Annotated in this window: 399 protein-coding genes, 3 riboswitches and 2 other annotated features (2 of these 404 only partly in view); of the genes, 91 read left to right on the plus strand and 308 right to left on the minus strand. The window is 45.4% G+C overall.

Going from position 1 to position 461373, the window contains the following annotated elements:
* From poxB to MKY92_RS16900, 8 genes are all read right to left on the minus strand, one after another.
* Window positions 1-404 carry the beginning of a ubiquinone-dependent pyruvate dehydrogenase gene (gene poxB, locus MKY92_RS16865; protein WP_339297006.1) on the minus strand. 1324 nt of this gene lie to the left of the window's left edge, so only the first 404 of its 1728 coding nucleotides appear in the window; it begins with the start codon at window positions 402-404; the stop codon falls past the left edge of the window.
* Window positions 405-656: 252 nt separating this feature from the next.
* Complete coding sequence (locus MKY92_RS16870; RefSeq protein ID WP_339297007.1) at window positions 657-1418, minus strand: SDR family oxidoreductase; 762 nt, start codon at window positions 1416-1418, stop codon at window positions 657-659.
* 149 nt (window positions 1419-1567) lie between these two features.
* A complete protein-coding gene (locus tag MKY92_RS16875) occupies window positions 1568-1873 on the minus strand; it encodes a Dabb family protein (RefSeq protein WP_339297008.1) in 306 nt (101 codons plus the stop codon).
* A 150-nt stretch (window positions 1874-2023) separates the two neighbouring features.
* A complete protein-coding gene (locus MKY92_RS16880; RefSeq protein WP_062834756.1) occupies window positions 2024-2275 on the minus strand; it encodes a type B 50S ribosomal protein L31 in 252 nt (83 codons plus the stop codon).
* Window positions 2276-2419: 144 nt separating this feature from the next.
* Window positions 2420-2686, minus strand: coding sequence for an HPr family phosphocarrier protein (locus MKY92_RS16885; protein WP_026081056.1), 267 nt, complete (start codon window positions 2684-2686; stop codon window positions 2420-2422).
* 165 nt (window positions 2687-2851) lie between these two features.
* Window positions 2852-3919: an NAD(P)-dependent alcohol dehydrogenase gene (locus MKY92_RS16890; RefSeq protein WP_339297009.1), complete on the minus strand. Its 1068-nt coding sequence runs from the start codon at window positions 3917-3919 to the stop codon at window positions 2852-2854.
* Window positions 3920-4000: 81 nt separating this feature from the next.
* The gene (locus MKY92_RS16895) at window positions 4001-6148 is read right to left on the minus strand and encodes an alpha-glucuronidase family glycosyl hydrolase (RefSeq protein WP_339297010.1); all 2148 of its coding nucleotides are present in this window, start codon (window positions 6146-6148) and stop codon (window positions 4001-4003) included.
* Window positions 6145-8334, minus strand: coding sequence for a glycoside hydrolase family 52 protein (locus tag MKY92_RS16900; protein ID WP_339297011.1), 2190 nt, complete (start codon window positions 8332-8334; stop codon window positions 6145-6147). Before MKY92_RS16900 ends, MKY92_RS16895 begins: the two co-directional genes overlap by 4 nt.
* Before the next feature lie 221 nt (window positions 8335-8555).
* On the opposite strand from MKY92_RS16900, the gene MKY92_RS16905 reads away from it, so the two are divergent.
* The gene (locus tag MKY92_RS16905; protein ID WP_339297012.1) at window positions 8556-9467 is read left to right on the plus strand and encodes an AraC family transcriptional regulator; all 912 of its coding nucleotides are present in this window, start codon (window positions 8556-8558) and stop codon (window positions 9465-9467) included.
* A 31-nt stretch (window positions 9468-9498) separates the two neighbouring features.
* On the opposite strand, the gene MKY92_RS16910 is transcribed toward MKY92_RS16905, so the two are convergent.
* Window positions 9499-10902 carry an aldehyde dehydrogenase gene (locus tag MKY92_RS16910; RefSeq protein WP_339297013.1) on the minus strand — a complete coding sequence of 468 codons (1404 nt, stop codon included), beginning with the start codon at window positions 10900-10902 and terminating at the stop codon, window positions 9499-9501.
* A gap of 95 nt (window positions 10903-10997) precedes the next feature.
* Window positions 10998-11300 (minus strand): metalloregulator ArsR/SmtB family transcription factor, encoded by a 303-nt coding sequence (locus tag MKY92_RS16915; protein ID WP_017688208.1) that lies wholly within the window; start codon window positions 11298-11300, stop codon window positions 10998-11000.
* A gap of 271 nt (window positions 11301-11571) precedes the next feature.
* On the opposite strand from MKY92_RS16915, the gene MKY92_RS16920 reads away from it, so the two are divergent.
* From MKY92_RS16920 to MKY92_RS16940, 5 genes are all read left to right on the plus strand, one after another.
* Window positions 11572-12249 (plus strand): GntR family transcriptional regulator, encoded by a 678-nt coding sequence (locus tag MKY92_RS16920; RefSeq protein WP_339301822.1) that lies wholly within the window; start codon window positions 11572-11574, stop codon window positions 12247-12249.
* A gap of 40 nt (window positions 12250-12289) precedes the next feature.
* Window positions 12290-13357 carry a mannonate dehydratase gene (uxuA, locus tag MKY92_RS16925; protein ID WP_339297014.1) on the plus strand — a complete coding sequence of 356 codons (1068 nt, stop codon included), beginning with the start codon at window positions 12290-12292 and terminating at the stop codon, window positions 13355-13357.
* Complete coding sequence (locus MKY92_RS16930; protein WP_339297015.1) at window positions 13354-14217, plus strand: SDR family oxidoreductase; 864 nt, start codon at window positions 13354-13356, stop codon at window positions 14215-14217. Before uxuA ends, MKY92_RS16930 begins: the two co-directional genes overlap by 4 nt.
* Before the next feature lie 138 nt (window positions 14218-14355).
* The gene (locus MKY92_RS16935; RefSeq protein ID WP_339297016.1) at window positions 14356-15117 is read left to right on the plus strand and encodes a DUF421 domain-containing protein; all 762 of its coding nucleotides are present in this window, start codon (window positions 14356-14358) and stop codon (window positions 15115-15117) included.
* A 26-nt stretch (window positions 15118-15143) separates the two neighbouring features.
* The gene (locus tag MKY92_RS16940) at window positions 15144-15515 is read left to right on the plus strand and encodes a DUF4363 family protein (protein WP_339297017.1); all 372 of its coding nucleotides are present in this window, start codon (window positions 15144-15146) and stop codon (window positions 15513-15515) included.
* Between the two features lie 128 nt (window positions 15516-15643).
* On the opposite strand, the gene MKY92_RS16945 is transcribed toward MKY92_RS16940, so the two are convergent.
* The 6 genes from MKY92_RS16945 to rpmG form a co-directional block, all read right to left on the minus strand.
* Entirely contained in the window at window positions 15644-16345 is a 702-nt protein-coding gene (locus tag MKY92_RS16945; RefSeq protein ID WP_339297018.1) for a M50 family metallopeptidase, read from the minus strand.
* Window positions 16346-16388: 43 nt separating this feature from the next.
* Window positions 16389-16871 (minus strand): hypothetical protein, encoded by a 483-nt coding sequence (locus tag MKY92_RS16950; protein ID WP_339297019.1) that lies wholly within the window; start codon window positions 16869-16871, stop codon window positions 16389-16391.
* Between the two features lie 164 nt (window positions 16872-17035).
* Window positions 17036-18157 (minus strand): zinc ABC transporter substrate-binding protein, encoded by a 1122-nt coding sequence (locus MKY92_RS16955; RefSeq protein ID WP_339297020.1) that lies wholly within the window; start codon window positions 18155-18157, stop codon window positions 17036-17038.
* Entirely contained in the window at window positions 18144-19043 is a 900-nt protein-coding gene (locus MKY92_RS16960) for a metal ABC transporter permease (protein ID WP_339297021.1), read from the minus strand. Before MKY92_RS16960 ends, MKY92_RS16955 begins: the two co-directional genes overlap by 14 nt.
* Window positions 18989-19696 carry a metal ABC transporter ATP-binding protein gene (locus MKY92_RS16965; protein WP_339297022.1) on the minus strand — a complete coding sequence of 236 codons (708 nt, stop codon included), beginning with the start codon at window positions 19694-19696 and terminating at the stop codon, window positions 18989-18991. The genes MKY92_RS16960 and MKY92_RS16965 overlap by 55 nt, the downstream gene beginning before the upstream one ends.
* A 48-nt stretch (window positions 19697-19744) precedes the next feature.
* A complete protein-coding gene (gene rpmG, locus MKY92_RS16970; RefSeq protein WP_036613813.1) occupies window positions 19745-19894 on the minus strand; it encodes a 50S ribosomal protein L33 in 150 nt (49 codons plus the stop codon).
* Between the two features lie 235 nt (window positions 19895-20129).
* Here rpmG and MKY92_RS16975 point away from each other — a divergent pair, with 235 nt between their 5' ends.
* Together MKY92_RS16975 and MKY92_RS16980 are read left to right on the plus strand one after the other, a co-directional pair.
* Window positions 20130-21164 (plus strand): permease, encoded by a 1035-nt coding sequence (locus MKY92_RS16975; protein ID WP_339297023.1) that lies wholly within the window; start codon window positions 20130-20132, stop codon window positions 21162-21164.
* An 82-nt stretch (window positions 21165-21246) separates the two neighbouring features.
* Window positions 21247-22230 carry a TIGR03943 family protein gene (locus MKY92_RS16980; RefSeq protein ID WP_339297024.1) on the plus strand — a complete coding sequence of 328 codons (984 nt, stop codon included), beginning with the start codon at window positions 21247-21249 and terminating at the stop codon, window positions 22228-22230.
* A 125-nt stretch (window positions 22231-22355) separates the two neighbouring features.
* On the opposite strand, the gene MKY92_RS16985 is transcribed toward MKY92_RS16980, so the two are convergent.
* The 6 genes from MKY92_RS16985 to MKY92_RS17010 form a co-directional block, all read right to left on the minus strand.
* Window positions 22356-23657 carry a pyrimidine-nucleoside phosphorylase gene (locus MKY92_RS16985; protein WP_036613808.1) on the minus strand — a complete coding sequence of 434 codons (1302 nt, stop codon included), beginning with the start codon at window positions 23655-23657 and terminating at the stop codon, window positions 22356-22358.
* A 456-nt stretch (window positions 23658-24113) separates the two neighbouring features.
* Window positions 24114-24821 carry a purine-nucleoside phosphorylase gene (deoD, locus tag MKY92_RS16990; protein WP_017688193.1) on the minus strand — a complete coding sequence of 236 codons (708 nt, stop codon included), beginning with the start codon at window positions 24819-24821 and terminating at the stop codon, window positions 24114-24116.
* A 136-nt stretch (window positions 24822-24957) separates the two neighbouring features.
* Window positions 24958-26136 (minus strand): phosphopentomutase, encoded by a 1179-nt coding sequence (deoB, locus tag MKY92_RS16995; RefSeq protein ID WP_017688192.1) that lies wholly within the window; start codon window positions 26134-26136, stop codon window positions 24958-24960.
* A gap of 30 nt (window positions 26137-26166) precedes the next feature.
* Window positions 26167-27354: a NupC/NupG family nucleoside CNT transporter gene (locus MKY92_RS17000; protein WP_339297025.1), complete on the minus strand. Its 1188-nt coding sequence runs from the start codon at window positions 27352-27354 to the stop codon at window positions 26167-26169.
* Between the two features lie 231 nt (window positions 27355-27585).
* Window positions 27586-28236: a deoxyribose-phosphate aldolase gene (gene deoC, locus MKY92_RS17005; protein ID WP_339301823.1), complete on the minus strand. Its 651-nt coding sequence runs from the start codon at window positions 28234-28236 to the stop codon at window positions 27586-27588.
* 213 nt (window positions 28237-28449) lie between these two features.
* Entirely contained in the window at window positions 28450-29388 is a 939-nt protein-coding gene (locus tag MKY92_RS17010) for a sugar-binding transcriptional regulator (protein ID WP_339301825.1), read from the minus strand.
* Between the two features lie 236 nt (window positions 29389-29624).
* On the opposite strand from MKY92_RS17010, the gene MKY92_RS17015 reads away from it, so the two are divergent.
* Window positions 29625-30251, plus strand: coding sequence for an FMN-dependent NADH-azoreductase (locus MKY92_RS17015; RefSeq protein ID WP_339297026.1), 627 nt, complete (start codon window positions 29625-29627; stop codon window positions 30249-30251).
* 156 nt (window positions 30252-30407) lie between these two features.
* Here the strand turns inward: MKY92_RS17015 and MKY92_RS17020 are convergent, their stop codons facing one another.
* The 4 genes from MKY92_RS17020 to MKY92_RS17035 all read right to left on the minus strand — a co-directional run bounded on the left by MKY92_RS17020 (window position 30408) and on the right by MKY92_RS17035 (window position 35027).
* A complete protein-coding gene (locus MKY92_RS17020) occupies window positions 30408-30758 on the minus strand; it encodes a hypothetical protein (RefSeq protein WP_036613800.1) in 351 nt (116 codons plus the stop codon).
* Window positions 30759-30890: 132 nt separating this feature from the next.
* Window positions 30891-31553 (minus strand): class II aldolase/adducin family protein, encoded by a 663-nt coding sequence (locus MKY92_RS17025; protein ID WP_339297027.1) that lies wholly within the window; start codon window positions 31551-31553, stop codon window positions 30891-30893.
* Window positions 31554-31621: 68 nt separating this feature from the next.
* Window positions 31622-33112 carry a rhamnulokinase family protein gene (locus MKY92_RS17030; protein ID WP_339297028.1) on the minus strand — a complete coding sequence of 497 codons (1491 nt, stop codon included), beginning with the start codon at window positions 33110-33112 and terminating at the stop codon, window positions 31622-31624.
* 124 nt (window positions 33113-33236) lie between these two features.
* Complete coding sequence (locus MKY92_RS17035) at window positions 33237-35027, minus strand: L-fucose isomerase (RefSeq protein ID WP_339297029.1); 1791 nt, start codon at window positions 35025-35027, stop codon at window positions 33237-33239.
* 411 nt (window positions 35028-35438) lie between these two features.
* Between MKY92_RS17035 and MKY92_RS17040 the strand changes: the two genes are divergently transcribed.
* Window positions 35439-36455: a LacI family DNA-binding transcriptional regulator gene (locus tag MKY92_RS17040; RefSeq protein ID WP_339297030.1), complete on the plus strand. Its 1017-nt coding sequence runs from the start codon at window positions 35439-35441 to the stop codon at window positions 36453-36455.
* 228 nt (window positions 36456-36683) lie between these two features.
* On the opposite strand, the gene MKY92_RS17045 is transcribed toward MKY92_RS17040, so the two are convergent.
* From MKY92_RS17045 to MKY92_RS17055, 3 genes are read right to left on the minus strand one after another with little or no spacing between them, the layout of a single operon-like run.
* Window positions 36684-37577 carry an NAD-dependent epimerase/dehydratase family protein gene (locus MKY92_RS17045; protein ID WP_339297031.1) on the minus strand — a complete coding sequence of 298 codons (894 nt, stop codon included), beginning with the start codon at window positions 37575-37577 and terminating at the stop codon, window positions 36684-36686.
* A gap of 12 nt (window positions 37578-37589) precedes the next feature.
* Window positions 37590-38360, minus strand: coding sequence for an SAM-dependent methyltransferase (locus MKY92_RS17050; RefSeq protein WP_339297032.1), 771 nt, complete (start codon window positions 38358-38360; stop codon window positions 37590-37592).
* Between the two features lie 30 nt (window positions 38361-38390).
* Window positions 38391-39371: a Gfo/Idh/MocA family oxidoreductase gene (locus MKY92_RS17055; RefSeq protein ID WP_339297033.1), complete on the minus strand. Its 981-nt coding sequence runs from the start codon at window positions 39369-39371 to the stop codon at window positions 38391-38393.
* A gap of 192 nt (window positions 39372-39563) precedes the next feature.
* Here MKY92_RS17055 and MKY92_RS17060 point away from each other — a divergent pair, with 192 nt between their 5' ends.
* Window positions 39564-40148: a bifunctional transcriptional activator/DNA repair enzyme AdaA gene (locus tag MKY92_RS17060; protein ID WP_339297034.1), complete on the plus strand. Its 585-nt coding sequence runs from the start codon at window positions 39564-39566 to the stop codon at window positions 40146-40148.
* Complete coding sequence (locus tag MKY92_RS17065) at window positions 40145-40963, plus strand: radical SAM protein (RefSeq protein WP_339297035.1); 819 nt, start codon at window positions 40145-40147, stop codon at window positions 40961-40963. Before MKY92_RS17060 ends, MKY92_RS17065 begins: the two co-directional genes overlap by 4 nt.
* Window positions 40964-41131: 168 nt before the next feature.
* On the opposite strand, the gene MKY92_RS17070 is transcribed toward MKY92_RS17065, so the two are convergent.
* The 6 genes from MKY92_RS17070 to MKY92_RS17095 form a co-directional block, all read right to left on the minus strand.
* Window positions 41132-42238 (minus strand): Gfo/Idh/MocA family oxidoreductase, encoded by a 1107-nt coding sequence (locus MKY92_RS17070; protein WP_339297036.1) that lies wholly within the window; start codon window positions 42236-42238, stop codon window positions 41132-41134.
* A 96-nt stretch (window positions 42239-42334) separates the two neighbouring features.
* Complete coding sequence (locus MKY92_RS17075; RefSeq protein ID WP_339297037.1) at window positions 42335-43060, minus strand: ThuA domain-containing protein; 726 nt, start codon at window positions 43058-43060, stop codon at window positions 42335-42337.
* Between the two features lie 70 nt (window positions 43061-43130).
* Window positions 43131-44303: a Gfo/Idh/MocA family oxidoreductase gene (locus tag MKY92_RS17080; protein ID WP_076217227.1), complete on the minus strand. Its 1173-nt coding sequence runs from the start codon at window positions 44301-44303 to the stop codon at window positions 43131-43133.
* A 54-nt stretch (window positions 44304-44357) separates the two neighbouring features.
* Complete coding sequence (locus MKY92_RS17085) at window positions 44358-45407, minus strand: LacI family DNA-binding transcriptional regulator (RefSeq protein WP_339297038.1); 1050 nt, start codon at window positions 45405-45407, stop codon at window positions 44358-44360.
* 281 nt (window positions 45408-45688) lie between these two features.
* Window positions 45689-46771: a class II fructose-bisphosphatase gene (gene glpX, locus MKY92_RS17090; protein WP_076217229.1), complete on the minus strand. Its 1083-nt coding sequence runs from the start codon at window positions 46769-46771 to the stop codon at window positions 45689-45691.
* A gap of 689 nt (window positions 46772-47460) precedes the next feature.
* The gene (locus MKY92_RS17095) at window positions 47461-47982 is read right to left on the minus strand and encodes a GNAT family N-acetyltransferase (RefSeq protein WP_339297039.1); all 522 of its coding nucleotides are present in this window, start codon (window positions 47980-47982) and stop codon (window positions 47461-47463) included.
* 122 nt (window positions 47983-48104) lie between these two features.
* On the opposite strand from MKY92_RS17095, the gene MKY92_RS17100 reads away from it, so the two are divergent.
* Window positions 48105-48722, plus strand: a complete 618-nt coding sequence (locus tag MKY92_RS17100) for a YitT family protein (RefSeq protein WP_339297040.1) — start codon at window positions 48105-48107, stop codon at window positions 48720-48722.
* Window positions 48723-48829: 107 nt separating this feature from the next.
* Here MKY92_RS17100 and MKY92_RS17105 read toward each other — a convergent pair whose 3' ends face one another.
* The 20 genes from MKY92_RS17105 to MKY92_RS17200 all read right to left on the minus strand — a co-directional run bounded on the left by MKY92_RS17105 (window position 48830) and on the right by MKY92_RS17200 (window position 75973).
* Window positions 48830-51409: a glycosyl hydrolase gene (locus tag MKY92_RS17105; RefSeq protein WP_339297041.1), complete on the minus strand. Its 2580-nt coding sequence runs from the start codon at window positions 51407-51409 to the stop codon at window positions 48830-48832.
* A gap of 365 nt (window positions 51410-51774) precedes the next feature.
* On the minus strand, window positions 51775-52293 hold the full coding sequence (locus tag MKY92_RS17110; RefSeq protein WP_339297042.1) for a (2Fe-2S)-binding protein: 519 nt from the start codon (window positions 52291-52293) through the stop codon (window positions 51775-51777).
* Window positions 52290-54731, minus strand: a complete 2442-nt coding sequence (locus MKY92_RS17115; protein WP_339297043.1) for a molybdopterin cofactor-binding domain-containing protein — start codon at window positions 54729-54731, stop codon at window positions 52290-52292. The genes MKY92_RS17110 and MKY92_RS17115 overlap by 4 nt, the downstream gene beginning before the upstream one ends.
* A gap of 33 nt (window positions 54732-54764) precedes the next feature.
* Complete coding sequence (locus tag MKY92_RS17120; protein WP_339297044.1) at window positions 54765-55679, minus strand: FAD binding domain-containing protein; 915 nt, start codon at window positions 55677-55679, stop codon at window positions 54765-54767.
* Window positions 55673-55837: a hypothetical protein gene (locus MKY92_RS17125; RefSeq protein WP_221821548.1), complete on the minus strand. Its 165-nt coding sequence runs from the start codon at window positions 55835-55837 to the stop codon at window positions 55673-55675. The genes MKY92_RS17120 and MKY92_RS17125 overlap by 7 nt, the downstream gene beginning before the upstream one ends.
* Before the next feature lie 132 nt (window positions 55838-55969).
* Window positions 55970-56611, minus strand: coding sequence for a nucleotidyltransferase family protein (locus tag MKY92_RS17130; RefSeq protein WP_339297045.1), 642 nt, complete (start codon window positions 56609-56611; stop codon window positions 55970-55972).
* Window positions 56583-57869, minus strand: a complete 1287-nt coding sequence (locus MKY92_RS17135; protein WP_339297046.1) for an XdhC family protein — start codon at window positions 57867-57869, stop codon at window positions 56583-56585. Before MKY92_RS17135 ends, MKY92_RS17130 begins: the two co-directional genes overlap by 29 nt.
* A 42-nt stretch (window positions 57870-57911) precedes the next feature.
* On the minus strand, window positions 57912-59234 hold the full coding sequence (locus tag MKY92_RS17140; protein WP_339297047.1) for a 5'-deoxyadenosine deaminase: 1323 nt from the start codon (window positions 59232-59234) through the stop codon (window positions 57912-57914).
* Window positions 59235-59329: 95 nt separating this feature from the next.
* Window positions 59330-60925, minus strand: a complete 1596-nt coding sequence (ggt, locus tag MKY92_RS17145) for a gamma-glutamyltransferase (RefSeq protein ID WP_339297048.1) — start codon at window positions 60923-60925, stop codon at window positions 59330-59332.
* Complete coding sequence (locus tag MKY92_RS17150) at window positions 60919-62160, minus strand: alanine--glyoxylate aminotransferase family protein (protein ID WP_076217052.1); 1242 nt, start codon at window positions 62158-62160, stop codon at window positions 60919-60921. The genes ggt and MKY92_RS17150 overlap by 7 nt, the downstream gene beginning before the upstream one ends.
* A gap of 6 nt (window positions 62161-62166) precedes the next feature.
* Complete coding sequence (locus tag MKY92_RS17155) at window positions 62167-63474, minus strand: Zn-dependent hydrolase (protein WP_339297049.1); 1308 nt, start codon at window positions 63472-63474, stop codon at window positions 62167-62169.
* Entirely contained in the window at window positions 63471-64874 is a 1404-nt protein-coding gene (gene allB / locus MKY92_RS17160; protein WP_339297050.1) for an allantoinase AllB, read from the minus strand. The genes MKY92_RS17155 and allB overlap by 4 nt, the downstream gene beginning before the upstream one ends.
* Window positions 64875-64916: 42 nt before the next feature.
* A complete protein-coding gene (uraH, locus tag MKY92_RS17165; RefSeq protein WP_339297051.1) occupies window positions 64917-65294 on the minus strand; it encodes a hydroxyisourate hydrolase in 378 nt (125 codons plus the stop codon).
* Window positions 65294-66799, minus strand: a complete 1506-nt coding sequence (pucL, locus tag MKY92_RS17170; RefSeq protein ID WP_339297052.1) for a factor-independent urate hydroxylase — start codon at window positions 66797-66799, stop codon at window positions 65294-65296. Before pucL ends, uraH begins: the two co-directional genes overlap by 1 nt.
* A gap of 237 nt (window positions 66800-67036) precedes the next feature.
* Entirely contained in the window at window positions 67037-68659 is a 1623-nt protein-coding gene (locus MKY92_RS17175) for a PucR family transcriptional regulator ligand-binding domain-containing protein (RefSeq protein WP_339297053.1), read from the minus strand.
* Between the two features lie 426 nt (window positions 68660-69085).
* The gene (locus MKY92_RS17180; protein WP_339297054.1) at window positions 69086-71830 is read right to left on the minus strand and encodes a CHASE3 domain-containing protein; all 2745 of its coding nucleotides are present in this window, start codon (window positions 71828-71830) and stop codon (window positions 69086-69088) included.
* A gap of 176 nt (window positions 71831-72006) precedes the next feature.
* A complete protein-coding gene (gene fumC, locus MKY92_RS17185) occupies window positions 72007-73395 on the minus strand; it encodes a class II fumarate hydratase (protein WP_339297055.1) in 1389 nt (462 codons plus the stop codon).
* Between the two features lie 131 nt (window positions 73396-73526).
* A complete protein-coding gene (locus MKY92_RS17190; protein WP_047843331.1) occupies window positions 73527-74537 on the minus strand; it encodes an aldose 1-epimerase in 1011 nt (336 codons plus the stop codon).
* A gap of 179 nt (window positions 74538-74716) precedes the next feature.
* Complete coding sequence (locus tag MKY92_RS17195; protein ID WP_339297056.1) at window positions 74717-75526, minus strand: MBL fold metallo-hydrolase; 810 nt, start codon at window positions 75524-75526, stop codon at window positions 74717-74719.
* A gap of 180 nt (window positions 75527-75706) precedes the next feature.
* Window positions 75707-75973, minus strand: a complete 267-nt coding sequence (locus MKY92_RS17200) for a hypothetical protein (RefSeq protein WP_074095413.1) — start codon at window positions 75971-75973, stop codon at window positions 75707-75709.
* A gap of 216 nt (window positions 75974-76189) precedes the next feature.
* On the opposite strand from MKY92_RS17200, the gene MKY92_RS17205 reads away from it, so the two are divergent.
* The 4 genes from MKY92_RS17205 (at window position 76190) to MKY92_RS17220 (ending at window position 80514) form a co-directional block, all read left to right on the plus strand.
* Window positions 76190-77422: an aminopeptidase gene (locus tag MKY92_RS17205; RefSeq protein WP_339297057.1), complete on the plus strand. Its 1233-nt coding sequence runs from the start codon at window positions 76190-76192 to the stop codon at window positions 77420-77422.
* A 90-nt stretch (window positions 77423-77512) separates the two neighbouring features.
* Complete coding sequence (locus MKY92_RS17210; protein ID WP_339297058.1) at window positions 77513-78745, plus strand: aminopeptidase; 1233 nt, start codon at window positions 77513-77515, stop codon at window positions 78743-78745.
* 247 nt (window positions 78746-78992) lie between these two features.
* Entirely contained in the window at window positions 78993-79583 is a 591-nt protein-coding gene (locus MKY92_RS17215; protein WP_017688141.1) for a sigma-70 family RNA polymerase sigma factor, read from the plus strand.
* Entirely contained in the window at window positions 79561-80514 is a 954-nt protein-coding gene (locus tag MKY92_RS17220; protein WP_339297059.1) for a hypothetical protein, read from the plus strand. Before MKY92_RS17215 ends, MKY92_RS17220 begins: the two co-directional genes overlap by 23 nt.
* A 2-nt stretch (window positions 80515-80516) precedes the next feature.
* On the opposite strand, the gene MKY92_RS17225 is transcribed toward MKY92_RS17220, so the two are convergent.
* On the minus strand, window positions 80517-81029 hold the full coding sequence (locus MKY92_RS17225; RefSeq protein WP_339297060.1) for a hypothetical protein: 513 nt from the start codon (window positions 81027-81029) through the stop codon (window positions 80517-80519).
* A 232-nt stretch (window positions 81030-81261) separates the two neighbouring features.
* Here MKY92_RS17225 and MKY92_RS17230 point away from each other — a divergent pair, with 232 nt between their 5' ends.
* Window positions 81262-81912, plus strand: coding sequence for a hypothetical protein (locus MKY92_RS17230; protein WP_339297061.1), 651 nt, complete (start codon window positions 81262-81264; stop codon window positions 81910-81912).
* Window positions 81913-81981: 69 nt separating this feature from the next.
* Here the strand turns inward: MKY92_RS17230 and MKY92_RS17235 are convergent, their stop codons facing one another.
* The 18 genes from MKY92_RS17235 to MKY92_RS17320 all read right to left on the minus strand — a co-directional run bounded on the left by MKY92_RS17235 (window position 81982) and on the right by MKY92_RS17320 (window position 100226).
* Window positions 81982-83298 carry a hemolysin family protein gene (locus MKY92_RS17235; RefSeq protein ID WP_036613746.1) on the minus strand — a complete coding sequence of 439 codons (1317 nt, stop codon included), beginning with the start codon at window positions 83296-83298 and terminating at the stop codon, window positions 81982-81984.
* 370 nt (window positions 83299-83668) lie between these two features.
* Window positions 83669-85252 carry a sigma-70 family RNA polymerase sigma factor gene (locus MKY92_RS17240; RefSeq protein ID WP_339297062.1) on the minus strand — a complete coding sequence of 528 codons (1584 nt, stop codon included), beginning with the start codon at window positions 85250-85252 and terminating at the stop codon, window positions 83669-83671.
* A 233-nt stretch (window positions 85253-85485) separates the two neighbouring features.
* Window positions 85486-85884, minus strand: a complete 399-nt coding sequence (gene gerQ / locus MKY92_RS17245; protein WP_237175743.1) for a spore coat protein GerQ — start codon at window positions 85882-85884, stop codon at window positions 85486-85488.
* A 135-nt stretch (window positions 85885-86019) separates the two neighbouring features.
* Window positions 86020-86442: a cell wall hydrolase gene (locus tag MKY92_RS17250; RefSeq protein WP_076217086.1), complete on the minus strand. Its 423-nt coding sequence runs from the start codon at window positions 86440-86442 to the stop codon at window positions 86020-86022.
* Window positions 86443-86602: 160 nt separating this feature from the next.
* Window positions 86603-88288, minus strand: a complete 1686-nt coding sequence (locus MKY92_RS17255; protein WP_339297063.1) for a hypothetical protein — start codon at window positions 88286-88288, stop codon at window positions 86603-86605.
* A gap of 204 nt (window positions 88289-88492) precedes the next feature.
* On the minus strand, window positions 88493-89242 hold the full coding sequence (locus MKY92_RS17260; RefSeq protein ID WP_339297064.1) for a glucose 1-dehydrogenase: 750 nt from the start codon (window positions 89240-89242) through the stop codon (window positions 88493-88495).
* Window positions 89243-89389: 147 nt separating this feature from the next.
* Window positions 89390-89782 (minus strand): DUF2500 domain-containing protein, encoded by a 393-nt coding sequence (locus MKY92_RS17265; RefSeq protein ID WP_017688132.1) that lies wholly within the window; start codon window positions 89780-89782, stop codon window positions 89390-89392.
* Between the two features lie 209 nt (window positions 89783-89991).
* The gene (locus MKY92_RS17270) at window positions 89992-90597 is read right to left on the minus strand and encodes a hypothetical protein (RefSeq protein ID WP_339297065.1); all 606 of its coding nucleotides are present in this window, start codon (window positions 90595-90597) and stop codon (window positions 89992-89994) included.
* Window positions 90598-90815: 218 nt separating this feature from the next.
* Window positions 90816-92027: a collagen-like protein gene (locus tag MKY92_RS17275; RefSeq protein WP_339297066.1), complete on the minus strand. Its 1212-nt coding sequence runs from the start codon at window positions 92025-92027 to the stop codon at window positions 90816-90818.
* Between the two features lie 317 nt (window positions 92028-92344).
* The gene (locus tag MKY92_RS17280) at window positions 92345-92938 is read right to left on the minus strand and encodes a C39 family peptidase (RefSeq protein WP_339297067.1); all 594 of its coding nucleotides are present in this window, start codon (window positions 92936-92938) and stop codon (window positions 92345-92347) included.
* Between the two features lie 42 nt (window positions 92939-92980).
* Window positions 92981-93523, minus strand: coding sequence for a GNAT family protein (locus MKY92_RS17285; protein ID WP_339297068.1), 543 nt, complete (start codon window positions 93521-93523; stop codon window positions 92981-92983).
* Between the two features lie 44 nt (window positions 93524-93567).
* Complete coding sequence (locus MKY92_RS17290; protein ID WP_339297069.1) at window positions 93568-94062, minus strand: AAA family ATPase; 495 nt, start codon at window positions 94060-94062, stop codon at window positions 93568-93570.
* 142 nt (window positions 94063-94204) lie between these two features.
* A complete protein-coding gene (locus tag MKY92_RS17295) occupies window positions 94205-94951 on the minus strand; it encodes a class I SAM-dependent methyltransferase (RefSeq protein ID WP_339297070.1) in 747 nt (248 codons plus the stop codon).
* Between the two features lie 109 nt (window positions 94952-95060).
* Window positions 95061-95486: an NUDIX hydrolase gene (locus MKY92_RS17300; protein WP_339297071.1), complete on the minus strand. Its 426-nt coding sequence runs from the start codon at window positions 95484-95486 to the stop codon at window positions 95061-95063.
* 57 nt (window positions 95487-95543) lie between these two features.
* The gene (locus MKY92_RS17305) at window positions 95544-96323 is read right to left on the minus strand and encodes a phosphotransferase (RefSeq protein ID WP_339297072.1); all 780 of its coding nucleotides are present in this window, start codon (window positions 96321-96323) and stop codon (window positions 95544-95546) included.
* Between the two features lie 61 nt (window positions 96324-96384).
* Window positions 96385-98178, minus strand: coding sequence for a serine hydrolase domain-containing protein (locus tag MKY92_RS17310; protein WP_339297073.1), 1794 nt, complete (start codon window positions 98176-98178; stop codon window positions 96385-96387).
* A 411-nt stretch (window positions 98179-98589) separates the two neighbouring features.
* Window positions 98590-98799 carry a hypothetical protein gene (locus tag MKY92_RS17315; protein ID WP_339297074.1) on the minus strand — a complete coding sequence of 70 codons (210 nt, stop codon included), beginning with the start codon at window positions 98797-98799 and terminating at the stop codon, window positions 98590-98592.
* Between the two features lie 149 nt (window positions 98800-98948).
* Window positions 98949-100226: a YCF48-related protein gene (locus MKY92_RS17320; RefSeq protein ID WP_339297075.1), complete on the minus strand. Its 1278-nt coding sequence runs from the start codon at window positions 100224-100226 to the stop codon at window positions 98949-98951.
* A 336-nt stretch (window positions 100227-100562) separates the two neighbouring features.
* Between MKY92_RS17320 and MKY92_RS17325 the strand changes: the two genes are divergently transcribed.
* On the plus strand, window positions 100563-101492 hold the full coding sequence (locus MKY92_RS17325) for an L-lactate dehydrogenase (protein ID WP_076217081.1): 930 nt from the start codon (window positions 100563-100565) through the stop codon (window positions 101490-101492).
* 128 nt (window positions 101493-101620) lie between these two features.
* On the opposite strand, the gene MKY92_RS17330 is transcribed toward MKY92_RS17325, so the two are convergent.
* From MKY92_RS17330 to MKY92_RS17355, 6 genes are all read right to left on the minus strand, one after another.
* Window positions 101621-102829 carry a hypothetical protein gene (locus tag MKY92_RS17330; RefSeq protein ID WP_339297076.1) on the minus strand — a complete coding sequence of 403 codons (1209 nt, stop codon included), beginning with the start codon at window positions 102827-102829 and terminating at the stop codon, window positions 101621-101623.
* 63 nt (window positions 102830-102892) lie between these two features.
* Window positions 102893-105100, minus strand: coding sequence for a hypothetical protein (locus tag MKY92_RS17335; RefSeq protein ID WP_339297077.1), 2208 nt, complete (start codon window positions 105098-105100; stop codon window positions 102893-102895).
* A gap of 166 nt (window positions 105101-105266) precedes the next feature.
* A complete protein-coding gene (locus tag MKY92_RS17340; RefSeq protein ID WP_339297078.1) occupies window positions 105267-106199 on the minus strand; it encodes a tyrosine-type recombinase/integrase in 933 nt (310 codons plus the stop codon).
* 46 nt (window positions 106200-106245) lie between these two features.
* A complete protein-coding gene (locus tag MKY92_RS17345) occupies window positions 106246-107325 on the minus strand; it encodes a hypothetical protein (protein ID WP_339297079.1) in 1080 nt (359 codons plus the stop codon).
* Window positions 107326-107962: 637 nt separating this feature from the next.
* Window positions 107963-109342: an amidohydrolase family protein gene (locus MKY92_RS17350; protein ID WP_339297081.1), complete on the minus strand. Its 1380-nt coding sequence runs from the start codon at window positions 109340-109342 to the stop codon at window positions 107963-107965.
* A 111-nt stretch (window positions 109343-109453) separates the two neighbouring features.
* Window positions 109454-110005: a CGNR zinc finger domain-containing protein gene (locus MKY92_RS17355; protein ID WP_339297082.1), complete on the minus strand. Its 552-nt coding sequence runs from the start codon at window positions 110003-110005 to the stop codon at window positions 109454-109456.
* Between the two features lie 143 nt (window positions 110006-110148).
* Here MKY92_RS17355 and MKY92_RS17360 point away from each other — a divergent pair, with 143 nt between their 5' ends.
* From MKY92_RS17360 to MKY92_RS17390, 7 genes are all read left to right on the plus strand, one after another.
* Complete coding sequence (locus MKY92_RS17360; protein WP_237174897.1) at window positions 110149-110649, plus strand: DinB family protein; 501 nt, start codon at window positions 110149-110151, stop codon at window positions 110647-110649.
* An 83-nt stretch (window positions 110650-110732) separates the two neighbouring features.
* A riboswitch (FMN riboswitch) is annotated at window positions 110733-110886 on the plus strand.
* Between the two features lie 144 nt (window positions 110887-111030).
* A complete protein-coding gene (locus MKY92_RS17365; RefSeq protein ID WP_221821591.1) occupies window positions 111031-112011 on the plus strand; it encodes a DMT family transporter in 981 nt (326 codons plus the stop codon).
* Window positions 112012-112320: 309 nt separating this feature from the next.
* Window positions 112321-113817, plus strand: a complete 1497-nt coding sequence (locus MKY92_RS17370) for an amidase (RefSeq protein WP_339297083.1) — start codon at window positions 112321-112323, stop codon at window positions 113815-113817.
* Between the two features lie 212 nt (window positions 113818-114029).
* Window positions 114030-114542: a DUF3231 family protein gene (locus MKY92_RS17375; RefSeq protein WP_339297084.1), complete on the plus strand. Its 513-nt coding sequence runs from the start codon at window positions 114030-114032 to the stop codon at window positions 114540-114542.
* A 175-nt stretch (window positions 114543-114717) separates the two neighbouring features.
* Window positions 114718-115557 carry a manganese catalase family protein gene (locus tag MKY92_RS17380; protein WP_339297085.1) on the plus strand — a complete coding sequence of 280 codons (840 nt, stop codon included), beginning with the start codon at window positions 114718-114720 and terminating at the stop codon, window positions 115555-115557.
* A gap of 107 nt (window positions 115558-115664) precedes the next feature.
* Window positions 115665-115856: a spore coat protein gene (locus MKY92_RS17385; protein ID WP_076210374.1), complete on the plus strand. Its 192-nt coding sequence runs from the start codon at window positions 115665-115667 to the stop codon at window positions 115854-115856.
* Between the two features lie 13 nt (window positions 115857-115869).
* The gene (locus MKY92_RS17390) at window positions 115870-116181 is read left to right on the plus strand and encodes a spore coat protein (protein WP_339297086.1); all 312 of its coding nucleotides are present in this window, start codon (window positions 115870-115872) and stop codon (window positions 116179-116181) included.
* Window positions 116182-116257: 76 nt separating this feature from the next.
* On the opposite strand, the gene MKY92_RS17395 is transcribed toward MKY92_RS17390, so the two are convergent.
* Genes MKY92_RS17395 through MKY92_RS17405 form a run of 3 tightly spaced genes read right to left on the minus strand, consistent with a single transcriptional unit; the run spans window position 116258 to window position 120135 of the window.
* Window positions 116258-117364 carry an endospore germination permease gene (locus MKY92_RS17395; protein ID WP_339297087.1) on the minus strand — a complete coding sequence of 369 codons (1107 nt, stop codon included), beginning with the start codon at window positions 117362-117364 and terminating at the stop codon, window positions 116258-116260.
* A gap of 20 nt (window positions 117365-117384) precedes the next feature.
* Window positions 117385-118593 carry a Ger(x)C family spore germination protein gene (locus MKY92_RS17400; RefSeq protein ID WP_339297088.1) on the minus strand — a complete coding sequence of 403 codons (1209 nt, stop codon included), beginning with the start codon at window positions 118591-118593 and terminating at the stop codon, window positions 117385-117387.
* 12 nt (window positions 118594-118605) lie between these two features.
* Complete coding sequence (locus MKY92_RS17405; RefSeq protein ID WP_339297089.1) at window positions 118606-120135, minus strand: spore germination protein; 1530 nt, start codon at window positions 120133-120135, stop codon at window positions 118606-118608.
* Window positions 120136-120339: 204 nt separating this feature from the next.
* On the opposite strand from MKY92_RS17405, the gene MKY92_RS17410 reads away from it, so the two are divergent.
* Window positions 120340-120972, plus strand: a complete 633-nt coding sequence (locus MKY92_RS17410; protein WP_339301827.1) for a LysE family transporter — start codon at window positions 120340-120342, stop codon at window positions 120970-120972.
* On the opposite strand, the gene MKY92_RS17415 is transcribed toward MKY92_RS17410, so the two are convergent.
* Entirely contained in the window at window positions 120965-122413 is a 1449-nt protein-coding gene (locus tag MKY92_RS17415) for an amino acid permease (protein WP_339297090.1), read from the minus strand. The two genes, MKY92_RS17410 and MKY92_RS17415, sit on opposite strands and share 8 nt — an antisense overlap.
* A gap of 173 nt (window positions 122414-122586) precedes the next feature.
* Between MKY92_RS17415 and MKY92_RS17420 the strand changes: the two genes are divergently transcribed.
* Window positions 122587-122940, plus strand: coding sequence for an AMP-dependent synthetase and ligase (locus MKY92_RS17420; protein WP_145321997.1), 354 nt, complete (start codon window positions 122587-122589; stop codon window positions 122938-122940).
* Between the two features lie 149 nt (window positions 122941-123089).
* Here MKY92_RS17420 and MKY92_RS17425 read toward each other — a convergent pair whose 3' ends face one another.
* Together MKY92_RS17425 and MKY92_RS17430 are read right to left on the minus strand one after the other, a co-directional pair.
* The gene (locus tag MKY92_RS17425) at window positions 123090-123944 is read right to left on the minus strand and encodes a manganese catalase family protein (RefSeq protein WP_339297091.1); all 855 of its coding nucleotides are present in this window, start codon (window positions 123942-123944) and stop codon (window positions 123090-123092) included.
* A 204-nt stretch (window positions 123945-124148) separates the two neighbouring features.
* Window positions 124149-125012 (minus strand): manganese catalase family protein, encoded by an 864-nt coding sequence (locus tag MKY92_RS17430; protein WP_339301829.1) that lies wholly within the window; start codon window positions 125010-125012, stop codon window positions 124149-124151.
* Window positions 125013-125151: 139 nt separating this feature from the next.
* Here MKY92_RS17430 and MKY92_RS17435 point away from each other — a divergent pair, with 139 nt between their 5' ends.
* Together MKY92_RS17435 and MKY92_RS17440 are read left to right on the plus strand one after the other, a co-directional pair.
* Entirely contained in the window at window positions 125152-125901 is a 750-nt protein-coding gene (locus MKY92_RS17435) for a YqcI/YcgG family protein (RefSeq protein WP_339297092.1), read from the plus strand.
* Window positions 125902-126057: 156 nt separating this feature from the next.
* Window positions 126058-126702: a LysE family transporter gene (locus MKY92_RS17440; protein WP_339297093.1), complete on the plus strand. Its 645-nt coding sequence runs from the start codon at window positions 126058-126060 to the stop codon at window positions 126700-126702.
* A gap of 465 nt (window positions 126703-127167) precedes the next feature.
* Here the strand turns inward: MKY92_RS17440 and MKY92_RS17445 are convergent, their stop codons facing one another.
* From MKY92_RS17445 to MKY92_RS17455, 3 genes are all read right to left on the minus strand, one after another.
* Complete coding sequence (locus tag MKY92_RS17445; RefSeq protein WP_339297094.1) at window positions 127168-128061, minus strand: aldo/keto reductase; 894 nt, start codon at window positions 128059-128061, stop codon at window positions 127168-127170.
* Window positions 128062-128188: 127 nt separating this feature from the next.
* Entirely contained in the window at window positions 128189-128962 is a 774-nt protein-coding gene (locus MKY92_RS17450; RefSeq protein ID WP_237174886.1) for a glucose 1-dehydrogenase, read from the minus strand.
* A gap of 115 nt (window positions 128963-129077) precedes the next feature.
* The gene (locus MKY92_RS17455; protein ID WP_339297095.1) at window positions 129078-129566 is read right to left on the minus strand and encodes a GNAT family N-acetyltransferase; all 489 of its coding nucleotides are present in this window, start codon (window positions 129564-129566) and stop codon (window positions 129078-129080) included.
* Between the two features lie 179 nt (window positions 129567-129745).
* Here MKY92_RS17455 and xerS point away from each other — a divergent pair, with 179 nt between their 5' ends.
* Window positions 129746-130852 (plus strand): tyrosine recombinase XerS, encoded by a 1107-nt coding sequence (xerS, locus tag MKY92_RS17460; protein ID WP_339297096.1) that lies wholly within the window; start codon window positions 129746-129748, stop codon window positions 130850-130852.
* Window positions 130853-131072: 220 nt separating this feature from the next.
* Here xerS and mobB read toward each other — a convergent pair whose 3' ends face one another.
* Together mobB and glp are read right to left on the minus strand one after the other, a co-directional pair.
* Window positions 131073-131624, minus strand: coding sequence for a molybdopterin-guanine dinucleotide biosynthesis protein B (gene mobB, locus MKY92_RS17465; RefSeq protein ID WP_339297097.1), 552 nt, complete (start codon window positions 131622-131624; stop codon window positions 131073-131075).
* A 15-nt stretch (window positions 131625-131639) separates the two neighbouring features.
* Entirely contained in the window at window positions 131640-132929 is a 1290-nt protein-coding gene (gene glp / locus MKY92_RS17470; RefSeq protein WP_339301831.1) for a gephyrin-like molybdotransferase Glp, read from the minus strand.
* A gap of 200 nt (window positions 132930-133129) precedes the next feature.
* On the opposite strand from glp, the gene MKY92_RS17475 reads away from it, so the two are divergent.
* Window positions 133130-133420 carry an HNH endonuclease gene (locus tag MKY92_RS17475; RefSeq protein WP_221821607.1) on the plus strand — a complete coding sequence of 97 codons (291 nt, stop codon included), beginning with the start codon at window positions 133130-133132 and terminating at the stop codon, window positions 133418-133420.
* Between the two features lie 111 nt (window positions 133421-133531).
* On the opposite strand, the gene MKY92_RS17480 is transcribed toward MKY92_RS17475, so the two are convergent.
* The 5 genes from MKY92_RS17480 to MKY92_RS17500 all read right to left on the minus strand — a co-directional run bounded on the left by MKY92_RS17480 (window position 133532) and on the right by MKY92_RS17500 (window position 136434).
* Window positions 133532-134269, minus strand: a complete 738-nt coding sequence (locus MKY92_RS17480; RefSeq protein ID WP_221821608.1) for a DUF4247 domain-containing protein — start codon at window positions 134267-134269, stop codon at window positions 133532-133534.
* A gap of 12 nt (window positions 134270-134281) precedes the next feature.
* A complete protein-coding gene (locus MKY92_RS17485; RefSeq protein ID WP_339297098.1) occupies window positions 134282-134788 on the minus strand; it encodes a DUF4178 domain-containing protein in 507 nt (168 codons plus the stop codon).
* A 23-nt stretch (window positions 134789-134811) separates the two neighbouring features.
* Window positions 134812-135213 (minus strand): DUF350 domain-containing protein, encoded by a 402-nt coding sequence (locus tag MKY92_RS17490; RefSeq protein WP_339297099.1) that lies wholly within the window; start codon window positions 135211-135213, stop codon window positions 134812-134814.
* A 96-nt stretch (window positions 135214-135309) separates the two neighbouring features.
* Window positions 135310-135981 (minus strand): PspA/IM30 family protein, encoded by a 672-nt coding sequence (locus MKY92_RS17495; RefSeq protein WP_339297100.1) that lies wholly within the window; start codon window positions 135979-135981, stop codon window positions 135310-135312.
* 111 nt (window positions 135982-136092) lie between these two features.
* Entirely contained in the window at window positions 136093-136434 is a 342-nt protein-coding gene (locus MKY92_RS17500) for a hypothetical protein (protein WP_339297101.1), read from the minus strand.
* Between the two features lie 153 nt (window positions 136435-136587).
* Between MKY92_RS17500 and MKY92_RS17505 the strand changes: the two genes are divergently transcribed.
* Window positions 136588-137379, plus strand: a complete 792-nt coding sequence (locus tag MKY92_RS17505; protein ID WP_339297102.1) for a polysaccharide deacetylase family protein — start codon at window positions 136588-136590, stop codon at window positions 137377-137379.
* 104 nt (window positions 137380-137483) lie between these two features.
* Here the strand turns inward: MKY92_RS17505 and MKY92_RS17510 are convergent, their stop codons facing one another.
* From MKY92_RS17510 to MKY92_RS17520, 3 genes are all read right to left on the minus strand, one after another.
* On the minus strand, window positions 137484-138155 hold the full coding sequence (locus MKY92_RS17510) for a 3D domain-containing protein (protein WP_307411469.1): 672 nt from the start codon (window positions 138153-138155) through the stop codon (window positions 137484-137486).
* Between the two features lie 2 nt (window positions 138156-138157).
* A riboswitch (cyclic di-AMP (ydaO/yuaA leader) is annotated at window positions 138158-138354 on the minus strand.
* 219 nt (window positions 138355-138573) lie between these two features.
* Window positions 138574-139296: an amino acid ABC transporter ATP-binding protein gene (locus tag MKY92_RS17515; protein WP_017688094.1), complete on the minus strand. Its 723-nt coding sequence runs from the start codon at window positions 139294-139296 to the stop codon at window positions 138574-138576.
* The gene (locus MKY92_RS17520; RefSeq protein ID WP_339297103.1) at window positions 139283-140746 is read right to left on the minus strand and encodes an ABC transporter substrate-binding protein/permease; all 1464 of its coding nucleotides are present in this window, start codon (window positions 140744-140746) and stop codon (window positions 139283-139285) included. The genes MKY92_RS17515 and MKY92_RS17520 overlap by 14 nt, the downstream gene beginning before the upstream one ends.
* A 183-nt stretch (window positions 140747-140929) precedes the next feature.
* Between MKY92_RS17520 and MKY92_RS17525 the strand changes: the two genes are divergently transcribed.
* Together MKY92_RS17525 and MKY92_RS17530 are read left to right on the plus strand one after the other, a co-directional pair.
* Window positions 140930-142105, plus strand: coding sequence for a M20 family metallopeptidase (locus MKY92_RS17525; RefSeq protein WP_339297104.1), 1176 nt, complete (start codon window positions 140930-140932; stop codon window positions 142103-142105).
* Window positions 142106-142526: 421 nt separating this feature from the next.
* Window positions 142527-144293 (plus strand): alpha-glycosidase, encoded by a 1767-nt coding sequence (locus MKY92_RS17530; RefSeq protein ID WP_339297105.1) that lies wholly within the window; start codon window positions 142527-142529, stop codon window positions 144291-144293.
* Between the two features lie 145 nt (window positions 144294-144438).
* On the opposite strand, the gene glgA is transcribed toward MKY92_RS17530, so the two are convergent.
* Together glgA and glgB are read right to left on the minus strand one after the other, a co-directional pair.
* On the minus strand, window positions 144439-145881 hold the full coding sequence (glgA, locus tag MKY92_RS17535; RefSeq protein ID WP_339297106.1) for a glycogen synthase GlgA: 1443 nt from the start codon (window positions 145879-145881) through the stop codon (window positions 144439-144441).
* Window positions 145878-147884, minus strand: a complete 2007-nt coding sequence (gene glgB / locus MKY92_RS17540; protein WP_339297107.1) for a 1,4-alpha-glucan branching protein GlgB — start codon at window positions 147882-147884, stop codon at window positions 145878-145880. Before glgB ends, glgA begins: the two co-directional genes overlap by 4 nt.
* A gap of 193 nt (window positions 147885-148077) precedes the next feature.
* Between glgB and MKY92_RS17545 the strand changes: the two genes are divergently transcribed.
* Window positions 148078-149304 carry a glucose-1-phosphate adenylyltransferase gene (locus MKY92_RS17545; RefSeq protein WP_339297108.1) on the plus strand — a complete coding sequence of 409 codons (1227 nt, stop codon included), beginning with the start codon at window positions 148078-148080 and terminating at the stop codon, window positions 149302-149304.
* Window positions 149305-149418: 114 nt separating this feature from the next.
* Here MKY92_RS17545 and MKY92_RS17550 read toward each other — a convergent pair whose 3' ends face one another.
* From MKY92_RS17550 to MKY92_RS17570, 5 genes are all read right to left on the minus strand, one after another.
* Entirely contained in the window at window positions 149419-150918 is a 1500-nt protein-coding gene (locus MKY92_RS17550; protein WP_339297109.1) for a HAMP domain-containing sensor histidine kinase, read from the minus strand.
* A complete protein-coding gene (locus MKY92_RS17555) occupies window positions 150915-151613 on the minus strand; it encodes a response regulator transcription factor (protein WP_017688086.1) in 699 nt (232 codons plus the stop codon). Before MKY92_RS17555 ends, MKY92_RS17550 begins: the two co-directional genes overlap by 4 nt.
* Entirely contained in the window at window positions 151606-152934 is a 1329-nt protein-coding gene (locus MKY92_RS17560) for a hypothetical protein (protein WP_339297110.1), read from the minus strand. The genes MKY92_RS17555 and MKY92_RS17560 overlap by 8 nt, the downstream gene beginning before the upstream one ends.
* Before the next feature lie 13 nt (window positions 152935-152947).
* The gene (locus tag MKY92_RS17565) at window positions 152948-153673 is read right to left on the minus strand and encodes an ATP-binding cassette domain-containing protein (RefSeq protein WP_091020744.1); all 726 of its coding nucleotides are present in this window, start codon (window positions 153671-153673) and stop codon (window positions 152948-152950) included.
* A gap of 83 nt (window positions 153674-153756) precedes the next feature.
* Window positions 153757-154923, minus strand: coding sequence for an MFS transporter (locus MKY92_RS17570; RefSeq protein ID WP_339301833.1), 1167 nt, complete (start codon window positions 154921-154923; stop codon window positions 153757-153759).
* A gap of 232 nt (window positions 154924-155155) precedes the next feature.
* Here MKY92_RS17570 and MKY92_RS17575 point away from each other — a divergent pair, with 232 nt between their 5' ends.
* Together MKY92_RS17575 and MKY92_RS17580 are read left to right on the plus strand one after the other, a co-directional pair.
* Window positions 155156-156076 (plus strand): helix-turn-helix domain-containing protein, encoded by a 921-nt coding sequence (locus MKY92_RS17575; RefSeq protein ID WP_339297111.1) that lies wholly within the window; start codon window positions 155156-155158, stop codon window positions 156074-156076.
* Between the two features lie 49 nt (window positions 156077-156125).
* Entirely contained in the window at window positions 156126-156890 is a 765-nt protein-coding gene (locus tag MKY92_RS17580) for an HAD family hydrolase (RefSeq protein WP_339297112.1), read from the plus strand.
* Window positions 156891-156925: 35 nt separating this feature from the next.
* Here MKY92_RS17580 and MKY92_RS17585 read toward each other — a convergent pair whose 3' ends face one another.
* The 9 genes from MKY92_RS17585 to pdhA all read right to left on the minus strand — a co-directional run bounded on the left by MKY92_RS17585 (window position 156926) and on the right by pdhA (window position 168942).
* Window positions 156926-159265 (minus strand): DNA topoisomerase 3, encoded by a 2340-nt coding sequence (locus MKY92_RS17585; RefSeq protein ID WP_339297113.1) that lies wholly within the window; start codon window positions 159263-159265, stop codon window positions 156926-156928.
* 125 nt (window positions 159266-159390) lie between these two features.
* Window positions 159391-159882: a Fur family transcriptional regulator gene (locus tag MKY92_RS17590; RefSeq protein WP_036613667.1), complete on the minus strand. Its 492-nt coding sequence runs from the start codon at window positions 159880-159882 to the stop codon at window positions 159391-159393.
* A gap of 231 nt (window positions 159883-160113) precedes the next feature.
* Complete coding sequence (locus MKY92_RS17595) at window positions 160114-161601, minus strand: glutamate synthase subunit beta (protein ID WP_150366716.1); 1488 nt, start codon at window positions 161599-161601, stop codon at window positions 160114-160116.
* 617 nt (window positions 161602-162218) lie between these two features.
* The gene (locus MKY92_RS17600) at window positions 162219-162707 is read right to left on the minus strand and encodes a dihydrofolate reductase (RefSeq protein WP_221821633.1); all 489 of its coding nucleotides are present in this window, start codon (window positions 162705-162707) and stop codon (window positions 162219-162221) included.
* 50 nt (window positions 162708-162757) lie between these two features.
* Window positions 162758-163552 carry a thymidylate synthase gene (gene thyA / locus MKY92_RS17605; protein ID WP_339297114.1) on the minus strand — a complete coding sequence of 265 codons (795 nt, stop codon included), beginning with the start codon at window positions 163550-163552 and terminating at the stop codon, window positions 162758-162760.
* Between the two features lie 325 nt (window positions 163553-163877).
* Window positions 163878-165293: a dihydrolipoyl dehydrogenase gene (lpdA, locus tag MKY92_RS17610; RefSeq protein WP_124115257.1), complete on the minus strand. Its 1416-nt coding sequence runs from the start codon at window positions 165291-165293 to the stop codon at window positions 163878-163880.
* A gap of 3 nt (window positions 165294-165296) precedes the next feature.
* Window positions 165297-166619, minus strand: a complete 1323-nt coding sequence (locus MKY92_RS17615; protein ID WP_339297115.1) for a dihydrolipoamide acetyltransferase family protein — start codon at window positions 166617-166619, stop codon at window positions 165297-165299.
* A 176-nt stretch (window positions 166620-166795) separates the two neighbouring features.
* A complete protein-coding gene (locus MKY92_RS17620) occupies window positions 166796-167773 on the minus strand; it encodes an alpha-ketoacid dehydrogenase subunit beta (protein ID WP_076210115.1) in 978 nt (325 codons plus the stop codon).
* Between the two features lie 101 nt (window positions 167774-167874).
* Complete coding sequence (pdhA, locus tag MKY92_RS17625) at window positions 167875-168942, minus strand: pyruvate dehydrogenase (acetyl-transferring) E1 component subunit alpha (protein WP_339297116.1); 1068 nt, start codon at window positions 168940-168942, stop codon at window positions 167875-167877.
* A 256-nt stretch (window positions 168943-169198) separates the two neighbouring features.
* Here pdhA and MKY92_RS17630 point away from each other — a divergent pair, with 256 nt between their 5' ends.
* Window positions 169199-169933: an alpha/beta hydrolase-fold protein gene (locus MKY92_RS17630; protein WP_339297117.1), complete on the plus strand. Its 735-nt coding sequence runs from the start codon at window positions 169199-169201 to the stop codon at window positions 169931-169933.
* A 165-nt stretch (window positions 169934-170098) separates the two neighbouring features.
* On the opposite strand, the gene MKY92_RS17635 is transcribed toward MKY92_RS17630, so the two are convergent.
* Both MKY92_RS17635 and MKY92_RS17640 read right to left on the minus strand, forming a co-directional pair.
* Window positions 170099-170569, minus strand: coding sequence for a low molecular weight protein-tyrosine-phosphatase (locus tag MKY92_RS17635; protein WP_192131089.1), 471 nt, complete (start codon window positions 170567-170569; stop codon window positions 170099-170101).
* A 1-nt stretch (window position 170570) separates the two neighbouring features.
* Window positions 170571-171272, minus strand: a complete 702-nt coding sequence (locus MKY92_RS17640; RefSeq protein ID WP_336758646.1) for a trimeric intracellular cation channel family protein — start codon at window positions 171270-171272, stop codon at window positions 170571-170573.
* Between the two features lie 182 nt (window positions 171273-171454).
* Here MKY92_RS17640 and MKY92_RS17645 point away from each other — a divergent pair, with 182 nt between their 5' ends.
* Complete coding sequence (locus tag MKY92_RS17645; protein ID WP_339297118.1) at window positions 171455-172096, plus strand: thiamine diphosphokinase; 642 nt, start codon at window positions 171455-171457, stop codon at window positions 172094-172096.
* Between the two features lie 296 nt (window positions 172097-172392).
* Window positions 172393-172893, plus strand: a complete 501-nt coding sequence (locus tag MKY92_RS17650) for a C40 family peptidase (RefSeq protein WP_253509110.1) — start codon at window positions 172393-172395, stop codon at window positions 172891-172893.
* A gap of 110 nt (window positions 172894-173003) precedes the next feature.
* Here MKY92_RS17650 and MKY92_RS17655 read toward each other — a convergent pair whose 3' ends face one another.
* From MKY92_RS17655 to metH, 26 genes are all read right to left on the minus strand, one after another.
* Window positions 173004-173708 carry a response regulator transcription factor gene (locus tag MKY92_RS17655; protein ID WP_339297119.1) on the minus strand — a complete coding sequence of 235 codons (705 nt, stop codon included), beginning with the start codon at window positions 173706-173708 and terminating at the stop codon, window positions 173004-173006.
* A gap of 119 nt (window positions 173709-173827) precedes the next feature.
* Window positions 173828-174877, minus strand: coding sequence for a ThiF family adenylyltransferase (locus MKY92_RS17660; RefSeq protein ID WP_339297120.1), 1050 nt, complete (start codon window positions 174875-174877; stop codon window positions 173828-173830).
* Entirely contained in the window at window positions 174874-175641 is a 768-nt protein-coding gene (locus MKY92_RS17665) for a thiazole synthase (protein ID WP_237175737.1), read from the minus strand. Before MKY92_RS17665 ends, MKY92_RS17660 begins: the two co-directional genes overlap by 4 nt.
* A gap of 2 nt (window positions 175642-175643) precedes the next feature.
* Window positions 175644-175847, minus strand: a complete 204-nt coding sequence (thiS, locus tag MKY92_RS17670; protein ID WP_339297121.1) for a sulfur carrier protein ThiS — start codon at window positions 175845-175847, stop codon at window positions 175644-175646.
* Window positions 175844-177016, minus strand: a complete 1173-nt coding sequence (thiO, locus tag MKY92_RS17675; protein WP_339297122.1) for a glycine oxidase ThiO — start codon at window positions 177014-177016, stop codon at window positions 175844-175846. Before thiO ends, thiS begins: the two co-directional genes overlap by 4 nt.
* 17 nt (window positions 177017-177033) lie before the next feature.
* The gene (locus MKY92_RS17680) at window positions 177034-177729 is read right to left on the minus strand and encodes a thiamine phosphate synthase (RefSeq protein ID WP_339297123.1); all 696 of its coding nucleotides are present in this window, start codon (window positions 177727-177729) and stop codon (window positions 177034-177036) included.
* A 192-nt stretch (window positions 177730-177921) separates the two neighbouring features.
* A riboswitch (TPP riboswitch) is annotated at window positions 177922-178031 on the minus strand.
* A gap of 76 nt (window positions 178032-178107) precedes the next feature.
* The gene (locus MKY92_RS17685) at window positions 178108-179658 is read right to left on the minus strand and encodes an ABC-F family ATP-binding cassette domain-containing protein (RefSeq protein ID WP_036613631.1); all 1551 of its coding nucleotides are present in this window, start codon (window positions 179656-179658) and stop codon (window positions 178108-178110) included.
* 138 nt (window positions 179659-179796) lie between these two features.
* Window positions 179797-180780: a hypothetical protein gene (locus tag MKY92_RS17690; protein ID WP_339297124.1), complete on the minus strand. Its 984-nt coding sequence runs from the start codon at window positions 180778-180780 to the stop codon at window positions 179797-179799.
* On the minus strand, window positions 180767-181318 hold the full coding sequence (locus MKY92_RS17695) for a hypothetical protein (protein ID WP_339297125.1): 552 nt from the start codon (window positions 181316-181318) through the stop codon (window positions 180767-180769). Before MKY92_RS17695 ends, MKY92_RS17690 begins: the two co-directional genes overlap by 14 nt.
* Window positions 181315-181713 carry a hypothetical protein gene (locus MKY92_RS17700; protein WP_339297126.1) on the minus strand — a complete coding sequence of 133 codons (399 nt, stop codon included), beginning with the start codon at window positions 181711-181713 and terminating at the stop codon, window positions 181315-181317. Before MKY92_RS17700 ends, MKY92_RS17695 begins: the two co-directional genes overlap by 4 nt.
* A 16-nt stretch (window positions 181714-181729) precedes the next feature.
* On the minus strand, window positions 181730-182215 hold the full coding sequence (locus MKY92_RS17705; protein ID WP_062834890.1) for a hypothetical protein: 486 nt from the start codon (window positions 182213-182215) through the stop codon (window positions 181730-181732).
* 62 nt (window positions 182216-182277) lie between these two features.
* Window positions 182278-184344 (minus strand): hypothetical protein, encoded by a 2067-nt coding sequence (locus MKY92_RS17710; RefSeq protein ID WP_339297127.1) that lies wholly within the window; start codon window positions 184342-184344, stop codon window positions 182278-182280.
* Window positions 184334-186160 carry an ATPase, T2SS/T4P/T4SS family gene (locus tag MKY92_RS17715; RefSeq protein WP_339297128.1) on the minus strand — a complete coding sequence of 609 codons (1827 nt, stop codon included), beginning with the start codon at window positions 186158-186160 and terminating at the stop codon, window positions 184334-184336. Before MKY92_RS17715 ends, MKY92_RS17710 begins: the two co-directional genes overlap by 11 nt.
* A gap of 7 nt (window positions 186161-186167) precedes the next feature.
* Entirely contained in the window at window positions 186168-186998 is an 831-nt protein-coding gene (locus tag MKY92_RS17720) for a hypothetical protein (protein WP_339297129.1), read from the minus strand.
* Window positions 186995-187708: a hypothetical protein gene (locus tag MKY92_RS17725; protein ID WP_339297130.1), complete on the minus strand. Its 714-nt coding sequence runs from the start codon at window positions 187706-187708 to the stop codon at window positions 186995-186997. Before MKY92_RS17725 ends, MKY92_RS17720 begins: the two co-directional genes overlap by 4 nt.
* Window positions 187709-187783: 75 nt before the next feature.
* Window positions 187784-188803 (minus strand): SAF domain-containing protein, encoded by a 1020-nt coding sequence (locus tag MKY92_RS17730; protein WP_339297131.1) that lies wholly within the window; start codon window positions 188801-188803, stop codon window positions 187784-187786.
* Between the two features lie 26 nt (window positions 188804-188829).
* Window positions 188830-190308: a serine/threonine protein kinase gene (locus MKY92_RS17735; protein ID WP_339297132.1), complete on the minus strand. Its 1479-nt coding sequence runs from the start codon at window positions 190306-190308 to the stop codon at window positions 188830-188832.
* 190 nt (window positions 190309-190498) lie between these two features.
* Complete coding sequence (locus MKY92_RS17740; protein ID WP_339297133.1) at window positions 190499-191548, minus strand: SAM-dependent methyltransferase; 1050 nt, start codon at window positions 191546-191548, stop codon at window positions 190499-190501.
* A 6-nt stretch (window positions 191549-191554) separates the two neighbouring features.
* Complete coding sequence (locus MKY92_RS17745; protein ID WP_339301835.1) at window positions 191555-192328, minus strand: ATP-binding cassette domain-containing protein; 774 nt, start codon at window positions 192326-192328, stop codon at window positions 191555-191557.
* A 2-nt stretch (window positions 192329-192330) separates the two neighbouring features.
* Window positions 192331-192648 carry a thioredoxin family protein gene (locus tag MKY92_RS17750; protein WP_237174856.1) on the minus strand — a complete coding sequence of 106 codons (318 nt, stop codon included), beginning with the start codon at window positions 192646-192648 and terminating at the stop codon, window positions 192331-192333.
* A complete protein-coding gene (locus MKY92_RS17755; protein ID WP_017688046.1) occupies window positions 192648-192986 on the minus strand; it encodes a cyclic-phosphate processing receiver domain-containing protein in 339 nt (112 codons plus the stop codon). The genes MKY92_RS17750 and MKY92_RS17755 overlap by 1 nt, the downstream gene beginning before the upstream one ends.
* Before the next feature lie 19 nt (window positions 192987-193005).
* Window positions 193006-193854, minus strand: coding sequence for a deoxyribonuclease IV (locus tag MKY92_RS17760; RefSeq protein WP_339297134.1), 849 nt, complete (start codon window positions 193852-193854; stop codon window positions 193006-193008).
* A complete protein-coding gene (locus MKY92_RS17765) occupies window positions 193844-194665 on the minus strand; it encodes a DNA-formamidopyrimidine glycosylase family protein (RefSeq protein ID WP_339297135.1) in 822 nt (273 codons plus the stop codon). Before MKY92_RS17765 ends, MKY92_RS17760 begins: the two co-directional genes overlap by 11 nt.
* 6 nt (window positions 194666-194671) lie before the next feature.
* Window positions 194672-195481, minus strand: coding sequence for a TIGR01457 family HAD-type hydrolase (locus tag MKY92_RS17770; RefSeq protein ID WP_339297136.1), 810 nt, complete (start codon window positions 195479-195481; stop codon window positions 194672-194674).
* A 353-nt stretch (window positions 195482-195834) separates the two neighbouring features.
* Window positions 195835-196773, minus strand: coding sequence for a ribonuclease Z (gene rnz, locus MKY92_RS17775; RefSeq protein WP_339297137.1), 939 nt, complete (start codon window positions 196771-196773; stop codon window positions 195835-195837).
* A 77-nt stretch (window positions 196774-196850) separates the two neighbouring features.
* Window positions 196851-200291, minus strand: coding sequence for a methionine synthase (gene metH / locus MKY92_RS17780; RefSeq protein ID WP_339297138.1), 3441 nt, complete (start codon window positions 200289-200291; stop codon window positions 196851-196853).
* A 179-nt stretch (window positions 200292-200470) separates the two neighbouring features.
* On the opposite strand from metH, the gene MKY92_RS17785 reads away from it, so the two are divergent.
* Entirely contained in the window at window positions 200471-201016 is a 546-nt protein-coding gene (locus tag MKY92_RS17785; RefSeq protein WP_047843398.1) for a cupin domain-containing protein, read from the plus strand.
* 96 nt (window positions 201017-201112) lie between these two features.
* Here MKY92_RS17785 and MKY92_RS17790 read toward each other — a convergent pair whose 3' ends face one another.
* From MKY92_RS17790 to MKY92_RS17825, 8 genes are all read right to left on the minus strand, one after another.
* A complete protein-coding gene (locus MKY92_RS17790; RefSeq protein WP_091020712.1) occupies window positions 201113-201787 on the minus strand; it encodes a GntR family transcriptional regulator in 675 nt (224 codons plus the stop codon).
* A gap of 102 nt (window positions 201788-201889) precedes the next feature.
* The gene (locus tag MKY92_RS17795) at window positions 201890-203524 is read right to left on the minus strand and encodes an extracellular solute-binding protein (RefSeq protein WP_339297139.1); all 1635 of its coding nucleotides are present in this window, start codon (window positions 203522-203524) and stop codon (window positions 201890-201892) included.
* 47 nt (window positions 203525-203571) lie between these two features.
* Entirely contained in the window at window positions 203572-204444 is an 873-nt protein-coding gene (locus MKY92_RS17800; RefSeq protein ID WP_036613592.1) for a carbohydrate ABC transporter permease, read from the minus strand.
* Between the two features lie 12 nt (window positions 204445-204456).
* On the minus strand, window positions 204457-205419 hold the full coding sequence (locus MKY92_RS17805; protein WP_036613590.1) for an ABC transporter permease subunit: 963 nt from the start codon (window positions 205417-205419) through the stop codon (window positions 204457-204459).
* A gap of 554 nt (window positions 205420-205973) precedes the next feature.
* Window positions 205974-206765, minus strand: coding sequence for an HAD family hydrolase (locus tag MKY92_RS17810; protein ID WP_076210090.1), 792 nt, complete (start codon window positions 206763-206765; stop codon window positions 205974-205976).
* 28 nt (window positions 206766-206793) lie between these two features.
* Window positions 206794-207303 carry a hypothetical protein gene (locus MKY92_RS17815; RefSeq protein ID WP_017688037.1) on the minus strand — a complete coding sequence of 170 codons (510 nt, stop codon included), beginning with the start codon at window positions 207301-207303 and terminating at the stop codon, window positions 206794-206796.
* A 125-nt stretch (window positions 207304-207428) separates the two neighbouring features.
* The gene (locus tag MKY92_RS17820; RefSeq protein WP_017688036.1) at window positions 207429-207638 is read right to left on the minus strand and encodes a DUF896 domain-containing protein; all 210 of its coding nucleotides are present in this window, start codon (window positions 207636-207638) and stop codon (window positions 207429-207431) included.
* Window positions 207639-207733: 95 nt separating this feature from the next.
* Window positions 207734-208111, minus strand: a complete 378-nt coding sequence (locus tag MKY92_RS17825; protein ID WP_091020706.1) for a LysM peptidoglycan-binding domain-containing protein — start codon at window positions 208109-208111, stop codon at window positions 207734-207736.
* 296 nt (window positions 208112-208407) lie between these two features.
* Here MKY92_RS17825 and lexA point away from each other — a divergent pair, with 296 nt between their 5' ends.
* Complete coding sequence (gene lexA / locus MKY92_RS17830) at window positions 208408-209034, plus strand: transcriptional repressor LexA (protein WP_017688034.1); 627 nt, start codon at window positions 208408-208410, stop codon at window positions 209032-209034.
* A 105-nt stretch (window positions 209035-209139) separates the two neighbouring features.
* Here the strand turns inward: lexA and MKY92_RS17835 are convergent, their stop codons facing one another.
* The 20 genes from MKY92_RS17835 to MKY92_RS17930 form a co-directional block, all read right to left on the minus strand.
* Entirely contained in the window at window positions 209140-210441 is a 1302-nt protein-coding gene (locus MKY92_RS17835) for an aldehyde dehydrogenase (protein WP_339297140.1), read from the minus strand.
* 602 nt (window positions 210442-211043) lie between these two features.
* Window positions 211044-212372: a type I glutamate--ammonia ligase gene (gene glnA, locus MKY92_RS17840; RefSeq protein ID WP_076210082.1), complete on the minus strand. Its 1329-nt coding sequence runs from the start codon at window positions 212370-212372 to the stop codon at window positions 211044-211046.
* A 129-nt stretch (window positions 212373-212501) separates the two neighbouring features.
* On the minus strand, window positions 212502-212915 hold the full coding sequence (locus MKY92_RS17845) for a MerR family transcriptional regulator (protein ID WP_017687924.1): 414 nt from the start codon (window positions 212913-212915) through the stop codon (window positions 212502-212504).
* Window positions 212916-212997: 82 nt separating this feature from the next.
* The gene (locus MKY92_RS17850; RefSeq protein ID WP_339297141.1) at window positions 212998-214251 is read right to left on the minus strand and encodes a methionine gamma-lyase family protein; all 1254 of its coding nucleotides are present in this window, start codon (window positions 214249-214251) and stop codon (window positions 212998-213000) included.
* Window positions 214252-214335: 84 nt separating this feature from the next.
* On the minus strand, window positions 214336-215622 hold the full coding sequence (gene hflX / locus MKY92_RS17855) for a GTPase HflX (protein ID WP_339297142.1): 1287 nt from the start codon (window positions 215620-215622) through the stop codon (window positions 214336-214338).
* Between the two features lie 119 nt (window positions 215623-215741).
* Window positions 215742-216713 carry an AAA family ATPase gene (locus tag MKY92_RS17860; protein WP_036613563.1) on the minus strand — a complete coding sequence of 324 codons (972 nt, stop codon included), beginning with the start codon at window positions 216711-216713 and terminating at the stop codon, window positions 215742-215744.
* Window positions 216714-216823: 110 nt separating this feature from the next.
* On the minus strand, window positions 216824-217387 hold the full coding sequence (locus tag MKY92_RS17865; protein ID WP_036672757.1) for a DUF402 domain-containing protein: 564 nt from the start codon (window positions 217385-217387) through the stop codon (window positions 216824-216826).
* Between the two features lie 288 nt (window positions 217388-217675).
* Window positions 217676-220354: a PBP1A family penicillin-binding protein gene (locus MKY92_RS17870; protein WP_339297143.1), complete on the minus strand. Its 2679-nt coding sequence runs from the start codon at window positions 220352-220354 to the stop codon at window positions 217676-217678.
* Window positions 220355-220525: 171 nt separating this feature from the next.
* Entirely contained in the window at window positions 220526-220768 is a 243-nt protein-coding gene (gene hfq / locus MKY92_RS17875) for an RNA chaperone Hfq (protein WP_017687918.1), read from the minus strand.
* A 373-nt stretch (window positions 220769-221141) separates the two neighbouring features.
* Entirely contained in the window at window positions 221142-222098 is a 957-nt protein-coding gene (gene miaA, locus MKY92_RS17880; protein ID WP_339297144.1) for a tRNA (adenosine(37)-N6)-dimethylallyltransferase MiaA, read from the minus strand.
* Window positions 222079-222864: a class I SAM-dependent methyltransferase gene (locus tag MKY92_RS17885; RefSeq protein WP_339297145.1), complete on the minus strand. Its 786-nt coding sequence runs from the start codon at window positions 222862-222864 to the stop codon at window positions 222079-222081. Before MKY92_RS17885 ends, miaA begins: the two co-directional genes overlap by 20 nt.
* Before the next feature lie 17 nt (window positions 222865-222881).
* Entirely contained in the window at window positions 222882-225098 is a 2217-nt protein-coding gene (gene mutL, locus MKY92_RS17890) for a DNA mismatch repair endonuclease MutL (RefSeq protein ID WP_339297146.1), read from the minus strand.
* A 21-nt stretch (window positions 225099-225119) separates the two neighbouring features.
* On the minus strand, window positions 225120-227921 hold the full coding sequence (mutS, locus tag MKY92_RS17895) for a DNA mismatch repair protein MutS (protein WP_339297147.1): 2802 nt from the start codon (window positions 227919-227921) through the stop codon (window positions 225120-225122).
* Between the two features lie 202 nt (window positions 227922-228123).
* Window positions 228124-229374, minus strand: a complete 1251-nt coding sequence (locus MKY92_RS17900) for a hypothetical protein (RefSeq protein WP_339297148.1) — start codon at window positions 229372-229374, stop codon at window positions 228124-228126.
* Window positions 229375-229574: 200 nt separating this feature from the next.
* Entirely contained in the window at window positions 229575-230135 is a 561-nt protein-coding gene (locus MKY92_RS17905) for an outer spore coat protein CotE (protein ID WP_062835006.1), read from the minus strand.
* Between the two features lie 75 nt (window positions 230136-230210).
* Window positions 230211-231188, minus strand: coding sequence for an aromatic acid exporter family protein (locus MKY92_RS17910; RefSeq protein WP_339177189.1), 978 nt, complete (start codon window positions 231186-231188; stop codon window positions 230211-230213).
* A gap of 346 nt (window positions 231189-231534) precedes the next feature.
* A complete protein-coding gene (locus MKY92_RS17915; protein WP_074096946.1) occupies window positions 231535-232359 on the minus strand; it encodes an ABC transporter permease in 825 nt (274 codons plus the stop codon).
* A gap of 5 nt (window positions 232360-232364) precedes the next feature.
* Window positions 232365-233159: an ABC transporter ATP-binding protein gene (locus MKY92_RS17920; RefSeq protein ID WP_339297149.1), complete on the minus strand. Its 795-nt coding sequence runs from the start codon at window positions 233157-233159 to the stop codon at window positions 232365-232367.
* 29 nt (window positions 233160-233188) lie between these two features.
* Window positions 233189-234193, minus strand: a complete 1005-nt coding sequence (locus MKY92_RS17925) for an ABC transporter substrate-binding protein (protein ID WP_339297150.1) — start codon at window positions 234191-234193, stop codon at window positions 233189-233191.
* A 159-nt stretch (window positions 234194-234352) separates the two neighbouring features.
* On the minus strand, window positions 234353-235867 hold the full coding sequence (locus MKY92_RS17930) for a carboxypeptidase M32 (protein ID WP_339297151.1): 1515 nt from the start codon (window positions 235865-235867) through the stop codon (window positions 234353-234355).
* Between the two features lie 349 nt (window positions 235868-236216).
* Between MKY92_RS17930 and MKY92_RS17935 the strand changes: the two genes are divergently transcribed.
* From MKY92_RS17935 to MKY92_RS17950, 4 genes are all read left to right on the plus strand, one after another.
* Window positions 236217-236792, plus strand: a complete 576-nt coding sequence (locus tag MKY92_RS17935) for a carbonic anhydrase (protein WP_036613541.1) — start codon at window positions 236217-236219, stop codon at window positions 236790-236792.
* 173 nt (window positions 236793-236965) lie between these two features.
* Window positions 236966-237532 carry a PadR family transcriptional regulator gene (locus tag MKY92_RS17940; RefSeq protein WP_036613540.1) on the plus strand — a complete coding sequence of 189 codons (567 nt, stop codon included), beginning with the start codon at window positions 236966-236968 and terminating at the stop codon, window positions 237530-237532.
* Between the two features lie 98 nt (window positions 237533-237630).
* Entirely contained in the window at window positions 237631-238128 is a 498-nt protein-coding gene (locus tag MKY92_RS17945; RefSeq protein WP_339177198.1) for a hypothetical protein, read from the plus strand.
* Between the two features lie 5 nt (window positions 238129-238133).
* Window positions 238134-238412 carry a YxcD family protein gene (locus MKY92_RS17950; RefSeq protein WP_017687903.1) on the plus strand — a complete coding sequence of 93 codons (279 nt, stop codon included), beginning with the start codon at window positions 238134-238136 and terminating at the stop codon, window positions 238410-238412.
* A gap of 156 nt (window positions 238413-238568) precedes the next feature.
* On the opposite strand, the gene tyrS is transcribed toward MKY92_RS17950, so the two are convergent.
* The 8 genes from tyrS to MKY92_RS17990 form a co-directional block, all read right to left on the minus strand.
* Window positions 238569-239831 (minus strand): tyrosine--tRNA ligase, encoded by a 1263-nt coding sequence (gene tyrS, locus MKY92_RS17955; protein ID WP_036613950.1) that lies wholly within the window; start codon window positions 239829-239831, stop codon window positions 238569-238571.
* 117 nt (window positions 239832-239948) lie between these two features.
* Window positions 239949-240176: a binding site (T-box leader), on the minus strand.
* 98 nt (window positions 240177-240274) lie between these two features.
* The gene (locus MKY92_RS17960; protein WP_339297152.1) at window positions 240275-240724 is read right to left on the minus strand and encodes a DUF4375 domain-containing protein; all 450 of its coding nucleotides are present in this window, start codon (window positions 240722-240724) and stop codon (window positions 240275-240277) included.
* A 10-nt stretch (window positions 240725-240734) separates the two neighbouring features.
* Window positions 240735-241187, minus strand: a complete 453-nt coding sequence (locus MKY92_RS17965; protein ID WP_339297153.1) for an Imm63 family immunity protein — start codon at window positions 241185-241187, stop codon at window positions 240735-240737.
* 92 nt (window positions 241188-241279) lie between these two features.
* Window positions 241280-242749, minus strand: coding sequence for a YdiU family protein (locus MKY92_RS17970; protein ID WP_339297154.1), 1470 nt, complete (start codon window positions 242747-242749; stop codon window positions 241280-241282).
* A gap of 316 nt (window positions 242750-243065) precedes the next feature.
* Entirely contained in the window at window positions 243066-244382 is a 1317-nt protein-coding gene (locus tag MKY92_RS17975; RefSeq protein WP_339297155.1) for a nucleobase:cation symporter-2 family protein, read from the minus strand.
* A 313-nt stretch (window positions 244383-244695) separates the two neighbouring features.
* Entirely contained in the window at window positions 244696-245475 is a 780-nt protein-coding gene (locus MKY92_RS17980) for an NRDE family protein (RefSeq protein WP_339297156.1), read from the minus strand.
* Between the two features lie 45 nt (window positions 245476-245520).
* A complete protein-coding gene (locus MKY92_RS17985; protein WP_339297157.1) occupies window positions 245521-245820 on the minus strand; it encodes a Dabb family protein in 300 nt (99 codons plus the stop codon).
* A 54-nt stretch (window positions 245821-245874) separates the two neighbouring features.
* A complete protein-coding gene (locus tag MKY92_RS17990) occupies window positions 245875-246456 on the minus strand; it encodes a TetR/AcrR family transcriptional regulator (protein ID WP_076317587.1) in 582 nt (193 codons plus the stop codon).
* Between the two features lie 223 nt (window positions 246457-246679).
* Here MKY92_RS17990 and MKY92_RS17995 point away from each other — a divergent pair, with 223 nt between their 5' ends.
* The 3 genes from MKY92_RS17995 to MKY92_RS18005 all read left to right on the plus strand — a co-directional run bounded on the left by MKY92_RS17995 (window position 246680) and on the right by MKY92_RS18005 (window position 249808).
* Complete coding sequence (locus MKY92_RS17995; protein ID WP_339297158.1) at window positions 246680-247795, plus strand: NADH:flavin oxidoreductase; 1116 nt, start codon at window positions 246680-246682, stop codon at window positions 247793-247795.
* Between the two features lie 226 nt (window positions 247796-248021).
* Entirely contained in the window at window positions 248022-248873 is an 852-nt protein-coding gene (locus tag MKY92_RS18000) for an AraC family transcriptional regulator (protein WP_339297159.1), read from the plus strand.
* Window positions 248870-249808, plus strand: coding sequence for a DMT family transporter (locus MKY92_RS18005; protein WP_339297160.1), 939 nt, complete (start codon window positions 248870-248872; stop codon window positions 249806-249808). The genes MKY92_RS18000 and MKY92_RS18005 overlap by 4 nt, the downstream gene beginning before the upstream one ends.
* 71 nt (window positions 249809-249879) lie before the next feature.
* On the opposite strand, the gene MKY92_RS18010 is transcribed toward MKY92_RS18005, so the two are convergent.
* Window positions 249880-250581, minus strand: coding sequence for a pseudouridine synthase (locus MKY92_RS18010; protein ID WP_339297161.1), 702 nt, complete (start codon window positions 250579-250581; stop codon window positions 249880-249882).
* A 203-nt stretch (window positions 250582-250784) separates the two neighbouring features.
* Between MKY92_RS18010 and MKY92_RS18015 the strand changes: the two genes are divergently transcribed.
* The 5 genes from MKY92_RS18015 to MKY92_RS18035 all read left to right on the plus strand — a co-directional run bounded on the left by MKY92_RS18015 (window position 250785) and on the right by MKY92_RS18035 (window position 256366).
* A complete protein-coding gene (locus MKY92_RS18015; RefSeq protein ID WP_339297162.1) occupies window positions 250785-251417 on the plus strand; it encodes a DUF1963 domain-containing protein in 633 nt (210 codons plus the stop codon).
* A 341-nt stretch (window positions 251418-251758) separates the two neighbouring features.
* Window positions 251759-252967, plus strand: coding sequence for an MFS transporter (locus tag MKY92_RS18020; RefSeq protein WP_339297163.1), 1209 nt, complete (start codon window positions 251759-251761; stop codon window positions 252965-252967).
* An 89-nt stretch (window positions 252968-253056) separates the two neighbouring features.
* On the plus strand, window positions 253057-254295 hold the full coding sequence (locus MKY92_RS18025) for an aspartate aminotransferase family protein (RefSeq protein WP_339297164.1): 1239 nt from the start codon (window positions 253057-253059) through the stop codon (window positions 254293-254295).
* 269 nt (window positions 254296-254564) lie between these two features.
* On the plus strand, window positions 254565-255614 hold the full coding sequence (locus MKY92_RS18030; RefSeq protein WP_339297165.1) for an alcohol dehydrogenase catalytic domain-containing protein: 1050 nt from the start codon (window positions 254565-254567) through the stop codon (window positions 255612-255614).
* A gap of 14 nt (window positions 255615-255628) precedes the next feature.
* Window positions 255629-256366 carry an HAD family hydrolase gene (locus MKY92_RS18035; RefSeq protein ID WP_339297166.1) on the plus strand — a complete coding sequence of 246 codons (738 nt, stop codon included), beginning with the start codon at window positions 255629-255631 and terminating at the stop codon, window positions 256364-256366.
* A gap of 141 nt (window positions 256367-256507) precedes the next feature.
* Here MKY92_RS18035 and MKY92_RS18040 read toward each other — a convergent pair whose 3' ends face one another.
* The 6 genes from MKY92_RS18040 to MKY92_RS18065 all read right to left on the minus strand — a co-directional run bounded on the left by MKY92_RS18040 (window position 256508) and on the right by MKY92_RS18065 (window position 282034).
* The gene (locus MKY92_RS18040; RefSeq protein WP_017687882.1) at window positions 256508-256690 is read right to left on the minus strand and encodes a YjfB family protein; all 183 of its coding nucleotides are present in this window, start codon (window positions 256688-256690) and stop codon (window positions 256508-256510) included.
* Between the two features lie 193 nt (window positions 256691-256883).
* Window positions 256884-266705: an amino acid adenylation domain-containing protein gene (locus MKY92_RS18045; protein ID WP_339297167.1), complete on the minus strand. Its 9822-nt coding sequence runs from the start codon at window positions 266703-266705 to the stop codon at window positions 256884-256886.
* 48 nt (window positions 266706-266753) lie between these two features.
* On the minus strand, window positions 266754-278639 hold the full coding sequence (locus tag MKY92_RS18050) for an amino acid adenylation domain-containing protein (RefSeq protein WP_339297168.1): 11886 nt from the start codon (window positions 278637-278639) through the stop codon (window positions 266754-266756).
* Window positions 278640-278911: 272 nt separating this feature from the next.
* Entirely contained in the window at window positions 278912-280117 is a 1206-nt protein-coding gene (gene fabD / locus MKY92_RS18055) for an ACP S-malonyltransferase (protein WP_339297169.1), read from the minus strand.
* A gap of 409 nt (window positions 280118-280526) precedes the next feature.
* The gene (locus MKY92_RS18060; RefSeq protein ID WP_339297170.1) at window positions 280527-281387 is read right to left on the minus strand and encodes a Cof-type HAD-IIB family hydrolase; all 861 of its coding nucleotides are present in this window, start codon (window positions 281385-281387) and stop codon (window positions 280527-280529) included.
* 116 nt (window positions 281388-281503) lie between these two features.
* Complete coding sequence (locus tag MKY92_RS18065) at window positions 281504-282034, minus strand: GNAT family N-acetyltransferase (protein WP_339297171.1); 531 nt, start codon at window positions 282032-282034, stop codon at window positions 281504-281506.
* Between the two features lie 212 nt (window positions 282035-282246).
* On the opposite strand from MKY92_RS18065, the gene MKY92_RS18070 reads away from it, so the two are divergent.
* Window positions 282247-283407, plus strand: coding sequence for a S8 family peptidase (locus tag MKY92_RS18070; RefSeq protein WP_339297172.1), 1161 nt, complete (start codon window positions 282247-282249; stop codon window positions 283405-283407).
* A 126-nt stretch (window positions 283408-283533) separates the two neighbouring features.
* Here the strand turns inward: MKY92_RS18070 and MKY92_RS18075 are convergent, their stop codons facing one another.
* From MKY92_RS18075 to MKY92_RS18125, 11 genes are all read right to left on the minus strand, one after another.
* On the minus strand, window positions 283534-283932 hold the full coding sequence (locus MKY92_RS18075; RefSeq protein ID WP_339297173.1) for a RidA family protein: 399 nt from the start codon (window positions 283930-283932) through the stop codon (window positions 283534-283536).
* Window positions 283933-284245: 313 nt separating this feature from the next.
* Window positions 284246-285688 (minus strand): 6-phospho-beta-glucosidase, encoded by a 1443-nt coding sequence (locus MKY92_RS18080; RefSeq protein ID WP_339297174.1) that lies wholly within the window; start codon window positions 285686-285688, stop codon window positions 284246-284248.
* A gap of 34 nt (window positions 285689-285722) precedes the next feature.
* Window positions 285723-287636 (minus strand): beta-glucoside-specific PTS transporter subunit IIABC, encoded by a 1914-nt coding sequence (locus tag MKY92_RS18085; protein WP_339297175.1) that lies wholly within the window; start codon window positions 287634-287636, stop codon window positions 285723-285725.
* A 446-nt stretch (window positions 287637-288082) separates the two neighbouring features.
* Complete coding sequence (locus MKY92_RS18090; RefSeq protein WP_339297176.1) at window positions 288083-290020, minus strand: beta-glucoside-specific PTS transporter subunit IIABC; 1938 nt, start codon at window positions 290018-290020, stop codon at window positions 288083-288085.
* A 168-nt stretch (window positions 290021-290188) separates the two neighbouring features.
* Window positions 290189-291031 carry a PRD domain-containing protein gene (locus MKY92_RS18095; protein WP_074095537.1) on the minus strand — a complete coding sequence of 281 codons (843 nt, stop codon included), beginning with the start codon at window positions 291029-291031 and terminating at the stop codon, window positions 290189-290191.
* Window positions 291032-291262: 231 nt separating this feature from the next.
* Window positions 291263-291562, minus strand: coding sequence for a hypothetical protein (locus MKY92_RS18100; RefSeq protein WP_339297177.1), 300 nt, complete (start codon window positions 291560-291562; stop codon window positions 291263-291265).
* 57 nt (window positions 291563-291619) lie between these two features.
* Window positions 291620-292180 (minus strand): AAA family ATPase, encoded by a 561-nt coding sequence (locus MKY92_RS18105; protein WP_339297178.1) that lies wholly within the window; start codon window positions 292178-292180, stop codon window positions 291620-291622.
* A gap of 167 nt (window positions 292181-292347) precedes the next feature.
* Window positions 292348-293505, minus strand: a complete 1158-nt coding sequence (locus tag MKY92_RS18110; RefSeq protein ID WP_339297179.1) for an acyltransferase — start codon at window positions 293503-293505, stop codon at window positions 292348-292350.
* A gap of 71 nt (window positions 293506-293576) precedes the next feature.
* Window positions 293577-294116 (minus strand): GNAT family N-acetyltransferase, encoded by a 540-nt coding sequence (locus tag MKY92_RS18115; RefSeq protein ID WP_339297180.1) that lies wholly within the window; start codon window positions 294114-294116, stop codon window positions 293577-293579.
* Window positions 294091-294573 carry a putative immunity protein gene (locus MKY92_RS18120; RefSeq protein ID WP_339297181.1) on the minus strand — a complete coding sequence of 161 codons (483 nt, stop codon included), beginning with the start codon at window positions 294571-294573 and terminating at the stop codon, window positions 294091-294093. Before MKY92_RS18120 ends, MKY92_RS18115 begins: the two co-directional genes overlap by 26 nt.
* A 123-nt stretch (window positions 294574-294696) precedes the next feature.
* Window positions 294697-297447, minus strand: a complete 2751-nt coding sequence (locus MKY92_RS18125; protein ID WP_339297182.1) for a family 78 glycoside hydrolase catalytic domain — start codon at window positions 297445-297447, stop codon at window positions 294697-294699.
* 101 nt (window positions 297448-297548) lie between these two features.
* On the opposite strand from MKY92_RS18125, the gene MKY92_RS18130 reads away from it, so the two are divergent.
* On the plus strand, window positions 297549-298433 hold the full coding sequence (locus tag MKY92_RS18130) for an AraC family transcriptional regulator (protein WP_339297183.1): 885 nt from the start codon (window positions 297549-297551) through the stop codon (window positions 298431-298433).
* Between the two features lie 9 nt (window positions 298434-298442).
* On the opposite strand, the gene MKY92_RS18135 is transcribed toward MKY92_RS18130, so the two are convergent.
* The 8 genes from MKY92_RS18135 to zwf form a co-directional block, all read right to left on the minus strand.
* Window positions 298443-299009, minus strand: a complete 567-nt coding sequence (locus MKY92_RS18135; RefSeq protein ID WP_133385244.1) for a hypothetical protein — start codon at window positions 299007-299009, stop codon at window positions 298443-298445.
* A 166-nt stretch (window positions 299010-299175) separates the two neighbouring features.
* On the minus strand, window positions 299176-300639 hold the full coding sequence (gene ascB, locus MKY92_RS18140; RefSeq protein WP_339297184.1) for a 6-phospho-beta-glucosidase: 1464 nt from the start codon (window positions 300637-300639) through the stop codon (window positions 299176-299178).
* A 48-nt stretch (window positions 300640-300687) separates the two neighbouring features.
* Window positions 300688-302607, minus strand: a complete 1920-nt coding sequence (locus MKY92_RS18145) for a beta-glucoside-specific PTS transporter subunit IIABC (RefSeq protein WP_339297185.1) — start codon at window positions 302605-302607, stop codon at window positions 300688-300690.
* Window positions 302608-302739: 132 nt separating this feature from the next.
* Window positions 302740-303594, minus strand: a complete 855-nt coding sequence (locus MKY92_RS18150; RefSeq protein ID WP_339297186.1) for a PRD domain-containing protein — start codon at window positions 303592-303594, stop codon at window positions 302740-302742.
* Window positions 303595-303916: 322 nt separating this feature from the next.
* Window positions 303917-305020 (minus strand): metallophosphoesterase, encoded by a 1104-nt coding sequence (locus tag MKY92_RS18155; protein WP_339297187.1) that lies wholly within the window; start codon window positions 305018-305020, stop codon window positions 303917-303919.
* Between the two features lie 245 nt (window positions 305021-305265).
* Entirely contained in the window at window positions 305266-306684 is a 1419-nt protein-coding gene (gene gndA / locus MKY92_RS18160) for an NADP-dependent phosphogluconate dehydrogenase (protein ID WP_124116334.1), read from the minus strand.
* Window positions 306685-306744: 60 nt separating this feature from the next.
* Entirely contained in the window at window positions 306745-307410 is a 666-nt protein-coding gene (gene fsa, locus MKY92_RS18165; protein ID WP_091020607.1) for a fructose-6-phosphate aldolase, read from the minus strand.
* Between the two features lie 36 nt (window positions 307411-307446).
* Window positions 307447-308970, minus strand: coding sequence for a glucose-6-phosphate dehydrogenase (zwf, locus tag MKY92_RS18170; RefSeq protein ID WP_339297188.1), 1524 nt, complete (start codon window positions 308968-308970; stop codon window positions 307447-307449).
* Between the two features lie 112 nt (window positions 308971-309082).
* Between zwf and MKY92_RS18175 the strand changes: the two genes are divergently transcribed.
* Window positions 309083-309967, plus strand: a complete 885-nt coding sequence (locus tag MKY92_RS18175) for a LysR family transcriptional regulator (protein WP_036672843.1) — start codon at window positions 309083-309085, stop codon at window positions 309965-309967.
* 97 nt (window positions 309968-310064) lie between these two features.
* Here the strand turns inward: MKY92_RS18175 and MKY92_RS18180 are convergent, their stop codons facing one another.
* The 11 genes from MKY92_RS18180 to MKY92_RS18230 all read right to left on the minus strand — a co-directional run bounded on the left by MKY92_RS18180 (window position 310065) and on the right by MKY92_RS18230 (window position 321328).
* Window positions 310065-311219 (minus strand): chemotaxis protein CheA, encoded by a 1155-nt coding sequence (locus MKY92_RS18180; RefSeq protein WP_339297189.1) that lies wholly within the window; start codon window positions 311217-311219, stop codon window positions 310065-310067.
* On the minus strand, window positions 311216-311602 hold the full coding sequence (locus MKY92_RS18185; RefSeq protein WP_339297190.1) for an MCP four helix bundle domain-containing protein: 387 nt from the start codon (window positions 311600-311602) through the stop codon (window positions 311216-311218). The genes MKY92_RS18180 and MKY92_RS18185 overlap by 4 nt, the downstream gene beginning before the upstream one ends.
* A 548-nt stretch (window positions 311603-312150) precedes the next feature.
* The gene (locus MKY92_RS18190) at window positions 312151-312831 is read right to left on the minus strand and encodes a hypothetical protein (RefSeq protein WP_339297191.1); all 681 of its coding nucleotides are present in this window, start codon (window positions 312829-312831) and stop codon (window positions 312151-312153) included.
* A gap of 204 nt (window positions 312832-313035) precedes the next feature.
* Window positions 313036-313632, minus strand: coding sequence for a cupin domain-containing protein (locus tag MKY92_RS18195; protein WP_339297192.1), 597 nt, complete (start codon window positions 313630-313632; stop codon window positions 313036-313038).
* A 137-nt stretch (window positions 313633-313769) separates the two neighbouring features.
* Window positions 313770-314726 (minus strand): aldo/keto reductase, encoded by a 957-nt coding sequence (locus MKY92_RS18200; RefSeq protein WP_339297193.1) that lies wholly within the window; start codon window positions 314724-314726, stop codon window positions 313770-313772.
* 135 nt (window positions 314727-314861) lie between these two features.
* On the minus strand, window positions 314862-315668 hold the full coding sequence (locus MKY92_RS18205; RefSeq protein WP_339297194.1) for a helix-turn-helix transcriptional regulator: 807 nt from the start codon (window positions 315666-315668) through the stop codon (window positions 314862-314864).
* Between the two features lie 434 nt (window positions 315669-316102).
* On the minus strand, window positions 316103-317455 hold the full coding sequence (locus MKY92_RS18210; RefSeq protein WP_339297195.1) for a glucoamylase family protein: 1353 nt from the start codon (window positions 317453-317455) through the stop codon (window positions 316103-316105).
* Window positions 317456-317749: 294 nt separating this feature from the next.
* Window positions 317750-318211 carry a hypothetical protein gene (locus MKY92_RS18215; RefSeq protein WP_339297196.1) on the minus strand — a complete coding sequence of 154 codons (462 nt, stop codon included), beginning with the start codon at window positions 318209-318211 and terminating at the stop codon, window positions 317750-317752.
* A gap of 513 nt (window positions 318212-318724) precedes the next feature.
* Window positions 318725-319468 (minus strand): hypothetical protein, encoded by a 744-nt coding sequence (locus MKY92_RS18220; RefSeq protein WP_339297197.1) that lies wholly within the window; start codon window positions 319466-319468, stop codon window positions 318725-318727.
* On the minus strand, window positions 319465-320775 hold the full coding sequence (locus MKY92_RS18225) for an SPFH domain-containing protein (protein WP_339297198.1): 1311 nt from the start codon (window positions 320773-320775) through the stop codon (window positions 319465-319467). The genes MKY92_RS18220 and MKY92_RS18225 overlap by 4 nt, the downstream gene beginning before the upstream one ends.
* Before the next feature lie 283 nt (window positions 320776-321058).
* Window positions 321059-321328, minus strand: a complete 270-nt coding sequence (locus MKY92_RS18230; RefSeq protein WP_339297199.1) for a DUF6809 family protein — start codon at window positions 321326-321328, stop codon at window positions 321059-321061.
* A gap of 266 nt (window positions 321329-321594) precedes the next feature.
* Here MKY92_RS18230 and MKY92_RS18235 point away from each other — a divergent pair, with 266 nt between their 5' ends.
* Complete coding sequence (locus MKY92_RS18235; RefSeq protein ID WP_339297200.1) at window positions 321595-322560, plus strand: serine hydrolase; 966 nt, start codon at window positions 321595-321597, stop codon at window positions 322558-322560.
* 84 nt (window positions 322561-322644) lie between these two features.
* Here MKY92_RS18235 and MKY92_RS18240 read toward each other — a convergent pair whose 3' ends face one another.
* Both MKY92_RS18240 and MKY92_RS18245 read right to left on the minus strand, forming a co-directional pair.
* The gene (locus tag MKY92_RS18240; protein ID WP_339301836.1) at window positions 322645-323667 is read right to left on the minus strand and encodes a serine hydrolase; all 1023 of its coding nucleotides are present in this window, start codon (window positions 323665-323667) and stop codon (window positions 322645-322647) included.
* A gap of 142 nt (window positions 323668-323809) precedes the next feature.
* Window positions 323810-324403 (minus strand): TetR/AcrR family transcriptional regulator, encoded by a 594-nt coding sequence (locus MKY92_RS18245; protein WP_339297201.1) that lies wholly within the window; start codon window positions 324401-324403, stop codon window positions 323810-323812.
* Window positions 324404-324587: 184 nt separating this feature from the next.
* Between MKY92_RS18245 and MKY92_RS18250 the strand changes: the two genes are divergently transcribed.
* Entirely contained in the window at window positions 324588-325526 is a 939-nt protein-coding gene (locus MKY92_RS18250; protein ID WP_339297202.1) for an alpha/beta hydrolase, read from the plus strand.
* Between the two features lie 140 nt (window positions 325527-325666).
* Here the strand turns inward: MKY92_RS18250 and MKY92_RS18255 are convergent, their stop codons facing one another.
* Window positions 325667-326395: a DUF1361 domain-containing protein gene (locus MKY92_RS18255; protein WP_339297203.1), complete on the minus strand. Its 729-nt coding sequence runs from the start codon at window positions 326393-326395 to the stop codon at window positions 325667-325669.
* Between the two features lie 29 nt (window positions 326396-326424).
* Entirely contained in the window at window positions 326425-326961 is a 537-nt protein-coding gene (locus MKY92_RS18260) for a hypothetical protein (protein ID WP_339297204.1), read from the minus strand.
* Window positions 326962-327164: 203 nt separating this feature from the next.
* Here MKY92_RS18260 and MKY92_RS18265 point away from each other — a divergent pair, with 203 nt between their 5' ends.
* Both MKY92_RS18265 and MKY92_RS18270 read left to right on the plus strand, forming a co-directional pair.
* Complete coding sequence (locus tag MKY92_RS18265; RefSeq protein ID WP_339301838.1) at window positions 327165-327749, plus strand: spore coat protein; 585 nt, start codon at window positions 327165-327167, stop codon at window positions 327747-327749.
* Window positions 327750-327989: 240 nt separating this feature from the next.
* Entirely contained in the window at window positions 327990-328943 is a 954-nt protein-coding gene (locus MKY92_RS18270; protein ID WP_339297205.1) for a hypothetical protein, read from the plus strand.
* 99 nt (window positions 328944-329042) lie between these two features.
* Here the strand turns inward: MKY92_RS18270 and MKY92_RS18275 are convergent, their stop codons facing one another.
* Together MKY92_RS18275 and MKY92_RS18280 are read right to left on the minus strand one after the other, a co-directional pair.
* A complete protein-coding gene (locus tag MKY92_RS18275) occupies window positions 329043-329978 on the minus strand; it encodes a sigma-70 family RNA polymerase sigma factor (protein WP_339297206.1) in 936 nt (311 codons plus the stop codon).
* Window positions 329979-330009: 31 nt separating this feature from the next.
* The gene (locus MKY92_RS18280; RefSeq protein ID WP_339297207.1) at window positions 330010-330456 is read right to left on the minus strand and encodes a carboxymuconolactone decarboxylase family protein; all 447 of its coding nucleotides are present in this window, start codon (window positions 330454-330456) and stop codon (window positions 330010-330012) included.
* A 213-nt stretch (window positions 330457-330669) separates the two neighbouring features.
* Between MKY92_RS18280 and MKY92_RS18285 the strand changes: the two genes are divergently transcribed.
* A complete protein-coding gene (locus MKY92_RS18285) occupies window positions 330670-331611 on the plus strand; it encodes an aromatic ring-hydroxylating dioxygenase subunit alpha (protein WP_339297208.1) in 942 nt (313 codons plus the stop codon).
* Between the two features lie 470 nt (window positions 331612-332081).
* On the opposite strand, the gene MKY92_RS18290 is transcribed toward MKY92_RS18285, so the two are convergent.
* Both MKY92_RS18290 and MKY92_RS18295 read right to left on the minus strand, forming a co-directional pair.
* A complete protein-coding gene (locus tag MKY92_RS18290) occupies window positions 332082-332903 on the minus strand; it encodes a cupin domain-containing protein (protein ID WP_339297209.1) in 822 nt (273 codons plus the stop codon).
* A gap of 149 nt (window positions 332904-333052) precedes the next feature.
* Window positions 333053-334102 (minus strand): leucine-rich repeat domain-containing protein, encoded by a 1050-nt coding sequence (locus MKY92_RS18295; RefSeq protein WP_339297210.1) that lies wholly within the window; start codon window positions 334100-334102, stop codon window positions 333053-333055.
* A 109-nt stretch (window positions 334103-334211) separates the two neighbouring features.
* Here MKY92_RS18295 and MKY92_RS18300 point away from each other — a divergent pair, with 109 nt between their 5' ends.
* Complete coding sequence (locus MKY92_RS18300) at window positions 334212-334553, plus strand: hypothetical protein (protein ID WP_339297211.1); 342 nt, start codon at window positions 334212-334214, stop codon at window positions 334551-334553.
* Window positions 334554-334645: 92 nt separating this feature from the next.
* On the opposite strand, the gene MKY92_RS18305 is transcribed toward MKY92_RS18300, so the two are convergent.
* Genes MKY92_RS18305 through MKY92_RS18335 form a run of 7 tightly spaced genes read right to left on the minus strand, consistent with a single transcriptional unit; the run spans window position 334646 to window position 339697 of the window.
* The gene (locus tag MKY92_RS18305; protein WP_339297212.1) at window positions 334646-335251 is read right to left on the minus strand and encodes an SMI1/KNR4 family protein; all 606 of its coding nucleotides are present in this window, start codon (window positions 335249-335251) and stop codon (window positions 334646-334648) included.
* A gap of 21 nt (window positions 335252-335272) precedes the next feature.
* A complete protein-coding gene (locus tag MKY92_RS18310; protein ID WP_339297213.1) occupies window positions 335273-335695 on the minus strand; it encodes a hypothetical protein in 423 nt (140 codons plus the stop codon).
* Window positions 335696-335729: 34 nt separating this feature from the next.
* Window positions 335730-337031: a hypothetical protein gene (locus MKY92_RS18315; protein WP_339297214.1), complete on the minus strand. Its 1302-nt coding sequence runs from the start codon at window positions 337029-337031 to the stop codon at window positions 335730-335732.
* A 21-nt stretch (window positions 337032-337052) separates the two neighbouring features.
* Complete coding sequence (locus MKY92_RS18320) at window positions 337053-337787, minus strand: SMI1/KNR4 family protein (protein WP_339297215.1); 735 nt, start codon at window positions 337785-337787, stop codon at window positions 337053-337055.
* 45 nt (window positions 337788-337832) lie between these two features.
* On the minus strand, window positions 337833-338393 hold the full coding sequence (locus tag MKY92_RS18325; protein WP_339297216.1) for a hypothetical protein: 561 nt from the start codon (window positions 338391-338393) through the stop codon (window positions 337833-337835).
* Window positions 338390-339043, minus strand: coding sequence for a hypothetical protein (locus MKY92_RS18330; protein ID WP_339297217.1), 654 nt, complete (start codon window positions 339041-339043; stop codon window positions 338390-338392). The genes MKY92_RS18325 and MKY92_RS18330 overlap by 4 nt, the downstream gene beginning before the upstream one ends.
* 45 nt (window positions 339044-339088) lie before the next feature.
* Window positions 339089-339697 carry a hypothetical protein gene (locus tag MKY92_RS18335; protein ID WP_339297218.1) on the minus strand — a complete coding sequence of 203 codons (609 nt, stop codon included), beginning with the start codon at window positions 339695-339697 and terminating at the stop codon, window positions 339089-339091.
* A gap of 280 nt (window positions 339698-339977) precedes the next feature.
* Between MKY92_RS18335 and MKY92_RS18340 the strand changes: the two genes are divergently transcribed.
* The 3 genes from MKY92_RS18340 (at window position 339978) to MKY92_RS18350 (ending at window position 342285) form a co-directional block, all read left to right on the plus strand.
* Window positions 339978-340970 (plus strand): multicopper oxidase domain-containing protein, encoded by a 993-nt coding sequence (locus MKY92_RS18340; RefSeq protein ID WP_339297219.1) that lies wholly within the window; start codon window positions 339978-339980, stop codon window positions 340968-340970.
* A 56-nt stretch (window positions 340971-341026) separates the two neighbouring features.
* On the plus strand, window positions 341027-341713 hold the full coding sequence (locus MKY92_RS18345) for a Crp/Fnr family transcriptional regulator (RefSeq protein WP_339297220.1): 687 nt from the start codon (window positions 341027-341029) through the stop codon (window positions 341711-341713).
* 146 nt (window positions 341714-341859) lie between these two features.
* A complete protein-coding gene (locus MKY92_RS18350) occupies window positions 341860-342285 on the plus strand; it encodes a YlbF family regulator (protein WP_150365489.1) in 426 nt (141 codons plus the stop codon).
* A gap of 135 nt (window positions 342286-342420) precedes the next feature.
* Here MKY92_RS18350 and MKY92_RS18355 read toward each other — a convergent pair whose 3' ends face one another.
* Together MKY92_RS18355 and MKY92_RS18360 are read right to left on the minus strand one after the other, a co-directional pair.
* Window positions 342421-343143: a ZIP family metal transporter gene (locus tag MKY92_RS18355; protein WP_339297221.1), complete on the minus strand. Its 723-nt coding sequence runs from the start codon at window positions 343141-343143 to the stop codon at window positions 342421-342423.
* Between the two features lie 118 nt (window positions 343144-343261).
* The gene (locus MKY92_RS18360) at window positions 343262-344005 is read right to left on the minus strand and encodes a YwiC-like family protein (RefSeq protein WP_339297222.1); all 744 of its coding nucleotides are present in this window, start codon (window positions 344003-344005) and stop codon (window positions 343262-343264) included.
* 70 nt (window positions 344006-344075) lie between these two features.
* On the opposite strand from MKY92_RS18360, the gene MKY92_RS18365 reads away from it, so the two are divergent.
* On the plus strand, window positions 344076-344777 hold the full coding sequence (locus tag MKY92_RS18365; RefSeq protein WP_339297223.1) for a Crp/Fnr family transcriptional regulator: 702 nt from the start codon (window positions 344076-344078) through the stop codon (window positions 344775-344777).
* 121 nt (window positions 344778-344898) lie between these two features.
* Here MKY92_RS18365 and MKY92_RS18370 read toward each other — a convergent pair whose 3' ends face one another.
* The 6 genes from MKY92_RS18370 to moaA are packed head-to-tail and all read right to left on the minus strand — an operon-like array spanning window position 344899 to window position 354080.
* The gene (locus MKY92_RS18370; protein WP_339297224.1) at window positions 344899-346410 is read right to left on the minus strand and encodes an MFS transporter; all 1512 of its coding nucleotides are present in this window, start codon (window positions 346408-346410) and stop codon (window positions 344899-344901) included.
* A complete protein-coding gene (gene narI, locus MKY92_RS18375) occupies window positions 346411-347136 on the minus strand; it encodes a respiratory nitrate reductase subunit gamma (protein WP_336764476.1) in 726 nt (241 codons plus the stop codon). It abuts the gene before it with no gap.
* A complete protein-coding gene (gene narJ / locus MKY92_RS18380; protein WP_339297225.1) occupies window positions 347133-347810 on the minus strand; it encodes a nitrate reductase molybdenum cofactor assembly chaperone in 678 nt (225 codons plus the stop codon). The genes narI and narJ overlap by 4 nt, the downstream gene beginning before the upstream one ends.
* Window positions 347810-349279, minus strand: coding sequence for a nitrate reductase subunit beta (gene narH / locus MKY92_RS18385; RefSeq protein WP_076210001.1), 1470 nt, complete (start codon window positions 349277-349279; stop codon window positions 347810-347812). Before narH ends, narJ begins: the two co-directional genes overlap by 1 nt.
* Window positions 349269-353021: a nitrate reductase subunit alpha gene (locus MKY92_RS18390; protein WP_339297226.1), complete on the minus strand. Its 3753-nt coding sequence runs from the start codon at window positions 353019-353021 to the stop codon at window positions 349269-349271. Before MKY92_RS18390 ends, narH begins: the two co-directional genes overlap by 11 nt.
* 57 nt (window positions 353022-353078) lie before the next feature.
* Window positions 353079-354080, minus strand: coding sequence for a GTP 3',8-cyclase MoaA (gene moaA / locus MKY92_RS18395; RefSeq protein WP_221820435.1), 1002 nt, complete (start codon window positions 354078-354080; stop codon window positions 353079-353081).
* Between the two features lie 319 nt (window positions 354081-354399).
* On the opposite strand from moaA, the gene MKY92_RS18400 reads away from it, so the two are divergent.
* Genes MKY92_RS18400 through MKY92_RS18420 form a run of 5 tightly spaced genes read left to right on the plus strand, consistent with a single transcriptional unit; the run spans window position 354400 to window position 357195 of the window.
* Window positions 354400-354633 carry a DUF2249 domain-containing protein gene (locus MKY92_RS18400; RefSeq protein ID WP_036613358.1) on the plus strand — a complete coding sequence of 78 codons (234 nt, stop codon included), beginning with the start codon at window positions 354400-354402 and terminating at the stop codon, window positions 354631-354633.
* Between the two features lie 18 nt (window positions 354634-354651).
* Complete coding sequence (locus MKY92_RS18405; protein ID WP_339297227.1) at window positions 354652-355026, plus strand: hypothetical protein; 375 nt, start codon at window positions 354652-354654, stop codon at window positions 355024-355026.
* Window positions 355013-355618 carry a DUF2249 domain-containing protein gene (locus MKY92_RS18410; RefSeq protein WP_339297228.1) on the plus strand — a complete coding sequence of 202 codons (606 nt, stop codon included), beginning with the start codon at window positions 355013-355015 and terminating at the stop codon, window positions 355616-355618. The genes MKY92_RS18405 and MKY92_RS18410 overlap by 14 nt, the downstream gene beginning before the upstream one ends.
* Before the next feature lie 13 nt (window positions 355619-355631).
* On the plus strand, window positions 355632-356864 hold the full coding sequence (locus MKY92_RS18415) for a hypothetical protein (RefSeq protein ID WP_339297229.1): 1233 nt from the start codon (window positions 355632-355634) through the stop codon (window positions 356862-356864).
* A gap of 28 nt (window positions 356865-356892) precedes the next feature.
* Window positions 356893-357195, plus strand: coding sequence for a metal-sulfur cluster assembly factor (locus MKY92_RS18420; RefSeq protein WP_339297230.1), 303 nt, complete (start codon window positions 356893-356895; stop codon window positions 357193-357195).
* A 223-nt stretch (window positions 357196-357418) separates the two neighbouring features.
* Here the strand turns inward: MKY92_RS18420 and MKY92_RS18425 are convergent, their stop codons facing one another.
* From MKY92_RS18425 to MKY92_RS18465, 9 genes are all read right to left on the minus strand, one after another.
* The gene (locus tag MKY92_RS18425; RefSeq protein ID WP_339297231.1) at window positions 357419-357760 is read right to left on the minus strand and encodes a cupin domain-containing protein; all 342 of its coding nucleotides are present in this window, start codon (window positions 357758-357760) and stop codon (window positions 357419-357421) included.
* A gap of 144 nt (window positions 357761-357904) precedes the next feature.
* Window positions 357905-359851 carry an ABC transporter permease gene (locus MKY92_RS18430; protein ID WP_339297232.1) on the minus strand — a complete coding sequence of 649 codons (1947 nt, stop codon included), beginning with the start codon at window positions 359849-359851 and terminating at the stop codon, window positions 357905-357907.
* Window positions 359826-360596 (minus strand): ABC transporter ATP-binding protein, encoded by a 771-nt coding sequence (locus tag MKY92_RS18435; protein WP_017687815.1) that lies wholly within the window; start codon window positions 360594-360596, stop codon window positions 359826-359828. The genes MKY92_RS18430 and MKY92_RS18435 overlap by 26 nt, the downstream gene beginning before the upstream one ends.
* 196 nt (window positions 360597-360792) lie before the next feature.
* Window positions 360793-361791 carry a sensor histidine kinase gene (locus tag MKY92_RS18440; protein ID WP_339297233.1) on the minus strand — a complete coding sequence of 333 codons (999 nt, stop codon included), beginning with the start codon at window positions 361789-361791 and terminating at the stop codon, window positions 360793-360795.
* A complete protein-coding gene (locus MKY92_RS18445) occupies window positions 361788-362501 on the minus strand; it encodes a response regulator transcription factor (protein WP_339297234.1) in 714 nt (237 codons plus the stop codon). The genes MKY92_RS18440 and MKY92_RS18445 overlap by 4 nt, the downstream gene beginning before the upstream one ends.
* 83 nt (window positions 362502-362584) lie before the next feature.
* A complete protein-coding gene (locus MKY92_RS18450; RefSeq protein WP_339301839.1) occupies window positions 362585-363559 on the minus strand; it encodes a sugar kinase in 975 nt (324 codons plus the stop codon).
* A 71-nt stretch (window positions 363560-363630) separates the two neighbouring features.
* On the minus strand, window positions 363631-364674 hold the full coding sequence (locus MKY92_RS18455) for an SPFH domain-containing protein (protein ID WP_339297235.1): 1044 nt from the start codon (window positions 364672-364674) through the stop codon (window positions 363631-363633).
* A 272-nt stretch (window positions 364675-364946) separates the two neighbouring features.
* A complete protein-coding gene (locus tag MKY92_RS18460) occupies window positions 364947-369326 on the minus strand; it encodes a glycosyl hydrolase 53 family protein (protein WP_339297236.1) in 4380 nt (1459 codons plus the stop codon).
* 255 nt (window positions 369327-369581) lie between these two features.
* The gene (locus MKY92_RS18465) at window positions 369582-370298 is read right to left on the minus strand and encodes a YceI family protein (protein WP_339297237.1); all 717 of its coding nucleotides are present in this window, start codon (window positions 370296-370298) and stop codon (window positions 369582-369584) included.
* Between the two features lie 192 nt (window positions 370299-370490).
* Here MKY92_RS18465 and MKY92_RS18470 point away from each other — a divergent pair, with 192 nt between their 5' ends.
* On the plus strand, window positions 370491-371177 hold the full coding sequence (locus MKY92_RS18470; RefSeq protein ID WP_339297238.1) for a response regulator transcription factor: 687 nt from the start codon (window positions 370491-370493) through the stop codon (window positions 371175-371177).
* Entirely contained in the window at window positions 371162-372628 is a 1467-nt protein-coding gene (locus MKY92_RS18475) for a HAMP domain-containing sensor histidine kinase (protein WP_339297239.1), read from the plus strand. The genes MKY92_RS18470 and MKY92_RS18475 overlap by 16 nt, the downstream gene beginning before the upstream one ends.
* A gap of 105 nt (window positions 372629-372733) precedes the next feature.
* Here MKY92_RS18475 and MKY92_RS18480 read toward each other — a convergent pair whose 3' ends face one another.
* Complete coding sequence (locus MKY92_RS18480) at window positions 372734-373546, minus strand: ATP-binding protein (RefSeq protein WP_339297240.1); 813 nt, start codon at window positions 373544-373546, stop codon at window positions 372734-372736.
* A 347-nt stretch (window positions 373547-373893) separates the two neighbouring features.
* Here MKY92_RS18480 and MKY92_RS18485 point away from each other — a divergent pair, with 347 nt between their 5' ends.
* Window positions 373894-374046, plus strand: coding sequence for a DUF1540 domain-containing protein (locus MKY92_RS18485; RefSeq protein ID WP_076209985.1), 153 nt, complete (start codon window positions 373894-373896; stop codon window positions 374044-374046).
* 202 nt (window positions 374047-374248) lie between these two features.
* Window positions 374249-375706, plus strand: a complete 1458-nt coding sequence (locus tag MKY92_RS18490) for a 4-hydroxyphenylacetate 3-hydroxylase N-terminal domain-containing protein (RefSeq protein WP_339297241.1) — start codon at window positions 374249-374251, stop codon at window positions 375704-375706.
* A gap of 20 nt (window positions 375707-375726) precedes the next feature.
* Here the strand turns inward: MKY92_RS18490 and MKY92_RS18495 are convergent, their stop codons facing one another.
* The 3 genes from MKY92_RS18495 to MKY92_RS18505 are packed head-to-tail and all read right to left on the minus strand — an operon-like array spanning window position 375727 to window position 377610.
* Complete coding sequence (locus MKY92_RS18495; protein ID WP_339297242.1) at window positions 375727-376293, minus strand: nitroreductase family protein; 567 nt, start codon at window positions 376291-376293, stop codon at window positions 375727-375729.
* A gap of 52 nt (window positions 376294-376345) precedes the next feature.
* A complete protein-coding gene (locus MKY92_RS18500; RefSeq protein ID WP_339297243.1) occupies window positions 376346-377152 on the minus strand; it encodes a hypothetical protein in 807 nt (268 codons plus the stop codon).
* Window positions 377153-377157: 5 nt separating this feature from the next.
* The gene (locus MKY92_RS18505) at window positions 377158-377610 is read right to left on the minus strand and encodes a flavodoxin (RefSeq protein ID WP_339297244.1); all 453 of its coding nucleotides are present in this window, start codon (window positions 377608-377610) and stop codon (window positions 377158-377160) included.
* A gap of 224 nt (window positions 377611-377834) precedes the next feature.
* Here MKY92_RS18505 and MKY92_RS18510 point away from each other — a divergent pair, with 224 nt between their 5' ends.
* The 3 genes from MKY92_RS18510 to MKY92_RS18520 all read left to right on the plus strand — a co-directional run bounded on the left by MKY92_RS18510 (window position 377835) and on the right by MKY92_RS18520 (window position 379894).
* Window positions 377835-378698, plus strand: a complete 864-nt coding sequence (locus MKY92_RS18510; protein WP_017687801.1) for a class I SAM-dependent methyltransferase — start codon at window positions 377835-377837, stop codon at window positions 378696-378698.
* Window positions 378699-378700: 2 nt separating this feature from the next.
* Window positions 378701-379432 carry an RNA pseudouridine synthase gene (locus MKY92_RS18515; protein ID WP_339297245.1) on the plus strand — a complete coding sequence of 244 codons (732 nt, stop codon included), beginning with the start codon at window positions 378701-378703 and terminating at the stop codon, window positions 379430-379432.
* Window positions 379433-379549: 117 nt separating this feature from the next.
* Window positions 379550-379894, plus strand: coding sequence for an MGMT family protein (locus tag MKY92_RS18520; RefSeq protein WP_237174759.1), 345 nt, complete (start codon window positions 379550-379552; stop codon window positions 379892-379894).
* A gap of 110 nt (window positions 379895-380004) precedes the next feature.
* On the opposite strand, the gene MKY92_RS18525 is transcribed toward MKY92_RS18520, so the two are convergent.
* From MKY92_RS18525 to MKY92_RS18635, 23 genes are all read right to left on the minus strand, one after another.
* A complete protein-coding gene (locus MKY92_RS18525) occupies window positions 380005-381516 on the minus strand; it encodes a DHA2 family efflux MFS transporter permease subunit (RefSeq protein ID WP_047843512.1) in 1512 nt (503 codons plus the stop codon).
* Window positions 381513-381959: a MarR family transcriptional regulator gene (locus tag MKY92_RS18530; protein WP_076209978.1), complete on the minus strand. Its 447-nt coding sequence runs from the start codon at window positions 381957-381959 to the stop codon at window positions 381513-381515. Before MKY92_RS18530 ends, MKY92_RS18525 begins: the two co-directional genes overlap by 4 nt.
* Window positions 381960-382234: 275 nt before the next feature.
* Entirely contained in the window at window positions 382235-382675 is a 441-nt protein-coding gene (locus MKY92_RS18535) for a MarR family transcriptional regulator (protein WP_105599342.1), read from the minus strand.
* Between the two features lie 228 nt (window positions 382676-382903).
* Entirely contained in the window at window positions 382904-385366 is a 2463-nt protein-coding gene (gene gyrA, locus MKY92_RS18540; protein WP_339297246.1) for a DNA gyrase subunit A, read from the minus strand.
* A 12-nt stretch (window positions 385367-385378) separates the two neighbouring features.
* The gene (gene parE, locus MKY92_RS18545) at window positions 385379-387358 is read right to left on the minus strand and encodes a DNA topoisomerase IV subunit B (protein WP_339297247.1); all 1980 of its coding nucleotides are present in this window, start codon (window positions 387356-387358) and stop codon (window positions 385379-385381) included.
* A 76-nt stretch (window positions 387359-387434) separates the two neighbouring features.
* Complete coding sequence (locus tag MKY92_RS18550) at window positions 387435-388424, minus strand: ABC transporter permease (protein ID WP_036613298.1); 990 nt, start codon at window positions 388422-388424, stop codon at window positions 387435-387437.
* The gene (locus tag MKY92_RS18555; RefSeq protein ID WP_339297248.1) at window positions 388417-389382 is read right to left on the minus strand and encodes an ABC transporter ATP-binding protein; all 966 of its coding nucleotides are present in this window, start codon (window positions 389380-389382) and stop codon (window positions 388417-388419) included. The genes MKY92_RS18550 and MKY92_RS18555 overlap by 8 nt, the downstream gene beginning before the upstream one ends.
* Window positions 389383-390255, minus strand: a complete 873-nt coding sequence (locus MKY92_RS18560; protein WP_339297249.1) for a GDSL-type esterase/lipase family protein — start codon at window positions 390253-390255, stop codon at window positions 389383-389385.
* A gap of 292 nt (window positions 390256-390547) precedes the next feature.
* On the minus strand, window positions 390548-391345 hold the full coding sequence (locus MKY92_RS18565) for a CAP domain-containing protein (RefSeq protein WP_339297250.1): 798 nt from the start codon (window positions 391343-391345) through the stop codon (window positions 390548-390550).
* A 260-nt stretch (window positions 391346-391605) separates the two neighbouring features.
* The gene (locus MKY92_RS18570; protein ID WP_339297251.1) at window positions 391606-392064 is read right to left on the minus strand and encodes a GNAT family N-acetyltransferase; all 459 of its coding nucleotides are present in this window, start codon (window positions 392062-392064) and stop codon (window positions 391606-391608) included.
* Entirely contained in the window at window positions 392054-393241 is a 1188-nt protein-coding gene (gene purT, locus MKY92_RS18575) for a formate-dependent phosphoribosylglycinamide formyltransferase (protein ID WP_339177389.1), read from the minus strand. The genes MKY92_RS18570 and purT overlap by 11 nt, the downstream gene beginning before the upstream one ends.
* 256 nt (window positions 393242-393497) lie before the next feature.
* On the minus strand, window positions 393498-394520 hold the full coding sequence (locus MKY92_RS18580) for an NAD(P)/FAD-dependent oxidoreductase (protein WP_339297252.1): 1023 nt from the start codon (window positions 394518-394520) through the stop codon (window positions 393498-393500).
* Window positions 394521-394582: 62 nt separating this feature from the next.
* A complete protein-coding gene (locus MKY92_RS18585; protein ID WP_339297253.1) occupies window positions 394583-395572 on the minus strand; it encodes an ABC transporter substrate-binding protein in 990 nt (329 codons plus the stop codon).
* A 131-nt stretch (window positions 395573-395703) separates the two neighbouring features.
* Window positions 395704-397383, minus strand: coding sequence for an AraC family transcriptional regulator (locus MKY92_RS18590; RefSeq protein WP_339297254.1), 1680 nt, complete (start codon window positions 397381-397383; stop codon window positions 395704-395706).
* A 167-nt stretch (window positions 397384-397550) separates the two neighbouring features.
* Window positions 397551-399401 carry an ABC transporter ATP-binding protein gene (locus MKY92_RS18595; RefSeq protein ID WP_339297255.1) on the minus strand — a complete coding sequence of 617 codons (1851 nt, stop codon included), beginning with the start codon at window positions 399399-399401 and terminating at the stop codon, window positions 397551-397553.
* Entirely contained in the window at window positions 399398-401170 is a 1773-nt protein-coding gene (locus MKY92_RS18600; protein ID WP_339177401.1) for an ABC transporter ATP-binding protein, read from the minus strand. Before MKY92_RS18600 ends, MKY92_RS18595 begins: the two co-directional genes overlap by 4 nt.
* Window positions 401171-401494: 324 nt before the next feature.
* Window positions 401495-405181 carry a dynamin family protein gene (locus MKY92_RS18605; protein ID WP_339297256.1) on the minus strand — a complete coding sequence of 1229 codons (3687 nt, stop codon included), beginning with the start codon at window positions 405179-405181 and terminating at the stop codon, window positions 401495-401497.
* A 307-nt stretch (window positions 405182-405488) separates the two neighbouring features.
* The gene (locus MKY92_RS18610; RefSeq protein ID WP_017687779.1) at window positions 405489-405761 is read right to left on the minus strand and encodes a hypothetical protein; all 273 of its coding nucleotides are present in this window, start codon (window positions 405759-405761) and stop codon (window positions 405489-405491) included.
* Window positions 405762-405784: 23 nt separating this feature from the next.
* A complete protein-coding gene (gene nth, locus MKY92_RS18615) occupies window positions 405785-406480 on the minus strand; it encodes an endonuclease III (RefSeq protein WP_339297257.1) in 696 nt (231 codons plus the stop codon).
* Window positions 406481-406643: 163 nt separating this feature from the next.
* On the minus strand, window positions 406644-409382 hold the full coding sequence (locus tag MKY92_RS18620) for an S-layer homology domain-containing protein (protein WP_339297258.1): 2739 nt from the start codon (window positions 409380-409382) through the stop codon (window positions 406644-406646).
* Window positions 409383-409454: 72 nt separating this feature from the next.
* Window positions 409455-410132 (minus strand): GerMN domain-containing protein, encoded by a 678-nt coding sequence (locus MKY92_RS18625; RefSeq protein ID WP_339297259.1) that lies wholly within the window; start codon window positions 410130-410132, stop codon window positions 409455-409457.
* Between the two features lie 35 nt (window positions 410133-410167).
* The gene (locus MKY92_RS18630) at window positions 410168-411577 is read right to left on the minus strand and encodes an N-acetylmuramoyl-L-alanine amidase family protein (protein WP_339297260.1); all 1410 of its coding nucleotides are present in this window, start codon (window positions 411575-411577) and stop codon (window positions 410168-410170) included.
* Window positions 411578-411835: 258 nt separating this feature from the next.
* Window positions 411836-413242, minus strand: coding sequence for an N-acetylmuramoyl-L-alanine amidase family protein (locus MKY92_RS18635; protein ID WP_339297261.1), 1407 nt, complete (start codon window positions 413240-413242; stop codon window positions 411836-411838).
* Window positions 413243-413517: 275 nt separating this feature from the next.
* Here MKY92_RS18635 and MKY92_RS18640 point away from each other — a divergent pair, with 275 nt between their 5' ends.
* From MKY92_RS18640 to MKY92_RS18650, 3 genes are read left to right on the plus strand one after another with little or no spacing between them, the layout of a single operon-like run.
* Entirely contained in the window at window positions 413518-414192 is a 675-nt protein-coding gene (locus MKY92_RS18640; protein WP_339297262.1) for a response regulator transcription factor, read from the plus strand.
* Entirely contained in the window at window positions 414189-415274 is a 1086-nt protein-coding gene (locus tag MKY92_RS18645) for an ATP-binding protein (protein ID WP_339297263.1), read from the plus strand. Before MKY92_RS18640 ends, MKY92_RS18645 begins: the two co-directional genes overlap by 4 nt.
* 51 nt (window positions 415275-415325) lie before the next feature.
* Window positions 415326-416798: a serine hydrolase domain-containing protein gene (locus MKY92_RS18650; protein ID WP_339297264.1), complete on the plus strand. Its 1473-nt coding sequence runs from the start codon at window positions 415326-415328 to the stop codon at window positions 416796-416798.
* Window positions 416799-416996: 198 nt separating this feature from the next.
* Here MKY92_RS18650 and leuD read toward each other — a convergent pair whose 3' ends face one another.
* From leuD to MKY92_RS18675, 5 genes are all read right to left on the minus strand, one after another.
* Entirely contained in the window at window positions 416997-417599 is a 603-nt protein-coding gene (leuD, locus tag MKY92_RS18655) for a 3-isopropylmalate dehydratase small subunit (RefSeq protein ID WP_036607574.1), read from the minus strand.
* 31 nt (window positions 417600-417630) lie between these two features.
* Window positions 417631-419052: a 3-isopropylmalate dehydratase large subunit gene (gene leuC, locus MKY92_RS18660; protein WP_339301841.1), complete on the minus strand. Its 1422-nt coding sequence runs from the start codon at window positions 419050-419052 to the stop codon at window positions 417631-417633.
* 373 nt (window positions 419053-419425) lie between these two features.
* Entirely contained in the window at window positions 419426-420883 is a 1458-nt protein-coding gene (locus tag MKY92_RS18665) for a glycoside hydrolase family 1 protein (RefSeq protein ID WP_339297265.1), read from the minus strand.
* 45 nt (window positions 420884-420928) lie between these two features.
* Entirely contained in the window at window positions 420929-421768 is an 840-nt protein-coding gene (locus MKY92_RS18670) for a PRD domain-containing protein (RefSeq protein ID WP_339297266.1), read from the minus strand.
* Window positions 421769-421810: 42 nt separating this feature from the next.
* Window positions 421811-423709, minus strand: coding sequence for a beta-glucoside-specific PTS transporter subunit IIABC (locus tag MKY92_RS18675; protein ID WP_339297267.1), 1899 nt, complete (start codon window positions 423707-423709; stop codon window positions 421811-421813).
* 366 nt (window positions 423710-424075) lie between these two features.
* Here MKY92_RS18675 and MKY92_RS18680 point away from each other — a divergent pair, with 366 nt between their 5' ends.
* Window positions 424076-424996, plus strand: coding sequence for a LysR family transcriptional regulator (locus MKY92_RS18680; RefSeq protein WP_145322390.1), 921 nt, complete (start codon window positions 424076-424078; stop codon window positions 424994-424996).
* 232 nt (window positions 424997-425228) lie between these two features.
* On the opposite strand, the gene MKY92_RS18685 is transcribed toward MKY92_RS18680, so the two are convergent.
* From MKY92_RS18685 to MKY92_RS18700, 4 genes are all read right to left on the minus strand, one after another.
* Window positions 425229-425414: a hypothetical protein gene (locus tag MKY92_RS18685; protein ID WP_017687767.1), complete on the minus strand. Its 186-nt coding sequence runs from the start codon at window positions 425412-425414 to the stop codon at window positions 425229-425231.
* 91 nt (window positions 425415-425505) lie between these two features.
* Window positions 425506-426327, minus strand: coding sequence for a carbon-nitrogen family hydrolase (locus tag MKY92_RS18690; protein WP_339297268.1), 822 nt, complete (start codon window positions 426325-426327; stop codon window positions 425506-425508).
* 73 nt (window positions 426328-426400) lie between these two features.
* Complete coding sequence (locus MKY92_RS18695; RefSeq protein ID WP_339297269.1) at window positions 426401-428023, minus strand: AraC family transcriptional regulator; 1623 nt, start codon at window positions 428021-428023, stop codon at window positions 426401-426403.
* A 202-nt stretch (window positions 428024-428225) separates the two neighbouring features.
* On the minus strand, window positions 428226-429221 hold the full coding sequence (locus MKY92_RS18700; protein WP_339297270.1) for an ABC transporter substrate-binding protein: 996 nt from the start codon (window positions 429219-429221) through the stop codon (window positions 428226-428228).
* Between the two features lie 260 nt (window positions 429222-429481).
* Between MKY92_RS18700 and MKY92_RS18705 the strand changes: the two genes are divergently transcribed.
* The 7 genes from MKY92_RS18705 to MKY92_RS18735 all read left to right on the plus strand — a co-directional run bounded on the left by MKY92_RS18705 (window position 429482) and on the right by MKY92_RS18735 (window position 437089).
* Window positions 429482-430690, plus strand: coding sequence for a pyridoxal phosphate-dependent aminotransferase (locus tag MKY92_RS18705; protein WP_339297271.1), 1209 nt, complete (start codon window positions 429482-429484; stop codon window positions 430688-430690).
* 64 nt (window positions 430691-430754) lie between these two features.
* Window positions 430755-430969, plus strand: a binding site (T-box leader).
* A gap of 82 nt (window positions 430970-431051) precedes the next feature.
* Window positions 431052-432155, plus strand: a complete 1104-nt coding sequence (gene proB / locus MKY92_RS18710) for a glutamate 5-kinase (RefSeq protein WP_047843533.1) — start codon at window positions 431052-431054, stop codon at window positions 432153-432155.
* A 238-nt stretch (window positions 432156-432393) separates the two neighbouring features.
* Entirely contained in the window at window positions 432394-433641 is a 1248-nt protein-coding gene (locus MKY92_RS18715; RefSeq protein WP_339297272.1) for a glutamate-5-semialdehyde dehydrogenase, read from the plus strand.
* A gap of 36 nt (window positions 433642-433677) precedes the next feature.
* Window positions 433678-434538: a pyrroline-5-carboxylate reductase gene (gene proC, locus MKY92_RS18720; RefSeq protein WP_036671976.1), complete on the plus strand. Its 861-nt coding sequence runs from the start codon at window positions 433678-433680 to the stop codon at window positions 434536-434538.
* Complete coding sequence (locus MKY92_RS18725) at window positions 434535-435758, plus strand: 2,3-diketo-5-methylthiopentyl-1-phosphate enolase (protein WP_339297273.1); 1224 nt, start codon at window positions 434535-434537, stop codon at window positions 435756-435758. The genes proC and MKY92_RS18725 overlap by 4 nt, the downstream gene beginning before the upstream one ends.
* Window positions 435755-436432, plus strand: a complete 678-nt coding sequence (locus tag MKY92_RS18730) for a 2-hydroxy-3-keto-5-methylthiopentenyl-1-phosphate phosphatase (RefSeq protein WP_339297274.1) — start codon at window positions 435755-435757, stop codon at window positions 436430-436432. The genes MKY92_RS18725 and MKY92_RS18730 overlap by 4 nt, the downstream gene beginning before the upstream one ends.
* A gap of 3 nt (window positions 436433-436435) precedes the next feature.
* Complete coding sequence (locus MKY92_RS18735; RefSeq protein WP_036607600.1) at window positions 436436-437089, plus strand: methylthioribulose 1-phosphate dehydratase; 654 nt, start codon at window positions 436436-436438, stop codon at window positions 437087-437089.
* A gap of 163 nt (window positions 437090-437252) precedes the next feature.
* Here the strand turns inward: MKY92_RS18735 and MKY92_RS18740 are convergent, their stop codons facing one another.
* The 24 genes from MKY92_RS18740 to MKY92_RS18855 form a co-directional block, all read right to left on the minus strand.
* Window positions 437253-438554: a multi-tm2 domain protein gene (locus MKY92_RS18740; protein ID WP_339297275.1), complete on the minus strand. Its 1302-nt coding sequence runs from the start codon at window positions 438552-438554 to the stop codon at window positions 437253-437255.
* A 28-nt stretch (window positions 438555-438582) separates the two neighbouring features.
* A complete protein-coding gene (locus tag MKY92_RS18745) occupies window positions 438583-439035 on the minus strand; it encodes a hypothetical protein (RefSeq protein WP_339297276.1) in 453 nt (150 codons plus the stop codon).
* A complete protein-coding gene (locus tag MKY92_RS18750) occupies window positions 439028-439645 on the minus strand; it encodes an RNA polymerase sigma factor (protein WP_339297277.1) in 618 nt (205 codons plus the stop codon). The genes MKY92_RS18745 and MKY92_RS18750 overlap by 8 nt, the downstream gene beginning before the upstream one ends.
* Window positions 439646-439775: 130 nt before the next feature.
* Complete coding sequence (locus MKY92_RS18755) at window positions 439776-440480, minus strand: DnaD domain-containing protein (protein ID WP_221820358.1); 705 nt, start codon at window positions 440478-440480, stop codon at window positions 439776-439778.
* A 20-nt stretch (window positions 440481-440500) separates the two neighbouring features.
* Window positions 440501-441796, minus strand: a complete 1296-nt coding sequence (gene asnS / locus MKY92_RS18760) for an asparagine--tRNA ligase (protein ID WP_339297278.1) — start codon at window positions 441794-441796, stop codon at window positions 440501-440503.
* A gap of 101 nt (window positions 441797-441897) precedes the next feature.
* The gene (locus tag MKY92_RS18765; protein ID WP_076209944.1) at window positions 441898-443103 is read right to left on the minus strand and encodes an acetate kinase; all 1206 of its coding nucleotides are present in this window, start codon (window positions 443101-443103) and stop codon (window positions 441898-441900) included.
* Window positions 443100-443972, minus strand: coding sequence for a 3-hydroxyacyl-CoA dehydrogenase NAD-binding domain-containing protein (locus tag MKY92_RS18770; RefSeq protein WP_339297279.1), 873 nt, complete (start codon window positions 443970-443972; stop codon window positions 443100-443102). The genes MKY92_RS18765 and MKY92_RS18770 overlap by 4 nt, the downstream gene beginning before the upstream one ends.
* Window positions 443973-444105: 133 nt before the next feature.
* Window positions 444106-445608, minus strand: a complete 1503-nt coding sequence (locus MKY92_RS18775) for an AAA family ATPase (RefSeq protein ID WP_339297280.1) — start codon at window positions 445606-445608, stop codon at window positions 444106-444108.
* On the minus strand, window positions 445601-446128 hold the full coding sequence (locus MKY92_RS18780) for a hypothetical protein (RefSeq protein WP_076209942.1): 528 nt from the start codon (window positions 446126-446128) through the stop codon (window positions 445601-445603). The genes MKY92_RS18775 and MKY92_RS18780 overlap by 8 nt, the downstream gene beginning before the upstream one ends.
* A gap of 300 nt (window positions 446129-446428) precedes the next feature.
* Window positions 446429-446959 carry a DUF5590 domain-containing protein gene (locus MKY92_RS18785; protein ID WP_339297281.1) on the minus strand — a complete coding sequence of 177 codons (531 nt, stop codon included), beginning with the start codon at window positions 446957-446959 and terminating at the stop codon, window positions 446429-446431.
* Between the two features lie 39 nt (window positions 446960-446998).
* Window positions 446999-448306: an amidohydrolase gene (locus MKY92_RS18790; RefSeq protein WP_339297282.1), complete on the minus strand. Its 1308-nt coding sequence runs from the start codon at window positions 448304-448306 to the stop codon at window positions 446999-447001.
* Window positions 448293-448946: a redox-sensing transcriptional repressor Rex gene (locus MKY92_RS18795; protein ID WP_076209939.1), complete on the minus strand. Its 654-nt coding sequence runs from the start codon at window positions 448944-448946 to the stop codon at window positions 448293-448295. Before MKY92_RS18795 ends, MKY92_RS18790 begins: the two co-directional genes overlap by 14 nt.
* A gap of 218 nt (window positions 448947-449164) precedes the next feature.
* Window positions 449165-452026, minus strand: a complete 2862-nt coding sequence (gene dinG, locus MKY92_RS18800; protein ID WP_339297283.1) for an ATP-dependent DNA helicase DinG — start codon at window positions 452024-452026, stop codon at window positions 449165-449167.
* A gap of 141 nt (window positions 452027-452167) precedes the next feature.
* On the minus strand, window positions 452168-452791 hold the full coding sequence (locus tag MKY92_RS18805; protein WP_339297284.1) for a tetratricopeptide repeat protein: 624 nt from the start codon (window positions 452789-452791) through the stop codon (window positions 452168-452170).
* Between the two features lie 117 nt (window positions 452792-452908).
* The gene (gene panD / locus MKY92_RS18810) at window positions 452909-453292 is read right to left on the minus strand and encodes an aspartate 1-decarboxylase (RefSeq protein WP_017687742.1); all 384 of its coding nucleotides are present in this window, start codon (window positions 453290-453292) and stop codon (window positions 452909-452911) included.
* Complete coding sequence (gene panC / locus MKY92_RS18815) at window positions 453285-454181, minus strand: pantoate--beta-alanine ligase (RefSeq protein WP_339297285.1); 897 nt, start codon at window positions 454179-454181, stop codon at window positions 453285-453287. The genes panD and panC overlap by 8 nt, the downstream gene beginning before the upstream one ends.
* A complete protein-coding gene (panB, locus tag MKY92_RS18820) occupies window positions 454178-455056 on the minus strand; it encodes a 3-methyl-2-oxobutanoate hydroxymethyltransferase (RefSeq protein WP_076209936.1) in 879 nt (292 codons plus the stop codon). Before panB ends, panC begins: the two co-directional genes overlap by 4 nt.
* Window positions 455057-455400: 344 nt before the next feature.
* Window positions 455401-456378 (minus strand): biotin--[acetyl-CoA-carboxylase] ligase, encoded by a 978-nt coding sequence (locus tag MKY92_RS18825; RefSeq protein ID WP_339297286.1) that lies wholly within the window; start codon window positions 456376-456378, stop codon window positions 455401-455403.
* The gene (locus MKY92_RS18830; protein WP_339297287.1) at window positions 456365-457663 is read right to left on the minus strand and encodes a CCA tRNA nucleotidyltransferase; all 1299 of its coding nucleotides are present in this window, start codon (window positions 457661-457663) and stop codon (window positions 456365-456367) included. The genes MKY92_RS18825 and MKY92_RS18830 overlap by 14 nt, the downstream gene beginning before the upstream one ends.
* A gap of 61 nt (window positions 457664-457724) precedes the next feature.
* Window positions 457725-458885, minus strand: coding sequence for an N-acetyl-alpha-D-glucosaminyl L-malate synthase BshA (bshA, locus tag MKY92_RS18835; protein ID WP_076209934.1), 1161 nt, complete (start codon window positions 458883-458885; stop codon window positions 457725-457727).
* A gap of 97 nt (window positions 458886-458982) precedes the next feature.
* On the minus strand, window positions 458983-459681 hold the full coding sequence (gene bshB1, locus MKY92_RS18840) for a bacillithiol biosynthesis deacetylase BshB1 (RefSeq protein ID WP_339297288.1): 699 nt from the start codon (window positions 459679-459681) through the stop codon (window positions 458983-458985).
* Window positions 459678-460118: a methylglyoxal synthase gene (mgsA, locus tag MKY92_RS18845; RefSeq protein WP_339297289.1), complete on the minus strand. Its 441-nt coding sequence runs from the start codon at window positions 460116-460118 to the stop codon at window positions 459678-459680. The genes bshB1 and mgsA overlap by 4 nt, the downstream gene beginning before the upstream one ends.
* Before the next feature lie 11 nt (window positions 460119-460129).
* Window positions 460130-460933, minus strand: a complete 804-nt coding sequence (gene dapB / locus MKY92_RS18850) for a 4-hydroxy-tetrahydrodipicolinate reductase (RefSeq protein WP_339297290.1) — start codon at window positions 460931-460933, stop codon at window positions 460130-460132.
* Between the two features lie 80 nt (window positions 460934-461013).
* Window positions 461014-461373 carry the 3' portion of a tetratricopeptide repeat protein gene (locus tag MKY92_RS18855; RefSeq protein ID WP_260632694.1) on the minus strand. Its footprint extends 165 nt past the window's final position, so only the last 360 of its 525 coding nucleotides appear in the window; the start codon falls outside the window, past its right edge; its stop codon occupies window positions 461014-461016.

Consider the following 461373-nt stretch of genomic DNA (forward strand, 5'->3'; position numbering starts at 1 on the left):
TTTGCTGTCGTAATGACTTCACAATAATCACTACATTCCTGAAACAGATACTCCGGATGAGTCGCCTGAAAATATTCACTGCCAATCTCGTCACTTGGGATATGTGCAGCGATGGCGAGTACAGGCACACGATTGCGATGACAGTCGTACAGACCGTTAATCAGATGCATATTACCAGGACCACTGCTACCTGCGCAGACAGCGATACTTCCACTGACCTGAGCGTCCGCCCCAGCAGCAAATGCAGCTACTTCTTCATGACGTACATGAATCCATTCGATCTCGCCCGAACGACGAATGGAGTCGAGTACCGCATTCAAGGAGTCTCCAACAATGCCATATATGCGTTTGATGCCAGCATTCAATAAGGATTCAACCAGAACGTCCGCGACTGTTTTTTTCATAAGTGATGGGTCTCCTTTAATTGCTCATTTTGATTATGTTTCCACTCGGATAATATACCTATTCTTATACCCCAATCTTCCGAAAACCGAACCAACTCATATGTATATCTGGATATATGAAACAAAAACCGCCCCTTGAACCGTTATTTCATCGTTAGCAAAATGCAAAAAATCCGCTTGTCGAATGACAAACGGATTGCGGTTACACTCAGTTTATTCATTTTCATGTGAACTCCCAAACCAAATCAGACACTAGATAGCAGGCATTACATTGCCGCCACTTACCGGGATATAGGCACCTGTGATAAATGAGGACAGATCCGAAGCGAGAAAAGCTACCGCATTGGCGATCTCCTGATCCTCACCCCTGCGCTTCAGCGGCACAGTACGCGTATATGCCTCATCATGTCCAGACTCACTGGACCGATCACGTTCACTAATTGTCCATCCAGGCGCGACCTGGTTTACGGTAATCTGATACTCGCCAACCTCCTTGGCAAGTACGCGATATACACCGTCCATTCCACGCTTACCAGCGGTGTAGGCCGATTGGTGAGCGAAATTTTGCATTGCACATTCCGTATTGATGCCAATGAACCGACCGGCTCTGATATCTTGCATATGTGGAATGAAAGCTTTGGCAAGATAGACACTCTGCATGACACAGGATTCGAACTGGCTCAAGTAATCTTCAGGAGACTGTTCCAACACCGTTGTCCATTCATATTGAATGACCGCATTGGCAACAACAATATCCACTCCGCCGAGGACAGGCTGAATTTCATCACGCATCCGCAATGCCGTATCCTGCTTGGTAATATCCCCCTGTACAATTACAGCCTTACGACCGAGTGCTTCAATCTCACCTTGAAGCTCCCGAGCCTTGGTATCATTATTTATGTAATGTAGAGCCAGATTGGCGCCACAGGCTGCCAACGTGCGGGCGATGACTCTCCCCAATTGTCCTGTTGCTCCTGTAACCAGAGCCGTTTTTCCTGAGAGATCCAATTGCATAACAGCGAAACCTCCTTGAATTCATTTTTTCGAAAACGATTTCGTATATATGTTTATATTCTCTCACAATTACGCATTATTCAGAGAGATATACAGCATTGTTCAATGCTGTATATGGTAGTTCAACTTTTTACTATATGTGGAGACTATTAATTATGATGTTGAATGAGATCAATTTCCTGGAAGCGACTGACTTCCTTTTCCCAACGCTCTGCTACATATTGACGGTGAACCGGGTGATTGTTGTATGCATCATACGCAGCCTGATCTGCAAAGACCATCGAGAAACTGTAGTCAAACTCATTTTTCTCACTTACCTGTCTCAGAACCTGAAATTGCTCTACCCCAGGAATGACAGCCAGTGCATCCGAACTTTCCTTCATAAAGGCTTCGGCCTCCGGTGTATCTTTACCCGCGTAAAGTGTAAACGTTACCATATGTGTGATGCTGCTCATCTCTATTTCCTCCTCCAATATGTTCGTACTCGTTTCCTAGTGTACATCCGAATGTGTTGTAAGCGCAATAATTGGTTTAATTAATTTTTAATGTACACAAAAAAAACCTCAGGATAAATCCCGAGGTTTTCTTGTAATGTATGGACAAACTTATTTGTTGATGTTGTATTTACGGTTAAATTTATCAACACGGCCACCGATATCCACGTTTCTTTGTTTACCAGTGAAGAACGGGTGGGATGCGGAACTAGTGTCCACACGGATTACTGGGTAAGAGTTACCGTCTTCCCATTCCATAGTTTCGTTAGAGAACTTCGTGGAAGAACTCAGGAATTTGAAATCAGCACTTGCATCGTAAAAAATTACGAGTTGTGTCTTTGGATGGATGTCAACTTTTGGCATAATCTATTTACACTCCTTTAATATGGGTACTTCTTTAGAATCAAACTACATTTTATTATACTCTTTTTTTGGACAAAGTACCAGCAGGTTTTGAGGAATAGCTAAAAAAAATATGATATCTGTGATTTTGCACCTAATCAGGTGTCAAGCCGTCCCTTTCTCCAGTACATTCAACATGTACTCCAAAGCCTCCAGTTCATCCCTGCCTCTTGTCTGTAATCTGACAACACTACCATATCGAATGGGTAGTAACGCCATTCCAAGCAGGCTTTTGACATCTACACGATGCTCATGCTCAGACTCCATATACGACAAAATAATATCCGAGGAAAAACGTGACGCTTGAGAAGATACCGACATCAGATCATCCCGATGAAAATCAGCGTGTATCATAAATTCATGTACTCTCACAACCTTCAGTTCCTTTCGCTAAGTACTTATTCACCAATATGGTGTGTATCCATTTATATATTAAAATCTTCATGAATTATACCATGTTATGGGAGCTTGACCCATACTTTTTTGCGAAAAAAACAAAAAAAGAGCCCTATACCACAGGGCTCTTCAAGGTTGTTCTTACATACCGTTCGGATATACCATGACCTTCAGACTGCCGCTTTTATTGTGTAATGCGCGCTCCATCGCTTGCTGTGACTCTTCGAGTGAATAACGATCTGTAATCAGGGACATCACGTCATGCTGGCCGGAGCTCAGAAATTCAATTCCTGCCGGATACGTATTGGCATAACGGAATATGCCATAGATATCAACTTCATTGTCCGCAATAAAGGGAACATTGAGTGCGATCTCGTCCTGTGCAGGCAGGCCCACAATCGCAAGTTTGCCTCCACGTCGAAGTGAATACAGAGCAGATTGTAGCGCCTTTGGATTCCCCGCTGTTTCCCATGCGGTATCAACACCCACGCCACCTGTTAACTCGCGAATCACAGCCAGCGCATCTTCATTCCGCACATTAATGGTATGCGTGGCACCCATGCGGCGAGCTGCTTCCAGCCTAACTTCCTCCAGATCCGTTACTATGATCTTCTCTACACCGAAAGATTTGGCAGCAGCCACGGCCATGAGTCCAACGGGACCCATGCCCATAATCGCCAGGGTTGTACCCGGAGCCAGTTTGCTGCGGCGTGCAGCGTGAATACCAACAGAGAATGGCTCGTTCATAGCTGCTTCCTCATAAGACAAATGATCGGGGATCGGGAATACCATATCTTCACGCATCACCATGTATTGTACAAATGCCCCATCCACCGGAGGGGTCGCTAGAAATTGTACATCCGGACACAGGTTATAACGACCTTCCTTACATGCCGAGCAACGTCCGCAAGTCACCCCAGGCTCAATAGCAACCCGATCCCCTGTTTTGAGACGTGATACGTTCGAGCCAACAGCAGCAATGATCCCCGCACACTCATGACCCAGAATGATCGGTTTCTCCACCACAAATCTGCCAATGCGTCCATGTTCAAAATAATGCACATCCGAGCCACACACCCCGACAGCCATTACCTGGATTAACACCTCATCCGCTGCCGGTTGCGGGACGGGTTGTTCCTCAATAATAATGTGTCCTGGCTCTGTCATGACAGCGGCCTTCATGGTCTCGGGCAGTTGATATTGTCCCATACGGTTCTCCTCCTCATGTATGTCCATGCTGTCTATTGTACATCAAAGAAAACAAGGTATCTTCTTTCTTCACATCACCAATCAATAGATAGTTCGACCCTGTTCATCCGCAATGCCACTCTTGCGATAGAAGTACGTATTGATCATGTCCCGCCATTCCTTCGCATGTTCGGCCTGATTGTCCTGTAATGAAGCAACTTTACTGAAAATAACCGGATCGATTTTGCCCTCTAACCCTCTCCATGTCTCGGCTAACGCCTCCGCCTGCGCAACACCTTCAAAGTGTGTATCATAAATATGCTGAATGACCGTTTTACCCGAATGCAGAACATGGGTGTATGGCACATGATGGAAAAATAAGATCAGCTCATCCGGACAGGTCTCTACGGACTCATAACGATCAGCATTCTCAGGGTGATACTGTGAAGTGTATCCTGTACCGCTCTTCACGGTTCGATCTACACCAATGCCATGACAATCGGCAAAGTGATACGTTCCCCATTTGGAATACTCGTATCCATCTACATTCGGTCCGTAATGATGTTCCGGATTAACCATCCAACCCACACCGAGAGGCGCCGTATAATTCTCATAGATATCTAGTGAAGTCAAAAGCATGCCCGTAACCTGCCGCACAACTTCGTCTTCATGTCCAAATGTGAGTCTCACCCACTCATCAGCAATTTCTTCCGCCGACAGCTCCGGGTTCCACGCAAGTCTTCCGTATCCATATAGATTCGCCTGCGCGAGTGGATGTCCTGTCCAACAGGCATCTGCACCAATATTGGATACTGCGGCGAAGCCACTGTATGGTCGTTTATACAGAGAACCGTCCGCGATTCGCTTGATCTCTGAACCTTCGCCTTTGGCGTATGTGTCAAAGTCCAATACTTCTTTCCATTGGGGAACCAGATAACAGAGATGACGTTGTTGCCCGGTATACTCCTGTGTAATCTGAAATTCAATCACCTGATTTGTATTTTCCATGGCACCGAACAGCGGGGATACCGCCTCTCTTACCTGAAAGTCCATCGGCCCGTTTTTGATCTGCAAAATGACATTTTCGGCAAAACGCCCATCCAGCGGCGTAAAATGGTCATAGGCTGCCCGCGCACGGTCTGTGGAACGATCCCGCCAGTCCTGCTTGCAGTTATAGACAAAGCAACGCCAGATGACCAATCCACCGAATGGCCGAAGGGCTTCAGCCAGCATGTTCGCACCATCGGCATGATCACGGTTATACGTGAACGGCCCCGGACGATTCTCGGAGTCTGCCTTGATCAGGTAACCGCCAAAATCCGGAATCGCTGCGTACACCTTTGCCGTTTGAATGTTCCACCATTCCCGTACCTTCGCATCCAGCGGGTCAGCCGTACGCAATCCGCCAATCTCAATTGGACTCGCGTAGTTGGCGCTCAGGAACAATCGAACACCATACGCTCTGAATTCTACGGCAACTTTCGCCACATCACTAAGGTAACGTTCCGTCAGAAACAGACTCTCACGGCGGTGTACATTGACGTTGTTGATCGATATGGCATTGATGCCCGTGGAAGCGAGCAAACGTGCGTAATCCCGGATGCGTCCCAAGTCCAGCGTGAATTCCCCGTTATCATAGAAAATGGAGTCTCCTGCGTACCCACGCTCAATGCTGCCGTCCACGTTATCCCACTGATTAATCATCCGTAGCGCATTGGTTGGCTGCTCTGTAATGAAGCTCCACTTCTTCACAGCGTCATCCGCCTCATGTGCTCTTCCTTGATCCATTGTCAGCTCTCGAAGCAGATGGAATACACCATACAGCACACCTTGGGGAGTCTCTGATCCAATGACCAGTAAACCTTCGGTCTCGTTCTCACGAATGATATACCCTTCCCCTTGAACAGTTGAACGCTCTGTCTCGCTGAACAACCCAGCCACGGAATCGCTCCCTGTCCAAGTGCCGATTCGTATTGCGGGAGCGGAAGCATGACTGTCCCGTTCACTTTCCTGAGTATCAGAAAGATGACTGACCAACGGTTTCACGCCATATAACCTCTCCAGTCCCCGTGAAAGTTCGGTCAGAGCTGTTGTAATTACTCCATGGTTCTCTTCCACCAATATCAGCTTGCTCCACGCAGGAGCCGTCTTTTGAGCAAGTCCATTCGCTTCTGGCAATTCGGAGTGATACCCCAGCCACGCATCGTACTGTGGACCTGACAAGGCAGATTGAATGACGGATTGGCTCATTGTACCGCCTCCTTGCTGGCATAGATCTGCCCAAGGTGATTCCCTTTTCCTTCGAGTAGCCATAGAATCGACGTTACACCACGCGGATAGTACTTGCTGCCAACCGCTACACCAGACAGGATCTGGTCACTCCAGCACCAGTAGGATTCCTCCGGATGCAGCAGCCAGTTGACATGAGCCGCGTCTGCTGCCTTGCCTGTCTCATTCCATTCCACACCCAGCAGTTCTCTAGCGATAAACTGGGACAAATAGATTTTGCTCAGCCACGAGTTATTGCTTGTTGAGGACAGTTTCCAGCCCCCATCTTCGAACAGACATGTTCCCGGTACAAGAACCGTCTTCAGATGAGTTTGGAGTGCTTTCAGATAAGGTCCAAAGCGACCATTGACATCCAGTGCTGCTTCACAGCCTGTAAAGTACGGGAACACCAAACCTTCAATCGCCGGAATGATTCGAGAATCATTATTTTCTGCAATAACAGCTGGAATGTAGCCGCCATCTGTCAACTGTGCAGCAATACTGGCAGCGCAGCGATCCGCTTGAAGCCCTGCTTGATGGGACAGATCTGCCAACTTCTCAGTTGCGAACAGCTTCTCCAATGCAACATAGACCGCCCAACATTTACCCGCCAGATAGATATTATTGCGAGACTGTCCAAGTGACACATCCAGGCTGTCGTAGGTTGTAATCTCCGCTCCACCTTGGGTACGGCTGCTATCGAGACCCATCAAACCGTTACGCTGCTCAGCGTCGGGATGGTCACGATTAAGCATGCTTTCGAAGCAATCCTGGATAACAGGCAACATGTTTTTCACAAAAGCTTGATCCTGTGTCTGTTCAATGTATACTGTCGCGCAGCAGAGCCAGTTCACCAGTTCCTCGTGGCTCATCTGTGAGAAGCAGTCTTCAATGCCAACCAGCTCATATGCAGAGTGTCCAGGGCGTGAGAACACATTGGCAACACCAATATCATGGGTAAAGGTGATTCCGCCCGGATATAACTTCTCTTCCCCCGGGAAACGAACCTGATCCGTATAACTGTAACGTTTCACAAACCACTCCAGCTCATTACGCACCGTCCATGGATTCAAGGCAAGCTCGAAGTACAACTGATCAGCCGTCAGATCAAGTGTGTTCATCATCCGATACTCCCCTTCGTTCACCACCCAGAGTGGCTCACCATCGGCATCCAGCAATTGAGTACTGGCATAATAGCTATGAATGGAATGAGCAAGCATGAATGATTGATCTTCGGTCAAAGCAGCCGATCCAAGGCGTTGTTCAACCTCTCCACAGGATGCGGTCAACTCACTAAAACGTTGTAGTGCATACTCTCCTGCTGCCTGAATATCGGAGAAGTACCGCGTATACCAATACGTTGTGTCCATTCCAGTCGTCACAATGCCCCCGCGATAGAAACATACTGCGAATTGATACGTACGTTTCTCTCCAGCCGGCACCTCCATCAGTAGTGCAGCGGTTGAGCCAAGTCCAAATGCCAGATTCTCCCGATGTTTCTCCTGCAACAGTTTCTCCAGCGTAAATCCGCGTGCGGGCCACAGTCCGTCATCTGCTGACATAATTGCTGTAAGTCGACCTTGTCCCACACCTGTGATAGAGCCACCCTCAGGTCCCCCAATCAGACGCATCGCAGAGTACGGATCATTGCCCTGATAGCCAAAGTAGGCTTTCCGTGATTGTTGACCTTGCGTGTTGTCGATCGTCATCTCTACCAATACGGCTGGTACGAGCGCATCCATTAATTCTTCACGATCACCATTCGTTGGATCAGGTACTGGACGTACAGGCGAGTAGATACGGAACGTCAGATCTCCAGCAGTCCACGTATCCGTACCTGAGGTAAATTCACGGGTAATATCTTCATCGCGAAAAGCCGTAATAAGAGGTTGTGGAGCTTTGGTCGCGTTTGTCGACGCCGGGTCCCCATTCTCCAGCTTCTCTACATCATAGCGGCTGCTCTCATCCTCGGAAGCTTCATAAAAAGGAAGTGCCTGATAATTATCTCCATCGCGAGATTGTAATCCAATATATACATTCTGGTCTGCCGGCTTGCCGAGTTCCAGACCCAGCCCGCCCTTGGCTCCTTTGTATCCCAGTGTAAAACTGGCAAAAGCACCAATCGGTGCATGATGTGCATTATAAAAGATGGATTTGGAAGTACTCATGAATCATAACCCCTCTCAGAATGGTTGCATACGTTTTTCATTAGCCCCATCCTAACACGTGGTTCCACCTCCGACCATGATCAAATCAATCGGATATTTACCCAAATCAAGCTGATAGACTATAATAGATTAAAGCGGTTACACAAACCCGTTCCATTTGATATAAGTGTGTGTTCAAAATCACATTTTTTGAACAACCTCTAAATAAAGGGGGATCTTCCATGTCTTCAACGTACTTGCCTCCTACTTTGGGAGAAAGTGTCCATGAAGTTTTTTATCCAGATGTGCAAACAACGGTCAATCTGTTCGCCATTCATTTACGAAGTGTAGGTGTGGACTGGGATTATCCGGCACATGAGCACCCTCAATATGAATTGAATTATGTCACGGAAGGCGAGCAACGCATGATGGTGAATGGTACCCTATACATTCAAAAGGCTGGCGAACTGCTCCTGATTCCTCCGGGAAGCATTCATTCCAGCCAGAGCCATAACGGCAAGGGATTCACGTATTTTTGCATGCATTTTGACATTGATGATCAGTTATTCCTATCGTTGCTGGCACGTATCAAACAAGTGCGATTCAGTGCAGATAGCCCGGTTACGCAGCAGATCGAGCCTGTTTTGCGCAAATTGATGTCATCTGCGGATGATGAAGTAGCAAATACGATGGTACAACGTATGCAGCTGCAATCTGCGGTATTTGAACTATTTGGCCATCTATGGGAGGCAGTCTCGCAAGAGGCAGCGCAATGGTTTACCGACGGACACGAAAAGATCGAACTCGCCCACCAGATTCGTAATCGATTGCAAGGCCTGATGAGTCAGCAATTCAAACAGGGACACGAGTCCAACGGTCACTATGGCATTGATGATATTGCAGCGGAGCTGGGTATCAGTTCTTCTCACTGTAATCGTGTGTTCAAGCAGGTGTTTGGTCAGTCTCCACGTGCTGTATTGTCCCAGTTGGTTTTACATGAAGCAAAGCTTCTACTGGGCAATCCGAAGCTGTCCGTTCAGAATATTGCCGTCATGCTTGGTTATAAGGATATCGCCCATTTCAGTCGTCAATTCAAGCGCTGGTCCGGCATGTCACCCTCCCGTTACCGACAGGAACAGCCTGCTCTGGAATGAGGTTCAGTAGCAGGCTGTTCATCTTTCTTATTTATTTCAACAAACGCTTAATCAACTTCAGCTTGTTATCATATGGTGGATATAGAATCGGCAGATTCAACTTGGTGCTTTTTTTCAGTACACTTTTGAGATGAGAGAAGGTTTCGAAGCTGTACTGCCCATGATACGAGCCAACACCAGAATGACCAACACCGCCAAACGGCAGACGCGGATTCGCTACATGCGTGATCGTATCGTTAATGCAGCCGCCTCCAAAAGAAACTTCGCGCAGCACTTTGTCCTGAACCCGGGTGTCGGAAGTAAACAGATACAAGGCGAGCGGTTTCGGCCGCTTTACGATTCCTACAATGGCTTCATCGAGGTTACGATAACTAATGATCGGCAGGATCGGTCCAAAAATCTCATCTTCCATCGTTGCTGCATCCCAGGACTCCGCATCAATCAGTGTAGGTTCAATGAAGCGATCTTCCTCATCCGAAGCTCCTCCATATATCACTTTGGCCTGATCTCTTTCGATCAGAGTCGTCAGACGTTTAAAATGTCCTTTGTTCACGATTCGCCCGTAGTCCTTGTTGTGCTGGATATCCGAACCAAAGAAGGACACAATCGCTGCCTTCATCTCTGTAATTAACGGTCCCTTCACGCGCTCATGCACAAGTAAATAATCGGGTGCGATACAGGTCTGTCCTGTATTGAGCAGTTTGCCCCATATAATGCGCTCCGCAGCTACTTTGATATCCGCCTGTTCATCAACGATGACCGGACTTTTGCCTCCCAGTTCTAACGTAACGGGGACGAGATTTTTGGCAGCTGCCTCCATCACAATTTTGCCTACCGGTACACTGCCTGTAAAAAAGATATAGTCGAATGGCGCGTTAATCAGTGCTGTTGTTGTATCTTTTGCACCATCGAGCACTTGTACATATGCCGGTTCGAACACGCTCGCAATCATTTCACGTACAACAGCGGACACCGCAGGTGTATTCTCTGACGCTTTGAGCACGGCTGTGTTACCTGCCGCAATAGCACCTACCAATGGTTCGATCAAGAGTTGAAATGGATAATTGAAAGGTCCGATGATCAGAACCGCCCCGTAGGGTTCGGGTATGATATAACTTTTCGAACCCAGGAGCGCCATTTGCGTTTTCACTTTAACGGGTTTCACCCATTTATTCACTTTACGAATGGTGTGTGTGATGCTATCCATCATGAATCCGATCTCGGTTGTGTAGGATTCGAACTCACTTTTGCCCAAATCCTGATAGAGAGCTTCTGTCAGTCTGGATTCGTACTTTTGGATAGCCTGCTTGAGTTGGGTCAGACGTGCAATTCGAGCTTCTGCCGATCGTGTGGCCCCGGAACGAAAGAACTGTCGTTGCTGCTCCAAGATCTGTTCAACTTCCTGACTGGTTACTTCCCGTATAGTCGTTGTCATATATACATACTCCTCTGTTTATTATTGATCAAGCGTTTAAACTTACGAACCTATAAGGCACATGCAAAAGCATGTTTTATTTTATCACTATTAATCTACAGACACTCTTCTTCCAAAGCAGCTACCAGTTCCTTCAGCAGTTCCACCGATGCATTCAATGAAGCCGAATAATAGCGCTGTGTGCCCTTCTGTTCCACAGATATAAGTCCCTTCTCTAACAACAGCTTGAGATGATGAGATATGGCTGGCCGGGATAGGCTGGATTGTTCGGTAATTTCATTCACCGTCATTCTGCCCTTCTCGGTAAGTGTCAGCAAAATGGATTGACGATGGTTGTCACTTAACACCTGAAATAACGGAATACAGGTTTGAAAAACGCTAATTGCTTTTTGTCCCATGGTTTCACCTCTATGCTATTTCTTCTTCATTATTTCTACGTATATTTCTCAGTTTGATGTCTGTTGGTTTAAACATTCGAACCTAATGACTGAATTGTACTCTTTATTCACTTGAACTGCAAGTGAACCATCAACTAAAATTAATATAATGCTGATAAAGCGCTTCCATACTACCATACAAGTATGGTAGTATGGCATTGAAGGAGTTGAAGTTGTGGAATATACCCCAAAGTTATCATCCAAAGCCGGTTTGTTGCCTGTTGCGAGCAATATGTCTTCCATGAATAATAAGCAATCTTACTCAACGCGAGATGTCGTTTACTTCACGCTGAAACAACTCATTTTGAGTTTGAATATGCCTCCGGGAACAGCTATTTCTGAGAAGGAAATTTCGCTGGAGTTCCAGGTAAGCCGGACACCTGTTCGAGAAAGTTTTGTAAGGCTTGCTCAGGAAGGTCTGCTGGAAGTGTACCCACAGCGTGGCACATACGTCTCTCTGATTCAGGTCGACCTCGTTGAGGAAGCTCGGTTCATGCGTGAACAGCTCGAACGAGCCGTAATCAGGCTCGCCTGCGAGAACTTTCCGAACGAACAGATGGTAGCTCTTGAACAGAACCTTGCGTGGCAACAGGAATGTAAGATCAAACCGGATGATGAACGAATGTTTCAATTGGATGAGGAATTCCATAGCACTCTTTTTGCAGGCTGCAACAAAAGCAACACCTGGACTGTTATCCAGCAGATGAATGTACATTTGAATCGAAGTCGCATGTTACGCCTGTCCTCGGACCACCAGTGGGATCACCTGATTGAACAGCACCGGTCTATGGTCAAGGCCATTCAGCAGCATGATGCCGACACAGCAGAGCGACTGATGCAGGAACACTTGCATTTAACTGTCACCGATTTGGCTGTCCTGCAGGATACATATCCGTCCTATTTTCAATGACTGAATTTTTCTTCCTACTATTCATGATGAGGTGAACGTGATGAGAATGGTTTTTCGCTGGTTCGGCGAAGGCAATGATACGGTAACGCTGGATCATATCCGGCAGATTCCGGGTGTTGAAGGTATTGTGTGGGCACTGCACGATGTTCCTGCTGGCGAGGAATGGCCGATGGACAAAATACTCGCTGTCAAAACAGCAGCTGACAAGGCCGGGTTACATCTGGATGTCGTTGAGAGTGTGAACATCCATGAGGATATCAAGTTGGGCCTGCCATCAAGGGATAAATATATCGCAAATTATATTAAAACGATGGAGAAACTGGCTCAAGTTGGTGTGAAGGTCATCTGTTACAACTTTATGCCGATCTTCGACTGGCTTCGCACGGATATGCACAAGGAAATGGAGGATGGCTCAACTGCCCTCTTCTATGAGCACAGTAAACTCGCAGATATAGAACCTCTAGAACTCGTTCGACGCATTACGGAAAACTCCGCACTCACCATGCCAGGTTGGGAACCGGAACGATTGCAGTATTTAACAGGTCTGTTCGAAGCCTACAAGGATGTAACCGAGGATCATATGTGGGAGCACGCACGTTATTTCCTGCAAGAGATTATGCCTACAGCCGAACGGCTGGGGATTCGAATGGCCATCCATCCGGATGACCCGCCATGGCCAATCTTTGGATTACCAAAGATTATTACAAGTCAGGAGAATGTTCGGAAATATCTGAACCTTTATGATAGCCCTTACAACAGCGTGACATTATGCAGTGGCTCTTTGGGAGCGAATGCTGATAATGACATCATCGGGATGATACACGAGTTCAAGGATCGGATTCCATTTGCCCACATTCGTAATGTCAAAATCTACGAAAACGGCGACTTTATCGAAACCTCACATCGCAGTCAGGATGGCAGTGTTGATATTGCAGGGGTTGTTGAGGCTTATCACGATATCGGTTATGAAGGTTATGCAAGACCCGACCACGGTCGTCACCTTTGGGGAGAACAGTGCCGACCTGGTTATGGACTCTATGACCGGGCTTTGGGGATCATGTATCTCTGGGGCGTCTGGGATTCCCTGCAAAGGAGGGTAAAAGCATGAGTGAACACCAATATGAACGCTCATCTCGTCTCGAAGGCAGAACGGCTGTAATCACCGGAGGTGCTGGAGTATTATGCCGCTCCATGGCGGAAGAACTGGCTCGGCACGGTGCAAGTGTAGCCATCCTGAACCGCACTGTGTCCAAGGGGCAGGAAGTTGTAGCTGCGATAGAAGCTGACGGTGGCAAAGCGATTGCTATTGCCTGTGACGTAACCCAGGCCGATAGTGTGCAAGCGGCAGCAGATGCTGTGCTGGAACAGCTTGGACCATGCGACATTCTTATTAATGGCGCGGGTGGCAATAACGCCAGTGCCAACACCACGAATGAAATTTTCAGATTGGAAGATCTGAAAAAGAGCGATGTCACTACATTTTTCGATGTAAGTGTAGAGGGATTTCGTCAAGTGATGGATCTGAATTTTGTCGGTTCTCTCATCCCCACTCAGATCTTTGCGAGACATATGATAGAGCGCGATGTTCCCGCTACTGTCATCAATATTTCTTCCATGAGCGCCCCATCGCCCATGACCAAAGTTCCAGCGTACAGTGCTGCCAAGGCAGCGATTAACAACTTCACGCAGTGGCTCGCTGTGCATCTGGCTGAATCCGGTATTCGTGTCAACGCCATTGCACCCGGATTCTTCCTAACAGAACAGAACCGTAACCTATTACTGCAACCAGACGGTTCTCCTACCGAACGTTCGAGTAAAATCATTGCCCATACTCCTATGCGCCGCTTTGGCAAACCGGAAGACCTGCTTGGCACATTGATGTGGCTTGCGGATGAAAGACAATCCGGCTTTGTTACTGGCACAGTCATTCCGGTAGATGGCGGATTTATGGCCTATTCTGGTGTATGACGATTAACGTGTAAATGAATCAGTTCAACTAATATAGAGAATTTATAGAAACCGAAACTTGGGATACTTACTCAGGTTTCGGTTTTTTGCGTTCAAGCATAAGATCATCCAGTGTAGGAAAAGCTTGTTATAGTAACTATGCAAAGTGAAGTAAAGGAAGGTGATACATACATGATGGAAGAAACATGGGTTGTTGCCGTACGCTCTATTATTGCCTTTCTGACTCTGATCATCTACACAAGGGTGCTGGGCAAACAACAGATGGGTAACTTGACGTATTTTGATTATATTAACGGCATCACAATTGGTTCCATTGCAGGGACTTTTGCAACCGATCTCTCATCGAAAGCGTGGATTCATTTTGTGGCCTTAACCATTTTCACACTGATCACGATCATTTTTCAGTTCATTACGATGAAAAGTCGCACCCTCTCCAAATTGATGGATTCCGATCCTACCCTAGTGATTCAGAACGGCAAAATTTTGGAACAGAATCTGCATAAAATGCGTGTGAAATTTGACGAACTGACCGTCATGTTGCGGCAAAAGGATGTATTTGATATCACTACACTCGACTATGCAATCATGGAGCCCGATGGCAGTCTCTCCGTTGTGTTAAAACCTGAGCATCAGCCTGTTACCGCCAAAGATATGCATATGCATCCCCCGAAAAGCAAGCTGATGACCGAACTGATCATTGATGGTGTTCTGATCAAACAGAACCTGTCTGAGAGACATAAAGATATCCAGTGGCTTACCGAACAACTGAAAAAGAAAAAAGTGACGATTCAGGACATTGCATTTGCTGCCATTCTACCCAATGACAAATTGTACATTGATCTCTTCGATGATCGTTTTAACGAAAAAGTGGATATGGGTGACTATGAAGGACCATTCTAAATGTTCACATAGCGGGAGGTGGTTGAATGAAAACACGTTTCTGGTTGCTATATGTACTTCCGATCTTTTTGATCTTGTTATTCGTAGCGATCATGGCCAGCGGATCGTTTCTCAAGAAGCCCTTTGGTACCGAAGATCGCTTGCTCGAATCGGTGCAAACACTGGAAAAGCACGTGGAGAGCAAACAGTGGACGGCAGCCAAGTCACAGATCGAATATGCAATGCAGGCTTGGGAACGAGTCGTAGACCGGATTCAGTTCAGTGTGGAGCGTGAAACGATATATGATATTCTGGGCACCCTTGCTCGGATCAAGGGCGGCGTTGCGGCAGAGGATGATAAAGCGATTATGGAAGAGATTTATTACTTTTATGTCCTATGGGATAATCTTGGAGATTAGGTTCAATATCTTTAATATCAGACTTTAATATCAGACTTTAATATCAGATGTAAGTTCAATTACAAAAGGCACTATCCTTTTATGAAGAAAGGAAGTGCCTTCTTTGCGTTTATATAACTTACTATCCGTTACGCTCTTCTTACTCGGCGAGCTCTTGATGCACGCGAAGTGCCTTCTTTGCGGAAAAAGAGACTGAGTGCTCCCTTGGCACACCACAGTGCAATCAAAGCAAACAACGTGCCCCAGAATAGTGCCGGAAGGAATGTCTGCTGAGCGAGATTCGCTGCATCCCCTGCTCGTGAAGGCTGAGTCCAGGACATTAATCCAACGTATACGGCACTAACGACCGACTCTTCCAGCGTAAGAAACGCCAGTAACAGATAATAGAACTTCACGATCTTGGCACCAAAAATCATAATGACAACGTTCAGTGCGATGAACCCGGTCAGCCATAACATGCCAAACTCCCCTCTTACATATAACAGGAGTGACACCAGAGCGACAGCCGTCATAATACCAAGTCCCCACATGTGCAAACCTTTGCGGTATAAGTAGAACAACAGCCAGGCGAACAGTGATGCACTGATATATCCCGCCAGAGAAACCAGGATCGATCTGCCTGGCGTCAGCATGGAAGAGTAAGTTACACCACTATGATCAGCGTACAATTCAATGCGCAGCACTTTACCGGACAATACCAGTGTCATTAATGCATGACCGAATTCGTGAATCATCGTATCCAGGTTACGGAACAAGGACGAAAATGGGATGAATCGTGTAAGAAAGACGGAGCCTAGTAGAAAAAGTATCGTTTTGACCCACTTATTCAATCGTGCCATACCTCCTTTAACTTCAAGTAAACAAGCCTATCCTTTATACTACGCTTTTTTCGCTCGATTCGTTTCGGCTTCCAAACTGTAATGCACAGTGCTCCATCCACCAGCAGAAGCTCCGATTGTGTCCAATGAAAAAAGAAGATAGATCATAGCGGCCCTTTTCAGCCTCTAGCGTAACGAGCAGTCGATTCCGCATCCGACGGAGCGCGTAGTTCACGAAATGATCCGCAACTTCACTTTGCACAAGGGTAACATACGCATAGAGGGAATGATCGACAGGTTCATCAAGCGGACTCACCCCTGCACATGAAAACTCAGTCTTCACGCCCGTATTCTGAAGTATGGACAATGCGTTCACAAGCTCGGCATCCACTTCAACGCCATTCCATATCTCCGTTTTCTTCGCGGAAACCGTATGTTTATCACGTTCCGTCCAGTGCATCAGCTCCAGCTTACGCCGTCTCCACAGATGGGCCGGCTGTTCACTTAACAGCACTTCATGTTCCTCATTTAAATTCATCTAATGCGTCCTCCTGTTATCCTTGATCCGGTCCCTTATTCAACAAAGAGAGAGCACATCCCTGTGCTCTCTGCTTTGCAAAAAGGCAAAGGAATGGCACTCCATTCCTCAGCATGTTGTATTATTGTACCTTTTTCGGTGACAGGCATCAAATTGATCTTTTATTATTCGTTCAGCGCCAGTTTCAGTGCCTCCAGATTCTGTTTCATCACGCTAATGTAGTCCATTCCCGCCGACATTTCTTCCTCGGTAAGTCCCTCAATCGGGTTCAATACAGCCGTCGTAGCTCCCACTTCACTTGCAATCGTCTCGGACACTTTGGATGAAACCAGTGTTTCGAAGAAAATCGTCTTCACCTGATGCTCTTTGGCAAAATCAATGACAGATGCCATCTGCGCTGCCGAAGGTTCCTGCTCAGGAGACAATCCTGCGATAGGCACCTGCTGCAATCCGTATTCCTGTGCCAGATAACCAAATGCAGCATGTTGTGTGATAAAATCCTTGCGTTTGCTATCTGTCACAGCCACCTTGAAGTCCTGATCCAGTGACTCCAGTTGAGCAATGTAAGCATCTGCATTCTGTTTGAACTGTTCAGCATGTTCGGGGGCAGCCTGCGCCAAACCTGCTTCAATATTGCGCACTTCTTTGACAGCCAATGCAGGTGACAGCCATACGTGGGGATCCAGTCCCCCGTGATCGTGATCATGTCCTGCTTCTGCCTCGGCGTCATGATCGTGGACGTGTTCTTCTGTAGTCGCTTCATCTGCATGATCGTGGTCGTGATCCTGTTCTTCTGTAGTCGCTTCATTCGCATGGTCATGATCGTGTTCATGTTCTGTTGCCTCTGAATCTTCATGATGGTGATCATGCTCTCCACCTTCAAGCAGGTTGATGCCCTTACTTGCTTCCACCTGAATGAGTGAAGTGTTACTCAGGCTTCCGGTGACCTGATCCATCCATGATTCCATACCGGCACCGTTGTATACAAGCACATCCGCTTTCTCAATGCTGGCAATGTCCTGTGGTGTTGGCTCCCAATCATGAGGCTCCATACCCGCTGGAACGAGCGTATGTACATCCGCTAGGTCGCCTGCTACATTTTTAGTGAATTCATACATGGGGTAGAAACTAACCTGCACGTTTAATTTTGTGGTTTCCGTCTCGGCTGGAACGGGAGCGCCCGTCGGAGCTGTGCTGGTATCGGAAGCGGATTTCTGTCCGCAACCTGCGACGATAAGGGTCAGACTGAATAAAAGTCCGAGCGCTGTTTTTTTACTGAATTTCATGTGATGTATTCCTCCTTGAATGGATAACTATCGTTGCTCGTTGTTCTTGTTGATTTCTCTCTTTACGGTGACGCTTGCGGTTGTATCGTGCAATCAGCTTTTGCGCTGATATTCCAGTCAATAGGAAGACCAACAGGATGAGCGCAATCGTTCCTCCCGGTGGTGTATTTAGATGGTAAGATGTTGTCAGTCCGCTAAGAATACCGATTACCCCCGTGATTACAGCGACGATCATGGCTGCTGTAAAACTGTGAGATACTCGGAGTGCCAAGGCAGCGGGCAATACGATGAGAGCAGACACCAGTAGCACACCGACGATCGGCATGGCTGATGCTACAGTCATTCCTGTCAGAATGGCAAATGCAAACGATAATCCTTTCACTTGAACGCCCCCAATGGAAGCTGTCTCTTCATCAAACGTAAAGCTATAGAGCGGTCTTCGGAGAATGATGAAAAATAGCAATCCCGTGACACATACACCTGCCATCATCCACAACTGCATATCGCTAACCGCGACAATTGATCCAAATAAGTATGAGCTGAATGTTTTGGAGAGATTCGTTTTCAGACTCATCAATACCACCGCAAGAGCCAACCCCGAAGTCATGATGATTGCAACAGGAACCTCGCTATAGGTTCGGTAACTTCGACGCAGTTGTTCAACCAGTAATGCACCGATAATGGCAATGGCGAACCCGCAGATGACCGGATTAAGATTCATAACCGAACCTAGCGCTACCCCTGCGAGTGAGACATGGGATAACGTGTCTGCCATAAGAACCTGTCTTCTGAGCATCAGATAGACACCCAGGATCGGAGCTACGACCCCAATCAGTCCACCTGCCCAGAAAGCACGTTGCATGAACTCGTACTCAAACACTGCCATTCCTCACTTTCTTGCCGCTCCAGGGTAATGGTACGGTCCAATCGATCTCCCATTTCTTCCAGCCCGTGAGTAACCATAATAATCGTTAATCCATGAACATCCGCATAATGGCGCATCAGATCGTAGAAGCCCTCTCGGCTTCGTCGGTCCATTCCCGTTGTCGGCTCATCAAGTACCAGAACCTGCGGTTGCCCAGCCATGGCTCTGGCAATACAGATCCGCTGTTTCTGTCCACCGGACAGCTCACCAACACGTGTATTCCGATATTCCCACATGCCGACCTCACGCAAACTGCGTTCAACGATGGCATCCTGTTCCGATGTAAATCTGCGAAAAAGTCCCAGTCTGGTATAACATCCGGATCGGACCAGTTCGTTCACCGTGCTGGGAAATCCACTATTAAACGATGCCACCTGCTGGGGCACATAACCGATATTGGATGTGTTCCCACGTTTCAACAGTGGACTCATATGTATCGTGCCGCTCCAGGGCTTCAACAGCCCCAGCAGCAGCTTTAACAGGGTTGTTTTGGCTGAACCATTAGGGCCAGTAATGCCTATGAACTCTCCCACATGGATATCTAGCGACAGTTGATCAATGACCGGCTCTTTGCCATATCCGAATACAACATCACGCATGGAAGATAGTATCATGCCACTCCCTCTTTTCGTAAATATTACGATTTAAAATGAACAAAAAATTTAGCGTGTTTCCCGGTGAATTGTCATCTTCTTCAAACGAGGTGAGTACTTCTTCATCTCCAGACGCTCTGGATGGTTACGTTTGTTCTTGGTTGTTGTATAGTTGCGGTCCCCGCACTCGGTGCAGGCTAAAGTTACAATGACTCTCATGGTTGTTGCCTCCTCTTATTTAATCGTAATCATTACTATTTAATGATATTAGTCTATAGCTTTTCTTTTGTCAACTCCACGCCGGAAAATGAACATTCAAGTTCACGCCAGTTCTACATATGGATGAAGAATCTTGATTAATCGTAAAAATGTTGATTAGAACACAGGAATGATGTATGTTGCTGCACGTACAAGCATATATTTTAGCAAAGTCCTAGTTGTGGAGGTCTGTTTCATGAAAATGGCAGCCAATTTGAAGCTCCTGTCCTTCCTGATCCCTTGTGCATTTCTTGTTCCCGTGTTGATCACAATGGCTCCAGACCTGAAGGAAGCATGGAACAGTGAAGCTTTGCAAAATATGAAAACCGTATTCATAGGTATCTTTCTTGAAGCCGCACCTTTTCTACTCATGGGTGTGTTATTGTCCTCGCTCATGCAGTGGTTCGTATCCGAAGAAATGGTCCGTAAACTCACGCCCAAGAATCCGATCGGCGGTGTGCTGGTTGCAGGGTTGCTCGGTATTATTTTTCCCATTTGTGAATGTGGCATGATCCCGGTAGTGAGAAGGTTGATGCACAAAGGCATGCCTTCCTATATCGCAGTGACGTTCATCTTGAGTGGTCCCGTAGTCAATCCCATCGTATTTACCGCAACCTTGCTCGCCTTTCCTTCCCATCCTGAGATTACCATTGCGCGAATGGTACTGGCCTTTGCTGTAGCAGCTTCCATAGGCATGCTTGTGTATGTGTTTGTTCGTCGAAATCCCCTTCGGATGCCAAAAGTCGCAGTGACAGAAGTTAAGACACATCCTGGTTTTAAAATGGCGCAACCTCACGCGCACGCAAATGCACATGATCATAACCATGTAAAAAACTGGCGTAGCTTCTTCATTCATGCCGGAGACGAATTCGTCGATATGAGCAAATATCTGGTGATCGGTGCCTTGATTACAGCCTGCATCCAGACATTCATTAGCCGCAGCGATCTGGTCTCACTTGGCAATGGTCCTGTTGCCTCTTACGTGTTCATGATGGGATTTGCTTATGTACTGTCTCTCTGCTCTACTTCTGATGCTTTTGTTGCTTCTGCGTTCTCACATACGTTTGCACTGGGGCCGCTGGTATCCTTCCTTGTGCTTGGTCCAATGCTGGATTTTAAAAGCACCCTGATGCTACTCTCGACCTTCCGTACCCGATTTGTTATTGGTCTAAGTCTAGCCATTATCACGCTCGTCTTCGCCGGCTCGTGGTTGATTAATCTGCTGGTATAAAGGTTGAGCAACATACTTCATGACCTGAATAGTTAATCCCATGAACTTTCATCCTTACGATTAATAGAAATGAGGTGATGTTATGAATCACACGGTCTATACGATGACCAAACCTCCCGTTCCAAGATCACACATCATTCAATGGCATAACCTGATCCGTGCGGGCTGGATTGGCGGGGTGGCAGTGTACATTATTCACTTGAATTCAAGTGATTCGCTTCATTATTATCTGGCACCCACGATGCAAAAACTGCTGTTATGCTGCCCCGTTCCCTTATTGTTTATTGCTGTTATCATGGCCTGGCATGGACTGTTCAGTAGAAACGAGGTTCATTGCGATTGTGAGCATCCACCACCTTCGGGGTTCCTACGCAGCTCGTTGGTGTATGGTCTGATTGCTATACCCCTGTTACTGGGATTTCTGTTACCTGATCGGGCTCTCGGCAGCTCCATGGCCAGTCAGAAAGGCATGTCTCTCACCTATGCCCCTCCCGAGATTCGTCGCAAAGAACCTTTGCCTGATCCGACAACGCAATTGAATGTACAAGATCTCACACAACAATCAACGACCGTTCAGCCTGCATCGGCCACCAAAGTACAATTCATTCCCCCTGACGAGTATAGCCGTGAATTCGCTGAACTGGCGGAGAAGTTGTATGCAGAACAGGTTATCCGAGTCTATCCCGAGATCTTCTCTGAAACCCTCGGCACGATCGATATGTTCCAGCGACAATTTGCAGGCAAAGATATCTCCTTAACCGGGTTCGTTTATCGGGACAAAAGCATGGATCATGAATCACATTTTGCACTGGGACGGTTTCTCGTCATGTGTTGCCCTGCTGATGCGGCTCCCTTTGGCGTAATGATTCACATCCCAGAAGCGGATAGCTTCCCTACAGACAGCTGGGTGCAAATTGATGGCAGCATTGGCTCTGCACAGGTGAACGGTGAGGATACGATTGAAATTCGCGCCAGAAAGGTGACACCTGTAGCCGAGCCATCCACGCCTTATATTTACACCAATGCGGACTCGGTGATGGCGTATGAGAAAATAAAGAGCCAGTAGTTGCTAGTAGTAGTAGTAACTACTGGCTCCTCAACGGAAAAAAAGCCCCAAACGATGGATTACATCGCTTTGGGGCTTTCATGTTCAGTCAGATATGAGATTACATCTCGTCTGCTCTGATTGTATTATTCCGTAACGATATCATGAACCAATACAGGAGCATCGGCATGATCCGCAATCGTAATGTTTTCTTTGATCTTCGCGATGACGTCTGCTACGTCTTCACGATTGGCATGGATCGTTACGAGGGACTCACCAGCTTTGACTGGGTCACCGACTTTTTTGTTCAACATCAGACCAACTGCGAGATCGATCTCAGACTCTTTTGTTGCACGGCCTGCGCCAAGCAGCATTGCTGCCGTTCCGATTTCGTCAGCGACGATTCCGGCAACATAGCCGTCTTTGTCTGCTGGGACTTCAACCAGATATTGTGCTTGTGGCAAACGATCTGGATGATCTACAACCGAAGCGTCTCCGCCTTGGTTTGCCAGGAAATCTTTGAATTTCTCCAGTGCTTTACCGTTCTGGATCACTTCTTTCAATTTCTCCTCAGCGTGCTCCAAGGAATCTGCCTTGCCAGCAAGGAATACCATCTGACGTCCAAGAGCCAGACACAGTTCTTCCAGATCTTTTGGACCTTTACCTTGCAGTGTGAGGATGGCTTCTTTCACTTCAAGTGCGTTACCAATCGCCAGACCCAGTGGTTGGGACATATCGGAGATAACAGCCATCGTTTTACGGCCAACATTGTTACCGATGCTTACCATGGCATGTGCCAATTCTTTAGCATCTTCCGTTGTTTTCATGAATGCACCAGCACCCGTTTTAACATCCAACACGATTGCATCTGCACCTGCTGCAATTTTCTTACTCATGATGGAGCTGGCGATCAGTGGAATGGAGTTAACGGTAGCTGTTACGTCACGCAGTGCATAGAGCTTTTTGTCTGCAGGCGTTAAGTTACCACTTTGTCCGATAACTGCAACCTTATGTTCGTTTACGAGACGAATGAACTCTTCTTTTTCAAGCTCTACGTGGAAACCAGCAACGGATTCCAGCTTGTCTGTTGTACCACCCGTGTGACCAAGTCCACGTCCGGACATTTTGGCAACAGGAACATCCAGCGCAGCAACAAGCGGAGCAAGTACCAGTGTTGTTGTATCGCCCACTCCTCCTGTGGAGTGCTTGTCTACTTTGATGCCTTCGATAGCGGACAGGTCAATCGTTTCACCGGAATTCACCATCGACATAGTCAGATCGGCGCGTTCCTTGTCTGTCATATCTTTGAAAAATACTGCCATCGCCCAAGCGCTGACTTGATAGTCCGGAATTTCTCCTTGTGTGTATCCTTGAACAACAAAATCAATCTCAGCAGTTGTCAGTTCTTTTCCGTCGCGTTTCTTGGCAATAATGTCTACCATTCTCATGATGATCTCTCCTTATGTGTGTATTGATTGTATAGAACACTTTGTGCACCATTCGTTCCGGCTCCGGATCGTTCTTTAGATCGCTGTTGTCTCCAAGTTTTTTTGATCCATTTTGCAATGGAGAAAACTCGGAGACAAAGGCGAACGCTAACGCTTCTTCAGAATCGATTCCGGGTCCTTCACTCCGTGCTTAAAACAAAAGTTTCGATTAAAATCAAATGATTATGAATATAAAATACAACAACATCTGTTGTCATCTTATACAACATTTGATGTTAATTCGTTCCGGCTCCGGATCGTTCCTTAGATCGCTGTTGTCTCCAAGTTTTTTTTTATTCCATTTGCAATGGAGAAAACTCGGAGACAAAGGCGAACGCTAACGCTTCTTCAGAATCAATTCCGGGTCCTTCACTCCGTGCTAAAACAAAAGTTAAATCAAATGATTATGAATAACAATTACAGTGTGATTGCTGTGTCCAGGGCAACTACCATCATGTCATTGAACGTTTTTTGACGCTCTTCGGCAGATGTTTCTTCGCCTGTCAGCAAGTGGTCACTTACCGTCAGGATGGTCAGTGCGTTAACACCAAACTTGGCAGCGATGGTGTACAGTGCTGTTGTTTCCATCTCTACGCCGAGTACGCCGTGTTTCATCAACTTCTCGGTAACGGAACGGTCATCGCGGTAGAAAGAATCGGAGCTGAACACGTTACCGACGTGAATCTTCATACCTTTAGCTGTTGCACGGTCATATGCTTCTTTCAGCAGGGAGAAGGTAGCGATTGGCGAGAAGTCATATCCACCGAATACGTGTTTGTTCATGCTGGAGTCTGTACATGCTGCTTGTGCAAGGATAACGTCACGTACACGTACATGCTCCTGCATACCGCCACAAGTACCTACACGAATCAGGTTTTTCACGCCATATTCGCTGATCAATTCGTTAGCATAGATTGCGAAGGACGGAATACCCATTCCTGAACCTTGCACCGAAATCCGGTGTCCTTGATATGTACCTGTGTAACCGAGCATTCCACGAACCTCGTTGTAACATACAACATCTTCAAGGTACGTATCTGCAATATACTTCGCGCGCAAAGGGTCCCCTGGCAATAGGATCGTTTCTGCGATATCTCCGGGTTTTGCTCCAATATGTGTACTCATGAATGAATCTCCTCCAGTTATATGTTTATCTCTATTACGATGACAGGAACCGGAGCAGCCTCAACTACTCCGACATCCCTCATCCATTTTTGAAAGAAAACTTAAATCCCTAAAGTTTCGGTTACCTAAAATTAACTTATTTCAAATCCTTCAGGAAGCTGGTACCATATTCCGGCATTTTCACTCCAAAGTTCTCAGCTACGGTTGCGCCAAGGTCAGCAAATGTGCTGCGCAGATCAAGCTTTTTGCCCTCGCTGAAGCGCGGTGAGTAGGCAAGAAGTGGTACATATTCACGTGTATGGTCTGTACCACGGTATGTTGGATCGTTACCATGGTCAGCTGTGATCAGCAGCAGATCATCATTGGTCATTTTGGCAAAAATCTCTGGCAGCCGTGCATCATAGTCTTCAAGTGCCTGAGCATAACCTTGCGGATCACGACGGTGACCGTACAGGGCATCAAAATCAACCAGGTTCAGGAAGCTGAGTCCAGTGAATTCTTCATCCATCGTTTCAGACAACTTGTCCATACCATCCATGTTAGAGACGGTACGAACAGCCTTGGTTACACCTTCGCCATCATAGATATCTGCGATTTTGCCCAAAGCAATCACATCAAATCCACCATCTTGCAGTTCATTCATAACCGTACGACCAAAAGGTTTGAGTGCATAATCATGACGATTCGCAGTACGTTTCCAGTTACCCGCTTCTCCTACAAATGGACGTGCAATAATGCGGCCCAACATGTATGGATCTTCAAGTGTAATCTCACGGCAGAACTCACAAATCTCATACAGTTCTTTCAGTGGAACAACGTCCTCATGTGCTGCAATTTGCAGAACCGAATCCGCAGATGTGTACACGATGAGCGCGCCAGTTTCAACATGCTCTGCACCCAGCTCATCCAGAATTTCCGTGCCGCTGGCCGGTTTGTTACCAATTACTTTGCGGCCCGTTTTCTCTTCAATGCGCTGAATCAACTCATCGGGAAAACCATTCTCGAACACACGGAAAGGTGTATCAATGTAAAGACCCATTAGCTCCCAGTGACCTGTCATTGTGTCTTTGCCTCTGGATGCTTCCTGCATCTTGGTGTAATACGCTTTAGGTGCATCCGCTACAGGGACACCCTCGATTTCTTTGATGTTAGACAGTCCGAGACTGGCCATGTGAGGCATTTTCAAACCCCCGCGTTCACGTGCAATGTGACCAAAGGTATCTACATCAAAATCATCAAATTCTGCTGCATCCGGCGCTTCGCCGATCCCTACAGAATCCATAACAATCAGATGTACTCTTTTGAATGTTGACATAACTTAAGCACTCCTTCCAAATAATCCAGCTTACAAGAACAGTCCAGTAATGATCGCTGACAGCACGCTGACAAGCGAAGCACCGTAAAGCAGTTTCAGACCGAAGCGGGCGACCACATTACCTTGCTTCTCATGGAGTCCCTTCACCGCACCAGCAATGATACCGATGGAGGAGAAGTTGGCGAACGACACGAGGAAGACAGATACGATACCCGTTGTTCTGGCAGACATTGCAGTCTCCTTCAAATTAAGCATAGCTACGAATTCGTTGGATACCATTTTGGTTGCCATAATACTTCCTGCCTGAATCGCTTCTTTCCATGGAACACCCATGATGAAGGCAAATGGTGCAAACACATAACCAAGTAGCTCCTGGAACGAAATGCCAAGCACCGCGCTGAAAATTCCGTTAACAAGTGCAATCAAGGCAACAAAACCGATTAACATCGCAGCTACGATGATAGCAACTTTGAATCCATCCAGGATGTACTCGCCAAGCATTTCGAAGAACGATTGTTTCTCTTCATCCTGCACTTCCAATATATCTTCTTCTTCCGTCACCCGATAAGGGTTAACGATCGAAGCAATGATAAATCCGCCAAACAGGTTCAGTACAAGAGCTGTAACCACATATTTCGGCTCGATCATGGTCATATAAGCACCAACAATCGACATCGATACCGTGGACATCGCCGAAGCACACAAGGTGTACAGCCGATGTTTTGGCAACAACCCAATTTGTTTTTTCACAGAAATGAACACTTCAGATTGCCCCAATACAGCCGAAGCAACCGCGTTATATGATTCCAGTTTGCCCATTCCGTTGATTTTGCTTAATACCAGACCAATATATTTTATAACAAAAGGTAAGATTCGGATATACTGCAGTATCCCAATGAGTGCAGAGATGACAACGATTGGCATCAATACGCTGAGGAAAAATGGTGTTCCCCCGCTTTCGGCACCTACGGTAGTCAAACCCCCAAATACAAATGCGATACCTTCATTCGCATAGTCGAGTAAACTTTTAAATACGGTCGCAAAACCGCCAATTAAAAAAGTACCCACTCCTGTATTCAACAGAGCATAAGCTAGTATAACTTGCAAAACAATCATGATAGCCAGCGGCCGGTAACGAATCTGCTTTTTGCCGTTGCTTGCGATATAAGCCAGTCCAAAAACAACGAGTAAGCCGATAATGGCAATTAGAAATTTCATTTGATTTCTCCTTTGAAGGTAGTTAAGCCGGATGTGAAAATTCAGCTCAAAGGGCTCTTAAGCATTCTTATCAGTAATCTTTCAGAAAACTTATGAAGCGCTTACAATTAGTTCCGTTATTTAAAATATAAGTGTAAGTTGTATTCCCTGTACCTGAGTCGAACGCCCAAGTACAGAGAATATAATATTACTTTTATTTATTAAGCTTTTTTCTTGATAAGATGCTTTTGCTTAATAAGAAGATGTAGACTGACCACCCTGCATAATCTTAACGCCAGAACTTGCACCGATCCGAGTCGCACCCGCTTCGATCATTTTCTGCATATCTTCCAGGCTACGTACGCCACCGGAAGCTTTAACGCCAACATCAGGACCTACCGTACGACGCATCAAAGCGATATCTTCTGGCGTTGCTCCACCTGTGGAGAAACCTGTAGAAGTTTTAACAAAATCAGCTCCAGCTCGCACAGCTGCCTGACAAGCACGTACTTTCTCTTCATCCGTCAACAGACAAGTTTCAATAATAACTTTCACCAAAGCTTTACCCGCAGCCGCTTCAACAACAGCACGAATATCTTGTTCAACGAAATCATCTTTGCCATCTTTCAAAGCACTGATGTTGATGACCATATCGACTTCAGTTGCACCTTTAGCAATCGCATCTTTCGTTTCGAAAGCTTTTGTCTCCGATGTAGATGCCCCCAGAGGGAAACCAATAACGGTGCAGATATCTACGCCAGAACCCTGCAACTGCTCAGCAGCATAAGCAACCCAGCCTGGGTTAACACATACGGAAGCAAACTGATATTGCTTCGCTTCTTCGGTTAACTTGGCCATTTCACTTTGCTTTGCGTCCGCACGAAGCAACGTATGGTCGATCATTTTAGCTAATTGTGGTGTAGTCAATTGAATCTCTCCCTTATCTGAACTAGTTATTTTCTATACCCTTACACTAACATGAACATATGTAAAAATCAACTTGAACTTTTGTTCACGGTTACACTTATATTTCTTCTTCGTTATATTTTCTGCCTAAAAAAGCAAAACATCCGCCCTTTTTGCGTGGCAGATGTTGTCATCCATATCCATTTGAAATTAATATCGAAGTAATGCCTGCGCTGTGTACTGGTCCGTGACCAGAATATTTGCGTAATGGCCTTTGAGCGCGGCGTGAATGGCTTCAATTTTGCGTTGTCCTCCGGCAACAAGAATTGATTTTTCCTTATTTCTCAACTCGGCAAGATCAATTCCAACGGTTCTGCTGTTAATCTCTTCACTGATCAACTGACCTTCCGCGTCGAAAAAACGTGAACAAATGTCACCTGCGCCGGAGTTCATCAGCAATTGTTGCTCTTCTTCATTAAAGTAACCGAGCCTGAACAATAATGCATCTTCTTTCACAGTACCCACGGTAAACAAAGCAATGTTGGCCTGTCTGCCAAGTTCCACGATTCTTCCGATATGCCGATCCGCTTCCACCATGTTTTTCACTTCAATGTTGTCGAAAATAACAGGCAGCGGCAGATACCTTGGTACCGTATGGAATGCCTCAGCGAACAAATGAACAATCTCAGCAGCATACGTATTGACATGGGAGTGGCTTACGCCCCCCTTCAATTGCACGACTTCGACACCTTTGACCTGCTTGGGACGAAGCTGGCGTGCTACGGCATGCATGGTTGTTCCCCAGGTCACCCCGATGATATCTGCATCCTGAACCGTCTCTTGAAGATAATCCGCTGCTCGTTTGCTGATATGCTTCTGTATTTCCTCATCACTCTTCAACGGGGCAAAACACACAAGTGCCGTATCCAGATCATATTTCGACTTAAGTTCTCCGGCAATGATGTCGATATCCTCCAGCGGGTCCATAATTTCAATCCGGACGTATCCACGATCTTTGGCGTACTGAAGTAACCTTGATACGGTTGGACGCGACACGCCCAATCTTGCGGCAATATCCTGCTGGCTATAATCGGACTGATAATACAATTTCGCTGCTTCAATGCTTAATCGTTGCTTCTCCAGGTCCATTCCCATGTGCGCTCATCTCACTCATCCTATTGTCTTTGGAAAATAAATACTCGTCCTATATATTATACATGGATTGAGTATCTGGTCACCATAAAGCATCCAACTCAGTATCATGATCAATCCATTCATATCCTTTTCTGACGTATAAAACGGGGGAAACGATGCATACTACTGCGGTCGCTTCGTCATTGCCAAGATTGCTTCACCCCATTAATCGCACAGAGAGGAAGAACTACATGTCTACCTTATTGTATATTACTGCCCATCCTCATGATCATGAAACCTCCTTCAGCATGGCTACAGGCAAAGCATTTATTGATGCATATCGTGAAAGTCACCCGTCTGATGAGGTTGTTCACCTCGATCTGTATCGTTCGGATATTCCGCATATTGATGCGGATGTCTTCAGTGGTTGGGGCAAGCTGCAATCGGGCAGTGATCTGACTGCTGAAGAGCAGACCAAAGTAAGCCGTTTGAATGAACTGTCGGATCAATTTGCCGCAGCAGATAAATATGTTTTTGTAACTCCAATGTGGAACTTCTCGTTCCCTCCTATTCTGAAGGCATATGTGGACTCGATCTGCGTAGCTGGCAAAACATTTCGTTATACCGAACAAGGTCCTGTTGGACTGTTGTCTGACAAAAAAGCGTTGCATATTCAGGCTCGCGGTGGCATTTATTCCGAAGGTCCCGCTGCCCAGATGGAATCCGGTCATCGTTACTTAAGCATTATCATGTCTTTCCTCGGCGTGCCGAAGCTTGATGGCATTTTTGTTGAGGGGCACAATCAATATAAAGATCGTGCGAATGAGATCAAGCAACAAGCTATAGAGCAAGCAACTACTTTTGCAAAACAGTTTTAAGAGAAGTAGTTCAAAAAGTCCGCTTTTGATTACGAATGATGCCTAGTGGCATCATCAGCAGTGTAGTAAACACTCAAAACATAAACAAAACCCGCGTGCTACCTAGGGTATAATCCCAGGAAACACGCGGGTTTTCAATGTATATCAACCTAGAGCTTATTGATGTCCAGCACTGGCACGGCTCATGGTTTCAAGTTTACGTGTGATTGCATGACGGTCTACTTTCAATCCCCAGATCATTTCAATAATCTGCTCTTTCTCCTCAGGACTGTCGGCATGCTTCAGTTGCATTAACAGATCATGCATTTGTTCATTAATGCCTTCAAATTGAATCCATAAATCCTGTCTTACCTCTTTAGAATCCAGATGATGATTCGCATCGACTTCTTCCTTCAATGCTTGCAGAATAGCATCTTTCCATTCGTCATCACCTAGCTGTTTCGCAATGTTCAGGAGATCCAGATAATCGTCAACAAGAAGTGAGTTCAATTCAGCATGTGTTTTCATCGTTTATTGCATCCCCTTTTCGTTCCATTTACCAAGTATTATACTCGGTATTTCAGGTTATGCAATAGTTGTCGAGAAAAATAGTGGATTGTCCAGTTTCATGTCATGTTTTGACGAATGATTAATCTCCGATTAAGACTTGAGTTGTTGCAGCAACTGTACACGATAGGCTTCACTTTCAAGGGATTGAATTTCCTTATATTCTTCAGCAGTTAACACTTTGGGTTCCCCGGCTGCCTTGGCGATCATATATACCTTCGCGCTTTCTTCCACCACTTGAGTGCGGTAATAGGCTTCGCGGAGGTTTTTACCGGTCGTAACTAATCCGTGATTGACAAGAATGAGTGCCGTATGTTCTTCTACCTTTGCTGAGACTGCATCGGCAAGAAGTTTCGTCGTTGGCAGAACATATGGAACAAATCCGATATCACCTACCAAGGCGGACTGATCAGGGAACAAGTGTGGCAATTCATCGAAAACGAGACTAAGTGCGATCGTATATGCCGGATGCGTATGCACAATGGCTTGGATATCAGGATTCACACGATAACTGTACAGATGCATTAATACTTCGGAAGACGGACGTGTTGATCCCGCACTAGTCGCCCCTGTCTCGATATCAATAGCTATCCACTCGTCCGGTTCCAGGTCTTCAAGTGCATATCCACTCGGAGACAACAACATCGTTCCCCCAGAGCGTGCGCTCAGATTCCCACCGGGTCCTACCACTAACCCTTGGGCAACTGCTCTGCGGGCATACTTCGTCAACTCTTCCCTTATTTGCTGTTCAGACATGTTCCTCACCACTCCTCGTACTTTTCTTTGTACATTTTCGTCAATGCTCATTGCATAGAATCTGTTCATTATCTTTTGACTTGATTGAGACTTTGGTAGTTTTCATAAGCTTCCTGCCACAGCTCTGTATCCTCAGGTTCATAGGTCTCGGGGGAAAAGGAAGCAGCCATGACCTCCCGGATCTCGGCCAAGCTACTCACTTCTCCATGTGCAAGGAATTGCAGCATGCAATTCCCGGCTGAAGTCGCCTCTGCCGGGCCTGCCACCACCGGAACACCGGCTGCATTGGCTGTAAACTGGCACAATAGTGGATTGTGCACACCGCCACCAACCATATGAATGACACGAGGTCTTGTACCTGTGATCAACTGCAATTCATCCAGCGTCTGTCTGAATTCCAGTGCAAGACTTTCCAGAATGCAGCGCACAATCGCTCCAGTCGTTTCGGGGACAGTCTGTCCGGTGAGGCTGCATTGTTGGCGTATGCGTTCAACCATATTCCCTGGCGCCAAATACACGCCATCTCCGGGCGATACATAACTTTGATGCGGCGTTGCCAAGGTAGCCAGCTGAATCAGTTCTTCATGTGTAAAAAGTTGATTCTCCCGCTCCCATTGCCTTTTGCATTCTTGTAGCAGCCACAGGCCTGAACGATTTTTCAGGGTGCGTACTTTCCCACGTACCGTCCCTTCATTGGTGAATCCGAGTGTACGACTTCGGTTATCCAATACAGGTGTATCACGCTCCACCCCCATAAGTGACCAGGTACCACAGCTGATAAAAGCAAAATCCGAATCCATCGCAGGAATCGCTGCCAAGGCAGATGCGGTATCATGTGAGCCCACTGAGACTACCTGCATCGGTTCAGTCCGTAACTCGGCGCACAACTCATTTGTTAAATTGCCCAGCACGGTACCGGGTTGAACGAGCTTTGGAAATAATGTTTCCGGTATACCGAGACGCCCGATCAGATATTCATTCCAACGCGCCTCGCCTGCATGCAACAGCCCGCTGGTACTTGCAATCGTATACTCACAAGCCTGCTGACCAGATAGATAATAGTGAAATAAATCCGGCATAAATAACATGCGCACATCCGGACGCAAACCTTCGGCCTGCTCTCGTACACTGCCTAGCAGTTGAAATGCTGTATTGATCTGCTGCGGCAAAACGCCGGACATGGCATACAGTTCTTCTTCTTTCACCATGTGCAGAACTTCTTCCATCCACTGTGCGTTGCGTGCTTCCCGATAGTGACGTGGGTTCGAGCACAACCTTCCTGCACCATCCACCAGTCCATAGTCCACTCCCCACGTATCCACAGCTATAGAACGGACCGATGGAGAGATGCCTTGCGTCCCTTTCACAATGCCTTGTTTTAATTCATGAAAAAGTCGCAAGAAATCCCAATACAATCCGTCCCCCAGCTGCACGGGTTCATTGTTGAATCGATGCACTTCCTGTAACGAGAGTCTGTTTCCATCAAAAGAACCACGGACTACGCGTCCACTACCGGCGCCGTAATCGGCAGCAAGCACATGTGTTGCTTGATTGCCCATTCTTTCAAGCCTCCTTAACTCTACGCGATAAGCCGTATTCGAGTTCTCAGCACAGCTTTCAAGAGAAAGCCATGTTACCTCATCTCACAAGGAACATGGCGTTTGACAGGAATGGAACTTTATTTTAACGATACAATGGACCAAACACACTGCAAGCACGGTAGTCTGCGCTCTCCGGCTCACTTGTGCCGAACAACCCCCATGCACGCGGACGGAAAATTTCCGTTTCAGGTACATTATGCATATTTACCGGAATGCGAAGCATGGAAGCGAGCGTGATCAGATCTGCACCAATATGTCCGTATGAGATGGACCCATGGTTCGCTCCCCATTGATTCATGACCTCGTATACGGAAGTAAACGCTCCCGATCCGGTTAGAACAGGTGCAAACCAGGTGGATGGCCAGGTTGGGTCTGTCCGCCGATCCAGCGTATCATGCACATCTTCAGGCAGATCGACTGTATAACCCTGAGCGATTTGCAGTACGGGTCCCAGTCCTTTGACCAGATTCAGACGTGTCATCGTTACAGGCATGCCGCCTTTGGTCAAGAAATCCGCTGAATAGCCGCCCCCGCGGAAATACTCTACGGATGCCGGTCTCCACGATGTTGCTTTTAGACAATCCTGAACTTCCTCATCTGTAATTTCCCAGAAAGGCTTGAGCACAGGCTTGCCATCTCTGGACTGTTGTCCGGTGCCATCCAGGGCCGCGGAACCCGAGTTAATCAGATGCAGAATACCGTCCTTCGCGTTTCCTTCCAACTGGTGCCCTGTTACACGCTGTACCGAATCCGGACTCCAATACGTGCGCACATCAGCGAAGATCTGTGCCGTATGCGTGAGTAACGAACCAAATAACATGGACACACCGTTCAAACTATCATTCTCCGTTGCAACGAGATAAGGCGCACGTTTGCCATTCCAGTCAAAGGAAGAATTGAGTATCGACTCCAGAAAATCTCCGTTAGGTGAATGGTCTGTCCATTGCCGTTGCCCCTGGAAGCCGGATACAATTGCATGGTGGCCCATCGATTCCTCTGTAAAACCAAGTTCTGCCAATCTTGGATTACCCGCCATCAAATCACGCACGATTTGGGTCATTTTCACAACGGTTTCCCATTCGTACTCTTTGCGTTTACGATCCGTTTGCAGATGGGCAGCGTTGTTGTCCGGACCTTCGCTACAATTCTCCTTCACCCAGGCCAGCGCGAGCTTATACTCCTCAGGATCGTAGATTTCTTCTTCAATACGACGAGTGAGTTCGCTCATATCCACATATTCGTTGCGCATGCCCAGATACTCCTGGAAAAATGAATCGTTCACAATCGAGCCTGCAATCCCCATGGATACCGATCCAATGGACAGATACGCTTGCCCTTTCAAGGTAGCGGCTGCAAGACCCGCACGGCTGAACCGGAGCAATTTCTCACGCACGTCATTGGGAATCGTTGTATCCCCTCCATCCTGAACATCCTCTCCATAGATCCCAAAGGCAGGAATGCCCTTCTGTGCATGGGCAGAGAGAACTGCCGCCAGATATACAGCACCCGGACGTTCAGTTCCATTAAAACCCCAGATGGCTGTTGGAGTGGACGGTGACATATCCATCGTTTCCGTACCATAACACCAGCACGGTGTCACGGTGATCGTTACACCAACGTTCGAACGGCTGAACAGTTCTGCTGCCGCGGCCGCTTCGGCTACTCCGCCAATACAGGTCTCGGCCACAACACACTCTAACGCGGAGCCGTCAGGATAACGCAGTTCGGCTGCAAGCAGTTCCGCAACAGACGTAGCCATCCGCATCGTTTGCTCTTCCAGTGACTCCCGAACACCCTTGCGTCTTCCATCAATCGTGGGACGAATACCAATCTTGGGAAATGCCTGCTTATAACGATAATCCTGATGTGTCATACTGGAATGTCCTCCTTCAATTCGTTTCATAGAATTTGGGTTGAATCGAGAAACCTTCTGTCTGATCCATGTGCGTTGATTGGAATGAGATAATGACGGAGATACAACCGATACCCGATTGGCACACAAGAGTTGCATACACAGATTAGCAAGAGTCTTACTTAATTTTGAATGCGTTTACATATTTGGAAAAATACCAATAAACCATTTCATTAATCAGCCTTGTATGTAGTTCCTCTTTTCAAGAAAATGGAACGTGCACGAGCGAATTCAACGAAATGGTCTATGTAGTAAAGACGTTCAGAACCCTTAGGGTTATCGGTAACCCTAACATAGCATGAGCCTATCTTGCTGTCAATTGGCATTATCCTATAGAATGGTAAGACTATGTTGCGGAAAGGTTAGATTCTAATGATTACCATTTATGATATTGCCAAAAAAGCCAACGTCTCCGCCATGACGGTCTCCAAGGTCATTAATCATACAGGCCGCATAAGCTCCGCGACACGCGAACGTGTGCAACAGGTGATCGACGAACTGGGTTACATACCGAACTCCAATGCACGCAGCCTTGTGCTTCAACGAACCCAGATGCTCTCCCTGCTTATTACGGATATTACCAACCCTTTTTATACAACACTGGCCCGTGGTGCTGAAGATGCAGCCCATCTTCGTGGGTACCGTCTTTTATTCGGCAATAGTGACGAGGATTACAATAAGGAAAAGGATTACGTGGATGCGATTCTATCTACTCGTGTGGATGGTGTACTCTATGCCCCAGCGGGAGATCGTTCTCTTCCTCATCTAAAACAACTGCAGGAACGTCACATTCCGTTTGTCTTTCTGGACCGCATCGTACCTGGCATTACGTCAGATATCATTGCAGGAGATAGCCGGGAAGGCGCGATTGAACTGATCCGATATCTGGTGCAACTGGGGCACCGGCGCATTGCACTGGTCAATGGTTCTTCGGAGGTTTCTACCGCCAGACTGCGGGAGGAAGGTTATATAGCGGGTTTACGTGAGGCCGGAGCTGATATCGATCCCGAGCTTGTGCTTCGAACCGGGTACCGGGATTTCGGCGATGAAGAAGGACTGGATCGACTACTCTCTCAACCGGATCAACCAACAGCCATTTTTGCCGCCAACAACATGCTGGCGATTGGGGTCATTCGGCTTTTGCGCAAACGAGGACTGCGTGTACCAAATGACATCTCTGTTGTGTGTTTCGATGATCTGGATCTGGCTTCCGCCTTTGACCCTTTTCTGACCGTAGCTGCACAGCCCGCATATGATTTTGGATTTCGAGGGGTACAGATGCTGATTGACCGAATTGAGGGCAAGGCCCCTTCCGAGGCCCAGACCGTTATTCTACCATCAGAACTGCGCATACGGGCTTCGGCTGCTGCTCCACGTGAGCAAAAATAGAGTAAAGCACCAGAGTTGACTAAATATTATCGTGTAAAAGATTAGTCCCACTTATCTAGATTAAGTCCCGTTCAAATTCGAGAAATACACAACATAAATAGGGTGCACCGGAGATTACACTCTGGTTGCACCCTGTTTGATATTCATTCGTTAGATGACCTGTTCGTCCCGAACCGGTTGTTTCGTCAGGTTCATTCAGTTCATTATGCTTCCATCCGAGCCGATATTCTACCGCTCCGACTGTAATGCAAGAGCGACCTCACGAACGAGTCCCGGGAACCAGTCCATCAGAGGTTCGAACGTATAACCTGCTTGTTCTGCCTTGGTCGTCTCCATCGTCCATGATTGCTCGATCCCGAAGGGTGACATGTCTTCTTTCACAGTTTCCTTAAGGATCTGGGACTGCATGCCCGTGACCGTCTCGATTAGATGTATCATGGCTGACAGCGTAATCGCACCCTTGGAAGCTGCATTCACCGGACCGGTAATGGACGAATGTCCAAGCCACGCGAGAAATCTTGCCGCTTCGGTGGAATTGATGAATCCAATCTCCGCATCCGGATTGGGCATGCCAATCGGTTTTCCTTTTTGCACATGTTCAATATGAAAATGAAGTCTTCTCGTATAATCATCAATCCCGAGTACGATTGGAATGCGCATCGCCACAACCGGGAAATCCGCTTCCTGGAAAAATACAGCCTCCGCAAGCCGTTTGCCTTCTCCATACGAAAAATCCTCCGCACTCCCATACTGTAATGGATATGTATACGGGTCAAAATCCGTTTCCTTAAATCCAGGTCTGGGATCACCGTACACAGACAATGTAGATGTCAAAACGTACCTTTTGGTGCGCCCTGCAAAAGCGTCACATGCCGCTTTCGCTGCATCCGGTGAATAACAGATATTATCGTACACAACATCCCACATGTCTGTCTGCGCAACCTCGGCCAGAGATTCCGGGTCTTCACGATCCATCTTGATTCGGTTGACTTCGGGTCCGAAGTCAACATCCGTTTTACCACGAGTTGCAACTGTGATCCGTGACTTCCCTTCCCACAGCAAGTGATCCACCAGACGTTTACCGAAAAAACGTGTACCCCCAAGTATAAGTACTTTATTCATCCAAAAAACCTCCTATCTTGTTCGATTATGTTTAACAATTTGAAGAATGGTGTGAGCATTCCGTTGAAACTCATATGAAGTTGGTTCTTCGGATACGATGCACCCACGCTCTTCGAGTATTACTTTTAATTCATCCATGTGCTTGTAACGTTCACCAGACAGATCCACTGTTGGAAAAATGCGAACCTCTTGTTTGCTCACACGCAGCAGCTCCATCACGGTTGCAACATGAAAATCAACATCCAATCGATCCGCATACGTAAACAGGAAATGGGCAGATAACGTCAGATCGAATTGTTCATCCGTAAAGGGTAGATCCGGGAGCATAGACGCCACATAACGGTCAGGAAACATTCTCATATCTGCAATGCAATCTGTGATGGCACGAGTTCGTTCTTCCTTTAACCCCTGGATTGATCCAAATTGATCCCACACATATATGCCTTGCACCGATTCCATCTGTTTCATCGTATGCTCAATGTCCTGAAATCCCTTTACCTCAAGCTCGTCGATCTCATATTTGTAGGCCATATCCACGGCCATGGGGTCTGCACCCAACTTGCGCGCCTTGCTACTAAACGAACATGCTCCACCTGGACAATCCAAAATGGACTTGCCTGTAAGATCCTCCACGGTCAGGTTGAACATCTTCATATATTCCTCAAAGGTTCTTCCTATGAAAACAATCTGTGGCAGTTCCAAACCTCCAGAATCATTGGACTGCTGATCTTCTCCGCTGTTCTTCTGACCCTCTCTACTCTTGCTCAGCTCATCTCTGCTCATCTCGTCTCAACTTCCTTTCCTGCGCTTGAATCAATCGTTAGGGAACACAAGCCCAATCTGCTTCCGAATCTGATCCATGACCTGCATCGTAACATCGGAGCGTTCATACGTGTTCATGTCAGACTCCTTTTTGCCTTCATGAACCAGATTCACAAACTCCTCCACTTCATAATACATCGCCGGATGGTTTTGTTCGACTGTGAGCTGCTCCACTGTACCGTCATTGTAACGTATCTCTGCATGTTCCGGTGAACCAATCTTGTCAATAATAATGCTGCCCAGCTCACCCATGATTTCGCTTGGTAGATGAGAATTGGAAATTTTGGAGTATGTAACAACCGCATCCATCCCATCATAATCCAGTAGCACACTGCCTTGTCCATCCACGCCAGATTCCAGCATCATCGCTTGGGATTGAACCCGCTTAGGTGCACCGAACAATGTAATCAATGGATAGAGACAATACACTCCGAGATCCATTAACGCCCCATTAGCGAGTTCAGGCTTGAACGCGTTCAGGACAATCCCCTCTTTGTACTTGTCATAACGCGAAGAATACTGAGAGTAACCTGCTACGTATTTGCGGACAGGACCGATTTTATGCAGGTTCTTCTGCACCATTTTGAACTGGGGAACAAGAGTCGATTTCATCGCTTCCATGAGCAGAACCTCGTGTTCTCGTGCTGTATCGATCATGCTCCGAACTTCGGCGCTATTTGCAGCCAGAGGTTTCTCGCACAATACATGTTTACCATTTCTCAGAAAAAGCTCAGCCTGCTCCGCATGAACCGTATTTGGTGTTGCGATGTAGACTGCATCAATCACATCACTTGCTGCCAACTCTTCCAGATCGGTGAATCGGTGTTCCACATCATATTTATCTGCAAATACATTAGCTTTATCTACAGTTCTTGAATACACGGCGGTTAATTTGAATCCATCAACCTGTACTGCGGCTTCAAGAAGCCTTTCTGTAATCCAGTTGGTACCCACTACGCCAAAACGAACCATGCTTACCTACCTCTTTCGTCTATAAATTTCATCTAAGTTCAAAACCTTTATACCATCTTGTATATTGTAGCTCATATTTCGTTCAGTTTGAAGGAAGGCGCCATATCCCCAAATATTGATATCTTGCTTTTTAAGTTAAAACTTCGTCAATCCCTTCGAATCAAGGGTATAATTAGAGATGAGGTGATCACCGTGGAAAGTCCAGATCAAGATCGCATACTGCCCAAATCTATAGATGAAAAATACTGGCACGCCATCATCAACAACGATAATTCTTATGATGGAACGTTCTTTTACGGTGTGCAGACAACGGGTATCTTTTGCCGACCTTCCTGTAAGTCCAGAGCACCCAAAGCTGAAAATGTGCTGATATTTCAACATGTTGAAGAAGCATTGGTACGAAAGTTCAGACCCTGCAAACGTTGTAAACCTACAGGCGAGCGGGTACCTGATCAGGAGTGGATATACGGAATCACGGATTACATCGAACATCATTACGCCGAACCTCTAACCTTGGATGTCCTTGCCACTGTAAGTCATGGCAGTCCTTATCATCTGCATCGTGTGTTCAAGCGGATTACAGGCCGCACACCGGTTCAATATATTCAGGAAAAAAGAATCACTGAAGCTCGGAAGTTGCTTGAACATACCGGACATACCGTTACCGATGTTGGACGCCATGTCGGTATACCTAACTCAGCTTATTTTATTACTGTATTTCGCAAACACACAGGTCTCACACCTGCACACTACCGCGAAAGGCATGAGAACTTATGAAGACGAATCTTACTTACAAAGTACCCAAAACGTTACTCAACAAGGGAACAGGGTTCCTTAATGGATATACACATACGCTGAATCCTTACACAGGCTGCGCCTTCGGTTGTTCCTATTGTTATGTCAGACAGATGCCTGTCTCCTTATTTCGCAAAGAGGATTGGGGGAGCTGGGTGGATGTGAAACAAGAGGCATCCCGAGTATTCGCCAAAGAGTTGCAACGTGCCCTGACCAAAGGGAAAGTCACTCTGTTCATGTCATCCAGTACCGACCCGTATCAACCCGCCGAATACAAGGAGTGTATCACGCGTTCATTACTTGAAACGATGGTACAGTATCCTCCAGATTTCGTATTAGTCCAGACCCGCAGTCCACTCGTTACCCGAGATATAGATATGCTACAGCAGTTAGGTGACCGGGTTCGGGTCAGCATGACGGTGGAGACGGATCTGGACGATATGCGCAAGCATTTCAGTCCTTCCGCTCCCCCGATTGCAGGCCGTTTACGTGCATTGGAACAGTTGCGGAATGCCGGAATACCCACGCAGGTTGCGATTGCTCCCGTATTACCCAGCAGTGAACAGTTTGCAGCCATCTTGAGACCTCTGGTTCAGCGTGTATGCATTGACGATTATTTCATGGGTGATGGCAGCGAGGGCAAGCGAACCCGTCGACTCGGCATGGAGTCGCTCTATCAGCAAGTGGGGATGGAGCATTGGTATCATCCAGATGCGTATCAGACTGTGGTTCAGCGGATGAAAAACGTTTTTGCCGAGGATGAGATCTGGATCAGTCAGGCGGGATTTGAGCCTTAAATGGCTATATACGTTAAATTAAAGAATATTTACACTGGACAATCCGATGACAGAACAACATTCCGATCGCTGTTATTCCCAGATTTTTTTGATTTAATATAAAACAACCCCTTTCCTTGTTCGAAGGAAAAGGGGCTGTTTATCATGATATAAGTCATAATGGCTATCTTATTTATCCAATGTATACAATGGCAGATCCACCGGCAATGCAGCCGGGCGCTGACACGAGCTTTTCATCTGGTAGAACGTCTGTTCATCTGATGAATCGTGGAATGCCCACATGGCCTCAAGTACGTGGTATGCCAGTTCCCCACTCGCACGGTGTGCACGTCCACTATGTGCTGCATAGGCCATATCTGCCACACCGATGCCGCGTGTATTTTCCTGATATCCTGGGAGAAGCGGAACTTCCGTCCATTCATGTTCACCCAGCAAGCGATAACGAACTGGACCGCCGAAGGTATTGGGATCAGGTACCTGCAATGTACCGTCCGTGCCATATATCTCAATCGGTGGCAATGCACTTCCGCCAAATACATCAAAACTTGTAATCAGTGTGCCAATGGCTCCCTGTTCAAACTGTAACAGACCCGTAACGTGAGTAGGAATTTCGACGGGAACCGTCTGGCCTCTCTTTTTCTCACTCGTAATCGTCCGCTCTTCCATGGCTTTACCCGTCATGCCTGCAATTGACTTGATCGGTCCCATCAGTTGGATCAATGCCGTGAGGTAGTATGGACCCATGTCAAACATTGGCCCACCGCCTGACGCGTAATAAAACTCCGGATCGGGGTGCCAGTGCTCATGACCACGGCTCATCATAAATGCGGTCGCCGCCACCGGCTTGCCGATCACTCCCTCCTCCACCAATTGAAGTGAAGTCTGGATGCCTGAACCAAAGAACGTCTCTGGCGCGCAGCCCACGAGCAGTCCTTTACGCTTCGCCATTTCGAGCACGGCCTGACCTTCCTCACGGGTAACCGCGAGCGGTTTTTCTACATAAACATGTTTGCCAGATTCAAGCGCCCGCAAGCATACATCCGCATGAACGGAAGGAATCGTCAGGTTGATGATCAGCTCAATCTCAGGATCAGCCAAGATTTCGTCGACGCTGTATACGTTAGGAACGTTATAGGCTGCTGCCTGCTCCTCGGCACGTTTCCGGTCGAGATCCGCAACAGCAACAAGTTCCAGCACCTCGAACCGATGACAGTTTTCCATATAAATACCGCTGATTTTACCGCAGCCAATAATGCCTACTTTCATTGTTTTCATACCTGGGGCTCCCTTCGCCGTGGATCAGAAATGGTTTATCCATTGAGGATGAATGGTTAATACTGAAGTTACGTTTGCAATCAAACTACAATCTCATTAGTTCTGGTTGTCCGCCATACCTGTGTACACTTCTGTTGATGCACTTACTCGACTCTTGGCAAGCTCTTTGCCTGCTGCCGTCCATTTGAATCCACTGCGCATCATTTCAGTCACGGGTTTCATGTCTACAATGTCTGCATGGTGTCCCAGTGAGTTGTAGAATACCCGCCCTGCACCCCAGCGTTTCGTCCAGACAACAGGCATATCTACAGGGCCATTCGCCGCATGCGGACCAGTCACCACTGGAAAACGAGTGGTTGCCAGCACTTCCACTGCCGGGTCTACGTGCAGGTAGTACTGTTCACTTTTCACCTGAAAATCTTCAATATGGTCCAATAACGGGCTAGAGCCACGCTTCATGTTCACCATGTACTCCACACCATCATTACCTGGATGAGCAACCCATTGTCCACCCGTCATAAACTGCCAGTCTACGTTATTTCGGAAGGCATCACACATCCCGCCATGAATACCAGCCAAGCCCACACCGCTCTGAACAGCCGCTGATACGTTATTGACGAGTTCTTGCTCAATCTGTCCCATTGTCCACAAAGGCACGATCAAATCCAGACCCATCAGCTTCTCTGCATCCGCATAAGACTCCAACGTATTCGAGACTTCAACCTCAAACTGCTCTTCCTTCAAAATACGTTCAAAAATCGCTGCTACCTGCTCCGGTTCATGTCCATCCCAGCCGCCCCATACAATCAGTGCTTTACTCATCGTTTATTCACTCGCTTTCGCCTAGTTTAGTTGTGTTCAACCCTATTCCTGACGTCACTGTCTTGCTTGCTCACATCTCTTCAAGCGTCACCCAACGCCGTTCTGTTACCGAACGTTCTACCGCTTCCAGTACAGCCTGACAAGCGACCCCATCGTGGAAACTCGGTGATGGTTGGCGTCCTTCAGAGATCGCTGTCACCAGCTCCAGCATTTCATGGGTGAACGTGTGCTCGAATCCAATTGTATGTCCGGCAGGCCACCAGGCTTCGGCATATTTATGTGCCGGATCGGTTGCCAGTACACGGCGGAATCCCTGTACGTCCTCTTCATCCTTTGTGAAATACACTTCCAGTTCGTTCATCCGTTCAAAATCAAATCGTACACTGCCGAGACTGCCGTTAATCTCAAACGAGTTCGTACTCCGATGCCCAGCTGCAAAACGTGTAGCCTCGAAGCTGCCCAGCGCCCCTCCTGCGAATCGTGCCAGGAACAACGTCGCGTCATCGACGGTCACTTCTCCTTTCGGTGCATCCGCATTCGAACTGCCCTTGGCACTTAGTCCGGTCATCTCGGCTGCAAGTGGTCGTTCTTTGATAAATGTTTCGCTCATGCCGATGACTTCCTGGAATTCACCAACGAGGAAACGAGCCAGATCGATTAAGTGCGCGCCCAGATCCCCATGGGAACCAGAGCCAGCCACTTCTTTTTGTAAACGCCATACCAGCGGGAACGAAGGGTCCATAATCCAGTCCTGAAGGAAAAATGCACGGAAATGATAGATCTTACCCAGTCGTCCGCTCTCCACCAGATCCTTCGCTAACTGCACCGCTGGTGAGAAACGGTAGTTGAACCCGACCATATGAGCGACTCCAGCATCCTCTGCTGCCTGAAGCATCTCACGCGAATCCGCAAGCGACAGGGCCAGAGGCTTCTCACAAAACAGATGTTTGCCTTGACGAGCCGCTTCCAGCGCAATTTCCTTATGGGCATCACTTGGCGCGTTAATATCAATCAGATCGATATCATCCCGCTTCACCAGTTCGCGCCAATCCGTTACACTTTCGGACCAACCGAACTGGCTCGCCGCCTCTTGAACTCCCTGCTCGTTACGTCCACAGATCACAGACATCTCAGGCTGCAGCGGAGCAGACGGGAAAAACATCGGCAGACTGCGATAGGCATTACTGTGGGCCTTCCCCATAAACTTGTATCCAACCATTCCGACACGAAGACGATTTGACATGGTCATTTCCTCCTTTGGAATAATAAAAAGTCTTTCTATAGGTGTACCTATAAACTATTGACGGATAGAAGAAGCACGGATGATCAGTTCGGTAGGCAACAACGCTCTCGCTGATTCGGTTACCGCTACAACAGAGTTATTCGCTTTATGTGTGTCACCCACAGACCCATGCATAAGCTTCGATACTGCAAGTTCACCCATCTCGAAAAATGGAACCCTGACGCTGCTCAGCGGCGGAACCGCCATCTCGGCGGCATCGGAGTCGTCATAACCCACAAATGCCGGAAAATCCGCAGGTCCTATTCCCCGCTCACGCAAACCATGCATGACCCCAATTGCCATCCGGTCATTGGCCGCAAATACAGCATCAATCTCATGTAGGCGATCTGCTACAATCGCTGCCGCCTCAGTGCCGCTTCGTCTACTATAATTCCCCTCAAGCAATAGACTCGGGTCCAGCTCCATACCTGCTTCTTGCAGGCCAAGACAGACACCTTCCATTCGCTCCTGGCTGTTGGAATAGCTGTCCGGACCATTGAGAAAAGCGATTTTGCGATACCCCTGATCCGTAAGATGACGTATGGCAAGCCTGCTTCCTTCCACATGATCCGCATCCACTTCCGTGAACGATTGGCCCTCAAAGTGCTGATTCATGACACAGAATGGGTGTCCTTCCTGATGAAGCTGCTGCATGGCAGCCAGTTCTTCAGGATCATCTCTGGCACCAAGGATAATGCAGGCGTCCACTTTCTGACGCCGGAACAGATCTGTATAATTCATCACTTCTCCCGGTGTCCGGAACATAACCAACAGGTCCATGCCATTATCTCTCGCTTTGCTCCCGATCCCACTCAGCATTTCCGAGAAAAAATACGCCGAGAACAGATGCGCCTTCGGAACATAAGGTAATACCACGCCAAGATTCCCGCTTTTACTTCTGGCAAAACTGCGAGCAAGAGCGCTGGGCACATAGCCTAGCTGTTCGGAAGCTTCAAGAACCTTGCGGCGTGTCTCTTCTTTAATAGGACCTACCCCATTCAGCACCCGGGAGACCGTCGCCTCGGAAACACCCGCAAGATCAGCCACTTCTTTACGAGATGCCATGAATTTCACCCCCTTCTAGCTCACCTATAAATGATGTAATAATTAAAAATCGATATTTATGTACGCGCGTACATTTTCTCATGCCATGTAACCGTTGTCAATGCTTTTAACATAAAAAATAATGAGAGCTCGGGTTAATCCAAGCCCTCATTATTATCATGCCAGAGATGGTACGTTCATTGAATCCGAGCACCTGTAATCCTAGGGGTTCAAGTTACTTATCAAACACACTACAACAATTACGGTTGATCCTATTTGTTCGATTAATTGGAGAGTACAGCTCACAACGTCGTTGTAACGCCAAGATCAACGGAGGATTGGCTGAACTCAGCCTGCTCCTTTGTTTTCGCATGACTCGGAATGCGATCCGAGGGTTCTGGCGTGGATTGCAGCTGTCTTACTTTGTGCAGTACTTCTTTGTTCGGCAGGAAGTGTTGGGAACGAATAAACCGAATTGTTTTGGTTTTGGCACGCATAACAATCGAATCCGTCTCGGCACGATCATCCGCAAGATACCGGACCCCTCCCAAGATCTCACCTGGCGTCACACCTGTTGCGGCAAAAATGACGTCCTCCGTGCCGATCATATCCTGCATCGTTAACACTTTGTAAGGATTGTCAATTCCCATCTGCAAGCAGCGCTGGAATTCGTCTGCGTTGGCAGGCATCAGACGACCTTGAATCTCACCCCCAAGACAAGATAGTGCTGCGGCAGCCAGCACACCTTCTGGCGCTCCTCCAGATCCGACATACAGATCAATGCCCGCCTCGGGGAAGGCAGGTGCCATTGCACCCGCAACATCACCGTCACTGAGGAACTTAATTCTCACGCCAACCTTGCGTAGCGTCTTGATTGTGCTTTCATGTCGTACACGATCCAGAATCATCACAGTGAGGTCCGAGATGTTTTTGTTTAATGCGGCAGCGGCTTTCTCCAGTGTGACTTCAACCGGGTCTTCAATGCTGACCTTGCCTACAAGCGCAGGCCCTACCGCCAGTTTCTCCATGTACATGTCCGGTGCGTGGAGCAGGTTACCTTTTCCCGCCACTGCAATAACCGATAGAGCGTTGTTCAGTCCTTTGGCCACGATTTCTGTACCTTCGAGCGGGTCTACAGCCACGTCAACCTCAGGGCCCTCAGCGTTGCCCACTTCCTCGCCGATGTACAACATGGGTGCTTCATCCATTTCTCCTTCACCGATTACCACCGTGCCGCGAATGGACACGGAATCGAACATGGCGCGCATGGCCAAAGTAGCCGCTTCATCTGCACTGTTCTTGTCGCCTCGTCCCATCCAGGGTGCTGAAGCTAACGCAGCCAATTCTGTTACTCTGACAATTTCCAACGCCAGTTCGCGTTCCATTTTTTCCCACTTCCTTTCCAATTTCCAAAAGCATAACGTGAAAGCGGTACTAAATCCATCGCAAATCCATATGAAATTGATCTATAATCGGCGTCGTAGCGCCTTTCGAAGGATTCATACCTTATTTATCCAATTAATATGTTGGTTGATTTCGCTCCTTTTTTGGGCTGGTTTTAAGAGTCCAATCCACCTGATTTCTTACTTGGATATTAATTTTATTTTCCATTTTCCGCTCTAAAACTAAATAATTCAACATGGTGGATTAACACGTCCGTTTCATGCGCAAAAAAATTCTTATAACATGAGGTATATACAACTTATATCGTGATTATTAAGAACATGCTGCTATCTAACAAATTCCGAACGAAAACGATTTTAGGCTGACCGTTCAAACGTAGAAAAACTAATAAATTGTAAGGATGATCCTTGGGATCAGCTTATTACCTTCACGATTATTGAGCTAATTTATACGACAATGATGTATTAATCAGGCCTTTAACTTTTGTTAAAGCCATAGATGCAGCTTATGGAGGTCATCGAAAATAATAAGTTTACATAATATTTATTATGTATTAATCTTCATCTATTTCTTCATTTTATTATTCAATGGTTTTGACAAAACATAAAAAAGCCCGAAAGAATTCTGCTTAATGGCATTTTTCTCCCAAGCTTTTCCGTCGATGATCCAGTTATAGTATCGTTTTGGTCATTATCAAATCAATCTGTTCCTCATCTCCCATAACAAAGGCATGGGCTCCAGTCTGAACAAACCCCATCTTTTCATAAAATGCGATGGCATTTTCATTTTTCTCCCACACGCCTAACCAAATATTCGTCTTGTGATGTTCAGCTGCCATCTCTATAGCTTTATGGAGCAACACCTTACCAAGCCCATGTTTTTGGAACTCTTTTTTGATGTATACCCGCTCGATCTCAAGGGATTCCTCCTCCCCCATCTTCTCAGATTGAGCATCGTTGATATTCACCTTCATATAACCAGCAACTTGATTGTTGACATAAATAAAAAGAAATTGTGAATCCGAAATGGACAGTTCCGTTTCCAATTGCTCCCGATTAAACGCCTTTTCCAGATAAGCTTTCATATTTTCGGGTGAATTTTGCGCTTTAAACGTTTCATTAAACGTCTCATAACTAATCTCCTGTAGTTCACACACCTGTTCGATGGTACATATCCCTATACGAATCTTCATCTATAATCACATTCCTTTATCATGTTAATCATTTGTTGCAAATGCAATAAAAAAGTATTACATTGAATTTAACTCAATTTTGTTGTATTTGCAACATAATATAAAAGAAGAGGTTGAATGAATTGAAATATGTTCTTTTTGTCGCAGGTATTCTAATCTTAACGCTTGGTATTTCCCTCACCATTCAATCTGAACTGGGTACTTCACCGTTTGACGCACTGCTGGTAGGGTTGTCACAACATGTAGGCCTAAGTGTAGGGAGCTGGGAAGTCATCCTTGCTTTCCTGTTAATCGGATGTAATTCGCTGTTGAAGCAGCAAAAACCCGAGTTTCTGGGACTCGTCACCGCATTCATTACTGGTGTGGGGATTGATATATGGCTTTATGTATCTGATTTCTTGATTACGCCCGAAGTTTGGTACACCAAATTGATAACTTTTGTCATTGGTTTAGTGATCATCAGTATCGGCACAGCAATCTATTTACAGACTAATTTCGCACCCATTCCGATTGACCGCTTAACATTAATCCTGCATGAACTCACCCGAACTCCTTTATTTATATCGAGAACATTGATTTATTTTGTATTTTTAATGCTCGCATTCCTGCTTGGTGGGCCAATCGGGCTTGGAACGTTGATAACCGTATGTTGTGCAGGTGTACTTCTTCAGTTCATCATGGGCCATACAAAAAGGATAATAGATCGCATATTAACAGACATGGATATCGTCACATACTAAAAATGAAAAAGAACATTCCGTCTAATTGGTGTACACCTTCTACACCATAAAAAGGCTGGATCAGAGGTTCAACCCCTGATCCAGCCCATTAAACGTGCTATCTAACTTTACGGCTCAATTCCCCATACCAGCTGACCGTTCACATACCCGGTAACCTTATCATGGCTTGCGAACTGACTACCGGTTGCCTTGAACGAGTAATCATCAGTCTGTGTGTAATTCGTCCAATTGTTCTTGGAAAAACGTGCTTGAACCTCTGCGCTCTGGCCTGCATTCAGTGATCCCGCTGCACTTGTAAAGCCCACTTCAAGATAATGATCCGCTCCGGCAACTGGAGTCTCCAGTTTAACGAATTGGCTCGTTACATTTGTGCTGCCCATACTGGCCCAGTCGGACCAGAAACTCTGAGCTTCCTCCCCGTCAATGGTATAGTAATACCGGAGTTTTACATCACTTAGCGGAATAGCCGAATTGCCTGAGTTGACCAGCTTGAACTTGGGTGAGACACCGTTGGCGGATGCACTTGTATTGCCGTTAAAAGCTTGAATCGTCAAATCCCCCGCAGGTACAGTAACCGTGCTGTCTACTACATTCACTGTAAGTTCAGCGTTATTGCCTCCATTAAAGTGAAAGGTCAATACGTTCTCGCCCAGCGGCAGTGCAGCAAGGTAGGAATGGTTCAGAACAACAGCAGAGCTGGACGCTGTATAATTCTGACCTGATATAAGCGTAGCATTCCCCTTCGTGATGCTTGTAAGCTGACGGCCATTTAGGGTGAGAGATACGTTAATATCCTGTGACGGAGTCGTCGCTTTATCAAATGTTGCATTCACAGGAGAAATCACAGCATTTGTACCCGGTGTTGAATCCACAATTTTGACTTTTAACACAGGGTCCTGACCTTGATTAAAATCCAGAACAATCGAATGCTCGCCAACTGGCAGGGTTGCCAGATAAGCTTTTTTCAACAGCAATGTGCTTCCGTTCAAGGTATAGTCTGTCGTTGCGGTCAACGCATTGTTGCCTGCCCGGAGAGCAGTTAGCGTATTGCCGTTTGCATTCACGGTTACGGTTTTATCGCTTTGATTGGGTGTGTATTTGTCAAATTCAACGTTTCCAGGTGTGATGGATGCACTGGGGGTGGGATTGTTAACCTTTAGATTTGGCAGCTCATCCAACGTAATGACATAATCACTTTGATAAAGCGTTTTCAATGTTGCCGGGTAATTGAACGCAGAACTCATCAGATGCTCGCCATACCAAGGGCAGAAGTACAGCCATCCTGATTTCTCTTCGGTCAGATTCTTCACGCTTGGGATTGTGTCATTCTCCGTCATGGCTACCATTTTCGTACCGTTCGTCAACTCAACAAGCTTATAGAAAATCGAGGTAATCGCATCCTCATTCGGTACGCCAGACAAACCGTCATAACGGTTGTAAATCGTATTGTATTTATCATATCCGACAAGATCTACCTGATCATCGCCCGGATACCAGGCAGGAGAAGTACTGTATACATAACTGTTGTAGGTCCAGATCAGATTATGCAAACCATACGTCTCCGTAAGTTCGGTATACAGCAGATCCCATAGCTCTTTGTACACTTCTGCGCCTGCCGAAGCCCACCAGAACCATGCACCTTCCCCGTTCAGCCCGCCGTTGCCTTCTGCTTCATGATATGGACGGAACAGAACCGGCACGTTGTTATCTTGCAAAATCAGCAATTGTTCTGCCAGATCCTCGATGGTCATCATCACGTATTGATACTCTTTGGTACCGGGAATTACCGCATTCGCTGTATTAAAATTCGTTTCTGTCGGTTTGTAGGTAGCCTCTTTCCAATCCACAAATTCCCCAAGCTCATACGTATTGAAATTACGAGGTACATTGATATGCCAGGAAGCTGTTGCAATACCTTCACGGTTATTCACCCAATCAATCATACGATCGGTTGTACCGTCCTCCCAACCATACAACGGATTATAGTTCATCAAATCAAAACCGCGGATAGCCGGATACTTTCCGGTAAGATCATGAATCCACTCGAATTCAAGCTCTGTATCTCCGTCATTCCCTCCTCCGTAGATTTCTTGCTGACCAGAAATAATGTTGTTTCCGTATACCTCCGTTAAATAATTCATCAAAATTTGAGTTTCCGGTGTAGCTTCAGGATCAGTGAGAATTGGCTGCACATTCAGGGGATCCAGATCAGCATGATCCACTGTGAAGGTATCAAAATAAGCGAAGCCCCAACCAGCCTTTAGCTCAATCGTGTTGGTACCCTGATTCAACTTATGAAAACCAAAATCAAAATTCGACCACGTAGTCGTGTAAGGTAGCATATACGCCCCCTTGGTAACACCATTCACGTTTAAATTTTGTGACCTGCCATCTGCACTGAGCTCCTGCATATATCGTGTGGAGATCGCGTACATGCCGGTTTCCGGGACAGTAACTGTGAAGGTTAATGTGCCAGAGTTCTGCATCCAGACAAATCCATCCCCCGAGAATCCGGGCTTGGGTTGTCCATAGATTGAAGTAACCACTTGAAGATCCGGGGTGAGCTGCGCATTTTCGCTTTCGATGGTGAACAGTGGGGTGTCTGCATGAACGGGCGCTGTCATTAATCCAAGCAGTAGGGCCAATGCCAGCATCATTGCGGTTGCCTTTTTGAGCAAATTTTTCATCAATTCCATCTTCCTTCCCAAGTGAAATATGATAATGAAATGTCAATGAACCCATTCATGATGGCGCTTTCATTTTAAACATAGCATGCATACCAATATTTGTAAATATATGGTGAATGAGAATGTTTGAAATTCTTTTGTACCAGTACTTTGAACGCCATTTGTCCATCCTTCCACCAATATTGAAGACAATTCGAAAACGGTTCATTATCTAACCAGTTTCGGGCCTAAACTTCATCTCACGTTAGATGAATGTACTTGGCAGAAAACCTACAAAAACAAAAAAAGCATTCCTGGATCGGATGCTTTTTCAAAGAACGTTTCTTCATTTCACATTTTTTTATGTCTACGTCCTGCGTCCCGGCTCAACTAACGGTTTCCTCGGGAGATGTTTCCTTTACCACACAGCGTTCCCCTGCCTTGCGTACCGCCCGAATAATGCCACCGTAGCCGGTACAACGACACAAATTCCCACATAATCCCGTTTCAATCTGTTCTTGAGAAGGCTCAGGATGTGCATCCAGTAATGCCTTGGTTGAGATCACCATGCCCGGAGTACAGTAGCCGCACTGAAAGCCACCTTCCTCCACAAAAGCCTGTTGAATCGGATGCAGAGTGCCTTTCTCCTCGCCGTGCAGACCTTCAATCGTCATAATGTCACTGCCTTCACATTGATAAGCCATGACAAGACAGGAATTCACAGGCTCTCCATTCATCAGAACCATACATGCGCCGCAGCGACCAACTTCGCAGGATACTTTGGTACCCGTTAGCTGCAAATGAGTCCGAAGCACATCGACAAGTCGGGTCGTTTGTGCAATCTCCAGATGTTTCTGCTCGCCATTCACCACGGCTGTCCAGTGATTATCAAGTGGCTTACTCATGATGGGCTCACTCCTTCCTGCAAAGGTACATTTAAAGGTCTGACCAGTTGTTCCCTCGGTACAGGAAGAGAGTTAACCCATACGCCTGTTGCCTGATGAATTGCAGCTGTTATGGCTGGCGCAAGCGCAACGGAGCCTATCTCACCGATCCCCCTAGGACCAAACGCATCACCTTCTGGCAAGTCTTCAATTGCCTCAACCTCCAGATTGGTATGAATATCCTGAATGGTTGGGATCAGATACGTGTCGAGGTTGGTGGTTACATAACGGCTGTCCTGCATGACCGCATCCTCAGTCAACGTAAATCCAAGGGCCATGACACTACCGCCCTCAATCTGTCCGATATAGCCCATAGGGTTGATAACCGGTCCTGCCGCAACTACATGGCGTGTATCGAGCAACTTGGTTTCGCCGGTCAAGGTGTTCACTTCCACCTCTGCCGCTACCGCCGCATACGTATATAAATAATGCCCGCCTACCACATTGTCCGGCGTAGTTGGATAATCAAACTTTGTATCGAAAATCCATTCATCGGCTTCGCCCTGCGTCGCAAGTTCAGCATACGAAACCACAAAACCTGATGAAACTCCCTCTTTCGCCAGGTATTGAGATGCACCTAAATAACTTTCAGCAATTTGAGTACTTTCAGTCCTTCCAGCAACGATCTCAGCCACTTTAGTTCTTTCAGCCTTTTCTGGTGTTTCTACTTCTGAAGTTTCTGCAGGAAGCTGGTCTTTGCGCCATACACCACCGGGTCCTGTCACCAGTTCATCCGTCGGAATGCCCGACATTACAGACGCGGTAGCGAGAACACGGGAACGAAATGGAGTCTGCAAGCGTTGAAGAGCCATCCATGCCATCGTTGTTGAACGTGAAGCTGTGCTTGATCCGCTGTGTGGCACACGATCCGTGTCTCCAATGATGATACTGAGATCCGACGTACTGCATTGGAACAGATCACACAACATAATTTCCAGCGTTGCAATGAGCCCCTGACCAAATTCCTCGTAGCTGAACGCCACCTCAATCTTGCCTTCATTATTCAGGGACAGGCGGCCTCCCGCAGGGTCCGGAATGCCATAACCTAGCCCCGCACCATGCATGGCGATGGCTGCTCCGACTCCGCGTTTGATCCACGGTGGCAGAGCAGGATCTGCCGGGGGACTCTGATGTTTTTGCCACAGTTCGGAGCGATCCAATGCCTCCCATACTTGGGACAGTCCATCCGTAACCAGAATACGTTGATTCAGTGGTCCAGGATCATTCTTTTCCCTCATATTACGTCTACGGAACTCCCAAGGGTCCATGTTCATGATTGCTGCAAGCCGATCCATCTGGCCTTCCATGGCAAAAATCGCCTGATTCCCGCCAAATCCGCGAAACTCACCTGACAGCCCGTTATTCGTATATACAGATACACCTTCCACATCCACATTTGGAATGGCGTAGGGTCCAAGGCAATGCTCGGTACAGAAGTTCAGTACGGGTGCACCAAGTGTGGCGTACGCTCCGGTATCTGCGGTAATACGGACACGATGCGCCTGTAGGATGCCTTCTCGACTCATGCCTGTCTGCATTTCAATCTTCATCGGATGTCGTTTCAGCCCTGCACGTACGGATTCTTTGCGTGAATTATGCATTTTTACAGGACGTCCGCATCTCAAGGCCAGCAATGCACCATAAGGCTGTACGTTTAGTTCATCTTTTCCGCCAAATGAACCACCAATCGGTGAAGATACTACCCGGATATCCTCTTCAGGATAGCCAATAATGCGCGCAAGCTGCATCCGGTCTTTATAGCCATGCTGCGTTGCCGCGTATACATTCAGCCGTCCCTCTTCATCCGGGACAAACAGGCCACCTTCTGTCTCCATGTACGCATGCATCTGACGAGGCGTATAATACGTCTCTGTCACGATATGATCACAATTGGCAAAAGCTTGCTCGGCGTCTCCACGTTTGATCTCCGTGCGATGCAGCACATTCCCGGGACCATGCTCATGCAGCTCTGGTGCGCCGGGAGCCAAGGCAGCGTCTGTACTATTCAGCGGTGTGAGTTCCTCATACACTACACGGATCGCATCCAGTGCAAGGGCCGCACGTTCCGGAGAATCCGCAGCAACCGCTGCAATGGCGTCACCGACATAACGTACAATATCCTCGCAAAACACAGGCTGATCCGGGGTCGCTATGCCAAAACGATTCAGACCAGGCACATCTTTGGAGGTCAAAACCGCATAGACACCTTCCAACGCCTCAGCTTCCGAAGTATCTACAGACAATATGCGAGCATAAGGATATTCGCTTCGCAATACTCTGCCATGAATCATGTCAGGTAGCGTCATATCCGTCAGATATTGAAGCTGGCCTGTTACTTTGGGCGCCCCATCTGGCCGCAGGTGCCAGCGTTTCCCGCTCTGTTTCCGATTCAGCAGCATGATCCCTCTCCCCCTTTGCTTGATCCCATTCATTTATTCGTGAAGTGCCTCCCATAGCCCAGCACCAAGCATATTGCCTGCGGTCTGTTTGCGATATTGTTCTGTTGCAAATGCATCGCCATACGTCGTAAACTCATCAGCCACAGCAGCTGAAAGAGTCCCGGCTTGCATGACAGAAGCTTCGCTACCAAGAAGCTGTTGTTCTGACTCCAGAAGTCGCATCGCCATACCTGAGCCCCCGCCAGCCGCAATCGCAATCTTGGTCCAGCGGTTATCCGAATCAATCTCACCGTATAACGCAACCGTCACCAGCGATGCACTGAACGTCTCCCGTCGGCCCAGCTTGCGATAAAAGGAAACTGCTCGTGCAGCAGGTCTGTACTCACCTTCCACATCGAGCATAGAGGACGGTCTCATCAGAATATGAATCGAGATTAATACGTCCCCTGGATTACGGCTGCCATCCCGCCCACCCTGAAGCCAGGAAGACACACTGCGAATCTCTATTCCGTTGTCAGTCAACCAGTGCAGCTCCGCATCATATACAAGCAAAGCAGGCAACGTATCTCCTACTCCGGATACAATATTCCCGCCAATGGTTGCCACATTTCGAATGGAAGGAGCAGCAATTGCATTCACCGCTTCTTGCAGGATCGGCAGTTGATGCAGCAACACTTGTGCAGCACATTCCTTTAATCGGGTCATTGCTCCAATGACTATCTCATCTCCACGAGTAGATACACCGTTCATTTCAGGAATACGAGCCAGGCTAATCATGTGTTCAGGCGCTGGAACCAAGCCGCCCTCCCACTGGGTTCTTAGCAATGTTCCACCTGCCGTGAAACAACATATACCCTTGAGTCTACTTCTCAACGTTTGCAGTTCTTGCAGATTCTCAGGCTGCCATACCGATGGCATGGCTCCAGAACCGTATGCCGGTGTTACCATCGCTGCACCCCCTTTCTCTCTCTTCCTTGGGCAGGAAATTCAACCGTCTGATCCAGATAATTCTTCAAATCATATGAGAGTTCAGCAGCAACGTCAATTACCTTCACATCGTTTTGGATAAATGTATAAAACCTGCGTTCTATTTGTGCTTGATGCATGATGATCTATCGAAAGCTAACACGGATTCTCATTCAGCACATGTTAAAAGAAGACAAACAGGCCAACCAGACTGCTTGGCTGACCTGATCATGTTATTAAATTATACATAGTTAATAATCTTCTCCTCTTATTTAGTCTGTCTGATGCGATTCATATACATGATTCAGAATGCGTTCCAATTCCGGTTCTGTATCCGCATCCCAGAAACTAGTTTCAGACAGTGGTACATGTACACCTGAATAGTTAGCGCTACGCATGATCTTGCGTGCCCCTTCATCTCCATGTAGAGACAACAGAGGCCCGAACATATGGGAGCGAAAAGCAACAGGCGGCTTGCCTCCCTCACCATCGGTAGCTGCGACATAGTCACACAGGTTGTGGGTAGTCAGTGCTCTGGTCACCCGATTGATATCCTGTGCTTGTAATAAAGGCTGATCGCCCAGTAACATGAGAATGCCCTCCGGTTTGTACTCCATGGCCGACAACACGCCAGAATGAAGAGAATTGGCCATGCCGCAGGCATAGTCAGCACAGACCACAATTCGAAGTCTTGCTGTAGGATGATAGGCATACGCGGCAGAATCAAACCATTTTACAGGCATCCATGCCAACGAATCTTCCGGTTTGACCACACAGATCACTTGATCCAGCTCCGAATTCAGCGCAGCTTCCAGGGACCAGCCAGCCAGGGACCTCCCGTCTGGCATGACAACCGCGAGTTTATCCCGACCAAGACGACGACTCTTACCTGCTGCCAGAACTATGCCCGTCATTCGCATGTGCAACGCTCCCCTTCTGAACCTCAGAACTCAAGGAAGAGACCTTCTGTTTACATGCGATCAATTCCGCTGCAATGCTGATGGCGATCTGTTCGGGCCCATCTGCTCCGATGCTCAATCCAACAGGAGAATGCACATATTTCAACGGTGGTAAACCATCCAGCAGACGGGCTGTTCGTGTTTTGGAACCCATGATGCCAAGATACGCGTACTCACAGTCCACTAACATCTCCAACAGTTCACGTTCGCGGGGATAATTGTGACTCATTAAAATCAAATAATCTCCGTTGTGCACGTTTAACAAATGCATAATCTCACACGGGAAACCAATTACCAGTTCAGCTTCAGGGAACCTTTCCGAGGTGCATAAGGACTCTCGCCAATCGGCTACTACAACACGGAATCCTGCAGACCCGGCGAGTCTGGCAACAGGAATAACATCATTCCCGGCTCCGACGATAATCAGGCGAGGTTTAGGAGCGTACAGCGAAGTAAGTTGCTGCGGGAGGCCCCAGGGATTCGTTAAGACCGTGTTGTTAATCACTTTTACAGCATCAGTATCAGCATCAGAGATATGTTGAGAATCACCGGATAGATCGGTAGAGTGAGATCCGTTTGACGCAGCAGCTACCACTTCAGGCACAAGCGTAAGGCGAGGTTTATCGGGAGAATGTTGTGTTGATGTTGTATGTTCATGCTTGGTATTTCCACTGCTGTGTTGCACATCAACCTGCAATGGCGATCGATTATGATTCGCCACAACATCATGAGGAGGGACGAGCGAAGGACGCAAAGTTGACTTTTGCCCCGTTTCCATAGACTCAACCCGTTTCCATCCATATTGAACCCTCGTATAATCATCTTGGAACGTTCGGGTTAACGCTGTTGCAGCGCCGGATTGAAAACACTCATACATCTTCTGTAACGTATCTCGGAGTTCACCACACACAGGTTCAAGCAGCACAACAACGAGTCCGCCGCAGCCAATCGCCTCACCCCAGGACAGATCATCCTCGGGACGCATGTCGTATTCCACGAATTCCATCTGCATTGTATCCAGCACATGGCTCACCCGGGCCTGAAGATCACTCTCCAGGCATCCCGGGCTGATACTGCCAACCATTTTGCCATCCTCGGTCAACAGCATAGAGACTCCCTGCTTACGGTAAGCATGACCCTCTACCTTGATCGCTGTTGCGAGCACACAGCGCGTTTCACGGGCTGCGATTGCACACAAATCATGCATTTCCATATCGGTCTCCATCCTTTCTGGAATTGCATAAGCTTCCTTCGATCAGATACGTTTCATCAATCTCGCAATACTCTTATCCGACTCACGAAGCACAATGCCACGATCAATCGTCTGAATCTTACGATTCTTGAGCACGATACTTCCGTCAATAATAACGGTATCCACACAGCTACGTGTTGCGGAATACACTACGCGGGAATAGACATCCGTCTCATAGGATGGGTACGTGTGGAAATCATCCAGATCCAGCAGCAGCATATCTGCCTTTTTGCCCACTTCGAGACTGCCGATTTCCTTCGACATGCCGAGCACCTCTGCACCACCCATGGTAGCCATACGCAATACAGTCCGGGCATCCATCACGGTTGGACCATGAGGAATCTTCTGCATCAGCGCTGTGAGGCGCATTTCCTGAAACATATCCAGGTTGTTGTTGCATGCGGCACCATCTGCCCCAATCCCAACGGCGATCTGTCGATTCAGCAGATCCGGAATATCCGCTACCCCGGAGGAAAGCTTCATATTTGATCCAGGACAATGGGTGACTTTGACACCACGTTTGCGGATGATCTCTTTCTCTTCCTCACTCAGCCATACACAGTGGGCCAGCACCAATCTTGGGGTAGCCAGACCGATATGATCGAGGTATACGATGTTACGCATTCCGCGTTCGTGTTCTACCAGTTCGATCTCTCCACGATTCTCGGAGGCATGGGTATGGACTTTGACATGATATTTATTCGACAGGTCGCGCACCTCTACCAGCAATTCTTCGGTACACGATACAACGAAGCGTGGACAGAAAGCATACTGAATGCGACCTCCGCCAAACCCGTTCCACTTCTCCAGCAGATCCACACTCTGTTGCAGCGAAGTTGCTGTATCCTCACGCAAGGGTTCCGGAACCTCGTCCCCATGATCCATCATCACCTTGCCAGAGATGACCCGAATGCCGCTCTGTGCCATCGCCTGAAACGCCGAGTCTGTGTGATGTACCGTCTCCATATCCAGAATGGTTGTGGTTCCGCTGGAGATCAATTCGCCCAATCCGAGCATTGCCGAATAATACACGGACTCCTCATCATGCGCTGCTTCCAGCGGCCAGATACGTTGACGGAGCCAATCCATCAGTTCCAGATCATCCGCACGTCCACGGAACAAGGTCTGACACAGATGAATATGCGTCTGGATGAAACCTGGCAACAGCACTTTGCCACGAGCATCAATGAATTGGTCAGCTTGCACGTCAATGTGCGTTGCAATCTCCTTGATTTTGTTATCCTCGATCAACAGATCTCCGATAAACACTTCCTCTTCTGCATTCATCGTCACAAGCTGTGCGCCTTTCAGCAGGATCGTTCCCATGCCAATCTCCCCTATCTGTGTCTGTCTATATAGTACAACTCATACATATTTACACTTGCACTCCGATGACAGACTAATCTTCCGATCGCTGTCTGTTACCATCCAATAGCCATTCCATCACCTCTAGGGTCTGCTGCACCGCTAATCATGCCGTCCTCACGAATGACAATGCCTTGCGACTGTCCCATTATCCCGTCCCACGGCGCTCTGGCTTCAACGTTATGTCCCCACTGGGCAAGGGTTGCACATACGTCGTCATGATATCGGTTCTCCACACGCATCGTATCGCCTTCTTCGCCCCAGGTACGTCCATACACCCAACGCGGCAGGCTGATCGCTTCCTGAATGTTGAGCCCATAATCAAGCACTCCGGTAAGCACCGATAATTGTGTCTGCGGCTGGCCTTCTCCGCCCTGTGTACCCACGAGCATATAAGGTTTGCCATCTCGTGTAACAAGGCCCGGCATGAGGGTATGGAATGAGCGTTTGTTTGGTTCCAGTACATTGGCATCTCTCGGATCTAGGGAGAAAAACGCCCCCCGGTTCTGCATGATAACTCCCGTATCCCCTGGGACATAGGCTGCACCGAAGTCAAAATACAGGCTTTGGATGAATGACACGGCGTTGCCTTCACTATCAACAACCGCTGCATACGCCGTGTCCTGACCTATTGTTTTAGACAAAAACGGTTGTGCCACAGGTGGAGCAGACTGAATCTCATTCCACAATTGGTCTCCGTAATCCTTGGACAACAGAAGATCCAGCGGAATGTCCCTGAAATCCGGGTCCGTCAGATAACGATCACGATCACGAAACGCCTTTTTCACCACTTCCGCCATCAGATGATAGAATTCCGGTGAGGTACGTGCTACAGAGGACAGATCCGTATGTTCCAGCATATTTAACATCATCAGCATCGAGAATCCCTGCGAGTTGGGCGGCATCTGATGAACTTCATAGCCACGATACTCCGTGCTGACCGGTTTCACCCACTCGCCACGATGCCCTGCAAAGTCTGCTGGTGCAAGCATGCCCCCATCCTCACGAATAGCCGAAGTCAGACGATCCGCGAGTTCTCCTGTATAAAAAGTATCTCGACCTTCCATCTGAATCAGACGAATGGAGGCAGCAAGATCAGGCTGGATCAGCAGCTCGCCTTCCTGCAAAAGTGTACCCAAAGGCGCAAATACCGCTCGCAGCGGTGTATGCCCCATAATGAAATCTTCATCCCTTTCCATCCATAGGTGGAGATTCCGGGATATAGGGCATCCTTTTTCCGCATACTGCGCGGCAGGTTCAAGCAACTGCTCCCACGGTAACTTACCATACCGGGACCAGACTTCCCACCATGCATCCACCATTCCCGGAACCGTGATAGCACTAAGCACACCGCGCTGAGGGATGGCACTCATCCCCATCGCTTTGAACGTATCCGCATGAATGCCTGCGGCTGAGCGGCCACTTCCGTTATAGGCGGTAATCTCACCGCTGGCTCCGTCATGAATCAGGAAGAAGGCATCCCCTCCAAGTCCGGTCATATGCGGATATACCACACCCAGAGCTGCACTGACCGCAACAGCGGCATCATAAGCATTCCCGCCCTGCTGGAGGATGGAGCTTCCCACTGCACTCGCCAGATAATGAGGAGAGGTGACCATGACCTCTCTGGAGATTGGCATCTGGTTTAACATAAAGCACCCTCCTTCCCTGCATACACATCCAATGCGGCCTGCACTGCTTCACCGGCAGGTAGTACATGACGATGACGTAATAGAACAGCTTCCAGTGCTCCCAGCACATGAAGTACGTTCTTGCGTTGGCAGCTGAATCCCATTGTACCGATCCGCCAGATCTGCCCTTTCAACGGTCCAAATGAACTGGCAATCTCAATGCCAAAATCGTTCAGCAACATGCTGCGCACCGACTCACCATCAATCCCCTCCGGAATGGTGATACAAGTGACCACCGGAAGTTTACTGGACATATCCCCATACAATTGCAGTCCCATTCCCTGAATTCCCGCGACCAACGCACGTTCATTCACCAGATGTCTTTGGAACCTGGCCTCCAATCCTTCTTGCAGCAGAATGCGCAAACCTTCGTGAAGACCGTAGAGCATGGAGGTGGCCTCCGTATGGTGGTTCAACCGTGCTGAACTCCAGTAATCCTGCAATTGGCTCAGGTCAAAATAATTGCTGGCAATGGTGCGGCCTTCTGCCCGTGCACTGGTTGCATCTCGAAGTCCGCGTTCAACTGTTTTGCGGCTCATCAGTTTCTGTTCCACACGACTGTTGTACGTGAGAGGTGCCATCCCTGAAGGAACGGACAGGCACTTCTGCGTACCACCCATTACCGCATCCAGATGCCAGGCATCCGTCTCCACCGGAGTCCCACCAATGGTAGCCACAGCATCCACGACGAGTAAGATATCAAGGTCGCGACAGGCTTTGCCAATCTCGGCAAGGGGCTGCATCTGACCGGTGGAAGTCTCACCATGAACCATCGCAACCAGACTCGGTTTATGGGTATGGATTGCCTTGATCACCTCTTCCGGATCAAATACCGTTCCCCATTCCGTTTCGAAGAAGACGACCTCGGCACCGCAGCGTTCCGAGATTTCAACCAGCAGATGTCCGAATCGTCCGTAGATCGGGACGAGAACTTTGTCACCAGGCTGGATCAGACTGACCAAAACAGCTTCAATCCCTGAACGGGATGTACCGTCGACTGGATAACACCACTCGTTATCTGTCATATACAACTCTCGCAGCATCGCCATTGTCTCGTTCATCAAGGATGTGAATTCCGGGTCAAATTGCCCCAGGATCGGAAAAGATAATGCTCTAAGTACGCGTGGATCAACCTCAACGGGTCCCGGGGTCATAATGGTCCGCAAGGACGGAGATAACTCTTTATAGTTGGACATCTTCATTCAACTCCCGTAACCGTATTTATAGAGTAGCCGGACCAGAACCCGAAAACCGTGCATCAGGTCTGCTTCAGCTGTATATTCAAGTGGATTATGACTGATACCATCCTGACTCGGCACAAAGATCATTGCCGTTGGACAAGCCGGCTGAAAAATCTGCGAATCATGTCCCGCGCCGCTTGGCATTAACCAGTAGGACAACTGCTCCTGCTCACAGGTATCCTGAATGTCTGAGATCATCTGCGCATTCATGGGAATGGGCGTCACCGACAGATGTTCTTCCCAGTCCAGTCCAAGCTGCTGCTCAGCTGCGATACGACTAAATGCCTGGAGCATATCCTGCCAGCAGCGATCAATACTTTCCTGCCGAATATGGCGGATATCCAGCGAGAACACCGCCCGGGCTGCAACCACATTCCCAACACCCGGATTGGCCGTGATTCTCCCAACCGTGGCTACGAGCGGTTCGCCTGCATCCAATGCGATACTCCTTACCGCAGCAATCATCTCGGCTGCTCCGGCAAGTGCGTCCTTACGCCAGGACATCGGCGTCGTCCCCGCATGATTCGCTTCACCGCTCACGGTGATACTGAACCGCTTCTGACCTACAATGTCGGATACAACTCCAATCGAATGTCCAAGACGTTCCAGAACCTGACCTTGCTCAATGTGAAGCTCAATAAAGGCACCGTAATTTTTCGCGGCAGGTCTATATGCACTATCGGGTCCAAAGCCTGCATCCCGAATCGCTTGTGCAAAGGTAATCCCGTCTTGATCCTTCAGATGCTCTACATCTTCCAGAGACGTTATTCCAGTTATACTGCGTGAACCCCAATACGCAAAAGGGAAGCGGCTTCCCTCTTCCTCACATAACGATACCACTTGAAGTGTGCGCTTCGGTGCTCCGAAATGCTTCTGCAAATACTCCAAAGCAAGGACACCAGCCACCACACCGTAAGCACCATCATATTTGCCGCCATACACGACAGAATCAATATGTGAACCGGTCACAATCGGTAATGCTTCTGCACCAGTTGTTTTTTCATCAATTTCGCTCTTCAATGTGCCATACAGATTACCAGACTGGTCAAATTCGGGAGACAGCCCTTTCTCCTGCATTTTGGCTGCAAGGGCACCTTGTGCTTCACACCAAACCGAGTCATACAACAGTCGTGTGACGCCACCCTGTGCATCCGCACCATATGTCGACAGCCAGTCAAGCATGGCTTGCAGCTCCACCTGTTCTACATTGGGCAAAGGAAGAGGTGCGTTATTTGTACCGGATGACCGGTATGCTCCAGACTCCGTCATGGCGTCTCCTCCGTTCCCGCTTCGATGGGACTAGAGGAATAGGCTACAATGTGCTGTCCGACAGGCACAGGAGATAATCCGGATTCCGAGTTGTAAACACGCTGCCCACGGCAAAATACGTCTGCAATCTGACAGTTAAATGTACGTCCCACATAGGGGCTCTGTTTATGCGTATAGAGCAGATCCTCCGTATTCAGGGTTGTGCTTTTTTCCCAGTCAATCAGGACCAGATCTGCATCCTTGCCAATCGCAATCTCTCCTTTGTTCTCCAAACCAAGCCTTCTGGCAGGCTGCAGGGAGAGCACTCTTCCGAGCAACGGGAGGTCGATATTACGTCGAAGATGTCCATCCTCCAGCATGATTAGCAATGTGCTTTGCGCACCGGATATACCGCCCCAGATTTCGAAGAAGTTATCAGATTGTTTCATGGATGGCGGACATGGAGAATGGTCTGAGGCAATAACATCAATCAATCCCGAAGTCAGCGCATCCCATAACTGCTCCTGTTCGGAAGAGCTGCGAAGCGGTGGAGCACATTTCGCTACAGCACCCAATCGGATCACATCCTGATCGGTCAGCGTCAGATAATGAGGGCATGTCTCCGAAGTCACATCCTGCCCACGCCGTTTGGCGTCTGCAATTAGATCCAGGGCTTCCCGGGTACTAATATGCACAAAATGCAGCGCACATCCAGTCTGTTCACCGTATCTCAACGCGCGCGCAACCGCGACGACTTCGGCTTCCACAGGACGGGACCGGATATAATCCATCGGTTCAGTCTTTCCCTCAGCAATGCTTTTCGCACCGAGTTCGGCAACCATGCCTTCGTCCTCTGCATGAAGTGCCAGCACACGTTTTAATGTTGCAATTTCATGCATTCCGTCCAATAGCGTGTGGTCATCGGCTCTGGCAAAGATATCTTCCCCTTCTCCACCCGGCTCGGACATAAACGCCTTGAATCCGGCAGCACCCAACCCTGCCAGTGGAGCAAGATCACCACGATTGCCGGGAACCAAACCTCCCCAGAACGCATAATCAACATACGATTGGTCTGCCGCTGCTTTCATTTTCATTTCCCATGCTTCCGGCCTTGTGGTTGGCGGTACGCCGTTAAGCGGCATATCGACATAGGTCGTGATTCCCCCTGCGGCAAGGGCTGCCGAACCCGATCGGAATCCCTCCCAACTGGCGAGTCCGGGTTCATTGAAGTGTACATGAATGTCCACGACACCCGGCATCACTGTAAGCCCCTCAGCTTCTATGATGCAAGTCGCTTCACCAGCGGTCAGCCGCGTGGATAGTTCCGTTATTTTTTCACCAGTAATGCCAATATCCAGTTGTTCTACCCGATCTCTCAGCACCACCCGGGCCCCCCGGATGATGGTATCAAATGTTGTCATGTGGATGACCCTCCCCTGAATCAGAACCGGATGTGTGCATGTTCAGCTTCCCCGGTATGTACTGTAACCTCCTGGAGCAATCAATAATGGAATATGGTAATGGCTTGAGGCATCAGATACCGCAAAACGAATTGGAACAATCGTCCATAATGCCTGACCCAGCTCCTCCAACGAACGCTGTGCGTAATAACTCTCGACATGGAATTGAAGCTCATATATGGCTGACTCCAACTTGCCTCCATCCAGCAACGGTGCATCCAAACGCCCATCCGCATTGGTCACCGACTCAGCCACTTTTATCTTGCTTTCCTGTTCTCCATCCCTCTTCAGGGTATACAGCTCGATCCGAACACCCGCAGCAGGCACGCCTTTGGATGTATCCAGCACATGAGTTGTAATTCGTCCATCAGACAGCGACATTAGACGTCACCTGCTTTCCCGGAGTCACGGCCGTCTGTTCCCAGATCATCCCTTGTCATCGAAAAACCCTGGAATCCATAAGGTGGTCTCGGCTCGGTAAATACTTTTCCTTCTCCCTCTTTCACTTCCTCCAGCACTGTCTCCCATGTCCGATTATTGGACTCAAATGAAACCTCACTCAGTTGCTCAAATCGGCTTAACAACCTTCGTCCAATCTGGTAAATCAGATGTTGAATGGAAGCGGATCGACACTCATGAAATACCGCAGCTGCCAAGTCCCTAACCTGTTCCGCCGCCACATACCGTCCACGCTGATCATCCATGCCATCTCTCGGATCTTCATAACGCCAATTGATGTTCAGGAAAATAAATAACGGTCGATCCCATGTCTCTGGAAGAGTGGTATATTCATCCTGCATAAATCCGGCAAATTCACTGCCTTTGACCTTGATCAGTCTCAGATCGGCTACACCACTGAAATGGTTGCTGAGTTCAATCGAGTCTCCTGTTCGTTCCGCTTCCACGGCAGCAGTCGCACGATCATTCTGTGAATAACGAAATACGAGGGCACTCGGTCGATAACTTCCTTCTAATCCAATGGGTATATCTTCAAACGGAATCTGGTCCGCTGTCATCTGAACCTTGCTCATCTGCGGATACGTCTCCAGAAAACGCCGACTTACCAGCGCAAGAAATCCTTCCACCGTCGCTCCTGTGTAATCCGCTGCATGTTTGAGAATGAAATTTTTCATCGAATCGGTTGCGACCACCAGCGAATTATCCCCTTCTGCAAAAGAAGGCAAGAATTCATCGCCCTGCACAGCGAGCTTAATGTTCAATCCAAACAGAATATTACTGCGTCCCATGAACGGAGATTCCGGGATCGACTGTATGCCCGTCAGCGGCTTGGCGTAGGAACGATACATCCACACATCTCCTTTGCCGTAATACATGGTCCGCTGCTGCACTGCGGCTGGCTTGCTCACGAACTCATGTTCATGACCGATCTGTGCGAGCCACTGCTCCAAACGAATGCCCGCTATCTTGAATACTTCCTTCAATGCAGTCTCGAATTCTTCTTCCCTGCCTCGGCGATGACGTTGCCGCATGGATTCGAGGATGGAGCTTGCGGTATGGCCTTTAACGGCCAATATGAAAGGAAAGCCAAATTGGCTTGTATATGCTTTGTTTAATTGTTGAAGTTCGTTGTATTGCTCTTGTGAGAGTGAATCAAGTCCTGCACCAGCCTGCTCCTGAATGGAGTTGCTGCTCATGCTGATACGTGCTCCAAGATCCGGGTGATTTCGAAGCAACTGCAACTTCACCTGGTCATCCGATGCCTGAACCACGTTCTTCATTACTTTCATCATCTGTTCAAATGAATCGAAAGGTCGTGAAAGTCCGGAACGCTCAGCTACCCACGGTGATTCCTCGAATAACCCGCCAAACGTATGCACAAACTGTGTGATAGACCAGTTGTTAACAAGTTTAATTAAGTCGCTCATGTTAGAACCTCCGGTCTGTTGTGGATTATTGTTCTTCATTCTAAGTGTCGTTCAATGTCGCGACAACAATATTTACGCAATTTTGTAATATAACATAACATCAGAGTAGCGATTTGTTTGCCGTGCACGGCAAGGACAGCTTTTATTATCCTCAAACATAAAGAAACCGCACTCCATCTAGGGAATGCGGTTCTTGGGGGTCTGACCGGTAGCATTGTCATGTTGCACAATGTAAGTCTATAGTTGGACATTTTGTGGTCTTGCAGCGGCTTTATCTCGAACAAACTTACGGAAGGTGAATACCAACTTCAACTTAAGCAGATCATTTGTCTTCTTAAAGTCCATCTGCAGCAAACTGCCGACTTTCTCCATACGATAGGTAACGGTGTTCCGATGTACAAACAGCTGCTTGGCAGCTTCATTGATCAGTCCGTCATTCTCGATAAAGGACTCCAGCGTATTCATCAGTACCTGATTGGGATCACCATCCCTAGCGAGTAACGGCTCAAGTACTTTATTGCAGTAGTTCTCCATGATGTTATCCGGTACGTGTTGGAACACGTAGGCAAATTCGAGCATTTCAAATTGCAGCGCACGATCTTTCATGCCGAAGCGACGAGCCAGTTGTCGTGTATCCAGACACTCCTGGTATGCTTCACGGAGTGACTTCGGCTCATGTTTCATTTTGCTGATCCAGAAACGCGGAGCCGGTGCCCCTTTTGCTTCTTGTGCTGCCAGTACATCACCAAACCGGCTCAAGAGAAAACTTGACAGCTCCTCTCCATAATCTCGCCCTGTTGGACAGGTATAGATGGACAGAATGCCATCCTCGATCTGAAAATGCTGTGAGGCCGTAAATTGCATCAGCGGATTGTACTGCAATTCACGATGAATCTGTTTAAGCAGCTTCCCCTCTGCAAACAGAGTCGGCTCAAGAGTAATCAGCACGCACTGATAGGTTCCCTGGAACAGATGTACACCTTTGTTTTCACTCAAAGTGGTCAATTCCTGAACGGTCATTTTGTTATCCAAATACTGTGTAAGCAGTGTGCGCATCTCATCCTGCACGGTCGGATTAATGTGCTCACGATAGGTCATATCCATATAGAAAGCCAGTACATCGGCAGCCTGCAGGAACAGCTCTTCTTCTGCTCGAAGTGATAGGGCTGAATCCGTAAACACAAGCAACGACCCGTACTCTTCATCATTTTGCTTGATCGGAACGCGATGACAACTTCCCTGATTCCATTTCACTCGGTGCATGACGGATTTCCAAGGCCAGCCTTGGGTTACAGCATCCCCTGCAATGCCTTCACTACCATACAGCACATGCCCACGTGAACCAATGACGGCAAGCGGATAGTTCAGCACCGTGGCAAGTTCGGCAAACACATTCCGATGTGGCTGCTGTTGCAGTGCAAACTGCATTAATTTCTTCTGTTTCTGCACGACCTCATGCAACAATCGGTTACTGCGTTCATGCTCAGCCTTGAACAAGGCATTCATCTGGTCGGAGAAGGTGAATTGAAAGGGGAGCTCAAGGAGTGGCAACCGAAGTCGATCGGCTTCCTCAACAATACCTTGGGGAATGGACTGCCAGAAACGTCCCAACTTGATGCCCAGTCCTGCGCAGCCACGTTCGTTCAAGCGCCGCATCAAACGTAGCGCATCCGTCTCACTGTCTTTCATAATAAAAGCGGTGGTGAACAGCATTTCTCCGGATTTGATCCAATCCGCGATATCAGGAGCGTCCATGACATTAACGGATTTCATCATCCGTGAAGTCCCTTCTCCACCCGCAACCAGTTTGGCCTCTGACAACGGGTATACCTGTAAAGCCTCTTTAACCGTAAGTTGCATGGACACTACCTCCCATATATATAACACAATATAATGTCATTCTGGTTAACGAAACTGAATTTCGCATTATTTTTCTAATTAAATCCATATTCATGCGTTCAACCTTTATTTGTTGTTAAGTATTATAACATCAATTTTCTAAATAAAGCTTACACGGCAAAAAAATAAAACCTATGACCTAATTACAGCGCACTTTCCTGTAATCGGCATAGGTTTTATAAGTTACTATGATCCACATAACGTTGAAGTAATCCATTTGCACGATAACGGAGAGGGCAGAAAAAACCTGAAAAAGCGAAGCGTTCGCCTTTATCCCCGGATTTTCCCCTTTGAAAAAGGGAATCGAAAAAATCTGGGGATAACAGCGATTGGAGGGTTGTTCTGTCATCGTAGTGTCAGTGTAAATAACTTTTAGTTCAACTACGATCAGATCTCCAATGTTTCGTGATTCATCCATAATTTCATGCGGGATAATACTTCTTTGATGTTCAGTGGTTTGCTGAGATAATCCGAAGCACCTGCTGCAATACATTTCTCCCGATCCTCTTTCATCGCCTTGGCTGTCAGCGCAATAATCGGAAGCTGGGTCATGCCAAGTCGTTCACGGATCTGGCGAGTGGTCTCATAACCATCCAGTTCCGGCATCATGATATCCATCATGATGAGATCAGGCGTTACTCCTCCGCGCTCCAAAAGTTCTAGACACTCGTATCCGTTCTGCGCTGAAATAACATTCATGCCGTATTGTTCAAGAGCGTTAGCCAGCGCATATACATTTCGAATATCATCATCAACGACAAGCACTTGGCGTCCGCTGAGCAACGCTTCTTCCAGAGGTGTTAATAAAACATCAGATTGTTCGGAAGTCAATGAAGGAAGCTTATTGACCTCAGGTGTAGTGGTAGCCACCTCATTCAGGAACAATCGCGATGCATTCATAGTCTCAGGTTCATCTCTTCGCAGTGGCAGGAATAGCGTAAACACACTGCCATGTCCTTCGCGACTTGTTGCAGAGATTGAACCCCCCAGCAGAGTCGCAAGCGATTGAGAGATCGACAGCCCAAGTCCCGTTCCACCATATTTACGTGCCGTAGCCCCATCCGCCTGTTTGAATGCATCAAAGATCAGTAGAAGTTTGTTATCCGCAATGCCAATCCCTGTATCACTGACGGAGAAAGCAATCACGTCGGTCTCTTGGTCTTTGGCTACCGGATGAGTTAGACTCATGCTGGAGATCGTTAAGGCAACTTCCCCCTCACTGGTGAACTTGAATGCGTTGGAGAGCAGATTTCGAAGAATTTGGTGCAATCTCATCTCATCTGTCACGATTGTTTCCGGCAAAGGACTTTGGAGTTGAATTCGGAAATCTATTTTTTTCTGCTCCGCTGTTTTCAGGAAATACTGATTCATGACCTCAGGCAGACTCCCTAGATAAACATCATCGAAATCCACTTCCATCTGCCCGGCCTCTACCTTGGATAGATCCAGAATATCATTGATCAGATTCAGCAGGTCCTTGCCCGACTTGTGAATGACCGTAGCATAGTTCTGTTCTTCACTATTCAAGTGTTGGTTTTTATTCTCAGACAATATTTCGGATAAAATCAACATGCTGTTGAGCGGTGTCCGCAGTTCATGGGACATGTTCGCCAAGAATTCGGATTTGTACCCCGAGCTTGTTCGTAACTGATCAGCCACAACCGAGAGTTCATTGGCTGAGGTCTCTGCAGCATTCTTCTGTATTTCCAGGCGATCATTAAGCATATGAAGCTCTTCGGTCTGCATTTGCAGTTCCTCCGTCTGAGACAACATCTCTTCGGTCTGAGCCTGAAGTTTCTCCGATTGTGCCTGTAATTCTTCATTCAGAACTTGTGACTCATCATATAATTGCTGTAATTCCATGCGAGTGACGGTCGAGTGTAGTGAAACACCAAAAATATCCGTCAGTTCTTGCATCAGCTTCATATCATTCTCTTGCAATGGCTTCATTGAAGCAAGCTCGATTACCGCAATCGTTCTGCCTTCGAACAAGACCGGTACTACAGTAAGTGATGTGGCAGATGTATACCCGAGACCCGAAGAGATTCGGATATAGTTCTGCGGCAGATCATTCATGCGTAGAACTCGCTTCTCCACAGCACTTTGACCCACAAGCCCTTCACCCGGGGCAAGCGACACTTTACCGAGCGAACGTTCTTTCTCTCCATCCCCAGCATATGCAGCCACGCGCAGCAGTCGATTGTCTTTCCAGTAATATAAGACGCTATAGGGAATTTCAAACAACATGGCTAGCTCATTCAGGAACAAGCGGGACAATCCCTCCAGATTGGTTGGGTTCTGTAAGAGTGTGGCAATCCCTGTGATCTGGTCCTTGACCCGATTCTGTTCTTGTACTTCATCCAGTAATTTGTTGGTTTCGTGGCCCAGGTCTCCCACTTCATCATGTGTGCGCGCCTGAATTCGCTGCTTCAGGTTTCCACCTTTAGAAATATCGCTGATCGTTTGCATAACATCTCGTAACGTTTTGACAATATTGCCTGAAATTACGAACGCAGCGGTGATCGATAATGCTGCAATTATTCCCCATAACGTATACATAATCGTCAGTAGAGTGGAACTTCTTCTGGCAAGATCGCTTACTCTTGCTTCCGTCAGAGCAATTTCTGTGTTACGGAAGGTCGTAAGCTGAGATCTCAAGAGATCAATTTCCGTTTTACCCGGGTCAGATTGGAAGAACGCAATAACCTCGGCTTGATCACCTTGCTTTTTTAAGTTCACAGACGGTTCCCCAGCGATTTCAATCCAGCGTGTAATATGTGCTTTGATATTCTCCAGACTCTGCTGCTGTGAAGGGTTATCACTAATGAGAGCATTCAGCTGATCATAGTTGGAACTCCACTGGGATATGCCTTGGGAATAAGGCTCCAGGTAACTTTCGTTGCCTGTAATCATGAATCCACGCTGTCCTGTCTCCATGTTCAAGACATTTTTTTCAATCGCGTTGGTCAGATTATGTACTTCCAGATCATGATGGGAGATAAAATCATTTTCCTTCTGTAACACATTAATTTGGGCTGTAAGCACTAGCAGAACAGCTCCAAACAAAAGCACAACCACAAGATAGCCCAATAAAATTTTGGAGCGTATCGTGAATCTTCTCGTTTTTGACAACGCGGAAACCTCCAAATATATACGAATCCAATAATTAAATTAAAACTGGTGCATATGTAGTTTATATGTATACGTATAGCCTGACAAGCTTTAAGTTCATCGATTTGCATTAGAAAAACGACCTGCTTGTGCAGGTCGTCCTCTTCAGTGATCTATATTGCTCATTTGGGCTGATTTTAGGCCTTTGGAGCAATCATTTTGGCCGGATCGACATATTGATCAAATTGCTCTTCGGTAAGCAGGCCCGTTTGTAACGTCGCCTGTTTCAAAGACAAGCCTTCTTTATGCGCAAGCTTCGCAATTTTGGCTGCATTCTCATAACCAATGTGCGGATTAAGCGCTGTAACCAGCATGAGTGAATTATTCAGATTATGTTCAATCTGATCCAAGTTAGGCTCGATGCCTACAGCACACTTGTCATTAAACGCAATAATGGAGTCCGCCAGGAGTTGCACGGATTGCAAGAAGTTATAGATGATAACCGGTTTGAATACATTCAGTTCAAAATTACCCTGACTTGCCGCGAAACCAATCGCTGCATCATTACCCATGACCTGCGTAACCACCATAGTAATGGCCTCGCTCTGAGTTGGGTTGACTTTACCCGGCATAATGGAGCTGCCTGGCTCATTCTCCGGAATACGGATCTCGCCCAATCCACTACGAGGACCACTAGCTAACCAGCGAACATCATTGGCAATTTTCATCAAATCAGCTGCAAGCGCTTTAACCGCACCGTGCGCATACACAACTTCATCATGACTTGTAAGTGCGTGGAATTTGTTTGGTGCAGATACAAAATCTTTCCCCGTATGTTTGCCAATCTCCTTGGCAGTGAAGTCCCCAAAGTCCGGATGCGCATTAATGCCCGTTCCTACAGCTGTACCGCCAATCGCAAGTTCCTTCAGATACTGTACACTTTCACGGATCATGCGCTCACTCTTGCCCAGCATGGCTTCCCAACCACTGATCTCCTGACCAAGTGTAATTGGTGTTGCATCCTGGAGGTGGGTACGTCCGATCTTGATAATATCCTTGAATGCCTCCGACTTGTCTGCTAAAGTGGCTTTTAATACCGCAATGGCCGGTAAGAGTTGATCCTCAACAGCCAAAACACCTGCGACATGCAGAGCCGTTGGGAATGTATCGTTGGAGCTCTGGGACATATTCACGTCATCATTTGGATGCAGACGCTCTTCCTTGCCCTTTTGCTCAAGCAGTTGGTTCCCCAGATTCGCAATCACTTCGTTCACGTTCATATTGGATTGTGTTCCGCTACCAGTCTGCCACACTACCAATGGGAAATGGTCATCAATTCGGCCTGCAATAATCTCGTCTGCTGCATAAGCAATAGCATCGGACTTAGCCGCAGATAATTTACCTAATTTATGGTTACTGGCCGCAGCACTTTTTTTCAAAATGGCAAGGGCACGGATAACTTCCATCGGCATATGTTCACTGCCAATCGGGAAGTTTTCCTTACTGCGCTGCGTCTGAGCTCCCCACAGCCTGTCGGCTGGTACTTTCATTTCGCCTAACGTATCTCTCTCAATGCGGTATTCCACTTGCTTGTCCTCCTCCAAAAAGATGGTTTGGGTCTCTACAAAGCTTGTGTATCTCGTCATATTATACATGATTTGCGAGCAGGTTTTCACCTTTTCGACAAAATTGTAAGCGTAGCGCAAAATGAGGTGAATTATTTTTGTGACGCAATTGGATACAATCGGCTGCTCTGTTCGAATAGTTCACCTGGTTCCAGACCGATCAATCCGATTTCTTCTGCAGGTATGCCTTCAACATTAGGAGCGTTAACCAAGTTCATCTGTGGTTCAGGACAGAAGAATTCGCCACCCATGTTATTGTTCCAGATCATCCAGTGCTTGTAAGAGGTGCCCACATCGTATACCAGTTTGTCTCCAGTACGGTGATCCGTAAGTTCCATATAGTTACGTCCATTCTGCGGCTCCGCAGTGTAATGATTATCCATGGCAGCAAAGAACGGACTAACCCCGTCTTTTTTCAATTGTTCTTCCTCAGGTGTAAGCGGTTGAAATTGTCCGGTTGGCAGAGAACGCTCATTCAATTCACGACGTTGTCCAATCGTAACTTTGGCCGTGTAATCCGAGGCCTGACTGTCCGGTGCAAAAGGTACAGCAATCGCCGTGTGGAATGCAAACAAATTCGGCATATATTCAGTCCCGTTGTTGCGGACGATCAATTGTTGCTGAAGTCCTTGGCTACTCAAAGAGTAACGAAGTGTCACCGTGAACGTAAACGGCAGGTACTGATGGAATGTATGCCCTTCTTTCACGTCCTGGCTAAGCAACACATAACTCTCCAACTGATCAGAACCGTATCCCTCGACCTTCCACTCGGCATCATGCAAAAATCCATGCAAATGGTTACCTGTAGCCGGTTCGTTCACAGGCAACTGATAAACTTTACCATTCCAGGGGAAACGTCCATCCTCATAACGGTTCGGTGGAGAAAGAATCGGAATTCCATAAACCGCAGGTGCTGCCATAAACTCATCCATCTGATCCTGATTCGGCTCTCTCAAGTAACGGAAACCCTTTTCTGTATCACGGAAAGCAACGAGGTTGGCACCCACGCTTGGAATAACTGCCGCTTCAAACTGATTGAAACGAAGCCAAACGGCCGGTATCCCTCCAAATTGTTCTTCAAATGCTGCATTTTGCTGTGTCATCGTTATATGTACCTCCTGCATACTAAGGTTATATTATACGGCTCGACTATATCATGCCCGAGCACAAAATACCAATCTATGATAGAGAACAAATTCATAATAGAAAGACAAAAAAGACAGGAAAAAGACAGCTGCAATACGTTACGGCTGTCTCTGCTGTCTTTCATAGGATGGTTCAATTAATCCACATATTTACCATGATCCGGCACAGTGCTCTCTTCAAAGTCCAGATCAAGCCGCTTCAAGGATTCACTCAGCATATCTCCGCTCAAGGCATGCCCATGCCCGGTAATCGCAAGTTTCGGCTCCAGATGCCTTATATGCTGGACAGATTGATGAGCAGCCTGCCAATCGGTTGTGAAATAGGAAGGTGGGCCATGCAACTGTTTGTCCTGAAGCAATACACTCCACAGCGACTCTTGCTTCACTGTGATGATCGCGTCTCCCGCAATTAACAAACGGTCTGCTTCTCGAAAGAGCGACACATGTCCAGGCGTATGACCCGGCGTGTGCACCCACTCCCATCCTGATACGCCTGGAACGGAATGATCTTTGGGTAGACTGAATATCCGATCATCCAGATTGATCGCCTCATTGGGATATGCGAATGACAACCTGGACATTAAACCTCCACCTACAGAAGGGTCCGCTGGCGGGTAATCTTTTAATCCTGTTAAATACGGAATTTCAAGCGGATGAGCATACACTGGCACACCCCAGAATTGTTCCAGCTCAATAACGGTTCCTACATGGTCGAAGTGACCATGCGTCAATATGATCGCAGACGGCGGACCTTGAAATCGTTCTGTTGCAACCTGAACAATATGATCTGTGAACCTCGCCATTCCGGTGTCCACGAGGACCCAGTTCCTGCTTCCTGGCTCTCCGATGAACACGACATTAACGAATAGTGTACGTAGACTGAGAATATCGGGCGCGACTTCTTCAAGTCCCGTTAACCCTTCTGTAATCAGATTGTCAGATGCCATTCACGGTTACCTCCCATTAGGCGGATTGTCTCTCTGGTTCCATTCATCTCGTAGACTTCCCTTTTCTGGATCATCTATTCAACATTTCCAATAAAATAGACGGTATACACCCTGTTTCGGGCATACACCGTCTAGTATAGTCATCGACACAACACAATAGAACAAGAACATCTCGGCCAGTTAAGCCGGAAATGCCTCCAAAGCAGCATCGAGCAATTGATTGTACAGATCGTCATCATTTTCAAGCAACTCGTCCATACGCAGTAACTCTTCTTCATCACCGGATTGCTCCGTGAAATGCAAGCTATAGTCCCAGTCTTTTCCGTTCTTGCTCATGAAGGTAATCTCATATACTGACTTTTCGCCTTCTGTGCGGTAAACGGTATTTCCCACGTATCCTTTTTCACCTTCACGGCGCATTTCAGCACTTATAATTTCAATATTCACAATCATTCTCTCCTTTAATCTTTCATCTACAGTCGGTCTCCAACATTTCTGGTAAACCTAGTTTGGTAATTATTATTGGTTAATTGTACAATATATAACGTAGCAACGTATACCTTATTCAATGAAGGAACCATTCTGAGTCCTTACATAGTTGTAATGAGGACTATAATAGCCAACAAGCTACGATATTATTATCACATTGGAGGAAAAAATAGCATGAATACTTTTGAAACGAATCTGCAGCAATATGCTGAACTGGCTGTTCAAGTCGGTGTCAATGTCCATCCTGGGCAAACACTCGTGGTTAACGCTCCAATCTCGGCAGCACATTTTGTACGACTGATTGTCAAAGCAGCTTACGGTAAAGGTGCGAAATTGGTCAAAGTAAACTGGAGCGATGAAACCGTTACACGTCTTCATTACGATCTTGCACCTGATGAAGCCTTCTCCATTGAACCGAAATGGTTTGCAGCTGAAATGACTGAACTCGTTGAAGAAGGTGCCGCTATTCTGCACGTCATCGCTGAAAATCCGGATCTGCTGAACGGTGTAGCGCAGGAACGCATTATTACCAGCCAAAAAGTGCGCGGCAAAGCGCTCGAAAAATATCGTTCTTATCAGATGGCTGACAAATTCAGCTGGTCTATCGTGGCCGTCCCTTCTCCGGAATGGGCAGCTAAAGTGTTCCCGGATCTGCCAGAAGCACAACAAGTGGATCGCCTGTGGGACGTCATTTTCAAAACAGTACGGATCGGTGAACAGGATGCTGTTGCCGAATGGAAAACCCATTTGCAAAACCTGGATTCCCGCGCTGATCTGCTGAACAACAAGAAATACAAGAAGCTTCACTATACAGCTCCAGGCACAGATCTGACCATCGAACTTCCAGAAGGCCATATCTGGGTATCCGGTGGAAGTGTGAATGAGCAAGGACATGTCTTTATTGCCAATATGCCTACCGAAGAAGTATTCACGGCTCCGCTGAAAACGGGTGTTAACGGTACAGTGCGCAGCACGAAACCACTGAGCTACGGTGGCAACCTGATTGACGGATTTTCCCTTACTTTTGAGAACGGTCGAATCGTAGATTACACCGCTGAACAAGGACAGGATGCACTCAAAAACCTGATCGAAATGGATGAAGGTGCACACTATCTGGGTGAAGTAGCCCTCGTTCCACATCAGTCCCCAATTTCCGATACCAATATTTTGTTCTACAATACCTTGTTTGATGAAAATGCCTCCAACCATTTGGCGATTGGTAATGCCTATGCCTTCTGTCTGGAAGGTGGTAAAACGATGTCCAAAGAAGAGCTGATTGAACGTGGCATGAACTCCAGCCTCACTCATGTAGACTTCATGATTGGATCCGGAGAAATGAACATTCACGGCGTGACCTCCGAAGGTGCGGAAGAGCCGATCTTCCTGCAAGGAAACTGGGCATTTTAATCCTGTTTGATGTGATTTAGGAGAGAGGAGATTACTCCTCTCTTTTCCTGCGTTAACAGGTCAAAAATTCAACAATTGGAGGGAACTCATATGTTAAGTTTTGAACAAAAACTGGATCGTTACGCTGAACTTGCTGTAAAAGTAGGTGCTAATGTACAACCAGGGCAAGTATTTCTTATCAGTGCGATGATTGATACCGCTGAATTCGTACGTTTGCTGGTCCGCAAGGGATATGAAGCTGGCGCCAAGCAGGTCATTGTAAAATACGGAGATGAAACCGTTAATCGATTGCGGTTTGAGATGGCCCCTGAGGAATCCTTCCAAGAGCCGCCGAAATGGCATGCAGCGGAGCTTGAAGAACTGGCGGCCAATAATGCAGCCTTTCTGACCGTATTGTCATCCAGCCCAGACCTAATGAAAGGTATTGACCCGGAGCGGATTTCCACCCATCAGCGTACATATGGTCAGGCGATGGCCAAGTACCGTCAGTATCAACAGGCGGATAAAATGAGCTGGACGGGTGTGGCATGTCCTTCGCCCGATTGGGCAGCCAAAGTATTCCCGGATCTCCCGGCAGCTGAGCAGGTTAGCCAGTTGTGGGAAGCCATTTTTGCTGCGGTGAGAGCCGATCTGGAGGACCCTGTAGCGGCTTGGGAACAGCATATTGAACGACTGGAGACCAAAGCCGTTGCCCTGAACAACAAGAAGTATCAAGCATTACATTTCCTCTCCCCAGGGACGGATCTTACTGTCGAGCTTCCAGAAGGTCATATCTGGGCGCAGGCAGGTAGCGTGAATGAGCAAGGCACCCCTTTTGTCGCGAATATCCCGACAGAGGAAGTATTCACCGCTCCAGCCAAACATGGCGTTAATGGCAAAGTGTCCAGCACCAAACCACTCAGCTATGGCGGCAGTATCATTGATCATTTTTCGCTCACATTTGAGAACGGACGTATCATTGATTTTCATGCTGAAGAAGGTCAGGATACGCTGGAAAGACTCATTTCCATGGATGAAGGATCTCATTACCTCGGCGAAGTCGCTTTGGTTCCCTTCCATTCACCGATCTCTGAGAGTGGCATCCTGTATTACACTACATTATATGATGAAAATGCGTCTTGCCATCTTGCGATTGGCAGTTCCTATGCATTCAATATTGAAGGTGGCAAATCGATGTCTCCTGAAGAGCTTGCAGCCCGTGGCATGAACACCAGCATCACCCATGTGGACTTCATGATGGGCTCACCCGAGACGGACATCTACGGTATCACGGCAAACGGCGAACGTGAAGCCATCTTCCTTAAGGGAGACTGGGCATTCTAACTGATTACGGAGAGTTATCTCCCTTAATGTATTTTCTCTGAATAGTCGAAAAGGCTGTCTTGCAACCATGTTTTCATGGTTGGCGAGACGGCCTTTTATTAATCTTAAGCAAACTTTACCGCATGTTATACACACTTCTCTCATCTGGTTTTTCCCTGACCAACATCCCATTGTATCGTTTCCATATTATGTTGTAAAATGTAATGATACCAATGTTTGTGGATTGTTCACCAGAAAGGAGAACATCATGGCCAATCGGCTCCAGTTATTACTAGCCTCAGATTTCCATAATTTAGGCTCTGCACTTCAAGAAGAAGTGTATTATGAATATTATAATATGGTACATGGTCTTATCGTTTATATCATCAAGGAGCGTGCTGCAGCAGAAGATATTATTCAGGAAGCTTTTATCAAAATTATTAAAAACAAACCCATCTTTGAAGACGAGGTCAAACTGAAAGCCTGGCTCAAGGTCGTCACACGGAACACAGCTATTAATTATCTGAGAAAAAATAAAAATAACCGTAACCAATTGGATACGGATAGTGTTTTTATAGATATGGAGACGATGAATCAGACGGCAGCTTCCGTGGAAAGCATGGTAGAAACGCAGATGATGGAAGAGTCCATTGAATATTATCTCAGACAGCTCAAACCGGAATATCGTGTATTGGTGGAGTTACGGTGGAAAAAAGGTCTCTCCTACCGAGAGATGGCCGAACTGCTGGATACCTCCGAAGACATTGTGAAGCAACGCTTGTTCAGAGCCCGTGGCAGTATCAAGAAGAAATTACATAAGGAATGGGGTGGGAGTATTGAGCAAAGGCAAGTCCGATAAAAACGTGGAGCAATTCGATTCAGAGCTGGAAGACGAATATTTCGACGCTGCGTTTGACCTGGCTTTTGATGAAGCTTTCCATCAGGCCGTCTCTGCCCCTACCGCCTCCCATACCGAATCCATGCAGCAATCCTGGCAGAAGGTACAAAGGGAAATTAACAGAATCGGTTTACGTAAAAAAAGAATACGTACCTTACGACTTTCAATTGTCGTAGCTGCGTCCGTGACCATCGGGGCCGTTATTTTCAGCCTGCCGTCCGGTACGCAAGCGGTATCCCCTTTTGTACAATCCATCAAGGATTGGGGTAATGGCATGAAATCCATTATCATTGAGGATCGTACGACCCGACTGGGGGCTGATCCGTCAACGGCCAAAACGCCTCCACCACCAGAAACCAGCTTGGACGACATTCTTAAAGTACAAGAAGAAGAAGCTCTTAATACACCTTCGTATGAGTTATCGAGCCATCTGTTTCGTCCAGTACTTGTTACGGAAGAGATCGCACGCGAAGGGTTCATGGGTGACTTTCTGTTATCCAATGCCATTCCCGAGAGATTCAACAAGGTCAAATTCGAACTTGTGCTTGATACTGAAAACCCTGTGAATCCAGACGATTATTATGAGTCCACACAAATGAGAGTTCAATATACCAGTGAAGGCAAGAGCATAGAGGATGAGATCATCCAGTTTGATTATGTCTATGTCATGCCTGGGGAGAAAATTGAAGGGGCCATGCTTCGTGATATGAGCACCGTAAAACTTGCGGATGGCTCGGAAGCATTGATGTATATCGGCCCACCCTATAACTCCTTTCAGTGGATGATGGGTTCCAACAATATGAGTCTGTTTGGCACCCTTTCGGAAGAAGAAATGACTGCTATTGCCAACGATTTTCAAGAGCAGAAGTTTCCCGGCAGCACCCGTCGATAAGATCAGAATAATACGGTGCCAGAGACATGTTTGCTTGTTTCCGTGGTACTTCCATCATACGCTGTATGAATACTGGTAACGCGATAATAATATCCTGGCATAACGGTCCAATCCGATGCGGCATTCAATAAGTTTGTATTCGTTGCATTGTTGGAACTCGTTTTAAAAGTTACCCATGCTGTTCCTGTCCAGCGCTCAAGTCGATAATCTACGGAAAGTGTCTTCATTGCTGTATATGTCATGGTCTTGGTATTGACGATAGCCGATAGTCCACCCCCAGGAATGACTGCACCGACCGCTTGATAGATATGTCCAAGTTCTCGAGTGTTAACAAGCGAATGGATGGATGGTTCCGGCGGCGGTGGGGGTGTAAGGGCACTAGAGGACACGTTGATCATCGGGCTTGCAACGGCTGGTTCGGACGTAGGTATAGCCAGGATTGTAGGCACCATTAACAAGGCAACAAGGGTTATTTTCAGTATAGATGCTGCACTCTTCGTTTTCATTTTCCGCATATTGATCCATCCTCCGCTTCCATACTTGATTTTGTGTAAGGGTATAAACGGACGGATCGGGTGACAGGTTTCAAAAAAAATTAGACGCTCCGATGTTTCTGTCGGCAGCGTCTCTTATCCTAGCATGCATCTCTAGCATGGTTGGAACCTAAATTATTCCAGCCCGTATGTATTGGGTAATGGATACACGAAACCATATTAACCAACCAGATTTGCAAATGAGGTGTAAAACTTGAGTAAATTTCAATCCAAATCCAGAAGGCATCGTCACAGCTCCAATCCGAATGAACTACATATCGAAGTTTCCGGCTCGTTCAAACGTTGGCTTGTTATCTTGGTGAGTGCGCTTACCGCAGGGACCTTAATATATTTCTTGGCTACAGCTCGGGAAAGCTGGATAAGCATGGGGATTGACCGCTATGTATTGCCCTTTATGATCTGGGGACTTGTACTGTCCCCCATCCTTGCTTTTCTTTTCCTCAAGCAGAGCGGACGAACCCTTTACCATGTCAAATTTTTACGAGTTTTCGGGATTGCTTTCTGCCTTCTGCCTCTGGTACTTCTGTTTTATGTGTTACCCGTAACACTTGGCATGGTGAATGATCACCTGACCCAGTTTAAGCAAAATCCCGTGTTATCCACCACTAAGGTGGGGGACTACAATTCTCACGAGGTTACTTTTGTTGATACGCCTATGTACGCCATCATCACCATTAAGACACCGACAACAACCCAATCCACTCGAAAAAAGCTGAATATCCAGCATGATCTGGCTCCGGGAGAGAATGTTTACGTCACTTATAAGCGAATTTCTATCGAGAATAGCTTGGTCACGGAGAACCGTTATGCCGATATTGTCATTCATGCACCCAAAGAATCATGAACATGCAAAGAAGCTGTACGATGACCATTACGTCACCATACAGCTTCATCTGTTACAATTTCGATCTGGCTACGCGCCTTCTTCTTCAACCAATAGTTCCAGCTTAATTACATTTACTCGGGAAATCCGTTTATGCTCTGTCTCTTGAATGACAAATACATAACCCCCATACTCAACCGATTGACCGACCTCAGGTGGAATAGCGTCTACTCTGGAGTATAACCAGCCCCCGATGGTATCGTAATCGGCACGATCCATCTCCAGTCCGAATCGTTCGCTGACTTCTTCAATCAGCATCAATCCATCAATGGAGTATTCCATCTCATCCACTTGCTCAATGACAGGACGCTCATGGTCGAATTCATCCTGAATCTCGCCTACGATCTCTTCCATGATATCTTCAAGTGTGACAAGCCCGGAGGTTCCGCCGTATTCATCAATCAGAATCGCAATCTGTGTTTTGCTACGCTGCATACGCTTGAGCAGATCACTGATCAGCGTAGTATCTGGCACAGCCAGGATGGGCCGGATCACGGAGATGGTATCCGTGAGTTGGGATCGCATCAGATCCTTGATGTGAATAAAGCCAATAATATGATCCTTGTCTCCGTTATATACCGGATACCTTGTTCGCATACTTTCACTGGCAATCTCCAGATTTTCCAGCATGGACTCATTGGCGTTCAGACAGATCATTTCCGTCCGCGGAATCATAATTTCACGGGCGGTTGTATCCGTAAAATCAAATATATTATCAACAAGTGCTAATTCAGTGTTATCAATTAAACCGCTCTTATTGCTTTCTTTCATCAGAATGCGTATTTCATCTTCGCTATGTGCCGAGTCCATCTCCGAAGCTGGTGCCATTCGGAACAGTCTCAACAAGCCGTTAGCCATACCGTTCAGTGCCCATATGAATGGATACATTAACTTGTAGAAGAACGTCAGCAAAGCCGCAGACCACAATGTGATCGTCTCAGACTTTCGAATCGCCATCGTTTTGGGAGCAAGTTCTCCCAGTACAATGTGCAAGATCGTAATAATCACAAATGCAATGGCAATAGAGATTCCATGAACGTAGACTGGTCCCAGTCCAAATGCGGTAAACATGGGCTCTAACAGATGTGCAATTGCCGGTTCTCCCAGCCACCCGAGTCCCAGTGAAGCCAAAGTTATACCTAGTTGGCAAGCTGACAGATATGCATCCAGATTACGTACGATATTGGAAGCATAGATGGCATTTTTGTTGCCTGTTTCCACCAAAGCCTCAATCCGGCTTCCACGAACTTTCACCATCGCAAATTCCGCCGACACAAAGAAACCATTCATTAATACAAGTAAACCAATGATTACTAAATTTAAAATACTCGGTAAGGGGTCACTCAAATTTTCATCCTATTTGCCGTCATTCTTCGGCAAATAGGTCCACCTCCTTCGAAAATGTAGGATATTTGCCATTCTGCCGCTCATATGCAATTTCAACTTCCCAATGCTTCCACCTCCACCTTGTTCTGTCGAGTAACAAAGATATGCTTCTTTTATTATATAATTCTACACTACACAGTCAATCCGTGTCCTATGACAACGAAATGGCACAAACGCCTTTTTTCTTTAACAAAAGTCTCGATTACGCTGTTTTTTAACATTTCACAAACATAATCTAACCAAACCAAAGAGAGTATCCTCGCTTATGCTTCCGCATGACTGGATACTCTCTTTTTGCAATACTGTTATTTTCTTAAATTCTATCCGCTAATTACGATGTCGACTCAATCTCCACTACCGTCTCAGAAGCGGGGTTCCAGCGCCACTTGGCTTGTTTCCCGCTTGCGTTATGCAATCCGCCGATCCAGAATTCATCCTGCTTCAGCAGTGCCCAATCGACTTCTCCATTCAATACCTGAATTCCGAGTTCCGTTAGTGACAGGACTACGTCACGGAATTTTCCATCATGCTGCTTGAAATTAGGGAAAGTCGTTGCATCGCTCATCTGAAGAAGGGCATGAGGTCCTTCTGTCATCCGCCTCAGATGGGCCCAGTATTCAAGATCACCCATCCCGAGAATATGCAGCTTGTCCCCTACCTCGCGAAATAATGGATACGGATGCTCCACACCCGCTCTAATGGTCTCCAGTGTTGTCTGCTCAATGAGCCCCAGACCATTCGATACAGATGGCAGACGGGACAAATGTGCCTTAAAGGCAGCTTCCGCAAAGGGTAGCGCAGAAGTGTCTGCCTGCAAGTAATCCAGATGATGCCGGAAATCAGTCGACGTATAGGCTTCCCAGAACTGTGCACCGGCTTGTAACTCGTTTCTCTCAATCACATGCCAACTACCGGACAGACGTTCAATCTGTGTGGAGGTAAGCTGTCCCAGTCCTCTAAAGTGCTCAATCTCTGGATACGAGTCAATGCACAGCAGATTCAGTTTCGTATTCTGGAGCGCTTGTCCTTTGAAATAATGCAATAGATACGATAACATCGTCTGATCATAGAGATCGTATTCGAACCATAAGACAATTTCCTTGTATTGTTGAAACGAATGCAACTTGTGTTCAAGTTCCTCAATCTTCAAGTATTCCGCCTGTGGAATGCCCAACTGCTGCTCTAACACGGATGCACGATTCTTCCGCTCCTTTGTATATCCCATCTCTTTGGCTACCGGGCCGTACGTATACAACTCTCTCCATACCAGGATGTCTCCCTGAATTCCACTCTCTCTTAAATGATTGGCAGCGTGATCCCCATTCATAATGTGTAACAATCCTTTTCCCCCTTCATACAAGTCACTGAATACAGAGACCAGATCCCTTACTGGCATAGAGCGCTTGAGTTTGGATCGGGCATCGAACAGTCTTTTCTTTAATGCAGGTACCTTCACCCCGAGGAAATCCGATATTTCCTTGAGCGAGTATCCTTCCAAATAAAACAGTTCAACAGCAATCCGCATCGATGATGGCAGTATTGCAATGGAATCACGAAGCGTACGATGCATTTCATTTTGCACCGCTTGTTTTTCCGGATTATGCCCCTGATCCTCTTCATGGAATACATGCTCCAGCTCCTGAACTGGTATCATGGTATGTTGCTTGCGTCTTAGCCAGCGATAACACTGCCTCTCCACGATCACCTTGAACCACCCGGGAAAAGCCTCAGGAGCTTCCAGCTTGGACAGATTCCCAAAGGCTTCAGTAAATGCCTCCTGTACGACATCTTCAGCCCAAAATGTATCTCCTAAACGATTGTAGGCAACAGCAAGAGCCATCCCGCGATATTGAGACATCAGTTGTGCGTAAGCTTCGGTTTCGCCCTTCATCGCTCCTTCAATCCATGAATTCAATGCTATGGACTCCCTTCATATAAGCATGCTGCTTGTTCTATTCATGTATAAGTGCCATGTTATCACCAAAAGGTTACGTATAACTCTAAACCTATAGTAACCTTCATATATATGTTTATGTAAAAAGCTGTCCTGTCTGCGGATTACCTCCACATTCAGGACAGCGAAGTAAATCAGTATGTGTTAGACATGTGACATGTCAGTTATCAATCAACATGATGAGGTGAAAATGATTATCTGCTTGGAGCTTGCGGGTAATTGCCTACCACGCCCGGATATTGATACAACAACGGCTCATCAAATGTAGCATAGTCGAAGTTGACCATCAACAGCATGATTCGTCTTCCTGTCTTCGGGTCACTTATGATAATATGGTCACGGCCCGCTGCTTCAATGATACCTTGGAAAATACGAGCGTTCCATTCTTTGTTGCCTTCGTAAGTCATATAGAATGTACCGAATTTACCAAGATTCAGACGTAAAATATTCTCAATGTATGATTGCTCGAACTGTGGAGCCGTTGTTGTAATCACTGCACCGGTTGGTGTCATTGGGCTTCCACTGGATACGAGTGGGGGTACACTTGTGGAGCTTGGTGATACCATCCCTGGCATTGGTGACATGGCAGGCATTCCGTTACCAATTTTGTAAGACGTACCTTGAACCTGAGAATTGGCTTGTTGACCCAACACAGAATTCGCTTGCTGACCCAGTGTTTGAGTCGTTGGTTGATAAGGTTGATTAATCATAGTGATTCCTCCCAAAATTTAATATACTTCCGGACAGTCTTCGCCTGAAGGACTGAAGAAACAATGCGCTTTGAAACGTCCTGTATTTTGCTGGTCATACCACGTTGCCGGACACTCGGCCACAGGTCGGAAGAACCACAATGAATTGCTGGCAGGCCAGAAGCGCTCTCCATTGATCACCCGTTGTGCTAGACGAATCTCGGACTGTCTTGCCCGTTGGTAAAAGTACCCCTTCTGTGTTGACTCGTAGCCTCCTGGATTCTGGAATACCATACGATTGATATCGCGAATATCCTTAAAGTCCAGACAATCCACCAGCACCCGGTTCACACTTACATTGCCCACAAGCAACATACCCTGTTCGCCGTCACCTTCAGCCTCTGCCCTCATGAGCCTAGCCAGCAGCTTGACGTCCTCTGAGTTGGCTTTAATAACAGCCATAGTCTGTTTCCTCCCTTGTTTCAGCTGTTCATCACCGTACATCGTATTGTGCAGGAGCCCATTCGGTGACACGATTCCATCTTTTTTCCATAAAAAAAAGCCCGGAACCTCACCCAAGGTGAAGTCCCGAAGCAACTCGTTTCTTATAATACTCGCCTGTTTAAGGCTTGGCTTCAATCCAATAATCATAGGCATGGACAATGTTGCCTTGGTAAGCCTGATGTTCGGCCAACAGATCCGGAAGCTTGGCAAGCTGAAGTTCCATCTCCTCTGCCCCTTTTTCATAAAAAGAAATATGAGGGCCTTCGTGGTTCTGCTTCATTTCTACCGAAATCATCAACCTTTTACCCAAACGATCCGCAATCTCCATCTCCTGACTCACAACAGCAGCAATCCCATTGGAACCTTCGGCGTTGTTACGGAAAGCCATCAGCGATACATGATCAAGTGTACGGATCATAAATTCAGTCACAGATGTATCTTTTCCTGGCAACGCGAAGCTATCCAGCCATACAGCAAGGTCTGCGCTTGTTTCGAGATCACTGTCCTTCTTTGTTTCTTCCTGGAAAAATGTAATGTTGGCAGCCCATTCCGTTAACAGGGTGTCCCGACTATTCTCCCACTCCGGCAATGTGTAAGGCTCAATATCCAGATGGATGCCTTCAAATCGTTCATCCGGCTCGGATTCAGCATTATAGTTTTTCACATAATCAATCAAGCGCTTAATACGTGGACGATTCTCCTTCTTGCCCCAGATCGGGTGTCCACCCATTGCATGGATCTCAATGCCCTGCGCTTTTGCCCGTTTCACAAAACTGCGGTAACTGGAATAGGGTTGATCCAGATCTAATCGCACATACAACCAGTTAATATTCTGCTCTCTAGCAAACGCTAGTATGTGCTCTCCCCCGTCATTCGTCACCTGAGAGGCCTCCCAGATATACGTTCCCCGAATCTCTGGCTGATTGGATGGAATCTCCGGTGATGGCAGTTCTGACGGCTCCAGTTGCCCCCAGTATATGATGTCATGTACAGCAGAACCTGCGTAGGAACTATGCTCGCCGAATGCGGAGGCAACTTCTTCAATAACGCTTTCCAGTTGTGCTGCACCTTTCCCGGCAAATGACGTGAACTCCTCGCCAGGCATGGGCTTGGTGTTCAACCCAACCGTGACGCTCACATTGCTGGCATCGGCCCAGTTCATTTCCTGTTCAATCAAACGTATGATACCATTGTTCCCTTGCGCGTTATCACGGTAAGCGAGTATAGTGACATGCTCCACTCGTTCAATGAACCAACGTGACAATGGTTCGTTATCTGCATCCTCAGAAACTCTATTTCCTGTGATGGTATAGGAATCCAGCCAAAATGGCAGGTCAATATTCACTGCAACTGCGCCATCCTGTCTCACTTGCTCAAATAACAGATTCATATTGGCTACCCATGATTGTACCAGTGGCTTGGCATCTTCTTTCCAGGCCGGTAACACATAGGGTTTGATATCCAGATGTATGGCATCAAATTGCTCGTTAGTCTCAACAGCTTGATTGTAATCACTTACCCACGACGCTAATCTGAGCATGGGGCCTTCACGGCCACTGAGTGCCCAGGATGGATCGCCTCCCAGTGCTTCAACCGTAATACCCGCACGGCTGGCTTTGGCTATAAACGTCTGGTATACCTCTTTGGACAGCGTCATGTCTATATTCACGTACAGCCTGTTTATCTTATGTTTAGCTGCATTGGCCAACAGCTCATCTCCGTTGCTAACAGACTGCGCCTGCCATACCCAGGCCGCCCGTATATCTGCGCCGTCAGCTTCAGCAGGAGACTCATTCCCTATCATTATCATCCCTCCGATCAGCAGTAACAGCCAAAATACCTTCCGGGATTGTTTCCCGAACATATACTCCCTCCATTCCTCTACTGTTGTAAAATCACATTAATTATAGCAACCGAGTTATCAAAAACAAATAAGCCCAAGTGCTTAACTTGGGCTTATTGCTCTGAAGTTGGGACAGCTTAGGGCTCGCCCGGCTCAATCCCGGTTCTAGTCCTCATATATCATTTTTCGGGTCATGCCTCCATCAATAACGAGGTTGGTCCCTGTGACAAAGGTATTGCTTGGATCAGACAAATATAGACAAGCACGGGAGATATCCGAAGGAACACCCACACGACCGGAGGGATGCTGTTCATGGTCCTCCTTTTTCAATTTCTCCACGTCACCTGTCTCAATCCATCCCGGACTGATACAATTGACCCGAATTTGGTCCTTGCCCAGTGAGACCGCCAGCGCATGCGTCAGAGCTACAATCGCTCCTTTGGATGCGGCATAAGCTTCGGTATCCGGCTCAGACATCAGCGCACGGGTAGAAGCCATGTTGATAATGGCACCCCCGTGTTCATTGTTTTTCATATGTTTGGCCGCTTCCCGACTCGCCAAAAAGCAACTTCTCACATTGGTATTGAGTACATCGTCCCATTCTTCCAGCGTCAGCTCGTAGGGTGACTTCCACTTGGCGAGTCCTGCATTATTCACCAGAACATCGATTTGCTTGAATTCTTCCACGGTTGTACGAAAAAGATTCGTAATATCCTGTTCGCTCCGAACATCACATTGGACAAAGATGGCTTCTCCACCTTCATTACGAATGGAAGCTGCGGCTGCTGCACCCTCCGCCTCCTTGTAGTCAGCAAGTACAACTTTGGCCCCCGCGACTGCATATGCTTCAGCCACACTCCGTCCTATTCCCTGAGCGGCCCCTGTTACAACAACGACCTGATCTGTATATGACATATTGATTGCCTCCTCTATTGTAATGATCCTTTGATCATACCCTCATTAAGCCTCTTCTTATATAAAAACACGATAGGCCCATTAAGAAACGCTTGTCCAGCAAATAATCAAAAAAAGCTCACGCCATTCTGGCGCAAGCTGCTCAGTTTAACCCCGTAGGCGTTCAGAATATACGCGATTATATCGCTCGAAGCCTACATAACGCGTTCCTTTGAACGAGAGCCGTCCTTCATCCCCCTCAGCGCACAAACCATACTCTTCACCATTGACTTTGAATTCAAGCCGATCTCCACTTTCTACTTCAAAGGTGACGTAGTATAACGTTCGTGCTGTACTGCCCGGTTCAGATTGCGACTGACTCATCTTCATCCGTCTGCTGGTGATTCGTGAAGGCACGGTCAATAGCGGCTCCGAGTTGTTGCGTCCCCACCTCCATACCTCCTTTCCCATCGACAGAAGGACTATACCTATAATCAGAACAAATACAACCGGAAAGACGGTTCCAAACAAATCAAACATCCAGGATGATTCAATGCCCATGTCTCTCCCTCCGTTCATACAACTTAGGACAGCCGGAGTCTTGACCCGTCTCCAGTAATGTATATGCACGTAAACAAGGAACTTGTTATCCGGATTGAAATCGAACGGTGTGAAGGGGAAAACCCTCCGGCAGAATACCGAAGGGTTGCTTTATCCGAAAATAAGTACTATTTCATTATCTAATACCTTGCTTAACTAGCAGCCCTGTTTTATTTAAAGGTTGTTGCAAATCGTTGATCCGACAATATAACCTGATTAACCTGTCCTTCTTTTGTCAGCATAAACGATGCACGATAGATAGCCAGATCATCTTTTTCCGCTTGCAGCGACTTCTCATCCAGGAATGTTTCCTTCTGAATATGATAGGCATAATCGATATTACGTTCAGATTCGACCAAAACATGTTCCTTGCCATACAGGTCGAGAATCTCTTGATGTGTCATCCCCGCCTCTGCCTCGCGAGCCGTCTTAAAGTACCCTTTCGAGTCCTTGTTCAAGATGATACTAACGACTTTGGCATCCCTATACCCAATCGTGATTCCGTTATTGTATTGATAGGATTGACCCACACCAGTAGATGTTCCCTCACCGAGGATTTTCTCCGCCTCTTCCTGACTCATTCCATACGTAATCTTATCCTCACTGTCGGTCTTCGTCACAGCCAGATCCTGTTCTGAAAATTCGTTTGGATTAAATTTGCTATTGCCGCAAGCCGTGATCATGATTAATAATAATGTCGCAACAATCCATGTTATTTTTCTCCAGTGTCCATTCCTCATGTACTCACCTCTGAGGTTTTTCCAATATTTTATCATATTAACTACTGAAAAAATAATTAGTGGTGAAGTTTTTGCCATTCCTCACAAAATAAAAAGGGTATCCGATATGTAGTTACTCCTGTACCATTATCCGCTCCAACTGAGATAACAGCTTCGGGTAAAGCACTGTTATCTCAGTTCAAGCAAACCCATATTACCATTGTAGATGCATATTTAATAAAGCTGAGGACAATTAGCCTAGGCTGTTAACGGACTCATGCTAATTGTGTGATCACAAGATGTGCCGATACAGGTCTTGTTCCGCCCGCAAGTGGCGTGATTGTTAATGCTGTAGCATTACCAGCCGGGTTCCGTACGGTCAGAATAGAATTAATCACGGTTGTCTGCACTAAAGCCATACCCACAATCTGAGACGTTCCCGTTGCTCGCCCAACTACAGTAGGAGCCAAATCTGCCCCATTGTTAGTTAAGATTAATTGACCAGCTTCATTGATGCTCACCTGGAACAAAATCTGATACGTACCAATGGCTGCCAGATTAAATGAACTTGGCCCCGTGCGTGCGATCGTTGTTCCACTTGTCGGCCCATCCTGAGGAAAGCTTACATCCGTACCGGGAGCAACCGTTGCTGCATTATCAGGTGGCATCAGCGCGAAAAAGTCAGCAAAACCCAGTACGCCTCCAGCTGCTCCTGTGGCACCTGTAACTCCCGTGGCTCCAGCAGGACCAGCTACTCCTGTCGCACCTGTCGGGCCTACTGCTCCAGCAGGACCTACCGCTCCTGTTGCACCGGCTGGGCCTGCCGGACCTACTGCTCCAGCGGGACCTACCGCTCCTGCTGCACCGGCTGGGCCTGCCGGACCTACTGCTCCAGCGGGACCTACCGCTCCTGCTGCACCGGCTGGGCCTGCCGGACCTACTGCCCCAGCGGGACCTACCGCTCCTGCTGCACCGGCTGGGCCTGCTGGACCTGCTGCTCCTGTCGCACCCGTCGGCCCAACAGCTCCAGCGGGGCCAGGAAAACCTTGAGGTCCAATCGCTCCGGCAGGTCCGGGATTACCTTGCGGACCTTGTGGCCCTACGGCACCTGCTTCTCCTGGAATCCCCTGAGCTCCCATGGGTCCAGCGGGACCTACCGGACCTTGAGAGCCTACCGCTCCAGCAGGACCAGGCTGTCCCTGAGGTCCTTGTGGTCCAGGCGGCCCCCCCGCTGGTCCTTGAGCTCCAGGTGGCCCTTCAACCCCTTGTTTACCTGGAATACCCTGTACGCCCTGTACGCCTTGTATACCTTGTGGTCCTGTTGGGCCAACAACAGTAGGTGTAGATATATTCACTTCTGGAGGCGGACATTTTACTTGAACGAACTTTTTGGCCACTTTCAATCGGCGTTCTTTTCTTTTAATTTTACACGGATGTAATGTTGCCTTTTTTCTCTTCATACGTTTCTTCACTTCTGAATAACTCACCGTGTGGACACCTCCCTACAGACATAGTTTAACGTACGTATGTAGATGAAAAGGTGCGTGGACGAACAACCATTTTAGTGAAAAACTCAGCTTATTCCCAGGAAAAACAATAAAATTGAATCACACCGTCCCTACGGTTGATCTAAATTGGTCATAACCATTAATTGAGTCGAGCTGGTTTACGTAACGGTATTTGTTCACAAAAAAACTCATGCCATTTGGGCATGAGTTGCTTGGTTTAATCACGCAGACGTTCCGAATAAAGCAGATTAGTTCGTTTAAAGCTAATATATCATACCCCTTGAAAGAGAGTCGTCTTACATCTGCATCGGGTGTACAACGATATAGGAGTTTTGAGAAAAAGGTAACCAGGACCTCCATAACATGTTGAGTTCACTTATACTGATTTTTCGATTGTAATATCCTTCATCACAATTAATCTTGTGGTCTAACGATTCTGCCAAGTAAAAATGTGTTTCATCATAGCCAACGACGGGAACAAAATGCAAATAACGTACTTTGGGATGTACTCTAATAAATAAAATAACAGGTACACCCTGGCTGATCTGTTTTTTCAACGTATTCACATTTCCTCGTAAGTACATTGCCTGATATCCTAGCTTCCTGAAAAAAACAACAACCGCTTTGGGATATACCGTCCCATCCAGTAATTTGCGAGGATAGGTTTCATATAACTTTGTTCCGTTGGACTCCAAACCGAAATGTCTCAAGACAAACGCACTTGAAAATGCAGCGCATTCGTAGTTTTTCTGAATATCCAACCGATTTGAAGATTGAATGTAATATGTGCTTGGCACATTGACTGTGTACATGCGATCTTTCTTAGGGAAACTAAAATAAAGGGAGATCACCCAGAGAATAATCAACCAAAGTAATACATTGAGAAACAACACGTGACCTCCTTCTCTTCATCAGATGATATACTCTACCGTTTAAGTATGCCATTCACTAGACAGCAGACTATACGTCACAATATTCTCATAATGATCGTAAACCCATTGAGCTTCTCTGGATATGCCCTCATTTGAAAATCCGATTTTCTCAGGTATAGCTCTACTTTTAAAGTTGTTTTCTGCACATTGAATAATGACACGATTTAACTTCAACTCGTTAAAGAGATATTTAAGCAATTGTTCTATTGATTTGGTGATGATTCCTTTGCCCTGTGCTGACTCAGCTAAAAAATATCCAATGCTCGTTGTTCGATTATTCCAATCAATATAATGCAATCCTAACATCCCGACCAATTGTTCATTGAACCATATTCCGGAATCAAAACCGTTTCGCTCTTCATAATTATGTGTCCATACTTCTATTACAGAATCTAAATCGCTGGGCGATTGTCTTTTATCAACCCAGAGTAACCACGCTCTCAAGTACTTTCTGTTCTCATCAATTAACGCATACAACTCATCTCTATCTCGAGATTGGATCAGCTTTAATACAATAGATTCATTCACTTGAAAAGGTAGCATTCTGTTCCTCCCACTCAATTTAACTATGAGGTTATTTTAGGTGTTCATTCCTCGCACCAGTTCTTTAAAACCCATTCTTTAATTTGTTCAGCTACTCCCACTGCTGCAAGTTCTGTCGTATCAATTGTTTGCATTGGCGGGTCAAATGCAGTTTTCGAATTTTGGAGTAACCAGTTGGCAAAATTTTTGTGATCTTCAATCAGATTCTTGTCCCACCCACGAGCTCTTAAACGCGTCTCGCGAGTAACATCGTCACAATGCAAATTCATATATAGAATTCGATCAAATCGATCTATGTAATCGGACGATGCAATGTTTTCCGGCACCATCGTTCCGCATAAAACTGTCCCTCGTCCACTTAGCGATATGTTATACGCAATCCTCAACCAATTCTCTTTGGCAATCTGCCAATCCACGTTATCGATGATATCCATATCAAAGACGTCAAATTCGGGAAGTTGCTTGCGAACAAGCGAAGAGATCGTTGTTTTTCCTGTTCCACTTGCGCCTGTCACTATAAAAAGCGGTAATTTCCTCATAACTAGCTCCTTAGTTAAAATAAAATTTGATTTATTACGTTCTCCATTGATCTGCTTTCAAGCCATAAATAATAGCGATAGATAGGTAGCAGTATCCATTTGATATTTAAACATAGCCCACTCTCCGATTCATTTCATTTATTCATCGTTTTCTCGCTTTGATCACAAAGGTTACAGGTAACATCTTCGCTCTTTTAAGGAGGCTATCGCTATTATCATGTAATTGCATGATATCCTCATCGGATTCTTCTATCATCTGTTCAATGACAAATCCCGCTTTCGCTAACGCATTGATATAGGTTGATAGTTGACGATCAGCCAAGGTTAATTCACCTTGACAAAAGTCAGGAGATACCGCATACCACGATTCATCAGAATATGGCTTATTGAAGACAAATCTATCATTTTCTTCAACGACACTTCTATGAATTGGATGAGACCAGCTGAAAATAAAAATGCCATCTTTCTTTAAATAAGAAGCGATTCGGCTGAAAGTACCTTCAAGATCGGTTGTCCAACCTATGGCATAAATCGAATACACAGCGTCAAAATAATTAGTAGGAATCCCACATTCCTCTTCCATGGGTGAACATATCAATGTTGCAAGAATTCCGTATGTTCTCAAGTGTTGTTGTGTCTTTTCTATCTGTTTCTGGGATATATCCATACCCCATAGCTCACCTGCTTTGCGATCCCCATGATACTGCAAGGATTGACCATTTCCACAGCCCACCTCTAACATCTTTAATCCTGAGACATCCCCAAAAAGTTGGTGTTTTTCTTCTGAGATAAATGCTCCATAATGCGGAAGCACGATTGCTCTCAAAAAGTCATTCCCTTTTGTATCCCAATAGAAACTGTTTGTTTCATAAACACTGTACTTGTTCATCTGATAGCCTCCTTTATACACTACATTCAGAACATTACTTGTTACCTTCGTTGAAATATGTAATCTACATCGACTCGTTTCATTGATTGAACTTCCTTTCCGGGAACTTTTAAATATTATTCTTATCACTGAACTCAATGCAAAAAGGTTGCATCTCAGGTTTTAAGCAGTACTCTATTCTTTCTCTGAAGTTTTTCCATTCGACTTTTAAAATGGCTTCTTCGATCGGAAAGAAACCAGACTCTAAGCTCTCCGATGATGTGATTAATTCTCCTCCTATTGGTTTGGCTAGAAATAATGTGTTACATATTGAATTCTCGATATTTTGGAATATTCCACAGAATTTGATGATTTCAATGTCGATACCGGACTCCTCTTTCGTTTCTCTGATCGCAGCTTGACTTAGAGATTCTCCTTCTTCCACTTGACCGCCTGGCATTTCCCATCCTCTTCGTGGTCCTCTAATAAGTAATAATTCATTTTTGTCGTTTATCACGATTGCAGCGGCAGATAAGATATGTTTTGGAGGGCTCATTGATTCGACTCCTTCTATAGAGATTAATATACGTTTGAAGAACAATTTATAGCCAGACTAAAAGAAGTTATATATCCCGTCTTCAAAATAATTATATTCTTCATCCGTTATTCTTAACTTTCCATACCCGTTATAAAAGATTTCTCTATCTCTTTCATTATCAAACGTATTATGTTTCGGTCTAATGGCTAACGCTACAACATATCTTGGATCGCCATAAGCTGCTCCTGCCCAGTCAATAACTCCAACAATATTACAATCATTAACTAGTACATTATCAATAGTAAAATCTCCATGAATGAAAGTGTTCTCTATTGGTTTTGGTCTTCCTTCTTTCAACTGTTGAAGTAGTTCTTCTGATCCGTCTACAGCAAAGTGAGATAGATTATATTCTGCTTTATTAAGCATTGTATCTAACCAAGGACTGTCATTGTTCAATAATTCAACAGGACAAGAGCATTCATGTATTTTCTTTAAACAAAGCCCAAAGTTAAAAATCGCTTTTTCTTTACTTTGGAGGTCAGGCATCTTAGAGAGAAATTCTCTTAAACTTATTCCATCAATGTAATCCATCAAAAGCCATCTCGATGTGTCCCCAGTATGAAATGAGTATACCTTTGGAACAGGTAGTCCCGTATGGTAAAGGTATTGGAGCACCTTATATTCATCGGATAACCATTCATTATAAAGATCGTTTTCTGTCTTCTTGATGATGTACTTTTGATCAAACGTATCCAGTATAGCCACAGTAGAAGTATGACCTTGCTTAGGAAAAGTGATTTTCTGGACTTCCCCTATATGTTCTTTTATCTCAATTGGGAGATCTTGAATATTCATAGTTTTATCCTTTCTACTATCTCATGCTCTTTCTGATCATGTTCTCGTCGATAATTCCGCTCTAAAAGTACAAATCCCATCCCATAATAAAAGCAGCAAATAGGAAAGCCGACATGCCAGACATGATGTATACCGCCTTTTGCTTTTTACTATAGCTTCTTTTCAGCACTTTGTAGAACAACAAGACAAGATACACCACAGCTAGAATCACATAAACCAGGTTCAAGAAGAGATGTATGCGCAATGAAGAATAGGGGGAGAAGCCTAAGGCGCGCATGAACAATAGGATCGTATTCAAAATGAATGCCAGACTGGCGATATTAATGACAATATGATATTTATCAAACCCTGTACCGGGTCTTTCCCAGTTTTTTAATTTGTATTTGGATAACCGAATAAAATAGCCAATTATCGCTCTCAAACTGAGCAGGATCGCTATTGCAAGAGCAATAAAAGATGCTTTGATCAAGTTTATCGTTAAGTTGGATACGGGCAAAAAGTCATTATAAGGGATGGAGGCCTTCTCAACAGCACCGTTACTCTCAACAACATTTGCAAAGTTACTAAGGTCAAATGTGGTATATTTCTGTAGACTTAACATCGAATATGCCTTCGTAAAACCGGAAACGACCCGTCGCGCAGGCAGATAATATCCTCCACTCTCAGATTCAACTGAATTCGTGCTGAAACTACTTCCAAACACCTTCTGGACAAGACCAACGTTATAAGCCATTTCATTTGACTGGTTTGTCATGACTACTAACCCAAAATTAGACTCCGGGTCAAAAACAAATTTACTTGAAAATCCCGCCGTACTTCCAGCGTGTTCCAGTGCAGGCACCCAGTATTCCACTTCAAAGAAGCCATGTGCAATTCGTGGAGTTGAAGTCCCATCGTAATATAGACTTGTTGACAGCATCTCGTCTAAGGTGTCATTGTTCGCAATTGATAAATTACTACGATCCACCGGCATTAAGGCTGCAAGAAATCTAGCTGCATCCTCTGCTGTGCCCATGGCGCCCCCCGCAGGGTACAAGCTTATGTATGCTCTATTCTTAGGGATGAGTTTCAGATTCGTAGTGTATCCCTGAATCTCGTTTCTTCGTTTCAAGACGTTTAAATTATCATACTGTGACGGGTGAATCGAAGTGTCTTTCATATTCAGCGGTTTAAATATATGTTCGTTGACATATTTGTAAAAGGGTTGTCCGCTTTGTAATTCAACGATGTAAGCAGCCATAGCCGTACCATAGTTTGAATAAGCAACAACACTCCCAGGTTTATCGATCTGCCTTGGTTCAAATTTTTGTAATGCTTCACCTAATTCCACAATATCACTCTCGGATGAATACCATAAGTCTATCAATCTATCTTCCCATCCTGCGTTATGATGCATAAGGTTCATTAGGGTAATGGGAGCATCGTATTCAAGATTCTTTAGAAATCCTTCCGGCAAATAGTCCTGAATATCGGTATCCAAATCAAGCTTTCCCTGTTCTACAAGCTGCATAACACTCGTCCAGACCAATAGTTTAGAAGTTGAACCCCATTCAAATACAGTAGAGGTGTCTGCCTTTCTCTGTTGCTCAAGATCTGCGTATCCATAGGCCTTATTCACAATAGTCTCACCGTTCTTGATAGCTACAACCGAAACGGCAGCGGTATTCTTCTGATTCGTGGCCACATATGAATCAATCGTTTCCTCTAACGATAACAACGCAATTCTGGAGGGCGTAGTCTCTACATTCTCTACCTCAGCGTTTACAGGTACCGCACATGTCGTAATGATGAATGCAAGTATCAGAACACAAGCGATTACTTTATTAACATGGTGATATCTTCGATTAATCTTCATTAGCCACTCTCCTTTATCGTTCTAATATAGTTTTCGTTCCTTTATCACAAAGGTTACAGGGAGCATCTTTGCTTTATTAGCAAAATCATCATTTTACAGTTGCATCAATTATCAAAGTAACATTTTTTAAAAACAAGTCTATCCTCTTCTGCAGCAACACATTTGTGGATGACAAAAGTTGTCCTTTGGTATCCCAAAACAAGCCATTGGCTTAATAATACTACGTTTATCCATGTCACCTTCCTCCAAACTAAGAGTCAATAAAACAATTCCACATTTTGATTAATTTACCTTAATTATTTCTATAATAACCCATGCTGCAATATTTGCGAAGTGAATTTAAAAGCGCATACATTTCTCTCCAAATCAAAAAGAACCCTCCCGCAGGAGCGTTCTCTGTGAATGATTAGCCTAAGCGTACATCAGATCCATATACCCGCGAGTTACATCTTCACCTTCGGCTTGTTCGGGCTGGTCTGCTTGTGCGTGTTCTGCCATGCAAGCCTTCACTGCTTCCTCTGTCGTACAACGATTCGCATCGTCACATGTGTAGCATAATTGAAGCATATATCTGGTTAATTCATCCGCCTGCGTGAATTGAGTTTGACCGTTGGTTCTCATCTTCATCACTCCTTCTCTTGTTGAGTTAAATATATCACCTTCTAGTGGATTTATTTGTGATTTATTTCACAAACTAAGCAAAAAAAGAAAAGGAACTCTTCTGGCTCCTCTCCTTTCTCCTATCTATTCACATCGATAACACTGAACGTTTATAGTACTTTCCAATGTACACCGCCATCTACCGTTTGCAGTAACAGCGATCTTTTGGCATCTGTATTTTCAACCAATATCCAGCCAAGCTTGGGAGTAACCATCTGCATCTTCACAATCTCCGGATAGTCTTCAAGAATTTTCTCCAGTACACTGCTTGCAGGAAGAACGCTCCATGTTTTGCCCGCATCCTTGGTGTGGTAGGTTATGCCCTTTTGCATCGCCCAACCTTCCGATGCGTTCAGAAATACCGGTGAAAGGTTACGATTCGGACCCGTTTGTTTGTTTAAAGTGAAATTGGACAGCTTCCAGCTCTTTCCGCCATCAGTGGTAAAGAATCCATTGAATGTCGTGCTCTCCCCTTGAGAACAGGACATTGACATCCAGGCTGACTGCGCTTCACGTCCAAAAAATTGTGGTGAACTAACACTGAAATTACCACACCCGTTGAATTTGTTTCGATCAAAGAAGGATGGTCCTGTATTCCAGCTCTCACCACCGTCTGATGTTACATATAACTTCGGTGTACCGAACTCAAGCGCTGTTAAGAAACCATGCTTTGGATCCGAGAATGTCATCCCCATGGTGTATCCACGTTTGGAAATTTCTTCTGCTTCCTGTTTGCCATCTTCATCACTGGATAACATCCGATTCCAGGTGATTCCACCGTCCTCGGTGAAGTAAAGTTTCTTGTCCTGTTTACCAATAGCGGTATCGACCGTGGTGAGAATCCAGCCTTTTTCAGGAGATACAAATGAGATCGCAGTCACTTTATCCGTCTTGGACAGAGAAGACAGGCTCCAGGTTACGCCCCCATTGTTGGTGCGAAGCACCATGGTATCTGTTCCACCCATGCCTTCACGAACAATCCAACCATGTGCACGATCTACAAAATAAATGCTTTGTCCATATTTAGGGTTAGCCGGAAACTGTACATTTTCCGAAGGTGAAATATTGGTCCAGGTCTTTCCCTGATCCTGAGTGTAGTACAGGCGCAGTGCATTCCGCGTCACACCCCACGCCAATCCTCCGTTGTCATTGAGCAACTGAAAATCGGTCAAACGGGTCTGTATTTGGTACTTGGCCATATCTGCAGATTCTGTACTGTTCACAGGGGGAACGACAGTTAATGTCTGCCCTGTATTCCCGGCGTCCTCCTGCTGCTGCGGAGGTTCTGCTTCCGGAGGTTGATCTGAGTCGGTGCATGCAGCCAATACAGCTGCTATACCTATAGACAGCAATGCTGTCTGCGCGATTTTAATCCATTGCAAACGCAAGTGGGTTCCACCTCTCTCATCCAATATACAGGCGCGCATGCCTGTCCTATGGCGTTTTATTTACGATTCATCAGAATCCACTGCTCCTATTCTACCACAAACCTTATGTAAAAGGCTCATTGCCGACTCATGGTTGGCCCGCTCCCTTTTTCCAGCTCATACTCTGGGCTATAGGTCGCACATTTATTACCATTAATTTCATCCTAAACTGTTTTTCGACGGAATAATTGGTAAAAAGACATGAAATGTGAACTATTTTATAGACAACACTCGCTTTATATTCTCTAATCCCTTAATATGGATGGGAGTATAACCCAAAAAGGAGATGATATGAACATGACAAATAGTGCAGCTCTGAAACCAAGTCGTGTCGTGATTGTAGGCATGGGTGCGGTGGGAACAACAACGGGATACACGCTAATGCTGAGACAGCGTTCGTCCGAGTTGGTATTTGTGGATGTGAATCATGATAAGGCAACCGGCGAAATGCTGGATATGAACCACGGTCTTCCATTTACGGGAGGCGTGAAAGTATGGGCTGGCGATTATTCCGACTGCAAAGATGCAGATATCATTATTATTACAGCCGGTGCTTCCCAGAAGCCGGGCGAAACCCGGATTGATCTGCTGAAGAAAAATGCAAGCATTTTCAAAGATATTATTGAGCGTATTACTGAAGTGAATTCTCATGGTATTTTACTGATTGCAACCAATCCTGTAGATATTTTGTCCTATACTTCGTGGAAACAAAGCGGATGGCCTGCTTCCCGTGTCATCGGTTCAGGTACATTGCTCGATAGCGCACGTTTCCGTTACCTGATTGGCAAGAATAAAGGGATCGACCCGCGTAGTATTCACGCACACATTATTGGTGAGCATGGAGATTCCGAAGTACCGGTATGGAGCCTGGCTAACGTTGCAGGAACAGATCTGGAATTGGATGAAGAAACACAACAGGATATCTTCGACCGTACCAAAAATGCGGCGTATGAGATTATTAATGCCAAAGGAGCGACTTCCTATGCAATCGCCCTTGCTCTGGACCGCATTGTAGCTGCAATTCTCGGCAACGAAGGCTCCGTTCTGAACGTATCCACTTACCTTGAAGACTACAATGGTGTATCGGATGTTTATCTCGGAGTTCCATGTGTTGTCGATCGCAACGGTGTGCGCGAAATTCTGCCTCTTCCGCTGAATGAATCCGAGAAAGTGGCTTTCCAGGCATCTGCTAACAAATTAAAAGAACAGATCGCTGGATTGGAATAATCCACGTATAAAAAATAACCACCTGTATTCCTGTATTAAGGAGTATCCAGGTGGTTATTAGCTATCTAAATTTCATTTAGTTTACATAACATTTATTCCGTTAAGGTTTTATCTTTGAACATTACTAATTACCAACTCTCCGTTACTCTAAATACCACATTAACTGTGTTCGAGCCTGGACCACCAATGTTCGATACAGCTAAAGTTACAATCTGATTTTCCGGAAGAGTGAAATCCAAAAGTTCTGAAGAGGCCAATATTCTGGTATTCCCTGCTGCCCCTCCTGTAATGCCTTGAAACACCACTTCTCCACCTGTAATTGTTGTAGAGGTATTGTTGACCAGCAGTGCGGTCTCGCTATCAGGAATGATCGTTGTAGCTGTGGGATAATTAACAAAAGCTCCATTTAACGTTCCTCCCACAAGCACTTGGTAACTTAGATCTACGGTTGAAATCACATTAATTTCTTCCAAATTCACCTGAACCGAATTCGTTCTAGCCGAACCCGCTGGAAACACAGCTTTTCTTGTAAATGAAATTACGGGTGTTAATGTTGATGTAACATTAGTTATTCTTCTTCTTTCGGAAGTTACTCTATAGGTTGGTTCATATTTTCCGATAATACTATATTGTCTTCCACCCACAAATATACTATAAGCAGCACCAGTTCCATTATTAGCGACTTGTGCTCTTAACGGAAGATTTGGATCAACAAAGCTTGTTTGACCTGTTGGGGAGAATCGATGAACGGTAACTACCTCTTGGGCTAACGTTACGGGATCAGGGATAACCACTCTAAATTCGATCACTCCGTAACCATACCATGTAAATACAATTTGGTATATGTTCCCTTTTGATAAGTTTAGTGTAGCTCCGCTTGGCCCTGTCCCGTTTAATGGATCTACATTCCATAAGCTTTGAGGAACTGTCGTATCAACTCCTGCTCTTCGTACGGTTACAAACACCGTAGTACTGTTCACTCCAAAAAAGGCTCCGTTTTGAGTATCAAATAATCCCCATTGCGCCACTTGGTTACCTATTGGCAGAGAAGGAATTCGGACCCCTATCCCGGCCTCTCCTGCATAACCTGGTTCATATCGTCCTCGTAATACACTTTCTAAAATGGCCGAGTCTACGCCACTGGCAGTGTTGCTCAAATTATACTCAGTCGCGTTATTTGTAACCGTGCCAGCCCCAGTATTCGTAACTGCATCTCTAAGGATCGATAAACCATACACAGAAGTTAACTCCACAATTGGAGTTTTTTGTACTACACGCAGCTCATCGAATTGCGAACTGACATTTGGCCCAATATTGGAGATGATAATATCTGACAATGTTTCTCCTCCTTTGCAGAAAGAGGGAGAAGAAGTGAATATTCTTCTCCCCGCTTTTATTGACTACCATTCTTCAGTGACACTAAAGGTTGCGGTGACAGAATTCGTACCACCACTTAAGTTAGCTACAGCCAGCGTGACAAATTCAGTGTCTGGTAATTGAAAATCCAATAATGACGCAGAAGCTAAAATTCTGGCACTTCCTTCAACGCCAGCTGCTAAGCCTTGTAGTAGTACTTGACCTCCAGTAATGGTCGTTAGCGTACTATTTACTAACAGACCTGTCTCCGAGTTTGGAATATTCGTCGTAGCCGTTGGATACGTTGCAAAGGCTCCATTAATGGTTCCGCCTAATATGATCTGATAGTATATATCGTCTGAGGTTACAAGGTCGATTCCTTCAAGTTTTACACTGACTGAATTCGTTCTGCCTGAACCTGCCGGGAAAGTTGCTTTTCTTTGGAAGGCCAAAACCGGTGTCAGAGCCCCAGTTGCAGTTACGGTTCTTCTTTCAGAAGTAATTCTGAATACCGGACTATATCTGCCCAAAATGCTATATTGTCTTCCTCCAACAAATAAATTAAGTGCAGATGCTGTTCCACTATTCGAAATTTCAGCACGGAGAGGAAGATTAGGATCGGCCAAGCTTGTTTGCCCGCTTGGTGAGAATCGTTGAACGGTAATTACTTCTTGCGCTAAAGTCGTAGGATCAGGAATAACAACTCTAAACTCAATGACCCCATAACCGTACCAAGTAAATAAAATTTGAAATATATTCCCCTTAGCCAGACTAAGCGTAGCTCCGCTAGGACCAGTTCCATCTAATGTATCCACGTTCCAGGAAGCCTGAGGAATAATCGTGTCAGATCCTGCTCTTCTGACTGCTATAAATATTCCGTTTGCCACACTCTGGCCAAAAAACAAACCATTTTGGTCATCAAAAAGTCCCCATCTCACCACTTGTGTTCCTGTAGGGGCAACAGGCAATCGTACACCGATCCCTGCTTCTCCAGCATACCCTGACTCATACCTTCCCCGTTCTGAGCTTTGAAGTATTGCCGTATCTGCTCCAGATGCTGTCGTGGTTAATTGAAACTCTGTGTTGTTGCTTCCAACCGTTGCAGCACCCAACGTAGAGACGATGTCTCTTAGGTTAGATAGACCATATACTGAAGTCAATTCAATAATCGGCGTTTTTTCACTTGCTCTTAATTCGCTAAATTCAGAACTAACATTTGGGCCTACTCCCACTATCGTTACGGTAGGATCGACTGTACCAGTAGCTCCGGTTGCACCAGTATCTCCAGTAGCTCCAGTAGCACCAGTTGCTCCAGTAGCACCAGTTACTCCAGTTACTCCAGTTGCACCAGTAGCTCCAGTTACACCAGTACCTCCGGTTACACCAGTATCTCCAGTTGCCCCAGTCACTCCAGTTGCCCCAGTCACTCCAGTTGCCCCAGTTGCACCAGTTACTCCAGTTGCTCCAGTTGCTCCAGTTGCTCCAGTTACACCAGTTGCTCCAGTTTCTCCAGTAGCTCCAGTTACACCAGTACCTCCAGTCGCACCAGTATCTCCAGTCGCACCAGTAGCTCCAGTATCTCCAGTAGCACCAGTTACTCCAGTTTCTCCGGTTGCACCAGTATCTCCAGTTGCACCAATAGCTCCAGTTTCACCAGTAGCTCCGGTTACACCAGTAGCTCCAGTTGCACCAGTTGCACCAGTTGCTCCAGTATCTCCAGTTTCTCCGGTTGCACCAGTTTCACCAGTAGCTCCGGTTACACCAGTAGCTCCAGTTGCACCAGTTGCACCAGTTGCACCAGTTGCTCCAGTATCTCCAGTTTCTCCGGTTGCACCAGTTGCACCAGTAGCTCCAGTTACACCAGTTGCCCCAGTTACTCCGGTAACTCCCATGGACTCATTTGCACCTAACAATTCTGAAGATACAATACGATGGGGCGTTACAAGCTGCCCGGCAGAATTCTTTCCCCAAACTGATATTTCTACTTGCTGTTCTGCGAGACCACTTGTTGTAAAGATAAATTCAAATACATCCAGGTTTGCAAAGTAGTTCTTCGTTATTGCTTGATTCGGATTTATACTAACTAATTCAAGTACGTATAGAGTTCTGGTTCCATTCATATAAAATCCCTGAATCAAGATACTCGCATTATTGACCAGATCTCTATTATCGATCTTAATCGTCAGCTGTTGTGTTGGCCTTACGCCACTAACTGGATTATTCTCAATCGGTCCAGTTGATAAAGTAACCATGTTATCCCCTCCCCTCACATGCATATTAATTTTTGGCATCCCCTAACTTCTTTACATAAGGTATTCCAATTATTGCTAAGGGTGAGAGTGATCGCATAATTCAGTATTTGAGAACTCAAAAAGCCTGTCACTTGGACAGGCTTCTCTAAATCAAATTATTCAATAGCTAATTGTTTAACCCAAATGCGGGAAGTTTAACGTCCAACAGAGCCATAGCCTCTTCTTTCTCCCGGCTGGTTACGTGAGTGTACACGGTTGTCGTTTGAATCGATGCATGACCGAGCAGTTCCTGTACTGTACGCAAGTCGGCTCCACGCCGTAACATCATGGTCGCGAAGGAGTGACGCAGCTTATGACTGGAGTAGTTTTGACGTTGATTAGCGGGTGATTCCTGTTGGAAGCGTTCAAAGGTTTCCGTAGATATGAGCTGGATGCTGCGAATAGACAATCTTTTCCCTTTTTGCGAGACAAATAGTGCTTCCTCTTTCGGTCGCCAAGGATCGAGACGCTCAGCCATCGCTTGTGATAAGACTTTTGCCACAGTCTCCGGTACAGGTAGGGAGCGCCATTTACGACCTTTACCAAATACATCCAACGTACGTCGCTCCGCGTTATAGTCTTTGCAATCCAGAGCATGCACTTCTCCAACCCGTAATCCCATATATCCCATCAGTAGAAAAACAGCCAGATTACGTGTACGATACTTTCCTTCTACCGACTCCAGAAAACGTGACAGCCCACTTTCATCAAGGAAAACGGGCGCACGGTTTTTCTCGGTTTTGGATTTTTTGATCCCAAACGCCGGATTATTGCTTAACAATTCAAGTTCAATGAGGGACTTGTAAAAACAGTTCACCGCGGCATGTTTGCGATTTCTCGTGGCATCACTAACCCCACGCTCCCGCGCGCGGGACAGAAAAGACAACACATGCAGCTTTTTGACCTGCTCCAGTGACTTTCCTTGAATGGAGACCAGGAATTCCACTACGTCACCTGTGTATGATTTTAACGTATGGCCTGTATATCCGGCATCCTTCATCCATATGTGAAAAGCTTCTAGCTCGTCCGCATATTGCTCCTTAATCTCCTCGGTCATCATCTGTCTACGTCACCTCAATTCAGTTCTTTATAAGTTGAACAGTGCTCTACGCTTCATCCACAATGACAACATCAATCAGCGGAATGATCGTTTCGGGTTTGCCTTGACTACGGGTAAGTACAAACGATGGCAATGGATTCTCGTGCAGACCATTCACGGATTCACAGATCTGAGTATACAAATCCATATGCAACGTCTCGCCTTCACCCGCCACATCAATAACAGGCCAATCGTTCTGCACACAGGCAGGCCAGTAAGCCAGCTCATTCGCAGGTATGATACTTAATTGTTGAATGGACGGATCAATACGGTAGATCCCGTGCCGGTCAGGTTCATCGCCCAGCTTGTCCACGGCAAGTATTCGAGCAGACTGCTCATCTGGTGCAGAATAGAGTGAATAACACCACGGAGTCACGCCCCAGGCGATCGCCATCAGCCCCTCTTCCAGCAACGTATCCGACAGTTCCCCCTCCGCAAATTGTTCGATCAGATTATGGTTACCCGGTCCCATCAGTTCCTCTACACGTTCAGCGAGTCGAGGCAGGTCAGCAAGAATGAACCCTCCTCTCCCGTAGGAGTCAAACACATGATGGTTTCTGCTCCAAACAGCTTGAGATAGTGAACTCAACGACGCTGCTTCTGCCGGGAAAAGCGATATATATACGGTGATAACCTGCGCATACTTAACCATTGCAAGTTGTTCAGGTTCGAGTGCACCTTCAGCAATACGAGGTGTTTTCATATGCAGGGAGATTCGAAGTTCGTATTCCCCCTCTGTAAATGCTGCCCAACCAAGTTTAACAGACTGTTCAACGCCTTCAACAGATGTAATGGAGATTGAGCTATCCGGTTTCAGGTTAACAGCATACTGCACGTATGCCAGCTCCTGACCATAGATGATATTGGCATCTTGACGATTGACGGGTGAATCCAACTGTTGTGCAATGACAGATACCTTACGTCCATCCTTCAGAAGGCGCTGCGGATCAATATTCAACTGTAGGTCATCTGCACCTCCTGATTGTGAAACAATTAATTGCGCCTCTGCAAGTACGGATGAGTCAGCTAATGCAAATCCAAAAGCTGCATTTTGATGATCTGAATTCGTATGTAATGGTGTGTTCAAGATACATCCCCTCTCTTATGTCTGATGGCATGTCACATCCCCAAATATATTTCATATTTGGCTTAGCCGCAACCCCGCCCCCGTGATTAAGTTGGTTACTCCCTAATTACTTACCCATATATGAAGAAAATTCCAACCTTCCCCTGCTGTTATCTTCCTTTAGCTTTCTATATAAAAAAATCCTAATCCCGCTTCGCCTAAGCGGCGATACGAAATGAGGAAAAATGAATGTTCTCGGTTAAAGACGTTTGCAACTTGTCTAACACGTTATCGCGTTGCTTGTTTAAATTTATTTTTGTAGATCACTTATTTTGTTCTTTTTCCGCGAAATTTATCATGATCTGTTGCACGTGGATGAATATGAAAATGGATTTAAATCAAAACTGCGTATAATTTATATTATGCGCAGTTTTGATAAGCCTAATTTTCTTGGAAAAACATCTTATATCCCTTGTTATCTGAAGTTAAGAAAATGAGAGCTCTTTTCGTCTTTTTCCGCTGTCCCTTCCTCCCTTATCCTGTCTAAATCCACGATATGACGGCATGTAAAAGAGCCACATATCATTATGCGGCCCTTTATTTCTTACTATAGGTGGAGGTGTATATACAAATACGAACTGACTTCATTTCAGGTTTATTATGAGAAAGCAATTCTCTCTGCGTCCGATATCCGGTATTGGGTTAACAAATAATCTTTGCTCTGCATCGCCGCATGACGAATCGCATCCAGATCAACATTCAACAGCTTACCCTCTCGCTTCACGAGTCTACCTGCCACAAAGACCGTATCCACGTTGGATGGATTGGCAAATTGCACAACAGCGCCGATTGGATCATGAACAGGGAACATATTCAGGTCGGTGGTACGAATCATGACCAGGTCCGCTTCCTTTCCTGGGGTCAGCGTTCCGACCTTCTGCTCCAATCCTAATGCTTGTGCACCAGCCGAAGTTGCAAATCTCAGTACTTGGCTGGACTGCAAGTTCAACTCGCCAGGCATCTCACCCTGCTGCAAAAGTTGTTCATTGGCTCTGGATCGTTCAGATTGAAGTGCAAACTTCATCTGCGAGAACATATCTCCGCCTGTGGACGTTACCACATCTACACCAAGTGTAGGGGTTCCCCCATGTTCAAGAAAATAGCCGGTGGCCGGATATCCATGACCCATCATCATTTCAACCTCAGGTGTGACCGACAAGGAAGCGCCGCTATCTGCCAGCACTTTGTATTCATCCATGCCCATGGTGTTACCATGAACGATATTCACCCGTGGACTTAAGAGTCCCGCTTCGTACAAGTGACTGATGGAGCGATCCACAGATCCCCAACTGCCAAATCCGGCATGCATGGAACAGATTGCATCCAGCTCTTGTGCTAGTTCGATCTCTTTCACGGTTGTATCCCAATGACTGAACTCCGGACCACGAATGGCAAGCCCATAAGTAAGCAATTGATCCCGTGATGAAAAATAACGTTCTTTGACTCTTCTCACATCTTTATTCGAATACGTGAGTTGACTATCCCGATTCCAGTAGTCCGTCTCACCAGGGACTCCGTGAGCAAATACCGCCCGAATCCCAGCATCCTGAAGTCCACGAATCAGTTCATCCGTGTGGTCAGGGGAATACGGCATGCTCCAATCCAACACCGTTGTCACTCCTGCATTAAGCGCTTCCAAGGAACCGAGCAAGTTGGCAATATAACTATCTTCTGCACGGAGCTTGCTTCCCATCGCACCATAATAGAGATTTTGCAAATAAACTGGTAACGACCAGTTGGTTCCTGCTGTTTTGACAAGTGATTCCCACATATGCCGATGCGTGTCCACCAGCCCAGGCATAATAATCATCGATGAAGCATCAATGATCTCCGCATCCGGAATATCCAGGTCGGGCTGGATCGCCATGATCAGTGAATCCTGAATCAGAACGTCCGCCCTCTTATACTGTCCAATTCGAGCATCCATCGACAACACACAGCCATTTTTCAACAGATAACTTGTCCGCACAAGACACATCTCCCATCTGATTTGGTTTGAAAGACGATCATATCCTGCTTACGAATCCGTACTGCGTCTGACTATTTTTTCGCTAGTATATATACATTATATAGTTATTGTTAGTATTTATCAATTTTGGGATTTACGTTTCGCCCGAAATCTTCTGACCTTCATCAGATTTCCACACATCTTATCATCACAGTACTTCTGTGTTCTGCTTCGGGTATCATCATAGAACATCCAGCGACAATCCGAATTATCACAGATCCGAATCCTATGCCCTTCTCCCTCCACCAAAGTCGTGGCAAAATCAGCAGCTACCTCAGCCATAACCTGATGCCAATGTGCTTCTACAGCTACCAGTTGGAGTTTCAGTTCCTGATCAATTGTAGTCAATGTTCTTCTCACATGCCCTGCTTCCATAATGCCATTTAACCATTGTTTTTCTATATCCGTTAACGATGCTCCAGAAGACAAGCGGGCTCCAAGAGCCAACAGTTCATTCCTGAAGTTTCTCATGGACAACTCATCTTCGGGTGATGCAGGGACAGAAGCGTTAAGTTGCCATCGCTCCAGAAAGTCTTGCTGCCAGCTCGCCTTCCCAAGCCTGTCCTCTGATCGATCTCCCCCACGCCAGTCGTGATAATCGCTGTTAACAAAATCGGTCCATAACCTGTCCATATATACCTCCGTTCATTGTAACCATCTAAGTTAATAAAGAAGGTTACAACTCATCTTTGATGTGTTATATTAAGTGTAACCTCATTAATCAGTTTTAGCTAGTTACAACACATATCACAATTATACGCAAGGAGGAAAAAGCAATGACAAAAACAACAGCACTAGATGTGTTACGTATTCAAAAGGATGATACTTGGGATCAATGTAATTGGATTGTACCTTTGTCGAAATCCTTGGAGGGTCTTACAGCAGAACAAGCAGCCTGGATTCCACCTTCAGGGGGATTAAGCATCTGGCAGTTGGTTAACCATATGTATTATTACAACCATCGCTTATTATGTCGCATGCAAGGTAAGGAGCCTACCCTTCCTGCTGTTGACTCCAATGAATACACATTTGGGAATCCTGGAGATGCAACGGACGCAGCCGGATGGAATACACTGCTACAGGGTACAACTCGATTAGCCCAACAGTTGCGAGATCAATTGGCTGCACTTCAAGAGTCAGATCTTGAAGCCGCATATATGGATTCCGAAGAGAAATGGGCACACGAACTAGCTCGCTGGGTACTCCATGATGCGTATCACGCAGGTCAGATCGTGCTTCTTCGCAGACAGCAAGGAAGTTGGAAAATCGTTTTCTAAAAAAATGCTTGAACTGCTAGCGCTTACAGGAATAAGATGAACTTATTAATGTTACAACTTGTTCAACACACTATATAATTGAATAGGATCTTCGGGGTAGGGTGCAAATCCCAACCGGCGGTGATGTTCTTCGGAACCAGCCCGCGACTCGCTATTTGTTCTTAACGAAGGACATCTAGCGACTGACTTGGTGTGAATCCAAGGCCGACGGTACAGTCCGGATGAGAGAAGATCAACACATTGACATGCCGTTCACGGGAAGGCCTCTTTCCTGACGCATGTCCTTGGATGAGCCCCCGTTTATTTGGTATATACCAAAACGGGGGCTTTTGTCGATTTTGCCAACTGAAGATTCCTTGTTCTGACGAAGGAGTCCTGAATATGGAAAAGACATCAGCAGCATCACCTGTTTACCGCAAGGAACGAAGTAATACCGGATTCTGGCTTGTAGTTCTCGGCGCCGCCTTATGGGGTGTCGACCCACTCTTCCGCATTATTTTGCTAAATACGATGACATCCACGCAGATTGTACTGGTGGAACATATCATCGTCAGTCTTATTGCCATTCCCGTGCTGTGGAAATTCCGGTCTGACCTGAAGAACCTGCGCGCTCGCCACTGGATTGCCGTGATTTTTATCTCATGGGGAGGATCAGCACTCGCAACGGTATTGTTCACCATGGCACTAACACATAACGATCCAAATACGGTGCTTTTATTGCAAAAAATGCAACCCCTCTTCGCTATCGTGCTGGCTAAACTATTATTAAAAGAAACCTTGCCTCGTCGCTTCGGTGGATTGTTCTTCATTGCATTAGCAGGAACGTACCTGCTTACATTTGGCTTCACATTGCCATTAGGTAACTGGGACAACTGGATTCATGCTGGAAGCTTGTTATCCCTTGGGGCTGCTGCCTTATGGGGAGGTTCAACCGTAATGGGCCGATTGATGCTGGGGCAGGCGCGTTATGAAACGGTCACCTCCCTTCGCTTTGTCGTTGCTCTCCCGCTCCTGATCTTTATGACGTGGAATGAAGGTGCGGCATGGACGTTTCCGTCCGGAACGGGTGAACAGGCTGCTGTCATCCTCAACATTCTTGGTCAGGCATTGTTACCAGGTTTGCTCAGTCTTCTGTTGTATTACAAAGGTCTGTCGTCAACCAAAGCATCTGTTGCAACACTCGCAGAACTTAGCTTCCCGATGGCGGGTGTGTTGGTGAACTGGATTGCTTTCCGTACACTGATTACATGGGAGCAGCTGCTTGGTTTTATCCTGATCTGGGTGGCCCTCTTCGCCATTTCCAGACAGCAGGAAAGATCATCAACTGCGGCTGATGCTGCACCGAAGTTGCGTACAGAGTAAGTGGATATATCTGAGGTTCACATATAAACAAATAGTCAAATATAAAATAAAACCATTGCACATCAAATTAGATGAGCAGTGGTTTTTTCATTTCCATTACTCGATCATTTTCTCAATTAGCAATATGAGCTATTAACCCTGTGCTTTATTTCTATATCGCAAATCCTCCCCTCCTTTCCCTCCAACCTCATAACGAATATCCATATCATCGCACTACGTCTCTTCTATGTTTTGTCTTTTGTCCAATCCGGTGGTACGATGACATATGGAATAAACAGATGAATTATATTCAGAGAGGAACGATCATTAATGTCTTCATTCTCATATACCTCCTACGACGCCGTAGGTTTAGCTGAACTGATCCGATCCCGGGAAGTATCCCCTGTTGAAATGCTGGAAGCGGCGTTTGCACGCCTTGAAGAAGTGAATCCGCAACTTAATGCGGTTATTCGTACATATGAAAATCACGCACGGGAGGAAGCCGGTTTGGTTCGCCCTGGAGAACAACCTTTTGCCGGTGTGCCCCTGCTCCTGAAAGATATTTCGCAATCCTTGGAAGGTGAATTTCTGACTTCAGGCTCACGTTTGTTCAGCGAGCATCGCGCGTTACGCAATTCCAATTTTGTCACTCGACTCCGTGATGCAGGCTTTATCTTCATAGGACATACCAATACACCTGAATTTGGTTTGAAAAATATTACTGAGCCCCGTCTTCATGGTCCAACTCGTAATCCATGGAATATCAATCACTCCCCAGGTGGTTCAAGTGGTGGTGCCGCTGCCGCTGTAGCTTCGGGTATTGTTCCTCTTGCCGGAGCCAGTGACGGAGGCGGTTCGATTCGTATCCCGGCTTCCTTTAGCGGCTTGTTTGGATTAAAACCAACGCGTGGACGGACACCTGTGGGGCCTGGAGTTGGTCGTCAATGGCAAGGCGCATCCATTGATTTTGCACTATCCCGCTCGGTTCGGGACAGTGCCGCCCTGCTCGATACTTTGCAAGTCATTCAGCCCGAAGCTGCGTTCCATGCTCCACTCTTTCCAGGCAGTTACTTGGCTGATATGAGCTATCCACATCAACGCAAACTGAAAATTGCATACACAACGGATTCGCCCGTGGGAACACCTGTCAGCGCAGAAGCCAAAGAGTCTGTATACAAGCTCGTTCGCTGGTTGGAAGATCAAGGTCATCATGTTGAAGAAAAGCTGAGTCCAGTCAATGGAGTCAGGTTGATGGAGAACTATTACATGATGAACAGTGGTGAGATGGCCGCGATGATCTCTTCCATGGAACGATCCATGGGCCGGGCTCTGACCTCCGATGATATGGAGATTGAATCCTGGGTTCTAGCTGAAGCTGGCAAAAAGGTATCCGCTGCGGAATTTGTACATAGCTTAGCAGAATGGGATGTAGCTGCAGCTCAGATGTCTACCTTGTTTGAGCGTTATGACTTCTACGTCACACCTGTTAATGCTTTTCCTGCGCCTAAGATTGGTGAATTAACACCTCATGACGAACAGATCCGTAATCTGATGCGAATTAGTGAATTGGACAAGACCCAGCAGCAGCAACTCATCTATGAAATGTTTGAGCCGAGTCTCACCTATACTCCGTTCACCCAGCTTGCGAATCTGACAGGCCAACCTGCGATTAGTGTGCCTCTTCATATGACACCAGAAGGTTTGCCAATGGGTGTTCAGGTGATGGCAACCAAGGGACGTGAAGATTGGTTATTACATCTGGCTGGACAGCTTGAAAAGTCAAATCTATGGATCGGGATGAATGGTAACCCACTTTTTCCAGTCTAAAAATACACGTTGCACTCCTACCAGCAGACCTGTTCTGCTGGTTTTTCCTTTTTGAATAACAAGATAAAATAGTTTAGATTTGTTTTTGTTTACATAATAAATATGATGTTAATCTATGTAGCATCCTCCACTCCCTGTTCAGTGCATAATTTTATAGAATACAGGCGATCATAAGTTGGTGGTAAATTAACATACTGGAGGGAAATCAAATCATGGGTATTCTAAGTGGCAACCCCAAGAACGAGCCGATGCATTATGGTGAAATCTTTAGTGTATGGCAATGTTCCACAATAGCCAAAGGCGCTGTGTCTTGCTATCAAGCTTATATGAGTCATGCAGGAGATAAAAATTTAAAGAAAATCTTGGAAGATCTGCTGGACCAAGCCAAACTCGAAATTAAAGAATGCGATACACTATTGACTGAAAATGGTATTGCCCCTGCACCAACACTGCCAGAAAGACCACATGTTGAGTTTGAGGATATCCCGGCTGGCGCAAGATTCACAGATCCTGAGATTGCTGCAAAAGTAACAGCCGATACAGCCATGGGTCTGGTTGCTGCAAGCCAAACGATTGGGCAATCGATCAGAGAAGATATTGGCGCGCTATTTGCTAAATATCATGCGACCAAAACAGCTCTAGGCCTCCGAATTCTTCAAATGAACAAAGAAAAAGGGTGGCTTATTCCCCCACCGCTTCAAGTCAAAAGACCGGATTCAGAATAGAGTTTATTGGAAGACGTCTAAACAAAATGTTGTAGTGAACTAAAGAGACAAAGCAGGAGAAGCCCCCATTCTTCTGCTTTGTCTTTTTTTATTTTACTGTTTAATTTCTAATAGACAGTTTAATAAAATTTTGAAATCATCAGAATTTCAAGACATCTTTATTGGAGGGATTCACATGTTTCGACATCAGAAAGAGTTGCAATTTGAAGTCAAAGTAGATCGTCCCGATCCCATGCTTGCACGTCAGGTTCAAGAAGTGTTGGGAGGACAATTTGGTGAAATGACCGTCATGATGCAGTACCTTTTTCAGGGATTCAATTGCCGAGGTGAAGAGAAATATAAAGATATGCTAATGGATATTGGCACCGAAGAAATTGGACATGTCGAGATGCTCTGCTCATTGATCAGTCAGTTGCTGGATGGTGCTACTCCTGAGGAACAACAACAAGCCGCTGAGGATCCTGTGACAGCTGCAATTATGGGCGGTATCAACCCACAACATCTGCTCGTCAGCGGTCTTGGTGGTTTGCCAACCAACTCTAACGGTGTTCCGTGGAATGGTTCGTATATCGTGGCAAGCGGAAACTTGCTTGCAGACATGCGCTCCAATTTGCATGCCGAGAGTCAGGGTCGCCTTCAGGTGGCAAGACTGTACCATATGACAACTGATGAAGGTGTGCGGGCTACTTTCCGTAAAATGTTAGCACGTGATCGTTATCACCAGTATCAATGGATGGCCGCTATTCAGGAACTGGAAGAAAAGAATGGAGTCGTTGTTCCAGCCTCTTTCCCTCCTGAAGCCGAGCAAGAATCTCAGCCGCACGCCTATGAATTCTGGAATCTCTCCGAGGGAACTGAATCCGCCGAAGGCTTATGGGCTACAGGAAGTGCACCTGATGGAACCGGAGACTATGTATATATCTCCAATCCTGTTCCAAAGGGACAGATACCTGAGCCCGTCATTCCTGCGACGGAACTTCACCATGACCTGGATATGAGATCAACAGATAAATAAAAAGTTAAATACTATTTTTCTCGAAATAATTATAATAAATCCTATTTATATGCTTCGCAGCAAGTTATTGTATATTATAAACAACTATTTTTTGGAGGTGCTTAATGATGGCAACTAAGGAACTTGCATTACATGAAAAACTCGAAGTACATGAACTGCTAACTCTCAAAACTTCGTGTGCCACCAAAGCCGTAACGATGCTGGAACTCGTAAAAGACGACACACTAAAATCCTTAATCGAAGATGATTTGGACAACTCTTCCAAAGCTATTGAACAATTAAAATCTCTATTAAAATAAGGAGGGTTCTCTTATGACTACAACCAAAACGAAAGAAATGCTCGTTAAAGCCGTTGCTCCCATGGATGATATGGCCATTGCCACCGATATGCTTCTTTCTGCTAAGTCGGCGGTACGTACCTATGCGATAGCCCTTACCGAAACTGCAACCCCCCGAGTTCGGAAAGTCCTTAAAGCTCAATTGGATACGGCAATCGAAACCCACCAAAAGATCGCAGATTATATGATCAAGAATGAGATGTATCATCCCTATAGTATAGAAGAGCAAGTTAAACACGATATAGAAAAATCAGACATGGCGTTGAAATTGTTGGATGACAACTAATGGTTAATGCCTAAAGCGACTCAGTTACGACTGGGTCGTTTTATAATTCCAGAGCATATGACTTTCATATTTCTAGCTAGTTTTTTGCGCTTTTCTGCATACCTTTCTTTCTCAGGAGAATGACAACCAATAGTAGTACGGGTAAAAAGATCTGAAATACAGGAGAAGTATAATTCAATGTGTATCCTCGCCCTATCTCAATGTGTTCTGTAAATGTCGGTGATACAAAAGACAACCCATATAGAACAAGCCCTACTGGAAACACCCATTTCCTATAGTTCGCTCCAGTTACTCTTTCGAGTCCAATTACGGCGCCATGGAAAAATGCAGCCATTTTAATACCCAATCCGAGGAACAGAAGTAAAGTGAACAAGGCATCCATCCGTTCAAACACTTCAGTCAAATCGATTAACTGTACTGTCTCCAAAAGCGGGAGTGTGCTATAGGCAGCAATCTGAGGACCCAAGACAAAAATGATAAGTTGATTGATAAATGTTAACGCGAGAGCCGTTAGGATATAGGCGATGATCACCGCTCTGTTAAGATTCCTTCCTTTCCGAGCATAGGGATAAAAGACCAGGAATAAGACAACCTGACCAAATGGAAAGGATACTATCTCCGGAAAAGCAGCTTGAAAAATCGGCTTCCACCCATTCTCCATAACAGGCAAGGCCAGATCCGAGTGAAAAAGACCTGTTGTTGGAATTAAGAAACTGATTAACGCATAGCCCAGCGCCATGAGCGGAAACAGAATCATACACATGAGAAACAGTACACGATATCCATATCGTACGGTGTTGGATACAACGATAATGGTGATCATGCTGATGATCCACATCGACGTTCTGTTTAGTAAGGTCAATTCAGTGACTTCACTTAGGTCACGTAAGTTTCGTGAAGCCTCATAGGCGAAATAACCTACAAATGAAAGGCTTACGATTGTCCCTAGTACTTTTCCCATATAACGGCGACACAAAAGAAACAAATCCAATTCAGGTTCCTGATGATGAATAGCCAGATGAAGGAGTAGTAACACCAAGCCACCAGCAGCCCCGGCGAGCATGGCTAACCATGCATCCTGTTTGGCATCTCCACCTATCAGAAACAAGGTTGTACTGCCAACTTCAAATAAGGAAAGACAAACAGCCAATTCGGATACGCGAAGCTCCCTAGACAATTTCATGATTGAACCTCTCCTTGGTGTCAGTCTTTCTGTTCGCCAAGCAACTTGCTGAAAGAATCTTGAAGCAGACCTACTCGTTCCAAAGTTACGTTTACGTTTATGTTAATATCCATCTGTGCCAATTCACTAGACCAGTTGTCTTTTAGAACTTTCCACTCTTTGGGATGTCTTTGATGTATTTTGTTCGCGATCCCCAACATATCGACATGAAGCCGCTGGTTCCCTCTCCATCCGTCCAATATCTGTGCTTGAATGACTTGTTCAGCCTGTCGCTGCAAATCATGAATGGTATGTGTTCTAACTATATCCTCACCAGATGTGCTCTCATCCAGTTCAGCGTCGACCTTTGCATCTACCTGAACAGCATAATGAAGCCCCTTTTTCACAGGAACGACCTTCACTTTTGCTTTGCGCACAAGAAAAGAGTTCACCTCCCCCTTTGCACCTTTATAGGTCAAGTTAGTCCAGTTCACCCTGTCTGTCAGCCAGGTGATACCCATACTTTCTTTTTGGTTCAACATCCCGATCTTTTTATCTTTGAGAAATACACTTAACCCTTGAAGTCTTAAATTCCCGGGTATGGATGTCTCCTTAAAAATATCAATTGAACTCTGTTTGTTGTCGCTCAGTGTATCTGTTGTAACACCAGGAATCCCGGCAGATCCACTGTCTGAAGTGATCTTCAGACCAACCTCATGGATGTTCATCACGGGATAATATGAGCCTTTTTCATTATTCCGTTCCAAAATCTCGGATAAAGCACGGCCTGGCTGTTTTTCTGGAGGAATCAATTTTTTGAGATATTCTTTTGCCTGACCGTCTGCAATAATAAGCTTGGCAGATTCCCGAGCACCAATATTTCGATAATAGTGATCCATGATCTCCGCAATCCCGTATCTCGCCGCTTCTTCACCAATCAGAACGACATTGGTATGTGCAAAATATAATCTTTTGGGATTCTCGACGCTGCTTTGGGCAACGGCTTCCCGAATCGTTTTGCCTTCTGATGAAAATGTGTTCACGGGCGATTGAGATCCACCAGACGACGATCCAATTGAACTGCTCGCTGGCGGTACAATAACCTGATAGGTAATGATCCACTTTCCATTTTTCCGGTCAAATCCTGTTGCCGTTGTGATGCCCAAATCATTTAATTCTGTGCGATTTCCACAACCAGCAGTGATCAATCCGAGCATGAGTAAGATTAATATGGACTGCAAACGAATCATATAAATCGCTCCTTATTCGTTCTCAGCTTCATTAATACGGTCTACAATGTTATCCGATCCCGACGGATATTGGTGAGGGGCTTGTCTCGTCTTATTCGTATTCGACTTCTCATCAGGTCTAGTCTTCATAGCCCACCAGGGTACTCTCAACCACAGATCCTTCATATTTGACTTGAAAAACGGACTGTATGGCATCAGATAGTCAACGCCAAATGACTTCAGAGATACCAGGTGTGCAAGTAATGGGACGGCTCCGGCCAATATGCCGTACAACCCCAGCGTACCTGCCAGTACCATAAACGGAAAACGTAATAGCCTTACTGCTGTGGCCATACTGAAATAGGGTATAGCAAAATTCGCTATTGCTGTAAAGGAAACCACAATGACCATCGCTCCTGAGACCAATCCCGCCTCTACCGCAGCTTGTCCGATGACCAATGCACCAACAATGGAGATTGCAGGTCCAATGGCTCGCGGCATTCGCACTCCAGCTTCACGAATGACCTCGAACGTAATTTCCATAAGCAGGGCCTCAAGTAATGCCGGAAAAGGGACCCCTTCCCGTTGTGCGGCCAAGGTGACCAGTAACGTAGTTGGTATCATTTCCTGCTGGAATGTAGTTAGTGCGATGAAAGTCGAAGGTAGCAACAAAGATACGAGGAAGCAGATCAACCGTATAATCCGCAGAAAGGTAGAGATATCATAACGCTGATAATAATCCTCGGGCGTTTGAAAGAAATTAAAAAAAGTCACAGGTGCAATCAAGGCAAATGGCGTACCATCTACCATAATGGCTACTTGACCATCCAATAGACTGCCTGCAACCGTATCTGGGCGCTCCGTATTGATCATGGTCGGAAAAGGCGTAAGCGGTGCATCCTGAATAAATTCTTCTATGTAACCACTTTCGAGTATACTATCAGTGTTGATAGCATTTAAACGCTTGGTAACTTCTTCAATGACTTGTGGCTTTGCAATACCCTGAATGTAAGCTAGTGCAACCACTGTCTGGGTGTACTCTCCAATGGTATGCATCTGGAATTTTAAATCAGGAGTTCGTATTTTTCGTCGAACAAGAGTAATGTTAGTCGTTAGCTCCTCTGTGAATCCTTCCTTTGGTCCTCTGACCACCGTTTGGGACGTGGGTTCCTCTACAGATCTTCTGGCTCCTCCGGCGATCGGCACTGCAAGAACATTCTTTACACCATCAATAAGTATAACGACGTGGCCTGTTAATAAAGCTTCATAGATAAGTTGCGACGAATCTAAATTTCGGATATTACCGGAGGGTAAGACTCTTTTCACTAACACATCTCTCGGTTGATCTCCCTTCAGAGGATCTGTATTCATCCATTGGATGATATTGTCCATAAGTTCAACCAACAGCGTAGAATCTGTTAACCCTTCCATGTAACAAACAGCTAGAGCAGTACCCTTCTCCTCTAACATCGGAAACTCACGAGCCACAAAATCAGGACTGTACTCAAATGCCTTGATAATATGGTTAAGTTTATCTTCTAGTGAAATATTCAGACTTTGCAAATGTTGTGTTCGTTTATGAAATGTTTCTCCTTGCTTTTGTGAAGTAAATACCTCCTTTATCCAACGCATCAGCACATGAATCACCCCCTGTTTCCGACTAATATGGATTAATCATGCAATAAGTATACATCGCCCTCGATAATCTAGTCCTACAAAAACACCTTGAAGAATATGCTGTTACAGTATGGGAAGGGGGACAATCTTATTTATATACTGTTAGGTTATGTGATTCTGGGGCTATCTCTTTCAGCCCCTATTGGACCCATCAATGCTGCGCAATTGGACAAGGGTATTCGAGGTGGGTTCATGCCTGCCTGGTTTGTTGGACTAGGAGCCATCGCAGCTGATATCATTTACATGCTGCTGGTGTATTTCGGCATTGTACATCTGCTTGAACTTCCGTTTGTAAGGGTATTCCTCTGGATGTTTGGTTGTTTTGTATTGATCTATACGGGTGTGGAAAGTATTAAAAATGCAGGAACCCTTGCCCCTTCTCAAATGAGAGGAGATGATTCGGAGCTTGCCAAGTCATTTACTCAAGGATTTCTGATGTCTCTGTTTAACCCTCTTTCCATCATGTTCTGGCTAGGCATTTATGGCTCTGTTCTGGCCAAGGCTGTAAATGACTCCCCTATGGACCAATTGTTGATCTATAGTGGAGCTATCATCTTTGGCGTACTTCTGTGGGATCTATTCATGGCGACTACCGTAAGTTTTTTTCGCAAATACCTCACTTCTACTGTGCTTAAAGGAATTGCTCTCATTTCCGGACTTTCTTTAGTCGGTTTTGGCTGTTACTTCGGATATAAAGCCATTCAATTTCTCTTCTTTATTTGAGTTTGTTTTTTTTGCGTAACCGAATACCCGTGATGTGATAACTGCTTATACCCGTAGAATGCTGCTCATTTTCTTCACTTTCGTCTTTCTCGGCGTTTGATGATGTTTGGGTCGCAGTTTTCTTCTTGCGAATCCGTTGTACAATAACGTCACTAATAGCAATGAGAGAGACAAGCAATAAGCTAATATAGAACCCTGGTCTGCTGAGTGCATGAAAAAGTGTTCCAGTGACTGCAGCAGTGATCAACAATAAGCCAATCCAGCGTTTGATCACATCGAACTTGCCTGATTTCAACAATTTACCGGAAGATAACAAAATAAACGACCAGTTGTACAGAAGCATCAGTCCAGCTGCAGTTGTGATGTATTCATATACTTTACCTGGGAGTAAGAGAGACATGATGATCGTACCAACTAACCCACAACCAATGAGGGACAAGGCAAATAACGGATACTTCGTTTTCCACTTTCGAGAAAATAACTGCGGGGCGTCTCCCTCCTGAGCAAGGGTAATAATCATAGACGTCACCGCATAGAGCGAAGCTGTCATCGTTGAAAATCCGGCTACAATGAGCACCCCGTTGAACAAATGTGGGACAAAAGCAAGGTGATCGCTACTGAGTGCCAGTACAAATGGACTCTCCTTGGGATTAAATGCATTTAAAGGAACCATAATTAATGCGAGTCCAATGGATACAACATATACGGTGGATAGCGCAATGAGCATGACTTTTCCTGCCTTTGGGGCATCCTCCGGTTTTTGAAGCCGATATGACATAATGCCAAGAACTTCAATACCTCCATAAGCATAGAACGCAAAAAGAAACGCAGACCACAATCCGATGCCACCCTTTGGAAAAATCGATGCCATATCCAGCGGTACTTTGTGTTCATACTTGGTTCCCCCAATCCACCCTGCGAGTAGGGCGATGGCAAGCACCAAGAACATGATGATAGCTGCAATTTTAATGATAGCCAGTACATTTTCAACCCGGTCAAATCCCTTGTTACCGAAGAATACAATACAGAGACCTACAATTCCGAATCCTGCAGCAAAGATCCAAAGCGGAACAGACGGAAACCAGAACCTAGAGAAAATGGACAATGCGGTTAACTGACTCCCCATAATAAGTAACTCCGAAAACCAATAGAACCATCCGCTCGCAAAGCCTGCCCAACTTCCAAAGGCTTTCTTGGCATATGAACGAAAAGATCCTTGTTCCGGATGGTCCGCTGTCATTCTCGCGAGCGCATCAAAAACTACATATGTACCCAAGGCCGCCAAGATATAGGCCAGTAGCACAGCTGGACCACCAATCGAGATCGCAAGGCTGGAACCCAGAAAATACCCTGTACCAATTGTTCCTGCCACACCTAGCAGACTTAATTGCCACCATTTCAGTTTCTTTTCTTCTGTAGCGTTAGTCGATGCTTTACTCATGTTGTCATTCCTTTTCTGTATCATTTTAGGTCACTAAAGGTAGCCTTCCCAATCCACAGCGAATCATGTTCATACATTAATCCTTATTTCAAATAAACTGGATATATTGAATAATTCTTGAGACCTCATTAAATAATACACAAGTACATCAAAACACATAGGAGGTTTTACACTTGAATCAGTTCTCTCAATCGCAGCAAATTACGCAGTTGGCTCAACAACTTACACAACAAACACAACAGGCTTCGATGCAATACCAACAACTACTTAGACAAGAACAAAGCAACGCTCAACAACTGGAGCAATTGGCACAACGCGAGCAACAAGCTGCACATATGATCCAGACCGCACTACAAGGACATCAAACCGCCATCCAGCAATTACAACAAATCTCCAATCTTGCACAACAACTTGCACACTCATCTTCACAGCACGTATCTTATTTGGAGCAGCCATATAACACTCCTAATATCTCAACTAATGGTCAATCATTTGGTTCGTATTCGAATCAAAACCGCCCGCAATAACATTTTCATGTAACACATAAAGGAACCCAGCATTGGGTTCCTTTATGTGTTACAAAAAAAGAGACCACAAGTGTCCCTTTTCGTTCTTACCTTGAGTTTCATACCCGTCCTATACTATAGAGTGCTTGTTCATACTTGATGTTCATTCTTTATGCATTGAGATCATGTATCCCTGGGCTATGCTCATTTGGAAGTTCAGGCATATAAGGAAGTGGATATCCTTGTGGGGGATCGATTACCTGCAGTTCCCCACCATTACGACTTGGTGTTTGACCACTGAAAATCTCAGCGATGCGTGTATTGTCTAAACGGAAATTAAACTGCGCATTGTGGAAGCCCATATCTACATATTTCCGGCATTCGGGATATTTATTAATATCATAGTTGGGAATCGGGAATATTTTGCCCCAATTCACACCCAGAGTCTCCAGTGCTTTGGCAAATGCATTTTGATGCGCATTATCACGAACAATCAGAAAACCCAGCGTTTCACGGAATGCTTTGTTGGTACTCATTTCATATATTCTTGATTTTTGCAACACACCCGTAGACTCCAACACAATATTATCAAGTAAGTTGCTTACCAGATTCCCATGATCGTACACATAATTCCCAAGCCATGGATTACCTGCAGCATCAACAGGCAATGAGCTCTGAGCCCCCATGATGTAATGATGCGGGTTGGCATGTTTAATCGCTTCATCCAATGGAGCACCGTCGACCCCTGCATTTCCCGCGCCATCTGCACCGGCCCCCGTTAATAACTGATTAATGGTTTGTTGCACCAGTTCAATATGGCTTAATTCCTCAATAAATACACCACGGATCAGGTCTCTATACTGCGTGGCATCTCCCCGAAAATTACTGCTTTGAAAGAAGAATTGCATCATCGTCCGCATTTCACCAAATTGGCCGCCAAGCGTCTCTTGCAATACTTTTGCTGCCGCGGGATCAGGCTTGTCAGGTACGATCATATTGATCAGGTCTTCACGATAAAAAAACATTGTTTTCCTCCATTCTGAATTAACTTACTATTCTAGTTTCTGTTCCCTTCCTAATTTTATGTAAACCAGCAGTTAACAATCTCTGGTACTGGCTCCTACCTTAAAAAACAAATAGAAGTGCATGAACTAGAATCACGCATTTTGTTAATGAAAAGGGAAACAGAATATATTCTGTTTCCCTTTATCCATATTGAATACATTTTCTTATGGCATAAACGGTGGTATATCCGCTGAACTTCCTTTTCTTAGAACCTCAGGTGGGGTATCAAAAATATACGGCGGAGCTGGCGGAAGTTTAGGCGCAGGTGCCAAAGGCTGTGGATGCTGAACATATTGGAAAGTACCTTGCCCATCCATACTTGGACCGTGAGCCCACCGTCCGGTTGCGCTCTCATCACCACGCGAGAAGTTAAAGAGAACATACGCCACATCTCTCTTCTCAAGTTCTTTCGGGAACGTGCTGGGCACAACAATTCCTTCTTTTTCTTCAAGTTCTCTTATCGCTGCAATCCACTGATTCTGATGCATGGTATCCCGAGCAAGCAACCACGATAACATGTCTTTCACACCGCGGTCATTGGTCATTTCATATAACCTGGCAACCTGAAGTCTGCCTTGAGATTCTGCTGCTAGATTATGTCTAAAATCAGCTAATAAATTACCACTTGCTATTGTGTACTTTGCATTCCAGGGATATCCATTACTATCGGTTGGGGCTGCTCCAAGTCCGCTTACAATCGCGTGTTGTGGATTGCTCCCACCGAGTATCGCATTAATAACTGGGTCTTTGGCGGCTTCTTCCAGTGTGGCTAATGGAGCATTGTCCAGCAAGCGAGCGATCATCGTAGCCAGCATCTCAACATGAGCGAGTTCTTCGGTTCCTGTATCCATAAGAAGGTCCTTATATTTCCCATCACCACGGACATTCCAGCCTTGAAATAAATACTGCATGGCTACCGTAATCTCGCCAAATTGTCCTCCCAGTACTTCTTGTAGTTTTCTTGCAAACACGGGGTCGGGTCGATCCGGCTTGGCATGATACTGCAATTCCTTGATATTAAAAAACAACATATCACCTCATCCGTTTTAGATAAGTGATATGTATGTATATTACATCGATCACTTGCATGTCTCCTTAACAAAAATAAGTTGGACTGTCACCATTTTCCCCTTGGGTTATATCCTATAGGTAAAAGGAGGACTATTCATGTCGTTGTTGTTTTCATCTTCTGAGATTGAGAATGAGGAGATTCCTCTCGAGACCTGGAAAAGAGATGCTTACCGTTTATTCTCTTCGAAAATGAGTGACCGGGAGGCTCGATTTCCCTGTATTCCGGCTACACAGGCTTTTGCCCTGGGTCACCTCCGATACGGCTTTGTTTCTAATTTCGGAGACGAGTCTGCAGAACGTAATGTATCAGACATACTCAAGGAATATGGAGAATGCTCTCGTTCATTCGGAGAATATTCTTCATTGATTTTATTTTTTGATAAGGAAAAAGAAGTTCGGGATGTATTGGCCTATGAAACAGCCTTCTGGGATTTATTAAGCCAGATTAGACACTTGGATAACAAGCCTTGGCCAAAAGATATTCCAGAAGACCCAGAGCATCCCATGTGGGAGTTTTGTTACAATGACGAACGGTATTTTGTCTATTGCGGGACGCCAGCCCATATGTCACGACAAAGTCGCAACTTTCCTTATTTCATGTTAGCTCTAACACCCCGCTGGGTGCTCGATATATGGAACGCACAACCTCTGAAAGCTGCAGCGATTGCTCCGAGAATTCGCGCACGCTTGGCTGCCTACGATACCATACCGGCACATCCTGAATTAAAGCAATACGGATCACAAGGCAACCTGGAGTATAAACAATATTTTTTGCGAGATGACGATACCGCTCCTTCCAAATGCCCGTTTCTTCGATCCCTTCAGCAGGACAACGTAAAGGAATAGCTTAAAATCGATTCTAAAAATACTCTCCTCCGAATAAACTCTATACCACCCATTTATAGGAGGAGAGCCCTGTGCTCCATACTCGCTACAACTACATAAACAGCTGGACAAGCCCTATCGAAATAAGAATTCATTACAGACGGAAAGGAAATGACAATGGAAATCTATATTAAGTTCATCCTGATTGGTCTCGCTATTGCCATGCCAGTGGGAGCAATTACTGTAGAGATGACCAAGCAGGGATTGAGAAATGGGTTTATCCATGGCTGGGCCGTGGGTCTTGGAGGCATGACAATTGATGCTGGTTTGATCCTGGCCATGTACTTCGGGTTTGCTTCCGTCTTATCTCTTCCTTATGTACAAATTCCACTATGGCTTGCGGGAGCGGGATTTCTTGCCTTTCTAGGATACGATTCGATCCGGAACTCAGATCTGGATATGGCAACATCAGATAATACAAAAGGAAAAATCAAAAAATCGTTTTGGAGGACATACCGCAATGGCTTATTGGTAGCGGTTTCCCCTGGTAATCTTATTTTTTGGATATCTGTTTTTGGTGTTGTATTGTCCGATTCATACCAATCTACCGGTAAGCTGAGTTTTATCATTGCAGGATTTGGCGTACTATGTGGAATTCTTATTCATGATCTGGGTCTGCTCTCCATTGTATCTGTGACACGAAAAGTAATGAGCAAAAAAATGATACAAGCAGTCTCTGCCATGGCTGGAGTGCTTTTGCTGGGTTTCTCGTTCTACTTTTTATATAAATTTATATTGGCTCTGTGGCTTCTATTTCAGTAGTTATTTCGAGAAATTAAGGTTGTTCCTTCTAAAAAAGGGGCAACCTTTTCTTTTGATTCCTTTTTCATACGCTGCTGCAGGTACTTTACTGGAACATTAATTTTTTTTGTTAATCAGAAATCATTTGACTTTCACAGTGAAGGACGGCAGTTCATTTAGTCGCGGGGCGTGCTGAATCGTATCTAAAAGGTAGGTAGTAACAGCGGTGTGCGTTCTTTTCTATTGTGAATTTTTCATATGTTGAAATATTATACTAGTGGCGAATTAGTATTTAGTGCCAACACAGTTATCGTTGTCTCAAAATTAAAGTAGTATGCTTAAGATGATTTGGACATTTCACGAAATAGTTAGATTATTTAGCTGTTGTGAATTTTTCATATGTTGAAAATATAAGGTTGATGGCAAAAGGAAAGCTGCCTATAGGCAGCTTCGCAAAATTAAAATCCATTTGGCAATTGCAAAGAATCAGGTCCGGCCAGTCCAGTCTGCTCCGGCAATTTCTTTCCACCGTGCTCTAATCTCATCATACAGTTCCTGCGGAAGTGGCCCTTTAGCCACAAGATCAGCATTTTGCTGCCAGCGATTGGGCTTGGCTGTTCCTACAATAGCGGTGTCTACACCTTCTGTACTTAGCGTAAACCGCAGTGCTGTTTCCACCGCTGCCTGAGCATCTTCACCGAGGAAACCATAGTTAAGTTCACTTAAGCGTTTCCAGTAAATGAAGGGATAAGCCTCTTCCGAAAGTGTTTCATACGTCCAGGCCGCATTGGCAATAGGTCTTTTGGCGATTACACCCATGTTTCGCTTTCTCGCCTCAGGCAAAGTCAGTTCAATCGCTTCCTGATCTGCGATATTTAATGAAGTCTCAAGGCTGTCAAATGCTCCGGTCTGAATCGCATATAGCGCATCTGTAGTATCCCCACTGTATCCGATAAATCTGGTTTTCCCTGCTTCCTTGGCACGTTGCAGTACTTCGATTACTGCTCCTTGTCGGAGTACTTCTTCAGAGCAGCTATGCAAATGGATAACATCCACATAGTCCGTTTTCAACCGTTTCAGGCTACGGTCAATCGTTTGCTCCAGTACTTTGGCATCCCAATCCGGACCTTCGATCCCGGCAGCATGTCCACATTTGGTGAACAAATAGTAGTCATCACGCCGATGTGACAGCACCTCACCGATTAATTCCTCGCTGTCCCCGTAACATTCAGCCGTGTCAATTACGTTTAATCCTGCATCGAGGGCACTATTCAGCAATGTCGCTACATCCGTTTTGGATACATTTTTGCCTATTTCCGCTCCGCCAAATCCAAGTGTACTTACGTTCATGCCAGTATTTCCATACTTGCGCGTTTCCATGGTTATCTTCCTCCAAGTTCAGTGAATTGGGTACAGATAAATAGAAATGATTAACTTTCCCTATGTTTTATTACCCATGAGTTGGTTATGCCACCCACTTTTCTAGACTGCAACCAACTTAATTTATTTAGAAGCCATAAATGGACATACCACCGTCAACCAACAACGTCTGACCCGTAATGTATCCAGCTGCATCTGATGCCAGGAACACAACCGGCCCTACCACTTCTTCCAGTTCTCCCACTCGCTGTAGCGGTGTGCGGCTTACAATTTCCTGCAAATACTGGGGATCATCCAGCAGCTTTTCAGTCAAAGGTGTTCGGAAATACCATGGCCCTACTGAATTGACACGGATTCCATACTTGCCCCATTCCAGTGCGAGCACTTTGGTCATATGAATTAACGCAGCTTTGGTCGCGCCATATACTACCCCTGTCCGTAAAGCCGTATGCCCACCTACCGAAGAGATGTTAATGATCTTCCCAGTCCCACGTTCTTTCATATGCTGACCTGCCAATTGCGAAGCGAAGAAAGCCGATTTTAAGTTTGTCTGCATGATGGTCTCCCACTGCTCGTCCGTTACTTCAAGTGCTGGCGTCCGTATGTTCATACCTGCGTTATTCACCAGAATATCCAGGCTGCCCATCTCCGAGATCGCCTCTTGAAACGTCTCTTCCATTTGTTCTCTTGATGTCACATCCGCAGTCAGAGCGAGCGCTTTACGCCCTGTCTGTTCATAGATGTAGGCGGCTGTCTCCTCAATTTCTTTCATCGTTCGGGATACAAGTACAACGTCACTGCCTGATTGGGCAAGTCCAATCGCAATTGCTTTTCCGATCCCTCTCCCTGCACCTGTCACCAGTGCTGTCTGTCCATCAAGATGGAATGTAGGTACGTTCATGTTGCTCACTCCTTCATCAGATTTATAAGTTGAACTAAAGATTATTTACACTGACACTACGATGACAGAATAACCTTCCATCAATGCTTATATGTAATTGAAACCCTGACGTGAATCAGGTTACAAAATACTGGCTTGGATTGCCCAGCTCCGGATGGAACTTCTCCCGAAAGCGTCCTCCCGTATATTCCCCTATAATTTTTCGCCAGAACGCCTGGGCAATGACATTGTTCCGAACCTGGGTTACTTTCCATCTGCCAGGAAAACGTTTAAACAATTCATATGCTGCCCGAGTGCCCACTCCACTGCGCCGATATTTTTGCATCACAAAAAACTCAGTCAAATAGTAGTCATTATCCTTGCTTCCAGGCTCCAATTTCTCCACCAGAGCAAACCCTGCAGGTACCCCATCACTTGTAATCAAAAAAGGAAACTTGCGGTCCTCCTCTGTCCAGAATGCCTCCAGACCGGGATACTCCGGAAAAATGCCGTTACTGTCAACGTCAATATTCAGATATTTGGTAAAATCATATAGATAAAATTGCATTAAATGCCGAATCACCTGACTGCGTTCCCGGGGAACCAGTTCTATTTTCATATTCATCCGGTTCACCTCCTCTGCTCTAACTATATTGATTACTTTAAAGGTTTACGTGCCGAAGGGCAAGGAAGCATACCCTGCTTACTGCCTGTTTTGGTGAACAAGCTGTGAGCATGTAAATTATGGTACACTAGAACATAGAATACTATTAAATTGAATATTAATTTTATCATGTTTTTCACATGGAGGTGTCGAACTTGACCAACGTGCAAAAAGAGATTGATCGACGCAAGCTGGATGACAAACTACCTTCCATGCCTTGGTTCGTTCAGCAATTCATGGACTATAAACTGCCTGACCTGTCCCCCTCTACCCTGCTCGAATATCTGAGAGATTACGAAGCTTTCTTCGGATGGTTGCGAGCAGAAGGGCTCTCCGAGGCAAGCTCTAATAAAGAAGTTACGTTGACTGAACTGGAAGTACTTCGCATGGATTCGGTTACCGCCTATCGGTTATTTCTCACAACCAAACGGGAAGGAACCAATTCGAGAGTTACCGTCTCTCGCAAACTCTCTTCCCTTCGCTCCCTTTTTCATTATCTGAGCCAGATTGCGGAAGATGAAGACTTTTATCCGTTGCTGAAGCGAAACATTATGGCCAAAATCGAGATCAAACGTACCCATAAACCCAAGGACACCGCTGCCAAACTCAAAGGTAAAATCCTGGAGGAAGAGGAACTGCTGGAATTTATCGGTTATATCCTTGAAGGTTACGCTGTTGATATGGAGAAGAACAAGCAGGCACTCTATTCCCATGAGCTCAACAAAGAACGGGACGCCTGCATTGCCAGCCTGATTCTCAATTCAGGTTTACGGGTGTCGGAAGTTGTGAACCTGAACGTCGATGACCTCGATCTGAACAACAAACTCCTGTATGTTTATCGCAAAGGTAATAATGATGAGACGTACAAAACACCCGTTTATTTCAGGGAACAGGCCAAGGACGAACTGGCGACTTATATGAACCTGCGGCAATCACGTTACCGTACGCCCAAGCGGGAAAAAGGTCTGTTCATTGCCATGCGAAACGGAGATTCAGAAGGAAGTCGAATGACCAAAAGAGCGATCCAGGCCATGATTATGAAATACGCCAAGCGCTTTGGCAAACCATACTTGACCGTGCACAAATTACGCCATTCATTCGCAACGGACTATTATCTGCAAAATGATATTTACAAAACGAAAGAGCAGCTTGGACACGCTTCTACGGAAACGACCGAGATCTATGCTCACCTTACCGACAAAACGATGTCTGAAGCCATCGAACGCCGTACTGACGACGGGATGTAACATCCCAAACAACAATAAAAGCAGCAAGCCGTATCAAGGATTTCGATCCGAGAAAAGCCTGCTGCTTTTATTGTTGTTTGAATCATTCAAAGATAAGAGCATAAGCAGAAATGATTATAGTTTACATAATAAAAATTACGTTTACTCAAAGACGATCATTCACGCTCACTGTACATTCAATCATGTATAGAGACCATTATGTCCCCGTGTCTTAACATTTCTACGATTCGACTTCACCATTCTGCCTATACTCGCTCTCAACCATCGCTAACAACGCTTTGGCTATATCCTCCGTTTCATGAACCGAGTACCATGTTATATCTCTGCTTACGGTGCTCCGCTCTATAAACTGCTCTGAAGGTAGCCATGAGATCATACCCACTACCCCTTCAAGCTGATCAACCAAAATCAAATCTTTCTCTTCTCGAACCATCACGACTTTGGGATAAGAAGCATCCTTGAATCCTTCAACAACAATCCAATCATAACCGGACAGATGACTTAACATATCCTCCAGCTTGGTTGACTGTCGCTCCGTAATCGCAGTACGTTTCTCTGACATAACAACCACCGCCGAGGCCCCAGCCTCTCCAAATCGATACGAATCCGTTCCTTCTTGATCCATCTCGAAATGGTCATGTCCATCATGCTTAATCGCCGCTACCTTAAGTCCCATAGAAGAAAAGTGCCCGATCAGCGCGGCTGTCAGGGTTGTCTTGCCCGTGTTTTTGTATCCAACAATCTGTATGATATGTGGTTTTGTATCACTCATAGTAGTCATCTACCACTACCTCACATGACCTGAGGGCAGTTTGATAATACGTACCTGCTCACCCGCAGGAATACCTTTTTTCTCAGGTGGGATAACTATCAGACAATCACTATCCTTAATGGTAATCATCACACTGGATTCATCTACACGGGCTGCGGCTGGTATCGCGTATACCATCCCATTGCGAATCTCAGTACGCCCACGTACAAATCGTGTGAAATTGTTTACTTTGGTGTACCCATCTTCCAAGATGGCAGTCCATTCTTCCAGATAAGGATGAGCATCTGCCTGCATGGACCGAATAGTTGGACGAACAAAGAGACCAAAACCCACAAAACAAGCCCCCGGATTACCCGAAAGTGCAAAAAGCAATTTATCTTTATATACAGCAGCTGTGGTCACACTGCCTGGTCGCATCGTCACTTTGTTAAACAACATCTCCACATGTTCTTCCAGCACAAGTTCGCCCATAATATCATAATCCCCGACGGATACACCGCCTGTGGTCACCACGATATCATTATCTAGAATGGCTTCTTCCAGTTTGGTCCTTGCCGTGTTCACATCGTCTGCAATAGAACCATACATCACAGGCTCTCCACCTGCCTCAACAACCAGAGAGCGCAGCATGTAACTGTTGCTATTCCGAATCCGACCTGGTTGTAATGGTTCATCTACATCAAGCAATTCCGTGCCCGTTGCGAATATCGCCACCTTTGGACGTTGAAATACGGGAACTTCTGCTATGCCAAAAGTAGCTAACACGGACTGCTCCCCTGCCCTGATGATCGTTCCTGCTTCGAGCAGTTGCTGTCCCGCTTGGACTTCCAGTCCGATTGGGGTGATGTTAGCACCTGACAATATTTGCCGTTTCAATGCAATCCACTGTTCTCCGTCCTCTACCTTGCTCTCGGTCATCTCCATCATGACTACCGCATCCGCACCTTCCGGGACCTGTGCACCCGTCATGATGCGAGCAGTTGTACCTGAAACAATGGTGTGATTCGAGGTGTAGCCGCAAGGAATTTCATCAATTACTCGAAACCAAACTTGATGATCACTCGATGCATCTATGGTATCTGTACTTATAATCGCGAATCCATCCATACCCGATCTCCGGAAGAATGGATACGGATGAGGAGCCTGAATTGTCTCTGCAAGTGTGCGGCCATGAGCAGATTCAAGGTGAACTTTCTCTATGGAGCCTACAGTAACTCTTGCAGCTATTTTGGCTTGGGCATCCGGTACCTGTACAGCTGTACGATTGAATTTGGCAGTTGTCATATCATGTGAATGTGAGTTCATTTTCAAAAGTATTCTTACCTCCTAGAGACATATCATCTTTTTAAAAAGTGTAGCCCGAATGCTGTAAGATAACAAGTACATCACTTATTGAATCCTGTGACAATATCTTATTTCTTACAGGTGTAACATCCTTGACCAATATTCAACATGAAAGGCATCTTGTCTGCTCATAATATAAGTGACAAAGGGAGGCGATAATCATGAGTAATCGATGTGAATTATGCGGAAGAGAACCTGTGAACACAACCGTTCATCATCTGACACCCAAAGAAATGGGCGGAACATTACTGCCAACAGCCAACCTGTGCATCCCCTGTCACAAACAGATTCATTCGCTTTACACCAATCGCGACATTGTAACCCTTGGTCTCACGAACCTGCAATCCTTGAGACAGGATGAACGAATGATTCCATTTATCCGCTGGATTCGTAAACAGCCTGCTTCAACGATTCCCCGTGTACGCAAATCCAATCATGTTCGCCAATCGTAAACCAAAAAGAACAGCTCCAAGGTCATATGCCGGCGAGGTGATTCGCCTTCCCTTTTCACTGTTCTTAAATGAACTATGCGATTGGCAGCCATCCTTATGATTAGATGTTTATTATCTTCGCCTCTTAATTCGGCCGCCGCCCACTCTGGTTTTTGGTTTTTTGTAGGATTTTTTAGGTGAATCAAACAACCCACCACTGCTCTTGTTACGATCAATGGTCCCCTTGCTCTGATCCCTGTTGCGGTTGAATAATCCTCCGCCAGATCCCACGCTTGAATCTTTATCGCTTCCGCGCCTTGTAATCGTACCTTTCCGATCAACAGTAATAGGTGGAGCAAGCTTCTTGTCATTACTTGTTGGTGCACGATAAGATCCTGCACTCGGTTTATACGTATCTTTATTGGTATATCCTCGATAGTTGCCATAACCTCGCCCGCCAAAAGAATCGAACAGATTACCGATTAACGTAGCGGTCAGATAACCTTGTAAAAAAGATGAATCGTAGTTCTGCCGAACATATTCCTTGGAGTCCACCTCAACCAAGGTATCCTCCGGCTTGTTCGGGTCTTGTTGCAGGTGATAATACTCGTCCTGATACACGAGGAACATACGCTCTGTGTTCTCTGCCGAGATCTGATCCGGTTGCCTTTGGTCAGACAATTCCTGGGCCACTTCCGGAACGGTACGGTCAGAAGCCCGGTACACATAGGACGTTGAGTTACCACTGCCGTTAACCGATTCAAGCGGGTATGTGTCCTGAACAGAAGGTGCTCCGCACGCGGACAACAGAGACATCACAAGGCTGAGGACCAGCATTAATTTTAATCCATGTGCCAAGCGTTTTTTCATTGGGAACCTCTCCTAGCTCGAACGAATCACTTTGATATCCGCAGGAAGAATGGACTCACCCTCATACAGTGTAAATCTTCTGTCTTGCCACTCCACCCGAAGAAGCATATTATCATCCGACTGATACTGCCATACCAATTGTTCTCCAGCCTGGCCATATGGAGTTCTACCTGCCGTTGATACCATGCCTCCATACTCTTCCTCCAGATGATATGCGCGTCCATCCAGATCCAGCAATGTGGGCACCTCATCAGGTGTATCAAGCCTGCCATCAATTGGTGTATATAGAGCGTAACGTGTGAGTTCACGTTCTTCGATATGCAAATATCGAAATGCGGTACCATCCTGCAGCGTGAGCACAACTGCATTTCGAGCACGATTTTGTACCCGACCAACGACTTCATAAGTGACCAGAGAAACCTCACAGATATCACCAGGTGCAAGCTGAAGCATCGTTTTCTCTGCCTGCGGTGGTTCAGGTTTTGTTAGTATTCCTTTAATTCGTTTCCATACACTCATGAGAATTACTCCTGTTCCTTATCTTATAAACAAGCTGCAATAATCAGTGCGCCCACGATATGTAAAGCGCCAGAGAACAACCCGTATCCTGTCTTCCCTTGCTGAATTCCTGTATCCAGATCCAGATTGGCCCATTTGCGAATCATAAAGTGTACAACACTCTCCAGAATCAACAAAATGATAAAGGATACAACGGAGACCAACAATGCTTCTCCAAGATGACCAGCCGTAGAAATGGACGTAGCGAGTACATACCCTTGTGCAAATAATTTCATAACCATACGTGTAGTAACGGCCATATTGCCAGCCTTAACTTCAGCAAAATCCTTATATTTCGTGAACAGTGAGTCGATATACATCAAAACAAACAGCAAAACCGAACCAGATACTGTCCAGACCAGCATCGCCAAAATATTCAAATCCATTTACACAGCCCCCACATATCAACATGAACCGCATTTAAAAGCGAAGGAGAAATGCTCTTCTCCTCCGCTGGTTAACCCTGCTGACAACCAAGGTAATTAGTTCTTATTATCGTACTGTTTCATCAATGCTGCGAGTTCATCTTCAACAGCCTGATCTTTACCCAACTTCTCGAACTCTTCATCCAAAGACTTGCCTTTGGAAGACATTTCGTTGCTTGCTTCTGCCTGTGCTTCCATCTGCATCATTTTCTCTTCCATACGCTTCATACCAGCACTTGCAGTATCGGAGCCAAACCCATTCAACGCTTTGTTGATTTCCGTTTGGGCTTTTGCTGCATTGTAGCGGGCTACCAATGTTTCGCGTTTGTTCTTCATTTGAGTCAGTTGCTTACGCATCTCGTCGAGCTTGCCACGCAGGTTATCTGCAGAAGCCTTGTTTTGGTCATAGCTGGTTTTGTACTCAACCATCTTCTCTTCAGCAACCTTTTTCTCTTCCAGGGCACGCCGAGCCAAATCCAGATTCTGAGCACGTGCCGCCGTATGCGCCTGCTCTTCACGTTTCTTCACAAGAGCTTCCTGCTCTTCGAATAACTGCTTGAATTTCTTCTCAATGGCGATCTGTTGAGCTACTGCTTTCTCCGCATCTTCCAGATCCTCTTGCATGTCACGGATATATTGGTCCGTCATCTTGATTGGATCTTCCGCTTTGTCAATAATGGCGTTGATGTTAGACATGGTTAGATCACGCAAACGTTTGAAAATGGACATTATGTTATTCCTCCTAGTCGATATTACATCGTATATAAACATACATACGTAACAATCTACAACTCGTTTCAATTTTAGCAAATAAAATCAAAACATTCGATGGCTCTTATGTCAGGAAGACCGCTTATCTTTGTTCAGATGATCCTCCATCAACCTCTCTGCAGTCTGCACGATTTCGTCGATCTGCATCCGCGTGATGGAATCAAAATGAATACCCATGATCACCGTAACGGTTACTTTCAGATTCAGGGCAGCCTTTCGGGCAAGCCGCTCACACAGCTCTTGTTCCTTATGCCCCGGAATATGTACCGTCGTCCCGCTGACGCGCTCATGATCCACGTAGAATGTGGCTGCGGCGCCAATATGCGCCTTTCCTCCCGTAACGAGAAAAACCTTATCTTCTCCTGCTTCAATCACCTGTAAACGTATGGATTTCAAATCATATGTACTCATACCCATCCACCTATCCTTTTCTATATGTTTTATATGGAGGAATTATGGCTGTCATAAGCTAAATCCGCAATGAAACTTCTCACACTACGCATAACTTGTAGATAGCCCGGGCATACCAAAGAGAACGTCATTTTGGAAAAGGAGGCCGTTATTATGCGCGTACGCCTCATTATGCTGATGGTTATCGTTATTTTTCTCGGAGGATATCATGCTCCAGTTTCATCGCGGGATGTTTCAAGCCCGCCAAGTGAATCCGTATCAGGTTCGGATTCTGCGGAAGAAGAACAACTGACATTGGGACAGTTACGTCAAAAATATGCCGATACGTTCAAAACGAATGGTCCTTCAACCAAGAAGGTTGCACTGACTTTTGATGATGTACCTGACCCACGGTTTACTCCACAAGTACTGGATGTATTGAAGAAATACAATGTCAGAGCTACATTCTTCATCGTGGGTAGTCGTGCTGAGAAACATCCGGATCTGGTGAAACGCATCGTTAAGGAAGGGCACATGGTTGGTAATCACAGCTACAATCATCCTGAATTCAGTAAGCTGTCGATGAATGCCTTTCGTAAACAAATTCTACATACCGGAGATATTATTCAACGTTTGGCGGGATATACGCCCAAGATGATTCGACCGCCTTATGGAGACATTAATGAAGAACAGCTGAGATGGGCTGCCAAACAACACTATAGCATTGTGAACTGGAACGTAGACTCCCTGGACTGGAAAGGCCTTTCAAAGGAGCAGGTGAAAGATAACATCCTGTCTGCCGTAAAACCAGGCTCCATTGTTCTGCAACATGCTGGAGGCGGTGTAGGATCAAACCTGAACGGCACGATTGAGGCTTTGCCTGAAATCATTGAGGAATTGCAAAAGCGCGGATATGAACTCGTCACCTTGGACGAAATGCTGGGATTGTCAAAGGCCAAAGATTAAGATGACCATGAAGTAATAAATGAGAATATTAAAAGGGTGCTGTTCAATCGCAAGTTTGCGACTGGCAGACACCCTGTTTGAATTCGTTAGATGTAATTAATTTTCTACTTCAGAATGTACAGCTCGATATCCTGAAATCCAAATGTGCTTACGGACTGTTTGCTACCCGGGATAAAGATATCAATCCGGTGACCCTTGATTGCACCGCCTACATCACGCGCGGTGGCTACAAAAGCCTGTTTTGGCAATCCTGGATGGCTGTGACCCGTTACCAGTACTTTGGTTCCGAGTGGAATTACACTTGGATCAACTGCAATCGTACCCAGTTCAAGGTCATTTCCGAAATAATCGACTGCACCCCAGCCTCCATTTTCAGACGGATCTGCAGAGTATGCCGTTGCTTTTACGTTCACAGCTTTGCTGTAATCGAATGTTTTACCCCAGGCCTGAACCACTTTGTTATCTGCATTAACGTCCAAGCTCGCTGTGGTAACTGTTTTGGCTTGGGTCTTGCTCTCCGTCGCCGCGGCAGCTACATTGTTTGCCTTACCGGGAATCGTAATTTTCAAACCACCATAAATATTGTAAGGTGAAATGTCGTTGTTTGCTTTAACCAATGTGTTCATTGCTACTCCATATTGTTTTGATAAGGTGTAGAAGGTATCCCCTTCTTTGGCCACATGAACTGAATCGGCGTGAGCCGGAACGGCTTGAATAAGCATTGCTGTTGTCATTAATGCTACTGCTGTTTTGGCTATACGTTTCTTGTTAATCATGGTCTTCCTCCCTCATTGTGCCTGCGAAGTTAGTTGTCGGATTCGGATGAGGAGCCCACCCTATAGGTTCTTCATTACATTTGAAACGTTATGTACCCCTAATTCACCCCAAGCAGTGTGCTGTAGATCTTCCCCCTGCACAATCTGCATCGTTACATCCCCCACACTCCCTGTCCGGAAGTTTCGGCAGAGTTCAATATATCACAATTTTGTAACCTGAACTTGTAGTAATTCTTACCAAATAGTTTTTAGCATGTAAGCATGTGTAAGAATACTGCATACTCTAGAATTGTTGGACGACCCGATTCCTTTACATCTGGTAACAGAATAGTTACTTTTCCGAATCCATACGTGATTATTATCCATAAAAAAATAGCGTTACCGACTCGAAGTCAGTAACGCTATTTGATCACTTCGTTTAGAGTACTTTCGCAAGAAAATCACGTGTACGTGAATTTTTCGGTGCTCCAAATACCTCATCTGGTGTTCCCTCTTCTACAATAACCCCGCCATCCATGAACAGGATCCGGTCTCCCACTTCACGTGCAAAACCCATCTCATGTGTCACGATGACCATGGTCATCCCGCCTTCTGCAAGACGTTTCATGACATCCAACACTTCACCGACCATCTCGGGGTCCAATGCCGAAGTAGGCTCGTCAAACAGCATGACATGCGGCTGCATGGCCAATGCTCTTGCAATGGCGATCCGCTGCTTCTGTCCACCAGACAGCTGATTCGGGAATGTATCTTTTTTATCATACAAGCCCACAGTGTTAAGCAGATCAGCAGCAATTTTCTCCGCTTCCTGCGTGGATTGTTTCTTCACTTTAATCGGAGCAATCGTGATGTTTTGCTGTACCGTTTTGTGTGGGAACAGGTTGAAATGCTGGAACACCATACCCATTTTTTCCCGAGTTGCATTAATGTTGTGCTTGGGGTCCGTAATTGACACACCTTCAAAATCGATTTCACCTGATGTAGGTTGTTCCAAGAGGTTCAGACAACGCAAAAAAGTACTTTTACCTGAACCGGAAGGGCCGATGACCACGACAACCTCACCTTTGCCAATCGTCACATTAATGCCCTTAAGCACATCGTTATTTCCATAAGATTTGTGTAATTGTCTAACGTCTATCACTTGCACTCAACTTCCTTTCCAGTCGTCCAAGCAGCTTGGACAAAATAAACGTTAATACAAAGTAGATGGCTGCTGCAATCAAAAATGGACTCAAGCCTTGATACGTAATGTTTTTGACCACACTTGCCTGATACATAATGTCCACCATACCGATAACTGAGATAATGGAGGATTCCTTGATGATGGTTATGAATTCATTACCGATCGCCGGTAATACAGCTTTGAATGCCTGTGGCAATATGATATAACGCATCGCATCGCCTCTTCCCATACCTAGGGAACGAGCTGCCTCCAACTGACCACGATCTACACCTTGAATACCCGCACGGAAAATCTCCGCCAGATAGGCACCACTATTGATTGAAAGTGTAATGATACCTGCCTGAAGTGCAGTGAAGTTAATGCCAAAGCTCAGGGAAAAACCATAGTAAATAATCATCAATTGTACCAGCATCGGTGTGCCACGGATCACTTCAACGTAAGCAGTACCGATCCAGCGCAAGATTGCAGCGTCATGCAAACGGAACAAACAGATGATCAATCCAATAATTACCCCGAAGATAACCCCAAGTGCAGACAACAGAAGTGTGTATCCTACACCTGTAGCATAGAAACTTTTATATTCCCAGAATACTTGGAAAATATTTTGCGATTTGTTCGCTTTATCCGCCATCAAGAGGCTGGCGTCCGTCACCATCTGATTGATTTTATCTTCACTTTTCAATCGCTCCAGTGTTCCATTTACTGCAGCTAGCAGCTCGGTATTACCTTTGCGAATCCCGATTGCCGCTTCTGCTTGCTCTTCGTCCGGAACAGCAGCAGCAAGTCCAATGATATCGTCCAGATAACCTGCAGCAACGGTATCTTCAACGATTGCCGCGTCAATGCGTTTTGTTTGCAGTTGAAGCACGATATCCGAGATTTTATCAAGCGCAGTAAGCTTCGCTCCTGGAATACTCTGTCCGATCGTTTCCTGAATGGAGCCTTTCTGAACGCCAATTTTCGCATTTTCAAGTTCTGCCATGGTTGGATATTTGTCTTTATCCACATTGCGAGCCATAATCACTTGTTTTGATTTATAATAGGTGTCGGAAAAATCGATACTTTTCTTCCGCTCATCTGTCGGGGTCATACCTGAAATTACCAGATCAACACGCCCGCTCTGCAATGAAGGCAGAAGACCGTCGAAGCCCATATCCTCAATCACAAGCTCAGCGCCAAGATCTTTGGCAATCTCTTTGGCGATCTCAATATCAAAACCGACGATTTCATCTTTGCCATTAATCACTTTATGGAATTCATAGGGTGCAAAATCGGCACTTGTACCGAGCACCAGCTTTTTACTGCTTGAATTGTCTGAAGTCCCACTTGCAAATGCCACAGGAACGGCAGTCGTCAGCAGAATAACAAAGGTCAACAGCATTATGGTGTAACGACTTATTAATTTCAACCTTTTTCTCTCCCCTTACAATACTTTGTATGCTTCTCATGTTGATGACTGAGTCATTATAAAGTACAATGCATGATTATGCAATGCATTTTGACAATACAAATCTTGACTTGTTTCTGAAAAAATAAAGCAAACATGATATAATCAATGAATTATTTTCATTTTTGCATAAGGAGCTTACTAATGACATCTAACAAATCACAGATCCTGACGGTTATTGATCAATATGCTTCCCGTTTTAAAGCCATTTCATCATATATCGGTGCCAACCCTGAACTGGGAAATGAAGAGTATCTCGCTTCTGCCCGTTTGAAAGAAGAACTGGTCTATCACGGGTTCACTGTAGAGGCTCCAATCCTTGGACTGGAGACAGCCTTTATCGGAACCTATTCAGCCGCCAAACCCGGCCCTACCATTGCATTATTGTGTGAATATGACGCCTTGCCTGAGATCGGTCATGCTTGTGGTCACCATCTGATCTGTATGATGAGTCTTGGGGCTGCTGTAGGGCTGAGATCCGTTCTGGATGAAGTAGGCGGAACAATTAAAGTGTTTGGTACACCCGCTGAAGAGACACGTGGTGCCAAAGTTCCGATGGCAGAAGCAGGTTTGTTCGATGACTGTGATGTCGCTCTCATGGCGCATCCATATTATGCCTACGAAAAGTCAGGCAGCTCGCTGGCTATTGATGCAGTACAATTTGAATTCCATGGCCGATCTTCACATGCTGCTGCAAGTCCACACGAAGGTATTAATGCTCTTGATGCCGTCATTCAAACGTTCAACGGAATCAATGCATTCAGGCAACAAGTGAAAAGCACCGTTCGGATTCATGGTGTGATCAACAACGGAGGTCAGGCAGCTAATATCATTCCTGACTATGCTTCTGCGCAATTTTATGTACGGGCAGCAACTCGCAAAGAACTGAATATCCTCACAGAACGTGTGATTCAGATCGCTGAAGGTTCTGCTCTCCAGACAGGATGCAAGCTGGTGACATCCAACTATGAAACGTCCTATGACGAGATGGTTACCAATGAAGCATTCTCAGCAGCGTTTAGTCAAAATCTGATGGAACTTGGTATCCCGCAAGAAGAGATAGTGAGTGGTAATGATCACGGCTCTATGGACATCGGTAATGTTTCCCTGAAATGTCCTGCAATCCATCCCTACATTCGTGTTGTGGATGAGGTTCATACCCTGCACTCCATAGCCTTCCGTGACCTTGCACTTCAGGAACGCGCGCTGGATGGCATGATTCTGGGAGCAAAGGCACTTGCTACAACAGCCTATGACGTACTGAGCCAGCCAGAGCTGCTTCAAACCATCCGCACGGAGTTTGAGCAAGCTATTCGCTAAAATTTTCACTATCAACATGTTATATAGGGGTGCCCTGAACAATCTTGAATCTCAAGTTGTTCAGGGCACCCTTTTTCTAAATTATCTGTAAGTATATTCAGCCCGAAGCTGGAAATGCTGTGAAAGAAACCTTTGAAAACGCTGAAAATAACACATTTTATTACAGTAAATGTGATTCATTTGCTGGCTAACTTGGTTAATTATAACTATAAGTGTGTGTTCAAAAGACCGGTTTTCAGTACCGAGAAGATGGGATGAAGCTAGAAATGGAGTAGCGGAGCGTAGGCAAAACTACGTGAGCAACGGACATTTCGGCTGAATTCCATATTCGATGCCAATGATGCCGATAGGCATCACTTGTGATCAAAAGCGGGCTTTTGAACAACCTCTATAACTTATCCTATATTCAGGAGGTGCTGTCATGTTGCTCGAAGCCATGTATCATGTTCCTCGTGACAAGTGGGCTTATGCCTATAATTCGTCTACCATACATCTGCGCGTACGAACCAAACGTAATGATGTGCAATACGTGACTGCACTGACCGGAGATAAGTACGATTGGAATGGAACGTACAAGGAAATCCAATTGGAGAAGGCTGCTTCGGATAACATGTTTGATTATTGGGAGGCTGCCGTTAAGCCACAATTCAAACGTCTCACCTATATATTTCGGATAACTGCCGGTTCAGAAGATGTTTTTCTAGCGGATAATGGAATTCATTATGAGACCCCCTATCCAACTGGAGGGTATTATGAGTTCTCGTATATACATGAAATTGATGTGTTTAAGGTGCCCGAGTGGGCCAAGGAAGCCGTCTTTTATCAGATCATGACGGAACGGTTTGCTAATGGAGATCCCAAGCTGAATCCAAAAGAAACCCATGACTGGGGTGGCAAACCTGAGTTGGACAATTATTTTGGTGGAGATCTGCAAGGTGTGCTGGATCATCTGTATGACTTAACTGAACTTGGCGTGAACGCCATTTACTTTACCCCGTTATTCCAGGCCAATTCCTACCACAAATACGACACGATTGATTATAAAAAAGTCGACCCCCATTTCGGTGATAATGCCCTGCTTAAACAATTGACAGAAGAATGTCATCGCCTGGGTATACGTGTCATGCTTGACGCGGTGTTTAACCATTGCAGCGAAGACTTCCCTCCTTTTCAAGACGTTCTTCAGAATGGAAAAAACTCTAAGTATGCCGACTGGTTCCACATCAATGAATATCCGGTTCAGATCAAGGATGGTATACCAACCTACGATACATTTGGGTTCTATGGCAACATGCCCAAGTTCAATACAGCCAACCCTGAGGTTAAGGCATATCTACTCGATGTAGCTGAGTACTGGATCAAGGAAATTAAGCTGGATGGGTGGCGTCTGGATGTAGCAAATGAGGTGGACAACCATTTCTGGCGTGATTTTCGCAAGGTTGTTAAGGCAGCGAATCCGGAAGCCTATATTGTTGGTGAAGTCTGGAGCGACTCCCTGACATGGCTCATGGGGGATCAATTCGATTCCGTCATGAATTATCCATTTGCCGACAAAGTGCTTCAGTTCTTCTGCGGTTCAATGGATGGATATAACTTTGCCAACGAGATGGGTTCACTGATTATGCGCTATCCGCAACAAACCAATGAAGTGATCTTTAATATGCTGTGCAGCCACGATACCCCACGATTGCTTACAAGGTTAGGAAAAGACAAACGCCGTTTAAAATTGTCGGTTGTATTTCTTTTCACCTATATCGGCACACCTTGTATTTTCTACGGCGATGAGGTGGGAATTAGTGGTGATGCTGACCCGGATTGTCGAAAATGTATGGAATGGGACCCGGCCAAGCAAGACAGAGAATTGTATGATTTCTATCGTCTGATGATCGATTTACGCAAAAGTAATGAAGCCCTGCGCAAAGGACGCTTCCGATTCCTCAAGGCTGATCACAATGATCCCTGTATCGTGTACGAGCGTGTGGATGACAACCTTCACTTTACCGTATGGATGAACAATACACCTCAAGATCGAACGCTTTCTCATCCTATGGAAACAAAAGACTGGAAAGATGCATTAACTGAAGAGCCTGTGTTTCCAGCCGATGGAATGATGAATATTAAGCTTGACCCCTATGGGTACCGCATTTTGTATAGACAGCTTGATCCGACAACCATCCAACACGGCTGAGGTTTAATTCTGAAGAATCATATAAAAGAAAAGAAAAACACTTCCATCGTCTCAGATGATACTTCATTCTGAACTTTGGAAGTGTTTTGTTTATTGGATTGAAAAAAGCCACAGCATGATATGCTGCGACTTTTTCAGGATTGCACTAGTTTACAGGGTCAAGTGTGATCCGACGATAAATGTCCATATATTCTTCAGCAGAGACGTTCCAGCTGTATTCTCCACCCATTGCATTCTTCACAATTTTCTTCCAGTGTTCTGGCTTTTTGTAGATCTCCTCAGCACGCCGAATGGTATTCATCATGTCATGTGCATTAAAGCTTGTGAATGAGAAACCATTCCCTTCTCCAGTAAACTCATTGTATGCCTGCACAGTGTCGTTCAGACCGCCTGTTTCCCTTACGAGAGGCACACTACCGTACCGCAGAGCCAGTAACTGACTAATACCACACGGTTCGAATCTGGATGGCATCAGGAAGATATCACTGCCTGCATAAAACCGACGGGATAACCCGTCGTTGAACTTGATCTGTGCAGACATTTTAAGTGGATAACGATTCGCGGCTTCACGGAACCAGTGTTCATAGGACTGCTCCCCTGTTCCAAGTACAGCGAATTGAATATCATCATAATACAACAATTCATCCAGGATACGGCAGACCAAATCAAGTCCTTTGGAATCCACAAGCCTTGTGACCATGACCATAAGAGGTACATCAGGTCGAACAGGGAGTCCAAGTTCCTTTTGCAGCTCAATTTTGTTTTCCGTTTTCTTGGACAGACTTGTTCTGTATTTCACCGGGATCTTGGTATCTGTAGCCGGATTGTAGCTCTTGGTATCAATGCCATTTACAATCCCGCTGAATCGATCTCCAAGTGAACTAAGCAGTCCGTCCAGACCGTATCCGTAATAAGATGTTTTCACTTCCTGTGCATAAGTTGGACTAACGGTTGTTACATGGTCAGCGTAGACAATTCCAGCCTTCAGGAAGTTGACATTACCGTAATACTCGGCTCCATCCACGGTGTAATATCGATCGTCCAGCTCAAGGATATCACTGAATAACTGATGCGGGAATACCCCTTGATACAACAAGTTATGTATGGTGAATACCGTACGAATATCACTGTAGAATGGATCGTGTCTGTAGTGTGCTTCAAGCACCAAAGGAATCATTCCTGCATGCCAGTCATGACTGTGCAGCACGTCAGGCTTGAACTCAATCTGTGGCAACACTTCGAGAACTGCACGGTTGAAGAAGGCGAAACGCTCGCCATCATCCATATAACCGTACACTCCATCACGCCCAAAATAATATTCATTATCCACAAAATATACTGGAATCCCATCATGAACCAGCATTTCTATTCCACAATAAGGTCTCCGCCAGCCAAGAGGCACATCCGTTGTAATTACGGGCTGTAACACGTCTTTATACTCATCGGGAATCCCCTTGTATTTAGGCATAATCACCCGCACATCTGCCCCGCTCTTCTTCAATGCCAACGGGAGAGCACCGATTACGTCAGCAAGGCCTCCTGTTTTGATAAATGGATGTACTTCAGCAGCAGCAAATAGAATATTCATGCCTTTGTCCTCCTCTTCGGTTTAAGCGTATTGCTTTCATTTTTATTCTTTGTTTTTGAACTGACGGAAGTTATACTCGCAGGTGATTCATCCGTTTTCCGACGCGTGTTCTTTTTTAGAATCACGATGCTAAGCGGAGGCAATACCAATTCGAGACTATGCGGATGCCCATGAAATGGAATCTTTTCGGTAGGCAGTTGCATATCATTAGTAATGCCTGAACCGCCGTAAACGGAATGGTCACTGTTCAGTACTTCGGTATACATACCGGGACGCATGACACCAATCCGGTAACGCTCCCGCTTGACCGGCTGAAAGTTAATGAGCACAAGGAGTGTATCCGCAGGTTTTTTTCCTTTGCGTACGTATGAAATGACACTCTGGTCCTGATCATCCGGAGTGATCCATTCATAACCGTCCAAGGAATGATCAAGCTCCCACAAAGCTTTTTCACTCAAGTACAGGTTAGACAGCTCACGCTCAAACTTATGCAAATTGCGGTGACTGTCATAATCCAGCAAGAACCAGTCCAGTTGATCCTCATCTTTCCATTCGATGAACTGGCCAAAGTCTCCACCCATAAACAACAGCTTTTTCCCTGGGAAAGTCATAAAATAGCCCAGAAAAGCACGCATGCCGGCAAATTTCTGCTCATAGGTTCCTGGCATCTTGTCGAGGAGCGACTTTTTGCCATGAACAACCTCGTCATGTGACAGAGGTAGCACATAATTTTCAGCAAAGGAGTATACGACCGGGAAAGTCAGCAAATGATGTTTGGAAGGACGCTCGTGAAAATCAGATTCCATGTAATCAAGCGTATCGTTCATCCAGCCCATGTTCCATTTGTAGTTGAAGCCCAGACCACCTTCATCTACAGGTAAAGTCACCATTGGCCATGCACTGGATTCTTCAGCCATCATCAATGCATAAGGGAAATACTTGAACACCGTCTCATTCAGCTGCTGCAAAAAAGCTACAGCTTCCTTGTTCTCAAGACCACCTTCATCATTGGTACGATATTGGCCTGGCTGCTTCTCAAAATCAAGCCGAAGCATACTCGTAACCGCATCAACACGGAGTCCGTCAAAATGATACATCTCCATCCAATATAATGCATTGGAGATCAGAAATGAACGAATCTCAGGTTTCGAGTAGTCAAAGCTAAGAGTACCCCAGCCTGGCTTCTCTGCTAACATCGGGTCTGCATACTCATACAAAGGCGTACCATCAAACATACGCAACCCATGAGCATCTTTGGCAAAATGCGCTGGTACCCAATCCAGCAGAACTCCAATTCCAGCCTGATGTAGTGTGTCCACCAAATACATCAGATCTTTGGGCTGCCCGTAACGGCTTGTTGGCGCGTAAAATCCAGTGTTTTGGTATCCCCACGAAAGATCATAAGGATGCTCACTAAGAGGCATCATCTCAACATGTGTATATTTCATTTCCAATAAGTAAGGAACAAGCAAATCAGCCATCTCTCGATAACTGTAGAGGCTTCCATCTTCTTTACGCTTCCAGGTTCCCATATGCATTTCATAAATATGTAGGGGTTTGTTATACAGCCCACGTTGTTTGCGTCTCCAGGCTCCATCATTCCATTTGTACCCTTCGATTGAACTGGTGACAGAGGCTGTCTGAGGTCGAACCTCCGCATGAAACGCATAAGGATCGGCTTTGAGCAATTCTGTTCCGTCTTCCGTTAATATACGGAACTTGTATAAAGTTCCTTCACTAATTTCCGGAAAAAAACGACTCCAAAATCCTGATTCGGGTATCTTATATAAAGGTTCCTTTTCACCTTTCCATCCATTACGGTCCAGAGCCAATCCTACTTCTGCGGCATTTGGTGCCCACACGGTAAAGCGATACCCCTGACGGCCATCGCAGATCTCAGGCTGTGCGCCCAAAATTCGATAACTGTGATGAAGGTTACCTTCATGAAATAAATAAATATGCTCCGGCAATATGTCCGGGTGTGCCAACGGTTGAATGGCCAAGAGATCACCTTCTTTTCAAGAAAATAGATATAACAGTAACCATTACCCCATTCTAGCCAAGTTGAAAAGAAAAATGCGGTGTCTTAGAAAATGTTGTCTTTTTTCTGAATTTTTACAGTAACAATCGTTTCATCTGCTCTACTTTGCGTTAATGATGTACTACAATGCACAATATTTTGGGAGGGAAACGATTATGTTTAATAAAGATTGCATCGCTATGCTGTTGGCGGGAGGAGAAGGGAAGCGATTAGCCCCTTTAACCTCAAGTATCGCAAAACCCGCTGTACCGTTTGGCGGGCACTACCGGATCATCGATTTTCCTCTCAGTAACTGCGTAAACTCAGGGATCGATACTGTAGGAGTATTAACGCAGTACCAAGCGGAATCTTTGCATGATCACATTGGTCAAGGCGAACCATGGGGACATGGTAACTCAAGTCAGGCAGGAATTTCCTTACTTCCATCTTATCATACAGGAAATGACGAATACTTGGGAACGGCGGATGCTATTTATAAAAATATTGACTATATTGATCAGCAAAACCCCGAAAATGTTCTAATTTTGTCGGGTGATCATATTTATCATATGAATTATCGCGAGATGTTGGAGGCTCATCAAGCCAATAATGCAGCAGCAACGATTTCAGTAATGGAAGTTCCATGGGATGAAGCACATCGCTTCGGTATTATGGCTGCTGATGAGAATTTACGTGTAACCGAGTTTGCCGAGAAACCGGCTGAACCAAAAAGTAATCTGGCTTCAATGGGCATTTACATGTTCAAATGGGATTATCTGAAACGCCATCTCTTGGAAGATGCCGCTAACCCTGAATCCAGCCATGACTTCGGTAAAGATGTTATTCCTCAAATGTTGAACGAAAATAATCCCCTCTTTGTCTATAACTTTAATGGTTATTGGAAAGACGTAGGTACAGTTAAGAGCCTTTGGGATGCACATATGGATCTGTTACACAACGACGAAGACTGGAGTCTGCAAAAAGAAAACTGGCCGATGTTTACTCGCGACTGGCGCTCCAAGCCAAGTGCTTACAAAGCAAGACATACAAAGATCGAACATGTTACTTCCATGATTCACGATTCTTGTGCAATCGAAGGTCGTTCGGAGCGTTCCGTTATCTTCTGCGGTGCAGAAGTGGGTAAAGGCTCTGAGATTAAAGACAGTGTCGTTATGCCTAACGCACGCATAGGCCGTGGGGTTCACATCGAACGTGCCATCATCGGTGAAGGGGCAATAATCAAGGACGGTGCAATTGTTAAAGGTACGGCAGATGAAATTGTTGTCGTTGGACCTAACGAGATCGTCTCTGCCAAACCGGCTGTCCGTACGCAACCTGTTCGTATGTTGAAAGAAGTATATGAGAAAAGTGGGCGCCTGCGCACAGGTGAACTTTCTTCATAAGAATATGCAAAAAAGGTGAGCCTTGAATGGCTCACCTTTTTTGTGTTGATATGGATGTTATAAAGCGTAACATGCTAGAGTGTCAGGTAGAAAAATCTTTTATCTTTTAAAACCTTAAGACTTTTCTATATCCGATTTTGTATCGCTTGCTGTTCTCTCATCTGTGACATCAGCATCACCAGACCCGGTTACAGATTCTTCTGTACCCATCTCCTCAGACACAGTCGGTAACGTAACCGTAACGGTTGTACCAGATCCAAGTTCACTCTGCATCGTGATCGTCCCCTCATGCAGTTCTACCAGTTCTTGTGTAATTGCAAGACCTAGTCCCGTTCCCCCATTTTGATGATTAACCTGGAAGAAGCGATCCCGTACTTTGATTAGGTGTTCTTCACTAATTCCAATACCGGTGTCCTGAACAGCTGCAATGATCTGACCATTTTCCTCTTTGACGGACAAGAAGATCCAGGAATTCTCATGTGAAAATTTGATCGCATTATCCACAATGTTTAAGAAGACTTGTTTCAGTCTGTTGCCGTCTCCATGGACATTATAAGCACGCGTCTCGTCCGTTTCTAACTTGAGATGGACCTGTTTTTGTTCCGCTTTGGCCCAGACATTCAACATCGTTTCCTGTACAATTTCACGAATGTTGACGGTTCCTTTGACCAGCTTCATCTGATTCTGCTGTAATTTGGAGAAATCCAGCATCTCTTCAACAAGTCCAATCAGTCGTTCGGTTTCCTTGGAGATAATACCCATACCGATACGAGTTTCTTCCGGATCATAACCGCCTGAATCCAGTGTCTCGCTCCAGCCCTTAATACTGGTCAGAGGTGTTCTTAATTCATGTGAGATCGAAGAGATAAAATCATCTTTGATCTGATTACTGCGCACAATCTCATGTGCCATGAAGTTAAGTGTTGATGCCAATTCGCCCAGTTCGTGCTTATAATTCCCCTTAACCCTGACATCCAGCCGTCCTCTAGCCATTTGGGCAGATACTGCGGTGATGTTGTTAATTGGACGTACAATGGAATTTGCCATACCAATGCTGATGATCAATACTATAGCGAGCACGCCAACACCGACCGCAGCGGCGAGTAGTCCCATATTCAACAGCTTTGAATTCACATCTTCGAGTGAAGTCAGATATCGAATAACATAAGTATTTTCGCCGCCCAGATCAAACTTGTGTGAAACGGCCATGACAGATTCTCCAGTACCTGGTTGTCTTCCAATCCAGCGTCCCATATCCCCATTCAGAGCCTGCATAATATCACTGGTTTGCAGCACAGCACGGTCAGATTCAAAAGCAGTCGAACTCGCCAATACGCGTCCGTTCAGATCCAAAATTTCCAATTCAGTATTGGACAATGCCAAGTTCACAAGGAGTCTAGATAGATTATTGCCATCCTCCGTAGTATTCTCACGAGCGATTGGCTCGAAAAAGTCCTTTGAATTAGAAATGTGGGTACTAATCGTGTTGTAGATACTCTCATAATAATACCTTTGAACTGCCAACATAAATACGAATTCGACCAACAGCAGAGCGAGAAAAACTACAAAGAAATAATGTAGTACGATCTGCCGAGTAATGCCTTTTTTAATCATTGTTCCCGGCCCTTCCATTTGTACCCGTGACCCCATACTGTCTGCAGGTATTCGGGTTCGGAAGGATTGTTCTCAATTTTCTGACGCAAGCGACGAATGTTGACATCCACAATTTTCGGATCACCCATGTACTCTTTTCCCCATACATGATCTAACAATACATCGCGGCTGAGCGGTGTATTTTCTTTTTCCAGGAAAAACTGAATCAAGGAAAACTCCGTTGGAGTCAACTCAATGGCTTCATTCTGTTTCTTGAATTGCTTCGAGATCAGATCCAGTGAAAATGGCCCGGACTGGAACGTAACCTTTGCCGCAGTTTCCCGATGCACGTTCACACGGCGCAATAATGACTGAATACGTGCAATCAACTCTGTTGGGCTGAAAGGCTTGCTAACGTGATCATCTGCACCAACGGAGAGAGCATACACTTTATCCTGTTCCTGAACTTTCGCGGTCAAAAAGATGATGCCCAGACGTTCATTAGTTTCACGGATGCGTCGACAGACCTCAAATCCATCAATACCAGGTACCATGACATCCAGTAGAGCCAGATCAATATCCGGTACTGTCTGCAGTATGCGGAGCGCTTCATGGCCGTCACCCGCTTCAAGCACTTCGAATCCGTTTCTCTTTAAATTAATCACTATAAAACTGCGGATGGATTCCTCATCCTCAAGAATAAGTACTTTACTCATTAAGTTCTCCCTTTCTATTCAGCTGAGAAGTATTGCTCAGTGCATCTTTACCCGCCTCTGATTGTGCTACTCGTGAAGCAATAACCCGATCTTTGGTACGCGTAATTTCCTTCCAGCTTTTACCCTTCTCCTGTTCCCACTTGGAAAGGGTGAAATATTTGATCTCTGCCACGGTTTCGTCCGTATCAATCATTTTAAATCGAATATATTTTTCCTTCTCCGATTTGGTGTCAATAGTAATCTTACCGTACCACTCTGGTTTGAGATTTAGATGAAATAAATCAGCGTCATCCCGGAATTGGAACGAGACAAATTTCTTGCTGTCTTTGCCATCCCATTGGTAATAGGTATAGAACCACAACCTGGAGTCAAAAACGTAATGCTCCCAGCCTTTCGGAGTCTCTTTAAGTCCAAACTCAATAATACCATCATTATCGACATCACCGCTTAAAATTTTGTCATCTCTATACGTTTGATCCGGTGATTTAAAAGCATTGACTAACTTGTTATCCTTAACATACATAATTTGCGAGAAGGAACTCCGATCATCCAGCTCGGCATCCAGTACAATGCCCATCTGTCCTTCAGCGATCTCTCCGCCCAGCGCATTATAAACTTCTTTAACGGTATAATCGGTCTGCACCCGATCCACTTCCTTGAAGCTGCCATCTTCGTACTGGTATAACGCAATCGTTGCAAAACCGCTGTTGTTCAGCGAAATGATAACAAAATCACTCTTGCCATCCCCACTTAAATCCAGCGTGTTCCCCTGCGCATTATCAATAATATATTGATTATACGGAACTCCACCCAAGACCTGCTCCAGTGCCCCGCCCTTGTAGGAATATGCAGTCAGGGCCTTCTGCTCCTGCAGACTTACACCAAGAATAATATCCGGATTTCCGTCATTCGTAATATCCAATACTTTAAAGGATTGCAGCTCATTTCCCGGCACATCAAATGTAAGCTTTTTAACCCATGTGCCTCCCTGCTCTTCCAAAATCATGCCATGGATTCGCACATTCTCATTTGGTGTCTCATAAAAAACAATCGCTTCCCGAGTTCCATCCCCATTCAGGTCTTCTACTCGAATCATACTGGTGTTATTCATATCCTTGGGACGAATCAACGTGCTCTCTGGCGGCAGCTTAACCTGAACCACGTTGTACAGTTTCTCCTTATCGGTGGACATCATTGGTTTTCTCATCAAACCTTTGGGGTCACTTATGACTGTGCATCCGCTTAGAACAGAACCAAGCATGATCGCCATTGTTCCTGCTGCTATAAAGCGTCCCCACCGTGAATTAAACAATCTCATCACTCTTTTCAATAGTTTAAATCTGGTTTTTTTCTTGCTGTGTCAATCTCCGTCCACGAATATCAAAAGCAATCTTTCCGTCTGCCAATCCCCAGATTCGCGTGGCATGTTTCTCAGCAAGTTCAATAGGTAATACTGCAATGACTGTTGCACGTTCTTCTTCACATAATTTGCGCAGCGTTTCCAGCACCGAATCTGCTGTGTGCGGGTCAAGACCAATCACTGGTTCATCAGCCAAAACCACTTTGGCACCATGAGCAAGTGCTCTTGCAATGGCAACACGCTGCTTCTCGCCACCACTGAGCTTCTCTGCTATTTGATGTGCTTTATCAAGTAATCCCAATCCTTCGAGATAATCCATAGCACCCATATAATCATCTGAACGTACCATACCGGTTACCATCCTCCATACAGGAGTCTGACCCGATCGTCCGATTAATACATTTTTAAGCGCCGTACGTCTGGGAAATAGTTCTGGATTCTGTTCCAAGTATGCCCATTCCCGTTTGATTTTCCGTTTTCCGGACCAGCCTTCTTTCAAAATCTCGGCGCCATCCACCGTAAACCGGCCGGAATCCCATTTCTCCATCATAGCCAGACATTTGAGCAGCATGCTTTTACCGCTACCGCTTGAACCAACTACAGCTATCATCTCACCTTGTTGCATATCAAATCGAATATCCCGTAGAACGGGAACGCGGTCCACGCCAACGGATTTACTCAAGTTCTCTACTCTGATCATCGCGATGTCTCCTCTTGTCCATGTTTTTCCCTACCACTAGTGTACTCGGAAATGGACATCAATTTCCATGCGAACACCAGCTTCTATTTTAACACAGATTCGAACTCCGGTTTACGACGAAATAATATACCTGCCACACCGAAAAGAAGGTACATGATTCCGAGCAAGGTGAACATGCTTCCGGGTGAGATCCAGTTGATCATCTGACCACCCAGATTCGGTCCAATAATACTTCCAATCGTGAAATGAAAGGAAGCCACGACGTTGGCTGCAGGCAGCAACACTTTAGGCAAAATATCTGCGGCATAGGCCAGGCCCAGCGAGAAAAAGGAACCGACCAGACCGCCTGCGATTGTTAACAATACAAGCGTCCACCAGAAATGCGTACCTGCGACGGGAACCAGCATGAAGATGATCCCCCCACTGATTCCCGCAAACATCAATATCTTTTTACGCCCATACCGGTCACTCAGCATCCCCAGAGGCAATTGAAGGAACAAACCTCCAATCCCGATAAAGGGAAGCAACGACGAAATCTGATCGGTGTCGAACCCAATACGCAGGCCATAAACGGGGAAGTTACTATTCATGCCGGCCTCCATATATCCGTATAAAAGAGCAGGTAACAGTGCGTACCAAGCCCATGCCAGACTACGACGGAAGCGCCGTTCAGGGAGCTGGCCATGCTCTGCTTTTTCCGGCTTTGTATTCGGAAGCTTCATTAATACCAGTATAAGTACTGCTGCCATACATACGAACAATACCCAGAAAGGGACAGCATCACCGAAGCCAAGCAGCTTGATTCCCAGCGGACCAATGCTGAATCCCAGACCGTAGGACATGCCATATAGCGATATGTAGCGTCCACGTTTCTCAGGTGCCGTAACAAGCAGCACCCAAAGCTGAGCCGCGTAATGCAGTGCGCTGTCTCCTATTCCAACGATCAGACGCAAAATGAACCATATTTTAATATCTGGTAAATACGGAAATAGTATTAAAGGAACCATGACCAATATCAGGCCACCCACAATCAATTTCTTGAACCCAAGTGCTCCCAATAGTCGTTCTGCAACGAGAGTCATGGCAAATGAGCCAATGTACAATGCAGCAGCGTTTAATCCGTTTAAACCTGGTGAAACCCCTTTTTGCTCCAAAAAAATCGAAAGCACAGGCAGCAAAAGTCCCTGACTAATTCCAGCTACCACAATAACCGTAATCAAAATGAGATAATTGGCTGTCGAGTGTGACATTTTGGGGCGAGTAATCGATGACACGAATTCATTCCTCCTGCGAGCACACAAAGAAAAATCGCCATCGCTGACGACTTTCGTATGGTATACATATGGTTTTGAACTGCTATTCAAAGATCGGGGCTTTGCCCCGGACTTGAACATTATAGTGGACAACGCCCTGCAAAACAAGCCATAATAGTACTTAAGTCGCTGCGTACACTTAGATGTGACGGGAGGATTCTGCAACAATATGGCTTATCATGTGAAAATTGATGTTTCACCGATATATGAAATGCTCAACAGCTTTCTGGTTTATGTTACGAAAAAATGGATTCAGCATCTGGATATAGGTCCTGAATGGATTCTGGAAGTGGAAGGCAAACTAAGTTCCAATGTACGAGCTGCGCTCGCACCTGCTGCCACTTGGCCTTTTGATGATTTTGATGTCCTGTTTGCATGGGCTGCGTATCAAAATGATACGAAGGAGAATCGAGAGTTTCTGGACATGCTTGCCAGAATGACAGCGGATGACCTGTATGCACGTGTGTCTCCTCTTCTGCCCGCCCTTACCATAGAAGAATCTACGCGTATTCGGAACAGCTATGTCCCATTATTGCGACTATGGGATCAACACTACTGTCAGAATATAAGTGAAGATCAGCGTGTATGGCTCGAAGAAGATGCTGAAGAAAAACGCGTTTTGCTTGAAAAAATGGGATCTGAACTGCTCATTGAATATGCTACAGCTGGCGTTCTTGTTGAACCGATGCCTGGACTGAACGAAGTCATTCTGTTTCCAACGGTGCATAACCGCCCTATTAATATGTACTGTTTCTATGAGGGTATGATGATCATGCAGTATCCCGTAGATGCACCTGAAGAGAACGAAGACCAACCACCAACATGCCTTTTACGTTTCACCCATGCACTGGCTGATCCAGAAAGACTTCGCCTGCTTCGTTACGTATCGGATGAACCCAAATCCCTCGCTGAGATGTGTGAAGAATTGGGTAAAGATGAAGACACGGTCAAAGATCAGGTGATGGCGCTGCGCATCGCTGGTCTGCTGCGAACTCATCTGCTGGGAAGTAATCGTAAAGAGAAATACAGTATTCGTCCGGATGGCGTATCTGAATTAAATATGTTCCTGGAATCCTATATTCGCATATAATTTAGTTAAACCATTGTGGAGTTACTGGCAACAAGGAGTGAGTTAGATCATGAAAATAATGAAACAACATATTATGTTTGACCTTGATGATACACTCGTATATTGCAACAAATACTTCAACCTGGTTTTGGGAGAATTCTTTGAGAATATGCAAGAGTGGTTTGATGGACATTCTCTGACAACACAAGAGATTCGGGAAAAACAACTGGAGATCGATGTAACCGGAGTGAACAAGCTTGGTTTTGCGAGTCATCATTTCCCGCAATCCCTGATTGATACCTATCGTTATTTCTCCAGCAAGTTCGCCAGATTAACCTCTCCCAGAGAAGAGTCTTATCTGAGTAAATTGGGTATGAGTGTGTACGATCAGGAGGTTGAACCCTACCCTCATATGGTTGAAACACTTGAGAACCTCAAAGGTGCTGGACATTCCCTCTACTTATATACGGGCGGCGAAACCGTGATTCAGCAGCGGAAGATTGATCAGATGAAGCTCTCGGCTTATTTTGATGATCGGATCTATATCCGACAACACAAAAACGTCGAAGCACTGGAAGGCATTCTGTCTAATGGTCCGTTTGATCGTCGGGCAACATGGATGATTGGCAACTCACTACGCACAGATATCATGCCTGCGGTAAAAGCCGGAATTCACAGCATATACATCAAACAGCCGAACGAATGGCAATACAACATCGTAGAACTTCAGCCTAATCCGGAAACATCGATGTATACCATCACTGCACTGGAAGAGGTACCCAAAGTCATACACGAAAATATACAACAGCAGCAACAGAAAAGGACCCTTGGTTAAGGGTCCTTTTGCTGTATGTTAAGTATTAACTAAGATCAAGCATCCTGCTTCTCACCAGATAATTTGCCTGTTACTACGTCCTGCAAAATAATACGTGCCTTCACCGTACTCCCGTCTTTTCGTTTAAACGACAGTACTTGTGTACTGCCCTTCTCAATCAGCGATTTTAACATCGTACTGGTGATTTTTTTACCCGCATACTCTTTCCAGACCACAAATGAACAGCCTTCCTTGAAACGTGAGCATCCATAACCCTTCTTGCCCTCTATAATCTGACCCGTGCAGCCTGGAGAAGGACAAGGTGCCAGTAACTCTCTCACTCCCGAAGAGCTTGCACTTGAGGACGACGACTTGGTGGTCGTGCTTTTCCCACTGCCGGCTCTCGATGAAGATGTCGAAGTCTGACGGGACGTTTTTACAGTCGAACCGCTACTAGCTGTCTTGGCAGGTGTCCTTGTATTGCCGGCTTGGGTTCTTGCTCCCTTGCCTTTTCCTCTACCTCCACGCGAATCTTCCCCAAAAGCATCTGCTGGTGCCGGGGCTTGTACACGCACTTTCTCAATGATGGACAAGGTGAATTTCTTAACGTTCTCCATGAACTTGTCCTGACCCGCCTCACCTTTGGAAATCTGGTATAATCTTCTTTCCCATTGCCCGGTCATCTCAGGTGAAGTTAACAGATCTACACCCGCACGGCGAATCAACTCAATAGCTGTTCTGCCTTTGAGCGTTAACTGCATTTTCTTCCCTTGCAGCGTAATGTAACCTACGTTTTTAAGACGCTCAATTGTCGCCGCACGTGTAGCCGGAGTACCTAGACCACTATCTTTCATCGCGTCTCGTAGCTCTTCATTCTCGATCTGCTTACCTGCACTCTCCATGGCTTTCAGCAATGTTCCCTCGGTATAACTTTTGGGAGGCTGGGTCGCCTTCTCCTTGAACTCACTTTTCGTACATTGAACAGGCAATTCAGGTTGTACAGCAAAAGCCTTGTCCGTCCACTCTTCAGCTTCCTCATCCTCATTGCCGTTTTTCTTGGTCTTCTTCTTGCCTGCACCGCCCTGTTCCTGATCTCCAGAACCGAGAACCACTTTCCATCCGAGGGACAGCAGCTCTTTGACAGATGTCTTAAACTGATGTTTCTCCACTTCGGTGAGCACGGTATGTTGCTTATACTCCGCCGGAGGATAAAAGTGAGACAAGAAACGTCTGACAATCAAATCATAGATGTTCTGCTCTTCCTTGGATAAGGTACCTGGTCGCTTCAAAGTAGGTAGGATCGCATGGTGATCCTCAACCCTGCTCGGATTACATACCCCTTTATTATTCTTATGAACAAGCTCTGGCTTGGCCCCTTGTGCAAGTTCACTATAGGTACCATTTTTAAGCAGGTTTAGCGTTTTGTGCATACCTTCGATATTCTGTTCTGTAACATAGTTGGAGTTTGTCCGCGGATACGAAATTACCTTGTGTTTTTCATACAAGGCTTGTGCGATATCCAGTGTTTTTTTGGCACCATATCCGAACTTGGCATTGGCTTCACGCTGTAAAAGGGTCAGGTCATACAATCGATACGGATACTCCTTCGTCTGCTTTGCTTCGTATTTGGTAATCTGCCCTGTCTTGCCCTTCACACTGGCTGCAATGGCCTCTGCTGCCTCCGCATCGGTCAACTTATCTCCCTGACGCAGTCCCCGGTACTCGACACCTTCCTGCCGAAACCAGGCGGCTACTTCATAAAAGGTCTGTGACTGGAACGCTTCAATCTCTATTTCACGATCGTAGATTAGCGCGAGTACCGGCGTCTGCACACGGCCTACAGACAACAATGCATTATGGCGGGTTGTAAACGCCCGTGAGGCATTCATCCCGATCAGCCAATCGGCTTCACTTCTGGCACGAGCAGCATGGGTCAAATTTTCAAATTCAGAGGCATCCTTCAGACCATCAAAACCACGTCTAATGCTCTCTGCCGTCAAATCCGATATCCATAAACGCTTTACAGGCTGACGCAGCTTCAATTGCTGTTGTATGAGGGCGAAGATGTACTGACCTTCTCTCCCTGCATCGCAAGCATTAACGATCGCTGAAGCCCGTTTTGCCAGTTCTCCAATCATTTTGAGCTGATCTTTAGTCCTCGGATTGGGTACAATCTTGAACTGATCGGGTATGATCGGCAGGTCCGCTATATTCCAGCGTTTGTACTTTGTATCATAGGCATCCGGTTCAGCCAGTCCAAGCAAATGCCCTATCGCCCAAGTGATGATGTAATGCTCACCCTCCAGATATGTGCGATTGTTCTTGGCCTTTGGTTCTATGACGGCGGCAATGGTTCGACCCATGTCGGGTTTTTCCGCTATAACCAGTGTCTTCATCCGTCCATCTCTCCTCCTTCACCGTCCGCATGACGGCAAAAAGGGGCATTCCGCCGACGGAAGCCCCTTGCTTCTGAAACTCATTATATCAGATTTTGGATTCGGGAGCACCTTCCCGAAATGAATTATCCTGCTGCCTGTTCCTTTAATACATGTTTTTGTCTGCACTCTTTGCATACACCCTGGAAATCCAGACGATGATCCGTAACAGCAAAGCCATACTGACGCTCGATTTGTTGTTCCAAACGAAGCAGACCGTCTTCCATAATCTCTTCCACTTTACCACATTCTGTACAGATCAAATGATGGTGGTGATGGGAACCGTCTGTACTTCGCAGATCAAAGCGCGCAGCGCCGTCACCAAAGTTAATCTTTTCAACGACCTGAAGGTCACTCAGCAGTTCAAGAGTTCGGTATACGGTAGCCAATCCAATCTCAGGGAACTGCTCCTTAACCAAGAGAAATACTTCCTCTGCGCTAAAATGATCCTTCTCATGTTCAAGCAATACACGTACAGTAACTTCTCGTTGTTGTGTTAACTTATATCCTTTTTCAACCAATTGATTTTTAATGTGAAAGATCTGTTCTGAAATGGACTTGTCCCGGTTACTTGCCATAGCAGGTCGCACCTCCGGTTTATATTCATTGAATTTTACTTTTATCGTACGGATTCATGGTTTCTGTTAATCCTTATTTATAATCATTATAATATAATAATAAATCTTTATCACATAAAAAGCAATGATATTGATCACACTTACATGAAATATGTAGTCAAATTGGTTAAAATAACAGCAAACAACCCTCGCTGATCGCGAAGGTTGTCATTGATATCTTGTTCTATACTTTTACACCAGAACCGAAGCACCCATCAAGTATTTGTCCACTTCACGAGCAGCCTCACGGCCTTCATTAATCGCCCATACAACCAAGCTTTGACCACGACGCATGTCACCTGCTGCAAATACTTTATCCACATTGGTGTTGTACTTGCCGTAACGTGCCTTAACGTTTGTGCGACGATCTGTTGCAAGACCCAGTTGCTCTACCAACGTTTGTTCCGGTCCATCAAAACCAATGGCAATCATGGCCATCTGAGCCGGGAATACACGCTCTGTACCTGGAATCGGCTGATAAATCTTGCGACCAGTCTCATCCACAATACGCTCGATCTGTACTGTATGCAATTCTTTGAGGTTCCCCTCATCGTCTCCGACAAATTTCGTTGTCATGATGGAGAACTCACGCGGATCTTGACCAAACAACGCTTTGGCTTCCTCTTGCGCATAATCAAGTGTGTATACGTTCGGGAATTGCGGCCAAGGATTGTTAATGCGATCACGCTCCATAGGCGCTTGTGTATGCGTACCGAATTGAGTGATCGTACGACAACCATGACGCAGCGATGTAGCTACACAGTCAGATCCTGTATCACCGCCACCAATGACGATAATATCTTTATCTTTAGCGGACAGATATTGACCATCTTCCAGGTTGGAGTCCAGATAACTCTTAATACTGCCATTCAGGAAATCCATCGCATAATGAACGCCTTTCAAGTCGCTGCCTTCAATATTGAATTCACGCGGCTTCGTTGCACCACCGCACAACACAACAGCGTCATATTCATCCACCAGTTGTTGTGCCGCAATATCTTTACCGATCTCGGTGTTTGTAATGAATTGGATACCTTCTGCTTCGAGCAGATCAACACGACGTTGAACTACTTTTTTATCCAATTTCATCGTTGGGATACCGTACATCAGCAATCCGCCGACACGGTCCGAACGCTCATATACGGTTACCGAGTGTCCTGCTTTATTCAACTGAGCCGCAGTAGCTAATCCCGCTGGACCTGAACCTACCACAGCTACACGTTTACCCGTACGTTTTTCAGGAGGCTCCGGAACCACCCATCCTTCTTCGAAACCTTTTTCAATAATTGCTTCTTCAATCGTTTTGATGGTTACAGGCTGACCAATTAGGCCAACTGTACATGATCCTTCGCAAGGAGCTGGACAGACGCGACCTGTAAACTCTGGGAAATTATTCGTTTTGTGAAGGCGCTCAAGTGCTTCTCTCCACAGTCCGCGATATACAAGATTATTCCATTCCGGAATCAGGTTATGCACGGGGCAACCTGACGTGCCGCCAATCATATCTATACCTGTATGGCAATACGGGGTACCACAATCCATGCATCGTGCACCTTGTGTTCTGAGCTCTTCTTCAGCCATGTGTTTATGAAACTCTTCCCAATCCTTAATCCGCTCCGCTGGCTCACGATCTGCTGGCAGTTGACGTTTGTATTCCATAAATCCAGTAGGTGTAGACATCTTACGTTTTCCCCCATCCGTTCTTGTCTTAATCCCTTCATGTGCATGGTTCTATATGAAATGGATTACTCATTACTTGAGTTTTTGTCTATTGTATCACAAAATCTTCTCGAAGATATTTCAATTATAGTAGCATTTACTGTGCTGAATATTAAATGGATTATCCGCATAATTATTTGTATTTTATACATCATATCTTTCAAGTCTACCCATGGTCAATACCCTTATTTTGGTGTTTAATGTGGTTTTGAACTGCGAAATCTGGTGTGTGTTAAAGAAATAAAAGGTCGAAATGTTAAGTAAATGTCAGATAATTTGTCATCAAATCCAACATATTTTGCTATAAATCGTTCTCGATTCCGAATATCAGACCTGTTTTAGGACTTTACAACGTTAAAACCCCAAGACTTTTACACTTTTTTACTGTTTAATGCTTGGTCGTATGTATATTATACATAAATACCAATTAATCATGTTACATTAATGTTATATGTATTCTAAATTTTACAAGTGACTCATTTTTTTTATAAAAGAAAAGACGCTGTTCACGAATATTTCGCAATCAGCGCCTCTCATCATTCAAATACGACCGAAGTCAGGAATTTCTTATGCCACATTTACCGTTTACGTTCGTAGAATTCGAAGGTATATGCATAAACATTTTTTTCATCCTGTTCGCCTTCAATCTGTTCAATCAGTTCCCATTCGGACCAATCCACTTCAGGGAAAAACGTATCTCCCTCAAAATTCTCATGAATCTTGGTCACCACAAGACGATCTGCAAGCGGCAGGAACTCACGATACACTTGGGAACCCCCAATTACGCACAGTTCCTCACCTTTGGTTACACTCAGCCCTTCTTCAATCGTATGTACGATTTCAGCTTGGTCCACCTTGTAGTTTAGATCTCTAGTCACTACGATATTACGGCGCTGAGGAAGCGGCTTACCACCAAAGGATTCCCACGTATTACGTCCCATGATAATTGTTTTGTTCAGCGTACGTTGTTTAAAAAAGGCCATATCCTTGGGTAAACGCCATGGAATCGAATTATTCAATCCGATCACACCGTTCTCCCCCATTGCCCATACCAGTTCAATACTCAAGGGTAATACACTCCTTCAATCCAAGTCTCTTATCGAGATTGAACACATAATTAGACTGCAATTGGAGCCTTAATGCCCGGATGATGCTGATAGTTCTCAAACTCGAAATCTTCAAACTTATAATCAAAAATAGAATCCGGCTTACGTTTGATTACCAGCTTAGGTAAAGCATAAGGTTCACGCTCCAGTTGAGTTTTAACCTGATCTACGTGGTTGGAATAGATGTGAACATCCCCTCCAGACCATATGAAATCACCCACCTCAAGATCACATTGCTGGGCAATCATATGAGTCAAGAGCGCATAACTCGCGATGTTAAACGGCAATCCGAGGAACGTATCCACGGAACGCATCGTAAGCATACATGATAACTTACCCTCCGCAACGTAAAACTGAAACGCAAAATGACAAGGTGGAAGCTTCATATTATTGATCTCAGCCACATTCCATGCGCTGACAAGGTGACGACGTGAATCCGGATTATTTTTGATCGAATCAATGACTGCGGCGATCTGATCAATTTTATCTCCGTTTGGTGCTTCCCATGTACGCCACTGCGAGCCGTACACCGGTCCGAGATCACCATTTTCGTCCGCCCAATCGTCCCAGATCTTCACACCGTTTTCTTTCAAATAAGATATATTGGTATCGCCACTCAAAAACCATAACAGTTCATGAATAACCGATTTGAGATGAATTCGTTTGGTTGTTACCAGCGGAAATCCTTCGGAGAGATCATAACGGAGTTGTCTGCCAAATACAGATTGTGTCCCCGTTCCTGTACGGTCTCCTTTATGCACGCCGTTGTTCAGAATATCCTGTAATAAATCCAGATAGTTTTTCATGTTGAAATCTCCTCACTGTTATACTACTCCAGAATAGAATTGGCTCGTATATCAATTGAACTAAAAACATTTACACTCTCTTTCCGTCCTCTGCGTTCTCGTGTAAAAATTTAATTCAACTAATACCACCCTATACTACTCTAATCATTATTACAGTGTACCACAAATGAGGAATTCGTTGTATTGTAATCAGCTATACAAATCAAGGTATAACATTTTAAACTTTGCTCTTATTTCAATCAAAAAAGAGACGAATAACGCGTTAACGTTATTCGTCTCTTCTTATATACGTATAATGCCGGACGGATCCGAAGCTTAGATGATCTTAACGGGAGATGATGTGGATCGGGTGACCCATAACCAATTCCGCTGCTTCCATCACGATTTCGCCCAAAGTTGGGTGAGCGTGAATTGTGAGAGCCAGATCTTCCAAAGTTGCGCCCATCTCAATTGCCAAACCAAGCTCAGCAATCAAGTTGGAAGCTTCCAGACCTACGATTTGGCAACCCAATACAAGGCCGCTTTCTTCGTCAGCTACGATTTTCACGAAGCCTTCAGCGTGGTTCAAAGATACAGCACGGCCGTTACCCGCATAAGGGAACTTACCTGCTTTTACTTTGTGTCCTTTTTCTTTAGCTTCTTTTTCAGTGTAACCTACACTGGAACACTCTGGATCTGTGAACACAACAGCTGGCATACATTTGTAGTCAACTACAGATGGTTGTCCTGCGATTGCTTCAGCAGCCACTTTACCTTCATAAGAAGCTTTGTGCGCCAGAGCCAAGCCAGATACGATATCACCGATTGCGAAGATGTGAGGAATGCTTGTGCGACCTTGGTGGTCAACTTTGACAAATCCACGCTCGTCAACGTCAACACCAATCATGTCGAGACCAAGCTCTCCATCCGTGTTTGGACGACGTCCAACAGTTACCAGCAAGTAATCTGCAGTAACTTCTTTGGACTCACCATTTACGGAATATTTAACAGTTACGTCTTTGTCCGTTTGCTCAGCACTTTCTGCTTTTGCACCCGTAACGATTTCGATACCTGTTTTCTTCATGTTTTTAGCCACAAGGCTAGTCATGTCTTTATCGAAACCTGGCAGTACTGTATCCAAACCTTCGATGATTGTTACTTTTGCACCGAATTTGGAGTACATTTGACCAAGCTCAGCACCAATATATCCGCCACCGATAACGATCATGCTTTTTGGTACTTCAGGCAAGTTCAGAGCTTCTGTCGAAGACAGAATGCGTCCGCCAAACGGGAAAGGTTTCAGTTCGATTGGACGGGAACCTGTTGCAATAATTGCATTCTTAAATTTGTAACGTGGAGACTCGTGGTCATTGAATACACGAGCTTCGTTTTCGTTGATGAACATGCACTCACCGTTGAAAACTTCAACTTTGTTGCCTTTGAGCAAACCAGCTACGCCGCCAGTCATTTTCTTAACAACGCCGTTTTTGAACTCTTGAGTTTTGCTGAAATCCACTTTTACGTTCTCAGCAGAGATACCAAAAGCTTCACCGTGAAGTGCAGACTCATATTGGTGTGCAGCAGAGATCAGGGCTTTGGATGGAATACATCCACGGTTCAAACAAACACCGCCCAGTTCGGATTTGTCTACGATCAATACGCTTTGGCCCAGTTGAGCAGCGCGGATGGCAGCTACATAGCCGCCAGGACCCGCACCAATTACTAATGTGTCGATATTGAGAGAAGCGTCGCCTACTACCATATCTTACACCTCCATAACAAGCAGCTCAGGGTTAGCGAGCAGCTGTTTAATGTAATTCATAAAGTTTTGTGCTGTTGCGCCATCGATGATACGGTGGTCAAAGCTCAGGGAAAGAGCCATTACAGGTGCTGCAACTACTTCGCCGTTTTTGATCACTGCTTTTTCGCTGATGCGTCCTGTTCCGAGAATAGCAACTTCAGGGAAGTTGATGATTGGAGTGAAGAACATACCGCCAGCAGAACCGATGTTACTGATGGAGATTGTGCTTCCTCTCATTTCATTCGCGCTCAATTTGCCCTCACGACCACGAGCAGCCAGATCACGGATAGAATCAGCAATCATCCAGATGGATTTACGATCAGCATCTTTGATAACAGGAACGATCAAGCCGTTGTCTGTATCTGTAGCGATACCGATGTTGTAGTATTTTTTGTAAACAATTTCGTTAGCTTCTTCGTCAATCATAGCGTTCAGAGCCGGGAATTGGCGGGATGCCGCAACCAGTGCTTTAACGATGAATGGCAGATAAGTAACTTTTGTTCCTTTTTTCTCTGCAATTGGTTTCATGCGAGTACGGAAAGCAACCAATTCAGTTACGTCCACTTCGTCCATGATTGTAACGTGAGGTGCTGTGTAAGCCGATTTAACCATCGCATTAGAGATCGCTTTACGGATACCTTTGAATGGTACGCGCTCTTCTTCAACGTGTTGATCAGCTGCAGCCGCTGCTGGTGCTGAGGATTTTTTCTCTTCTTGAGCCGGAGCTTCGGAAGATGCCGCTGCGGAAGAACCGCCACCGTTTTTGAAGGATTCAACATCTTCTTTGGTTACTTTACCGTTGTTGCCAGTACCGTTAACCTGAGCGATGTCTACACCTTGTTCGCGAGCAAATTTACGCACGCTTGGTGTTGCCAGAACGTCTTTGGCAGGTACTGCCGGAACGCTGTTGTTGCCGCCTTCTTTAGCTGCATCCGAGCTGGAAGCTGCTGCAGAAGAACCGCTTGTGTCAGCTCCGCCTTGAGCTGCATCTTTCTCTTGCTCGCCTTGATCGCCAGCAGGAGCGTCGTCTTGCTCAGGAAGTTCGCCTTCTGCATCGATGATCGCTACAACTTCACCAACGTGGCAGACTTGACCGTCTTTAGCGAATACTTCTGTAACTGTTCCGTTAACCGGACAAGGTACTTCTACAACCGCTTTGTCGTTCTGTACTTCCATGATGATGTCGTCGTCAGTTACTTTGTCACCGACTTTGATGTGCATCTTGATGATTTCGCCTTCGTGCAGGCCTTCGCCCAATTCAGGGAATTTATATTCAAATTTAGCCAACTGAAAAACCTCCTTGATTATGTGCTCAATCCTGAAAACAACCCTTAACTCCAAGAAACAACTGTTACTGCTAATGCAAATAACTGTTACTCAAGGGGCTAATGGCTGTTTACAGTGCAGCTTGCGCTGCGGTGTGAATCACCATACTGCGCCTTGCGGCATGTCAGATGATTAAATTAGAAATTTACGACTTTGTTAACCGCAGCAACGATACGCGCCGGGTTAGGCAGCCATGTATCTTCGATTTGTGCAAATGGATATACAGTGTCCGGACCAGCTACACGCAGAACCGGTGCTTCCAAGTGCAGGATTGCTTTTTCATTGATTTGGGCAATGACTTCAGCTGCAACACCTGCGCTCTTTTGAGCTTCCTGTACAACAATTGCACGGTTTGTTTTCTTAACGGAAGCAACGATAGTATCGATGTCGATCGGGCTAACCGTACGAAGGTCGATAACTTCAACTTTGATTCCTTGTTTTTCGAGTTCATCCGCTGCTTTCACAGAAGTGTGAACCATCATACCGTAAGTAATGATTGTTACATCAGAACCTTCACGAACAACGTTCGCTTTACCCAACTCAACAACGTAATCTTCTTCAGGCACTTCTGCACGGAAAGCATGGTACAAGTTCAAGTGCTCCATGAAGAATACAGGATCGTTATCGCGAATAGAAGCGATCATCAGACCTTTTGCATCGTAAGGGTTAGAAGGAACAACGACTTTGATACCTGGTGTTTGCGTGAGCAGACCTTCCAGGGAATCTGTATGCAATTCTGCCGCTTTTACACCGCCACCAAATGGTGTACGGAATACGATTGGAGAATTGTATTTTCCACCGGAGCGGAAACGCATACGAGCAGCTTGCACTACCATTTGGTCAAGGGCTTCGAAGATAAAACCAACGAATTGGATCTCAGCAACCGGACGGAAGCCTTGTACACCCAAACCTACAGCCAGACCACCAATAGCGGACTCAGCCAGTGGAGTATCAAATACACGCTCTTCGCCAAACTCTTTTTGCAGACCTTCCGTTACACGGAAAACGCCGCCTACATTACCTACGTCTTCACCGAAAAGCAGAACGTTAGGATCACGTTTCAACTCCACGCGAAGCGCATCACGGATTGCTTCTTTCATGTTCATTTGTGCCATTTGCTTCATTTCCTCCTTAAACATTGACAGTTCACATTTGAATTCGTACATGTATACCGGGACATTAAAGTCGCGGATGTTTATGCTTTATCGGAAAAAACTTATTGGAAATCAGCTTTTTGCTCTTCCAAGTGCTTAGGCGTTTGTTCGAACATGCTGTCGATCAAGCCTGAAATCGTCATTTTCTCGGTTTTTTCCGCTTTTTTGATCTCTTCATTTACTTTAGCTTTGGCTTCTTCTTTCACACGTGCTGTATCTTCTTCAGTCCAAAGACCTTTTTTCTCCAGATATTTAGCGAAACGTGCGATAGGATCTTTAGCAGACCATTCTGCCTCTTCTTCTTTTGTACGATACTTGGAAGCATCATCCGAAAGGGAGTGAGGACGGAAACGATATGTTACTGCTTCGATCAATGTTGCGCCTTCTCCGTTACGTCCACGCTCAGCAGCTTCCTGAACAGCTTTGATAACAGCGAAGATGTCCATACCGTCAACTTTAACACCTTTGATACCTGCTGCTACCGCTTTGTGAGCGATGGACAGAGCTGCTGTTTGTTTAGCAAAAGGAGTTGTGATGGCATAACCATTGTTTTGTACGAAGAAGATAACAGGCAGTTTGTATACACCAGCGTAGTTCAGACCTTCGTAGAAGTCACCTTCAGAAGAACCGCCATCACCTGTGTACGTGATAACAACTTGTTTTTGTTTCTTCAATTTGTAACCCATAGCGATACCCATTGCATGCAGAATTTGTGCACCAATGATGATTTGTGGCATCAATACATTAACGCCATCTGGAATTTGTCCACCATGTTGGTGTCCACGGGAGTACAAGAATGCTTGATAAAGAGGAAGTCCATGCCATACGAGTTGCGGAATGTCACGATAGCCAGGACATACAAAGTCTTCTTTTTCAATTGCAAATTCACTACCAACCATTGTAGCTTCTTGACCAGATACTGGAGCATAGAAACCAAGACGACCTTGACGGCCCAGGTTTACTGCACGGTCATCCCAAGTACGGGTAAATACCATGCGGTACATAATTTCTTTTAATTGATCATCGGAAAGTGTAGGCATCATGTCTTTGTTAATAATTTCGCCGTCAGGAGACAGCACGGACAGAGCTTCTACATCCTCTGTATACACTTCATAAGGAACCTTGCTCATTTTTTTCTTCACCTCAACAAAAAATTTGAATATCAAGTTCCGCTGTTATAATATTATTATACACCTGTTTCACTCCATACGTCAAAGAAATCCGTAATTTTTTTATGTTTCCTGCCGGATTGTATGTATAACAGGGGCTTAATATTGGTATAACAGCATAATACATGATTGCGTGTTTGACCGAACCCCGCACAAGGGTAATCTTACCGTATTGCGCGGTCGAATGCAAAAAATTAACCGAGAAAGGTGACGTTTTATGACGGATTCCCGCTATTTGAAACGCACGATTGTGAAGGAAGAGATTGAAAGTCGCTATCTCGGAGAGAAGCGAACACTCCGTATTTACCTCCCTCCGGGCTATAACGAATTGCTTAGCTACCCTGTCGTTTATTGTCAGGATGGCGAAGAATTTTTTAATTTCGGACGAATTGCTACAACAGCTAACCAAATTATTCTGGACGAAGGAGCAGAACCTTTCATTATTGTAGGGGTTCAGGTCGATGTGTCTGTGAGAACGCAGGAATATGCTCCATTTGGAGATCGGTTCAAGGCATATACCGCTTGCTTCGCTGAAGAGATTATTCCCTATATAGAAGAGAAATATCCTGTGCGCCGTTCTCCACAGGAACGCATTCTTGCCGGAGACTCGCTCGGTGGCAGTGTTTCGCTTCATCTTGCTCTGTTATATCCGGATCTGTTCACACGTGTGATCAGCATGTCTGGCGCCTTCTACTCTGCTTCACAGGAAATCTATGCCGCAACTGAAGATCTGTCCTGGCTCTCGATCTGGATGATCGTTGGTTTGCAGGAGACTGATTTCGAGGCAGACACGGGTACGTATAATTTTGTTCAATTAAACCGGGATACTCGAGAATTGCTCGAAAAACGTGGTGCCCTCGTCTCCTACCAGGAGAAAGACGGAAAACACCAATGGGGTTTTTGGCAGAAGGAATTGCCCGAAGCATTACTTTATTTTCTCCAGGAAAGATAAAAGGACCACATTAACAGGCGGCTGAAATGCCGCTATTGTTTTTCATTTTAATGATACCGCTTACAATTGTAATCTGAAAAAGAAGCAGGATATCCTGCTTGCTTTAAGCGCTCTACTCCTGCTTCTTTGTCGAATTACAAATTGAGCATGAATTTCGTTTACCTTTTAGGCTAAGGAATGTTCCGCTTCAATCTTACTCAACAGAACATCGCAGCCTGCATTAACCAGCTCGTACACCTCTTCAAAATTGCCTGTGTAATATGGGTCAGGTACTTCTCTGAGTTTTTCTTCGGGAAGCATGTCCATGAACTTGATGATGTCCGCCTCAGCTCCGCCTGGAACGTTGCGCACATTATCTGCATTCGAATTATCCATACATACAATGTAATCAAATTGAGTAAAATCTTCGCTTGCGAATTGTCTCGCTGCCATATTGGCATAGGAAATCTGGTACGAATCCAGCAATTTTCGAGTCCCTTCATGCGGAGGTTTACCAACATGCCAGTCCCCTGTACCCGCAGAATCCACACGAATCTGGTGTTCAAGCCCCTTCTCCACGACTTTGTGACGCAGAACGGCTTCAGCCATTGGTGATCTACATATATTGCCCAGACATACAAACAAAACATTAATCATATTAATCCCCCTTGCTTAGCGTACCTTGAAGTACCGACGATGTTGGCTGTGTCACAATGCTCTCCGGCTGAGGACTGACGTTCCCGGTCTCAGACGACACCAACGAACGACGTGGCAGTTTCCATTTATAATGTACAGAACACATCCGGAAAAACACAACGGCCGCGAAACAAAGCAACAATCCGGCATTTGTTGTTAACCAACCCATACCTATAACAAAACCGGCTGTCATTGCCCATACAGCATAGATTTCGTCACGCAATACAAGCGGTTTACGTCCTGCAAGCACATCACGAATAACGCCTCCACCAATACCGGTCATTACTGCTGCAACGATAACTGCGCTAATAGGATGTCCCATGTTCGCCGCGTAGAGAGCCCCTTGAATTGCAAATGCTGCGAGTCCGATTGCATCAAACAGCGCCTCTGTTCGCTTCCAGTGACTAATCCACTTGAGAGGTAATATAAATGCAATCGCTACTGATACTAGGGCTAACATAATAAGTGATCCCTGACTCCACAGTGTCGTTACAGGTATACCTATAAGTACATTCCGGATAATCCCGCCTCCGAATGCCGTGACAAGTCCAAGCACTAGTACACCCAGAATGTCATACTCCTCTTCCATAGCCACGAAGGCACCGGACATTGCAAATGCGATAGTGCCTATAATGCTGAATACTTCAAAAATGTGTAAGTCCAACCTGTTCAAACCTCACTTTTCAAGTCATCTCCATGTCGCTCTACCCATTGTATCCGCGAGCACTGAAATTGTGCAACCACATTTTGTGGATTATACTGGTTTGGTGAATATATTTGTACAGGTTCCAACATTATATTTGAACAATGACCTATTTTGCTCTGAATTAGGAAGGATGAAATAAAATGACGGTGAAACGAGTGGTTATTTTTACAGGCGGAAACTTATCTGTAGAATTACTTCAGGAAATACGAGAAGATGATATGATCATCGCGGCCGATCGTGGTGCATTATTTTTAATTGAACACGGCATTCAGCCTCACATTGCAGTAGGAGACTTCGACTCCATTACTGAAGAGGAACGTATCATTGTAAGCAACAATAGCATTCGGTTCATTACATGTGACCCTGTTCATAAGGATCTTACTGATACAGAAATGGCTTTTGAGACAGCACTAGATTACGAACCATCTCATATCTTAATGTTAGGTGCTACAGGTACACGTATGGATCACACACTCGCCAATGTACATATTATGGTTCGCGCGATGCAGCATCATATCTCCTGTGCCATTCAGGACAAGCACAATTACATGACACTGACCACATCCAAAGCTGTGGTTGAGGACCGTGACTATAAATATGTTTCTTTGCTCCCCTTGACTCATGAAGTTGCAGGAATAACTCTGGATGGTTTTATGTATCCGCTAGATCAAGCCACCATTCGCATGGGACAATCCTTGGGTGTAAGCAACAAGCTCTTAGGCTCCTCCGGTACAGTCACTATTGATAGTGGCTTATTACTGATTATTCAGAGCAAAGATTGAATCTATTTGTATGCTTCATAGTTATTTATTACGTTTTTGTAACCAGTGATTCAATGAAGAAAATAGGTTCACACACAACAAAGACCCTTGATATTCAAGGGTCTTTGTTGTTTCATCTTAATTCTTCATCCGTCAATGATTAATTTTTTGACATTTTTAATCATATTTTAATAAACATGCCCAAACCATTGTGGCGCAAGGAATTACACTCCCCTATCCAATTTCTAGGCTGTTACAAAGCTGTTATACTCGCTCTAGCAACTTAACGAAAACGAATTTTGGAGGTACTAACTAACATGAAAACAAACATCTTTGTCCAAAAGGCCGTAACCGTCGGGTTGTGCGCTACACTAGGTTTTGGAGCTGTACTAATGACTAACGCACCTGTTGCACAGGCAGCAACTGCTTCTGTATCCACAGGTCAACAAATTGTTAACTATGGCAAAAAATTCACTGGAACTCCATATAAATTTGGTGCTTCAACTTCAACAACCAAAGTTTTTGACTGCTCTTCTTTTATGAAATATATTTTCAAAAAGTATGGTGTAGATTTGCCGCGCACTTCCGTGAAACAATCCAAAGAAGGTAAAGCTGTGTCTAAAGCTAATCTGCGTGTCGGAGATCTGGTATTCTTCTCCAGTGGTAGCCGTTCTACCGGTTCCAATGTCACTCACGTAGGCGTTTATGCGGGAAATGGTAAGATTCTGCATACGTATGGATCTCCAGGCGTAACCCTCTCTGATCTGGATTCTGGTACTTGGAAGAGAACGTATGTTAAAGCTCGTCGTGTACTTTAGAATCACATCATAGCTAATCAGTAAGGACCGGAGGTTACTATCCGGTCTTTTATTTTTACCCTCTTTTTGCCACACTCTAAACTGGTGATTCATGGAACCAACTTCGTAATCTAATTTTTATCATGCAGCATATAACCGATCCCACGCACAGTATGAATCAGTTTCACACTTCTTCCCTTATCCACCTTAACCCTCAGATGTTTGATATACACATCCACAACGTTGGTATCCATCGCATATTCATATCCCCATACTTCCCGCAAAATGTCACTCCGGGTACATGCTTCATTCACATGCAGGGCCAGGAATTCCAGCAATTCGTACTCTTTTGGCGTTAATGTCAGGTATTCACCCGCACGATTTACACGTCTTGAACGCAAATTGACTTTAAGATCATGAACTACAATTACTTCCTCACCCTCTGGTGTTGCATTCGCAAAAACACGCAACAAATTTCGTATTCTGGCAAGCATCACGGTCAAGTGGATAGGTTCCTCCATCACATCATTAGCTCCGAAATCCAGCCATTCCACGATGAACTGAGGAGATGCATCTGAAGTAATAACCAGTAGAGGTATAACATGACCTTTATCTATCCAACGTTTTAACTCTTCTCTCTTCTGTTGGGTCCGATAGCCCTGACCCTTTTCACTATCTACCAGGATGATCAGATTGATATGTAACAACGATGGCTCAACGGATTGGTTAAGTTCAGACCATTCCTTACGGTGTACCTCATACCCTTCGGAACATAGTGCATCCTGAATAAGGTCAACCTGCTCTCCTGCTCCAATCAGCAAAATGGCTGTTTTCACTCTTTTTCACCCGGCCTGTCTCTATCCCCGCTGCTCGCAGCAATGGTTGGTACAGATAGCATGCCGTAAAATGAAAAAGTCCATTCCCTTAAGGGAACAGACATTGCTTCATTTTTGCTTCAACCAAAGTAGCGGTGAACGAGTGTACGTGCCTCAGCTGTATCTTTTGTTCCGTGAACAAGAACACGTCCATCTTGGAAAATGACCATTCTATAGACCCCTGTTGTAAAAGAAACCAGAAACGGATTGGATTCCACTTTTCCTTCTTGAAGTCTATCCAGACGTTCTGCCGTATGTTTAAGATCCAGATTCATACGCCGTGCAGGTCGGATCTGAACGGTGTCCCTGCCACATAACACATCGGTTTTCTCCAGATTGGACGCAGAAAGATATGGATACGTTGCCGAAGTGCCGCAGGAAGAACAGTCTTGCTTTTTCGCACCATCCACATTGATGGATATGTATTCGTTCCTCCACACGTCAAATGACAATAACTTACGTCTCAATGCATTTACATTGCCACTAAGTAACTTCATCGCTTCTGCGGTCTGATTCGCCGTTACCATCTGTACGGCTTGAGGTATGATGCCAGACGTATCACAGGTATCTCCACCCAGAGGGACTTCACCGAGCAAACAATTTAAACATGGCGTATCTCCAGGCATAAACGTATAGGTAATGCCGTAACTTCCTACACATCCACCATAAATCCAGGGAATACGGTGTTTCTGTGCCATATCATTAATGAGTAGTCGGGTATCAAAATTATCCGTTGCATCCATGATCAAGTCTGTATGCTGAACGAGTTCTTCCAACTCATCTACTCTAACATCCAACACTTTCCCTTCCACATGAACCGTGGAATTAATGGCAGATAACCGTTTTTCCGCCGCCATTGCCTTCGGAATCCGTTCAATTGCGTCCTGTTCTACATATAATTGCTGTCGCTGCAGGTTACTCCACTCCACATAATCACGATCCACAATCGTTAGGTGTCCGACTCCTGAACGAACTAACGTTTCTGCAATTCCTGTTCCGAGTGCGCCAGCGCCTACAATTAAAACTCTGCTGTCACTCAATCTGGCCTGGCCTTCCTTGCCAAGTGGCGCGTAACGTTCCTGTCTGGAATAACGATCAGCCTGCTCGGAAGATGTTATTTGATCTGTCATGTATGAACCATTCCTTCCACCGGACTACTGGCTGCTGCATAACGCTTTATGGGAATCATGCCTGCCTCATATGCCAATCTGCCCGCTTCTACCCCCAATCGCATCGCTTTAGCCATGCTCACTGGATCGCCTGATCCGGATACGGCTGTATTTAACAATACACCATCTGCACCAAGTTCCATCGCATAAGCAGCATCTTTTGGGGAGCGCAACCCTGCATCTACAATCACAGGTACAACGGCCTGCTCAATGATGATCTCAAGGTTATAGGGATTGATGATGCCTCTGCCAGCTCCGATGGGAGAAGCGCCAGGCATTACAGCATGTACGCCAAGCAATTGCAGCCTTTTGGCCAGAATGACATCATCCGAAATATAAGGCAATACCGTGAAGCCCTTTTCAAGCAAAATTTCGCAAGCCTTGTACGTTTCAATCGGATCTGGGAGTAACGTCATTCCATCTCCTATGACTTCGACTTTTATCATATCACAAAGTCCTGAAGCCCGCGCAAGCTCGGCAATTCGCACCGCCTCTTCCGCAGTGGAAGCCCCCGCCGTATTCGGAAGAAGAGTGTATTTGTCCAGATCCAACGTATCCAGGAAATGCTTCTGGTTGCGTTCCTCCAGATTCAGACGACGAACAGCAAAGGTCAAAACTTCCGTTTCAGATGCTTCCACAGCCTGACTTTGCACTTCCAGATCCGAAAACTTGCCTGTTCCGAGCAACAATCTGGACTCAAACGTATATTTACCAATGTTCAACATCATCAACCGCCTCCTACAAAATGTACAATCTCAATTCGATCGCCTTCTCTTAATGCTGTTGACTCATGGTGCTCACGCGTTAAGATATGCCTGTTCAGCTCAACAACTACAGTCTTGACTTGCAGGTCAAAAGATTGGAGCAATTTATCCACACGATTCAATCTGTCTTCAATCTCCATCCGTTGACCATTAACGATGATATTCACTGCACCACTCCCTTTCTGTTCAATCGCTCAGGGCTCAGCGCCTCAATTCCGAGTTCTTCTGAGCTTTTGCCAGCGAGCAACTCAGCGATAAGCCTGCCTGTTATCGCACTAAGCAAGATACCGTTGCGGTAATGTCCAAAGGCGGCGAACAACCCGGGTATACTCTTGCAAGCACCTATATAAGGCAGTCCATCGGGAGTTCCCGGTCTTACGCCTGCCCACGCTCGTATAAATTGTGCTTCTTTCATCCCAGGCACCCAGTGGGTAGCCGCTGTTAGCAGCTTCTGAACACCCTGTACAGAAACGTTCAAATCCGTTCTGCCTGGCAGACTGGTTGCACCGAGCCAAACTTCGCCATTGGCTTTGGGAACAATATAGATATCCTCTGCATACACCGTTCTATCAGGTCTGTACCCTGCATGTTCATCTGAGAACTGAACGGCGGCTATTTCACCTTTTACCGACCACACAGGCAAGCTCAGATTCACATGTCTCATCAACTCTTCACTCTGTAATCCAGCCGCTATAATGACATGTTTGCATCTCATCTCACCGATCGATGTGGTGATTCCCTGCACACCGTGTTCGTTTGCTTGCACACGTATATCCTGTATGTCCTCCATTACCCGTGCTCCTATTGCTTGAGCGGATTCGGCGTACGCCTTCGTTAGGTGGACTGGGAGAATCTCACTCTCGTGAGGTCTGTAATAGGCTCCATACGTATCTCTGTTAAGCCATGATGCCTCCTGTTGCACAACGGAACGATCCCACCACATCTCATCAGCAGAACTAGACAACGCAGACTTCCGATTGTCCTTATAACTACTTAATTCACTGTATGAACGAAAAGGAGTTAGGAATCCCTGGCGTTGCAGACCAGTCTCTACCTCACTGAGTGTAGCCATTAGCACTTGTTGCTCGGTAAGTAACTGTCTACTCTGCCTGGCAAGCTTAGCCATCAAAGGATGAGCAAAATCCTCACTGTCGGCCGCCAGCATTCCAGCTGCTGCGCAAGAAGTGCCTCCTGCAATCGCCGAACGCTCCAGCAACAGCACATCCTGTCCACGGGAAGCAAGCTCATATGCGATGGCACATCCAACAACGCCTCCGCCTACAATAATCGTTTCTGCATGAATCTTATCCGGTCTATCAGTAATGATCTTCTTCATCAGCTCATCTCCTTGATTCAGCGGCTCAAACTTTCTGTACCAACGATAGCCTGCCTTAATAATGCAGCCGCCCGATCCGGGGAATCGCTCGCCCACACATTCGAGATCACAGCGACTCCCTGTGCGCCTGCAGAACGAATAGCGTGAATGTTTCCCGGTTCGATGCCCCCAATCGCCATGACAGGAATGGAGACACCAGAGCACACTTCAGCCAGAGCATATAATCCTCTTGGTTCAAGATCAGGCTTACTGTTGGTTGAGTAGACATGCCCGAAGAAAAGGTAATCGGCTCCCCGTTCTTCAGCGATTTTTGCCTCATCGATTGAATGAACAGATACACCCAGACGAAGTCGCTGCACATTGCTTATAACAGCTGGGTTATAGTTACGTATCGCATCTTGCCCCCAATGTACACCGCCATAGATGTCATTCTGTGGTGGCAGCTCTGAACCATTTATAACAATGCGACAAGATGGAACGCCAATGCTAAGCAGACTTTCAGCCCAACCGATCTTGTCTTGCCATGTGAGTTGTTTTTCTCGTATGTGAATATAGTCCACCCATGGCCAAACGTCCTTTGCAGCTTTTACAAAAGATGCTTGATCCCCTGCACCCGTAGATACAACATGCAGTTCAAATGATCCGTGTACATGTTCATGAGAAAATACCGTACTGTTCATCTCCTTCCATGCGTGAATGCTATGAAAACACAAAAAAGCCACTCCCGTAGGGGAGTGGCTGCGTATTAATTATAGGACCAGATGACTGACTGATACATACAGTTCATTTCGTGCAATAAAGCTATAGACCCTATAGCCATAACGTTATACACGCAACTGCATGTTTCAATTCGTTAAGCAGACGGTTGAAATTCTTTGAATTGCCGTTTGCTCACGTCATTCACTGAAACGCGCTCGCCACTTCCCTACGCTGGTATGATCCAGATCAGGTGCAAAGGGTCCAGAATCGCATTCTTCCATCTCAGCCGCATCGTGCGGCCCCCCTAGTGTTCATATGAAGTTGTAGCCTATGTTACCATAGACGGATTTTTTTGTCACCGTCATTTCTGTTAAACATTGTCTTAAATCGCCCTAGTTTTTCTCAGACCATTCTTCGACATTCCATGTTTTGGTGACCCAACCCTCGTAGAAATCAGGTTCATGAGATACCAGTAACACCGTTCCCTTGAATTCTTGCAAGGCACGCTGCAACTCCGCTTTGGCTGTGACATCCAGATGGTTTGTCGGCTCATCGAATAAAATCCAGTTGCTTTCACGCATCAAGAGTTTGCATAAACGAACCTTGGCTTGTTCTCCACCACTCAGCATGTTAAGCGGACGAGTAATGTGCTCATTTTTCAACCCGCAGCGAGCGAGATGACCCCGGACCTCATTCTGGGTCAAATGTGAAAACTCATTCCAGACATCCTCAATCGGCGTGATATTCCCAGCACGAACTTCCTGCTCAAAATAGGCCGTTTCCAGATAATCTCCCAAGAAAGTCTTTCCACTAAGTGGAGATATTTTTCCCAGGATGGTTTTTAATAGCGTCGATTTACCCACACCATTACAACCTACGATGGCAATTTTCTCACCACGTTCAATTGTCATCGTCATTTTGGGCAGCAAAGGATACGTATATCCAATTTCAAAATCAATACCCTCAAAGACCGTTTTGCTGCTCGCACGGGCATCCTTGAATTTGAACGTTGGTTTGGCCGCTTCATCTGGGCGATCAATACGTTCAATTCTGTCCAGCTGCTTCTCCCGGCTCTTTGCTCGACCTGAAGTTGAAGCACGTGCCTTGTTACGCTGAATGAAGTCTTCCTGCTTCTTGATGTACTCTTGCTGCTTCTCGTATGCATCAATATGCTGGGCTTTATTCATATCAGCCATCTCAAGGAACTTGTTATAGTTCGCTGCATATCTCGTTAATTTGGCAAATTCCAAATGATAAATGACATTTACGACTTCATTCATGAATTCGGTGTCATGGGAGATTAAGAGAAACGCGTGCGGGTAGTCCTTCAGGTAACGTGACAGCCATTCAATATGCTCTACGTCCAGATAGTTGGTCGGCTCATCCAGCAAAAGAGCTGTAGGTTTCTCGAGCAGAAGTTTGGCAAGAAGCACCTTGGTACGTTGTCCACCACTTAGAGCTGCGACATCTCGATCAAGACCAATTGCGGACAAACCAAGACCATTGGCCATCTCTTCCACTTTTACGTCAATCAGATAAAAGTCGCCCTGTTCCAGTTGTTCCTGAATATCGCCCATCTCTTCCAGCAACTGCTCCAGCTTATCTGGATCTGCATCTGCCATCTGGTCCGTAATATTCATCATTTCTTTTTCCAATTCAAGCAACGGAAGGAATGCATCCTTAAGCACGTCACGAATGGTTTTGCCTGGGGTAAGCTTCGTGTGCTGATCCAGATATCCATAACGGACCTTAGGTGTCCATTCCACTTTTCCACTATCTTTAAGCAATTTACCGGTAAGGATGTTCATTAATGTGGATTTACCCACACCATTGGCACCAACAAGTCCTACGCGCTCTCCGGCAAGTAAACGAAACGATACATTTTTAAATAACGTGCGATCTCCAAAATTGTGACTCACGTTCTCTACTGACAATAAACTCATAAGATGAGGTAGCTCCTATCTATTAGACATTACTTTTGTGATTGTTCCGAAACCCTATTCTAGCACAAGTCCCGTCTTTTCTGAAAGTAATGTAAACAGCTCAGGAACCTCTTCCATGATTTTGTCATACAGGCTACCCTACCGATTAGAGCATTTATATTCGAAATAGCCTTGTGCAGCTGCTTGTCTTGCGTCTGTGAACACCTCTTCAGCACGGTAACCATTACCACATGTGGAGGGATAGTAGTACTTGATACCCGTTAAAGGATCTACCCCACCTACGATGGCCGTTTTCTTCACAAGTCTGCCTCCACCAATTGCGTAATTGTTGATTTTCTGGTCACCCACACCTATACCTTGGATAAAGGCCATAATCCCTGTATCGTTAATGGAGTTGTACCAATCTTCCTGCGCAATCAGGGGCATCGTAAACGTATAGGAAATACCGTTCTTTCTGGCAAACTCATTATGGCGGTTAATCACATCAGCCAGATCATCCTGCACAGCAGTCACAATCCGACTTCTTCTAACTTGCTCAAATACGCTGGTATTCTGAAGTAAAGGAATCTGTGTGGTTGAAGCCAGTTCTTTTTGAAATCCCTCAATCCATTTCCCTGCGTTTGCGTCATAGGCATATACGTAGTCGTCCAGTGTAAAGTTAATACTGTTACCATTAGAATCTGAATATGTATAAGGTTTCTTGGGGCTCCATACTTGCCTGAAAGAATCTTCAAGGTTACCCGTCATCTCTGTTTCTGTGGACAACATATAATAGCCATCATAATCCAGAATAACCACGGCAGGGATGTAATTAAACATGTTTCGAATAGCTGCGGGATCATTCTGAATCCCCATATTCAAAGCCATCGTCTGCGTAAATGTCAACAAGGCGAGCTCCTTGTCCGCTTTAACAAACTTGGTTGAATCATAACCTGCTTCATCATTTTGTTTCTCATTCTGATGCATCACAGCACCTGCATCCATAACTGCGGTTTGAAGTGCAGATCTGTATCGTTGACCAAGATATTGAGCCTCCTCGGCATCTTGGGTATGGAGTGAGATGATCCAGAAGAGCGGGAAGAAGATCAGCACGAATACAATGGACAGCTCAGTAATCTTCATTGAGAACCATACCTCCGTATGTTACAAATACCGCTGAAGCCTGAGCCGTACCACTCAACCATTCACGAATGAGCATGGAAGGTGTACGATTTGTATTTTGGAGCGTCACGGTGAAAAAATCCCCTGTGGTCAACGTATATCTTCGGCCAGGATCATCAACCGGTATCACACCTGAGGATGGGAATAGTCGCTCTCGAATCTGAGCTGCATAATATCCATCCTGAACTACCTCGTAAGTTCCGGTAAAACTGTTACGGTCCATCGGGTCTGTATAGTGAGGTACATATTTCTTATGCAAATGTTCCATCGACACCTCATACAGATTGCCCGTCTGGGCCAGTTGTTCCTCAAACTCATCCAACATTCGAGGTGAAATATACCCTTTCGTTCGGACAGCATCAACAAAACGTGTTACATTCTGAACAGCCGTCATACGTGCTATATCATCCTGCCGATCAGCTGTTTCAGCAGCTGGGTACACATAGAGCAAAAGGACTGCGAGCAATACGGCAAGCAGCTTGGATGCGGCATTAATCAATTCACACTGGCCTCCTTCCAAAAAACAATCTTGAGCAGTTCTCCAGTTTCATTTCGTATAAACTCCGGACTGTAGGTGGCATCGAGCTGGACAGGAATAGTCGCTGTTTTGCTGACAAGTGGATCGATCACATACGAAGTTCCATCTACCTCCACAGGAATGCCTGTGCCTGTCATCTGTCTCACGGTATGTAACACTTCCGCACCACTATACTGATACGGATTGGTGGTATGCAGTGTTGTTGTCAGCCGGCCTTCCAAGCCTGCTGTTGTCTGAACTCTGTCGTTTAAGGCCGCTGATAAAATCTTAACATTATGTTGCCCGTACAGGCAGGCTGTCACAAACAGGACAACCGCCGTACAAAACAACATGAGATGCTGGGTATTCCGGGACATGTTAAACCAACTCCTGTCAGGATTGCTGGAAGATCAGCCCTCTTACCACGTTGGATCGGTCTTTTACGATAATGGCTTTGAATTTACCACTTGGATTGACATATTGATTGTCTTTTTCACTCATGGTCTGGTTAATAATCCCCACTTTATCGTCAGGTGCAATAACCGAGCCGTAGTCCGCATTATTGAGATCCTGTGAAATATTCAATTGATTACCGTACCATTGACCCGCTTTATTTTTACCTGTAATGACTTGAATACCGAACTGATCCTTGTCCGCATATTTACGCAGCGCATTGGTTACCTGTGATCCACTGATAGTTGTTCCGTCATATACTGTAAATGCAGCCTGGGACAACTCGGTTTGGATATCAGCAAAATTGTTCTGGGCCGTCTTGGTTGCCTCCTGAGCTGAAATAAACAACAGAACTACAATTGTGATCAAAGCGATTGTCAAGAATATCCCTGCTGCCACCTTTAAAGCGCTTGATGCATTGTTCATGATAAATCCTCCCAAGTTATAAATTATTAATATATTTCAGACTGTCACACAGAAGAATTGTGCTACAGTTTCTGAATTTGTTCATAATAGATGTTCATCTGCAGGAAGCTCATACCGACCAATGGTATGACCAGGTACAAAAAGATTAGAGCATACATGGGAGCAAATCCGATGGTTCTCCCCCAGGATGCTTTAACATCAATCATTTTGCTGTACTCCTGCTTGCGTTGTTCAAAATAAAATGCCATCATGCTCTCAAGATCATCAAAGGCTTCACGTATTGAGATTTTGCCAAGGGCAAGCTGCAATTTATCAATCAGTCGCTGGAATTCGGGCAAGCCCGCCTCTTCCTTTAATTGTTCAAGTGCAAGCTCTGGCCCATGTTCAAAATGCAACAAACATTTTTGCAGCGGACGCTTGAAGATGACGGCAAATCGATTAAGCCATTCCAATATCTCTTCGACTGACATCCGGTCCATCTCACGCAAAATGGAAATCACCGTCTGGAATTGATAGATTTCATGTCGCATATCCAACCTTCGCATTTTCCGCTGAAATATCATGAGCCATACGGGCATGTAGTACCCTGCTGCACCCATGAGAATGGCTATAATCATTTCCCACCAGCGTACATACTGCTTGTTATATACCTCAAGTTTCTGCATAATGCGCGCGATCGTCTCGTTCTGGGTATCATGGTCCAACTGAACGGGAGATAACTGCTGTAACGCGTTGGAGACTTCTTCGTATGTAGCTCCTCGGTTCATCTCTACACTTTCCAGCACGGATTGATCCAATGCTGTTTTTTCCTCAGCTTTCCTGAGATCCGCTTCAGCCATTGCACCAAACATTCGATCATCCCGGATCGGATCATGCAAGATGTGGTTACGTTCAACCTGGTGCAACAGCAAAATGCAACCCAGTGTAAGAACCAAACAACCTGCGAATAAAATCACTCGGCGAATGGCGAGCCATTCGTATTTCAACTCCGAGCTACTTTCCCTCATAAGCCGTATCGTTTGGCTGTACTGTACACTGCCAGGTTTCGCTGCAAACAACATTGCCAATTTCCGTATGAAGGTCTGCCGGTATAGAAACTGATCCAACCATGAATGCTTATGTCCTGAGCGGTAACGAGTTTCATCGTATTGCTGGAGCCTCTGCAGAAGCAAATAAGCAAGAATGATGATGACATAAATTGATATTTTGGTAACAAAACCAATTTTGCTGCGATAAAATTCATCCATCGTTGGAAAACTGACTCTGGCCCAGCGTTCGATTGGAGCGGTGAATAATACCGGAGCAAGCGCGATGATATTAAGCCCTTTAAGCAGGTAATCCAATTTGTCACGCCGCAAAATCTCCAAATGAATCTCCTGAGTCAGGTTCCCCAGTCCCTTAAGATAGATAGACCCTTGTTCTCGGTCCTTATCCCCGAACTCCATAACCATATAGGAGACGCCGGCGAATCCTTTGAGAAAACGGTTGGGTGCCACTTCATAGTAACGCTCAAGTGCTTCATTCGGATCTGGAGAAGTTAGAGCTTCATAGATCAGTCTTACCTGTTCTGCTGCTTCTCCTGTACCGGCTTCAGCCGCTTCATAGAGTGCTTCTTCAACCATGCCATGCTGATGATACCGATGTCTTACATCTGCAAAGAGATCCAGCATCTGAACCAGCAACCGTTTCTCCATACGACTGAGGCACATATCCAGCACCAAGCTGTTTAGCACCACAGCGCAGAGCACGGACAATATTACAAAAGCGATACCCGGCTGCAGAAGAAACAGAATGACACTTATGCCTCCATAACCTCCCAGGATAATGAGAACCACTGTCATTGTCAGTCTTCGAAGTGAAGGCTCATCCCCCACATGTCGAAATGAAATACGCTTCTGCACTTGTAGAATATAGGCGGATAACAGTGGGACTTTCATTCCAAAGCGATAGGACTGCAACAAGAGTGACCCCAGTCCCTTGAAACCCTTCCCCCCGGAAGTTAGAATAACGCCGGTTTGACTTGTTGGACCACCTCCTCTGCGACGCAACATACTTAATACCAGTAGTGTGATCAGCAACCCGCCCGCACAAATACTCAATACAAGGAGCAGAAACCATTTAATTGTCATGTAGATCACCCCAGTGTTGCTTCATAAACTGTCCAAATTTCTCGGCATCCTGTAATGTCATCTGTTCTCGCATATCCAACATGCATTCCGAGGAGATTGGAGCTGTTGCAACATACTCTCCATCTCTGTACTCCACTACATTACGAAATGTAAAACCTGCCCTCTCTTCCACGCTGTCACCTTGATTCGCACGAGGAAGACATTCCGTAATACGTTCGATATATCTTCGTCCCTCGGCATCTTTCTTCATATGAACATCGAAATTGATGACACTCACAACCTGCTCCTCAGCAATATGCTCATGCTGGAACATACCTGTCTTGAGCAAGGAATTACGAAGGGAGAAAACCAGATCACGAAACGTTTTGGCATGGTGGGTAAACAGGGTGAACAGACTGGCAACCTGAGACATTTGAATCATCCATGCTGCCACTTCATCACTCGCTACCTCACCAAGAATATTGACGGTACCATCCGTTTTTTTCTGCAAATCAAGCCCTTGTTGACCTGAAATGTGTTCAGTCTCTCGGAAACTCAAAATATTACGTCGGCTATAGATCCGTCTTAATTGAAGTTCGAACGCCATCTCCTGCACCCGAAGGGTATACGATGCATAGATGTGTTTGACCATAGCCATAAGTAATGTCGTTTTACCAGAACCCTGTGCTCCGGTTACCGCTGTGATCCGGCTTCCTTTCATCAAATATTGAAGCAATGTAATTGGCAGATCTGCGTTGTTACCCGTAATTAATTGCTCAAGTGAAGCATTCGGAATGTCGAACTTCCGGACGAAGAACGCCCACGATTCTGCAAAAGGAGGTCTGACAACAACGACACGGGAACCGTCTTTCATCTCGTTCACTTTGTACCCACTTGCTTCTGACAACTGTCCCGGATAATTGTATTTGTATATATTCTGGCATACCCTTTTCAGTTCACGGATGCTGCCGAAGGACAGAAAAGATAGATGAATGGATTTCCCTTTATAGAAAATCCATACACTCTCCATGCCGCTAAGCGGTTCTTCATGTGTATCATCCTCCAGTCCTTGCTCCAGCAGATCATTCCATGATGCCGGTTTCTGAAATCCAATATTATGAGTAGTATCCAACATACCGCTGACACCACCACTAACGCCGTCAATCCGTTGGTCCCTTATCTCATCAACAACCGAGAACCCTTTATAATGTTGATAGATACGTTGCACGATAATATCCGTCTTTTCTCTGAATCCAAGCTCTCGATATTCGCAATCGAACACATACTGAATATCCTCCTCAGAAATATAATAACTTCCTTCATCGTCCGTACCTTCCTCCATTCGCAGCCTTCCCAGATCGTAGGTATCAATCATGCGGGAGAGTGCATCCACACCGAATTGCTGTCGGTACAGATAAAACACAATTTCGAATCGGTCCTGAATCGTCAACAAATCTGGTTCTGCAAACAAAATAACTTCATCTACATTTGACTTGTTCAGCCCTATGCTTCGGGTCAGCAGATCCCCTATCAGATTTTTAACATACGTTTTGTCGCTGACACTGCCTGAGACACAGCCTTTCAGTGCTTTTCTCATCTCTGCACGTTGATTAATTCTTCGACGATATTCTTCTTCATGCATACCCGCATCCGCGAGCTGACTATGACTAAGCTCATGAAGTGAGTTCTTCACCTTTTCAATTAACATGTCAATCGTGAATGATTCCTGTTCAGGAACACGAGCATTCTTTTCACGAAGAAACGTTCTGTACTTGAACCAGATATAAGTCAGGCACAGAATCAAAATTAAACTTATCCATATGGTATTCCAGAGCATCGGAGGTTCAGGCTCCCCTTTCCAGCCTCTTCAGAACTGTGCGCATACCTGCACCGTCCATAATCAGGCGAGCGAGTTCGCTCATGCTTGCAGCAAAGCTCCCTTTACGAATATCCTTATCCTCAGTCAAACTTTCCAACTGCAAGTACCTGGCGACATCTCGCCGATTCATTGCATCCAGGTATCCGGTTGTGTACGGTATCGCAGATATCGTGCCTTTATATTTGAACTGGCGCCGAATATTGGAAAGCGTTGCACGGGAATGCGAATCGTATTTGTTAATTACAACATGTATATTCTTATTGTTCATTCGTTCTGGCAGGATTTCTTCAAAGAACAACTCCAGATTCCGCATATTTTGATCGAGATTAATTACAACATAGTCCGCCTGTTGCAGCTTGAGCTGTGAATCAACACCAGCATGATCCGCATCCAGAAGAACCAGATCATAATACTCGTTAGCTACATTCAGCAGCTTTTTCACAGTCTCACCATGTTCCTGCGGGGAACGTTCCATCTCATCCATTCTTCCGGTTAGGAAATCAAGTCTTTCATTCAGAAGTGGCTTGGTATAATCCCTGAGATTGTGCTTATTCAGACTTCCGCTCGAATGCAGCCGTTCAATCGCATCCCAGCCACCCTCTTCGAAGGAGAACATAAAATCCGCTGAATCCGTATCTTTGGACGGTAGAGCAGCTTCTGTGCCAGTTCCGGCAACGCCTGCATTAACAAGTAACACCCTTGTCCTGTAGTGAAGTGCCATCGCATAAGCACTAATTAATGTGCTTGAAGTGCAACCTGTTCCTGCAAAAGGGCTCCAAAAGGTAATGGTGCTCATGCTCTCATCCTCTCTGCTTCTTTCATCGCACGACGACTACGAACACTTTCCCAACCTGTTAACTGCTCGACCACGCGACACAACGATTTTTTGTAATTTCGTGACAAAGGTCCAAGATGAACTCGGCGATGATGCTCATTCTCAAGCTTAACCGCCGCTGTTAACTCATCCCACGGAAGAACTAAAGATTCTCCTGTCCACACAAACGGACTGCCCTCCAGATACGCCCACAGATAACGAGCTTCAAGCTTGCAGTCAACCCCGTTAATTAAGAGCCGCTGAAATGGCAGCTCACCAGGTAATGACTGTTCTTCAAGCAACCGCTTCAACCATCCCTTACCACGTTCCAAATTGTAACGCTCATAATCACTCACCCAGACTCTTACATCGGCATTCAGCCAGAGATTACGGGATGCAAAATGCGAGGTCTCCATGTCATATAACACATAGTCATAACTGTCCAATCGCTCTCCATTTACTTCAAGATGATTCTCTACAGCTGCTGAAGTAACAAAATGACAAGCGATATCAAATCCTTCAAATTCCGCAATTCGCAAAGACTGTTGATTGTCACCAACACCGTACCCATACTTCTGTTGTAAGGTTCCATCTACGAGTAAAACCTTGTTGCCTGTTGAAGCCAATATCTTGCAAAGATATAACATCAGATCATTCTTCTCACATAAACCCGCAAAGATCCATGTATGCATAGATGTTACAACTCCTTTCTTTTTCTTAAATCCCTTGTTATCTGAATTACCCTAAAGTAAACCTCGGATTTCGCTCTATTCTCCACCCGTTAGCAAGCTCTGCTGTTCTGTTTGTAAAGCTTCAGCAGGATCATTTACACTTCCAGCATTAGCTTCTGCTCCGTTTCCTGAACCATCATTCCACATCACTCCATCCGACGTTGCCGGATTATTTGATGATGGACGACTGTTATAGGTAACTGAGGATTGTGCCACATCCTGTTCAACCCCTTTTGAAGGTGCTGTCATGGAGGCGGCCAGTGAACTTTCAAGCGAACTTCGCACCTGTCTGGATAATTCCTGTTCGGCTCGTCGAACAATATTCGGATCACTCTCCAGCAGTTTTAACACTTCTGAATTGGCAGGATACGTCGCGATTGCAGGTGTCTGAAACTGTGGTTCTACATAGGTTAAGGCATAGATTGAAGCTTTATGTAAATAGGCATCTACAATTGCACTTGAGAGTGACAGAATCTCTTCCTCCGTCATCGTAATCCATAAGGTAGCTGCATTGAGTCGTTCCACTTTTTTCTTCGATAAGAGAACATAATCCTGTCCGGTAGGGAATTGGATACGAACATCAATAATATCTCCCTTAACGAGTGAGGACGGCAGTAATACAACTTGCAGCTCTCGATTTCTTAAATCAGGCGGAGCCGGTACATCCTCATACACCATCTCGGTGGTAATGGCTGTTCCTTTTTTTAACTCTATTTTGGCCACTTGGCCTTCCATCTGCTTGGTACTGGACCAGAGGTTTCGCGGTGCTTGTGCATCCGGAACAGCAATGAGCTTCAGATCCTCCGGTAATATCGGTTCACCTGCTTCAATATCCCGAATCGTAACCCATCCTTGTGCTCCCGAATCCCATTGTTGCTTTAATTCAGCTTCCTTTTCCTCATATGCCGATAAATAACGGGCTTCTACAGCTGACCTGACATCCCCCATCGTTTTGACATTGTAAATAACATATCCTCCGAACACCAACCCTACGGCTCCTGCTCCGATAAGTCCGGCATAGATCAGTTGACGGCTTTGTTTTCTTAATTTAGACAAAAGAGGCTCTCCTTTCGTAATCTCTTCTAATCATGTACTTTTCTTCGTGAAAAGAACGAACGTTTCTTGGGGTGTAGTGCCATCATATGCATTAAAATATGTGAAAACACTCTATCCGTCTGTGCGTCCTTGTCAAAAGGGTCGATATGTAACGGCAGACTATATACACTCGATGTATCCAGAACTTTACGAATGCGCTGAACAGCTTCACTTGCTGCCAAGGGCAGACAATATATCCATTTCTCTCGTGGATACCGATGATGTGATCGAACAAAAGCGCCAATCTCCGCCTGTCTCCATTCAGCACCTGAGCCTATAACAATAGGTAGATCTGCACGCAGGAATTCTTCCAGCCGGTTCTGATCCTGACCACTACCGAGATCCATCACGATGAACTGATAACTCCCCCCAAGCAAAGACAAAATATCCGCTCGCCCGGATTGTTTCCAATAATGCACACCATCCACTGCAAACTGTCTGCCTGCTGGCACCGGTTTACCCGCTTGAGCGATTTGTTGAATCCTTGCAAAGGATTGAGAGCGAGGTGACATTTCAATCACAGCTACTTTGAAGTTTTGCCTTTCGAGATAATGACTGATAGCTATAGCCGTGTGGGTAACCCCTACACCAGATGAAGCACCAGTCAGGGCAATAACTCTTGTTCCGCCATTCAAGGTCATCGTTGTATCTCCACCGGGCATTGTTCCGCCGGGTATTCGGAGCAGTTCCTTCCTTACCTCATCAGCAGATTGGAATCGCTCTTCGGCATTATACCTCAACAGTCTTCTTGCCACGGGAATGTAGGTACGTGGTACATCACTTCGGATGGAGCTTTCCACACCCTGAATCCATTCTGTATACGCCCCACTTGTCATGAGATACAGCAGCAATGCTCCGAGTCCATATAGATCTGAACGCGCATCGGTCTGACCCGAGCCATATTGTTCTGGAGCGGCAAAACCAGCTGTTCCCAACTTAACGGTATCTTCGGCACTTTGCGGTTTGTAACTTCTGGCGATGCCAAAATCAATTAATCTTACTTCATGTTCCGGCGTGATCATGATGTTTGATGGTTTCAGATCCCTATAGATCACAGGTGGATTCAGATTATGCAGATAACTCAACACATCGAGCAATTGAAGTACAAGCTCCGTTAACTGCTCCATCGGGATCTTCCCACGACACTGCTTGAAATACTCACTGAGCGTTAACCCGTCGATGTATTCCATCACCAAGTACGTGTACCCATCTTCATCCGGGACAAAAAAATCAACAATTTGCGGCAATCTTGGATGGCGAAGTGATGTCAGAAGAGCGGCTTCCGTCTCCATACTGCCTTCATATGGCATAATCGTTACGCTTTCTTTAATTGCCCATAACTTGCCCGGCAACTTCAGATCCTCCGCCTCGTATACATGGCTCATTCCGCCTGTTCCCAGAATGGATACGATACGATATCTACCTCCCAGCAGGCTTCCGCGTTCCAGCCTCGCCGGATGTCTCATACCAATTCCTCCTTCAATACACAACAAAAAAGGGAAAGCTTCACCGAAGAAGAACAGACCGGATATCCGGTTTCGTTCACTTCGGGATGCTTTCCCTCAGGTTTGTTATGGTTAATATTGGTATCATTATAGTACAGACAGGAATAGATTGTAAAGCACAAAATTTAATAAGCTTAATCGAATCAATTTCTTAATATTTGACCATATAAAGTGTAATCTCTTCGCGGTTATGGAATAACTGCTTGGAACGTTGAATCTGCATCCGTGAACGCTCAAACGTATCAATGACGTCTTTAATGAGCGCGAGCGGTTTTTTATGCAACAGTTTCACGGTAACAATTGCTGTCCCCCCGGGTTGCAGACTATATAGAAGGTCTGATACAAGTCGGCTCATCAGCTTCGGACTCCAACTCATATCACATACGAGCAGATCGAATTCTCCTTCGCGGAAACGAACATCCCCTGCATTCTTTTTCAAGAAAGTCAGTTTGGGTGATGCCAGCAGGGTCGCATCCATCTTCGCCGGATCTACCGCCGTTACTTCAAGCCCGCGCTCAAGCAGGAACGAGGTCCATCCACCTGGTGCAGCGCCGATATCAAGTGCCTTATGGAATGAAGTAAAGTCGATGCCAAACGTTTGCTCGGCTTCAAGCAATTTGAACTTTGCCCGCGAGATCTGTCCTTCTTCTTTTTGAAAACGTACGGCGCCCCCGCTCCAGTCTGACAGATTCTGTTCAGGTCTGGATACGCCAGCATACAACATATCATTCGTTGCAAATACAGAAATGACATATTCAGCATCACGTACAACCCATTCACAGCCTAGCTCATCCAGCTTTTCAGTTAGCAATTGCTTCAATGAGGCTGCATTTTCTTGCCAAAAGGCCCCTTCTGTCTTCCGTACCTGTAGCACGACAGAGGCACCGTTCAATTCCTTATGATTCAACACAAATGCAACCAATTTCTCAATAGACTGCTCCGAATCTTCTGTATTCTCCTGAAACTGAACAGGTTGAATATGACGTAAAAACGTTGGATACTCTGCCCACAGCTTATCTGCAACTTCTTCCTCCGCTACAGGCAGACCCGCAAGCAATATTTCTCCTGGTACGAGTACCGTGCTCTTCACCGCACCAAACGTACGGCGCAACTCTTCCTGAGCATAAGGGGCAAAGCCATGATTGGCCGTGCAGATAAAACGGGAGAAGTTGCCTTCTTCCCAAGACGATTGTGTACTCAAATTGTGTTACCCTCCAGAACGTACGCGTATCCATGGACGACCATTATCCCACTGGATATCGACCGGAACATCGTACGTATGCTTAATTGTATCTTGTGTCAAAACTTCATGTTTGGGGCCGGCTGCCGCAATACGTCCATCGCGGATCAAGGCCACATGTGTAAATAAAGGTACGATCTCTTCAACATGATGTGTTACATACACAACTGTAATGTTACGCTGGCGCAGACGATCAATCTCAGCCAGCATTTTCTCACGTTCATATAAATCTAGTCCGGCACAAGGCTCGTCCATAATCAGCAATTTTGGCTCAGCCATTAATGAACGAGCGAGCATGACTTTTTTGCGCTCCCCTTGGGATAACGTTCCTAGCGGGTTGTTAGCCAGGTTGGCAAAACCCATGTCATCCAGCAAACTCATTGCCTTTACTTTTACTTCATCCGGAATTGTCTGATAAAAACGCAAAAAAGCATAAGCTCCTGTAGCGACGACCTCCCATACCGGATCTCTGGGTGTGAGTTTCTCAATCAACGTTTGGCTGATATAACCGATTTCCTTACGTACTTCCCTGACGTCACATTGTCCATACAAATTACCGAGTACTTCAATACGTCCCTGGCTTGGAAACATATATCCGTTCATCATTTCGAGTAACGTTGTTTTTCCAGAACCATTCCGGCCCAGAATAACCCAATGTTCGCCTTGTTCGATACGCAAATGTACGTCATCCAAGATTTGATTCTCTTCTCGTCTAAGTGAGACATGTTCCATCGAGATTATACTCATTTCAGCACCGCCTTTCGGATCTCCGAGAGCAAATGCTCCACAGAGCTCATCCGATAAACCATTTTTGGAACATCTTGCTGGCCGTCAAACAGCATCACTGCTGGTACGCTTGAAATTTGAAATTGTTGTACAAGTTCAGGAATGTCATGAATGTTCATTTCGGATAAAATACCTTCTGGCAGCATGTGCTCAACGACATCTAACATACGCCGTGCTGCCGCACATGTCCCACATAAAGGGGTATATATAAATACAGCCTGTGGCATGCCTTCCCATACACTGCGCATTAACATTTTGGATGTAATTGGCTTCATTAACTTTCTTCTCCCGCAGCAACACGCAGCATGACCTCACCCGTCATTGGCCCATTATGAATGGTTACCGAATCCGGTTTATTGCTGTATAACATCTCGTACATCTGGCGTTTCCCAAACATACTGGACGTATGCAAATAGATCTCGCGCGGAAATAAACCTTCTCGTACAATGGATGCCGCGACCTCACCGCCGTTAGGCGAATCCGGACCAAGCTCATAATCCAGAGACAAAATATCCACGTCACCTTCTCTTAGCAGCATCAGGCACTCTTCTGCATTTGTTGCCAGAACAAATCCTTTCGGACACGCCCGATAGTCATCCAGAAAAACATGCATACAATCGCTCCTCTCCCCATTATAACCAGGAACGCATGAGCGCTATATCATCATGGTGCGTTCCATCTTCACCCGTTTCTGTCTCTAGCACAACAACCGCATTTTGGAACTCAGGCGCAGTTAACAATGCTTTCATTGATTCATTTCCGATATATCCCTGTCCGATTCTCGCATGTCTATCCTTACATGAACCAGACGCATATTTGGAATCATTGAAATGTACAGCAGCAACATTATCCCAATATCCGAGCATCCTGCCTTTATCGAGCATCACCGCTTCGTCGCCTGACGCCCATAAACCTGAAGCAAAAGCATGGCATGTGTCAAAACAAAAAGCAATATGCTCCGGATATCGGCTTAATTTGCGAATCTGTATCATTTCTTCCATTGTCGTGCCCATCGGGCCATGATCACCTGCCTGATTCTCAATCAGCACCTTTGAATGTCCATTCCAATTCTCCAAGGCGGTATCCAGACAATGAATGAGGTTCTGATAACCCTCCAGCGGATCGTTTGTTTTGATATGTCCAAAATGGACCACTGTCCCAACAGAACCGCAAGCATTCGAAATTTCAAGATCATTGCGAATAGAAGCTATTGTAGCATGAAAGCCCGCCTCTCCACGGGTCATGCCCAACGCCGGATTCGTAGGATAGGGTGAATGTGCAATCGAAGCAAGTCCCTGCTGTTCACACCAATCCCTGCACTGCTCAGCATCCTTGAGATCCAGACTTTTCAGACCAAGACTACGCGGGTTCTTCGGAAAATACTGAAATGCCGTTGCCCCCATTGCATGTGCTCTCTTGGCTGCCTGAAGAAATCCACCTCTCGTGCTGACATGTGCCCCGATTCCGCGGTTAGGCCTCATGCTGGCATTTCGGACAGAAGAATGCCTTCTTGCCCGTAATTTCCACTCGTTCAATCGTTCCCCCGCAGCGCGGACAAGTCTCGCCTTCCCGATCGTACACCCGACATTGCTCGTCAAAACTTCCTGTCTTCGTATCCCCTTGCATCAGTGGCATTTCCATATAACCACCCTCAGAAGCTGCTTCACGCAACACGGATTGCATCGAATGGAACAAGCGCTCCGTCAGCTCAGGTGAAGTCACGATGTTCTGCGTTTTGGAGCTTGGTCTCAGACCGGCAGCAAAGGCAATCTCATCCGAATAACAGTTGCCAATCCCTGCAATGATATGCTGGTTTACCAACGTTGTCTTAAGTGTACCCCGACGACCTTTCAACAGAGAAGCAAAACGTTCCACATTCATCCGTCGATCCAAAGGTTCAGGCCCGAGATCAGACATTGCCTCTTCGGTTTCTTTCGAAGTAAGCAGATGTAAATAACCCAAGCGCAGTCCAATAAAGAATAAAATGTGATCGCCAAACTGGATTTCCACTTGTGTGGAACGATCAGGACGTTCTTCTTCCGTGCCCCAGAAAATCATACCGCCCAACATGAGGTGCAGCACCAGACGTTTACCATTAGCCAAGTGGAAAATCAGATGCTTCGCTCGGCGCTCAACAAATATGATGCGATTGCCTGTAAGTTCATTGATGAACAGATCAGGCTCCGTATTTATCGTTTTATCGCGATTAATTACAACACCTGTAATCGGTAGATCAAGTATTTTCTCGGACAGCAAGGTCCGGTAATTTTCCATTTCCGGCAGTTCCGGCATCGTACATTACCCCTTTTTGGAAGCTTGGTCTGCCTCTTGCGACAGCCACTCCATCAATTTATGCAAATCTTCAAACACATGATCAGGTCGAGCCTTCGCTGCTTGAATGTGCCCATCCATATTATCTCGTGTTGTCACACCAGTAAGTACCAACAGCGTCTCACACCCTGCTGCAACTCCAGCTGCAATATCGGTTCGCATATTATCTCCGATCACTGCCACTTCATGAGACACCAGGTTTAGCCGGCTAATGGCCGACTTCATTATAACACTCGATGGCTTACCGATGACGGTAGGATGAACGCCGGTCGCGGCTTCAATTGCTGCTCCAATAGTCCCCGCCCCAGGTGTCAGGCCATCATCAGAAGGAAGCTGCAAATCCGGGTTGGTCATGATGAATTTTGATCCCGCATTAATCCACCTTAACGCCTTGGTCAGTTTATCATAGGAAAATTCACGATCAATCCCCTGTATCACATATTCTGGCGCATCTTCCGTCAGCTGTAGTCCTGCTTCTTCTATGGCTTGCAGCAATCCTGCTTCTCCGATACATGCCACTGTTGCACCTGGGGACTCTTCAGCAACATATTCAGCAGCTGCCACTGCAGAAGTGCATACTTGAGACGCGTCGGCAGGTATGCCCATCCCGTTCAGATGATCTGCCACACCTTGTGGTGTACGGGAAGAATTATTTGTTACGAATAAATACGGCTTTCCTAGCTCTTGCAGTGTTCGAATAAGCTGATCGGCTCCTTCGATACGATGTCTGCCATGATAGAGCGTACCATCCAAGTCAATCAGATAGGCCTTAATCACACACAGCACTTCCTTTCTTTATTCCATTAACATTTCATGTCCTTAATCATTTACCTCGAACTTGACCGCGAACCTATGTATTCAGGCAGTATAATGGCTTGCTGACATATGCACGCAACAAGTCGAACCGGATCGAACACCGACGGTTTAACTCGCGCGTCTTCTGTACAAGCTTGTCATTTCCTGCGCTTTCCCGGAAAATAATTTGAATCATTTCCCTCTTCATATTGCCCATCCTACACGCTTTCTGACCAGATTGCAAAAGGGACCGCGGGAGTTCCTCTCCCTCAGTCCCGCGCAATTACCCGGATCTTTATATGACGTGTTAACCGTGCACTGGTTCGCAATCAGAGTTAAGATTCTTGCCTGCGATGCACGACAGGAATAAGCTGGTGTTCGTTTGCAAGTCTGGTATTCGGGAATACGGACTGCGCCTCTTCCAAAAGTGGCTGAAGTTGATCCTCATCCTTATAGCGTGAACTGAAGTGAGTCATGATCAATTGCCCGACATTCGCTGCTCTAGCCGCTTCTGCCGCTTGTTTAGAAGTACTATGATAGTACTCATGCGCTGTATCGGCCAGTTCATGCATGAATGTAGCTTCATGCACAAGCACATCTGCATTGATGGAAAGAGGCTGTACATTGTCACATGGACGTGTATCACCCAATATGGTGATTACCATACCACGTTTTGGCGCTCCCAATACATCTTCTGGACGAAGTGAATCACCGTTATCCAACGTAATGGTTTCTCCACGTTTCAGCCGGCCGAACAATGGGCCTGGTTTCAAACCGTATTCCGCCAGTTTGGCTGGGTCCAGGCTTCCTGGACGATCTTTTTCCGTAACCCGGTATCCATAGCTGTCAATCCGATGCTCAAGCAAAGCTGCTTCCACAATAAAACTGTCATCCTCGAACAGGACGCCGCCCGTATGTTCAACGATATTCAAATCATAGTTAACCCGGGATTGGCTAAGCTCCATTGTTGTACTGATCATTCGTTCCGTACCTGGCGGACCATATACGGTTAATGGTGTGGTGCCACCTTGATAGGCTCTGCTCGAGAGGAGTCCTGGAAGTCCAAATACATGATCCCCATGCAGATGAGTAATGAATATTTTCTCCAATTTGCTCAGTTTAAGCGGAGAACTCAAAATCTGGTGCTGCGTTCCTTCCCCGCAGTCAAACAACCACAAAGCTCTGCGCTCATCCAACATGCGTAGCCCAATGGAAGTTACATTCCGTTGAAGCGTAGGTACACCAGCATTAGTTCCCAGGAAATATAGTTCCATTCTGGATCGCACCTCTTTCTGTTGCCAGCAAAAAACCTCCGACAATGCGGAGGGCTTTGCCTGACACTCTACTGAATTTATGCCTTCTCTACATTAAAATACTTAGCTTGCGGATGGCTGAATACCATCGCTGAGACAGAAGCTTCAGGTTCCATCATGAAACCTTCCGTTAATTCCACTCCGATATCCTCAGGCTGTAGCAACTTGAACAGCGGCCCTTGGTCTTCCAGATCCGGACAAGCCGGATATCCAAAGGATACCCTGATCCCTTGATAACGTGCACCGTGACGTTGCTTCATGGTCATCTGGGCAGAATCCGGGAATCCCCATATATCTCTCATCATATGATGCACACGTTCAGCTAATCCCTCTGCTACTTCAAGCGCTACGGATTGCAGAGCATGCGAGCGAAGGTAATCCCCCTGATCTTTCCACGCAGTGGATAGTTCACGTACACCGTGTCCGGCCGTAACAACCATGAAACCAACGTAATCCATCTGACCGGATTCAACAGGCTTCAGGAAGTCGGACAGGCACAGGAACGGCTCGACTTTTTGACGTGGGAACGTAAATGTATGCAAAATATTACTGGTGTCCTCTGGATCATAGATAATGACGCTGTTACCACTGGATTGAGCCGGGAAGAAACGATACATGGCATGCGCCTGAATAATCCCGTCACGAACAGCCTCGTGCATGATATCATCCACGACTGCTTTCAGGTCGGTAGCCTTCTTATCACCTGAAGCAAGAAGTTGTTCAACTGAACCGCGCAACCCCAGATGATGTCCAAGCAACATCTGCATGTTCACGTATGGCAGGATATGTGATAAAGGATAGTTGCGCATCGTATGCCGCTCCAGATCAGGAGGGACAAGAACCGGATGATCTACAGCAATATCCGAACGCTCCACTCGTGTAAGCTCTGGAAGAGCCTGAACAGCTACAGCACTTGAAGCATCAGCTTCTTTTTCTGCTTCCATCTCCAGTTGCATCACTTCACGTGAAACGGGATTCATCAATTTGTTCGCCAGATCCAGACCGTCCATCGCATCTTTTGCATATACAACCATTCCGTTATATTCAGGACGGATACGATTTTTGGTGAATTTACGTGTTAGCGCCGCTCCGCCAACCATAATAGGCACATCAATACCTGCTGTTCGCAAATCCTGAGCGGTAAGAATCATCTGTTGCGCTGATTTCACCAATAGACCCGAGAGACCGATCGCATCGACTTTTTCTTCCCGGTATGCCTCAATGATACGTTCTGGTGGTACTTTTATACCCAAATTAATGATCTGGTAACCGTTATTGGACAGGATGATCTCGACCAGGTTCTTCCCGATGTCATGCACATCGCCTTTAACAGTGGCCAGAATGATCTTGCCTTTAACCGAAGTCTCGTTCTTCTCCATGAATTGCTCCAGATATGCTACAGAAGCCTTCATAACCTCCGCACTCTGCAACACCTCAGCTACAATCAACTCATTGTTGTTAAAGAGACGACCTACTTCCTCCATCCCCCGCATCAGTGGACCGTTAATCACTTGAAGTGCTGTGTATTTGGCAAGTGCCTGTTCGAGATCTGGCAGCAATCCTTCTTTACTTCCTTCTACTACATATGAAGCGAGACGCTCTTCTAATGAAAGGTTTGAGATTTTTTCCTTCTTCTCAACCTTCTTGTTACGGAACGCCGCTACGAACGCCGCGAGTGTTTCATCATTTGTGTTGTATAAAAGCTCTTCCGAGAGTCTACGTTCTTCTTCCGGAATGGATGCATAACGCTCAAGTTTCTCTGTGTTCACGATCGCATAGTCGAGACCTGCTTTGGTACATTCATACAAAAACACAGAGTTCAGCACTTCACGACCTGCTTCAGGCAGTCCAAATGAAATGTTACTTATCCCGAGGATCGTATGACATTCTGGCATCGCTTCCTTAATCACTCTTATACCTTCAATCGTTTCTTTGGCTGAACCGATGTACTGTTCATCTCCGGTACCAACTGGGAACACCAACGTATCAAAAATCAGGTCTTCAGGTTTGAGTCCATATTTGTTCACCAGCAAATCGTAAGAGCGCTTGGCTACGTCCAGCTTGTCTTCCCGACTAATCGCCTGACCCCGTTCGTCAATCGTTCCGACAACTACCGCACCACCATATTTATGAAGCAACGGCGTAATCAGCTCAAATTTCTCTTCGCCATCCTCAAGGTTAATGGAGTTAATTATCGCTTTACCTTGCGAGTACTGAAGAGCCAGATCAATTACTGAAGCATCTGTCGTATCGATCATCAGAGGAACCTTAACTTTTTTCACAACCAGTTCAAGGAACTTCACCATGTCTTCAGACTCTTCACGGTCCGGATCTTGTACACACACGTCAACAATGTGCGCTCCATTTTTCACTTGAGCACGAGCAATTTCCGAAGCTTCTTCATACTTGCCTTCTACAATGAGTCGTTTGAACTTACGTGATCCAAGTACATTCGTACGCTCACCAACCATGTATGGACGATTGTCCTGTTCAATATAGATTGGTTCTATACCAGACAATGCTGGTGGATGTGTTCCGTTCATTTCTCTTGGGGGGTACTGGGCAAGTGTGTCGCGCATCGCCCGAATATGTGCAGGGGTTGTCCCGCAACATCCACCAGCAATATTCAACCAGCCCTGTTCGGCAAAAGCACCAATCTTCTGAGCGAGCGAGTCTGGTGACTCATGGTAATTACCATTCTCATCCGGAAGACCTGCGTTCGGGTAACAACTAACGGCAACCGATGCCATTCCGGAAAGAGAGCGAATGTGATCACGCATGAACTCCGGACCCGTAGCACAGTTTAGTCCTACCGAAATTGGGTTAAGGTGTTCTAAGGATATATAAAAGGATTCGATGTTCTGACCTGCAAGGGTCGTTCCCATCGGTTCTATCGTTCCTGATATCATCAGGGGCAGTGTAACACCACTCTGTTCGAAGGCCTGCTGAATTCCAATGCTGCCTGCTTTTACATTGAGGGTATCCTGTGAGGTTTCGAGTAGTAGCGCATCAACGCCTCCCTCTATTAAAGCAAGCGCTTGCTCCAAATAACTGTCGATAAGTTCCTGGAACGTTACGCCCCCAGTTACAGACAGTGTTTTGGTTGTTGGTCCCATCGCTCCTACCACATAACGTGGAGATTCCGGTGTAGAGAAACGATCAACCGCAGCTTTCGCAATTCTGGCTGCTTCCAGGTTGATCTCACGTGCCCGATCCTGAATATCGTACTCAGCAAGCACAACGGATGTAGCACCAAATGTATTGGTTTCAATTAAATCGGCTCCGGCCTCCAGATATTCTTCATGAATGCGCTGGATCAGCTCTGGACGAGTAAGCACTAACATTTCATTACATCCATCCAAATCTTCGCCGCCAAAATCTTCGCCAGTCAAATCAACTTGTTGAATCATGGTCCCCATTGCACCGTCGAGGATTAATATTCGTTGTTTTAATGCATCGTGTAGACTAATCTTATCCAATATCTTCACCCCCGCAAAACGTTAAATCTTAGTTTAACAGAAACTAACTTAATGTGAAAGATCGGGTTTGGTCCCGAAAGATGGCGGGTTTGCACGAATATGAACGGAATTTGAGAATCGACAAAAACAAAGCAATCCGATATAATTCAATTAAACCAAGTGGAAAAGAGGGAAAGAACATGGCTGAAATTGTTATCCGAAATACGAACGAACGCATCACTGGTGACGAAAATGTTCGAAATTTCTTGAACAAATACGAAGTATTATATGAGAAGTGGGACGCATCCAAACTGAACACTGATCTGCAAAATAACTTTGGATTAACTGATGAACAGAAAACCGAGGTTTTGGAAACTTACGATTATGAAATCAGAGATTTGGCTGCACGTCGCGGATACCAGATCTGGGATGTCATCACGCTGTCCGAACAAACACCAGATATCGAAGAAAAGCTGGCCAAGTTCGAAGAGATCCACACCCACGCTGAAGATGAGATTCGTGCGATTGTCGCTGGTAAAGGAATCTTTGTTATCAAAGCTACAGATGATGTCGGCTACTTTAATGTAGAACTGTCTCCTGGAGACGTTATCTCTGTACCTGAGAATACACCGCACTTCTTCACCTTAATGGAGAACAAACAAATTATTGCTGTACGTCTGTTCATCGAAAAAGATGGCTGGATTGCAGATCCATACCCTGATCCTACTTTTATCAAACAAGCCTAACACTCTCGTGTTACAACTTGCTTAACCAAAACCCCTGTTCAATTGAACAGGGGTTTTGGCATATGCATATGGAGAGTATTATATAACATCGGTGCATTATATAAAATAATGCGGGTATTTCGCTTTTATCGATTCTTGTTCAATAACAACTAGTCTAAGATGAGCTTCCATCACCTGCACAGCTTGCTCGGTCTGACGCTCTGTGATAAGACGATAAATCTCTTTGTGCTGGGAGATGATGACCTCCAGGTTGGAGTCCTCCGCTAGACGCAATAAACGCAACCGATTAAACGGAATATTCAGCTGTTGCAACATTTTCCATGTTCTCAGCTTACCCGTGCCCTGGAACAAAATCTGATGAAACTCTTCATCCAATTCAAAAAGCCGATAGAAATTGTTTTTTCCTATACAGACTTCCTGCATTGCAATGTTGGTTTCAAGTCGAAATCTGAACTCTTCAGGAAAAGAAACACAAGCCAAAGTCACGATTTCCTTCTCCATCTTCTCCCGCATAAACCTGCCTTCTTCCACATGCTCCAGATTAATATGAGAGACAATCGTTCCACTCTGGGGAATAATGTCCAGCAGTTCTTCTTCAGCAAGCTTCATGAATGCTTCTCTAACGGGTGTTCTGCTCACCTGCAGTTCATCTGCAATCTCTTTCTCTGAAATCTTGGTACCCGGCTTAAGTTCCAGGTGAAGGATTCGTTCTTTTAACAGGTTATATGAATATGCCCGGGTCGAGCCTCTAATTTTTTGATTAAGTGACATGCCTAGACCTCTTTCTATCAGCCGTATTCATTCATCTTAGCACAAATTACCGTTCCACTTATATATCGGTGTGAAACGGTAATCTGGCCAGCATCAACTATATTATTGCTTGTTTTCTTTGTAGGCTTTGTACGTATCATTTGCCAGCTTCAGATAATTAGATAACCCTTGACTCTCCAGCTCTTTGGCAAATGTATCGAATTCAGACAAGTCCCGCTCACCCAAGATAAATTTAAGTGTATTTTGATCCGAATAGTCTTTCAGTGGTGTACTCAGAAGTGTCACCCGTTCACGGTCCTCTGAAGAGTAAGGAATCGGTGGTTCTGCCGGAATCACTTCCTTGGTATCCTTCATGTCTTGCTGGAATTTCAACTCTTCTTCACTAAACATGGATTGCAACAAATCTGTGGTACCCCCGTAGGCAAATACACCACCAGAGAAGCCATAGTCAATACGCAAGTCTTTAGTGCCTTTTGGATTCAAGCCATTGTAGTTCACGTCTTCTACCAATTTACGTTTTCCGCCCTCTTTGGTAAATGTTTCACCTTCAACGCCCCATTTGGCAAACTCTTGACCCTCATCACTGTAGTATAACCAATCCACAAATTGCATAATGGCTTTGAAGTTTTCGCTTTTTTGAATTTTCCCGGAGATCATGACACCGTTTTCAAGTCTGGAGCCGGACATTAATTGCCCTTTTGGTCCACCAGGTACTGTAATCTTCGCAACAGAGTATTTACCTTCTCCCAGCGTTTTGTTCATATCGTTTCGGTGCAGCACCACCGTTTGGGAATTACCATTAATCATGAATGATTTGCCGGATACAAATTTCTGTACAGCCTGATCATCATCCTGTGTAAAACTCTCCTTATCGAGCAATCCTTCGGATACCAACTTGTTAAAGTACGTTAGCATCTCTTTGTATTCTGGTGTTGTAGCCGTGTATACAAATTCATCCTGATCTTCCTTATACGTCAATCCGTTACCAAACCCCCATCCAGCCTTGGTTCCAAAACCGGTAGCAGCGATGTTCAACGTGCTATTGAATTGGAAGCGATCCGAAAACGGAATGGAATCCGGATAAATCTCTTTCAGTTTCTTTGCTGCATCATACAATTCGTCCCAAGTGGTTGGGATGGCGATGTTATTTTCTTCAAAAACATCCGTTCTTACGAGTAGTGTGTAATCTGGCCATACTTCTTCATGCAGACCCGGGAGTACATAGTATTTCCCATCTTCCTGTCGAAGTCCTTCGAGTTCATCTTCCAATCCCCATTTTTCCACTTTATCCTTGAAGTTTGGCATCAAATCAATATAATCGCTGATTGGCAGAATCGCACCGGATGACACAAATGCAGACTCTTCACCAGGATACGTTTTGGGAATAACCAGTGGTGCATCACCGGAGCTAATCAACAGAGATCTCTTCTGGGAGTAATCACTCATCGGTACAATCGTTGGCTCAAGCGTAACACCCGTCAGTTCGGTAATTTTATTAAAAAGTAACCAGTCTTTTTTATATGGATAACTAGGTTGATCACTATAGAGTATGGAGAGATTAAAAGGCTCAGTTGCCTTGAATGTATCCCCTACATTGTACGTCTCCATCGCTGCCTTGGTTTGAACTTCAGTGACGTCACCTCCAGCTCCGGTACCGCTGCTACATGCTGCCAGAACAACAGTCATCATTGTTGCCAACACCATTTTACCAACAAACTTACGTGGCTTTTGATTCATTTAGGTTATCCCCCTGAATTTGGTTTAGGTATTCTAGCTTCTACGTATTACTGTTTAACAGACCCTAACATGATACCGGTTACAAAGTATCTTTGGACAAATGGATAGATGGTGAGTATCGGCAAGATGGTTAATACCATCGTTACAGACTTAATATTGGCAGCAATCTGTGTCAGGTTATCAGCTGAGGTTGCACCGGCAGATGCCCCGCTTGTCGCTCCTGCAATCATATTGCGCAAATAAATGGTGACCGGGAACAGTTCTTTTTTGTCCAAATACAGAAAGGCTGGGAACCAGGAATTCCAATGACCTACTGCGTAGAACAGCACCATGGTTGCCATAACTGCTTTACTAAGCGGCAATATAATGCGTAACAAGATCCCGTAGGTGTTCAAACCGTCAATGGAGGCAGCTTCCTCCAGTTCTTCAGGCATATTTTCAAAAAATGACTTCATGATCAGCATGTTGTATATGCTAATTGCGCCAGGAACAACAAGTGCCCACATGGTGTTGTTGAACCCAAGGGAATTAATCAACACATAGTTTGGAATCAATCCACCACTGAAGAACATGGTAAATACGGCGAACATCGTCAGAAACTTGCGACCCATCAACCTCTTTTTGGACAGGGCATATGCGAAAATAGTCGTCATAAACATGGAGATTAACGTACCTACTACGGTGTAGATAATCGTATTTTTATAATTGGTCCAGAACATGCTGTCACGTGAGATAGTCTTGTATGTCTCCACATTGAATCCTCTTGGGAACAAACTAACCTTACCCGAATTAATATAGGACTCACTACTGAAGGATTGTGCCACGACATTTAAGAATGGATAGAGCGTTATAAATACCACGAACAGCAGAAAGATGACATTGAATACTTTAAATACCTTGTAAGATCTGGATTCCTGCATGGTGCTCCTCCTTTACCATAAGCTTCTTTGTGTCAGTCTGCGTGAAATGGCATTTACGGAGAACACCAGAATCAGACCGATCAGCGATTCGAACAAGCCAATTGCGGTAGCATAACTGAAGTTACTGGATTCCAGTCCAACCCGATACAGGTAAGTGGAGATCACATCAGATGTCTCGTAGATCAGTGGATTGTACAAGAGTAAGATTTTTTCAAATCCAACAGCCAGGAAATTACCCATGTTCAAAATCAATAACGTCACAATCGTTGGCAAGATCCCTGGTAACGTTACATGAATCGTTTGCTTCCACCGATTGGCACCATCGATACGTGCAGCTTCATACAAGGAATCATCAATGGTTGTCAGTGCAGCCAGATACAGAATTGCCCCCCAACCCATACCCTGCCATACCTCAGAAGTGATATAGATTGTTCTGAACCATTCAGCCCGCTGCATAAAAGGAATATTGTCTCCGGTGAAGAAAGCCACCAGTCCATTAATGGAACCATTCACTGCTGTCAGCTGCAGGATCATACCCGCAACGATAACGATGGACAGAAAATGAGGCAGATATGACGCGGTCTGTACAAACTTTTTGAATCGTTTACTCTTCACTTCGTTAAGCATCAAGGCAAAAATGATTGGAACCGGGAATGTAAAGAGCAATGCAAGTCCGCCCAACATCAGCGTATTACCGAATACTCTCCAGAAGGTAGGGTCCTCAATGAACATTTTGAAGTACCTTAACCCAACCCACGTTTCTCCAAATATACTTCCCCCGGGAACAAAACGTCTGAACGCAATCACATTACCAATCATCGGCCCATATTTAAAAATAAGGAGATAAATGATGGGAAGGATTAATAGTGAATACAGCTGCCAGTCTTTGCGGAACAAAGTTGCTGCCGTTCGTAATCTGCTCTCTTTACGTAAAGATGTCATGGTTAACGTTGTTTTAGCGGTTTCCGACTCCATGTGTTTTCACTCCGATCCAGGACTTGATAAGTAAGAGTAATTCATGTACAATTCCCATCGTTTCTCCTCTTGTAGAAGACAACAACTCCTTTAACTTCACCTCCACTACCAAATAGATAATTGCTAAATGTAAGCGATATCAATTTGATGTATTATGTAGGATCACACAATCCAAGGTGCTTCACATCATTAATTAGCACTTACTAAGTGGTGTGATTGCCAAATCGGAAGAAGATACTCTAAAATATTAAGCGCTTACAATCGATCGAAAATAATAAGCAATAACTCCCTGCTTCCATTTAATGAAGTAAGTCAAAAAGAAATTGCTTTAGGACAATCTAAATACTAGTCATACTAGTATGTTAGTTATATTCTAATCCAGCTTCCCCCTAATTTCAATAACTTTTAGAAAAATAAATGAAGATCTCATTTAACAAGGTAATTTACTCAATAAGCTCAAATAAAAAACATTGGTAACTTCAAGAACGACATCATCGTTCATTGAAGCTTCCAATGTTTCAGGGTGCTGAGGAAAGATGTTATAACTGATCTGCTTAGAAATTAGCAATAAGCTGATTTAATTCCGATAAATGTGTTATTTCATGGTCTGGCGCATACGTTTCGTTGTTGGTCTTATGCTCACGGTTAATCCATACGGATTGGATCCCAGATGATAAAGCACCACGAATATCAGTCGTTAACTTGTCTCCAACCATCATGCTCTCTTCGGGTTTAACACCCAGTTTACTCAAAGCATGTTCAAATATCGACGGATCTGGTTTTCCTTTTCCGAAGTTACCCGAGATAATAATCTCATCAAAGAAAGGAGTCAATTCAGGTACACCATCCAACTTTTCTTGTTGCAAAGCAGGACAACCGTTTGTTAACAATAACAGTTTGTACTTTCCTTGTAACTGACGCAAGGTATCCATCGTTTCTTCGTACACATGAGGTCTGGATCTCCGTTCTACTCCAAACTGCGCAGCAAGTTGTTCAGCAAGATCTTCCCGATCTATACCCAACTTCAACAAGCCACGACGCCAAGATTCTTTACGGTAAACTGGAGCAAGCTGTTCCAACTGACGGAACTCAGGCTGATCCCCACCAGTAAAGTTAGCCCAAAGGCCTTCAAACGGATTGATTCCAATCATTTTGGTAAAAGGAAAGGTTTCATATGATTCATACAGTCCACGTGCCTCATTACGAACAGCTTCTTCAAGTTCTTCTGGTTTTACCCCAGTCTCTTGCGCTGCGATTAGACAAGTCTCATGAAAAGCTTCTCGAACACTACGCTCATCCCATAATAAAGTATCATCTAGGTCGAACAAAATCGCTTTTAACGCCATTCCGATCATCTACCCCTTTATGCAATAATTACTTTTCGACGGTTTCCACGGTGATCTGGTGTGCTTTTGCAAACTTCAGCAAACGTTCTGCAATCGCATCTGTATCGTAACGGTTCAATAACTTGGTAAACACCCATCTTTTCCCGCGGCTGTTATGTTCGATAACAACTGTACCTGGTTCAATTCTGAATTTGACAATATCGTCAACCCCAATTGAACGTTCACGATTACCCTTCGTCGTTATAATCCGATTACTGCTAATTTTGATGTATGGACGACGAAGCATGAAGATGACTGCCAAAAATACGTAAAGCAGCATCGTCACCCAGTCCCAGGTTGTCATGGGAGCTTGCACAAGGAACGTGCTCATAAACAGATACAAAAAGGCGAGGCCAATCAAAAATATAGGGAACAAAAGGCTGCGTCCTTTAAAGACTTCTTCACCTGGTGTACCTGTGATTGGTTGACCACTTTTTTTGCGTTGCTGATTTAACTGCTTGGAATTTTTCTTAACCGTTCTCTCGAACGAACGCGACATGAGAATCCCCCTTATGTGTCTTTGTATCGGCTTACATAATTGCAAACCGACATTTCCCCCTATAAATTGCACACTCAAAATAACAGGAAGAAACCTAAATATCATAATGATATCATTAGGTTTCGTTAGTGTTTGAGTTTGCCTTGGTGGCCTTTGTCATTCTCATCATCAACAATCTCAATGGTATCCAGTTGTTGTCTGAAATTACTGCGAATATTGCTCAAATAAATCTCTCTTAGCTCGGCACGTTCAGCAAGTTCTTCCTCCGACAATCCAGTGGACTTTTGCTTACGAGCCAATTCGTTAATGCGTGCTACCAGACTATCTATATCCAAGCTTGTCCCCTCCAAAAATACAAAGTCATATTAACTTTGCCATTATAAAGGCTGCTTGTCAAGCTGACACGCGCTAACACTCATTGATGTGCATTTTATTCTGCAAATTGCGGTAGAGCTAGTACTTGTCCCACTTGGATGGAAGTCGTATGAAGTTGATTCACTTTCTTAATTGCTTCTATATAAATACGTGTGTCCATATTCGTCGGTTTATGTTCCAAAGAAATACTCCATAATGTTTCCCCTTGTGAAACGGCTATCTTTCCTCCAGGGAGAACATCATTCTCATTGCCAGCAAATACAGTTAAAACAGTGCTGCATCCAATAAATATAATCAAAGAGGTAATGGCTACCTTTAACATCCATGAAGAAATCTTGAAACGCGCTAAAACCTTCTTGTAGTTCCCTATGTTAGACTTCACCAGTTCCGAATTCATCGGTTCATAAATGCTTTGATAAGTAGAATATCTCATTAAATACCCGCCTCCAAACGTTTGTTCCTATCTGTTGGAATCAATATAACACGAACACTTGTTTTGTTCAATAGATTTTTAGAACAATTGTTCGCTTCTTTTTTGAAAGAGAAATATCTTAATTGAAGTTCTTTTGCAAAGTATTTGCAGTATTATACTCTGACTTTTGGCCAATTTCTGTTCTATAAGTTAAAAAACACTGATTTAATGCTATTTTATTTAGAACTTATGTTTGTACGAACGGAGGTTCTATGTTATAATTTTCCCAAACGTTACTAAAATGGGGTTGATACGGTATGTCGAAGATATCCAGCAGGCAGCAGGCTATTCTGGAGTTTATACGAAATGAAGTCCGGTTGAAGGGGTATCCTCCTTCCGTACGGGAAATTGGTGAAGCTGTTGGACTTGCTTCCAGCTCAACAGTACATGGACATTTGGATCGTTTGGAGAAAAAAGGTTTGATCCGACGCGACCCTACCAAGCCAAGAGCCATTGAGCTTTTGAGCCAGGAAGAATCTGAGCATTCTCATCAATTTGCTCATAGCGTTGCACGTATTCCTGTCGTTGGTAAGGTTACAGCCGGGGTTCCAATCACTGCAACCGAGAACATTGAAGACTACTTCCCTCTTCCTACACATTATGTAGGCGAACAGAAAGTGTTTATGCTTTCAGTAGTTGGAGATAGTATGGTGGAAGCTGGAATCGTTAATGGAGATTACGTTATTGTCCGTCAACAGCAAACTGCTGATAACGGTGATATCGTCGTTGCAATGACTGAAGACGATGAAGCTACAGTGAAAACGTTCTATAAAGAGAAAGATCATATTCGCCTTCAACCGGAGAATGCGACCTTCGAACCTTTACGTTTGAAACACGTTAGTATTCTGGGTAAAGTCATAGGCCTTTTCCGAGATATTCATTAATATTTAACTTGAGTAACAAAACTAGATGTAATGAAATACGAAAGAGGTTGTCCTGATCAACAGGACAACCTCTTTTTTTCATGTTTATGTTATTTTTGTGGCTAATTATTCACTGCGTTTCAGAACACTCTTGTGATGCGAGAACACATCAAAGCTCTGTTGTCCGTGATATGAGCCCATACCGCTCTCTCCTACACCACCAAACGGGAGATAGTGTGAAGTCATATGAGAAAGTGTGTCATTAATACATCCCCCACCGAAGGATAATTGATTCAGAACCTGATCCTGCAGTCGCTCATCCTGTGTGAAGAGATATAGCGCCAATGGTTTTGGCCGGCGGACAATCTCATCCAGCATAGGATTCAGGTCACTGTACGTAAATACAGGAAGAATCGGACCGAAGATCTCTTCTTGCATGACAGGTGATTCCCAGTTCACATCTCCAAGTACAGTCGGCTCAATGAGCAACTGCTCACGTACAGAACGCCCTCCAATTAGTGTTTTGGCATCTGTGAGGAATTTCGACAACCGATCAAAATTACGCGCGTTGACAATATGCGGGAAATCAGCGTTCTGTAACACATCATCCCCAAATTTTTCTTTGATCTCTGCGCTAATCAGATCAATCAATTCATCATGAACTTGTTCATGCACAAGCAAATAATCCGGAGCAACGCATGTTTGCCCTGCATTCAGGAATTTACCGCGAACAATACGCTGGGTCACCAGCTTCAGATCTACATCACTATGGACAATAGCAGGGCTCTTGCCCCCTAGCTCCAGAGTTACAGGAGTCAAATGCTCCGCAGCTGCCTTCATAACAATGCGACCAACACCTGTGCTACCTGTGAAGAAAATATAATCAAACTTCTCTTTCAACAATGCTGTGCTGACCTCAACTTCTCCTTCCATAACCGCAATATACTCCTGAGGGAAGATCTCCTGAATCAGATCATACGTCAGACGAGATACGGCTGGTGTTAATTCAGAAGGCTTGATAACTGCACAGTTACCGGCTGCAATTGCTCCAATCAGTGGACCAAAGGCCAGTTGGAAAGGATAGTTCCAAGGTGCAATAATAAGAGCCACTCCGTATGGTTCAGGATAAATGGTACTCACCCCATCCGGCATAGCCGAATTGGTTGGGACTTGTTTTGGTGCAGCCCATTCCTGCAGGTGTTCTAATGCAAAATCCAGTTCACCCAAAACAATGCGAATCTCGGAACCGTAAGCTTCCGCCTCAGATTTGTTCAAATCTGCCCGAAGTGCATCTTGAATGCGTTGCTGATACTTTTCAATTCCTTTTCTAAGCTGTTGAAGCGCATTAATCCGATATTCGATATTTTTAGTTTGACCTGTATAAAAAAATGTACGTTGTTTTGTCACTAGTTGTTTTGCCTGATCCATATTAACATCTCCAATTAATTATTTAAAATTAAATTGCTCAAAATTTAATTAAAGTATACCTCTTCTATATGAAACTTTCAACATACATATGAAACATCCATTTGTATGTATTGGACAATGGTTGGAATTTTGAAAGAATGAATGATAGTACTTGCTACTATGTTGTAGCTGTTAGAATTTCTAAGGAAGCTTGATTTAGATCTTTTGCTTCCGACAGCTTGATGCACTGTAGAAAAAATTCTAATTTCAGTTTCTTTTTCATAGGTTACTAGACAAATGATGAAAATGATTTTGCGTTATTACTAACATGAAGTGTTAAAGTTGATAGAGAGTTTAGTTACCATACAAAAAATTCCTCTTTCAATGATGAGAAGAGAGTTTTACGATTATCTATCGGTAAACAAATGTATTTTGTTAGTAATATTTAGCTTGGTTACAGACAAACACAGAATTTTTATGTGGGATGATGAAGAATAATTCAGGGGACATTTGGGGGATTCTGTGGGCATTTTGTGGGCACTTTGGTTTTTCTTTAAATATTATAGGTACTTGCCCACAAAAATAAAAACCCCTCAGCGCTAGAGCGCCAAGGGATTGAGCTATTAGTACAACGTAATATATTGATCGCGTTCCCATTGGTGGACTTGTGTACGGTACATATCCCACTCAATTTCTTTCAGCTCATAGAAGTGAGCCAAGGCGTGGTCGCCGAGAGCATCACAGATGACTTCGCTGCGGATCAATTCATTCAATGCTTCTTTCAGATCAGCTGGCAAGCTAGGAATGCCTTCTTCCACACGCTCTTCTTCTGACATGATGTAGATGTTACGGTCAATTGGAGCTGGTAAGGAAAGCTCACGTTTGATTCCGTCCAGACCTGCTTTCAACAGAACAGACAAAGCCAGGTAAGGGTTAGCAGCCGGATCCGGGTTACGAACCTCAACACGTGTACTCAGACCACGGGAAGCTGGAATACGAATCATTGGGCTACGGTTACTAGCAGACCATGCTACATAACAAGGTGCTTCATAACCTGGTACAAGACGTTTGTATGAGTTCACAGTTGGGTTAGTAATTGCTGCAAACGCACGTGCGTGCTTCAGAGTTCCAGCCATGAAGTGACGAGCAGTTTTGCTCAGACCCAACTCGTCCGACTCATCAACAAATGCGTTCTCATTGCCTTTGAACAAGGATTGGTTACAGTGCATACCGGATCCGTTCATACCAAACAGTGGTTTCGGCATGAATGTCGCATGTAAACCATGCTGACGTGCAATCGTTTTAACAACGAGTTTGAACGTTTGGATCTGGTCAGCCGCTTTCAGAGCATCAGCATATTTGAAGTCGATCTCATGCTGACCTGGAGCTACCTCATGGTGGGAAGCTTCGATCTCAAAGCCCATTTCTTCAAGTGTGATAACGATGTCACGACGACAGTTTTCACCAAGATCCGTAGGCGCAAGGTCGAAATAACCACCTTGGTCATTCAGTTCGTTAGTTGGGTTTCCTTTTTCGTCTGTTTTGAACAAGAAGAACTCGGGTTCAGGACCAACGTTGAAGGAAGTGAATCCCATATCTTGGGCTTCCTTCAGGTTACGTTTCAAGATACCACGTGGATCTCCTGGGAACGGATTACCATCCGGAAGATATACGTCGCAAATCAGACGTGCAACACGGTTCTCTGCAACCCATGGGAAAATAAGCCAAGAATCTAGATCTGGATAGAGGTACATGTCGGACTCTTCAATACGTACATAACCTTCAATGGAAGATCCATCAAACATCATTTTGTTATCCAGAGCCTTAGTCAACTGACTCACAGGAATCTCAACGTTTTTGATAGCTCCAAGCAAATCAGTAAATTGCAATCGAATGAATCGTACGTTTTCTTCTTTCGAAATGCGGAGAATGTCTTCTTTTGTATAACTCACTATAACCTCTCCCTTTCTTATCTGCGTATTTGGCCTGCCTGTTATATTTGTACATTAGAAAGTTCCACGGGTCAAGGAGTCTCACACCAAAAGTGCATGTTTTCCCCTTACTCGCCAAGTTATGCGAATTTAGTTTTTATTAAAGAATCGGGAAAGCTCTCCCTGAATGAGAGATACTTGTCCTGGTCTCTTACCTGAAACAAGCTGCTGCTTCAGCAAGCGGTGCAACTGCGTATCGGACAGCTCTCTGCGTTTAACTTCAGTATCCGGCGTGATAACTGTAGCTTCTTCGGATTCTTTCGAAACAGGATTCATCACTTGTTTGATCCCTGCGATGTTAACTCCTTTTTCAATCAAAGCCTTGATCTCTAGCAATCTCTCTACGTCATTAAAAGAGAATAACCGTTGATTACCTGACGTTCTCGCAGGAACGATCAAGCTGTGTTGCTCATAGTAACGAATCTGACGTGCAGACAGATCCGTAAGTTTCATTACAATACCAATTGGGAATAAGGCCATATTTCTGCGGATTTCATCACCCATGTTCATCAACCTTCCAGTCATCTATTCTTCACCCTATTGTACATTTAGTTATTACCAAGTGTCAATGACGTGTTAGATAAACTCACAATAATTTACGATCTTTCATAGTCTGTAACGCCATCAAAACGCCATATTTGACATGAGAGTACGTTAATCCGCCTTGCATATACCCGATATACGGCTCCCGAATAGGCGCGTCGGCTGATAATTCCAGACTTCCACCCTGAATGAACGTACCTGCCGCCATAATGACAGGGTGCTCATAACCAGGCATATCCCATGGTTCAGGAACCACATGACTATCTACAGCTGCTGCACGCTGAATCCCCTGCACGAAGGCGATCAGATGCTCGGCAGAGCTAAACTGAACAGCCTGGATCAGATCTGTGCGAGCTTCATTCCAGGCGGGTTTGGTTACAAATCCGGATTCAGCAAACATCGCAGCAGCAAACGTACTTCCTTTGATAGCTTGTCCTACAATTGTCGGTGCCATGTAAAGTCCTTGGTAGATGCCACGTGTTGTCCCCAGCATTGCTCCCACCTCTCCCCCAATTCCAGGGGCTGTCAGACGATAAGCTGCTAGCTCTACGTACTGTTCCTTCCCACATATGTATCCACCGGTTTCCGCAATACCTCCACCAGGATTCTTGATCAGTGATCCGGCCATCAGATCAACTCCGACTTCTGTCGGTTCATGTTCCTCCGTGAATTCACCGTAACAATTATCTACGAATACGATGACATCCTCCTTAAGAGCTTTAACACGCGTAACCATCTCAGCAATCTCAGCAACACAGAAGGAGGAGCGCCAGTCATAACCACGTGAACGTTGAATCCCAATGACTTTTGTAGCCGGTGTAATGTTTTTTTCAACTGCTGCCCAGTCCACTCCACCTTCATCAGTTAAGGCCGTCTCACGGTAACCGATACCAAAATCGCGTAATGAACCAGTGCCATCACCGGGTTTGCCAATAACTTTATGCAATGTGTCATAAGGCTTACCAGTGATGTACAATAATTCGTCCCCTGGGCGCAGCACTCCAAAAAGAGCTGTACTAATCGTATGTGTACCTGAAGCAAAATGAGGACGTACCAACGCGGCTTCCGCGCCGAAAACATCAGCATATACTTCATCAAGCACTTCACGCCCACGATCGTTATAGGCATAACCTGTTGAACCTGCAAAGTGAAAATCACTTACTTTTCGCTGTTGGAAAGCATTAATCACCTTCCATTGATTGTGATCTGTGATCCGATCAATCTGTTGCAGTTGTCCTTCAATCTGACGCTCCACTTGATGTTGAAGTTCAGATATTTCTGAATCAAAGCTTACCATCTTACTTCATTCCCCTTCATAGCACGAATCTGACATTAAATATCTATTATCGTGTCAACTTATCACATCAATATGTCATGAGTATTACAATTCGATGAAATCTTCAAGCATATGACCAAATTTCTCATATTCACCTTTTTGTAATTCCACTTCATAAATTACATCATTTTCTTCAAAGCTGGTATCTACTACATCACCAATTTTGTAAAGGACGGACGTAAGATCACCACGTTCTGCCGGAATCCGGAAGCGCTTCGTGTCACCTGTAAGCTCTGTCTGGATCAATTCACGGATTTTAAGCAAATCATCTGTGTCTAATGCGCTTACTTTGATATGGTCTTTATCCAATGGAAGCATCTCAAGCTGCTCTGGTGTGCACGCATCTTTTTTGTTATACAGGACTAACTGCGGCTTGTCCCCTGAACCAAGTTCTTGCAAAATTGTATTAACCGTCCGCATCTGATCTTCACGCATAGCTGATGAGGCGTCTACAACATGCAGGATCAGGTCTGCTTCATTCACTTCCTCCAGCGTTGCACGGAACGCTGCAATCAGATCATGCGGTAGATTTTGAATAAATCCAACCGTGTCGGTAAGGACGATTTCTTTTCCACTTGGAAGTTCCATCGTACGTGATGTTGGATCCAGAGTAGCGAATAGCTGATCTTGAATATACACATCTGCAGCCGTCAACTGCTTGAGCAAGGTTGATTTGCCAGCATTGGTATAACCAACAAGGGCCACCTGAACAATACCTGTTTTTTTACGGCGTTCACGATGCAACTTACGATGACGAGTCAATTCTTCCAGATGACGCTTCAGATCATCGATACGACCACGAATGTGACGGCGATCTGTCTCCAGCTTGCTTTCACCTGGGCCCCTTGTTCCGATTCCGCCACCAAGTCTGGACAGGTTCTTGCCATGACCCGACAAACGTGGCAGCAAGTAGCTATGTTGAGCCAATTCCACTTGAATGATACCTTCTCTAGTGTTGGCACGTTGTGCAAAGATGTCCAAAATTAATTGGGTACGGTCAATAATTTTGAGATCGAGGGTTTCTTCCAGATTCCTAACCTGTGCCCCTGACAATTCCTGATCAAAAATAGCTGTAGTTGCTCCAAGTTCCTCTGCAATCGCACGGAGCTCTTCCACCTTACCTTTACCAATGAACCATTTGGTATCACGTTTTTCCCTGTTCTGAGAAAGTACACTTAGCACTTCCACTCCAGCTGTCTCGGCAAGTTTCACCAGTTCCTCTAAAGAGTACTCAGGATTGATACCTGTACGTTTTACATCATCCGTAACAAGACTAACCAAGACGGCGCGATCTTTTTTGACCATATCTGTATCATGTGTGCCATTTGTCATGTATATATTCACTCCCTCTAATTACTAATCCATTAGTATTCATTACCACGAATATGCCATAGCATGCCTTAAGCCGAACCGGTTGGCCCGGCCGGCTGGTGTAAAAACTATATTATCGCTTACTTTCGCTCAAAGTTCAAATCCTCTGTACGGATTGTCATCAGCTCCAGTTTTCCTGGACTGCCTTCCGAGTATTGTTCCAACAAACGAACCGCCTGATGCCTGATCGAACGTTCAATGGCATTACGAACGTATCTGGCGTTACTGAACGCATGCAGCGAATCATTTTTTTCCTGAAGCAAATGTTGCTTTAGTTTGAGTATGGTCTGAGGCATTAAAATATAATCACGCTCTTTGGCCATAATCTCAGAGATTTGAATCAACTGATCAATACTATAGTCTGGAAACTCCACTTGAATGGGAAAGCGGGAAGGTAATCCAGGGTTCGTCTGAAGAAAAAAATCAATCTCATCTGAATAACCAGCCAATATAAGGATAAATTGATTTTTATTGTCTTCCATTGATTTTACAAGCGTATCAATAGCTTCCTTTCCAAAATCCTTCTCCCCACCGCGGGCCAAACTGTAAGCTTCGTCAATGAACAATATTCCACCGAGTGCCTTCTTGACCAGATCTCTTGTTTTCTGCGCCGTGTGCCCAATATATTCTCCAACCAGATCCGCACGCTCTACTTCAATAAGATGCCCTTTACTTAACACACCCATCTTCTGAAAGAGTTTGGCAACGATTCTCGCAACGGTGGTCTTACCAGTCCCCGGATTGCCTTTGAAGATCATATGATACACGTGCGCACCACTAAGTAAACCTGCTTCAGTACGCATCTGAGCAATCTGTAAGAAAGCATAAATCTCAAATACCAAGTCTTTGATATTTTCAAGTCCAACCAGTTGCTCCAGTTCACCCTGTATCTCCTGGAAGTGCGCATGTTTGGTTATACTCTTGGCTGCCTGTACTGCCGCTGCTTCATCTTTGACCAACATCTGAGGTTCCTGGTTACGCAACACAATATTAATTTGTCTGGATGGTCTGCCTCCTGGTTGCTCTCCTGCAGCCATGACCCGTCCGTTCATTCGCCATCACCTCTATTTTATCGGGCTGAACTCTCCTGATTATTAATGTATTCTATCAGGTGCTCCAATATTAGAAGGATCATGAAGAATTCTACGGATAAGTAGATGACTCAAATCTGAATGTTTTTTCGAAACTCTCCGTTCTCAAACAAACTCGGCCTATGCTTCAGTGATAACTGAAAGTATGGGAATACATGTGCATCAATGGCATGCAGCAGTTCCTTTGCCGTCTTGTTAGCCAAGTCATAATCACCCGTTGTAATATGTTTTCGTGACAGTGCATCTTCAAGCTCATCTTCATCCAGCAAAAATACTTCCCCATCTTTCAGTACAACGACATCCAGATACAGGTCATCAAACCAAGGAACACCCTGATCGGTTATCCCCTGACTACGACATGTATCAATATACCACTCTACAATCCGTTCCTGATCGTCAAACATCGCCGTAACTACAAAGTGCTCTCCCTTCGGATAGTATTGCAGCCAGGAATAACCTTTATCTGCGATACAGAAGGTACTGCCTCCATAAGTTTTCCACAGAGGTTCTTTCAAATCCTGTATGGTGTACAATGTAATATAACCTGTGAAAATTTTGGATTGAACGAACCGGCATGTGAATTGTCGGTTCGTAATCCGGCGCCAGTTCGCGCGGTCCCCGAATTTCCGTTTCATACGAACCCCTCTTTGCCGACTACAGGTCCGTGACCTGCTCTGATGTTATTAGTGAACAATGTAATAACGTCCGCCTGATGGATTCCAGCGCTCTGGGCCCGCCCTTGCACAACGTATTACGAATAGTTACAGCTTACCATATTTAAGGTTTACACTCAAAATCAAGCTTTGTCCCACCTATCCATCAAATCAGCTTCCATTACAGTCGGTTCCGTATACCAAAAAAACTGCTTCATCGGTATTCCGGGAAGCAGTTTTTTCAATGTAGCTATTTAGTGATTCATTGGCTTAGCCGCCGGTTCCAGCTTGAGAATCTGCAGGTGCATCTGTCCCTCCAGTATCCCCACTGGTTCCGCTGTCCGGAGTTACTACCTCACCTGGCGTTGTTACGGCTCCATCATCGGAACCTTCACCGGTACCACCCGGATCTGTTGTCCCCTGACCAGGCGGGGTCGTATTTCCTTCCCCAGGTTGACCGTTTCCTTGGCCAGCTCCGCCGTTGTTACCGTTGTTTCCATTGTTTCCGTTATTACCATTCCCATTTCCGTTGTTGCCATTTTCATTCCCATTCCCATTACCATTATTACCGTTCGAGTTGCCATTATCCGGTGAACCATTGTCCGGATTCTCCGTACCTGGCTGCTCAGGATCTATCTCTGTTCCAGGGTCTATACCAGGATCAGGTTCCTCCGGCGGCATTTCCTGCGCTTCAATCATCAAGGAAATGGTGTTGGAAGGATCCGTCTCAAGTCCTGATGCCAAGTCGTAAGCTGTCACATAGTACTCATAAGTTAGACCAGGCAACGCACTTAAATCTTGTGCATTGGTCGCTCCTATTGCATCAATGAGATGAGTGAACTGGGCTTCCGATGTTTCTTTCCGATAAATCCGATATTGCGTACTCGCGTCACCCGTTCCAGTCCAACTCAGTGAGACGGTTTGTGCATTTGGATCGTATGATCCACTCAGCCCACTAACGGACAGAGCCGGCTTTTCTGGTTCTTCTACTGGCGGAGGTGCCTGCCCTCCAGCTGGTGCTTTGAATTGCTTCACTGGAACGCCTTTTAAAGCATCTCCCATGACTTTGGCAAAGAAAGCTGCCGACAGCTTACTGCTGTTCTTAAGCATATGATTGGCATCCGGATTGTCATAGCCCATCCAGACTGCGGCAGTCCATTCCGGTGTGTATCCAACAAACCATACATCACGGTTGGCACTGTTGCCAGAGATACCACTTTGAACTGTTCCTGTTTTACCCGCTACCGGACGATCCAGACGCGCTGAACGTCCCGTACCGTCATTAACGACATTCTGCAGCATCTGTGTAAGCTGATACGCATTTTGCTCACTCATGACACGCGTTGTGTCCGAGTTATCGTGTTTGTAGGTGGTTTTGCCTGCGCTATCCTTGATTTCTTTAATCGCATAGGCTTGTCGGTATTCTCCGAGGTTGGCAAATGCACTATAGGCTTGCGCCATCTCCAGTGTATTTGTACCTTTACTTAGACCACCAAGGGCAATCGCCAGGTTTTTGTCTTCATCTGTCAGCTGTATGCCTACACTTTTGGCAAAATTAATGCCTGTGTTAACACCTATTTTATCAAGTAGCCAAACGGCAGGAATATTTTCCGATTTCGTAATGGCTTCCGTCATACTGATCGTTGAAGAATATCCATGCAAGTTACCAGGACAGTAGTTACCAAAACATTGCTTCGCATTACTCAGCGACGAGTTGGCACTGTAATTTCCTGATTCAAGCGCCGGTGCATAAGACACAATCGGTTTAAAAGCTGAACCTGGTTGTCTTCGACTCTGCGTTACACGGCTATAACCTTTAGTCTGATAATCCCGTCCACCCAGGAGGGCAACGAGGCTACCATTCTCATGGTTCATGATAACCATGGAGCCTTGGACCTGTTGATCGTCTTTACTTGCCTCGAACAGACTGTCATCTGTGAAGGCCGTTTCCATGGCTGTTTGAGCCTGAGCATCCATGGTCGTATAGATTTTGTATCCGCCGATATTCAGATCATCTTCCGTTTTGCCTGTTACTCGCTCAGCTTCACGAAGTACATAATCAATAAAGGCTTGATATTTCTGGTCTTTTTCTGGTCGCTTGTAGTTATAATCTACCGCTTTAGCTTTATCCATCTCTTCCTTCGTGATGTAGCCTTGTTCATACATTAGCTGTAATACCACACCACGGCGTGCTTTGGAATCGTTCGGATTGCTCACCGGATTGTAGGCAGAAGGCCCCTTGGGCATCGCGGCGAGTGTGGCGATTTCCCACAATTCAAGATTATTTAGATCTTTTTCTCCAAAATAAAATTCAGATGCTGCTTTAATCCCGTAACGCTGATGTCCGAAGAAAATCCGGTTCAGATACATCGTCAGGATTTCGTCTTTTGTGTACTTGCGCTCTAATGCCATGGCAATCGATACTTCCGTTGCTTTACGGAAGAACGTTTTGTCACGGGACAAGAACATGTTCTTGGCAAGCTGTTGGGTTAGTGTACTACCACCTTCCACCATGGAACGAGCCATGACGTCCTTAACCGCCGCACGCCCAATGGACCAGATATCCACGCCCTGATGATCGTAGAATCGCTTATCCTCCGTAGCGACAAAGGCTTGCTTCACCAGCTCAGGAATATCGTCTTCTTTGACGGGGTCCAGCTTCTGAATGGAAAGCTCCCCCATTAATTGACCATTGCGATCATATACTTTTGAGGTTTCATTAATTGTGGTTTTGTCCTTATTGGCTTTGAGCAGATTTTCACCACTCACCATAATAAATAAATATCCGCCAAGTGCACAGAATATGGCGATTGCCATTGTGAAAAACAGTGTCCATCCAACGCGTTTACCCGTAATTTTTTTCTTTTTAGAGGTCTTTGGCTTCGCTTTTTTGGGTGACTTGTTATTGTTGTTGCGATTGTTAGACCTCGACAACGGATCGTTTGGCATGTTAACCTCCTGACTCCCTTTCGGTTGCATAATTTCTATTCGTCTATAGGCTCAGGCATATATTAAACATATTTTGCCCGGAATGAAAAGAACAACCCTTTATTCAGGTTGCTCTGTTTCAATACCTATACTTGTAGACGAAATGGTTGGTGAAAAGGTTTCGTAATTTTTTTAAGCTTCGCCGCTGTTATCTTGCTGCATCAGCGATACGCTGCGTTGCGGCGTGAACGTGGAGATGGCATGCTTGTAGACCATTTGCTGGCGTCCGTCGCTGTCAATGACGATCGTAAAATTGTCAAATGCCTTGATCGTCCCGCGGATTTGGAAGCCGTTGGTCAGATAGACCGTAGCAGGAATATTTTCTTTCCGCAGTTGGTTCAAGAACGTATCTTGGATGTTGATGGACTTGTTCATTAGCCGTACCCCCATTGGTTCATTTGAATTCGTGTTCAAGTAATATTCAATATCGCTGAGTAGCTTTCGTGCTATTATATCATGAACAGTTTCATATAATCCACAAAAACCCCTTGTCTGCTATTTTACCCTCATTCTTGGCGAGGTGAAAAAATAGAAGACTTACCCATTATACACCGCTTGTCTGTTTTGCAAAAGAGGGACAAATTCTTCATTTTAAAGCACATTTATTCGTTGTTTGGTGAATGATTAATCTCAAACATCTGTTCTAGTAATAAGTAAAAACCTCTATCCTTTTGATAACTAAAAGGTAGAGGTTTACATATCTTGATTCAATCGATGATCGTCAGAAGAATACTAATATTCGCTTAAATCAATCAAATTTTCGTGTAATCAATTCACTTATCTGCTTGTATTTCCCTTCAAAATCCTGGGTATCCGTCATGTCCACCCATTCAATATCCTTCATATGGCGGAACCAGGAAAGCTGCCGTTTGGCAAACCGACGCGTATCCCTTTTTAACCACTCAACCGCAGCTTCCCAACTCACTTCCCCTTGCAGGAACGCTGCAATCTCCTTATACCCCAGTCCTTGCATGGAAATATGACCTCTGGCCACTCCGCGTTCCAACAGAGACTTCACTTCATCCACCAGACCTTGTTCGATCATCAGATCAATCCGCTCTTCTACCCGGGCGTACAACTTCTGCCGATCCATTGTCAAACCAACAATAAGAAGGTCATAAGGCGACTCTTTCTTCTGTACTGCCAGCTGATCAGACCACTTCTCGCCTGTGAGATGATGGATCTCAAGCGCACGTACAATTCGCCGCTGGTCATTCGGATGCAAACGATCCGCACTAACGGGATCAACTTCCTTCAATCGATCATGAAGGGCCTGTGCTCCGTATTGCTCCGCATAGCTGAATTGTTCCTCTCTGAACGCTTCATCCGAACCGCTATCGGAAAATTGGAAGCCGTAACATACCGATTCCACATATAGACCGGTGCCACCTACAATAAAAGGCATCTTACCGCGTTCGTGGATTTCACTAATCAATCGTGTGCAACTCTCCTGAAATTCGGCCACAGAATACGGATACTCCGGTTCATGGATATCAATGAGATGATGAGGTACACCCTTCATTTCTTCAGAGGTAATCTTGGCAGTTCCGATATCCATTTCACGATATACCTGCATCGAATCCCCTGAGATAATCTCACAATTGAAAGCTTGGGCAAGCTCGATGCTCATTCTTGTTTTGCCTACTGCTGTTGGTCCAACCAGCACAAGCAGTTTAGGTTTTGGTTTAACTTCCACTTTCAACATTAATCACTCCGTACAGGGTTTTTGCATTCGCCCGATCAAGTATTTCAAATCCGAGCCTGTCAAACTCCGCGCTGCCGCGCTTTTCTTTCATGACTACCCGTTTACGGGCGACACGTTTTGCTTCCATAATGCTCTGTTCATCCAGTGCGTGAGCATTTGCATAATCTCGCAAGGGCTGTATTGCACTTGAATCCATCATTGGCTCACGGAACATCGGGTCAAAATATACAGTATCACAGCTTCGATCCTGCATGGATCGCAGTAACTCAAGATGATCCACATGCCGCAGATCTATGCGCCGGAAAGCCTCATCCACCAAGGGCTGGTTGCTTTTATAATGGGACATGCCCTCCAGCAGCAGGGTATAGAGCGGTTGAGAACTTTCACATGCGATGACTTGTCCACTCTTCCCAGCCGCAACCGAAAATACCAGCGCGTCTGAACCGAGTCCAGCGGTACAATCCACAATGGTGTCTCCTTCGAGTACCGCACCAGCTTCCAGCATGGGATCAACTTCCCCTCTAAGAACACGCTTAGCACGAACAAATCCCATACTGGGGTGAAACTCAAGCTCCGTTGCATCCTTGCGAAACAAGCGTGCTCTGCCATTGAGCACAACCAGTATTTCGTTGATACCATAATGTTCAATCAGTTTGGGTAAAGACGTTCTATTGCGCGGTACGTAGGTACCTCCTGTCGTTTCGGCGAGCTTACGCGCACGCTCCACCTGAGAGGCAATCTCCTTGTCACCGGTTGTAATGTACATAATGTCCCCCTAAATAGCTACATCACTCGTTTAAATAATTTTTCCAGATCATACGTTGAAAATGAAACCACTATCGGCCGCCCATGTGGACAAGTGTAGGGCTGACGACATGAACCCAGACGCTGAATTAGCACTTTCGCTTCCTGATCCGTCAGCTTCTGGTTCGCTTTGATGGATGCCTTGCAGGAGCACATAATGGATGCAGCTTCTCGCATCTTGGCCACATCTATGCTGCGTTCACTAAGAACCCATTCAGACATCTCTTCGATAATGTCTTTCTCGTCCCCTTTGGGGAACCAGAACGGATGGGAGCGCACACGGAACGTCTGTCCACCAAAATGCTCCAAATATACACCTGCCTGCTCGAACCATGCCAGCCTTGTTTTTAGCTTTTCCGTCTCCGAAGGTGTGAACTCCAGTGTAATCGGCAGCAGTAACTCTTGTGAGGCCTGGGCAGGGTTACCAAATTTCTCGTAATAGTATTCATAATTCACGCGTTCATGAGCAGCATGCTGATCAATCAAATATAAACCTTGGTCATTTTGCGCGATCAAATACGTACCATGATGCTGTCCGATCAGACTCAGCTCCGGAAATGCGGGCATGGATGCATCTGATTTAATGGCAGCAGCAAGTTTGGTGGCATCAGGCAGACCTGAAGTTTTCCACGTCCGTTCACTTCTCGCAATTGAAGACGGGTTATACGATGAACGAGCTTCCCTAACCGGTGAAGTTACGGAATCGGAGCGATAGGTAGCTGGTTTGCCTTCAGTCAGCGGTTTCTCTGTTGCTCCACCAGCTCCACCATCTTGAGAAGACAGATCCGTTTTGGTGAAAATTTCGGAAGAACTTGTACCTACATCCTTAATACCTTCCTGGACATCAGCGGATGTCTGCACCCCATCATGACTAATCCCCTTCTGCAAAATATCCCCGTTCCAACCTTCTATCTGCTCAGGAGGGGTTGTAAACTCAGGTGGAGCTTCGGGCAATGGCACTGAGTGACCCTGGTCAGATACCGGCTGTGCTGTGGACACATCCGCCGGAGCATCCAAATCCAGATCATCATCTTCGGCAGTTAACCTCAGAGGTGCAGCAGTAGGTTTCCCGAGTGGACCTTGTTGCCCATATCCTTCTGCATCAGATGCATCTTTCAGCGGACCACGTGGAAAGAGAAATTGTTCCTGAATAAAGGAACTATCGTCTCCACGTCGAATCTGCTGTTTTTTGACCTGAGGAATCAATACCTCCTGCCGGAGTATCCCCCGCAACGTCGTCTCTATGAATTCATACAGTTCTGGTTCCTTGCTGAAGCGAACCTCCAACTTGGCCGGATGCACGTTCACATCCACAAGAGATGGGTGCATCTCCAACTGCACCACAACAAGCGGGAAGCGATTAATCGGCAGCAAGGTGTGGTAGGCTTTGAGAATCGCCTGATTGAGACCGTAATTGCGAACAAATCGCCCATTAACAATCGTCGACATACCACCACGGTTCGCTCGTGTCCATTCAGGCAGGCTGATCAGCCCGCTCACCCGGTAATCCAGACTTTCACCCTGGATGGGAAGCATCGCTTTGGCAGCACTTGTTCCATAGATCGCTGCAACCACTTGCAGCAGATCGCCGTTACCCAACGTCTGAAGCAACACATTCTCATTATGGCGCAGTCGGAACGAAATGTTTGGATGAGACATCGCCATCCGGTATAGGACATCTGATATATGCCCCAGTTCCGTCTGGATCGTTTTCATATATTTGAGTCTGGCTGGTGTATTGTAAAATAGTTCTCTCACTGCAAAATCTGTACCTTGGGGTGAGGTTGCATCTTCATGAGAGACAAGGTTCCCGCCTTCAATCACGATGCGGCGTCCTCGCCCGTCATTGTCACTTGCCGACAATACCTCTACCTTGGATACTGCAGCAATACTCGCCAAGGCTTCGCCACGGAATCCAAGACTTGTGATCTGGAAGAGATCTCGGCCATGAGCTATTTTGCTGGTCGCATGACGATAAAAGGCGGTTTCCATGTCCTCTGGCTCAATACCTGAACCATTGTCTTTAACACGAATACTGAGGAGTCCGCCCTCTTCCACCGTCACTTCAATCTTGGTGGCGCCTGCATCCACCGAGTTTTCGAGTAACTCCTTGACAACTGAAGCAGGCCGTTCGACCACTTCACCCGCCGCGATCTGGTTGGCAATATGTTCATCAAGCACATGTATTTTCGCCACAGGTTTTCCCCTCCCTTATACTCAGGATAATTGCTGTGCCTTCAATTTGAGATCATTCAATATCTGCATCGCCTGAAGAGGCGTCATATTCATGACATCGATATCTTTCATCGTTCGGATAAATTCTCGCGCTGGTTTATCCACCGCAACTACATCCGGTTTCGTTGCCACATTCGGCTCATCATCCCCAAAGATGGACAGTTGAACCACATCCGAATGGTTTGCGCTGGACTGTGCTTTGCTGTTTGCTTTCTTGGCATGTTGCTTCCCTGCCGAATCTTCAATAGAAGTTGTGTACTCTGCACTATCCACAATCTCGTGTTCCCGGATCAATGGTGCTGAATCCGTGTACTGGAATTCTCCACCTTTTAATTTCAAGCCTGCTCCCTGCTTCTCGTTTCCGATATATTCACTGCCCACAGCTACTTGCGCGGCCGCATGTTCGAACCCATGCAATAGTCCATTCGCTCGCTCAATAATGCTATCAGGCAGACCTGCAAGGCGTGCACAATAGATACCATAACTACTGCTGGCTGCCCCGGCAATCAATTTGCGCAGGAAATTAACTTTGTCACCACTCTCCTGTACCGCCATCGAGTAGTTGGCCAGCTTGTCCAGACTCTCCTCCAGATGAGCAAGCTCATGGAAATGAGTTGATACAAGAGCTTTACAGCAGATAATATCATGTACATATTCAATAACAGACTGAGCAATCGCCATACCTTCGCTGGTTGATGTCCCACGTCCCAATTCATCGATAATAATCAGACTGCGTGGTGTGGCTTTGTCCGTCATGACCTGAATGTCGGCCATCTCCACCATAAATGTGCTTTGTCCGCCAATGAGATCATCCGCGGCACCGATCCGTGTGAAAATGCGATCCATGATCGGCACTTCCGCCTGACCCGCAGGTACAAAACAACCTACTTGCGCCAAAATGGAGATTAAAGCGACCTGTCGCATATACGTACTCTTACCAGCCATATTTGGTCCAGTAATCAGCAGAATACGTGCCTCTTCCTTGGTCATTGCCGTGTGATTGGCAATAAATGCGCCATCTCGCATGACCGCCTCAACGACCGGATGGCGTCCTTCTTCCACAACCAGATCATAACCGTCGGTCAACGTTGGACGTACAAAATTTCTCTCAGCACTGATCACCGCAAAAGATTGATACACATCAATTTCCGCTACCTGTTCAGCCAGCTTTTGCAGTCTTGCGATCTCTTTGTTCAGCCGCTCGCGCAGCTCTGCGAACAGTCCATACTCAATATCAACCATTTTGTCCTGAGCTTCGAGAATCAGCGTCTCTTTTTCCTTCAACTCCGGCGTAATGTAACGTTCTGCATTGGCAAGTGTCTGTTTACGTTCATAACGTCCCTCTGGCAACGCGGACAGATTGGACTTGGTGATCTCGATATAATAACCAAACACTTTGTTATATCCAATCTTGAGCGATCGAATGCCTGTCGCCTCACGCTCTCTCGCTTCCAGCTCCGCAATCCACTGTTTCCCGTTAACCGAAGCCTCGCGCAATTCATCCAGACGTTCATGGTACCCTTCACGAATCAGACCTCCGTCCCTTACCGATACCGGCGGCTCGTCCACAATGGCTTGCCCGATGGCTTCACGCAGATCATTGCAATCATCCATTGTTTCGGCAATATGCTGCAGTGTTGCGGAAGATGATCCTGCGCAATGTTGACGAAGTCCTGGAATTTTCTCCAGCGATGATTTGAGCGCATTCAGGTCACGACCATTGGCATTACCAAACGCAATCCGGCCTACCAAACGCTCCAGATCATAGATGTCTTTGAGTTCAGCCCGCAAATCCTCACGCAATATAAACTGGTTGTACAGCGTATCCACTGCTTCAAGACGCTCATTAATCTTCCCTTTTTGCAACAATGGCTTATCAACCCAGCGACGCAGCATTCTTGCACCCATGGACGTCTCGGTCCGATCAAGCAACCAGAGTAATGAACCTTTTTTGGAGCGTTCACGCACGGTTTCCACCAATTCCAGGTTCCGGCGGGTAAACGGGTCCAAGATCATATAATGATCTGGCTCATACGTTGAGATTTGAGTTAATTGTCCCAGAGAACGTTTCTGTGTCTCACTCAGATAGGAGAAAAGACGTGCAATGCACGCTTGACGTTCAGGCTCTAATCTTGCCCACACAGCCTCACCAAACTGCTGACGGACCAGATCTTCCTTATTCTTTGTCCACGCCGTGTAGACCACAGGGCGACCGATTGGAGATGCCTCGGCTTCTACCGTTTCAAGCAGCGCTGCATCCCCCACCAGCTCCGATGGCTCATAGATGCCGATTTCATCCTTAAGCCACTCCTTGGAATAGGGTACGGATGTCACATACAACTCACCCGTTGACAGATCACAGGCCGCGAGCGCGAGCGTATTTTGATTACCTGTAAGACAAACCATGTAGTTGTTGGACTTGTCCCCTAGTGTTTTGCCTTCCATTACCGTTCCGGGTGTAACCACACGAACAATTTCACGTCGTACCATGCCTTTGGTTACACTCGCATCTTCCATCTGTTCACATATCGCAACTTTATATCCTTTTTCAATCAGACGCTGTATGTAATTGTCAGCCGAATGATAAGGTACACCGCACATCGGAATTTTATCATCCGTGCCTCCGTTGCGTGCGGTCAGCGTGATCTCTAGTTCACGGGAAGCATTAATTGCATCCTCAAAGAACAGTTCATAGAAGTCACCCAGTCTAAAAAATAGAAAAGCATCCTGTGCTTCGGCCTTCACTTGCAAATATTGTTGAATCATTGGCGTATACTGAGCCATGATGAATATCCTCCATCCCGTTCCTATAATGTCAGGAAGAAACGCGTCCTGGAAGGACAATAAGACGGTCAGGCACTGTGTTTGCGCCTCCGCCTTATGTGTTGGCTATTCGCCACTTCCTTCAAAGGTTGCTGCTCCATATCTTCCGTAGCTATCATTTAAACAGACTTGTTTCTTATTATATCAAAAAAACGTCCGTACTTCATGAACCTGCCCGAATATTCCAGAGTTTGCGAATATCGCGGCTCTCATCCCATGTTCTTCCCAGTTTTAATTGAAGGATCAACGGAGACGCATACCGTTCATAACGTGCATATCCATCCAACCTCTTCAGATCATCTACGAGGGCTGGGATGTGTTCCTTAATCACTTCGCGCTTTCCTTCATAAAAAGCGGCATGGACCTCAGCTTTTGCCAACGGACGCTGCCGTAATTGAGTATACTCTCTCGCGATCAGACCTGCCAAGGCCACAACACCTTTCGCAACAAGGGGTGACACAAGAAAGCTGGGTAACGTACGATACTCAAACCCACCATAGGATTTCAGACGAAAATCACCAAGTGCTCCATAACGGGGTCGCCTTCCCGATCCACGGGGGTCTTGAAGAAATGCCAATGGCAATGCCAGATAATTGTCCAGTGCACGGAGCAGTTCCCCGGTAAGATTCACGTCGCTAAAATGAATATGACCACCAAGAGGTAACCCCCGCTGTGGCATCCCTCCTGCCTGCCAGATGAGCGAGTGATCACTGATGCTGCGGGAAGCGGCTGCGAATGCCCTCATCAGATGAGCCAGTAGCTCTCGTGGTTCGGAGCTGGGAGCAGGCCGCAATTCGGCAACCGGATATATGCGCCGTCCACCAATCGTCACGGAATCACAGCCTGCCATTCCGCTACGTTCAAGAAATTTGGAGGCGGGTACGATTTTGGATTCCGGCATTTGAACCAGCAGGAACTCGGGGTCCATGCCAAGTATCGGAGTGGGTCTGTGATTCGCCTCCTCATCCAGCAGTTCCTGATGCAGCTTCCAGCTTTCCCTATAGGTAGCAGCAAGGTTGGTCACCCCTTTCCAGGGACACGGGTCGATCGAAATCACTGCACAACCGCCGTTCCCTGAGGACTCCATTCGAACAGATCCATGATCCAGCCCTAGCGTATACAGCGTTTTGATCGCAAGTCGTTCTATGCGCTTGTATAAGGTCGAACTCGCTTCACGCTCCAACAGAGTTTCCTGCGCCCCTCCCATGCCACTAGTATCCTTGCGCTTGATCCGAATTGCCTGCATACAGCTTATCTCTACGTCATAGCGTACACGCAAGCCTGGTTCACGTTTACGCCGATCGTGCAGTGACAGTACTTCAATGCCTGCCTGTTTCAGCCGTTCTGAACGTTCTCCGGCAGTCATCCTTTCATAGCGGCGCAGCGCTTCCTCCGCTTGTTCCATCACATTCATTACGTCCCCCCTCCCGGATCATGCCCAAAAATAAAAATAACCCCGCAATGCGGAGCCTTCCCGTGAAAGGTATTCCAGGCACATTGCGAGGCTCATTACCACCCATTTTTCAATATTTAAGAAGAAAGAGGGCTTACGCCCTCTTCACCGCGCCTTCTGGCGCATATGATACATTAGGTTATCAAATACAGGCGTCAAACTCACAGCTCATCGTCGAGCAGATCGGGATCGAGATCGTCATAATCTCCATCGCCACTGCCGAAGTCATAGTCCTTGTCTTCGTAATCACCGCATCCATCTGTGCAGACCTTCACACAAACTTTAGTCTCGGCAACGAGTTCCACAGCGAATTCCCGTTCTACCCGGATAATTACACTGCTTCCACCTGCTGATACTGTGGCTTCCACACAGCTAGGTTCCTGCGTTGCATCCGCAGATACCTCTACTGTGGAAGTCCGGTGTTTCGGGTCCAGATAGGACAAAGGCACATGTTCTACATACGAGACCGTTTCTTTGGCTACATCCGTCTGAGAATTTTTGTCGTAGGAATACCAAATGTTGATATCGTAAGTACCAATAACTTCAATTCCGTCACCCGCTGATACGGCTTCATATTGGTGGTTGATAATCCAAGCCCCCAAAATACTTGTCGGACCATTTGGCGGAGTCACGGTATGTGTTACGGTAGAGAACTTACGACCTTTGCCGCAGATCGCCTTCGTGATAATCTCTCTACATTGATGTTTATGACTCAATGACATCTTTAAACCTCCTCCATACAATCATTCACTACAAGTGTATGCAGGGCATTCGTCTAGGGTGACAACTATTTTCTATTATTCGTTTGTAGATTGGGACCGGTCCGAGATTGGGGACGGCGCTTTGTCCTTCTTCGCGACTTTCAGATACAGCGCGAGTTCACGGCACAGCTGGAGAATTGCAGAACGAATCTCGAATTCTTCCCTTGTATCCGGCAGCTCCATACGTTTGAATTCTTCTTGCACATCCGCAAGAAGTTTTTCAGTTCGTCCAGTGTAGGATTCAGTAAGTACATCCTGACTAAGCTGATCGAACAGCTCCGACACCATTTCCGCATGTGGCATCTTCTGATAGATCTGGGACACCAGATGCATCATGTGCTGGATAGAGTCCAACTGCGTTTTGCGCATATAGAAGTAGACACTCCATTCCTCATTCGGATGAATCACCTGATTCTCCAGAGAACGCTTGGCCGCATCAATACCGCCAAGGATCGCTTGATCTGCTTCAATCAGCTCTCTCCCCGCCCATGCTTCATTGGGATTACGCAGCGTGGCAGCAAATTCCTTGAAAATTTTCGAGAAGAGTTCATCGATTCGTTTCCGAATGCGAAGCATCTGCGGATCTGCTGCCGGCATATAGGCCAGGTTAACCGCCATTGCGGAACCAAGACCAATTAACAGCAAAGCAATTTGTACGAGGACGACATGCACGTCCATCTCCCCGCCGCCGAACACCCGAAACACCACAACAGAACCTGTAACAATACCTTCTTTGAAGCCTACCCGGACAATAGCCGGGAATGCGATCAATATGTATACCCCCAGCACCCAATAATGGAAGCCTAGAAAGTGAAAAAGTACACTTGCAAATAAAAGTCCAACTACGGAAGCAAAGAACCGCGCCGATATGGTGCGAATACTTCGTTTTCTCGTTACATCCACGCCAAGAATGGCAAGCAATCCCGCTGATGTTGGTCCCGGCAAGCGACACCAGTCTGCAATCAATACAGCCATTAATGCGGCGATTGCAGTTTTAATTACCCTAAAACCCATTTAATATTCCATCTCCTCTAAGCTGCAAAAAAATTCTTAGCCAGCTCGTCGCCTCTTTCATTATCATGACTAGTATGTCTCATCCAAAAGTAAACTAGACGACATCAACCGACATGCGCATGCATGCCGGTCACAGCAACACGCCCCGAATGAGGGACGCTGGCAAGTTAGATCGTTGCGACAGAACCTCAAGGCCCTCTTCTCCAATCATCGCATTCATTCCGGATCTGCGCGGAATAATCATACTAAATATGGTACTTGATTTTACGGTATCGGGCAACGTGACACCCCTTGTGAAATTGTATACATATCATACCCGGTCACATTACGAGTAAAACACTACGAATCACCTGCGGCCAGCCAGCATTTTGCGTTCTGCATAGACAACAAGTTGGTACATGGCTGTTGCAACAGCAGCAATAATTAACAGACTTGATAATACAAGCGTGAAGTTGAATACCTGGAATCCGTAGATAATCAGATAACCGAGCCCTTGTTTTGCGACCAGAAACTCACCTACAATTACACCCACCCAAGCCATGCCAACGTTCACTTTCAAGGTGGATACAATCGCCGGAAAAGAAGCAGGTAATACAACTTTTGTAAAAATCTCGGAACGGTCTCCACCAAACGTACGAATGACTTTAATATAATTGGGATCCACTTCATTGAAGCTGTTATACACGACCAATGTCGTGATAATGACCGTGATGGACAATGTGGTCATAACAATGGCTGTAAAACCCGCGCCGAACATCACAATAAAGATCGGGCCAAGTGCTACCTTTGGCATACTGTTGAACACAACCATATAGGGGTCCAACACTTTTGACAAAAAAGGAGACCACCAAATTAAAACCGCAAGCAAGGTTCCCACCAGTGTTCCCAATAAAAAACCAACTGCCGTTTCCCCTACGGTTACCCCAACATGTGCCCACAACTCGCCACTAGCGATGTCCTTGCCAATCTGGGCAAAAACCTTACTCGGATAACTGAATAACAGTACATCAATCCAACGAAGCCTGCCTGCCACTTCCCATAACAAAAACATACATACCAACATAGATAACTGTACGGCAAGCACTTGATGTCGCCATCTGGCCACCTGCTGAATATGATTCCGATGCAGCTGCCCCATCCATTCGTCACGCTTTTCCTGCTTCGGATTCATTGGATTCACGCGTCTTCCTCACCTCCCCCCGACTGATCCAGTTCACTCCATAACGCCTGAAACAACACATTGAATCCTTCTTGTTCCCTGGCATGAAACGGCTGAGCCTTCCGAATTCCATCGGGGATTACAAACTCACGACGGATGCGGCCGGGATTGCGATCAAGCACAATGACTCGGTCACTGACCGCAATGGCTTCAGACAAATCATGGGTGACGAGAACAGATGTTTTGCCAAACTGTTTTAACGTGTCCGAGACCAAATCCTCCAGTTGCAGCTTGGTTTGATAATCAAGTGCTGAGAATGGTTCATCCAACAATAAAATTCCCGGATCGGTTGCCAACGTTCGCACCAGAGCCACTCGCTGTCTCATACCCCCTGAAAGCTCTGAAGGGTACTGATTCTCCGTTCCGGCCAACCCCATACTTACCAGCAGTTCCCGTACACGCTCACGGCTCCGTTCATCAAGTCTGCCTGTCAGTTCAAGACCAATCAATGCATTATCCAGAATGGTCCGCCACGGGAACAGATAGTCCTGTTGAAGCATATAACCAATCTGTGCTGAGGGGCCGCCAACAAGTTTGCCTTTAACCTTAACCTCTCCTCGGGTGGGTGTGAGCAGCCCGGCAATGATCGACAACAATGTCGTTTTACCACATCCACTCGGTCCAACCAGACTGACGAACTCTCCTTTTTGAATCTCCAGACTCAAGTCTTCAAGCACCAAGGAAGCTTCCCGCTCGCTGACATATACTTGAGAGATCCCCTCGAGTCGGATCACACTTTCGGATTCAGGCATTCTGCTCACTTCCTTTCCTGAATACCCCATTACTTTGATTTCGTAACCTCTTCCGCATAGGCATTATCCACAATGGCATTCGAATCCACACGTTCTTTCAACTCTCCGGCGGCACTCATGACATCAAGCAGATTGTTCCACTCTTCCTCATCAATGATCGGATCCGTTGCATAGCTGCCCTGTTCCTTATAACGGTTCACACTGCTTACCAAAATGACTGGATCGATGTCTTTGAAAAAAGGAGAAATGACTTCAGCAATCTCTTCAGCCGTATGGGAATCCACCCATGCCTGCGCTTTGTGCAGACCATTCGTAAACTTCTGTACGATATCCTTATTGTCGTTAAGATAACTCTGTTTCGTCATGAAGACGGTGTAAGGCAGAAGACCACCTTCTGTGCCAAACGATGCAACAACCTTACCCCGACCTTCTTGTTCAAAGATGGATGCCTGGGGTTCAAACAGTTGAACATAATCTCCCGTGCCTGAGGCAAAAGCAGACGCAATGTTGGCAAAGTCCACATTTTGAATCAGTTCCAGATCACTTTGTGGATCAATGCCATGTTTGTTCAGTGCGAACTCCCCTGCCATTTGCGGCATGCCGCCTTTGCGTTGACCGAGAAATGTGGAATCCCTCAGTTGCTCCCAATCGAAGCTACCTTCTGTGTTACGAGCGAACAGAAATGTACCATCCGTCTGGGTGAGCTGGGCAAAGTTAATGACCGGATCTTCCGCTCCCTGCTGATAGACATATATGGACGTCTCCGCCCCTACCAGTGCGATATCCACCGAACCTGCGAGTAATGCCGCCATCGTTTTGTCACCACCAGCAGTCGTTTGAATATCCACCTCAAGTCCCTGCTCTTCAAAAAAACCTTGAGCCACAGCGACATACTCCGGTGCGTAAAATACCGAACGAGTCACTTCGCCAATCGTAATCTTGGCTTCATTCTCTTCCTTATTACAGCTGGTGAGCGCCACAATGATAATCAGCAGAATAACGATGCCCCGGACGAACCATGGCGTGTATTTCATGTTGTTTCCCTCCTTCACTGGTTTCAGCAGTTTCTCTCTATTATGGATATGCCGATGCCCAACAAAAGGTTAAGAACTTAAATGCAAAAAAGAGCCGGGCAATGATGCCCGACTCTTCAGCTCTTCGAAATGTTATTCAATATGGTATATATGGGATACCTACAGCTTGTAAATCTCGGCGTATTTGGCTTCCAGATAATCGGCCAGATAATCCGGGTTCAATTCTTCACCCGTTACGGCGACAATCAATTCGGAAGGTGTGCGACTTTTGCCATAACGGTAGATCTTGTCTGTAAGCCATTCCTTAATTGGAATCAGATTACCTTTGGCAATGAAGGTATCAAATTCTGGCATTTCCTTGCGTAATGTATGTAGAATTTGAGCTGCATACATATTACCCAGAGAATACGAAGCAAAGTAACCAAAGTCACCACCAGACCAGTGAACATCCTGAAGAACACCGTCTCCATCATTCGTTGGCATAATACCGAGGTATTCCTTGTATTTTGCATTCCAGGTCTCCGGCAGGTCTTTCACTTCCAGACCATCGTTGAATAACATTTTCTCAATCTCATATCGGATAATAATATGCAGGTTATAGGTCAGTTCATCGGCTTCAATTCGAATGAGTGAACTCTCCACCCGGTTGATTGCACGATAGAAATCTTCCAGTTCAACTTCGCTCAGTTGTGGGAAATGCTGCTGCAAATCTTTGTAATAACGTGTCCAGAATGGCAGACTACGACCAATCATGTTTTCCCAAAGACGGGACTGGGACTCATGAATCCCCATGGACGTTCCTTCGGCAAGAAGGGTACCTGCCAGACTGTCATCAATATTTTGCTCGTACAGGGCATGCCCGCCCTCATGCAGGGAACTGAAGACTGCGCTTGCTACATCATCTTGCAGATAATGTGTTGTGATCCGCACATCACCCGGATTAAGGCCCGTTGCAAAAGGATGAACACTCTCGTCCAATCGTCCAGCTTCAAAGTCATAGCCCATTTGTTCCAAGATGAACAGACTGAATTTTTCCTGCTGTTCGGTGTCAAACAACTGATTCAGAAACTCTGTATTGGGCTTGTTTTCTGAAGCATTAATCTTCTCTTGCAGAGGCACCAAACGTGCTTTGAGGCGGGCGAACACAGCATCCACTTTCTCAACCGTCAGATCCGGTTCATACATGTCAAGCAGCGTATCATAACGCGTATCCTTCACACCCCAATAATCAATAAACTCCTGTTTGAGCTTAACGATATCTGTCAGATATGGGGAGAACCCTGCAAAATCACTGTTATGTTTGGCATCTTCCCATGCGGTTTCGGACTTGGCCGTGAGCACGGTATATGCTTGTACTTTTTCCGGTGGTACGGATTGACTGCGATCATATTCTTTCTGGCAATCTTCAACCAGACGACGATCTATATCTTCGAGCTGTTCCAATACCGCTGGAGTCGTTAATGCATCCAGGTAAGTCTTCATGTCAGCCGAGGTTTGCAACTTGAATGCTTCGGTGGACAACATACCCAGCGTCTCCGAACGAGTCGGAACGCCTTTTTTCGGCGCACCTGTGCGCAGATCCCAGTGAAGCAAACCAATGGCTTCATGATAGCTCTTAATTTTACGAGCCAGATTACGGAAGGATTCCAAATGTTCCTGTGTTTGTTTATCCATTGTTATCGTTCACCTCTTCAAAAAAAATGTTATACCCTATTGATGATACTTTTTGCATTGCGTATAATCAACTTTTAACAGATGAAAATTGTATTATTCGCCTAAAGATACGTGTTCAAAAAGTCTGATTTTCATTACCGAGAAGATAGAAATGTCGTTCAACTTCGATGCTGATGATGCCCTCAAGCATGATTCGTAATCAAAAGTGGACTTTTTGAACAACCTCTAAAGGGTTGGAGTAATGCCATCTGCTGACCGTGAAATACTATTAAAGCAAAGGCGTGTAGGACAAGCTGCATCATATGCAAGTGGCCGTGCTCGTCGTATTGGATAACAGGAGGCAATGGACATGAACAACATTCAAGAGATTTTGACTTACAACAAATCATTTGTCGAGACCAAAGAATACGAAAAGTATACGGCTGGCAAGTTTCCAACCAAAAAGATGGTTATCATCACTTGTATGGATACACGTCTGGTGGAATTGCTGCCCAAGGCTATGAACTTGAAAAACGGCGATGTGAAAATCATCAAAAACGCAGGCGCAATTATCTCTCAGCCTTTCGGGAGTGTAATGCGTAGTGTACTTGTCGCCATCTATGAACTGGGTGCAGATGAAGTCCTGGTAGTGGGACACACGGAATGTGGTATGGCTTCCCTTCACGCTGAGACCATGATTGGACATATGGTAGAGCGTGGTGTATCGGAAGAAGTCATGACTACTCTGGAGAATTCGGGCATCCGTTTGCAAAAATGGTTGCGTGGGTTTGACAGCGTTGAGGAAGGGGTAAAACATACTGTGGAAGTGATCAAAAAGCATCCATTACTTCCTCCCAATGTACCCGTCCACGGCATGGTTATCGATTCTGCCACAGGTGAACTTGATCTTGTCGCTGAGGGGTATGGACAACAGGCATCTCTCTAAATGGTTTGGAGTGCGGACCTTATGGTTCGCACTTTTTTTGTCTAAATTAAGGCAGTTGTTCTGTCAGGTTGTCAAACCATACAGTTTCAGTGTACACTTTTTATGAAAGCGGTCAAAGAAAGTAAAAACGATTGTTCTCTCTGACCTAGCCCTAATATTAAGGAGACATGTGCATGAACATACTTTCCTACGGATTGCTCGGGCTGCTTACCCGCGAGGAGTCATCGGGCTATGATCTGATGCTGAAAATCCAGCCTCATTGGCAGGCGAAACACAGCCAGATCTACCCACTCCTGTCCAAGATGGAAAACGATGAGTTATTGGCCTCCCGCTGGGTACAACAGTCTGACAAACCGGACAAGAAAATGTACGCAGTTACGGAAAAAGGCATTGAAAAGCTCTTGGAATGGATGATTACTCCTGTTACCGCACCGGTTACACGCGATGAATTTAATTTGCGTATTTTGTGTGTTGGCATAGCGGAAGACGGAAGCATGAGACGCATTCTTAACGAGCGTAAAAGCTGGTTTATGGAACGCATACGTTATTTCGAAGATCTGAAGTCACGTATACCTCAGGATAATCTTCGTGTAGGCAACCGAGACTTTGGAAGCTACATCCTGGTACAAAAAGGGTTGATGCACGCACAAACAGGCCTGGAATGGTGTCATTGGGTTACCCAATTGCTTGATGGCCAAGCTGCAATTCAAGACCCAAGTCCAAGTGTTTCAGAAATTTAATAAAATTTGAAACGTTGCTGCAAGTTGACCGTATTACATGAGTAAGGTCCATTTTTGGGCGATCCAAACAAATTAATCGGGGGGTTACGATCTTTACAATGAAGAAAAAATTCGGAGTTAAACATCTAATGATGGTATTTATGGCCTTTACATTATTGTTCGCAACAGTAGGAGTAGCCAATCCGGATTCAGCGGATGCTAGACGTGGTGGCGGATTCAAATCCGGTACGAAAAGTTATAGCAATACACCTAAGAAATCCGACAGCAATGTAAGCAAATCGAATACGAATAACAATTCCAGCAATGGAGCAGCTACAACGAACCGTGGCGGATTCTTCGGCGGTGGCGGCGGATTCATGAAAGGCATGATGCTTGGTGGTCTTGCTGGTATGATGTTTGGCGGATTGTTCGGTGGCATGGGCGCTCTGGGTAACATCCTTGGATTGCTCGTGAACGTTGCAGCAATTATGTTGATTGTTATGCTGGCTATGGCACTCTTCAGAGCCATCTCCAATCGTCGCAAACCTGCAGCGGATGGTCGTTATGACCGTCGCAATGATCGTGATGATGACCGTAACAGAAACGGACGGTACTAATCTCTATGGTTCTGAGCATGGATGAAATTGTGAATGCAATCTGTATTCATATGGCAGAACGTAAGGGTGTACGTCCAACCGATGTGAATGTAGAACTGAGCTGGGAAGAAGATACAGGTTATTCCGCTGAAGTTTGGATTCAAGGCCGTAGTCAATATCTGGTGGAGTCCAATATGATTGAAGCGATTCTTCGCTACCTGCACAGTGAATACAACATCCGGGCGTACCGTGAGAATGTACGACTTGATCTGGATGAAGAGATCACAGCGATTGTTAATCAATAAGATAGGTCACTCACTGGCCTGATATACGAAAGACCGTCTCCACTCTGTCACCTGACAGAGATGGAAGACGGTCTTTTTGTTTCTGTATTTGTGGCTTTATTTGTGTGTCTATTGTAGTCTCTATACGTTTCTGTGTTACGTTCTAATTCTTGGAAACTATGATTGGAGTTTAACCAGGCTGTAGTTCTTCTTACCTTTACGGATAATGATGAATTTACCGCCGATGGCATGCTCTGCCGAGACTGTGAATTCAAGCTCCGTGATTTTCTCACCGTTCATGGAGATAGCGCCTTTGGTGACATCCTCACGCGCCTGGCGTTTGGATGGCTCCAGCCCCAGATCTACGAGCCAGTCCACGATATTTTTCGCTTCGCCGTCCGTTTCGAATGTTGGCATTTCCTTGAAACCCTGCTCGATTTCATCTGCTGTCAGGGAACGGATATCACCACTGAACAGCGCCGCTGTAATACGTTTAGCCTGTTCGAGCATTTCTTCGCCGTGAACGAATTTTGTCATTTCTTCCGCGAGTGCTTTCTGTGCTTCACGTCTGTGCGGCTCTGTCTCTACCTTTTCAGCCAAAGCTTCAATTTCTTCTTTGCTCAGGAAGGTAAAGTATTTCAAGTATTTAATGACATCCCGATCATCTGTATTCGCCCAGAACTGGTAGAACTCAAATGGTGTCGTTTTGTTCGGATCAAGCCAAATTGCCCCGCCAGCTGTTTTACCAAATTTCGTACCGTCGGATTTGAGCATGAGCGGAATGGTCAGACCGTACGCCTTCGCTTCAGATCCTTCTTTTTTACGAATCAGATCAAGACCACTCGTGATATTCCCCCATTGATCCGAACCGCCGATTTGAAGCTGTACATCTTCGTTCTGGAACAGGTGCAGGTAGTCGAGTGATTGAAGGATCTGGTATGAAAACTCGGTGAACGAGATTCCGCCTTCCAGTCTGCTCGCAACTACATCCTTAGCTAACATTGTGTTGAGGTTAAAGTTTTTGCCGTAGTCACGCAAGAATTCAATGACATTGATTTTGTGCGTCCAATCGTAGTTGTTCACCATGCGAACCTGATTATCACCGTCTGTTACGAACAACTTCTTCATCTGCGCTGTCAGTGCATCCACATTCTCCTGCACTTGTTCCATCGTTTGCAAAGAACGTTCTGCCTGACGACCACTTGGATCACCAATCGTTCCTGTAGCTCCACCAATCAGAATGACTGGACGGTGTCCTGCCAGTTGAAAACGTTTCAGCATCATGAAGGGAATGAGATGTCCGATATGCATGCTATCCCCCGTAGGGTCAACGCCGCAGTACAGTGAGATTGATTTGGTTTCAGTCAACTCACGCAGTCCCTCTGCATCTGTCTGCTGGTTAATGGCGTCACGCCACTGTAGTTCATCAATAATATTCATGTGTATAACCCCTTTTCTATCCTCAAGATTCAGTCATGATCTACGTTAAATTGCGAAATAACACCCTGGAACGGCTTTTTTTGGACACAAAAAAATCGCCTCCTTGTCTTCATTAGACACAGGGACGATTATCATAACCGTGGTACCACCCAAATTGCATGGACAACACGTGAGCTTAACACGTTATCCATACCACTTTTGGCAATATATCGTTTGCCCATCCGCTTGGCATTACCCAAGTACTCCAGAGTGTAATTCGCAGCCCTTGTATGTATCAGGTTCCATCAACCCCTGACTTTCTGTAACAGGGACAAAGCCGCTACTGCGCTCTATCAACGTGATTCATGTATTCAATTTATAGCAAGTATAGCCGAACGTTTCAGTCATTGCAAGACCAAGTATTAATCTTCGAACAGAACAACGGATGCATAGTTAAAACCAGATTATATGATCATCATGTTCAATATTCCGTGATAATATCCATAGGCTTTCTCCGCGATCTGATCCTCATTGTTCCAAAACTGTTGATCTAACGCATCTAACTGCTGCTCTTGTTCCTTTGTGAGGAATTTAGGTATATCCCACAGTTCGGTAAGCCTTTTATCCTCTTTCAAGTGCTCAATGCAGCCATATGCTGACGTTATGATCTCCACGGCTTGAGTCGCACCAATGATATGTAATGCACGCAACGCGTAACGGTATACCTCTTCCCCCCAGTTGCAGAAAAACTGTATAAAACCGCCATTAAAGACATCCGCCTCTAACAGCCATAGAGCAGCAATGTCCTGCTCGTTCGAAGTCAACGAAACCCAGCCCTGTTCAGATTCATTCTTTTTTTTGATAAATAACACAGCATAGTCATACCATACATCATTAATATCTTGCTCGCTCACGTTACACACCTCACTTTTCTTTATCCATGCCCTCTAACTCCTGACGTTTCCCAGTCTGATGCCAATGTAAATACGGATCCCCGATCTGCTGGAAGGCTTCCAGAACACCCCTGTTCAGGTCCTTCATCACTTCATTTGTATAGTTCAAATGCGTTTGTTTATTATCCACGCCATGTCGTTCCAACAATCCTACATGCGTCGCGGTGAAAATAATATCCTCCATCAACCAATAGATGACTTCATCCGGCTGTTTCACCCGTTTCTCCAATGAGAAGAGACCACGTTCGTATATTCGAACGATATACGTATCTTCTCCAGCCTCTACATAAGGCACCCCATCCCATTTAAAGCTCTCAAACAAGCGGTTAACATAGTTCTGCATCTGTTCCCTAGGGAAAGATGTACGCTCTAAAAGCTGTAAAAGGATGTCTGCCAATTGTTGTTTACTTAACATGTTGGACATGAATGCACCTGCCTCTATAAAAGTAACGTCGATGACAGAATGAAAAAATGAAAAAGCTGCCCAAGGCAGCCTCTTCATTCCATACTGGTCAATCAGGTTCCACAAAAAGTCTGGTACGAAGTATTGCACTGTGCTGGCAGTTCGGCATATTCAGCCTGCTCAGGTGAGTGCGCGAACGGGTCTGAAAGAACTGCCAAAAGCTTCTCCATCACGCTAAGGTCTCCGTGATTCTCAGCTCGCTCAAGGGCTTCCTCGACCCGATGATTTCGGGGAATGACGGCTGGATTGCTTGATCTCATCAACTCCTGAGAGACTTCCTTCGCCCCTCCCTGTCTGTCCAATCTTGCTTTCCACCGCTCATTCCATTCAGCAAATTCTGCCGTGCCAAACAAAGCAGTCCCTTCCAACTTGTCAAAGGTCAATGCCAGGAACGTATTGGTGTAATCTGCACTATGCTTCTCCATGAGTTCAAGAAGATCCTTGATCAGCGCTTCATCTTCGGCCTCTTCATCGGACAAGCCCAGTTTGGCACGCACTCCCTTGAGCCAATGATGATGGTACAATTCAGAAAATTGTGCGATAGCATCCTGAGCGAGTTGCACCGCCTGTTCTTCATCTTCATGCAACAACGGCAGAAGCGTCTCGGCAAAACGAGCCAAATTCCACCCGGCAATATACGGTTGATTACCATAAGCATAGCGACCTTGCCTGTCGATGGAGCTGAATACGGTTGAAGGATTGTAAGCATCCATAAAGGCGCACGGACCATAATCGATGGTCTCACCACTAATGGCCATATTATCCGTGTTCATCACTCCATGAATGAAACCAACACGCTGCCATTGGGCAATGAGTGCCGCCTGCCGTTTAATCACTTCCTGAAGGAGCAAAAGATAGCGATTCTCAGCTTGGGCAACATCAGGAAAATGTCGATGCAACGTATAATCAGCCAACGCCCGAAGATCGTCGATAGATCCCCATCTGGCTGCATACTGGAAGGTTGCTACCCGGATATGACTGGAAGCCACCCGGGTTAAAATGGCACCCGGCCGCTCTGTTTCACGGATAATGTTTTCTCCTGTTGAAACCACCGCCAGACTGCGTGTCGTTGGAATACCCAGTGCATACATCGCCTCACTAATAATATACTCACGCAACATGGGCCCTACAGCAGCACGTCCATCTCCCCCACGGGAGTAGGGTGTTCTTCCTGATCCTTTGAGCTGGATATCCACTCGCTCGCCCTGTGGCGTAATCTGTTCACCCAGCAGCAAAGCACGTCCATCTCCAAGCATATTAAAATTGCCAAATTGATGACCTGCATAGGCCTGAGCCAAAGGCTCGGCTCCTTCCGGAATCAAATTACCTGCAAAAATATGCGCTCCTTCATCACTGTCAAGAGACTCCACATCCAGTCCCAGGCTGGATGCAAGCAGTCGATTGAAAATGATCAGCTTTGGTGATTCAACAGGCACTGCGCCCTGACTTGTAAAAAAGGGTTGCGGTAACTTCGCATAACTATTCTCCAAGTTCCACCCTTTGTTCAACGTTTCTTGTTGCATGGTGATCACAACTCCTTTTCTGTACCACAGGGATATCCCTTGGTTATATTGTAGCCTTGTGAACCAATGCTCATTTATGTAGTCGCATGGAAATTCAAAGTAAGATGTTGTTGACTTAAACGAACATCTAAAATGTTCTTGATGAAACTTTAGCATATTTGCATGCCTTTTGCATTCCTCATGAATCGTAAGCACCAAAAAATCCAAGAGATTTCTTGGCCAAGTGGAATCATTGTCTTGCATTCCACTTCCCAGAAAACCATCTTGGATCTATTTCGCTTACTTAATACTAGATGATACGTCTGTTATACAATGATTACGTGTGAGCTTCTTGAGCCTGGACAGGCTGTACTGGCAAGCTTTCTTTTTTCAAAGCAAGGTTAAAGAAGACATTAAGCAGGATCGCTGACAGGCTTCCCGTGATGATACCATCGCTAACAATAATCCGAATACTTTGAGGAAGCTGGGCAAACAGGTCGGGTACAGCCGTAACACCGAGCCCAAGTGAAACGGAGCAAGCCACAATCAATAGATTGGATTGTTTGCTGAAGTCGACGTTTTGCAGCATTTTGATCCCGGATGAGACGACCATTCCAAACAGGACAACAGTCGCTCCTCCGAGGACAGCACTTGGAATAATGGTTGCAAAAGCAGCTACCTTCGGAATGAGTCCCAGAAAGATTAGAATACCTCCGGCTGCAACAACAACATTGGTCGTTTTTACTTTGGAGAGCTGAACCAAACCAACATTCTGTGCAAATGTATTGTATGGAAAAGCATTAAAGATGCCGCCAAGGACAAACGCAAGACCTTCCGCGCGATATCCCCGTGCCAGATCTTTTTCATTGATCGGTTGATCACAGATTTTGCTTAAAGCCATAAATACTCCTGTTGATTCAATGATAACCACCGTACCTACAATAATCATTGTAATGATTGGGCCGATTTCGAAAGTAGGCCATCCGAAGTAAAAGGGTTGCGGTAAATGGAACCAGGAGGCTTCCTGTACAGAGGCAAAATTCACTTTTCCCATGATGGCTGCAATGAGGGTTCCCACGATAATACCAAGGAGAACAGCCAGGGATTTAACAAACCCGCGGGCATATCTATTCAGGATTAGAATGAAAAGTAATACGCCAAATGAAAGCGCCAGATTGTCCAAACTTCCGAAATTCTCACTGTTTGCTCCACCTGCCATGTTTTTAATGCCGGTTGGGATTAGCGCAAGACCGATGATGGTTACCACTGTACCGATCACAACTGGCGGAAACAATTTGACGATTTTGCTAAAAAATACGGCAAAGATGACGATAAATAACCCGGCTGCGATGATCGATCCATATATGGCAGGAATTCCGTATTGCGATCCAATCGCAATCATGGGTGTCACCGCTACAAAAGAACTTCCGAGCACCGCTGGCAAACCAATACCCAAATACTTCCCTTTCCGAGCCTGAAGCCATGTTGCAATCCCACACGTTAACAGGTCAATGGATACCAGATACGCCAACTGCTCTGCAGTCAGATTTAGTGCTCTGCCCACAAGCAAAGGCACCAGAATTGCTCCCGCATACATCGCGAGTACGTGCTGAATCCCCAGTGAAAAAACTTTCATCTTTTTGGTTTCTTTCATCTCCACGTTGCCCCCTGAAATTAGAATCAACAGAACCGCTGCAAAATCATGTTATGTTGATTCACATTATATAAACTATTCAAGGAAGTTCCATGATTCATAACATAGAATTGTGATAAGAGATAAAGAGCCCAACTTAAATTGGGCGTGTTATACAAAAGGTACTCTCAAACGGTTTATGTTGCGTTATATTAGTTGACATAGAGAAACGAAAATACTCTTTACACTCAGAAGAAAAGAAACATGAACTTTGGATTTAACTTCAGTGATTCATGTAAATGCATAATGTTTGAACATCATTTCTTTCATATTCTCAGCTTGTCGAGTTAAGAGGTTTGATGTTAAAACGTTGCTCCATTACCTCTCCGTTCTGGTGAACCCTCTCCGTAAAAAACACTTCTTCTCTGTTCATCAGAACAACGGATGAAGCTCTGGTTCCATAGTCGAATTTTTCACTTTTTACGAAGATGGGAGAAAGCAAACGTTCCCACTCCAATGGAACACCTGTATGAGGTAGATGCTCATCCACTGAAGGGTCTGCCATTTGTAGCAAACCTAATATTTGTTCTGTCAGGGTACCTTTGTCCTCCCCATGGATGATTTTCTCCAGCCCTTCTTTTCCACGTTTCACCTTGGGCCAATCCGTATTAATCAAGTGATTACTAATCCCGTATATTCCTGGTTTCAACTTCATCACAACATTACCCACATTAGAATAATAATAGAGGTTGTCAGGATCACCCACTAACAAATTGTAGCCAGGATAATCATTGCGGCTTTGCTCCGCATGTTGTATATATTGCTCAGGTGTGGGCGTTCCCTTTAAAAAATCAGCAACCAGATCTCCTCTTGAGCCTTTGGCATGTACCTCTTCATTTGGATCACGATAATTCGTGACAGCAGCCAGACGCCCCTCTGTTGTTACGCCCATCCAGGTTCCCATTTTAGACAAATCCCGGCCAGCCAATATATGAGGATGATCTTCCCAATAGTGTGCTTGAGCCGTAGGCCTATGATAGAATTCATCCCTATTTGATCCCAATATAAGCGGATACTTTGGATGCATGTTGTAAGCAAATAAAATTAAACACATGGGAATCTTCAACTCCTATATGGTTAAACCTCTAATTTCGCGCCTTTATATCGCATAATCAACTACAATGACATCTTCCACCCAACCATCCAAGGAAGCTACAAATGCCTGATGAGCAGGATGTGGACCATAGGCGCGCAATGCCTCCTGATCTTCAAACGTCACTCTCAATCCAATGGTATAACCTTGAATACGGTCCGTTTCTTCCGTTGCATTGATCCCTGCGGTCAGCGCGGTAATCCCCGGTATTTGTTCCGGTAACGCGAGCAATTGACCCACCAATTCCTGCTGTTTGGCTAACGTGGTTTTATCGTTGAATTTAAAAACAACCAAATGTTCAAACATCTTGTTATTCCTCCCATGTCCATTCGAATAGTAAGGCATTTTCGTTAAATGAAGTTAATTCAACAATTCCAATCCGCCCATCATATAGGGTACCACTCTGTTGGCTAATTCAGCCGGGGATTCCTGCCCGCCTTCAATATTCCATCGATAGGTCATCCCATAGATCGACCAGCTTAGCATGGTTGCCGTAATTTTCAGCGTTTTGGGATCTACATCTCCCGCTACTTTGCTCATTAATTCAAGAAGGAATTGCTCCAGCTGTGTCTTGATATTTTCTTCAATAATGGGTGCAACTGTCTCATATTTTTTGATGCATCCATTACTTGAGACGTGGTAATCACATAATGAAAATATAAGTTGCTGTATGGTTTCGGCTGATAACCGGGCATCCGGGTCTACCCTTTTCGTTACATACTCCATAAAAGCATCCGATAACAAGGCTTCAAGCAGTGCATATTTATCCTGAAAATGGGCGTAGAATGTAGCCCTGTTAATTGTGGCTTGTTCCGTAATGTTTTGAATCGTAATACTGTTGAAATTTTTAAGATTCAATTGGTTTAAAAACGCATCAAGAATTAATTGACGCGTGCGGATTACACGCGGATCGTTTGAGTTTGGAGACAATACACCAGACATGTCCCAATCCTCCTTTGTACACAAAATATTTGGTTAGACTCCTTCATTATAGATAAGTGTTATTTGTTCAACAAGTGAAAGTAAGTGCAAAGACAGTATACAATAATCCGTCTCTTTCGCTTAAGCAACAAAATGCTCCGATTGTTGGTTGAGCATGCCTATAGACCTTGTTAAGATTGCACTCGTACCCACTGAGAGGTACAACATAATGGAGGTGCTTAGTTTGAGTGATCAACAACATAACGTTATTTCTACGGAGTTTCTGTTTCAACCATACAGCGTTTCAAAGTTAACCCTGTCCTCGCGCATTGTCATGTCCCCCATGGCTCGTGCCTTCTCCCCGGATGGTATCCCGGGCCCCGATGTAGCTGCATATTATCGTCGGCGTGCCGAGCATGGTGTTGGACTCATTATTACCGAAGGTGCAACCATTGAGCATCCATCTGCATCAAGTGAGCCTAGAATCCCTCATATGTATGGAGAAGCAGCTCTTCAAGGCTGGACTGAAGTGGTCAAACAAGTCCATGAAGCCGGCGGCAAGATTTTTCCGCAGATTTTACACATGGGAATCGTTCGTCCTTCCGGATCTCAGCCTCACCCCGAGGCTGAATCTCTTAGTCCATCAGGAGTTGATATGGAGGGTACCCAAGTAGGTGAGCCAATGACGGAGACAGAGATCGCAACTGTGATTCAAGCTTATGCTGATGCAGCAGCCAATACGCAACGCATCGGTTTTGACGGAATCGAGCTTCACGGTGCACATGGTTTTCTGATCGATCAGTTTTTCTGGAAAACAACGAATAGGAGAACGGACCGCTATGGTGGTGACCTTCAGAAACGAACTCAATTCGCGGTTGAACTTGTAATGGCAGTTCGTGCTGCGGTGGGCCCTGATTTTCCTATCGCGATGCGGATTTCCCAATGGAAGATGAATGATTATCAAGCCAGACTGTTCGACACCCCCGAACACTTGGAACAATTCCTTCGTTTGTTAGTTGACGCAGGTGTAGATATCTTCCACTGCTCGACACGACGCTTCTGGGAGCCCGAGTTCGAAGGATCTGAGCTTGGATTTGCAGGTTGGGTAAGAAAACTGAGTGGCCGAACCACAATTACCGTTGGTTCTGTGGGTATGCCAGATGAACCCGAAGCTGGAGCAGATAAAGCAACACATCCAGGTATGGGCGAACTCATGAAGCGATATGAGCAACAGGAATTTGATCTGGTAGCTGTGGGACGTGCACTCCTTGGTGATCCGGCATGGGCTGCCAAAGTACGCGAAGGCCGCGTATCCGAGATTCAAGCTTTTACACCTGAAGTACTCGCTACGTTACACTAAGAAAAATTACTTATTGTTCCAGAGATTTTTTCTCCTAATATATATAGGTTTGAACTCATGAATCAACTATACTAAGCAAAGGGCTCGCTTTCCCTCCGGGATTGCGGGTATTTTGTTTTTAGAGATATCTGTCCGATCAAACACTTCGAGCAATAGCAATATCGTTCAAGAAAATTCCTTCTTTGCAACCTATAATGATCTTAACTTACCAGAAAGAAGGTGCATCATGACACGGGAAGTCCGGACTGTAGTATTTGATACCGATTTACAGCTAGAAGCTTATCAATTTGAAGGCATTATGCAGAAGTTTCCCAATCATTTTCATGACTATTACGTCATTGGATTCATTGAACAAGGCAAGCGACACCTCGTCTGCAACAACGAAGAATACATTTTGAATAGTGGTGATATGATTGTTTTTAATCCACATGATCCTCATGCCTGCGAACAGGTCGATGGAAGAACCCTCGATTATCGCTGTATCAACGTCCAGCCTGAGGTTATGCGAGAGTATGCGAGAGAGATTACTGGACAAGCTTACTTGCCACGGTTTACATCCCCTGTTCTCTACCAAAGTGAACTTGTGGGTTCCCTGCACGAGCTGCATCAGATGATTCTGGAAGAGCAATCGGATTTCTGCAAAGAAGAATTGTTACTCTTACTATTGGATCAATTGCTGAGAGATTATTCAGATGCTGAACCACCTGTTTCCACACAGGATGTGACCACAGAGATCAGACGCATATGTGATTACATAGAAGCTCATTACATGGAGAGCATCTCGCTGAACGAGTTAGCCGATTTGACGGAGATGAGCAAATACCACCTGCTGCGTTTATTCACTCGCCAGAAAGGGATATCCCCTTACCGTTACCTGGAAACGATTCGCATTAATCAAGCCAAACGTCTGCTGGAACAAGGTCTGCTGCCGATTGAAGTAGCTGCACAGACAGGATTTAGCGACCAGAGCCATTTCACGAATTTCTTCAAAAAACTGATCGGCCTTACACCCAAGCAATATAGACGTATCTTCAATCATGATTCGGAGTTGAAACGAACCACCACTAACATCGTATGACAAGTCATCTTGGTCATCAAAACACTAAAGCCTCTACCGGACATCTACTCGCTTTGTTTACTATACTGATCTGGGGAACTACGTTTGTCTCGACGAAGGTTCTGTTGACTGACTTTACTCCAGTGGAAATTCTATTTTTCCGTTTCCTGATCGGATATTTGGTACTATTATTGATCTATCCACGTTCACTGCGGATCGCCTCATTCAGAGAAGAATGGTTATTTATCGGAGCAGGACTATGTGGGGTGACGTTATATTTTCTTATTGAAAATATTGCTCTGGTGTACACAACAGCTTCCAACGTGGGTGTTATTGTCTCCATTGCCCCGTTCTTCACTGCCGTGCTCGCACACATCTTCTTAGATGGTGAGAAGTTAACTCGCCGCTTCATTATCGGATTCGGGATTGCCTTGAGCGGCATCCTACTCATCGCACTGAACGGCAGATTCATTCTGCAACTGAATCCGACAGGTGATCTGCTTGCTTTCATAGCACCTGCGGTATGGGCGATCTACTCTGTGTTAATGCGGAAAATTGGCCAGCTTCGTTATCACACCATTGGCGCGACTCGCAAAGTATTCTTCTATGGCCTGATCTTCATGCTACCAGCTCTATTCCTGTTTGAATTCCATTGGGAACTCGGACGCTTCACCAATATGAGCAATCTCTCCAATATTCTCTACCTCGGTCTGGGTGCCTCCGCGTTGTGTTTCGTGACCTGGAACCGGGCCGTGAATCTTCTCGGAGCTATCAACACGAGCGTATATATCTATCTGGTGCCTGTCATTACTGTTGTGTCATCTGCATTGATTCTTCAAGAGCAGATAACCTGGGTGATTGTACTCGGTGCGTTCTTAACTCTATTTGGCTCTTACATTTCAGAACAAAAAGGGCGCAAGCTTAACAACAAAAACACTAATCCGCATAGGGGTTAGTGTTTGCTTCATTTTTTACTGATATAACTGGACATCATGGTTGACCACCGTTGACATGCAGCAAAACTCATTCATTTTATCTCATTTAATTGAGACAGCAGAATCTCCAGTTCCTCTTGCTCCAGATGACGCCATTGCCCCCGCTCCAGTTGATCCAGCGTAATATTCATAATTCGGATGCGCTCCAGCTTTAATACTCGGTACCCCAATGCTTTGCACATTCTGCGGATCTGCAGATTGAGCCCCTGTGTCAAAATAATACGAAATACATTGTCACTTTGCCTATACACTTCACAGGGCTTGGTCACCACGTCCAGAATTTCAACACCTTCAGACATGGACTTCACAAATTCGTCGGTTACGGGTTTGTCTACAGTCACTACATATTCTTTATCATGATTATGCTCCGAACGCATCATCTTGTTCACAATGCCTCCGTCATTCGTAAGCAAAATCAACCCCTCAGATGCCTTATCCAGCCTGCCTATCGCAAATATGCGAGAAGGATAATTCATATATTGAATGATGTTCCCCTTCACATGTTCTGCTGCTGTGCAGACAATACCGATGGGTTTGTTCAAAGCAATGTAGACAGGTTCACTGTCATTACGAGGAATCTCCTTCCCATCAATGAGGACCACATCGTGATGTTCAACTTCCGCCCCTTTTTCACATACCCTGCCATTGATCGTTATGCGTCCAGCTGCAATTAAACGGTTCGTTTCCCTGCGGGAGCAGAACCCCGTTTCACTTATGTATTTGTTAATTAACATGTGTCACCGCTTCTCATTATAGTATTGCCACTGGTTCTTTGAATGCTGGTACGTTCATTCTCTTTGTGCAATGAGTTAGTACCTTGTACTGATTTTCATTCCACATCATCTCATTTATACTGAAACGAAGCAATGAATGGTTATATAAAAACACATACAACGTTACATAGGAAAGCCCAAATACACTCTGGAAGGAGTTTCTCATGTACAAAGTTACTCGATTTACAGTTGACCCCGATAATCCAAACAAAGACTCTGGCATGTGGATTGGTGGAGAAACTGCATACGTTTCCGACTGGCCGCTCAACCCTGAGGGGCAGCCTTTATTACATCTGTTCTCCATCAATTGTAATACACTTTCACAGCAGGTCCATATCCCTTCTTTACCACAAGATAAATATATCTCGGTCTTCTCGACCTACTCCGCCTCCGAATACTTTCTGGATCAGGTAACCTATACGGGAGATGAGCTGGAATGGAACGAGAATATTCTCGCCGGGTGCACTTATGTCTCGGTATCTTCGCATCCACTCACTTCCGTTTGTCCCGTTCCACCCATTCCGTTAAGCGGCGTACGTTTGATAGAATTGGAGTTAGACGATCAGGAGTTCCCTGCATTTTCATTTTTCTCTCCCACTTTACCAAACGGTGTGAAAGGAATTGACCATTTGGTAGAGGAACATCAACTGGTGTGTCAAATATATTCCGGAGATTTTCCTGATCCTTATCGGGATATATTAGGTCTTCCCGATGCAAACGGTTATTTATTTTTGCGAAGGGGTCCCGCGTCTGCTCACGCACCTTTCGATGGAATTTTCTTTGTACAGACTGCTTAATGGCGATACGTTGAGGTCAGGTATCATCATATAAAAAGGCTATCAGAACGTTTCCCGTCTACTCAGACAGGGAACGTTTTTTTGTATATGCACATTTTACTATCCTCGATCAATACAGATGCTAAACCCTGTTAAACGGTCATATGAATTGAATCATCTATCCTTTCGACACGAAATCGTTTTAGAAAAAAATATAACACGAGAAATATTATCAACCTTCAAAACTTAACATTATTTTACAATAAAAAGCATGTACATTTGCGCATTTATGGTATAAGTTATATATGGAATAGACATTAATTACATAATATAAAATTTTTATCCAACAAGGAGGCGGGCTTTTGAAAAAAATATTCGCTCTAAGCTGCGGTTTTTATCTGTTAATCGGCATAACCAGCGTTGTACTCGGTGCACTTCTTCCTGTTTTATTGTCATATTATGAGCGCGGTTACAGTGATGGCGGATTTTTGTTATTTCTGCAGTTTCTTGGATTTCTTGTCGGTGTAATCGCAGCTCCTGCCCTGACAGTCCGTATCGGAAGAAAAGCGATGCTGACCCTTGCTCTGATCTGTATTGTAGCCGCCTATATAGTACTCGGTTTTCTGCCATCCTGGTCTGTAGTTCTTCTTCTCACAATTATCGTAGGTTTCGGTTCAGGTATCATCGAACCCTCTGTAGGTGCATTCACGATCGAATTCACTGAGAATCAGAAGGCAGTCGCCATGTCCAAGCTGGATGTCTTCTTTGCTCTTGGAGCACTTCTCATTCCCGCTGTCGCTGCTTTATTTATCTGGATGGATCTGTGGCATCTTACTTTTTATACGGTGGCCGTGTTGTCACTGGTTCTCATGCTGCTGTGGATCACGATGCCCCGGCCAGCCGCACTTTATCTGGAACAGGCTGGCGAGAATACAGTGGCACATGCAGCAGGTAAAGCCCAATATTCGAGAAAACATCTGGGTCTGCTGACGATCTTCGTCATCTTCTTTTTCATCTACATGGGATTGGAATTGGGATTGATGAACTTCCTGCCCTCCATACTCGTAGAACGACTGCAACTTCAGGAATCTGTCGCATCGCTGAGTGTCTCCATCCTGTGGATTGCGATGATCATCGGCCGTCTTTTCTCCGGGAAAATAGCGGAAGCCGTCAACTATATGCCTTTCCTGATCTGGAGTACGGTTGGCACGCTTTTGTTTACGGTCGCTATGGTATTTGTAACTGGACAATGGGCAACGTATGTGCTCATCTTCGGAACCGGTCTGTTCATGTCAGGGCTGTTCTGTATCGCACTGGTCTACGCAAATGTTCTGATTCCCGGTATGACCGAGCGGACAACCAGTATCCTGATCGCATCGGGTGGGATTGGAGGTGCCATCTTGCAGTATGTGACTGGATGGAGTATGAGTACAGGGCCTGTCGTGAATACGATCTGGATTTTGGCCGGATTCTGTCTGATCCTGCTGCTCACATTGATGGTCTCTCATCTATGGACTGTAAAAAATAATGCAGTACGTACTGCTCTCGCACAACATAGCAAGGAAATGTAAACATCGTTTCTTAAGGGAGGTGATGCCCGCATCATCCGGATTGTTGAGCTTCGTTCGAGCTAGTACACCATTATATTGGAGGAAATCGTATGCAAACTTTAACCAACAACCGCTTCATAGCCGGAAAAGGGATTAAGTTGATTGACGATTCAGGTGTTGAATACCTGGATGGCGTGTCGGGCACGTTTAATCTGTCACTGGGCTATAATCACCCACATGTAGTCAGCAAAATTCAGGAACAAGTCGGCAATCTGACGCATATGTCTTCCTCCTTCACCGAACCGTACGTAAATGAAGTACTTGATCACTTAATCGAATATGCTCCAAACGACATTAATGCCGGATGGATGCGGGATATCACTGGTTCAACTGCCAACGAATGTGCAACCAAAATTGCACAGAAGTATACCGAATCAACAGACATCATCAGCCTGTATCTGTCCCATCATGGGCAGACCCAATTTGCCACCGGGATTTCGGGGAATGCCTTCCGGCGGAAACGCTTCCCCAATTCGGCTGTGGCTAACGCTGTCCATGTACCTGCCCCATACTGTTATCGCTGCCCATTCAAATCCTCAAATGGAGACTGCGACTATCAATGCGTTGAAGCTATATCTGATGCGATAGAATATGCAAGTTCCGGCTCAGTCGCCTGCATGATTATCGAACCCATTCTCGGGAATGGCGGCAATATCATCCCTCCCGCCGGATATTTCAAACGTCTGCGTAAACTGTGTGATGAGTACAATATTATTCTTATTGCCGACGAAGTACAGACAGGCATCGGTCGTACCGGAACCATGTTCGCTAGCGAACTGTTTGATATCCAGCCTGATATGATTACCCTTGCAAAAGGTCTTGGTGGGATCGGCGTACCTGTTGCTGCGGTATTAATGCAATCCCGGCTGAATGTGCTCGAAAAGCACGAACACTCCTTCACCTCAGGAAGTAATCTGATCTCCGTAACCGCTGCCAAATCTACCCTGGAAGTGGTATCCGAACCCGGATTCCTGGATGCGGTGAAACGCAAAGGTGAAATTTTGGGTGAATTGCTGCAAGAATTGGCAATGAAGTACCCAAGTATCGGGGAAGCTCGTGGTGTCGGGTTAATGTGGGGGCTCGAGATTGTAGGTGACGGTAATGAACCGGATACGCTAAAAACCAATGCCATTGTTGACCGTGCTTTTACAGATGAGCATCTAATCTTGAGAAGTTCAAGATATGGATTTGGCAACGTTGTTAAGGTCCGGCCTTCCCTTACCACAACCGAAGACGAACTGGTTGAGATTGTAGAGCGGCTGGATTCAGTGCTCGCCAGCGTTCATTAGTGAGTACTTCATTTACACTCGAACACTACGCAAACAGAACAACCTTTCGATCGTTGTTATCCCCGGATTTTTTTGATTCCCCTTTCCCAAGGGATAAACCCGTTGATAGCATATGCTTCCGAAGCAGCTTTCTTTCAGAAAGCTTTGAGGCGAACACTTCGCTTCTCCAGAATCGATTTCGTCCCCTTCACTACTTTCGTATCTTGAAAAAACTATTTTAAGATGAATCGCTATTTTTATATTTTATATAATTACAAGGAGGTTATATCATGCTTGCATTGGTATACAAATCGGCTTGGGATGTGGCGCTTGAGGAACGGCCTGTTCCGGAAATTACAAGAGATAATCAGGTGTTAGTTCGTATTCGGGCGACAGGTGTGTGTGGTACCGATCTCGGTATTGTCAGCGGCAAATATCATGCGGTCCCTTCTGTCATTCTCGGTCATGAGTCTGCCGGGGAAGTCATTGATGTTGGCGCTGCGGTAACGACATTACAACCGGGCGACCGTGTTGTGATCGACCCTACCTACTATTGCGGACAATGTGACATGTGCAGAACAGGCAGACAAAATCATTGCACACACAAGTCTGTTACCGAGACAGGTGTGAGTGCTGACGGAACATTTACAGATTATTATGTGACCGAGGATCGTTTTTTGTACAAATTGAAGGATCATGTGAGCTATGAAGAAGCAACTTTGACGGAACCGCTCAGCTGCATGCTGACGGGGATTAATCAGATTCATTTACTGCCGAATTTCAGAACGATCATCCTCGGAGCAGGCCCGATTGGCATTCTGTATAGCTACGCGCTCGCTTCCAAAGGGGTCACAGGCTGTCTGGTCGACATCTCTGAGGAACGCTTAGCCATTGCTGGTTCCATTGCACCTGATCGTTGGGAAGTTCATTCATCCTTCGAAAATGCCATAGAATCACTGTCACCCGCAACCCATCAGGTCGATATGATTGTGGATACAACAGGTGTTGTGGGCACACAAGTGCTTTCCCAGCTCGCCAGTGGCGGTTACCTGATGCTGGTTGGTCTGAGAGATGGAAACACATCCTTCAATCCCAAGGAAGTTGTGGACCGCAGTCTGAAAATTATTGGTTCCATCGATTCTCTGGGGACATTTGCTACCGCACATTATATGATTGAACAAGGGATTATTCCGGCAAAAAAAATCATCACCCACTCCTTTCCATTGGAGGATTACGAAGAGGCTTTCCGCACACTTGGCTGCGATATTCAGGGACGTACACTTCAAGCATCTTCACATGCCATTAAAGTTGTGCTGCAATCCAGCGGTTCCAGTTTCTAAGAGGAGGAATACACATGGCAGCGAACAAAGAATCTAACGGACTGGGAGCGCCCAATGATGACATCATTCAAGCGGTCATTTTTGACATGGATGGTGTACTGATTGACAGCGAACCGATTTATTTTGAGATTGAGCGCAGCTCTTTTACCCATTTTGGAGCAAGGGTGACTGATGAAGAACACCACACTTATGTTGGCGTTACGCTGGAGTCCATGTGGCAGCAAGTATTGGACAAACATCAGCTGACAGCTACGCTGGAAGAAATATTTGCTTATCATCAGCATAATGTGATGCAAACCATGCTTGCCCATCCGAATCTGACGGCAATGCCTTCCGTGGAACGCTGGTTAAGCTGGCTGCATGAGCAGCACGTACCCATAGCTGTAGCTTCTTCCTCTCCACGTGCACTGATTGATCTGATCATGGACAAAACCGGACTTGGACAATACTTTGAGGTGCGAATGACAGGTGAGGAAGTTACAAACGGCAAGCCGGCACCAGATATTTTCCTGACCACAGCTGAGATGATTGGTGCATCCCCTTCGAATTGTCTAGTGATCGAGGACTCGCGCAATGGTGTTCAGGCCGCCAAAAGTGCAGGCATGCGCTGCATCGGATATCGCAATCCGGGATCAGGCAACCAGGACTTGTCCAAAGCCGATCTTCAGATTTCCAGTTACGATGAGTTATGGACATTGAAGAATACACTGCCTTTTGAAGGCAGATTGCCAAGTTTGTCAAAGATTCGCTGAGAAGATCGTAATAAAAAGATCGTAATTTCGGAATGAGTATTTAGAAAAACAACCCAAACGGCTTCAATTCATTCGAATTGGAGCTGTTTGGGTTTTGCTTGCTGCAATGGGTTTTACATGAGGACACATGCTGTATTTCAACTAAACCGAAAGATCGAGACTTCCACCCAGATTGGGATGAGGAGCAGGCACTGACTTCAACATTTCCGCCATCTGCTGGCCTTGCTGCTGTGCCATGTCTTTTGTAATCGACATCACTTGCAAGCTTGCCGACTGCACTACTGAAGCTTGGCTCATCGCCATTGATAATGCTGCAATATCCATGTTCTGCACTCCTTTCACTTTCTGATTACATAGATGTACTTATTATATATCGGTCAGAAGGGAGGAATTGTTAAAAGGTCGATCAAAATGTATACGAAAATCCATTCCATTCAATCCCAACCACCCCAGGTCTATGGTGTAACGAATCACAGAGACGTTATTTCGTCGATTGGATCGTTTTTTTACTTGTGCATTAATAACTGTTCGACGTAATCGATGCAAGTTCGTTTATTTTAACTTCCGAGTTACTTACCACCTGTTGAATCATGGAAATAAAGTGTTTTTGAATCTGTTCAACAGTAGATGGGTCATACACATTCGCATTGTACATCAAAATGATCTTCATATTTTCATGGGGTTTGACGATCAAAGTAAAATCAAAACTATTATGTTCTGTACCCCCAATATTCATAATCTCAAGCGGTGTTTCACCTTTCTGACCCAGACTCTCCATTCGGTTCTCTACCGGGAAGTTCTGATACACAACAACATGGTTAATCAGAGATTGTTTTTGCTTGGTCAGATTTTGAATATCATATAACGAATACGTATCATATGCATGTGACTCCACAGCTTGTGCCTGATTCCTTTTCATTAGAGATATAAATGACTCATCGGCCTGAGCCTGGATACGAACAGGAATCGCATTAATAAATAATCCAATCATACTTTCGATCCCAGGAATGACAGGTGGTCTGCCCGACACAACACTTCCGAATACAACATCATTGCTTTCATTGTATTGCTGCAACAATACACCCCAGGCAGTCTGCACTAACGTATGGAGCGTTACATGCTGCTGTTCCGCAATCTGTTTCATTTGCTCGATTAGTAAATCATCCAAATAACAGTTTAGCGTTCTGGAATCCTGTCTTTCATGTTTTGGTTTGATTTTTTCTCCAGGCAATTTCGTTTGCCCTTCATAACCTTCCAGGTAATGACTCCAATACGTTATTGCACCTTGATGATCTTGCTGTTCCAGCCATTCAATGAATTGACTATAAGGTGTTAATAGAGTCACTTGAGGCTTTCTATTTTCCCGAATCGCAAAATAATTCTCAAATATCTCTTTGCTTACCAGAGACATACACCAGCCGTCCATCAAAATATGGTGAAAACTCCATATGACGCGGTATTCCTCATGGTTTGTTCGTAAAACAGACATACGTATTAGCGAATCTCGTTGTAAGTCAAATCCTCTCGCCTTGTCTTGCTCGATATACTCGTCAACATACGTTTTACGTTGCAACTCACTTGTACCAGCTACAACTTCATAGTTAAATTCAAATTTCTTCTCTTGATACACGATTTGAAGAGGGATATCCACAAAATCACTGTAAAAATTAGTTCTTAATATCGCATGCCTTTGCATTAATTGATCCAAACTTTGTGCAAAAGAGGTAACATCCAAATCTCCACGCATATCAAACATGATTTGTACAAAGTACGCGCCCGAAATTGGATTCCGTTCACTTTCGTACAACATTTCCTTCTGTAATGGTGTAAGTGGGTACACATTTTCGATTCGACCGATGTGCCCAGTTTGTTCCACGATTTGATCCAATTGATCAATGGTTAATGACTTGCATGAAATATCACTTGGCGTCAGCTCGGTTTGTTCCTTCGTTACACAATGTTCAACGACTCTATTAAGACCTTCCTTATAGAGACAAGCCAATTGCTCCATCGTTTCCCGGCGATATTGTTTTGAACTATAGTTAATGGACAGCGACAACTGACCCTCTGTAACAATGCCATTGATATTAAGCACAAATGGTCTCTTGTTGTTTTCACTTACGGATGGCCCGCTGGAATAATGCGAGAATTTAATGCCATCTTGGCCCGAATCCTGATTCACCTGTCCCATATAGTTGAAACTAATTTCGGGATTTTTCTCTAACTTGAATCCTTCATTTCCATGTGACAAATACCTCGAAATCCCGTAACCAATGCCCTTGGTTGGGATCTGGCGCAGTCCTTCCTTGACGGTCTTAATCTTCCTTGATAAGTCAGCCCCGGACTCCATCGTAATCATAACGGGGTACATACTCGTAAACCATCCCACTGTACGCATAATGTCCAGCTCTGGCAGGATGTCTTCTCTACCATGCCCTTCCAAGTTCACGAGGATTTCTCCCATGCCTGTCCAATCATGAACAGCCATTCCTAATGCCGTTAGCAATATATCATTAATTTCCGTATGGTACGCATGATGTGTTTGCTTTAATAATTGCTCGGTTTCCGCTGTGGTCCAATGAATGGTGATCGTTTCACTATCTTTGCCAATCGTCTCATCACAATCCATATCTTTAGGCAGTGGGCTTAGCTGGGCCTGCTCCACACGACTCAAGTATGGATTCTCTTGCTTCATCGCCGGGCTGTCTGCGAACGTAGACAATTGTTCTGCCCATTGTTTAAACGAGGTCGTTTTTTGAGGAAGCCGGATTTCTTCACCTCTTAAGAACTGGTCTTGCCCTGTCTGAATATCTTCATATAAAATACGCCATGATACCCCGTCTACCAACAAATGATGAATGGCAATAAGCAGGTGATCCCCTTCAGCACATTGGAACAACCCAAGTTTGATCAAAGGTCCGTGAGACAGATCCATACCACTCTGAATTTCTTTTGCTTTATTTTCAATGAACGATGCAGGATATGCTTCTGTTTTGAGGTCAACGATTTCAAGGCTGTATAATCCATCTTCGTCTGCCCCTCGATTCCACGCTTCATATCCGCCTTCAGGCGCTTGTCGATAAAGGATGCGGAGAGCATCATGCTGTTTCACGATCTGATCCATGATGCTGTGAATGAAGCGGACATCAAACCCTTTTTCACGAAAGAACATCATTTCCTGATTGTAATGATGTGCGTCCACCATATTTTGATCAAAGAACCAGCGCTGAACAGGTGTCAGTATCACTTGTCCCGTAACTTCCCCTTGGTCAGAAATAGTGCTCACGGATGTAACGTGTTCACTCAACTCTGCTACTGTCGGATAGGTGAAGAAATGCTTCATTTCCACTTTATACCCTGCTTGAAGCAGTCGTGAGGAAACTTGAATACATTTAATCGAATCGCCCCCGAGTTCAAAGAAATGATCTGATGTGCTAACCTGCTGAACACCAAGCACAGCTTCCCAGGCAGAGACGATCGCTTGTTCTACAGCGTTCTGCGGCGCCATATACTCGGTCCCTTTTTGCATATGTTCTTGTGGAGATGGCAATGCCTTTCGGTCAACCTTTCCATTAGATGTTAACGGTATATGCTCTAATTGAATAAAATAAGACGGGATCATATAATCCGGAATTTCATGAGATAATGCCATTCTGATTTTCTTCGCTGTCAGTGAACTGTCGCCTTTCCAATACGCACACAACTGCTTCGAACCATCCTCATGCTCACGGGCAATAACGACCGCTTCCTGAATGGAGTCCATTTGCAAAAGCGCAGTTTCCACTTCACCAAGCTCAATTCGGTAACCTCGAATTTTCACTTGATGATCGATTCGTCCCAGATATTCCATATTTCCATCCGGCAGCCATCTTGCGGCATCTCCTGTGCGATACATTTTCCCTTCTGTAATCCAGGGATGATCAACAAATTTCTCTGCGGTTAAATCAGGCCGGTTCAGATAACCTCTGGCAAGGCCCTCACCTGCTACAACTAATTCTCCCTGAACACCGATCGGTTGAATGCGTTGATGTTTATCCAAAATATAGGTCTGCAACGTCGGGATTGGTTTTCCAATATTGCTCTTTCCAGCATGTATTTCAATGTCGGTTATTTCCTTATACGTTACATGAACCGTTGTTTCGGTTATCCCATACATATTAATTAACTGGATAAATGGATATTTCAGCTTCCATTCCTTCAATAACACGGGATTGAGGGCTTCTCCTCCAAAAATCACTTTTCTTAATTTCAAATCTGCTGCATGACCTGCCAGTTCTTCCTGAAGAAGATGATAGAAATACGTTGGCGTTTGATTCAATATCGTCACTTGCTCGATTTTTAACAATTGTAGAAATTGTTCCGGACTTTTGGCCGTCATTTGAGGTACGATAACCAGTTTTCCGCCATAGAGCAATGCTCCGTACATCTCCCATACCGAAAAATCAAAACAAAAGGAATGGAATAATGTCCATGTATCTGATGCATTAAAATCAAACAAATTTTTACTGTTGAACAACAATCGCACCACATTTTTATGTTCAATACATGTCCCTTTTGGTTTACCTGTCGTTCCTGAAGTATAGATCACGTAGGCCAAGCCTGTTGATGTAGCAGTAACTCCCAAGTTCGAATGATCTTCATGATAGGACTTAGGTTGATCCAGGCAAACGACCTCTCCTGCAAAAGAGATGCGTTCTTGCAAATGACTTTGCATTAATAATACAAGTACACCCGAATCCTCAAGCATGTAGTTTATACGATCCTCCGGATATTCAGGATCAATCGGCACGTATGCGCCACCCGCTTTCAATATCGCAAGGATTCCTACAACCATGTCTAGCGAACGATCAGCGATGATCCCGATTAACTGATCATTTTGAATGCCTTTAGCCTTCAGCGTTCTTGCCAATTGGTTGGCTTTCTCGTTCAGCCCTTGATAGGTCAAATGTTGATCCTCAAATACAACCGCAACGTGTGCAGGAGTCCTTGCTGCCTGTTCCTCAAACAGTCCATGAATCGTCTTGTCCTTTGGATAATCAGCCATGGAATCATTAAACTGTTCCAAAATTTGTGTTTTCTCCTGTGTTGTGGTCAAGTCAATGTCGTGGATCGGAATATTCGGATTGTTGACCACTTGCTCCAACATCTGAATCAAGTGACCTTGAATGCGTTCTACGCTTGCCCGATCATAGACGTTAGCATTGTAATAGAACATACATTTCATGGATTGGCCTGGTTTAATAATCAGGTTAAAGTCATAATTCGTTTGTTCATCTGCTTCTACATTCGTAATCCGAAGAGCTGTCTCTTCCCGATCCCCAAACTGTTCCATAATGCCCTGTACAGGATAATTCTCGAATATCAGGATATGATCAATCAAATTTTGCTTTTGCGATGTTTCCGCTTGAATCTCGTATAACGGATACGTGTCATGTGGATGCGAAGCGACAGCATGTTCCTGATTCCGCTTCATAATCGCTGCAAATGTCTCGTTACCTTGAGTCTGAACGCGTACAGGAATGGTATTGATGAATAAACCAATGATTCGCTCCACTCCAACAATCGCCGCAGGTCTGCCCGACACCACGCTTCCGAATACAACATCCTCACTGCCGTTATATATCTGTAGCAACATTCCCCACGCTGTCTGCATGAACGTATTCAACGTCACCTGATTCTGACTGGCCACTTGTGCGATTTGTCCGGTTAATTCCTGACTAAGTGTACAAATCATATGCTCTGAATGATATTCATCACTCTTCGTAATTGAATGTTCTTTTGGCAAAGTGGTCTGCTCATCATAACCTTGCAAATAGTCACGCCAGTATTTCAGGGACTCTTCATGATCTTGGTTGTCCAGCCATTCAATATAGTGTTTGTATGGAATCGTACTCTTTGTCTCCAGTTTTCGTTGTTCCTGAATAGCAAAGTATCCATCAAACAACTCCTGGATTACAAGAGACAGGCACCAGCCATCCATTAAAATATGATGATAATTCCAAATGAAACGATAGGTTTGGTCTTGCGTTTGCAAGATCGAGATACGCATTAACACATCCTGAGACAGGTCGAAACCTTTTATTTTATCTGCTCTTGTATAGTCTGCCACGTATGCTTTACGATCTTTTTCATTCATCTCACGCAAATCTTCGTATATAAGCCCATTCCGTTTATGACGATATACCACTTGCAGAGGTCCATTCTTCCATTTGCTGTGGAAATTCGTTCTGAGAATCGAATTACGCTGCATCAACTGATCCAGACTCTTCGTAAAAGCTTCCACGTCTAACGAACCATGAAGATCCAGCGTGGTTTGAAGGAAATACGCTTCAGACTTTGAATGAAGCAGATGATGAAAGAACATCCCATTTTGCATCGGTGACAAAGCATATATATCTTCGATTTCACCAATGTGTTCCGATTCTTGAACAAATCCTTCTAATTCTTCAATCGTAATTCCTTTTAACGTTAGATCACTTGGTGTACATTCCGGCTTCTCTTTTGTCACACAATGCATTACGATTTCTTGCAGATGATCTCTAAAATATGTTGCCACTCGCTCCATCGTTTCTTTTCGATATTGGGTGCGACTATACCGAAGTGACAACGTCAATTTGCCTTCCACAATTAAGGCATTCATATCGATAAGGACATTTCTTCTGTGATTGTCGCTTGCTGTTGCTCCGCCTGGATAGGGAGAGATCTGCATCCCGCTATTCTGAAGATCCTGATCAAATTGACCCAAATAGTTAAAACTAATTTCAGGATTCAAGGTAAAGGGCGCTTCTTGCTGATGTGCACTTAAATATCGTAAAATACCATAACCAATCCCTTTTTTAGGGATTTGACGAATCATTTCTTTGTTTGTTTTGATGAAAAGAGACATATTTGAACTTGCTTCCATATCAAGTACAACCGGATACTGGCTCGTAAACCATCCGATCGTTCGTGTAATATCGAGATCCGGTAAAATTTGTTCTCTTCCATGTCCCTCCAGATTGACCAGCACTTTATCCATGCCTGTCCATTGGTGAATAGACATGCCTAATGCATGGAGCAGCAAATCGCTAATCTCCGTTTTATACGCACGATTCGCTAGTTTTAATAATTGCTCCGTTTCTGCCGCTGACCATTCCATGGTGATCTCTTCGCTGTCTTTTTCCAGTGCATGATCCGCTTCGAAATCTGTAGGTAACGGCTTATAGGTTGCTTTTTCAATTTCATTCCAATATGCAAACTCTTGCGTTATCGCATCACTGTTCGCATACAACTGGAGCTGTTCTGCCCATAATTGAAAGGAAGTCGTTTTTTGCGGTAGTTGAATGGGTTCTCCATCACTTAATTGTTCATAGCCCCTCGATAGGTCTTCGATGAAAATTCGCCACGAAACTCCGTCGATGACGAGGTGATGAATAACGATTAATAGATGATCTCCATCTGTACATTGAAACACGCCCAGCTTCATCAAAGGTCCACGTTCCAAAGTAAACGTGCTTTGCATTTCATTTGCCTTCTTCTCGATTTCTTGAGACGGATCTGCTAATGATTTGAAGTCCATCACTTCAAGTGTGTATAAGGGTTCCTTTTCCTGCCCTTCATTCCACGCTTCATAACCCTGTTCTGTGAGGCGATATACCATACGAAGTGCATCATGATGCTCACTCAGTTTATCGAATACACGGCGAAGTGTGGCTTCGTGAAAACCTTCTTTCCGATACAGCATCACGGACTGATTATAATGATGGGCGTCCACCTTGTATTGCTCAAAAAACCAATGCTGGATTGGAGTCAGCATCACTTTTCCAGTGATGATTCCCTGTTCTGACAGGGTACTTATGGATTTAACATAGGGAATCAAGCTTGCTATGGTTGGATTTTTAAACAGATGATCCATCTGCACCTGGTAACCCGCTTGATATAACCTCGAAGAAACTTGAATGGATTTAATCGAATCTCCTCCAAGCTCGAAGAAATTATCCAAAATCCCAATGTTCTCTACCCCAAGTACCTCTTCCCAGATCGATACAAGTTGTTGTTCCACCATCGTTCGGGGTGCTTCGTACTCCATGCCCTTCAACATATGTTCTTTGGGAGCAGGCAAAACTTTGCGATCGATTTTCCCGTTAGACGTGAGCGGCATCTGATCCAGCTGTACAAAATAGGACGGAATCATGTAGTTTGGCAGCTGCTGGGACAGCGTCTCCCGCAGTTCCCCGATCGTGATTGCATCCTCTCCTACCAGGTACGCACATAATTGTTTGGTTCCTGTTTCATCTTCTCTGGCTATGACGATGGCCTCTTTTATCTGGGTACTATTTAGAAGAGCCGTCTCTACTTCACCAAGTTCAATCCGGTGTCCACGAATTTTCTCTTGATGATCTACCCTTCCTATATACTCTATGTTCCCATCTGGCAGCCATCTTGCGAAGTCACCTGTCTTGTACATTTTTGCTCCCGAAACAAATGGATCATCCACAAATTTCTCCGCAGTCAGATCTGGACGGTTCAAGTAACCTCTGGATAGCCCTGCTCCGGCCACACATAATTCTCCCTGAACTCCAATAGGCTGCAATTCATTCCGTTCTCCTAAAATGTAGACTCTATTGTTCGCAATAGGCTTCCCGATTGAGATATTTTGATCTGCCGACTTGATCGACAGAACTGTGGATACAACACTATTTTCGGTTGGACCGTATTCATTACACACTTCGATGCGTGGATTGATGCGCTGCAATTTGTGTATCAAGGCAGGAACAATCTTCTCTCCCGCAGCCACCACATTTTTCATGGATGCCCAATCTTCCGCGCTTACTTGTTCCAATAGGGTCATCAAGAAACTGGGTGGACTTTGGATGTGCGTGATTTGCTGTTTTTTGACCATCGTATTGATAGCTATAGCATCTTTACACTGTTGCTGGTTTAACAAATACACTGTCGAGCCAGATATCATCGGACCAAAGAAATGAGTAATAAATGAATCAAAAACGAAAGGATTCAGCATTAATACCCGATCATCTCCGGTAAAATGATAAAAATCCGATTTCCATTGCAGGGAATTCACAATGCTGGCATGTTCAATCATTACGCCTTTGGGATGACCTGTTGTTCCAGACGTGTAGATCATGTATGCCAAATCACTGGAGATCGCTCCATCTACCAAATTTAAATGATCCTCATAGTGATTTATTTCAGAATCCAGAATGACACATGTCCCTGCAAAATGTTCAGGTTCCTGTATATGACTTTGATGCAGCAACCAAGCCACTTTTGAATCCTCAAGGATGTAATGAATACGATCTGCCGGATATTCCGGATCGATTGGGACATATGCCCCGCCAGCTTTTAGAATACCGAATAGACCTATGATCATCTCAAATGAGCGCTCTGTCATAATGCCAACGAACTGACCCGCCTGCACCCCCTTAGCTTGAAGCAATCGGGCCAATTGGTTGGATTTTTGATTTAACTCTCTGTACGTTAACTGTCTATTCTCAAATACGACTGCCGGATGATCCGGTGTTCGCTCCACCTGTTCTTCAAATAATTGATGCATCGTCTTGTTCTGTGGATACTCAACCCTTGTATCGTTAAAGTCATATAACAGCTTGTTTCGATGAAACTCTGATAACATATCAACTTGACTTAGCTCCAGATCAGGTTGGTTCAGCACAATGGAAAACAATTGGTCAAGATGCTCTACAATTTGAACCATATAATCGCGATCATAACGATCATCATCATAAACTAATCTTAACTGAATGGAGTCGTTCTCCAGATCAAAGTGGAACATTGTCGCCGCTTTTACGTTATTTTCATCAAGGGCTGGATGAATTTCATTCAACGAAACCAAGGTATGAATTAGAGGTACATGGTTCGAATCATACTGAACATTTAAACGTTCAACCATTTTTCTGAAAGGGATTCGTTGATGCTGAATGGCTTCCGTTAAACTGGTCTTCACTTGATTAAATACGGACTTGAATGACATCGCATGATTGATATTATTTTTTAAGACAAGAACCTTATTCGAGAGCGATAGATCATTGTTCTTTTCTTCCATCGTTGGTATGCCAATAATCATCTTGGTTTCATTCGTGTATTTATATAACAGACACTGAACTCCCGTTAATAATATCGTGTAAATGGCCATAGGCGCATTACGCGACATGGACTTGATTTTATATGAAACATCGGCTGACATAGGCTTATATATATAATTATGGCGCTGCGTATCGTCTAAGTGCTTGGAGATTGTCTTGCAATAAGGCAAATGAACAAGATGATCATCATCTTCAAATCGGCTTGCCCAATACGATTCCTGTTTCTTAAAAATAGACATATGGCACCCCGATCACATTTATATTTTTGAGACACGTCCTAGGTTATTTTAGAAATCTACTTCAATTAGATCAGCCAGCGTATCCCCATCTATTAATTCTTCAACCAATTGAATCTTGTTGATTTCAATATGAGGGTCGTTGGCAATGGTTGTTAATATGACCAACAGATTTTGTGACATCGCTTCAATCGTTGTTTTCTCAAATAAAATCGTACTGTATTCAAAGGCCACTTCTAACTTGTCTGGCAATTCGGTAACATATAGCGTTAAATCGAATTTGGATACTCTCGTGTTTGGTGCATAAGGCTTACAGGTTACTCCATCTATCTGAATCTCTGAAGCATCTGTATTCTGCAATACAAACATGGTGTCAAACAACGGATTCCGCCGAGCATCTTTGGTTACATTGACTTTCTCGATCAATTCCTCAAACGGATAATCCTGATTTTCATATGCGTTCAACATATGTTCTTTCACTTCCAGCAGATACTCCGTAAAAGTTTTATCCCCCTCAGGATAATTTCGAATAGCCAGTGTATTTACAAACATCCCCATGACCGGCTCCAGCTCAGCATGTGTCCTGCCTGCAATCGGCGTGCCCACAATGATATCTTCTTGTCCGCTGTATTTAGACAATAGAATCGTATAGGCGGCTAAAAGAATCATATATAACGTTGTTCCTGTCCGTGCTTCCATGTTTCTCAAGCCTGGAAGGATGTCTTCTTCCAAAACAATGTCCAATACATCTCCCGCATAGCTTAGCGTTTCAGGTCTCTCATAGTCTGTTGGCAGATCCAATAGAGGGATACTCTCATCAAACACAGTAAGCCAATACTTCTCCTGCTTTTTCATCCACTCACTATGAAGTTGTATTTGCTGCCACTCAGCATAGTCCTTATACTGAATTCGAAGAGGAGACAGCTCCTCTCCCTTATAGAACTGGCTAAGTTCGGTCATTAGAAGATGTACGGATAGTCCGTCTGCAATGATATGGTGCAGATCAACCAGCAATACATGACGCTCCTGCTGAAGTTCAATAAGTCCCACCCTCATAAGAGGTGCTTGCCCGAGATCAAATGTGCGAACAAACTGTTCAATTCGATCCTCGATCTCTTCTTCCATTGACTCGAACAATTCAATTCCAAAGTTAACTTTAGGGTATACGATCTGTTTCGGTTCTCCGTGTATGACTTTGAATGCGGTCCGAAGCGATTCATGACGATGAATCAATTGTTGGAATGCTTCTTGCAATCTGATCCGATCAAGCGATCCTTCCAGCATAAACATACCTGACATGTTGTACATGAGTTCCTTGCCAGCTTTGATGCTCATAATGTACATTCTCATTTGCGCCGAGGAAATAGGATAATATTCTTTTTCCTCCACTTGAGGAATGGACACTGATACTTCCTGTTCCATTTGTTCAATAGATTGAGCCATCTGTTCAATGGTCTGCCATTCAAAGACGTTTCTTACCGATATGTGGATATTCAGCTTTTGATTGATTTTGGCGGCCAGCTTGGTCGCACGTAAAGAGTTGCCTCCTACATCAAAAAAACTGTCTTTTACACTGATTTTTTTCACGGCAAGCACATCCTGCCAAATAGGCAGCAACTGTTTTTCCACCCCAGTTCGGGGTTCTATATATTCACTTCCCGTTTGTATGTTTTCTTCTGGACTCGGAAGCGATTTGCGATCGATTTTCCCGTTCGATGTCAGAGGCATGTGATCCAATTGTATAAAATAGGCTGGTACCATGTAATTCGGCAACACCATAGAGAGGTTTTGTTTTAACTCTCCCACCGTCAGCGTGGAATCCGCTGTAAAGTATGCACATAACGATTTGTCCCCGTGATCATCCTCATGTGCAATGACGATTACTTCTTTCACACACTCTAGATCTAACAGCGCCGCTTCGACTTCTCCTACTTCGATCCGGTATCCGCGAATCTTAATTTGGTGATCCATTCTTCCCAAATACTCAATATTGCCATCTGGAAGCCATTTCACCAAATCTCCCGTTTTGTACATTGTCGCTCCCTGGACATACGGATCACGTACAAATTTTTCTGCTGTCAGCTCAGGTAAATTCAAGTATCCTCTACCAACCCCATCGCCAGAGATACATAATTCCCCTACGACGCCTACAGGCTGAACTTTGCCATGTTTGTTCAATACATACAGGCGATTATTTCCTAATGTTCGACCAATCGGCAGGTGAGCTCGTTGATTCGCAGTATCCAGGTGTTCTGGAAGTACACGGTATGTCGCAACATCCACACAACATTCTGTTGGACCGTACACATTAATTATAGTTGGAGGCGTGATATGATTGAGAGCAAATAATGATGTGATTTCATTTACACTTTGCTGAGAAAGAGCTTCACCGCCAATGAGCATATATTTTAGCGATATGCCTTGAACGTTTTTTGCCTTCGATAGCAATTTCAGGTGTGCAGGCGTACCGTCCGTCAAATCAATTTGGTAGTGCTGATAATAATTCATTAAATCTTGTCCATCCAGTACCGTGTCCTTGTCTACAATAAACAAGGCATGTCCTGACAGCAGTGCGCCAAAAATCTGCTTCACAGATGCATCGAAATAGTAAGGCGCAAGTAAAGCGACATGCAAACCGCTATGCTGATCATCTATAACTTGACTGTACAACGCTTGAACCAAGTGATGAACCTGACGATGTTCGATCATTACACCTTTTGGCATACCTGTTGTGCCTGAAGTATAGATCACATAAGCCAACTGCTCGGAATTTCCGGCCGGTTCCAGATTCGACAGATTAGCTGCATAGGTTTTTTCATCGTCCAAATCAATCATTTTTCCATTAAACGATACCAACTGCTTCAAATGCTTTTGCGTGACTAACAATGTTGCCCCCGAATCATGCAGGATGTACCGGATACGCTCTTCAGGAGAATCCGGATCAATCGGTACATACGCCCCGCCTGCTTTTAGAATGCCAAAGATGCCAACGATCATATCAATTGAACGATCTGTCAGAATACCTACAAATTGATCCTGCTGCACTCCCTCAGCTCTAAGCGTATATGCCAACTGATTTGCCCGTTCATTCAATTGACGATACGTCCATTGCTCATCTCCAAAAGCGACGGCTAATTGATCGGGTGTCCGTTCCACCTGTGCTTCGAATAACTCCTGAATGGTCTGATCCCGGGAATATTCTATGTTGGTATCATTAAAGTCATATAAAAGAACGTTCTGCTCATGTTCAGACAGCATTTGAATATCGGACAAGGCAATATCAGGTTCGATCACAATGTCTCTGAGGATGTTGAACAGATGTGTTTTCATTCTGTCGATGGTGTCCCGTTCAAACAGCTCCGTCTTGTAATTAAAGTGCATTTCCAGACACTCATTATCATCCTCAACGATGAACATCAGATCATATAACGATACACCGACATTTAATTCTCTAACTTTAAAGCTGCAATCCTGTTCTTGCCGTTGATTCAACGCGGTATTTAAGAAGATATACATCGTATTGAAAAGTGCTGTCCCGGTTGTATCCCGATGCGTGTTTAAATTCTCTACAAGGTTGTCAAAAAGGTAGTCCTGGTTATCCAATGCATCCAGGGATTGTTTTTTAATTTCTTCGAGATAGGATCGAAATGACTTATTCCCCACCGGCTGTGATCGAATCGCTACCGTCTGGATAAAGACTCCTATCATATTCTCGACATCCGGATGGTTTCTTCCAGATGTTGGTGTGCCTACAATCATGTCTTCTTGTGCCGTGTATTGATGAAGCAGCACATTATATGCTGCCAATAACACCATAAACATCGTAGTTCCCGTTTGTTTCGCAAGCTTCTCCAGCGACTGCTTCAAGTGTGTGTCCAACACAAATGACAGTCTTGAACCTGCCGAAGTCAAATGAGGTGTCCGAACAAAATCAGTAGGCAGATTAAGGTTCGGGAGTTCTCCTTTGAATTGATCCAGCCAATATTTTCCTTGCTGCTTATAAGACTCTCCCGCCAGAAATTCTTTCTGCCAAGCTGTAAAGTCTTTGTATTCAATCTCAATGTCCGACATGCTTCTTCCGTCATACACATCGATCAATTCATTCGCAAGAATGCCAACGGAATATCCGTCCGATATAATATGATGCATCTCGATGAGAATTTCTGCATGATCATCGTCTATACGAATGAATTCGGCACGTATTAATGGCGCTTTGGAGCAATCAAATGGTTTGGCAAACGCCTTAACATGTTGTTCGAAGGAAGCAGAGCTTTCCTGAGATCGTTTCACTTCAAAATCAATCGTTGGAGCAATACGCTGGTAAAGCTCTCCATCCATCAGATGGAAACTGGTGCGAAAAGCTTCGTGACGGTGCACGATTTGTTCCAATGACGAAATTAGTTTAGCTTCATCGATTTTTCCTGTGACCGTAATATGACCGCACATGTTCTGAAACACACTATTCGGCTCAAATTGATCCAAAAAGTAGATTCGCTGTTGTGCAGCTGACGTCTCATAGAACTCCTTCACGTCCAATGCCTTGATTGGAATGAATGCTTCCTCGTTCTCGCCTGTAATCAGACTGGCAAGTTGCTTCAGACGTTGGTTTTGGAAGAATTGAACGATTGAAATTTTATGTTGAAACTGCTCATGTACCTTGGATAACATTACAGTCGCCTTGAGCGAGTTACCTCCAAGATCAAAGAAGTGATCATGTCTCCCCACTTGATCGAGGGATAATACGTCCTCCCAGATCAAAGCCAGCTTTTTCTCCACGTCATTGACTGGAGGCTCGAATATAGCTGCATGATTAACATCAGGAAGACGCTCCGTAACAAACCGATTATACATTTCCTGTAATTGGTCCTGTTGCTCGGATGAGAACAACGTCAAGGACGAAATTTCAGCCTCTGGATAACTCACCATATATTGCAGCAAACCTTTAAATCCTTCGGACCACAATTTCATCATCTCAGGTCCAATGAGATCGGTATTGTAATCAAAATCCAGGTACAATTCATGGCTAACATCCGTAATATTAAGAAATAAATCGTAAGAAATATGTTTGATCGGATACGACATGAATTCAGTCTTGATATTTTCAAATTGGAGATGATGAATCGTTCTGTCCATATTGAATAAAATCCGGGTATCCGGTGCAGTCATATGAGCAAGCTGTTCGGATACGAGGGTCAATGGAACATGCTGATGCTTCATGACAAGAGCCAGCGTTTCCTTGAGCTGAAGAACATGATCTACAACGGATTGCTTCGTTAACAAGGCATGATGAACAGGTACAATGTTGACACAGTTGCCAATCAGCGCATTTTTTCGCATATGAGACTGACCCGCTGTAGGCACGCCGATGACAAGGTGAGACTGTCCTGTTAGTTGATGCAAATATAAAGTAAACGCTGCAAACATCGTTACAAACAAACTGCTCTTATTATTGATGCTTAACGTTCGCAATGACTCTGTTAATTGATGATCCAGCTTGATAGAATATCTTTCACCGTCATATCCCTTGGGCACATCATCGGACGGTGCCGTTGGAAGTGTAATGTTGGGATAGGATAAGGAAAATTGTTCTTTCCAGAACTGGATCCCTTCGGTAAATGACCCTTTTTCATGTTCAAGTCGTTGCCAGCTTAAATACTCACGAAATGGAGTGGCTTCAGGTAATTGAACTGGAACTCCTCGGACCAGAGCAGAATAGGTATGTTCCAACTCTTGAATGAATACAGCAATCGACCAGCCATCTACAACAATATGATGAAATGTCAGCACCATAAGGTATTGATCAGTTGCCTTTTTAAGCAAGGTGATTTTAAATAGAGGCTCCCCAGACTGTAAATCGAAGGCTTCATTTGCATCGGCAGATAACCAATTGGAAATTTCCCGTTCTTGATCCTCACCCGCATATGCCGAGAAATCCAGCCATGTACATTGAAATTCCATTACGGATCTGATTTGTTGTGTTTCACGATCGGCATGAATGACTGTTCTCAGGGCTTCATGACGCTGTGCGATCTGATTCACGGCCTGATCCAGTGTGGAAAGCTTTATTCCACCTGTCATTTTTAAAATAACACTCTGGTTTAATGCAGCATTCGCATCTTCTCCATGTAATGAAGTTAACAATAATTGTTTTTGCTCTAAAGAGAGCGGATATTCCGAAACAGGCGATTCACCAGGGATAAACCCCCACTCACGGAGTTCATGGATCGTCTCTTTTACGATCTTGATGATGGTATCCATGTCTTCCATTGAATGCGCAGTCGATATAAAACAGTTACGGCCTTCCCAAATATATAAACCTTTATAAATTAAATGGTAGAAGAATAATTCCATATCTCCAAATGATATAAATCGAAATAAAGATCCATAGTTCACCATTTGCATCGGTACATTCGCTGTTTTGAAAAACGTATTTAATTCTTTAACAAGATAATTGGTTTTTTCATTTAATTCCTTATATAAGGTTTCTGCTTCAGATTGAAGATACTGTAGTACCGTTAACATCACTCTCATCGTAAGAGGGTGTGTACAGAAGGTTCCGCCGACAAACGTTTTCTTATCTGCATCGGAAGGGTAAGAATCATCATTAAAGTTCCAGGTTCCACCATCTACCGGATTCATAAATTCAGCCTTACCGGCGACTATGCCAATAGGCAGCCCGCCACCGACCACTTTCCCATACGTAACCAAATCTGCTTGAACCCCAAACCAATCCTGTGCTCCGCCCAGACCAATTCTAAATCCAGTGATGACTTCATCAAAAATAAGTGCAGTCCCAAATTGATTTGTTATTTCTCTAAGTTCCCGTAAGAATTGTGTTGGCTGCATATCAGGTCTTCGACTTTGCACCGGCTCTACAAGCACAGCAGCCAATTCATCACCCAGGTTCTGAATCATATCCAGTGATTGCGGATGGTTATAATTAAGAATAATCAAATCATCCATTGCGCTTTGTACAATACCAGGAGCCATAGGCAGTGCAGGTAATAAAGCATCCCCAGGATTCGCTACACCCAACACGCCGTCATGTGTACCATGGTAAGATCCTGAAAATAATACAACTTTGGAACGCCCCGTTGCTGCCCTCGCTAAACGAAGTGCAACCATGACAGCTTCTGTTCCTGAATTATAAAATGCGACACGCTCTACACCCGTTAGCTCGGAAATTTTAGCTGCAACATCTCCTGCCAAATCTGACATAGGGCCCAATGGAGGCAATTGTTCTTGGAGGCTGTCTGCTATTACATTTTGAATAAACGCTGGATTATGGCCAAATAGATTTACACCAAATCCCATCGTCAGATCCAAATACTCATTCCCATCCAGATCCCATAACTTAGCTCCCTCTGCACGTGTTGAAATAATCGGATACACCATTTCCTTCCAATACGAGCGAAATCCGGACACATTGCGATTATTCGCATGAACCAAACGAGTTTGGCCTGTTTTTAATTTGGAGCCTTTGGTTCTTTCGGTATACTTGGCTATAAATTGTTCAACATACTGGTTCTGAAGCGGTGAGAATCCACTCTCTTCATGAATCTTCAACGATTGATACGGTATAAAAGGTTTGGCTTCCTTCGATTCCGAATGGGGTTGGATCTCTTTGGTTGGCTTGGTTTGATGATGTTTCATTTCCAAAAGAGGTGATTGAACAGCATTCATTTGCTCGCCTAACAGCATATTCAAACTTTTTAATTGGGACTCCATGAGCTGAATGGCAGACATCACAATTTGTTCCGACACATTCCCTGATGATTTTGCCGTGTTTATATTGTTCACAGATGCCAGATTTTGTTGTTCAGTATGCTCCTGAACTGTTTGATTGTTTATATTTTCAGATACATCATGATGCTTTATATTCTCTGACACATATTTAACTAAGGAATTGATATTTGTAAGGGTTTCAAAAAACATTTCCATCGGGATATTCAAACGGAACAGCTCTGAGATCTCCTTCTGAATTTGCACAAGAATGATGGAATCCAATCCCATTTGGAGAAAATGAGCTTGATGATCCAGCTCTTCCAACTTCAAACCAGATGCACGACTGATGCTTGTCTTAATCTGTAATTCAATATCGTTTGTATTCAACTCCATTTGAACCTCATTCCTCTCTGACCTATGTCCCGCTGGTATCGTATGTTGGACTTCAATCCAACACCGCTTCTGCTCAAATGGATATAGAGGCAATGGAATTTTCCGAATGACTTCATGTTTATAAAACCTTTCCCAATCCATCACTGCCCCCAGTGTATATAACTGACCGAGTTCATTTAAAGATTCTGCCTTCCCCCGAGCGTAGAGATGATCGGTATCCAGCGTCTTGTCCTTCTTGGCGTAACCAAAATAAACATTGGGCAGCTTGTCCTTTCCCATTGCAATGTGATGCAATTTTTCATGTAATTCTTGTGTACTCGTTATTACAATCGCAAGTCGATAATCCAGATTAGCCCTTCCCGTACTGGCTGTATAACAGATTTGTTGAATGGGAACATCCATGTGTTCGGTTAGATATTCATGGTACATTCTGACCAATTCATTCAGCGCCCGTTCCGTAGCAGCAGACAGAACAAATAGATTAGGTTCATGGGACACCCTTTTATCTACTGTTTTGGCAGGAACATATTCTTCGAGAACCACATGCGCATTCGTACCACTGAAACCAAAAGAACTAACCCCGCATCGTAAGGGACTCTCTTTTTCACCAAATGCCATTAGTTCCTGATTCACATAAAAAGGTGAAGCTTCAAACTTAAGCAGGGGATTAGGCTTGTCAAAGTGAACCAATGGTGGAATCTTTCTATGTTGAAACATAAGAATAGATTTAATTAATCCAGCGATCCCCGCCGCTTCAAAACCATGTCCAATGTTAGCTTTGGCAGATCCGATTGCACAAAATTGTTTCCGATCCGTATATTTCTCAAAAGCTTTACGCAAAGCATTAAACTCAACCGGATCACCTAATTTTGTCCCTGTTCCATGTGCTTCAATAAAGGTAAGCGTATCAGGAGAAATGCTGGCTTCTTTCCATGCCTGTTCGATCACATGGGTCTGAGACTCCGGGTTAGGTGCTGTGATTCCTACCGTCTTGCCATCCTGATTAATCGCACTTCCCTTAATCACACCATAGATATGATCCCCGTCCTTAATCGCTTGCTGCATTGGCTTCAACATGACCGACCCAACACCTTCGCCAAATCCCGTGCCGTTGGCATCTTCGCTAAACGTTCTCGTCAATGCATCTGGAGATTCCATATCCAGTCCGATACTTATCGGTAATAATGCCGTTCGAATGCCTCCTGCGATTGCCATTTCACAGTCTCCAGCGAGCAATCCTTTACATGCCATGTGAACAGCAACAAGTGAGGAGGAACAAGCGGTATCAATCGTTAAGGCCGGGCCTTTTAAATTCAAGAAATATGCAATTCTGCTCGCCAGTACAGATGGTAAATTTCCAATGATATAATTTTTGAGTTCTGCGGGGTAACTCGCCGTCACGAGCCGTTCGTAATCATACCCAACTTTGGAATACCCCGCGTAAACGCCCACATTTCTTCCATTTATTCCTTCTCCTGCATACCCAGCATCTTCAATCGTATGCCATGCTGTTTGCAAGAACATCCTTTGATTCGGGTCCATAAATTGTGCAGTTCTTGGGGTTATGCCAAAGAAAGAATAGTCGAATTGATCAATCTGATCCAAGTAACCACCCTTGATCCATTGAACTTCGCTCATTTCACTTCGCATGGATTGTATATAATCCGCTGCGTCTTTTATCCGACTTTCCGGGTAGTCCCGAATGTTATGTGTTCCATTTTCCAAAACACGCCAAAAATCGCTTGCATTTGATGCACCAGGGAGATTCAAAGACATACCGATAATAGCAATATCTTTGGATGGCGTATGATCCTCTTGAGTTTTGTTGACTTCCATGGTCTCGCTGTAACCTCTAGCCAGATATGCTGCCAATTCAGTTATCGAGGGATAGGTAAAGAGGTCCGTAACAGCAAGCTCTTCTCCGTATTTTTGTTCTATACGTTCAGCGATTTGGGCCAGCTGTAATGAAGTTGCACCCATATCAAAATAGCTATCCTCAAGTTCAACCTTTTTCCCAACCAGCACTTCAGAAAATAGTGAAGTTAATTCACGTTCTATGACTCGAACCCAAACAGAGGCCTCTTCTTTTGCCTTGTCATTGTCATTCTTGATCCAGTCATGGATGAATGCAGATTCTGTTGAGAATTTGCCTGCTTCATACTGCTTGGCCAACTGATAGCGCTGGATTTTCCCACTTGTTGTTTTCGGTAATTTTTTAATCGGCAGTACCTCTTTGACACTCCATCCCCCATGTTTATATAGGTGTTTTTTGATTTCTTTAACAAGAGGCAGGAAGTGTTCGATCTTTTTTTTGTACACGACAAACACAATAATTTCTTCACTTTGACTATTCGAATCATACACACCACAAGCAGCAACTCTTCCGAGTTCAATATCATTTAATTGGATGGCGACACGTTCAATGTCATGGGGATATACATTTTTACCATTGATAAAGATGATGTCTTTTTCCCGCCCTGTTACAACCAGTTTTCCGTTCATGATGAAACCCAGATCTCCTGTATTCACCCATCCGTCGTGAGTTAATAACTTCTCCGTTGCTAGTGAATTGTTATAATAACCTTGGGTGACGTTATCCCCCTTGATTTGAATTTTTCCAATAAACAAATCAGGAACACTGTTCATTTCCTCATCGCAAATTCTAACATGGCAATAATCAATTGCTTCGCCAACGGCAACAAATGATGCCACATGTTCAGCATGTTTCTCGACTTCGATGACACGCTCCCCTAAGTTCAGATGATCCCGGTGAACGTACACCGCAGTAAATTCTTCTTCTACCTTGGGAAAGGAGACGGCAACAGAGGCCTCTGCTAATCCATATACGGTAAACATGGCTGTTTTCTTTAAGTGATATGCTGACAATACATTTAGGAATTCATCACACACTTCGGGTAATATAGGTTCCGCCCCATTATAGATGACTCTGACAGATGACAGATCCCATCCCTCCGCTTTGTCTTCGCGAAAGAAATTCAGGAAGTATTTATAACCAAAGTTAGGGGAAGACAGTATGGTTGCTTTGTGTTCATTTACTTTTTCCATCCATAGAATCGGTTTGCGAATAAATAATTCCGTTGGGAGCAAGTACTGATGAATTCCTGCCACGAGGGGTACGAGATGGAATCCAATCAAACCCATATCATGGGTAAGGGGCATCCAGGAGAGAAAACTATCGTTTGAACTAATTTGTGTGCCATTAATAGCAGCACAAGTATTATATATGAGGTTTCGATGTGTCAGCATAACGCCCTTGGGGTCGCCGGTTGATCCAGAAGAAAACTGAATAAATGCCAAGTCATCTGGCTTAGGGTCAACTATATTATTAATAGATTCATAATGATATATGGTGTCTTGGATCAGATCCGTTCTGACTTCTAATTGATGATGGAAATCAAGCATGTCATGTTCCAAGACAAATCTCTTCATTTTATCCAGCACCTTCTCAGATGCAATCATGAAAGGGTTCTTTAGCAAATTCCAAATACGGCATACTTTCAAGTTTTGTTCTTCATCTTCACCAATACTTACAGGGATAGGGATCATTCCACCGAGTATACAAGCCCAGAATGCGACTAAAAACCGTTTGTTTTCTTGAATCTGAAAAATAATCTCTTGTTTAGGTTTAATTCCGATGGCTTGTAGATAACCTAAATACCCTTGTGCCTCAGTAAATAATTGATGATAAGATATAAAAGTTTCACGTTTGTCCGCATCGATAAAACGAATACCGCGGTCCGTTATTTTACTTCTGTCGTGGATAACATCCACCAATGTTTGAAACTGATTAGTATACATATCTCTCCTCCAAGTGAATCATCTCTAACATGCTTATCTAATTATTTACACATATTTCAAGCAAAATTTTACCATAGAAATATATGTAAAATCAATCAATTTATTGTTACTATATGGTAAAAAATAGAGATTGATTCGTAAGTTATTGACATATTTAATACCAAACATCTGAAGTTTCAACAAGTTTAGATGCATTAAAAGACAAAAAGACTACCTTATAAAAAGGCAGTCTGTCGCTGTAATATAGATCTTGCAAAAGAAAAGTTCGGGTACTAGATTGCATCAATCAACGCTGTTCCATCCAATGGAATTTTCTTTGCTATAATAATGGAATGACATACCTGTAGAGCATCATTTATCTCTTCTTCACTGAGTTCGTATCCATTCTTGTGTATTTGTTCCTGTACCCGTTGTAAATGATGAAATAATGGCTCAACCATTTGGGCATATGATATCGAATCTTGGTTATAATTCCGTGAAGTGAGTGCGGTTACCATTAGTTCTGATAACAACTTTTTACGAATCGTTAACCGTTTATTTTTCCTTTCTTGTGTATTTGTAAGCATTAGTAAATCGGAAGGTTGACTTAGCGAGTAAGGTAGAATACTCTTCGTTATTTTACTCATAAGACTAACTAACACATGTTTAGAACCCAACTCTATAACTTCATTAACCCCATTTGCAACCAGATAGCGCATAGACTCTGACCATCTTACAGACATCGTCATCTGCATGTTTAAGTAATCCACGACAGATCGATCAGACTCATAGGGTGCTGCTGTAACATTGGAAATAATCGGGTATTTTGCATGGGCATATTGATATTGATCCAATTCAACTTTGAATTGTTCTGCTGCGGTTTGCATCATAGGTGAATGATAGGGACCACTTACATTGATATAAGAATGTTTTGTTCCCAGGGTTTCTGTCCTTTTAATAATTTCTTGTATAGAGTGCCGATGTCCCGAAATGACAAACTGCTGGTCAGCGTTCATACAAGCCACACAGGCAGGGCGTTCTTTTGTTGAAACTTCTTCGCATATGTTTTGAAGTGTATCTAATCGAATGTGTGAAATGGCCACCATGGTCCCTTGCTGATCCGGGTCTGCATTGTGCATAATGATCCCTCGTTGTCTCACAAGTTTAATAGCGTCACGAAAAGATAGAACACCAGCGCATACCAGAGCCGAATATTCTCCCAAACTATGCCCAGCCAAATAAGCGGGTTCCATCCCTATTTCTTGCATATAAACTTGATAAGCAATGACACTAACAGTCAAAAGTGCAGGCTGAGCGTTCATCGTCATTGTCAAATCATTCATACTACCTTCAAAACATAACTTTCTCAAATCGAAAGAAATGGCTTCACTGGCTTCTTCAAATAACTTCTTAGCCACATCGAAGTTATTCCAAAAGTCTCTACCCATCCCAACCATCTGGGAACCTTGTCCAGGAAACAACAGAGCTACATTACTCATCCAGCATCCTCCATGTATCAACTTTATATTTCATACACATCGACAACCAAAAACCAATAAATTCCTTGTTTGCAAAATTTATAATAAACTTTCATTGGGAGTTATGCAATAATAAAGTCAAAAGGAGGGTCTTCTATTCCTATGAACGAAAAAAATTCGTGATCATTTATGGGCTCCTTGTTGGCCTCTGTGTCGGGGCATTTAGTGTAGTTCTATACTGGATATTAACTGAAGCCTGAACATGGCAAATAGACATCTCCAATACGGAGATGCCTGTTTTGTTCTGATCTGATCATTCGATGCTTATTATTCCTCATTATCTTAAGTATCTGAATACACTAATTTCAAGTTCAACGACAATTTCTTCAGACAATTTTGTTACCATCTTTTTCGTGTGAATCGGATTACCTCATCCTTCAATCAATCCATACTTCACAAAACTATGATACAATCCATCTTCCTCGACTGTTCCAGTAATATCATCTGCAATGGCTTTCAGTCCAGGCTTTGCATTACCCATGGCAATTCCAATGTTACAGAATTCCAACATCTCGGCATCATTCATGCCATCACCGATGGCAAATGTATCTTCTTGGGACATGCCCAGATGCTTCAGCAGATCAGCGATCGCAATGGCTTTGTGAATGCCAGGGATCATCAGCTCACCACTTCCTTCACCAAAGATCGGCACGGTGCACTGAATGACTTCGAATTTTCCTTCAAACTCTTGCTTGATCCGCTCAAACGGGATGGCTGAGCTCTCCAAGAAACATACTTTGTTCACATCATCCTTATACAGGTCGGCCTCTCCATATGTTAATCCGGCAATAAACGGATGCGGTTTCAGCTCTTTCTTCTCTCTGGCTACAGGGTCATTCTCCACATCACCATAGATACGGCGTTCCAGGTGAGGTTGAAGATTGTTACTCGCATACAATGCCGAATTGGATTCAAGGTAGAAGTCAATGCCATTTTCATTAAAGAAATCGACCATATGTCGAACATCTTCCGCTGTTACCCTTTTGTGATATAACACGTCCTTGCCAAACTCCACATAACCCCCACCTGCACCAATCAGACCATCGAATCCGACATCCCAGATGGAATCATAAATTTCTGCTTTGGATCGGCCTGTACATAAATAGAGCAGATGTCCGTTCTCTCTAGCCTGTCTACAAGCCTTCTGTGCTGACAACGGAATGTTTCCATCATCGTCGACCAATGTGCCATCAATATCAATAAAAACAATTTTTCGCTTCGTTTCGTTCATCTGCTTATGCCCCCATCATGTATCTCGTATCCCTATACCATCCATCACAATGCAAATTTCACTATTTGTTGGAACTTGTTATAGCACAAGGTTTTAGGTTTGTCCGTTTCCAATGGTCACTTACATGCCAACTTGTCCATATGTACGGTTTGCCAGTCATCATCCTGCTCAGCAATAACCGTAAACCCTTGGCGTTTCCAGAAATCTACGGCTCCCGGCAAGAAGCGATGTGTATGCAAATACAGCGTCGTATAGTGCATATCCTTTACCACATTCTCCAGTTCGTTCATCAGCATCGAACCAATGCCAAACCTACGATACGCGGGATCTACATAACATTTTACTATTTCGGCAGCCGATCGAGCTGCATATCGACCTTCCACAGCTTCGATACGTCCATCATAAGGTAATATTCCAATAGAACCGACGATGCCCGCATCCTCCATCATTGCAACAAGAAAGATCGAACCATCGGAGTGCAGATAATGTTCTCTGAACTGCTCGAAGTCCACAGGCAATTTCGTGTGATCCATCATCGGAAACACTTCTCTGCGTACACGCATGGCAAAATCAATGGCATCATGAATCTGGTGTGCCTGAACTGGTGTGACTGTCGGTATACTCTGAAGTTGTGTCAATAAATCCACATTCCTTATCCTCTGTATTAGGAGTTGCTTCTTGGCCCTTCCTTAAATCTTGTTCATGCCAAGGTCGGCTCTCTTCATCTCATCTTACCGAATTTGTCCCCTCCTATCAATCTATCTACACTACTAACTAAATTAAAAAAGTGCCCACACAGTCTGATAGAGTTCGCATACGATAAGGCGTGTCACAATCCATGTTGGAGGGGGAAACGCTCATGTGGTTATGGTTAGGTGTTTTTGGTTTCATTTCGCTAGCAATAATCGGGTTCGTGTATCGTTATCTGAACCAACTTGCCGAGAGCAAGTTTCACCCTCACGCTCCCAAGCAGCTCTTAGTCAAATTCAAGGAAGGTACAACCGAGGATGAGATGCATACCCTTCACAAAAAAGGGAGATGTAAAGTCGCTGAGACATACGAAGATTTAGGATGGTACCGTGTGGAATCCCGCAAAAAAATGCACCGGATGCTGAAACGTTACAAAGATCATGAGCTTATTGAACATGCAGAGCCGAATTACCTCGTTGAAGCATCCTTCACTCCCAATGACCCTTTCTTTCCTTATCAGTATAACCTGTCCAAAATCAATGCACCCGCTGCATGGGACATTACTCAGAGTAACAGCTCTGTCAAAATCGCCATTATCGATACCGGTGTACAGTTGAACCATCCAGAATTGGCCTCGAAGCTCCTCCCCGGTTATGATTATGTTGATTATGATAACATCCCTGAGGACGGGAACGGCCACGGCACCCATGTAGCCGGGATCGCTGCCTCCGTAACCAACAATGGTTTGGGTATCGCCGGCGCTGCACCGCTCGCATCCATTGTTCCGCTCCGGGTGCTGGATAACAACGGGCAAGGAACGATAGGGAATGTCGGTAACGGGCTTGTCTTTGCTGCCAACAACGGTGTACAGGTTGTTAACCTGAGCCTTGGTGGGCCAATGGGAAATGCTTTCCTTCAAGCTGCCGTACAGTATGCTTGGGATCGAGGAGCTGTGATTATTGCCGCAGCCGGTAACGACAACACTTCTTTCCCAATCGTACCCGCATCGTATCCCAATGTGATTGCCGTCGCTTCAACCAATCCCTCCGATCTCAAATCCAATTTCTCCAACTACGGTTCCTGGGTCGATATGGCTGCACCGGGTGATACCATTCTATCCACATACCTGGGAGGTTCCTATGCCTACCTTAGCGGGACGTCCATGGCTGCCCCTCATGTGGCTGGAGTGGCTGCACTTCTCGCTGCACAAGGGAAAACAAATGCTCAGATTCGGGATGCGCTGTGTTTCGCTTCTGATCCAGTATCAGGCTCCGGGATCTACTGGACATATGGTCGACTGAATGCTTATCAGAGCTTGCAGGTGCCATAATACACCCACCTACTATCGCTCATGATTGTCACACAGGGCATATCCTTTCCATTTTTACACAAATTAAAAAACGAAGGGGCATCTGTAAGTAAGATGCTCCTTCGTTTGGTTAAAAAGTATTCGATGTTACACTTTTGCTGCCCAAAGCTCTATTTCAATTTTAATCTCTGGTAGACCTAACGCCGTAATATATCCAATCGTCATTGCAGGATAATCCGTACTAAATAATTGTCCCCACTCGGCGTATAAGAAATCCCAATCGATTTTCTCGGTTGCCCAGACGTTCACTTTGATAATATGTTCAGCATCTAAATGCTCAGATTCGAGCACTGTTTTAATATTATTAAATGTATTAGTGACTTGCTCATTCAGACTCTCTGGAAAGAGTCCATCACGATCTGCTCCAATTTGACCCGAAGTCACAAATAACTCTGCATTTCTCGGGATTCTTGTAATATGCGTGTACTGACCTACAGGAGCTGGCATATTTGCTGGATTTTTTCTAGTAATTTTGTCCATATTCATCTGGATTACCTCGTCATTCTTAAGATTTTTCTGCGATATTTTCTAGTTTTCTTCCGATTTTGGGCAGACTTCACCCTTTGAATAGATTCTAGAAAAAGACAGCAGTGGAGTATCCATATCCCGAAGATATAAACGCAAGTGATTTTTTCTTCATGAGTGGATGCTCCCCTTTCTTAAGTGACAAGATTCTCTTCATTTATTTATTATATCGGAAAGCCACATCATGGGTCAAATTCATCCCCTCATAAACAAAGAGCAATCCCGTAATAACGAGACTGCTCTTTGTCTATCCTAAAACGTCGGACAGCTTGTATCAGAAATATTGTGCGCCATTACTCGCAATGACATCTTGGTACCAGTGAAAACTCTTCTTTTTCACTCTGCGAAGTGTGCCCGTACCATCATTATTTCGGTCTACATAGATATAGCCATAACGTTTCTTCATCTCTCCAGTACCCGCACTGACCAGGTCAATCGGTCCCCAGCTTGTGTAACCTATGAGCTCTACACCGTCTTGAATCGCTTCAGCCATCTCGGCAAAATGACTATTCAAATATTCGATGCGATAGTCATCTTCTACGGAGTCATTGTCTAACAACACATCGGTTGCTCCAAGTCCATTTTCTACGATAAACAAAGGTTTGCCATAGCGGTCATGCAGTTGATTAAGCGTAATTCGAAGCCCCTTAGGATCAATGGTCCACCCCCACTCGGAAGCTTGCAGATAAGGGTTCTTCACCGAACCAAATACATTGCCTTCTGTCGAATCTTTCAAAATCTCAGGGTCTGTACTGGTGCACCGGCTTGCATAATAGCTAAAACCGATATAATCGACCGTGTTCTGCATCAAGATCTCTGAGTCTTCCGGTTGCATGTCAATCCGAATGTCATTTTCCCTGAAAAATCTTTTTGTATAACCCGGATATGCTCCCTTCGACTGCACGTCGATGAAGAAGAATGACTCGCGATCTTTCTCCATGGCTTTCCATACATCATCCGGATTAGAGCTGTACGGATACACCATTCCAGCGGCTAACATACATCCAATCTGTGCATCAGGAATGATCTCATGACAAGCCTTAACAGCAAGTGCACTCGCTACTAATTCATGATGTGCTGCCTGATACAGAATCTGATCTTTGTTTTCACCATCCTGAAGGACAATGCCCGCTCCAATATACGGAAGATGCAGCAACATGTTGATCTCGTTAAACGTCATCCAGTATTTCACTTTATTCTTGTATCGATTGAACAATGTCGTCGCATATTTCTCGAAGAAACCGATCATCTTGCGGTTCTTCCACCCGCCGTAAGTCTCGACCAGATGTACAGGTACATCGAAATGGCAGATCGTCACCACAGGTTCAATGTTGTATTTTAATAACTCATCAAAGACATCATCATAAAATTGCAAGCCTGCTTCGTTTGGCTCCGCTTCATCACCATTAGGGAAAATCCGTGCCCAGGCTATGGAAAGCCTGAGGCACTTAAATCCCATTTCTGCAAATAACGCAATATCTTCCTTATATCGATGATAGAAGTCAATGGCTTCATGTGAAGGATAGAATTCTCCTGTTTTGGGCTCATACGAATCCAGATTACCCAGAGCAATATTCCATCGATTGGCACCAATCGGAATCAGATCTACCGTTGTTAAACCTTTGTCACCTTCCAGATAAGCACCTTCCAATTGATTCGCTGCGGTTGCTCCTCCCCAGAGAAAATTTTCCGGGAAGGCTGTAAACTTTTCATTCATTGAGGAGTTCCTCCTTAACCATCCTTAGTTTGAATTAGCTTAATACCGTGATCAATTTATCTTTCTCATGAACGGAGGCATCTTTTGTTCCTACAACGTCCAGATAATTTGAAGTATTAGTAACAATGATCGGTGTAACCGTCTCATACCCTGCATCTTTAATCGCTTGCAGATCAAACTCAACAATCAGGTCACCTGCGTTAACACGGTCTCCATCTTTCACATGAGTTGTAAAATGTTCACCTTTCAGCTTGACCGTATCCTGTCCAATATGGATCAGCATCTCTACACCATCATCGCTGACAAGACCAATGGCGTGTTTGGTACGATATACGGTTTGAACAACACCGGTGATTGGAGATACCACTCTACCACTGGTTGGACGAATGGCAATCCCTTTACCCATGTGCTCACCTGCAAACGTTACGTCATTAATTTCGTTCAATGCAACGACTTCACCAGCCATTGGGCTTACAATTTCGTATCTGCTGTTCGGATTTGGATCAAGTACTGGTGCTGGAGCTGGTGTAGCTTCCACTTTGTCTTTGAATCCAACCACGTACGTCAGAATAAAACCAAGGATGAACGCGATACCACATGCAACCAGAGCCATATAGAAACCTGAATCAACACCTGTTGCTTTATTAATGAAGCTTGGGAAACCGAACACGCCCAGTCCACCAAAGATGTATAATTTCGAACCGGCCAATCCCAAGATACCGCCACCGATACCACCTGCAATACAGCTCATGATAAACGGTTTTTTCAGTGGAAGTGTCAGACCGTAGATGGCTGGCTCAGTCACACCGAAGATACCCGAGATGAATGCAGGAATACCTAATGATTTCAATTTCGTGTTTTTGGTTTTTAGTATAACCGCAAGTACAGCACCGATTTGGGCAAAGGAGGCAGCGAAAGACATAGCAATTACCGGATCAGCCCCAGAAGTACTCAAGTTAAGAAGCATGACTGGCACGAGTCCCCAGTGGAGCCCAAACAGTACAAACACTTGCCACAAACCACCGATAATCAAACCTGTAACAACTGGACTTAAATCGTAGATGCCTGTTGCTCCTGCACCAATCAACTGTCCTGCCCAAGTGGATACTGGACCAATGAGAATGAATGTTGCCGGAACGATAACGAGCAAAGTAAAGAATGGAACAAGGAACGTGCTAACGACTTTAGGAATAATATTTTTAAAGAATCTTTCAATTTTAACAGCGAAGAATGTAGCAATAATGATTGGAATGACCGATGTTGAATAACTCATCAGAATAACTGGAATACCCAGGAACGTAATGTGAATCGGTGATTCAATTAACGTACCTGCAAACAGGGTGTACAATGGATCTCCAGCAGTCAGGCCGGACAGCGTAGGATAAACTAATGAAGCACCTATCGCCATACCGAGGAATGGTGAACCGCCAAATTTCTTGATTGCCGTGTAACCAAGGAAGATCGGGAAGAAGTAGAACAGACAGTCACCCGTTGCATTCAACAGTTGGTACGTTCCAGAAGTGTCTGTAATCCATCCAAAGGATAAAAACATGGCTGTGAAACCTTTGATCATACCTGTGGCAGCCAGCAAACCGAGTAACGGTGTGAATACACCGGAGATCATGTCGATAAATCGGCTGAACAACCCTACTTTTTTGCCTGAGTTGTCCGTTTCCTCTTCAACTTGTCCTTCGCTTGGGAAATTCCCTGCTTTAACGACTGCTTTATATACATCCGGCACTTCGTTGCCTATAACGACCTGATATTGTCCACCACTTTGCATGACGGTAATAACACCTGGCAGATTTTTAAGTTCTTCCGTTTTGGCTACGCTTTCATTTTTCAGTTTAAACCGCAATCTTGTAACACAATGGAATACGCTGTTCACATTCTCGCGACCACCTACACCTGATAGAATGTCCTTAGCTAATTGATCGTAGTTGCTCATTGTAATTCTCCCTCTCTAAGTAGACTCCCCATGAATTTTTGAAACAAATAAAACCTGAACCACTGAACATACACAACATACCGGATCGTCCGGAAATCAGTCGTGTTATTCAGCAATTCAGGTTTTGCCCTTAACGGTTGCAACCCTGTAAGGCTGTACACATTGGTATTTAATTATTTGGATAACGAAAGTAAGTTACATTCCATACCCTCTGAACTGAGGATGGTCGGCATTGCCTGATTGAACAGTTACAATCCGATTGATGTATGCGCTTACTTCTTGAACTCATCATAGTACATCTGAACTACGTTTGCAACACTTATTTTTATTAAGTTCGCAAATACATTGGAGTGACCGAAAATGAAAAAAAGAGACCACTTCGAAAACATCAAAGTGGTCTCTATGAAGCTAATGTTCAGATTAATAAAATACCCACTAAAGCAGAATTAACCTATAACCGTAACCAATTTATCCTTTTCTTGCACTTCACGACTTGTTGTAGCAACCACGTCCAAATAATCAGCCGTATTCGTTACAATAATCGGTGTTACGGTCTCATAACCCGCCTCAATAATAGCCTGCAGATCGAATTCAACGATCAGATCGCCAACACTCACCCGATCCCCATCTTTCACATGGGCAGTGAAATGTTGACCTTTGAGCTGTACCGTATCCTGACCGATATGGATCAGAATCTCTACACCTTGATCATCTACCAGACCAATTGCATGTTTGGTACGGTATATCGTCTGTACCACACCATTAATCGGGGATACAACTCTTCCACTGGTTGGGCGAATAGCAATCCCTTTACCCATATGTTCACCAGCAAATGTAGCATCATTAATTTCTTGCAAAGGAACTACCTCACCCGTCATCGGGCTGGTAATTTCGTAGCGATTGTTGGGATTAGGCTCAAGTGCAGCCTTCTCTTCTTTTACTGGCTCTGGAGCCTGTTTGGCAGCCTCTGGATTAGCAGGATCTTTGAATCCTACAAAATAAACGAGAACAAAACCTAGTACAAAAGCAATGATAGTGGCAATCATGGCCATCCAGAATTCATAGTTGATCCCCTCTGTGGGACTAATCAGCGCTGGAACACCAAAGATTCCTGAAGCAAATACAAACATTTTGGAACCTGCGAAGCCAATAATACCACCAGCCGTTGCAGAAGCAATACAACTCATAATAAATGGTTTTTTCAATGGCAACGTAAGGCCATAAATAGCAGGCTCAGTTACACCAAAAATCCCGGACACAAAAGCAGGAACACCCAGTGATTTAAGTTTGGTATTTTTTGTTTTAAGCATAACCCCAAGAACGGCACCAATCTGAGCAAAAGAAGCAGCAAACATCATCGCCAGAATCGGATCTGCTTTCAGAGTGGACAGATTGAGCAACATGATTGGTACGATACCCCAGTGTAACCCGAAGATAACCAATACTTGCCACAATCCACCAACAACAATACCAGTCACCAACGGACTCAAGTCATAGATGCCCGATACCCCGGCACCAATCAGCTGACTTGCCCATGTCGCGATTGGACCAATCAAAAGGAATGTTACAGGTACAACAATCAGAATTGTAAAGAATGGCGTGAGGAATGTTCTCACAACAGAAGGAATGATTTTTTTGAAGAACGTTTCTACCTTTGCTCCAAAATAAGCAGCAATAATAATCGGAATGACGGATGAGGAATAACTCATCAAGATAACGGGAATACCCAGGAACGTGATATGAATCGGTGATTCAAACAATGTGCCTGCAAACAGCGTATAGAGCGGTTCCCCACCACTAAGACCTGATAAGGTCGGATATACTAGTGATGCTCCGATGGCCATCCCGAGGAATGGAGATCCACCGAATTTTTTCATAGCTGTGTAACCCAGGAAGATTGGGAAGAAGTAGAACAGACAGTCTCCTGCAGCATTCAACAATTGATATGTTCCTGAAGCCGGGTCCAGCCATTCGAGAGAAGTGAACATGGACAGGAAACCTTTGATCATCCCTGTTGCAGCTAGCAATCCGAGAATTGGTGTAAATACACCTGAGATCAAGTCGATAAACTGACCCAAGAGACTCTCTTTTTTACCGGAAGATTCTGAATCAGCAGTTGAGACCGGTTCATCCGCATTCATATTACCCACCTGTAACAAGGCTTTATACACATCAGACACTTCGTTACCCACAACGACCTGGTATTGCCCCCCGCTTTGCATTACCGTTATGACTCCGGGCAGATTTTTGAGCTCGTCTGTTTTGGCATTATTGTCATTTTTTAATTTGAAACGAAGTCTGGTCGCACAGTGCACCACGCTGTTAATGTTCTGTTTACCACCAACGCCAGACAGAATGTCCTTGGCTAATTGCTCGTGTTTCATGAAGTCTTTTTCTTCCTTTCTGGCTAGACACGGATTCGAAGCATATTGGAGAGAATAAAAAAACCTGAACATCTGAATGTATGGAACATCCGGTTAACGGTATGTTCTGTCATTCAAGCGTTCAGGTTTTGCCCTAGTGGTTGCAACCCTGCAAGCTGATCTATGGGATTATTCAGAAGTTGCATTCACAACTCTCTCAATATGGATCGTTAAGTACATCAATTCTTCGTCAGTTAGTTGATACGTGTAGTTGCTTTCAATGAATTTCTTGATTTTCTCCGAGCACTTGTGCGCTGCTGGATACTTTTTCTGAATCATCAGGAACAGTTCATCATCGTTGTTGCTCTTGTAATGTTTTCCCTTCACCAAACGTTGGGCGAAAAACTTCAAATGTGTCACAAAGCGATAAAATGTCAGCGAGTTCTCATCAAAATCAATCTTGAAATGATACTTGATGATTGTCAAGATCTCCTGCATGACCTGCGTCATACTCTTGATGTTGGGCATTTCCTCATTCAACGCTGCATTGACAAAGTGAAGTGCCATAAAACCGGCTTCGTCCTCGGGCAGGATTACACCAAACTGATCACAGATCATATTGAGCGCTTCCATTCCGACTTCGTATTCCTCTTTGTATAACTGCTTTGTCTCCCAGATCAACCCGTTGCGTATAGGCAGATTCTTGCGATACCGCTCAATGGCAAAGTGAATATGGTCTGTGAGATGTAAGTAAATGCTCTCATTCAGTTTCTTGCCAAGTTTTAATTTGGCATAAGCGATAATTTCCTCGGACACTTTCATGTATTCCAGAGGAATGCTTGAGATTAATGCCTTGAAGTTTTCCTGAATATCTTCATTCTGTAAAGTAAATATCTTATCGATATGCTGCTCGGAAACCATATCACCCGCCCGCTTCTGATAAGCAATCCCCCGGCCAATGATAATAACTTCCTGTTGTTCGTCATTCATCGCAACTACAGCATTATTGTTCAGCACCTTCTCGATTTTCACTTTATCACTCCAATATACAGAAAAAGACAAACCAATCCCTTTTCTCAAGGTATACGGCTTTGCCTGATTCAACAGTTACAACCCGATATGTTGTACGCGCTTCCCTCATAATATTACAAAATTCTACACAGTGCAACAAAAAGTTAATATCGAATTAGCATGACTCCCGATCTAGGTAAATATACTCACAGGAGTAAGTAAATCAAGATTTTTTTTACAAGGATTTACGGTTTATTGTTTTTTGCTGTCTTTCTCCAGTTCCGCTTCGATTCTTCGATTAATCATGTTCATTTCTTCTGAGCTCAATTGATCAACTTGCGTATATTCTTTATCCAACTCGTACTCTTTCGCCTCATTATTGTTCAGTAGCCCCAGATGATTCTTGATATCCCGGATATCTTCACGCATATGCATCGTCTGACGGTAATGATCTATCACAAGTGCGAAAACAATCCCCCCAGCCAAAATCGGACCAAATGGGATCAGATAACATAAAACAAGTCCTATGAGCAAAAATAAAACAAAGTACATGATGTAATGCCCCTCTCATATAAAGTATCTACTCTGCTAAGATAAAAGTTTCATAGATTACAAATTAAATCGTTCCTGAATTAACTTTGCCACCTCATCCGGGCTCTTATGTGTGTTATCAATCCTTATGTAGTGTTCATGCATGATTTCTCCCGGTTCCGAATTCAATCGATAATGCTTCATCGTATCTAGCAAATCTCGCTCAGACCACGCAATGTCACGCTTGGTTGGCTTATGTAACAGACGATGCGGACTTTTATTGCGCTCTAGTCTTTCCGATGCATCGGCCTCCAGTTCCACATAACAGACCTGACCCCCTTGAGATGTAAACAACTCACTGATCTTACGGATGTATTCACCATCTGACTCTGCGTCCAAAGCCCACACAAATGTAAAAATCAGACCCGGCAAATCACTCTTTGCCACTTCTTCAAAAATCTCCTGCCGGAACAGACTCACCAGTCTTTTGCCTTGTGGTGTGCCATAGCTGAAGAAAGGAGACACCAATTCAATGGTCATGTGGTTATGGAACAATTTTAGCTTTGTTATCTTCTCCAGTTCTTGCCCCACCGTCATCTTACCCACAGCCTGTGGGCCAAAAATAATCACTAATTTCATTTTCGATCACTCCTGACAAGGTGGTGTTCATTCCATTAATTCAATTTTATGGACATTAAACTCTATAATACCTTCATTAGGGCAAATAAAAAAGAGGTTTCAAGTGATTCCCTCAACGCGTGAGGACTTGAAATCTCTTATCTTAAAATGCATATATTTATTTTAACTTAACGTCCAATCAGTACCCATCCCCACTTCATCCGGCGCAATCCCATCGAGCAGATCCATGAGATCAGGAGCGCCACAACATAAGATAGAATGATGCCAACGCTGAAGTGCCGAGCCAGTTCATCTGTGAATTCACGTCTCCAGAAGAGCAGTACAAGTGGATGCATTAAAAATACTCCGAACGCGACTGTACCCAAGGAGTCCAGAATACGCGTAGCTTTTCGAACCTCGGTATGTTTTCCTGTGCCCATTCGTTCACTGAAGATCAACAGGAGCAAGCAGGCTGACAACGTAAACAGATTTCGGAACAGGAACAGCACAGTATAGGTTACCACCGGGTATGCAGCAAAAGCGGTTTTGATATAAGCATTACCATATATAAAAATGGCACCTCCGCTCAACAATGCAGCTATAAGCACATAACGGTGAGTATATAGTTTCTTCAATACCCACTCAAAGTTCAACCCAACCCATGCACCAAATCCAATCACGATCAGATAACTGGGTAACAAACTTCCTGTCCGTTCGAAGTGAAACTGCAAATGTAGTGCATAGAAGATCGCTTGGCCCGCAATAAAGAATAATGGCAAGTACCGATTAAACAAACGATGGCGTGTAAGGGACAGAAGCCACGGAAAAACAATATAAAATTGAAGAATAATCAAAAAAAAGTACAAGTGCGTATGAGCGGTTCCCATCACTAATTGTTTGGCAAATTGAACACCATGGGTCAAAGGTTCTTTACCCGCAAGCAATTGTTTAATAGCAAAGTAAATAAGGGACCACAACACATAAGGTACAAATACATTAAATAAACGCTTCTTATAAAAAGCGAACATCCAAACCTTCTCATTCACCTTGGAGCTGTAGTTGTAGAACAAGACCAGAGAGGACAGGAACAGAAACGCTGGAACGGCAAATTGCAAAAACGTGTTCCAGAAATAATACACATCATGATCTAATGTATGCTTGGGGTAATGCGCAACTGCTGTTGAAGTTGCATGAATAGCTACCACTGCCATGATGGCAAAAGCACGATAGAGATCCAGATACTCAATTCGCCGGGGCCGATTAACCGGTTGATTCATAAAGATAACCTCACTTGTGCCTGATATGGGATGATAGTTTCCGGCCGCAATCCAGATTCTATGCTTCATTTTAATCAGCACACGAGGGTAATACAATCATAATCCATATTATTTTCGTTATATTACATCATTATTCTGCATTATTCGACATTTTCTATCCAGAATCGTTCAACAACGTTGCCATTGGACTCCACATAGTCTTCATCCCGAGTGCCACCATTTCGAAGGATAACCCTTCTGGAAGGCTCATTAACCGCATCGCATACGACCAATACTTTGGTGATTCCAAGCTCTCTCGTTTTCTCCAAAGAAAGCCTAAGAATTTCGGAACCATAGCCATTGTGCCGCTCTCCTGGACGAATGCCATATCCAATATGCCCTCCACTGTTGAACAATTTGTCGTTAAGCTCATGCCTTATATTCACGGCACCCACGATTTGTTGACTCTCTGTGATCAACCAGTATGTACTGTCTTTGACCCAGCCTTCCGGGATGTCGATCCCTTGTTCATTGCCCTGCAAAAATTCCAACATCTCATCGAAGGCATAAGGATCTTTGGAAATGACCCAAGGTACCATCAATTCTCCACTTCTGACCCAGTCTTCATAAAATGCCAAATATGCTTCCTTATATGCTCGTGATGGTTTAATTAATCTAACTTGTCCTTTCCCCATGATCATTACACCCTCCCAACAGATATTGATATTGCCACGTTCTCTCTTCCAGGACACGACGTTCTTGATCTTCTATCAAACAGTCATAAAAGATAGCTTTCACTGTATACGTTGCGGCATGCACCGCATGGTCTTTCACATGGGCCGTTGCAGCTGCGTGCCCCGCCGCACGAGATGCAGCAGAGGCAGCGACATTATCAGCTTCCCGTGCAGCAGCATGAGCTGCAAACGCCGCTTTTCGAGCATCAACCATGGTAATCTCACCACGGATCCAACCGCGTCCTGCGGCAATGGCATTACGGGCTCGGCGATCCTCCAACTGGTGGGCCTCAAATACAGGCAAGACACGTGCCGCACACTCCGCAGCCCAACAGGCCAATGTATGGTGATTCTGTTGCTTAGCCAAATCCTCTATTTCGCGGCGCAAAGGCGCATCTTTGAATGCAGGTTTTGCCATGGTCATGCTCCTTTCATTGTTCAAATACTACAAATTCACTCTCAGACAAGTTCCAAAAAGGACCTGCGCGTGTGCAGATCCTCTTCAAGTGTACCTCTTCCCGCTTATTCTATCATTATACAGACTCTGTCAATGTAGCCTCCTGAACATCCTGATCCCCTTCTTAGCATCTGTGTCTTTGTAAGTGAATTGGTAACTCCCAGATCCAAGTGTGACTTCAACATCGTCTCCAATGTCTTGAATATCCTGAACTCCACTCATCTGATCCAACTGATCCAACGGTTTCCCTTGTTCCAGAACGATCTGTGCACCTGCTCCAGGAAGACGTACCGTACCTCTCGTGTTGGTGGGAATATGTACCCGAATCTCCATTTCACCCTCCGCCAGCCGGTGCCAGCTTGAAGCAACTTGACCATACATCGTCTCCAGACTCGCTTCCACCCAATCCAGTCCAGGTCCGGGTTGCGGCTCGATATGCACCATTCGGAATCCTGGCTGATGTTCATCGGACCGAATGCCAGCAACATAACGATACAACCATTCTCCAATCGCACCGTACGCATAATGGTTAAATGAGTTCATATCAGCACTCCAGAGACTTCCATCCTCTTTGATCCCATCCCAATGTTCCCAGACCGTCGTTGCGCCTTGAGTCACCTGATATAACCAGGACGGATAATCCTCTTGAAAAAGTAATGTATAAGCCAGGTCGTGAAGACCTGCATCACTCAATACCGGATTCAGATAAGGTGTGCCCACGAAACCTGTAGTAAGATGATTGCCCGCCTCTTTCACGAGTTTTGCCAATTGTTCGACAGCACGAGTTCGGGCAGTCGCTTCCAGCAGGTCAAATTGGAGCGCAAGAACATGTGCTGTTTGCGTAGGAACAGCAATTTTGCCGGCTGGAGTCACGAATTCATTTCGAAATGCATGAACAATGTTTGTATGCAACTGCTTGTAATATTCAGCATCATCTGTCTTTCCAAGTGCCTCAGCTGCCTTTTGAGTTAACGACACCGAATAGGCATAAAATGCAGTTGCCACATAATCCGTGTCCGTTGCACCGACATAACTATCGGGCTTGGAGTCCAGTCCCAGCCAATCGCCAAAATGGAATCCCGTGTTCCACAGATGCGGGTTGTCACCCTGCACGTGAATGTATTCAACCCACCGCTTCATACTCTCATATTGCTCGGCCAGTAATCTGGCATCCCCATACATCTCATAGATGGTCCATGGACAGATGACTGCAGCATCACCCCAAGCGGCGGAGGAATGACTGGTGTCTCCCCACCCTTCTGAGGTGGAACTTCTCAGATCTGGAACGAAGAATGGAATACCGCCATCTTCACCCTGATCGGCTTCCAGATCCCGCAGCCATTTGGTGAAGAAGGGAGCCGTATTCATCAGGTAGGAGGACGTGCGGACAAACATCTGTGCATCACCGGTCCACCCGAGCCGTTCATCCCTCTGTGGGCAGTCTGTCGGCACATCAAGGAAATTCCCCTTTTGCCCCCACAATATATTGTGATGCAGTTGGTTCACCAAGGGACTGGAGCACGAGAACTGACCTGTTTGCTCCATATTTGAGTGCAGCACTATGCCAGTGAAATTATCGAGATGAACGTGTTCAGAAAAGCCAACCAGCTTAACATAACGGAACCCTTGGAACGTAAAATGCGGCTCAAATGTTTCCACGCCATCCCCCTTGCAAGTGTAGCGAATACACTGCTTGGCGGCGCGAAGATTATCGGTGTAGAAGTTGCCTTGATGATCCAATATCTCAGCATGGTGCAGCTCAACCGTCTGACCCACCTCACCTTGAATGCTGAATCTCACCCATCCCACCATATTCTGCCCCATATCTATTACACGATCTCCCTGTGGGGTTGTTAACAAAGCGATTGGCTGTAGCTGTTCTACTTGGGTGACGGGTACGTTCTCCTGCGCAACGATGATATCTTTGGGATGCTCCAGTACGTTCACAGGTGCCCAATTCGTCTGAGATGAATCCGACCAATCAGACTCCATTCGTGCATCATACGTCTCTCCCATATAGATGTCCGACATACGAATGGCACTTGAAGCAGCCGTCCACTCCCCATTGGAGAGAATACATTCCTCTGATCCATCTGCATATTTCATATGCAGTTCCAGCAGCAATGCGGACGTTGAACCAAATATCTCCCGTTCTTTGTTCCAGCCAAGAAATCCTCGGTACCAGCCATCTCCCAGATTAACACCTAAAGTATTCTGTCCATCCTGAAGCAGGTGGGTAACATCATAAGTTTGATATTGTAATCGCTTACGATAAGAGGTCCAACCAGGTGTAAAATAATCTTCTCCTACTCTTGTGTTGTTCATATGCAACTCGTATAATCCAAGTGCTGTCACATATATGCGGGCAGACGTAATCGGTTGTTTCACATTAAACTGCTTGCGCATACGTGGGCATGATGTATCTCCAACATCTGATGGTTGAGCTGTGATCCATTCTGCTTGCCACTTGTTATGACTATCCATAAGTCCCATCTCGAAAAAGGCCGTTTCGGACCAACCGGAATTACTCCCTGCATCATCCCATGTCTGAATTCGGTAGTAGTATCGCGTTCGCGGAGAAGGCTGAAACTGGTTTAATTCCACATGTATGGATTGATCCGTGCTTATCTTGCCAGAATCCCATGCAATCTCATCAAAATCTTCTGACAGGGACAGCTGTATCTGGTATGCGGATTGCATACAATTCCGGCGATCGGATTGCAGCTGCCAGCTTAATCTTGGTGATTTCACATCAAGACCAATCGGATTCTTTTTATACTCACAGCGAAGGTGACTCACGTTGAACATTAGCAGATCGTCCTTTCCATCTTGGCTTCCCATTCGGGGTTACGATATAATTATATCGATCCTGTTGCCCTAAATACCCGGTAGTCAGGACTATTTCATCCGGTGATCCAGCCATCTGTGCGAGGAGGTTGCTTGTGAATTCATCTGTACAACTCATGAAAAGCGAATACTTTCTGCATAATCATCTGCAACTTTTTGTCAATCGTTGCTCTGAAGATTTTGTGCTCCCTTTTCACGCACATGATTTTATTGAGTATAGTTATGTTGCCGAAGGAAAGGGCTTTCATCATATCGGTGAAGATGTCATTCCGGTGACAAAGGGGATGCTGTTTGTCATTCCTGTCGGCGTTCCTCATGTCTTTCGTCCTGTCAGCACCAACGTAACCGAGCATCCGTTAATTCTATATAATTGTTTATTTAATGCTGAACTGATCAACACCCTGACATCCGTCATTCAGGAAAAAGAAATCATTCAACATCTGATGGATCTGGCACAAAATCAGGTTCCTTATATATCCGTTGTGGACCACAATGACCGGATTGAAGAACTAATGGTGAAGCTGTATCGAGAATCCTTTGTTCCAGGAATCGGTTCGTCTACCATGTTATACACCCTTGTAAGCCAATTGGTATTGATGACCTACAGACAACTTTATCAAAAGGAACATGATGAAGAGCATCATTCCACCGGTTTTGATTACATTCTTCATTATCTCAAACAACACGTAAGCACTCGTATTCGGATGTCTGATCTGGTGCGTGTATCGGGCTTTAGCGAAAAACAGATTGGCCGAATGTTTCTGCGACATACTGGTCAGACCTTTAGCAGCTACCTGCAACACCTCCGTATACAAAAAAGCTGCGAACTTCTAAAGAGTTCACAGTACAAAGTCAGTCTGATTGCAGAGCTGGTTGGATATCGGGATATGGATTCATTCTATGCTGCATTCAAAAAAATAACAGGCGAAACACCTCTAGCCTATCGCAAAAAATCCAGAGGACAGCACTCTGGACAATAAGGTTAACTTTCAGACACCAACAACCTGTAATACTTCATCTATGTATGCCTTGGCCTCTTTCCATGAAGACATTAACGGAAAGTTGTATCGCTCTCGCTCCTGTATATTCCATGGATGCGGGATACAGATGACCTTTTTGCCGTCCTCATGCGCTGGAATCAAATTATGTGCTCCATCATCAATAAGCAGATCGAAACCGAGCAAGTTTTTTCTTTTGCATGTAATAAACTGTTCTGCAGTTATAAAAGGCATATGCTGCTGAAGCCAGTTCCACTTCTCAACGACTGTTTTTGGTTCTGCTGCCGTCACGACAATGACATCATAAGCATCGTTCAGCTTTCGCATCTCATCTACAACATATTCGTCGTATAATTCCAATTCCTCGAACAGACCCGGCCGACCATAAAATACATCGTGCGTGCTCTCTGGATGACGCAAATGGGATGTATCCCAATGAATCATATCCTCATACCGCAACGGATGGGTCGGGAAGTTGAGGTTGTTGTGATATATAGCCCGCTTGACCAGATGACATATCGTGTCATCCATATCTACAGCAATAATAGGCTTCTTCATGGTTATCCCTCCCCCAATACGAACACAGTATACCATCCAGAATGTTATGTAGTCATCTTTTTTACCTTGAAATGCCAATAGCGTTGATGATTTCTACCTGATTATATTAAAAAGGCGCCCCGGCGCCGTAATACCAGCTACGCCCGGAGTGCCTTTATAGATTAATCTATTCCAAGTTCTCGCCATTCGAGGCAATGACTTTTTGGTACCAGCCAAAGCTCTTTTTCTTATAACGATTCAATGTGCCTTGTCCGTTGTCATCCTGATCCACGTAAATCACGCCATAACGCTTGGACATTTCCGAAGTGGATGCACTGATGATATCAATCGCTCCCCAGTTGGTATATCCCATCAGGTCCACACCATCGATAACGGCTTCTTTCATTTGTGTGATATGTTTTCTCAGATAATCAATCCGGTAATCATCGTTGATGGAACAGTCTGCTTCAACCGTATCTTTCGCGCCAAGGCCATTCTCCACCACAAACAGTGGCAATTGATAACGGTCATACAGCTCTTTCAGTGCAACGCGCAGACCGATCGGATCAAGCTGCCAGCCCCATTCCGTGCGCTCCAGATTCGGGTTCTTAATCGTACTGTACAGGTTACCTCCAGTTACTCCATATTCCTCTGGGTTCACTGCAGACACCAAGGATGTGTAATAACTGAACGAGATGAAATCAACCGTATGCTCACGCAGGATCTGCTCGTCCCCCGGTTCCATGGCAATGGTAATTTCGTTCTCTGCCCAGTACCGAGCCATGAACGTTGGATAACTACCACGAACTTGTACATCCGTATGCAGCAGGTTCAGCTGGTTATCGATCTGTGCTTGTAGCACATCCTCTGGCTTCGACGTCGCTGGGTAGTGAATCATGCGTGCAAGCATACATCCGATCTGGAAGTTCGGGTTAATCTGACGTGCTTTTTCTGTTACCAGGCTGCTGGCTACAAATTGATGATGAAGTGCCTGATAAGAAGCCTGCATCGTGTTCTCAACTCGGTCTTCAATAATACCGCCGCCTGTGAACGGTTCAATAATGGTTGTGTTAATCTCATTAAATGTCAACCAGTATTTGACCTTGTCCTTGTATCGGTTCATCACGGTTTCCGCATATCTTACAAAATGTCCAACCACTTCGCGACCAGCCCAGCCATTATATTTCAGGACAAGTGCCATAGGCATCTCATAATGCGAGAGGGTTACAAGTGGTTCGATATCGTATTTCCGGAGTTCATCGAACACTTCGTCATAGAAACGCAGTCCCTCTTCATTTGGCTCGGCATCATAACCATTCGGGAAAATACGCGGCCAGTTGATGGACAGACGGAATGTCTTGAAGCCCAGCTCTGCGAAGAGCGCAATATCCTCTTTGAAACGATGGTAAAAATCAATCCCGTAACGCTTCGGATAACCTTCTGCACTATGATGTGCCATTGCTTTCTCAACCGTTGCACTGGTAACATGCATCAGTTCTCTAAGGTTGGTGTAGTCCTTTTTCTCAAAATAAGGAACCATGTCCGCTGTCGACCATCCTTTGCCGCCAGCGTCGAATCCACCTTCAGCCTGGTTGGCGGCAATAGCGCCGCCCCATAGAAAACCTTCCGGAAACCCTTGTCGATTCATCATTCGAATCTCTCCTTCTTTTGTTGATATTGTTAGTCCTAAGAGGACAGTTTAGATCTCAGCTTTCAAGACGTCTTCACCCATCGTGATTTCGCCCAATTTCACAGGTAGTACCTGCTTGTAATCAGCCGTATTGGTAACAACCATAGCAGTTGTGATGTCGTATTCTTTTGCAATCTCGGCCAGTTCAAACGTGAGTAACTTGTCTCCAGCCTGTACACGTGCTCCAGTAGCAACATGTGCATCAAAATACTGTCCACGCAGCTTCACCGTGTTAATTCCAACATGAATCAACAATTCCATTCCGTTATCACTGCGGACAACGATCGCATGTTTTGTTTTGAACACATTCATGATGGTACCTGTCACTGGAGAAACCAATTCGCCCACCGTTGGAACAAATGCCACACCTTTACCCATCAATTCATCACCAAAAGTTGGATCGTTGACTTCTTTGAGCGGGATGGATTTACCTGTCATCGGTGCAACAGCTACTGCATCACTCGTTGGTGCTGGATCGCCCATGTCGTCCACATTTACAGTTGCAACGTCATTGGAAGTTACTTTCGCTGGTGCAGTAGAAGCACCCGGTGAGAATTGAGCCAACGCCTCTGCGTCTCCTTCTTCTTCCTTGATACCAAATATCGTAGACATGATTGCACCCACGATAAAGGCCAAAATCATACCCCCAAAGGAATACCAGAAGGTCTGTCCGATCAGGGAAGGAAGTCCTGGGAGACCACCGTTACCCGCAAGCACATACGCTTTCGCGCCAAAGGCAAGGGCGAATCCGCCACCCACTGCACTACCAATCATGGCTGCGGCAAATGGTTTTTTGTATTTCATGTTAACCCCGTACATAGCCGGCTCCGTTACACCCATCAGCGCTGTAAAGCTCGTGGACAATGCCACCGTTTTGAGTTTTTTATCTTTTGCCCGGAAGAATACGCCGAGTGTTGCACCAGCCTGACCCATATTGGAGATAAAGGTCAACGGCAAGAATTTATCAAAGCCCAATGTAGCGATATTACTCAGGATGATCGGCACAAGTGCATAGTGCATTCCTGTCATAATAATGAGCGCCATCGCGCCGCCAAGAACAATACCTGCAATCAATCCGCCTTCATTCAGCAGCCAGTTGATGCCGCCAGACAATCCGCTACCTACAAATGTACCCAATGGACCGATCGCAATCAGCGTTACCGGAACCATAACAAGTAAGGTAATCAGCGGCACAAGCAACAGCTTGAGTGCAGCAGGGATAACGCGGTCAACCCATTTCTCAACATAGGACATCAACCACACTGCAAGAAGAATCGGGATAACCGATGAAGCATAACTTACTGCTGTAACCGGGATTCCCAAAAATCCAACCGATTCACCGCTAGATAACAATGCTGTCATGTCTGGATACATGAGTGCCGTACCTAGTGCAATCGCGACAAACGGGTTACTGCCGAATTTACGAGCAGCGCTGACTGCAATCAGTAAAGGCAGGTAGTGGAACACGCCGTCACCAATGGCTGAAAGAATACGATACGTATCCGTTCCAGCAGACATCCAACCTACGGACACAAATAGTGCAAGTAATCCCTTGAGCATACCTGCCGCAGTAATCGCTGGAAGCATCGGGGCAAAGACACCTGCGATTGTTTCAAAAATTTTCAGCACGACATTTTGTTTTTTATCCGACTTTGGCTCTTTGTTTTCTGTACTTTGCTGGATTGCCGGATTTTCCTTCACCATGGCATCGAATACTTTTGCCACATCATTACCGATAATGACCTGGAATTGATCGCCGGAAATATTTGTTCCCATGACCTTATCCAGTTTCTTGAGTGAGCCGTTATCAACTTTCTCGTTGTCTTTCAGATCAAAGCGCAAACGTGTGACGCAGTGATAAACTGAGTTAATATTGTTTGTTCCCCCAACGGCTTTAATGATTTCCTGTGCCGTTTCCTGATGTTTCATGATGTTTTCCTCCTCATTTTTCCAATAAAAAATACCCGAACGAATCTAGCGCATATGGATGGCGCCATCTCATTCGGGTATTGCCTGATTGAACAGTAACAAGCCCATAGGATATCCAGTTGTGATTTGATTCTATTGCGTGGACTTTTCGTCCCGTTTGGTTTTCATCAAACGTTCCAGATGGAGCGTTAGATATAACTGCTCAGAGTGAGTCATGTCATACTGATAGTTCTTATGGATAAAAGTCTCGATCTTGCCAATACATTTGAATGTCTCCGGATAGTTTTTCCGAACCACTTCATATAAATACTCTTCAGCATCCTCATGTGAAGAATGGGTAATGACACGCTGACAGAAATATTTCAAATGGGTGATGAAGCGGAAATAGTTGACGCTATCTTCATCCAATTCGACGTTGAAGTGATATTTGATAATATTCATGATCTCCTGCAACAGCTGCATCAGATGGGTGACATCGTTCATGGAATCATTGACTTCCGCATTGATGAAATGCAAGGCAATATTACAGACTTCATCTTTGGGAAACTCAATATCCAGTCTTTCCTTCAGCAAGTTCAGTGCTTCTCTGGCCACATCATACTCCGCCTTATAGAAGTGCTGAACTTCCCAAGAAAGTGGATTACGAGTAATCATTCCTTTTTCCAAACGTTGAACAGCAAAGTGAATGTGATCCGACAGCGAGACATAGATCCCGTCACTGATGGTTTTGTTCAATTGCGTTCGTGCCAGTGTCACAATATCATCTGTTGCCTGCAGAATTTCAATCGGCACTTCAGCTACGATGGATTTGAATTTCTCATAGATCGATGCATCCTGAAGACGAAATACCTTCTCAATCCGCTCTTCATCAATCTCATCGCCTGCTTTGAACTTAAATCCGATACCCCGGCCGAGGATCAGTAGTTCCTGATTTTTGTCATCCACGGTACTGACAATATTGTTATTAAATATCTGTTTAATAATCATTATGGACCCACCTGGTTTTTTTTGAGGAATAAAAAAGGGCAAAACCAAAACAGAAATAATAAAATCATTTCCATCGTGGTTTTGCCCGCATTACCGGTAACAAGCCTCGGAACTAATTTATCATAACCTGAAAACGGTGTCAACCCAAAAATAGTACTGCTCTATTCCAGTTCATTCCCTTACATGAGTCATTTCCCTACGCTTCCACGTTTAAGGGGCATATGTTTTAATATTCACATTTTGATGCAGATTCAAACGGCGTCACCACCAATTTATCACTTGCTTCGACAAACTAAAGGCCCTTCTCTCGAAGGGCCTTTCATCATTGCTGGAACGTCACATTAATCTGTACAATCTCCGAACGACTACTAGTACGAATTGGAGGTCCCCAGAAGCCAAATCCTGAGGTTACGATGGAGTGCATAGAACCTTTTTGCAGGTAACCCCAATCATTCTCATAAATCGCTTGTGTGATGAACTGAGCCGGCGCAATCTGACCACGGTGGGTGTGACCGGATACCACTAGATCTACATTGTTTTGCTCCGCAATATCCAGATCATACGGCTGGTGATCCATCATAAGTACCGGTTGGCTCAAGTCCGTATCTTGCATTAATGCAGCTACTTCTGCCCGATCCTTCTCTGTCCGGTCTTTTCGACCAATGAGGGTGATCTTGTCATCCAGTACGATCTTGTCATCGTACAGAACCTGCATGTTGCTCTTCTCCAGCGCAGCAATCAGATCTTCAATGGGACCATCGAACTTGTCGTGATTCCCGAGAGAAGCATAAACCCCGTATGGAGCCTGAATATCGCTGATAATGTCGGCAATTCCGCTATTGAGGTACATGTCCAGATTGTCATCAATAATATCTCCAGGATATAGCACCAGATCCGGCTTCAGAGCATTAATTTCCTCGACCATGCGTTTGGCATGTGCCGGGCCAGACAAAAGTCCAAAGTGCATATCGGCAGCCATGACAATGTTGAGCTTGTCTACACCTTCTACTTTTTTATCAATCTGGATATTATATGTTCTCACTACCGGGCTGTAGGCGTTAAAAATCCCATAACCCATTGTGGACACTAACAGCACCAGCGTAACGACTCCCGCCCATTTCTGTGTGTGATGTCTAGGAATACGGGTTAATCTCAGCAACCACATCATAAGGTGAACGACGGGCAGGATCAGTAATAACAACGAAAAGATCGCCAGCCAGTAAGAACCGATGATACCGAGGAACGAGATGCTTCCAAATACCCGTGCCAGAATGAAGGAAACGGCAAGGAATACAAGCGCTATAATATACAACCATCGAAATCTGGCGGACACAACTGGTTTCATCCAACTCCAACCGCTCCAGCCTATGTAGAACACTAATAAACCGTATACGACCAAAAACAATATACCTGCTAATACAAACATGCCCGGTCTAACCTCCACGTCAATAAGTTGTATTCTGAATTTTCATCACGGACACAGGTCCGTCTGAACAAGTATAACGTAGTTGATGAGTCAGATCATCTGTTTGCCAAACCCAGATTCGTACATTTTATTACAATTTGATGATATTCAAATTCGAACCAAAACGAGAAAAAGCATTCCCGCAGCCGCCCTGAATAGTTAAATTCAAGGACAACTGCAGGAATGCTATATTTTCGGATTTAAAATTACTCGTTTGTGTCCATCCACTGGAAGTGGAATGAACCTTCTTTGTCCACACGTTTGAATGTGTGAGCACCGAAGTAGTCACGTTGTGCTTGCAGCAGGTTTGCTGGCAAACGCTCTGTACGGTAGCTGTCATAGTAAGACAGTGCGCTGGAGAATCCAGGTACTGGAATACCTTGTTTAACAGCAGCCGCTATAACTTCACGCCATGCGCCTTGATAAGATTCAACGATGTTTTGGAAGTAAGGATCCAAGAGCAGGTTTTTGAGTTCTGCATCTTTGTCATATGCTTCTTTAATGTTTTGCAAGAACTGCGAACGGATGATGCAGCCGCCACGGAAGATCATGGCAATGTTACCGTATTTCAGATCCCAGCCATATTCATCGGAAGCTGCACGCATTTGTGCAAATCCTTGTGCATAGGATACGATTTTACTTGCAAACAATGCTTTACGTACGTTCTCGATGAATGCTTTTTTGTCGCCAGAGAATGCTTCAGTTGCTGGTCCACTCAGGATTTTGCTAGCTGCTACACGCTCGTCCTTCATGGCAGAGAGGAAACGGGAGAATACGGATTCCGTAATCATGGACAATGGAACGCCGAGATCCAGCGCACTTTGGCTTGTCCATTTACCTGTTCCTTTTTGTCCAGCCGCGTCCAGAATAACGTCAACCATTGGTTTGCCTGTTTCCGGATCGTATTTGGAGAAGATATCTGCCGTGATTTCGATCAGGTAACTGTCCAGCTCCCCTTGATTCCACTCAGTGAAGATCTCATGCAACTCTTCAACGGAAACGTTCAATACGGATTTGAGCAAGTGATAAGCTTCACCAATCAATTGCATATCTCCGTACTCGATACCGTTATGCACCATTTTCACATAGTGTCCGGCCCCGTCTGGTCCGATATATGTGCTGCAAGCGTCATCGCCAACTTTAGCGGAGATCGCTGTCAGGATCGGTTCTACCAACTGATAAGCACTTTCCTGACCGCCTGGCATGATTGCCGGCCCTTTCAGTGCGCCTTCTTCCCCACCGGATACACCTGCTCCGATGAAGCGGAAACCTTTTTCTTCCAGTTCTTTACTGCGACGTTGTGTGTCAGGGAAGTACGCATTACCTCCATCGATAATAATGTCGCCTTGATCCAGATGAGGAAGCAGTTGCTCGATCGTTGCATCTGTTGCTTTACCTGCTTGCACCATGATCAGAATTTTACGCGGAGACTCCAGGGATTCCACGAATTCTTCAATAGTGAACGCACCTGTCAGGTTTTTACCTTCTGCTTCTTTCAGAAGATCGTTCGTTTTCTCCGGGGAACGGTTAAATACCGATACCGAGAAACCTTTGCTTTCAATATTCAAAGCCAGGTTTTTACCCATTACTGCCAATCCAATAACACCAATCTGTTGTTTACTCATTATGTCCTCCCAATACTCCATTATTTATATAGTAAGTTAAAACGAATGAATGATTATAGATTATTGTACTGTTTTTTTCCAGTCCGCTGCAAATTTGTCCATACCTTGATCTGTCAGTGGGTGTTTGGAGATTTGTTCAATGACGGAGAATGGAACAGTCGCGATATGTGCTCCCGCCATCGCTACACGTGTAACGTGATCCGGATGTCTTACGGAAGCCGCAATAATCTGTGCATCCAGGTTATGTGTACGGAACAATTCAGCAATTTTGGTAACCAATTGTACGCCATCCTCAGAGATATCATCAAGACGTCCCAGGAATGGAGATACATATGTCGCACCAGCACGAGCAGCCAGAAGCGCCTGGTTCACAGTGAAGATCAACGTTACGTTGGTTTTCACGCCTTTTTTGGTCAAGTAACGGCAAGCTTCAAGTCCTGCAAGTGTCATTGGCAATTTGATCGTAATGTTTTTGTCGCTGTTGTTAATTTTGATCAATTCGTTCGCTTGTGCAATCATATCTTCAGCAGTAAGGGCATCTGGTGTCACTTCCGCAGAAACGGACTCAACTTCAGGTACCAAACGCAAGATTTCTTCAATACGATCTTCGAATTTCACGCCTTCTTTGGCTACCAAAGATGGGTTTGTTGTTACACCAGACAATACGCCGATTTTATATGCTTTTTGGATATCTTCCACGTTAGCTGTATCGATAAAAAATTTCATGATTTAATTACCTCCAGATATATTTTTTATTATGGTTTAGAGATTCGCATTAACCGCCAAAGGTATGCTATTAGTAACTACAGACTCCTGATCCGCCGGCTCATCAAACCACCAGTGGTGACCTTCTTCTTCAAGCATAACATCTGATTCAGCTGGACCATAGCTACCTGCAGGATACAGGTGAAGTGGCAACAGATTTTCCTGGAATGCATCCAGAATAGGTTGCACCCAAGCCCATGACAATTCTACTTCATCCCAGTGGGCAAAGAATGTTGGATCACCCAGCAAAGCATCACGAATCAGATTCTCGTAAGCTTCCGCGAGGTCACCTTTGTCCGGAGAAAGATCGATATGAACCGGTTTGAATTCACCTTTATTCTCAGGATCACTTGCATTCAGTTGCAATGTCATGCTCTGATCAGGACTCATCTCAATGACGAGCAGGTTTGGCTTGGAACCCTTGTTTTTCAGCACATTTGTCTGTCCTGAAGGTTCTTTGAATTCAATCACGATACGTGTTGATTTCTCCTTCATTCTTTTACCCGTGCGAATGTAAAACGGAACACCACGCCAGAAGAAATCATCGATTTGCAATTTGGCAGCAATGAATGTGTCATTCATCGTATTCTCGGCTACACCCGGTTCAGCCGTATACGCATTTACCGGTTTACCTTGAATGTTGCCTTCTGCATACTGTCCACGGATGATGTTTGCGCCCACAGTTTGTTTTTGTAACGGCTGGATCGATTCCATAATGTGTTTTTTCTTCAATCCAACTTTTTCGGAAGTACTGTTGTATGGAAGCTGGATCGCCATCATCATGAGCAATTGCAACATATGATTCTGGAACATGTCTCGCACTGCACCAACATGATCATAATAGGATGCACGTTCTTCGACACCTACAGTCTCATTCGCCGTAATTTGCACATTGGAGATGTAACGGTTGTTCCATAACGCCTTCATGATTGGGTTACTCTGATGCAACGTCTCCAGACGCTGTACCATCGGTTTGCCCAAATAGTGGTCAATCCGATAAATCTCTTCCTCCGTGAACGATTCGCTTAATTTGCGATTAAGGTCTCTCGCAGACTGTAAATCGTGACCAAATGGCTTCTCAATAACGAGGCGTTTCCAGCCCTCTGTGGAACCCAGCCCACTTTCTTGAATGTTCTCGGCAATCGGTTCGAAAAATTCCGGACCAACCGAGAGATAAAACAAGCGGTTGGACGGAATGCCAAGCTCAGCTTCTCTTTGTTCAACTAATCCCAACAGCTTTATATAATCTTCCTTATGGCTTATATTCAATACACTGTAGCGGAAAGCTTTCACAAATGACTTCACAACTTCAGGATCAGCCTGGCGTCTGGAAAATTCATTTAATGATTTTTCCACTTGTGCCTGAAAGAATTCATCAGACCACTCTCTACGCCCCAGACCAATCAATGAGAAGGTTTCAGGAAGCTTCTGCTCAAGATATAAGTTATATAAGGCAGGATATATTTTTCTTTTGGCTAAATCGCCAGTAGCACCAAATAAAACAATGGTAGTTGGTTCCATCTCACCGTTCTCCTTCCAAGTAACTCTGGTTTCTTTGTTGTAGTTACACTATAATACGTTTTATAGCCATACAAGTAATTAATATATTTCACAGGAGCTATAGACCACATCTATGACCACAAATTACGAACTATATAAAGTCTTTTATTGGGCCGCCAAAACGGGAAGTTTGACACAGGCTGCGAAAGCATTGTATATCACTCAACCTAGCGTCAGTCATGCCATTAAGCAATTGGAAGAGAGCTTTGGTCTTACCTTGTTTTATCGAAATTCCAAGGGTGTAGCGTTGACACAGGAAGGTGCCAGTCTGTACTCCTATATTGAACAATCCCAGATTCTGATCTCACTTGCGGAAGAAAAAATGGCCGCACTGAAGAATCTCGACAATGGTGAACTCCGGATTGGTGGCAGTGACTCCCTGTTCAAGCATTACATGCTGGCGTATCTAGAGGAATTCCACACCTTGTACCCTAATATCAAGCTACATCTGAGTCATGGAACTACGCCGGAAGTCATCACCTTTTTGAAAGAAGGCAAGATTGATCTTGGTGTTGTTCGGATGCCCATTGTTGATCCACAACTAGAAGTCAGGGAAAGTATTCAGTTGAAGGACTGTTTTGTAGCCGGGGAACGTTATGCTCAGTTGAAGGGTAAAGTCATGACACTTGAGATGCTTCTGGAGCATCAACTGATCCTTTTCTCTCGGAACAGCCGGGTTCGGATGGCTATAACTGAGTTGTTTAACAGCTATAATTACACGTTGAAACCTGAGATTGAGGTTGGTAGCGTTGATCTGTTGATTGAGTTTGCGCGTCGAGGACTGGGGATTTCCTATGTCACACGTGAGTTCATCTCCAAAGAGCTGGAGGAAGGTTCTCTCTTCGAAATTCAGCTTGATGTCCCGCTACCCCCTTCCCATGTAGGGATTATGACCAAGCGCAATATGCCGATCTCTCTGGCTGCGAACCGGTTTATGGATCTCATTTTCAAATCCTGAGTGGTCACAATGTCAAAAAGTACAACAAAGAGCCCCACCATCCAGTCATGGATGATGAGGCTCTTAGGCTTGCATAATGTATGTGTTTATCTAACGATTAGGAGCTCACCAGATAAGACGCGTCCAATATAAGGGCAACCTTACCATTACCGAGGATCGTTGCTCCAGATAGATGGTTCATCGCTCCCAGATACGTACCAAGCGTCTTAATAACAACTTCCTGATTTCCTATAATCTCATCTACTGCGTAAGCTGCAATTTTATCAACAGATCGCACGATCACCAATGGAATGGTTTTGGATTTACGGTCCGTTCGTGGATAGTTGAGCCTGTCGCACAGTCGGTGAAAAGGTACAATTCGTCCATGATTCAGGATCGCTTGTTGCCCCTGAATCATCTGAATATCTTCAGGTGAAATTCGAACAATCTCAGCAACATTATACATCGGCAAGATCAGAACACGGCCCGATACTTTAACTAACAGACCTTTAATAATCGCCAGTGTGAGCGGTAGACGAATCGTAAACGTGGTACCCACACCAACCTCCGTATCAATATCAATGATACCGTTGAGTCGCCCGATCTGACTACGCACGATGTCCATTCCAACACCGCGTCCTGATACTTCACTGACAGAAGAAGCTGTGGAGAACCCAGGCTCAAATATGAGATGTACAGCTTCCTGTGTTGTTAGTCGTGCAGCCTGTTCCTCACTAATGATACCTTTGCCCAAGGCGGAAGCTTTGATCTTCTCACCATCTATACCTTTGCCATCATCTGAATAACGAATGACAACATGATTTTCTTCATGGAACGAAGTTAAGGTAATACGTCCTTTGGACGGCTTACCGTGCTCCGCCCGAACCTCTGCACTTTCAATGCCATGATCTGCACTGTTGCGGATGAGATGGATCAGCGGGTCACTCAATTCTTCAATAATCATCCGGTCAAGCTCAGTCTCTCCACCTTGAATAACTAGTTCCAGATCCTTACCCAGCTTCTGTGATAGGTCACGAACCAATCTCGGGAAGCGACTGAATAGTTGATCAATGGGTAACATACGTGTCTTCATTACACCTTCTTGAAGCTCTTTGATCACCCTGCCCATATGATCGGATACACCACTTATACTCTGGATGAGTGAGGAAGGTTCCTTACGTGCACCCGACCCACTAAGATCTGCAAGGGATGTTTGATCAATTAACAGCTCACCGACCAAATTCATCAAATGGTCCAGACGCTCAACATTCACACGAACCGTCCTGGATATTCTGCATCAAAATTACGGAGTAATTCTATTTCTTCAGGGGTTGTTGCAAGAGGACGATAGATGGTCAGGCGATCATTCACACTCTGACGGATCGAAGCGATGTTCTCCGTGATCCGAGTTTTTTCGGTTGCAACGGTTTCGAAGCTCAAATCACGCACGTTCACACGCATTCTTTGATAATCAATCTGAGCAGAGGATAATTCTTTGACAGAGATTAGATTGTTGTTATACATCTCTTGCATTCGTTCATTCGTACTTCTCAATGTTACTACAGAGTAGACGCCAAGCGCCGCAAGGATTATTGACACAATTAAAAACGCTGAGATAATCTTTGTTGCTGTTTTCAAATTCCCAAACCACTTCATGTAATCTCCTCCTAGGCATCGTAGTGTCCAGTTATGTATATAACGCTTGGTAAACCCTTCTCTTGGTCGCGCTCCAGACAACTTACGATCTATTTCGACATAAATATATTAAAACTGAATAGGAGATTTTTATTTCTATAAATTTGCACTATTATGAATTTTTATTTCAAATATAAAGAGTCTTCTTTTTAATATAATTTATACTTTTTACCTATTAAATTGATATTTATACTTACATATATACGTATATTCAACATTCTGCATTGACTTTCACATACATCTCCATACAAAATTTCATGTAATATGGTCTTCTTATATTTACATAAGAAGTTGTATAGTTCTTACGTCTAACAAATATCATTTTCCAGCGTAAAAATTATGTATTTCGCTGTACACACTCAACATTTCAAGACTTAAGTCTTATAAATACTTACACATATTGAGTCCATTTTCCCATGAAAAAAAACCAAACCCGAATCAACAAAGTTTGGTTTTAAAACGAAAAAATATACTTTTAATTAACATAAAACCCGTTTAAAATTAATTACTTATGTGTTATATAACTGCTCCAGTTCCATTAAGCGGTCCTTAATCCTGTGCGGAATAATACCAAACAGATTATCCCACGTCATGAACATCTCCGGTTTTAGTAGATATTCTTCGAACTCCATGGTAGGTACAAACGCTTTGGTCTGCAGATAACGCTCTACCTGAGCATCGATCTGTTCATTTGTTTCAAAATAATCTTGAAACAACTCATTCACAAGTAGCCCATCACATCCAGCTTCGGCACCTGCTGCACTATACAGGTTTGGCAGTAACTCAAATACAACCGGAAGTGGCGAGAAAGCATGTTTGCCAGGCTGCGAGTACAGACATACATGATGTCCAATCACATTGACCCGTTCCTTCAATAATCCGCGCAGCACCTTCCCATGAAAGCTGGCTTCACAGTCTACTACCTCTCCGTCATGACCCACATAAACCCATACATGCTCCATTTCATACAGATGTCCAATCTCATAATCCCACCAGATTGCATATTCAATTACATATTGTACTGCCTCGGCCGGAAACTTAATGTCCCTTCTGAACGATGGTGAAGGCCCAGATTGATATAACACAGAAATGCCAACAAAATCAGGATAAAAGGGTTCGGCTCTGTCAAACATCAAAATCGGTGCATAACTCATTGCAGTTTCAAGCGTATTCAGTTCTGATATGTTCATTCATGAGTCCTCCATTTTGTTGGATGTCATACTATATTAACAGAGAACGTAACACACTGAGCCAGGCTTTTAAATTATTTTCTAACATAATGTCAAATCCCCTCTGTGGACTTCATACAATTATTACAACAACACATCAAAAAACCTGCAACTGTTATTCCAGTTACAGGCTTTGTACTTTGATCATGAATAAGGAATCTTGAATTAAGACTCCTGTTTATTGGATGGTGACACGGACGTCTTGGAGGGTGAAGTCGATTGATCAGAAACCTGCGTATCACACCCTATTGGAGGGCCCAGAATCGCATCATTTTTAATAGAAGCAACTGCTCTCGCATATGCCTCCTCATCCAAACAGTACGCACGGTGAGCCACCTCCGGCAGTGTAGCTGCCAAGAAATCCGCTCCAAACACAATATCAGGCGTTGGTTGATCGAAGATTGTTAATAAATATACATCATCTGTCTCAGCGACAAACCAGTGAAACCAGCCTTTCGGAAATACCACAACCTGCCCTGGTTTCAGACGATATGTCAATCGTTCACGCGTAAACGGATTAAAGACTGATGCTGTAACTTCACCGGTGATGACCACAACCATCTCCGTGACATTGGTGTGCCAGTGCGGCTGCACAATGATTCCTTTGCTTAAGTACACATTGAAGAACCCATTCGCAATGGTCGGCAGCTGTTCTCCAAACAACTGGGTTACATAGTTGCGTGAATCCCTCTGATAATTGACAACCGCATTGGAATCGGCTGCCAGCGGAACATTCGGGGCTTGCAAAATCGGATTCATCATACGATCATTTCTCCTCCTTGGGCATACATCTCATTGTTGTACTGTATGCCGGAGAATAGAAAGATAATACCGTTGACACATGTTATATAGTGTTTTAATCCTGAACTTTAGGTTGCTTGGCATCATGTATAAACAAACTAGACTTGACCAGGGAATCTGCCTCCAGCTGCAATGCCTTGAGGTGATATGTGATCGATCTGGTTCATCTCATCATCCGTAAGCGAAACCTTCAGCGCTCCTAAGTTCTCATGAACTCTATCCAGGTTGCGAGTCCCCGGGATCGGAACGATATGTTCTCCCTTTCCAAGCAACCAGGCCAGAGCAAGTTGAGAGACTGTACATCCTTTTTGCTTAGCCATCTCTTGAATCAAGCCAACTACCTCCAGGTTTTTCTGAAAGTTCTCACCTTGGAAACGCGGATAATGACGACGATAATCATCTTCCGGCAGATCGTCTATTGAACGGATCTGACCTGTCAGGAAGCCCCGGCCCAATGGGCTGTATGGAACCAAGCCAATGTTCAATTCATGCAGGACAGGCATAATCTCATCCTCAAGCTCTCGACTCCATAATGAATATTCGGTCTGCAACGCTGTAATCGGATGAACAGCATGTGCACGCCGAATAATCTCTACTGGCGCTTCGGACAAACCAATATATCGAATCTTCCCCTGTTGAACCAGATCGGCAAGTGTGCCTACCGTCTCTTCAATGGGTGTATTCGGATCAGGACGATGTTGATAATACAGATCGATATAATCCATTCCCAGATTGTAGAGACTCGCATCTACTGATTTTTTGATGTAGGCTGGATCTCCCTTGGGGCCCTGCGTGTGTGTTATACCAAATTTGGTGGCAACGATTGCCTTGGATCTTCGACCTTGAAGCGCGCGCCCAAGCAGTTTTTCATTCCCTCCAAATTGCTGTTTTTCATACGCTCCGTACAGATCCGCCGTATCAAACATGGTAACTCCTGCATCTAGCGCTCCCTGAATGGTATGTACCGATTCGTCATTATCTGGCATCATCATCACACCCAGGCCGAGCGAAGATATTTGTAATTTATCATTTCCCAATGTTCTTGTTTTGAGCATGTGGCTCCCTCTTTTCATCTTGAAATAGAAACGTCAACTAGATACGTATGAACTTGAGTTCATTCTATTTCACTCCCGAGATCCCAACCACACTCTGTTTATGCTAGTAAAGAAATTACCAGTTTGATCAATTTTCTATATGGCAACAGGAACGTAAATACAACAATGAATGCCTGATTGACTGTTCAGATTGTTCATGGAAAAGATATCGTATGCATGCACAACGCCATCTGCCCGATCTGTCGTTTCAAGCAGGACACGATTGACTTGTTTGAACTCAACTTGGTGCAGGTTCCAGATCGTTCGGAAGTCCACACTTTCTTCACTTAATTGTTTCACGATTCTGCTAAATTCGGGGTCACTCGTATACTTGTCATAATAAGTACGGAATACCGCTACCGAGTGCCTCGCGAATTCCTCCCAGTTGTGCATACGCTCCCTGAGTGCTGTATCCAGAAATAAAATCCGCATCATTAAACGCTCATTCATATTCATCGACGAGAAGTTGAAAAGGTTCGTATCTGCAGCTTCATTCCAGGCAAGTACCTCAGAACGTTCATTGGTAATAAAGGAAGGATGAGTCAACTGGCCAATAATACTCTGCCACCCTTGCTCCAGTTGTGAATACGAAGCGAGGAATTCATGTTCCGTATTCGGGTCCCATAAGTCAAATAGATGACTTTTCTCTTCCGGCGTTAACCGGAGCGCGTTCGCTATGCTCTGCATCACTTCTCGTGAAGCTGCCAACTCCCTACCCTGTTCGAGCCACGTGTAATACGTTGCACTGACACCGGCCAATACCGCTACTTCTTCCCGCCGTAGACCGGGTGTTCTTCGCTGTCCATAAGATCCTGACAATCCAACCTGTTCCGGTTGAATGCGGCTTCTCCGTGATTTCAAAAACTCACCCAGTTTTTTGTTACGGCTCATACTTGTATCCATAGACATCGTTCCTTTTTATAAAAGTATCCAAGCCTATTCGGCTCTATCCCAAAATGGTAGTCTCTGAATGACTTTGATATAATTCATCTATTATTAGTTCTACAGAATACTTCGTTTACAAGTAGCTTAGCATCGAATGGTGCAGAACAAAAGGAACATCCATGATCCCCGAAGTTGGTGATGTGTACTGTGTGTACGGTCACGAAGCAGGAATGCGAAAATTTGCTGTTTATTACCTCTCCAGTCCGCATTGTCTTCAAGTTTTGATGACTATTTCATCAAGTGAACGGCAAGCCATTTGCGTTATGATTGTCTAATTAACTTTAAATGGCCCAATGGTCGACAAATGCAAATGGAACGAAGCAGAAAAAACGAAGCAGAAAACACGCTGCTTCGTTCCATTTGAACAATGGTATGACAAGTTCTCCTCTCCTTCATTGGATGTAAAACACTTCTTTTTTCAATAATTTTTCTGGCGTCTGCCCTATCACATCACTGTGAAAATAATCGCGTATAACGCCATCTTGAAGATAATTGGCGATCGACACCATAATCATCCCTTGATCCAGTGCCAGATAAGCTTTTGCAAGTTCTCCTGTTTCAACATTGACTGAGTCATAGAACCCATATTTGCCAAACATTTTGAAGTTCTTTAAAGCTTTAATGTTCTTTCGAACAGCTTCTGGGGCATAATCCAGAGCAAGGAATGTTGCGTGTGCTGTTACCGTTGCTCCATCTTTATAACCTGAGGTACCTAACGGCGTTGCTGCAAACTCACTGTATCCTGTGGGAGTTGCAGAAGGTGAAAACCCCCATGCTGCATACCCTTTCTCTTTGGCATATTTGATCTGCAATTCGACATGACGCTGGTTGTTCAATCCCAAAGCTTGAGTACCCAGGTCTTTTTCCTTTATGACCATACCTGGCATAAGGGCTTCAAACATACTGCCTCCCCAGCTTGGTATGAACTTTTTATCCTTGTATACATAACTTCCTTCAAACACATCCACTCCATCGTACTTAACGGATTTACCTTGAGGAATCTGAGCTTGCCAATCCCATTCTTGAGGTAATGTGCGATACATCTTCCACCAATGATCTTGGGGAACGTCACCTTTCCCAATAGCAATATAGCTGCCTACACGTGGTTCCGTATAAAACATCCCATAATGGTGGTCCGTCAGCGCGCCTTTAGCCACATCATAACCGCCGCGGAATTGGCCGAATTCAGGATCGTATAGCGGAGTATAATTCATATTTTCGACCAACTTGCTTGTTTCCCCATGAAGTTCTTCATAGGCTTGCCCAACAACAATTAAACCAGCGGATAACCAGCCATTATCGACTTGGGAAATAAATTGGCCCCAATCTTTCTTCACTGATCCGTCATCTGTGTTATACCAGTTATAAAATAGACCGTTCCACTTTTCTAACTTTTCGAGGGAATTTATAGTCGTTTGCAGACGATGTACAGCTTCTTTCTTTGAAATAATGCCCATTTGTTGGGCTGAAACGGTACTCATCATATACATTGCGATGTTTGTCGGCGAGGTACGTTTAGCTTCTTCTATCCCGTTTTCAGTGTGCCGTACTTCATCGTAAGTCAAACCAGTGTTCTGATCCGTATATTCCTCAAAAAACGTATAGGTCTTATATGCAATCGCTTTCAATTCTGCTCGAAATCCAATTAAATTGCTTGAGTCACCTGCTGAAGCCATAGGAGTTAAAGCTAGATTAGCTAACAGACAAAAAGTTAAAATAAAGCTGAATTGTTTTACCTTTTTCATGATTTTCTCCCTTCAAATGGATTCGAAACGATTCGTGTATATGTTATCATAAATTTCCCATTACCGTAAACAAGAAAAATCGAGCGCTTACAAATACTGAATATAATGTGGCTTAATTATAAATGTGAATTCGAAACGTTTCATTAAAGGGACCACATCAAAGCAGCACACGCGGAATTATATGACGTATTTAATCTTTTGAGGGATTTATTATAGATTCTAACTTGAAGAGATAAAAAGCCTGACTCCATAGGAATCAGGCTTAATCCTTTCTCATATCCATTCTGAACCGTTCTAAGTTGCTACAACTGTTGTTCCGCAATACTCGCAGTCCGTTGATTGCTTAGGAAGCACTTTTGCCTTCGCCCCACACCCCGGGCAACTCACTGAAACAGGCCTTTGTGGCTCTTCAACTTTTTGTTCGGCTTTCTCTTCAGCGTTTTCCTTATCCGAGAAATTGATCTCTGTATAGTTAATTGTATTATGACTACTGTAACTCACAGTGTTGCTATTGTAACTTGAATCAGTATGCGGATTCGCATCTTCGCGATCAAGATGACCTCCATAGTCTCCCCCATAAAACTTTCGTTCCGGACCACGCTTTTTCTTAACACGTTTTTTCCTAAGCAATTTAATGCCAAAAAACAAAAATAAAAACTCAACGATCATAATCTCAACTACAAGAACTATATTCAATTGATCTACGAGATTATCTTCCATAAGTAATCGTATGGGGATCGCAATGGCATAAAACATGAAAAAGAGCCCGAAAAACTTCCTCAATCTGATTCCTCCCAATTAAACTCCAGGCCTAGTCGTACACACTACAAGTATCCGTCCGCTAAAGCTGTTACAGTGTCTTTATGTCAGCTAAACAGTTTACGAGATCCTCATCGTTGTTCCGCAATACTCACATTCCGCATACAAAGTAGGATATACCTTTACCTTGGCTCCACACCCTGAACAATTCACGGCTACAGATTCTTGAGGTGTCTCGTCATATTTCTCTTGATGCTGATCTTCGTAATTTTGCTTATCAATAGAATCGTAGTGATGATATTGATCAGTCCTAGAATGAGATTTAGGTCGACCACACATTTTAATGCCCGTAACAAGTACGATAACCCCGGGGATAAAAAGAATTATTGTACTTATAATGGCCGTTTCTGTTCCTTCGGATATTAATATTAAAGATAACAAGATCGTCAGAGACGAAAGGATAATGAATATAATTCCAAAAAATCTCTTCACTGCGTTTCCTCCTGCAATTTATGATTTGCTTGTCATGATCTGTTGATTGCGCTCTTTCAAACGGAACTTTAATTGGGATAGTTGCGAAGCAAAACGTTCACTATTTACCAATTCCCCTGCTTCGTACTGATTTGCGAGCTCACTGTTCATCAATTCAATGTCCAGCAAGATCTGGCGGTCATTTTTCTCAAGTGAATCCGGAGTGATTGGGTCACTATACTTTACAAGTTCAATTAATGACTGAACGGTTTTGCGCTCCTCTTCCACAGTTAGGACGGGATGTTGCACCATGGTATGAAGCAATTGCTGTAAAGCTTTTTCGATTAATTGTAAGTTTGCGATTTTTGTATGTTCATCTGTTTCATGACGGCGCGCACTCTGAATATAGATCATAATGATTCCGCACAAAATAATTGTGATCGCAATCGTTACCGTGTGTAACAATACGAACCAACGAAGCGCATGATCTGCTGAACCTGTTAACAACGTGTAGATCATCACACAAATTAGATAAATAACCAATACTACACCTAAAGCTGTGTAACCTGGAACAAACCGTTTAAACCGATCCATATTTTGCATGATGAACCGTGCGTAGATCCAAATAGCCGTAATCGCTACATAAGAAGCAACGAGATTTATCCAAAACGAAAACGACAGAAGCGCATGATTAAACAGCGTAAAAGAAACGATTGACGATATTAACATGCATATTAAATAGACGACATCCAAAATCAAGAGATTGCTCCGTTTTACCATCACTGTGCCTGTCCTCCTTCTTGCAGATTGTTTCCGCAATCGAGACAGAACTTCTGGCCGGGTTTTACTTCATGTTGGCACCGACTACATTTCAAGCTTAAACTTGTGCCACAGTTGCCACAGAATTTTGTATGACCGGAATTCATATGGTTACAATTTGGGCATGGGCTAGGCATCGGTTGATGACATTGGATACATTCCAATGCGTTCTCCGCATTATCCGCCCCACATGATGGACATGCATGGTATTTGTCGCCACAGTTAGGACAGAATTTGGTTCCCTGTGGCAAGGCATGTCCACAATTGTTGCAATCTGTTGTTGCTACCGATTTTTCGGCTAATGAATTGCCACATTTGCTGCAAAAAGAGCTGTTCTCCTGATTCGGATGATGACACTGCTTACATATACTTACTGCAGGCGTTTCCTTCGTAGACATCACTTTAGACATCTGGGACATCTCGCCACTGAAAGAACCCCCTAGACCAACTCCCATCCCCATACCAAGCCCTGCGCCCATGATGTCTGACTGCATGCTTCCTTCATTCTTCGCTGCACCTTCAAGCGTATCAAACGAACGTTCTTGCTGATATGTGTACCCAATGATATCCATCTCAGCTTTGCGTGCCAACGCTTCTCTTAATCGAATGACTGAAGGGTCTTCTTCGGGGAGATTGACATTGTGAATATACAGGTTGATTAACTCAATACCAAATTCTTCAAAAGTAGAAGCTATCGTATCTGCAAAATGTCGTGATATCTCGGCGATATATGCATTGATCTCCAAAACACTTACTTTTCTATGTATTAGATATGATGACAACATGGAGTTAATATTCATGATAATCAACCCACGGAAGTAATTAATCATATTAGCTTGGTTAAACTCAGGCAGTGTTCCCACAAGCTTGACCAGAAATTTTCGTGAATCCGAAATTTTAATTCCCATTTGTCCAAATGTTCTTACGGGAACAATAATATTATACTTGGGATCCTGGATCTGAATCGGATTCGCCGTTCCCCATTTAACGTCCAATGCGCTTACTTGATTGACATACCATACTTCTGCTGCAAAAGGTGACTTTCCTCCGAACGGAAGGTTAACGAGTCGGTTCAAGATTGGGATATTCGCAGTACTCAGCGTATGCCTTCCGGGTCCAAACATATCAAGCGCTCTTCCATCCTTGAAAAGAATTGCTTGTTGAGATTGATTCACAATTAACTGAGTCCATGTTCCCAGTTCAGTCTCGGGATGTTTCCAAGCAAATACATCAGGTGAGCCATCATACTTAATTACGTCAATAATCGCCATGTTTAATTCCTCAATTCAGTATTAGATTACTATAATTTACTATAAAGTTCTTTTGCTAAAACACTGATTCTACATTATTTCCTATATTTAATTATCTTTCATCTACTTATTAGATGTTTAGGCATTGATATTTTACCATTTCTAACCTTAATACACACTAACATAGTTCATTTTTCATATGATATTTTTCCTATATTGACATGTTCATAATAGTAAAAACCTCTTCCACATGTTCATAGGAAAGAGGTAACTATATAACCACATGTTGTGAAAAATCAAGATATTAGCTTGAGGATCCACTCTCGATCATAATCAACGTCCCAATTTTGAAACCACTCGCAAAAGCCTCTTTTGAATGCATAGAGTGAACTTGATCTGTCATATCTAATAGTTTCTCCAACTGTTTAAAGTCATCCTCCGAAAGCTCTCTCTTGAATTTTTCGATATAAGCTGTAATCTCCTTATTAATAGATCGATACTCCGAATCTTTAGGAACAATATTCTCCTCTGGTCTCAGGTTACCGTAATATAATTCTTCTATTATATTTCCCACATCACAGCCCCCTTTCTCTTATACATGTCTTGTGCTCTTCTCATAACAATTATATAAGTTTGTCAGACAATGCTGGGGATTTATGCAATATTCGCATGTGATTCTTATAGCTTCATAGGATATTCATTTTGCATGCTTGCTTTGACTTAATAATGTAGCGCTTGTTGAGCCCTACCTCAGGACTATGCTAAGATAATGGACACCTATCTCTACAAAATCCTATAACAAATCAACCGCACAGAAAGGACAATATGAATCCTTCATCAATGTCATCCAAGTTACAACAGATCATTCCGCCGCTGGATCTGCGAAGCTGTCTGGTCAGCGTACGCGATGAGATCATGTTCGAACACTACCGCAACCAAGAGGCTGCGATCGATATTGCAAAAATCAATTCATGTACCAAGAGTGTGCTGTCCGCGCTCATCTGTATAGCGATGGATAAAGGCTTGTTGCCAGAGGCATCAACCCCAATCTCCACCTTTTTTCCACAGTTGACATCCGATCCTGATCCTCGTAAACCTTCGATCACACTGGAACAACTGCTCACCATGACAGCCGGATTCAACTGGGACGAGTTCGGCAGGCAGAATTCATTCCCTCGCATGACTCGCACCGATCATTGGGTGGATTTTGCATTGGAACAAAGCCTAAGCCATGTACCCGGTACATATATGGAGTATAACTCAGGAGTCTCACAGATCCTATCCGCCATCCTGATGCAAAATGCAGGTATGAATGTAGCCGAGTTCGCAGAACGTTATCTTTTTGACCCGCTCGGGATTAAGCATTATGAATGGGAAAGCGACCCTCAAGGTGTACATACTGGCGGATTCGGTCTTAAGATGTTACCCGTAGATCTGCTAAAATTCGGTCAGCTGTTTCTACAGCAAGGGATGTGGGAGGGGGAGTCTCTCATTTCAAGTGATCTCGTATTCCGTTCGACGCAGCCTTTCGTTACAGTCACTCCACCGAATCATGGCAGTTATGCTTGGCATTGGTGGGTGGATGTCTATCCGAACGAAAGGCCTGACTCCGAAAATATTGCTGCTGAAGACGACAAACCCAATCTCCATTATTATTACGCGCGAGGATTTGGTGGTCAGTATGTATATATTGTCCCAGAGCTCGAACTTGTTACCGTGTTAACCAATGACAAACGAAAGAAAGAGAAACCTCCGCTGGATGTTTTTCCTCGATTAATCGCCCCTGAGCTATGGAAAATGTTATAAACGCAGGCAGTCCTTCTATCCTGTTCGACCAATGAACCCCCAACCTTGTGGCCATAACCTGACCATTGGTTGAGGGTTTATTCGTCATGCCAAAGCTTCTTCGATGGCTATTGTTATTGGATATGGACCAGACTCTTGATTAGAGACCACAACCAGTTGTAGACCATAGTCCGGATACACGGAAGACATGAACGACACCCCTGGATCAAATCCCATGACATGAAGTTTGAAAATGTCTTCCTCCTTGCGGTCAATCCAAATACCGTGCCCATAATACTCTTCATCCTCTTGATGAGCGTGTGGAGTTAATAACTGCTGTGTCGTCTCTTCATTTAACAATTGGTGACCCAGCAAAGCATCCCAGAATCGAATCATATCCGGTGCCGTAACATAGGCTCCACCATCTGATCCACCGTTGACAGGAATGGAGAACATATTAGTGTTCCAAGAGCCATCTTCATGATCGATATACCCTAAAGCTGTGTTACGCGGAAGCTGATTTGTTAAGAAATAACCGGAGTCCTTCATGCCACACCTTTTGAAAATGTGCTCCTCCACATAATCTGTAAACGACAGTCCTGAATGTTGTTCCACGATAAGCCCCAGCACAATGAAACCCGCATTATTGTAATGAAAACGTTCACCCGGCGCAGACTTCATTGGCAGATGTTGAAACATGGGCAGAAAGTCACTTAATCGCCGCATCGCGTAGACGGGTCTGTCTTTCCATAATTCTGAAAAGTCTTCCATCACTTCTTCATCGAAATAATCCGGAATGCCTGACGTGTGTGTTAACAACTGGTGAATGGTGATCCCTTCGTTCCATAGTGGAAACTCCACATCCAACACATCGTTCAGCTTGGAATTAGCAGATAACTTACCCGCTTCAATTAGTTGGCATACACTCACTGCCGTGAAGATCTTACATCCTGATGCAATCCCAAAACGTGTGTCCACCTGATTGGCAAGCTCTTCACTGCGATTCGCATAACCACGTTTCATATTCAAAAGAGTTTTCCCGGCTTGCTGGAGTAATACAACACCCGAAAAATTCACGCGTTCCATGACTTCTTCTACTTTTGTTGTCAGCTCTACTGCATTCAACATTTTGTTGTTCACCTGCTTGTCTATGTATTTATTACTTTCTCATTCTTAATTCTTCGTCATATCCTGCATACCTGCCAAATTTTCATAAAAAGAAGGATTACTCCTTATAAAAGGAAATAACCCTTCTTCAGACAACGTAAGATTAAGTTTGACATAGCATGCTCAAATGCTGATCAATTACTTGTTCCACTCGTTGTACCGTAAGTCTATCTGGCTGCATTAGGATATGAATGGCGAGCCCATCCACAAGAGCATATAACTTCTCTATCTCCATCTCGGCATCCAGTTCAGGATGTGTCATCCCCTGCTTCTGCAACTCATGTATCACCCATTGAACCGATCGATACATCCCCTGATGCATCTGATCACTTAACTTTTTTAATTCGGGGTACACCAATAATTTGGCTGTAAACGAAAACCAAACCTCCATTTCCATCATTCTATCATCGTCCAACGGGAGAAATTGCAAGAGCAAATTCTTCATATCCTGCAGTACAGATCCACTCATCTGTAACGCCTCCACCCTTTTCTGTACCCGTTCTGCAAAAAGATTCATGCAAAAGGTGAACAATTCGGCCTGTGTGGCAAAATAATGACGCATGGAACCTACAGATAGTCCCGCTTCCTTCGCTATATTCCGAACTGTAGCATGCTCCAGTCCGTTCACTCGAATGACCCGGATGGCTGCATCAGCAACGATTTTCCTTTGAGCTTCATGATCTACGATTTTTGGCATGACAACATTATACATCAAACTTCTCTTTTTGTAATACACTGTGCTATAATCTTTTTAATACATTGTACTAAAACATAAAAACAGCTGTAGGAGAGGAATTCATAAGATCATGCATACAACAACCCCAGCCTCAAAAAGCAAGAAATTCAGGTTCTCCATCTTCATAATAAGGTTATTCTGCACAATGCTACTACTGATCGGTGCCGCATTCCTCTATGAGTGGTTTGCTTCGTCGCAGGCCAAAAAGGACTTTCTACCTCCAGGTACACTCGTTCAAGTCGGCGGTTACCAGCTACACATTCATAAACAAGGCAACGGTTCGCCGACCATACTTATGGAGGCTGGAAGTGGTGAGACCAGTTTGTCGTGGAGAGATATTCCTGCGGAACTGGCCCAACATGCAACGGTGGTCACGTATGATCGCGCAGGATATGCCTGGAGTGAATCTGCACCTACAGAACGTACAGGTGCAAATATCATCAAAGATTTACATGCTGCTCTGGAGAAGGAGAACATACGCGGCCCTTACGTTATGGTAGGTCATTCTCTTGGGGGTATGTATGCTAGACTCTTTGCACAGACCTATTCAAATGAGGTTCAGAGCCTTGTCCTCATTGATGCGCGACCTGAGGATGATGAACGGAACACAAAGGCTTTGTTGGAACAGGCTCAGTTTCAGGGAAACCCGCCTGCCTCCTTGTTATCTTTACTGAAGGTATCTGGCGCTTTCAGATTATTTCCAGACTTTATGCTTGATGGTCTGGTTGCCAAGCAAGATCGGGATACTTTTGTTAATGTGATTGCTACCCCTTCCTATTTTCACGCCAAAGAAGAAGAAGCCCTCCACGCCCATTCAACAGAAGATGCCATTCGTGGCAAACGTCTTGGATCAATCCCTGTACGTATCATTGCACGCGGACGTCCTCAAGACTATGCTAGTGCAGGGATTCCGGTTGACATTGGGCAGAAGCTCGAATCCATATGGCAATCGGGACAACGTAACATGTTGAATATATCGAAGGATAGTCAGCTCATTGAGGCGACCCGCAGTGGTCATATGATTATTCATGATGAACCTGAACTGGTTGTGAAAACAATCCTTGAGCTAATCTCTGATAAGTAGAGATATCTTTTTCAGAACATCCTGCGCTCGACCCAATGTTAAAGGGCTGTTCCGATAGCCATGTGTATGACTTGGAACAGCCCTTCAAGCAATGTACATTAAGATTAGATCTAATAAGTTCGGCTTTTTTAAAAAATATGTTAGCGTAAGGCATGCAGGTCCGACTCGGGACTTCCTGCCCTCTTCTTCATTTCACGGGGAGACCTCGTATTGATCAGATAATACAATGTGGCATAGATCGTAATGATAAACGTGCCAAAAAACAGGCAAAACGCTAGAGACGGGCGGCTTACACTCTCGTGCATCAGTTCAATCAGCGTCTCGCGATTCGTCAGTGCGTCCCAGCTATTCAGTCGATATACACGTCCAAGCAATACCCCGTAACTTCCCAAAGCACAGCCTGCCAGTACAAAGATCCAGGATGCCCAGCGCCCAATTCGGTGATAGATCACTTCCTGAAGCTGATACATCGACAGGAATCCAAGCAGAAGTCCAGTCCAGACAAACATTAATACAACACTCAAGTCGTACCAATACGTGTAGTCCACTCCGTTCCCACCATAATACCGGGAACTCCTCGCTGTCAGATGAACCAGATCCGTAACAATATAAGAGGAGTTCGGGAAAAATAACAACCACAGCAGACCACTTGCGACTGCAAGCCACGCGGCACCTTTCCATTTCACATCACTTAGAAGATAGGCTGCATAAGAGAACACAAAAGGAATCCAGCCCAAGAACAGATTCCAGATCAGGAAGCGGAAATAACGCTGATCCAGCCAATCTGCGGCTACATAGTACAACCCTAGCGTTACTATTGTGACCACACTAAGGAAAATAAATATGCGAATATAATTCAGTTTTCTCAATGATTCTGACCTCACTTGATAAAATTCAATTAGTTTCGAAAATAGCGGATGATTTCTTCCTTATTCTTTTCAACACGCAAATTCAATCCACGTTTATCATTTAATCCATACTGCTGTAATTCATGGCCTGGATCAAGCACCAACGGTTTAGTTGCCACATCGACCAGCAAGTCCATCGTCAATTGATAGGTCTCGCGTAACTTGTCCATCGACAGAGAGGATTCATACCGTTTGATCAGCTCAATCAGACGTTCAGCGTACACGAGACGAACCATACTGTCCGCACTCTTCAATTGTCTTGAAGCAAATGCAGTAATTGCCGTAACAATTGTCGGTTCTGCCCGATGTTTGGCAATTAAAGCAAGTTCATCCACCGCATCCCAATTCATGATGGACAGCTCGGAACTTAATTGTTGAATTCGCTCCCCTATCCATTGTTCCTCTAACTCTTGGGGTACGTCCCATCGCTTATAGTCTGCATACACGCCTTCTCGATGCATCTGTATAGCGCTCCCGTAATGTTTGACGAACAAATCCTTTGCTACACTCCAATTGGTCTCTTCCATCTTTCTTTAACCACCACCATACCTGTTCCTATTTGTGCTTACGCTTTTATCCATACACAATACATAAATTTACTACTCTCCAAGCATACTAGAATCATACCATTTACCAAAGGAGAATCAAATTTACAATGAATCCAAATTCCATGAACCCTCAGAATGTAGTTCAACCCACATTAAATGCTAATCCAAATGTCACCCCTAACATGAATCATGGCGGCCATGAGATGTTCGATGTGCATGAGATTCTGTCCTCCACCATTAACGTGCTGGATCAATACATGATCTTTCGTACATTTGTGCAGAGCCAGGAACTGATTGGCATTCTGGACCGGCAGTACAATTTCATCTTATCCCAGTACAATCTGACAGCAGAGTGCTTTGCATCCGGACAGAAGCCTCATCAAGAGACGGCAACCTATATGATCCCCAACATCGTACCACCAGTATATGGCCTTAAGCCCTCAGCACCGAAAAAGCCAAACCAGAGCTTGGCTGATGTAAAGGATGCCGGAATTAGTGGTCATATGCTGGGACTGATCAAATCACATGCCAGTCTGCTCGGCATGACCTGCAACGAGATCACAAATGGAACGGTTCGCCGAGTCGTCGCTTCGCAGATCCAGCATTTTATCGAGATGGCCTATGAAATTTTCATGTTCCAGAATAAAAACGCCTATTATCAAGTACCTCAACTCACTCCAAGTGATACACAACAAATGCTTCAGGCATATATTCCAGCAACCGGAGCACCTCAGATGCCTAATAGTAGTAATAAGCCACTTCATTAATTAGAAAATAAAGTTCGAATACTTAGAACAGTCTCTTTAACCCTTTCGGGTTTTAGGGGCTGTTCTTTAATGATTTGTACTCATTTTCCTACTGAAGACACTTGATTCGCTTCCCAGAAACTGGTTTAATCAAAGACAGAACTTACATATTCAACATACGGATCATACATATAAAATACAGTGAAATGCAGTTATACGAGAATTCAAATGGCTTTTTCTTCATTATGGGGAGGTATACAAATGAGATGGAAGCAACCTGCTAAACTGGGTTTACTGGCTATAGCTCTCGGCTGTACTGCCATTGGCGCAATAATCACACCTTCAACAACACTGGCTGCACCTGTTCCCGTTTCCAAAGCGGTGTATCATCAGTTCCAAACCTATCGAACAGAAGCAGTGAAGTCCACAGAAAGTTTGGTTAAAGCGCGTAAATACCTGATGAATCATATCGATAAAGTCGACCCTTGGCAGGCCACACTAATGACACTGCAATTGGAGAACATGCAGAACGTGAAACTGGCTGATATGGATCGACAAATGTATGCGGAACAGTTTCAACAGGCCATATCTCAAGCCCATGAACAACTAGGTTACGAACAGAAGCTTACATATAGTCGTCTGCTGAAAGAAATTAAAGATCCGACCGTGAAGAAACTTCTGCAGGAAGCTTCTGATCTCGGGTTCAAACTGGAAACCAGTGAAGGCTTGTATTACCCCATCATCAATTATGAGATATACCAAAAGTTCAAGCCTTTTGTTAAGGCTGATATTGCTGCATACATTAATATTATGGCTACAGAGTCCAACCAAATGACGACTTCAGATGGTGGCATTATCATCTCATGGAACGAATTAATCCAGCGTGCATTGGAGAAAGAAGCCTTTTTGAACAACTTCCCGAATTCCAATCGCACATCAGCAGTGAAGCAAGGGTTATTTGTGGATTACCTTTTTTACGGAAGTGACAACACGCCTGCATATGATTGGTACACGGATGAAGAAATTCGCACCATGGACCCTGAGGTGAAACAGGCTTACGAGAAAGCTTTGGCTTACCGGGAGCCCGATACGCAGAGTGTTCTTCTGGACACTATGGAAAAGATTTTACTGGTTCTCAATCAGAACAATGATGAGCTTACACCTGAAGTCAGAGCAATCATTGAACCTGTTCAACAACAATTTGCCCGTGAATGATCGGATGCTGAATCGCAAAATGTGAATGCCAAAAAAGCGGCAGTCCTCGAGACAGAGGTTGCCGCTTTTAAGTTTACATATCAAGTCCCTACGTTTGGATCAAAGAGTTGAAGTGTCTATTGATGTAAGTTTGTTTGGATTTACGACGAGATAAACGCCCTCAATCCTCTCTCTGAAAGCGTCCAACTCCAAACAGAGTACCTCGGACAACTGCCCTTCTTTCATCAATGCGAGTTGAAGCTCGCCATTGATCCACATGGGCACCCATTCTCTTTCACGCAATCGCGTAAGGACTCGCCGTGAGGTCAGGAGTGCAAGCACACCTTTGTGCACGTTCATTGTTCTCATAACCGTATGCACAACGCCACCTCCATCTGCTGTAAATACAGGCTGATCCGCCAGTAACTCAAGCATGGCAGAGACGTCATAACGAAGGAAAGCCGTTGTAAAACGGCTCAGCAGTTCACCCTTGGCTATCATATCCGCATCACTCTGCTCGATCAGTGGAAGTTTTTCAGGCAAGTTCCGTCTGGCGCGGCTAAAGATTTGACGGCAGTTGCTCTCCGTTTTGCCCAGCCAATCCGCTATTTCGGAATAATCATATCGGAACGCTTCACGAAGGACAAAAACAGCCCGTTCCATGGACGATAGACGCTCCAACATGACCAGATAGGCGTAGGAGATCAGCTCTTTTTTCTCCATCGTTTCCTCTGGCATGTTCGCCTCTTCACTGTCACCCATCGGCTCTGGCAGCCACTCACCAACATAACTTTCCCGCTGATTACGCGCGGAATTTAGCAGATTCAAGCTTCGGTTCACAACCAATCTGGCGATGTAGGACTTGGGATTTCGAATATCCTGAGCAGACGTGCTCTGAATCCCCGCAAAGCAATCTTGCACAATATCTTCAGCTTCTACCACACTGCCCAACATGCGGTAAGCTATTGTAAATGCATATTTTTTATAACGAATATACAACTCACCAACATCCAGAGAAGACACATCTGGCTCATTGGCGTGGAGATTGGAATTCATAAGAAGCCTCCTCTGGCATGGTGCGTTTATTTTAGTTAAAGCAACCCGGATACATCCCTGTTGTAATCGCAATCCGGTTCCAGTTGTTAATCGTATTAATGGCCAGGATCAGATCCACCAGTTCGGATTCACTGAAATGTTCACGGACCTTATCGTACAATGCAAGGGGTACACCGTGTTCCGAGATTCGGGTCACTGCTTCAGCCAGTTCCAGCATAACACGTTCTTGATCCGTGAAGAAAGGCACTTCACGCCACACACTCAGCAATAAAATATGATCCGCGTAATCTCCCAGTTTCATCAGATCTTTGGCATGCATATCGAGACAAAAGGCGCAGCCATTAATCTGGGACACGCGGATTTTCAACAGCTCATACATTACTTTATTTTCAAATTGCCCGGATATATATTGCTCCATCGCCATCATCGCTTTAAAAGCACCTGGACTCACTGCTCTGTAGTTCGTTCTTAAATTCATTTCTCATTCGCCTCCGTCATTTGGTTTACATACTGTAGACAAATGACAACCGGGATCTGTGACAATCTTTGCGAAAATTTCTTTATGCCCATGCATTCATATCGGCAAGGAGTGTTTTAATATGATAACTTCCAATGAAAACCATACCGTGACATCTGAATTGCCTAGGGGTTGCACGTTCACCGCTGAAGACTGGCATGTATTATCCCAATATTGGTACCCGGTAGCACAACCGACAAGCCCCTGGCTGCTCAATTACTCGATGTGAAGCTGGTTCTCTATCGCAGTAATGACCAGATTGTGGTAGCCAAGGATCTTTGTTTTCACCGCGGGACTCCACTTAGCAAAGGCTGGGTAGAAAATGGTGAGATTGTCTGCCCTTATCACGGTTTCCGTTATAATTGTGAAGGAAAATGTACCGCAGTACCCGCACACCCAAGCTCCAAGATCTCGCCCAAGCTCAAACTCATTGTGTACCCAGCAGTTGAACGTTATGGCTTGATCTGGACTACTTTGGCGGGAACAGAAGAACAGATCCCCTCCTTCCCTGGATGGGATGATCCGGATTATATCAATATTTTACCACCCCACTTTGACATCGCTGGTTCCTCTGGACGACAAATGGAGGGTTTCCTGGATGTATCCCATTTTGCCTATGTGCATACCGAAACGTTTGGTGACCGAAACAACACAGAAGTCCCCCAATATAAAGTGAAACGCGAAGGTAATGAGTTACTGGCCGAGTATTGGAGTACGGTAAGTAACTATGGCAAAGGGCAAGATCTTGTTGCACCTGAAGGTTTTCAATGGCTGCGCGAGTTTCGGGTGTTTCCACCCTTTGCGGCTTCTCTTACGGTACATTTCCCAGGTGAGGACAAGCTGAATATTCTGAATTGTGCTTCGCCGATCTCTGCCCGTTATACACGTCTATTCTGTCCAATCACACGCAACTTTGACAAAGATGCTCCGATTGAAGACACAATCAAGTTCAACTTGCAGGTATTTGAAGAAGACCGTGAGATGGTCGAGTCACAGAAACCGGAGGATCTGCCCCTTGATCTGCATGCCGAGGCCCATATTCCCGCAGACCGTACTTCGATTGCTTATCGTCAATTATTAACGGAGCTTGGCTTGGGACGAAATTACACATCGTAAATTATATAGGTGTTCTTCTTTAACCTCAGGTAAGTTATCGATGATGCATGTCAGCTCCTAAAAGTCTTGAAGTACCATCCTGCGGACTCTGGGGAAGGGTAGACCATTTTCTAAGGAACACAGGGAGTCTTATTAGGCTGTCATGTTCTCTTTTTAAATCGTAAGGAACCTCAGACACTTTATTTCCCAAAATCCCCCGTTAAAGACACTTCATACGGCTGTTTATTCTGATATAACATGTCTCAGATTCTTTAGATTTCTGAGAACGCCTCAAACCCTTAATTAAGACGCCTTCGATTCGTTAGCGCTTCATACTTCGCTCTAAACACGTTCAGGTATGCATCTGCTTTCAGCAGGTTTGAAGACAACTTTAATCAACAAAAGAAGCGTTCCTTTGCGGACGCTTCTTTTGCTATACCTAATTTAACTGAAATACTTATGTGTATTAGATAAACCTCGCCTCATGACCGTCATCTTTCCTCTTGATTATTCGTATTCATAGGAAGCTCTCTATAATACGGACAGCCAGGCTCATGAATAATACGTGGATCAACCCAAGTGCCCCAGTACGGAAGACGGTTTACGTAAGGTTGCATGTTTGGTTGGTTGTTCGGCTGTGAGTTGGGCTGCATGTTTGGTTGTAAATTGGGTTGTGTGTTTGGTTGTGTGTTTGGTTGCATGTTTGGCTGTACATTAGGCATTACGTAAAGCTGATGATTCACATTTGGAGCACTGTTAGAGACAGGAGCAGTTGAAGCCTGGCAATCTGCCGGCGGGCCAATAATCACTGTTTTTTGGATGGGGGCGAGCGCTTCTTGAACTTTTGTCTCGTCCAGACAGTACGTATGAGCCAGAACATTCGCAGGGGTAAGACGCAAGATGTCTGAGCCAAATATCGCTTCAGGCACAGGTGCATCGAAGATCGCCAGTAAGTGCGTATGATCTACAGTAGCCATTTCATAGTGCCACCAACCTTGTGGTACATTAGCCACCTGCCCTGGAGTAATCGGGAAATGAAGCAATACATTGGTGAACGGATTAATGAGGGACACGACGGCCGAACCGCTGATGCAGTATACCAGTTCAGTTGCATTCTGATGAATGTGTGGTTCAACCACATTGCCAGTGCTGAGGAAAATATCCAGTAAAGAAGCATTGCCCAATGTGTTCAACTGTTTGATGGAAAGTGCGTTAATATAGTTGTTCTCGTCCTTTTTGAATAACGGATTTTTGCTCAAATCGTAAGTAAATTCGGTGGTTGGTAAAGTAAAATCCATGTATGAGGTTGCCAAAATAAAACGCCTGCCCTTCGCTCTCGGTTTAGGTCATAACCTATATCCCAGCTTATGCCCAGCGCCCAGATTCGTGAGCCCATTTCCGCCAAGTTATCGTCGCATAACAAATATCCCTGACTCGGACATCCCGAGCAGGGCTCTATTTGTTACATGTTCTTTTTCATTTCCCAGACTTCTTCCCAATGGGTACCAAATGGGATATTCATTAAATCTACATACTCCAGCCAGTGCATTCTTGTGACAACATCCGGAGTTCCCTCAATCAGTGCATTTGTCACCAGTAAAGCACGCAGATTCTTCAGTTTTTCCAACTCCGGAGGGAGTTCACGTATACCAGAATATACTATCTCCAGATACTTCAGCTCACTTAATTCACCAATCTCAGGCGGGATACAATTTAATCCCAACTCAGTTTGAGGCTTGGGCCTCCAACCAGGTGCAGATTCAAAAGGACTGCCACAATAAATTCTTAACTCTTGAAGTTGCTTCAGTTTCCCGATCTCTGCCGGAATACGTTCCAGATCCAGCGTTGTAATGACCAATCTTTCCAATGAAGTAAGTTCAAACAGACCTGCAGGGAGGGAGTACAGATTCTGCTCAAAAATGGTCAACTCCTTCAGGTGCTTCAACTCCCGAATTCGTTCGGGAAGCTCACTTAAACCATGTAAGCTGATATCCAGCTTATCGGTCTGATGCCTGATCGCATCGTCCAGAAGATGGTCAATTTCCTTATGACGATCCAAATCAAAGAACACCCCCGGAATCCGCTCCATAAGTTCACTCGCTTCTTTGTATGTAATCCTCATGCCGTACATATGCTCATGGGCAACAGAGAAAAAATAATCATTTCCGTCTTCTGTCATAAAGCAAAGATCGTCCGGCAATGACGGGTAACACCAATCATGAAAACGGTTGGCTTCTTCTTTGAGCACTTGACCCGATTCCGGAGTACAGCGATATGTATAATAGATGCCTTCGGAATAATAGGCTCCGCTTTTCAGCATCATCTCTTCCATCGTAGTACGTTCCACAAGATAGGGCTCCAATCTCTCTAACACACGAACTACTTCCGGTATCTCGTTCTCTTCGTACCTTTTTCTGTCTACCAGCATGAAACGATCTGCCTTCTCTATCAATTCGTCAATCAACAGTTCATAGGCAGTTCCTCTTGGATCAGTGTGAAAAGCTACGGCCACCTTATATTTCCCCCTTCATATTTATATTCATAATTTCAATCTGCTGTATCATCTGAAACCACTGTGGCATAGGCTGATATCATCAATCCAGTCATTGGAGGCTTGTTACATGGCATACGGCCCTGGTTCATTATCATCCCCGCAACCTGCGGGTTATCCTTACCCTTATTATCCGCCACCCCCACCGTATCCTTACCCTTATCCCTATCCATACCCGCCCATCGTTCCTGTTCCACTACCATATCCGATCGGCGGCCCTTGGTGGCATGGTGGATATCCAGGTGGTGGTTACCCCGGTGGTGGCTATCCCGGTGGACACCCTGGTCATTTCCCAGGAAGTGGTTATCCAGGCGGACCTCACGGCGGTGGACCTGGCGGCCCGGGTGGTCTTGGTGGACACGGAGGACCTCCAGGCGGAGGATTTCACGGACATCGTTTCTTTCAGTGGTAATCATTAGACTTATTCAAAGTATTTGTTCAGATAAAGGAGCTGCTTCGGCAGCTTCTTTATTATTGAAGGAATTTTCTAATCGTGCAGGACTTTTAATACGTGATCTCATCCATCATCTTCAGATTACGGTTCGACATGCTGAGGAGATCCGTGAAGGTAGGTGTAAGGTAATAGACAAAGTCCGGATCGTGAACGTACATAATAATCTGTCCATACGTCCCTTCCTCCGTTGGATCGAAATCGAGCATCAGATACAGTGAACCTCCGGCGATCGTTGCAAAAGGAATCCATTGTTTATGGAACAGGTATGGCTTGATCTCCGGGTCCAACTGGCTGATCTCGTCCTCAGAATAGTACTCTTCGAGCTTCTCATCCACTTCACAGAAGTATTGTTTGGTCTCTCGAATCTCTTCCAATGACATCAGATAAAAGGGTGTACAACGCCCACCCTCGGCATCACCTGGGTACAGCATATGCAGCCCGTAACCACTGCCATCTTTCCTTTGGTAAAAGGTGCGAAAATCGCCAGGTAGCCTGACGCCATACTCCTTTTCGAATAGATCCAGACTTTCCTCGGATGCACCTTCCCGATGTTGATATTCTTCAAACAATTGCCGAATCTCTTGATCCTGTATTCTCTCATCTAACAAGTGATTCAGCTCATCCATTAACACGTTTAATGATACATTCGGCTCCAATCTCACCACACCTCCCCTATCTCAGTTCTTCTCTTCTTGTAGATACTGATGATATCCCCAAAACGCTTCTTCCTCTCCGCCGCCTTCAATCAGAATCATGACTGCGTAAGATAACAAATTAAGCCATTGTTCCATCAATGCCACCTGTTCGTCCGAAATGAGGTTGTTGCTGCGAAGCATACCCTCAGGTTCAACGGCCCAGGCACGGGCCATGTGAGTAATTCCCCATAGACATGCCATGACTTCCCCATCCAGTGTAGACCGCGCAAGTTCTGGTGCCAGAACCAGTAATATCTCCATCAACTCATGAAAATTCCCCTCAATCAAATGTCCACGGAAAGGCCGCAGACTGCCAATAAAACCGTTCTCCATCTTGGGATGACTCAGATCATCATAGGAAAAGGAGTGACATTTTAATAACGTTACAGCCTCTTCACGTTCCATTCGTTCACCCCTTTACAGGTTGTCATGCTGCCTCTCACCAGCGCAGAGGTTCTTCTCCACGCCACAACACATTCCGCTCCAATTCACAAAGAGCGCCTGTACCGATCCCGTACTCGTCCATTTCTTTGGAATAAAGATCAAGCACATGCAGCATGCCACCATATGTGCCAACTGCCAGCTTGGACTGCCCTGGCGATACGGCGAGAGAATAGATGGTACTTCCCACAAAATGACGCCATACTTCCTTACCCTCGCCATTTACACAATATAGATAACCATATGCATCCCCAAGCACCATGCCTGCCTCTATTTCCACCGCTGCATACACTCGTGCATTCTCATCCATCACTGGCCAATCTTCCTTCGTTTCATTGCCTGCAATTGATTCCAGCCGGACCTGTATCGTGACCCCATTATAGAAATGACATGCGTTAAACCAGACGGTCTGGTTATCACTGGTGAATGCTGCATAATGAGGGTAGCTCGATTCTGGATAGAGAGAGTATGTCTTGTTCAGCTGGCGGTCCATCACCATATGATTGCTCCCTTGGCTGCCATAGGCAATCCACCGACCATCCCGAGATACCGCTGCATGTCCCATGTCTAACTGTGTATCCTCTAGCTCATATTCTTCGATCTCTGCCAGATCTGGATGAAGCAAGGTCACTTGATCTTGCGCTACCAGATATATCCCGTATCGTGAATGTATGAGTAGTGCTCTGCCTTCATCCATAGGTATAAGTCCTTCAAGTGTCCGTTCGGGATGCTCACAGTCCGCAAGTGATTCAATCCGAGGTAATGCCGACTGTATCCGGGCTTGAATATCTTCCCATCGATATGTCGCTATCTCCTGTCCTTCCAACTTGCGATCTGGCTGACGAATGATACGAATCCCATCCGGTCCTGCAAGCGCAAAGTCCAATCCGTCTGATGAGCAACCTGCAAAAGTATATGGAGTGATCAACTGCCATCCGTGCTGATCCATCGTATATATCTGACTATTCTCCGTGAAAACTCCCGTATTACATACAATCGTTTCCTCGTTCAGATAACCTACAACTTTGACCGCTTGCATGGAAGCCTGAAACGCCTCGTTCAAAGGCCACGTCGCTGCTGGCAGCTCACGTCGGAGCATCTCCAAGTCACCGTGGAGATTGGCCTGTCTCACCATCTGGAATACTTCAGTACTCATTCCGCTTCTGGAGTCTCCCTCCAGCTCGGATTCATCCGGTTGCTCTCCACGCATACTTCTCCGGACAAATGCATTGACATCCCTTGCATAACGCTTACCTTCATTGCGCCATTGTTCCGCGATGTCTTTCTTTAACCAACTCATCTGTTCCCCTCCACTATGCCTCTATTTATATGCCATGCAATGATGTGCTTGCAAGAACAAACTGATTTCGTTATCCATCGCCTCCTCCGCACCATTCTTTTCTTCATAGAACAGGGCAACTTCTCGCCCAGTGGCGTAGTTAAATCGTAGATATCCTCCCATCGATACCATAAACAGCTTGCACATGTACTCATTCTCCAACACAGTATCCCACTTAAATTCTGTTTTGCATGTATCGGCGAGTTCCTTCATGGAGCTTCCCTGTTCCGTCCCTGAAAAATGGTAAAACGTATGTTTCCGAAGCTCATTCCACGGTTCAAAGTATAATGGCGTTATCGGTTTATCCTGATGGTAATACCCACAATAGATCCGGTCCAGCGTTTCACCAAATTCAGTCTCCGAGCATGTCCATAAGGTGATATTCTCATCATGACGCGGTAGCCACAACAGCCCCTCAACTTCCGGATGAACAGCAAGGAAATCTCCATCTACAGAACTGCCGATGGAGATGCACTGCTCAAGTTGATGCTGACTTATAGGCGAATCATCCGTATGTATCCAAAAATCATATTCCACAAAAGGCTTCAACACTTCTGGGTCTGGCCTCTGCACATTCATCCATCCCGTATAAGTACCTTCCCCATATTGTTCAATCCAGGTGCGGTATGATAAAGGTAGCGAGATGCCGTGCTGTTGTTCAAAGTGATCCAGTTCCTCTGTTGGAACCGGCTTAAGTACACGGGTTACAATATACATTTTTCGACATCTCCCATCTCAGTTTGGTTCATTCGTTTTCAGGATCTAAGCCAGTTCTTCCTGTACAATTTCAGTCCATACCCCTTTACGATTCAGAATGCGAATGGCAAAGGCATCATATCCATCACGCTTGACCTGATCAAAATGCATGCGCTCTCCCGTAATCAGTTCATATGCACCATTTTCATCTACATCTTCGCCAAACTCTTCATCCCAAGGCACATTGTAGTAGGCCGTCAACTCTACCTCAAAGATGTCCTCTCCTTCAACATCCAGGTAAGGACGAAGGGGTCTGTCATGTAGTGCTTTTTCCGAATAGGTCTCACATAACATGGCATCATATCCGTGCTTGGCGGTATCAATGAGCAGATAACGTTCACCCGTGACCGTATGCTCCGCATATACAAGAAGCGGTGTCGAATCATGCCAGGTAATCAGATCATCTTCGGTTAAGTCACCATAATAAAAAATATGGAATTTATCATGACCATCACTCATTTGAAGTTTGCCTGTCCACTCCACTTCATCGGACTTTATGTTTACTTTCTTCCTAATTAATCCTTCCAGATAAGCAGGTCCGTGTTGTACACCATACTCATTCATCATCTCGCCTCCGATTTGTTCATTCGAATGGTAACCACTTTGTGTTCCTCATCCACCGTCAGTTTCACATCAATGTTTAACTTGTCGCGAAATAACGCCGTAATATTGATATAGGGATCGCGCACGGCTTCACCGCCACCACCATTCGTAGAACGGCTCATTCCCTGATGAATAATGGATTCTACCAGCTGTTTATCTCCCTTGCCGATGTTATTGTAGGTGTAGATCACCTGCCCATCCTGATCATACAGATTCAAAACCGTTGTGAAGTCATTGGCGTTCTCATACTGTCTCTCGGTCTGTACATAGTTGTGATCAGTGCGTTGATAGTTTATAGTACCAGCCAGATACGGATTGTCCCCACCGGGCTTCACTTCATACTCCCGATAGGCCAGATTAAACAGGTATTGGATATGATTCATATCAATTCGGTAATAAAACTGACGGTTATCTCCCCCTTTGTCCATCGCTGCAAAACTGTTAATCAGCGGCCAGGCTTCATAGGACTTCCCATTAACCTCAACGGCGAGAGCATAGTCAGATAATACTGTCTCTTTTTGAAATACACCAAATGTCTGTAAAATAAAATAAGCCGGAATCATCAATACACCCAGAATGATTGCAAAAATAGTCAATTTTACGCGTAGTTTCATATCTTCTCTCCTTGCGGCCTTAACGCTTCATCTTCAATTTCATTCTCATCCAGTCTTGTGCTGAAGCTTTGACAGTGTACGCACAACCACATCCCTGTTCTTCGCATCTTTGATATAAGCCGGAATACTATGTGAAGCCGTTCTTATAGGCATACTTCCGTATTTCACACGCAGATCTGCGGAGACATAAGCGATGAGATAATTCAGATGTTCCCGATTCACAGCCCATATTATTTTTCCTCTGAAATCATCCAGGAAGTATAATTCCAACCCGAATACAGGGTCTTTCCCTGCACGAACCTCCGAAAAAAACCTTTGGTATGTCAGCTTGGCATGTAATTCTACCTGATTAACAGAACCACAATGCGGACATTCCAGATGCGTCGATCGGTGAGACGTCTTCTTCTCGTCCGTGACTTCCACGTTAAACCAACGTTCACATACAGCACAATTACCCTTGGCGTTATATTGATACACTGATTCTTCTAAAGCTTGAACGTAACATTCGAAACACTTCCATCCCAGTTGATCATTCTGTTGTTCAATCGAAGCGTGCCCACCGCATTTGGGACATTTCACATCAATCCGCTCGCCCCGTTGAAGAACCGAATAGAAACTGTACTTATACGCACCTTCATCTTCGAAACGTTTCATCCTGTATCCCACCCTTCTCCTGAAACTATGACACACACCACGTCAGAATACTCAAAATTTACCAATCCATCTCTCTAAAATTATATGAAACTCCGTTCCTCAGCACAAGAATTGAAGCCAGATTATTGAAAACGGCTCTAATAAGACATACCCAAGTGTGTGCCTCATCACACTCGTCCCCACCTCAATAACGTAATCTATAACTAAATAACTACTGAAATGAAAGAAAACCTGCTTTTTAGATTGTGAAAAACATCACTTGAGTAAAGGTTGTGCAACTATGTTTTCCATACTGAATGTATATAAATGGTCACTCGTATTCGCTATATTCACAGCAACTCTCTCTCACTGTAGTTCAACCGATACGGTTAAACCCGTTCACCATGATGAAGTCTCATCCTCCTCTGCGATCAGTCAACCCCCGGTGGAACCGATCATTCGCAGAGAAGATTCTACGGTATATATTGAAATGACGGCCCAAGTTACAGATGTCGAAATCTCCGAAGGTGTGATCTATAACGCTTGGACGTTTAATGGTACCGTTCCCGGACCCGTCCTACGAGTGACCGAGGGAGATACTTTGGTGTTCACGTTAAAAAATAAAGATTCCAGCTTACCTCACTCTATGGATTTTCACGCTGTACATGCTGCTCCAAGTAGCAAATTTATTGATGTTATGCCAGGCGAGGAAGGTACATTCACTTATCCAACCTCCTCACCTGGTGTATTCATGTATCACTGTGGAACCAAACCGGTCCTTGCCCATATCGCAAACGGGATGTACGGCATGATTATTGTTGAACCCAAGGCAGGATACCCTTCCGATCACTTGATTGATCGTGAGTATACCCTTGTTCAGAGTGAATGGTACAAAGAACATGATTACGAGGCCTTTTTGAACGGGGAACCGGAATATGTCGTATTTAATGGCAATGATTATGGATTAGTAAAACATCCTCTGTTAGCCAAAGTAGGAGATACGGTGCGGATCTATATCAGTAATGCCGGACCCAATGAAGTCTCATCCTTCCACGTTGTAGGTACCATTATGGACCGTGTGTATACCGACGGGAATCCACGAAATATTCAGTATGGAATACAGACGGTTATGCTTCCCGCAAGTGGTGGAGCTGTCGTAGAGTTCACCGTGACCGAAGAAGGTGATTATGCGATTGTAACCCATCAGTTCAACCATGTAGCCAAAGGAGCTGCCGCTGTTCTGCGTGTGACCAAGGATGGTACGGATCATGGTGGACCCACGATGTCTCACTGAGACATGACAATAGATAATGGCTATACCTATCCTGAACCATTCGAGGTGATTAAACGATGATCTGTACACACGAAGCCAAGGATGCCTGTTTCTCCAAAGTATCTCTGTTCCAGCATCTTGATCCATCCGAAGCAGCATTGCTGATCTCCCTTCTGCATACCCGCAAATATAACAAAGGCGAAGTTGTCGTTCAGGAGGGCGAACGCTCAGATACGCTTTACGTGATCCACCAGGGATGTGTGAAGTTATCCAAATACAATGAAAATGGCAAGGAACATATTATTCGATTTCTGTTTCCCGGTGATTTCTTCGGACAAGATTCCCTGTTACACCAAAAACCACATGCGGCAAACGCCGATATTCTGGAGCCTTCGGCCATCTGCTCCATCAACAAACATGACTTTGACCAGTTACTTGAACATGATCCAAAGCTTGCTTACCATTTCCTGCTTGCCATTTCCAATCTTCTGCGTGAAACAGATGAATGGAACAGTTCGCTCAGTGCGATGACAACGGAACAGAAGATTGCCAAGCTGCTTTTGTATTTCCATACCCGAAATCATGCAAGGCATGAGATCCGCTTGCCTGTTTACAAAAAAGATATGGCTCTGTTACTCGGGATCACACCCGAAACACTTAGTCGTAAACTCGCTATAATGCAGACCCAGGGACTGCTTCAGGTTACAGGAAACTGCATCCTTATTCTTCAACTGGAGCAGCTTAGGGAAAAGGTTACTCACTGAACTAAAGATTTGACAATAACACTGAGATGACAGAATAACAGCGTATTTGGACAAGTATTATATTTCACATCAGATGTGAGTATCGTCACAGTGCGGGCTTACGTTAGCGTATACAGTTAAGAAAAGATCTACAGGAGGGTTTTGCGATGAATACGGTTGTTAAATTGGACAAACAGATCATTATGCACAAAATGCAGGAGTTATGTTCACTACTGTTACAAGATGAAGGATACAAAGAGATGCGGGACATGATTGATCAGTTTGCAGCAGATGAGCAGGCCACAGCCCAGTATGAGCGTTTTATGGAGAAACATCAGGCACTGGAGGAGAAAGAACGGCAAAATATTGAGTTGCTTGCCTCTGAAATTCAGGTATATGAAGAGGAAGAACGCGCTCTTTATGATCATCCCCTCATTCGTCGGTTTATCTATGCACAACGGGAGTTCAGTCAGCTACATCAGCAGATCAGTCACTATTTCACGAAATCCGTGGAGTTGAACCGCCTGCCCGAATCCAATGAACTAGGTAAGGAAGCTTGCGGGTGTGGAGGAAGTTGTTCCAGCAACCACTAAGATCATCCTTTGTCTAAATAATAAAAAAAGAGTATCCGATCAGAAACCACTCTATTCGGATACTCTTTTTTATATAAATCAACTAATATTTACACGACTATGTAGAGGACAGCGATCGGAAGCTTATTCTGTCATCTACAGATCCAGCAACAGCGATACGAGCAATCCCATGGATGCAATCAAACCCACAATTGGCCCACCTTCTTCAAAGGCTTCCGGCATCATCGTCGAGCAGATCATGGCAATGATTCCACCACCTGCAAATGCACCAATCGCTGCACCCATCTCCTCTGGAAGCTGTTCCAGAAACAGATATCCACCCAAAGCCGCAAGCGCGGAGATCAATAGTACACTCAGCCACATTAATATGATTTTGCCACGACTGTACTTGCCCTGTAGTCCAACCGTACTGGACAGACCTTCAGGAATGTTGCTGACAAAGATGGATACCACCAGCACCACACTGACACCGTTTCCGGCCAGCAAGCTGGCTCCAAGCATGATGGATTCCGGGATAGCGTCCATTACTGTGCCTGCAAAGATCCCCAAGCCGCTTTGATTCGAGTCTCCTGACTTTCCCGAGCGTTTACGCCCTGCCCCACCCTTTGCCGAGATGAGCAGGTCAAACAAGGTATACACGACGGCACCTGCCGTAAAACCAATGGCTGTAGGGATGATCCCCCCATCATTCAGCGCATCTCCGAGTAGTTCAAAGGTTGCTGCCCCGATTAATGTACCTGTCCCAAAAGCCATGATCCATCCGATTACTCGTTTGGGAATCTTTAGAAACAGCGCTGCGAGTGCACCAATGACAACCGCTGAGGCAGAGATGCCGCCCCACATGAATGCAGTCCACATCCGGGTCGACCCCTCTCTTGTTCAATAATCTTCTATCATTCCATTAACCCTTGCCGACGAATCAAAAACAATCCTGTGACGTTGTGACCTATATCACCTGCTGTGTTCAAAAATCACGCTATGATGAAATGATGCGAATTACAACAGAACAGATCAGGAACTGTACGGCTCCAATAATTTCAATGATACCGACCTTCATAGGGCGCAGTGTTCTGCCTGCATATATGAAGGTGCGTACAGCGGAATAGACATACGCCAAAGACATCCATGGATATCCAATCACCATCGGTATGATAATTAGAAGGATATGTACCATGCGAGTTAGCATCAGCCATCGCTTATTCGTTCGCTCTCGAAAGACTGATTTCACAAAGAACGTACTTCCTGTAAAATGTAAGAAAGAAAACAAAACGACGATCGCCATTCCATAGTCCCAGTGCCCGCCTCCTATGAGATAAGCAGCTGCTCCCCCTAGAGAGAATACGAGCATGGCACACAGGTCATTGGTAAGCGAGCGTTCTACTTTGTGTCTCACATGCCAGATGTTCACCAGCAACAAGCCAGCCAGTACCGGGCCAAAGAATAATAGTGAGATCTGACCCAGAACGGGTGGGATCAAACAGATTAGAGCCACTGTACCGTAGATTGCCGCCCACTTGTAGAGACGATGTCGATTGGCATTCTTTTTCAAAGACTGTAGTAAGGGATACGCGGTTAGATATAATCCAAGCCAAGCTACAAATAAGGGCGCATGCAGCCAGTGCGGACCACTTGCAATCACACCTACCAGAAAAGGCACACCAACCATGGCCCAGCCGCCATGTTCATGAGGGATAACGATTGAATGCGTATTGGTCTTCACTTCACAGTTAACCTCCTAGGATTGAATGATATCGAAGTTAGAAATATGAACACAGAGAGGAAAGATTCTCATGAGCAGGGTAAACAAAGATTCAGCAGCGGAGTTTCTACAACAGTTCCCCATCTTTCAGGACCTTAGTCCAGAAGAATTAATGCAGGTCGAAGATATCGCCATTTCCAGAAGCATTCATAAGAAAACGGTCATTTTTAGCGAAGGTAGCGAAAAAGAAGCTGTTTTTTTCATTCGTACCGGCATCGTAAAAGCATATAAAACGGATGAGAACGGACATGAACAGATTGTCTCTTTTCTCAAAACAGGAGATATGTTCCCGCACACCGGCTTTTTTAACGCACACCCCTATCCGGCTACCGCTGAAGCGATTACCCCTACCGAACTTCTGGCCATACCTGTCAGACTGTTCGAACGTTTAATGCTGAGCACTCCATCAATTGCGATCAAAATCATGCGTGTACTCGGAGACAAAATACGAGAATTACAGGATAAATTGCAGGTACTCTCTGGTCAGGACGTGCGCAACCGCGTGCTCTCCTTCCTTCTCATGCTCGCAGAACAACACGGACAGACGCATGGAGACCAAATTATCATCAACCTGCCCATGACACACCAGGAGTTTGCCAATTCCATTGGTACAACAAGGGAAACAGCGAATCGGCTTCTAAATCAGCTTACAAAAGAGCATTTAATCGAAGTGGATCGCAGCCGAATTATCATTCTAGATTTACAAGCATTGAAGCAACAAAAGGATGCATGATCATCCAGCTCCACTAGGGTTACCCCAGTCCTTACACCAATCTCTGTGTGCAAAAAGAGACCTTAACGCCTGCAATCGATGTTAAGGTCTCTTGCTGTATGCACAATTACCGATACATGTATCAGGCGATTGTGAGCTCCGGCCTGCCCATGTCACTGAACATGCCCGCATAATATTTGACTTCGCCTGCCTCATTACGGATTGCCGTAATACTTAGCCATTCCTGATAGATCTCTCCGTTTTTCTTCCGATTCCAGATCTCGCCTTGCCAATATCCTTTTTCACGTAATTCCAGCCATAATTGGTCATAGAAACGTTTGTCCTGTTTACCGGATTTCAGCAGGCTTGGCTTCTGTCCAACCGCCTCTTCAGCACTATAACCAGTGACCGCAGTAAAGGCCGGGTTCACGGATGTAATAACACTGTTTGTATCTGTGATCAGAATGGCTTCAATGGTACTCTCCAGAATGCTCGCAGATAACTGAAGCTTCTCCTGGTAGAACATCCAGATCACAAGTACAAGACTGACCAACGCGATCTGAGACAAAGCCATGAAACCAATGGCATAATGACCGGTCATGCTGTACAACAAAGTCAACATCAACGGAGGGAAGAATCCACCCAACCCCCCCATAGCGGAGATCATTCCATTCGCTACACCTGGTTGTTTAACGAAATACATTGGCACTAATTTGAAAATGGTTCCGTTACCTGTCCCTGCGCATAATGCCACAGTCAGACATCCAATCGTATAGATATAGAATGATGGCGCGAAGGATAATACAATCGATGCGATTGTTAATCCGCCGAACACAAACATTAATATTTTGAACGGATTAAATCGATCTCCAAGCCAACCCCCCACGGGCCGCATAATGGTTGCAACGAGAATGAATCCCGCTGTACGAATACCTGCATCGACTTTATCCATCTGAAAGTGACTAACCAGGAAATTCGGCAAGTACACCGTAAATGCCACGAACGAGCCAAATGTCAGAAAATAAAACAAGCAGAGCAACCATAGTTTATTGTTGCGTGATATGGCCTTCAGTTGCTGCATTAAAGGAGCGTTAACTCGTACTTCCTGTTTGTCACCCAGAACGAAATTCAGCGCCGCCATCCCTAATAGCAAAATACTGTAGAGCAGAACCGTCGTAGACCATCCCATACGATCAGCGATCAGCGGGGCTCCGAATGCAGACAGTGCTGTACCCAGGTTACCAATTCCGTAGATCCCGTTAACAAATCCATGTCGCTCTTTCGGATAATATTTGGGCAGTGAAGTTACACCGACGGAGAAGACAGCTCCCCCAATACCGAGGAACAATCCACCAATCACCAGATCACTGAACGACGTCGCACGGCTAATCCACCATACCGGGGCCAGCAGCAGGACAAAGCTGATCATGAAAATATTGCGAGCTCCATATCGATTCGTCCAATAACCAATCGGAATACGGGCAATCGATCCGATCAATACGGGAATCGCTGTCGCCCACGCAAGCTGGGAAGACGTAAGCGCAATATCTTCTTTAATAAATGGCATCAGAGATGACAGGATAACCCATACCATGAAACCCAGAACCAGACTTGCCGTTTGCAAGGGCAGTTGAACCTTTCCTTTATGTTGCATCTACATCGCCCTTTCCTTTTTTTGTTCCTGATTCGGATACACAGCACCATCTCTTCTGCGATACAACACATAACTGCGTTTCAGATAACCCAGTGGCATACTCAACATGTGAACCAGACGTGTAAATGGAAACACGCAGTACAGTACAAAGGTAAGCAGAATGTGTACTTTGAAGTTCATCGGTACAGTCTGCATCAGAACGGGATCAGGCTGGAATACGATCAGACCGCGCAACCACGGATTAATCGTTGTTCGATAGTCAAAACCTGTGTGATTCACCGCATTAGCCGAGGTCGCCAGTATTCCGGTGACAATGACTATGATCAGCATGGCAAGTGCCATCCAGTCCCCGATGCTGCTTGTCGCCCGCACTCTGCGAGCAACATAACGGCGAACCAGCAAAATGACAGCACCTGCCAATGCAATGATCCCCGCAGGCAGTCCTCCTGCGATAGCCATCAAGTGATATCCTTCATCACTCAGTCCAATCCAGCGATAGAACTCCACTGGAACAAGCAAACCGGCAATATGTCCACAGATTACAGCGAATATCCCGATATGGAAGAGTAAACTGCCCCATTTTAGCATGCGTTTCTCCAACATCTCACTGGACTTGGACGTCCAACTGAAAGGATTCGTCACATAACGCCAGATTGTCGCCGTAATACAGAAAACAATGACCATATAGGGAAGAGCGCCCCATAACAACAGTTCCAGTGTACTCACCGATTCCCCCTCCTCATCTGGGCAGCGATCTGCATAAGATCTGCAGGTTGTTGGTTAACTGTCTCTTCTTGTTCTGGCACATCAGGGGCAGGAGGCTCAGGAATGACCTGTAACATCAGACTGAGCAGTGGTCCATATGGGCTGTTCTGTCCCGTAATGCTTTCGCTCATTGTGACCAACGCCTTATGGCAACTGGAGAGCACCCCTAAGGCATCTTCCTCGGGAGCCTCAGCTACAAATTCAAGCACCATAGGCAAATAGTCCGGCAACTCACTCACTTCCATATAAAATCCCGCAGCTTCATATCTGCGTTTCAATTCAATCAGAGCCGGGCCCCGATCCCGTTCATCTCCATGAAGAGCATACGTGAGATAGAGGTTACACTTTTTATCAAAATCGAATGTACGAACATAGGCATCCTGCCACTCAATCGAGCTTACCGACTGTGCTTCATCTACAAATGTCAGCAAGATCTGGTTCACCATCTCATCGGAAATGGACTGTATAGCTTCCTTCACTCCTTGCAGTCCTTCTCTCCACGCTGTATCCGGATATTGCAACAGGTAGGAGATCAGTTTACAGACCATTCTTCTCGTATTCGAATCGTAAACCAGAGCCTGACCTGTTCCCTCATTGGGTTCGATCGTCATCGTTGTCATTGTCTCCTTTCCCATCAAAATACCCCACAAGAACCAGGACCACCTGCAAAATCAAGTCCGCAGCTGCCCTGTTCGCTGAAGAGATCTTCCACTTCCTCACGGTGAGCTGGCGGGATGACAAAACGGTCATTATACTTCGCAATCGCGAGCAGTCGGTACATGTCCTCCACTTCCTGCGCATCCATGCCTACTCTTTCCAACAATGCCGATTCACTGGTCTTACCCGTCTGCTGATTACGCATGTGAATGCGCATAACGGCCATCTTCCGCAGGACCTCACGAATTCGATCCGTATCTCCTGCCGTAAGCAGATTGGCAAGATACTCCACCGGAATACGCATGTTATCAATCGCAGGGAAAATATCATTAGCCTCCAGTGAACTTCCCTGTCCCTCTACCCGATTGGTAATCGGGCTAAGCGGTGGAATGTACCATACCATTGGCATGGTACGGTATTCAGGGTGAAGCGGGAGCGCAATTTTCCAGTCGATAACCATTTTATAAATAGGGGACTGCTGCGCTGCAATAATCCAATCCTCGGGAATTCCTGCCTCACGCGCTTCGCGAATCACCTCAGGGTCATTCGGATCAAGGAAAATATCCATCTGGGATTCATAGAGATCCTGGTCATTTTCAACGGAAGCAGCGGCTTCAACACGGTCTGCATCATACAGCATCAGGCCGATATAACGGATACGTCCCACACAGGTTTCGGAACAGATCGTTGGCAGACCCGCTTCAATCCGCGGGAAACATAGCGTACATTTCTCGGCTTTGTTTGTCTGCCAATTGAAATAGACCTTTTTGTAAGGACAGCTCGATACACAGAATCTCCAAGCGCGGCATGCATTTTGGTCAACCAGTACGATCCCGTCTTCTTCCCGTTTGTACATCGCTCCGGAAGGACAGGAGGACACACAGGCCGGGTTAAGGCAATGTTCACAGATCCGTGGCAAGTACATCATAAATACCTGTTCAAAATCCATTTTGATCGAATCCTCGACACCCTTCATGTTGGGGTCTTCCATCCCGGTTACATGGGCACCTGCCAGATCATCCTCCCAGTTAGGTCCCCACTCCAGATTCATATATTCACCAGTAATCTGGGATTTCGGTCTTGCTACAGGCTGATGTTTTTTCTCCGGGCTGTTCGTCAGTTTCTCATACTCGTAGGTCCATGGCTCGTAATAATCATCAATGGTAGGCTGATCCGGGTTATGGAAAATGTTAAGCAAGCGTCTTGCCCGTGTGCCGGACTTCAATTCCAGTTTGCCATTCTTCATCTCCCAACCACCGCGATAACGCTCCTGGTCCTCCCATTGTTTCGGATAACCGACCCCTGGCTTGGTCTCTACATTGTTCCAGTACATATATTCTGCACCTGGACGATTGGTCCAGGTGTTTTTGCACGTAACACTACATGTATGGCACCCTATGCATTTGTCCAGATTCATGACCATACTGACTTGTGCTTTAATCTTCAAGCCAATCCACCTCCTGCAGTTTTCTTATGATGACATTGAGGTCACGCTGATTGCCTGTCGGGCCATAGTAGTTGAAGCCATAACTTAACTGGGCATAACCACCGATCATATGGGTGGGCTTCACATGAATACGTGTCGGACTGTTATGCGTCCCCCCACGTGTCTGTGATATTTTGGTGCCCGGAACGTTAATATGACGGTCCTGAGCGTGATACATGAATGCCATGCCGCGAGGAATACGGTGCGTCACTACGGCTCGGGCAACGACTACTCCGTTACGGTTGAAACATTCGATCCAGTCGTTGTCAACCAGTCCGGCTTCTTCTGCATCTTCGTAGTTCATCCAGATTGTCGGGCCACCTCGGAACAACGTCAGCATCGGCAGCGCATCATAGTACATACTGTGGATCGACCACTTATTATGCGGTGTCAGGTAGTTCAGGACAATCTCCTTTCCCCCTTCGATCGGACGTTTGCTGTTTGGATGGAACGGCGTATGCTTCAGCACAGGTTTAAATGTCGCTAATGTCTCTCCGAACTCGCGGAGCATCGCATGATCAATATAGAACTGCTGTCTGCCCGTCAATGTACGCCATGGAATCAGGCGCTCTACATTGGTGGTGAATGGAGAATATCGGCGTCCGCCTTTTTCTGATCCGCTGAATGCAGGTGAGGTAATGACCGTTTTCGGTTTGGAAGTGATCTCGTCAAACGTAAAACATTCCTCAGACCGTTCCTCAGCCAAATCTTTCAGATGCAATGCCGTTTTCTGTTCCAGCGCTTCCCACGCACGCACAGCCATCTTGCCGTTCGTTGTACTGGACAAGGTCAGAATGGCCTCAGCAACATTACGGTCTGTGCTCAGATCCGGACATCCTTGTCCAACGCCATCTTTACGATGCACGCCCAGGATGCCCTTGAGTTTTTCATACTCTTCACTGGCAGACCAGGATATGCCTTTGGTACCGATTGGTTTATCCTTCACCACAGGACCAAGGCTGATCATTTTGTTATATACGGCAGCATAGTCACGTTCCACGACCTGAATATGCGGCATCGTTTTCCCCGGGATTGCTTCACACTCTCCTGCGCTCCAGTCTTTGATCTCTCCGTACGGTTGAGCAAGCTCATCTGGTGAATCATGCAACAGCGGTGTAGCTATGATCTCCTTCTGCGGACCATCAAATTGCTGCGCAGCCATCTCGGAGAATACACGTGCAATTTCCTTGAAGGTATCCCAGTCCGAACGGGATTCCCACTGCGTGGCTACAGCCGGATTAAATGGATGAACGAACGGATGCATATCCGTACTGCTCAGATCGCTTTTTTCATACCAGGTCGCTGCTGGCAGAACAATATCGGAATACATCGCCGTACCTGCCATCCGGAAATCCATATTGATCATCAGGTCGAGTTTGCCTTCCGGTGCTTCATCCACCCATTCCACATGCTCTGGGCGCAGTCCATGATCGTCATCATTCAGCAATCCGTTCGTTGCACCGAGCAGATGCTTGAGGAAATACTCATGTCCTTTGCCGGAACTTGAGATCAGATTCGCTCTCCAGACAAATAGTACACGCGGGAAGTTCGCTGGATCATCGGGTTGCTCGATTGAGAACTTCAGATTTTTGTTCTGCAACTCTGAGGCTACATAAGCACCGATCTCTTCCTTCGTCGTTGCTCCAGCCTGCAGTGCATCCTGATGCAGATCAATCGAGTTACGATTGAATTGTGGATAAGATGGAAGCCAGCCCATACGCGCAGCCATCACATTATAATCAGCCACATGCTGGAACCGCGGTTCACCCTCAAGCGCCGAAGTCAACTCTCCTACTTGGGTCTCCTCGTATCTCCATTGATCTGTTGCAAAGTAGAAGAAGGATGTTCCGTTCTGCAGACGTGCAGGTCCGGTCCAGTCACGAGCAAAGGCAATCGTCTGCCAGCCTTCAGCCGGACGCAGTTTTTCTTGACCAACATAGTGCGCCCAACCTCCACCGTTCACACCCTGACAGCCTGTCATCAGTATTAAGTTAATGATGGCACGATAGATGACGTCGGAGTTATACCAGTGATTAATACCGGCTCCCATGATGATCATGGAACGCCCTTTGGTATCGATCGCATTTTGTGCAAACTCACGTGCAATCTGTACGACAGTCTCTTCGTCCACACCAGTGATTTTCTCTTGCCACGCTGGGGTGAATGGTTTTACCTGTGGTGCATTCAAGATGTCGTCTCCACGGTGAACACGTACACTCAACTGCTCCGCACCAGTGACTACTTCTGCTGAATCCGCAGAACGTGTCATTTCACGTTCAATTCCGTATTTGGCAAGTACCAGATCGTATACGGCTGTTACCGTAATCCATCTGTCCCCCAGCCAGATCTGGCGTACAGGAATCTGCCGCTTCATGACATGTTTTCCCTCATCATCAAAGTACGGCAGATGAATGGTTACGAGATCATGATGGACTCCGAGCATGGATAGTCTAGGATCAATCGGCTCACCGTTCTCCACCTGTTCCATTTTGAGATTCCATGTGCCTTCTTCACCCCAACGGAAGCCCAAACTTCCTTTTGGCATCGCATAGGTTCCACTGTTCTCATCGTATACAAGCGTTTTCCATGCCATATTGTTGCCCGTAATACCCAGGTCTTCCCCAACGAGAAATCTGCCTGCTGTGTGTATCCCGTCCTTTTCTTCCACAATCAGCAGATTTGGAAAGTCCGTATACTGTTTGGCATATTGCATGAAATAGTCCGTGGGCTTTTCAATATAAAACTCTTTCAGGATGACATGGCCCATTGCCATCGCCAGAGCGCCGTCCGTTCCTTGTTTTACCGACATCCATGTATCTGCAAATTTCACATATTCCGCATAGTCCGGGCTGATCGACACCACTTTCGTTCCCCGATAACGTGCTTCAGCCAGGAAGTGGGCATCCGGTGTCCGCGTCATTGGCAGATTCGAGCCCCATACCAGAATGTATCCCGAGTTGTACCAGTCACTGCTCTCCGGCACATCCGTTTGATCGCCCCAGATCTGAGGTGAAGCCGGCGGCAGATCCGCATACCAGTCATAGAAGCTGAGCAATGGTGATCCCATTAGGGAGAGGAAGCGCGACCCTGCTGCATAACTGACCATCGACATGGCAGGAATTGGAGAGAAACCAATAATCCGATCCGGTCCATATTCTTTGATCGTATGAATCAGCGAAGCGGCGATAATCTGTGTCACTTCACCCCATGACGCGCGAATTAATCCACCTTTACCACGTACCGATTTGTATCTTTTCACTTTGGCCGGATCATCCGCAATACTGGACCACGCTTGAACCGGGTCACCATGCGTCTGAAGCGCATCACGCCACATATCCAGCAATGCACCACGTACGTAAGGATGTTTGACACGCAGCGGGCTGTACAGATACCATGAGAAACTCGCTCCACGCGGACAACCTCGTGGTTCAAATTCCGGCATATCCGGTCCGGTTGAAGGATAGTCGGTAGCCTGCGTTTCCCAAGTGACAATGCCGTCTTTCACATAGATCTGCCAGCTGCATGATCCTGTACAATTGACGCCGTGTGTGGAACGCACCACTTTGTCATGCTGCCAGCGGCGGCGGTAGATATCTTCCCAATCCCGCTTGACCGGGGACATCTCACTCCAGCCCTCCGCACTTTTTTCACGTTTGGCAAAATACTTGAGTTTGCCCATCCAGGGCATGCTTTTGTTACTCATTGTTGTCCTCCCACATATATGACCTGTTGATGCAAGTCGAATCCTGAACCGCTGTTGCTAACCTCCGATTTGCGACATATGTCGCAGCGTTGGTGTGCCGTCAATCTGTTGCCCATTTAAGGCTTTTAACATGTCATGTGTCTCGGGTTTGGCTCCGAGCGCCTTGTAAAATAAATCCTGCACCGCCTTGTCATCACCTACGAGTGGACGAACATTGAACTCATCTGACCAGTAGAGACAAGGTTTGATATTTCCGTCTGCTGTCAGCCTGAGCCGATTGCAATTTCCGCAGAAATGGCTGCTCACCGGGTGAATCAGACCAAAGGTTCCGGCAGCTCCCACAATGCGATAACTATCTGCTGGTCCATTCCCATAAATCTCTCCACAGCTTTCGTACTCCCATTGTGCTCCGCATGTTTCCAGCACATGTTCGAGGGGCATATACCCAGATCTCCAACCTTCTCCACTTTCACCAATAGGCATGTACTCGATAAAACGAATATGAATGGGTTCATCCCGGGTCATCCTCAGAAAGTCTTCCACTTCATCGTCGTTCACGCCTTTCATCAGCACCACGTTCAGCTTGATCGGATGAAATCCGGCTTTTTGGCTGGCCTTAATGCCGTCCAGCACACGCTGCACCTTGCCGCCTCGGGTAATGCTTGCGAATCGTTCTGGCTTCAAAGAATCCAGGCTTATGTTCACCCGTGTTAGCCCCGCAGCCTTCAGCAGATCCGCATAAGCTGCCAAATAGATACCATTGGTTGTCAATGCGATATCTTCAATTCCTGGAATAGCGGACAACATCGCAATCAGTTGATCCAGCCCCTTACGTACAAGAGGCTCCCCTCCAGTTAAACGCAATTTCCGAATGCCCAATGGAGCAAGCGCCTTAACGATGGACGTGATTTCTTCATAGGACAGGATTCGTTCTGTCGGTTCGAACTGCATTCCTTCCTCCGGCATGCAATACACACAGCGGAGATTACAGCGATCCGTAACCGAGATTCTTAAGTAATCATGTTTTCTTCCAAACGGGTCCATTAATTTTGATTCCATACACGTACCTCCCTTCTCTAGGGTGCTGTATTCACATCAGCCGAAGGAGAAAGCTGTTTTCTCTCATCCAGTGTCATCTTGACGCTAAATATAAGGATGTCTCGCTCGCTGAACTGTGCAAAATATCACAAGAAGTGAAACATAGCGCACAGTTGCACATCTATATATGCTCCCCAACCCTTTTCCAAACAGGATTCTGGTCTAAATAAGTCAAAATTATGGCAAAAAGAAATGTGTGAGCCTGCTCACACAGACCCCTCTTCACGTTTCCTATAATCAAATTGCAGCACCACACTATCCCAATTTGGAGGAATGACACATGAACACATATGCAGCAACCATTAATGCCACGGAGTATCCACCGCATTTGAAACATAAAGTTATTTTCGAAACGTTTGATCAGTTGCAACCACAGGAATCCATGCTGCTCATCAATGATCACGATCCAAAGCCACTTCGATTCCAGTTCCAGTCCACACATCCTGATGGCTTCAACTGGGAGTATATTGAGCAGGGCCCTACAACCTTCCAGGTCAAGATCAGCAAACTATAGAATTGGAGCTGAACCGCTATGGCCCACGTTGAAATTATTGACGATACTACACTTCGCATCACGCTGAGGTTGGAAGATGCCACAACCATGGTGCAGATAGCACAGCGTGAGCAGGCCGAATATGCCCAAGAGATTGTTACCATTTACGAAAAAATGCCTGTGTTCGAATATACTCACTTCTGTTTTTACGCCTATGACAGTGCAAGACTTTTTGAGCGTGTGCTCGGCATGGACCCCAAAGCCTATCTGTCCTTCTCCCTCGATGCGCCGGAGTCATTCTTCTACGCGCTGTACGGTGGAATGGCCGCCCTGTATGAATCATCTCTGCAGTTGGTACAACAGGCGGATGTAGCTAGTGCAGGATTGGATGTGAACGCACATGTTTCCATCTGATGTCCGTATGGTTGAATTGGATGTGCGCCCTCATCTGAGTAAAAAGCTGGAGCCGTTTCAGCTGATCATGGACACGGTCAAAAGCCTTCAGCATGACGATGTGTTTGTACTACATGCTCCATTCAAACCGACGCCACTGCTCGGTATTCTTAAGCTGAAGGGGTATTCCAGCACATCTGAACGTAGGAGTTCAGATCACTGGGTTACCACATTTGTGCACAAAAAAAATAAAACCGGTGCAAAGGCAATTTCTGCAATGGTTTTATCTGGATCAGAAGTTAATTTGGAACCCGATTCAGATGAAGAATCAGCTTCATGCAAAGGACATCCGGAGGAGCAAGTTGTTGCCATTGAAAATATTGAATCTCCACAGGCGCCCAAAGTTATATTGGACAATCGTGGATTGGAACCGCCTCAGCCCATGATGCGAACACTTGCCGCACTGGAGCGTTGCAAACCTGAGGAAGTCGTACTGATTCATAATGACCGTGTACCTGTATTCCTGATTGAAGAGTTAAACAATCTTGGTTGCACCTACACGGTTGAAGATCAAGCTGATGGCACAGCCAAAGTGAGAATTGAAAAAGGGTAAGGAGGCGAAAGCCATGTCCAGGTTGCCGTTTCTTTTCATCATCACGGGCATCTTTGGATTTGTAATGTATCACGCCTTCTCTCTGCTCTCGCTGACAGGCTGGCTTGGTGATGAACTCAGAGGACCCGAAGGCTGGTTTCATGCTCATCTGTTTGTGCTCGGGTGGGCAACCATGCTCGCAATGGGTGCCGTTTATCAGTTGATACATGTTATTTTGCAATCCAATATCTACAGTCTGGTTCTCGGTTATTGTCATTATTTCTTGTTCAGTATCGGAATCGTAGGCATGTTATACGGCTTCATTTGTGCAGATGTCATCTGGATTGCCGGTTCTGCGACACTCGCGCTCTCTGGCATCCTGTTGTTCGGATGGAATATGGCTGTTACCCTCTTCCGTGCCTCTCAATGGAATCCGGTAACGATTAGTGCAGCATGTTCGTGTCTTTATCTGGTTCTTACTGGGCTATCCGGTATGCTGATGGGTCTTAATTTTGCCTTTGGTGATTGGAATGGTATGCATGAACGCTTGTTCGGCGCACATATCTGGATGGGAACACTTGGCTGGTTTGGCATGTTAATTACCGGATTCAGTTACAAAATGCTGCCCATGTTCTACCTGTCCCACGATTACTCGCTTCGATTACAGAAAGTGGTCCTGGTTCTGTGGAATGCAGCTGTAATTACAGGCGTTGTCGCATTTCTGACCGGGCTTAAGGGAGGTTTGCTCTGGTTCGCGCTCTTGCTCCTAACCGCAGCCCTACTCTTCTATGTGTATCACTTGGAGCAAATTCAGGAGAAACGTCACAAAAGCAACCCCGGGCCGGGTATTCGCTGGTCTGTGTATGTAAGCCGTGCCTTTGCCGCATATGCTGTCGCCCTACTGATCTATTCGGCGCAAGGAACCGAACTGCTGCTCCATCCAAGGGTTGTTCTTCTGTCTGGATGGGTATATCTCGGGGGCTGGGTGCCCCTCACCATACTCGGATATGCCTCCAAAATCGTGCCTTTTCTCTGGTGGACCCATAAATATGGCAAGCAGGCAGGCAGACCTGGAACACCGCTAATGGCTGGTATGCTGAGTGAACGGAACGTCCATTGGGGGATGATCGCCATGGTGGCTGGAAGCCTTCTGCTAGTCAGTGGAATTCTGATTAATCTGGCAGAGGTTATGATGGTTGGAGGAACAATCTTATCTCTGGTTTCCATCGTTTATATAGCGAATATTGCTTTGGTATTCAGACGTTAATGTTAAAAAGGTAGATTGGAGAGTGAACATGATGGAACAAACATCGCATTTACTGGAATGTCTCAAGGAAGTGTATGACCCTGAATTAGGTGTCAATATCGTTGACCTGGGTCTGGTGTATGAAGTAAGGGAAGAGCCTGAACGGGTTCATGTACGAATGACGCTGACTACACCAGGTTGCCCGCTGCACGATACAATTGTCGGTGCGGTGAAATGGGTTTTACAGGAAAATACGAATAAGACTGATATTGATGTTCAAGTGGTGTGGGAGCCACAATGGTCTCCACAGCTGATGTCGAATGAAGCCAAGGAAATGCTGGGATACTTCTAGGCAGAATGACTAGAGACCGGATAATGAACAAGTTGCTGGCGGAATACGAAGAAGCGTACTTAAATCTGATGTTCTCAGACTCAAGTATGCTTTTTGTTTTGCGAGGGGAAACACTTGATTAAGATATTCTTGAATAAAAATAAATAAGGAAACTCCAGAATAGAGTTCCCCTTATATTGGTGTCGATCAGTGAATCGTTGTATCGCTTCCTGGATATTCGATGTTAGATGTCCTTTGCATAGGATGCTGCTGGCACTTTGTTTAACACCACGAACAAACGAACCTCCTGATCTCCTGTATTATGGAATGCAAACTCCACTTCACCGCCGCAATGAATTACATCCTCTTGTTTCACCACTTGTTCTTTTCCATCCAGCATAAGTGTGCCTGTGCCTTCGACCACCAGCAAAATAACGTCTGTGCCTGGATGTTTATGAACGGGAAGCTGCTGACCTGGCAGAAAATGAAGTACAAAGGTCACTCCACCACCCTGTTGGAATAAAACACGTTTAGTAAAACGCTCCTCACTGAATGCTTTGACTTCTTGCAATGACGTGATAGTCATCCTAATCGTCCTCCTCGATAATGTAATCTGTGAATACATTCATCTTATCGCAAGAAAGCCCGCATTTCCTTGATCTGAATCAAGAAATACGGGCAAATGAACAGATCATAGTCGGTCCCTTATGATCGTTTGTTTTTAAGATAGTTACACCATCATTTTACGCAAAGAAGCGATATATCTCGAACGTATAATGATGAAATAAAACGTCTGTGCAAGTACAAAGGCACCAAATACAGTCAATACCGGCATCGTATAATTGGTAATACCGAATTCAGTAAGAAATGGCTTAACTACGACCAAAGTTTCAATGATAGCTACCCCAATCGGTAAAAAGAACAGAATGGCAATCTGAACAGTTGATGATCGTTTCATCTCCTGGAAGCTGAGACCCATTTTCGAAAGAGAATGCACCATCTTTCCATCTGCTTCAAGATCGGTATGCAGCCTGAAATACAAAAAGCTTGCAGAAGAGATCGAGAAAATTAATCCGATAAATATGCCCAAGAAGGTAAATAGTGCTGTCCCCTGTCTGAATCTTTCAAAATCACCGTACCGCGTACTCAGATATCCAGACTGGTTATCCGTTGAAGCGTTGGAATCCGCGGAGGATAGAAGCTGATCGCTAACCATGGCTTCCGAAGAGTGGCGATCAGGTATAGCATGGCCCCAAGCAGGGATCTGATACAGATATTTACCAGATATCATATTTTCTTTGATCTGTTGAGCAATCTCTTCATACTTCTCATCCGGGAGGACAACTACACCTGTAGCATAGAGTAGGGTTCCAAACTGTGGATCGATATCTGTATCCGTAACCCGAGCTTCCAGTGGGCTATCGTTCAGATTCAACGTCAACTTTTCTCCCTTCGCATAATTACGAAATCTGTTGCGCTCGATCTGACCCTGATCCTTCTCATTGCGGGTATCCACAAATAAGGCGGATCCGGTATCTAATTGGAACATCTTTCTCCCTTGTGTCCGATTGTATTGGTTGTAGTGACTAAGCGGCATAACCGAGACAGCACTCTGATCTGCAGAGGACCACAGATATTCCAGATATATCTGTTGATAATCCAAGCCTGCGGCTTCAAGTTTCGAATCAATAGCGCTCATATCCAATTGCTCCGCTGGTCTGAAGACGTTGTATTGAATTGGAAAATCATTGTTCGTAAACTGTTCCCGGTTCTCCTGATCCAGTGACAAAATTACAACTGCACTCATTGAAGCAATCGCAATGACCACGGTCACCATAAACAGCATGCGGGCATTATCCTTCATTTTATAGCTCATCTCTGAGATCCATAACAGACGTGTACCATGCCATACCGTTTTACGATTACGCTTCAACAAACGGATGATGAGCACGGAAAGTTGTGAATAGAAAAAATATGTTCCGGCTATGCCTGTCACTGCTGCAAGCAAGATCGTCCCGCCATTCAATTCACTGCGGAGTGCCATAAAACCGACTGTAAGTAATGCCAGGCCCAGAAGTGAGAAGAACCATGAAGCTTTGGGCTCTTTTTTAGGCTTGCTGGTTCCCGTCAAAAGTTCTAACGTTCGTTTGTTCCCGATAAAAACCAATGTGAAGAGTGATATGCAGAAAAATAATAACAGAAAGGCCCCGATCGTAATCAGAATCGCTTTCACCGGAAAATAAAAGGGCAGATCATCCATCCCGATAAAACGAGTGGTTAACATCAGGAACAGCTTGGACAGCAACATACCTCCGCCGATACCGGCAATAATGGACAGACAGCCGATCAACATATTCTCCAGAATGACCAATCTCCGAATCTGCCTAGGCTCGGCACCAAGTATGGTCAGAATGCCAAACTCTTTATTCCGTGATTTGAGAAAAGCACTGATGGAATACATAACAAAGAAAAATGCAAACACATAAACGATAATCGAAGCGATCTGCATCCCTGTTGCGGTTGTGTCACCCATCGGCAACTCTGCCACATATGGATGATAGATAAATACCGCATACGCGAAGAAAATCATGACCATAAACACACTGCTAAGAAAAAAAGCAATATACGCTCGCCCATTCCGGCGAATGTTATTAAACGCGAACTGAGGAAAGCTCATGTGAATTCCCTCCCCAGAAGGATAAAGTATCAATAATCCGCTGGAAGAACGTCTGTCGATTATCTCCGCGGTGTACCTCGGCTGCCAGTTTTCCATCCTTGATGAACACGATGCGGTTGCAATAACTTGCAGCAAGGGGATCATGTGTAACCAGCATAATGGTCGTTTTCTCCTGCTGGTTAATCTGTTCAAGTGACTCCATGACCGCTTGGGACGACGTAGAATCCAGGGCACCGGTGGGTTCATCCGCCAAAACAATCGAAGGCATATTGATCATGGATCTCGCAATGGCTGTCCGTTGTCGCTGTCCGCCCGAAATTTCGTAGACTCGTTTATCCAGAATATGATCAATCCCGAGCTTGGCTGTAATGCGATGAAGTCTGCTCTCCATCTCCTTCAGTTTGACCTTGTCCAGTGTCAATGGAAGCACAATATTCTCAGCAACAGTCAGCGTGTCCAACAGATTGAAGTCCTGAAAGACAAATCCGAGTTCTCGACGTCGGAACATGGCAAGTTCTTTCTTTTTCATATCAAATGGGTTCATGCCATTAATCAGCACCTTGCCTGAGCTGGGTTCATCAATGGTGGAAACCATGTTTAACAATGTGGTTTTGCCACTGCCCGACGGGCCCATAATACCCACAAACTCACCTTGTTTGATTGTCAGATGAATATCACTAAGGGCTTGAGTCTGCACTTTGCCCTGATATACTTTGTTCAGTCCCGATACCTGTAACATTTCCATTCGTAATTCCCTCCTGATCCATCATTCTTTATACGTTAATTCTATTCTTATCCTAACCGACCTCCCCTAACGGTGCTATCGAATTACCTTAAACTTGTCTTACAGCCCGTTTAAGGTTTTGTTCCCCTACCTCCTCTATCACAATTCTGTGCATTAAAAAAAGCACCTCGCCCATGGGCCATGGGCAAAGCACTCTTTACTTTGGATATTTCGAATGGATCCAGCTAAATCTGACCAACGTTCCCTCATTTGGCTCTGAAAACAACTCCACACGGTTATCCAGGCGGGCACTGATCTCACGAACCAGATATAATCCCATTCCCGTAGATTCGTGGTATTGTCTGCCCCGTTCGCCTGTAAAATAGGGATTAAACACCCGATGAATATCTTCGGACGAGATGCCGATCCCCTCATCCTGAATGTCCAGGATTGTATGCTCTTCCTGTTTATAGCCTGTAATGATCACTTTTTTGCCTGATTTGCTATCGGAATAGTTCACGGCATTGGTCAAAATCTGGGTGAACATGAACCGCAGCCACTTGGAGTCACTATATATCTGAAGGTCACCCTCCATACGGATATCCGGCGTAATGCCTCTGCGTATAAACAAACGTCGGTTCTCCGCTATACTGCTCCGAAGCACTTCTTGCAAAGACAACAGCTCCACACGAAAATCCCCTTCAAACTGTTCAAGCCTTGATGAATGCAAGACCATTTCAAGTCCTTTGCGCAGCTTATCCAACTCATCCTGAATACTGCCCGCCGTCTCATCGTCCACATCTTCCAGGGTCAGCTGGATAATGGACAAGGGTGTCTTCATCTGATGAACCCAGCGATTCATGAATACCACCTGTTGTTCCTTACTAGTCCGTAATTGACTTATCTCATTCTGCCGATTACGCTCCAGTTCATGTAACAATTCCTGGATCGCTTCCGCCACGACCGAATCTCCAAGCGCTTGGAAAGGCTCGTTTACCCGTTTACGTGGTTGTTGAAGTAGACGATAATACGCTCGCAGCTGGAGGTAACGTATGACCAGATAGACCATCAGCACAACAGTACTGATCAGCATGCCGTAGAGGACAATCTTCATCGGACGGCCCTCACCAGAGAGCCAGTAGACACACGGGACCAGTAGCATCTGTAACACATAAAATCCGACTAACATCAGGTGGTCTTTCAGGAAAAGTCTCATTTCCCTTTCCCCTGTGAGGATGAGTCCAGTTCCAACACACGATAACCCGCTCCGCGAACCGTCTCCAAAATCTCTTCTGCACCCAGCTCCTTCAACTTCCGGCGAACACGTGTAATATAGACATTCAACGTATTATCATCGATAAAATGCTGATCCTCCCACATCTGTTCCAGCAATTTTTCCCGGCTGACAACTCGACCCGCCTTCGCCATCAGTGCTTCCACCAGTATCGCTTCCTTCTGTGTCAGCTCTGTTGAACGTTCCTCATACTCCAGTACATATCGCTCAGGATAGAGGATCATGGGACCATTCTTCACTGTTACTTCCTGCTGAACAGCAGCGTAAGAACCATAGGCTCGGCGCAGCTGACTTCGTACTTTGGCAAGAACGACTTCATATTGAAAAGGTTTCGTAATATAATCATCCGCTCCATGTTCCAACGCCATAATCTGATCCATACCGCTATCACGAGCCGATATGAATAAAATGGGACATATGGAATGTGTGCGTATCTGCCTGCACCAGTAGTATCCATCATATTGAGGCAAATTCACATCCATCAGCACAAGGTCCGGATTCATTTCCACAAATTCATCCAGTACATGACGAAAATCACCGGTGACTTGTACCTGAAATCCATTTCGGGTCAGATAAGCCGCCAGCAATCCTGCAAGCTTGGCATCATCTTCAACCAACAATATCGATTGCATCGTTAACCCTCTTTCCGTTTCCTGACGTCAATGTATCACATCTAGTTACCCATTTTAGTTGGAAACGGCTTGAAAATAAAGCTTTAGACCACGAGACGCCCTCTCTTCTCTGCCAAACCAATGATAGCTTCCACTCCTGAATTAAACTCAAGAAAGTCCTGCTCGACCCCATCGCTGAAAATAACACCATCCTCTGGCATCTGGGATACAATGTGCAGTGGTTGCTTCGAATGAATCTGTCCAAACACCAGATTGGCCGCAGTCGTCCGGCTCGGGAACGGTTCACGTACTGAAAAATATAAATAAGGCTCATCCCAGTTAAAATGATTCAGATCTTGCCTGCTTCCATGAATGGATGCCGATGTTGTAGCGACCCCCGCTTCGGAATTCATGTTCTGCCATGCCGCCGATCCAACAATGCCCGTGGCTCCCGCCAGCACACTTTTGAACCAGCCTGTCGATCCCATGCCTGTGGATACAATGATGCCACTGGAGGATTGTTGTTCTGTCGATGTACCCAAACGCACTTCATAACGCGCCGACACATGTGTCTTCCGACCAATGAACAGATCATTGACACCATATAGATACTGTCCATCATTGAGTTCCACTTTGGCGAGAGTGACTTCTTTTAGTGTTCGTTGCTTTCGAATGACATCAGGAACAATGAAGCTCAGATCTTCCACGGTAAAAGGTAATAACACGCCATCCCACCGCATCGGGTCCGGGTTCACACCGATGAGCGGCTGCTCGGTTACGTATTTGAGGGTGTTGGCTACAAGCCCATCCTGTCCAACCACGACCACGATATCCTGCTCTCCAAAGATAAAATTGGGCACATGTTCCCGATCAATCGTCTGAACGCGCCCCAATTGACCCAGTTGCTGTTGTGCCTGCTGCACAGATAGCCGATAACGACGGTCTTCCTCCATATAATCACTGAAATCTGCGCCCAGACGTTCAATATAGAACTGAGCTTGCTGCACCGTGTTGTATCGAACCACCAGTTCCTCCAGTCGGGTCCGGCGCTTCACCAGAATCAGCTTGTGTTCGGTCATTCGATCGTCCGCTGCAGCCTGCTGACGTACTGATTTTTCTGCCTGTTCAGCTTGTTCTCTTCTTCCTAATCTCATCTCGCTCGACCTCCCTGATCTCTGCCCTGCGCAGGAGACATCAATCCCTGCAACAGATCCGGCGAGATATTAAGCTGTCCGATCTTGCCTGCATTTTCAGCCAGTTCCTGGAACGCGAGTGCGATCAGCTTATCAGAATTCATGCCCATATTCGCCATTGCTTGCAGTACATTCGGCTGTACATTTTGCAATGAATTCATTACCGCAGCAATCTCATAGGCTTTGGCATCCGCTTCGGCATTGTGATTAGCAATGGTTAACTCAATCAGTTGCTGCTTGCGTTCCTCCATCGCTGTATTGAACTGAAGCTGCTCCTGCTCCATCTCATTTTGTTTCTGTTTCACCGAGCGTTCTGCCTGCAATTGGGTCTCACGAATCTGCTGTTTCTTTGTCTCTACGGCAATTTCGGTGTTCAGTTCGTTCTCTTTCACTCGTCTTTCCTGTTCAATGGATGCATTGCGACGGACATAGAGTGCTTCGTCTGCCTGACGCAAAATCTCTTCCCGCGCTTGTGCTTCCAATGCACGCATCGTCTCTTTATTAGGCAGGATGGCCAGTATCGATAGACTCATCAACTCAACGCCCAGTTTCTCCAACTCTTCACTTTGCACAACTTCGCGTTTCATGCTGCTTGCCAGACGTTCACTGGATTGAATAGCTTCTTTCAGCGGCATTTGTTCCAAATGTTTCTTGGTCAGTACTTTGGCTGTGGTGATCACCCGTTGATCCAGCTTGCCGGGATCGTCGGAGATATACCGATTCTTGCGCAAATTGTACGTGTAATTCAGGCTCTGGGTTATTTTCAGGTAATCCACAATGCGATAGCTTAGTTGCCCTTGCACAGTAACCGTCTGATAGTCCCCTGTAATCTCTTCGAACATGAACGGTACATCCACCGAGGACACGGGTAGAACCACTACCGATGTGGTCGGCTCATAATAATAGAAGGACAATCCCACACCTTGACGCTGTACCTCACCATTTTTCACCTTCATGACATACTCACTGGGTTGAAATTTCACAAATCGGAATCCAAACATGGCTCATTCCTCATTTCTTAATATTGTCGTTTTGATATTATCGAAATGATAACAAACGAATTAGATATTGTCAATACGACATTAACAAAATGTTTATATGTCTATTTAGAAAAAGGGATGAAGTCTGAACCTCATTTTTTTCCGCAAAAAATAAAGAGACCGGATCATATGATCCGATCTCTTTACCTGCTTTGTTATTTTCTATTCATGAGTGTTGATAATGCCACCAAGCATCATCCTTCATAATCAAAAGCGGGCTTTTTGAACTACCTCTAATACAGTTGTTCCATCAGTCTGGCGACTGCAACAGCCCCTTGTGCACGGTTCGCCGTTTCTTTCGGAGCAAACGTGCCATCAGGCATGCCGTTTAACAGTCCAAGTTGTTGCATCGAGGCTACAGCTTCTTTCGCATAACCAGCGATCTCAGCGTTGTCTACAAACACCGTATTTCCTTGTGCAGCATTGGTCGCATCCTGATCATGTTGCACAACCTGCAGCACTCGATTCAGCATAACGGCCATATCTTCTCGTGAAATACGTTCATTGGCTCCAAAGCTTCCATCTGCTCGGCCTTGAATAATGTTCATTTCAATTCCAAGTCGTACTGAATCGGCATACCACTGCCCATCCTTCACATCTGTTGGGATCGAAATAGATGAATCCGGCTTACGTGTATCACCAATACCTTTAATAATCATTTGCAAAAATTGTGCTCTGGTCAGTTCACCTTGTGGGGCAAAACGAGTTGCACTCATCCCCGTAATAATTCCCTTACCGTATAGGTTCTGCACTTCTTGGAGAGCCCAATTGTGATTTTGCAGATCATGTAATGGTACTTCAACTTCCGTAATGACATAACTGCCGGATTCCAGCGGTTTAAACGCCATCGTCTTCGTCTTGTCATCGTACTTGGAATACGTAACAGGTTGCATTTCCCCATTTGAAGATATGGAATGTACAACCATAACTACATCATTCTTCTTAGGCTGCTCTACATTGGATAGGGCAACTTCAACCGATCTGTTTGTCCATTGCAATGGCTTATTGTTCATTAACAAATTCACATCAACAATTGCATGATCACCAATCGCTGCTTTTTGAGATGTGGACAGTGTACCTGTCGATCCTGTTGCCACTACGATGTCGAACGTCCCCGCAGTCTCCGCAATGGTCAGCGGGAGTGATCTCAGAGGAACACGAACGGTAGTCTGTCCTACAACTACATCCAGGGATTTCACTTCCTCGGAACGAATCCATTCCGCCAGTTGACTTGCAGCCAATTGGAATGTGACTTTCTTGGCTGTGTCAGGCACATCTGCAATCAGCTTTAACGTACGATTTCCTATATCCATGGATTGCAGTGCCTGAGTTAATAGGAATACATCTGGACGAATCGAATACTTGTCATCCCCGGTTGCTGTTCCTTTTACCGTTATTGAACCCTTCTCTGATGGATTACCAGGTTCAGCCGGTCGGGTTACATCGGGATTCCCTGGCGTTGGAGCTGTGCCCGGGTTGGAAGGTTGTGATGGTACACTTGGTTCTGATGGCTGGCCAGGGCCAGGTGTACCATCTTGACGTACAAGCTTACTCACAGCATCTTGTAACGCACGATCCGCATTGCTCACATCTTGCGTTGAAGATTCAACATCCAGAATGAATGCCTTCGCTTCAGAAAGCGCCTTACTAAATACATTCCAGGTTGAAGTTGTGTATTCGGTTTGCTTTAATTTCTCAGCGGCATCCACAGTAGCTTGCAGTGCAGATTTGTCCGCCGGGAACGTACCGTATGCTTCAAATTCCATGAATCCTACCCATGTGGGACCTGTTTTAACCGTTACCCGAATGTAACGTCCCTCCGTGCCTTCTGGAAGTACATGGCTAGGCGCGGTCGATACAACAACATCACTTGTGGTGTCCACTACTTTCACAAAATTTTTGTTATCATTGGACACTTCGATCGTATATTTGATGCCGCCACTCCACATCGACATTTCGATTTTGCGGAGGTTAGCAACCTGACCCAAATCCACTTGCCACCAGCTATCCTTACTTTGGTCTGTTCCCCATGAAGTGTTCGGATTGTTGTCAATTGCACCTTCAGGAGAGTTGGCTTGATTGCCTCCTGTCCCTGCACTGCTTGAAGCCGTTGCCGTTTTTCCCGTTGTTAAAGCCTCGAGAGAGACCAGATTAGTAAAGGCTTGTTTCAACGTACTCAGTGCTGAATTCACCTCAGACTGGACAACAGCATTGTTATCTCGGACCTGGATCGCTGCCTGCAAAGACTGTTCCAATACAGACCAACTCCGGCGTGTATAGGAAGATTTAGTCTGCTGCTGCATTTGTTGAATGTACTGGTGCAGTTGTGTTTTGTCCACATTGGATAGACCTTGAATGGCATCATGCAAACGTTTAACCGCTGTATTCGCATCCGTCTGTGTTGCTCTTGGATCATTCAAGACCTGCTCAGCGCCTTCCAGCGCTTTGGTCAATACCGCCCAAGTGGCCGCAGACCAGTCAGTCTGCTGATACGTACGCGCTTCCGCTATTTTGGCTCTGAGCTCGTCAAGCTGCGGGGCGATAACCTGCATTTGCTGCATCACACGTTCCAATGCTGCTGTCGCTGCATCTGTATCTGCTTGAGTCACCCCGCCCGGCGTGTATGCCTGTTCGTATACATCATTCGCTGTCGAGATTGCCGGAGCCAGAGTCACCCAGCTTTCCGGAGTAAAATCAGTCTGTACCAATGATTCGGCTCGTGTAAGTGCCGCATCAAGTTGCTGGCGGTCTGCGGGCAGAAGACCCAATCCACGTTTGTACACATCAAGGGACCATAACGCTCTGCCTTCATACGAATGCCCGCCGTTGGCCGGAAATTCATCGTAGTCAAACATCGCTTGGTTCTCCCATGCATTACCTTCGGATGCAATCCAGCCTACTCCCGCCGGAATCCACGCTGGCTCCCAGTAGAAAAAACCTGCGCCATGATTTCCTGGCACGTTCGCAATCATATCCATAATGCCGGCGATGGCATCATATTGGCCTTGAACGGTTGCGGGGAAGTCTGCTCCCCCAACATGAAGCGCTTCGTCCGATCCGATGATATTTCCATGAGCGTCCCCGTTTTTGTAGGAAAACGGATAGGACGTTTCAGCGATAATGACATCTTTGCCAAACTCGACTGACACTTCATTCATCGTTTTCTGTACATCTGCAAATGTCCCATGCCAGAACGGGTAATACGACAGTCCGATAATGTCATAGTCCAATTCGCCTTTACTTAACTCTCCAAAGTACCATTTAAACGTATCCGCCTTGCCTCCTTCAGCCAGATGGATCATAATCTTCACCTTATCAGCGTTATTAGTAATCTCTCCTTCTACTGCACGTACAGCATCAATTCCGCTTTTCAGCAATGCAACATTTTGCTTGAAATCCACGTCGCTGCTCAAGCCGTTCAGGACACCACTGTTGATCTCATTTCCGATCTGCACCATATCAGGCATGGCGCCCCTTGCTTTCATTTCTCCCACAACTTCATACGTATAGTTGTATACGGCCTGCTTCAGCTCTTCGGGCGAAAGACCTTCCCAAGCTTTGGGACGAAGCTGCTGGCCCGGGTGCGCCCACTCATCCGAGTAGTGGAAATCCAGCAGGATTTTCATACCTTTTTTCTTCACCCGCTCAGCCAAACGAATGACATCGTCCTTGTCGTTGTATCCCCCTGATTTCTGTGGATCATTCCACAGACGAAGACGCACGTAATTGACACCGCGATCCTTGAGAATATCGAGCAAATCACGCTCTGTACCGTTGCTGTCCACGTATTTTCCGCCTTTGTCCTCAATGGCAGTCAACGTGGAAATATCAACACCTCTAACATAGTCTGCACGATATTCCTCAACAATCACCTTAGCTTTAAGCTGAGGTTCTGGAGGCGCACCATATACAACTCCTGTTACCGTAAATTCGCCTGCAGAGGCGTATTGCATAGGGTCGATATGATCCCAAGTCACAGGTACCATTCCCGATTTTTCATTCTGAAACTGTGCCTTTACCTCGTTGGGCAGAATTGGCGCACTTCTGGTCACCGTTCTCACTTCGATCTCATCATATCCTTTAATATTGGCTGGTTCAGTTCCTTCTGCTTCTCCCCACACTTTGAACTCCAATATTTCCGGCCAAACTCCCTCACCCTTGTAAAAGGAGATGTTCAGTCTGATGTATCGCACATCATTCTGCTGAAACGTCAGATCAGCGATCTGTTTGGGATCAGCATTTTCATTTTGATCAACAACTTTGGTCCATACCTGCTGGTCAGCAGACGTTTCTACCATATATTTCACAACCGTGTTTTCTCTCCACGTTATTTCCGCTCCGGACAGATTGTAGTCTTCACCCAGATCAATCATTGCCCACTGTGGTTGTTCGGATGTAACTCCCGCCTTAGCAGTCCAATGCGTGTCACTTTTACCATCAACCAAGTGCTCCTTTTTACTCTCCCACTCCAAATATTCTGTGCTTACCGTAACCGCCTTGTTAAGTGCCACGTTCACTTTTGCATCTTCTGCAGCCGCTGGACGAACCATCAACCCCAGATCACAGAACAGCATTAGTAATACCAGACAACCGCTTATGTACCTCTTATTCACTCTTGATCTCCCCCTTTTTGTGTTTGATTGTGCATGGATCAATGAATGTTATGAATCCTCCTCATTGTAAGCGCTTAATAGCGGTAGGCGACACGGCATAATCCAAAGGAAACAGCAGTTATTTTAACAATATGATCCTGTGACAGTTACATTTGAGCTATATCGATCACATTATTTTTGCAAAAGAAACCAAAAAATCTGCCCGCCTACCCTAAGGCAGAACAGAACAGATTTTCAGATAAATCGTTGCTACACTTATTTAGAAAGTTTCAATTCAAGCTGTACCTGAATATCATTTTCTGTCGAGAGCACAACGGAGTGTGGATTTTCCATTCCGAAATCTTCGAACGTTACCATCGATGTCGCCGACAACAATACTGCATTATTCTCATAAGCAGCTTTTGCGTCAAAAGTTACTTCTTTTTCAATACCTTTAACCGTAATGGTACCATTCATTTTGATATCAACCGTTTGACCGACAGGCCATTCCGCAGGTACCCCTTCGAATGAAGTCGCTGTAAATGTAGCTTGTGGATATGTAGCAACGTCGAAGAAATCGGCTTGCTTCACGTGACCATCACGCTGTCCATTCCCGGAATCAATCCCGTCCATCTCGATCTGTCCTTCTGCCTTCATCTGAGCAGCATCGTCTACATTAATGGTCCAATTGCCTGTTACCTTATCGTCCACAAAGTTAACGGTCTCCTGTGATGTGGTTACGGAGAAGTATACTTTGGAACCTTCGCTGATGCTCCAGTCTCCATTCAATTGCTCTGCTCCCGCAGTTTCATTCGCTACAACCGCTCCTGTGCTATCTACTGCTGTTGTGGAAGTCGCTGTGCTCGCAGGAAGCACCTGCTCAATCTCCACGTTGTTCCCCAAGTAACTGTTTGTGATATAGTAACCACCGCCACCGATTACGGCAACCGCCGCTACACCTGTAATAAGCCATGCTTTTGCTTTCTTGTTCATCTCTATGTTTCCTCCAGTACATGATTGTTTAGGTTGCTTCTTGGAGTGAATCATATCAATTGAATGTGTCAGGAAGAAGTCAAGATAAGACAAGTCCCATATTTTTTTGAAATCCGTAATACAGGATTGGCTTTACGCTCTGGCTCATGTAAAATCAGTACAAGTTTACAAAGCGAAAGGAGAACGCTTTTTTTGAAATCCATACTTATCGTCGAGGATGAGCAAGCTATTGCACGAGTATTGGCTGCTTATCTGAGAAAAGCAGAATTTGAAGTTCATCATGCAGCAGATGGACCGACTGCACTTACCCTTTTTGATACCGTAACGCCTTCCCTTGTATTACTTGATGTGATGTTGCCAGGAATGGACGGATGGGATCTGCTGCGGATTATTCGTGAAAAAAGTGCTTGTCCCGTGATCATGCTAACTGCACTGGATGACATTTCAGACCGTCTCAACGGACTAAATGCCGGTGCTGACGATTATATGAGCAAACCTTTTGTACCGGAAGAAGTGGTCGCCAGAGTTAATGCGGTGTTGCGCCGTAATCCACATTGGACCTCAGGTGGCAAAGAGAAGCGTTCCTTTGGAAATCTCGTCATTGATCTTGCGGCCAAGCAGGTGCTGCTGAACGGTGCAGAGGTTGCACTCACACCTCGTGACCTGTCGTTACTGCTATTCCTGTCCGATTATCCGAATCGGACGTTTACCAGGGATCATCTTATTGAGCAGGTATGGGGGATGGATTATGACGGGAGTGATCGTGCTGTGGATTTATCAATTAAACGACTGCGCCAGGCCCTCTCCCACTGGTTGCCCGAAACAGGAGAAATTCGGACGTTACGAGGAATGGGGTATCAATTTTGGATCGCCAACTGAAACCAAAGAAACCCAAACGAACCATATCCATTTTGTCACACTGGACACTGCGATATTTTCTCATTTTGTGTATTGGTTTCACGATTATTGTGGCAGGCGCACTTTACTGGATTCGAACAACCTCTATTGAAAAAAGCCTCAAAACCGCAGAACTGCTTGGTCTGGAGATCGCTGATCAAGTCACTAGTGAAAACAATATGCTTCGGGTTCCACCCGATCTGGACAGACTGGTAACCAAACGAGAGAAACTATTCAACACAGATCATTATTTTTGTGTCATGATCTTGGACAACAACAATCAATTGATCTTTTCCCAACCTAAAATGGAGCAAAAAGATGTGCATTATCGACTGTCAGACGACTATCTTGAACCGCGAAACAACAAATATGCAGGTGTAACGGTCAACATATCTGAGGGCGATCAAACCTTGGGTAAAGTGTGGGTCATGCAGTCCAAACAATCCATTACATTTGGTCCAGAGACGATATGGCTCGTGGCTCTAATCCTCGGAGGGCTAATCCTTTGTGGATGGTTTACAATCTATCTCCTGTCCAAAAAGTTATCCAGACCGATTCGTCAGGTCGCCTATGCGGCTGAGCAGATTCGAGGTGGTAATTATGATGTGAGTCTTGATTTGAATACACGAGAACGTGAGATCAACGAACTTGTAAATTCATTCCGCGATATGGCTGCACGTCTACAACAACTCGAAGAGTGGCGTACACTATCGCTGGCAGGAGTAAGTCATGAACTCAAGACACCGGTAACTTCCATCAAAGGGCTCGTAATGGCAGTACGTGACGATGTGGTGAGTCCACAGGAAGGAAAAGAATTTTTGGATATCGCTTTGAAGGAATCTGAACGCATGGAGCGAATGGTCGCAGATTTGCTTGACTATAATGCCATGGCTGCAGGAAGTGTTGCCGTTCGCAAGGAACGGACGGATCTGAAGCTGTTGGTCGGTGAGATCATCTATCAGTGGAAGATTGCGTACGAGGACAAAATGCCAGAGGTTCAGCTGCACGCCCCTCCAATTAACTTCTTTACCATGGGGGATGCTCTCCGCATTCAGCAGATCATTGTCAATTTGCTTAATAACGCACTTCATGCCACAGCTCCTGAACAGAAGGCTGTCTTCGATATTTATCTAAGTACAGAAGAGCAGATGCTGTACATTGATGTTAAGGACCACGGCACAGGCATCGCAGCCGAAGAACAACCCAAAATCTTCGAACGGTTCTATCGTGGAGAACTCAAAAAACGTCGTAACCGCGGTCTGGGTCTAGGATTAACATATAGCCGCCTACTCGCTCAGGAACAGGGCGGTGAACTGACACTTGTCTCCAGCAGCCCGGAAGGCAGCATGTTCAGATTAAGCCTGCCACGCTGGACTGCTACACAAGAAGCCATGAATACAGAAAAAGCATACGGAGCAGCCGTTAAAGTATAACGCACCTCGCTAACATGACAACTAGCCCAGAACTCCATTCAGGAGACTGGGCTAGTTCAACGTTGTGTCTTGTTGCTTTATCCAAACTATCCAAAACGGAAACAGTCAACACTCTAATACACGTGGTCTATATTCATCGTAAGCATCCGAGATCAGTTGTTTATGAAGTACACTACTGGAAATGATTGCTTTCCGCTTTGCTTTCAAAACGATCTGCTCTATATCCGCATAACTGCACCCAGTCAAGTGTTCACATATGTAATCTTCCAGCCGAGTCTCCTGTTCAAATGATCCCACCAACTTACTGATATATAATTTGCGACTCGAATCATCAGGCATACCGTAGGTCATCTTTGTATCGAAACGTCTCCATATGGCGTAATCCAGTTGGGTTTCCAGATTCGTTGCAGCCACCAGAATGCCGTCCCCATCGAATTCGTCCAGACACTGCAACAACGTATTGACAACACGCGCCATCTCTTTCACCTCATCATTGCTCTCACGTGTTCGACCTATGGCATCAAATTCATCCAAGAATAGTACACAGGGATTAATACGTGCATATTCGAATAACTTGCGTACATTACTTCCGGTCTCCCCAAGATGACTATGAATGATTGCATCTAATCTCACAAGTACCAATGGCAGATCAAGGCGCTCCGCCAGATGTGATGCAGTTAATGTTTTACCCGTACCGGGTGGCCCGAACATGACCATTTTGTTGGGGATCGATACATCGTGCTCCCTGAACTTCTCTTTCATGCCCAGAATGGTGATAAATTCATCAATGATACGCTCATTTTCTGCGGAAAATACAATATGCTGGGCTTTTCGCCCACACTCTTTTGGCGTGTAAAAAGCAGCCATATCGATCCCTTTCGCGCGGGGAATCCGATTCATATGATTTATTTTGCTCATGTATACACATGCTCCTTCATTTATGGTTTCGTGTAAATGTTTAGTTCAATTTATATAGAATCAATTAGATTTTAATCGTAATTATTACTATTAAATAATAACATACTACTGTCTTTTTGCAAATATAAATACAGCACGTCCACTATTTTGCCACAGATGGGGCATTTGGTTGCAAGCATCAAGAAAATTTGCTATTCTGAATATGCATCGTTGTGTATAACGCAAAAAAGCCCTCTAAATTTCATGAGAGCATCAAAATTTTTCCAGATTTCGCAAGCGGCAACTTGCTATTTCTGGAATCTTTATACCAACGAATGTAATCCAAATTAAAAGTGAGGTTAACAATCATGGCAAAAGACGTATTGTGTGAAGTTAATTCCTGTCGTCACTGGGCTCAAGAGAACAAATGTAACGCTTCCTCGATCTATATCGTGAGTCACAGTAACAAAGAAGCAAGTCAGTCTGCTGAAACAGACTGTAAGACTTTTGAAGTAAAATAATTAATTTCATGTGATTCACTTAAAGGAGCCCTTACCGGTTCCTTTTTTCTTTGTCCATTGTAACAAGAATGATAATTATTATCAAGCCCTATTCTGTAAAAATCCTTCTCACCTCTTAAATGCACATTGGACAGATGACCTACGTACACTACGTAAGAAGTCAGTATGCCCATGAACGATTAGAACCAAGAGGTGAATAACAATGCCTGTTAAAAGTGGCACACAGTATCGCGAACGAATTGATGCACAGTCCGTCCCTTGCTGGTACAAAGGTAACCTTATTACTGGAAAACGCTCTGAACATGTAGCATTTGCTGGTCTAATGGAGACTCAGATGTACATGTATGATCTGCAATCTGATCCTAAATTTGCAGCAACGATGACGTATGCCTCCCCGGCAGACGGCAAACCTGTGGGCATATCCTTCCTGCCTCCAACCAGTGCCGACGACCTCCGTAAACGACGGGAAGGGATGAATATCTGGACAAACGTGCATCATGGCTTTCTTGGTCGCTCACCCGATTACATGAATACAGCCATAATGTCCTTTTACACAGGTGCCGATCTCCTGAACGAACTATCTCCCCAATATGCAGAAAATCTCAAGAATTATTATGCGTACTGCCGTGATCATGATATCACGCTATCCCATGCCTTCATCCAGCCATATGCCAGCAAAATCTCAGGGCAACTGGATGCTACTGAGGATGCTATTGCCGCAAAGGTCGTAGATTGCACCGAGGAAGGCCTCATCATTAGCGGAGCATTCATGATGGCTACACAAGCTGCCACATCGGATGAGATTTTTGTCTATCCGTCACCTTCTCCCGCCCCATTTGATGACGAAAATCCATTTGCATTCTCTTTTGCTGTCCCCAATGATCTTCCGGGAATCAGTCTGGTATGCAGGGATACCTACGCAGCCGAATCTCACACCAACTATCCCCTGAGTTCCAGATATGAAGAAATGGACAATATCGTCATCTTTGACCGGGTGCTCGTTCCGCATGAACGAATATTTTTTGCAGGAAGTGAGGAAATGTCCTCGCGTCTCTTCAGTGGTAGTAACTTTCATATTCACGCAGGTCATCAGGTATTGTGTCGTTACATTGCCAAGACAGAATTTGTTCTCGGTACAATACAGCTTCTCACGGATACGCTGGATCTGAATACGGAAGCACATGTTGTCGAGAAAACCGCGCGTGTGTTCGCAGGTCTCGAATCGTTAAAAGCATTGGCCTTGGCCGCGGAGGCAGGTGCCATCCCAGATGGGCGTGGATTTGTGTTACCTGCACCAAAACCATTGATGGCAGCCAATCTCCTCTTTCCGAAACTTTATCCTGAGATGATTGAAATTCTGCAGCTCTTGGGTTCGAGCGGGGTGATTATGATCCCTCAGGAAGAAGAGTTTCAATCCGATATCGCTCCTTCACTGAATATATATCTGAAAGGGAACGATATGGCTTCTCACGAACGCAACGCTCTGTTCCGCCTGATCTGGGAGCTTGGGGCTGGATCATTTGGGGGCAGACAGACCCAATTTGAACGATTCTTTTTTGGCAATGTCCTTACCGTATCCAATCGGTTGTTCTCCGTCTACAACAAAGATCAGACAAATCGTCAGCTCGTTCGTGATTTTCTATTCAACACCAGCAAATAAGAGAACTAATGAAGCTTTTTTTATACCAGATGGTCATAGACCGTCATCAGTTCAGAGGCTGGTCTGCTTGCATCCATATCCCGTAATGCAGGCTGGTCTCCGTAACCGATATGGAATACCCCCAGCACCTTCTCTTCACTTGTCAAACCCATCAGATTCATAAACACAGGATGTTGTTGATAATCATTGATCTTCCAGACAGCATTCAAACCCTGTTCCGCAGCCAGAATATTAAAACGTTTGCTCCAGGCTTTGGCCGGCAGAAGATCATCCTCACGGGCATTTCTAGGCGCCACAACAACCAGATGGGTAGGGATTGCTTCCGTGTATTGATATGTAGCCCAATCGCCGTAGCGATCAGCCAGATGGGGTGGATAGCTCTGTCTGACCGCTTCCAGATAAAGCTGTCGTCCTTCGCCTGCAAACAACATAAACCTCCAAGGCTCTGAACTCATCACATATAATGAAGGATCTGCTTCATCAAGCAACTTTCGTATAACCGACTGGGGTACTGGCAACGGACTGAATTCGCAAGTTCCTGCACGTCTCTTGCCGCTGCTTATATCTTGACTTAGACCGGTAGACATGGCAACTTCCCCTCCTCTATCTGCATGATATATCGTTATCCTTCAATCGCCTTCACATCAACCATGTTTTCTTCGGTTCAACGGCTTCCGTTTTCCAGCGATCCACCTCTTCGTGGATGCGCGCTTTATCACGCGTCGTAAACTGTTTCGACTCCAACACTTCTGCTTGAGGCATGCTGTCACGTATCAAGCGAATGTAGTCCATGGAACGGATCAGAGACTGGCGTCCAGGGATGTACCTAATTTTGCGTCCTTCCAACAAGCAGTATATCTCGATCATACCCGGTAATTTACCGAAGGCCTCCCAGCAGAATGCACTGACCATATGCTGAAACGCCTCAACTACGTTTGGATCGTGGACAACCATATATTTCTGAATAAGCATCGAATCCCAGCCTTCTGGTTGCCAGGCTACCTGAAATATCATCGACAAATGCATGGATAATGAAGGTAACTCCGTTCTCCACTGTTCAAAAAGAATGGCTGGATGCTTCAGATCATCGTTCATTGCAATGGCGAGTGACAATTCATCCGTAATCTTGTTCTTCACATCCCAGTAATGGAGAACAGATTCGAAACCATCCGCCTTTCTGGGCCACCATTTCTCAAGTAAATACTGTACAGGTACCTCTTTGCGAACATTGGGGTCGAGACTGTAAAAGGCATTGACCGCGTGGCTCACCGCATATTGTACACGATGCCTCCATTGCAGTGGAGAACGCTGCTCAGACACTGGTTCAGGGCGGATGAATCGGTGTGGGCTGCGCAGCATTTCTTCCAATCTGTAATCTTCAAGCAGACGTTCAGGAAGGTGATTCCTTCCCAATGGTATCGCTGCCTGAACATTATGTCTTAACATGATCTTTAGGATACCTGTAATCCGGCAGCAGCGAAGCGTTTGCCAAAGTCACGGCATGTTTCCTTCTCCTGCTCAAGCGGACTGTATTCAATTTTCAACATCTCTGGAGATACCTCCGCCCCACGCTCTTGCAGCTTGGCAGCGGCGAGATCAACCGCTCCGCAGAACTGCTCATAAGACGTGTCACCACTACCGAACACTGCTGCTCTCTTGCCGCTCAAGTCAAGCTCATCCAACTCTTCATAGAAATCAAGGAATTCATCTGGCAACTCCCCGTCTCCCCAAGTGTAGACGCCGATCATGAATCCGTCATAGTCCATTACATCGGATGCATTACAATCCGTTACGGATTTCAGATCTGCCTCGTGACCTCCCTGTGTAATTCCTTCTACAATCAGTTCTGCAATTTCTTCTGTATTTCCCGTCATGCTTGCATAAGCCACTAACAATTTAGCCATCTATTTTCCCTCGCTTTAGTTTGATCATGTTAATATTCTCTCCGAAGAAAGAATGAATTTGAATTAACAAAATCATATGTGATAATGATTATCATTGTCAAATTAATTTTTTGGTTATCTTTGTTTTTCAGTATATGGTGCACTCCCGTCCCCCAACTGGCGTACAAGCCCTTTTTTGTTGTACAATAGTATCCAAATGACTTTTGAAGGATGGATAAATCATTATGTACGTAGCTAAGAATTGGAAGGACTATGAAGTAATCGATACAGGAGGCGGCGAGAAACTGGAGCGTTGGGGAGATGTGATTTTACGCAGACCCGATCCACAGATTATCTGGCCCCTTGAGCAAGAAACCAATGAATGGCGTCAGGTGCATGGTCACTATCATCGCAGCTCTTCCGGTGGCGGTAACTGGGATATGAAAAAGCCCATTCCCGAGCGTTGGACGATCGGATACGAAAACCTGAAATTCCACATTAAACCTACCAGCTTTAAGCACACTGGCCTATTCCCTGAACAAGCCGCCAACTGGAGTTGGATGATGGATAAAATCTCCAATGCAGGACGCCCTATTTCTGTCTTGAACCTGTTTGCCTATACAGGTGGAGCAACGGTAGCCGCAGCATACGCTGGTGCTTCTGTTGTGCATGTGGATGCAGCTAAAGGCATGGTTCAATGGGCCAAGGAAAATGTTCAATTATCCGGACTGGCTGATCGCCCTGTTCGTTTTATTACAGATGATGTATTCAAATTCGTACAACGGGAACAACGTCGCGGAAATCGTTACGACGCCATTATTATGGACCCTCCTTCATATGGCCGAGGCCCTAATGGAGAGACATGGAAACTGGAAGAGAACCTATATCCTTTCTTGAAGTCGTGTATGACGATCTTGTCGGATAATCCATTATTCATGCTGGTTAACTCCTACACTACGGGCATTTCCTCTACGGTTCTGCGCAACATGTTGACCATGACGATGTCTGCTCAGTACGGTGGTGACATTACTGCAGGTGAAATTGGTCTGCCAATCACACGTAGTGGTCTTGATCTGCCTTGTGGTATTCTGGGCCGTTGGGAGTCTTAATCATGTCAGAACATCGGCATAACCACGATGCGATTCCGATTCTGTTCGAAGACAACCATCTGTTAGGTATTACGAAGCCGGTCAATGTACCTACCCAAGAAGATTCATCAGGTGATCCGGATTTGCTTACATTACTGAAGCAGGATCTGAAAGAACGATATAATAAACCTGGCAATGTCTATCTCGGGTTAGTACACCGACTTGATCGTCCTGTTGGAGGGGCAATGATCTTTGCCAAGACATCCAAAGCAGCTTCGAGATTGTCCGAGACAGTGCGGGGACGTCATTTCCGTAAAATATATGCGGCTGTAGTACATGGCAAGTTGCCTGCACAACAGGGAACGTTAAAACACACGCTGCTGAAAGATGCACGTACAAATACCGTTACTGTTGTACCTAAAGGGACGGCTGGCGGTAAGGATGCCGTTCTGGATTACCGGGTTATTGGAGAAACAGATCGATACAGCCTCGTTCATATCGAACTGCACACCGGCAGATCTCATCAGATTCGGGTGCAAATGAAAGAAATGGGCTGTCCTCTGTACGGAGATCAGAAATACGGCGTAAGCGTGAATAAACCCGGGCAACAGATTGCTCTATGGTCTGTGATTGCAGCTTTTCCTCATCCAGTTACCAAGGAAGAAGTTATTCTGCAATCTTTGCCTGCAAGAGAATTCCCTTGGGCAGAATGGCCAGCTGCCGTGTACCAAAAGGCTTTTGAACAACCTCTATAAGTGCACAGGATCAGGTTACATCTGTCCATACAACGTGTCGTTCAGATTCTGTATCTGAACGACACGTTTTTTCATATTTTCTGCTAATTAACTAATATACAGAAAGGAGACATCATAGTGACCCCGTTTACCAAACAAGTCATTGCGATCATCGCAGCGATTCCTGAAGGTAAAGTGATGACTTACGGTCAGATTGCAGCCCATGCTGGAAGTCCAAGAGCCGCGAGACAAGTCGTCCGTATTCTGCACTCGATGAGCCGCAAGGAACGTCTGCCCTGGCACCGTGTCGTCAACGCAAAAGGCGAAATCTCCATACCGGACGAACACTCTCGCATGATGCAGGAAACAGAACTGATTAGCGAAGGTGTGGAGTTTCAACTGAACGGAACCATTAATCTCAAACAGTTCGGTCATGAGCCCGATCCTGTATTTCTTATCGATCCAACGATCCAGCCCGAATAATAAAAGTGCTCTCCTCCTATGGCGCACACCAAAAAAAGAGAACTCAAGCAGTTAGGGTTACCCCTTTTCAACTGCTAGAGTTCTCTTTTTTTTTTTTTATCTGATGTTCGTTACGCTGTAGCCGTCGCTTTTTCCTGTTCTACAGTAACAGGTTCAACAGCTGGTTTTGTTTTCCGAATAAAGAACGCCATGATCAAAGCAACCACGGTCATTCCGGTAGCCACGATGAATGCATAGTTAACACCGTAAATCGTTGCATCTGCTGTAGCTGCTAACATCGCTGTCTTATTATTAGGGTCAACTTGGCCAGCAGCCACTGCATCCGCCAGATGTGTTTTGAGCTTGCTACTCATGATAGTAACCAGAATGGCTGTACCGATCGCACCGGCAACTGTACGCAATGTATTGGACATCGCTGTACCATGCGCGTTCAGACGTTGAGGCAGTTGATTCAGACCTGCTGTCTGGATCGGCATCATGAGCATTGACATACCGAACATACGAGCCGTGTAGATAAACATCATGTAGCCATAAGTAGTATCGATTGCCAGGCGACTCAGTCCAAAAGTTGTAATTGCCGTAATGGCAAGACCTGCAACCGAAAGCCAGCGTGCGCCCACTTTATCAAATATGCGACCTGTAATTGGGGACATAATCCCCATCAATATCGCACCCGGCATCATCAGTAGTCCTGATTCAATCGGTGAGAATCCACGAATGTTTTGCAGGAAAATAGGGAGCAGGATCATACCTGCAAACATCGCCATGGTCACGAGCATATTAATAATTGTTGTTAATGTATACATGTTGTACTTGAAAATACGGAACTCAAGGAGCGGATGATCTGTTGTCAGTTGACGAATAACGAACAGAATCAAGGATATCGCACCTACAACGAGACATCCAATGACAATTGCACTGCCCCATCCATCAGTACCCGCATCACTGAATCCGTAGAGCAAACTACCAAAACCTAGTGTAGATAAAATAACCCCTGGATAATCCAGTTTAGGTCTGGATTGACGTGTTACGTTTTTGACAAAAGCAATACCAATTGCCGTTGCAATAATAGAAAATGGCAAGATGATGTAGAACAACAATCTCCAGGAATAATGCTCAACCACATAACCCGAAAGTGTAGGCCCAATCGCAGGAGCCAGAATCATCGCGATCCCCATGGTTCCCATGGCCTGACCGCGTTTCTCAATTGGGAAGATAGTCAGGAATACAACGGTCATGAGAGGCATCAAGATACCTGCACCTGCCGCTTGAATGACACGACCTACCATCAGAATGGTGAAGGTTGGACTAAGACCACAGACTAATGTACCTATGGTAAATAGAGTCATGGCTGTAATGAAAATTTGACGCGTTGAAAATTTGGCAATCAGATATGCCGTAACCGGAATCAGTACACCGTTCACAAGCATGTAACCCGTGGTTAACCATTGGGCTTTGTTTGCATTGATCGCGAGGTCTTCCATGATTTTAGGAAGTGCTACGTTCATCAGGGTTTGGTTCAGGAATGCCACAAAGGCACCAATTAACAATGCCGCTACAATCGGGCCTTTCTTGATGTTGTCCATCGCTGAGGATGGAGCTGCAGCAGTAGTCGTACTCATATGTTGTTCATCTCTCTTCCTTCTAACTTTTCAATCATTTGACTATGAATTCTAAGTAGGTGCTCAAGGTCGTCCTTCGATATATCCAGAATGGGTGATACTCTTTCCATCCACAAATGGTGCGTTTCCTGTTGGGCCTGTTCCCCTTTGTCCGTGATCTGAAGCTTAACGGATCGGCGGTCAGCATCCGAACGTGTCCGAACGATATACTCCCCTTTGACCAGTCGCTCCACAACAGCGCTCATGGAACTACTGCCCATATGGCATAGCTCAGCCACTTCATTTATGCCAATGGAAGGACGCTCCCTCAGGATGGATAACACCATAAACTGAATCGAAGTCAGCTCGATCTCCTTGTTTTCATTCCAAAATGCTCGAAAAAGCATTTGATTCACTTGGCGGAACGAATTAATAATATAGAATACTTCATACGTATCAGTCATTGATTCACCCTTTTACTTTTGGAATATAATATTTCGTACACGAAATATCAGGGGAACAATTATTTATTATAACAAAAATATTTACATAGTCAACTCTTTACATATGAATTCACAAAAATAATATTAGGACATACTAACTGTGTTACATCCATGCCTTTACCCAACTAACCTGGACACAGTGTGTAGCATATGTAATTTGTAAATAAAATAACCATAGGGTTCCTGCATGAAACGAGCAGGCACTCCTATGGTTATTCAGAAGAATCAGCATGGTATCATACCGAAGTAGATAAGGCAGGCTCTTTAGCCTTGGGTGTTGTCATTTTGCCTAACAGATATACCAGCAATTGTTGATTGTGCATCGAAATGTTACTGAGAACAGAGTTCATGAATTCATTACGGATGGTGATTCCCCGTTCTGTCTCCATTCTTCCTTTCTCTGACAGAGATACCCACACAATGCGTCGATCCTGATTATCCCGATTCCTGCGAATCAGATCATTCTTCTCCATTCGATCGAGCAGCATGGTTACAGCAGCTGGCGTAGTCGACAGATAAGGAATCAGATCCGAAGGTTTCATTTTCTGATGATCCTCGAGCACCTCCAGAACAGCCAGCTGGGCCTCCGTTAATGAGGGTGCCAGCTCTTGATCCATATGCAATTTATAATCTTTGGTCAACCTGGACCAGCACTTGGCAAAATCGGAATTATACATCTTCCATCGCTCCTCTCTGCAACCGGTTATCACTTCACCTGCTTAAGTTTTCGCGCTCCAAAGCCGCATTCCTGCTGCCTTTTTTCAATTTCCTAGCGATCGACCGTAATCGACGAAGGTTGTTAAACTTCGCATGAATGCCCTCTTCTAATCCGCCTTCGAACAACAAAAAAAGACTCCTCGCATGACAGGATTAGCTGTTCTGCGAAAAGTCTCGTTTGTTTGTTTTTATGAAGATGCTGCTGGTTGATTCTCATTGAAATCCCTTAGAAGTTCAACGATCTCGTCCTGTTTATCCACATGAACGATCAGCTTGCCAATATGTTTGCGCTCTGTAATCGGAACACCTTCCGAAGAGATCGGGAACACTTGGCCTTCCTTGGTCATTACAGTGATCTTACGTTGCTCTTTGCAATAAAACGCTCCAACAATACGGCTGCCATTCGGTTTCACACGTTTGCCTTCTTTGAACTCGAATGTGGCAAGCCCCTTGCCTCCACGGCTCTGTATAGCGTAATCCAGAAGTAATGATCGTTTACCATATCCCAGATCGGACAAGACGGCTACTTCACCTTCATCTCCTTCTACCCATAGAGCCGATACAACTTCATCTGTATCTCTTAACTGAATACCACGAACACCACCTGATACGCGTCCCATTGGATTGACTTCATCCTCTCGGAAACGAATCGCCATGGCTTCTTTTGTAATCAGCATGATATCTTGATCACCTGTACTTAGATGTACAGATAACACTTCATCGTCCTTGCCCACTTTACAAGCCGCAACTGCACCGGAACGTTTGGTAACGTAATCCTTCAGTTCAGTTCGTTTCACCTGTCCTCTTCGTGTGACAAAGACCAGACTGTGATTCGGCTCTTCAAAGGATTTCACAGCAAGCACACTTGCAATACGGTCATCTTTCGCAAGAGGAATCACGTTCACAATGGCTGTGCCCGGGTCTTTCCACTTGAATTCAGGTACCTGGTGAACAGGTAACAGGAAATACTGACCTTTCCTCGTAAAGACAAGCAAGTTCTCAAGTGTATTTACTTCCAGAACCTGAGCGATATAATCGCCGTCTTTTACTCCACTTCCGCTCCGTTCACCACCAGAACGTGTAAAGGACTGCATGCCTGTACGTTTCACGTATCCCTCTTTGGATAATGTAACAAATACATCTTCCGCGTTCACAAGTACTTCGAGATTAACCTTGAGTTCTTCCACTTCACCCTGAATCGCAGAACGACGGTCTATGCCGTATTTATCACGAATCTCCATCAATTCTTTGCGGATGACTCCGATGAGCTTGCGGTCACTATCCAGAATGGATTGTAGTTGTGCAATCTTTTTCATCAAATCACCGAGTTCCTTCTCCAGAGAATTAATCTCCAGATTCGTCAAACGGTACAATTGCAATGTAAGGATGGAATCCGCTTGGCGTTCCGTGAATCCAAACATCCACATCAGGTTATTCTGAGCATCCTGCCGGTTCTTCGACGCTTTGATGGCCGCAATGACCTCGTCAAGGATGTTAAGTGCTTTTACCAAGCCCTCGAGCACATGTGCACGGTCTTGCGCCTTCTCCAGCTCAAACCGGGTACGGAATGTTACAACTTCCCGCTGATGGGCAATGTAAGCCTCGAGGATCGACTTCAATCCTAATTGGTGAGGTGCTTTATTCACAATCGCCACCATATTGAAGTTATAGGTGACCTGCAGGTCGGTTTTCTTCAGCAAATAAGCCAAAATACCTTGTGCGTCCGCTTCTTTTTTCAGCTCGACCACGATTCGCAGACCTTCACGTCCACTCTCATCACGCACTTCAGCAATACCTTCAACCTTCTTCTCAAGTCGGATGTTCTCCATCGCTGTAACGAGGCGAGACTTCACGACCTGATAAGGGATCTCGGTAATGACGATCTGCTGTTTGCCACCGCGCATGTTTTCAATCTCGGTTTTGGACCGGATATAGATCCGTCCCTTACCTGTGCGATAGGCATCCAGAATACCGTCACCGCCCATTATCAACCCGCCTGTTGGAAAGTCAGGACCCTTCATAAACATCATGATTTCGTCCAGCTCGATCGACGGTTTCTCCATCACAGCGATCGAAGCATCAATGACTTCACGCAAATTGTGTGGAGGAATCTCCGTTGCAAATCCGGAGGAAATACCGCTGACGCCATTAACCAGCAAGTTCGGATAACGGGATGGCAATACAACCGGTTCTTTGGCCGTATTATCAAAATTATCCTTAAACAGAACCGTCCGTTTCTCGATATCGCGAAGCATCTCCATCGCGATGGGCGACAAACGGGCCTCCGTATACCGCATCGCCGCTGCCGGGTCATCATCCTGTGATCCCCAGTTACCATGACCGTCCACGAGCATATGGCCCATTTTCCATGGCTGAGCCATCCGCACCATGCCCTCATAGATGGATGAGTCACCATGTGGATGATAATTACCCATTACGTCCCCAACGGTTTTGGCAGACTTGCGATAAGTCTTGTCAGGCGTATTACCTGAATCGTACATGGCGTACAGAATACGCCGTTGTACTGGCTTCAACCCATCCCGGACATCCGGAATGGCTCGATCCTGAATAATATATTTGGAGTAGCGACCGAAACGGTCCCCAACGACCTCTTCGAGAAAGGCCGGCATAAATTGTTCTGATGGACTCATTCCAAGCACCTTCTATTCTTCGTACTCTGTAAAGTCGACGTTCTCTACAATCCAGCGTTTCCGCGGATCAACCTTATCACCCATGAGCGTAGATACACGACGTTCTGCTTTTGCTGCATCAACAATCTGTACCTTCAGCATCGCACGAGTTTCCGGATTCATTGTTGTTTCCCACAGTTGATCCGGGTTCATTTCACCTAGTCCTTTATAACGTTGAAGCTCAACATTATTACCGAATTCCTTCATGTAATTAGCCAGCTCTTCATCCGTCCATGCATATCGAACTGTCGCAAGCTTACCAGACTTACGAGTAAGTTTGTATAATGGCGGCTGAGCAATATATACTTTGCCTGCATCAATTAAAGGCTTCATATAACGATAAAAGAAGGTCAACAGCAGCACCTGAATATGTGCGCCGTCCGTATCTGCATCGGTCATAATGATAATTTTGGAATAATTGCTGTCTTCAACTGCAAATTCGGTTCCAATGCCCGCCCCGATCGCCGCTGTAATAGCGCGGTATTCTTCATTTTTGAGAATATCAGCCAGCTTTGATTTTTCTGGATTGAGCGGTTTTCCCTTGAGCGGCAGAATAGCCTGAATCTTCGAGTCACGTCCCTGTTTGGCAGAACCACCTGCGGAATCCCCTTCGACAATAAATAACTCATTTCGGGTAAAATCCTTTGATTGCGCCGGCGTTAGTTTGCCGTTCAGGTTGGAACTTTCGCTACGTTTCTTGCCTGTGCGCATATCATCACGTGCTTTGCGGGCTGCTTCTCTGGCTCTGGAGGCTTGAACCGCTTTGCGAATTAACGTTTGCGCTACCTGCGGGTTTTCTTCCAGGAACCGCTGAATATTTTCGGACACGACCGAATCCACTGCACTTCGAGCGGAAGCGCTGCCGAGCTGATCCTTGGTCTGACCTACGAACTCAACATCTGACATTTTGACACTGATTACGGCCATCATACCTTCACGCAGGTCATTACCTTCGAGATTTTTATCTTTTTCCTTGATCATGCTGGTACGCCGCGCGTAATCATTCATTACACGGGTATACGCAGCCCTGAATCCGGTCTCATGAGTACCGCCGCCCCGAGTAGGGATTGAGTTCACGAACGAAGCCAGCGTTTCGGTATAACCCGCGTTATACTGGATTGCCACTTCGACTTCAATGTCATCCTTCTCCGCATAGAAGTGAATAACATCATGCAACACATCTTTATTTTCGTTAAGAAAAGCAACAAACTGGCTTGCTCCGCCTTCATACATGTATTCATCCTGATTGCCCGAACGTTCATCCTTGAGCACAATTCTCAGACCGGAATTCAGAAAAGCAATCTCCTGAAGACGTTCTGCCAATGTATCATAATTGAATTGAATGCCGCTCTGGAACACCCGAATATCCGGTTTAAATGTAACTTTTGTACCTGTCCGATTGGTATTGCCCAACACTTCGAGACCGGAGACCGGTTCACCGACATGTTCAATCTCTTTTTTGTCCTTCCAATACTCGAATCGCTGACGATGAATCTTGCCATCACGGAAAATCTCGACTTCAAGCCACTCGGACAATGCGTTTGTAACTGACGCACCTACACCGTGCAAACCGCCTGATTTTTTGTATCCTGATCCACCGAACTTTCCGCCTGCGTGCAAAATCGTAAACACGACCTGGGGAGTAGGAATCCCTGTTTTATGTATACCTGTCGGAATTCCCCTTCCGTTATCCTGAACCGTAATAGAACCGTCCTTATGCAGCGTGATATCGATTTTGGAGCAGAATTTGGCGAGATGTTCGTCGACAGCGTTGTCGACAATTTCCCATACCAAATGATGTAGACCCGAAGTGCTGGTGCTGCCGATGTACATCCCCGGCCGTTTCCGTACCGCTACCAACCCTTCAAGTACTTGAATGTCGTCCGCGTCGTAGCCTGAAGACCCCTGTCCTCCGCCTGTCGAACCTGCCGACATATCGATTTGCTCGACCATTCATGCTCCCCCTTCTTAACTTGCAACTAAAAAAATGCCTAAAATGCAAACAGATGTTTTCTTATCCTTGTCCATTTTAATTCAAGATATCCCGTTTCGTAAAGACAAGGAATGACACAATGAGTGAAGCAATGCCCCAAACACTAAGCACAATAAGGGAAAAACCTAAATTCATACCCTCGATTGGAGGTAATCCACCAGACAAATAATTCGGAAGTTCGAGGTTAACCATGAACAGATACTTCGCTGTCTGCCAAGATGCTGCCATACTGGTCAAGATTGTTCCTGCAATCAGCGCGGCCATCATGATAACGATACTTGCAGCAGTACTGCGCACAAGCACAGATACCATAAATGCAAGCATAGCCACAATTACACTCACAAACCAGATCAGCCCTGCCTGCATAAGCATATACAGCCACTGGTCTACAGCATGCACTGCCGACATATCGACATCTGTTCCCACAACTTTGAATCCTGTGAAGATTGGCATGTTGAAGCCTTTATAACCAAAGACCGCACCCGATATGACATAACATATAATGTAGGCTGATACCACTATTATTGAAACAAACATAATCAGCGTAATTAATTTACTCAGAAGCACTTTCCAGCGTCTAACCGGACGCGTTAAAAGCATTTTAATCGTACCTGTCGTACGTTCACCGGAAACAAGATCTGAAGCAATAGCCATGATTAACAGTGGAATAAACAATCCAACTGCGTTGTTCATGAACTCCCGCGTAAAGGTGACACCACCCGGTTCTTTGGGATTGATGTCATTTTCAAGATAGTACTGCATCTGCTGGATATATACTGTTCTATATTTTTTGTATTCTTCAGGCACCCGATCGCTCCCGAGCGAGTTTTGATTATCTGTGATGGCCTGTTGCAGTTCAAGACGCCAATCGCCGCCAAACTTGTCACGATTATTCTCCGCAGATTTCATCTGGGCATACGTAAACATCGGTACGAGGACCGCAAGTACAATAAATATAATATAAAGCCGTTTTTTCTTCACCATCTTAATCGTTTCATTGCGAATCAGCGGCATGATATTACTCAATGGTTTCACCTTCTGTCATTTTTAAGAATAGTTGTTCAAGCGTAGGCTGAATCCGCTGTACCCCTTCAACCTGTATACCAGCTTGAACCATCTGCTGCACCAGATCAGGGATTCGATCTTCATGCATCTCGGCAACCACAGCGTTGGGACCAAGACCCGCAACAATGGTATCATCCATCACATCCGCAGGTCGACTTACCAGAGCAATGCCTGAATCCAGTAACATCTTTTTGCCTTGCTCCAGTGGTGAAACGTGCCATATGGCCAACTTGGAATGATCTTCAATCAGTTCACTTACACCTCCAACGGCAAGCACACGCCCAGCACTGATAATTGCTACTCTGTCACAGAGAAGCTGAATCTCACTTAACAAGTGACTGCTGACAAATACAGCCATACCTTCACTGGCAAGCTGCTTAATAAAGACACGAAGTTCCTTAATGCCTTTTGGATCAAGGCCATTCGTCGGTTCATCCAGAATGAGCAGACGCGGTCGCCCAAGCAGCGCTTGTGCAATACCGAGCCGTTGACGCATACCCAATGAGTACGTTCTGACTTTATCGTGAATCCGCTGATCCAGACGCACAATATCCACAACTTCCTGAATTCGTTCGTTGTCCACACCTTGTTGCATGCGGGCAAAATGCTCCAGGTTCTCCCACCCTGTCAGATATGTATATACCTCCGGATTTTCAACAATGGAGCCTACATACTTCAAAGCACGCTCAGGGTCCCGATTCACATCATAACCACAAACTTTAATTTTCCCTTCTGTCGGTTTGATCAGATCCACCAGCATCCGTATCGTTGTTGTTTTTCCGGCACCGTTGGGACCGAGAAATCCAAAGATTTCACCCGGTTTCACGTCAAATGTAACGTCCTTAATGATCCACTTGCGTCCAATCCGCTTCTTCAGATGTTGTACAGACAAGACGGAATCATACTGCTGCTCTGCCATTTAATTTCCGCTCCCTTCTACCGATGTATCTGCCTGGAATTCCTGTGCAATCCGAACTGCAATTTGCTCATAACCTTGTCCGTTGGGATGGAAATGATCTGACGAGAGATACTCCCCCAGATGATTTTCAAATAAATCGAATGTAGGGACCAGTGTCATCTTGTCCTCATTGTTCAAAATAGCCAGTGCAGCATTGTTCCATGCAGCAACCACTGCATTACCCGGCTTCTCGAGTTCCTTCACATCGCCAAATGGATTATACAGCCCTATGTACGCAATCTGTGCATCGGGATTAATTTCTTTGACTTTCTTCAATATCTCTTGAAGGCGCTTTGACGTTTCCGGCAAAGCTGCTGCCAGCTGCTCTGCTGTTGGCGGATCTTCCCCCTGAAGAACTTGTCCTCCCTGGAACAAATCATTTGCACCGATCGAGAGCAAAATAAAATTGGACTGCTGCAGGACGTAACGTACACCTTGCTCATCGAGTTTTTCCAATAAAGCACCTGTTCTCAAACCGTTTACACCCAGATTATTAAGAACCTGAACGTCATATCCTTTATCTTTAAGCAGGTTGCCTGCACGTCTCACAAAACCGAGTCCTTTATCATCCCCCGTGCCTCTTGCCAGAGAATCGCCGATGACGGCCATCCGAATCTTGCCATCTTCCACGACCGCCGGTTCCCCCTCGATATCCTTGGATGGAGCAGTTGCCTCCTGGCCTGTAGTTAATGCGGAATCTCCCTCGGGGAAAATCACATCTTTTATGGCGTATCCAAATCCAAATAACAACAGCAAAGTTGCCAAGATGGATACTGTACTGACAGTTCTCCAGATCCAGGGTGCTGAATCAAGGCTTTTTTTCTTTTTCATCATCACATCTCCGCTCATGTACACCAATCCGGGTGCTTTATAATTTATAATGACTTTACATTAAGGCGTGTCTAAAAATCCGCTTACTTCGGAGTTTTCAGACACGCCCTAATGATGCTATTCCTAAATAACATAAATGTTCTGTCGTTAATTTGCAAATTTTGGCGCTATATTCGCAGAATTCATTTTCCTTATGTCATTTTACGGAAAAAAGGTTATACCATACACAGATTTGAACTGTGTGCTGGCATAACCTTGTGGAAAAGAAATTCATACTTTCTTCATTATAAATCGATTACTTACCGATAAACTCTTGTGCCCAGTATCCGTTGTAGAAACCTACACCGATATGCGTAAAGTTTTTGCTCAGGATATTGGCACGGTGACCTTCACTATTCATCCAAGCTGTAACCACTTCCTGTGGTGTTTTTTGTCCTTTGGCAATGTTCTCACCTGCATAGCTGTAAGTTACTCCGAATTGTTTCATCATATCAAACGGAGAACCATACGTTGGTGACTGGTGATCAAAATAGTTATTGTTACTCATATCTTTTACTTTCGCAACAGCTACTTTGTCCAGAAGTGCATCTGAAGTCAGAGCGTTCAGACCTGCTTTGGCACGCTCCGCGTTCACAAGTTTTACAACTTGAGTAGCAAAATCGGATTGTGTGCTTTCGCTACCATTATTACTTGTATTGTTACCTGTGTTTGAAGGATCTTTTGCCGGTGTAGTTGCCGGTTTTTCTTCTTGAGCTGGTTGTGCTGGTTTAGTCGGTTGCTCCGGCTTAGTTGTAGGCTCAGCAGGTTTTGTTGTTGGTTGAGTTGGTTTTGTGGTCGGCTCAGCAGGTTTTGTCGTTTGATCAGCCTGCGTAGCAGGCTTCTCTACAATTTGCCCCTCGGATACGGTGTATCCATTTTGTTTGAGCCATTTCTCAATATAAGCTTTCAAGCTGTCTGTACTTGTAATTTTGTACGTTGTGATAGTCTTATATGTTGAATCTGCAGCAGAAGCGGAAGCAGGAAGCATTACCCCTACGGCCAGTACGGCTGTCAGACTACTCGTTACGACAGTTTTCATCCATTTCTTTTTCAAATTCATTCATCTCCTTAAAATTAGTTATTACAACTTTGTAATTAATACTCTAGCAGTATATCAATTCAATAGGAGATTGTGAACCTATAAAATATGGAAAAGTAACTTTTTTGTCATTTTTTAGCCATAAAAAAAAAGACATTCGGACTAAAAAAGCTAGTCGAATGTCGCTTCACCATCTATTTATCATTCACCACACCAAAATGTGCAGATCAGGATGTCATGAGAATTTCCATGCAATAGAAGAAACTTTATTTATACTATAGAAGAACTTTACTGAACCGATAGCCTCTCTTCTGAAAACCAATGTGCTCATAAAAAGAGTACGTTGTTGAAGTCACTTCACGGTTTGCACCCGTGACAAACAGTTGTTTACCACCTTGCTGTCTGCCCCAATCTTCGGCACGAGCCATCAGACGACGGGCAATCCCACTACCACGATGTTCTTGACCTACAATCAGGGAAGTAATTTGTGCGGCAGGTTCTGGATAGGCATGACTTTGCACACATTGCAAGCCAATCACACCAATAATTTGTTCATCCACTTCGGCAACAAGCATGCATGCGTTTGGATTGGTTTCCAAACATTCAATACGTTCTTTCATGACATTGGTTGTTGTCGGATAGCTGACCTCTCGCATCAGTCCCGTTACCGCTTCAGCATCTCGCAGCTCACACTCTCGGATCATCAGTACAGGGGCCTCAACATTATTGGACATGATTTACCTCCACTTTCAGCATATTAGCGGCTTGCACCGCTGTTTTACGAGCTTCTTCCACATCTTGGCCAGCACTTAAGGCTACAGCCATTCGGCGTCCTACTTTGGTCTCAGGTTTGCCAAATACACGAATCTGAGTACGAGGAAGAGCCAGTGCTTCTTCAATCCCGCCTACAGTAAAGTCAGATGTTTCATCATTAGCCTTCAGCGTTGCTGAAGCTCCCGGTGTCAACAGATGTACACCTGTGACCGGAAAACCAAGAATTGCACGTACATGCAGCGCAAACTCGGAACTGTCTTGCGTCACCATTGTAACCATACCCGTGTCATGCGGACGAGGAGATACCTCGCTGAACACAACCCCATCCGATGTGAGGAACAATTCCACTCCAAACAGTCCATACCCGCCAAGTTCATCCGTGACGGATTTGGCAATATGACAAGCTTGCTGCCATTGCTCAGGAGTCATTGCATGAGGCTGCCAGGATTCGACATAATCCCCATCCTTTTGAATATGACCAATCGGTGGACAAAATACGGTGCCTGATACAGACCTAACGGTGAGTAATGTAATCTCACTGTCAAATTGCACAAAGCTCTCCAAGATAACACGAACGGATTTGCCACGAGCCCCAGAAAGAGCAATGTTCCAGCAATCCTCCACGTCGTCCGGTGTTCGGCATACACTCTGCCCTTTGCCGGAAGAACTCATCAATGGTTTAATGACACAAGGTGTGCCAAGCTTACGTACGGCTTCCTGAAGTTGTTCCAGGTTGTCCGCAAAAAGGTAGTCAGCTGTCGGAAGTTTCAATTGTTCGGCTGCAAGCCGACGGATGCCTTCGCGATCCATCGTTAAACGTGCAGCTCGGGCAGTAGGTACTACACAAAATCCCTCTTCCTCAAGCTCCAGTAAAGCTTCTGTTGCAATAGCTTCAATCTCAGGTACGATGTAATGAGGTTTTTCTTTACGGATCAATTGTTTCAAAGCTTCAGCATCCAGCATGTCGATGCAGTAAGACCGGTGCGCGACCTGCATCGCAGGTGCGTTCTCATAACGATCAACAGCGATCGTCTCTACTCCCAGTCGTTGGGCCTCAATAACGACCTCTTTTCCCAATTCTCCACTGCCTAGTAGCAGCATTTTTTTGGCTTGAGCCGTAAAAGGAGCACCCCACATGTTCTTTCCAATCCTCCCAAAGAGAAATCTTCTATATCTGTCTGTCTCTCTATTTTCGGGGTTTTGGTTAAAGATTGCAAGAGTGCTCCCTATTTTTCTTGTGAATTTTACAAGATTTTTTGTGTTTTTTCGATCAAATTTTACAATTACTGCTCTCAGATTCGATACTCCTTCCATTCCTCCCAAAATTAAGGAAATGTTAACAGAGCAGACTTTAATACTCCAACGAATCAAAATACGCAAACAAATCCCAAGTTTAAAGACTTGGGATTTGTCGATTTTTTTCTCTAAAGATTTCATTATGGGAAGAAACATAAGCCATCTTTGGTGCACCTGGCGTCATATATTGTTTCGCACTATTAACTGCCACGATCGCATCATTGAAGGCTCCTGCAATGAGTCTAACTTTGCTTTCATGCGTCGCACAGTCCCCTGCTGCAAAAACACCCGGAAGACTCGTCTCTGCATGATGGCTCATTAGAACCATTCCATCGTCCATAGCTAAGCCACAACTGACAAGATCACTTAGATTGCTTTTATATCCGTGACTAATGACGACTTCATCCACTTCCAACACTACATTGTCCTGATTTTCCATGTGCGTAATCACAACCTGCTGGATTCGATTACCATTATTATACAGCTGCGTGATGCTGTATGGTGTCCTCACATCCGTTATATTGTTCATCTCACTGACATTTCGTTCCATCGCGCGAAACTCATTATTCCGGTGGATTACAACTACGCTGCGAGCAAGTTGAGCAAGTTCAATTGCCCAGTCTACAGCACTGTTGCCTCCACCCGAAATGAGTACACGCTTCCCAGAAAAATGTTCCGGATTTTGCACGGTGTAATGAAGATTCTCTTGCTCATATTCAATCGGCTCCTGAAGCTCCAGCTTCTGAATCTCTGCAATACCACGGCCTACTGCGACAATGATCGTACGCGTATAATGTATCTTCCCTCCAGTGGTATACATACTCCATATTCCGTTATCCAGTCGAGTGAACCTTTCCACTTTGCAATTCAATACAACCGTTGGATTAAATGTATTGGCCTGCTGAACAAGCCACTCGATCAACTTCGAACATTTCATAGGCGGAAGACCGCCAACATCCCAGATTGTTTTTTCCGAATAGGTATGCAGAAATCCACCAAGCTGGTCTTTGCCTTCGATGATTTTAACTTTCATATCACGCATTCCTGCATAAAAAGCCGCATACATGCCAGCAGGGCCGCCTCCGATGATGGTTACATCATAGATATCTTCTTCATTCATTTTAAACACACCTTGTTAATTTAGTTATGAATTCGAGATACATGTCACTTTACCCGTTTGCTTTATTTGTTTTTTGTTTCAAAAGCAGCAACAATATCATCAATAACATATTCATCGGCAAGTGGAGACATTCCCAGATTGAACCATTCCTTGCCACCCACCATGTAGACGTGGTCCTGCTTGACTGCTTTCAGATTTTTCCATAACGATGAAGATAACATATCTTCAAATTTCTTTTTAATTTCCGAATTAGCCTCATCATCCAGCTGAACGATCAGATGATCTGCGTCGTACTCAGGCAGTACTTCCAAGGATACGGACATGGCAGTTTGATCTTTCGGGAAATTAGGAAGTGGATTCATTCCCAATCGTTTGTGGACAAAGTTCCCTCGGTCAAGGTTTTCCCCATGAAGTACGATTTCTTTTTCCATCACTCTAATGTAGAGAACAGTCTCCTCACCAATCAGCTTGTGCAATTTGTCAGCAGCTACCTTCTCCTTTGCCACCAAATCATGAATCACCTTTTCTGCCTGTTCTTCTTTGTCCAAAATTTTAGCCATATCCCGCAGTTCATCACGCCAATCATCACGCTGTGGCAAAAGTACGGTAGGTGCAATCAGAGTAAGCTGATCATAGTCCTTTTTGGACCACCAGTCAGGAGCGATAATTAAATCCGGAGTTGCCTCCATGAGTGCTTCAAAGTTAGGCGTTCTTCCTATTCCCATTTTCATTGTGTTTGCAAATGGCTCTTGCAAGTAAGAAGGAAAATCCTCATGGTAGTTCTGTACAGCAATGGGTACGATGCCAAGTGAATATAAAAATTCTGGATATACAACCGACAAACCCACTATTTTTTGTGGGTTCACCGGAATTTCAACTTCTCCCATTTCCGTGTTCACTTTTTTCACCTGACTGGCTTCTGTTGTTGAAGAATTGGCGGAACCCGCTTCTTGTCCCTCGCTCGAGGATGCTTCGTTGCCTGCTGCCCCACAAGCCGAAATAACGAGCATCAACATCATTATGCATACTACGGTCAACCATCTGAATCTCATTCTCTATGTACCCCCTATAGGTCATTAATAGATGACAATGTCTAATCAATAATAATTATCATTATCACTACGATATAGGAGTAGTATAATAAAATATGTTCAGGCATGATATTGACTATTCAGACTTTTTGCTATGGACGATCTTGCCATAACTTTAATATTTCATCCAACATAAGCTCATGGGTAAACGCAGTGTAGTCGAGCAGGACGCTCGACAACAGGATATCCATTCTGCCATTCTGTACCGCTAACAACGCAAGCCATTCTTCAGACTTACGCACAGCAGACCATGTCTGCCTGGATGTCTCATCATCACCCACAATCAGTAATATTCTTTCAACGTTGAGAACGGATAACTCCTTAATGGTTACTGTGCCACGTTCCCAATAAGTCTCAACTCCTTCGGGACCCTCCATTTGCATATCAACGTAAAAAACGGAAGCAATGCTCCTTGGGCCTAACATCTGCAACGCTTCACCATGAACTTTGAGTACAACTAGTCTGTCTTTTCGTATGAAATCTGTAAGCTGATTCTTAATGATTTTTGCCTTCTCTTCATATCTTTGAAGCCACACTTCTGCAATATCCGACCTGTCCAAAAAGCTTGCAACATATCTCAAATGTTCTCTCCAATCCCCTTTTTCCCACGGGAGGTCACACACCGGAGCCATGGATTGAAGCTGACTTTGCAGAGCCTCAGATTCCGTCCCAATCGTAATAATATAATCAGGTTTAACTAATCGCAGCTGTTCCAGCCAGGTGGTCTCACTCTCTGCGAGTGGCATAACTTTGTCCGTTTCATATTTACGTCTATAATAGGATGTCCATGGATGACTTGCCCGCGCGGCACATGGAATGATCTGCAATGCAAGCAGTATACCAATGCTCAAAGAATGAACTGCAGCAATTTTTTGTTTGCTATTCCGTATAAACGCTGCTGGTGGAATGCCCGAGATCTGCTTGAATTTACGCCGGAAATACGTCTCATCCTGATAACCCACGTACGATGCCACATCCTTGAGTCGATAACTGTGATCATTTCTCATTAGGATCTGGGCTTGTTTAATTCGGTATAGCGTTAAATAGTCCACTGGACTGTAACCATACCTTTTCTTGAATAAACGCATGAAGTGTCGAGGGCTCATTCGCGCCACATTTGCTAATTCCTCAATGGTTAATCTCTTCGAATAATTCTGCTCCATGTAGCCTTTAACATGTTCAATTGGTGAAACCAGATCCGTCTTTTCTGCGCAGGCCACGTCGTAAAACATGGTATACAACAGTTCCTGAAAACGAATCTGACCATAGTACCTTTGCAAACCATCCTTCTTCAACGTGTGGTGGTAAATCATCTGACAGATGACGCCAACAGCAACGGGTGAAGATGAGCTGACCTCGCCATTCACGTCATTACGTAAAAGTTGCTTCATCATATCAAGGGCTATCCCCCCCTCCTGTACCAGTGCGTACATGACATCAAAATTCATGTGATACACACCTCGTTCATCCAACGAATGCACATTTGCCTCAACCAGTTGCCCCGGGAAGCCTACATACAGTCCGCCCTCCTTCAATTCGATGAAACTGCCATCTATCTTCAACCACCCTTGTCCACTGGCTACAAATATTAACATGTATGTTTCAATGAAGTGTTTCCTCAGAAGCCACTCCGTCGCAGGAGCACTCGTATAATTCACGTGAAGGAGCCTAAAATTCATATGATCCAGGTGATCCAAATGCTTTGAATTTATCTCGTTGTTGTCCATCTGCATTGATCTCCCTCCAGCCATGAACGATTGTATTGATTTCATTCTTCAAAAATATAACATACCACACTAATGTTAAAAAAAAACACTCCGGCCTCTAACCTGTCTTCAATGAATAAGATGCACTTATTATTGAAGGATCAGGCTATAGAACACCAGAGTGTTATAAGTTCATAGATGTTCAGACGCTTCACAAGCATCCGAAGTTTTCATCACAAAAATCTGTATTGAGCTTCTATTAAACCATTATAGACGCCTTGTTTTTGGATAAGCTGCTCATGGTTGCCCTCTTCTTTAATTTCACCATGATCCAGGACGATAATGTTATCTGCATTTCGGATGGTTGAAAGGCGGTGAGCGACCATAAAGGACGTTCTTCCCTGCAACAGCACCTTCAACGCTTCCTGGATTTTAAGCTCTGTCTCCGTGTCGATACTGGCTGTAGCTTCATCCAGAATCAGTATGCGTGGATCAGCAAGCAGCGCACGGGCAAAGGATAACAATTGCCGTTGTCCCATGGATAATACGTTTCCGCGTTCTTCTACTTCGGTATCGTATCCACCAGGCAGCTTCATGATGAACTCATGTGCATTGACTGCTTTTGCCGCGTCCTCCACCTCTTCATTCGTTGCATCCAGTCGTCCAAATCGAATATTGTCACGGATGGTCCCCGAGAAGATGAAGGTATCCTGCAATACAATGCTGATCTGGCTGCGTAAACTCTCTACCGTTACATCCCGCACATCCTGTCCGTCAATGGTGAGACGTCCACCGGATATATCATAGAAACGGCTGATTAGATTGATGATCGTACTTTTACCTGAGCCCGTATGACCAACAAGTGCAATCGATTGTCCCGCAGCAGCAGAGAAGCTGATTCCTTTCAGCGCCTGTCTGCCCTTCTCGTATTCGAACACCACATTTTCGAATGCGATGTCTCCTTTAATAGAAGGAAGCGGCTTGGCACCTGGTTTATCTGCGATACTTGGTTTTTCATCCATGAATTCGAAGATACGCTCTGATGATGCCATCGCAACCAGCAACTGATTGTACATCTGTCCCAGACGGTTGATCGGGTCCCAGAAGTTGCCGACATAGTTGGCAAAAGCGACAAGTAATCCCACGGTCAACTGACCTTCCTGAATCAGGTAAGCACCAAACCAGAAGAGAATCAATGTACCAAAACCGCCTGTAATCTCAATCAGCGGTCCGAAGCCTTGGTTCATCGCTGATGCTCTATCCCATGACTTTTTGCTGGACAGGTTCATGTTGTCAAAATATTTCATGTTCTCTTTTTCCTGTGTGTAAGCCTGAGTCACTCGAATCCCTTGAATGGATTCATTCAAGTGGGAGTTAATTCGAGAGTTCTTCATGCGCACATCCTGCCAGGCACGGCGGATCAGCACCCGCAGTTTGGTCGAGATGATAAACATGATTGGCACCGTAATGATCACGGCAAGACCCAGTTTCCAGTTAATCAACAGCAAGATCACAATGATGCCGAGCAACTGTACGCAGTCGATCATGACGTTAACTGCACCGTTCGTGAACAGATCCTGAAGGGAGTTAATATCATTCGTAACACGTACCAGTACGGAACCTGCCGGTCTTTTGTCAAAAAAGTTAAAGGACAGCTTCTGGATATGCTTGAACAGATCCGAGCGAAGATCATAAATAACGCGCTGTCCGATAATGTTTGTCAATTTGATCCGGTACGTATTGGCTGCCCATTGAATCAGATACAACACAAATATGGAGCCTGCGATAAGATATAGCATAGTCATGCTTGGCAACCCCGTTGCCGGTGCAATGGCCCGGTCAATCGCCAGACTGATCAGAAAAGGTACGGACAATTTTGTAATGGTACCCAAGATCATCATTAGAATAACGAGTGGTAACAATTGTTTTGCATAAGGTTTCATGTATGCAAATAAACGTCCGAATTCTTTCCAGTTAAACGGTTTTTCAATAATTTCATCATCCTGATACACAAATCGTTCATTCAGTTTCTTGTCAGAGGCCACTTTTGCCTCGCGCCTGTCTGCTATCGTTTCGGCACTCATGAATTCACCTGCTCCCCAGCCTCCCGCTTACCGCGGGCAATATAATCTGCATATTGAATTTTATAAACATCCTGATATGGTCCAGGCACTTCAATGAGTTCGGTATGTTTTCCCCGTTGTACCACGCGACCTTCATCGAGCACCAGAATCTCATCTGCATGTCGTAGTGAAGATATCCGGTGTGCAATAATAAATGTCGTTCTGCCGCGCATAACTTCCTGGAAACCGGACTGAATCTCGTGTTCCGTCTCCATGTCCACGGCGCTGGTTGCATCATCAAGTACCAGGATTTTCGGATTTTTCAGCAAAGCCCTTGCAATCGCAATCCGCTGTTTCTGTCCACCCGATAATCCCATGCCGCGTTCACCAACCACCGTGTCATATCCGTCCGGGAACTCCATAATGAAGTCATGAGCCTTGGCCAGCTTGGCTGCACGGATAATCTCATCCATGGTGACGTTCTTGAGTCCGTAGGAAATATTATTGCGAATGCTGGATGAGAACAGGAACGTTTCCTGGAAAACAGAAGCGATCTGACTTCGCAAACTGCGGATGCCTATATCTTTGATGTTTTTGCCATCCAGCTTGATCGTTCCCGAGTTCACGTTATAGGCACGCATCAATAGCTGAATGATGGTTGATTTACCTGACCCTGTACCCCCGAGGAAACCGATTACAGAACCGGGTGCAGCATCAAAATTAATATCGGTTACCGCTGGCATTTTATTGCCGTAGGCAAAGGTAACGGATTCAAACGTTACATGGCCGTTCACCTGGTCTGCCTCCACAATGACGGGATCTTCCGTTTCTTCCACATCCACTGGCGTATTGAGCAGTTCGAGCACCCGTTCACCTGAAGCTTTGGATTGCGTATAGTTGTTGATATGGAACCCAAGGTTCCACATTGGACCGATTATGTACCAGATCAAACTGAAAAAGGCAACGAGTTCACCGAGTGTCAGCGTCTTCTGTATAACCATTCTTCCACCGATTATCAGCAACAGCACGATACTCACCGAAGCAAGAATCTCCATGATCGGAAAATAACGACTCCACAATGTTGCGGCATGAATCTGATTTGTCTTGTAACGCTCATTACGTATGGAGAATTTCTCCACTTCATATGGCTCACGTGCAAAGGATTTTACCGTACGTACTCCAGTGATATTCTCCTGTACCGCTGTTGTCAGTGAACTGAGCGCCAGCCGCATCTCCTGAAACGCAGGGTGAATTTTGGATTCGAATCTCAGCGCAACGAAGGCAAGTAATGGGATGCATATGAGCGTGAACAGCGTAAGCTGCCAACTCATGGTCATCATCATGATTGCGCCGAATACGACCATGAAAACCATGTTAAGAATCTGGGCGAAACCAAATCCGATAAAGTTACGGATGGCTTCCAAATCTCCCGTGAGGCGGGACATCAGATCACCTGTCTTGGCCGTATCATAATAACGGAAGGATAAAAATTGAAGCTTTTCGTAACATGCGTTACGAAGTCTGTACGCCAGGAAGTTACCCAAGCGTCCTCCAAAAAAGCCGTGTAAAAACTGCATTCCCGCTTTCAAAATAACTACACCTAACACAGTCAAGGCAATTATGGGAACGTCTTCAAAAGTTCGCGGAACAATAATATCATCAATCAGTATCCTCAGCATGTACGGATACACCAACCCAAGTGCGGTCGCTAAGGCGAGGAACAAGATTGATACAAATAAATACGTTCGCTTTTCCCAAAAAAAGGTTTGCAGTTGCCTAAGAACATCCATGTTTCTCCTCCTCTTATGTCGTTCAAAAATACTATGAACATTTATGAAGTTTATCACCGTACCCCATTCGCGGCAAAGCGAATAACAGACCATATTCTGCCTGCTTTCAGCTTATTGACGCATTAACGAAGGTAAATGCCCACCTTTCAATCAAATGTTTGAATATTCTCTTTATTTCAGGTTGTTCGTAGCAAAAAAAGGCTCCCTATATGCCTTTTCGGCAGGGGCCTTTTTGGATTGATTTTCGCAACATTTTCAATGTGTTGCTGTATCATTCATTTTGTTTTACAAAGACTTCCAGAGAATACACGTCATGCCGTGATTTTAACTGCGTTCAATCTGTTCCAGTTGGTTAGACAAGCTGGTCCATTGCTCGGCCGGAATTCCGCTCTCCAGTGTATCTTGAATTCCACTTACCGCCTCGTCCAGACGCTCTTCCAACTGACGGGATTGGTGTTGCAATGATTGACAGAGCTGGTTGTCGTAAAACTGAATCAGCTTGTCTTGCGCAGCAGGTAGAACTTCAATGATCATCTGTTTGAGGACAGGATCAAGTGCCTCCTGTAACCGCTGACGTCCATCCCCTTCGAAGAACTGTTTCGGATTGCGGAAATAATTCAAATAGCTTTTCCATCCAGACGGTTCTTCCAAACGAACTTCTTCAAGCACAGGTGTAGTCCAGCGTTCGTTCAGTGGCAGTGACACATCCACGCCCCCTGATAACTGTCTCACCTCATCTATACATTCCGTAACTTGCTTCATCAGCCAGGTCTGACCTGCCTGTTCAAGTCTGAGGGTGGTAGCAAGCAGTTCCTGCTCCAGTTCAATGGCAATCATGCGTAACAGTTCACGTCCACAGGCTGCAAAAGCCATCTTCAGATTGCCTCGATCCTCCCGAAGTACGGATGGATGGAATGCTTCTGCCATGAATAGACCAAGGCGATAGGCAAGCCGCTGCCGCACATGGAAGAGTAATTCTGCTGTTTCCTGTGACAGTTCTTCCTTCATCGATCTTGCTGCAAGTTGCTGTATGCGCTGACGTGACTGCCCCTGAATAGTCCCTAGTTCATCCCGCCGCTGCTGCAATGCTTCCTCACCCTGAGCTGCATCCTCTGCACGATTCTTCAGCCGCTGAATGACACGTGCCATCTCTTCCGAAGCTCCACCTACAGCAAGATCGGCTAATTCTCTGCCTGCAAATTGGTTGAACTCTTCCTCAAAACGGATAAAACCAGATTGCTCAAGCAGCTTCGAATCACCTGCCATCTTGCCTTCCATCGCCAGTATGCTGGATACCGGGAAGAGTCGTGGTGCCCGAATTCCATTACTGCGCAGTTGGGTGCTCACATGATCGAGAACCTGCTCCAGTTCTTCCTCGGAGGAAGACAGGTCACTGGCATTCACAACAAAGAACATCTGATCCATGGCAGAACTATCCTTAACGCGTCCCAACTGATTGAGGAACTGGCGATCTCCTTGGGAGAAAGCATGGTTGTAATACGTTACAAAAATGAGTGCATCCGCATTCTTCATATAATTGAAGGTTACACCCGTATGACGAGCATTCACGGAGTCCGCTCCTGGTGTGTCTACCAGTACAATGCCTTGTTCAGTCACATCGCAACTGTAATAGAGATCGATGCTGTCCACAAAACAGGACTTCTTCTCGTTTGCGACAAAGTTACGATAACCGTCCAGATCCACCAACACATCCTGACCTAACTGGTCCGCTGTTTCTTCCCACCCGGCTGCTGCCGCCTGCAAAAAGCTGTAATGCGGGCGCCCCGCCGGGTGTACATCCTGTGGTGAGAGGGAGCGTACTCGCTTCTGCCACTCCGCTCCAGGCTCACCCAGTCCGAGCAAACGGAAGGAATAGGCGAGGTCTTCCTGGAAGGCGTCCCGGGTCTTCATGCGGACCCGGGCTGTTCCATGCTCCGCGCCACCGGCAGGAGCCATAATCCGGTTAATCGCCGCTGTCGTTGGATGCGGCGAGACGGGTAGTACAGCTTCGCCCAGCAACGCGTTGGCGAAGGAGGATTTGCCGGCGCTGAATGCTCCGAACAGCGCCAGAGTGAACGTCCCGCCCGCAAGTGAAGCCGCGCGTGCACGCAGATCCCGTACCGCCGACCCCATGGCGGGGTACGGCTCCACCAGCGCAGCAGCGGCTTCGAGCCGTGCCGCTGCTGCGTCCAGGCGTCGGCGGCGTTCAGCGCCAGCCGCCGCCGATGGCCCAGGCACCGCCGCCGCGATTGCGCGCTGCGCTGGCGGTGCCTCTGGCGTCTGTGGCTGCGCAGCCACAGACGTTGACGTGCCCGCATGCGGACCGGGTGCTTCGCCCGGTCCAGGTACCGCGGGCACGTCCGGGCCCTTCACCTCCGGCAATAGCCCGGAGGGGAGGGGGCCCGCATCAGGCAGCAGGCTGCGCAGCCCTGCTGCCTCTGCGGCGGCGCTGCGCTGGAGCGCTGTATAGCGCGCCGCCGCCGCGGATTGCGCCAGCAGCGCTGCGCGGCTGGCGTCCAGCGCCTGGAGCGCGGCTTCGCCTTGCGCTGCCAGCGCTTCCAGCATGCGGTCGGCCAACATCATGGCCGACCTGCGATAGCGGGCCTCAATCTCGCCCCGCACATCTTTACTGAATTGAATCACATACTCTGGAGATACCTCTGCACTGGCACTGCGTTTCATCTCCAATAATGCTTCATCTACAGCAGGCAGCTCCGTATTAAGCGCCTGCTCCCACTCCGCTCCCCATAACTGATGGGACTCACCCAGCTGTCTAAGCATCGTACGAATATGTACCTCGACTTGCCCGGAAGCCTGATCCTGTAACAAACTTACCAGCTCAGAAGCACGGCGTTGTTTCTCCTGCTCGGTTTTGCCACCTGAGAACAATAAGCCTACCCGGAAGCCCGGTTTGCGGCTCTCCAAATAGGCAGCAGCAGACGCACGAATATCCGCAGGAGTAAGATTTGCATTTGCCAGAAGAGGCTCAAGCTCTGCCCGGAATTTCTCACGCACTCGCGAAGGCCCGGTACGAATGTCTGCTGCTTGTTGATCAAGAAGCTCCAGCTCTCGTTCCAAGCGTTCAATTCCTTCCTTGCCACCAATCTCATCCAGCAGGGAATTCTCTTCGTCTTCACGTTTCTCCGCTTCTCTCGTCAGGTGTTGCTCCGTTACATGACTGGCCGAACTTGCCAAACTGTGCGTAATTAACGCTTCCTTCTCTTGCATCATGTGTCCAATGAGTTCCGGAAGCACATCCCACTGGTTGTAGCGATGCTGCTTGTCGCGGAGGGAAGTAAACAACAGTCCGTCATATCTGACTTCCCAAGCCGCAAATATAGCTTCGACACCTTCGGTATATTGGTCAAAAGAGAGCTCACGCTCCCGATGCTTGTCGATCTGGTTCACGATCAAAAACAACGGTTTGCCCCAATCCGACAGACTCTTGGCAAATGAAAGGTTTGTCTCGGACTGAACATGATTATAGTCCATGACATAGAAGACCACATCCGCCAGATGAAGCGCGGAATGGGTCGCGAGACTATGTCCGCGATCTGTTGAATCCACACCTGGTGTATCCAGCAGGACAGCATCATCTTTCAGCAGAGGAATATTATCCCATACCTCGATCGAGCTGTAAGCTCCACCATTTTTGCAATACGCCTCCAATTCCTCTGGAGAAACTTCAAGTGTTCCTGCTCCATTGTCAGCGCTTACGTTTGGCGTAGTGTAAATAAGCGCTCTTGGCTTACCATTACGTATGGATACCACATTTGCACTGGTTGGCACGGGACTTGAAGGCAGGACCCGTTTACCGCATAAACTGTTGATGAGACTCGATTTGCCTGCAGAGAAATGACCACAGAACGCAATCGTCAGATGTTTCATTTCAGCCTTGCTGATTAAATCCGTTAAAGCCTGTACAGCCGTATGGTCCCCTGTCTGCTCCATCGCTTCACGCAGCGGAAGCAAAGGTTTGGCCATTTCTTTTGGGTAATCTGTTCTGGACATGACTGGCCTTCCCCCTGGCTCCTCTAATTTGACATCCGTTTCGACGTCTATCTCTTTTACAACATTTATTTTAACATTATCAAGTTTGAATTTGAACGGTTGGAATTGAATATACATAAATGATTGTATAAAACTTTAATCTAAAAAAAATAAAACCGAACAAGTCGGTTTTATCTGTAAAACGTTTTATACTCGGTATTTAGCAAATGCTTACGCCAAGTGTCTGTTGCATGAATGCGATGCGATCATCTTAACCACAACGATCATCATGACATTAATACAACAGAACCAATAGTGTAATCACTTCTTATGAAACTGCGTTCTCCATGGAAGGCAGCAAGATTTCAAATACTTGTCCATGTTGCAGAATTGTAATGTCTCTGCCTTTGTCTCTCATAACAACAACTTCGGGTTTAACGGACATACGCTCCAGATAATGTTCAGGTACGTCGCCAGAGTGGCTTACTGTGATGCCTTCTACTTCTTTTTCTTCATTTTCAGCCATTTCCTGTTCAACGATTTGTTCAAAGATATCGGAGAAGGCCTCAAAATTGTCAGTGTACACGGAAATGCATTTCATGATTATTCATCCTTTTCTACTCATTAATTTATTTTTCGTTTTCGGGTGGTGACACGTTCCTTATCTTTCCTGATTTGGGACGTTTTCATACGTTTTTTCCCTTCCCTGCATATGTCCAGCAATGGACAGATATGACACGCAGGGTTCTGTGCCTTGCAATGGTAGCGTCCAAAAAATATAAACCGGTGGTGAGTTATAGTCCACTCGTCCCGGGGTACGCGCTTCATTAGTTTCTTTTCGACTTCAAGTACGGAGTCATCCCAACCCGCAAGCGCCAGCCGCTTGGATACACGTTCAACATGAGTATCTACCGCAATTGCCGGTACTCCAAACGCATTGGAAACAACTACATTCGCGGTTTTCCGCCCGACACCTGGTAGCGTCACAAGCTGATCATGTTCCTGCGGTACATCACCGCCATACTGCTCTATTAAGATTCGGCACATGTTCTGAATATGCTTGGCCTTGTTCCGGTACAAACCGATTCGCCGAATATCCTGTTCCAGCTCTTCGAGAGGAACCGCCAGATAATCTGCTGGGCTTCTGTACTTCTGGAACAAATCTGCGGTTACCTTGTTCACCGTTTCATCGGTGCACTGGGCAGACAAAAGGACAGCTACCGTCAATTCAAATGCATTGCTGTGATTTAATTCGCAATGTGCATCAGGAAACATTGCTTCCATAGTTTCGAGTATATGTCTAACCGTCGCTGCATTCATGAAGAGCTACCTCCCACAAAATGACTCCACTCTGCGGAGCCTTACTTCGAAGCTTCATCCAAGTACTTTGCGGGGACCTCAAAAAGCTTGCAAAAAAAACGTCTTGATGCGGGAAAGATCCCGTATCAAGACGGTCATTCTTTTGATCCTCGAAAAGAAACGATTACTGTTTTTGAATCTCCAGAATAACATTGTTCAGGAGATACAATACAATATTATCATTATCTCTGAGAGATTGCACGCTTAAAGTATTGTCACCCTGGTGAACAAATACACTTGATCCGAGTGCAAAACGATAGTTTGTGTCTGTTGTCGTTTCCCGTTTAACCAAAATCTGGTTACCAACGCCATCATAAGACCAGAATTGTTTGCTCATGACAGTTAGTACTCTGAAGCGTGTGGAATTATCCGTATCTTTTGTCATTTCCACACGATCCCCGACCGTAAGACTAGTCAATGAAGTTAATGTGGAGCCAGATTTTACGACTTTAACCGAACCGCTAACAGGCACGGTTTCAGTCTGGCCGTTAAACTGTTTGAGCGTTACAGATGAAGCATCTACCGCTGTAACTTCAGCCAGCGTACGCTTCACGACTTGAACCGCTTTTGGCGTAGCTCCTTCAAACGTTACATTAATCAGGTTGCCTGCTGTCAGTTGCGAAGGCGTGATCGTCTGACCACTCTCTCCTGTCAGTACCGCTTGATCCACGTAGAACTGACTTGTCAACAGATCGGATTTTACTCGAATACGACTGTTTGCTTCCAAAGCAACCACTTCGAATTGAGCCACAGTATTCAGTGCAACCTTCTGCACAATATCCTGATTTGCTCCAAGCGTTACGGTCACTTTGTCACCAATCTTCAAATCTCCCAGACTTGCGCCCGATTTGTTATAGATCTCAACCGTAGGTGCTGTAGTATAAGGCACTGTAATCGTCTGATTACCAGACAACACACTGATTTTTCTGCCCGTTGTGTCAATGTTGCTGATCGTACCTTCATACTTGTAAATCACTTTAACGGACAACGCACGTGTTCCCACATAGGTCAGATCCAATTTGCGACCATCATTTAAAATCGACTCCAGACCAGCGAGTGTAGGTTTGGTCGTATTGTAATCCAGTTTGGTTTTCTCATCCAATGTAAATACAAACGGTTTCTTGTTGTTGTCCAACACGGTAAGTACCTTTGTTTTGCTGTTGTAAGATACAACCGTTACTCCGTTCATAGGTTCCATTTGACGTCCAATCACCTGAATACGCGTTACCTGATCGTCAGCGTTCAATGACAACTCCACCTGATCCCCGTTCGTTGCATCTGTGATGAGATCATTCAGCGTTGCATCCTGAATACCATTAATAATAACTTCCGGCTTTTCAGTCAGCAATTTCGCCTCAAGGGAACCCCCTTCACGTTTGAACGTTAACGTGGACTGGTTGCCACCGATCTCAACCAATGTTCCTCGCACAGATTGCTCCACACCTTGAGACAATGTGATAGTTTGCAAAACACTGTCCTTTACGGTGTATTTCACGGCACTGCCGGCTTTGAGATCAGCCACTGACATGATACGGTTTTGATATGTGATAAGCAGATTGTCATTGTATGCAAACTGCTCTGTTGCACCCGCTGCATTGACAAGTTTAATCGTTTTGCCAGAAGTAGACACTTCAGCAACTACGCCATTGTCACTCTTGTTAACAATGCCGGATTTCACACGAATAGCAACTGTTTTTTTGTCAGCCGAGAACGTCTCACGCTGTACCTCGATGATACTATCTGCCGTAATATCGGACAGTTTGATTGCATTACCATTCTGATCGATGAATGCAGTTGCCTCATCATAACTGTACGTTTCGTAATTCTCGCCCACAAAGATACCAATTTTATTACCAGACAACGAACGTGCAAATGTACCTTCAACACTTTCCACCTGCGGTGTAGCATCAACAACTTCTACATAGGAAGCCCCACCTGCCGAACCTACAACCATAACTTTCGTATACAGCTTCACATCTGTGGCGGAAGCACGAGTTTCACTGTCTTTCGTAAAGTAAGGCGTACTGCTGTTCACTGCGAAGTTAACGGCTTTTCCGTCCACAACCAGCGTGATCTGCCCATCTTTCAATCCTGTCACATAACCCGTGGATGTGTTCGGGTACGTTGTATCCGTTAACGATTCACCACGACTGAAGAAGGTAGCCAGTTGAGCACGGGTTACGGAACCAGTTGGATTGAATTTGTTGCCTTCCACACCTTTGGCCAGATCCAGGCTAACAGCCAGATTGACATAACCTTTACCACTTTCGGAAATACTTGCATTATCAGCAAATCCGGTAGATTGATTGTTTTGTGCCTTCGCTTCAGCATCCTTGTCCAATGAACGGATTAACAATTTCGTAATCCATTCCCGTGAAGCCGGCTTTTGACCCCAGGAGGTCTTGGATACATCCACCGTTGATTCTTCCGTTTTGTCAATCAGTCCCAGTTGAAGTGCCAGCGCGACATATGGCTTGAAATAATTTCCCACTTCCATGTTTGTCGGTAATGCCGCAGCCGTGTCGGTATTCAACTGGCCCTCTTGATTCATAAAACGGATTGCCATCGTTACAGCTTCTTGCTGTGTTACCGCATCTCCTGGACGGAACAGGCCGTTGTTACCGAGAAGAATACCTTGATATGCCAGTTTGTAGACATGTTTTTCAGCCCAGTATCCGACCTTGATGTCACTGAACAAACCAGTTGGTGCAGCCGTATTTGTTATTGCAGCAGTCTGACCCTGCCCCGTTTCTGTTGATTCTGCTGCCATGGCAGCTCCGCCGGCGCTAAGGGCCATCATGCCTGCAAGCACGGCTGATACTACTTTTTTAGAGTGTGATGTATGGTTATATTTAAAAGTCACCTATGATTCCCCTCTCTCATGTAAAACGACCCATATTCCGTGGATTCACGGTACAACAGTATGCTGTACAGCCTACTCGGATCTTGTCATTGGATGTTCAAGATCCACATGGCCCATCAGACTCTCCGTCTGCTGACCATCCACCAGTAAATCAAGTGATTTTACTTCATCAAACTGGAAGAACGTTTGTTTTAGAGCATCCAGCGCATAAGATTCTCCACCTGCTCCAAGACGTGCCGTATCTGGCATATGAATATCCAGCGTAAGAGCTCCATCCTTGAACTGAACAGACTTCAATTCAATTTCTTTAGACCACAGCGGAACAAGTTTATCGTCTTTGCTCTGTTGCAGTGATTCAAAGGCAGCTTTATATTTGGCATCATCCGATGCGTATGAAATCTCTGCCGAAGCTTTGTGCAACTCCAGTTCTTCTTCATCCGTATAGAATACAGTGATCGTTTTCTTTTGATTACTTTCAGAAGTTGCTGGCGTCTCCGTAGACGTTTCGCTTGGCGGAGTAGTTGTAGTCGCTTCCTCCGAACTGCCTTCCGTGGATTCTGTAGGTGTTGTGTTCTCTTCAGGTTCAGCGGTTACCGGTTCGGTAATTGTTTCGCCTTCAACCTCGGTCACATTGGTTTCAGTTCCTGCGCCTTGCGTCTGATTCGGAGCAGCTGTTGGCTTGCTTCCACATCCAGCAGCAACTGCCATAACCGTTACCAGCAAGGCTGCAATCCATATTTTCTTGTTCATTCTAACTCCGCCTCCTCAACATAAGGGCTTGTCCCTTATTGAATTCCCAGATACTCCTTGATTCCTGCAACAATCCCTTTGGCAACACTGTTCTGGAAACTCTCCGTGAACAGGGCTGCTTCGTCGCTCTTATTGCTAAGGAATCCACCTTCCAGCAGAACTGCTGGCATTGTCGTTTCACGGGTCACATGGAGACTTGCCGTTTTCACTCCACGATCTTTCAGTCCGGATGACTGTAAAAGATACTTGTGCATCACTGTAGCAAGTGCTTTGCTGTTGGAGCGTGTATAGAATGTCTCTACACCGTTCGCAGCAGCAGGGCCACTGTTAGCATGAATGGAGATGAAAATATCCGCTTTTATGTCTTGTGCAATCTTCACACGTTCTTTCAATGCCAAAAATGTATCATCGCTGCGCGTTAACACAACGTCAATTTTGGATTCTTTTTTCAACAAGGCTTCCACTTTCAGAGCCATTGCCAGATTGAAGTCTTTTTCACGTTTACCAGTTACACCGATTGCCCCAGGATCCTGATCTCCGTGACCTGCATCGATAACGACAACTTTTTTGCCATTATTACCAACTGGAGGAGCAGGTGTACCACTTTGATTGTCGAGGTTAATCATAACCAGTCCGGAATCATTTTGCACACTGTACCCTTTTGAACTGGACAGATCGATTACAAAACGAATTGTAGATGGACTGTTGCTGTATAACGAGTAACGAATCTTAGACACATCCGGATAGCCGCTAACGACGAGTTGTCCATTCTGGTTGCTGTCTAAAGCCTGTCCTTCACTGAACGAATCAGCAAATGCGGTATTCGGCAAGTCTATAACGATTCGATCTGGTCCTGTCATCGTGAAGACGTTCGGCTTCGTACTTCCGCTTGTTGCAATCATGAAGCGGTTGTCGCTGAAGCTGATGCCGTTCACCAGTACAAGACCTTCTTGATCCGATCCTCCGCCTTCATTGCCAGAGTTCGGCGGTGTGGTTGTCCCGTTTCCAGAACCTGAATTCTGGGTAACTAATGTTACCGTCTTCGTAGTATTGTTCCAACCCACCTTAAGACCCATTTCCTCACCAATAAATCGGAGAGGTACGAGCGTAGTACCATTTTTCACGAGTGGCGGGGCATCCAAGTTTACGTTACTGCCGTTCACCGTTGCCGTCTTCTGTCCAACAATCATCTGCATGGCAGTGTTGTCTTTGCTAATAGTCACTGTTTGCGTTTGCTGCCTCCACTCCACGCTATATCCAAGATTTTCGGACACAACCCGGATCGGAACCATCACCTTGCTGTTGATAATTTCCGCTTTTGTATCCGATGGCTGTACGATTTCTTTTCCGTCTAGGATAATTTTCGTGTCTGTTGCTGCGTGACTATAGCCCGGGAATACGAACCCAAAGACAAATAACAGTACCAAAAAACCGAACTTCTTCATCCTTCACCCCTACCATTCTCATATTTTTTTGCCGCATGTTGTCATTTTCCAACTCCGACTGACCGCTTGGGCATTACCAGACACCTATTAGACGCCCCTCGCTCTCAAAAGTTGCGAATATATTCCAACATAACAGAAAAAAAACGTTGTCAGATCAAGCTTTTTTTACATTTTAATGTCTTCTTTTTTCCTTATTTATCAAATATACATCTCTAAACAACGTAACACCCTAACCTTCATATTTGCGCACAATTCAACTTACAGTCCCAAAAATTCAACAATTCCGTCCACAATCGCCTGTGCACATTTGTCCTGGTATTCTTCCGTGAGCATGACTGCTTCATCTGTAGGGTTACTTAAAAAACCAAGCTCAAGTAACACAGCAGGCATGGTTGTTTCACGCGTCACATGCAGACTAGCCGTTTTAACCCCACGATCCTTGAGTCCTGTTACCGGCAACACATATTTGTGAAGGGTATCAGCCAATGTCTTGCTTTCTTTACGACTGTAGAGCGTTTCAATGCCGTTTGGTACCGGTGTAGTGAATTTGTTTCCATGAATGGATACAAAAACATCTGCCTGATTCAATTCAGCAATATCCACACGCTGTTTGAGCGAAAGTTCTGTATCATCCTGGCGTGTAATGACTGTTTGAATATTTGGGTATTTTTGAAGGATTGCCTGTACCTTCAGTCCTACAGCCAGATTGAAATCCTTCTCATAAGCTCCTGACAAACTCACTGCACCCGATTGACGACCCCCATGTCCCGGATCGATGACCACAATCGTTTTACCATCATTCGTAGGTACTGCCGGTTGGCTTGTCGGTTCTCCACTCGTGGCTGTCAGGTCAACGAGCAAGACATTGTTATCTCCAACTGACCATTTGGCTGTAGCCGTCTGATTCAGATCCAGAACGACACGCACAGTAGAAGGCGTTTTACTGAACATGGCATACCGGACTTTGGAAACTATCGATGAATCCGTAACGAGAATCTGTCCACTTCCATCCGGGTTAGAGGCTTGTCCCTGAATGAATTCCTGAGAAAATGTCGCTGAAGGCAGATCAACAATAATTCGGTCTGGCCCACCAATACTGGATACTTTGGGGCTAATATTACCGTTGGTTGCTACAATCAACCGATCTCCGCTGAAGCTGATGCCTTGAAGCTCTGTCAAACCATCCGGGACAGGTGCCTCGACGGGGTCACTGTCACCTTCCGTTTCAACTACGGGAGGAATACTAAATAGGCTTACTGTCTTGGTTCCATTGTCCCAGCCAACACGCAGACCCATGCCTTCCCCAACAAAGCGTAACGGAACAAGCGTAGTTCCCTGTTTGATCAGTGGGGGCGAATCCAGGTTCACCACGTTTCCATTCACTGTAGCTGCATCTTTGCCAGCCGTCATTTGAATCATGCTGTTTCCTTTTTGAACCTGGACTGACTGAGTTTCCTTCTCCCACTTCACCTTATAACCCAGGTTCTCGGATACAATTCGAATTGGAACCATGACCGTTTTCCCGATATTCTCTGCAGGTGCACCCGTCTGCTGGTTAATGGTTACACCGTCGAGTACAATCGAGGGAGTGGTGTCTGCATGGGCGATGACTGGGAATAAACATAGGAACAGAAGAAAAACGACTGCTGCCGACCATTTTTTCATACCTCATCCACCATTCTTTTTGTCTTTTGAACATCCGACCTGATTCTCTGCAGCGTAACATCAATGACAATATGTAACCTTCCATAATCTACTAATCAGTTTATCAGATATTGTCTGATCATCCGGTTACAACGTTGTCATATTTAGTCGGAAACAGAGTGACACAAAGGTTACTTCTCCATAAGTCCAGTTCCCAAAATCTTATGGAAATTACATTCCTCATCCATTTTTGCTATGCTGAGTTCAAATACTTGAAAACAGGAGATTGAGACTTGATGCCTAAAATACTGATTGTGGACGATGAAGCAGATCTTCGAAAGCTACTGACTGATTATTTTGAAATTAACGGATATTCTGTGATGACGGCCAAGGACAGCCGGGAAGCACTGCGGAAAGTGGAAAAACAGCCCGATCTCGTTTTGTTAGATATCAACATGCCTGAACAGAACGGCCTTCAATTATGTGAAAAAATTCGCGACTTCGTCTCTTGCCCGATCTTATTCTTAACGGCCCGAATCGAAGATGCTGATAAAATAGCAGGATTTCGTGCCGGAGGCGATGACTATATCCTGAAACCTTTCAGCATTCGCGAGTTGGGCGCCAGGGTCGAAGCACATATACGCAGGGAACAACGAATCCAAACTAAATCTTCGGTAAGGTTTAACAATGATTTGGTCATTGATTATACGGCTAGGGAACTCTACTACTTGGATAAGCGAATTTCACTGCCCAAAAAAGAGTTTGATATTGTCGAATTGCTGTCCACGCATCCTGATATGGTGTTTGGAAAGGAACGCATATACCTAAAGATTTGGGGCATGGACGAGCAAGGTGACAGTAACGTGATCGCAGAGCATATCCGGCGAATTCGCTACAAATTAAAGGAATACGGCTGTGATAATCAAATTGAGACCGTTTGGGGAGTAGGGTACAAATGGCCAAGTTCATGACTAGACTCCTGTTTTTAAAGCGATTGTCCTTATTGCACTCATTTATGCTGTTGTGTGTGGTCACACTCATTGCCGTACTGGCCATCATAACTCTGGAGTTTGCTTGGGCGGAGAACCTGCGGCTGCGTTTCGGAGAAACGGATTGGGTGATGCCCTCCCTCGTCACGACGGTTTTGCTCACCGTAGCGACTGGAATTGTCACCATGGCCGTTCTATTTTACAGATGGAAGCTAAAACGACCGCTGGAGCTATTAAAACGAGCATCCAAGAACATTTCAGCCAACGATCTAGACTTCCGCATTTCCTATGACAGCCAGGATGAGATGGGCGAGCTGATCGCACTATTTGAAAACATGCGCTCACAATTGGAAAAAAACCTTAAGACACTCTGGCGTTCGGTTGAAGAGCGCAAGCAGATCAATGCTATTTTTGCCCATGATCTGAGAACACCCCTGTCTGTGTTAAAAGGAAACGCCGAGCTTCTCGCCACCTATCTTCCCGAGAAGAAGTTGTCGGAAGAAAAGGTGCTGGACCTGATCCATACCATGAACCTTCACATCTTGCGTCTGGAGAGTTATGCAGAGGCCATGAATTCCATTCAGAGGCTGGAGGATGTCCCGTTGAACTTCCAGTCGATGGATACGATCTCATTGACGGCTTTGCTGGACGGCAGCGCTGAACAAATCGCGAAACAGTACGGTATACGTTTCGTATCATCCGTCGAGTTTGATAATGCCTCAGTACATGTAGATCCCTATCTCGTCATGCAGATTTTCGAGAATCTAGTGGCTAATGGGGCGAGATACGCAGCCAGTCAAGTGAACGTCCACTATGACGTTCAGGGTGGCATTATGAAGATTACCGTCTCAGAGGACGGTCCTGGTTTCTCTGACGAAGCCCTGAGTAAGGCTATACTCCCTTTTTACCGAGGCGAAGTATGGGATGCGAGCGAACATCGCGGGCTGGGCCTTTACATTTGCAAAGTGTTTTGCGAAAAACATGAAGGTAGTCTTCGGATTGCAAACGGTCCTAACGGAGGTGGAAGCGTCACGGCAAGTATTGGGACCCGAGTTGATAAATAGTTGAAAATGATCTGATAACATCTCCTTATCTTGAATTCAAGGAGTGTTAACATGCTAAAACTGAAAAAAAGAATGTATATCACCATTAGCTGTTTGTTGTTATGTACCGCGTGGGCAACCTCCGTATCCGCCAATGAAGCCAGAGACAGGACAGAAGTTCTGCAGGAGATTGACGAATATATGAATCGGAACATGAAGGCCAATCACATTAAGGCTGCTTCACTGGCGATTGCCAATAACGATGAGGTCTTTTACGCAAAAGGCTACGGGACATTCGCGGATGGCCGGGAGGTAACGGGTAACACCCCTTTTCCCATTGCTTCACTTAGCAAGTCCTTTACTGCATTGGCTGTTCTGCAACTGGTGGACAAGAGTCGGATTGACTTGGATGCTACTTACGCTTCCTATTTTCCAGAGCTTTCTCCACAGGACCCCCGCGTTCTTGACATCACAGTCCGTCATTTACTGAATCAGACCAGCGGTCTCAATGACAAGATAAATCCCGATATGACAAAAACTCCGCAATTCCAATCGCTGGATGAGGCGAACCAATTATTAAACACGGTTCAACTTGCCCATATCCCCGGAACAGCCTACAGCTATCATAATCCCAATTACGTGCTGCTGGCGAACCTCGTGGAAAGTGTTAGCGGAGATCGCTTTTCAGATTACCTGAAAGAACATATTTTTGAACCACTAGGAATGAATCACACCTTCAGTGTCAGCACGACGCAGCAATTCTATGAGAATAATACTATCCCGCTAGGACATTACCTGAGTTTGGGACGCGCTATAAGTCAATCCGAACCGCTTTGGTTCATTGAGGGCCCAGCCGGCATCGTTTCAACCGCAGAGGACATGTCCCTATGGATGCTTTCCCAATATCACGGCCGCCTCGTTTCCCCTGTGCTGATGAAACAATATCATGCAGTAGGAGATATCGGTCCGTACGGCATGGGCTGGCTTGCAAACCAAGATGCGTCTAGCGGCCGAACGATCTCCCACAGCGGCATTTTCTGGACCTACAAGTCAGAAGAACTGGTTTATTTGGACGAGCAAATGGGCATTGCCGTAATGTTTAATTCTGGTATAAACGCTTATGTGAATTACTCGGCATTTATTGATGGAATAGCGGATATTATGAGGGGGCAGGAACCCCAAACCTTTTTTGTAAACGGTCGGAATATGGAAACGATCATGATTGCGCTGATCATCGCTACGCTTGCATGGGGCATCTACGCCTATTTTCGCATACTTCGGAACAACCACCGCCTAACGGTCAGCAAATTGATTCTGATCCCGGTTGGAACACTGATCCCGGTTCTAATTCTCTTGTCTCTGTTCCCATTGGTTACGTTTATCGGCGGAGGACGTGTGCTGCCTTGGTTTGGCATCTGGACTACCCTGTCATCTCCAATCATATGGCTTTTGGTATGGTCACTTGTAAATTTCGTGCATTTGGCTTGTTATATCTATGTCTATTTTCAGAATACAAAAAACGACCATTTGGAGTTACCTCAGTAATGGAATTTTAGATTCTCTATTTAGTCGGCTGTTATTGTATCTGTTGAAGTATTCGGCCAAGAAGGATTAAGAGTTCTATGTATAGCTGACTTATTAAGCTAATTTAGCTTCTGAAATTACAAAAAGCTTCTGTCTCACCGATGGGAACAAGGTCCCTTTGGCGAGGCAGAAGCTTTCTGTTATGCGATACTTTAACGATTAACCGAACAGTTTTGCCGCGTGGCGTTGTTCGTAAGCAGCGATTTCATCATCATGTTGAAGAGTCAGACCGATATCATCCAATCCTTGCAACAGGAATTGACGACGGTGCTCATCCAGATCAAAATCGATATGCAGTCCGTATGCATCAGTAATCGTTTTGTTTTCCAGATTTACATTCATCTCATAGCCTTCATGTGTCGCTGTACGTTGGAACAAGTCTTCAACTTGCTCTTCTGACAGCTTGATTGGCAAGATTCCGTTCTTAAAGCAGTTATTATAGAAGATGTCTGCATAAGATGGAGCGATGACACAACGGAATCCATAGTCCAAAATCGCCCATGGCGCATGCTCACGGGATGATCCACAGCCAAAGTTGGCACGTGAGATCAGGATGGATGCCCCTTCGTAACGAGGTTTGTTCATTTCGAAGGAAGCATTATTGTTGCCCTCTTCATCAAAACGCCATTCATAGAACAAAAATTGTCCAAATCCGGTACGTTCAATCCGTTTCAGGAACTGTTTTGGAATGATTGCGTCTGTATCTACATTGACCCGGTCTACCGGTGCAACGATGCCTTGTAATGTTTTGAATTCTTCCATATTAAACGTTCTCCCTTCTGTCTGTTATAGATTAGATCGCTGCTTCTGTTTTGAAATTCCAGTCCCGTACGTCCACAAAGTGACCCTTAACTGCTGCTGCTGCTGCCATTGCCGGAGATACCAGATGCGTACGTCCTCCACGTCCTTGGCGTCCTTCAAAGTTACGGTTGGAAGTCGAAGCACAACGTTGTCCTGGCTTCAATACATCCGGGTTCATCGCCAGACACATACTGCATCCCGCATCACGCCATTCAAATCCAGCTTCCGTAAAGATTTTATCCAAACCTTCTTGTTCAGCCTGAATCTTAACACGTCCTGAGCCTGGTACAACAATTGCTGTAACCCGACTGGATACCGTGTGACCTTTAGCCACTTGTGCTGCTGCACGCAGATCTTCGATCCGTCCATTGGTGCAAGAACCGATAAATACATAGTCAATTGGAATCTCGGCGATTGGTGTTCCCGGTTCAAGTCCCATATATTCAAGCGCTTTTTCAGCCGCTTTGCGTTCGTTTTCTGTAGGCAATTCAGCCGGAACAGGAACTTTCGAAGAAATGTCGGTTCCCATACCCGGGCTTGTTCCCCAAGTTACTTGCGGAATCAATGTCTCCACATCGATTTCAACCACATGGTCGAACTCGGCACCTTCATCGGTTACAAGTTGTTTCCAACCCTCTACAGCTTCATCAAACTTTGCATCCGCTGGTACGTATTCACGTCCACGCAGATATTCAAATGTTGTTTCATCCGGCGCGATCAATCCTGCTCTTGCTCCACCTTCGATGGACATGTTGCAGACCGTCATACGCTCTTCCATGCTCAACTCACGGATGGATTCGCCTGTGTACTCAATTACATAACCTGTTGCAAAGTCTGTGCCGTATTTGGCAATAACTGCGAGGATCATATCTTTCGCGGTTACACCCGGGTTACGTTTGCCGACAAAACGAACTTCCATCGTTTTGGCTTTTGCTTGTTGCAAACATTGAGTTGCCATTACGTGCTCAACTTCACTTGTTCCGATTCCGAATGCCAGTGCGCCAAACGCACCGTGTGTGGACGTATGACTGTCACCACATACAATCGTTTTACCCGGGTGAGTCAGACCCAGTTCAGGTCCCATAACGTGTACAACGCCTTGATCAATCGTGTCCAGATCATACAATTTCACGCCGAAATCACGGCAGTTTTGCGAAAGTGTATCAATTTGTTGTTTGGAGATAGGATCTGTGATGTTGAAACGGTCTTTCGTTGGAACGTTGTGGTCCATTGTTGCAAATGTCAGTTCAGGGCGGCGAACTTTACGTCCGCTGAGACGAAGACCTTCAAATGCCTGTGGAGAAGTTACTTCGTGCACCAGATGCAGATCGATATACAGAATGCTTGGTTTGCCTTCTTCTTGATGAATTACGTGATTTTCCCAAATTTTCTCAAACATCGTTTTTTTACTCATCATTTTCACCTCATTATAAGTTCGGTCCTTGGAAGAGCCTCGTGTTTTCTTTAAAAAGTGAAGCTCTTGAATGACATAAATATATCACCCTGTCCTTCATTGTTCCAAGATATAATATCTATAGATGTAATAGGTTTAACCTATAATGAGAGAAAGACAAATAAACCACTGCTAATCGCAGAGGTTTCAATTGATAACAATTATCATTATCAGATAAGTCTTATACTACGTTCCCGCCTCTGCGCTGTCAATGCTTTTTATCTAGAACATCAAAAAACAGCCCTGAATCCAGAGCTGCTTTCCTAGTTGCTGTTATAAAATGAAAGTTATCATATCAACGCCTTCTATAGAGAGCGCTTGTCCGACTACTGTATTACAAACCGTTATTCGCAATCACATCTTTGTACCAATAGAAACTCTTTTTACGTTTTCTCTCCAGTGTTCCATTGCCGTCATTATCCTGATCTACATAAATAAAGCCATATCGTTTCTCCATCTCTGAAGAAGAATAACTAATCAGATCAATCACTCCCCAACTGGTATAGCCCAGCAGTTCAACACCATCCAGAATCGCCTCATGCATCTGTTCAATGTGAGAGCGGAAATAATCAATACGATAATCATCCTGAATGCTGCCATCAGCTTCAATTGAATCTACCGCTCCAATCCCGTTCTCAACGATAAACAAAGGCACCTCATAACGGCTATACAGTTCATTCAGTGAGATGCGCAGACCTACCGGGTCAATCTGCCAACCCCAATCATTCGTTTGCAGATACGGGTTCTTCACCCCTCCAGTTGTATTGCCACTCACCTGCTCCAATCGGTCGCCATCCACACTTGATACCAGGGACATATAATAACTGAATGAGATAAAGTCCACCGTGTGTACTTTCAGAATCTCTTCATCCCCCTCAAGCATATCGAGGTTAATTCCCTTTTCGGCAAAAAATCTCTTCGTAAAGTACGGATACGCTCCACGTACCTGTACATCCGTAAACATAAGATTGAATTGATTATCCCGGGAAGCAACAAGTACGTCTTCGGGATTACATGTGTGAGCATACGTCGTCAGTTTGGTAAGCATACATCCGATCTGGGAACCGGGAATGATCTCATGACAGTATTTCACTGCGAGCGCACTCGCTACAAATTGATGGTGCAACCCCTGATATACAGCCTGCTCCACATTTTCGAAACGCTCCGGAACAATACCACCACTCGTAAACGGATGACGAACAATGCTGTCAATTTCATTAAATGTAATCCAATACTTCACTTTATCCTTATAACGGGTGAACACGGTTTTGCAAAAGTGAACAAAATAATCGACGACTTTCCGATCCGTCCATCCACCATGGTAATTCACCAGATACATCGGCATTTCATAATGGGACAACGTAATCAAAGGTTCAATTCCTTGTTTCAGCATGCCATCAATAACACGGTCATAGAACTGCAAACCGGCTTCATTCGGCTCTGTTTCGTTGCCATTCGGGAAAATTCGGGTCCATGCAATGGATAGTCGCAACGTTTTGAGTCCCATTTCCCCAAACAGGGCTAGATCCTCCTCGTAACGGTGGTAGAAATCTATGCCTCTGCGTTTCGGATATTCTCTGTCTGAGGTAGACTCCATCGCAGTCTTGATCTGTTCTTCATTGATCGCATTATGTTTTTTATACTCACTCTTGGCTACACCTTTTCGGTAGATAGCAATGTCGGCTGTAGATAGACCTTTGCCATCCACATTCCACGCTCCTTCTGCCTGATTGGCAGCAATCGCTCCTCCCCATAGAAAATTTTCTGGAAACGTTCTTGTTGTATTGGTCATTGTGTATTCCTCCTTGGATTATCTCTGTGACTCTTTCATTCTTGCTCAATTGCGACTCATGACCCGATTGATATGAATAATCAAATACATCATCTCTTCATTGGAGATCGTATGTTCAAACCGGGCTTCAATATAATCCTTGATTAGCATTACGCAGGCTTCTTCCTGGGGATATTTATTCGCGATCTGCTCAAAGAGCTCATGATCCTGTGTGTTTAATGTTTTATGCTCAAAAAGCCGTTGAATAAAAAACTGCAAATGGGTCAAAAAGCGTGAATAGTTGATGCTGTGTGTGTCCAGCTCCACTTGATAGTGAATTTTGATAATATTGAGTACATCCTTAACTGTATTGGTCATCAGCATGACCTGATTCATATTGTCATCATTTTGCTGCGCATTAACGAGATGAAAGGCAATGTTAGCCGCTTCCTCTTCAGGCAGGGAGAGTCCAAGCTGTTTTTGAATGAGAGACAGACCATGCAACCCGATATTGAACTCCTGCGGATAGAACTTTTTCACTTCCCACAACATTCGGTTCTGGATCGTCATATTGTCCTTGAATCGCTTCATGGCCATATACAGGTGATCCGTTAATGCGACATAGAGATGATCACTCAGATGGCGGGACAATGTATGTTTCGCGTGGGAGATGATTTCATCAGCCAGAATCAGATATTCTTTTGGTGTTTCCTTCATCAGGGCGGTGAGATCTGAAGAGATCGTTTCATTTTCAAGAACATAGATCTTCTCGATCTCATCCTCACTCACGACATCTCCCGGTTTGCTCTTGTAGCCGATGCCCTTTCCCATCACAATAATTTCCTTGTCATCCTCACCACGTCTGGCGAGAACAATGCTCGAATTCAGTATTTTTACGACTTCCATATCAGGCTGCCTGCCTTTCATTCATATTTCAGCGGGTTATAGTTATAACACCGTAATTAATGGTTTCCCCGGTCCTGTTGTCGCCGCAGTTTCATTGCCCAGGATCTCCAGATAATCCAATGAATTGGTCACAATTACAGGGGTTGTTGTGTCATAACCTGCGGCTTGTATAGCTTCAAGATCAAATTCGATCAGGAGCTGACCATGAGAGATCTGTTCTCCTTCGTTCACTTTTACATCAAAATGCTGGCCTTTCAGTTTCACCGTATCCAATCCGACATGAATCAGAACTTCAACTCCCTCTACCGATCTCAGACCGATGGAATGTTTGGTTCGGAACACCGTCTCAACGGTACCATCAAACGGGGCAAACACCTTGCCAACACTTGGCTGAATCGCCATACCTTGTCCCATCGCTTCTTGCGAGAAGGCCTCGTCCTTCACCTCACTTAATGGCAGAACTTTACCTTCCAAAGGAGCAAAAACGATCTTTTTCGATTTGATCCCTGTGGATGGCTGGATTTCAGATTCACCTCTCGCTTGGTTTGTAGGACTGCCTTCCATCGACACTGCTGTTGGAACAACATCCTGAAATCCAATGACATATACGGCGACAAACGCGACAATGGCAGAGATCAGCATGGTAATGATCGCATAGATAATATTCATATGATCTTCACTGATAAACATAGGCATAGATGCAATCCCCGGACCCACGGCAGCATATGCCTTGAGATTCACAATACCTGCGAACAACCCAGCCACTCCGGCGCCGATCATGCAAGCAAACAGCGTTTTCTTGAGCCTTAAATGCACACCGTACAGAGCGGGTTCCGTGATACCGAATACACCTGAAATTCCTGCAGACAAAGCGACTTGTTTCAGCTTGATGTCTTTGGTTTTGAATGACACCGCCAGTGCGCCTGCTCCCTGCGCCATATTGGATGCCAGCATCGCGACCAGCACCAGTGTTTCATATCCAGGTGAAGCCAAGGCTGCGAAAATAATAGGATAAAATACTTTATGCATACCGAACATGACAATCAGAGGCATCAGTATAGCCATAATGACAACGGTCAACCATCCAATCTTATCCTGAATCCAGTAGATCAGGTTGGACATTCCCGTTCCGAGATACATCCCTAGAGGTCCAAGTACAATCAGGGCAACTGGAGCAACAATGAGAATAACAATCAAAGGTTTAAGGAAAATTTTGACCGGCCCTGGTGAGATCTTGTCCGCGAACTTTTCAATGTAAGACATGAACCAGACCGTTAAAATAATCGGTACCACGGATGTCGCATATTGAACGGATGCAACAGGTATGCCAATAAAGGACACCGGATCTTCACCGCCTAGCAGACCAATCATATTCGGGTGTAACATGATTCCACCAAACAGAACGGCAACAAAGGGGTTGGTTTTAAATCTATTTGCACTGGAATAGGCCAGTAGAATCGGAAGAAAGTAAAAGGCAGCATCAGACATGACACTCAAAACGGTATATGTCTGGCTCTCTTTAGACATCAGGCCGGTCACGGTCGCCAGTAGCAGCAGTGCCTTAAGCATGCCCGAGGCAGCAATGGCTGGGATAATAGGTTGGAAAATGCCTGCAATAACACTGGCAAAAGTATTAAACAGTCCTTTGGGGCTATAATCCGCTTTTTGTTTCTCCTGAATTTCGTTTGATTGCCGAGTATCCATCATCTTGGCAAGTTCATTGTAGACGTACGCGACGTCATTACCGATAATAATCTGATATTGCCCGCCGCTATTCACTGCGCCAATAACACCATCAAGGCTCTTAATTTCTTGGGTCTTCGCCATATCCGGATTCTTCAGGGTAAGTCTGAGCCTGGTAGAGCAATGAATTAACGTGTTGATATTATCATTGCCACCGACCAGCTCCATAATCGATTGGGCTAATTGTTTGTGTTTCATGGTGCACCTCCGCCATTTTTTCTTGATGGGAACAAAAAAAGACCTAAAAAGGGTAGGAAAAAGAAACTCTTCCCACCCAATCTAGGTCTTGCCTGCCGAACAGTAACACGCCATCGTTGGATGAATGTTATTCAATTATATAAACGAAAAAGAATATGAACATTTGAAATGGTTCCGTACTAACATTTGAAACTGACACACATGAAAACGTTGATTTTGTTTTACCCGGGTAAGTGATTCTTATTAAGCGTTTTCAAAATCAGTATATCAACTCATCTGATGGAGTGCAAGCGGTTAAGCGAAATTAATGATTTCTTCATCTGTAATGATATAATGGTGGCATAACGAAAGGACTGACCAATGACGATGGAATTCAGACAACTTCAATATACGTTGCAAATTGCGGCCGAGCGCAATTTCTCCCGGGCTGCAGAGAAGCTGCACATTGCCCAACCTTCATTAAGCCAGCAATTATCCAAATTGGAAAAAGAATTGGGAGTACTGCTGTTTCAGCGTAATACAAGTACCGTGGAGTTAACCCATGCGGGTGTTACGTTTGTCGAGCAAGCCCAAAAGATCGTAGATGCCGTGGAGCTATTGCGTCAGGAAATGTCAGACATCTCCCAGCTTCGCAAAGGTAAAGTCGTTGTAGGCAGCATGCCGATCACGGGCTCACACTTGCTCCCACATGTGCTTCCAGCGTTCCAACAAGCTTATCCCGAGATTGAGGTCACCTTATTGGAGGACTCCGGTCTTACGCTTGAGAAATTGACAGCAAGCGGCAAAGCAGATCTCAGTCTGTTATCTCTTCCTTTACAAGAGCCAAGCTTGTCTTATGTAACCATTGGAGAGGAACGGATTGATCTGGCGGTTCCCCCGAATCACCCTTTGGCACGCAGGGCAGATCCGGAACATCCGATTCCTGTGCGAATTGAAGAGCTTCGGGATGAACCCTTTGTTGTATTGAAAAAAGGACAGGGCTTCCGCAAACTTACATTTGATCTCTGTGAGCAAGCCGGTTTTGATCCCCAAGTTGTGTTCGAGAGCACCAATATTGAAACCGTTCAGTCGCTGGTCGCCACAGGTATGGGCATTACGCTGGTTCCACGCTTTATTGCCCGTGCGCCGCGCAGTGAATTCGTACCTGTGTACGTCCCGCTCGCTGAGCCTACTCCCAGCAGAACACTTGTTGTAGCTTATCGTCAAGGAAGAGTACTGTCGAAGGCAGCCGAGGCATTTATCCATACGTTTCAACAAACCGTGGCCGAACTGTCAAAGGGAGACTAAAGAATTTCTTCTATGGGAATGGGACATTTCATACTGAACCAAAACAAAGGCTTGACCCTTATGGGCCAAGCCTTTGTCGAATCTCGTTTCCCGCATCCGCAGGATAGAGTTCTTACATCGCAATCACAGTAACTGGTTAGAGTACAATGTTGCTTGTTAAGTTGTTTAGCTTCAATGCTAATTTATAATGTTAACGTAGAAACGTACATAAGAAAACTTCATGTTTGGCGGTTTATTTACGCAAATTACGATCGCTTGTCAGCCTGTTTTGCTGATTCATTACACGGCCTTCGTCCTGAACAGTTGAATCAGGGGGTGATAGCCCTCCTGCTCCATTCTCTAAGAATGCCCTTAAGTGATCTTCCCTTGTGTTATCCTGTTCCAGTCTCCTGAGCGTATCTTTCACATGGTTGTCCATTGATTGATCATCCTCCTTGGTGACGGGATAGTTATCATTACCCGTGTCATGGAAGAATAAACACTTTTTCTGAAGAATTTTATTTCAGTTTTTATTTTTCGCCAAAATAAACGCCAGGTCGACGGTCTTCAAATACGGGAATACGTCCGCGAACCTCATCTACCAGAGATGGACGAATAATTCCGGTCACGATCTCTTCCCCTTCGCCACCTTCAGCCACAATCTCACCCCAAGGATCAATGATGAGGGAATGTCCGAAAAATTCAGTCTCTCCCCCTTTACCCACACGGTTACAAGCGATCACATACATCTGATTCTCAATCGCTCGTGCGGTAAGCAACGTACGCCAGTGGTGCAGACGAGGTTTCGGCCATTCGGCGGGTACAATCAATGCCTTGGCACCATTCAAAGCAAGGGTGCGGGCAAGCTCCGGGAACCGGATGTCATAACAGATCGAAGCCCCCGCTGTAAGACCGTTCTGCAATTCAAAAATTTCAGGTTCCGCACCTGGCTGTAAATATTTCTCCTCGTCCATCAGACGGAACAAATGTAATTTATCGTATCGTGTTACCTGTTTTCCTTCACGATCATAAGCGTACATTGTATTGTATATTTGACCATCCCGTTTCTCGGCAATTGACCCGCCAACGATGGAAATTTGATGTTTTTGAGCAAAAGCAGATAACCATTCCCGAGATTTCTGGCCTTCCGGGTCAGCGAGTTCATGAATTTGAGTCAAAGCGTATCCGGTATTCCACATCTCAGGTAACACAGCCAGCCCCAGATCCGGATATTGTTCTACCGCACGCTCAAGCAACGTCTGCATATGTTTATGATTGGCCTCAGGGTCTCCGAGTTGAATATCGCCCTGAATCAGGGCTACACGCATTTCTCCCTGTTGTTTTTCTGTCATGACAAGCACTCCTCTGAACCGTAATACCTGCTATCATAGCTTGATCCTCTTGAGGACTGCAAGCCTGTTTTTATTATGAACTTGCACACAACAACTCGGGGAGCAGGGTCAACAATCGATCACTCGTGAGTGCATCACCCACATTCCATGTTGACTCCTCCACAGGATATACCCGTCCATTCTGCACAGCCGGAAGGGCCTTCCAACTGGAACTTTTCATCAGCATCTCTGTAGCCTGTCTTGCCACAACTTCCTCAGGCAGCATAATAAACACATGATCTCCCGCGTACTGACGTACCGCTTCAGCCGAAATTTCCTTATAGGCTCTGCCTGCCGCAAGTGCTTCCTTCACTTTGGTAACTGGCCTGAATCCCATTGGATGATATAACATAGGCGCCAGACCGATATTGCCCATAACAAATAATCGTGCACCCCGATGGTATGTAAATACGGATGCCGTTTCTCCCTCTTCAATTACAGTATGGATCTTCGCCCACATCTGCTCAGTACGCTCCGCATAGGAGGTTAGCCATTGTTCAACCTGAAGTTGTCTGCCAAACCAGCTGCCCAATCTGCGCATTCGTTCTTCCAACGTGGCATGTGAATTGTAAGCAAGCGTCGGTGCAATCCGGTAAAGTTGTTCATACTGCTGTTCATTGCTGCTATCAAAAATAATCAAGTCCGGCTTCATGATAACAGCGGCTTCCACATTAACCGGGGCGACCGCGTCATATGTCCGATCTTCCAGCAACTGAATGCCCAGCATCAACAGATCCCCAGCGGAATCTCCGTAATACATCATTCGCTTTGGGTTTACTGGAATATTCACATCATGACCCAACCAATCTTGTACTAATGTCTGCTGCTGAATCGATCTATCATATTGACGAGGAGACAATCCGGTCATTTGGCGAAAACGCCTGCTGAAATAATACTCATCCTTAAACCCCACGCGACTCGCTATATCCCGAAGTGGTTCATCTGATTTGCGAAGCCATTCCTTGGCATGTTTGATGCGAACATGATTCACATAATCGAGCGGCTTGTGACCCGTGAGTTGTCTGAAAAGAGTCGTATATTGTACAGGTCTGATCTCCGCAAGACGTGCCAGTTTCTGTACAGTGATTTCTTCAGCATAATGGTCGTCCACATACTGAATCGTACTGTGTAGTCTTGTTTCCATACTCTGTTCCGTCTTTGGAGAAGTGTACCGGGTAATGATCACCTCCATCCATTTTTGGAACTGTGCATTCAAATGACTGTATTCGGCATCCGTTTTATAATTCCGAAGGACATACATTTGCTCAAGCAACCCACTTAACGGAGCATAGGGATAACCATTCAATTGGTTTCTGTGCTCAAATACAGGGCGAGTAAAGAGCTCGGGATCACCCGTCAACACATGAATAACATCAAAAGCCATTACGATATATTTCAATTCCGAGTTTTTACGATGTTCAATCTGGTACACCTCTCCCGGAGAAAGCGGATAAACACATCCCGTAGTAAACGGAAACTGTTCATGTCCAATATATAAATGCCCATCCCCTTCTTCGCAGATGAGGAAGGCATGTTTCTCACAAGCTACTTCCAGCATCACCTGTTCAGGTGGTTCAATTCGACGTACCAGATGACCCAGCCGAAACATGAATGCTGAAAAGAACAACGCTCCCCCATCGGCATCCAAAGCCTGCATGTCGGTTCACCTCGTTTTTCTAAAATGAGAATAATTATCAATCGTTCTGTATGGTCTGATTATAAGCGAGCGATAGTCAATAATCCAGATATGAGTTTAATCAGCAAAAAAGAGCGTTCAACGAAATGTTGAAGGCCCCTTTTACTTTTTTTATAACTGCATTACTCAAAGGTGTTACTGCCACCTCACTAGCTCGTCACCATTATTGAATCATCTGTTTTGGCAGCTCCTGTAACAGCCACTCCCTGGAAAGGGCATCACTAGAAGCTTTTACGATATTAAAACGATATACTTTTCCTTCTTTCACCGCAGGCAGGTTCTTCCAGATTGTACTATCCAGCAATTCCTTGGTGGATTGCTTAGCATCGTCGGTCACAGGATCCAGAATAAATATCCGATCACCGGCAAATTCAGATAATTTTTCAGTCGAAATCTCTACAAATCCCATGTCTTCATCCAATACTTTCTGGATTTCCGCGGTTGGCTTCAGCCCGTCTTCTCCGTATAACAACTGTGGCAATCCTGCACCCGCCATGACAAACAGACGATTCCCGGGATACATGGTGAATACCGAAGCGGTCTCCCCTTCTTTCAATCCGTTCTCATGAAGTTGCGTCCACATCTCTTCCGTCGCTTTTTGATGAGCCGTAATCCAATCCTCCGCTTCTTGCTTCTTATTCAACAAATCGCCAAGGATACGCATGCGATCTTCTATTAAACCAAACGAATCAAATGTAACTGTGGGTGCAACCTTCGCGATCTGATCATATTGAGCTTCATCACTGTTGGAGAAAATGATCAGTTCGGGATTCAGGTCTAACGCCTTTTCCACACTGATCGGAAATCCTACATCTTCTGCCTGAGCAACCTGATCATCAAATACGGTTCCCTCTTGACGAAGTATGCCTACAGGAACAACACCAAGCGCGAGCAGATCCCCTGTAACTTCTCCATGATAGATAACTCGCTTCGGATTTACAGGAATCTCAACTTCATGGCCTGTCCAGTCTTTGAATATCCGGGTCTCCCCCTCATTCGTCTCTTCCGTTGCAGTTTGGATCTCTGTGGTTTCTGTGGCTGCTTTGGAATCATCTGCGCCAGCAGCAGGTGTTGCAGCCTGATTTCCACAAGCCAATAGCAGGATGGATAACCATGTGATCGTTAATAATACTCCCGTATTTCGTATGCCCTTTTTCATTTCTATTTCTCCCCCTATATCATGTGCGTTGTGCTAGAAATTAATGATATTGATTATCATTATCGGATATTATCATAAAACATGGCTTCTCTCAGCTCAATGGACAAAACGAAATGAGTACTTTCAGTTTTGTACAATACTCCGCTCTTTGCTCCTATGTACTGCATATTCAAGTGCATTTCCCTCTATACAGCTCGGGATTGACGTGATAAATTAATGAGAACTATTTGCCATTTTTAATAACCGGAGTGATGAATCTAATGACCCATTCAGACCATATAACTGCTCGTTCAGCTTTTAAGATACCGACTTCTGATGTGATGACACAGCTGCCAACGCAATTTTTTGCTACCCTTGTTCAAAATGTAAATCGTGAAATCGCAAGTGGACATGACGTGATCAATCTGGGTCAGGGGAACCCGGATACACCTACACCACCTCATATTGTGAAAACACTGCAAGAGTCGGCTGAGAATCCCCTCTACCACAAATACTCCCCTTTTAGAGGGTACTCTTTCCTGAAGGAAGCCGTCGCCAAACGTTATAAGGAAGATTACAACGTTGATCTGGACCCCGAGACTGAAGTAGCCATTCTGTTCGGAGGCAAAACCGGATTGGTTCAGTTACCTCAGATCCTGCTTAACCCCGGCGACACCGTTCTCGTTCCAGATCCGGGTTACCCGGATTACTGGTCTGGTGTTGCACTTGCCAAAGCAAACATGTCATTTATGCCTTTGCTGGAGTCCAATGCATTCCTGCCGGATTATGAAGCTGTTACAGCCGAAGATCGGGAGAAAGCCAAGCTGATGTTCCTGAACTATCCCAACAACCCAACGTCAGCAACGGCGCCCCTTTCCTTCTACGAAGATACGGTTGAATTCGCCATTCAAAATCAAATCGTAGTAGCCAGCGACTTTGCTTACGGTGCGATTGGATTCGACGGACATCGTCCCGTCAGTTTCCTGCAAGCCCCTGGTGCCAAAGAAGTGGGCATTGAGTTCTATACGTTATCCAAAACATACAATATGGCTGGATGGCGTGTTGGATTCGCACTCGGTAACGCAGAGATTGTCTCTAAGATCAATCTGCTTCAGGATCATATCTATGTTAGTATCTTCGGTGGAATTCAGGCTGCGGCAACGGAAGCACTTACTGGCTCCCAGGAATGTGTTGCCTCACTGGTTTCACGCTACGAATCCCGTCGCAATGCGTTTTATGACGCTCTTTCCTCGATTGGCTGGCAAGCTTCGAAACCCGCAGGTTCCTTCTTCAGCTGGTTGCCTGTACCTGCAGGCTATACCTCCGCTTCATTTGCAGACTTGTTACTGCGAGAAGCCAAGGTGGCCGTAGCCCCAGGTATTGGTTTTGGTTCACATGGAGAAGGCTATGTGCGCGCAGGACTGTTAAGTGATGAAAACCGATTACGCGAAGCTGTCGAGCGGATTGGCAAGCTGAATTTATTCAAGTAATTTACAGGACCATAACCCCTTTGCATATGCCAACTTTCCATGGTATGTTATAAGAAATATTGAACGAAACGTGATGACGGGACCAGTAAGAGAATATCAGTCGCGCCCAGAGAGTAAATTCCACCCTGCTGAAAGAATTTACCGCGACTCTTCTCTGAAACCTACCCCTGAGCGGCCTGTTACGTACAGGACAGTGCCTTCTGTTACAGGGCATGAAGCCGGATGATCTAATCATCAATAAAGGTGGTACCGCGGAAGTAACGAACTTTCGTCCTTTTTAACTAAAGGGCGGAAGTTTTTTTTGTACCCGCAAAAGCCTGCTCCAGAAACACTTATTAATCATGTTTAAGGAAGTGAAACCATGACTTCACGTATTGTAGTTAAGATTGGAAGCAGCTCGCTTACAACGGAAGAAGGCGGTCTGGATCGCAGTTCGATCACTTTTTTTGCCGGAGAAATTGCAGCATTGGCTGATCAGGGTCATGAAGTGCTTTTGGTCACCTCAGGAGCGGTAGCGGCCGGATTCCGGGAGATCGGTTATCCTCAGCGCCCCAAACTGCTACATGAGAAACAAGCCGCAGCGGCCGTTGGGCAGGCATTACTGATGCAGGCATATCAACAGGCTTTTGCAGCGCACCGCGTTACTACGGCGCAAATTTTGTTAACTCGTACAGACTTTCACAGTCGTAAACGCATGGGTAACGCAGGTATGACCGTAGAAGAGCTGCTTAAACAGCGAGTGATTCCGATTTTTAATGAGAATGATACGGTGTCGGTGGACGAATTGAAGTTTGGTGATAACGATCTGTTGTCCGCATTGGTTGCAAACCTGGTGAAGGCACAGCATCTGATCATTCTTACCGATACCAACGGCCTGTACACCGCAGATCCGCGTAAAGATCCTTCTGCCGTGCGTTACGACCGTATCCCCGAAATCACGGCTGAGATCTATGCTTTTGCCGGTGGTTCAGGATCATCGGTTGGCACAGGCGGAATGCGATCCAAAGTTGATGCAGCCAAGGTAGCTACACGTGGAGGCGTACCTGTATTCGTGGGAAGTGTGAAAGAACCCGGAGATATGCAGAAGGCAGTTGATGGCACGGGAAAAGGCACTTATTTTGAGACACGACTCGCTTCGCTATCCCGTAAAAAGCAGTGGCTTGGCTTCATGTCCACTCCGCTGGGAACCGTCGTTGTGGATGATGGTGCTGAAGAAGCACTTGTCCATGGGGGCCACAGTCTTCTGCCTGTAGGGGTCAAGCGAGTACTGGGAACATTCCATGCCGGAGACGTCGTAGAGGTCATTGGAATGGATGAAACCTTGCTCGGTCGCGGTATTGTCAATTATGATGATGACCAGCTTCGACTCATTGCCGGACTTCCCAGTGGCGAAGTGATGAAACAACTCGCTAGCATCCACAGACTTGAAGTTATTCATAGAGACGAATGGATTACGTTAAAATAAACATGAAGCTATATTAAGTTAAACTAATCATTTACACGTAACGGAGAGGACAGAAAAAACCTGAAAAAGCGGAGCGTTCGCCTTTATCACCGGATTTTCCCTTTAGAAAAGGGAATCGAAAAAATCTGGGGATAACAGCGATTGGAAGGTTATTCTGTCATCGTAGTGTCTGTGTAAATAATCTTTAGTCCAACATGTGGTTAAAATTTTAACTTTATATATATGAGGAGGAATTAAGATGAGTGAAGTCAGAGAAAAAGCCAGCAAAGCCCAAGCAGCGGTTCCACAACTGAACCGATTGAATACAGAACAGAAAAATACAGCCCTGCGTGTCATGGCAAATGCTTTGATTAAGGAGACGGACTCCATCATTACGGCAAACGCCGAAGATCTGGCAAGAGGCAGAGAACAAGGCACGCCGGAATCCATGCTGGATCGACTCGCCCTTAATAAGGAGCGGATCGCAGGCATTGCTGAAGGGTTACGTCAGATTGCAGATCTGCCTGATCCAGTCGGCGAAGTGTTAGAGACATTTACCCGTCCAAACGGATTACATGTTGAAAAATTAAGAGTGCCGATTGGCCTGATTGGCATCATCTACGAAGCTCGTCCTAATGTAACTGTAGACGCAGCCGGATTATGTCTCAAAACAGGTAATGCAGTGCTTCTGCGCGGCGGTTCCTCTGCCCTGTCCTCCAATCGTAAAATTGTGGAGGTGCTGCATCAGGCACTCACAACGACAGATATGCCTGCTGATGCTTTGCAACTGGTTGAAGATGCAGATCGTGCTTCCGTAGATGAGATGCTTAAGTTGAACGGACTGCTGGACGTCATCATTCCACGCGGCGGTGCTTCCCTCATTCGTAATGTGGTTGCCAATGCAACGGTACCTGTGATCGAAACTGGGGCTGGCATCTGCCATACCTATGTGGATGAATCAGCCGATCCGGTCATGGCAGCCGAAATTGCCATCAATGCCAAGGCACAACGTCCTTCTGTATGTAACTCCATGGAAACGTTACTGCTACATGCCGCATACGCGGAAGAGCACCTGCCTGCTCTTGCCGAACAATTCCGTGAGGCCAATGTGATTTTGAAAGGTTGCGACACGGTACGCCGTCTTGTCCCTTCCGCTCTTGAGGCAACTGAGGAAGACTATGCGACCGAGTACAACGATTATATTTTAAATATCCGTGTGGTCAAGAATCTGGATGAAGCGATGCAGCACATCGCACATTACGGAACCAAACATTCCGAGTGTATCGTAACGAGGGATATAGCCCATGCAGAGCGCTTCATGCATGATGTGGATGCCGCAGCCGTCTATCACAATGCGTCCACACGTTTTACCGACGGATTTGAATTTGGCTATGGAGCCGAAATTGGAATCAGTACTCAGAAACTGCATGCTCGTGGACCGATGGGACTACCAGCACTGACATCAACCAAATATCGGATTACAGGCAATGGACAGATTCGTCAATAATATACCAGCACCAGTTATATAGGAGGAACGATAAATATGAGTCAAGAGCAACAGACGTTACTACAACAGAAGATTACTTTCCACGGAGCAGGCGCGATGGCTGAAGCCATCGTGCGCGGACTGATCTCCCGCCTAGTCGTTCGTCCTCAGGATATTACGATGCTGAACCGCAGCAACCAGAAACGTCAGGAGGAGCTCAGCACCCGTTATGCTGTACATACCGGAACGGCCTCACAATCTCTGGATCACCTTGCCTCCACTCCGGTTATTGTACTCTGTATGAAACCCAAAGATGCTGCCGCAGCGCTGCGCGAACTCGGTCCGTTGTTATCACCGGATCAACTGATCGTGTCTGTCATTGCCGGATTATCAATCCGCACGATGCAGTCCTTGCTTGGTCGTAAACAGCCAATCGCCAGAACCATGCCAAATACATCCAGTACCATTGGACTTGGTGCAACTGGTCTTGCCTTCTCTGCCGAGATTACGGATGAACAGCGCAGTACGGTGATGACCATGTTTGAAGCGGTTGGTATCGTGACCATCGTGCCTGAAGATAAACTCGAAGTGCTCACTGGGATTTCCGGAAGCGGTCCTGCTTATGTATACTATTTAATGGAGGCCATGATTGCCGCAGGTATTCGTGGTGGTTTATCCAGCCAGCAATCTCGTGATCTTACTGTTCAGACGGTGCTGGGCGCGTCACGTATGGTACAACAAACCGGTTTGGAGCCGATGAAGCTTCGTAGTGATGTGACATCCCCGGGAGGGGCAACCCAAGCAGCACTAAAGACGCTGGACGAAGGAGATTTCTTTGAAAATGTAATCGCAGCCGTCAACCGCTGTGCAGAGCGCTCACGGGAGATGGGAGCTGCTTTGGAAGGGGATTTAAAATGAATAACATGTGCACAGCCACATATCGTCTGCATGATGATCATGCAGACTTTCGCAAGAAGGCTCAGTCCATCGCGATCGGCATGACCGTGGGTAGCTGGACGGAGTTGCCACAAGCCCAACGTGAAGCGATGCAGAAGCATCTGGGCGAAGTCATCAGCGTAGAAGTACATGAAGCTAATGGCATGGCTGCGGGTGAGCGTTACGCCGATATTACCATCGGATATCCTGATGTTAACTTCAGCCGTGATATCCCTGCCCTGCTCGTGACGGTCTTTGGCAAAATCTCAATGGATGGCCGGATCAAATTGACAAAGCTTGGTTTCTCGGATGGCTTCCTCAGTGCATTCCCGGGACCAAAGTTTGGACTGAATGGTGTTCGTGATCTGCTTGGTGTGCATGATCGCCCACTGTTAATGAGTATCTTCAAATCAGTTATCGGACTGGATGCAGATGAACTGCGTGAACAATTTATTCGACAGGCCCTTGGGGGCGTTGATCTGATCAAAGACGATGAGATTCTGTTCGAAAATAAATTGACACCTATCGAAAAAAGAGTCGAGGTCTGCATGAAAGCTGCCGAACAGGCACGCCAGGAGACCGGCAAAAAGCTTCTTTATGCAACCAATCTCACTGGGCCTACATCTCGTCTAAAAGAGCAAGCTGAACGCGCTATTGGAGCAGGAGCCAATGCCTTGTTGTTCAATGTGTTGTCCTATGGGTATGATGTGCTGCATGAACTCAGCAGTGATCCAGATATTAATGTGCCGATTATGGCGCACCCTGCTCTTGCAGGTGCACTGTATCCTTCACCACATTACGGCATGTCCGCTTCGGTTGTACTAGGCCAGTTGATGCGTCTTGCGGGTGCCGATCTGGTACTCTTCCCTTCTCCTTATGGTTCGGTTACGATGCCGAAGGAAGAAAATATGGCGATCACGGAGCAATTACTGACAGCTGATCTGCCAGTACGAACCAGTATGCCCGTACCTTCAGCCGGCATCCACCCAGGCCTTGTACCGCTCATTTTGCGCGACTTTGGTACAGATGTCATCGTTAATGCTGGTGGCGGTATTCATGGACATCCTATGGGCACTGAGGCAGGCGGACGTGCATTCCTGCAAGCCATTGAGGCAGCTCAGCGTTCCATTCCACTCGCGCAATATGCAACCGAGCATCCGGAGCTGAAAAGCGCATTGGACCTATGGGGTGGCGAACGATGAGAAGTGATAAGAAAACAGTCATTTTCTGTGACTTTGATGGTACGATTACGCTCTCGGACAATATTGTCGCAATCATGAAACATTTCAAGCCTAAGGGCATTGAAGCGATTATGAAAGATACGATTGAGCAAAAAATCTCGCTGCGCGAAGGCGTTGGAGCCATGTTTGCTCTGTTGCCTGCATCCCAGAAAGATGAAATTGTGGAATTTGTGCTTGGACAAGCGGGCATCCGTGAAGGATTCAGCGAGTTTCTTGACTACGTTCGCAGCGAAGGGATCGAATTCAATGTGACCAGCGGTGGTATGGACTTCTTTATTGAGCCGTTACTCGCACCATTCCATATCCCGCAGGATCATGTCTATTGCAACGGAGCTGACTTCTCGGGTGAAACCATTAAGATTGAATGGCCGAATCCCTGTCAACCTCCTTGTGAGAATGGCTGCGGCATGTGCAAAACAACAGTGATTCGTACCTTCCCGGAAGGTCAATATAATCGAATTCTTATTGGAGACAGTCTGACAGATTTTGAGGGTGCAAAGATTGCCGATCTCGTCTACTCCCGCTCCATTTTGACGGATAAATGTATTGAACTTGGTGTGGACCATGTGCCATTCGTTACCTTTTACGATATCATCGAAGATATGAAACAGAAGCAAACACAAGGAGTGCTGTAAACGATGGGCTTTGAAAAGATTACATTGGAACACAAACGTCAGGTCCTTGAAGAACTGGCTGATATTAAAGCGTTGTTCGCCAGCCGTAACTGGTTCCCTGGAACAAGTGGCAATCTGTCGATGCGTGTAGGAGACTTTGACCCGGAGCAATTTTATTTTGCGGTTACTGCCTCAGGCAAAGACAAATCTCTTCGCACACCGGAAGACTTCCTTTTTGTAGACAAGCATGGTAAAGCGATTGAAACAACAACGTTGAAACCAAGTGCCGAAACGTTGATTCACTGCGAAATCTATCGTTTGACCGGCTGCGGTGCTGTATTCCACGTGCATACCGTGTTTAACAACCTGATCAGTGAATTCTTTGGAGCAGATGGACACGTACCGATTCAAGGAATCGAATTGATCAAGGCTTTCAACATTTGGGAAGAAAATGCGGAGATTCGTGTACCCGTTCTGCCTAACTTTGCGGATATTCCATCTATCGCTGAATTGGTGCCAGGTGTACTTGATGCCAACGTACCAGGAATTTTGCTGCGTAACCACGGCATATATGCGTGGGGCAAGGATGCTTTTGAAGCGAAACGTCATCTGGAAGCGTTCGAGTTCTTGTTCGAAGTGATGTACCGTCAACTTCTGCTGAAGGGCGCTACGAAATAGCAATCATTTATTCGAAAACAAAGCTGCACAACCAAAAACACGCCAGAGGCTGATATACATAGCCCTTGGCGTGTTTTTATGTTATGGGATAACAGCGATTGAAAGGTTGCTCTGTCATCGTATTGGTAGTGTAAATAATCTCCAATTCAACTTGGATCGTAAATTACAGTCGATCATCCCGATCCTTGAATAAAAAGAGGCTGTCTGCTCCCTCATCATTTCGATGAGCAGCACTATGGATCCCCGTCCCCCTCTGCTTGCCAAACAGCAGCTTCAAGCCGCCAAAAATGAGCAGCAAGGATACAATGACGGTGTTCAGATAGGAACGGATCTCATACGTCATGAATGCATTAGGGAAGAGCTCATTCAGCTGTGGAATGACAAGACGGATCGCCAGGTAATATAGACCCAGCGCGGCAATCCCGAATCCAATCAGACGCTGATGGCGGGCCCAGTCCTTGAAGATCGGTTGATCAACCAAAGGCTCGCGTCCATAGCGACTGGAACACTGTAGCCCGTCAAAGAAGCTGTAGAACCAGATCAACGGAATCATGAACAGGAACACCGATAAATGAAGCAGATCCAGAATATAGATGCTTGCAAGGAACAGGAACATTAATTGCATGCCTCTTTTTTGCAATCCCAGATAGAGATGACCCGCACCTGGAAAAGCGGAAAGCAGCGTTGCAAGCACTTTGCTACGTCGTCCGGCTACTCTGCCCATTTCCAATTCTTCGAATAATGTCCGATCCTGCAGTATCTCACCAGCTTGCTTACGGTGGACATGCTGCACCGCATCAAACATGCAGTATACCCAAATTACTGGCAGAATGAGTAAGAACATTAGAAACACCGATTCATTGGTGATCGAAGCTACAAAAACCATCATGGCAAATGAACCAAAGAACGCCATCAGGAACGACAACCCACGATGCAACAAACCCAGATGAAGATGGCCCAATCCCGGAACAAATGAGAGCAAAATGGTGAAGAACCGTTCACCCTCACTACCTTTTTGGTACATGGGTTGACCATAGGGCCCCTCTGGATGGCCATATTCACCACCTGGATGTTGATGTAGCTCATCTTCATTCATCTGCTCCATAGGCCCTTGCTGACCCATGTATGCTCCCTGGTAGGCTGCTCCTTGGTGTGGAGGAGCTCCATAAGCCGCACCGTATCCCCTATAATGAGCATCTCGTGCAGAAGGCGCACGGAGCAGAACAATAATCATGTCCAGCATACTGATCCCCCAGAAGAAAGCGGCAAAAAGTGCACCGATAATCATTAAATCTTGATCATTAGTGACCATTGCTAGCATAAAAGAGCCAACAGCTGTTCCAAAGAAAAGCAATGGATAAATCACAGCCCTTGCCGCCCGTCCCCAATACATGAAACCGAGACCTGGTATCAGGTTTAATAGAAATGCGAGTAATTTGTTACGATCTGAGTGCACAGTCGTCATCCTTTCTTTTCAGGCAATGCGAAACTATTTATGGTTTAGGCTTGAAGTTATCCAGCCATGAAGTGGCTGCCTCCGTCCATTTCTCGGTAAAAGACCCTCTGTGGTCGCCATCCTGGAACTTGTGATATGGTGCTACCTTGTCAAAAAGTCCAGACGAGAGGAAGATCAATGTCAAACAGGCCGCTACCGCGTAATGAAACACTTTATGTTCAAGCCAACGCCGGTTCCGTCCAGCGCGGGATTTACGTTGAGACTTAGAGGATTGAATTCCCTCAATCCGATGCATGACTGAATCCGCAAACCCTGCCGGGTCAGGCAACGGAGGCAATTCCCCATGGATACCGAGCGCTTCCAAATAGATGTCCATCGCATCCGGATCTTCCAGCAGAAGCTGTTCCATTTGGTTCGCTTGAGTTTCACTCATATGGCCTTCAATATAATCAGTCCACTGCGCAGCGGTATACTTCTCCTGTTTACTCACGCCATTCATCCTCCTTCCAATGTTTTCGAATCCACTGCCGGGCACGATACAAGCGGGATTCCACGGTCTTCACAGCCACCTGTGCATCACTGGCAATTTGCTCATAATTTTTTTCGCTTAGATAATACGCAGTGATAATGTCACGATGCTGAGCAGGCAACTGATTAATTCGTTCACGAAGTTTATCCTGACGTTCTTCACGAACGAGACGGGTAAGAACGTCTTCATCCCGTCCGGGCATATTGATTATTTTTTCTTCTCCACCCGGATCCTCAGCAGCTCGTCTGCCCAGCTTGCGTTTGGCATCAATCGCTTTGTGAAAGGCAATTCGGGTTAACCACGTTTTGAAACCTTCAGAACGGTAGTCGGGGAGAGACTTATACATCTGTATGAACGCCTCCTGAGCTGCATCCTGTGCTTCCTGATCGTTCCTGAGTACGGAATAGGCCACATGGTATACATGCTGGCTATACTTATCAATCAGATTACGCATCTGAGATGTATCTCCTTGACGGATTTGTTCGATTACGCGCGCTTCATCAATAACTCTCCCCTCCTCTCCAATACTATAGACGACAGCTTGTGTGTTAACCCCTGCGTGATCTATCAAATTTTTATAAAACAAAATGAAATCATTGCCTGAAAGGTTGATGTTGCTGATCACTCATCCAATCTTTAATCCAAAAAAAACAGGCACAGAATGACTTCTGGCCTGTTTCTTGTCCCTGCCTACGCTGGAATTAACGTCCACCATTACGAAACCGCTGTGTGTACGCCTTAGCGTCTTGAACGGTCTTGACACGATTGCGACTCCACTCAAGCAGGATTCGATCGATATACCGGAAATGTACTTTGCCTGCAAAAACCGCTTCCTTCAGAGCCATTAGAATCAATTCCTCTTGATAACGGTCCTGATCCAACCAGCCGGATATCGTCTCGCACTCCATTGGCGAGAGCGGACGTCCGAATTCTTTTTCGAAAATGGAGAACATGTTCCGTTCTTCCTCTTCTTTTTGAACACTGTTCGAATCTTGACGTGCTGTATTGCTGCGCTGCTGCTCCGCACGGAATGCGGCTACTTCTTCAGCAGTACATGCTGCAAGCTTGGCATATAATCCATGTAAATCGTATCGCTCGTACTGGATGTCCCGTTCTTCGTCACGGTGCTCGTCAATAGCAATATACCCATCCCTCATCAGACGTTGCAACATTCTGGCAATGCCTTCTGGTGCAAGTCCCATGCGCGCCGCAAGCTCTTCAAGCGTCGGAAACTCATTGAACTCTGCCTGACGGAACCCTAGCAGTTGAATCAGAAGAAGCACTTCTGCATCTGATAGGCCAAGCTGGTGATAATAACGTAACAAGGCATACGGCAGATGGGCGGTACCCGAAGTCATGCCATAAGCTGCTCCATCCAACCAAGCTTTGGATGTGGTGTCTTCCATAGACGCTCCCCGGTTAAGCATTAAGGGTACAGACGATAGAGCATACGTGGGAATGCGATTGTTTCACGTACATGATCCAATCCACAGATCCAAGCTACCGTCCGCTCCAATCCCAGACCGAAACCGGAGTGAGGAACCGATCCGTATTTACGCAAATCCAGATACCATTGATAAGCTTCATCCGAGAGATTGTGCTCCTCAAAACGTTGTTGCATCAATTCCGGATCATCGATACGCTGCGAACCGCCAATAATCTCTCCGTAGCCTTCTGGTGCAATCATATCCGCACAGAGAACAACTTCAGGACGATTCGGATCTGGTTTCATATAGAATGCCTTGATTCCAGCAGGGTAATGTGTAATAAAGACCGGTGTATTGTACTTCTCAGCAATTGCTGTTTCGTGTGGTGCACCAAAGTCTTCTCCCCAAGGTATATCAAAGCCTTGTCCATGCAGGAATTCAATCGCTTCATCATACGTAATACGCGGGAATGGAGCTACGATGCCTTCGAGTTTGGATACGTCACGACCGATAGATTCCAGTTCTGCACGGCAGTTTTTTACCACGGATTGAACGACATGAGCGATAAATTTCTCTTGTACGCGCAGACTTTCCTCGTGATCTACAAATGCCATTTCCGGCTCTATCATCCAGAATTCAATCAAGTGGCGACGTGTTTTGGACTTCTCTGCGCGGAATGTTGGACCGAAGGAATATACCTTGCCCAGCGCCATGGCTGCAGCTTCCATATACAATTGACCACTTTGTGTCAGATAAGCATCTTCATCAAAGTATTTGATGTGGAACAGGTTCGTTGTTCCTTCCGCAGACGATGGTGTCAAAATCGGAGGATCAACTTGTGTGAATCCGTTACCATCAAAGAACTGCTGAACAGCGCGAATAATCTCTGCACGAATCACCATAACAGCACGCTGCTTCGTGGAACGAAGCCACAGATGACGATGATCCATCAAGAAATCAACACCATGCTCTTTAGGCGTAATTGGATAGTTTTCAGTCAGGTGAATGATCTCAACCCCTGTAACAGTCATCTCGTAACCGGACGCACTGCGAGGTTCTTCACGAATAATACCTGTAACATACAAAGAGCTTTCTTGGGTCAGGCTTTTGGAATTGTTCCAGATCTCTTCACTAACTTCACTTTTTACAACAACCCCTTGGATATATCCGGTTCCATCACGCAGCTGCAAAAACTGAATTTTACCGCTGGAACGTTTGTTGTTAATCCAGGCACCGATTGTTACGGTTTCGCCCACATGCTCGTTCACATTACGAATTACACAATTCGTATTCATGCCCATATCTCCCCTTGGTTCCTGAATTTGAAAATGCAGCGGGCAGGCTTATGCCTGTCCTCTGCACTTCCTTGTCATTCTATATTTACTTTACAGTTAGATTACTGAGAATTCAATACGATTCGGTGTGTATCACGTGCAATGACCAATTCTTCGTTAGTTGGTACAACGAGAACTTCCACTTTGGAATTCGCTGTTGTGATCCGGCGTGGTTCGCCAGAACGAATGGCATTCAACGCTTCATCCAGTTCAACACCCAGATAAGTGAGCTGCTCACATACTTTTTGACGAAGTACAACGGAGTTCTCACCTACACCAGCCGTAAAGACGATCACGTCTACACCGTTCATTGCAGCTGCATATGAGCCGATGTATTTACGCAAACGGTACTCGTACATTTCAAAAGCAAGCGTGGAGTTGGCATCGCCATTCTCCATACCTTCCGTAATCTCACGCATGTCACTGCTGATTCCCGAGATCGCAAGCAATCCACTGTGTTTGTTCAGCATGGAGTTCACTTCGCTTACGCTCAGTTCTTCCTTGTTCATTACATAAGGTACGATGGCTGGGTCAAGGTCACCAGAACGTGTTCCCATCATCAGTCCTTCAAGCGGAGTCATACCCATTGAAGTATCAACGGATACGCCACCTTTAACTGCGGTTACACTACCACCGTTACCCACGTGACAAGTGATGATTTTCAGATCTTCCAATGGACGATCCAGATACTCAGCAGCAGCCTTGCTTACGAAATCATGGGAAGTACCATGTGCGCCGTAACGACGTACTTTATATTTTTTGTAAAGCACACGCGGAATAGCATACAGATAAGCTTTTTCCGGCATCGTCTGATGGAACGCTGTATCAAAGACCATTACCTGTGGAACACCAGGCATATTGGCTTCAGCCGCACGAATACCCATCATTGCTGCAGGGTTATGAAGTGGAGCCAAGTCGAACAAACGACGAATTTCAGCTTTGGCAGCATCATCTACCAATGCAGATTCTTTAAATGCTTCACCACCGTGAACAACACGGTGTCCAACAGCTTGAATTTCACTTACAGAATCCAGTACACCATTTTCTTTATGAGTCAAAATATCAATGACTTTACGGATCGCTGTTGTGTGTTCCAAAATTTCACTAACTTCTGTAACATCCTCACGGCCTGTCGGTTTATGTGTCAGAATGGAGGAATCCATTCCGATCCGCTCTACCAGACCTTTAGCCAGTACAGATTCGTCAGTCATATTATACAGTTGATATTTGAGCGAGGAACTCCCCGCATTAATTACGAGTACTTTCACAGTCGGTCACCATCCTTGTCGTACTTGAAGAATCCTTCGCCTGTTTTGGCACCCAGGTGTCCTGCACGCACCATTTTCTTCAGGACTGTAGAAGGACGATATTTCAATTCTCCGAATTCACGGAACATTCTTTCGAGTGCAGCTTCAACAGAATCCAAGCCGAAACGGTCAGCCATTTCGAGTGGTCCATGTTGGAAGTTGTATCCGATGCGCATTGCGTCATCGATATCTTCAGCAGATGCAACACCTTCTTGCAATACATGCAACGCTTCGTTAATCAACAGGCAGATCAAGCGGGAAGTTACGAATCCAGGTGATTCATAGATCATGACTCCTTTTTTGTCCGCTACTTCTTCAACAAAACGTCTGGTCTCTTCGAATGTTGTATCCGAAGTTTTCAGTCCACGAATAATCTCTACAAGATCAACCCGGGATACCGGGTGAATAAAGTGCATACCAATAACACGCTCTGGGTATTTGGTCGAGCTTGCAAGCTCGGTCAAACTCAGCGTGGATGTATTACTTGCCAGAATGACATTGCTTGGGCAAACTTGGTCCAGTTGGCTGAATACTGCTTTTTTCGCATCCAGATCTTCTGAAATCGTCTCAATGACCATGTCACAAGTTCCAAGTTCAGCTAAATGAGCTACCTTGGTAATACGGGAAAGAATCAATTTCTTTTCCGCTTTTGTAATCGCCCATTTCTCCAGTTGTTTATCCAGATTGGTTTCGATCATGTTATATGCATGATCCAGCTTTTGTGTTGTATGCTCCACGAGAAGCACATCAAGTCCTTTGGCTGCGAGCATCTGGGAAATACCTTGCCCCATCGTACCGCCGCCGACAACTCCTATTTTTTTGAAAAACATGGTTCTGCTCCATCCTTTCGGTTCTCTATTTCTCTATTGTACCCTGTTCGCCGAAAATTACAAATTTCGACCCAACATATAATAATATCTTAGCACGAGTGAAATGTAAAAAAAAATAACCAGCATAAATAAATTATGCTGGTAGAAGGGCACTGTCACGAAATTGACAACGAAATTGTTCGCCAGACAAAACTTCCTCACGGATCAAGATGTCGAGTGAATTGTCGAAAATTGTCCGTTGTGCTTCAAGCAACTGCTTCGTCTGTTCCATCAGTTCTTGCAGAATTAATTTATTCTCTCGCATCAGTTCCTCGGTTGTGACCATATCCATGTTCACAATCCCAAGTGAAGTCAACCCCGAAGCCATCATCGTCTGTACAACATTGGTTGCTTGATCGAAGTCATTGCGTGAACCTGTGGAACGACCACCGTAGTACATCTCCTCCGCAGCTGCTCCTCCGAGTGCAATCATGATCTGCTCTTCCAGGAAGCGCTTCGTATAAAGGAACTGTTCCTGTTGCGGGTTATGACGTACATATCCCAGCGCCTGACCACGCGGACTAAGTGCCACCTGACTAACACTGCCTGGACGAACGAGTTCAGCCATAATGGCATGTCCCAACTCATGAATGGCGACCCTTTTCTTCTCTTCCACACTGGACTCACGGTCTGTCTTCTCACCCATCATGACTTTATCAATAGCCAGAGACAAGTGCCGCTGTTCGATGTTCAACAGCCCATCCCGCATGGCGTATATTGCCGCTTCGTTCATCACACTTTCGAGTTGTGCACCAGAGAAACCATATGATTCTTCCGCTGTTTTCTCCAGATTAACTTCCTTCATCAGAGGTTTATTCACCGCATGCAGTTCCAAAATATGCTTTCTGCCCTTTTTGTCAGGCAAGTCCACTTGAATGTGGCGGTCAAAACGTCCCGGGCGCGTCAGGGCGCTATCCAGCATCTCTTTACGGTTTGTTGCAGCAATAACCAGAATTCTTGGCGTATCAGAAGTATAGATTCCATCCATTTCCGTCAGGAGCTGATTCAGGGTCTGATCATATTCACGCTGTTGACCGCCTTCACGTTTACCCCCAATGACATCAATCTCATCAATAAAGATAATAGCGTTTTCCTTATTTTCCTTGGTGGCACGGGTCCTCGCGTCCTTGAACAAATCCCGAATTCTGCTGGCACCCACACCAACATACATTTCTACAAATTCACTACCCGATGCTGCTACAAAAACAGAATCGGTGTAATGGGCAGCAGCCTTGGCCATCAACGTTTTCCCCGTTCCTGGAGGGCCAGTCAGCAAAATCCCTTTTAACGGGCGAATCCCGAACTTACGGATTTCTTCATGTTTGATGAGAAAGTCAAGCGCTTCACGCAATTCCTGCTTAGCACTATCTTGACCTCCAATTTCTTCAAAAGTAAGCTTGGAAGGTCCTTTTTTCTTCCGTTTACGTTCCTGTGCAGCGCCTACTGTAATCCCGCCACGCATTTGCATCATGAACAATAAAGCTCCGACAAGCACCCCTGCAATCAGAATCGGAACAATATTAACACCAGTAAAAGCAAGGAAAATAATCAATACGGGAAAAAATCCGATGGCGACTTCTTTTGTCCACTTAGGCATTAGGCCACACTCCTATCTGACCGGGCACACGCGGCAGAATAATAAACTTGCTGGCATCTCCGTCTCTGAGACTGACATATACATTGTTGTCATCCATCGCTGTATTTACCTTCATTCCATTCGTCGCCATCTTTGACAACGTTGGTGTAATCTCGGTGTATTGCTTGTTCTCCATCGCCTGAGCTACGGTGAACATCGCATCCCCCCACCAACTTTCCAGTGCTTCACTGGAATGATCCACAACATCCAACTTTAGTGAACGTGTTCCAATCAGGGTCTGTCCTTCTTTGTGAATATATTGTACCAGTCTGCCCAAATCAACATCAGGTTGCAGATCCAGTTTCAATTGTACGTCATTGCGGTTAATAGTTAATTGAACGTCATTGACTCCATCGTACTGGGTAACCATCTTTTCAATCGGATTCTGCACGGCCACCTGACGATATACAAACCAACCTCCAAACAACACAACGGCTGAAATGACGGCAGTTAAAGCAATAGGCAATACTTTTAGCTTCAAGTGAATTACCCCTCCCAGATTTTGGCCTAACCTACTGGCTTATTGGTATATACGAATATGTGCATATTGACTCCTGCGAGAATTTCGACAGGATTATTTGTTTTGAATGTAACTTTGAGTACATATCTGAGTATATCACATCGTATATACAATTTCGAAGGCGAAAATATGAATAAATTATTAATTTTAACTATTTAAATCAAAAATGTTTACAGACAACACAAAGAACCGGTTCAGTCGGATATCCGTCTGCCGGTTCTTTCATTTCTTTAATTCTCTAGTTATGTCACTCTATTTGTTCTAGCTGTTCGGGAGTGTGTAGATCAGGTCCACCTGTTCTCCATTGCTAAAACGATAAAAGCGATAGTGGTTATGCGTACCGTCTTTATAATACACTTGCCACACATATATTCCATTCACAACTCCGGGCATGATTCGTTTAATCTCACCGGCAGGAACTTCAGAACTGAAGCGATTGCGGATCTGTGCTTCGGACATGCCATTCTGCAGCAGCTCACTGTGTACAGCGTTTCCACCCTTAGCCGGTTGATTGTTTGCATCGAATTTAACCCAGACCATAACATCCTGATTATCCTTATTTTTGCCGATCAGGGTCCAGTAGATGTTGTCAGAGCCTTCTTTGTCTCCCCAGATGTACTTGCGCAATTCATCATAGGATGTAATGCCCAGTTGCTTCTGTGCTGCCTGTATAGCGAGCGCTTCTTCCTTGCGCTGGTCCTGCGTGACATAGACGTAATAACGCTGAAGTCCAAACAGAATCAGAACCAGTGCAAGCAGCGAAATCCATATCCACTTCTTTTTTTTCTTCAAAAGCCGAACTTCCTTTCCCTATGATGCTCTGTCCTGCAATTAACGAGCAAGCAGACCATCAAATGCCAATTGAGACTCACGCAAAATGCGTTCTTCATCCAGCGTCAGACATTCGCCGTGTTTGACCACTTGTTTTCCATCCACCCATACGTGCTCAACATCTTTGGCAGAAGCCGAGTAGATCGTATGTGAGATCAGGTCTGTATGTGGATAGAAATGTGCCTGTTCAATATCAAGAGCGATAAAATCAGCCTTCATGCCGACCTCAAGTGCTCCGGTATTGTTCAAGAAAATGGATTTGGCACCGTATGACGTTCCGAGGAGTAACGCTTCGCCTGCTGGCACAGCCGTCGGGTCACCAGATACACCTTTGTGGATCAATGCAGCCAGTCTCATTTCCTCGAACATATCCAGGTTGTTGTTGCTTGCCGGTCCGTCTGTTCCGAGTGACACGGTAACTCCTGCTTTCAGTAACGCAGGTACCCGCGCAACACCGGAAGCGAGTTTCAGGTTACTTCCCGGGTTATGGGATACAGCCACATCATGACGAGCCAAAATTTCAATTTCTTCGTCATTCAGATGCACCGCATGTGCAACCAGGGATGGACGAGAGAAAAATCCCAGTTTCTCTAGATGTGCCACAGGACGCAGTCCATAATCAGCCACGTTCTGCTCCACCTCACGAAGCGTTTCAGACATATGTGTATGGAGAGGAAGGTTTAGGTCATTCGCGACCTGTACAAGCTTCTCTATGTAGTCAGGAGGGCATGTATATGGGGCATGTGGCGAGATTACAGTTGTTATACGACCATCTGCCTGTCCATTCCACTCACGTGCAAACGCTGCCGACTCCTCCAGCTTCCGCAATTGCTCTTCTTCCGAGCACAGCCCGATTACACCACGTGCCAGTGCTGCTCTAACGCCTGATTGCTCCACAACTTTGGCAACTTGATCCATGTGATCATACATGTCCAGGAAAGCTGTAGTTCCGCCTTTCAACATTTCAAGCACCGATAGCGAGGTTCCCCAATATACATCTTCTGAAGTCATTTTCGCTTCCATCGGCCACATTTTTTCCTGCAACCATACTTGCAATGCAAGATCGTCTCCGTGCCCTCTGAGCAACGACATCGCTGCATGACCATGCGTATTGATCAGACCCGGCAGGAAGAACAGTCCTTTTCCATCTACTTTGGTACTATTTTTGTCTTCATCCGGCAATGTCTCACCAATATGCACAATCTTGTCATTCTCAACAACCATGTATCCTTGGACCACGTTCCATGTTGTGCCGCCTTCATTAACGGCAAATTTGCCGTTGTGGATTACCCATCTATTTGTTGTCATCTTCCTCGTCGTCCTTTCCAGTCTCCAAGTAATAGGCCAAACTAAGCAGATCCGTTGTAAAGTCAGCATGGTGAATGCGGATATGCGGCGGTGTTTTTAGAATTGTTGGTGCAAAATTAAGGATCGCTTCGATTCCGGATTCAATAAGCTGATCGGCTACATTTTGGGCTTCCGTATCCGGAACCGTGATAATTCCGATGCGGATGTTATCCGTTTTAACCGCTTCCGTCAATTCATCCATTGGTTTTACCGTCAAACTGTTGATTTGACTACCAATCTTCGGTCCATATGCATCAAATACAGCAACAATCTTCATGTTGTCTTTCAGATATGCGTTGTAGTTGGACAAGGCTTGACCTAGATTACCCGCGCCTACCAGAGCTACATTAATTTGCTGATCGATCTTGAGAATGTGACGAATTTTCTCGATCAAATAGGATACATCATACCCGATCCCTTTACGACCAAAATCACCGAAGTAAGCCAGGTCTTTACGAATTTGGGCCGGATTCAGATCCAGCCTCTGTCCAAGCTCTTGAGAAGAAACAGTAGCCACCTCACGCTGATGCAACTCGTTCAAATAACGCAAGTATACAGGCAGACGTCGTACCACCGCTTCCGAAATTTTATCCGATTTCATTCTTGCTCCCCCTTACCAAGGCCACGATAAAATAATAGATGAAAAGATGAGCATTCTGTATAAACTCAAAGATAAACGTGACATTTTATACAGAATGCTCCTTGTAATTTAGGTTATAAGTTCTTGCGTGCAACTGCTTAAATCGGATACGGGAATATCTAATAAAGTTTAACGCCAAACAATAGTGTCATGCAATGATGTAACGAACAAAACAACCATTATTTTTGTCCATTAGCAGGTTTTTCCAACCACTCAGTAATTCGTGGAACCATTTGCTCCGTGAGCATATGCTCCATTTTGGGACCAGGTAATGAATATAAAAAGAATTTACCATAGTACGCTTCAATCACCCGTGTATCATAAACAATGACAATTCCTCTATCCTTTGCTGTACGAACCAATCGGCCAAATCCCTGTTTGAAACGAATAACCGCTTGTGGCACAGACAGTTTCATGAACGGATTTTTCTTCTGTTCTTGAAGCAACTCACTCTTGGCTTCCACTAACGGATGATTCGGTGGCTGGAAAGGCAGTCGCACAATAGCGAGACAGGTTAGCGCCTCTCCAGGGATATCTACACCCTCCCAGAAGCTGCTAGTGCCCAGAAGTACCGTTGCTTTGGCATCTTGGAACCTGCGAGTCAACTTGGATCGGCTTCCACTATCCACGCCTTGCCCAAGTAACGAGATGTCGTTACCAGAAAGAGCTTCTTTCAGCGGATCATAGACCTGTCGCAGCATCTTGTATGAAGTAAACAGAACCATCATGCGTCCCCGCGTAGCAATTGCCGTCTCTGCGAGTGATTGCACCAGCATATTAACAAAGTGCGCATCACCCACACTTCCCTTCACACTTGGGAAATCACGCGGAATCACCAGAAGTGCCTGATCGCGATAGTTGAAAGGTGATGGCAGCATAGAAGTTAACAGCCGATTATTCTCGGAAGCTTCCTGCAAGCCAAGCTGTTCAATCATGAACTGGAATGACTTATCCACAGAGAGCGTAGCCGATGTAAGCACAACACTTTTCTTTTTGTCAAAAAACAAATCCTTAAGCTGTGCACTGACATCTACAGGTACGGCATACAGCTGGAGAGATTTACTTCGGAACTGGCCGCTAGCTTCCATCCAGTATACCGTTTTGGCATCATCCATGCGCATGAAGAAACGTAGATTCTCCTTCAATGTGGTCAGATCTTTCAACAATCCTGTAATGTCCGTGATCAGACTATCCGATTGATAATCATCCTGATCCTCTTTCACCTCAAGCAGCAATTTGTCCCCTTTGCGAACCAAATCACCCAGAGTCACATAGATCTGGTTCTCCAGATCCTGCAACTCCTCCCATTTTGCCGGTTTCTGAGATGCTTTCAGACGCAGTGAAAATTGCCCCGTCTCTCCCGGTGAAGCATCACTCCGTTCAGGCAACAGACCGAACAAGGCATCGCTCATACGATCCCACAGTTCCTTGACCTCAACAGCCAGCGGGAACATCTGATCCACCATGGAGCCCCATTGCACTGAATTTTCATGCCCGGATAACTGGGAACGAAGCATAGGCAGCTGACCATTCCGACTGTCTTTAAACAGGCGGGTCAGTGTATGAACCAAGGTGAAATATTTCATATGCATTCCAAGATGTTTACCAGCGACATCCTCCAGATGATGTGCCTCATCGATCACAAGACTCTCATAGGCTGGCAGCAGCTGATGCGCGGCTTTCACATCCGTAAATAATTTGGAGTGATTGGTGATTACGATATCTGACAACCCGGCCTCATGTTTGGCACGATGGTAGAAACATTTGCGGAACCATGGACATGATCTTCCCAGACAAGACTCAGATTCGCTCTGTACCGTCTCCCAGAAGTCCCCTCCGCGTCCGCTAAGGTTAAGTTCCTCATCATCTCCGGTTTCGGTCTGCGTAAGCCAGACAATCATCTGAGCTGCTGTGAAATAATCCTCTTTAGGTGTGGCGAATTCACGTTTATTGATTTTGTGTTCAAATTTGCGCAGGCACAGGTAATGTCCACGTCCTTTGAAGACAGCGGCTTTAAACGGGAACGGAACCACTTGGGTTAGCATCGGAATGTCTCGCTCTCTCAATTGCTCCTGCAGATTGATTGTATGCGTGCTAACCATAACTTTCTGTTCTTGCTTCACACTTTCGTAAATAGCAGGCAAGAGATAACCCAGAGATTTACCAGTGCCTGTTCCTGCTTCGATCAAGAGATGTTTCTCTTCATCCAGGGCTTGCCTTACACTACTGAACATCTGAGTCTGCGCTTCACGCTCCTCGTAATGATCCAGCGTATCCTTCAGGTTCTCCCGAACCTGGTCCATAAACTGTTCGAAGCTTACACCATCAAGGGGGTTAGCCTCCCGCTCATCGCGTGGTGCACCAATATCAGTCCAATCACTTACATTAAGAGCAAGCTGACGATAATAGGTATGTCCGTCTAGGTCCTGAATCGGCTCTGCTTCCTTCTCACTGCGCATTCCGTCCAAAAACCAACCCAAATCACTGTCTTCTGGTGAAAACAGGTCACTGAGGCGCTGAATCGTTATGAGCGGTAATTCCTTTAACTCATCCAGACACTTGAGCAACACATAGGCTGTCGCCAGTGCATCACTGTCTGCCTGGTGAGGGCGATCATGTTGAAATCCAAATTCGGAAGACACATAACCGAGTTGATAAGAACCCAGTGATGGGAATGTAATCTTCAGAAAATCAATCGTGTCCAGAATGCGGCCAGTGAACGGCAAATAACCGCAACGGTCGAGAGCATTCTGCAAAAAGTGAAAATCAAAAGCGACGTTGTGTCCAACAAGCACCACATCATTAAGCAGCGGAACCATCTCCATCATCATCTCTTCGAGTGAAGGAGCGTCCGCCACATCTTCATCGGTAATACCCGTTAACCCCGAAATAAACGGGGGAATCGGTACACCAGGGTTCACATAAGAACTATATATTTGAGTTATGCTGTAGTCATGATCTATGATGGCAAGTCCGGCCTGTATAATCTCACCGTCGGACTGCGTGCCGGTTGTTTCGAAATCCAATACGGCAAATTTCATTGCAATGTACGGTCCCTTCCATTCCAGTCTATGTTACAGCATAGCAAAAAAAAGGGGATTTGAAAATTAACTGACAAAAAAGCGGTGTCCCCGCCGCTATGCCAAAGGAGGGAACACCGTTTTTTGTCGCCGAATTCCCGCTTAATGAAGGGTCGTCAGCTGATTAGCATATTGCAATTTTCCCCTGTTCAACCTGCAAGCTTCCATGTTGTACAGTGGTTCGGTCAATGTCGGGTCATACTGAAGGGCCTGTGCAAAGAGTGCACATGCAGCTTCGGGATTCGCAAGCTTGGCTTGAATACAGCCCAGGGCGTTACATACAAGCCCTTTTAAGCGAGGTGAACCCTTAAGGTACATGATCTGCTGCAAATGTGTCCCGGCTTCCGCCATTTGTTCCAGGTTCAGATAAGCCAGCGCCAGGTAAAAACGAGTCAATGCACTCTCCGGATGGTCGGTCACAACCCTGGAGAACTGCATGATCGCCTGCGGATACATCTGTAATTTGAAATAACCCTGACCTCGACTGAAACATTCCAGATGGAGTTCAGGCAGGGCGGTAACAGCTTCCTGTTCCGGCTCAAGGGAAGCCGGCTTATCCATTTCCTGCTCCCTTACCTGGCTCATCTTTTCTTCAAACATCAGCCATTCATCCAGCATTCCGTCACTCATCCGCTTAAGCAAATTCCACTTTTGCAGCAATTCCTGTTTGTTCAGGCCTTCAGCGGAAGGATAGCTCTTGATAATTTCATCTAACATGTCGTTCATTTCTGCGAAAACATGCTGGAACATCGATGCATCCCCACCCTTGAAAAAATGGATTAGTGCAGTGACCTGTACTCATTTTTTGCTTCAAGGGCCGATTTCATTCTCCTTACCAGTCGATTACATAATTGTTGCGTGGACTTCCTGTTTCATCGTTTGTACAGGTTTATTCTGTCCATCTACAAATACAACGGTTGGTTTGTGAGTATTTGCCTCTTCTTGCGACATCATGGCGTAAGAAATGATAATGACGTTATCTCCAGGCTGCACCAGACGTGCAGCTGCGCCGTTAAGACATATGACCCCGCTTCCGCGCGGTCCTGGAATCACATAAGTTTCCAGACGTGCACCATTGTTGTTGTTCACAATTTGCACTTTTTCGTTTTCCATCAAGTCGGATGTTTCCATCAAGTCTTCATCTATGGTAATGCTACCCACATAGTTCAAATTGGCTTCCGTTACCGTAGCCCGGTGGATTTTGGATTTCATCAGTGTTCTAAACATGGGACAGTACCTCCGATTTTTGCAACCTTATATTGTCAATCAATCTTGTTTTTCCGAATTTCACCGCAAGTGCGATGAGCAGATCGTCACGTCCTTGAACTTCTTCCTGATCTGCGAGCGGCTCCAGACTTGGAAAAGCCTGAATCTCGGCGTAGTCGATAACAGCAAGCGGTGAGCTTGCAATCTGCTCGCGCAGAATACGACGGATATCTGCGGCGTTTATAGCTACACCTGTATCTGCCGCTTCTTGAGCTGCACGCAGTGCCTTCGACAGAACTAGAGCCTGATTACGCTGTTCAGCGCTAAGATAGACGTTACGTGAACTGAGGGCAAGACCATCCTCTTCGCGAACAATCGGACAGGGTACAATTTCTACAGGCATATTCAAATCATTCACCATCTGTTGAATGACCGCAACCTGCTGAGCGTCTTTCATTCCAAAAAATGCACGCTGTGGCTGTACAATGTTAAACAGTTTGGAGACTACGGTCGTTACCCCGTCAAAATGCCCCGGACGGGAAGCGCCACATAGGCGCTCCGTCAATTTGGAGACAGATACCGTCGTTTGCGTTGCCTGTGGATACATCTCTTCAACAGAGGGAATAAATACGATATCCACTCCTTGTGAGCGTGCTGTTTCCACATCTCTGGCTTCATCCCGCGGATAGCTGTCAAAATCTTCATTAGGTCCAAATTGAATTGGATTAACAAATATGCTTAATACCACGATATCGCTCTGTTGTCTGGCTGCCTGCATCAAGCTTGCATGACCTTGATGAAGATAACCCATTGTTGGTACCAGACCTACAACGGATGCATTGGACCGAATCGCTTGACGCTTCAAGCTTAGTTCCTGTCTTAACTCTGCGATTGTCCGTAATACTTTCATGAGTTATTCCCCACCTTTTCCTTGCGTTGTCCGCCGTAAAGTTGATCCAGAACACCATCCGCAGCATTGAATACATGCTCTTCGGCCGGGAACGAACGATCTTTCACTTCTTTCACGTAAGCTTCGATGCTCGTTCTGATTAATGTACCCACATCTCCATAGGTTTTGACAAAACGTTTTGGCGTATACGGAGAGGCGTATTGAACCACATCATGGAATACCAGTACCTGACCATCACAACCTCGTCCTGCTCCAATTCCGATGGTTGGAATGGACAGTTCCTCCGAGATCGCCCGTGCAACTTCTTCCGTAACCAGTTCAAGCACAATGCCAAACGCGCCTGCAGCTTCCAGAGCTTTGGCTTCGTCCATCAGACGTTTTGCATCCGCTGCATCCTTGCCCTGAATGCGGTAACCACCAATCTGATTAACCGATTGAGGTGTCAGTCCAATATGTCCAAGAACAGGCACGCCTGCTTGCACGACTGCTCTGACGGTGTCCGCTATCTCAACTCCGCCTTCCATTTTAACCGCATGGGCTTGCCCCTCCTGCATCAGTCGACGTACACCCTTAAGCGTCTCATCCACGCTGCCATGATAGGTCATAAAAGGCATATCAGCCACAATAAACGTCTTCTCAGCTCCGCGCACTACGGAACGTGTATGGTATACCATGTCGTCGATGGTCACCGGAAGCGTCGAGTTATAACCCAGTACTACATTGCCAAGTGAATCACCAACCAGGATCAGATCGATACCTGCTTCCTCTGCGAGGAGCGCTGTTGGATAATCGTAAGCCGTGATCATGGTAAGTGGCACGCCATCCTGCTTATATTTTTTCATTTTCACAATATTCAACGCTTGTTTGTTCGCCATTTTCTCTCATGGCTCCTTTCTTCTTTTCAAATAAACGCAACAAAAAAAACCTTTTAGTTTTCCACTAAAAAGTCCCGAAAAGTCAAAAAAGAGTCACTTGCGATCGTCCCTTCTGTCTCGGTCCTCTTCGGCTCAGAGCAGAATCCAACAACTCACTTAAACGTATTTCATTCTTGCACTGCGGTCTGCTTATATAAAACCATTCAAGCAGAACAAAGGTTACTGTTACGGGAGTGCAATTCGGTCTGCATTAGCCGATATCGCCTCACGAACACAGTATACCAAAGTTCTGCTCAAACTTCACGTCTTATGTTCATTTTACCAGTGAAAATTCGACAATTTGTTTATGATTTCCAGGAAATCTCACCAGAGATGATTAGTGTATGTTCTCCATCGTGCTTCTCCACGATAAGTGCTCCAGAAGGGTCAAGACCGATGGCCTTCCCTTCAATGACACCATGAGGATTCGTCACAGTAATCTCTCGATTCATCGATACGGACAGGGCCTCCCATAGTGCTGAGATCACGCCGAATCCTTCTTTTTGATACAAATAATACAACTGTTCAAGCTCCGTCAAAATGGCAGCCGTTAGTTTGGTTCGATCAACGGGTTGACCCGTCTCCATCTTGAGCGAAGTAGCTATAGTTGTAAGATCTTCCGGATAATCCTCTGGATCAAAATTCACGTCAACACCTATACCTGCAATACAGTATCTGACTTCATGATCTTCCACCGTGGATTCAAGCAGTATGCCACATACCTTGCGTCCATCAATCAACAGATCATTTGGCCATTTGATGCCTGCATCAGCTCCTGAACAAGCTCGAACGGCACGACATACAGCCACTCCTGTTAATAAAGTTAGCTGCGGCGTGTGCTGAAGTGGTAGATCAGGGCGTAACAGAATACTCATCCAGATTCCTTTACCCGGAGGAGAGAACCACTGTCGACCGAAACGCCCTCTTCCTCCTGTTTGTTCTTCCGCAATGACCACAGCACCTTCTGCCTGCCCTTGCTCAGCTAGCTTGAGAACATCCCCTTGCGTAGACAGAGTCGAAGTCAACAAAACAGCCTTACGGCCAAATACGGTTGTATCCAGTGCCAATTGGAGGGCAGTAGCGTCAATGCTATCCGGCTTCGTTACCAGACGGTATCCTTTGCGGGATACGGCTTCAAACTCATAACCCATGTCTCGCAACTTGTTCACATGTTTCCACACAGCGGTCCGACTGATGGACAGATTACGGCTGATCTCTTCACCCGATACGAATCGTCCTTCTGCATTTAATAACATATGTAACAGATCTTCATGCTTGGTCATCTTGAACCACCCGCTTCACTTCTGCACTTAATGCTGCATGCTGATTCTCTATCGTTCCAATCGCTGTTTCTCGTAACAAATGTTTCATCAGTTGACCCAGCCAAGGTCCGCCTTTGCGCTGCACCATTTGTAACACTTGTTCCCCTGTGATATCCAGCTCTTTCAAGTCATGCACAGGGATCGATTGACTCCATTCGCCTGCAAGCTCTTGAACCAAAACAACCTGCATTTCTGCCTGTTCGGACTGATTCCGCCATCCTGCTGGCAGTGTAGACTGTATTCGAAGCCAATCATCCGCCGCCTGAACGCCACAAGCCAGAACAGTAACGATCCAATCGGAACGGAGACTGACCGTATCCTTCGGCTCCTGAACGGAAGTATGAATCAACTGCTCCACCTGAAGGACCCCCGTTATACGAGAACGATGTTCATTGGAGAATGTCCACTGACGTAATAATACGTCTGCTTCGTCCTTGCTATAACCACCAGCAAACAGGATAAGTGACCAACGAAGCAACACATGCTCACCAGACAACTGTTTCAGATTGGATAACAACGTCTTGTTGAATCGGGCCGAGCTTACCGGCGCTTTGATGTGCGCAAGCGCATCACTTCTGTATAACAGCTCCAATCCTCTTAGGGGATGCGGTCCCGACATCATTTTTACCATCTCGGTGCGTACTCGTTCCATTGCTATATGTTGAAGCAGGTCTTTCTGCCTTACAAGACCCTTCCACGTGTTATGGGCAATTTTGAAATCAAATACGGAAGCAAACCGAACACAGCGGAGCATGCGCAGTGCATCTTCACCAAATCGTTCCATCGCAGAACCCACACATCTGACTCGCTCTTCCTTGATATCTGCCTGTCCACCGAATGGATCAACGATTGTCCCAGTGACGTCCATGGCAAGAGCGTTCATCGTGAAGTCGCGCCGCTGTAAGTCTTCCTTGATATCCTGAACAAATTGAACCGCAGCAGGTCTGCGATTATCCTGATATTCGGATTCTGTTCGAAATGTGGTCACTTCAAAGTAATAACCACCTGAACGAACGGTAACCGTACCGTGTTGCAGACCTGTAGGAATACAATCGTCAAACAGTTCCATGACTTGCTGGGGAGAAGCAGATGTCGTGATATCCATATCGTCTACAACTCGTTCCAACAATTCGTCACGAACGCAACCACCTACCCAATATGCCTTGTAGCCATGTTTGTTTAATGTTGTGAGTACACTCTCACTTTGCATTGCCATTTCACGATCTACCTGTGTCCATTGAACCACTACATATCACCTCTTCTCTTGCCTGTTGTGGTATGCACAGTATGATTCGTCAAAGAAATGATTAACCGCAAACCGGCTTCAGATTCGGAACTTCCCTTCCCAAAACCCGGTAATAAATCTGTTCATATTCATGCCGAATAGCATCATTGCAAAAGTCGTGATGCGCGCGCTGAAGACATGCTTCCCTGAACTCCGCAGCCAAACGATCGTCCGTCAACAAACGGATGGTGTTCTCGGCCATGGATTGTGTATCCCCAATCGCGGATAAATACCCCGTCTTACCATGTAAGACCAGTTCCGGAATGCCGCCGGCCTGTGAACCGATCGTGGGTACGCCACAAGCCATTGCTTCGAGCGCCACAAGTCCGAAACTTTCCTTCTCCGATGGAAGCATCAACACGTCAGCCATGGAAATGACCTGAGCAATGTCATCCTGTTTGCCAAGGAAATGAACTTTATCATTTAACCCGAGATCATTAATTTTCCATTGCATCTTCGGCAAATCCGGTCCTTCACCAACAAATAACAGTTTGGCAGGAACCTGCTCCTGTACCTGACGGAAGACCTCTACCACATCCTGAGTTCTCTTCACAGGTCGAAAATTGGAGATGTGCATTAATATTTTTTCGTCGGGCGCAGCAAAGTCTCTTCGCAGACTGGCAGCATCCCGCGGATAATATATTCGTTTGTCAATAAAATTATAGGTTAGATCGATTGGACGCTGAATATCCAGCAATTCGACCGTTTCTCGAATCAAATCTTGTGATACGGCAGTAACCGCGTCACTTTCATTAATGGCTAGGCGGATCAGATCCTTCAGAGATTCATCCTGAGCCAGAACCGTAATATCCGTTCCGTGCAAGGTGGTAACCACTTTAAGACCGTCTCCTACCATCTGTTTCGCAAGAAAAGCACATACTGCGTGTGGCACGGCATAATGAACATGCAGCAGATCCAGCTGCTGTGACTTAGCCACCTGAGCCATCTTTGTTGCCAGTGACAGGTCATACGGAGGGTAACGGAAAACATAATAATCATTTACTTCAACTTCATGATAGAAAATATTCTTCTGGAACGTACCCAGTCTGAACGGGATACTGTTGGCAATAAAATGAACCTGATGCCCCTGTTCGGCAAGTAATTTGCCCAGCTCCGTTGCGACAACGCCAGACCCGCCGAGGGACGGATAACAGGTGATGCCGATTTTTAGCTTTTTATCCATCCTGTGGACGCTCCTTTGATCTCCCGCTTCATGCAGGTTGATATAATAACGGAATAATGAAACCCTTCGTTTCATTAAACGTAAAATGTGAAATCGTTCATTGGGCACCCGGGCCAAATTGATGAACCACGTAAGGTGTAATTGTAGCAAAACCTTCTGCAAACGGGATGAGACTGCGTTGTCCGAGCAAGGAATCACGGGCTCTTACACGTTCAACATACCCTTGATTCAATGGTGTCGAGACTGCTCCGTCTCCCAGTTCAAATTGGGAACGATAAGAGAGCAATGATGTTTCTTTTTGCCCATAGTGTTCCGTAATATCGACAATCAAATCCGTGGGACCGATGTCATTAATAAAGTAAAAATAAAGTTCCTTCACCTGCACGGCAGGCATGTCCGGCATGTAGTTCCGAAGCTTGGCGTTAAATACAGCCTCCTGCACAAGCTTACTGCAATTGACATGATCCGGATGACGATCTTCCCAATACGGAGCAAACACCATCCGAGGGGCATGACGCCGTATCTCAGCCGTTACCTCCTCTACATGTTCAGGAGTAAGATACAAGCCACGATCAGGAAGCCCCAGATTCGTTCGACACGAAAGACCGAGGATGCGGGAGGCTTGCTCCGCTTCCTCGGTTCTGCGCTCTACTGTTCCGTTGGAAGACATCTCAGCACGAGTCAGATCACACACGCCTACTTTCAAGCCAGCAGCGGTATGTTTGGCAATCGTTCCACCCATACCAATCTCCGCATCGTCTGCATGTGCTCCAAAGATGAGAATATCCAGACTCATTCGGAATCACCCGAATTCATTCCAGCCTCCGGCTTGTATTTATGTACCAGCTCTCTCCAGGCAAAATCACCACGATCCAGAGCCTTAACCAGAATCTCAGCGGTTGCGATATTGGTGGCAAGTGGAATTCCCTGCACATCACAAAGACGCAGCAACGCATTAATATCCGGCTCGTGAGGTTGTGCCATCAATGGATCGCGCAGGAAAATAATCAGATCCATCTCATTTTGCGCAACTAAAGCTCCAATCTGCTGATCTCCGCCCAGTGGGCCTGATTCGAATCGATGAATCTTCAGAGACGTTCCTTCCATAATACGAAGGCCTGTTGTTCCAGTAGAATATAATTGATGGTCCGTAAAAACAGGCTCATATGCCGTCACGAAGTTAACCATCTCTTCTTTTTTACGATCATGGGCGATAAATGCTATTTTCAACATGACAATCTCCTTTAGTCGATAAAGTGGTCAAATCCGTAGATCATTCCTGTATATTCCATAACCTTTTGCACACCAATCTTAACACCAGGCATATAACCTGCGCGCTCATAGGAGTCATGCCGAATTTTGAGTGACTGTCCATAGTCTCCGAAAACAACTTCCTGCTGCGCGAATACGCCAGGCAATCGTACACTGTGAATTCGGAAGCCGTTGTAATAACCGCCGCGTGATCCTTCAATGGTCTCTTCCTCAGTCGGATTACCCTGACGAAGTTCTTCCCGATTGGCAGCAATCAGTTCGGCAGTTTTGATCGCAGTTCCGGAAGGAGCATCCAGCTTCTGATCCCCGTGATATTCGATAATCTCCACATTTGGCATATGTTTGGCAGCCTGTGCTGCGAATCGCATCATCAGAATGGCACCAATCGAGAAGTTAGGGGCAATAAGCCCTCCAATTCCTTTGTCCTGGCATTGCTTGTCCAACTGTTCAATCTGCTCCGGCGTAAAGCCGGTAACACCCATGACAGGTCTGACTCCATGACGGATCGCGATTTCGGTATGTGTAAAAGCATATTGCGGCACTGTAAAATCAACCATAACCTGAGGTTTTGTTTCGGCAAAAGCCATTTCGATATCATCAGTCACCAGCACCCCGCACGCTGGCAAACCAACAAGGGTTCCTGCATCCGTGCCTGCTCCGGAGCGGTTGACAGCCGCTGCAAGCTCCAATTCCGGGTCCTGAAGTACCAATTTCACAACTTCACGCCCCATACGGCCAGCCGCTCCGATCACGGCAACTCTGATTACTTCACTCATATTGACTGCATCTCCTCACTATGTTGGATCATATCGTAGAATCCATTTCAACTCGAAAGAAATCTTTGCAGAATGAATTCTTATTGAATGGATTTCATACGTTGCTTGATTTCCTGTAACATCTGATGCAGTTGCCCATTCTGCGGGTCCAGCAAAATTGCCTCACGCAGCGCCTGAATTGCATAGTCAAATTCATTCAAATCACTGTAAGCCAGCGCAAGCATAACATGAGCCTCCACTGAGAGCGGATCAAGTTTGACCGCTTCTTGCAGAAGCGTAGACGCTTCCACATAGCGCTCCTGTGTTGCAATCCCCGCCTGCTCCAACAGCAACTTCGCTCTGGAGGTCAATTGTTTCGCTTCCAACGTCTGCAGATGCAAAATATACTCTTCTGTTCCTGGCGAAAATTCGACTGCCTTGCGCGCATATTCAAGCGCTGG

The organism is Paenibacillus sp. FSL R5-0623, from assembly GCF_037974265.1.
In the GTDB taxonomy this organism is placed as follows: Bacteria; Bacillota; Bacilli; order Paenibacillales; family Paenibacillaceae; genus Paenibacillus.

Bases quoted from the DNA above. Each gene is read 5' to 3' on its own strand.
- allB (WP_339297050.1), bottom strand. From the start codon at position 64,874: ATGACAACATTTGATACCATCATCCGGGGGGCCCGGGTGGTGCTGAGA.
- asnS (WP_339297278.1), bottom strand. From the start codon at position 441,796: ATGAATACGAATTGTGTAATTCGTAATGTGAACGAGCATGTGGGCGAA.
- nth (WP_339297257.1), bottom strand. From the start codon at position 406,480: ATGAATGCAGCGACGGTTAGACATATACTCGAAACTATGGAAGCAATG.
- MKY92_RS17490 (WP_339297099.1), bottom strand. From the start codon at position 135,213: ATGGATTTGAATATTTTGGCGATGCTGGTCTGGACAGTATCTGGTTCG.
- MKY92_RS17905 (WP_062835006.1), bottom strand. From the start codon at position 230,135: ATGTCATTGAGTCATAAACATCAATGTAGAGAGATTATCACGAAGGCG.
- MKY92_RS17050 (WP_339297032.1), bottom strand. From the start codon at position 38,360: ATGAGCAGAGATGAGCTGAGCAAGAGTAGAGAGGGTCAGAAGAACAGC.
- MKY92_RS18495 (WP_339297242.1), bottom strand. From the start codon at position 376,293: ATGTCTACCGGTCTAAGTCAAGATATAAGCAGCGGCAAGAGACGTGCA.
- MKY92_RS17040 (WP_339297030.1), top strand. From the start codon at position 35,439: ATGATTACCATTTATGATATTGCCAAAAAAGCCAACGTCTCCGCCATG.
- MKY92_RS16950 (WP_339297019.1), bottom strand. From the start codon at position 16,871: ATGAATTTAAATGAGGAACATGAAGTGCTGTTAAGTGAACAGCCGGCC.
- MKY92_RS16910 (WP_339297013.1), bottom strand. From the start codon at position 10,902: ATGACAACGACTATACGGGAAGTAACCAGTCAGGAAGTTGAACAGATC.
- MKY92_RS17850 (WP_339297141.1), bottom strand. From the start codon at position 214,251: ATGGTAAGCTTTGATTCAGAAATATCTGAACTTCAACATCAAGTGGAG.
- MKY92_RS18325 (WP_339297216.1), bottom strand. From the start codon at position 338,393: ATGATGAATGAGTATGGTGTACAACACGGACCTGCTTATCTGGAAGGA.
- MKY92_RS18070 (WP_339297172.1), top strand. From the start codon at position 282,247: ATGTGGTTATGGTTAGGTGTTTTTGGTTTCATTTCGCTAGCAATAATC.
- MKY92_RS16930 (WP_339297015.1), top strand. From the start codon at position 13,354: ATGAGTGAACACCAATATGAACGCTCATCTCGTCTCGAAGGCAGAACG.
- rpmG (WP_036613813.1), bottom strand. From the start codon at position 19,894: ATGAGAGTCATTGTAACTTTAGCCTGCACCGAGTGCGGGGACCGCAAC.
- MKY92_RS17585 (WP_339297113.1), bottom strand. From the start codon at position 159,265: ATGAAGACACTGGTTATAGCGGAAAAACCCGACATGGGTCGAACCATT.
- MKY92_RS16890 (WP_339297009.1), bottom strand. From the start codon at position 3,919: ATGGGACAATATCAACTGCCCGAGACCATGAAGGCCGCTGTCATGACA.
- deoB (WP_017688192.1), bottom strand. From the start codon at position 26,136: ATGTCAACATTCAAAAGAGTACATCTGATTGTTATGGATTCTGTAGGG.
- MKY92_RS17565 (WP_091020744.1), bottom strand. From the start codon at position 153,673: ATGATCAGAGTAGAGAACTTGAGTAAATCCGTTGGCGTGGACCGCGTT.
- MKY92_RS17380 (WP_339297085.1), top strand. From the start codon at position 114,718: ATGTTTCGACATCAGAAAGAGTTGCAATTTGAAGTCAAAGTAGATCGT.
- MKY92_RS18405 (WP_339297227.1), top strand. From the start codon at position 354,652: ATGGCCCACGTTGAAATTATTGACGATACTACACTTCGCATCACGCTG.
- glpX (WP_076217229.1), bottom strand. From the start codon at position 46,771: ATGGAACGCGAACTGGCGTTGGAAATTGTCAGAGTAACAGAATTGGCT.
- MKY92_RS18125 (WP_339297182.1), bottom strand. From the start codon at position 297,447: ATGGGAAGCCAAGATGGAAAGGACGATCTGCTAATGTTCAACGTGAGT.
- MKY92_RS16980 (WP_339297024.1), top strand. From the start codon at position 21,247: ATGAATCACACGGTCTATACGATGACCAAACCTCCCGTTCCAAGATCA.
- MKY92_RS18735 (WP_036607600.1), top strand. From the start codon at position 436,436: ATGGGCTTTGAAAAGATTACATTGGAACACAAACGTCAGGTCCTTGAA.
- MKY92_RS17115 (WP_339297043.1), bottom strand. From the start codon at position 54,731: ATGCTGCTGAATCGGAAACAGAGCGGGAAACGCTGGCACCTGCGGCCA.
- gerQ (WP_237175743.1), bottom strand. From the start codon at position 85,884: ATGCCTGCCATGTCACCAATGCCAGGGATGGTATCACCAAGCTCCACA.
- MKY92_RS16920 (WP_339301822.1), top strand. From the start codon at position 11,572: ATGTCTTCCATGAATAATAAGCAATCTTACTCAACGCGAGATGTCGTT.
- MKY92_RS18445 (WP_339297234.1), bottom strand. From the start codon at position 362,501: ATGCAATCGATATTGTTGGTTGAAGATGATGCCAAGCTTGCAGGATTG.
- MKY92_RS17455 (WP_339297095.1), bottom strand. From the start codon at position 129,566: ATGAATATGAAAATAGAACTGGTTCCCCGGGAACGCAGTCAGGTGATT.
- MKY92_RS17500 (WP_339297101.1), bottom strand. From the start codon at position 136,434: ATGAGTACATATGATTTGAAATCCATACGTTTACAGGTGATTGAAGCA.
- MKY92_RS18080 (WP_339297174.1), bottom strand. From the start codon at position 285,688: ATGAATGAAAAGTTTACAGCCTTCCCGGAAAATTTTCTCTGGGGAGGA.
- MKY92_RS17360 (WP_237174897.1), top strand. From the start codon at position 110,149: ATGACAAAAACAACAGCACTAGATGTGTTACGTATTCAAAAGGATGAT.
- panD (WP_017687742.1), bottom strand. From the start codon at position 453,292: ATGTTTAGAACACTGATGAAATCCAAAATCCACCGGGCTACGGTAACG.
- MKY92_RS17705 (WP_062834890.1), bottom strand. From the start codon at position 182,215: ATGAACAATGCATCAAGCGCTTTAAAGGTGGCAGCAGGGATATTCTTG.
- miaA (WP_339297144.1), bottom strand. From the start codon at position 222,098: ATGTTGAAAGTGGAAGTTAAACCAAAACCTAAACTGCTTGTGCTGGTT.
- MKY92_RS17385 (WP_076210374.1), top strand. From the start codon at position 115,665: ATGGCAACTAAGGAACTTGCATTACATGAAAAACTCGAAGTACATGAA.
- MKY92_RS18425 (WP_339297231.1), bottom strand. From the start codon at position 357,760: ATGACTATCACGTCATTGCAAGAAGTCAAAGCATTCAGTGAGGAGCGT.
- MKY92_RS18210 (WP_339297195.1), bottom strand. From the start codon at position 317,455: ATGAAAAAGGTAAAACAATTCAGCTTTATTTTAACTTTTTGTCTGTTA.
- ggt (WP_339297048.1), bottom strand. From the start codon at position 60,925: ATGTTAAACCAGATGCCAATCTCCAGAGAGGTCATGGTCACCTCTCCT.
- MKY92_RS18310 (WP_339297213.1), bottom strand. From the start codon at position 335,695: ATGGAACGTGAAGAGGCTGTAACGTTATTAAAATGTCACTCCTTTTCC.
- glp (WP_339301831.1), bottom strand. From the start codon at position 132,929: ATGAACTCACATTCACATGATATGACAACTGCCAAATTCAATCGTACA.
- MKY92_RS17095 (WP_339297039.1), bottom strand. From the start codon at position 47,982: ATGAAGATTCGTATAGGGATATGTACCATCGAACAGGTGTGTGAACTA.
- MKY92_RS17425 (WP_339297091.1), bottom strand. From the start codon at position 123,944: ATGTTTTTTTATCGTGAAGACCTGATCAATATGATCGTACCTGACAAG.
- MKY92_RS17575 (WP_339297111.1), top strand. From the start codon at position 155,156: ATGGCTTATCATGTGAAAATTGATGTTTCACCGATATATGAAATGCTC.
- MKY92_RS17825 (WP_091020706.1), bottom strand. From the start codon at position 208,111: ATGAGATATTCTACTTATCAAAGCATTTATGAACCGATGAATTCGGAA.
- hflX (WP_339297142.1), bottom strand. From the start codon at position 215,622: ATGACAAATGGCACACATGATACAGATATGGTCAAAAAAGATCGCGCC.
- proB (WP_047843533.1), top strand. From the start codon at position 431,052: ATGACTTCACGTATTGTAGTTAAGATTGGAAGCAGCTCGCTTACAACG.
- MKY92_RS17860 (WP_036613563.1), bottom strand. From the start codon at position 216,713: ATGAACGGACGGGTCATGGCTGCAGGAGAGCAACCAGGAGGCAGACCA.
- MKY92_RS18825 (WP_339297286.1), bottom strand. From the start codon at position 456,378: ATGACCAAGCATGAAGATCTGTTACATATGTTATTAAATGCAGAAGGA.
- MKY92_RS18535 (WP_105599342.1), bottom strand. From the start codon at position 382,675: ATGTATAATTCCGATTTTGCCAAGTGCTGGTCCAGGTTGACCAAAGAT.
- MKY92_RS18110 (WP_339297179.1), bottom strand. From the start codon at position 293,505: ATGAAGCATAGAATCTGGATTGCGGCCGGAAACTATCATCCCATATCA.
- MKY92_RS18225 (WP_339297198.1), bottom strand. From the start codon at position 320,775: ATGGCGATTATTGACGTAATTAAGTATGATGGCTCACCTGATGTATTT.
- MKY92_RS17815 (WP_017688037.1), bottom strand. From the start codon at position 207,303: ATGTCGCGTTCGTTCGAGAGAACGGTTAAGAAAAATTCCAAGCAGTTA.
- MKY92_RS17985 (WP_339297157.1), bottom strand. From the start codon at position 245,820: ATGTTTGAACATTTGGTTGTTTTTAAATTCAACGATAAAACCACGTTA.
- MKY92_RS17070 (WP_339297036.1), bottom strand. From the start codon at position 42,238: ATGAAAACAATGAAAGTAGGCATTATTGGCTGCGGTAAAATCAGCGGT.
- MKY92_RS17215 (WP_017688141.1), top strand. From the start codon at position 78,993: ATGGCCAATCGGCTCCAGTTATTACTAGCCTCAGATTTCCATAATTTA.
- MKY92_RS17760 (WP_339297134.1), bottom strand. From the start codon at position 193,854: ATGAGGCCTAACCGCGGAATCGGGGCACATGTCAGCACGAGAGGTGGA.
- MKY92_RS18090 (WP_339297176.1), bottom strand. From the start codon at position 290,020: ATGAAACACGAGCAATTAGCCAAGGACATTCTGTCTGGCGTTGGTGGT.
- MKY92_RS18500 (WP_339297243.1), bottom strand. From the start codon at position 377,152: ATGTTAAGACATAATGTTCAGGCAGCGATACCATTGGGAAGGAATCAC.
- MKY92_RS18050 (WP_339297168.1), bottom strand. From the start codon at position 278,639: ATGTATACTAATCAGTTTCAAACATTGGTGGATGTTATCCACGACAGA.
- MKY92_RS17475 (WP_221821607.1), top strand. From the start codon at position 133,130: ATGAGTAATCGATGTGAATTATGCGGAAGAGAACCTGTGAACACAACC.
- MKY92_RS18580 (WP_339297252.1), bottom strand. From the start codon at position 394,520: ATGAATGAAGAAGATATCTATGATGTAACCATCATCGGAGGCGGCCCT.
- MKY92_RS18250 (WP_339297202.1), top strand. From the start codon at position 324,588: ATGCTACTACTGATCGGTGCCGCATTCCTCTATGAGTGGTTTGCTTCG.
- MKY92_RS18560 (WP_339297249.1), bottom strand. From the start codon at position 390,255: ATGATGAAAAAGAAAAAAAGCCTTGATTCAGCACCCTGGATCTGGAGA.
- MKY92_RS18640 (WP_339297262.1), top strand. From the start codon at position 413,518: ATGCCTAAAATACTGATTGTGGACGATGAAGCAGATCTTCGAAAGCTA.
- MKY92_RS18420 (WP_339297230.1), top strand. From the start codon at position 356,893: ATGATGGAACAAACATCGCATTTACTGGAATGTCTCAAGGAAGTGTAT.
- MKY92_RS17440 (WP_339297093.1), top strand. From the start codon at position 126,058: ATGGAAATCTATATTAAGTTCATCCTGATTGGTCTCGCTATTGCCATG.
- MKY92_RS17140 (WP_339297047.1), bottom strand. From the start codon at position 59,234: ATGGGAACGATCCTGCTGAAAGGCGCACAGCTTGTGACGATGAATGCA.
- MKY92_RS18740 (WP_339297275.1), bottom strand. From the start codon at position 438,554: ATGACGACTGTGCACTCAGATCGTAACAAATTACTCGCATTTCTATTA.
- MKY92_RS18485 (WP_076209985.1), top strand. From the start codon at position 373,894: ATGGCAAAAGACGTATTGTGTGAAGTTAATTCCTGTCGTCACTGGGCT.
- MKY92_RS18035 (WP_339297166.1), top strand. From the start codon at position 255,629: ATGGCAGCGAACAAAGAATCTAACGGACTGGGAGCGCCCAATGATGAC.
- MKY92_RS17885 (WP_339297145.1), bottom strand. From the start codon at position 222,864: ATGTACATTACAACCGGTGACAAGGAGATTGCCTCTCAGGTGGAGCGT.
- MKY92_RS18685 (WP_017687767.1), bottom strand. From the start codon at position 425,414: ATGGACAACCATGTGAAAGATACGCTCAGGAGACTGGAACAGGATAAC.
- MKY92_RS17810 (WP_076210090.1), bottom strand. From the start codon at position 206,765: ATGGCGTTAAAAGCGATTTTGTTCGACCTAGATGATACTTTATTATGG.
- MKY92_RS17205 (WP_339297057.1), top strand. From the start codon at position 76,190: ATGAATACTTTTGAAACGAATCTGCAGCAATATGCTGAACTGGCTGTT.
- MKY92_RS17505 (WP_339297102.1), top strand. From the start codon at position 136,588: ATGCGCGTACGCCTCATTATGCTGATGGTTATCGTTATTTTTCTCGGA.
- MKY92_RS17290 (WP_339297069.1), bottom strand. From the start codon at position 94,062: ATGAGGAAATTACCGCTTTTTATAGTGACAGGCGCAAGTGGAACAGGA.
- MKY92_RS18085 (WP_339297175.1), bottom strand. From the start codon at position 287,636: ATGAGCAACTACGATCAATTAGCTAAGGACATTCTATCAGGTGTAGGT.
- MKY92_RS18625 (WP_339297259.1), bottom strand. From the start codon at position 410,132: ATGAACAAGAAAATATGGATTGCAGCCTTGCTGGTAACGGTTATGGCA.
- ascB (WP_339297184.1), bottom strand. From the start codon at position 300,639: ATGATGAATCGACAAGGGTTTCCGGAAGGTTTTCTATGGGGCGGCGCT.
- xerS (WP_339297096.1), top strand. From the start codon at position 129,746: ATGGAGGTGTCGAACTTGACCAACGTGCAAAAAGAGATTGATCGACGC.
- MKY92_RS18410 (WP_339297228.1), top strand. From the start codon at position 355,013: ATGTTTCCATCTGATGTCCGTATGGTTGAATTGGATGTGCGCCCTCAT.
- MKY92_RS18555 (WP_339297248.1), bottom strand. From the start codon at position 389,382: ATGGCAGAGCAGCAGTATGATTCCGTCTTGTCTGTACAACATCTGAAG.
- MKY92_RS17075 (WP_339297037.1), bottom strand. From the start codon at position 43,060: ATGAGTAAAGCACTGATTGTATGGGGCGGCTGGGATGGACATGAACCG.
- MKY92_RS18205 (WP_339297194.1), bottom strand. From the start codon at position 315,668: ATGGATACAAGTATGAGCCGTAACAAAAAACTGGGTGAGTTTTTGAAA.
- mgsA (WP_339297289.1), bottom strand. From the start codon at position 460,118: ATGTTGAAAATAGCATTTATCGCCCATGATCGTAAAAAAGAAGAGATG.
- MKY92_RS17920 (WP_339297149.1), bottom strand. From the start codon at position 233,159: ATGCCTGAATCCGAAAGTGTGATCCGACTCGAGGGGATCTCTCAAGTA.
- MKY92_RS17900 (WP_339297148.1), bottom strand. From the start codon at position 229,374: ATGAATGTGATGGAACAAGCGGAGGAAGCGCTGCGCCGCTATGAAAGG.
- MKY92_RS17795 (WP_339297139.1), bottom strand. From the start codon at position 203,524: ATGAATCAAAAGCCACGTAAGTTTGTTGGTAAAATGGTGTTGGCAACA.
- MKY92_RS17570 (WP_339301833.1), bottom strand. From the start codon at position 154,923: ATGTCACACTCGACAGCCAATTATCTCATTTTGATTACGGTTATTGTG.
- MKY92_RS18330 (WP_339297217.1), bottom strand. From the start codon at position 339,043: ATGAAACTACGCGTAAAATTGACTATTTTTGCAATCATTCTGGGTGTA.
- MKY92_RS16880 (WP_062834756.1), bottom strand. From the start codon at position 2,275: ATGCCAAAAGTTGACATCCATCCAAAGACACAACTCGTAATTTTTTAC.
- MKY92_RS16940 (WP_339297017.1), top strand. From the start codon at position 15,144: ATGAAAACACGTTTCTGGTTGCTATATGTACTTCCGATCTTTTTGATC.
- leuC (WP_339301841.1), bottom strand. From the start codon at position 419,052: ATGAGTAAAAAAACGATGTTTGAGAAAATTTGGGAAAATCACGTAATT.
- MKY92_RS18610 (WP_017687779.1), bottom strand. From the start codon at position 405,761: ATGAAATGCATTTCCGTGTACACTGACAATTTTGAGGCCTTCTCCGAT.
- MKY92_RS18595 (WP_339297255.1), bottom strand. From the start codon at position 399,401: ATGAGTGCCGAAACGATAGCAGACAGGCGCGAGGCAAAAGTGGCCTCT.
- MKY92_RS17630 (WP_339297117.1), top strand. From the start codon at position 169,199: ATGACGGATTCCCGCTATTTGAAACGCACGATTGTGAAGGAAGAGATT.
- MKY92_RS17175 (WP_339297053.1), bottom strand. From the start codon at position 68,659: ATGCAACTTACGGTTAAAGAGGCTTTACAGGTATACCCGTTGTCAGAG.
- MKY92_RS17525 (WP_339297104.1), top strand. From the start codon at position 140,930: ATGACATCTAACAAATCACAGATCCTGACGGTTATTGATCAATATGCT.
- MKY92_RS18175 (WP_036672843.1), top strand. From the start codon at position 309,083: ATGACCACAAATTACGAACTATATAAAGTCTTTTATTGGGCCGCCAAA.
- MKY92_RS18300 (WP_339297211.1), top strand. From the start codon at position 334,212: ATGGCATACGGCCCTGGTTCATTATCATCCCCGCAACCTGCGGGTTAT.
- deoC (WP_339301823.1), bottom strand. From the start codon at position 28,236: ATGATCGACCATACGTTGCTTCGTGCGGACGCAAAGCAAAGTGAAATG.
- MKY92_RS17335 (WP_339297077.1), bottom strand. From the start codon at position 105,100: ATGGTTACTTTATCAACTGGACCGATTGAGAATAATCCAGTTAGTGGC.
- MKY92_RS16965 (WP_339297022.1), bottom strand. From the start codon at position 19,696: ATGATACTATCTTCCATGCGTGATGTTGTATTCGGATATGGCAAAGAG.
- MKY92_RS17375 (WP_339297084.1), top strand. From the start codon at position 114,030: ATGGGTATTCTAAGTGGCAACCCCAAGAACGAGCCGATGCATTATGGT.
- bshA (WP_076209934.1), bottom strand. From the start codon at position 458,885: ATGGATAAAAAGCTAAAAATCGGCATCACCTGTTATCCGTCCCTCGGC.
- MKY92_RS18790 (WP_339297282.1), bottom strand. From the start codon at position 448,306: ATGACAACAAATAGATGGGTAATCCACAACGGCAAATTTGCCGTTAAT.
- MKY92_RS17340 (WP_339297078.1), bottom strand. From the start codon at position 106,199: ATGATGACCGAGGAGATTAAGGAGCAATATGCGGACGAGCTAGAAGCT.
- bshB1 (WP_339297288.1), bottom strand. From the start codon at position 459,681: ATGAGTCTGGATATTCTCATCTTTGGAGCACATGCAGACGATGCGGAG.
- MKY92_RS17110 (WP_339297042.1), bottom strand. From the start codon at position 52,293: ATGAGTAAGCCACTTGATAATCACTGGACAGCCGTGGTGAATGGCGAG.
- dapB (WP_339297290.1), bottom strand. From the start codon at position 460,933: ATGAGTGAAGTAATCAGAGTTGCCGTGATCGGAGCGGCTGGCCGTATG.
- pucL (WP_339297052.1), bottom strand. From the start codon at position 66,799: ATGAGCGACTTAATTAAACTTGTTAACAACTGGTCTATCACACAGTTT.
- MKY92_RS17250 (WP_076217086.1), bottom strand. From the start codon at position 86,442: ATGGCTGTTATTAAAGCCAACTCAGAGGACGTCAAGCTGCTGGCTAGG.
- MKY92_RS17025 (WP_339297027.1), bottom strand. From the start codon at position 31,553: ATGTCTGAACAGCAAATAAGGGAAGAGTTGACGAAGTATGCCCGCAGA.
- MKY92_RS17445 (WP_339297094.1), bottom strand. From the start codon at position 128,061: ATGGAAACGCGCAAGTATGGAAATACTGGCATGAACGTAAGTACACTT.
- MKY92_RS18525 (WP_047843512.1), bottom strand. From the start codon at position 381,516: ATGAGTACGACTACTGCTGCAGCTCCATCCTCAGCGATGGACAACATC.
- MKY92_RS17835 (WP_339297140.1), bottom strand. From the start codon at position 210,441: ATGGATCAGGCAAAACAACTAGTGACAAAACAACGTACATTTTTTTAT.
- MKY92_RS18075 (WP_339297173.1), bottom strand. From the start codon at position 283,932: ATGAATATGGACAAAATTACTAGAAAAAATCCAGCAAATATGCCAGCT.
- MKY92_RS17130 (WP_339297045.1), bottom strand. From the start codon at position 56,611: ATGACGGGCATAGTTCTGGCAGCAGGTAAGAGTCGTCGTCTTGGTCGG.
- MKY92_RS18275 (WP_339297206.1), bottom strand. From the start codon at position 329,978: ATGAATTCCAATCTCCACGCCAATGAGCCAGATGTGTCTTCTCTGGAT.
- MKY92_RS16900 (WP_339297011.1), bottom strand. From the start codon at position 8,334: ATGAGTACTTCCAAATCCATCTTTTATAATGCACATCATGCACCGATT.
- MKY92_RS17260 (WP_339297064.1), bottom strand. From the start codon at position 89,242: ATGTCATATACAGATCAGGTCGTTGTTGTAACAGGGGCCGCTCAGGGA.
- MKY92_RS18645 (WP_339297263.1), top strand. From the start codon at position 414,189: ATGACTAGACTCCTGTTTTTAAAGCGATTGTCCTTATTGCACTCATTT.
- MKY92_RS18370 (WP_339297224.1), bottom strand. From the start codon at position 346,410: ATGCAACATAAAGGAAAGGTTCAACTGCCCTTGCAAACGGCAAGTCTG.
- MKY92_RS18245 (WP_339297201.1), bottom strand. From the start codon at position 324,403: ATGCCAAAAATCGTAGATCATGAAGCTCAAAGGAAAATCGTTGCTGAT.
- MKY92_RS18100 (WP_339297177.1), bottom strand. From the start codon at position 291,562: ATGTACTTTGTTTTATTTTTGCTCATAGGACTTGTTTTATGTTATCTG.
- MKY92_RS17930 (WP_339297151.1), bottom strand. From the start codon at position 235,867: ATGGATAAACAAACACAGGAACATTTGGAATCCTTCCGTAATCTGGCT.
- MKY92_RS18185 (WP_339297190.1), bottom strand. From the start codon at position 311,602: ATGAAGTGGTTTGGGAATTTGAAAACAGCAACAAAGATTATCTCAGCG.
- MKY92_RS17940 (WP_036613540.1), top strand. From the start codon at position 236,966: ATGAACATACTTTCCTACGGATTGCTCGGGCTGCTTACCCGCGAGGAG.
- MKY92_RS16895 (WP_339297010.1), bottom strand. From the start codon at position 6,148: ATGAGCCAATCCGTCATTCAATCTGCCTTGTCAGGTCCACAGTACGAT.
- MKY92_RS17225 (WP_339297060.1), bottom strand. From the start codon at position 81,029: ATGCGGAAAATGAAAACGAAGAGTGCAGCATCTATACTGAAAATAACC.
- MKY92_RS18340 (WP_339297219.1), top strand. From the start codon at position 339,978: ATGTTTTCCATACTGAATGTATATAAATGGTCACTCGTATTCGCTATA.
- MKY92_RS18715 (WP_339297272.1), top strand. From the start codon at position 432,394: ATGAGTGAAGTCAGAGAAAAAGCCAGCAAAGCCCAAGCAGCGGTTCCA.
- MKY92_RS17120 (WP_339297044.1), bottom strand. From the start codon at position 55,679: ATGGTAACACCGGCATACGGTTCTGGAGCCATGCCATCGGTATGGCAG.
- hfq (WP_017687918.1), bottom strand. From the start codon at position 220,768: ATGAACAAGTCCATCAACATCCAAGATACGTTCTTGAACCAACTGCGG.
- MKY92_RS17845 (WP_017687924.1), bottom strand. From the start codon at position 212,915: ATGGGTGATGAAATCCGCAGAAATATGGCCTTATTCCCAATTGGTATT.
- MKY92_RS16935 (WP_339297016.1), top strand. From the start codon at position 14,356: ATGCAAAGTGAAGTAAAGGAAGGTGATACATACATGATGGAAGAAACA.
- purT (WP_339177389.1), bottom strand. From the start codon at position 393,241: ATGTGGGGTGCTCCTTTTACGGCTCAAGCCAAAAAAATGCTGCTACTA.
- MKY92_RS17700 (WP_339297126.1), bottom strand. From the start codon at position 181,713: ATGTCCCGGAATACCCAGCATCTCATGTTGTTTTGTACGGCGGTTGTC.
- MKY92_RS17735 (WP_339297132.1), bottom strand. From the start codon at position 190,308: ATGAGACATCCGGCGAGGCTGGAACGCGGAAGCCTGCTGGGAGGTAGA.
- lpdA (WP_124115257.1), bottom strand. From the start codon at position 165,293: ATGGTAGTAGGCGACGCTTCTCTCAATATCGACACATTAGTAATTGGT.
- MKY92_RS17065 (WP_339297035.1), top strand. From the start codon at position 40,145: ATGAAGACGAATCTTACTTACAAAGTACCCAAAACGTTACTCAACAAG.
- MKY92_RS17325 (WP_076217081.1), top strand. From the start codon at position 100,563: ATGACAAATAGTGCAGCTCTGAAACCAAGTCGTGTCGTGATTGTAGGC.
- MKY92_RS17045 (WP_339297031.1), bottom strand. From the start codon at position 37,577: ATGAATAAAGTACTTATACTTGGGGGTACACGTTTTTTCGGTAAACGT.
- MKY92_RS17435 (WP_339297092.1), top strand. From the start codon at position 125,152: ATGTCGTTGTTGTTTTCATCTTCTGAGATTGAGAATGAGGAGATTCCT.
- MKY92_RS17510 (WP_307411469.1), bottom strand. From the start codon at position 138,155: ATGATTAACAAGAAACGTATAGCCAAAACAGCAGTAGCATTAATGACA.
- MKY92_RS17800 (WP_036613592.1), bottom strand. From the start codon at position 204,444: ATGCAGGAATCCAGATCTTACAAGGTATTTAAAGTATTCAATGTCATC.
- MKY92_RS17690 (WP_339297124.1), bottom strand. From the start codon at position 180,780: ATGAAGATTACTGAGCTGTCCATTGTATTCGTGCTGATCTTCTTCCCG.
- parE (WP_339297247.1), bottom strand. From the start codon at position 387,358: ATGGTCGAGCAAATCGATATGTCGGCAGGTTCGACAGGCGGAGGACAG.
- moaA (WP_221820435.1), bottom strand. From the start codon at position 354,080: ATGGAATCAAAATTAATGGACCCGTTTGGAAGAAAACATGATTACTTA.
- MKY92_RS18795 (WP_076209939.1), bottom strand. From the start codon at position 448,946: ATGAAATCGGATAAAATTTCGGAAGCGGTGGTACGACGTCTGCCTGTA.
- MKY92_RS16960 (WP_339297021.1), bottom strand. From the start codon at position 19,043: ATGGCAGTGTTTGAGTACGAGTTCATGCAACGTGCTTTCTGGGCAGGT.
- MKY92_RS16915 (WP_017688208.1), bottom strand. From the start codon at position 11,300: ATGGGACAAAAAGCAATTAGCGTTTTTCAAACCTGTATTCCGTTATTT.
- MKY92_RS17285 (WP_339297068.1), bottom strand. From the start codon at position 93,523: ATGCTACCTTTTCAAGTGAATGAATCTATTGTATTAAAGCTGATCCAA.
- MKY92_RS17055 (WP_339297033.1), bottom strand. From the start codon at position 39,371: ATGGTTCGTTTTGGCGTAGTGGGTACCAACTGGATTACAGAAAGGCTT.
- MKY92_RS17765 (WP_339297135.1), bottom strand. From the start codon at position 194,665: ATGCCGGAACTGCCGGAAATGGAAAATTACCGGACCTTGCTGTCCGAG.
- MKY92_RS17015 (WP_339297026.1), top strand. From the start codon at position 29,625: ATGTCTACCTTATTGTATATTACTGCCCATCCTCATGATCATGAAACC.
- MKY92_RS17980 (WP_339297156.1), bottom strand. From the start codon at position 245,475: ATGTGTTTAATTTTATTTGCTTACAACATGCATCCAAAGTATCCGCTT.
- MKY92_RS17395 (WP_339297087.1), bottom strand. From the start codon at position 117,364: ATGAAATTGTCTAGGGAGCTTCGCGTATCCGAATTGGCTGTTTGTCTT.
- MKY92_RS17310 (WP_339297073.1), bottom strand. From the start codon at position 98,178: ATGAAGATTAATCGAAGATATCACCATGTTAATAAAGTAATCGCTTGT.
- MKY92_RS18355 (WP_339297221.1), bottom strand. From the start codon at position 343,143: ATGTGGACTGCATTCATGTGGGGCGGCATCTCTGCCTCAGCGGTTGTC.
- tyrS (WP_036613950.1), bottom strand. From the start codon at position 239,831: ATGAATATTATTGATGAACTACAGTGGCGTGACGCCATTAACCAGCAG.
- MKY92_RS17020 (WP_036613800.1), bottom strand. From the start codon at position 30,758: ATGAAAACACATGCTGAATTGAACTCACTTCTTGTTGACGATTATCTG.
- MKY92_RS17105 (WP_339297041.1), bottom strand. From the start codon at position 51,409: ATGAAAAATTTGCTCAAAAAGGCAACCGCAATGATGCTGGCATTGGCC.
- MKY92_RS18440 (WP_339297233.1), bottom strand. From the start codon at position 361,791: ATGAGACTTTTCCTGAAAGACCACCTGATGTTAGTCGGATTTTATGTG.
- MKY92_RS18665 (WP_339297265.1), bottom strand. From the start codon at position 420,883: ATGACCAATACAACAAGAACGTTTCCAGAAAATTTTCTATGGGGAGGA.
- MKY92_RS18435 (WP_017687815.1), bottom strand. From the start codon at position 360,596: ATGGAAATGTTACAGGTATCGGGACTGAACAAAGTATATCAGGGCAAA.
- MKY92_RS18680 (WP_145322390.1), top strand. From the start codon at position 424,076: ATGGAATTCAGACAACTTCAATATACGTTGCAAATTGCGGCCGAGCGC.
- MKY92_RS18570 (WP_339297251.1), bottom strand. From the start codon at position 392,064: ATGTCCAATAATGTTGAGGCCCCTGTACTGATGATCCGAGAGTGTGAG.
- MKY92_RS17970 (WP_339297154.1), bottom strand. From the start codon at position 242,749: ATGCAACAAGAAACGTTGAACAAAGGGTGGAACTTGGAGAATAGTTAT.
- mobB (WP_339297097.1), bottom strand. From the start codon at position 131,624: ATGAGTGATACAAAACCACATATCATACAGATTGTTGGATACAAAAAC.
- MKY92_RS18240 (WP_339301836.1), bottom strand. From the start codon at position 323,667: ATGTTGAATGCAGTAGAGCTGACAACAAAAGTAGAAGAAGTCATGGAA.
- MKY92_RS18600 (WP_339177401.1), bottom strand. From the start codon at position 401,170: ATGGATGTTCTTAGGCAACTGCAAACCTTTTTTTGGGAAAAGCGAACG.
- MKY92_RS18105 (WP_339297178.1), bottom strand. From the start codon at position 292,180: ATGAAATTAGTGATTATTTTTGGCCCACAGGCTGTGGGTAAGATGACG.
- MKY92_RS17495 (WP_339297100.1), bottom strand. From the start codon at position 135,981: ATGTCCATTTTCAAACGTTTGCGTGATCTAACCATGTCTAACATCAAC.
- MKY92_RS17355 (WP_339297082.1), bottom strand. From the start codon at position 110,005: ATGGACAGGTTATGGACCGATTTTGTTAACAGCGATTATCACGACTGG.
- MKY92_RS18190 (WP_339297191.1), bottom strand. From the start codon at position 312,831: ATGAACATATCAGAACTGAATACGCTTGAAACTGCAATGAGTTATGCA.
- MKY92_RS17945 (WP_339177198.1), top strand. From the start codon at position 237,631: ATGAAGAAAAAATTCGGAGTTAAACATCTAATGATGGTATTTATGGCC.
- MKY92_RS16975 (WP_339297023.1), top strand. From the start codon at position 20,130: ATGAAAATGGCAGCCAATTTGAAGCTCCTGTCCTTCCTGATCCCTTGT.
- MKY92_RS17720 (WP_339297129.1), bottom strand. From the start codon at position 186,998: ATGAGCACCATTACCTTTTGGAGCCCTTTTGCAGGAACAGGTTGCACT.
- MKY92_RS17155 (WP_339297049.1), bottom strand. From the start codon at position 63,474: ATGACGGAGTCTGGAGCATACCGGTCATCCGGTACAAATAACGCACCT.
- MKY92_RS18010 (WP_339297161.1), bottom strand. From the start codon at position 250,581: ATGTTAATTAACAAATACATAAGTGAAACGGGGTTCTGCTCCCGCAGG.
- MKY92_RS18270 (WP_339297205.1), top strand. From the start codon at position 327,990: ATGAGATGGAAGCAACCTGCTAAACTGGGTTTACTGGCTATAGCTCTC.
- MKY92_RS18775 (WP_339297280.1), bottom strand. From the start codon at position 445,608: ATGCCTAAGTGGACAAAAGAAGTCGCCATCGGATTTTTTCCCGTATTG.
- pdhA (WP_339297116.1), bottom strand. From the start codon at position 168,942: ATGAGCAAGGTTCCTTATGAAGTGTATACAGAGGATGTAGAAGCTCTG.
- mutS (WP_339297147.1), bottom strand. From the start codon at position 227,921: ATGGCTCAGTATACGCCAATGATTCAACAATATTTGCAAGTGAAGGCC.
- MKY92_RS17595 (WP_150366716.1), bottom strand. From the start codon at position 161,601: ATGTCTACACCTACTGGATTTATGGAATACAAACGTCAACTGCCAGCA.
- MKY92_RS18450 (WP_339301839.1), bottom strand. From the start codon at position 363,559: ATGACCGAACACAAGCTGATTCTGGTGAAGCGCCGGACCCGACTGGAG.
- MKY92_RS16875 (WP_339297008.1), bottom strand. From the start codon at position 1,873: ATGAGCAGCATCACACATATGGTAACGTTTACACTTTACGCGGGTAAA.
- MKY92_RS18390 (WP_339297226.1), bottom strand. From the start codon at position 353,021: ATGAGTAACAAAAGCATGCCCTGGATGGGCAAACTCAAGTATTTTGCC.
- MKY92_RS17085 (WP_339297038.1), bottom strand. From the start codon at position 45,407: ATGGCATCTCGTAAAGAAGTGGCTGATCTTGCGGGTGTTTCCGAGGCG.
- MKY92_RS16985 (WP_036613808.1), bottom strand. From the start codon at position 23,657: ATGAGAATGGTAGACATTATTGCCAAGAAACGCGACGGAAAAGAACTG.
- uraH (WP_339297051.1), bottom strand. From the start codon at position 65,294: ATGTCGCTGTCTGATGGACGAATTACAACTCATGTGCTGGATACATCC.
- MKY92_RS17650 (WP_253509110.1), top strand. From the start codon at position 172,393: ATGAAAACAAACATCTTTGTCCAAAAGGCCGTAACCGTCGGGTTGTGC.
- MKY92_RS17125 (WP_221821548.1), bottom strand. From the start codon at position 55,837: ATGCATCAAGCACAAATAGAACGCAGGTTTTATACATTTATCCAAAAC.
- MKY92_RS17990 (WP_076317587.1), bottom strand. From the start codon at position 246,456: ATGTCTGGTGTATTGTCTCCAAACTCAAACGATCCGCGTGTAATCCGC.
- MKY92_RS17255 (WP_339297063.1), bottom strand. From the start codon at position 88,288: ATGATAGGGAATGAGTCTCCTGCTGAAGCTGACGGCGCAGATATACGG.
- MKY92_RS16955 (WP_339297020.1), bottom strand. From the start codon at position 18,157: ATGAAATTCAGTAAAAAAACAGCGCTCGGACTTTTATTCAGTCTGACC.
- MKY92_RS18365 (WP_339297223.1), top strand. From the start codon at position 344,076: ATGAGCAGGGTAAACAAAGATTCAGCAGCGGAGTTTCTACAACAGTTC.
- MKY92_RS18455 (WP_339297235.1), bottom strand. From the start codon at position 364,674: ATGTTTGGATTCCGATTTGTGAAATTTCAACCCAGTGAGTATGTCATG.
- MKY92_RS17480 (WP_221821608.1), bottom strand. From the start codon at position 134,269: ATGAAAAAACGCTTGGCACATGGATTAAAATTAATGCTGGTCCTCAGC.
- MKY92_RS16905 (WP_339297012.1), top strand. From the start codon at position 8,556: ATGTCTTCAACGTACTTGCCTCCTACTTTGGGAGAAAGTGTCCATGAA.
- MKY92_RS18695 (WP_339297269.1), bottom strand. From the start codon at position 428,023: ATGCAGGCTTTGGATGCCGATGGGGGAGCGTTGTTCTTTTCAGCATTC.
- MKY92_RS17975 (WP_339297155.1), bottom strand. From the start codon at position 244,382: ATGAAAGAAACCAAAAAGATGAAAGTTTTTTCACTGGGGATTCAGCAC.
- MKY92_RS18120 (WP_339297181.1), bottom strand. From the start codon at position 294,573: ATGACCATGGCAAAACCTGCATTCAAAGATGCGCCTTTGCGCCGCGAA.
- MKY92_RS18045 (WP_339297167.1), bottom strand. From the start codon at position 266,705: ATGTCTATTTTTAAGAAACAGGAATCGTATTGGGCAAGCCGATTTGAA.
- MKY92_RS17635 (WP_192131089.1), bottom strand. From the start codon at position 170,569: ATGATTAATGTTTTGTTTGTATGTCTGGGCAATATATGTAGATCACCA.
- MKY92_RS18195 (WP_339297192.1), bottom strand. From the start codon at position 313,632: ATGATGAATCCGATTTTGCAAGCCCCGAATGTTCCGCTGGCAGCCGAT.
- MKY92_RS18505 (WP_339297244.1), bottom strand. From the start codon at position 377,610: ATGGCTAAATTGTTAGTGGCTTATGCAAGCATGACGGGAAATACAGAA.
- narJ (WP_339297225.1), bottom strand. From the start codon at position 347,810: ATGGGAAAGGAGACAATGACAACGATGACGATCGAACCCAATGAGGGA.
- MKY92_RS17935 (WP_036613541.1), top strand. From the start codon at position 236,217: ATGAACAACATTCAAGAGATTTTGACTTACAACAAATCATTTGTCGAG.
- MKY92_RS18585 (WP_339297253.1), bottom strand. From the start codon at position 395,572: ATGAGATTCAGATGGTTGACCGTAGTATGCATAATGATGTTGATGCTC.
- MKY92_RS17080 (WP_076217227.1), bottom strand. From the start codon at position 44,303: ATGTCAAATCGTCTTCGTGTCGGAATGGTTGGATACAAGTTTATGGGG.
- rnz (WP_339297137.1), bottom strand. From the start codon at position 196,773: ATGGAACTATATTTCCTGGGAACTAATGCTGGTGTACCTACGCTTCAA.
- MKY92_RS18690 (WP_339297268.1), bottom strand. From the start codon at position 426,327: ATGACAGAAAAACAACAGGGAGAAATGCGTGTAGCCCTGATTCAGGGC.
- lexA (WP_017688034.1), top strand. From the start codon at position 208,408: ATGTCGAAGATATCCAGCAGGCAGCAGGCTATTCTGGAGTTTATACGA.
- MKY92_RS18400 (WP_036613358.1), top strand. From the start codon at position 354,400: ATGAACACATATGCAGCAACCATTAATGCCACGGAGTATCCACCGCAT.
- fabD (WP_339297169.1), bottom strand. From the start codon at position 280,117: ATGAGTAATGTAGCTCTGTTGTTTCCTGGACAAGGTTCCCAGATGGTT.
- MKY92_RS17915 (WP_074096946.1), bottom strand. From the start codon at position 232,359: ATGAATCCGAAGCAGGAAAAGCGTGACGAATGGATGGGGCAGCTGCAT.
- MKY92_RS17450 (WP_237174886.1), bottom strand. From the start codon at position 128,962: ATGAACGTACCTACATTCCATCTTGATGGACAGACAGCACTGGTGACA.
- dinG (WP_339297283.1), bottom strand. From the start codon at position 452,026: ATGAAATTTGCCGTATTGGATTTCGAAACAACCGGCACGCAGTCCGAC.
- MKY92_RS18630 (WP_339297260.1), bottom strand. From the start codon at position 411,577: ATGAAGAAGTTCGGTTTTTTGGTACTGTTATTTGTCTTTGGGTTCGTA.
- MKY92_RS17195 (WP_339297056.1), bottom strand. From the start codon at position 75,526: ATGGCATCTGACAATCTGATTACAGAAGGGTTAACGGGACTTGAAGAA.
- MKY92_RS18670 (WP_339297266.1), bottom strand. From the start codon at position 421,768: ATGGAAGTCGTAAAAATACTGAATTCGAGCATTGTTCTCGCCAGACGT.
- MKY92_RS18490 (WP_339297241.1), top strand. From the start codon at position 374,249: ATGCCTGTTAAAAGTGGCACACAGTATCGCGAACGAATTGATGCACAG.
- MKY92_RS18025 (WP_339297164.1), top strand. From the start codon at position 253,057: ATGCAAACTTTAACCAACAACCGCTTCATAGCCGGAAAAGGGATTAAG.
- MKY92_RS18280 (WP_339297207.1), bottom strand. From the start codon at position 330,456: ATGAATTTAAGAACGAACTACAGAGCAGTGAGTCCAGGTGCTTTTAAA.
- glgA (WP_339297106.1), bottom strand. From the start codon at position 145,881: ATGAATATTCTATTTGCTGCTGCTGAAGTACATCCATTTATCAAAACA.
- MKY92_RS17035 (WP_339297029.1), bottom strand. From the start codon at position 35,027: ATGACACATCAGGATTATCGTTATAAGCAGGCATTTCCCAAGATTGGT.
- MKY92_RS17910 (WP_339177189.1), bottom strand. From the start codon at position 231,188: ATGGGTTTTAGGGTAATTAAAACTGCAATCGCCGCATTAATGGCTGTA.
- MKY92_RS18320 (WP_339297215.1), bottom strand. From the start codon at position 337,787: ATGTATATTGTAACCCGTGTACTTAAGCCGGTTCCAACAGAGGAACTG.
- MKY92_RS18315 (WP_339297214.1), bottom strand. From the start codon at position 337,031: ATGAGTTGGTTAAAGAAAGACATCGCGGAACAATGGCGCAATGAAGGT.
- MKY92_RS17315 (WP_339297074.1), bottom strand. From the start codon at position 98,799: ATGAGAACCAACGGTCAAACTCAATTCACGCAGGCGGATGAATTAACC.
- MKY92_RS18465 (WP_339297237.1), bottom strand. From the start codon at position 370,298: ATGAACAAGAAAGCAAAAGCATGGCTTATTACAGGTGTAGCGGCGGTT.
- MKY92_RS18605 (WP_339297256.1), bottom strand. From the start codon at position 405,181: ATGTCCAGAACAGATTACCCAAAAGAAATGGCCAAACCTTTGCTTCCG.
- MKY92_RS17485 (WP_339297098.1), bottom strand. From the start codon at position 134,788: ATGAGTGTATGGAAACGAATTAAAGGAATACTAACAAAACCTGAACCA.
- MKY92_RS17665 (WP_237175737.1), bottom strand. From the start codon at position 175,641: ATGTTGAACATTGGTAAATATACGTTTGAGTCCAGATTGTTGCTCGGA.
- fsa (WP_091020607.1), bottom strand. From the start codon at position 307,410: ATGAAATTTTTTATCGATACAGCTAACGTGGAAGATATCCAAAAAGCA.
- MKY92_RS17270 (WP_339297065.1), bottom strand. From the start codon at position 90,597: ATGATAAAATATTGGAAAAACCTCAGAGGTGAGTACATGAGGAATGGA.
- MKY92_RS17000 (WP_339297025.1), bottom strand. From the start codon at position 27,354: ATGAAATTTCTAATTGCCATTATCGGCTTACTCGTTGTTTTTGGACTG.
- gyrA (WP_339297246.1), bottom strand. From the start codon at position 385,366: ATGAGTCCATCAGAACAATTTATGCCGGCCTTTCTCGAAGAGGTCGTT.
- MKY92_RS18335 (WP_339297218.1), bottom strand. From the start codon at position 339,697: ATGAAACGTTTCGAAGATGAAGGTGCGTATAAGTACAGTTTCTATTCG.
- MKY92_RS18430 (WP_339297232.1), bottom strand. From the start codon at position 359,851: ATGAGCTTTCCTCAGTTCGCGTTTAATAACATTCGCCGGAATGGGCGA.
- MKY92_RS18345 (WP_339297220.1), top strand. From the start codon at position 341,027: ATGATCTGTACACACGAAGCCAAGGATGCCTGTTTCTCCAAAGTATCT.
- uxuA (WP_339297014.1), top strand. From the start codon at position 12,290: ATGAGAATGGTTTTTCGCTGGTTCGGCGAAGGCAATGATACGGTAACG.
- MKY92_RS18730 (WP_339297274.1), top strand. From the start codon at position 435,755: ATGAGAAGTGATAAGAAAACAGTCATTTTCTGTGACTTTGATGGTACG.
- MKY92_RS18635 (WP_339297261.1), bottom strand. From the start codon at position 413,242: ATGAAAAAATGGTCGGCAGCAGTCGTTTTTCTTCTGTTCCTATGTTTA.
- MKY92_RS18675 (WP_339297267.1), bottom strand. From the start codon at position 423,709: ATGAAACACAAACAATTAGCCCAATCGATTATGGAGCTGGTCGGTGGC.
- MKY92_RS17580 (WP_339297112.1), top strand. From the start codon at position 156,126: ATGAAAATAATGAAACAACATATTATGTTTGACCTTGATGATACACTC.
- MKY92_RS18415 (WP_339297229.1), top strand. From the start codon at position 355,632: ATGTCCAGGTTGCCGTTTCTTTTCATCATCACGGGCATCTTTGGATTT.
- zwf (WP_339297188.1), bottom strand. From the start codon at position 308,970: ATGGAACCAACTACCATTGTTTTATTTGGTGCTACTGGCGATTTAGCC.
- MKY92_RS18350 (WP_150365489.1), top strand. From the start codon at position 341,860: ATGAATACGGTTGTTAAATTGGACAAACAGATCATTATGCACAAAATG.
- MKY92_RS18530 (WP_076209978.1), bottom strand. From the start codon at position 381,959: ATGACTGATACGTATGAAGTATTCTATATTATTAATTCGTTCCGCCAA.
- MKY92_RS17750 (WP_237174856.1), bottom strand. From the start codon at position 192,648: ATGAAGCCAATTACATCCAAAATGTTAATGCGCAGTGTATGGGAAGGC.
- MKY92_RS18725 (WP_339297273.1), top strand. From the start codon at position 434,535: ATGAATAACATGTGCACAGCCACATATCGTCTGCATGATGATCATGCA.
- MKY92_RS17950 (WP_017687903.1), top strand. From the start codon at position 238,134: ATGGTTCTGAGCATGGATGAAATTGTGAATGCAATCTGTATTCATATG.
- MKY92_RS18480 (WP_339297240.1), bottom strand. From the start codon at position 373,546: ATGAGCAAAATAAATCATATGAATCGGATTCCCCGCGCGAAAGGGATC.
- MKY92_RS17790 (WP_091020712.1), bottom strand. From the start codon at position 201,787: ATGTCACTTAATCAAAAAATTAGAGGCTCGACCCGGGCATATTCATAT.
- MKY92_RS18770 (WP_339297279.1), bottom strand. From the start codon at position 443,972: ATGTTTTTCAAAAAAATAGGAGTTGTCGGCGGCGGTACGATGGGGCAA.
- MKY92_RS17590 (WP_036613667.1), bottom strand. From the start codon at position 159,882: ATGGCAAGTAACCGGGACAAGTCCATTTCAGAACAGATCTTTCACATT.
- MKY92_RS17030 (WP_339297028.1), bottom strand. From the start codon at position 33,112: ATGGGCAATCAAGCAACACATGTGCTTGCTGCCGATTACGGCGCCGGT.
- panC (WP_339297285.1), bottom strand. From the start codon at position 454,181: ATGAAAGTATTACGGACAATCGCAGAGTTAAGACAGGAACTAAGCTTG.
- MKY92_RS17620 (WP_076210115.1), bottom strand. From the start codon at position 167,773: ATGGCACAAATGAACATGAAAGAAGCAATCCGTGATGCGCTTCGCGTG.
- MKY92_RS18260 (WP_339297204.1), bottom strand. From the start codon at position 326,961: ATGGAAGAGACCAATTGGAGTGTAGCAAAGGATTTGTTCGTCAAACAT.
- MKY92_RS18150 (WP_339297186.1), bottom strand. From the start codon at position 303,594: ATGATTATTAAACAGATATTTAATAACAATATTGTCAGTACCGTGGAT.
- MKY92_RS17870 (WP_339297143.1), bottom strand. From the start codon at position 220,354: ATGCCAAACGATCCGTTGTCGAGGTCTAACAATCGCAACAACAATAAC.
- MKY92_RS18215 (WP_339297196.1), bottom strand. From the start codon at position 318,211: ATGTTTTATGCCATTGCGATCCCCATACGATTACTTATGGAAGATAAT.
- MKY92_RS17555 (WP_017688086.1), bottom strand. From the start codon at position 151,613: ATGAGTAAAGTACTTATTCTTGAGGATGAGGAATCCATCCGCAGTTTT.
- MKY92_RS18200 (WP_339297193.1), bottom strand. From the start codon at position 314,726: ATGCTCAAAACAAGAACATTGGGAAATGATAAATTACAAATATCTTCG.
- MKY92_RS17865 (WP_036672757.1), bottom strand. From the start codon at position 217,387: ATGAAACGGAAATTCGGGGACCGCGCGAACTGGCGCCGGATTACGAAC.
- MKY92_RS17400 (WP_339297088.1), bottom strand. From the start codon at position 118,593: ATGATTCGTTTGCAGTCCATATTAATCTTACTCATGCTCGGATTGATC.
- MKY92_RS17150 (WP_076217052.1), bottom strand. From the start codon at position 62,160: ATGTCCAACTATAAAGAGTTATCTCCGTCCTTGCGGACCATTATGACC.
- MKY92_RS18145 (WP_339297185.1), bottom strand. From the start codon at position 302,607: ATGAAACATCAGGAAACGGCACAGGAAATCATTAAAGCCGTTGGGGGA.
- MKY92_RS18700 (WP_339297270.1), bottom strand. From the start codon at position 429,221: ATGAAAAAGGGCATACGAAATACGGGAGTATTATTAACGATCACATGG.
- MKY92_RS17755 (WP_017688046.1), bottom strand. From the start codon at position 192,986: ATGCATGTTTTTCTGGATGACTATCGGGCGTGTCCGAAAGGATTTGTT.
- MKY92_RS17135 (WP_339297046.1), bottom strand. From the start codon at position 57,869: ATGGAAATGCATGATTTGTGTGCAATCGCAGCCCGTGAAACGCGCTGT.
- MKY92_RS18115 (WP_339297180.1), bottom strand. From the start codon at position 294,116: ATGATCATGGGGAAAGGACAAGTTAGATTAATTAAACCATCACGAGCA.
- proC (WP_036671976.1), top strand. From the start codon at position 433,678: ATGAGTCAAGAGCAACAGACGTTACTACAACAGAAGATTACTTTCCAC.
- MKY92_RS18705 (WP_339297271.1), top strand. From the start codon at position 429,482: ATGACCCATTCAGACCATATAACTGCTCGTTCAGCTTTTAAGATACCG.
- gndA (WP_124116334.1), bottom strand. From the start codon at position 306,684: ATGAGTAAACAACAGATTGGTGTTATTGGATTGGCAGTAATGGGTAAA.
- MKY92_RS17415 (WP_339297090.1), bottom strand. From the start codon at position 122,413: ATGAGTAAAGCATCGACTAACGCTACAGAAGAAAAGAAACTGAAATGG.
- MKY92_RS18060 (WP_339297170.1), bottom strand. From the start codon at position 281,387: ATGAACGAAACGAAGCGAAAAATTGTTTTTATTGATATTGATGGCACA.
- MKY92_RS17010 (WP_339301825.1), bottom strand. From the start codon at position 29,388: ATGGACCTGGAGAAGCAACGATTAAGCATTGAAGCAGCGAAATTGTAT.
- MKY92_RS18040 (WP_017687882.1), bottom strand. From the start codon at position 256,690: ATGGATATTGCAGCATTATCAATGGCGATGAGCCAAGCTTCAGTAGTG.
- MKY92_RS17685 (WP_036613631.1), bottom strand. From the start codon at position 179,658: ATGAGTTTATTGTCAGTAGAGAACGTGAGTCACAATTTTGGAGATCGC.
- MKY92_RS17965 (WP_339297153.1), bottom strand. From the start codon at position 241,187: ATGTCCAACATGTTAAGTAAACAACAATTGGCAGACATCCTTTTACAG.
- MKY92_RS17530 (WP_339297105.1), top strand. From the start codon at position 142,527: ATGTTGCTCGAAGCCATGTATCATGTTCCTCGTGACAAGTGGGCTTAT.
- MKY92_RS17710 (WP_339297127.1), bottom strand. From the start codon at position 184,344: ATGACAATTAAATGGTTTCTGCTCCTTGTATTGAGTATTTGTGCGGGC.
- MKY92_RS18135 (WP_133385244.1), bottom strand. From the start codon at position 299,009: ATGAAGAAGCCTATTATTGCTGTAGATATGGATGACACGATATGTCAT.
- MKY92_RS17660 (WP_339297120.1), bottom strand. From the start codon at position 174,877: ATGACAGATCAAATAACATCTTCCGAGCAGGCTGATCGTTATTCCAGA.
- MKY92_RS18590 (WP_339297254.1), bottom strand. From the start codon at position 397,383: ATGAAATCAATACAATCGTTCATGGCTGGAGGGAGATCAATGCAGATG.
- thiO (WP_339297122.1), bottom strand. From the start codon at position 177,016: ATGAAGAAGATCATTACTGATAGACCGGATAAGATTCATGCAGAAACG.
- MKY92_RS17645 (WP_339297118.1), top strand. From the start codon at position 171,455: ATGACGGTGAAACGAGTGGTTATTTTTACAGGCGGAAACTTATCTGTA.
- MKY92_RS17305 (WP_339297072.1), bottom strand. From the start codon at position 96,323: ATGAATATTCAAGATCTCCCAATTGAGATAAAAGAACATATAGGGGAA.
- MKY92_RS18650 (WP_339297264.1), top strand. From the start codon at position 415,326: ATGCTAAAACTGAAAAAAAGAATGTATATCACCATTAGCTGTTTGTTG.
- thyA (WP_339297114.1), bottom strand. From the start codon at position 163,552: ATGAAAAACTATCTGGATTTATTACAGGATATTCTGAACAACGGCGTG.
- MKY92_RS18510 (WP_017687801.1), top strand. From the start codon at position 377,835: ATGTACGTAGCTAAGAATTGGAAGGACTATGAAGTAATCGATACAGGA.
- MKY92_RS18235 (WP_339297200.1), top strand. From the start codon at position 321,595: ATGTCATCCAAGTTACAACAGATCATTCCGCCGCTGGATCTGCGAAGC.
- MKY92_RS17545 (WP_339297108.1), top strand. From the start codon at position 148,078: ATGTTTAATAAAGATTGCATCGCTATGCTGTTGGCGGGAGGAGAAGGG.
- MKY92_RS17365 (WP_221821591.1), top strand. From the start codon at position 111,031: ATGGAAAAGACATCAGCAGCATCACCTGTTTACCGCAAGGAACGAAGT.
- MKY92_RS17925 (WP_339297150.1), bottom strand. From the start codon at position 234,193: ATGAAATACACGCCATGGTTCGTCCGGGGCATCGTTATTCTGCTGATT.
- MKY92_RS17785 (WP_047843398.1), top strand. From the start codon at position 200,471: ATGGCTGAAATTGTTATCCGAAATACGAACGAACGCATCACTGGTGAC.
- MKY92_RS17725 (WP_339297130.1), bottom strand. From the start codon at position 187,708: ATGCATACATGGATCTTTGCGGGTTTATGTGAGAAGAATGATCTGATG.
- MKY92_RS17550 (WP_339297109.1), bottom strand. From the start codon at position 150,918: ATGATTAAAAAAGGCATTACTCGGCAGATCGTACTACATTATTTCTTT.
- MKY92_RS17265 (WP_017688132.1), bottom strand. From the start codon at position 89,782: ATGGGCATTGAATCATCCTGGATGTTTGATTTGTTTGGAACCGTCTTT.
- MKY92_RS17715 (WP_339297128.1), bottom strand. From the start codon at position 186,160: ATGCTCTGGAATACCATATGGATAAGTTTAATTTTGATTCTGTGCCTG.
- leuD (WP_036607574.1), bottom strand. From the start codon at position 417,599: ATGGAAGAATTCAAAACATTACAAGGCATCGTTGCACCGGTAGACCGG.
- MKY92_RS18005 (WP_339297160.1), top strand. From the start codon at position 248,870: ATGACAAGTCATCTTGGTCATCAAAACACTAAAGCCTCTACCGGACAT.
- MKY92_RS17805 (WP_036613590.1), bottom strand. From the start codon at position 205,419: ATGGAGTCGGAAACCGCTAAAACAACGTTAACCATGACATCTTTACGT.
- MKY92_RS18755 (WP_221820358.1), bottom strand. From the start codon at position 440,480: ATGGAAGACACCACATCCAAAGCTTGGTTGGATGGAGCAGCTTATGGC.
- MKY92_RS18805 (WP_339297284.1), bottom strand. From the start codon at position 452,791: ATGAACGACATGTTAGATGAAATTATCAAGAGCTATCCTTCCGCTGAA.
- MKY92_RS17300 (WP_339297071.1), bottom strand. From the start codon at position 95,486: ATGAGCCCTCCAAAACATATCTTATCTGCCGCTGCAATCGTGATAAAC.
- MKY92_RS18030 (WP_339297165.1), top strand. From the start codon at position 254,565: ATGCTTGCATTGGTATACAAATCGGCTTGGGATGTGGCGCTTGAGGAA.
- MKY92_RS17390 (WP_339297086.1), top strand. From the start codon at position 115,870: ATGACTACAACCAAAACGAAAGAAATGCTCGTTAAAGCCGTTGCTCCC.
- MKY92_RS18265 (WP_339301838.1), top strand. From the start codon at position 327,165: ATGAATCATGGCGGCCATGAGATGTTCGATGTGCATGAGATTCTGTCC.
- deoD (WP_017688193.1), bottom strand. From the start codon at position 24,821: ATGAGTACACATATTGGAGCAAAACCCGGAGATATCGCAGAAACGATC.
- MKY92_RS17210 (WP_339297058.1), top strand. From the start codon at position 77,513: ATGTTAAGTTTTGAACAAAAACTGGATCGTTACGCTGAACTTGCTGTA.
- panB (WP_076209936.1), bottom strand. From the start codon at position 455,056: ATGGCGAACAAACAAGCGTTGAATATTGTGAAAATGAAAAAATATAAG.
- MKY92_RS17370 (WP_339297083.1), top strand. From the start codon at position 112,321: ATGTCTTCATTCTCATATACCTCCTACGACGCCGTAGGTTTAGCTGAA.
- MKY92_RS17190 (WP_047843331.1), bottom strand. From the start codon at position 74,537: ATGACACAGCAAAATGCAGCATTTGAAGAACAATTTGGAGGGATACCG.
- MKY92_RS17350 (WP_339297081.1), bottom strand. From the start codon at position 109,342: ATGTGTCTTGTGCGGACAAGTTATCTGTTGAAAAATGGCTGTGTGTTG.
- MKY92_RS18515 (WP_339297245.1), top strand. From the start codon at position 378,701: ATGTCAGAACATCGGCATAACCACGATGCGATTCCGATTCTGTTCGAA.
- MKY92_RS18015 (WP_339297162.1), top strand. From the start codon at position 250,785: ATGTACAAAGTTACTCGATTTACAGTTGACCCCGATAATCCAAACAAA.
- MKY92_RS17295 (WP_339297070.1), bottom strand. From the start codon at position 94,951: ATGAACAAGTACAGTGTTTATGAAACAAACAGTTTCTATTGGGATACA.
- MKY92_RS18000 (WP_339297159.1), top strand. From the start codon at position 248,022: ATGACACGGGAAGTCCGGACTGTAGTATTTGATACCGATTTACAGCTA.
- MKY92_RS18155 (WP_339297187.1), bottom strand. From the start codon at position 305,020: ATGTTTGTATTAGCAGGTATATTGTTTTTGGTCGTATACGGTTTATTA.
- MKY92_RS16870 (WP_339297007.1), bottom strand. From the start codon at position 1,418: ATGCAATTGGATCTCTCAGGAAAAACGGCTCTGGTTACAGGAGCAACA.